Raw genomic sequence first — 370,786 nt, 5'->3', positions numbered from 1 at the left:
TGTTTAAGAATAAATAGCCATTTAATACAATAACATCCCAAGTTAACATTGAGTTAGGGAAGTTAAAAACACCTATTCCTGGTATCATATGCCATAAAACAGATGGTCCTCCCATATCTGCAATTACAAAAACTAAACACATGATAAGAGCAGCTACAGCAAGTCCTTCACCTATTAATACGGCTTGTTTAAAATCAATATCTTTTAGTACATACGTGGGCATTACCAACATAACAGCAGCTGCGGCTACTCCTACTAAAAAGGTAAAATTAGATATATATAATCCCCAGCTGACTCTATCTGTCATACCAGTAACACTTAATCCATGTTCTAATTGAATTGAATAGCAATACATTCCTATTAATATAACTAAGGTTAAGAAAGCCATCCATAGGTGGTATTTTTTAGAGCCTCTAGTGATGATATCTAAACTATCTTTAACTAAGCTCCCAAAAACTTTAAGTTGTTTCATTGTTTTTATTTTAGTCCATGAAATACCAGAACTTTGGTTCGGTACCTAAATCTTCTTTTAATCTGAATACTTTTTTATTTTCTAATACCCAACGAATGGTACTATTAGGATCTAATAGGTTTCCAAAAATACGTGCACCTGTAGGGCAAGCCTCTACACAAGCTGGATTTTTACCTGCTCTGGAGCGTTGTACACAGAAAGTACATTTTTCCATCACTCCTTTTTTGCGCATTCGGTTCCCTAAGTAATGTTGGTTATGGTTTATCTCTTCTTCTGGAACTTCTGGTTTGCTCCAGTTGAATCTACGACCATCGTATGGACATGCAGCCATACAATAGCGACAACCTACACACCAATCGTAATCAACAACTACTAATCCGTCTTTCTCTCTCCAAGTAGCCTGTACAGGACATACTTCTACACACGGTGGGTTATCACAGTGAAAACATTGAGTTCCCATATAAAAGTGACCTTCAGCAGGAACTTCATGGTAATAATTATCATCAGCTTCATTAAAGTTAAAACCTTTACCGTCTTTCATTTCATGAATTCTGATGTATTGCATTTGTGAATTACGATCTTGATTATTTTCTTTTACACAAGCACTCACACAGTCCATATACCCTTGACATTTAGAGATGTTAAAAGCATAACCAAATAGCACATCTTCTTCAGCATTTTTAGAAGACATGTTTATAGTTTTTCCAGTACGTAATTGATACGAACGGACTAAACGATTTACGGTTGCTTCTTTTTCTTCATCGGTCATGAGTTTATAGTTACCTTTAAACTGCTCTTCCCAATCAATCTGTGCTTTTTCTTTAGATTCGTCACTAGAAGTAATGCTTGTACAAGAAGACATTGCTCCAGCTCCAATAAGTAAACTTGCTGTTAGTTTTTTAAAGGCAGACCTACGATCCATTTTTACATCGAATACTTGATCAAAACCATCTTTATATTTTTCTTCACCGATAGAAGCATTTACAGCAGCTTCAAAAAACTCATTCTCGGATAATTCATTCTTAGTTTTATGAGAATCACACCCACCAGAAGTTTTACCACACCCACAAGAACTGGATGTTTGTTTATACTTACTGTTTAAATTGAGTGTAAACCACTTTTTATTTTTATTATTCATGCCTGATTATTTTCGTTCTTTAACTTTTTGGGTATTGAATCGTGCTGGCCACTTAGTATGAAAACTAGGAGAATGTGGGTTGTGACAATTAACACATGTCATTGACGCTCTTGGTGAAGCCCAACTTTTAATACGTTTACCATGTGCACCTCCTGTCCAATCTTTATACTGTTTTTGGTGGCATTGACTACATAATTTATAGCTCATGTTAAAGTCTATAGAATTATTAGTTAAGCTTCTTAAATTATCAGGATTTTCACCATTATGACAGGTTGTACAATTCATAGTATTCTCATCAGCATGATTTATTTTGATATTCCAATGCGCCTTTTTTTTGTCATCACTTTGCATTTGATGCAGTGGTTTGTTATGACATTCGGTACAGGCATAGGATTTTATTTTTCCTTTTCTTTCAGGAATTAAAAAAGTTTGACCATTTTCGGTAACTTCAATAGTTTTTATGCCTTCAAGATATTTTTCTGAAGAGATTGAAATACCATGGTAGTTTTTACTTTCTGCTTCTATTTTATCGGTTATGCTATGATATTCATCTTCTTTATGTTTACAAGAAACAATTAAAAGAGAGATAAAAAAGAAGTAACTTATTAGTTTTATATGCTGATTGTAGTTCATTAGTTTTCAAATTTTCTGATAAAGGTTCCAATATCTTCCGTTACTTTATTATTAGGAACATGGCACTGACGACAGTTTACTCGCTCTGGATGTGTAACTCTAATTTCTTTTGGAGCACTTGGTCCTGCATGACATGCTAAACAATTTTCACGTAATTGTAATTGATGTGGAATTACAGGAGGGCTTCCTGCCAAAGCATTGTTAGTTCCTACTGTTGGAATAGTACCTCTTTTAAAATTAGTTCCTTTAAACAATGTTTGGGTTTTTTGAGGTACATGACATTGGCGGCAGTTTACCATTTCTGGATGTGGTGTTACTGGAGCAAAAGCTTCAAACTTATCTACATAACCACCATTTTCATGGCACTTTAAGCAAGTGTTTTCACCCATACTACGTTCACTAGCAACTTCATGAGGAATGCTAGGTGGGGCACCGTGAAAAGCTCTGTTATCGTAATACGTTTTCATACTTCTTTGATGATTTTCGTCTACGGGCATGTTAGCATAATCTAATGCATATTCTGAACGTTGAAAAACACCAGTTTCTGATGGAATAATAGGTATAGGCCTGTCATTTTCTATTGGTATATAGGCTTCTTCTTGACCTTGATAGTAGCTATAATTCCATATTGTAATGAAAGCTATAAATAGAATGATAAAAAGAGATATGATTCCTAAACGTTTTCTCATAATTTTAAGCTTTTTCTACTTTAACGGCACACTTTTTATAATCTGGCTCTTTAGAAATAGGACAGAAAGAATCTAATGTAATGTTGTTAATTAACATATTTTCATCAAAGAACGGAACAAATACTTGCATTGGTGCAGGTACCCCTCTTTGATTTACAGATGCTGGTAAAACTATTTCACCTCTACGTGTTGTTAATTTTACGTTATCTCCATTTTTTATTTGCATTCGTTTAGCGTCATCTGGGTTTAGTTCTACATACGAATGAGGCATGGCTTTGTGTAACACAGGAATACGTCTGGTCATTGAGCCTGTATGCCAATGTTCAACCACACGACCAGTATTTAACCAGAATGGATATTCCGCATCTGGTTCTTCGGCAGCTGGTTCATAAGGACGTTGCCAAATAACTGCTTTTCCATCTGGTTTTCCATAGAAATGAAAATCTTCTCCATTACTACATGCCGGATCGTATTTAGAATTAAAACGCCATTGAGTAGACTTTCCATCAACATAAGGCCATTGCATTCCAGGATTTTCTTTAAGTACTTCTAATGGAGCCATGTTATGCTTTTTATTATCGTGATGCTTACGATATTCAGCATAAATTTCTTCAATATGGTTTTCTTCATTGTAGTAAAACTGTTTTTCGTACCCTAAGCGTTTTGCTACTTCTACTAATTGCCAAGTATCACTCATAGCTTCACCTGGTGGTTGTACCATTTGCTCAAAATATTGAGTTCTACGTTCAGAGTTTCCATACATACCTTCACGTTCAACCCACATAGCAGAAGGTAAAATTACATCGGCAATATCAGTAGTTGGTGTAGGGTAGATGTCAGAAACGACAATGAAGCGTCCTTCTTTTTTAGCACCATCTCTATAACGCTTTAATTTAGGCATGGTTACCATAGGGTTTGTTACCTGAATCCACATAAAACGAATATCACCTCTATCTAATGCTCTAAACATTTCAACGGTATGATACGTTGGCTTAGGATCGATGTTTTCTACAGGAACATCCCATATTTTAGCAGCAAATTCACGGTGTTCTTTATTCATTACCACACCATGAGGTAACTTATGCGTTAAGGTTCCTACCTCTCTTACAGTACCGCAAGCTGATGGTTGTCCTGTTAATGAGAATGGACTATTACCAGGAGTAGAAATTTTTCCTGTTAATAAATGGATGTTATAAATTAAGTTATTCATCCAAGTACCTCTACTGTGCTGGTTTGGTCCCATACACCAAAGCGACATCACTTTTTTATTTGGGTCACCATAATATGCAGCCATGTATTTAATGTCTTTAGCAGACACTCCTGATATTTTTTCTACTTTTTCAGGTGTGTAGTCTTCTAAAAACTTTTTGTATTCTTCAAAACTGATTTTTTCTGGTTTATCTTTAAACTTATACTTGTCTTCTAAACCATACCCCATATTGGTTAATCCTTTACTGAAGTTACAGTGTTTTTCAACAAAAGATTTATTTACCCAACCATTTTTTATTATTTCATAACATATTGCATTGGCAACTGCTAAATCGGTTTGAGGTAAAAACAGAATAGATTTATCAGCCGCCATACTTGTACGAGTGGTACGCGTAGCAAAGTCGATAATTTTTACACCCCTTTTTAATCGTTGATCTAATAATCTAGAAAATAAAACAGGATGCATTTCTGCCATATTATTTCCCCAAAGAATAAACACATCAGCATGGTCAATATCTTCGTAACAGCCCATAGGTTCGTCAATTCCAAAAGAAGTTAAGAAACCTGTTACAGCACTAGCCATACATAAACGAGCATTGGCTTCAACATTATTAGTACCGATACATCCTTTAAAAAGTTTAGAGGCTACATATCCATCAGGAATAGTCCATTGCCCTGAACCATAAATAGAAACAGCATCTTTACCATAATCTTTAATGGTTTCCTTCATTTTAGAGGCAATTAAGTCTAAGGCTTCTTTCATTGAAGTTTCCACATACCTTCCATTTTTCTTAACTAAAGGTTTTGTTAAGCGGTCTTTGCCGTACATAGCCATTACCGAATGGTATCCTTTAACACAACATAACCCTTTATTTACAGGCGATTTTGGGTCTCCTTTTACTGCAACTGCTTTTCCGTTTTCAACACCAACCATTACCCCGCATCCAACACCACAAAATCGGCAAGGAGCCTTTTTCCAATCTAAATTTCCTCCTTTAGGTAATTGTTTCTCTTGTTCTCCAGCAAACATAATTCCTGGAAACATGGTAGCAGCAGCTGTCATTGCAGATAATACCGCCATCTTTTTTATAAAACTTCTTCTATTTGTTGTTGAAGTATACATAGGGCTAATTGTTTTTAGGTGTATTGAATCCAGAAACCATTGCAAGTAATTTTAAACTACTAATAGCTTCTAATTTTTGTTTTAAAATATCTTCTTCTGCTTTAGTTTCTGTTTCTGTTACTAAAACCAAAACATCTTTGTTTTCTGCAGGAAGAACATCACATTCTTTTAAAGTAGATAGTACTTTAATAAGCTCTTCTTTTTTACCATCATGAGGATGGGCTAAATAACTTTTTATAGGCATAGAAAATAGCTGTTTATTGTCCTTAACAAATTAATAAATATATAGATAGGAAAAATATGATATTTATCATAATGTGTAGTTATTCAGTACGTTATGTTTTTTTAGGGAATAACGAATAGGCTTGAAAGTGAAGTGATTAAAGACTTTTTATCTTTTTTATAACAAAACAAAAATATAATTTATAATTATTTTAAATAATTTACTGTTTATGATTAGCCTCATAATCTGAAAATGAGTTTGTCTTTAATTTTGTGATTCAGTTGAAGTAAAGCTTATGACTTATAAAATTAAAAGTAGAATATGGATAGAAGTAGATGATGCTACTTTTTTAGGAGAGGGAAGAATTAGGTTATTGAAGTCTATTAAGGAAACTAAATCATTATCAAAATCAGCAAGAGAATTGGGAATGTCCTATAAAAAAGCATGGAACTTAATTGACTCAGTAAATAAAAAATCAATGAAACCAGTTGTCGTAAAAATATCAGGAGGTTCTGGAGGTGGTGGAACTACATTAACAGAGTATGGTTTTAAACTTATAGAAATGTATGAGAATATTAATACCAACTGTTGGAAGTATTTAGATAAACAGCTAAAAAAATACTCATTAGACTAATTTAAATAGCAAAAAATAAGAAGTAGAAAGCATGACTAATATCATATTTTAAATTTTGCTGTCCAACTACTTTCGCAACCAGAATTATTTATAAATATGACATTAAAAGATAAAATTACGCGTTTAAAGTCAGAAAAAAATGCGGTTATATTAGCTCACTATTACCAAGAAACTGAAATACAAGATGTGGCTGACTACGTAGGTGATAGTTTAGGTTTGTCACAAAAAGCAGCGGAAACAGATGCAGATTTAATTGTATTTGCAGGAGTACATTTTATGGCTGAAACAGCTAAGATTTTAAACCCTACAAAAACTGTTGTTTTACCTGATTTAGAAGCAGGCTGTTCTTTAGCAGAATCATGCCCGCCTAAGGAGTTTGAAAAATTTATAAAAGAACACCCAGATCATAAGGTAGTGACTTATGTAAACTGTAGTGCAGAAGTTAAAGCGTTAACTGATATTGTTTGCACTTCTTCTAATGCACTCAAAATAGTAGAATCTATACCTAAAAGCACTCCAATTATTTTTGCTCCTGATAGAAATTTAGGAAAATATATTATAAAACAAACTGGTAGAGATATGCTCCTGTGGGATGGTAGTTGTGTAGTTCACGAAGCTTTTTCTATAGATAAACTGATAGAGTTACATAAAAAATATCCTGACTATAAAATAATTGCACATCCTGAATCTGAAGAGCATATTTTAAAAACAGCTACGTATGTTGGTTCAACCGCAGGAATGATTAATTATGTTAAAGAGCATTCTAATCAAAAGTTTATTGTGGCAACAGAGGCTGGAATTTTACATAAAATGCAACAAGAAGTTCCAAATACAGAATTAATTCCTGCTCCAGCTAAAGAAGATAATACATGTGCATGTAGTGAATGTGCTTATATGAAAGTAAATACTATGCAAAAGTTATATGATTGCTTATTGCATGAAAATCCAAAAATAGAAGTACCAAAAAGAATTAGAGAAAAAGCATTGGTTCCAATTCAACGTATGTTAGAACTTTCAAAATAGATGATAATAACCGATTATTTAGTAATAGGATCAGGGGTTGCAGGACTTACTTTTGCGGTTAAGATAGCAGAAAAGTTTCCTAATAAAGCAGTAACTATTATAACTAAAGGAAGCGAAGATGAGTCTAATACTAAGTACGCTCAAGGAGGAGTAGCAGTTGTTTTGGATAAGGAGAAAGATTCTTTTCAAAAACATATTCAAGATACATTAATAGCGGGTGATGGTTTGTGTAATAGAGCCATTGTTGAAATGGTAGTTAATGAAGGACCAAAACGGTTTAAAGAACTCATTACTTGGGGAGCTAATTTTGATATAAACACAGAAGGTAGTTTTGATTTAGGTAAAGAGGGAGGGCATTCAGAGTGTCGGGTGGTACATTATAAAGATATAACAGGATATGAGATTGAAAGAGCTTTGTTACAACGTATCCACCAGTTAAAAAATACTAAACTTTTACCACATCATTTTTCTATCGATTTAATTACAGAGCATCAATTAAAGTCAAAAGAAAGGGAGCAAACAAGGTGTTATGGTGCCTATGTGCTAAATGAAAAAACAGAGAAAGTTCTTACAATAAAAGCGAATAATACAATACTAGCTTCTGGAGGAATTGGTAATGTTTACGGACATACTACAAATCCTATAATTGCTACTGGAGATGGTGTAGCAATGGCATACAGAGCAAAAGCGGTTATAAAAGATATGGAGTTTGTTCAATTTCATCCAACAGTATTGTATAACAAAGAAGGAGATTCTTCTTTTTTAATTTCAGAGGCAGTGAGAGGGTTTGGAGCTTATTTAAGAGATAAAAAAGGAAATCGTTTTATGCTAAATTACGATGTTAGAGCAGAATTAGCATCACGAGATATCGTTTCCCAATCTATAGACAAAGAACTAAAGGAATCAGGAGACCCTTGTGTGTTTTTAGATTGTACACATCTAGATATGATAGCTTTTCAAAAGCATTTTCCTACCATTTATCAAAAATGTAAAAGTTTAGGTATTGATGTGACTAAAGATTGGATTCCAGTAGTACCTGCTTCTCACTATTTATGTGGAGGAATTGTAGTTGATAAAGAAGGAAAAACAACTATTCAAAATTTATTTTGTTGCGGAGAAACTTCAAGAACAGGATTACATGGAGCCAATAGGCTAGCTTCTAATTCTTTGTTAGAAGCACTGGTGTATTCTCACAATATTTTTAAGTATTTATCAAAAAACAACTTTACTTCCTCATATTTAGAAATACCAGAATGGAATGCTAATGGTGTACTTTTAAATGAAGAAGAATTAGTAATTAATCTTTATTTAAAAGAATTACAAACTTTAATGAGAGATTATGTAGGAATTGTTAGAAGTAATGCACGGTTAACAATAGCTAAAACAAAGCTTGAAATAATTTATAATAAAGTTGAAAACTTATATAAAAAAGCAAAAGTTACAACTGCTCTTTGTGAGTTAAGAAATATGATCAATGTAGCGCATTTAATTATTAATCAATCTATTGAAAGAAAAGAAAACAAAGGAGGCTTTTTTAACATTGACAATACCATCAAAGAGGTTCATAAATTAGTCTAATCCCATGACTTTTATCATTAATTAAACAGTACTTTCTTTTGAGATTTGTAGTTATAAAAAATGAATAAAATGTCAGATAATTTAAAGATTGTTACAGCTGAAGAAGCAGTAGCTATTGTAAAATCAAACAATAAAATATTTTTCCAAGGAGCAGCAATGACTCCTAATTTATTAATAGATACTTTGTGTGAACGTTATCAAGAGGTAACCAATGTAGAAATAATCCAAATTCATACCCATGGTAAAGCTAAGTATTTAGAAGAACCTTATAGTAAATCATTTAAATTGATAAGTTGCTTTGTAGGTGATAACGTTAGGAAAGGAGTGAATATGAATAATGGAGACTACATTCCTATTTTTTTAAGTGAAATACATTGGTTATTCCGTCGAAATATTTATCCATTAGATGTAGCATTTATCCAAGTTTCTACACCTGACAAACACGGGTATTGTTCTTTGGGAACTTCAGTAGATATTACATTACCAGCTATACAAACAGCTAAAACTGTTATAGCTCAGGTAAACCCGAATGTTCCCAGAACACATGGAGATGGTATTATCCATATAAGTAATATTGATTATGCAGTAAAAGTTGACTCACCAATTCATACTTCTATAACAGGAACACCTTCAGAAATAGAAACAAGAATAGGAGAAAATGTAGCAGGATTAATTGAAGATGGAGCAACACTACAAATGGGAATAGGGAACATTCCTAACGCAGTATTACATAACTTAACAAACCATCAACGTTTAGGTATTCATACAGAGATGTTTTCTGACGGTGTATTACCATTAATAGAGAAAGGTGTAATTACTGGGGAAGAAAAAGAAATTAAAACAGGAAAAATTGTTACTTGTTTTGCTGTAGGCTCTCAAAAACTATATGATTTTATAGATGACAATCCTTTGGTACACTTTAAAGAAGCTGGATATACAAACGATACCTCTATTATAAAATTAAATCCAAAAGTTACCGCAATTAATAGTGCTATTGAAATAGATTTAACAGGACAAGTTTGTGCAGATACAATTGGAAAATATCAATATTCAGGAGTTGGAGGACAAATGGATTTTATTAGAGGAGCATCCTTATCAAAAGGAGGAAAAGCAATTATAGCAATGCCTTCAATAACAGCAAAAGGAGTTTCTAAAATTACACCATTTTTAAAAGAAGGAGCAGGGGTTACAACTACAAGAGCCCATGTACATTATGTAGCAACAGAATACGGAGTAGTTAATTTGTTTGGAAAGAGTTTAAAAGAACGAGCAAAAGCATTAATTTCTATAGCTCACCCTAATTTTAGAGAAGAATTAGAAAGAGAAGCTTTTAATAGGTTTACCAAGTTATAAATAAAAAAGGAGCAGTAAATAAACTGCTCCTTTTTTATTAAGATATTTTCTTTTCTAAAAGGATTGCCTTCGGATGCAAAATATTATTTTCGAGATGTATATGTTTATGTAAATCTTGTTCAAACTCTTCTAGCTTAGCATATAAAGCTCTAAAAGTATTACAGGCTTCTTCAGGAGGAGTATAATTATTAGACAGCCTAGATATTTCTTTAAAAATATTTCCAGCACTTTCATGTTCATGTTCCATCATTTGTATTGGATTGTTTACAGTCCCAAAAGGAGGTGTTGTGTTTTTTCTTCCTTCTTTTTCAGCTTGTACTAATTGTTTTATAAAAGGAAATAATACCTGTTCTTCTTTTTGCATGTGTGATAGTAACTCATTAGCAACCTCATGAAATAACTGATTTATTTCAACTACTTCAATATAATGATGCCCGTGAACTTTAGCTACTTTATTAACATATTGAGAAATGATAGGTAGGCTTTCTCTTACGTAGGTATGATGTACATTTTCAATGTAAATCATTAAAAAATCTAACTCCCATTTATCATAATCTTCAATAACATCTTTTATTACATCAACCTCTGCTAGTTCTTTTTCAAGAGTTGCTTGATCTACATTGTTTTTTGCGCAAGCTTTTTCAACAGATATACCTCCACCACAGCAAAAATCAATTCCGTATTTCTTAAAAATATGTGCTGTTTTTATATTTTCAGTCACATAGTCAGCTACTGTTTTGTTACTTGATACTACCATAATTTCTAGTTTTTAGATGTGAATAAAGTTGGTTTAATAGTTACCATAACCCAAGCCCAATTATTTGTGTTACTATCTGAATTTCCTTTTAAGACCTCCATTCCTTCAGAAGGAAATAAGTGAGAATACCCAGCTTTAAAACCAATATCTTTCGTAAACTTATATCCGTATACAATATCTACTTCAGTACCTAGTTGGTTAGAAACTGAGTTATTAATATCTGCAGCAGCAGAAAAATTATGAACAAAAGCTGTTAAACCAGATTTTGAGTTTAATTTAAAATTAGCTTTTGCATAGAGGTCTAGCAAACCAACACTGTTTATATGATTTCCTACGTAGAAATAATCCATAAAACCATTAAACTTATGATTGGTTCCATAAAAAGGAGTAAAAGCATTGTTTTCATCAGCAGGAGTATTGTAATCATTACCACTTTGTAATTCAACTCCTAAACCAATCTTTGCTTTTTCTGAAGCTTTAAACATGGCCTCTAAACCAAGTAAATAAGCATTTAAATCTCTATCTAAAACATCATTACCAAATTGATAATATAAGTTAGCAGCAATAGTAAACTTATTTTTCTTTGCAGTTAAATGTGTTCCTATAGTTTGACTATACTTAAGTCCGTTAGGAGATTGCATACCGTTGTTTAAAAACAAAAAACTACCAGAAAAGTCACTCCAATCTTTATGTAACCACGCATATTGCATAGCTTTATACGTATTTGGTGTAGTTAAATTTGTTCCTGTTAGGTTTTCTTTTGATTGATTAAATGCCAAACCAACATCAAACTTAAAACTATCTTTTTTATACTTTAGCATTGCCATATCATGGCTACGAGCTTGTTGTGCCCAACCAACATTACCAAAAATTCTACTATCGTCATAAATAACTTCTTGTCGTCCTAGTTTTACAGAAAAGTTTGTGTCTAAAAGTATTTCTCCCCAAGCTTGGTGTACACTCAAACCACTATTATCAGCAGTATTTAATTGCGGAACATCTCCCCAAACTCTAATATCTTGAAAACTAACATAAAAATTTAACTTTTCAGTTTTATAGGTAGTGTTCAATCGAGTTCTTTGAGAAACAAAAAGAGCAGGATTGGCATTATCAGGAAATAAAGTTTTAAACCCATGCCTATATTCGGCACGCGGACGTAGTTCTGCATCAATTATTAATTGAGCAAATGTTGTAGTGGTAGCAAAAAAGAGCAATGCTATTATAATTTTTGATGTTTTCATAATTTTTTAATTAACATTAGCCCAAATTTCTAGATAAATGCTAGGATAAAACATGATAAAAATCAGTTAGAACTAAAAAAGATGAAAATATCTTTTATAGATAATAAAAATTAAAATGAGTATAGTTAATAATGAATCGTAGCTTTGTAAGTAACAAAGAAAAGAAACTACTAATAAGTTAAATAAAACGAAAGAGCAGGATGAACGACAAAATTTTAACTTGGAAAGATGTAATTAATTTTGCAGTTAATGGTAATCCAACACCTGATAAAAGAGTGGAAAAAACAGCAACAGAATGGCAAGAACTTTTAACCCCAGAACAGTTTAGAGTTACTAGGCAAAAGGGAACAGAAAGACCAAATTCAGGAGCATTGTGTAGTGTGTATGATGCTGGTAAATATAAGTGTGTATGTTGTGGCACACCTTTGTTCGATTCAACGATTAAGTTTAGTTCAGGTACTGGTTGGCCTAGTTTTACGCAACCTATAAAAGAAAACGCTATTCAATATGAAAAAGATACTACTTTTGGAATGGTACGCGTGGAAGTAATGTGTAATACTTGTGATGCGCATTTGGGACATGTTTTTCCTGATGGACCAGAACCTAGCGGATTACGTTATTGCATTAACTCGGCTTCAATGATTTTAGATACTGAATAAAGAAAGGAGAGAAATGACAAATAATAAATTAGAAGTAATAACCGTTGGTGGCGGTTGCTTTTGGTGTGTAGAAGCTGTTTTAAATCAAATAAAAGGAGTAGAAGAAGTAGTATCTGGTTACATGGGAGGTACTGTACCAGGAACGCCAACCTATAGAGAAATTTGTTCAGGTTTAACAGGACATGCAGAAGTAGTACAAGCAACGTTTAACCCAGATATTATAAGTTATGAAGAGTTATTGGTAATGTTCATGACAAGTCACGACCCAACAACTTTAAACAGACAAGGAGCTGATGTAGGAACCCAATACCGTTCTGTAATTTTTTATCATACAGAAGAACAACAACAAATTGCTGAAAAAGTAGTAGAAAAGTTGGCACCTTATTATGAAGATGAAATTGTAACAGAAATAAGCCAAGCATCCACATTTCATAAAGCAGATGAGAGTCATCAAGATTTTTATGAAAAAAATAAGGATCAAATGTATTGTGTAGTTGTGATTTCGCCTAAATTGGCAAAATTGAAAAAACTGTACGCAAGCAAACTAAAAGAACAATAGAACGTGTTGAAATTCAATATACAAAATACCTTTACTAAAGAATTACCTGCTGACCCAATTCAAGAAAATACTCGAAGGCAGGTTACAGAAGCTTGTTTTTCGTATGTAACACCTAAAAAAACGTCCAATCCAAAAATAATTCATGTTTCAGATGACATGGCTAAAGAATTAGGGCTTTCAGAAACAGCAATAGCTTCAGATGAATTCAAGAACATTTTTACTGGGAATGATGTATATAAAAATACACAACCGTATGCCATGTGCTACGGCGGACATCAATTTGGACATTGGGCAGGACAATTAGGAGACGGTAGAGCGATTAATTTGTTTGAAGCAGTTCATGATAACAAAAAATGGGCATTGCAATTAAAAGGAGCAGGAGAGACACCATATTCGAGAAATGCAGACGGATTAGCAGTGTTACGTTCCTCTATTCGTGAGTATTTATGTAGCGAAGCTATGTATCATTTAGGAGTACCTACAACAAGAGCACTATCTTTGGCACTATCAGGAGATCAAGTTCTAAGAGATGTAATGTATGACGGAAACGCTGCGTATGAAAAAGGAGCAATTGTCTGTAGAACAGCCGAGTCTTTTTTACGTTTTGGTAGTTACCAAATATTTCCTGCCAGAGGAGATGTAAAAACATTAAAAACACTAGTTGATTATACCATTAAACATCATTATTCTCATTTAGGTAAACTTTCAAAAGAAACATATGTTTCCTTTTTTAAAGAGGTGGCAGAGCGTAGTTTAGAAATGGTCATTCATTGGCAACGTGTTGGTTTTGTACACGGAGTAATGAATACCGATAATATGTCGATTTTAGGGTTAACCATTGATTATGGACCTTACGGATGGTTAGAAGGTTACGATCACGGATGGACGCCAAATACAACTGATAATACCCATAAACGTTATCGATATGGTGTGCAACCAGAGGTGGTTTTATGGAATTTATATCAGTTGGCAAATGCTCTATATCCTTTAATTGAAGAAGCTGAACCTTTAGAGGCTGTTCTAGAAAACTATCAAGAAAAATTTCCTGAAAAGTACATGCATATGATGCGAGAAAAACTAGGGCTTTTTTCTTCAAAAGAATCAGACGGAATATTAGTTTCAAATCTTGAAGAAGTACTTCAAAAAACAGAAACAGATATGACTATTTTTTTCCGATTGTTGTCAAGCACTTCAAAAGATGATACCATAGAGGAGGCACTCAAAAAAATAGAAAAAGCATTTTATACGCCTTCCGAAGTTGTAGACGAAATAAAAAATTCTTGGGAAAACTGGTTTCAAAATTATATAGATAGATTACAAAATGAAACTGTTTCAGATGAAGAAAGAAAAACAAAAATGAATGCTGTAAACCCTAAATATGTACTCAGAAATTATATGGCGCAATTAGCCATTGATGATGCAAATAAAAATGATTTTGTATTGTTAAGTGAGTTATATTTACTGCTCAAAAATCCTTACGATGAGCAGCCAAAATATGAAAAATGGTTTGCAAAACGACCTGAATGGGCTCGAAATAAAGTAGGATGTTCTATGTTATCTTGTAGTTCTTAAGATAAAAACAAGTGCTATATTTTAGTTTAAATAGAGCTATGTAAAACACTGATTATTAGTGTTTTAATGTTTTGTTTTGAAAATAATTCAAAACATTTTTTTAAATAAAAATCAAAATAAATTTGGAAAATCCATTTTTATAATTGAATATTTGTGCTCGTAAAAGTTCAAACACTTATTGACGATGTTATCAAGAAAGGTGGAGGGATTAGACCCTATGAAACCTTAGCAACCCTTTGTGCAAACAAAGAAGGTGCTAAATTCTACCAGAGCATAAAAGCTTGTGGATAGATAACCCAAAGAAGTTTTCTTTATTTCTACAAGAATCTTCTTATAATTTTCTTAATAACATTTTTCTAGTAAGCAACATCTAACAAAGATGTGTTTTGGCTTTTGGTTTAATTTTTTATTAACTCAAAAAACAAGAAAAATGAGTACACAAAAATTCGCAACAAATGCGTTGCACGCAGGTCACGATGTAACACAAAATGGAGGAACAAGAGCTGTTCCTATTTATCAAACAACATCATATGTTTTTAACGATTCAGAGCATGCAGCAAACCTGTTTTCGTTAAAAGAATTAGGATTTATTTACACCCGATTAAACAATCCAACCAATCAAATTTTACAAGATCGTTTAGCAGCTTTAGAAGGCGGTATTGGGGCTGTAGTGTTTGCTTCGGGTACGGCAGCAATTTCAACAGGTTTACTAACCTTGTTAAAAGCAGGAGATCATATTGTAGCTTCGAGTAGTTTGTATGGAGGAACTTACAATTTGCTGAATGTTACCTTACCGAGATTAGGCATTACCACTACGTTTGTTGATGCATCAAACCCAGATAGTTTTGCAGAAGCTGTACAAGAAAATACAAGAGCTTTCTTTGTAGAGTCTTTAGGAAATCCGAAGTTAGATGTTTTAGACTTACAAGCGATATCAGCACATGCAAAAAAGGCGGAAGTTCCTTTTATTGTGGATAATACAGTGGCAACTCCTGCTTTATTAAATCCGATTGAACACGGAGCTAACATTGTAATTCACTCGTTAACAAAATACATTGGCGGACAAGGAAACTCGTTAGGAGGAGCTATCATTGATGCAGGAACTTTTAACTGGGCAAATGGTAAGTTTCCTGAGTTTACAGAACCCTCAGCAGGATATCACGGATTGGTATATCACGAAGCTTTAGGAGCTGCATCGTATACGTTTAAATTAATTTTAGAAGGATTACGTGATTTTGGAGGAGCTTTGAGTCCTACCAATGCCTTTAACATCATCCAAGGATTAGAAACCTTAGAAGTAAGAATTCAAAAACACAGTGAAAATGCCTTGTCTATTGCTAAATGGTTGCAAGAACAAGAAGAAGTTGCTTGGGTAAACTATCCAGGGTTAGAAGTTAACAAATACAAAACTTTAGCCGATAAATACTTACCAAAAGGACAAAGTGGATTGGTAACCTTTGGTGTAAAAGGAGGCTACGAAGCCGCTAAAACTGTTGCAGATAATACAAAACTCTTTTCATTACTAGCAAATATTGGAGATACCAAATCTTTAATCATACATCCTGCAAGTACAACACATCAACAATTGAGTGATGAAGCACAAGAAAGCACTGGAGTAACGAAAGATTTAATTCGTTTGTCGGTTGGTTTGGAAAATATAGAAGATTTAAAAACCGATTTACAAGAAGCATTTGCTAAAATATCTAAAGAAGTATTGGCATAAACCAATAACATTTAGAAAATACCTCAAAAATAAGTTGGTAATGAAAAGTGATTTACAACACATCAATATTCTTAGTTATACCACAATAAGCGGTACGCAATTCGATACAATTCCGTTAAGTTATCAAGTTTTCGGAAAAGCATTGGGTACTGCTCCTGTGGTGCTAATTAACCATGCTCTTACAGGAAATAGTAATGTTGCAGGAACTCACGGTTGGTGGCAAGATTTGATAGGAGAACATAAGGTTATAAATACTAATGAATATACCATTTTGTGCTTTAACATACCAGGAAATGGGTATGACGATTTTTTAATTGATGATTATAAAAGTTTTGAAGCGCGCGATATAGCTAATATATTTTTAGATGGACTACAACAGTTACAAGTTGAAAAGCTATTTGCTTTAATAGGAGGTTCTTTAGGTGGTGGAATAGCTTGGGAAATGGCTGTGTTGAATCCGAAAATTACTGAGTATTTAATTCCTGTGGCAACCGATTGGAAATCGACCGATTGGTTAATAGCGAATTGTCAAATACAAGAACAATTTTTAACCAATTCTAGTAATCCGGTACACGATGCACGCATGCATGCTATGTTGTGTTATAGAACACCAGAGTCGTTTAAAAAACGTTTTCAACGCTCTAAAAATGAAGAATCTGAGCTTTTTAATGTAGAGAGTTGGTTGTTACATCATGGAAAAAAATTACAAGAACGTTACCAGTTAGCTTCTTACAAATTGATGAATCAGTTATTAAAAACCATCGATGTAACAAAAGGAAGAGAAGGACTAGATGTATTAGAAACCATCGAAGCAGATATCCATATAGTTGGTGTTGATTCCGATTTGTTTTTTACTGCGGAAGAAAACAGAGAAACACACAAACAACTGGCATCGGCCCATGCGAATGTAACCTATAATGAAATTAATTCAGATCATGGGCACGATGCTTTCTTAATAGAATACAAGCAATTAGAAAAAATTATTGAACCTATATTCAATCAAAAATCAACCAATAAAAGAATGAAAATTTTAAAGTTTGGCGGAAAATCATTGTCGAATGAAGGCATACCAAATGTAGTATCAATCATAGAACAAAAAATAAATGAAGGAGAAAATATAGCTGTAGTAGTCTCAGCAAGAGGAAATGCTACAGATGAGTTGGAAGAATTATTAGAAAGAGCAGCTAAAAGTGAAGCTTTTAAAGAGCAACTAGAAGCTTTTAAATATGAACAAACAAAATTAACACCTTTAGTAGATTTTTCTACTGAATTCAATAGGCTAGAAAAACTATTTGAAGGAGTTAGTTTGTTAGGAGACTACAGTCAAAAAATAAAAGACGAAGTGTTGGCACAAGGCGAGTTATTGTCTATAAAAACCGTAACCGATTTGTTACAGCAAAAAGGTATCAATGCCAATGCTACCGATGCTAGAAATTTGTTGAAAACAGATGAAAGCTTAGGGAATGGACAATCAATAATTGAAGTTTCGAAAGAAAATGTAAAAAATCATTTCAAGCAACATAACGGAACAACAGTAAACATTGTAGCAGGGTTTATAGCATCTAATTTAAAGAATGAAACTACAACATTAGGAAGAAACGGAAGTAATTACACAGCATCATTATTAGCCAACTATTTAGATGCGGAAGAGTTACAAAACTACACACATGTTGATGGTATTTTTACCGCAAACCCTGATTTGGTAGCAGATGCTAAAAAGATAGAAGAGTTATCTTTCTCTGAAGCGAATGAATTAGCCAACTTCGGGGCCACTATTTTGCATGCAAAAACCATTATTCCCTTATTAGAGAAGAATATTAACCTTCGTATATTAAATACGTTTAACCCAAACGATAAAGGAACGTTGATTACGGCAAAATCAACTTCAAAAGGAATCAAATCCTTATCAGTATTAGATAAGGTTGCTTTAATAAACTTCGAAGGAAGAGGCTTGTTAGGAAAAGTAGGAGTGGATGCACGTATTTTTAAAGCGTTGAGTAATCACGGAATTAGCGTGAGCATTATTTCACAAGGTTCTTCAGAAAGAGGAATTGGTTTAGTGGTTGATAAAAGCAATGCAACAGCAGCTGTAAAAGCTTTGGAACAAGAGTTTGAAAATGATTTACAAACAAAAGATGTCAATCAAATTTCTATTCAAGAAGAAGTATCGGTAATCTCAATCATTGGACAAGATTTAAGTGAATTCCACCACCCATATAATGCTTTAATCAAGAATCAAATAGTTCCTTTACTATTCAACAATACAATTACAGGTAAAAATGTGAGTTTGGTGGTAAAAAAGGAACAATTACATAAGGCGTTAAATGTAATTCATGGTCAAGTATTTGGAGTTGCTAAAAAGATAAACATTGCTGTTTTTGGTAAAGGTTTAGTAGGAGGAACACTGATAGAACAGATACTAGAAAGTTCGAAATCAATCTTAGAGAGACGTAAAATTCAATTAAATATTTTTGCCATTGCTAATTCTAAAAAAGTGTTGTTAACCAAAAATGGAGTAGCAACTAATTGGTCGGATGAACTTGAGAATGCAGTAGATAACCAGCATACAGTTGATACAGTAATCGATTACGCTAAAGAACATCATTTAGAAAACCTAATTACGGTAGACAATACAGCAAGCGTAGACTTTATAGAAAATTACATTCCGTTAGTCAATGCAGGGTTCGATTTGGTTTCATCTAACAAAATAGCCAATACAGTTTCGTTCGATTTTTATAAAAAACTCCGTAAAACCTTAGAAATAAATAATAAAAGTTACTTATACGAAACCAATGTAGGTGCAGGGTTACCGTTGATAGATACGATTAAACTATTACACGATTCAGGCGAAAATATCACGAGAATTAGAGGGGTGTTTTCAGGTTCGTTAAGTTATTTATTCAATAAGTTTTCTGTGGAAGATGTACCATTTTCAATAGTATTACAGGAAGCAATTGATAAAGGATTTACAGAACCAGATCCTCGTGAAGATTTATGTGGTAATGATGTAGCCCGAAAATTATTGATTTTAGCTCGTGAATTGGATTTAGAAAATGAATTTGAAGATATTCAAATTGAAAACTTAATTCCAGAGGAGTTTAGAGAAGTGTCTTCTGACGAGTTTTTATCCAATTTAGAACAGTTAGATGCTACATTTCAACAACAAAAGGAAACACAGGAAGAAAATCATGTATTAAGATACATTGGTGACCTACATGGAGATTTACAGCAAACGAAAGGAGAGTTGGATGTAAAGTTAGTCTCGGTGCCCGAGAGCTCTCCTTTAGGAAGTTTAAAAGGTTCGGATGCCATTTTTGAAATTTATACAGAATCTTACGGAGAACAACCTATTGTCATTCAAGGAGCAGGAGCAGGATCAAAAGTTACTGCCAGAGGGGTGTTTGGAGACATCTTACGATTAGCAAAGAATAATAATTAGAAAAGAGAACAAAGAAAATAGAGCAGAGAAAAAAGATACAAGAACTGAGACCCAAAAATCTAGATTCTTTTATCTGACAACGAAGCGGTCAAACACCTAAAAAAACAACATGAGCAAAAATTTTGAAACACAAGCTATACGAACGCAAACAGAACGTTCACAATTTTCAGAACACTCTACACCTTTATACTTAACTTCAAGTTTTGTATTTGATGATGCTGAAGATATGAGAGCGTCGTTTGCTGAAGAAAAGCAACGAAACCTATATAGTCGATTCTCAAACCCGAATACCACTGAATTTGTCAATAAAATAGTAACAATGGAAGGGGCGGAAGCAGGATATGCTTTTGCAACAGGTATGGCAGCAGTGTTTTCAACTTTTGGTGCGTTGTTAAATGCAGGGGATCATATGGTATCGTGCCGCTCTGTTTTTGGTTCAACACATAGTTTGTTTACTAAATATTTACCGAAGTGGAATATAGAAACAAGTTATTTTAAAATTACCGAGGTAGATACTATTGAAAGCCTAATTCAACCAAATACCAAAATTTTATATGCTGAGACACCTACCAATCCGGCAGTAGATATTTTAGATTTGGAATTGTTAGGAAGTATTGCCAAAAAGCACAATTTATTATTAGTGATAGACAATTGCTTCGCAACCCCGTATTTACAAAATCCCATAAAGTTCGGAGCCGATTTGGTGATTCACTCAGCTACAAAACTCATAGATGGTCAAGGTCGTGTTTTAGGAGGCGTAACCGTAGGAAAAGAGGACTTAGTTAGAGAAATCTATTTATTTTCAAGAAATACAGGTCCAGCAATGTCTCCATTCAATGCTTGGGTATTGTCTAAGAGTTTAGAAACGTTGTCGATTAGAGTAGAGAAACATTGTGAAAACGCCTTGAAAGTAGCGCAGTTTTTAGAAGAACATCCAAAGGTGAAATTGGTGAAGTATCCATTTTTAAAATCGCATCCACAGTATGAAATAGCTAAAAAACAAATGCGACTAGGAGGAAATATTGTTGCTTTTGAAATCCAAGGAGGTATAGAAGCAGGACGTAAATTCTTGAATAGTATTCAACTATGCTCATTATCAGCAAATTTAGGAGACACAAGAACCATTGTAACACATCCAGCATCTACAACACATAGTAAGTTAAGTGAAGAAGATCGATTAGAGGTAGGAATTACTGACGGTTTAGTACGATGTTCGGTGGGATTAGAAAACGTAGAGGATGTAATTTATGATTTAAATCAGGCATTAAATAATTAAGAAGTAAAGCATATATTTGTAATATGCTTTCTAAGAAAACAAAATACGGAATTAAAGCGCTTACTTTTATTGCTAGGCAAGAAAAGGGCACTATGGTACAAATAGCTACCATTTCAGAAAAGGAAAATATTTCGCACAAGTTTTTAGAAAGCATATTACTTACCTTACGAAAATCAGGAATTTTAGGAGCTAAAAAAGGAAAAGGTGGAGGCTATTATTTGTTAAAGCCAGCTAGCGAAATTAGAATGACTGATGTTATAAGAACACTAGAAGGACCTATTGCTATGGTACCATGTGTTAGTTTGAATTATTATGAAAAATGTGATGACTGTCCAGATGAAGAAGCTTGCTCAGTACACAAACTTATGATTCAAGTAAGAGATAATACGCTACAAGTACTTCGTAATAACACACTAGCAGATTTAGTGTAGTATTAACAAATTGTAAAATTCAAATATTTTTTTGATTTCTCCTTGGAGAATTAAAAAGCATCTGTATATTTGTCGACTTAAAACCTAGTATTCCGATAGGGTAATAGTATTTTAAAAATGATTGTAGAACAAGTAGTAGAAAATAAAGCAAATTATAAAGAAGATAAGCTTTCTGAAAAACCAATAAGAAGCATTATAAAATCAATAAGTTGGAGAGTTGTTGGTACCATAGATACAATATTAATATCATGGGTAATTACAGGACAAGTAAAAACAGCTTTTTCAATTGGAGCTGTAGAGTTAGTAACAAAAATGCTATTGTATTTTTTTCACGAAAGAGTTTGGAACAGTATTAAATGGGGCAAAAAATGAGTATAGAAACAATGAATTTAGAAGCAGTAAACGCAGAGTTAAAAAACAAATCTCCAAAAGAGATTATTGTTTGGGCATTACTACAAGCAAATAAAGCCGTAGTAACTACAAACTTTCGTCCCTATGAAGGAGCTATTTTACACGCAGTAGCATCAGTAAAAAACAGTATAGATGTTATTTGGTGTGATACAGGATATAATACTCCACAAACTTATAAACATGCCGAAGAGTTAATTGAAAAACTACAGTTAAACATTCAGTTGTATGTACCTAAACAAACAGTAGCACACAGAAACATCACTTTAGGTTTACCAACAATAGATGATCCAAAACATGCTGTTTTTACTGAACAAGTAAAATTAGAACCTTTTAAAAGAGCAATGAATGAACACAAACCAGATGTTTGGTTTACGAATTTAAGAAAAGGACAAACTGCTTTTAGAGATAGTATTGATATTGTTTCAAGAAGTAAAGACGGAGTATTAAAAGTAAGTCCATTTTACCATTGGTCAGATGAGGAGTTAGATACTTATTTAGAAGAAAACCAGTTACCAAACGAGTTTAAGTACTTCGATCCCACAAAAGTAGAAAGTAACAGAGAATGTGGTTTACATATTTAAAGAACATGATTATGAATACAGAAACTATACAAGTAGGAGCTTTAGAAAGCGAAGCCATATACATATTAAGAGAAGTAGTCGCGCAATTTGAAAAACCGGTGTTATTGTTTTCGGGGGGCAAAGATAGCATAACACTGGTGCGACTTGCTCAAAAAGCATTTTATCCAGCAAAGATTCCGTTCCCTTTATTACATATTGATACAGGGCATAATTTTCCTGAAACGATTGAATTTAGAGACCGTTTGGTAAAAGAATTAGGAGTTGAGTTAATAGTACGTCAAGTACAAGACAATATTGATGCAGGTAAAGTAAAAGAAGAAACAGGAAAATACGCTAGCCGAAACATGTTACAAACCGAAACGTTATTAGATGCCATAGAAGAATTTGGTTTTGATGCATGTATCGGTGGAGCGCGTAGAGATGAAGAGAAGGCAAGAGCTAAAGAGCGAATTTTCTCAGTACGAGATGATTTTGGGCAATGGGATGAAAAAAATCAACGTCCAGAATTGTTTGATATGTTGAATGGAAGAATCGATTTAGGTCAGAATGTACGTGTTTTCCCAATTTCTAACTGGACAGAATTAGATGTATGGTCGTATATACAACAAGAGCAGATAGAAATTCCATCGATTTATTTTGCGCATAAAAGAGCCACTTTTATTAGAGATGGACTCATTTGGTCTGCAAATGATGAGGTGGTGTATAGAGAAGAAGAAGAAGAAGTACGTGAACGTATGATACGATTTAGAACCGTAGGAGACATGAGTTGTACGGCAGCGGTTTTATCAGATGCAATAGATATAGATACTGTAGTAGATGAAATTAGAGAATCAACCATTTCAGAAAGAGGAGCAAGGATTGATGATAAACGATCTGAAGCAGCGATGGAGAAACGTAAACAACAAGGATATTTTTAAAAAAAAGATGTTAGCTATTAGTCTTTGGCTGTTAGCATTATAAAACTTAATAATATAAACTAAGCAAAAGTAGCTAAGAGCTAAAAACCAAAAGCTAATAGCCTATTGCCAACAACATAAAAAATGAACGTAGTAAAAATAGCAACAGCAGGAAGTGTAGATGACGGAAAGAGCACACTAATAGGGCGAATTTTATACGATACAAAATCATTAACCCAAGATAAATTAGAAGCAATAGAAGAAAAAAGTAAGCAACGCGGGTTTGATTACTTAGACTTTTCTTTAGCCACTGACGGATTAGTAGCAGAACGCGAACAAGGAATTACTATTGATGTAGCTCACATATATTTTTCAACACCTAAAACCAGTTTTATTATAGCTGATACTCCAGGTCATATAGAGTATACTAGGAACATGGTTACAGGAGCTTCAAACTCTCAAGCTTCTATCATTTTAGTAGATGCAAGAAATGGGGTAGTAGAGCAAACCTATCGTCATTTCTTTATCAATAATTTATTAAGAGTAAAAGACGTGATAGTAGCTGTAAACAAAATGGATTTGGTAGACTTTTCAGAAGAGAAATTCAATCAGATTAAAGGTGAGATAGAATATCTAGCTAAGAAGAGCGACTATCAAAATCAAAATATCACATTCATACCTCTTTCAGCTTTAAAAGGAGATAATGTTGTGAAGTCTTCAGAAAACACCCCTTGGTATAAAGGAGAAACTTTATTGAATCACCTTGAAAACTTGGGGTCTGAAGATACGCAAGAAGTATCAAAAGCACGTTTTCCAGTACAAACTGTTATTCGCCCAAAAACAGATGAATATCACGACTTTAGAGGGTATGCAGGAAAATTGTACGGAGGCGATTTAGTGGTAGGAGATAGCGTAACGGTATTACCATCAGCAACAAAATCTACCATAAAAAGTATTCAGTTTTTTGATAAAGAGTATGTAAGAGCAAAAAGAGGGAGTTCTGTAAACATCACCTTAGAAGACGATGTAAATGTAAGTAGAGGAGATATGTTGGTAAAAACAGGGGAAGAACCTTCTGTGGTAAAACAGTTAGAAGCTACCATTTGTTGGATGGATAAAACGCCATTACAAGCTTCTCAGAAATATTACATCAAACATGGAGTAAACGATGTGCAAGCAAAAATAACAGCACTAACATCTTTAATTCGTACCGATTTTTCTGGAAAAGAAGAAACACCATCTCAATTATCACTAAACGAAATAGGAGAGGTGAGTTTAAAAGTTAGCAAACCATTGTTTGTTGATTCATATGAGGAAAATAAAGCAAACGGAGCGTTTATAATCATCAATCCAAAAACCAATACTACATCAGGAGTTGGTTTTATCAAGTAAATAATAAAAGTTATGGCAATAATCATTACAGATGAGTGCATTAACTGTGGAGCTTGCGAACCTGAATGCCCTAATACAGCCATTTATGAAGGAGCAAGTGACTGGAAGTATAACGAAGGAACCTCACTACAAGGAAATGTAACCTTATTGGATGGAACTTCGGTAAATGCAGACGAGGATAATGAACCAGTATCAGACGAATACTACTTTATAGTACCCGATAAATGTACTGAGTGTAAAGGGTTCCATGAAGAACCGCAATGTGCAGCAGTATGCCCAGTAGATTGTTGTGTGCCAGATGATGCACACGTAGAAACCGAAGAACAATTGTTAGCAAAACAAGAGTTTTTACATAACTAATATCAACGCTTTTATAAGCAAACAACTAGTAAAACAGATGCAAAGTTTTAGATCAGAAATAGAAAACCCTTTAGTAGAAAAAGATATCCTAGAGTTAGAACGTAAAATACGTTTGTTTAACGAAGGAAAAATAGATGAAGAACGTTTTAGAAGTTTACGTTTAGCCAGAGGAGTTTACGGTCAACGCCAATTTGGAGTACAAATGATTCGTATTAAATTACCGTATGGTAAAGTTACAAGTGAACAATTACACAGAATTGCAGATGTTTCTGATGAATATTCAAGAGGACGTTTACATATTACCACACGCCAAGATATTCAAATTCACCACGTAAGTTTAGATAGAACCCCAGAATTATGGGCACAGTTAGAGAAAGACGATATTACGTTGCGTGAAGCATGTGGTAATGCTGTACGAAATGTTACGGCTTCAGAAACTGCGGGAATCGATCCGAAAGAGCCGTTTGATGTAACACCGTATGCACACGCTACTTTCCAGTTTTTCTTACGCAACCCAATCTGTCAGGAAATGGGAAGAAAGTTCAAAATGTCTTTTTCTGCTACAGAAGAAGATACCGCATTGAGTTTTATTCACGATTTAGGATTCATTGCTAAAACGAAAACAGTTGACGGTAAAGAAGTAAAAGGATTCAAGGTATTATTAGCTGGAGGATTAGGTTCACAACCACGTCATGCAGATGTAATTTATGAATTTTTAGAAGCAGATTTATTGATACCAACTATCGAAGGTGTTTTACGTGTGTTCGATCGTTATGGAGAGCGTGCTAAAAGAGCCAAAGCCCGTTTAAAATTCTTGGTAAAAGATTTAGGAGTAGATGCTTTTCTAGAATTAGTAGCTGAAGAAAGAGCAGCATTGGCGTATAAAACGTATCCAATTAATACTACCGATTTTGAGCAAAATCCTGTTTTTGAAACGATCGAAGTTCCATCTGTAGTTATAGAAGATAAAGAAGCGTATCAAAGTTGGAAATCAACGAATGTTTTTAAGCAAAAACAAGATGGATTATATGCGATAGGTATTAAAGTACATTTAGGAGATTTTTATACAGATAAAGCACGTTTGTTAGCTGATTTAATCAAGAAATATGGAGCAAATGAGTTACGCTTTACGCTACGTCAAAACATTTTGATTCGTCACGTAAGAGAAGAGTTTTTACCATTTTTCTATACAGAATTACATAAGTTAGGTTTTGCAGAGGCAGGATATAACAGTTTGAATGACATTACTGCATGTCCTGGAACAGATACTTGTAACCTAGGTATTGCTAGTAGTACAGGAATAGCGGCTGAGTTAGAGCGTGTGTTAAAAGCAGAATATCCGCAGTATGTAAATAATAAAGACATTACCATTAAAATTAGTGGATGTATGAATGCTTGTGGACAACACAACATGGCACATATTGGTTTTCAAGGAATGTCTATAAAAGTAGGAAAGTTGTTAGCACCAGCCTTACAAGTATTAGTTGGAGGAGGAGTTTTAGGACAAGGAAATGGACGTTTTGCTGATAAGTTGATAAAAATACCAAGTAAAAGAGGACCAGAATCTTTACGAATCTTATTAAACGACTTCGAAAGCCATAAACAAGCAGATGAAGACTTCTTAAACTATTACGATAGACAAGGAAAAACATATTTCTATGAGCTATTAAAAGAATTATCAGACACCACCAATTTAACAGAAGACGACTTTATTGATTGGGGACACGATAAAAATTATGTAAAAGCGATAGGAGTAGGAGAATGTGCTGGAGTGGTAATCGACTTAGTAGCAACTTTACTTTTTGAAAGCGAAGAAAAGTTAGAAAATGCAACACATGCATTAAACAGTAAACAATGGTCAGATAGTATTTACCACGCTTATGCAGCAATGGTTAACACTGCCAAAGCCTTGTTAACAGCAGAAGGAGCAAAAACGAATACACAAGCAGGAATCATTACCAATTTTGACGAACTGTTTGTAGCAACAAATAAAATAGAATTATCAAGTTCATTTGCAGAGTTGATTTATCAAATCAATAAAAATGAACCTACGGAAGCTTTTGCAAAAAAGTATTTAGAAGAAGCATCATCATTTTACAAAACAATTGATGCCTACAGAAAAGTAGCCGTAGAAAGTTAAAAAGGAGAGTCCAATGAAAAATCAACCGAAATTAACCGTAGTAGGTGCAGGACCAGGAGATACTGATTTAATCACCTTAAAAGCCATCAAAGCATTAGAGCAAGCTGATGTGGTGTTGTATGATGCGTTGGTAAACAACGAACTGTTAGGGTATGTAAATCCGAATGCAGAATTAATTTTTGTAGGTAAACGAAGAGGATGTTACCGTTATCAACAAGAACAAATTAATGAGTTAATTGTCGCAAGAGGATTTTCACACGGACATGTGGTACGCTTAAAAGGAGGTGACCCATTCATTTTTGGTAGAGGAGCAGAAGAAATGGAGTATGCAGCTAAACACGGATTAGAAGTAGCTGTAGTTCCAGGAATTTCATCATCCTTAGCAGTACCAGCTTATCAGAACATTCCCTTAACAAAAAGAGGAAGTTCAGAAAGTTTTTGGGTAATTACAGGAACTACCAAACAGCATCAATTATCTAATGATGTTGCCTTGGCTGCAAAATCAAGTGCAACGGTTGTTATTTTAATGGGAATGGGTAAGCTTTCTGAAATCATTCAGCTTTTTAAGCAAGAAGGGAAGAATGAATTACCTGTTGCAATTATTCAAAATGGAACTACTCCTGAAGAAAAAATAGGAATCGGTACTGTAGATACCATCGAAGAGGTGGTAGCTAAAAATAACTTGAGTAATCCTGCTATTATTGTATTAGGAGACGTAGTAAATCACAGACAACAATTACATCAAGTACAACAAGAAGTAGCTTTAAAAGAGGTGGTATAATGGAAGAAAGAAATAATCTATATCCTATCTTTTTAAAAACAGCAACCTTGAAAGTCCTTATAGTTGGAGGAGGTTTTGTTGCAGAAGAAAAGCTACGATTTTTATTAAAATCGAGTCCAGATGCTGAGGTAACCATGGTAGCTCCTTTTTTTAGAGAAGAAACCATTGCTATGGCTCAAAAAGGTAAAGTTACGAGAATAACAGATAGTTATAATGACACCTATTTACAAGGAAAACATTTGGTAATTGCGACTACCGATGTTCCAGAGGTAAACATACAAGTGTATAAAGACTGTAGAAGTCAGAATATCTTGGTGAATGTGGCAGATAATCCACCGTATTGTGATTTTTATATGGGCGGAATTGTAACCAAAGGAAACGTAAAAGTAGCTATTTCAACCAATGGAAAGTCGCCAACAACTGCTAAAAGATTGCGTCAGTTTTTTGAAGAAGTAATTCCAGAAGACATCAATCAATTAGTACAAAACCTAAATAGTTATAGAAAAACCATCAAAGGAAACTTTGAACATAAAGTAGAAACATTAAATAAACTGACAGAGAGTTTAGTGAAGTAACGTCATTGCGAACAAAGTGAAGCAATCTGTTAGTCGATAAACAGATTACTTCGTTTTCCAATTCATTGGAAACCTCGTAATGACAAAATAATAAGAACATGATACAAACAGATATATTAATTATTGGAGCAGGTCCTACAGGGCTATTTACCGTTTTTGAAGCAGGATTGTTAAAATTACGTTGTCATTTAATTGATGCCTTACCACAACCAGGTGGGCAATGTTCAGAAATTTATCCAAAGAAACCTATTTACGATATTCCAGCATATCCAGAAATTTTAGCAGGAGATTTAACAAAGAACTTGATGGAACAAATCAAGCAGTTTGAACCTGGATTTACTTTAGGGGAACGTGCTGACACCATCGAAAAACAAGATGACGGAACGTTTATCGTAACCACCAATAAAGGAACCAAACACCAAGCACCTGTGGTAGCTATTGCAGGAGGATTGGGAAGTTTTGAACCTCGTAAACCACCGATTCCAAATATTGCTGACTTTGAAGACAAAGGAGTTGAGTATATGATTAAAGAACCAGAACTGTATCGTGATAAAGATGTAGTTATTGCTGGAGGAGGAGATTCTGCTTTAGATTGGTCTATTTTCTTAACAGATGTAGCAAAATCGGTAACCTTAATTCACCGAAGAAATGAATTTAGAGGAGCGTTAGACTCTGTAGAAAAAGTTCAAGAGTTAAAGAATTTAGGAAAGATAAACTTAATTACACCTGCTGAGGTAAAAGCAGTATTAGGAGAAAATCATGTAACAGGTGTTGTGGTAGAAGAAAAAGGGAAAGAACCTTACATGATAGATACTGATCATTTTATTCCATTATTTGGATTAGCGCCAAAGTTAGGTCCTATTGCCAATTGGGGATTAGAAATTGAGAAGAATGCTATTAAAGTAAACAATGCGTTAGATTACCAAACGAATGTAGATGGTATCTATGCAATTGGAGATGTAAATACCTATCCAGGTAAACTAAAATTGATTTTGTGTGGATTCCATGAAGCAACACTAATGTGTCAAAGTGCTTACCAACGTATCCATCCAGATAAAAAATATGTGATGAAGTATACCACTGTTGGCGGTGTAGACGGTTTCGACGGAACAAGAAAAGAAGCACCAAAAGCGGTAGTAAAAGCAATTCAATAATTGGGGATTAGGATGAAAGTAGTTAGGAACTGAGCGGATAAGTTTGTTGTAATTACAAGTTTTAAGTAAGAACTCCTTCACCAACAAAACTAAAATAGCCACCTAACTACTGATTCCTTTAAGAAATTGTTACAAATGGATAATCAAGACATCAATATAAAAATAACAGACCGGGAAGGTGTAATGCATGAGGTAGTTGCTCCGACAGATATGGCAATGAACTTAATGGAAGTAGTTCGATCATACGAATTAGCTCCTGAAGGAACTATTGGAATCTGTGGAGGAATGGCCATGTGTGCCTCTTGTCAATGTTATGTGAAATCGAATCATGAATTGCCAGAAATGAACGATGATGAAGATGCGATGCTAGCAGAAGCATTTCATGTAGAAGAAAATAGCCGATTAGGATGCCAGATTCAAATGACATCTGAATTAGAAGGACTTGAAGTTGAGCTAGCTCCTGAAAGTTAGTTATTTTTGTAAAAAATTAGTAAATGCAATTCAAACAATACGATTTATCATTAAAAGATGATGTAGAAAACTTTACAAAACAATTATTTTACGCATTGTTTAATGATGTATGTCAAGAAAAAGCAAACCATTTAAAAGAGAAGTTTGAAAAAATTTTAAATGGCTTAGCTATTAAAAATGCTCCAGAAGCATGGGCTGTATACCAACAAACATTTTGTGGAATACGAGAAAAGTTAGATTTAGATGCCAAAGCATTTGAAAAAACTGATCCTGCCTGTAAAAGCTTAGGAGAAGTGTATTTAGCCTATCCGGGTTTTCATGCGATTGCTGTGTATCGATTGAGTCATGAATTGTATAAAATGGAAATTCCTATTTTACCAAGAATGATGAGTGAATATGCGCATGGGTTAACAGGAACAGACATCCATCCAGGAGCAGCAATTGGCGATTCGTTTTTTATAGATCATGCAACAGGAATTGTTATTGGAGAAACCACCATTATTAAAGAAAACGTAAAAATATACCAAGGAGTTACTTTAGGAGGAATTCAAGTTAAAAAAGAATTAGCATCCACAAAAAGACATCCAACGATTGAAAATAATGTAACCATTTATGCCAATGCAACTATCTTAGGAGGCGATGTAGTGATAGGAAAAGATAGCGTAATAGGTGCAAATGTTTGCGTAACCACCTCTGTACCCGAAGGATCTATTGTAACCTATGAGTCAGAAAATAAAATAACCACTAGAAAATCCTATGTTAAATGATGTAGGTACCAAATTAACCATGAAAACTAAAACAATTATAGATAGTATAGGGAATACGCCACTAATAGAAGTTTCAAATATTCTTCAAAAAGAAGGTGTAAAACTATTATTAAAACTAGAGGGAAATAACCCTGGCGGAAGCGTAAAAGATAGAGCGGCGTTTAATATGATTGCTGAAGCTATTAAAAGGAAAAATATTCGTCAAGGAGATTATTTAGTAGAAGCAACTAGTGGAAACACAGGAATTGCGTTAGCACTCATGGCAAAAGTTTTAGGAGTAAATATGGTATTGGTAATGCCAGAAAATTCTACAGAAGAGCGTGTTAAAACTATGCGTGCTTACGGAGCTGAGGTTATTTTAACGGATGCAGAAAAAGGTATTGAAGGTTCTAGAGATGTAGCCTTAGAACTACGCTATAAAAAAGGCTATTTTATGTTAAATCAGTTTGAAAATACTGATAACTGGAAAGCACATTATAAAACTACAGGTCCAGAAATATGGAACGATACAGAAGGAGAAGTAACTCATTTTGTATCGGCGATGGGAACTACAGGAACTATAATGGGAGTGTCTACTTATTTAAAAGAACAAAACCCTGAGGTACAAATTGTAGGAGCACAACCTAAAGAAGGAGCTAGAATACCTGGAATTCGTAAGTGGTCGCCAGAATACCAACCAAAATTCTTTAACAAAAGTAAGGTGGATCAAGTGGTAGAGCTAGATGAAAACGATGCTAAAAACATGACAAGAAAGCTAGCACAAGAAGAAGGTGTTTTTGCAGGAATGAGTAGTGGAGGAGCGGTACATGCAGCTTTAGAAATAGCCAAAACGATTGACAAAGGAGTTATTGTTGCTATTATTTGTGATAGAGGCGATCGTTATTTATCTTCAGATTTATTTCAATAGATTGTCTTTACGTATTTTATAATATAGAAACTCCCGCTTAAGCGGGAGTTTCTATATTATAATCTTATTAGAAAACCGTTTTTATTTAAGCATATATTCTTTTTTTAATATATACAAACTTTCGGGTTAGGGTTTGTTAGCTACATTTTATAAACGGTGTTGTAGCCCATTATTTCCATTTTCCTTTTCCTCTTCCTTTGTTTTTTCCTTTTCCTTTGTTTTTTCGTTTAGACTTATTCTTTTTGGAATTAGCATTATTCTTTAATTGGTGGAACTCCGCAGAACCAGGTTTTATTCCTGCTTGCTTTGCTATGTATCCCCAACCTTTATTTTTATGTGTTCTATAAATGGTAATTATATCATCTATCGATCTTCTTGACAATTTAGATATCTCTAGAGCCAAATAAATTTCTCCTGCCTTCATACCTAAACTTCCTCTCATGTATTTAATTTTTCCTTCAGAAACATTATAGGAAATGCTCAAACGAGTCTTAAAAGCTCCAAAGTTTAGATTAGCATCGGTGTTAATGATATTCAAATCAGAATCTAATTGAGTATTTCCTGTGTTAAAGGAAATTTGAGCAGAGGCTGAATAAGTAAAAATTGATAGGAGGATAATAAATAAGTTTTTCATGTTTTGGGGTTTAATTAAACAAATCACTTGTGACAAAAAAACATACCACTGTTTACATCTAGAACAACTGTAATACACCTTATTATAAAAGAACAAAAACTTCTTTTATCCGTGTGTTTAGATATAACAAATGGAATATTTTCGTAATACGTTGGCGAATATAAAGCAAAATAAAAACCGTACAAAATGTGCACGGTTATACTATGGTATTTAAAATATGATAATTACTTATACCCTATAAAAAGGCTATCTATTGGTTATATACGCTGTTAGCAACGTATTTAATTTTTAAGTTCTTCCAATCGTTTTTTTATGTCAGTGTTTTTTGTATTCAACTCTAATGCTTTTTCATAATATTCAATAGCTTTCTTTTTATCTCCTTTTACCATGTAAAATTCCGCAAAGCTATCCCAAGCATTACTTGATGAGGGGTAATTTTCTGTGTTATATTTGAAATAGAAAAAAGCTTTGTCTAAATCCTTGAGAGTGTATAAAAATTGATAGCCAAAGTAATTGGCTAAATCTTCTCGTAAGAAAATTTTATACCCAAGTCTATCTGATAATTTGTCAAACCTTTTTTTAATCAATGTAGGGTTGGTATACATTTCATCATAGTTAATCATATGTCCTCTAAACAAGTATTTCATACCATCCATAAATGAAACCAAAGGCATAGTATGGTGGTTTTCTTCTTTATAGCCATATTTTTTATATCCTAGACCTATGTTATATGGATGTAATTGCTCGAATTTTTGAATAAATCTCCAAGTCAGATTAGCCTTTTCAGGGTAAACAGTGTTCTCTACTCTATCTACGGTAGCTATATATACATCTTTATAGGTTCCATTATATTCTTTGAAGAATTTCTCAAGGTTCTTAAGACTAACTTCATTATCCCACCAAGCGCTAAAATCAATTACCAAATATGAATTAAATAATTCGGGTTTAGTAAATAAAGCGTGCAGTATAGGTAACCCAGTAAATGAATATCCCGAAAAAATTCGATAATTATTTGTTCTGTAGTTATTATCAATATAAGGAATAAGCTCTTTCTCGATAAATTTTATAAAATCGTTGGCACCACCACTTATTTCTAGTCCTTTTTCTTCTTTTCCGGAGTAGCCTATCATGGACCTTGTAGGAGATGAATCTTTTAATCTATCTTGACTAGTAATACCCACTACTATCATTTCAGGAATTTGTGGGCTAGCATCACTACTCATTTGGGTAACAGCTCCGGTGAAAGGGTGAAAAAATTTCCTACCGTCAAGGAGGTAAATCACAGGATAGTTTACATAATCATTGTTGTTATATGAATTAGGGAGATATATTGAAATCTCTCTATCTGAATTAAGTATTTCAGATTTAATAGTAAATCTTTTGCCAATAATAATGTCTTTCTTACTCTGTCCATATGACAAATTTGAAAAGATAGTTATTAATAGTACAGTAAATAATATTCTCATTTTATTTTTTTTAAGCGTCGGCGAATATAAAAGAAAATAAAAAAAAACGTACAAAAAATGTACGGTTATACTATGATATTTCATGTATGGTAATTACTTATACTCTATAAAAAGGCTCTCTATAGGTTTTCTCACTTTGTAAGTGTGTTGAGAGCTATCTTCGTCAGAGCGATAACCAACAGGAGCAACTACAGCAGCATTTAAACCTAACTTATTCAAGTCCAATATTTTGTTATAAGCTTCGGCGTCAAAACCCTCCATAGGGCAAGCATCTATTTTAAGTTCTGAGCAAGCGTTTAGCAAATTCCCCAAAGCAATGTAAACTTGGTTAGAAGTCCATTTGTTCTTTTCAACTAAAGTTCTACTCGTAACATCTGATTTAATAAAATCAGCATATCCTTTAAAGTTTGAAATATCTACCTGTTCTATTTCAGATTTTAAAGAGAAATAAGCATCTATATGGTCATTGGTAACCTTTGAATAATTACAAAACACAAACAAGTGAGAAGCATCAGTAATTTGGCTTTGTCCGTAAGAAACAGTTTTTAATTGTTCTTTTATCGCACTGTCTTCTATAATCAAAACGGTATATAATTGAAGACCATAAGAAGAAGGAGCTAATTGAATAGCTCTTTTTAAAAGCTCTATATGCTGTATTGAAACTTTTTTAGAAGCATCAAATTTTTTAGTGGCGTATCGCCATTCTAGGTTGTCTATTAAAGTCATACTATTATTGTTTAAGAAAACAGCAAAATTAAAAGGGGAGTAGTTACAATGCCTTTACATATGTTGATTCAGCAATTTTTTACATTTTTTCTTTCCCAAAGGAGTTTGGATAGAAAATCCAAGTAAACGAAACCATCAGCGAGCTTCGCTGGTCTTTCCTCAACGCAACGAAACCATCAGCGAGCTTCGCTGGTCTTTCCTCAACGCAACGAAATCATCAGCGAACTTCGCTGAGCTTTCCTCAAGGCAACGGAATCATCAGCGTGTTACGCTGAGTTTTCCCTAAGAAGAATTAAAGTTAGTTTTTAAATTTTAACAAACAATTTTCTATTAAAAAGGCAGAAGTCAACGTTGAAACTTTTAGTAAGAAGCTCTTTATTAAATATTTAGTAACTTTAATGTAAGTTACTAAAAATGATTACATGAGAACTCTATATACCTTAATTGGAATAGCATATCTTCTGTTCGTAGTGGTGACGTCGTACATGATTCTAGTCGAGCCACTCATAAACGCATGTAAAAAAAGAAGAAAGAAAAATAATATGTGATTACAAGTATTTTTCTTTCATAGCAATTGCATCAAAAGGGTAACCATAGCAACAAATAAAACAAAAAAACTATTATTTAAGTATTTAGCATAAGGTTTTAAACGAGCAGAGAATGTGTTTGTATTCTAACACCACTTTTAATAGTTGTTAAAAGAATGGTAAATGATTTAAGAATGAATACAAAAGTCCTAGTTAGATTAACTTTTGGCATACATATTGAAAAGCTCTAGGAAAATTATTTTATTATGAGAACAATTTCAGGGCAAATCACCAAATTATTTTTAATAACATTCTTAACGATTACTACTATGGCTGTAGGGCAAACCTCTTTTAAAAAAATAGATGCATCAATATATCCTAAACCAGAAAAAGGGTTTAAACAAATGGTTATAGAAGTTCCTCATTCAGCTAATGATAGTAAGAAAAAAATAGAATTTGTTATTGGAAAATGGATGGAAGTAGATACTTGTAATAAGCACGGTCTTGTAGGAAGTATAGAGAAAAAAGATCTTAAAGGGTGGGGGTATTCGTATTATGATTTTAAAACTGATGGCGGAGTTATATCTACTCGAATGGCTTGTTTTGAAAGTAGCACAGTAAGAAAATTCATTTCTAGCCAGCCACAAACAGTAAGGTATAATGGAAAATTACCAATTGTTATTTATGTACCAGAAGGTTACGAAGTTCAATTTAAGATATTTAAAGCAGAGGATGATGTGTATCATGCTAGTGAGGTAAAACAAAAGTAAACTTAAAAGCGCTGTGATTTATTACAGCTTTGTATAAGAAAAGCAGCAAATACTATTTGCTGCTTTTCTTATTTGTTATAACAAGTATTACTTTTCTTCTTTAATAGGTACCGCATCAAAAGGATCTACCATAGCGATAAATAAAACACAAGGACCATTATTTAAACATTTAGCCCTATGTGGTTTTTTTGCAGGACCATAGGCATAAGAACCCGCTTTTAATACGGTAGCTTTTTCTCCTTGGTATTGTACTTCTAAATCTCCTGAAATTAAAATCATTCGTTCAGGTGATTTATGTGTATGATATATAACTTCTGTATTAGGTTCTATTCTAAAGAAAAAATCTAAATTAGGTTTAGATATATCACCATGAAGTATTGTAAAAGAACAATTAGGAAAGAAATCAGGAGCAGGAAGCCATTTCAAACTCTTATTATTAACAGTTGTAGCAATAGAAGTTTCAGTATTTGAAACACCATTACTTTGAGCATTTAATCCGATAGCTAAAAAAGCTAGGATAAGGGTTAACAGATTTAGTTTGTTTGTTTTCATCTTGTTGATTTTTAGCTACTTAATATAATTAAAAATATTTAAGATTTCAAATAACATTGACTTGTTTGTTATCTTCTTCGGAAATAATAACTAAATCAGAATAATAATAAACAAAAACGTAGAAGTGCAATCATTAGCTAGTTTCGCTAAGAATTAAGTTGTTAGTTACTCTTTTGGCATTGGAATTTTATTTCTGAAATCAAAAGCTATTTCTGAAGCACCGTTTTTTTGTAGATAATCTAATTTATCAACAGCTTCTTGTATAGTAGGATATTCACCTTCTGGTACCCACCACATCGCGGTGTACACCTTTCCGTAGGAATGAAACCATTCTTTTCTTCTTTTCAAGAAATCTGTATGAAAAGTCTTGTACACAAAATCACCCAAAGTCTCAATAGACTCCCAAACAGAAACATTAATAATTACCTGTTCGTCATTATAAGGATTGAAACTTGTAGCGTCATTATTCTCGTCTTTTAGTCTCCAAACAAAACCGTCACTGTTTTCAGCTAAATTATTTACACGGTCTAAGTTATCTACAAACTCTTTCATAATAGGATCTTCAATGTTTACTCCTTTCATTCGAGCTGCATTGATTTCTGCTATATGGTACTTTTTCATAGGTGTTTTTTTCTTATGTTGTTAATACATTTTACACTTTGTTAGCAAATGTTTTATTCTATTTTACATTGAAAAGTATATCAGCATTTACCCAATAAACCTCTCCTTTTTCCACTCCTGCCCATCCTTTTTTATCAGGATTATTATATCTTCTGGAATAGATAAAATACTTTCCATCTGAAGACATATAAGGACAATAGTAACGCCAATTACTTTCATATTTTAATGGTATTTCTTTCGGTTTTGTCCATTCACCATTTTCATTAAACGTTATTTGAAACTTACCTTGTCCATTAGTAATGGCGTACCGCTCATCTGGTGAAATATACGTTATTAGTTCTTTATTGTCTGCCTTAATATTTATAATAATAGGTGTTTCAAATTTTTCATTTCCCAAATATTGTGCACGATATGTCTGCATTCCTCCTTTATTATTTGGTCTATTTGAACGAAAATATAAACTCCCATCCGCTGTAACAACAGGATAGGTTTCTAAGTATTCTGTGGAAACTGAAAAGTCCACTTTAGAGGCTAATTCCCATTTGCCATTCACTTTTTTACTCTTATAAATGTCTGGAGGTATAGTATAAAGTTCTTCTCGGGTAACATCATTGTTGTAAAGCTTGGGATCGACACCAAGGAAATACATTGTCTTTCCGTCTTTGGTAATTGTAGGGTCACAGGCAACTGAAACTAAAACATTATCATCATACATTTTAATTGGTTTAATGTCAGACCACTTACCATTAATCAATTCAGAATGATTAATAACAAAGCTATTGTCTACAATTCTTGAGAAAAACATTTCTGTATTATCATAATTAAAAACCACATTTAATTCGATATTGTTAGTATTGACAATTGTTGGTGCAAATAATTTAGGGATTGTAGAAGGAAGTTCTTGGTCGAAATATGAAATGGTATTGTTTTTACAGCTAAAAAATGTTAGTATAATTAAGAAAATCGATAAGTATCTATTCATTACTTTTAATATTTGCTAACGGTCTCGTATAACCGTCAGTTACGGGTTAAAGTACGCAAATTTTTCGGTTAAGCACTGGCGTTAGCAATCCCGAATGGATTCGGACGTAGTCGAATCCGCAATAATTGCGGTTATACATTGTTACCCAACGTTTTTTATTAGGTCGTTTTATATTGGTCATAATCTGGATCTTCAAACACTTTTCCTTGATGTTTTTCTATTAACTCTTGAATATCATCTAAACTTTTCTGGTTTTCCAAAAAGAATTTTTTATTCTCTTTTAAATTTAAAAAGTCCATTGTTTCAATTGCTATAAAAACACAGTAAATGAAACTATCACTTAACAATCGCAAAAAGTGACCATTCATTGCTATTTCATAATCTTCTTTTGAACGACTTTCTCGTTCTTTTATAATCGAAATTCCAGTTTCGTCTCCGTGCATAACGTGGCTACTCATTCTATAACTATGAGTCAATGCCACAATCATTTCAAAAGGTTTTCCTCGATAACTTTTTGAAATGGAAAAAATCATTTCAGTAAATGACCATTTTTGTTCAACTTTTTGTCTTTCCGATTTCGTCCATTTTTCACGCAATTCAGCTTCTTTATCAGCTGGTAAAATCATTGGTAAATATGCTAATCTGTGAATTTCACTATTACCTAAATGTTCTAAATTTCTTTTTGCCTGTGCTGATTGTTTAATCGAATTTATTTCAGCCAATGAATTCCAATATTCATTTATTCGAATAGTTTGCTCTTCTCTATCTGCGGTTGTTATAAATAGAAATTTTGTAAATGTCTCAAGAGCTGATCTTAATATAATTTCAGCGTCCCAAATCCGATTATCGATTGATAATGTCGTAACTGATTCCAAACGAGAAATAACAAATTCAATTAAGGGTAAAATTGGTTGTAATTCCGATAAGTTTTCTTTAATTATTCCAAATAATTCAGTGTTGTTTACATTAATTGCTTGAAAATATTTTTGAGTAATTATGTCTTTGTCTCTTTCCCAACTCATAGGTTTTTATCTAGTGTTTAATTTTTGTGTTCAAATGTTGGGTAACTCGTTATAAAAAACAAAAACTACTTTTATCCGGAGTATTGAAGGTGATAAACGGAAGTTTTAGCAATTTTATTCTTTTCGTTTCAAGCATCTAATATATGACAAAATAAAAAATCGTACAAAGAAGTACGGTTATAATAGGGTGTAAAAGGTTTGGATAATAGGATACTGTTATAGAAATTATTCCATTTTAAAGACTACTATTTTATCATAGTTTAATTATTTATATCCTGACAATTTTCCCGTCATCCAATTCAATAATACGATCTGTTTTTTCAGCAAAATCTAAATCATGCGTCACCATTAAGAGTGTTTTGTTATAGGTCTGTGTCAGTTCTTTAAATATATTAAAAACAATGTCTGCGTTTTTACTGTCTAAATTCCCTGTAGGTTCATCACACATAATAATAAGAGGATCATTTATCATAGCACGAGCAATAGCAACTCGTTGTTTTTCACCTCCAGATAATTTATAAGCCATTGTGTTTGCTAACTTTTCAATACCCAAATCTTTTAAAAAAGCATAAGCGTTGTGTTCTAATTCTTCTTGGCTCACTTTATTTAATTTGAACCCAGGAAGCATTACATTCTTTAAAGCACTAAACTCGTTTAGTAAATAATGAAATTGAAATACAAAACCAATTTTTTCATTTCGTATAGCAGCTAGTTCTTTTTCCGTTTTAGTATGTACAGATGAACCATCAACTATGAGCTCACCTGTAAAGTCTGTATCCATGGTAGATAGAATATAGAGTAATGTAGATTTTCCGCTACCTGACCTACCAACAATAGAAGTAAACTCACCACGATTTAAGCTAAAAGATACATCTTTTAATATATCAACTCTAACTGGGTTATAGAATGACTTAAAGATGGAATGTGCTTCTAGTACTATATTCTTTTCCATTTATTTTCCTCTTATAATAATTACTGGGTCTACTTTACTAGCCTTTTTAGCAGGCATCCAGCCCGCCAAGAAAGTTGTTGCCATTGCAAATACTACTGCTATAGTATAGTACTGTATTCCATAATCAATAGGGTAGGTATTTACTTTGGGTAATGAAGGGGTGTTGAAAGGAATTGAATCGATACCCAAGGATAATAGAAAACCAAATGATAACCCTCCTAAAGCTCCAGCAATACCTATGCTTAAGGAAATAGTAATAAATATATTCTTTACATCGCTACCTGCAAACCCCGTAGCTTTAAGAATGGCAATGGTATCCATTTTTTCATAAATTAACATATTAAGGATGTTATAGATTCCAAACCCTGAAACAATCAATAATGTAATACCAACAGCATATGAAATAATAGAACGTACGCTACTACCTGTTTCAAATTGAGCATTGGCTGTTTGAATGTCTTCTGCATTAACATTAAAAAATGTTTCATACTCATTAGCTAAAGCAGGAGCCTCGTTTAGGTTCTTGAGTTTTATTTGAATATCACTAACGTAATTGCTGTTTACACCGAGCAGTTTTCTTGTTGTTTGTAAGCTGGTAAAGCTTTGTACTTTATCAATTTCAACCAAGCCTGACTGAAAAAAACCGACAACTTTTAAATAAAACTGTTCTCCTTCAGTTGAAGTAACCGTTATAAGGTCTCCTATTTTTGCATTGATAATTTCCGCTGCGCTATATCCAAGAATTATGCTATTGGGGACTTTCTCGAGATCTTGGTAATTTCCTTCCATTACATAATCACTAAAAGCAAAAAGTGCTGACTCCTGATTAACTTCTATACCATTGATAATTCCATTAAGGTCAATGTTTCCGAAATTGTAAAAGACTTGTGTTGTTATTTTTGCAGCAACACCTTCAACACGATCATCCTTTTTAAGCTTATTTATGATTTGTTGAGCATTATATATTTCTATACGAGTATTCGCTGGTTTTATTGAGCTAATATAATTGTGATAATTTTTATATTTTTCACTTAAATCTATGGGTTGTTGTTGAGAAGGCTTGATATCATTATACAAACGAATGTGTGGTGTACGATTTAAAACTATTCCATCTAATAAATTGTTAAGTCCCTCCATAAACCCTAGTAGCGCTACAAAAAGAGCAATACTAAAAGTAACGCCAATAGCTGCAACAAGGGTTTGTTTCCAACGAGCAAGCATAAGTGCACCTGCAATTTCTATAAGGTATTTATATTTCATTATGGTAATTGAATCTTTGTAGATTTATCTATTCCACTTATAATTTCAACTAACTCATAATCCATTAAACCAGTTTCTACTTTTTGAAGCTGCCCGCCCTCTAACATAACATAAGTATCATTTATTATATACTTTCTTGGTATTGTTAAAGCATTTTGTTTTGTTTGGATAATGATGTTTGCTTCTAAAGAGAGGTTAGGGAAAAGTTTAGTAGGCTTATTGGTGAAAATAGCTTCAGCTTGGAATGAACGTGTTCTAATATTCATCATCGGTTCAATAGAAATAACTTTAGCTTCAAAAACTTGTGATTTATAACTGTCCATTCGTATGATAACTTGTTGTCCTTTTTTTATCTTAACAATGTCTTTCTCGTCAACACTTAATTCTATAATGAAATCCTCAGTACCAATAATTGCAACAGGTTTTTCACCACTATTTATTTCTCCTTCTTCTTTGTTGATTTGATAAACTAAACCATTTATCTCACTTTTTACTACAAAATCGTCTTCCTTTAATTGAGCAATTTCTAAATTATTTTTGCTTTGACCAGAAGCTAATTTTAATTGACGTTTGAGGTCGTTATAATTAGTTTTTGCTTTTATATATTCTGCTTTAGACCTTTGATAGTTTAACTCTTTTTGTTCGTACTGCAGCTTACTTCCTATATTTTTACTCCAAAGATTTTTTTGTCTTTGAAACTGCAATGAATCATAAGTGAGATTTTTCTTTGCGAGATCAATAGTTTTTTCTGCATCAAGCAACTTGTCTTTATTCCTCGTATAATCGGCGGCAAAGGATACTAGTTTTGCATTTTCGGTTGCGATTTTCAAATTCTTATTATCTATTTGAAAAAGAGGAGTTCCTTTTTTTATATGAGCACCTTCCTGCACAAATATTTTTTCTATAACACCTATTGTTTGGCCAAAAACCTCGTATTGGTTTTTAGCTTTTATAAAACCTGTTGCGTAAACACTTTCAGTAATATTTTTAGTTTCAGGCGTTGTTGACTCCATTTTGTTTGTACAAGAATAGAGTGTTAAGAAAAATATTAAGGAGAAAAATAATTTTTGTTCAAATTTCATTATCAATATGGTAAGAGCTATGTTTTTTATATAAAGTACAAAGACTAGTGTATAGATAGCTATGAGACTTGCTAACAATTATTTTCTGTAGAGAAGTTAGTCGTAAGCGAGTAAAAAAACATTTTGAATAAGAGTTTTCTTCATACTTATTACACACTATTGGTATTTATTTTTCAATTTAGCTTAAAGTTAGCAAAAAATGCTTTAGAAAAGTAAAACAAATAACAATTGAGTAATTTTTTCTAAAATGTTTACTTTTTTGAATAATAGAAAGTTATAAGGTTGTTAAAGGGCAAGTTGAATTATCTTGAAAACAATAAATCAAGCGGTTTTTGTTCAAACAACCAAATGTTCTTTTTCTCTTATCAATTTAATTCTAAAATAAAAATTGGGTAAATAAAAAATAATACTATAACTTTGCGCCGTTCATTAACGTATTGATGTTATCAAGAAAGGTGGAGGGAATAGACCCTTTGAAACCTTAGCAACCCTTTGTGCAAACAAAGAAGGTGCTACATTCTACTGCTTCGGCAGAGAGATAACGAAAAGAATTTTCTTTCCTCTTTTCCTGATAACATTACACTAAATATCAGGAATGTCAAACATTTATCAAGAAATACAAAAACGAATTCTCGTGCTCGATGGCGCTATGGGAACCATGCTTCAGGAATATAAGTTTACTGAAGAAGATTTTCGCGGAGAACGTTTTAAAGACTACCCAACACCGTTACAAGGAAACAACGATTTGTTGTCCATCACACAACCTGAAGCTGTAAAAGAAGTTCATAGAAAATACTTTGCTGCAGGAGCTGACATTGTAGAAACCAACACTTTTTCAGGAACTACTATCGCCATGGCAGATTACCAAATGGAAGATTTGGTATATGAGTTAAATTATGAATCTGCCAAAATAGCCAAAGAAGTAGCTGAGGAGTTCACTGCCAAAGAACCACACAAACCTCGATTTGTGGCAGGTTCTATCGGACCTACTAACCGTACGGCAAGTATGTCACCAGATGTAAATGATCCAGGGTACAGAGCGGTAACTTTCGACGAGTTACGCACTGCTTATAAACAACAAGTAGAAGCTTTAATTGATGGAGGATCAGATATTTTGTTAGTAGAAACTGTGTTTGATACCTTAAATGCTAAAGCCGCTTTATTTGCTATTGAAGAGGTAAAAGCGGAACGAAATATAGAAATTCCTATCATGGTTTCTGGTACGATTACCGATGCTTCTGGAAGAACATTATCAGGACAAACAGCCGAGGCCTTTCTAATTTCTATTTCTCATATTCCGCTACTATCTGTAGGATTCAATTGCGCTTTAGGAGCCAATTTATTACAGCCTCACTTAGAGGCGATAGCCTCTAAAACAGACTTTGCTATTTCTGCTCATCCAAATGCAGGATTACCCAATGCCTTTGGAGAATATGACGAAACTCCAGAAGAAACAGCGGAGCAAATAGAAGAATACTTAAAGAAAAACTTAATCAATATTATAGGAGGGTGCTGTGGTACCACGCCTAAACATATTTCAGCGATTGCAGCAGTAGCCGCGAAGTATAAACCACGAAAAGCTGAATTTGTTGCAGCAGTACAAAATAGTTAGTAGATGAGTGAGGAAAGACGATATATGAAGTTATCTGGTTTAGAACCGTTAATTATTACACCCGAAAGTAATTTTATCAATGTAGGTGAACGTACAAACGTAGCAGGATCGCGTAAATTTCTTCGATTAATTAAAGAAGAAAAGTTCGACGAAGCCTTAGCGATTGCGCGTCATCAAGTAGATGGAGGAGCGCAAATCATCGATATTAATATGGATGATGGTTTAATAGAAGGGAAAGAAGCGATGGTACGTTTCTTAAACTTAATAGCATCAGAACCTGATATTGCCAGAGTTCCTATTATGATTGATAGCTCTAAATGGGAAATAATAGAAGCTGGATTACAGGTAGTACAAGGAAAATCGGTTGTAAATTCTATTTCTTTAAAAGAAGGAGAAGAAAAATTTATTTGGGAAGCTACGCAGATTAAACGATACGGAGCCGCAGTAATTATCATGGCTTTTGATGAAGTAGGACAAGCCGATACCTACGAAAGAAGAATTGAAATTGCAGAACGTTCGTACAACATATTAACTGACATTGTCGGTTTTCCGCCAGAAGATATCATTTTCGATTTAAATATTTTTCCTGTAGCTACGGGAATGGAGGAGCATCGAAAAAATGCATTAGACTTTATTGAAGCTACCCAATGGGTACGTGAAAATTTACCCCATGTAAGTGTAAGTGGAGGGGTGAGCAACGTATCGTTTTCTTTTAGAGGAAACAATGTGGTACGTGAAGCGATGCATTCGGTATTTCTATACTATGCTATTAAAGCAGGAATGAATATGGGAATTGTGAATCCGACGATGTTAGAAGTCTACGATGATATTCCGAAGGATTTATTAGAACATATTGAAGATGTTGTTTTAGATAGGAGAGATGATGCAACTGAACGTTTATTGGAGTTTGCAGAAACGGTAAAAGGAACTAAAAAAGAAAGTAGTGAGCAGGTTTTAGAATGGAGAAGTTTACCGTTACAAGACCGTATAACACACTCTTTAGTAAAAGGAATAGATGCTTTTATTGAAGAAGATGCAGAAGAAGCACGTTTAAGTGTAGCAAAACCACTACATGTAATTGAAGGACATTTAATGACGGGAATGAATGTAGTAGGAGATTTGTTTGGTGCAGGAAAAATGTTTTTACCGCAAGTAGTAAAATCTGCCCGAGTAATGAAAAAAGCAGTCGCTTACTTAAACCCGTTTATTGAAGCTGAAAAAAGCGAGGAACAGCAAGCTATTGGAAAAATATTGATGGCGACCGTAAAAGGAGATGTACACGATATTGGTAAAAACATTGTATCTGTAGTATTAGGCTGTAACAATTATGAGATTGTTGATTTAGGTGTGATGGTTCCACCAGAAAAAATCATAGAAACCGCTAAAAAAGAGAAGGTAGATGCGATTGGTTTAAGCGGATTGATAACTCCTTCGTTAGATGAAATGGTGTATTTAGCCAAAGAAATGGAACGTCAAAATTTAGAAATTCCATTATTGATTGGTGGGGCAACTACCTCAAAAGCACATACGGCTGTAAAAATAGACACACAGTATAAAAATGCAGTAGTACACGTAAATGATGCTTCAAGAGCGGTAACCGTAGTAGGAGATTTGTTGAACCAAGAAACCTCTAATGAATACGTAGTCAAATTGAAGAAAGATTACGAAGAATTTCGTGATAAGTTCTTAAAACGAGGAAAACAAAAGCATTACATACCTATTGCAGAAGCAAGAGAGCGAAAATTTAAAATAGATTGGGATACTACAAATATTACCAAGCCTAGAGAACTAGGAATACAAAAACTAGAACAAGTAAGTTTAAAAGATTTGGTACCGTATTTTGATTGGAGTCCGTTTTTCCGCTCGTGGGATTTACACGGAAAGTTTCCTGATATTTTAGAAGATGAAGTAGTAGGGGTAGAGGCAACCAATTTGTTTGCAGATGCTCAAAAGATGTTGCAACAAATTATAGAGAAACAAGCATTAAAGCCCAAAGCTATTTTTGGTTTGTTTGAGGCAAATTCTATTAACGATGATGATATTTCAGTTCAAAAGAAAGGAAAAGAAGTTGCTGTATTTAGAACGTTACGTCAGCAATTAAAAAAGCGTGAAGGTAAACCAAGTTTTGCCTTGGCAGATTTTATTGCTCCAAAGGAAACAGATAGATCGGATTATATAGGGGCTTTCTGTACCGCCATTTTTGGAGCTGATGAATTAGCGCTACAATACAAAGAAAATTATGACGATTATAATGCAATTATGGCACAAGCTATTGCCGATCGTTTTGCTGAAGCTTTTGCTGAATATTTGCATCACAGAGTAAGAACAAAACATTGGGGTTATGCTTCCGAAGAAAATTTAACGAATGATGAATTAATAAAAGAGGATTATAAAGGAATTCGTCCTGCTCCCGGATACCCTGCATGTCCAGATCATTTAGAAAAAGAAACGATTTGGGAACTTTTACAAGTTGAAGAAAATATAGGGGTTAGCTTAACAGAAAGTTTAGCCATGTGGCCAGCAGCAGCAGTTTCAGGATATTATTTTGCCAATGAAGAAGCTAAATATTTCGGTTTGGGTAAAATAACAGACGACCAAGTAAGAGATTTTGCAGAGCGGAAAAACATTCCCTTAGAAAAAGCCAGAAAATGGTTACACCCAAACATATCAGACAATTAAGAATAATTTAAAAATAAACAAACAAAAGAGCGTATTTAATTAACAATAAGTTTTAAGTTAGGTAAACTAAAAGCTAGAAAACAGTAGTAATATTGCCATATAAAAAATCAATAAAATTAGACAAATGAAAAAGTATAATTTAGAGATTCGATTTGCAATACAGCTACTGGTAATGGCAGCAATATCGTTGATTGCAGCTTCATTGGTATAGTTAAATACGCCTTTATAAGATACACTTATGAAGGTAATAGAACATTTAGAAAAAGCTAACGGGACATCGTTGTTTTCGTTTGAAATACTTCCACCGTTAAAGGGAGATACAATAGAGTCAATATTTAAAAATATTGATCCATTAATGGAGTTTAATCCCCCGTTTATAGACGTAACCTACCATCGTGAAGAATACGTGTATAAAGAGTTAGGAGACGGACTCTTAAAAAAACAAGTAGTAAAAAAACGTCCGGGTACTGTCGGTATTTGTGCGGCTATTCAAAATAAATACCAAGTAGATGCCATTCCGCATATTTTATGTGGAGGTTTTACTAAAGAAGACACTGAAAACTTTTTAATAGACCTCGATTTTTTAGGAATTGATAACGTAGTTGCTTTACGTGGTGATGCAGTAAAAAGCGAAACTTATTTTAAACCTGAAAATGATGGGCACGCGTATGCAAGTGAGTTAGTTACACAAATAGAGAACTTAAATAAAGGAAGGTATTTGGATGATGACTTGCAAAACTCATCAAAAACCGATTTTTGTATTGGTGTAGCAGGGTATCCTGAAAAGCACATGGAAGCACCAAGTTTAGATTCTGATATTCATTTTTTAAAGAAGAAGATAAAAAATGGAGCAAACTATGTGGTAACACAAATGTTTTTCGATAATCAAAAGTATTTTGAGTTTGTAGAAAAATGTAGAGAAGAAGGTATAACTGTTCCAATTATTCCGGGTTTAAAACCTATTTCAACCAAAAAACAGTTGAATTTAATTCCACACCGTTTTAAGGTAGATTTACCTGATGCGTTGGTAAAAGAGGTTGTGAATTGTAAGAGTAATGCGGAAGTGCGACAAGTAGGAGTGGAGTGGTGTATTGCTCAAAGTAAGGAATTACAACAAAAAGGTGTACCTATTTTACATTATTATTCGATGGGAAGATCAACGAATATTCAACAAATTGCAGAGGCTGTTTTTTAATCGCAGGGCGATAGCCAAAGGTTTAATTCTTTGAGGAAGTTGATCACTAACCGTCATTGCGAACAGAGTGAAGCAATCTGTAAGTCGACAAACAGATTACTTCTTGTTATACCAAACGGTAGAGAGGAGTCTCATTCAAAAGAGTAAGAAATTTCTTACTGTTATTATGATGTGGTTATGTCTTTTATGTGACAAAATTGAAAGTAATATATTTACGTATTAAATAATGAAAAAGATGAAATTACCATTATACCAAATAGATGCTTTTACAGATAAAGTATTTGGAGGAAATCCAGCATGTGTTGTTCCGTTACAAAATTGGTTGCCAGATGAAGTTCTTTTAAAAATAGCAAAAGAAAACGCTGTGGCAGAAACAGCATTTTTTGTTGATAAAGGAGAGAAAATACATTTAAGGTGGTTTACTCCAGAAATTGAAATGGATTTATGCGGGCATGCAACACTTGCTACAGCTCATTGTTTACATTCAATTTTAAACTACCCTCATAACGAAATAGTATTTGAAACATTAAGTGGTGATTTAATTATTACGATTGAAAAGAACTTTTATTCGATGAATTTACCATCTCGAATGCCTGTTGCTTCTGAGTTACCTGAAGTCATTCAGAAGTCTTTAAATATACAACCTAAAGAGGTTTTAAAATCTAGAGATTATGTATTAGTATATGATTCTGAAGAGAAAATAAAAAATATAAAAGTAGATAGGCAGACCTTTGATCAAATAAATTTAGATCCAGGAGGGGTAGTAGTTACAGCTATAGGAGATAATTCCGATTTTGTATCAAGATATTTTACACCACAATCCTCTATTTTGGAAGATCCTGTTACTGGTTCTTCTCATTGTTCATTGGTACCATTTTGGAGTTTTCGATTGAATAAAGATAATCTTGATGCAATACAAGTTTCTGAAAGAGTAGGAGTATTAAAGTGCCAAAATAAAAAGGATAGGGTTATAATTAGCGGTAAAGCTAAAACGTATTCAGAAGGAAGCTTATGGATAGAATAACGAGTGTTTAAAGAATTGTCATTTCGAACCGAGTGAAACGAAGAGTGAGAAATCTTATGAAAGCCTGTTATTAGTTTTAATGAGATTTCTCTCTTCGGTCGAAATGACGAACAGTCATTGTGGGGAGAATACGACGAGGTAATCTGTTTATTTAGAATTCAAAATATAAAGATTGCTTCACTCTGTTCGCAATGACTTACTTATCTTCTTATAAGTAATTATTAATTGCTCTTAGCCTTTATAAAATCAGAAATTAAATAGCTAATATATTTTCCTACTTGTCCGTTAGCAATGTCATCTTTAACAACTGCTGGAGCACCCTCACAAATGTGTAAATAAGAAGCATTTTGTAACTTACCAAAATAATGTGTGAATCTACGTGCTTGTTGTGGTGTAAATCCGCTAGGTGTCATGGCACTACTAGGAAAGTGTTGCACACAATCCAAGTCAATCTCAATTCCGAAAGGAGCATTTTCTATAAAGCTTTCAGCGCGTTGTAACTCACCATCAAAAGAAGTAGATTGATAGACTTCTAACTCTTCAAAGGTGTTGTATTCTAAGTTTAAACTATCGTGAATCATTTCAAAAACATACTGAGGCGTGTAGTTTTCATGTAATCCAAACATAAAGTAGTTCTTAATAAAACCCTCTTGTAAAGCATACGAAAATCCGTTACCACTATGGCGTTCCTCCAAACGACGTAAATCGGTATGCGCATCTAGGTTAATTACATTTACAGGTTGTTCCTTTCCTTCAGAAAGTCCTTTAATGTTTCCGTAAGCGTTGTTATGACCTCCACCAATAATAATTGGTGTTTTACCACTTTTAACAATGACTTTGATAAGGTTAGAAAGTTCTTTATCAATTGTTTTTACTAATAAATCGCCTTTCTCTCTGTCGTTAACGTCAAAGCTATATACATCGTCCAAACAATCTAAATATCCTAAAACTAAGATGTTATTTCCGTCGATAAACTGATTCTGCTGTGTATTTAAGAATGCTTTTAAAGCAGGAACAAAAGCAGTATGTGCACCACCATTTCCTCCATTCATACGAACCCCAATATCTTCAGGAACTCCTAAAATAACAAAAGAAGCAGTTGAGTTTTTAAGTTCCTCTTGTAGCTCTTTTTTAGAGTTGATAACTGTAACGCACTCACCTAATTTTGTTTCACCTTCACGTGGGGTTACAAATTCTTGTATGTCTTTTTCGTTGAATATTGTTAGCATATTGTATTGTCTTTTTAGAAAACGTCATTTCGAACTGAAGTGTAACGAAAGGAGAAATCTCAAGAATGTTCGTAACTCACCTTAATGATATTCTTCGTTATCACTCGGAATGACAGCGTGTAATTTAAACCTCTTTTCCGTTGATAAATACTGAATCTATTAAGTTACTTCCGAATGAATACGGTAAAAATCCATAAGAAGGAATTTCTTTAGTTAGGATTAAGTTTGCTTTTTTCCCTTTGGTAATGCTTCCAACCTCATCAGATAAATTCATTGCATACGCTCCGTTAATTGTAGCTGCATTAATAGCTTCTTCTGGTGTCATTTTCATTTTAATACAAGCTGTTGCTACTACAAAGTTCATGTTTCCTGATGGAGTAGATCCTGGATTGTAATCGGTAGCTAAGGCTAAAGGTAACTCTGCATTTATAATATCACGTGCAGGTGTGTACGGAATACTTAAAAAATACGAGCAAGATGGTAAGGCAACAGGCATGGTTTGCGTTCCTTTCAATGCTTCAATATCTTCTGTATTCATAACTTCTAAATGGTCTACAGATAAGGCATTGTGTTTTACACTTACCTGAACACCTCCAATAGTTGTAAACTGATTTACGTGTACTTTCGGTATTAACCCGTATTGTTGAGCGGCGGTTAAAATTCTGTCGGTATCTTCTACCGAGAAATATCCTGTTTCACAGAAAGCATCTACAAAATCAGCAAGGTTTTCTTCTGCAACTTTAGGTAGCATTTCATCAATAATTAAATTGATGTATCCTTCTTTGTTGTTTTTATATTCAGTAGGAAAGGCATGCGCTCCTAAAAATGTAGCTTTTACAGGAATATTATAGTTTTCACGTAGCTTTTTAATAACACGTAACATTTTTAACTCGGCATCAATAGTTAAGCCATATCCTGATTTTATTTCAACTGCTCCAGTACCTAAAGCAATAACTTCTTCTAATCGTTTTGCCGATTGTTGGTATAATTCTTCTTCTGAAGTTTCTTGTAACTTTTTTGCAGAGTTTACGATACCACCACCACGATTGGCAATTTCTTCATAACTCAATCCGTTAATTCTATCCACAAACTCTTGTTCACGATTTCCTGCATATACAATGTGTGTATGCGAATCACACCAAGTAGGTAACATCATTTTACCAGTACAGTCCACAGTTTTATCAGCAGAAGTAGGAGCTTTTTTCATGCTTCCATAGTCAGTAATAATACCGTTTTCAACCAATAAAAAAGCGTTTTTTATGGTAGGTAAAATGTTCATCGAAGCTCCTGATACTTTTTTAGTACTTGTTTCTCTAATTTGGATTAATTCTTTGATGTTTATGAATAAAGTTGTCATGTTGAATGCTTAAATTTGTTAGACAAACTTACGGTAAAAACTACAATTTATGATACATTTTTTAGGAGTGATTTGCGTTTTAATACTCTTTTCTATTTCGTTAATTCACGTTTATTGGGCTTTTGGTGGAACTTTATGGGTAGATGCTGTAATACCTACTAAAACAGCAAATGAAAAAGCAATGAATCCACCCAAAGCACTAACTTTTGTAGTAGCTATAGTAATAGGTGCTTTTGCTGTTGTGTATGCAGAAAAAATACAGCTATTTACGCTGAATTCAATGCCTACATGGTTGCAAGACTATGGACTTTACGTTGTGGCTAGTATTTTTATAATTAGGGCTATTGGTGATTTTAAGTATGTAGGCTTTTTTAAGAAAACCAAGGCAACAGAGTTTGCCGTAAACGATACTAAGTATTTTTCTCCACTATGTTTATTTTTAGGAGTGGTTGGATTACTAATAGCGCTTTAACGTAAATCATTAAGACAATATAATAAACCTGCTTAACAGTTAATTTTTAAGTGTTGAGCAGGTTTCTTTTAGCTGTTCCATTACTATTTTTTCTCTTTCTGATAATTCAATTAATATTTCAGAAGCGTAATTAACATATTTAATTTCTTTTGTTTCTCCTATTTCGTTGAATAAATCGGCAACGTTTGTCCATAATTTAGCAATAGCACTGTATTCTTCGCTCGATTTAATTAAAGTTTTAGAGTTAAGAAGTTCTCCACTTTCTTTAAGAAAATTACTATACATTTTTCTAAATAATGAACCTCCCGTACCTCCATTTTCCATAAGAGATGCAGAAGTTTGAAAATCCCTTTTTATATCCTTACTGGTTTCAAACCACGTTTTAATTTCTTTACTCGTTTTAAATATTCCTTTATAGCCAATATTCTTAATAGGTGGATTTAAAAAATCAGTAGCATTATTGTAAATAGCAGGTCTAATGATGTTTTTTAAATCAGGTGTTTTTTCTTTTTTAGAAATAGTATAAGAAAGGTTTTTGGAAGACATAGGCCCCTTTTCATTTCTTGCTAGTTCTAAGTTTTTTAGTGTAGTTTTAGCATCTCTACCTTGTTGATTTGTATCGTTTAAATATGCTAGTTGGTCATCATACCCATAGATTGAAGCATAATGACCTGCAAAATGAATTTTTGTAGTAAAATAATCTAAATGATAACAATCTAATTTTAAGCCTACTGCTTTTCCTTGCGCTATATATTGCTGAACATTTTTCCATGCTTTTTTTATAGAGGAAGTCTCTTTGACCTCTAAATTTAAGTTTAGATTTCTACAAATATTTTCAGTCAAAACATCTGGTTTAACTCTACCACCTATAAAGGGGAAGTCCATAATCTTCATATTCCAAAAAATATAACCTAAACCTTCTCCGATTCCAAACAACATGGGTTCTGAAAGGTTAATATCAAGTTGATATAATAAACTCCCTGTAGTGGTAGTTTCGCAATGTTGACCGTTAAATGGCTTGAAATCTTTTATTATCATAATCTTTTTATTGTGATAACACAAAGCTATTAGTAATTTGTGACAACCCTATGTCAACTATAAATTAAAAAAGCAGTATAAGTTAAGACTCATACCGCTTTTTTTAGATATTAATGTGCAGTGGTTTTTTTATTTCAAGTTCTCTTTAAAGAATACTTCAAGCTTAGCAAACGGAATTACATCTATTTTATCATATAAATCAGTGTGAACTGCGTTAGGAATAATCATTAACTCCTTGGGTTCTGCAGCAGCCTTAATAGCATCTTCACTAAAATACCTAGAATGTGCATTTTCTCCTGCAATTACTAAAATTGGTCTTGGAGAAATTTCCTCGATGTATGTCATAATTGGCATGTTCATCAATGAAATAGGAGTCGTCATCGTCCATGATCCATTTGAGTTTATAGAACGTGGATGAAAACCTCTTTCAGTCTTGTAATAACTAACATATCCTTGAACAAATTCAGGTTCTTCTCCTGTTAATTGATCTGCTGAAGGAAGTCCTGCTGGACTATATGCAGGTTCACCATTTTCAGCATCAGCCCAACGTTGCTGACTTAGTTGTTCTAACATCTGTGTACGTTGCTCTGGGGTTACACTGTCGAAGTAGCCTTTTGCTGTTACACGAGACATATCGTACATACTTGCCACTGCCACAGCTTTAACACGTTTGTCTACAGCAGCTGCATTCAAAGCAAAACCTCCGAATCCACAAATTCCCATAATTCCAACACGGTTTCGATCAACATAGGATAAAGTCCCAAGAAAATCAATTGCTGCACTTAAGTCTTCTGTAAATATTTCAGGTGATGCAACATTTCTTGGTTTTCCTCCACTTTCACCTGTAAATGAAGGATCGAATGCTACCACAACAAATCCACGTTGGGCAAGTTGATTAGCATATAATCCAGATGATTGTTCTTTTACAGCACCATAAGGTCCGCTGGTAGCTAAAGCAGGTAACTTTTCGTTTCCTTTATTTTTAGGAGAGTATAAATCACCAGTTAATGTTATTCCATATCGGTTTTTAAAAGTAACCTTTTCTCGTGTTACGTTTTCACTTAATTCAAACGTATAATGTTCTGTTTCTTGATACATGTTTTCTGTTTTTTTAATAGTATTATTCTGACCGTTTGAGTAGCTCACACATAAAAGTGTAGCTATTGCTAGTATTAACGTTCTCATTATTTCTCTTTTAAATACTCTTTATCTGTAACAGCTTCTTTCCAGTCTACAATTCCTTTTTCAATATTGGGTACAATGTAGAGCTGTTGTAAGCCAACATCAGGACTAGCACCATGCCAGTGATTTACATTTGGAGGACATTTTACTACATCTCCTTTTTTAATAGTCTCAATCGGTCCTCCTTCAATTTGATGATAGCCAACACCATCAGTAATGATTAGGATTTGTCCAGCAGGGTGACTGTGCCAATTACTTCTAGCTCCAGGTTCAAAGTAGACATTACCCACTGTTGTTGTAAATACAGAGTCGGGAGCCACTAGTCCATAGTTAAAGGCATTTCCTGTAAATAGTTCATTTGATCCTTTCTCGCCTTTAGGAAAGATAGCATCTAGTTTATTTTTGATTTTTTCCATGATTTCTATATTTTTTTGGTTTTTTGATTGACATCCTACAAGAAGAATAAAGCATCCTAATAGGAGTGTCAGTACTTTTATTTTTGTTGTGTTATGCATTTCAATTTTTCTTAATTGGTTAACCATGGTACAAATTTACGATGTTGTTTTGCTCTATTTGTTACATTTAATTCGTAGATTGTGTCATATATTACATATGTAGTAATGAGTGTAGAGAAAAACAGTAAAAATGAAGAAGCATAAAGTCTTATTGTTTGAAGGATCAGGAGGAATTCAGTTTACTGAGAATTTTTTAGAAACCTACCATACGCATATCTATTGTCATAGTGGTGAAATCTCTTTTACATTTAAAGGGAGACAGCTTAAAGCATCAGCAGGTGAATTTGTATTTTGGTATGCCCATAGTGTAGTATCTCATATATCATTTACAAAGAACTTCACGGCAACTGTTCTTTTGGTAGATGAAGAGTTTTTAAATAGTAATTTGCCTGATATCAGCTGGAGTATAGATGTGCTTATTCATACACGCGACCATCCAGTATTGCACTTTAACGAGCAAAAAAACAAACAGAAAGTTTTGAGTAATTTTCAGTTGCTGTATGATAAGCTTCAGGAAAAGGACCATACCTTTTATACTGAGCTAACCAAAACACAAATGCACCTTTTTACGCTGGAAATGTGGCATGTATTTGCTGCGGAATTTGACCGAAATAAACGAACACCGCAAAGCGGAAGCATCTATGACCGTTTTATTCATTTGGTACAGGATTATTGCATGACCGAGCGTGAGGTTAAGTTCTATGCGGATAAGTTATTTATCACTCCCAAACATTTAAATTTTGTTTGTAAACAGAATACAGGTATTACTGCTTCTGAGTGGATACAACGTTTTGTAAAAGAACGATTGATTGTTCTTTTAGAGAATCAAAACCTAAGTATTGCTGAGTTAGCAGATATGATGGAATTCTCAAGTAGATCATTCTTTACTAGGTATGTTAAAAAATTACTTGGACTAACACCTTCGGAATACAGAAGTAGGTTGGAGTAGGAAGCTAGCAATTAATTATACACGTTGTTGAACTGCTTTTTTATTCAATTTAGTTTTATTGATTCGTTTTACAATAAAGAAACCAATTATAGTTAAAGGAATTCCAATTCGGAAATGCTTTCCGCTTTTATTTGTTTTATTCCATACAATAAAACTGAAAATTAGATATCCTAGAATTGCCGAGTTAAGATAGGTGGTTTCCATTGACGTATTCAACGTAATATCAATTATAGCAAAAGTTAAATAACACCATCAGTTTAGTGTGTGTTTAGTTACCTATTAGAGCAACTAATTTAGTAAATGAAGATCGAATAGAAAATATGCGAGTATTTTCTTAATTGGGGGTGGATTAACAATAGATTTTATACGGTATTAATACTTTTTAATTAATTATTGAGTAAAATCAATACCATAATAAATAGCTTCATAAATTATTATTGCAAGAACCCAATTATATTCATTTTCAGAAGGTTCTTTATAAAGCTTCATTAAGTTTGAATATTTAACGTCTTTTTCCCAAATAGTATCTTTTTTAATAGAACTTTCTGAATGATATTCATGAAAAGGATTTCTAACAAATGTTCTTCTATCAGAGTTTTTAACTACATAAGCAATTTTTTTATCATTGATTTGTATAGTATAAAAATCTGAAGTACTTCGATTTCGATTAAAAAAACCAATATTTTGGTTTGTATGATCTATTAAATTAGTATTGTTAAGAATTTTACCTAAATATAAACCATTAAACTCAATTAAAATCTCATTTCCTGATTGATTATAATAAATTTCGGAATCACTTGTTACAGCAAGTATTCTTGAAGTTAAATTCAAAGCACCTCTGTCTATTCTCCTAAATGAAACAATACGTTCATTTTCTAAAGTTTTAATATACCCATTAAATTTTCTTGTAAAACCTTTACTAAAATTGTAATCCAAATTATTTGAAATGTTTTCTATATAGTCTGATTGCCATTTAATTAAATGTTTCTTTTTAGAATGAGTTTTAGAATTTAGTTCTTTTTTTTCTTTAGCAAGAATATGAGTTGGTTGTTCTGAACGAGACTTTTTTATAATATATCTTAATAAAAATACAACCCCAATTACAGGGATAGCAATAAATAGAAGAGATAATATTACAAATATTATTTTTAGTGTTTCCATTTGTTAGTTGATTTTTTTAGAGTAAATATATCCAAAAGTGGCATAAACAATAAGATGAATGATACTAACAAAAGGAGAAGAATCTAGGAAAAAACGTGTATAAATGAATGTTGTAATAAAGTATCCTCCATACATTAATGTCTTATACAATTTTACTCCACTATAAATATCATGATAAATAAATTCTGGAAGTATAATGGGAAGTATCGCCATAGCTATTGGAATGAACAAATATGAGTTGCTAAGTATTGGCCAAGGTATCATTAAGAAAAAGAAATATCCAATTAAAATCCCCATATGTTGTAGACTATTGAATTGTTTTCCAAAAATATTTACTTTATAATCATTATCTATTTTAAGTTTCATAGCTTAATTTTGTTTATTTTAAGATTCTGTCAAGAGAGTTAAATTGTAAAGAGTCTGGTTTCAATATTATTTTCTTGTCAACTTACAATCAATATAATACATAGAAGAGCATTTTTTGTTTGTATGAAGCATATATAGTTTTTTAGCAATTTCACTCTCCCAAATATAAAAAAATAAACACAAGAAAGGATGCGACTTTTATAGGTACAACATCTTATATCTAAGGAGAGTAACTTCAAACAATAAAAAAGCTAAAAACGGGTGCGTGTGTAGAAAAATGTTTGTCAGCATAGCATGCCGTATTCTTTTAAAGGTATTGTACATCAGTTAGTTATTTGTTTTTTCTTTTATACATGTAATACGTGTATTCGTGATTGACTATCAGTCGTTTACTACCTTTTTTGTAAACCGTGCTTATTAATTTCTCAACTTTATAACAGTAAATGATATGAAATAAAAACAATAAGTGCAGTAGGGGACTTTAAAAAGCTGCATTCGTACTCAGGTAAAGCCTATGTTTGTTAGATATATAATGTATTTGATTAGGTTTTTAATCTGCTGTCGAAAATAATTTAGTAAACATTAAATACAATATATTATGAAAAATTCTCAATTCCCCTACGGCATTAACGCTTGGATCTTTTTAAATGAAGATGAACCACCAAAGACAAACTACAAAAGTCCTGACAGCTGTTTTCAATCGCTTATTAAACACAAAGTATACGATAGTGTAACATCACTTGGAATAGCCTTTTTTGAGGTAGTTGCAGCTACCAAAGGTTCAACCATTAAAATGGGAGACTCATCACACCCGGGCGGGCTTACGAATCAAGATTATTTAAACTATGTACTTAAGGATGCTCGACAAGTGAATCCGAATATTAAGTTTTTAGCAACGATGGTCTATTCGGGAGATAACACACTGGCGTCTATTTTTTCTCCTGGTGGAAACGAACAAGAAGAAGCAACTAATTTTGCTAATAATCTGGTAGCTTATTTAAAAGAGAATGGAATGAATGGATTAGACATTGACTGGGAAGGTAATGTGTCTACACGTATGACTCAATCTCAATTTAAAGTCTTGTTTTCTACAATTCGCTCTGTGTTTGATAAGCAGCCAGTAAAATATTACTTGTCGTTTACTCCTGCATGGCCAACAAATTCGATTGATTATCCAACTGTAAATAACGCATTTGATTTTGTATCACCACAGTTTTATGATGGTACACCGTTATCTAGCTTTATAAATGCAGGAATATCACCAAAGAAAATTGGTTATGGAGCGCAATTTGAGCCAGGGAATGCAGCACCAAACTCTAGTGCTCAACAAGTTTGGAATAGAGTTTCTGAAGGATTTACTAATAAGGGTACTACTTATGATTATCAAGATGTTTTTATGTGGCGTTTTAATTCTGGAAACTTCCAGTTTGAGCAAGCCCAATTTATGATTCTTAATCAGTTAGCAAATCCATTATCAAGTAATACATTTGATGATACCCAGATAGTTGGAGCTGCTGGAAATCCAAACATTACGCAAATGACGATTCGTTCGGGTGATGTACTTGATGCTATCCAGACTGTTAATACTGGAACTGGACCTTATAATACGGGTACAGAGAATAGAAATGTTGGAGTGTTTACTTTGCCACAGCATGGTGGAAATAGTGGAGTAGCTAAAACGATAGATATTCCGTTAAATGATCCAATTGTGGCTGTTTCTGGTTACACTGGTGTATGGTATGGTTGGAAATGTGTGTTACAAATAACTTTAATAGGTAAAAGCGGAGCTTCTTATGGTCCTTTTGGAACTATGAATGGTTCAGCTATGCAAACACCTTTTAAACAGTCTGCTGAGGCAGGACAAAGTTTAGTAGCATTTAAAGGTGCTACTGTAAGCGTTCCGTTGGCTAATGGTAGTCATACAGAAATTATTGCCAGTTTAAATGCTGTTTTTGCTAAGCCTTTTGTAGCTCAGAAATTAAACGAAAAGACGCTTTCTCTTTAAGTTTTAGTATAATAGGAAAGAGTATATTCCTATAAGAGTTAAAGGTATTTGAGTAATATGAGAATAACAAATAGAAATTAATAATTAAAAACAAAAGAGCATCCAAATTTTGGATGCTCTTGCTTTTTCATGCACAGCAATTAGCCCCCCGGCTCTTGAAACTGTACATAGGTTGAGTTGATTATAACACAAAGATAATCAAATTATTGCATTATGTTGAATTTACCTATTTAATATAAAAGATTGAGCTATATTTAAATCTCAACATCTCTTGAATTATTTTATAAGTATCTGCCCATTCACTTAAAAGTGTTAATAGCCAACCTACAAAATAATAATTTGATATAAAAAGGAACTTTTAAATTATCAAATAAATAATTAAAAGTATTATCTACTATTAATACAGTTTACTCTCTAAAAAATAAGTAAATATTGTCTTGATTTATAGGCTTCCAGTTTTTTGCATGGAAACTGTTTTCTTTCCAATAAATTAAAAGATTTATATGGTCTATTTTTACAGAATCCTTCCTTTGAGTTAATAGGTTTAAAGTGTCTTTACTTTGAGTAATTCCATTCATTTTAAAATGACCATCTATTTTAGAAATAAAATCACTAAGCTGTTCTATTCTTTTAATTTCAACCTGTTCACTATTAGCACTAGTAAGCTTAACCCATTTACTTTCTAATTGCTTCTTTGAATTACAACTTAATAAACTTAAAGAGAAGAATGTAATTAGTAATGTGTTTTTTAATCTCATTTTATACCTTTTTATTTTATCACAGCTGTCATTAATTCTTTTTTTATAAACTCTATAGATTCCGCGTAATAATCATTTCCGTCCCAGTCTCCAATTTCTATTTGAGTTTGTTGATTATGTAAACAAATAACAGCTGACATAGGCTCTAATTGTATGCCAAAAGATACTTTTCCATCGTCATATATTGCATAACTATTTTCGGTCTCAGCTTCTCTCCAAGTAGTCTTTTCAATGAGTTTAGTTGCTTTATAAAACTTTAAATTATTGAAAATTTCAGGTTCATGTTCTTTTAGAATCTGATAAATATCTTTTCCAAATAGTACATATCTAGTTTTAGCTTCCTCATAAGTTTCTTCAGTATATTCCTGAGAATCATTTAATAAAAAGTGAGTCATTTTAATAGTCTTGTTTATGGCTTTATAAAAAGGTAAAATCAGGCAACACTCTTTATATATTACTGTAAGTTATTTTGTTGTAATTTACAAGTGAAAATAATATCAAAAGAGGGTACTATCTTTTTTATTTCTCCTTTTATATTTTTTTGATAAAAAGGCTCTGTTTTTAAGTATATTTTTCCTTTTATAGTTTCGTTTATCTTATATTCTATAGGTTTTGTTATTGTTAGTTTAATTTCGTCAGTTAAAAGATTAATGTTGTCAAAGAGGTCTTTTTCTTCTTTTGATTTGGAATAAACTTTCTTAGTAGTTAATAAAGATACTTTTCCTGAAATACTATCTTTATATATTTTTAAAAAGAAACCAACACCTCCTGTGTACCCTTGTCCACCAATAATTTTGATAGTATCATTAGATAAATTACAATTACAAACAGATTTTATGAATTTCATATTTAAGTCCCTTTGAGTTTTAAGAAAAGAAAATAAGTCACTAGACTTATCATTATTAAATTCATTAGCGTTTTTAATATCACGTATATTAAAATTTAATTGTCCAATACTATGATTTCCATATTGTTTTATTTCCACAATACTGTCAATTTCTGTTATAATACTTTTATCAACTAGTATAGGGTTTTCAGTTTTTTTATTACAGCTATTAAGTAAGAGTAGACATAATATTAATTTAAGTATTCTCATTTTCTTAAATTGGTGTTAACTAATTTATATATAGTATAAAACCACAATACAACCTTAAATAGTAAAATAATTAGAGGGCGTAGCAATTTTTACTCATCCAAATATAAAAAAAGGAAGATAAAAAAGTGTAACTTTTTTATCGGGTCGCCACCCCAAGCCTAATCGGGTCGCCACCCCAAGCCTAATCGGGTCGCCACCCCAAGCCTAATCGGGTCGCCACCCCAAGCCTAATCGGGTCGCCACCCCAAGCCTAATCGGGTCGCCACCCCAAGCCTAATCGGGTCGCCACCCCAAGCCTAAGGGGAGTGACACTCCCTCGGTAAGGGGAACGATACTCCCCGCCTAAGGGGAGTGTCATTCACTGTCTAAGGGGAGCAACACCAAACAAGTAAAAAGATAAAAATTGATGCGTGTGTAGAAAAATGTTTGTTAGGTGCTGTGTTAAATAAAGAAGGCATTAAAAAACGCTGTTAACATAAGTATTAACAGCATTTTGATGGTGGGTTAAATAGCTTCAATTTCTTGATATATCTTCTTTTTAGAGTTTTCAAAAATAGCCCCTCCAAACTCCTCATTATCTAAAGAAATTATTGAAACATCTTTAATGCCCATAATTCCAAAAACAAACTTTAAATAGGTAGTTTGGAAGTTCATGTGCTCGTTTTTTTCATTTTCACCATAGCCAGTATCACCTCGGCTAGATAGAATAAACATTTTTTTGTTTTTCAGTAAGCCAACATAATCACCATCGGGTGTTCCTGAGCGGAATTTCCATGTTTCATTAATTCTCATAAGCTGATCTATGTAAGCTTTTAATCCGCTAGGTATAGACCAATTGTACATAGGTGTTCCAAGAACATACACATTGTGTTCTTTAAACTCTTTAATTAGCTTATCGCTCAAGTTAACTCCTAATTGATTTTCTGCTGTTCTGTCTTCAGGCTTAATAAACGCACTAGCAATCCATTTTTCATTGATAGGAGGTATTTCTTTTAATCCAACCTCTCGGTATGAAAATGTATCGTTAGGATGCTTTTGTTGCCAATTTTTTACAAAGAGTTGAGTTAATTGCCTACTGTGCGATTTTTCGTTTCTTACACTTGCGTTGATAATAAGTACTTTGTTCATATCTTAATATTGTTTACATGATATGGCAAAGTTCGTTGTATAAGAAATGAAAAAAATTGACCTAGTTTAAGATGGTTTGTGTTTTTTACGAATTCTGCTTAAAAACTCAGGAGTTACACCTAAGTACGAAGCAATTAAGTATTGAGGAACTTTGTCTGTTATTTTGGGGTAGTCTTTTATAAAATCAAGATACCGTTGTTCAGCATCATACACATTGTTGTGAATTATTCTTCTTTGCAAGCTACCAAGATAGTTTTCGAGTATAATTCTAAAAAAACGCTCCAATTTAGGTATTTGTTTAAGCATTTCTTGAAAAGAGTCATAGCGTATCTGTAATAAGTTGGTTTCTTCTATTGCTTGGATATTATAAATAGAAGGTTGTTGCTTTTGAAAGCTATCAATATCTGTAGCCCACCAATTTTCTATAGCAAAATATAAAACTTCTTCTGTTCCTGTAGCAGCGTTTATATAAAAGGCTTTAAGAGTTCCATTAATTACAAAATTATCGGTTCTACACACATCACCATTTCTTAAAAGGTATTCTCCTTTTTCAAGAGTCTTTTCAGTCCAAAAGCTTTTAATGATATTCTTTTCTTCTGAAGTTAACTTGATGTATTTTGAAATTGATGTAATTAAGGTTTCTTTCATTTAAATGGTTTCAAAAAAGTGAATTACTCCTTTTTTAATTTGGCTAGGGTATAGGTTCGTTCTACAAAATCACCTGTTTTACTTGTAACTCGTTCAGTTTTATGGATAAGCTCGTCAATTTTTAAGTGAGAAACACTAACAAGTGTTTCCATTTCTTTTGTGCCAAAAAGCTGAAACGTATCTCCCACAAAAGGTAAGGTTTTCATAAACTCTTTGTTGGCATAGGTTAAAATACAAATACCATTGGGTTTTAAAACGCGTTCAATTTCTGTTATTAGTTTTTGAGGATTAGACCAAAAATAAACTGTATTTACACTCATAACACGATTAAAAGAATTGTTTTTAAACGGAATTGTTTCTCCGTCGTATAAAGAAAACTCTGCTTGTGTAGTTGTATTAATAGCTTTAGCTTCTTCGTGCATTGTTTTAGAAATTTCTAACCCAAAGTAATTTATATTGTTAGCTACAGTTAATAGCTTTTGTAAATGTCCGCAATTACCATGACCTAGTTCTAATACAGAATCATTGTCTTTCAACTCTAAAGAATCAATAGTGCTTAAAGTCATGTTAATATTAGTCTCGTTCATGTTTTTTCCAACTTCAACGCCTAATTTTCCTTCAGGACAACTTAATTGTTTTTCTAATTCCTTAATTTCTTCTTGTGTTAATTGCATAGCTTTTTGGTTGAGATTAATAGTGGGATATTAAAAAACTAAATTATTGAAAATAGAACTTGAAAACAAGATAAACCGGGAGTATAAAAAATAGGTATATAATACATACTTATATCTTTTTATTTGTCGTTTACCCAGTTCAAAAAATCTTTAAAAACAGTGTTCCAATGTTTTTCATATTTTCCATTTTCTAGTTCTTTTCCAAATCCATGGTCTAAACCTGAATAAGCCTTAAATGTTAAATTGTTTTTCTGTTTCCTAATAAACTCTATTGGAATTAGGTAAGCGGATTCAGGAGCTACAGCCTGGTCTTTTGTTCCAATAGCTACAAATAGAGGCTTTGAAATTTTTAATAAATTGTCAATTGGTGGCTCAGAAAAAGAACTCCATCTTTTATAACTATTGTTTTTACCTGCCCAATATTTATCGGTAGCATTAGGGTTTGCCATTATTTTTTTAAAATCTTTTAATATTGAATTAATCTCTCTTTGTGCTTCTTTTTCACTAATTAAACCTTTAGTTAATTTATTTCTAGTAAATGTAATAAAGTCAATAAACTGTGTGTTTCCTCCACCAGACAAATACCCAAAATGAGTTATGCTGTTATTTACAGTTCCTAATTTGGCAACAACATCGCTTCCTTCAGAATGTCCGAGAGCAATAACTTTTTTGAATTTATTTGGGTACTTTTTAGTTATACTGTTAATTACTTGGTTAGCTTGATGAGTTCGATACGCTAATGTTTGGTTTTCATAATATGATTTAGGAACAGGAAACTCTTCATCCATTTTTGTTAAGAAAGGAAAGCCCTTTTTAGATATTACAACAAATAGATAATTATCAGGCAAAAGGTTAAAATCAAGAGGCAATGTAGTTCCAACATACGTTTTTCCGTTTTCTTTCATTGTTTGATATAGAGACATTGCTTTGGAACCTTGAATGTATAAGAGAAGAACATTGGTAGATTCAATATCTTTTTTAGCATATATATGATAGTTAATGGTGTCTTTACTTGTTACTACAGAATAGTGTTTAAAAGTCTTTAAGTCTTTTGTTCTTTGGCTAAAGGATGTTGAACAAATACATAACGATAATAATAGAGCAAGTAGTTTCATATAAATCTTTTTAATTTTACATTAAAGACTGAAAAGAAAAAGACATGTTGCAAAATTTATATTTAAAAGTGTATTTAACTGGCATTCAGCTGTATAATTTCGTAACTTAGTGTTGTTTTAATATAAAAACTAAATAGTTATGCATTATCACGACGGACATTTTTGGGGTATGCACTTTGTATGGTGGATTGTTTGGATAGTAATAGGAGTATTCTTTTTCTTGTTTTACAGTTCTTTATTCCAAGTAACAAAAAAAGAATCTCCGTTAGAAGTCCTTAAAAGACGTTTTGCAAAAGGTGAAATTACCAAAGAAGAATATGAAGAAGCTAAAAAAGTACTAGATTCTTAAGTGTAATAAAAAAGAAACCCTTTGTAAAAATTACAAAGGGAATATTATTCTACAGGTTTATCCTGAGGTTATTTGCTCTAATATTCTATTTTATCTTCTTTTTCAGACCATTTCTGGAAAGGTTCTAGCGCAATATCACGTCCTATTTGCTCAAACGGAATACTTCTCTTTTCGTATGGTAACGGAATTTCTTTGTATATAAACTCATCATCAAAACCAATGTTGGCAGCGTCTTGCTGATTACTTCCGTAAAAAACTTTATCAGGACGCGCCCAGTAAATAGCTCCTAAACACATAGGGCAAGGTTCGCAAGAAGTGTATACAATACAACCATCTAACTGAAAAGAACCAATATTTTTACAAGCATCACGAATAGCAGTTACTTCTGCGTGAGCTGTTGGGTCGTTAGTAGAGGTAACTTTGTTGTTACCACGCCCAATAACTTCTCCATCTTTTACTACAATACAACCAAAAGGACCTCCTTCGTTATTTTGCATTCCTTTTAAAGCTGCTTTTACAGCTTCACTCATATATTCTTCGTGTGTATTCATTGTTTAGTTTTTAATAAAAAAGGGTTACAAAACTAAGCCTTTTCTTTGATTCAATTTACGAAATAAAACACTTTTTAAAGTAAGAACATAAAGGGTATATACACTTGGCATCAAAAAACAGCTTTTTATAACTATAATTTAAGAGTTTATGCCATCTTTTTTAACAAGCTACTAAAATATTCGCTAATTTGTAACTATTATCAAAAACTAATCAATCATGAAATTAACAACCAAACTTATTTTAAATGCAATGCTTGTAATGGGTGTTGTATTTTTTAATTCTTGTAAAAAGAAGAAAAAAGAAAACAATGCTGTAGAGCCAGTAGAAGAAGTAGCTTACAATAAAACAGCAACTCAAAGTTTATGTGAAAGTGATTGGTTCCCTCACACACAAACCCCAGCCCCTTCAGAAGGAAAAGGAAGTCCGTTTGATGTATCGAGCACAACCAATGCAATTTTTCACCAATGGTCTTGGCAAAAGTTTTTATGGCTAACCAAACCAGAATATCAAATAGAAAAACTAGCAGTAAAGCAGGAGGGGAAGGAAGTTCCTTTGTATATAGGAGAAACGTTGCCGCTGTTTTTAAACCCAAAGAAAATGTATCAAGTAACATCTCATATGCAAGATGTAAAACAAAAAGAAGGAGCTGCTTTGGTTTTGGTAGATACTGCTCAAGCAGGATCGGGCGGAACTTTAAAAACAAATCCTGCTTATAACGAAGATGGGGTTTCAGAAACAGTATTCTACTCAATTCACATAAGCCCTACAATGAGAGAAGCATCAAGAAAGTATAGAGATTCTATAGTTAGCGGAACTTTAAGTGGAGATAATCAAGCATCTTTTCCGGTGGGTTCTTTAGAGTTAAAAGTATCATGGACACCAGTAACTGCTATTGCTGAAGAAGAGATAGGTAACTATTATACAACAGTTGCAGCCTTAAGTAGAGACGGAGAAACATATACTAATACTGAAGTAGCTTTATTAGGAATGCACGTTGTAGGTATTGTAGAGAATCACCCAGAGTTTATTTGGGCTACGTTTGAACATGACGATTTAGCACCAAATTATAACTGGAAAGATAATAACGCATCTTCATCTACCAATAAATTATTATTTGCTGAAGGTACTACTACCGGAATTGACGGTATTGTATGGAGTAATGGTAGTGCAAAGTTACCTTACAAAGCATACGATTTATTTAAGTATGGGGTTCCAAGAGATAGTGTTGGAAACTTTATGAACACAAGCCAATCAGAACCTGTAAACTTTAATAATATAGAGAACCTTAATCTTTGTGTAAAAGAGAATTTAACTGATGTATGGAAAAATTACTTCTATAATGGTTCTCTTTGGATTGATACAGATGGATTGACACCTGAAGAGCAAACAGCTACAATAAATAGTTTAGGAGGAAACATAGGAAACGCAACACCAGATAGTACTTCAGTAGCAAGAGGATCTGTAAACTGTGCTAATGTTACTATGGAAACATATACACAAACTTTTAAAAGTAGTTTAAAAGATATTGAAGCAGATAATTTAGCAAACTGTTTTAGCTGTCATAACGCTGTAAACTTTTCAACAAATAATAAATCACCATTGTATATAAGTCATGTATTCAATGCTTACTTATTAAGAGGAAAAGGAAAAACATTTGATGAAGTTGAAGCTCTTAAAGCGAAACAAGAAGTAGAAGACTTTATGAAGAACAGTTTAAAGTAAAGTTTTTAAGATTGACTTTACAAAAAAGCCTCTCCAGTCTATTTTAGTTACTGGGGAGGTTTTATTTTTACTAGTTGTTAGCATGTTTTACTTGAAAGAACAGTCATTCCGAACGGTAGTGAGGAATCTCACTCAAAGGAGTTACTCTTATTCTTTTATTGTAAGTCTTTATTTTTGTTTCTTTTTATCGTCATTACGAGGAAGGTATGACGAAGTAATCTGTCTGTAAAATTATCAGCTAATACTACGCCTTTTCCAAAAAGGAGCTTCTTTCCATCGAGTCTCAGTACTATAAAAGAAGTTTTTATGCTTAAGGTAATGATTCCAAACCTGTTGTATTTGTTGACTATATAATATATTGAATTGTTCCATCTTATCAGGATGTAAATCCTTAATAAAGTCAATATTTATAAGTAATTTTTGTAGTTGCATTGCATTTGCCATGGCGTTAAACATTCCTTGTGAGGAAAGCGGATCAAAACTCATAGCAGCATCACCTAAAGCAAGCCATTGTTTGCCAGCTACCTGATCTAAACGAGTAGAATTGGCACTTACCGTACCATGGAAGTTAATACTTGCTTCGTTACCTTCAACTAAAGGAGCAATAAGTTTATGTTGCTTGGTAAACGCTAAAAAAGCATCTAAATGTTTAAAGGTATTTCTATCTACCAAATCAGCATCTGTTTGAAAAGCAAGGACTCTTTTATTATTAGGAATTATAGCACTATACCACCAACCTAATTCATCAGCAACAATAGTACTCATGGTATTTTCTTGTGTATTGGGTAAGCTCATCCAGCAAGATATTAACTTATCATACGATGTACGTTTAATACCTAAGCTCTTTGTGAAATGAGATTGCCTACCAGTAGCATCAATTACAAAATTTGCATGAATGGTATGTGTAGTTCTGTTTTTTAAATCATCAGACTTTGTTATTACTTTCCAGTAATTATCTTCGTAAGAAGTATTAGAAAGACGTGTTCCCCAAACACAGTCAACACCTCTTTCAATAGCAACCTTTCTTAAATAAATTTCAAACTCTTTTCGATCTAAACTTCTAGAGAACCCATCGGGGTTTCTCATATGATCTACAATCTGAAGTTGATTGCTTCCCCAATAGGATTGCATTCCTAAATTATTACGAAATATGGTCTGTTTTACAGCATCCGATTCGTTTTCTAATAAATTTAGCTCTTTTAAAATTCGTTGTGCTGCAGGAGCTAGCGATTCTCCAATTTTATCAACAGGTTCAAGCTGTTTATCTAGCAAGGTAACATTATAATGATTAACTAAAGAAATGGCGGCAATGCAACCTGCAATGCCACCACCTATAATTAGTATGTCAGTAGTACTATTATATTCTTTCAATTCGTATATTATTTAGGAATATATCTTGAAAAACGAGTCATTTTCTCAGGAATACCAACTTCAACTCTTTTTGGAGCTGCTTCTTGATGCGAATCAGACTGTTTCATGTGGTGTAACTTAGAAGCAATTAAATGTATGGTTTTAATAACATTAGGTGTTGCTTTAAAGTCTTTTTCTAGTTCATCTTCCGTTAAGCTTAACAAACTACGCTGAGCATCTTCCAATACAAATTGCTCGTTTAATAAATTATCGTGTGATAGTTTTTCTACAGCTGTATCTATTGTATTTTGAACTCCTTTTTTTAATGTACGTTTAGCTGTTAAAACACCTTGTAAATCTTGTATCGTAGCTTTTAATAATGCAGCTTCTTGTTCTGGAGTAGGAGTAATACCCACTTGCATTTCTTCAGGGAAATTTGGGTCATGCTGAACTCCCGGACGCTTTTGAACCACCGCTAACTTATCAAAATACTTAATCATACTATTAATTTGATTCGTATAAGTTGGTGCTTCACCATCTAAAGGAAGGTTGTCTAACCAATCGGAACGGAAATTAAAGGCTTGAATCCTTGTTTCTTCTGATAAATTAGAATCCATCGTTTCTTTATAACGCTTTTCGTTTAAGATATTATTTGGTACTCTGGCAGGCCAAAATGTTGGTAAATACGGATCGTACTCACTGGTGTATCCATCTCTACAACTTGCTGTATCGGTTTGCCAAGGAATTGCCATCCAACGCGTAACTCCTCCAGCTACTTGTCCGCCCAAAATAGGCCCTTTTGCCAATGGTAATGTATCATTATTCATCATTGGTCCGTAATACGTGGTATTCACAGGCGGTGTTTTAGGTGCATGTTTAATTCTAAAAGGTGCCATATACATTCCTGACGAGCGCATAGGCCAAGTCATTTCACAACCAGGATGGAAAGCATCTGCTAAACAAAATTCCATGGCAGCTTTGGTTAACATATCAGGTTGTTCAGCAACAGGAAGTTCATCTATCGTTGGTGGTTTAGGTACATGCGGACATCCAGTCATATCTACGTAATCCGCATCAAAATCTCCTTGTACCCATTGGTCTAAAAACTCTAATTGTAAGTCTGATAAAGTAGCGTGCTGACGTACAGATCCTGTAGTAGGAATGCTAATTGCATCGCCATACAACCAAGGCCATAGTTGAGGTGCTTCTGCTCCCGATACATCAAAACGACGGAAGTTGTTAGAAATCGTTCTTCTCATTTCCATATAGGCAGGTGATGGATTCCCTAATCGTTTAATCCATTCGTTTGTGGTATAATCAAACTGACCTCCAAAACCAAAAGCTCCTGCAAAACCTGCATTTACCCATTGTAAATCGGTCATACGTTGGAAAATTGGTAATATATCTTTGGTAAACGATGGTCTAGTAGGTCGTACTAACATTTTAGACTTTACAGCTACATCACGCATTAAATCCCACATAGTACGTACCGATTTTTGCATTGGTGCATAGTCAGGTGGAGCACAAATAACCCAAGCAGGGTCTACTTTTAATTTTACACCTTCATATTCAACTTCCGCAGTAACAGGTCCGTCTGAAATATCATCGTGCCAACCTTCGTTATTTGCAAACGTAATAGCGATATCACCATTGATGTTTTCCGATTTTCCATGTCCGCCTAACATCACTAAACGTCCTTTTTCATCCGTACGCATCTCACCTAAGTACACTTTTTTAGATAGAAATTCTCCTTCAAAGAAAGGACCTTCGGTAACATTGGTTCCAGTAATAGACTTTGCTCCGCCGTCAATTAATAAAGAGTTACGGTCTTTTACATCAATATTACGTAACATAGAAGGTGGCATATCGGCCGCTTCAGGAATATCTAAGGCAATGTTAAACTGATACCAAGACGATTTTTGATTGGCTAAATGGCTATGCCATGTAATTTTGGCATTTTCAGCAGTTAATTCTTTTACAGCTTTTCCTGCAGCATTGAATCCGTAGATTCTAAACTGTGCTGCTTGTCTTTTTAAGGCACCTGTTTTATCTCTATATGCATACGGATCGGTTTGTGGTTCAGGGTTGTCAACCAACGGACCGATAAAGTATTCATTTTCACTATTTCCAACACGCATGACACCAATAGGAGGATAGATACCTGCTTTTACAATACAGTCGCTATTTTCATCGGTGTTACCTTCAAACTGTGGATTGATTTCTTTGGGTTCTTGTAATTGCTGCCCGTTTGCTTGATGACGTGCTTCGGCACTTGCAGCATATACTACTTTTCTTGCTTGTGCAATAGATCCTAATGGTTCGTGTTGAGGTAAAGTTCTCCAAATATTAAAAGCTAAGTTGCTTCCAAATTCAGCTTGACCAATACTTGATACATCTTGTTGAGGTAAATGCAATTTAGCAATACATATATACGGACTCTCTTCTGTGCTCCATACTACCTGTGCATCATCTAAAGGCATGGTAGCATCGTTGGTACGCAATTGTATTTCGAAGCGGAAGGTAGCTTCTTTGGTTAACAAACGTTGTTGCAAATCAATACCTAAGTAATTGTTATCGTTAAAAGGAGTTCCTTTATAGGTGTTTTCAGGAACCAAACGATATTTTACAATTTGAGAATCGCCTAATTTGAAAGGAAGAATTGCCCAGTAGCTAGCACTTAATACACTAGCTTCTTCTTTGGTCATTGCCTTTAAAATACTCGCTAATTCGGGATGTTTTGCTATGTACGAATCGTAATCACGATCAATAACACCAGCAGTTGTAAAACTACACATTTGTTGTGCGTCTCGTGCAAAAAAACGATCGATGTTTTGAAAGATAAAATCGGCATTGGTACCGTCTCCTAATAATTTAGGACCTTCAACACCAAAAAGCTTTAAGCCGACACCTAGGGTAGAATGTAAATCGGGAGAAGTTGGTCCGGTATCACTTGAAAAACGAACAGCACATTCGTAAGCGTCACCAGCAAAAATTCCGATTTTGAATTTTTCTTCGATGTCTTTGTTTACTACAAAACGACCGTATGCGATACCGTGTTGCTTTCTAAATACTGCTCTTTCGGCAGGTTGTTGTCCATTTTCAATGCGTGTTTTTTGTCCCATTTCCACAAACATTTCTTTTAAACGTTGTGTAACTTGGGTAATGTCTCCATCGCAGTTCCAGCATGATGAAGATTTGTCTTGTGAGGGGTTTGTCATTTTTTTGGTTAGTTTAAGTTTGACATTATATACCTTTAAAAATAAGGAATATAAGTTAGAGTTGTTTTTAAGAAATTCTTAAGCGTTTAGTTTTTGGGTATTAATTGTTTGCATTTAGATTTGAGAGGGATATTTATAAAGCTCTTTATTGTTAGATAGAATAGTTATTGAGGGCTTTATGTAACTATAGATTAGAAGTTTTTCTATAGAATTAACGCATATCCTTTTGTAGAGTTATTAGTTATCCGTAACTTCATGCTTTGAAAAAGCAAAAGTAATTCTTACTACATTCCTTTTATTTTTTTGATTGAACAGAGAATACACTATGTATATGCGTAATGGTGTATTACCATAAATTATGGTGTTTTATAACATGAATAATAATTGTAAAAAGAAACTATTAAAAACCTAAATAAATAATTATGACAAAGACAGAAATGAATAAAAAAGGAGTAATAGGTATAACCAAACAAGCAAGTTTAATAGATAAGAACATTGGTTTGTATAAAGAGCATTTTATAAATGAAGATTTTGGGTATACTGTAAGATTATCTAACGGAGCTATTGAAGTACCAAGAAAAATAGCTGAAGATTATGAGGTACAAAAAGGAATTGTTACTCCTGAAAGAATAAAAAAAATAGCAGAAACATATAGACATAAAGAGATATAATTTATTTTAAAGTTCGTTAAACAAAAAACCACAACATTTAGTTGTGGTTTTTTATGTTTATGTGAAGGAAGTGATTATTTTAAACTTCCTGTCATGTCTTCTGGTTTAACCCATTCGTCATATTGCTCTGGAGTTACATATCCTAAACGTACTGCTTCTTCTTTTAAAGTAGTTCCGTTAGCATGTGCAGTGTTTGCAATCTCAGCAGCTTTGTAATATCCTATTTTAGTATTTAATGCTGTAACTAACATTAATGAGTTGTTTAATAACTCAGTAATTCTTGTTTGGTTTGGTTCAATACCAGCAGCACAGTTTACGTCGAATGACACACAAGCATCTCCAATTAATTGAGCTGATTGTAATACGTTAGCCGCCATCATAGGCTTGAATACGTTTAACTCGTAGTGTCCTTGTGTTCCACCAACAGTTACTGCAACATCGTTACCCATAACTTGTGCACATACCATTGTAATAGCTTCTGCTTGTGTAGGGTTTACTTTTCCAGGCATGATAGAAGATCCTGGTTCGTTTGCAGGAATGATAATTTCTCCAATTCCTGAACGCGGTCCTGAAGCCATTAAACGAATATCGTTGGCAATTTTATTTAGTGAAACCGCTAATTGCTTTAAGGCTCCGTGTGTTTCCACTAACGCATCATGTGCAGCCAAAGCTTCAAACTTATTTTCAGCAGTTACAAATGGTAATTCTGTAAACTCAGCGATATATTTAGCAACTAATACATCGTAACCAGCTGGAGTGTTTAGTCCTGTTCCAACAGCAGTTCCTCCTAAAGCTAATTGAGCTAAGTGTGCTAATGAATTTTTTAAGGCATTTAATCCGAAGTTTAATTGCGCAACATATCCAGAAAACTCTTGCCCTAAGGTTAGAGGAGTAGCATCCATTAAGTGTGTACGACCAATTTTAACTACATCTTTAAAAGCTTCTGATTTAGCTTGTAACGTGTCTCGTAATTGCTCTACACCAGGAATGGTTACTTCTACAATCTTTTTATAAGCTGCAATATGCATTCCTGTAGGGAACGTATCGTTAGATGATTGTGATTTGTTTACATCATCGTTTGGTTGAATAGTTTTTTCACCTTCACCAATTACATTTCCTGCAATTTCGTGTGCACGGTTAGCAATAACTTCGTTTACATTCATATTCGACTGTGTACCAGAACCTGTTTGCCAGATTACTAAAGGGAATTGGTCGTCGTGCTTTCCAGCTAAAATTTCATCACATACTTGTGCGATTAAATCACGTTTTTCAGTTGCTAACACACCTAATTCTGCATTAGTGAAAGCTGCTGCTTTTTTTAAGTACGCAAATCCGTATACTACTTCTAATGGCATAGAGGCAGCAGGACCAATTTTAAAGTTATTACGAGAACGCTCAGTTTGTGCTCCCCAATATTTATCAGCTGGAACTTCTACTTGTCCCATTGTATCTTTCTCAATTCTATATTTTGTCATTTGGAATGATTTAAAATGCTTAAAATTAATGATGTCCAAAATTACAAATTCTAATAGTTTTTAATAGTGATTTTTATCAGATTTTATTGGAGGAAAAGAAAAATAGTTATAATTTTGTGGCATAACAATTATTAATAAGAAACAAATGTTAGATTTTTCAGAATTCTCAGGATTGGTATTATTCATGTTTATTTTTACAGCTGGATTTTGGCTGTTAATTTTCTTATTAACATTTGTAGTTCCTTACTGGATTGGTGGAACTATCTGGGAAAACATGAAGTTAAAAAGAGAAGCTAAAAAAGCTGCTGAGGAAGGTAAGTAAGCTTTTTATTACAATATATTCTAAAAACTACGCTAATGGGCGTGGTTTTTTTTATGTTCTTATTTTAATATTGGGAACACTTTAACCTGATTTAATTCTTATTGTAAATAAAAAAAGAGAACTTTTAAAGTTCTCTTTTTTATTAAGTTTTATAATGTTTAAGAATTAGAATCCTTCACCGCCTCCATCAAAGTCACCATTACGACCTGAACGTTCACGTTTTTTCTTTTGATTAAATCTATAAGTAAAGCTTAGTGTAATTTGACGCTCTCTCCATTGAAATTCTTGATAAGACATTACTCTAGCTGTATTCGTGTAGCTTTTTCTTTTACGTTCGTTAAATAGATCACTAACGTTTAAAACTAATGAGGCCTTGTCCTTGAATATATCTTTACTGAATGCTAAGTTGGTAACAAAAATACCTTCTCTACTACCTTGTGCATCATCTTGTGGTCCTCGATACATAATACGTGTTTGCCAATCTATTTTCGCAGGTAAAGTAATTCTAGAGTTAAAACGAGCAAACCAACTGCTACTATTTACTTCAGGTAAAGACTCAGTTTCGGTTACTAGATCACCATTGATAGGATTAGTATAAGAATAAGTGTAGTCGAAAGCATCTGTTCTAAACTTAAAATAGTTAAAAGTTGCTGATAAACGTGCCCATTTTGCTGGATTATAGTTTGTTGTTAGTTCAAGTCCGTAACGATCTTCATCATTTAGGTTTAAGAACTGACGTACGAAAACATTTCCTTTATCTCTTGTTTCAATTCTAGAAACAGGTCTGATTAAATCAGTTGAAAATTGATAGTACAAAGAAGAGTTTAAGGTTACTTTACTAACTCTTGTAGTATACCCTAGATCAAAAGAACTTGTATATGTAGGGTTTAAGTCTGGATTTCCTTTAAATACGTAAGTATCTGAACTACGTGTTTCGAATGGGTTTAAAAACCAGTGACGTGGTCTTCGTAATCTACGAGCATACCCTAAAGTTAAGTTATCTGTTTCACTAAATTCATACCCTAAATTAACGGTCGGGAACCATTCAGTATAGTTTTTATCAGAAAATTCACCAGTATTTAATACTGTTAAATCAACATCAGTGTATTCAGCACGTAATCCTAATAGGTATGAAAATTTATCTATTTTACTACCATATTGGGCGTAATAAGCGTAGATATATTGTTTAAAATCTATAGCGTTCGAAGGATCAAAATCAAAAGGTTGTCCATTTTCATCACGAACTCTAAAATCAGAAGTTAAATCTTGTAAATCCGCTTTATGACCTAATTCTAATTGACTTTTCTCTCCTAATGGAAGTACATAGTCTATTTGTAATAATCTGTTTTTAGATTTAGTAACTTGACTATTTTGTTCAGCTAAAATGTTGTTGTTAGTAATATCAGCAAGTTCATCTTCTTCGTTTTCGCTATACTGTAAGTCAATAATTAATTTTTGACCTTTGTCATCAATATTATTGGTATAGTTTAACGAATATTGAGTGTCAATATCGTCTTCAGTTTCAGTTTCTACTCTCTTTAAACTTCTGATAGGGTCGTTAGCAGGGGAAAAAACATCTGTATTGTTTGTGGCAATATCTTTACCGTCATTATTTCTATAAAAAACTGTTCCTGTAAGAGAGCTTTTATCGTTTAAATAATATTCCAAACCAAAAGAACCGTTAAAACTTTTATTTTTTCGGTCATAGTCTCTTTTTTCAATACTTAAACTATCGATAACACCGTCGGTTAAATATGTAAAATCACTAAAGGCATTTCCTGGACCTTTTCTATAAGAGTAACCAAGATTTGAAAAAATATTGAACTTTTTTGTACGGTAGTTTAAATTACTACTAACCCTGTATAAATCAGGATTACCTACAGAAAAGTTTAGAGAACCATTGAAGCCTCTTACTTTTCCTTTTCTAAGAATAATATTTAAAATACCAGCTGTACCTTCAGCGTCGTAACGAGCCGAAGGAGAAGTAATAACTTCAACTTTTTCAATAGCATCAGCAGGTAAGTTACGTAAGGCATCTGTACCACTTAAACCTACTAGAGCAGAAGGCTTTCCGTCTATTAAAATACGTACGTTTTCATTCCCACGCAAGCTTACAGATCCTTCAGCATCTACATTTACTGATGGGACATTATCTAAAACATCAGAGGCGTTACCTCCTTTTACAGTCATGTCTTTTCCAACGTTATAAATCTTTTTATCTAACCGTATTTCAACAGTAGATTTTTCTGCAATAATTTCAACTTCTTCTAATGTCTCTGCATCTTCTGAAAGTAAAATAGTTCCTAAACTTTTATTTTCAGTTAGAGTATGATTTCCTAAACTTTTAGTTTTAAAGCCTATAAATTCAACTTTTATATCATATGTGCCAGATGAAGCATCGATAGAAAAGCTTCCATTAGCGTCAGTAACTCCTCCAATAATTTGTTGTGTGTTAGTGTTTGTTAATACTAAAGTTGCGTACTCTAAAGGTTGTTTAGAGTTTGTTTCTAATACTTTACCAGTTAGGGTAACTTTAGAAGCGATACCTTTTGTAGCACGCTGTGCAACAGCTGTAAAACTAATTAGTAAAATAAGTAGTGTAATTTTCTTCATTATGTTGATTTATAAAGCTTGTTTGACCGCAAATTTCCCCAAAGGTTTAATGGGGTTTAGTTAAAAGAATGTTAAATAAAAAAAGGATGCTTTTAGCACCCTTTTTTTTTATCAAAAGTATATTGAAATTATTTCTTTTTAGCACGTTGTTGTGCAGCTTGTTGTTCTTGAGCTTGTTTCATGGCAGCATCTAAACGCTCACGGAATTTACTCTTCTTAACAGGCTTCTTTTTGTTCTCTTCAATTTTAGCATGAATCTTAGCTTCATCAATAACATAGTTCTTAATAACAAACATAATTATGATGGTTAGTAAGTTTGAGATAAAGTAGTATAAACTTAATCCACTAGCATAGTTGTTAAAGAAGAATAACATCATAATAGGAGAGAAGTAAATCATCCATTTCATCATCTTACTCATATCAGGCATTCCTTCTTGAGTAGGTGCTTGCATGTTAGCTTGTTGGCTTTGGTTCATTTTCATATAGAAGAAAATGGCTACAGACGCTAAAATTGGAAATAAGCTTACGTGGTCTCCATAAAAAGGAATTTTAAATGGTAATTTAAAAATAGTATCATAAGAAGATAAGTCATTTGCCCATAAAAAACTCTTTTGACGGAAGTCAATATTCGTAGGGAAGAATTTGAATAAAGCAAAGAACACAGGCATTTGCATTAATGCAGGTATACAACCAGACATCATACTTACTCCAGCTTTTCGCTGTACTGCCATAATTTCTTGTTGACGCTTCATAGCGTTTTCTTTCCCTGGATATTTTTTGTTGATTTCTTCCATTTCTGGACGAATCACCTTCATTTTAGCACTTGATAAGTATGATTTGTATAATACTGGAGACATGATTATACGTACTACAATTGTCATTAAAATGATGATTAATCCAAAGTTGCCAATAAATCCTTTTAGCATATTAAATACAGGGTAGAATATGGTACGGTTTAAGAAACCAAAAATACCCCAACCTAAATCAGCAATTTCGTCTAAACTAGTTCCTTCGTAAGACTTTAATAAATTATAATTTGTAGGTCCATAAAACCATTGCATGTTATAGTTTAACTCTCCATTTGTTAAAGCTAACGGAGTTTTTAATCCATAGGTTTTAGTGTATACACTATCTTTATCTTCACCTGCAAAGTCAACAGATTTTAAAGTGGCATTACTAAACGGTGTGTCTGATGTTAAAATAGAAGAGAAGAAGTGTTGTTTATAAGCAACCCAATCAATATCACTCACAACATCATCATCATTCATTTGTAAGTAATCTACTTCATCATCGGCTTTGTAATAGTAGTAAGAGTACATGTTTTCGGTTTTCAAACTCTTTTCGTGTCGAAAACCTTTTAAACTCCAATTTAAATTTATTTCTTGTGAACTATTAATAGTATTACTCAACCCTTGTGAACGAACGGCAAAACCTACACGGTAGTCACCTTCTTTCATTTCATAACGATACTCTAAAAACTTAGCTTCAGAAACCTTTAATTTCATAGAAAGTACTTGAGTATCTCCATTTTTGGTTAGAGTAGGAGTAAATAGTAAATCTTTAGTATTTAAAATTCGGTTATCAGTAGTTCCGAAGTTAATATTAAAAGAAGCATTGTTATCCTTTACTAAATAAAGAGGTAATGAATCGTATGTTTTATAGTTTTTAACTAAAGCTTCTATAATCTGTCCACCTTTATTGTCGATAGTTAACTTTACAAGATCATTTTCAAGTGTAGTATTTCCCTCTTGACTTTTAGAAGCCCCGTATGCAAAAGCACCAAACTTATTTTGTAAAGCAATTTGTTGTAATGAATCGTTTACTATTACATTATCAGTTAAACTGTTTTGAGTGTTGGTTGTTGTAGCATCAGTAGTTTGCTCTGTCTGGGTAGTAGCTTCAGGAGTTTCTTCTGGCTTTTGTGTGTTCATCCACCAAAGCATAATTCCTCCTAATAAAAGCATTCCTATAAAGGAATTTAAATCAAATTTTTTTTGTTCCATTGATATATGTTAAAATGTCAACTTGTCATTTAAAGTTTTTCTTAAAAGCTGAAAAACCCGACAAAGGTAGTAAAACCCTATAGTTTTTTAGAGGTTTTACAGTGAATAATTTTGTTAGTATAGGTAGTTCAAACAGTGTTCCAGTTTTTATATGTCAAAAAAAATCCTGTAATTTTAGTTACAGGATTTTTTAACTTATTTTTTTGATTGTTTTAAAGCTGCTTTGATAAAGCTTACAAACAACGGGTGTGGATTTAACACCGTACTCTTGTATTCTGGATGATATTGAACTCCAACAAACCAAGGGTGTGAATCAATTTCAACAATTTCTACTAACCCTGTTTTAGGGTTAACACCTGCTGTTTTCATACCAGCATTTTCTAATTGTTCTTTATAATCGTTATTGTATTCGTATCTGTGACGGTGACGCTCACTTATTAATTCTTCTTTATATGCTTGAAAAACTTTAGAGTCTTGTGTTAATTGACAGTCCCAAGCACCTAAACGCATTGTTCCTCCTTTGTCAGTAACATTTTTTTGCTCTTCCATTAAGTTAATTACTGGATGTGCTACTTCAGGATTCATTTCAGTAGAGTTAGCTTCTTTAAGTCCTAACACATTTCTTGCAAATTCGATAACAGCCATTTGCATCCCTAAACAAATACCTAAAAAAGGTATGTTATTTTCACGTACATATTGTACTGCTGCAATTTTACCTTCAATTCCTCTATCACCAAATCCAGGGGCTACTAATACTCCATTTAATCCTTCTAGTTGTTTGGCAGCATTCTCTGGAGTTAACTCTTCAGAATGAATCCAACGAACGTTAACTTTTGTTTTATTGGTAGCAGCAGCTCCTGCGTGGATAAATGCTTCAGTAATTGATTTATACGAGTCGTGTAGCTCAACATATTTTCCTACCAAACCAATTTCAACAGAAGAAGTTGGATTTTTATGACGCTCTAAGAACTTATTCCATGTTTTTAAATTAGGTTGTTTACGTGTAGATAAATTTAACTTATCTAATACTACATAATCTAGCCCTTCTTTAAACATTAAGTTAGGAACATCGTAGATAGTCTCAGCATCTAATGACTGAATTACATTTTGCTTTTTAACATTACAAAATAAGGCTAATTTACGTTTAATGTCATCAGAGATTTCATGTTCTGAACGACATACTAAAATGTCTGGTTTTACACCACTTTGCATTAATGTTTTTACAGAGTGTTGTGTAGGTTTCGTTTTTAATTCACCTGCAGCTGCTAAATAAGGAACTAGAGTTAAATGGATAACAATTGCATTATCTTCCCCTAAATCCCACTGTAATTGACGAACAGCTTCTATATATGGTAAAGATTCAATATCACCAACGGTTCCTCCAATTTCAGTAATTACGATATCATAATCACCTGTATTACCTAAAATTTGGATTCTGTTTTTAATTTCATCAGTAATATGAGGAATAACTTGAACGGTTTTTCCTAAAAACTCTCCTTTACGCTCTTTGTTTATTACAGATTGATATATTCTTCCTGTAGTAACATTGTTAGCTTGTGAAGTTGGAATATTTAAATAACGTTCGTAGTGTCCTAAATCTAAATCGGTTTCAGCACCATCATCAGTTACATAACATTCTCCATGTTCATATGGGTTTAATGTTCCAGGATCTATATTAATATATGGATCTAACTTTTGAATGGTTACTGAGTATCCTCTTTCTTGTAATAATTTGGCTAAAGAAGCGGCTATAATTCCCTTCCCTAGTGATGAAGTTACGCCTCCGGTTACAAAAACGTATTTTGTGTTGTTCATGGTACTGTTAGGTTTGCGCAAAAGTAAGAAGTCTGGCAATTAGAACAAATAAAAAAGAGAAAAAACGTACAGAAAAATTATGTATGTTTGCCAAACAAACTTTTTTTTAAAAAAAATAAAATAAGGGTTTGTCAGACTGAAAAACTGTTGTATATTTGCCCACGCTTTTAGCAGACGGAATTTCACAAAAGCAAAACATTTTTAAAGAAGATATTTAAGATATACTGTAATGAGTAAAAGAACGTACCAACCATCGAAGAGAAAAAGAAGAAACAAACACGGTTTCCGCGAAAGAATGGCTTCTGCTAATGGACGTAAAGTATTAGCTAGAAGAAGAGCAAAAGGAAGAAAAAAGTTGTCTGTTTCATCTGAATCAAGACCAAAGAAATAATGATTAACTATTGTTAATATTTTAAAGGCGTTACTATTAAGTATCGCCTTTTTTTATAACCAAACAATTTTTATTTTTACACCACAACACAACACAGACTAAAATGCCTAAAAGACAAGACCTTAAATCGATTTTAATTATTGGATCAGGACCAATTGTTATTGGTCAAGCATGTGAATTTGATTATTCAGGTTCTCAAGCGTTAAGATCTTTGAGAGAAGATGGAATTGAAACCATCTTAATTAATTCGAATCCTGCAACAATTATGACAGATCCTTCGATGGCTGATCATGTATACTTGTTGCCGCTTAACACGAAGTCTATTGTTCAAATTTTAAAAGAACACCCACAAATTGATGCCGTTTTACCTACAATGGGAGGGCAAACTGCATTAAACCTTTGTATTGAAGCCGACGAAAAAGGAATTTGGGAAGACTTTGATGTTGAAATTATAGGAGTAGATATAGACGCCATTAATATTACAGAGGACAGAGATAAGTTCCGTTTATTAATGGAAGAAATTGGCGTGCCAATGGCGCCTCAAGCTACTGCAACATCTTTCTTAAAAGGAAAGGAAATAGCACAAGAATTCGGATTTCCACTATGTATTAGAGCGTCGTTTACCTTAGGAGGAGCAGGAGCGTCTATTGTATATGATGAAAAAGAATTTGAAGAATCATTATCAAGAGGGTTAGAAATTTCTCCAATTCATGAGGTAATGATTGATAAGGCAATGATGGGATGGAAAGAATACGAGTTAGAATTATTACGAGATGATAATGATAATGTTGTAATTATCTGTTCTATTGAAAACATGGACCCAATGGGAATCCATACAGGAGATTCTATTACAGTAGCTCCGGCCATGACATTATCGGACAAAACGTTCCAAAAAATGCGTGACATGGCAATTAAAATGATGCGTTCTATTGGTGAGTTTGCAGGAGGATGTAACGTTCAGTTTGCGGTTTCACCAGACGAGAAAGAGGATATTATTGCGATTGAGATTAACCCACGTGTATCTCGTTCATCAGCATTAGCATCAAAAGCAACTGGATACCCAATTGCAAAGATTGCTGCGAAATTAGCAACAGGTTATACTTTAGATGAGTTAGATAACCAAATTACTAAGTCTACTTCAGCTTTATTTGAGCCAACATTAGACTATGTAATCGTAAAAATACCTCGTTGGAACTTTGACAAGTTTGAAGGTTCTGACAGAACGTTAGGTTTACAGATGAAAGCGGTTGGAGAAGTAATGGGGATTGGACGTTCGTTCCAAGAAGCTTTACATAAAGCAACACAATCGTTAGAAATTAAACGTAACGGAATTGGAGCAGATGGTAAAGGTTATAAAGACTATAACCAGATTATAGATAAATTAAAGTATGCTTCTTGGGATAGAGTATTTGCTATTTATGACGCAATTCAAATGGGGATTCCGTTGAGTAAAATCCACGCAATTACTAAGATTGATATGTGGTATTTACGTCAATACGAAGAGTTATATATGTTAGAGAAAGAGATTTCTACATATACTGTTGATACACTTGATAGAGAACTATTATTAGAGGCTAAGCAAAAAGGGTATGGTGATCGTCAAATTGCTCACATGTTAGGATGCTTAGAAAGTGAAGTGTATAAAAAACGTGAAGAATTAAAAATAAAACGTGTATACAAGTTAGTAGATACTTGTGCTGCTGAGTTTAAAGCACAAACTCCTTACTACTATTCTACTTTTGAAAGTGAAATAGAAACTACTGAAGGTGAAGTTTCTGTGTCAAATGAAAGTGTAGTATCTGATAAGAAAAAAGTAATCGTATTAGGTTCAGGACCAAACAGAATCGGTCAAGGAATTGAATTTGATTACTGTTGTGTTCACGGTGTATATGCAGCGAAAGAATGTGGTTACGAAACTATTATGATTAACTGTAACCCTGAAACAGTTTCTACTGATTTTGATACGGCAGATAAATTATACTTTGAGCCAGTTTTCTGGGAACATATTTACGACATCATTAAACATGAGAAACCAGAAGGAGTTATAGTTCAGTTAGGAGGACAAACAGCTTTAAAATTAGCTGAAAAGTTAGAGCGTTATGGAATTCCGATTTTAGGAACAAGCTACAAAGCATTAGACTTAGCAGAAGATCGTGGAAGTTTCTCTAGCTTATTAAAAGAAAACAATATTCCTTATCCGGAGTTTGGAGTTGCAGAGAATGCTGATGAAGCCTTAGCTTTAGCTGATGAATTAGATTTTCCAATTTTAGTGCGTCCATCATATGTATTAGGAGGACAGGGAATGAAAATTGTGATTAATAAAGAGGAGTTATTAGAGCACGTTGTAGACTTATTACGTAAGATTCCTAATAATAAATTATTATTAGATCACTACTTGGAAGGAGCAATTGAAGCAGAAGCAGATGCAATTTGTGATGGTGAAAATGTATACATCATCGGAATTATGGAGCATATTGAGCCTTGTGGAATTCACTCAGGAGATTCAAATGCTACTTTACCAGCGTTTAATTTAGGAGAGTTAGTATTAGAACAAATTAGAGAGTATACTAAAACAATTGCTTTAGCGCTTGATACAGTTGGATTAATAAACATTCAGTTTGCAATTAAAGATGACAAAGTATATATCATTGAAGCAAATCCACGTGCATCTCGTACGGTTCCGTTTATAGCAAAAGCTTATAAAGAACCTTATGTAAATTATGCTACTAAGGTGATGTTAGGAGAGAAGAAAGTTACTGATTTTGATTTTAACCCTCAGTTAGAAGGTTTTGCAATTAAGCAACCTGTATTCTCTTTTAATAAGTTCCCGAATGTAAATAAGAACTTAGGACCAGAAATGAAATCTACTGGAGAAAGCATCTTATTTATTGAAAGTTTAAGAGACGATGCCTTTTACGATTTGTACGCAAGACGTAAAATGTACTTGAGTAAGTAAAAGCGTTTTAGAATTAAAATAGATAAAATCCGAAGTTTAATAAACTTCGGATTTTTTTATTGGTTTAAAAAGTTAACTAATTGCTTAGCGTCAATGGTATACCTTTTTTCAATAAGTTTTTCTTTTTCTAATTGTTTGATTTTTTCTTTTGAATAAACTTTGGCATCAAAGTTTTCTATATATCCATTTACTTTATAAATATAGATTTCAAGTTGTTTGATATTGCTTTTTTGAGTAAATTTTTTAGGTAAATTGATGTTTTCTGAGCCACTCTCTATAGTTTTTTCTATCTCTCGTTCTCCCACAGGTCTTATGGTCAGTGGATCATTCAATTCACTGTAAAAGAATAATTTTTCATTTTTATACGCTACTAAAAACATATCCGTAGGAATTTGAACATCAAATAACAAATTACCTTCATTTTGAGACTTCGAAATCAGTTGGTAATCCTCTTTTGTAAATTCAAAATTAACAGTGAAATAATAATCTTGTGTTTTAGAAATACTTTGTGATGAGTTAAAATCGCTTTGTGATTTTTTAGACGTATAATTTTTACAGTTTAAAGTGAGAAGTAGGAAAGTTAAAGGTAATAAAGCAAAATGTTTCATAATAAAGACTTTATAGTTTTTAAAATTAAGAATAACACGGATAAAATTAACCGTGTTATTCTTTTTTTTATAAAATTACTTATTAATACCATCCATAATCATGATACTTAAATGCATGTATATAATCTTTATACATTCCTTTTATGTACATGTTAGATGAGCCTGGCCACATGTAAGCAAACCAGTTAGTATTGTGTATAAATAAGTTGTCTTTTCCTGTTTTACGATTGTCTACAATTAATTTATCACTACTTCCAAGATTCCAGCCACCAATCCAGTCGCTTTGATAGTTTACACTTACTGTACTACCATTGGTAATTACACGTCCTAAGTATTGAGTAGACCAATCTTGATTATTGAATACATATAAATCATCTTTTCCATCACCATTAATATCAGCAACATAAAACTTATCACGGTTATTCATATTCCAACCTGGTAAAGCATCATTATATCTTTTAATATACTTGTATTCGTTTCCGTCAGATCTAAGTAATAATAGATATTCAGGTCCCCAGTTTGTACCATTAAAAATATAGACGTCATCTTTTCCGTCTCCATTAATGTCAGCAATATGGTATTTATCACCAGATTTGCTTGTCCAGCCTGGTAAACTAGCAAAATATTCTTTGGTTTTTGTTAGTGAGCTACCTGTAGATTTAAACATTCTGGTAACTTTAGAACTTGTATTGAATAATACCAACTCCTCTTTGTTGTCACCTGTATAATCGGCTACAAAATACTTATCAGTAGAACTCATGTAATGACCAGGTAAATATTTGTCGTACCTTCTTACATAAGAAAAGTTACTACCAGTTGACTTGAACATTCCCATATACCCTTGATTCCAGTTAGTAGCATTAAAAATGTAAAAATCATCTTTTCCATCTCCGTTAAAATCAGCAATAAAAAATTCATCACCATTACGCATCTGCCAACCAGGAAGGTTGTAATATATTTTTTTAACACATTCAAACCCGTCAGGAGTTGATTTTAATATTCCTAATCTTGAATATTGATTATTAGGATAGAATACAAGTAAGTCATCGTAGCCATCACCAGTAAAGTCTCCTACATAAAACTTGTCTTTTGAAGATACATACCATGTGCCACCTGAACCTTTAACCCTTTTTGTGGTTACATAAGAGTTAGCGGGACGCGTTATGTTTGCTCCACTACCTGTAAAACCTTTTGGGTGTTCGGTAGGGTAGGCTGCAATATAGTTTCCATAGTGAAGTACCACATCGTTATAGCTATTTCCTTGAAAATTACCTACTATTGGTTTGTTAAAATTGTAATTACTTTTTGATTTATTTCTCTTCCAGAATTCGTTATAACTTGGTGGATTAAAAAGGTTGGTGTTTCCTCTCATTGTGCTATTGGTTGAAGGACGGTAAATACACGTTGTATTATAGCGTCCACCTTCAAATCCATCTACATTATATTCTGATGGAGATCCAGTAGTTACAGTACTTCTAGCAAATTTATTCCACTTGTTTGGATTATTATTTTTATCAACATTAACTGCAGAAGGATTGGTTCCACTAAAACAACCAGGTCTAGAATATTCGTCGGCTAATTTACCAACGGAGTGCCCTAATTCATGTAATAATACATTGTTACTAGTAGATTTGGTAATAGATAAAACTTTACCATAAGAACAACCTCCAAAACCAGACTCATTTAAGATAACCACTACAAAATCAGCACCAGATAAACCAACTGTGCTTAAAGCGTTATTAATTTTGGTATCGGTGTTTCCAGATTTTGACATCCAACAACAATTCCAACATCCTGAATATCTAAAGTTTAGTGCTGTATTTCTACTACTAGCTGGATTGTTACTACAGTCGTCATTGTCACATGTGTATTGAGTTACTCCTGATTGACTTGAGTTTAAGTTTACTCTGTATACATTAAAAGCATCTTGTAATTCAGATAAAACATTATCTAAATTACCGTTTTCATGTGTAAACATTGCTTTAAAATAATCAGCAACTAAGTTGTTAAATTCAGTTTGGTTGGACGAAGTAAATCCATCCCCCATGAATACAATATCAAATTTTGATGCTGTACTTCCATTATAAAGTAAGATGCTTTTTGTTTGTGAATAAGCCGTAACAGCTAGAAAGGTCATTAATATTATTAGTGTTTTATGTAGGTTTTTCATTTTTTCTGATTATTGGTTAGTAATTTTTTTCAGTTTAGAAAAGTCAGCTTTAGGAGCTGTTCTTACGATTTGAAAAGAGGAGTTTAAATCACTTTTTCTTAATTGCTTCCTATTTACTTTTTGCAAAACATTTTTAGCCTTAGAAACATCTTTAAACTTAACTAATTTTAAATCTAATTTTTCTGAAGCTACTTTAGATTTGTATTTAATAGGCATCTTCACAGAAACATATGCTTCTTTTGCAGTAAACTCTTTATGATCACTTTTTTTAGGATCAAAAATTGTTCTATAACTAAGAGGATTTTCAAAAGTTTCAGCAAGCACAGTATTGTTATCATCTAGGCCTATGATAGCCCAATCTCCAGATTCTTCTGTAGGTAGAGAGTAACTACCTTCTGCTTCGGTTTTTGAGACAGGAGTAATTCCGTTATTAGTAATTTTATAGGTTACTACTAAATGTTTTTTACTTACCCTGTTTTTTTTGTTTTGTAATCTAAGTTCAGGAGATAGGTTGTCAATTTTTCTGATACTCCTAGCAGAAGCAGGTTTAATTCCTCCAGATTTACTCATTGCTGTAGTACCTCTAAACCTTACATTTTTAGGTTTAAAAGGATCTTTAACATTTTTTATGTTCTTAAAAGTGTTAATTCTTTTTACTTGAAGTAAGTTAGTACTGACTCCCAATTTAGGCTTGTTTTTGTCTATATTTTTGTTTTTATCATTTGTTTGTTTTAGTAAGAGTAATTTTGAAGTTTTTAGACTTACTAAATTGTTAGTAGTTTTAGAAATCATGTTTTTTTCTCCCTCTTTAGAGTCTATCTTATAAAAGTATTTGATGTTAGAAGGAATGATTTCTGAAAGGGCACGATCAACAGGTGTGTTTGCTAATTGACCTGTGACATTAAATTTTTTATTATCTCCAACTATAAATAAAAGAAAGTTTTGTTTAGAAAGCTCTTTTATAACTGAAGAAATAGGGGTTCTGTTTAATTTACCTGATAAGGTGTGGTTGTTAACGTTATACTTAATGTTTACTTGTTGTGAAAACAAATAATTAGTCATAAGTAAACAGATTACTACAATAGTTAGTTTTTTCATTACAGTGTTTTTAAGTTAATGAGTTGATTATTAGTTTACAAAGTTACTTTGAGACTTGTTTTTTAGGAGAATGCAAAAGAATGGTTTTAAAGGAGGGGTTTTCCCTCTTTTTCTATAGGTTATATATTGTAGGTATGATATATTTTTCCTTGAAAAGAAGAGTAAAAATATGGTTATAAGGAAGTAGGCCAATAATACATCATCCATATAACTACACAGTTATATGGATAAGTAAAAGTTAAATTAAAAAGTAGAATGTTTTATTCAAAAATAGCGACCGCTCTTACTGGCGATCCTGTTCCTCCTCTAATTTTTAAAGGTAAGGCTATAAAGCGAAATCTGCCTCTACCTATTAATTTATCAAGGTTTATCATGTTTTCATAATGAGTAAACCCCATTTCTCCACAAATATGATGTACTTTTTTGTTGGATACTTTAGGAACACCAGGAGACATAGTTTCTACACCAAAAGCAGCAATTTTTTGTTCTCCAAGCCAAGTGGCACATTCAGCTGTAATACCTGGGCCTTTTCCCCAGTTTTCAGTATTAAAATGTTTAGCGTAGTGGTTTGTACAAATAAGAACAGTATCACCTTTTTTTATGCTGAGTTTTTCTTTTTCTAACTGTTCTTTAACTTCTTCAGAAGTAATTAATTCCTGTAAGTTTTTATGAGAAAAATCTAAACAAATGCCTTCAGTATAAAACATAGAAAGTGGCATAGTATCTATCGATTTTCCTTCATGTTTAGCAGCCATATGGTTTAAAGCGTCAACATGAGTTCCTGTGTGTTCTCCCATTTCTAGTTTATATACAGCAGGAGTTTTAGTAGTAGGATTTTTAATTCCGTCCCATTCTTCATGGGTATTGTGCACAGACATTTTAACTTGTGGAAGACTTTTATAAACAGGCATTCCGTCAAAGATATCTTGACTTAAATCTATAATTTCAGTCATAGTTATAATTCAATCTTTACGTTATAATTTTTAAGCTCTTCGATGTAGTTTTGAGCAGTAAAATTATCATTATCAAACTTCTCTTGTCTATTTTTTTTCATCTTAATTCTATGGATAGCTTCTAGAAAACGACGCATTTCATTATCGTCATTAATAATAATTCCAGGAACTTTGGCATTGTCACCATTATCCTTTTTGGCAACCATAGTAAAATAAGAGGAATTACAGTGCTTGGTCTTTCCTGTTTGTATATTTTGTGCTTCCACACGTATACCAACTACCATTGAAGTTTTTCCAACATAATTAATAGAGGCCTTCATGGTAACTAATTCGCCTACTTCAATAGGATTTATAAAATTAACGGTATCTACAGATGCTGTTACACAATAGGTTCCTGAATGTTTAGAGGCACAAGCAAATGCAATTTGATCCATTAGTTTTAAAACGTATCCTCCGTGAATTTTACCACTAAAATTAGCATGAGAAGGAAGCATTAACTCAGAAATAGTAATGCGGGTATCTTCTATATTTCTATAAATATTATTGTTCATTATCTTTTCTTATTCCTCTAAAGTGAGGAGATTGTTCTTCTTCAACATGAGTTATAAAATATTTAGTGTCACCTAACCAAAAGAAAGTTCCAAAACGCTCTTTGTAAGTAACTTTTACATAGCGACCTTGGTATTCTTGAAGTTTCTCTATAACTTCTTTTTTGTTATCTTCTACAGAAAAGGCAAAAATTTGTGCCCCAGAAATACCTTGGCTAATTTCGCCTTCCCAAGTTTTTACTACTACACCTTTATAGCTAATTTTAATGAGTTCACCTGAGCGAACACCTTCACTATAAGGAACAAAATAAATAAAAGCATAGTATAGCGCTGCTATAAGAGCAATGCCAATTAAAATTAATCCTAAAATTTTTTTCATAGTAACATATTGAAGAATGTATAATAACAAAAGTAAGGTTTATATTTTGACTTGTAAAATGAATTGAAAGTGGTAAGTTTGTGATGCTTCAAAAAATGATTAATATGAATTATATTTTATTTGATGGTGATGTACGCACAGCCTTACTACCATTTACATATACGAGACCAGTAGCCGATATTAGAGTAGGGATTTTAACCATTAGAGAAAAGTGGGAAAAATACTTAGGTTTAACAACTACAACTGTAACGGAAGAGTATTTAGAAGAAAAATACCCTATGGTTGAAATGGAAGAAAATGTATTGTTAAATGCTTCTTTCTTACCAACTAAGCCCTTGGTTGAAATGGTAAAAAACCTGCAAGCTAATCAAGCTATTTTCAAAGGAGAGGATGTAATTGCTTTTTATGCTGCCGATACTCAAGAAGAAGTAGATTTTTCTTCTTATGAGCATATAGAGTTTGAAGATGATATAATTCAAATAAAAAATACTTGGGATATTTTCTCATTAAATGATAAAGCAATTAGAGCTGATTTTGATTTAATAACTGAAGGAAGAAAATCACAACCAATTCCTGAAACTGTTAACTGTGTTAATAGAAATGACATTTTTGTAGAAAAGGGAGCAAAATTAACTTTTGCTACGTTAAATGCTTCTACTGGACCAATTTATATTGGGAAGAAAGCTGAAATAATGGAAGGGGTAGTTGTACGAGGTGCTTTGGCTATGTGTGAAAATTCAGTATTAAAATTAGGAGCAAAAATTTATGGAGCTACCACTTTAGGTCCTTACTGCAAAGTAGGAGGAGAGGTAAACAATTCAGTATTATTTGGATATTCAAATAAGGGACATGACGGGTTTTTAGGAAACTCAGTATTAGGGGAGTGGTGTAATATAGGAGCAGATAGTAATAATTCGAACCTTAAAAATAACTATGCTGAAGTTAAGTTATGGAATTATGAAACTGGTCGTTTTGCTAAAACTGGATTACAATTCTGTGGATTAATGATGGGAGATCATTCAAAATGCGGAATTAATACGATGTTTAATACAGGAACAGTTGTTGGTGTTTCTGCGAACATTTTTGGCAGTGGGTTTCCAAGAAATTTTGTTCCTTCATTTAGTTGGGGAGGAGCTTCAGGGTTTACTGAATATAAAACAAATAAAGTCTTTGAAGTAGCCGATGTAGTAATGAAAAGACGAGGTATTGAGTTCGATGAGAGAGAAAAACAAATTCTAGAACACGTTTTTGAAGAAACAAAACAATATAGAAACTATTAAACTATAAGAAAAAGGCTTTACATTTTGTGAAGTCTTTTTTAGTTAAAAACGAATCCTGAAAACAAAATTAGGAGTTACTCCTAAAGACATTTTATCTACTTCTTTTAGTTTATATTCAATTTCATTATCTGAGTTTCTAATAGGAATAGCGTTATAAGTTCTACTTAAAATATTTTTATTATTGAAGATATTAAGTAAAGAGACCCCTAATTTACCTTTCCATCTTTTAGAAAAGTTAAAAGAATAGGTCATAGAAGCATCTATTCGACTATAATTAGGAAGTCTAAGTGCATTGATATTATCTGAGTCTAAGTTAATGTAAGGAGCCCCATCGTCATCAGTATAAAACTCTTTAACAGCAGTGTAAGGATTACCAGTTCTATAAATCCATCCAAGAGAGAATTCGTAATTATTTAACTTGTAGGCATGAGACCATGAAAAGTAGTTAGTAATATCGTGATTTGCAGGGAAAAACTTGTTTTCTAAATCTAAGAACTTAAATCTATTTTTAGTGTATGAATAATTAACCCAAGTTCTGTAATTATTAATTTTTTTATTAATTAGTAAATCAATACCATATACTTTGCCCTTACCATTAGAAAAGTCATCAGTTTGATCATTATATCCACTTGTTTGCGATGTCATACCGCTAACTTTTTTATAATATGGTTCAATATCTATTTTCCAATTATCTTTATTAAAAAGGATTCCAGTAGAAACCTGCAAACTTTTTTGCAGAGGAATATCGTCGTTATTAACTTGAGCCCATATTTGGTTTTCTAAATCAAAGCCTAAACTAGAGGTTTGAAATTCTATAATTTGACTTAATGTTTGATGTTTTTGCTCAAAAGAAGCTTTAATACTTAAGCTTGAAGCAAGTTTTTTCTCAAAATATAACCTAGGCTCTAAAACAAACTTGTCAATTTTAGAAAAGTAATTAAATCTAATTCCAGAGTTTATATTCCAATCATCATTATCGTATAAATATTCAGCAAAAATAGAATGAGTGTTGTTTGTTCCTTTATCTTTTTGTATTGAAGAGTATCGGTTTTCACCTTCTACGTCAGCTAAATATTTTAATTCATAAGCAGCTTTGGTTGATGTAAATTCATAACCCCAAAATAAATCTTTTCTATCATTAAAAGAGTAGTTCATGTTATATGAAATACCAAAATCAGTTAATGAGTTGTTTTTTGAAGACAATAAAATAAGGTAATCATCTATGTAATTGTAGTTACCAACATAATCTAAGTGAAAACTAGAAAAATAACTTTTTATACTGTGGGTCTTTTTTTCAGATGATTGTTTCTTCCAGTTTGCGCTTATACCAGTATTATCGATGTCTAATTTGTCATTGTACTTATCTTGGTATGTTGGAATTGTAAAATCATTAAACATTTGATTTCTTGTGTGTAAGAAACTGATGCTTAAAGACTCTTCTTCATTAGGTCTGTATATAAACTTGGTAGTATAGTCCGAAAACTTAAATTCGTTATCTCTTTCAAACTTAATACTTTTATCTATAATTTGGTTCTCTTGATTATCATCAAATGTTTGAAAAACACGCATAGACAACTTATCAAAAGTAAATGTCTTTAAAACATCAGAAAAAGACCTTCGAGCTGAAAAAGAAAGTGCAGTTTTTTCTGAAAAAGGAACAGTAATAAGGGCATCAGCATGCGTCATATTCAAACCAAAATTCCCTGTGATTTTTTCTGGTATTTTTTCTGTTGTTTTAATATCTATAACACCGGAAACTCTATTTCCATATCTGGCACCTGTACCACTTTTAGATAAGGTAACTTCTTTGGTTGTATATGGGTTAAAAGCAGAGATCATTCCAAAGAAATGCCCAGAATAATACATTTTTATACCATCCCACAAAACTAAGTTTTGATTAGGGGTACCACCTCTTATATAAATACCTGCTGCTGTTTCGTTAGGACTTTGAACACCAGGGATAATTTTTAAACTCTCTAACACATCTGGTTCTGTTAAACCAGGAAGAACACCTAATTGTTTAGGAAGTATGGATATAGTTCCATTTTTCTTTTTATTAATACCAGAGGTAATATAGTTTGTTACAAGTATCTCTTTTAAAAGATTGTACTCATTAAGTTTAAAATTAGAATTTTTAGTTATGTAATAATAACGCTCATTAATTTGGTTAAAAATTAAAGGAGTTTGGCGTTCAATTTCACCTATAAGGTATACTAGCTCACATTTTTTCTTTTTAAAAGAAAAGTTTTTTCCACGAATTATCTCTGTATTAAAAGAAAACTTTACGCCAAAATTGGTTTCTGTTTCTTTTAATACATCCAACAAAGGTGTATCAATAAAAGAAATGTCTACCTTTTCTTGAGAAAAAATAGACATCGCTAAGCATATAAAAAGTATACTTAATTTTATCTTCATTTACTATATGTCAATACAACTGAACTATTTTCTGCTAATTTATAAGAAATTTTCATAGGAGCAAAAACAGTTTGCAATGCTATATTAACATCTTCATGTGTAAAAGTACCTGTAAAACGTTGAGAGGTATCTATTCTTGAAGCGTCAAATTTTAATTTGAATTGATTTTCTAAAGCTTTTATAACTTGATGTAAAGGGGTGTTGTTAAAAGAACTTTCACCTTTTACCCAAGAAGGAGTAGTATCTACAAACTCCCATTTTTCACTAGAGTTACTATAGTTTCTGAAGGCTTTACCTTTGGTTAAAATAACTTCCTCTTTATTTTTTGAAGTAACTTTTACTTTACCTTCGAAACATTTAACTTCAAAATAGTTTTCAGAAGTATTTACAGTAAACTTAGTTCCTAGTACAGTTACATTACCTTCATTTGATTTTACAGTAAAAGACTTACCTTTTTCTACTTCAAAATAAGCTTTACCTTTTAATGATAATTCTCTTTTATCATCCCAATTTCTTTTTTTGTATGTTATTTCAGATTTTGGTGATAAATGGGCTTTAGAATTATCAGGTAAAGTAATTGTTAGTTGTTCTCCATAATTTGTTGAAAAATCAGTTGTATTATAATTAAAGTATAAAAAACTAATCAACAATGCTATAGAGGCAACTGCACCATACATCCAAGTAGGAATTAACTTTACTACTTTTTTGTTAGTTTTTGCTGGCTCTAAGTTTGTTTTTATTTTATTAAAAGCTTCTTCTTTATTATAAGAAGGAGTTTTTAATAATTGTGAAGCATCATCAATAGCTTTGAATTGATGATAAACTTCGGATTGTTGAAACTCTTTCAATTCATCAGCAGACAGCTCATTGGCTATCCATCTGGCTAAAAAAGTTTCATCTTTATAATTTATTTTCATTTCCTATTATTCGTGCTATTTGTATTAAAAACAAGTAAAAGACTAATTACCCTACTACAAATATTACTTTTTATTAGACTTTACCTATTTGCTCTTTTAAAGTAAGCAGAGCTTTGCTCATTCTTTTTTCTACTGCTTTCACCGAAACTCCAACTATATCTGCAATCTCACTGTACTTTTTCTTGTCTATTCGACTGAGTAAAAAAACTTCTCTTTGTTTTTCTGGTAAGTCGGCAATTGCTTTTTTTAATTTTGTGTGAAATTCTTCTTCTTCTAAAAGAAATTGAGGTGTTTCATTAGTTTTACCAGAAGAAACACTTTGCTTTTGATGTTCTAATACAACCTTTTTATGAGCTACATCATTTAAAAAATGGTTATTAGCTACAGTATATAGATAAGATTTTGCTTTTTCAAAAAAAACTTTAGAGCAATTATTCCATAATTTTATATACGCTTCTTGTACGATATCTTCAGCTTGCTGAGTATCACCGCACTTATAGTATATATAGTTTCTTAATGTTTGTGAGTGCTGATTAAAAATTTCTTTAAAATTATTCTGCTCACAAACAGACTTTAAGGGTTCTTTATTCATTTAGATTAATTTCCTAATCAACAACAAATGTATGAAAATGTAATTAAGAGGTTAAAAAATTATTAATATAACTTGTAAATTGGTAATTTCTTGTGTGCTTTTTCGTAATGTGGAGTTTTTTTGTAAACCCAATACAACTGTGCTTGCGGATTCTTAGCAAAATCGTCTTCAGACTTTAATTTTTCTAAAAACTCTTGTTTTATAATAGGGTTGTTGTTTAAAAACTCCTCAGCAATATCTTCAAAAACATAAGAAGAGTATCCTTCTTTTTGTTGTAAGGTGGTATCAAAAAAGTTCCAGTTAAAGAAAGAATCAGGAGCTTCAGCCTCTAAGGTTTCTATTATATAACGTATTCCTGTTTGATTTGTAGGAATATAAATATCTCCTTTAGAAAATTTAATTTGTTGATTTTTTGTTCTTGCCACTTCAGTATTGTAGTGTAAATAATGACCTTCGTATGCCATTTTTCGAGTTTCAAATTCTTTGATGTGTTGAACTTCGACAGTTAATAAGGTATCTTTATCAAAACGAGTAAATTCAATTTTATTATTTTGTAATCGATCTACAACATTATGCCAACCTTGTTCTAATATATAGGCTTTAGGTATGGTGATTTCTTTGGTAGGAACAAAGTTGTTATAATAAGAAATTTTTTTATTGTAAGGTTTTTTTCTATCATAAAACAAACGTTTTCCTTTGGTAACTTTACTGTCTATAAAAGTTCCTTCATACCCCTTAAAATCAAGAGCTGTAGGATTATTCTTATCAACTGTAAATACAACGGGGTACGTTTTCTTGTTTATGATTACATCAACAGCATTTTTTCGCATACCTTTTATTTTGCCGCTGTTTTCTTCAGAAAAATCTAAAGTAGAAAATAATAGTTCATAAGTTTGTTCTACTCTAATTTTATACGGTTTTAACATATGAGTTTCAACCATTAATCCTAAGGTATTGAAGAGGGTAGTATAGCCAGTAGAATATCTAGGTGAATCGAAAAACTGTGACCAACCACTTTCTGGAGTTGTTCCCCAAACATTTACATAAGGAGTAATAATAATGTCTTTCTCAGCCAAAGACTGTTCTATTTCAGGACGCATTTTAGTTTCAACAAATTCACCAAGTTTTCCTCCCAATTTATTATGCTGTGTGAATAAATGTGTAATAGCATATTGATAATCTGCACCATTACTTACATGATTGTCAATAAAAACATCGGGATTTATAGTGTGAAAAATCTCAGCAAAAGTGGCGGCGTTTTTGGTATCCTGTTTAATAAAGTCACGATTCAAATCGTAATTACGAGCATTTCCTCTAAAACCATATTCTTTTGGGCCATTTTGGTTGGCTCTTGTGTGTGAATTTCTGTTTAGCGCACCACCTATATTGTAGACAGGAATAATACAGATTAAAGAATTTTTATATTTGTTTTTTAAAGAGTCATTTTGAACAATGTTTCTTAATAGTAACATTGATGCATCAATCCCGTCAGATTCTCCAGGATGAATACCGTTATTAATTAAAACTCTATTTTTTGAAGAGCTCTTGAGTGTTTTAATATTGGTTTTTCCATCGGCATTGAAAACAACTAAATGTAAAGGTTTCCCAATATCTGTATTACCCATTTCAAACAAAGAAATTTCAGGATATATTTCAGCTAAACGTTTATAAAAAGAAATTACTTCTTGATATGTAGGAGTTTCTGTTCCGTTAGATGTTTCAAACAGTGTAGTGAAATTGTTATTCTTTTTTGTTGATTCTGGTTTACAAGCAACAGTAATTATTAGGAATAGTACAAATAGCTTTCTCAAAGTAATGTATTTTAAAAGTTTAAATTCTAACTGCGTCAGGTACTAATCCTGTGTAATCACCATTGTTTCTGATTACATCTCTTACAATTGATGAAGAAATATAACTTTTACCCGAAGAGGTTAGTAAAAATACAGTCTCTATTTCAGAAAGTTTTCTATTGGTGTGTGCAATCGCTTTTTCAAACTCAAAATCGGCAGGGTTACGTAAACCTCTTAAAATAAATTGAGCTTCTTGCTCTTTACAAAAGTTAACGGTAAGTCCGCTGTAGGTAAGTACTTTTATTTTTGGTTCGTGTTTAAAAGTCTCTTCTATAAAATGTTGACGTTCTTCTAATGAAAACATGTACTTTTTATCTGCATTTACACCAATTGCAATGATTAGCTCATCAAAAAGGGTAACACCACGTTCAATAATATCTAAGTGTCCTAAAGTTATTGGATCAAAAGACCCAGGGAAAATTGCTCTTTTCATTATATTTTGTCATTTAAAGCCATTTCAATAGCATTTCCGAATAATTCTGTTAAAGAAATGCCTGCATGATTGGCTTGCTGTGGTAAAATACTTGCCTCAGTTAATCCTGGAACAGTATTCATTTCTATAAAATGTGGTTCATCATTAACTAAAATATATTCAGAACGAGAAAAACCACGCATGTTTAAAATTTCATATACACGTTTAGCTACTTCTTTAACTCTTTTTCTATGAGAGTCAGTTAAACGTGCAGGAGTAATTTCTTGTGACTCTCCTTCATATTTAGCTTTGTAATCGAAGAAATCATTTTCAGAAACAATTTCAGTCATAGGAAGAACTTTTGTGGCTCCTTTATATTGAATTACTCCAACAGAAACTTCAGTTCCGTCTAAAAAACTTTCAATTAATATTTCAGTATCTTCTTCGTATGCTTTTTCTATAGCAGGAATTAACTCTTCTTTAGTATATACTTTAGATATACCAAAACTAGAACCCGCACCATTTGGTTTTACAAAGCAAGGAAGTCCCACTTTTTTTATGAAAGCATCACAATCTATTTCATCACCTTTGTTTAAGTATATAGAAATAGCTGTTGCTATTCCGTATTGTTTTACTACGCTTAAGGTATCACGTTTATTAAAAGTTAAGGCCATTTGATAGAATGGGGCAGAGGTGTGTTTTATGCCAATAAGATCAAAATAGGCTAAGATAATTCCGTTTTCTCCTGGTGTACCGTGAATAGCATTAAAAACACAATCGAATGTGATTTTTTTCTCCTCAACTTCAACTGAAAAATCTTTTTTATTTATCGGGTACTCTACGTCATTATCATCAACATATACCCATCTGTTTTCTAAAATATGAACTTTAAAAGCGTTATACTTTTCTTTATCAATATGTTTGTAAACTACATTACCACTTTTTAGAGAAATTCCTACTTCTGAGGAATAACCTCCCATAATAATAGCGATGTTTTTTTTCACTTCAAATGTATTTCAATTACTGTTTTTATCATTGTTTATCTAAAATCCAATCGTTGGATTATACAAACTTACCAAAAAAACTCGTTTAAGACTTATTGAATTTAAAATAGTAATATTTTTACTGTAAATTTGTGCGATCTTACAAAAAAATGATATGAGTAATTTAACAGGAAAGTTTGGAGGTTTATTTGAATTTATTAAAAGTAAATCTTTCTTAAAGAACATAATTATAGCAGTTGTTTCAATACTAGTTTTTGTATTTGTTTTACAATGGTGGTTAGGAGTTACAACAAATCACAGTCAAAAAATACAAGTACCTGACCTACATAAAATGTCGTTAGCTGATGTTGAACAGAAACTAAATGAATTAAATTTAGATTTTGTGGTAATTGATAGTGCAAGCTATAATCCTGAATATCCAAAAAAGTCAATTATTGAACAAGATCCAGAAGCAGGCGATTTTGTAAAAGAAAAACGTAAAATATACTTAACATTAAACCCATCTAAATACAGAGATGTTGAAGTGCCTAATTTAAACGGACGTACAAGACGTCAGGCAACAACACATTTACGTTCAATAGGGTTTAAAGTAGGTACAAAGGTCACTTGGGTTCATGATATAGGAAAAGATGTAGTTCGTGGATTAAAGCATAATGGACAAAAAATTGAGCCAGGGACTAAATTACCAAAACAAACAACCATCGACTTGATTTTAGGTGATGGTAATGGATACTAATTTTTATAACTGATTGATGCAGGAAGATAATACTCCAGAGATAGAGAATGATGATTTATACGAACATCATAGGTTTGTAGCAACAGATGGTCAAGTACCATTACGAGTAGATAAGTTTTTAATGAATTTTATTGAAAATGCTACTCGAAACAAAATACAGCAAGCAGCAAAAGCAGGAAATGTTTTAGTAAATGATGTTGCTGTAAAACCAAACTACAAAGTGAAACCTAAGGATGTTGTTAGAGTGGTATTAACATATCCACCTCACGAAAACTTATTAGTAGCAGAAGATATTCCTATTGATATAGTATATGAGGATGATGAAGTAATAGTGGTGAACAAGCCAGCAGGTATGGTAGTACATCCTGGTCATGGAAATTATTCAGGTACGTTAGTAAATGGACTGATTCATCATATAGAAAACTTACCAAAAAACTCTAATGAGCGCCCCGGTTTAGTACATCGAATTGATAAAGATACTAGTGGGTTACTAGTTGTTGCAAAAACTGAGTTTGCAATGGCTCATTTATCTAAGCAATTTTTTGATCGTACTACAGAACGTTTATACTACGCTTTAGTTTGGGGGAATATAGAAGAGGATGAAGGAACTATTGAAGGAAATATAGGGCGTAGCTTTAAAAATCGCTTACAAATGGATGTTTTCCCAAATGGAGAGCATGGTAAGCATGCAGTAACCCATTATAAAGTGTTAGAAAGACTTACGTATGTAACCTTGGTACAATGTAAATTAGAAACGGGTAGAACACATCAAATTAGAGCCCACTTTAAGCATATCGGTCATACACTTTTTAACGATGAGCGTTATGGAGGTAATGCCATTTTAAAGGGAACTACGTTTACTAAATACAAACAATTTGTAGATAATTGTTTTAAAGTATTACCAAGACAAGCTTTACATGCAAAAACACTAGGTTTTACACATCCAATTACAGGCGAATTTCTAAAGTTTGATTCTGAAGTACCAGAAGATATTACCGCTTGTTTAGAGAAATGGCGTACGTATTCTGAACATTCTAAATTGGAAGAATAAAAACTTACTCAAAAACAAAGGCTATATAAAATTAATTAATTTTATATAGCCTTTGTTTCATTTTTCTTGTAGATCCACTCAATAATAAAACATAGGGTAATAATACCAAGAGAAACAAATACACCTGTAAGATTAGATTCTAGCTGTTGTTTAATTAGAATAACTAATGCTACTAAGCATAAAATACAACCTAATAAAGGAATTGTTTTGTTAGAGTCTGTTTCTTTTGAAAGTTTAAAGCCTACGTAATTTACAATTCCAAAAATAAGGATGAAGCCAACACTACCAGCAGTAGAAATACTTTCTAAATTTAATGTGTTAACTAATATCAAAGTTGCTATAGCTGTAATTAGTAATCCAATAGGTTGATTCCAAAACTTGGCAAGAAAATGGTGTGGTAATTCATCATCTTCAGCAATTTCATAGTTCACTTTACTTCCTCCGTATAGTGAAGCATTAATAGCAGAAAATGTAGATATTAATGCAGCTATGGTTATAATAGTAAATCCTATTTGTCCTAACATTGGTTTAGCAGCTTCTGCTAGTACATAATCCTGCGCTTTGTCAATTTGATTAAATGGTAGAGAACCGACAGTAACAAGAGCAATAATAATGTACAATACAATTACAAATATTACAGAGTAGTAATAAGCCTTTGAAATGTTTTTTTCAGGATTTAAAATATCGGGAGCAGCATTAGCTATTAGCTCAAAACCTTCATAAGCAACAAAAATAACCATACCTCCAGCAAATAATTTGATAGGGTTCTCCCAATTACTAATGGATAGTTGTGCCATATTAGGGTTTCCTATCAGTCCATAAGCTCCAATGGCAATAAAACCAATAAGAATTATAAGTTTAATAACTACTGCGTACGATTCAATTTTTCCCACTACAGCAATACTGTAGTAGTTAATTGCTGTAGCTATAATAATAATAGTACTGGCATATATATGAAAGTTAATTGTTTTGTTTTGAGTAATTTCCCATAGGTTAGGAGCATAAGAGCCAAAAGCAGAAGCATATAAGGAGAGCATTACAATATAACTTATCCATAAAAGATTGTTAATAGTTCCACTAAAAACAGTTCTTCCAAAACCTTGATTAATAAATTTTACGGTTCCACCTCTATCTGGGTATTTCTTGGAAAGATGTACATAGCTATATGAGGTTAATAAAGCTAATATTCCTGCAAGTAAAAAAGCAATTGGAGTTCCTCCTTTGGCAAGTAAGACAGCAAGACCTAAAACGGCAAAAATACCACCGCCTACCATACCACCAATTCCTATTGAAATTGCTTCTCTTAATCCTATTTTTTTAGACATATTTAGTGACTGTTAGTTAGTGTAACAGTCACTAAAATAGTTATTTATTTTTAAAGATTGATTAATGAGAAGTATTAGAAAAAGGAGTGTTTTATTCAAGTTATTTGTGCTTTTTTAATCGTTTACCTGTTTCAAAAACGGATAATCTGTATACCCTCTAGCATCCCCACCACCAAATAACGTATGTGTATCAGTAATTTTGTTTAATGGAGCGTTTAGTTTTACTCTTATCGGATAATTAGGGTTCGTTAAAAAATTGCGTCCAAAACCAATTAGGTCAACTAAATCTTTTTTTAATAAATCTTCTCCTTGTTCAGGTGTTTTGTTACCAGTAGCAATAATAGTTTTACTAAATGTTTTACGAAGGTTATCTCTAAAACTATTAGGGATTTTTGGAGCGTCATCCCAATCAGCTTCACATAGGTGTAAGTAAGTAACTCCGATTTTTTCAAGCTCTTGGGTAGCAATCATTATAGTGTCTAATATTTCGGGATCGTTCATGTCTTTAAAACTAATAAAAGGGGAGAGGCGAACCCCGGTTTTTTCATTACCTATTTCCTGAGCAACTGCTTGAGTGATTTCGGTTAGTAATCGAACTCTATTATCTTTAGCTCCCCCATATTCATCGGTTCGTTGGTTAGAGTTACTTCTTAAAAACTGGTCTATTAGGTACCCATTTGCTCCGTGAATTTCAACACCATCAAAACCTGCTTCAATAGCATTTTTTGCTCCTATCCTGAATTCTTCTATTACTTGATTAATATCAGCTTTAGTCATTACTCTAGGCTCTTCTACAGGTACAAAAGTAGCATCACCATTTGGAGCACCGTCAAAAATATAAACGCTAGTTTCTTTAGCAGCTTTTTTAGAAGGAGCAATAGGTTGTAATCCGTTTACTTTAGCGCTAGATACGCGACCAACATGCCATAGCTGTAAAAATATTTTACTTCCTTTTTTATGGACTTCGTCAGTAATTAATTTCCAACCTTCAATTTGTTCTTGTGTATAAATTCCAGGTGTTTTAGCGTAGCCTTTTCCTTGTAATGAAACTTGAGTAGCTTCAGATATAATTATTCCTGCTGAAGTTCTTTGTCCATAATATTCAGCCATTAATTTATTAGGAATATCACCAGGCTGTGAACTTCTAGAACGTGTCATGGGAGCCATTAAAAATCTGTTTTTTAATGTTAAGCCATTTTTGTTATAGGGTTGATATAATTTTTTAAAAGCCATGATTTACAAAGTTTTAATTATTTAATAGTACAAATTTACTATGGTTTGAAAGTTATGTTTTTGTATAAATTCATGTTTTACTTGTAAAAAAATATTGTGCTACTCTGTAAACTCTACGGTTGTGAAATGTAGCGTAGTGGCACCAATATTTTCCAAGTTATGTATGAAGAAGTTTTTAGTGTTTAAGTTATTTAAATACTTAATATCATTAGGTTCATAATATGTTTCAATTATAGAGCCATTAGAAAAATAAGAACGAGAGCAACCTTTTGTATGGCAAATATAAAAATAGGGTTTGTCGTGTTTATGAAAGGGAATAGCTTGCCCAGGTTCCAGTTCAATATGCCATATTTTAACACGCTTGTTTTCTAATAATAATTGTTGCCCAATTTTATAACTATTAGTTCCTAATTGAATGGCTTTTTTTAAGGATTCTGTCCAATGTACAGACCAATTGCCAGCTGTGTTTATTGTTTCTACTTTCATAAGGAGGGTATTAGTTTATAGCATATAATAACCATTCTTTAAACTCATGTTTAGGAAGAATGATGTCTTTTTTGAAGCTGAAACCTAATTTATTGAGTAATTTTTGAGAGCCAGCATTACTAGGGAGTGTAATAGCCACTAGGTTTTGAATTTTGAACTCATTTACAGCCACTTCTTTCATCTTAAAAGCACTTTCGAAAGCGTATCCTTTACCTTCGAATTGAGGTAAAAAAGCAAAACCAAAATCAATTCCATCAACTCCTTCACGATCATAAAGTCCAACAGTTCCTATTTTTTCATTATCAGATTGTCTAATTATAGTGTAGCTAGAGTATCCTAGTTGGTTGAATTGCTCAAGCATAACTGTTTCAATATATTGCTTTGCATGATGAGTTGATGCTATATTTCTATTTCCAATATTTTCAATCCATTTAGGAGCATTAAATAAGTTGAAAATAAAGTCAGCATCTTCAGTATTTGTTGGTCGTATGATTAATCTCTCTGTTTGATATTGTGAACTCATTTATTTTAATTGTTTGTAGGTGTTTAACTTTTTGATGCAAATAATTTATTGTCGATAGACCATTTATTTTCTGATACTTGACTTATAATAAAGAAATAAAATAAAGCATATAGCATTTGGGCACCAGCCCATTCCCAATGTTCTATTAAACAAGAACCAAGAATAAGTATGGCAATAACAAGAGCACCAGCAATAGCTGTTCTGTAAGTAAATAAGCCAATAATTAATAATGTACCTATGATAAATTCTATGAAAGGTAATACGCTTCCCCATGTGTATAAAAGAAAGTCTGGAAGTATACTTTCTTGAAATTGACTTACCATCCAATCACGAAATGAAGGGATTTTTGGCAATCTTGTTAATCCATGTCCGAAAAAATTGATTCCCATGGTAATACGTAGCAATGCATACGCTGTTTGTTTAGGTGTGGCTTTCATTTATTTACTTTTCTTTAAATATGTTGGTAGCTCATTAGTCAACCAATCTTGTCTTACTGGTACATGTACATCTAAATCAAGTGTGTTTTCCAGCGCAAAGAATTCGTGAGATACATTTTCAGGAAACACGATTACTTGTCCTGCAGAAATAATATATGTCTTTCTGTTCCCTTTGTCAATGGTGTTTATTTTTACCTTTCCTTTAAGTATGTATGTAATTTGCTCATTTGGGTGTTTGTGCATTGGAATATGTGCACCTTTTTTCAAGTGAAAATAGGCCATTTGCCCTTTGGCACCATGAAACCATTGTCGTGTAATTCCTTCGCTAATGGTATCATGTGGCATGGATTCAAAGTTTATAACTTGAATATTTTCTACTTTTTTCCTTAGAGATATCGTATTTTCTTGCGCAGCTATTTGTCCGAAAAAAGTTAAGAAACTACCTAAGAATATTAATTTTATGTTCATAATGTTACTTTTTAAAGTGATATTTCAATAATTTATGATTCAACATTAAAGGGATGTATAACGTTTTGGTAGCTTTGTCAAAGTACGTGTCAGCACTTCCTTGAGGTAAATCTATTACAAGTTTCCCTTTATCATTCCCCTTTTTTAAGTAGAGTAGGCCTCCTGCTAACCAATCAGTAATTAAAAAACCGTGTAAAGTTTCGCTGAGTCCATCTAAGTTTCCAAAAGGCTGACTTATGGGTTTGATTTTTTTTGTTTTTAAATTGATTTTAACCAAATGCCCTGGTGTTTTAGTAGCAAATGCTTTAGCATCTAAATCTATACCCCAACCAGCAGCTATTAGATTATTTTTTGATATAAATAAGCCATTAGGCATGTTTAATTTGTCATCTTTTAGCCATAGTTCAACTTTTCTTGTTCCTTTAATTGGGAGTTTGTAAATAGCACTAAATCCAAAAGTGTTAGAAGCATAGATATTTCCTTTTTTGTCAGCAACAATATCATTGAGGAACGTAGCATCTTTGGCTGTAAACCGTTGGACTTGTTTATTCGCTATATCAACTTCAACAATAGTATTAATATCCGTAACGTATAATTTTCCTTTGTGAATAGTAAGTCCTTTAGGAGCATCCAATCCCTTAAGCCACTCTAGTTCTATTATTTCTCCATCTAAACTTATTTTAGATATAAAACCATTACCATCTTTATCAGTAGGATTACCGTTTACATTAGACACATATAATACTTGATTTGATGTATCAAGAACTACACTTTCAGGATTTTTTAAACCTTCTAGTTCCCAGTCTTTTTCTAATTGAAAAGGTAATTTGTTTTGCGCATTAATAATTGTTACTGTACTAAGTACAAGATATAAATAGATTGCATGTTTCATGTTTGTATTCTTATTGGTTAAATTTTAATTCGGCGTTATCAATTGGGGTATTAGGGTCATTTATTACCATTTTAGCAATGTTATCTTTACGCATAAACACTACACTTTCATGTTGTTTTGCATATTCAATAAATTGATTTACAACATTAACTACTGCTGGAGTACCTCCGATTCTGTCATGTAAACTCACACTCATCATTCTCCTTTTAGAGGCACCTTCTTTATAAAGCTGATTGAATTCTGTTTTAAGTTGAAATAAGAATTGATCTGGCGACCAGTTTTTACCAGCAATATTTACAATGTCGTTATTACGAAGTGTATATGGCATTACAACAAAGTTTTTACCTCTTACTTTAGTAATGAAAGGCTCATCACGACTTACGTCATCAATATGGTATAAAAAGTCAAGTTCTTGTAAAACTTTAAGAGTGTTGGGGCTTCGGCGTAACCAGTTGGCATTGTATCCACGTCCTCTTTTTCCTGTAATTGCTTCTACTGTGTCAATTCCTTTTTTAACAAAGGCAAGTTCATCTTCGTAACTTAAATTCCATTGATCGTCCCATGCAATTCCATGAGCAGCTATTTCATGTCCTTTACTAGCCATAGCCTTAGCTATTTTAGGATATTTTATTGCTGCTTCGCCTACCACATGAGAGGTTACTTTTATATTATGTTTATCCCATAAATCCATCATTCTCCACATTCCTTCTCTAGCTCCATAAAGAAACCAGCTTTCAGCAGGCAAATCAGGATTTCCTTTAGGTAATGGATTTCCTGAAAAAGGACTTTCAGCTCCTTCAGGTTGTCCTCCTGTTTCAAACTGCATTGAAAAAGAAATGACTAATTGTGCTCCGTTAGGCCAATAGCTTTTTTTTGCTACATTTTTTGTCGAAGTAGAATTTGTTTCACTTGTATTCTTTTGCTCCTTTTTACAAGCATTTAATGTTAAACTTACCGCTATGATAACCAATGCTATAATGCTATTATTTTTCATTTTATATTGTTTAATTGACTATTGTGTTTGCAAAATTAGTGGCTATTTTATACTGTTTTGTTGTATGAATACATTGTATATTTGTATAAAAACATTCTGATGACACAACGTTTTTATATTACTAAGAATTTAGATGTATTTGAGTTTGAAGCAGTGGAGGAGTGGGGCTACCCAAGGCATAAGCACCATTTTTTTGAGTTAACTTTTGTTTTAAAAGGAAGTGGAAAACATGTTTTAAATGAAAGTGTTATAGAGTATAAAGAAGGAGATTTATTTTTTTTAACACCAAAAGATGAACATGAATTTGTTATTGGAGAGCCAACAAAATTTGGTGTGGTAAAATTTACAGAACAGATGTTTTTAGAAAAGGCTACATTTTCTACAAGTACTTATTGGAGAAAGAATTTAGAAGCAGTAATTTTTCATCAGAATATTGTTGCTAAAAGTGTAATTAGTTGTGAAACAGATAAAGAGCAACTTTTTAGACTTTATCATTTAATAAAAAGTGAATTACATAGTCCGTTAACCTACAGTCGTAATGTAATATCTGAATTGTTTGGAGCTTTGTTGATTATACTATCGAGAAACTTAAAGTCTGCATTAAAAAATAGCGGACATGTTTACGATAAGAATAAGGTAGATTTAATATTGACATACATACGACAAAATGTACAAAATAAAGAGCTTATTAAGGTTGATGTTATTGCAGAAACTTTTCATTTATCACCAAACTATGTTGGTATTTTTGTAAAGAAGCATACTGGTATATCCTTACAGCGTTATATAATGGAAACCAAAATAAAAATGGCAGAAAGTTTGTTAAAACAAAGTAGTTTAAGCATTGGTGAAATTGCTGAGAAAACAGGTTTCACAGACTCTAGTCATTTTAATAAAACGTTTAAAAAATATACGGGCAAAAATCCGAGCGAATACCAGACTTCAAAATAAATAGAAGTAGCATAAAGTCATTTACTGTACTTAAGTTTTCATGGGCGAACAAATTTCTATTAAGAAACCATTAATGTCTTTTACATAGCCTACTTTTTGCCCCCAGGGTTTTTCTTTGATTGGTTCAAACTCAATAGCTCCCATGTCAATGGCTTTTTTAAAATCGGCTTCTATATTTTCTGATACAAAAGCCATTTCTATTCCAAAAGGTTTATTAGATGTATTTGCTTTTACAGTTTCTTCTTTAAAGTTAGACTTTTCCAGTTCATAGGAAGCAAAAGCAATAGTTGTTTCTCCAGAAATTAATTCTCCATAATCATTTTCGGGTGTAATAAATTTTGAGGTAAAGCCGAAAGCTTTTTCGTAAAAGTCAATAGTTTCTTTTACGTTTTTAACATAAAGTATAGTATATCCGTATTTCATTATAGCCCTTTTTATACAAGTGAAATTACTTATTTTTTAGATACTTTGTATAAAAAAAGCTATTTATAGTAGTACAATCTATGAGGTTTTTAATGCAAGGTTTGTTATTTTATTTATGCTTACTACCAAATGGAGCTCTTTTAATTAAATACTTAATTGTACTGTGGTATTTATCTAAACCAGCCATAAATGGTTTACGAGAAACAGAGTAAATATTAGAGCCTTTATCATTATATATATCCATTGTAATCTTAGAGTCATATGTATCTGAAGTAGATGAGTTTCCAGAACTAATAGCTGTTCCTCTTCTCTTACTTCTGTCTTTTTTTGACTTGTATGTAGTTACTGTAGATCCTGAGGTTCTAGTTCCTGTATTTTCAACATCATAAGAACCAAAAACTACATGCTCAACGCCAAGTGTAATAGCTAACTCATTAGGTAACATTGTTTCAAGTTGATTAACAGAAATATTGTTTTTAGCTAAAGTAGCGTTAACAATTCTAGGGTCAATAACATCAATCATAGGTGACTCCTTTTTTATGGTATTAGTACAATCAGCCTGAATTTGTCTTCCAATAGCTTCCTTATCTACAGAAGCCATATTAGTTATAACCTTAAAAGGCAATACAGCCATTTTACCTTTTCTAATAACAAGGTTTGAGGTACTTTGAGTATTTTGTTTTGTTGCTTTTTCAGAAATTAATTGAGTTCGCCCACTGGCAAAAATAATTTTATTGACTTCAGCTCGTTTGATTTTATATTCTAAGGTTTCACCGGTAAAAATGAATGTAATTTCACTATCATTAATGGATGTTACTTTTCCTTTTCTTTCTTTTCCATCCATCATAATAACAGTATCAGCACTATCTTGTGCAGTTACTGAAAATGATAAAAAGAATATTAAAAAAGATAAAACTGTAAGGGGGGTAGAGTTAAATAAGCTTTTCATGGTTTTGTAATTTTTATTGGAAATGAAAATACAAAAAAATGATTAATTACATTATAAATAATTAATTATGTGTTGTATAGCTGTTTGATAACAAGCTAAATTTTAGTTGTCTCTTACAATTTCATCACCTCTGTAGGAGTGATTTTTATCTTTATATAATAATGAGTGTTTTTTATTTACTGGTCCAAAAGTAGCTACATCAGCACCTTTTAATAGTTTTTCATAAACGAATACATAATTTTTATCTTTTGAATAATAAGATGTTTCAAAAACGCTGAAGGTCTTTGGATCAGCTTTTTCTATAATATTTTCGTGATAAAACACATGATTTTTATCTCTCGAATAAGGAAATTGAATGATTTGAAAAGACGAAGCATCAGCTTTTTCAATTATGATTCCATCATACATAACCTTATTATCAAATAGAAGAAACTTATCTTCTAATATGGTTAAATTATCAATGTTTTGGTAAGGTATAGAAGTGAGAGAATCTACCTTTTTACCATTTATATATTCTTGAAAATCATAAATATTGTTTTTATCTGCAATATATCTACTGTTGATTTTTTTTGTTGTCGTAGGGTTTATTGAAGAAGCTAGCAATTCATAGTTTTTTAAAGAATATACTTGGTTTTTGTCTTTAGCAAAGCTTTTATTTAAAATAGTAAAAGAGTTATAATCCACATCAATAGGCACGTAGTTATAAAAATAATGTTTGTCGTCCTTAGACCAATCGCTATCAATTTTTTGAAATGTTTTCGGATTAGCTTTAGCAACTTTCCATAAATGCTTTTTCTCTTGATTTGTTTGAGTAAAGCCGTGAGGTAAATAATTTAAAGCTCTATATACATGGTCTTTATCAAAACAAATGTAATTGTCATCATCAACATAGAAAGTAGCGATATCTACTTCATTATCTATAATATGAGTTTTAAAGTATAAATGATTCTTGTCTTTCCCAAAATCTCTTCCTAAAACTTTAAAACTCTCAACATCTGCATTTATTTTAGTATTACCAAGTTCAAACCAATTTCCCATAGGGGAATAACAAATATTTCTTTTTGATTTTGAATAGTAATAAGAATCTGAAATGGATTTATCAACCGGTCCTGCAAAAGGACTACAGGCTTGTGAAATTATTGCTATGATAAATAAGAGCACTTTTACTAGTGGAGAGTGTTTAGCTCGTGTAATTTTTTTAATTATAAAATTCAAAATAAGTATAATTATGATTGTTGATATATAAGGATGATTTGTAATTAAGTTCATTAAGTAAACTTAGGTTTTAACTTTTGTTATTTTCTTTTTCATTTTAAGTTAATCTATAGTATAGGTGTAAGAGTTTAGTGATTTAAACTAGTACCTTCTATAATAATGAGGTAGTAATGCTTTAATTTTTTTTATATCATTTTTAGGTATTTTATTTCCAGTTAAATAAAAGCGCTTTAGTTTTTTTAAGTTTTTAATTGATTCTGGTAATGAAGTAATAGGGTTAAAATCTAAATTAAGTGTTTTTAATTTTGTCAATTTTCCAATTAATTTAGGTAAGGTTATTAATCCATTAGCTTTTAATCCTAAGTATTCAAGGTTTGTTAATTTACCAATATTTTTAGTTAAGATCCCTAAGTTATTAGCTCCTATTTCTAACTCTTTTAATTTAGTAAGAGAAAAAATAAAATCTGGTATTTCAGTTAATCTATTATGATGAACTCTTAAAGTTTCTAAGTTTACTAGTTCTTTAATTTCTTTAGGTAATTCGTGTAAACCTTTATCTCTAATTTGCAAAGCTTTTACTTTTTTTGGGGTTTTTAAAGCTTCTTTTAGCGAGTAATAAGTAACTATTTCTTTGGGGTCACTATTTATTTCTTCTTTCTTTTTAGAAGAAGTAATTTCTTCTTTTTTGTATATTACTTCTTCAATTTCTTGAGAGTATATAAATGAAGAAAATAATAATAAGTAAAGTAAAATATTTGTTTTCATAGCTTATGTTTAAATTATTTATAGACTTTGTTTTATTATTTTTTATTGACATTTGGTATCAATAAATTCTTCTTTATCGTCATTATATTCAATACATTTTTGTGAAATTAAAACCATTTCGTTATTAACCACTTTGTAAGTTGCATTCATGTGGATTCTTCCTGCACAGCATTGGTTGTGCTCGTGAATTAACTTTGATTCATTATCGAATATTAAGGAAGTATCGCTGAAACTACTTTTAAAATAGTTATTCGAATTAGGAGTCCTTAAAATATAAATACTGGAAGTATTTGGACCAGCATAACTAGCTTCAAAAACAGAAAAATCTTCAATTCCATCAAAGTTATAATCACCAATACTTACATTATCTATTCCAAAAAGTTGGCAGTCTAATTCAATAGTTTGAATTAGTTTATCTGTTTTCTTTTCAAATATTTTTATACCAGAAACTCTAGCATAAAAATTTCCCTTTTCTTTAGTTATTATGGTTTTAAAGTAGTGTTTTTTTGTAGTGTTAGACTGGATTAGTTCTCTACTTTTCCATTCTATATCGTCTCCATAACTTACATCAAAATCTTTTTGCAATAAAATTTGATAAGTTTTTGTAGAGTCAGCATTAATCCATTTTCCTGTAACTTCTTTATCACTTTCTTTAAAATTTTCAAAAATAAGAGTAGCAGAAGTGTTTCCTTTCTTATCTTTTTCTAAAAGTTTTAATTCTTCATTTTTAAGGTTTCCGTTTATTATTATCGGGTTATCATATTTATTATAAACATAATAAGCTAAAGAAACTCCATCACTATAGTGGTACATAACCAATGTAATGGGGAACTTTCCTAAATGACCAGAATAACTAGATTGACCTTTACTTGTTATTGAAAATAACAGGAATAATATAAATAATGGAAATTTCATTTTTCTCTAAAATTGTTAAGTTATATATAATACTTATTTAAGTAACTAACTCAAAAAATATAAAGATAATCGAGTAGTTAGGGTAGCAATTATTTATAGATAATATTAACAGAAGTTTTGTTTATTTTTCTTCATTCATTACTATGTCATATAAGTTGACTATTTTAAAACCTGTATTTTTACTTTTATCATAGCTGGAAATTACATAATTTAATTTACCTTCTTTATTAGGGTTAATCTTTTCTAATACATGAATAAACTTGAAGTCTGATACAGCTAATTGAAAAATAAAGTCTCTTTCTTTTCTATATATATTTGTTTTGTAAAATTCATCAGATAACCCTAATGAGTTTTTCTTTTTCAAATCTACTGAGTAAGTATATATTCCACCACCACTGTTATTTGTGTTATAAACAACTATACCTTTTCTGTCTGAACTTTGGAATCCCTTATCATTAATATACTCCTCAATTACTAGTAATGTCTCAATTTGGTCAAAGCGTATGTTTTTTAGATTTAAAATTTGCTTATAATAATCAATATTATGTTCTTTTAGTTTATTGATATAAGAAACATTTAAAAACGCTAAAAATACAATTAGGTATTTTTTTTATTCATATAAAGTTTAATTATTGCTAATGTATTTGTTTAGTGTTAATTTTAAGTTGGTTATATTTTACTTGAAGATATGTGTGCTCTTATTTTGAAATTAACCTTAGTTCTAAATTTAGTTTGGTATTTACATTTTTATTATTCTTCTTGCCGGGAATCAGTTGATTTTTAAAAGCTAGTATACTGCTTATAATATTTTTTTCAATCTCAGAAATTTCATTTTTTTTATTTTCTTCGTTATTTTCTTTAGTTCCATAAATTACTTTAGCAGTCATAGTAATTCTGTTACTGGGTTTGTTTTTTTTAGATTTTATATTTATGTTATAAATGTTTCCTGTATTATCTATAATAAATTCTATAAAATAACTTGTATCTTTTTCTACTCTTGAAAAATCTATATAGTACTTCATGTTTGAGTTAAAAGAGTTAAGAAGGCAATCGATTAAACAATTTTCATCAAATTCGACTGTCTTGAATTTAGGAGGTTTATCTAAATCATTAATACTATATACTTCTCCTGAAATTTTCTTTTCTTTCTTGAAACTTTCTTCTAATTCATTATATTTACTAGGAAACTTTTCAATGTTTATTTTTGAATTATTATAGTTCTCTGTTTTTTTAATTTGAAGCATAATATTACTTAGTAAAAAGTAACATGTGTTATTCTTAATAAAGATGGGGTAATATTGGTTGTTTATTACAACTTCGCTAAAATTATTTACAAAGAACTTTTGGTTTTCTAAAAATTCAAAAGCAGATTTGTTACTAGAAAAAGTTTGATTTAATTTAAAATCTAAGACTAAATCACTTACAGTTTTGTCTATTTCTTGTTTTTCTTTCCCATCAAGACCTCTTCCAACGAAGCTCATATAAGTCCAATCAACTACTTTCCATTTTCCTTCAAGAGTAATAGGGGCATTATCTTGAGCTAAACATGAGAAGGTTAAACTTAAGTTAAGAAGTATAACAAGGGAGGTTTTAAAGTTCATTATTATTTCAATTTTTATTAGTACTAAAGTTTATTTTAACAGAGAATAAAAATCAATAAAAGAAATAAAGGGTAGAAGTTTTTAGCAATTTTTGTTCTTTTTTATTAGCGTTAGCCAAGATAAAACAAAATAAAAAACCGCACAAAAATGTACGGTTAAATTAGATGTTTTTGAGCTTTGGAAAGCAAGTTTTTGAATCTATACTATGTAAGTAATACGAAAACTTTCAATTCTTTACACGCAAATTATGTACGTATTACCACCCTGTTGATTTTTTTAGAATTATTTTAGCTACTTTTTTTGTGTTTTCGGTAATTAATTTGTTGTTTTGATCATAAAGTAGGAAGCTTCCTCCGTTGTTATAGACGAGAATACCTTCACCAGCATAACGCTGAATAAAAACATTGGTAAATGTTTTGTCGGATAGTAATAGTTTTTTTTCTGCTGATAATAATTTAAACCCTTCTTTTCCTTTTTCTTTAGCAAGTAATATAGGCAAGCATAAGTACTCTATTTGTGAATAGGGAAGTTTAGAAATAGTTTGTTTATCTTGATCTAGATAATAATAGTCTCTTTCTTGATTTAGATAATAACGGCTTCTTTCTTCTGCTCTTTCTGTGAAAAAATATTTATCGGAGTGATAGCCAGTATGATGTGATAAAAAGTGAATAGAAGAAGGAATTGAAGTAATTACTTTTCCGTCTTTGTTAATAAACTCTGTCTTGTCCTCTAATTTATGTAGGTAAAGTTTTTTTACTGATGCCCCGTTTTTAAGTGTGGTTAAAAAGGTAATTGTATCTCTTTTACTTTCTATATATAAAGTAAAAGAATCAACATTTCCTTCTAAGGTTACTCTACTCTTAGTTTTTTTATGTGGATTATTATGGTTTTTTAAATCTAGGTATTTTAATGTTAGAAAAGCTTCCTCTTTAGTAGTTATTCTATTTACATATTCAGAAGTACTTTTTATATAGTTCAGTGTCTCATTGTACTCTTGTACAGGAGTCTCTGCAGATAGATTACTGATACTGAATTTAGTTTTTAAAGCTTTTCCTTCTTCATTGTAATAGTATGCTTCTATATAAGAAGAATGTGCATTTGGAGTTTCGTATTCTACATAATTATTTTCCATTTTAAGTAGCTTAAATTCTCCTTTTTGTCTTCCTATTTCATTTTTTTTAAAATGAATAGAATCAATTTTGGTTAAGTAATTAATTTTGAACTCTAGCTGTAAACTATCAACATGTTTCATTTTTTTTACAGGAATAGAATTCAAAGGAAATGAATGAGATTCGATAGGGGTTGGGTTGTTTTTTTTAGTACCATCATGGTAATAAATATTCATAATTCTCAAGTTCTGTTCAGAATGAGAGTTTAAAGAATAATAGGGTAGGGTAGTTACTTTACTCTTAAAATTAAAAGTAGTAAAACCACTATTCATTACTAGAGGTTTAATGTAAGATTTATTGTGTTCAAAAAGCTGATTAAAGTAAGTCCCTTTTTGTATAGTATCTCTATATTCTAAATGGTTGTTGTTAACTAATTTTAAAAGTATATTTTCCTTTTTAGTGTATTTTTCTTCGTTAGATAAGTATAATTTTATGTTACTATTAATTCTTTCATTTATATCTTTTTGATGATTGTTAAGTGATTCAATGATACTACTTTCATTTTTTATGTAGTAATTTAAATTCTCATTAACTTGTTTCTTTAAATGATTAATGCTTATCGTATCTAAAAAAGATTTTATTTCTTTTTCTTTTTTTTCGATTATGCTTTTGTCTTCATATAACTTTTCTTGTTCTATAACCATTAGTTCTGTAACAGGTTCTTTGGTAATTGTTTCCTGAGCTTTAGTAGAGCAAGAGTAAAGTAAACATAGTATGATTACCGATTTTACTTTAAAAATAACAATTGTTTTAATTTTAAGATTTTTTAATAGTAAGAAAATAGTATTCATAAAGAGTATCAACTATTGTTTTTATTTTTAATTTGAGTGAATTTTTATTTTAAATATAATTAATCGAGTGCTTGAGTTCAGTATAAATGGTTTGTCTAAAATTTAATAATTATTTTATTTATACCTTTTTTCTTTACCAAGTTCAAACCAATTTCCCATAGGTGAATAACAAATATTACTTTTTGATTTTGAATAGTAATAAGAATCTGAAATGGATTTATCAACCGGTCCTGCAAAAGGACTACAGGCTTGTGAAATTATTGCTATGATAAATAAGAGCACTTTTACTAGTGGAGAGTGTTTAGCTCGTGTAATTTTTTTAATTATAAAATTCAAAATAAGTATAATTATGATTGTTGATATATAAGGATGGTTTGTAATTAAGTTCATTAAGTAATTATAATGGTTTATAATTTAGTTGGGAATACAACTATTAGTTTTTATTCCATTATTTGGTTAAGGTGATGTTCTAAATGCTCTACATAATCAGTCATTAAAAATTTTAAATCTGATATGTTACCTTCTTCAAACTCTATTTTATAGGTTAGAGAGTCTTCCGTTTGTAGTTCCATCACCTTTTTTATTCTGTTATTTATTAAATACCAAAACTCAAGGATTTCTTTAGTGTTTGAATGTTGATAGTTATTCACTTTTACTAACTCATCTTGATTATATTTTCTAATCTTAAAAGGTTTACTATCAAACTGAATTTCCGTAAAGCGTTGTAAATTATTAATTCCAGAATCAATTAAATGTCCCAGTATTTCTTTTTTTGACCATTTTTCAGGAGAAGCTTTTTTAGCTAATTCATACTCAGAAGTTTTAGAAAAGTAGTTTCTTCCAGACTCTAATAGTTGGTTTAATTTATGTATAGTATTTGTCATTTTCTAAAATATATAAATTATTTCATTTTTTTATGAAGTATGAGGGTAAGTAATAGTTTACAGTCATGTTATCACTTACGATAGTCCATATTTTTTTCATCAATATAAATGTAAGCCGTATCTAATTTGTATTGATATTCTTCTTTATCAAACTTAAACTTACTTACGTATATTTTTGATGGATTATATGGTTCTGCTTCTTCATAAGATTTTATAACTGTATACCCGTTTTTATCTTTTTTTAATTCAAAATTGTTTAAATAATCAATATAAGCTAGCCTATAAAAGTTCTTGTACTGATTTAAAAAAACACCATACATACAACCTCCAGTACCACAGGCTCCCAAATAAACCATAATATCTTCTTTACTATCAGCATTAAAATCATGAACCTTAATTAGTTTTATTTTGGAAGCATGATCAGGTAATTCAAAGTCTAATTTTTTTGGAGCTTTAATTCTTACAAAATTTTCTTTAAGCCTAATATCAAGTTCAAATAAACTATCCTTTTTAGCACATTGTTTAGTAATTAAGCTATTTGTATAACCTTTGTTTTTGGGTTTAAAGAAATAAGAAAATAAAATTACAAGTGTTAAGCCAAGTATACTTTTCATCTAATTTCTAGAGTTTTGTTAAAGAATATTATTAGTTAATGCTTTTTTATTCAGTTTTGAATAAGTTAATAGTGTAGTCTAATAACTTCATATCTCCATATTTTCCGTGTCCAGGAACAACAATTTTTATGTTGGGGTATTCTAATTTAATCTTTTCAACAGTATTAGACCATTCTGAAACATTGGAATCTGCTAAATTTCCTTTGCCCGCATTAAGTGTTTTTATTAAACATCCTCCGAACATAATATTTTCATAAGGGAAATAACCAACAACGTTACCTTTCGTATGTCCTTCTCCAAAATATTTTGCAATAATACCTTTATTGCCAACTTTTAATACAAGAGAATCTTTAAAGCTGTTTTTTGGAACTTCAGAATTATTTTCTTTAGCAAGCTCTATAGTTTTATAATATGAGTGAGAAGGAATTTGATGTTGGTGAAATGCCTTTAACCCACCTAAACAATCATCATGAAAATGAGTTGGAATAATTGCGTTAATTTTTGAGTCAAGAGTTTCATTTACCCATTTTATCAACTCTTCTGAGCTAGAGTTATCTGATGGGGTATCAAAAATTATAACTTCATTCTTATAGCTAAAAATTAAACCGTTACAAGGAACATTTCCGAAACTTTCTGTTTGTAAAAAAGAGGTATGTTGAAACGAGTTTTTAGAAATTTGTTTGATAATTAGGTTTTTAGTTTTATAAACCTCTTTAGGTTTAAAAGAATCATTTTTTTTATGGTCACAGCTTGTAACTGTTAATGAAATTAAGATTATCAATAAAGTTTTTATTACGGCTTTCATTTAGGTATGTATATTAATATTTTCTTGATTTAGTTCTTCAAATTGTCATTAGCGCAATTTTATAGCTTCTCTTTTTATCCATTTCATTGCTATGTTAAATGGTTCTTTGGAGGCTGAATACCCAGTATTATGACCTAATGCAGGGAATAGAACATGTTCGAAGTGTTTATTCTGAGCTTTTAAGTTATTAAGGTTTTCTATGCACAATTTTACAGGTATCTGAATATCTTTTTCACCAAAAAGCCAAAGACCAGAAATTGAAAGATTGCTCAATGCATCTAGAGGGTCAGTAGCTTTAAATTGGTATCTGTCAGGATCATTTTTAGTGTGTTGTTTTGCATCTTCTTCGGTATGATTTTTCCAAAAGTCAGAATTTCCATTAGTGTAAAATTGAAACCTGAGCTGTTCAAGAGTTGTGATAGTAGGACAACTAAACAATACCATGAATTCTACACGTGGATTTTTGTTTGCAGCAATTGGGATTATCCAACCTGCTTGACTAAAACCTAATAAACCAATAGGCAGACTTTTATTTTCTTGTTGAATCAAATTTACAGCTGCACTTGCATCTTTTGCTAATAAATCAAGATTATCTGTACTAATATTGTTCGTGCTTACTTCAGGCCCTGCATAAATTCCACCTGACTCTCCAACACCACGCTTATCGTAGGTAAATACTAAAATGTTATTTTTTGCTAATAATTCAGCGAATTTGGTCATTCTCGGAACACTATCAGAACCGTGTACTATAACAACAGAAGCATGAGGTTTTTTTGGAGTGTAAATTGTACCAGCCAAAGTAACCCCTTCACTCTCAAATGTTACATCTTTTGTTTTTATTGAATCTATTGATTCGACTTTTGTTTGAGTAACTGAGATGCTTTTTTGCTTACCTAATTTATTACAACCAATTAAAGTTATACATAAAAATAGTAAAAGGAGACTGATATGTTTCATAAGTGGGGTATTTCTTACCTGAATTTAGAATGTATTGCTACTACTAGTTTATATACAGAATAAATTTACTGTTATATTCCTTTTATGGTATGATAAGCGAAAGTTTTTAGCAATTTTATTCTTCTTATTTCTAGTTACCAAGATAGAACAAAATAAAAAACCGTACAAAAATGTACGGTTAAAAAGGTGTTTCAATTTTGATAGTTAAGTTATGAACTAGCCGTAATTACAGTTGTATATCGTTGTAAAACTTTTTAATTCGGTTATTTTATTTTCAATTTCAGATTTCGATTCATAAGGCGATTCAGCCATAAAGTATGTGTAAGCCAAATCATTTATTAATTCATAGGCTTTTTTATAATACTCTTCAGCGAATTCTTTTGGGAAATTTTGATGTTCAGTCCAATTTTTGATAAAATCAGAGATGTACCAAATTCCAGAAGCAGTATCTCGTGATAAATTCAGATTTTCTTTTGTCCGCTTACATTCCTTATTTAATTCAGTCAGCAGGTTAATAAATGAATCGTGATTCCAATTCAAGTAAGTCCTCAATTCAAGTAAAAAAGAACCATTTTCAGCGTTTAATTCATCTTTTAACGTCATTCCTTAAATGTTTTAAAACAGTCTCGGCTATGAGTAGTTACGCGGGTTAGCACTTAACTTTGCAAGTACAGACCAAACTGAAAATCCTTTTGGATTTTCAGAATTAGACGAGAACAAGCAATTATTTTTATACGGAGTTGTAACTAATTTTTAATTTAAAAATGTTTCTAATAATCCTCCAGCAAGCACCAAAATTCCACCTGCGAACATTATATAACTCCAAGTTTTCATTGGTATATAGAAGAAATGATTATTCATTTCAATTTTTTCTTTTATACCATTAATCATTATATAATCTCCACTTTTTAAATAAGTCCATAAACTTGAAATCAAAAGTCCGATTCCCATCACTATTTGGAAGTCATAGTCATAGGCAAATATTCCGCCAATATTCCTTTTTAACACTCCACTTAGAATTGTAGTTCCGACAAATGGTAGGATTAAAAAAAGTGGAATCAAAATTCCTCTATTTTTATAAATAATAATCATTGTAATGATGTCTTTATTTTAATTGGTTACAACTAGTTTGTATATAGAACAAAACTACCATTATACTTCTTTTATGACAGAGTAAGCAGAAGCTTTCAGCAATTTTATTCTTCTTATTCAATGGTAGCCAAGATAAAACAAAATAAAAAACCGTACAAAAATGTACGGTTTAAAGTAGTTTGTTTTTAATAAGTAAATTTTCATTAGATATTTAAAATATTAACACCACCAAGGACCAAATAAAACTATTAAGGTCATATATATAAGAGTGAATATTCCAACTATGAAATAAATAGCTCTTTTATTTCTCATTAATCTTCCTAATGAACCAATTTGAATCTTTTGATTATAAACTTCTACTTGTTCACCTTTAGCAAAATGCTCACCTTCGTGCTTTAATAGTCTCCACTTTTTAGGTTCATTTCTTTTGGCTTGAAGCATGCGGAAATGATAATAATTTGAATTCCTTAAGAATGTTCCTAACCATGGAACTATTAATATTAACCCTAAGATGCCTGCAAAGAAACATATAGGATAAAATGTCAACACTGCATTTTGTATGTCTTTGTATGCGATTTGAGTAATAAAACCAAGAATTATTGTATTAACAATCATGTAGGAGGATAATATCTTCCATAACATTTCCCCCTCGTAGCGTAATAAGTCAATTGATACCTTATATCTTTCTATTTGTTCAGTCTTTTTATTCATATTTCAATTATTATCATGAGATTTGTATAAGCAATTTCTTAAATTAGATGCAACGCTTACATATTGTGTTGATAATAGTTTTTGTTTTTATCAACACACTTGAAATAACTTAATTCCAGTTTTTTCTTCAATTCCAGATATAAGTTTCCCTTCTTGTTCTAAAGTTTCTATTATTTGTGAAGTAAAACTCTTTGAAATTGAAAATATATGTGCAATCGCTCTTATAGCGAATACTTCAGTTGGGTGCTCTTTAAAATACTTTAGAATATTATCTTTCATACCTCTTTCAAGAGTATTTCTTAACTCAGAAGCTATTTCTATTCCATAAGAAATTCTTGTCAAGTTTATTTCATCTGATAATGAATGAACTTGCTCGTTTCTTATTCTTTTTAGTTCGTTAAATAATGATATTTGATGTTTAGTTATTATGTTTTTTTGTAGTGCTTCTTCCCACTTGAAAGTGTTGCCAAAGTCAATATTATTAGAGTAAAATAATTGCTTTATCAGTTTATCTATTTCTTCCCAAAAGATAATTAAACTTGATAGAGGTTTATCAGTAGTTGAATAATTAAATTCAATTTGAAATAAGTTTTTGAGAAGTAACTCTCCGAGAGTTCTATAAGCTTCAAGATGGTTTTTGTCAACACTTAGTCCTGTTCCTTCATGGTATAATTGGTTTCTTAATCTATGATAAAATTCAATATCAGATAATTCGATTCCAGATATTTTATTACTTGCTTTTTCACTCAAAAGATTTACCATTTTTGGAAAAGAATTTCCTATTTCCTCTTTTTCTTTAAATGAAAATTTAACTTTAGATAGACTAAATGGCATAAATATAAAGGTTCTTATGGCTGTTTCAACGGAGCTGTCTATACTTATAAAAGCAATTCTTTGGTCAAAAGCTTGTCCTTTGTTTATATGTTCATCAGCGTGTTTTAACAATTCTAAAGCTCCAGATGCCCAGGTTTTTTCCATTTTATGATTCTGTATTGAGTTTTTTAATTAAACACAACTAGTTATAAAAGAACTAAAACTACTTTTATCCGGGGTATTACAAGTGATAAACGGAAGTCTATAGCAATTTTTATTCTTTTTTTATTAGCGTTAGCCAAGATAAAACAAAATAAAAAACCGCACAAAAATGTACGGTTAAAAAGATGTTTTTCAATATTGATAAGTAAGCTTATTGTACAAAATTACGTTGACGTTTGGCTTCAAAAGTTAGGATAGCTGCGGCAACCGATACATTCATAGAGTCTATTTCACCTTGCATTGGGATGTTGATATTCTGAGTAGCTTCGTCTCGCCAAACTTGCGTTAATCCTGTAGCTTCAGTACCCACTACCAAAGCAGTGGCCTTTGTATAGTCGTTTTTATGGTATTCGTTTGAGTTTTGTAGGGTAGCACTGTAAATATTAATGTTATGCTCCTGTAAGTATGCTATAATGTCTTCAGAAGTACCTGTAGCTATCTGATTGGTAAATACACAACCCACACTAGAACGTATGATATTAGGATTGAATAAATCCGTTTTTGGGTTGGCAATAAAAACAGCATCTACATTTGCAGCATCGGCAGTACGTAACATAGCACCAATATTCCCTGGTTTTTCAATACCTTCCATAACCAATACGAGTGGAGTAGTGGTGTTGAATTCAATAGCGTTTAAATCGAAATTTTTAGCTTTTACTACAGCAATAATACCCTCGGTAGTATCACGATAGGCTAGCTTTTGGTATACTTCTTTTGTTATTTCTATACAATTAGCAGCCTTATTTAGAATTTTGTTTACACTTTCTTCGGTAAACATATCAGCAACAAACAGCAGGGTATCTATTTCATAACCTCCTTTAACAACTAACGAAATTTCACGTTGTCCTTCTACTAAAAACAATCCTTTCTTCTTACGTTCTCTAGATTTTTCTTGAAGCTTTAAAAGCTCTTTTATATAGGCGTTTTGTGTACTGCTAATCTGTTTCATCTGCTATGATATCTAAATACAAAAGTACTATTCTGTTTTATAATAAAATACCATCTTACTAAAAGAATAATTACTAGCTATAGCTGTTGTTAAGCAAACAACAGTACTGTTGCCCAACACCAAACACCACTGTTGTTTAACACCAGATGCTACTGTTTGAATCTTCAAACAAAATCAAAATATGGGGTGTACTAGTTTGTATTAAGCTTCATACAGTAGTGTATGAAGTCACCCGACACTACTGTATGGTGTTATAATACAGTGGTGTATGAAGTTACCATACAGTAGCGTATGCTTATTGGCACCGCCAAAGGGTTTAATACCCCGAGGCTTGCCTCGAAAATCAAGAACTTTTTTCCTATAAATGCCTCGAGAGTTTGCTTCGAGGTAGTTTACTATTAGTGTATAAAAAAACATCATTCTTTTTACGGAATGATGTTTTTAAGTTCTAGTAATGAGATTTTCTATCTCATTCGTTAAGGATGGTGTTTATTGGTTTTTATACTTATTAGCATAACGCTTCCATAATTTTGTTTGATGCGATTCTAGGCTAATTTTTCTTCCTTGTATAAAAGCAGCTGTTAAAATGTTAGTACGCATATCTAACGCATCACCTTCAGAAATAAATAGGGTAGCGTCTTTACCAACTTCTAAGGTTCCTACGTTGTCAACACCTAAAATTTTAGCATTGTTTTGAGTAATTAATTGTAAGGCTTTTTCTTTACCTAATCCGTAAGCAGCATAAGTTCCTGCATAAAAAGGCAAATTACGTGTACTCATACGTTCCATATCTCCTTCCATACCTAAACCTACTAAAATACCTGCATCGGTTAATATCTTAGCCGCTCTAAAAGGTCTGTCATAATCTGCATCTTCACCATTAGGCAAGCGGTGAGCACGTTCTAAAATAACAGGTACATTGTTTGCTTTTAATAAGTCAGCAACTTTTTCAGCCTCTTGTCCGCGAACAATCACGATATTTTTAACGCCTAACTCTTTACAAATATTTACAGCATCAGTAATTCCTTTTTCACCCGATACGTGTACAAACATTCTTTGCGAACCATTTAAAACTCCCTGTAAAGCTTCGTATGGTAAGTTTTTAGGTGTTTTGTTACCTGCTAGGTAGCTTTTTGTATTGGCGAAAAACTCTTTAAGCTTATCAATGCTTTTTTGATAGTTTTTGTTAGGTTTTAATCCTGGATCTTCACCCATCCACCAACGACCTCTCGAGAATACCTGAGGCCAGTTCATGTGAACACCATCATCGGTTTTAATAGCAGCATCTTCCCAGTTCCAAGCATCTAATTGTACTACCGAAGAGGTACCAGAAATAACTCCACCACGTGGGGTAATTTGTGCCATTAATACTCCGTTAGGACGCATGGTTTCTACCACTTTACTTTCTGCATTATAAGCAATAATACTACGAATGTGTGGTAACATAGAACCTACCTCATCAAAATCTCTCGTTGCACGAACAGCATCAATTTCAGCTAAACCTAAAGAGGTGTTTGCTGCAATGAATCCTGGATATACGTGTTTTCCTTTGGCATTAATAACAGTTCCCATACGGGCAATTCTCATATTAGCACTTCCTACAAATTCAATTTTTCCGTTAGAGAACATAATTAAAGAGTTCTCAATCACTTTTCCGTTTCCTAAGTGTGCTGTAGCACCTTCAATACTATAAGCTTCAGCTTGCTTGGGTGCTGGTGTTTGTTGCGCCATTATGTTTCCTATAAACAAGAAGCATAATATGTTATATATATATTTAATTTTCACGTTTTAAATTTTTGTTACTATTAGTTTATACTTAGTAGTTAATCTTACTAAATTTCTCTGTGAGGATTATTCTGTATCACAGTGAAATAATTTCTGAGTTTTCTTTTTAGGAGCTTGTGTTTTACCTCCTTTAATCTTCTCTTGTAACATCATGTTAATTAACTTAGCACGCTCTGCTTTAATAGCTTTACGCTTTTCTAAGTCTTTTTCAATATCAAAATAAACAGCTCCGTCAATAATTGTTTTCTCTGCTTTAGAATATACTGAAAGTGGATTTCCGCTCCATACAACTACATCGGCATCTTTACCTACTTTAATACTTCCTGTACGGTCGTTTAAGTGTAATAGTTTTGCAGGATTGATAGTTACTGTAGCCCAAGCTTCTTGCTCGCTTAAACCTCCATATTTAATCAATTTAGCAGCTTCTTGATTCAATCTACGAGACATTTCTGCATCATCAGAATTAATAGCAACGGTAACACCTTGGTTGTGCATAATAGCAGCGTTGTATGGTATAGCGTCGTTAACTTCGTATTTATATGCCCACCAGTCAGCAAAAGTAGAACCACCAACTCCGTGTTCTTTCATTTTATCTGCTACTTTATATCCTTCTAAAATGTGGGTAAACGTATTAATGTTAAAGTTGAATTGTTCTGCAACCTTCATCAACATATTAATTTCTGATTGTACGTATGAGTGACAAGAAATAAAACGATCTTTATTAATAATTTCTGCTAAGGTTTCTAACTCAATATCCTTACGATATGGCTGTCCGCTTTTCTTTTTAGCATCGTATTCTTTGGCTCTTTGGAAGTAGTCAATATATACTTGTTCAACTCCCATACGTGTTTGAGGGAAACGAATGGTATTTAAATCTCCCCAGTTAGATTGTTTTACGTTTTCACCTAAGGCAAATTTGATAAACTTAGGAGTGTTGTTGTATAACATTCCGTCAGCATTCTCTCCCCATTTTAGTTTGATAATTGCTGAACGTCCACCAATAGGATTGGCAGAACCGTGTAATACTTGAATAGAAGTAACACCACCTGCAATGTTTCTGTAAATATTTACATCGTTAGGGTTAATAACGTCTTCAATAGTAACCTCAGCTGTTGAGTTATGTCCTGATTCGTTTACTGCGGAAGTAGCAATATGTGAATGCTCATCAATAATACCTGCGGTTACATACTTACCAGTTCCATCTATAACTTTTGCACCTCTTGAAGATAGGTTGGTGCCTATTTTAGTTATTTTACCATCTTTAATTAATATATCGGCATTGTTTAGTACTTCGTTGTTTTCTGAAGTCCATACCGTAGCATTTTTAATTAAAATAGTTTCCTTTTGTGGTACTGTAGAGTTTCCTAATCCGATGTTTGGATATGAAACAGCAACAACTTCAGGAGTATTGTCTTTTTTCTTGTTGTCTTTCTTTTTAGCATCAGCTTTTCCAGTAAAAGTAGCACTCCAAGAACTTTCGTTTCCGTTATTATCGGTAGCAGTACCTGTAATTTGTTGTTTGTTTTTTACAAATGCTGTTAAGCGAGTATAGTTGTCACTATCTTTAAATGATATATGTAACCAGTTGTTACTAAAAGATGATTTACTATTTATTTTTGTTTCACCACTTTTTAAAGCAACTGTTTGTTTAGCACCTTTACCAGTAATCGTCATATCGTACGACTTCCCGTTAACTGTTAATGTGTACTTACCAGTAATATCTTTAATATCCATTGAGTTAATGGTGTTTTTATCACCTTGTACCCAGTTTTCATATAAAGTAGTTTGCTTATCAAAAATATCACCAGAGGTAATTAAAAAGTTAGCATAGCTACCTGCTTTTAAGTTACCAACTTTGTCATTTTTTAAAATTTGAGCAGGTACTGTAGTTAACGCTTTTAAGGCAGTGGTTTTATCTAACCCGTAAGTAATAGCTTTTTGAAGATTGCTATTAAACTCTTTTACTTTCTTTAATTTATAGGTAGTTAAAGCAAAAGGAATATTGTTTTTTGCTAAAATTGAAGGATTTGCTGGTTCTTGATTCCAAGAGCGCATATCACTCAACGCAATTTTATCTGTTAAGAAAGGGTTAGATACATCGTATGCCTTTCTAAAATTAATAGGAAGAATATAAGTAGCATTGGTTGCTTTAATATCATTGATTCTTTCATATTCGTTTCCTCCACCTACAATGGTATATTGAATTCCAAACTCATCACCAACTTTGTCGGCACGTATATTGTCTAGGTATCCACCAGCATTAAATATTTGTGGTAACTCTTTTTTATTATTTAAGGCTTCTAAAGCTAAATCGGTATTTTTTGCATTTCCTTTAGCATACCAATCAGCATCTAAATATGTTTGACGTAATAGTGCCATGGCTCCCATACGTGAAGTAGGGTAGCTTTGACGTGATTTAGCACTTTTAGAAAACGATAAGTAGTTTCCTGATTCTTTGTCTAATATTCTGTAAGCATCAGAACTATTAGGGTTTAAAGCAACTAAAACTCCGTTACCTTGCATGATACCATCTTCTAGATGTGTATTAACAGCACCAAAACCTAAAGACAATAATTCTTTGGCTTTTTTAGCATCAAAGTTAAACTCAGCAGATGCGTCTACATCTGGACGAATATGATCGTTCCAGTAATATCCTTTTCTACCAGCATCGTATTGTGGTCTTTTACCACGACCACTTTCACGTTTAGGTTTTGCAATACCAAAGGTTGAATAAGCATCTACAAAAGAAGGATACATAGATTTCCCATCTAAGTTAATTACTTGTGCTTCGTTAGGTATGTTAACTGATTTACCTACAGAAACAACTTTTCCGTCTTTAATAAGTAGTGTTCCTTTTTTTACTACTTGGGTAGGAGTAACAAAAATGGTAGCATTGGTAAAAGCGTACACATTGTTTTTGGATGACTTTACTCCTGTGTTGGTAGGAAAGTATCCTTGTGCAAAAGAAGTACTAATACACAGGGATAAGAGTAAGAATAGTATTTTTTTCATTTAAAATTGAGTTGATTAGCTCATAAAAATATAGAGTTAAAAAGGAAAATAATTCCTTTTAACAAAACATTAAGAATTAATCACAGGGTGATAGCCAATAATTTAATCCACCAAGGCTTACCTAATAGACTTAAAATGGGTTTTCTTATAGTTCTTTGTTTATTTGCCCTAAGATAGTTTAGTTAAGAACTAGCTTTCCAATCTTTTCATGACCAGATAACCAAGCTGTGTTGCTGTCAATAAACTGTATAGCATAGTAGCTTTCCTTGCTTATTTGTTTCCAAGTATGTCCGCCATCGTTAGAAAATGAAATACCTGTTTTTCCAACAGCAAAAACTTTTTCTCCGTTTGTGTTAGGTACATATTGTACGCAGCTTTTGTAATTAGGATTCATATTATTAGCCACAAGGGTCCATGTTTTACCACCATCGGTAGTAATTGCTTTATTAGCGTTATTATCTTCTGGCTTCGAATAGTTTCCTCCAATAGCAATTCCATGGTTTTCATCATAAAAATCAATAGAGTAAATTCCTTGTGGTCCTTCACCCTGTACAATTGGTGTATCAAAAACCTCCCAAGTGTTTCCAAAGTCGGTAGATTTTAAAATACGTGCTTTGGCTCCTCCAGAACCTATCCAAACAGTATTATTTACAATAGCAATATTGGTATTACTAGCAGCAAAGAAAGCTTCTCCTTCTTTAAAAGCAGGTAGTTGAGAGCAAGGTAGTTTTGTCCAAGTGTTTCCTCCGTCTGAGGTAAGAATAACAGACGGACAATTTTCTGTAGGGTCTCCAACGGCAATACCATGCTTCCCATCAGCAAAGAACTTCATGCAGTCATAAAAAACCTTTTCGTGTTTTTCAGTATATACTAATTCATACTTATTTTCACTTCCTTTATATAATAAGGCTGGGTTTGCTACCGATAAGGCAAATATGTTTTCACCATTTTTGGCAATACTTCTAAAGTGTGGTATAATAGTATCATTATACTTTAAAGTTTGTGTTTGCCACGTTCTACCACCATCTCTTGTTGTTGTAATATCTCCTTTAGAGCCTGCATAAATCAATTCACTGTTACTAATAGCTAGTATGGCTCTAATACTGGTGCTGTCTTGTTTAAATTCAGTAATTTTAATAGTATCAAAAGTTCTAGGAGCTTTCTTTTCTTGTTTACAAGATAGTATTGTAAAAGAGAGTAAAAAAAGGAATGCTAATCGTTTCATGTGTTTGTTTTAGTTGTTTTAAATGGAATAAGTAACCTTTGGTATTTAAAATAATTAGTAAAGCTGAAGAGAAAGTTTACTTTAAATATGTTGGTTCTATTTTTTTGATATTTTTACAGAACTAAAAATAGGAAAACCAAACTTAAATCAATGAAAAAAGCCTTAGTAATTTCAGGAGGGGGAAGTAAAGGAGCCTTTGCAGGCGGTGTTGCACAATACCTAATGAATCATAAAAATAAAGATTACGATATGCTTTTAGGAACATCAACAGGTAGTTTAATGGTTTCTCATTTGGCTTTGGGTATGGTTGATGAACTTAAAGAAGTATATACATCGGTAGATCAAAAAGCTATTTTTAGTAACAGTCCCTTTAAAATAAAATCGGTACATGGAGAAAAAGTGGTTTCTATACGACATAGAAATACTTTTTGGAACTTTTTAAATGGTCGTAAAACTTTTGGCGAGAGTAAGAATTTACGAAAGCTTATAACTAAGAGTGTTACTAAAGAGATGTACGATGAAATTAGAAGGCTGAATAAAGAAGTAGTAGTAACGGTATCTAACTTAACAGCGAATCAAATTGAGTACAAGTCTATCTTAGAATGTGAATATGAAGATTTTTGCGATTGGATTTGGGGCTCGTGTAATTACGTGCCTTTTATGAGTTTGTTAGAAAAAGATCATTGTCAGTATGCTGATGGTGGTTTTGGAAGTTTAATACCTATTCGTGAAGCTATAGCAAGAGGGGCTACAGAGGTTGATGCAATTATTTTAGCTACAGAAGTAACACAAATGAATCGACTACCTGCTAAAAACCCTTTTTCATTAATGATGGATACGTTTGATTTTATGTTGGAAAATGTAGAAAGGCATAATATTACTATTGGAAAGCTATCTGCCAAACAACATAATGTAAAGTTGAATTTATACTATACTCCAACAGTATTAACAACTAATTCGCTAGTTTTTGATAAAGAAAAAATGAAGCAGTGGTGGAAATCGGGACATAAATATGCGAAAAAGCTGAATGATGATAGAATGACTGAGTTTAGACCAGAGATGGTAGATAATCAGGAAATTGAGGAAGGAATAGAAAATAGTGAAGTATGAAGTTTGGAAAAGTAGAACACCCAGAGTTAATAGATTTTACATTACCTGAAACACACCCTAAAACAATAGAGCTATTAAGTTCCTTTGAAAAAAGTGGTACACCTAAGGTGTATGTGGGTTGTGCAAAATGGAATAAAGCTGATTTAAAAGGGTTTTATCCAAGAGGTACTAAAGATGAATTGGAGTATTATTCGAAACAGTTTAACTCAATAGAGCTCAATGCTACTTTTTACCGACAGTTTCCTGCAGAACAGTTTGAAAAGTGGAAAGCTAAAACTCCTAAAAACTTTAAATTCTTTCCTAAACTAGGGCAGGAGATAAGCCACTGGAAGCGTTTACAGGGTGTACAAGATGCGGTAAATGTTTATTTAGATAATGCCTCGCATTTACAAGAAAAGTTAGGCACCATCTTTTTACAGTTACATGCTAATTTTGGAAATAAAAACTTTGACAGATTACAAAATTTTGTAGTGAGCTGGCCTAAAGGTATACCATTAGCTATTGAGGTTCGTCACCCAGATTGGTTTGAAGATACAACGGTGTTTGAAGAGTTTACACAGCTGTTTGAAGAACATAACATAGCCAATGTGTTAGTAGATACAGCAGGTAGAAGAGATATGATGCATATGCGCTTAACGAATAACGAAGCTTTTGTTCGTTATGTTGGAGCAAATCATCCGTCTGATTATGCACGTTTGGATGATTGGGTGGTTCGTTTAAAAGAATGGAATGATTTAGGATTAGAGAATATTCACTTTTTTATCCATCAAAATTTAGAAGTAGAATCGCCATTATTAGCAGCGTATTTTATAAAAAAGCTAAACAAGGAGTTAGGAGTTGACTTAAAGATTCCTAATGAAGATAATAATCAACAAATGAGTTTGTTGTAATAAAGCAAGATGGTTTAGTCATTCCGAATGAGGTACGAGGAGGAATCTTTTCATTGGAGTGACAAGTATTCAAAAGATTTCTCCTTTGGTCGAAATGACGTTTAATTCTTTTTTCTAAAAAAAATCCAGCTATTTAGCTGGATTCTTTATTTATATAGGATAATTATATTATTTCAACTCCACATACATATTGTTATAATCAGGGCGCATCATGTTTGAATTCCATGATGGAGAAAATTGAACTCCTTTTTTCATGGTAGGTACTCCTTTTGCTCCAGTTGTAATGTATTGAATGGTTCTTTGTAATAAAGGCTCGTTAGGATCTCCTAAAATGCCCAAGTTACCTGGATCTTCATCAATGATAACTTCAGGTATAAAGCCTTCAGGAGCATTCTCACCATCAACATTTTGAATTTCTAATACAATAGGTTGCATTGCCCAAGTATGACCCTTTAAGTTGTCACCATTACGGGTATAATCATCAGAATCGTATAAGGTTATTGAACCTACATGTTTTCCGTAAGTTTGTGTTCCTACTAGCTTTACATCAATATAAGGTTTAAGCGAGTTGATAACCAGTTCAGAAGCTGAGGCAGAATCACCAGATACTATAAAATATACAGTGGTTAGGTTTAAGCTATTAATGGCTTCATCTAACACCACATTTCCTTGTTGGTCTTTATTTAAAATTTGATCTGTAAAGTTATTAATTAATAAATCAGGATTTGTTACTTCCATCACTTTATGGTTCCATACTTGTTTAGCAAACAAATCACCAGGAAACTGTCCTGTGATCATACTTCCTAAATAAGTTGCAGTTTGTACAGATCCACCACCATTATAACGTAAATCGATGATTAAGTCGGTAAGACCAGCTGATTGAAACTGAGCAAAGGCAGCATTTAACTCTCCATCAAAATTTCTAGAGAATTGATTATACATTAAATATCCAATGGTATGGCTACCATTAGTAATTACATTGGTAACTTTTACAGGGTTTTCTGTTACTTGAGATTTCGTAACTGTAATAGTTGTTCCGTTACTAACTGGGTTTCCGCCATTATAATCAGCTAAATGAATAGTAAATGTATCATTGTCTAATAAATCATTTACATTATCTCTAGTTATAGTTGTTCCGTTAATCTCAGTAATAATCATACCACGAGTAACCCCTTGTGCATCGGCATCAGAACCAGTTACAACATCGTATACATATATATAATAAGCTCCAGAACCATTTGCATAGTCAGCTCCTTCTAGTTTCATACCACTTGTTAAGCGTGTACCAGCAAAAGCTTCTTCTAAAGCAATATAGTCGTCTACAATCCAAGAATACGTTCTGTTAGGATCTTTAGGGTATTCATTAGGCATGTACAATAAACTGTAAAATAAATTAGCAGGATCGTCATACGCTGATAAATAACTATATAATTCACTGTCGTTACTAAAACGTCTATCTGCTAAATCAGGAACTAAATCTTGCCATAAGTAGTAGGCGTTTAAGCCTTTCCAAACAAAATTTTGAACCTCTATGTTTTTAGGTGCATCGTCTTTTTCACTACATGAAACAAGTATTATTGAAAATAAGACGATAAGGGATGCTTTAAGTAATTTCATAAGAGTATATTAGTTGTAACAACAACGCAATTTACTGAATAATATTATTTTTTTTATTATTGATGTAACAAACTTGAAACTGCGTCGTCGTAGATATGTAAACCTGTTAAATAAGACGCAAATGTTTTAATAGGCTTACAGAACTAATTAACCAAACCATGAACCAATCGGACTTTTTAAAAGTTGTATTACCATTTAAAGACAAAGTCTTTCGTTTAGCGAAAAGATTGTTGGTTTCTACAGAAGAAGCTGAGGATGCTACACAAGAGTTGTACTTTAAATTGTGGAGAAATAGAGAGAAGCTCTCTAATTATAAAAATGTAGAGGCATTTGCAATGACCATGACGAAGAATTACTGTTATGACAGATTAAAGTCTAAACAGGCAAGTAATTTAACATTGGTTCATAGCAATTATAAAGAGAAAGATACTCCTTTAGAGAAGAGAGTAGAACATAACGACAGTGTAAACCGAGTACATGAGCTTATAGAGAAGTTACCAGAGCAGCAAAAAATAATCATACAATTAAGAGATATTGAACAATATGATTTTGATGAAATATGTAAAATGGTTGATATGAAACCAACAGCTGTAAGAGTAGCATTATCAAGAGCTAGAAAAGCAATAAGACAAGAATTAATAAAACAACACAACTATGGAGTTAGCTAACATAGAAAAGTTATTAGATAAATACCTAGACGCAGAAACAACATTGCAAGAAGAGCAAACGTTACAAGAGTATTTTACCTCAAACAACGTGGCACCGCATTTGCAAGAATATAGTATGATGTTTGGCTATTTTAAACAAAGTAAAGACGAAACCTTTACGAAAACCATTCAGTTAAAACCTGAGAAAACTAAGAAGAACTGGAAATGGTTATCAGTAGCAGCGTCAGTAGTCTTACTATTTAGTGTTTTCATGGGTAATGAAGAGTACAAAAAGTATCAACAACGTAAACAGTTTGCACAAATTAAAGAAGCGTTGCAACTAGTTTCGGTCAATCTAAACAAAGGAAACGATGCATTATATGCAGTTTCAAACAACCTAAAAAAAGGAAATGATGCTATTGAACAATTAGGAGCCTACGAAGAAACAGTAAACAAAGTAATAAACACAGTAAATTAATTAAGAAAGTAAAACCAAGTACTTATAAACCAAGAAAATCATGAAAAAAGTAATATTATTATTCGCATTCGTATTTATAGCTAATGTTAGTTTCGGGCAATCAATGTTCGATAAATTAGAAGACCTAGATGAGGTATCATCAGTGGTAGTAAATAAAGATGCTTTTGAAATTTTATCTAAATTCAAAGTAGAATCAGAAGATAATGAAGCGATGGAAGTTTTTAAAATGATTCAAGACTTACAAGAATTAAAGGTGTTTTCAACTGAAAGTGCAAAAGTATCTGCTCAAATGGAAAGTATGGTAAAATCTGCCATTAAAAAGAGTAATTTAATAGAGTTAATGCGTGTAAAAGACAAAGATTCTCGTGTTAAAATCTATGTAAAGTCTACTAAAAACAAAGACTTTGTAAGCGAAGTATTAATGTTTGTAAAAGACAAAAACTCTAATGGTGGTTCACCAGAATCTGTAATAGTTTCGTTAACTGGTAATATAGATATTAATAAAATGTCAAAATTAGCAGAGACGTTTTCTAAAGACGGAAAGAATAACAAATAAAACAAACAAGGCAGCGTTAATTCGTTAACGCTGCTTTTAATCAAAAACTAACAACAATGAAAAAACTATTTATATACTCAATGTTACTAGTAGCGTTTGTAACAGTTTCCTGTAAAACAGAATCGTTACAAAGTTACTTGGTAGAAAGCCAAGAAAAAGAAGGTTTTATAACTTTTGATGTTCCTGCAAGTGTATTACAATTAAGCATGGATAAAGCTTCTGAACAAGATAAAGAAGCGTACAATAGCATTAAAAAAATAAACATAACTGGAGTTCCTTATAAGAATTTAGATGAAGCTAGTTATGAGGCAGAAAAAGAGAAGTTAAAGTCTATCTTTAAAAAGTCGAGTTATAAAGAATTAATGAAATTCAAAAAAGATGGAGCTAATGCAGCAATCTACTATTCTGGAGATGCTGATGCTATTGACGAAATCGTAGCTTTTGGTTATGGTAAAGAAATGGGAGTGGGAGTTGCTCGTGTTCTAGGAGAAAACATGAATGTAGGAAAGATTATGGAAATGATGCAAAAAGCTAAGATGGATGCAGGAAATTTAGATTTAAAGCAATTTAAAATGATTTTTGACGAAAAGCACAGCTCTTCAGAAGAAACAGAATAAAAATTAGTATTGAAAATATAAAGAAGCCATCAGATGATCTGATGGCTTTTTTCTTTTTAACGGCTCATTAACAAGCCTCCCAATAGAATTTCATATTTTTGAACTCTAAACAAAAACATATGAAATTTAACAAACTCCTTGTTTTTATCGCTGTTTTCTTTACAGCAAGCCTATTTTCCCAATCAAAGAAAGTTTATAGAGCTGAAAGAGATAAAGTTCATAACTTAATTCATACGAAGTTAAAAGTAGATTTTAACTTTCAAGAAAAGGAAATGAATGGGGAAGAATGGGTAACCTTAACAACACATTTTTATGAAACAGATAAGGTAACGTTAGATGCTAAAGCAATGGTTATTCATAAAGTAACGATGAATAATCAACCACTAGAGTATAATTATGATGATTATGAGTTAATTATTAACTTACCTCGTACATATAAGCGAAACGAAGAGTTTACACTATATATTAAGTATACAGCTCGACCAGAAAAGGTTAAACAAAAAGGAAGCGCTGCTATTACATCTGCAAAAGGATTATACTTTATTAATCCAACAGGTTTTGATAAAAATAAACCAACCCAAATTTGGACGCAAGGAGAAACCGAAGCAAGTAGTTGTTGGTTTCCAACGATTGATGCTCCAAACCAAAAGACATCACAAGAAATTTATATTACTGTTCCACAAAAGTATGTAACACTTTCTAACGGGAAATTAGAAAAGCAAACTACCAACGCTAATGGTACTCGTACTGATTATTGGAATTTTACTCAAAAACACGCTCCGTATTTATTTTTTATGGGAGTAGGAGAGTATGAAGTAATCAAAGATAAATACAAAGATATTTCTGTAGATTATTATGTAGAGAAGGAGTATGCTCCGTATGCAAAAGATATTTTTGGAAATACTCCCGAAATGTTGGCTTTCTTCTCAAAAATTACAGGAATAGAATATCCGTGGAATAAATATGCACAAATTGTAGGACGTGATTATGTAAGTGGAGCAATGGAGAATACTACTGCTGTAATTCATGGGGAAAGAGCCTACCAAACTCCAGGACAATTAATTGACGAAAATGTACAAGAAAACACAATTGCACACGAAGCTTTTCATCATTGGTTTGGCGATTTAGTAACTACAGAGAGTTGGAGTAATTTAACTGTGAACGAAAGTTTTGCTAATTACAGCGAGTATTTATGGTTAGAGCATAAATATGGAAAAGATGAAGCAGACACACATTTGTTTGAAGATATTGAAGGTTATAAAAACGGACAAAACTATGATAAGCATTTAGTTCGTTTTTATTATGATGATAAAGAAGATATGTTTGATGCGGTTAGCTATAACAAAGGAGGGGCTATTTTACACATGTTACGTAATTATTTAGGTGACGATGCTTTTTATGAAGGATTAAACACCTATTTAACAGATAATAAATACGGAACGGGAGAAGCGCATCAATTACGTTTAGCTTTTGAAAAAGTAAGTGGTAAAGACTTAAACTGGTTTTTTAATCAGTGGTATTTTAATAGTGGGCACCCGAAGTTGTCAATTTCTTATGATTTTAATGAACTAAGAAAAACAGTAACGGTGAATATTATTCAATCTCAAATGAATGAATTTAAATTCCCGTTTGCAATTGATGTTTTTGAAGGAAGTAAGCGTACACGCCATACTGTGTTTGTAGAAGGTAGAGATGCCTCATTTACCTTTCCTTTTACCAAACAACCAGATTTAATCCAAGTAAATGCTGATGGAGTATTACTGTGTGATATCAACGAGAATAAAGTATTGAGTGATTATATTCATCAATTAAAGTATGCTGAAAACTACGTGCATAAGAGGGAAGCTTTGTTAGAAGTAGCAAAACATCAAGATGATAAAAAAGCGTTTAATGCTGTTGCAGATGCTCTGAATAATGACTTTTATAAGATTAGAATTTTAGCCTTAGAAAACATTAATTTAATCAATAAATATTCAAAAAAGAATGTGATTGATCAAATTATGAAAATCGCTCAAAACGATCCAAAAACGTTGGTACAAGCTGCGGCAATTGAAACGTTAGGAAAGTTAACAGATCCAGCATTAAAGCCGGTATTTGAAAAAGGGCTAGAAAGTAAATCATATTCTGTATTAGGAAAGTCGTTGGTAGGAATGTATTATATCGATAAGCAGTTGGCCATTCAAAAATCAAAAACGTTGCCTTTAGCAGTTAAAAAGATTATTGCAACACCTTTAACGCGTATTTATTTAGAAGAAAATGATGATGAAGAGTTAAGTTTTATTGCAAGTAATGTAATGTCTGGAATGTTTTTAAGTCCGAACAAGAAAATTCAATCATTGTATAAAAAAGCATTTGATAAGATTGGAAAAAGTAATAATACAGAGGCAATTCAAAATCTATCTGACGATATTGTAGCTAAAGGACTTCAATACAAACAATATAACTTTGATCAGGTAGGAGTTAACTTATTACGTCAAATGGCACAAATGCAAAAATCTAACAAACCATCCAATAAAGAAAAGCATCTTAAAGTTATTCAAATAGCTATGGCGAAGCTACTTGAATAAATAGTATAATTTCATAAAGTTTAAGTTAAAAAGAATACTTAGTTTTGGCACAATAATTGAATTTTCTTGCGAAACTTAAACTTTATGAGAAAAACTACTTTACTACTTATTTTATCGGTACTAGTATTGGCATCTTGTAGTAGTGTAAAAACTACTGAGAAAGCCCTTAATACTGGTAATTATGACAAGGCAATTTCATTATCTATTGAAAAGTTAGCCAAAAACAAAACAAAAGAAAAGAATCAGCCGCATGTGCTAATGCTTCAGGAAGCTTTTAGAAAAGCAACAGATAGAGATTTAGACAGAATTTCTTTTTTAGAGAAAGAGCAAAATCCTGAAAACTTTGAAACAATTTACACGTTATATCAACGTCTTAATAACAGGCAAGAGCGAATAAAACCATTATTGCCATTACGAATTTTGTCTTCTGGTAGAAATGCCAAGTTTAAACTTGTTAATTATTCTGATAGAATTCTTGCTGCAAAAGAAAACTATGCTGGTTACTTGTACGAAAATGGTGTAGCCTTGCTAAATGAAGGAGATAGAAATAAGATTAACTACAGAAGAGCTTTTGATGAATTAAGACACTTGGATAAAATTAGTCCTAATTACAGAGATACAAGAAGCTTAATAGAAGAGGCACATGCTAAAGGAATTGATTATGTACATGTTTCTGTTAGAAATAGAACAGATCAAATAATTCCTAGAAGACTAGAAAGAGATTTATTGGCTATTGATACCTATGGATTGAATGATTTATGGACACAATATCACGCTAAAAAGGATAGAAATATTCGTTATGACTTTGATTTAGAGTTAGATTTTAGAGATATTATGATTTCTCCTGAACAAGTTCATGAAAAGGAAGTTATTAAAGAAAGACGCATAAAAGATGGGTTTAAGTATTTACGAGATAATAACGGAAACTATGTAAAAGATAGTTTAGGAAATAAAATAAAAGTAGATAAGTTTAAAAGAGTACGTTGTACGTTTTATCAGTTTACACAATTTAAGAGTAGTAAAGTTACGGGAGTTGTGAAGTATATAGACAATAGAACAAACCAGTTATTACAACGATTCCCTATACAAAGCGAATTTGTTTTTGAACACATTTATGCTGATTATGATGGAGACAGAAGAGCGTTGGATAAATCATTTATAGATTTACTTGATGAAACATCGGTAGAATTTCCTTCTAATGAGCAAATGGTGTACGATACAGGGACAGATTTAAAACAGAAACTCAAGCATATTATCACACGAAATAAGTTTAGAAATTAGTTTTGTTGCGGATTAGTTACTTTTTTCTATATTTGAAGGATTAATCCCTAAATTTTATTAAATATGAAAATTACAACATTAATTTTTAGTTTTATTTTAATCCCTTTGTTAGCAAATCAAACTACTTTAAAGAGTAAAGAATCAAAGGGTAAAGACTCAAAAGTTACTATTTGCCACGTACCACCAGGAAATCCTAGTAACGTTCATTCGATAACTATTAGCAGAAAAGCTTTAAAAGCGCATTTAGCTCATGGTGATTATTTTGGTTTTTGTGGTACAGGAAGTCAACCAGGTATGTAAATTAAAATAATAAAGTAATTTTTATTAGATTAAAATCTCCTGTTTTAACAGGAGATTTTTTAGTTTTACAACGATGGATTTATTCTCACAATTTGATAATGCCCCTATAAATTTACTACCGAAAGACGGAACTGTAAACTACTACGGAATAGTTTTTTCAAAAGGGGAAGCAGACTTTTATTACGAAGCTTTATTGAATTCTATTGAGTGGCGCAATGATGAAGCTATTATTTTTGGAAAACGAATGGTAACCAAACGAAAAGTAGCTTGGTATGCCGAACAGCCTTTTGAATATTCGTATTCCAACATTACCAAAACAGCCTTACCGTTTACCAAAGAACTATTAGCGTTAAAAGAATTGGTAGAGAAGGAAACCAACGAAACCTATAACTCTTGTTTATTGAATTTATACCACGATGGTTCTGAAGGAATGGCGTGGCATAGTGACGGTGAAAAAGATTTAAAAAAGAATGGAGCGATTGCCTCGTTGAGTTTTGGAGCAGAAAGACGCTTTGGTTTTAAACACAAACAGACCAAAGAAACGGTGTATAAAGTATTGGAACATGGTTCGTTATTAGTAATGAAAGATGAAACCCAAACCTATTGGTTACACCGATTACCACCTACAAAAAAAGTCCACCGACCACGAGTAAACTTAACGTTTAGAACGATTGTGAGGTAGTCTCACAGAAGGTTAGATAAAACAGTTTATTTTTTGCTTTGTGTTGTTTTTTCTCCTTCAAAGTTTACCGTAGGGATTTTTACAATTTCAAATGTCGTGGAAGCTAGAATAACTTTACCATTAGTTTGTTGAATTTTCTTTCCAATCTCGTCGTTCAGAATATGTTTAGTAAATCTTCTTTTCTTGTAATCAACAATATATCTTAAGTTAAACTGAATCCAATTGTCAGTTAGAGTAATAGCAAGAGTTGGATCAACTTGTGCATCTTCTATATAATATTTGTCAACTACATCTTTCCAATCAGAAATCGAAGCATTAACATATTCCGATAGATATTCTTGAGCAACAGAAATTATAATTTTCTTTGCCATTTCAATATCAGAGCCGTAACGAATAGGTAAATTGAATTCATCCCACACAAAGGGAAAATCTTGAGAATAATTATAAACAGGACCTTTAAATACAAAAGCATTACTTAGTTTGACTATTCGACCACTGTAATTATCACTTGAAACCCATTGACCGATTTCCATCATTGTTGTGTAAATACTATCAATATCAATCACATCGCCTTTAATTCCATTGATTTCAATTCTGTCACCTGGTTTGTATACATGTACAAAGAAAATATAAAATGAACCAGCAATACTAAGAAATAACTCCTGTAAAGTGATTGTTATACCGGCTGTTAGAAGACCAATAGCAAGACCAAAATCTTTAATGTTACCCGTGAAGTATGTGATAGTAATAAGGATAGCGAAAAAGTAGCCGATAATTTCAATTCCTTTCTGCGATTTATATCTCAGAGAATTGTCTGGCAGTCGCTTTTTTAGAATCCTTCTTACCCATGTAATAATTGATAAAATCAATATAATCCATACTAAGTATTTAAAGATACTTATAAGAGTGGGGTGTTCAGTAGACCAATATTTTAACTCTCCTATCAATTTCTTCTTTTTTATTACAGACAGTAATTAAGGATATAAGCTTGTTGTAAATAACTTATATCGCTGATAGCTAAGTTAATAGTTTAAAGATTAAGAACCAATCTAAGTTTACTCAACCTCCTTATAAAAAGTCAATTTATATTCAGGTAACAAATTAGGATGCGTAATTTTTATCAAATCTTTCAAAACTAAATCTGGTCGTACAGGAGATAGCTCAAAGTAAATTAAACCACCAGTTTCTCCTTTGTTATGTCCGATAGAAAATATTTTATTATTGACAAACGCATCAAATTCTTTATAATGAATATTAGCAGTAGTTAACTGCTCTTTGGTAGCATACAATCCACAGTTAAACCAAAAATCAGCGTGTTGCCCTTTTTCCAACACACTTTCAAAACTTAACGGTAAACTACCCGTTCCTTTCGTATCTTTCCATAAGTAGTTTAAGTTTGCATCGTTATAAAACGTCGCAATAAAGCTTTCACCTGCAGGTACATTCCATACATCTTTAAACATACTCCCAGATAAAATAGTAGGCTGTTTAGCGCTGTTTTTAGCAATTTCTTTTGCTTTTAGGTATTCCTTTTCTATGTTGTTGAAAATACTGTCTGCTTCCTTTTCTTTTCCGTATAAAGCCCCGAAAAACTTAATCCATTCTGCTCTTCCTAACGGAGTTTCTTCCAGCCAATCTCCATTAAAAATTACAGGAATTCCTGTTTTTTTGATGTTTTGATATAATTTAGTGTTTGGATGTAGGGCGAAACCAATAACTAATTCAGGTTCAATATCAATCAACTTTTCAGTATTCATGTCTTGTTCCAAGCCTAATTCAACAATAAAACCTTCATTAATTCTATTTCTTGTTCTTTTTGAAGAAACATATTTGGTATGCGGAAAACCAACAATAGTGTTTTCAGTATTCAAAAGTTCCAACATCGGCACATGCGTAGTACTGGTAATTACCATTTTTTCGATAGGAACTTTAATTTCTTTTTTAGTAAGGTTGGTTTTGTCGGAAAGGGTGTAAGAAAAATATTCGTGCGAGCTTTGAAAAGCTTTTTTTATGACTAATTTTTTTGCTCCTTTTTCTGAGATGATATCAAAACCTTTGGCATATTTTACAGTGCTTTTAGCAGGCTTCTCTTCAGTAGTTTTTTTAGTTTCTTGTTTACACTGTGTGAACAGAAATAATAAAGAAAAAATAAGTAAATAACGTTTCATAGTAATAAGTTTTTATAAGTGGAAACTAAGGATATCCCCGTAGTTTAGTTTAAGTTCAAATGATTTTTCCAACGGAATATTGTTTGTATACGCCCAAAGACTTCTCATTACACCAGCATGTGTTACAAGTACTACTTTTTGAAGGTTTTTGGCTTTTAATTCGGTTAAAAAATCAGTGGTTCTGTTATGTAAATCGATATAAGACTCGCCATTTTTAGCAGGAGTTTTTACAAAATCGTTCATCCAAATATCGAGTTCTTTTTTATCAATATCGTTCCATTTTTGTAGCTCCCAATCACCAAAATCAAGCTCTTTCAATCGATTATCAAAAATCACCGTGGACGAAAGTTTTTCAGCTAAAAGTTTACAACGTCGTAAGGGACTGCTATAATACGTTACACCAGAATCGTTAACAGGAGCTTTTTTAAGAATAGTACTAACTTCCTCCTCAAAACTAGAGGTAACGTCAATATCTGCCTGACCATAGCATATACCCTTGGCAATATCTGGTGTGGTATGTCGTACTAAAATAACTTCCATAAAGCGAGCAGACTTAGATAAAAAACAATTTCAGCTACTTGTTGTAAAGCACCCGCGCAATCTCCTGTTTGACCTCCAATCCATTTTTTAAAGAAATGTCCCATATATAAATAGGTAACAAGTAATGGAAATAAGACTAAAAGCACTATTGGTTTTTGAAAGAAAAACAGCGGTACTATTCCAAAAATAGCAGATATAAGTAGCGATTTGCTACTCATTTGTTTGGTAGTTGGTTTTATTTTAGAGCTATCAATATCTCTTACATAATCATGTGTATACAATAAAACCGTGGCGATAAATCGGCTAATACTATGTCCTGAGATAATTACTAAAATTAAATTAACGGATAGGCTTTGTAAATGATATAGAGCTAAAAACTTTATAGCTAGGATGAAGATCAAACCACTAACTCCAAAAGTTCCAAGTCTGGAATCTTTCATAATGGTTAAAATCTTTTCTTTGGTCCACCCGCCACCAAAACCATCGCAAACATCGGCAAATCCATCTTCATGAAAAGCTCCTGTAATCCAAATAGAACTAATCATGCTGATTACAATAGCAATATCCGTAGGAAAAATATAAGAAGAAGTGAAGTAGGCTAGTGCTGCAATGCTTCCAACTACAATTCCTACTAAAGAAAAATAACGACTACTCTTATTGAGTATTTCAGGAGAATGATCTACCCATTTAGGACACGGAATTCGTGTGAAAAATAATATAGCAGTTAAAAAATAATGAATTTGTCTTTTTATCATAACTAGGCTTCGCTAATATTGGCACTTTTAAAAGTAGCCATTTCGTTTAAAAAGTTTACACTCGATTGAATAATAGGAAATGCAACCGCACAACCTGTACCTTCACCTAAACGTAAACCTAAGTTTAAAAGAGGTTCAGCATTTAAAAATGCTAACATTTTTTGATGACCTTGTTCACCTGAATTATGACAGAAAATACAATAGTCTAGAATATTAGAATCCATTGCATGAGCTGCTAATAGGGCAGAAGTAACAATAAAACCATCAATAAGTAAGGTCATTTTTAAAGAAGCGGCTTCTAACATAGCACCACACATCATTACAATTTCAAATCCGCCAAAAGCAGTTAAGGCTTCCATAGGTGTTGAAATAGAATCGGCATGTAACTTATAAACCTCACGTAATGTGTCGATTTTTGTTTGTAGTCCTTTATCATCAACTCCAGTACCTCTACCAACACATTTTTCAATAGGTGTATTGGTAAAATAACTCATTAATAAAGCTCCAGATGAAGTGTTGCTAATTCCCATTTCGCCAAAACCGATAATATTGGAACCTTCACTATATACTTTTCTTACCAATTTTCTTCCTTTTTCCAAAGCTTCTTGACAGTGTTCTAGTGTCATGGCTTTAGTAGTACTATAATCTTGAGTTCCTTTAGCTACTTTAGCATCGGTAAGTTGAGGATGTGCTTCAAAATCAGTATTTACACCAGCATCTACAATGTTTAAAAGAATATTATTTTGTTTACAAAACACATTGATGGCAGCACCTCCTTGCAAAAAGTTAAATACCATCTGCTGTGTAACCTCTTGTGGGTATGGACTCACTTTTCCTGTAGTCGCAATTCCATGATCTCCAGCAAAAACCATAATAGTAGGTTTTGATAGTACAGGTGTAGTTGTATTTTGAATTAACCCAATTTGTAAAGCAATTTTTTCTAAACCTCCTAAAGCACCAACAGGTTTGGTTTTAAAGTTAATTTCTTCTTGAAGTTCGTTTTGTAGTTCTTTTGATAAGGGAGTTATAGTTGTTGTCATGTGTTATTTTAAAGTTAAAGGAAGTCCAGATACCATAAAAGTAGCTTTGTCAGCCAATTTTGCTATGTGTTGATTCGTCCAACCTTGTAGTTGTGTAAATTTTCTTCCAGATTCAGAATTAGCGTGTAATCCCATACCAATTTCATTAGAAATGATGATAATATTGGCGTCAATTTCAACCAATTTGTTTATTTCTTCTTTGGCGATTTCTAGTGCTTTTTCAATATCATATTTTGTGTCTACAAAGAAATTTGTTAGCCACAGTGTTACACAATCGATAACCACAGTTTGTTTTTCAGAAATTACTTTACTTAACCATTTTTCTTCTTCAATAGTGGTCCAACGTTCATCTCTATCAGAAATATGCCTGTCTACTCGTTGTTGAAAATCTTCGTCCCAAATACGAGAAGTTGCTAGGTAAATAGGGGTTTTAGATAAAGATTCTGCTAACTTTTGAGCATAGCTACTTTTACCTGAGCGTTCACCTCCTGAGATATAATATATCATGAAATCGCATTTTATTTTGACACAAAGATTGGAAAGATTTTTAATAAAAAACAAATTAAAATAGAGAACTGTTTATTTTTGCTGAACTAAAACTACGAATTATGACAGTATCTTCTTTTATGCCGGCAGTAACCCAAATGATTTATGATATGGGGTTACAAGATTATTTAAACGGAATTACTTTTGAGTGTCCTGAAGTGGCTTTAAAAGAAAAAGAAGTGGCTGTTCGATATAAGTTGGAAGGAAAAGTACTAACGAGTAAAGAAATAACAGCTATTTTTTCAAAAACAAAGGCAGAAGGAAAAACCTTGTATTATGTAGATGAACCTGTTTTAGAAAGTATAGCACCCGATATTGTTTTTACACAAGATGTGTGTGATGTTTGCCAAATAGATACGGAGTCTGTGGCAAAATCGGCTTATAAACTCCCGAAGGTTCCAGAGTTAATTTCTATTACACCAAACTCTTTAGAAGACGTTTTTGATAATGCATTAACCATTGCAAAAGCAATGAAGCAAGAAGCAATAGGAGAGGCGTATGTGAAGGGATTAAAAAAACGTATTTACGACATTGTAGATGTGCAACGTGAGCATAAAATACAGTCGAAAAGTGTGATGTTATTAGAGTGGATTGATCCGTTGTTTAACTGCGGACATTGGATTCCCCATCAAATAGGATATGCAGGCGGAATCGATTTATTGTCGCATCCATCAGGAGATAGCATCGTTATTTCTTGGGATAAAATTGTAAAGTATGATCCAGAGGTGTTAATTATTGCTCCTTGTGGATATGGAATCGATAGAACACTAGAAGACATGAAGTTTTTAGAAGAAAGAGAAGAATGGAAGTCTTTGAGAGCTGTAAAGAACAAACAAGTATACATTGCTGACTTTGCTATGTTTACGCAATCTTCTGCGGGTACTTTAGTAGAAGGAGTGGAATGTTTAGCAAAAATGATTCATCCAGATTATTATACACTACCAGAGAACTTAAAAACAAAATTCGCAAAATATCATGATTTGATGGTTGCTAATTTGTAAGAATACTATACATTTGCCGTGATTTTTGGTTTTTCTTTAATCATCTATTGAAGAGAATTAAAAGGGAATTCGGTGTAAAACCGAAGCTGTTCCCGCAACTGTAAGCTATTAAGCTTGTAACAATTACTCAAACCACTGTTTTTTAAATGGGAAGGTATGTTGCAAGACGCAAGCCAGGAGACCTGCCAATTATTATAATTTAATTAAAACTTTCGGGATAAAAGTTTAATGTATAATGAAGAAAATAATAACAATATTCATACTGTTTTTTACAATTAATCTTTTTTCTCAAAAGGATACTATAACTGTTAATAAATTAAAAGAAGTAATAGTTAATGGTAAGAGAAATGTAGAGAAAAAACGTATTGCTACGAAAGAATTAAAGATTGGAGTTAAAGAACAAGCTAAAAACCCTATCAATTTAACGAACCTCTTACGATATAATAGTCCAATAGCCTTTAGAGATTATGGTAATGGAGGGGTGAGTACAGCTCGTTTCAGAGGGACATCGGCTTCAAATACGTTGGTGTTATGGAATGGAGTTCCTATAAATGCTGTAGGAAGTGGACAAACAGACTTTAATGCATTGTCTGCGAGTATAAGCGATAATATAGTTGTGCAAAGTGGTGGAAATAGTACAGAGTATGGTTCAGGAGCCATAGGAGGAACGGTACACTTGAAAGATGAGTTGTTGTTTAAAAAACATCAAGACTTTCAATTGTTTACTTCTTACGGAAGTTACAATACAACGTCTAATTTCTTTAAAAGTTCAGCAGGAACAGGTAAGTGGAATATAAAATTAGCATCTACGTTTAATTATTCCGATAATGATTATACATATATTGATGGACGTTATAAAGATAGTGAAGGTAATTTACTAACTAATGAAAATGGTAAGTATAAAAACTATGGAGTTAATTTTGTCATAGGTTATAAGTTTAGTCCTGTAAACTCTTTATCGTTTTATTCGACTGCTTACTACGGAAATCGTTTGTTCTCTGATGGGTTGCCAAACCCGTCTGCAGGGAGTGAACGAAATGAAGATTTTAATCAAAGAAACTTACTACAGTGGAAGTATGCGTTTTCTTCTCAATTTAAACAAGAGTTAAATCTAGCTTACTTAACTCAAAAATATAGGTATTATGGAGATAAAGATGCTGAAAATTATAGTTTTGGAAAATCTAAAACAGCGTTAGTTAATCATTCCTTAACCTATAAACCATCAAATATCTTATCGTTTAACTACAAAACGATGTTTGAAAATATTAATGGTGAAAATTCAGATATAAATACTAAAGAGAGAAACTCTTTAGCGTTTATAGGTAGTATTAAATATCAACCTATTGAAAAATTAATAACAAGTATACAAGCAAGAAAAGAAATAAACTCTGATTTTGATGTGCCTATTTCTTTATTTGCAGGAGGAGAATATAGATTAACTAATCAATTAAACATTCTAGCCAATTTTTCAACAAATTATAGAGTTCCTACTTATAATGAAATGTATTGGCCTGTTGTAGGAAACTTAGGTTTAATACCTGAAAGCTCTAAGCAAGGAGAATTAGGAGCTTCTTTTAAAAATAAAAGCTTAAACATAACATCTACATTGTTTTATATCTATATAAATGATAAAATTTTGTGGTTACCAACAGGAGGTAGTAATTTATGGAGACCAAGAAACGTAAATGATGTAATAAATAAAGGCGTAGAAACTTTTGTAAGTTATAAGAAGGAAATAGGAGAACATACTATTGATTTTTCTTCCAACTATACGTTTACCTTGGCAGAAAATACAGAAACTAAAAAAACACTTCCTTATGCACCCGAGCATCTTTTAAACTTTAATGTAAATTATAATTATAAAAGGTTTAACTTTTTTATACAAAGTTTACATCAAAGTAAGGTATATACTAATGAAACAAACTTAGATTTTTATTCATTAGATCCAGTACATGTTCAAAATGCAGGAGTAGTCTTTAATTTATCTACAAAACAAACAAAACTTCCAACATTAGGATTTACACTAAATAATATATTTAATAAAGTGTATTATTTCTCAAACTTACGTCCTATGCCTGGAACAAATTTTAATATCAATTTAAATTATAAATTTTAAACCAATGAAAATAACAAAACTACTTTTACAGCTTTTTTTAGTAAGTATAGTTCTTACTTCTTGTTCTAGTGACGATAAAATAGTTGAAGTAATAAGAGACAAATACGATGATGGTATAATAATCAGTTCAGAAGGAAATTTCGGAAACAAAGATGGTTCCGTAGCTTATGTGGATAATTCTTTATCAACTGTTGCTACTAATTTTATTTATACAGGTAAAAATAATGCACAATTAGGAGGTTTAATTCAATCTATCACATTTACAGATACAGATGCTTATATCATTTTAAATGATGTTAATACTATTGTAGTGGTTGACAGAATTACCTTTGAGAAAAAGACAGAAATTAATACAGGGCTAGGGAATCCTAGATACATGACTATTGTTAATGGTAAAGGATATGTTACGAATTGGGGGGATGGAGCAAATGAGAACGATGACTATCTGGCTATTATTGATATCGAAACAAATACTATTGAAGAGAATACAATTTCACTAGCTAATGGTGTGGAACAAATTGTAAGTAGAAATAATAAGTTATATATCTCGCATAAAGGAGGGTGGTCATCTAATAATATTGTTTCTGTAGTAGATTTAAACAATAATAATGCTGTTTCAACAGTAACAGTAAAAGATAATCCTGATGAAATAGTATTTGATAATTCAGGGAACTTAATTGTTTTATCAGAAGGAAAGCCTCTTACTTATAATGATGATTATACAGAAGTATTAACATCAACGACTTCTTCAATAAGTTTTATAAACACTTCTACTAATGAAGTTACAAAAGAAATGGTGTTTCCAGAAAACAAAAGAGCAACATACTTAACACAATCAGAAGGTAAACTTTACTACTACCAAGGTGATACAGACAAAGTTTATAGTATTAGTGAAACTGCTACTGAATTAGCTGATGATGGAATAAGTGTAGGTTCTATTTATGGTATGAATGTAAAAGGAAATGAATTATTTACTGTAAAGTATGAATTTACAAAATTGAGTAAGCTTTTAGTTTATGATATAAATACAAAATCAGAAGTTTACTCTTCACCTGTTGGTTTAGGAGCTTCAAAAATTTATTTTAATTAAGTTGTCCCCCAGTAAACAGGGAAATATTGCTATGAATAAGCTCACCAACTTGGTGAGCTTACTTTTTATAAAAACTTTTCTTGTATTTCTTTAGAAGGAGTCATGCACGCTTCTTTTTTACCAAACCATTTATAACGATTTTTAGCAATATAATCGTATACAATATTTCTAAGCCCTTCAGGAAGAATCCAAAAAACTTGAGTTAACTTCCAAATTCCGCCAAAATCATTCATAATTTTTAAAGCCGCTGATGATTTAATATCATAAGCCACATTTGGTTCATATAAAATAATAGAATCAACTTTAGAAGTATCAATACCCAGATATTGTGTGATTTCTTTTCCTATGTCTGATTGAAGGGAAGTAAATAGAAACATATTTTTAGTGTCATACTTTATAACCTTTAACACACTATCGTTGCAAAAATTACACACACCATCAAACAAAATCACTTTTTTATTGCTAGGTAAATTGTTCATATTTAGTTTTTTGTAAAAAATTAAGCGCTAACTTGTAACATTAATCAAAATTAAGCGTCTTGTAAGAAAGTAAATAATGATTTAACAATAATTTATTAGTAGATTAGAGAAATTAGTATTTATTTTTATTTTAAAAATTAACTAACACTATGATTCGAATAGAAAATCTTCACAAATCTTACCCTATAGGAAAAGATTCACTTCATGTTTTAAAAGGGCTAGATTTACACATAAAAGAAGGGGAATTTGTGTCTATTATGGGATCTTCAGGGTCTGGAAAATCTACCTTATTAAATATTGTAGGTTTATTAGATACACATGATGAAGGAAAATATTACTTAAATGGGCAGTTAATAGAAAATTTAAATGAAAAAAAAGCTGCAGTATTACGTAACAAGTTTTTAGGATTCGTTTTCCAATCATTCAATTTAATTTCCTATAAAACAGCTCTAGAAAATGTTGCTTTACCATTGTATTATAAAGGAGTTGGTAGAAAAGAACGGTTAGAAATAGCTTTAGAATATCTTGAAAAAGTAGGGTTAAAAGAATGGGCTAATCACTTGCCAAATGAGCTTTCTGGAGGTCAAAAGCAACGTGTAGCAATTGCAAGAGCTTTAGCTACCAAACCAAAAGTTGTATTAGCAGATGAGCCTACAGGGGCTTTAGATTCTACAACAACAGATTCGGTAATGGATTTATTAAAAGAAATTAACGATGAAGGAATGACTGTTTTTGTAATTACACACGAGGAAGAAGTAGCAGCACAGACTAATAGAGTTGTTCGTTTAAAAGATGGAGTTATAATTAGTGATGAGTTAACAGAAGCGGCAACAAATAAAGCAAAAGCAATTTAATTATGTTTGATTTAGATCGCTGGAGAGAAATATTTCAAAGTATTGGTAAAAATAAGTTGCGTTCTGTTTTATCAGGATTCACCGTAGCTTTCGCTATTTTACTATTTACGCTATTATTCGGAATTGTATCAGGTTTACAAAATCAGTTTAAATCTGCTTTTGTAGATGATGCAACCAATGCTATGTTTGTAAGAGTGTGGAAAACATCAAAACCTTATAAAGGATTACAAACAGGAAGAAGAATTCAATTAAAAAATAAAGACTTTGATTACGTTAAAGACGAATATGAAAACAAAATTCAACATTTAACGGCACGAATATACAAAAGCGTAAATATTACCTACAAGAACAATCAAAATAATTATCAATTACGTGCAGTCCATCCAGATCATCAGTTTTTAGAAAAAACAATTATTGATGAAGGAAGATATATTAACGACTTAGACTTAAAAGACAAGTCTAAAGTAATTGTAATTGGTAGACTTGTAAAGCAAGATTTATTTGGAGAAAAACCAGCTTTAGGAAAAAGGGTAAACGTTGATGGAATTTCATATAAAGTAGTCGGAATATTTTCTGATAAAGGAGGAGATAATGAAGAAAGATTGACTTACATGCCTGTAACAACTGCGCAAAAGTTATATGGAAACAACGATTACATCAGTCAAATTAATATAGGATATGACCCTAAGTTAAATCTTGACCAAGCCATTACATTTGGTAATCGACTAGAGAGAGATTTACGTAAAAAGTTAGACATTCACCCAGATGATCAAAGTGCTTTATCTGTAAGAAACATGGCGGAAGCAAATAAAGGGATCAATCAATTTATGTTTGCATTGTATTTCATTGTCATATTTGTAGGTTCAGGAACTTTAATTGCAGGAATTATTGGTATCAGTAATATTATGATTTTTGTTATTAAAGAGCGTACCAAAGAATTCGGAATTCGTAAAGCATTAGGTGCAAAACCATCTTCAATTATTGGTATGGTAATTCAAGAATCTATTTTAATAACCACAATAGCAGGGTACTTAGGTTTAAGTTTAGGAACTTACATTTTAAGTGCTATTGGAGATAGTTTAGAAAAATACTTTATAAAAGATCCAAGTGTAAGTCCAGGAATTGTAATAGGAGCTACCATTATTTTAATCTTATCAGGATTAATTGCAGGGTATTTACCAGCAAAAAAGGCAGCACAAATTAAACCAATTGTAGCACTAAGAGCAGACTAATTATGAAGTTTTTATTTGATTCAGACACTTGGCAAGAAATTTACGGAAGTATTCGTAAAAATAAATTAAGAACTGGTATTACCATTGTAGGTGTACTATGGGGAATTTTCATATTAGTAGTCTTATTAGGAGCTGCACGTGGTATGGAAAACAATTTTAAAAGAATTTTTGGAGACTTTGCAACCAATAGTGTTTTTATGTGGACGCAGAGGACCGATATGCCTTTTAAAGGATTTCAAAAAGGAAGAAGGTTTAATTTAACCTTTAAAGATATTGAAGTACTTCAAAAAGAATACAATAAAGAAATAAAGCTATTAGCACCAAGAAATCAAACCAACGGTAGTGTTGTTAAAGATTTTAAATCTGGAGATTTTCAAGTAAGTGGAGATTACCCAGTTTTAGATCGTGTACAAAAGAAAGATTTAATCTACGGAAGATTTCTCAATCAAAATGATATAAAGAATAACTCTAAAGTTTGTGTTATTTCTGAAGACATGTACAAACAACTGTTTGATAAAAAAGAAATGCCAATTGGACAGTATGTGAAAATTAGTAATGTAAACTATAAGGTTATAGGGGTTTATAAACCATCGAATACTATAGATATTGACGGAGATACTGCCTACATTCCGTTTACAACTTTTCAAAAAGTATACAACACTTCAAATAAAGTAGATTGGATGATGATTACGGCAAATGAAGGAGTGGACATCAAACAGATGGAAAAAGACATTCTTTTAACCTTAAAGAACCTGCACAAAGTACATCCAGAAGATAACAGAGCATTTGGTAGTGTAAATTTAGGAGACCAAATAGATAAACTAATGGGCTTTTTAACAGGAATGCAATTTTTAACATGGTTTGTTGGGATTGCAACCTTAATAGCAGGAGTTTTTGCTATTGGTAATATCTTACTAATTACCGTAAAAGAGCGTACTAAAGAAATTGGAATTAGAAGAGCTTTAGGGGCAACTCCAATAAGTATTAAAAGACAAATAATATTAGAATCTGTTTTTTTAACTACAATAGCAGGAATGTTAGGAATTATTTTTGGAGGACTTGTTCTATTCCTATTAGACTTTACAGTAGGAAGTGGAGACGATCCAACACTTGTAAATCCAACCGTAAATATACCCATAGTAATGCTAGCCTTTTCAATCCTAGTAATTCTAGGAACCTTAATAGGTTTAATACCAGCATATATGGCAACAATAGTAAAACCAATCGAAGCATTAAGAGAAGAATAAAAAAAGAAATAATCAATTAATCATGAGCAAAAGAGCAAAAATTATCTTAGGAATAGTAGCACTATTATTTGTAGTCATCCTAATTTGGTTAGGAAAGAAAAATCAAAAAAGTGTGGTAACCTATGAAACAGAAAAACCATTTAGAACAACAATTGTAAAAAAGGCAGTGGCTACAGGTAAAGTAGTTCCTCTAGAAGAGGTAGAAATAAAACCTCAAATTGCAGGAATTATAGACAAAATTGTAGTTGAAGAAGGAGCAATTGTAAAAGCAGGAGATTTATTAGCTACAGTAAGAGTTGTACCAAACGAACAATCGCTACAAAGTGCAAGAGGAAGAATAAACTCAGTACAAATTCAATTAAATAATGCTAAAACTCAATACGACAGAAATAAAAGTTTATTTGATAAAGGAGTAATTTCTAGTCAAGAGTTTGAAGCCTCACAATTATCATACAATCAAGCAAAAAATGATTTGACAAATGCTCAAAATGATTATCAAATCATTAAAAAAGGATCAGTAGGTTCTGCCGGAGCAAACACAAATATCAGAGCAACAACATCAGGTATGGTTGTAGAAATTCCTGTAAAAAAAGGATACCAAGTTATTCAATCAAATAACTTTAATGAAGGTACAACTATCGCTACTATTGCTGATATGGAAAAAATGATTTTTGAAGGACAAGTTGATGAATCAGAAGTAGGAAAATTAGTAAAAGGATCAAACATAGAAGTTTCATTAGGAGCTATTGAAAACAAAAAGTTTCCTGCAATATTAAACTTTATTGCACCAAAAGGAACTGAAGAAAACGGAGCAGTACAGTTTAAAATTAAAGCAGATGTAAGTCTTGATGACAACTATTTTGTAAGGGCAGGTTATAGTGCCAATGCAGATATCGTTTTAGAGAAAAAAGACAGTGTTTTATCTATTAAAGAATCGTTATTGCGTTTTGATAAGAAAACTGAAGAGCCTTATGTAGAAGTAAAGAAAGGAGAGGATGAGTTTGAAAAACGTGAGTTAAAACTAGGAGTTTCAGACGGAGTAAACATTGAAGTATTAGAAGGTGTAACTACAGAAGATGAAATTAAAATCTGGAACAAGGCGTCAAAAGATGACGAAAAGAAAGATTAAAAACATCTAAATAGTTGATTAATAGTTGTAAAGCAGTTCTTTTAAGAGCTGCTTTTTACTTTTAAGGTATAATATAACACACTCATATCCAAAAAGGTATCATTCAAGGAAGTAAAGGTGGAAAAGGCTTTTTTGTTGTAGATATTTGGAGTGCTCAAACAAACGAGTACTTAATTTAATTTATTGGGGAAAATTAAATTATTTAAATAAGGGGTAAAAAGCAGCTTTTTAGAAGCTGCTTTTTTTTAGATATATTTTTAACCCTTATAAAAAGGTAACTTCACTACTTTAGCAGGAATTTGTTTCTTACGAACTTGGATAAAAATATCACTATCAACTTTAGAGTTTTCTTTAGTAACATACCCTAATCCAATTCCTTTTCCTAATGACGGACTCATAGTACCAGAGGTAACACGTCCAATGTTGTTTCCATCAGCATCAACAATTTCATAATCATGACGAGGAACACCACGCTCAGTTAATTCAAAAGCAACTAATTTACGAGTAACACCCGCTTCTTTTTGAGCTTTTAAAGCTTCAGCATTTACAAAGTCTTTCGTAAACTTAGTAATCCATCCTAAGCCAGCTTCTAAAGGAGAAGTAGTATCGTCAATATCGTTACCATATAAACAATATCCCATTTCTAAACGTAAGGTATCACGAGCAGCTAACCCAATAGGCTTAATTCCCCAATCTTTACCAGCTTCAAAAACTTTATTCCAAAGTTGCTCAACATCTTCATTCTTTACATATACTTCAAATCCACCAGAACCAGTATATCCAGTAGCAGAAACTACTACATTCGGAATCCCAGCAAAATCAGTAATTTCAAAAGTATAGAATTTAATAGTAGATAAATCTACTGAAGTTAACGATTGCATAGCTTCCGCAGCTTTTGGACCTTGAATAGCTAATAACGACCATTCTTCAGAACGGTTTTCCATTTCAACTTTTAAATCGTTGTGTTGAGAAATCCAGTTCCAATCTTTTTCAATATTAGAAGCATTTACCACTAACATATACTCATTTTCAGCAATCATGTAAATAATTAAATCATCTACAATTCCTCCATCAGCATTAGGCATACAGCTATATTGTGCTTTTCCAGGAACTAATTTAGAAGCATCGTTAGAAGATATTTTTTGAATTAAAGCCAATGCATTTTCTCCTTTTAAAAAGAACTCTCCCATATGACTTACATCAAAAACACCAACTCCTTTTCTAACAGTTTCGTGTTCAGCAGTTACTCCTTCGTATTGTACAGGCATGTTATAACCTGCAAAAGGAACCATTTTAGCTCCTAAAGCTTCATGTACATGTGATAAAGCTGTATTTTTCATGTGTTTGTTTTTTATTGTTTTTATTAACGCATGTAACCTTTTGTGAATAAAATAACCATTATAGGGTATATTTTATTTATGTAGGTTTCATTATTGTGTATTGTTTGTTTTAAAAAAGTGATGCTAAAGTATTGAAAAATTAGCAAACAATACAGGCGAATCTGTGTAATATTATAAGAGTATATTACCTAAATGTTTGTTAATATTTTCCTTATTCTATCATAGAATACTAAATTTGAGAGTAACAAATTTTATCACGATGCTAAAAAAACTATTATTTACTCTTTTCTTACTAAATATATGTGTTGTTGTATCAGCACAAGTTCCAACAGATTATTTACCAGCTGATTTTCATAAAGAGCGAAGAGCAATTTTACGATCAAAAATGCCTAAAAATGCTGTAGCAGTTGTTTTTGCTAACCCAACCCGAAACAGAGCTAATGATGTAGATTATGTATTTCATCAAGATCCTAACTTTTACTATTTAACAGGGTTTAGAGAACCCAATGCGGTTTTGGTACTATTTTCTGAAAATCAAAAAGACGCTAAAGGAAATAGTTATAATGAAATATTATATGTGCCTAAAAAAGATCCTCGATTTGAAATGTGGAATGGAAAACGTTTAGGAGTAGAAGGAGCAAAAAAAGAATTAGGGTTTGCGATGGCAAAAACATCAGAAGAATTTGTTACAGATGCAATTAATTTTAAAAGTTTTGATAAAGTAAATATATTAAAACTTAATGATGATTATAGAAACTCAGAAAGAGATAAAGGAGAAATTTACGATTTAGTAAAAGCATTTAAAAAGCAGTCTGGGTATAAGAATGAGGAGGCTAAAGATCCAAATATAGAGTATATTCATAAAGCTATAGCAAATGTACCAGATGCGAAGTTAGAAGAAGTGGCTAAAGAACTATCTAAAAGCTTAGAGAATTATCCAGAGTATAAAAAAGACCCGATAATAAAAGAGTATATAAGTGCTACAGATGATGGATTACGAAGAGAACTCAAACAAAAAATAAAAATAAAACTTCAAAAAAATAGTGAGTCTAATATAGATGTTAAATTTTTATCAACCGCACTTGCTGAAATGCGTGAAGTAAAAACACCAGAAGAATTAAAACTGTTGACTAAGGCGATACGAATTTCGGCAATAGGACAAGTAGAAGTAATGAAAGCTATGAAACCGCATATGTCTGAAACAGAAATTCAAGGAGTTCATGAGTTTGTGTATAAAAAATATGGAGCAGAGTATGAAGGTTACCCATCTATAGTTGGTGCAGGAAACAATGGTTGCGTTTTACATTACATTGAAAATAACAAAACAAAACTTGGAAATGAGCTAGTTTTAATGGATTTAGGAGCGGAGTATAGAGGATATACAGCAGACGTAACCAGAACAATACCAGCAAACGGTAAGTTTTCTCCAGAACAAAAAGCTATTTACGAATTGGTTTTAAAAGCACAAGACGCAGGAATAAAGGTGTGTAAACCTGGAAATCAATTTTGGAAGCCAGGAGAAGCAACAAAACAGATTATTAATGAAGGATTAGGAGCTTTGGGTATTATTAGTTCTCCTTCAGCAAAACATAGCTATTTTCCACATGGTACTTCTCATCACATAGGCTTAGATGTTCATGATCCAGGAACATATGGTGCTTTTAAAGAAAATATGGTTATTACCGTAGAACCTGGTATTTATATTCCAGAAGGAAGCCCTTGTGATAAGAAATGGTGGGGAATTGCAGTTAGAATTGAAGATGATATTTTAATCACAAAAAACGGACCTGTAAACCTATCAGCAGAAGCTCCAAGAACCGTTGAAAATATTGAGAAAATGATGGCTAAAAAAAGCGTTTTAAATGATTTTTTACTACCTAATTTAGATTGATAAAGAAAACATATACATAATTTGTAATACAATAATATTCATAACGACAGATAACAACCTTTAACCTAAATAAACTAAATGAAATTCAATAGAAAAACAATCTCAAACATTGTATTTGTCGTTATTATAGGCTTATTACTATATCCGCCAACCAAAGTATATTTTATTAGGTTGGTTTCATTTTCACCTTCTACTATTACAGAAGATAAAAGAGAAGTATTAAACGATTACGGCTGGAATTTAAAAGGGTTAAATACTACTAATATAGATTTTAACGACACCAAGAACAAAGTTGTTTTTGTAAACTTTTGGGCAACTTGGTGCCCGCCATGTATAGCAGAAATGCCAAGTATTCAAAAGCTATACAATGATTATAAAGATAAAGTTGAGTTTGTATTTGTAAGTAACGAAGATTGGACGACTATTGAAGCCTTTTATAAAGATAAAGGCTACGATTTACCAACATATAATATTTTATCTAAAGTACCAGAACAGTTAGTAAGCAACTCAATTCCTGCGACGTTTGTTATAGATAAAAAAGGAACTATTGTTGTAGACAAAAAAGGAGCTGCTGATTGGAATAGTGATAAAATTAGAATTTTGTTAGACGAATTACTACAATAGAATATTTACCTTTGTAGCATGAGTCAAGAACAGCCAAATAATCCGCTTCACGGAATAAAATTAGCCACCATGTTAGAAGAATTATACTTAGAGTATGGTTGGGAAGAAATGGGGGACATATTGAATATAAATGTCTTTAAAAAGAACCCAACCTATAAATCTAGTTTAAAGTTTTTAAGAACAACACCTTGGGCAAGAGCTAAAGTAGAAAAACTGTATCTAGAAATGTTAGGCTATTAAACATTAACGTAATACCAAATCACTCCATTCTTTAGCATTCTCTAACATTGGGAAGTGCCCTGTATTTTCAAGCCATCTTAATTCATTATTAGGAATTTCTTTGTGTAATTGCTCTCCAATAGCTTTTACAGCAATAGGGTCGTGGGTAGCCCAAACTATTTTTGTAGGAATCTGTGTTTGTGTCAATCCGCCAATCCAACGATGCCAAAAAAAGTATCGCTCATTAATATAATTGCTCAATAAATGAATAACATTCCGACCATTATTATAATTTAACTGAAACCACATTTCGTTTAACTCTTCCTGAGAAACCTTAGAAGCATCAACATAAATTTTGCGAATATTCCTATTAAAAACAGTTTGATTCGCCAATTTAGCAACCCATTTTCCTGTAATTTTATTCTTTAGTAACTTTTGAATAGTTCGTAGTTTGGCTAATTCAATATGCATGCTACCATTGCACAAAATCAATTCTTTAATAGAAAAAGGAAGCAGATTCATATTGTTTCTAGCAATAATTTCGGAGGCAATACTAGTGCCGTAATCATGCGCTAGCAGCGTAACTTCATGTAAACCTAGTTTTTTCCATAAAAGTAAAGCTATATCAGTCTGCTCAATTAAAGAATACGAATAGTTTAAAGGTTTATCAGAAAAACCAAACCCTAAATGATCGTGAATAATCACTCTGTATTTTTTTGATAAAAAAGGAAGCGCTTTATAATAATCAAAAGAAGAAGTAGGATATCCGTGGAGTATCACAAGAGTTTCATTAGTATTTCCTTCATCAATAACGAAAACTTGTTGATTATTAATGGTGTAAAATTCACCCTTATTTTTCCATTCTAGTGAAGTCATAAATATAGAAGCTTTGGTGTTTACAATGTACTCATTTTTGTGTAGTTTTGATATTAGATGAAGAAAACTACTTTTTACATACTTCCTGTTTTATTTTTGCTAACTATTTCTTGTTCTAAAACAGTAAAGGAACAAGCTTTAACTATGAAAGATGTTTTTCCTACACAGAAAAATACAGACTCAACTTTTGTTTTTGATTTAGATACAATTATTAGTTTCAAAAACTATGTAGAAAAATGCGAGTATTATGAGGAGATTACTCACAAGAAACAGTATGTAAGAACACAAAATAATGACATACCCTTAAATATTAATTTTTTTATAAAGTGTCATTTGCCAACTTTTTGTATTAAAGAAAAAAATACAATTATATTGGAAGGTGACTTTAAAGAAGGAAAAACACTTTTTTTTCATGAAGATGAAAAAGTTCTTAGTGTTAAAAATTTTGAAGAGTACTTAAATAAACAGTTGTTAAACTGGGGAAAAGATTATGAATATTCTGATAGCCCAGATAGAAGTATAATATTACTTAGGTATCGCGATTTAACTAAAAAATCTAAAGAAAGAGTTTCTAAAGCATTGGATACTATGTCAGTATCTTATTTTAATTTTATTAATAGTTTTCAAAAGCAAAATATTGATTCTTTAAAGAGAGTATATCCTCTTCAAATATTATTGGAAAAAGACTTCAGATTGTTTGATAAGAAGGGTAATTTAATAGAATTTCCACCACCCCCTCCGCCAGCTCCATTAGAAATAGTAGAATAATGCCATATTTCATCGACGTCATATTACCCATTCCGTTGCAAAAAACGTTTACCTATACGGTAACCGAAGCAGAAGCCTCTTTTTTAAAAAAAGGAATGCGTGTAGCGGTTTCCTTCGGAAAAAGTAAGATTTATACTGCATTGGTGTTTAACATTCACCAAAATGCACCCGAATTATATGAGGCCAAAGACATTCATCAAATTTTAGATGATACGCCTATTATAACGGAACAGCAACTAAAACACTGGCAATGGATTTCGAGCTATTATATGTGTTCGTTAGGCGATGTATATAGAGCTGCCTTACCATCAGCATTTTTGCTAGAAAGTGAAACCATCATCTATAAAAATGAAAACTTTGAAGAAGAAGCCATACTAACCGATGAAGAATTTTTAATTTTTGAAGCCTTACAACATCATTCACAGTTAACTATTCATCAGGTTGCTGATATTTTAGGAAAGAAAACCGTACTTCCTATCATTAACGGATTGATAGAGAAGAATGCGGTTTACATTAAAGAAGAAATTTACGAAACCTACAAACCTAAACTGGTTAAGTATGTTCGATTACATAACAATTATACCTCAAGTGAAGGCCTACAAACGCTTTTAGAGGAACTTTCAAGAGCTAAAAAGCAACGAGAAGCTGTACTGACGTATTTTCAGTTAGCAGCGGCTAAAAAGCCGATAAAAGCAAAAGATTTAGAAGAACAGTCGGGAGCTTCTTCCGCAGTTTTAAAAGCCTTGGTAGAGAAAGATATTTTTGAATTTTATCATATTCAAACCGATCGAATTAACTATCAAGGAGAAACGAATCAGATTAAAGAGTTGAATGAATTTCAACAGGAAGCTTTCAATCAAATAAAAACTTCTTTTGAAACACAACAAGTAAGTTTATTACACGGGGTTACAGGGTCTGGTAAAACAGAAATTTATGTAAAACTGATTAAAGAAGTGATTGCTGAAGGAAAACAAGTATTGTTTTTACTACCAGAAATTGCTTTAACAACCCAAATCATTACCCGTTTACAAAACTATTTTGGGAACTTTATTTCGGTATTCCATTCAAAATACTCGATGAACGAACGAGTAGAGGTGTGGAATAACGTGTTAGAGAATAAACCTAAAGCACAGGTTGTTTTAGGAGCACGTTCTTCGTTGTTTTTACCGTTTTCAAACTTAGGGTTGATTGTAGTAGATGAAGAGCACGAAACGTCGTACAAGCAATTTGAACCGTCACCACGTTACAATGCACGTGATGCTTCGGTAGTATTAGGTCATTTACACCAAGCAAAAGTATTGTTAGGTTCTGCAACACCATCAATAGAGAGTTATTTTAATGCTGAGCAAAACAAATACGGATTTATAGAATTAACGCGTCGTTTCGGAAACATTCAGTTGCCTAAAATCGAGCTGATAGACATTAAAGAAAAGCATCGAAAAAAGGAAATGAAAGGTCATTTTTCTGATCGCTTATTGAAAATGATTACGGAAGCATTGGAGGAAAAAGAACAGGTTATTTTATTTCAAAACCGACGTGGATTTTCGCCTGTGGTAGAGTGTACTACTTGTGGTGTTTCTCCTCAATGTCCGAATTGTGATGTGAGTTTAACCTATCATAAATTCCGTAAAGAGTTAAAATGTCATTATTGCCATTACCAACGTGCAATGCCGAATAGTTGTGGTGCTTGTGGAAGTGCTACCTTAGACACCAAAGGTTTTGGAACGGAGCAAATAGAACTAGAGTTAAAAGAGCTATTTCCGAATCATAATATTGGACGAATGGACTTGGATACCACGCGCGGTAAATATGGGTATCAAAAGATTATTGGGGCTTTTGAAGCGCAAGAAATTGATATTTTGGTAGGAACGCAAATGCTATCTAAAGGATTGGATTTTGAAAATGTATCGTTGGTAGGAATCTTAAATGCGGATTCTATGCTCAACTTCCCTGATTTTAGAGCACATGAACGAGCTTTTCAGCTCATGGTACAAGTATCGGGTAGGGCAGGACGTACTAAAAAGCAAGGAAATGTAGCGATACAAACCTACAATCCGTATCATCAAATTTTGCAGCAAGTATCTACTAACAATTATACAGAAATGTATAAAGAGCAATTGCAAGATCGTTGGCAGTTTCATTATCCGCCATACTATCGCTTGATAAAAATTACCTTAAAACACAAAGATTACACGCGTGTTGATAATGGTATCAATTGGTTAGCAAAAGCTTTACAAAATGTGTTTCACGAAAATGTATTAGGACCTACAGCGCCTGCGGTTTCTCGTATTCGAAATCAGTATATTAAGAATTTAGTGATTAAAATTCCGCCAAAACAATCTTTAGGAAAAACCAAAGAGCAGTTACAAAAAATTAAAAATACCTTTGAAGCAGTTAAAGATTTTAGACCCATCCGTTTTATTATTGATGTGGATGCTTATTAGGTTTTAATGAATAAATTGTTGTACTTAATTAGCCCAACGAGATATAATAGATGTTTTTTTCCATTTTCCATTCTCTTTCATAAAGACGAAATTTTCGCCAGAATAAGGTCTATGTATACCTAAACACATTCTATTCATTTCTTTGTTAAAAATTGGTTTGTCAATCAAAATAAAACTTTCGTTATATTTTCTATCTGAATATGAAGTTTTCTCATATGCAAGGAATGTTAATGAGTCAATTGAAATACTATTTTTAATAAGTTCAGAGGTGTTGAATATTTGATAGTTGTATTGTGATAATTCTTTTAAATCAAGTGTTTTATTTTGTTTAATTTGCTCTTTTAAAAAGAGAGTATCTTTTTCTTTAAGGTTATGTGATAAATATTCAATATAACTAACGGATATAAATTCTCCTTCTCTATAAATAACTTCTTCTGGTAGCTTGGGCAAAAAATTAAAGTCAGAAATTAGTATTTTCTGATATGGTAATAGTTTTAAATTAATGGTGTCAGATAATATTTTATTTAAAACTTCTAATTTATCTATGTTTCTAATAGTGGCTTTATCTTTTTCTGGTTTTTTGTAATGTGAACAACTCAATACGGTAAGTGCTACAAGTAGATAAATTTTTTTTTTGGAATTATACATAACTATTTTTTAACTGTTTAAAAGTTCCATTTAGAAGTCAATATTAATTATATGTTTCATGGAAAAATACTTTTTCTTTAAGTGTAGTAATTATAGTTTTGGTAAATTGAGCCTCTTCCTCTTTTTTCAAATATAAAAAGTTTCTACCCCAGCCATTCTCTAAATTCAAAACTCCATATTCGGGATTAAAAAATATAGGACCGTTTCCGTCATCAAGAGGTTCAGTCAAAATGTAGATATCAAAATTAAGTTCTGATAGGTTTTTATCTGAAAAAGAATCTTTTTTAATTAATTTAAATTCAGTTCCTGAAAAGAATAATTGGTTAGTCTTGTGAATGAATTTAAAATCCATGTTTTTTTCACTCTCAATAAGATTTTTGTATTTGTATATTGTTAAACTGTCATTATTTTTTATAGTTAATTCATATTTCATTTTAGTTTTTAAAGAGTCAATATTAAAAACGTAAAGAAATCTCTCTTCAACGTGCTTTTTGCTTTCATAATTCTGACAGCTAAAAAGACAAATAGTGCTAAAAAGTATAAGTAAATTCTTTTTCATATTTATTCAATTAAGTATTGAAACTAATCATTATCAAAATTCCGAATATCCACAATATCCCCATTTTGTAGTTTGTTTTGGGTGTCTATGGTAAAAATGGTTTCAGCAACGTACTCAGGAGTGTAAAGCTGGTTGTTTTCTTTTAAATCGATAAAACGTTGTACGTTTTTAAAATCTTTTTCATCGGTACTTCTAATATCAGTTTGCATGTTGGTATCTACCACACCAGGGTAAATAGCATTACACTTTACACCATGTTCAAGCTCGTTTTGTTCCGCAGCAATAGTTTTGGTCATCATGTCAATCGCAGCTTTAGACGTACAGTAAATACTCCAACCTTCATATGGTTTTACGGCTGCTCCAGAAGATATACTAATAATCTGTTTTTTACACATCAACTGTTGTGTGGCTTTGATAAACAAACTCGACAAAATAAGTGGAGTAGTGGTGTTGAGTTGAATACTTTGAGCAATATCTTCCGAAGGAATATTTTCTAAGTTCGCTATGGTACCGAGTCTACCGGCATTATTGACCAAGGTAATCGATGAAACTTCCAATTTCTGAATTTCATCTAACAACATTTTAAATGTGTTGTGTGTGGCCTTGGTATCAGATAAATCTACAGAAAGCTGTACGACATTTTCCAAATCGACAATGCTTCTGGATAGTGAGTATACTCTGTAATTTTCTTGTGCGTATTTTTCGGCTAAGGCTTTACCGATTCCTTTACTTCCTCCGGTGATGATGATTATATCCATAGAGTAAAAATAGGGAAATATTGGTAGTTGTACTCTAAATTGTGAGATTTCTCCCTTCGATCGAAATGACGAGTAACGTCATAGCGAGAAGGTCATTGAGCGTAGTCGAAATGAACGACGTTGCTATCTTTTAATCGATACAAAGATTGTTTCGTTATCACTCGCAATGACGGTTCCGTTGTGTTGAGGAAAGCTCAGCGAAGCTCGCTGATGGTTCCGTTGTGTTGAGGAAAGATCAACGGCGCTCGCTGATGGTTCTGTTGTGTTGAGGAAAGTTCAGCGGTGCTCGCTGATGGTTCTGTTGTGTTGAGGAAAGCTCAGCGGCGCTCGCTGATGGTTTCGTTGTATTGAGGAAAGCTCAGCGGCGCTCGCTGATGGTTTCGTTGTGTTGAGGAAAGTTCAGCGAAGCTCGCTGATGGTTCCGTTGTGTTGAGGAAACTTCAATAGAGCTAAATCTTATGATTTAAGGTCTGTAATTTTAAAGAGTATTTGGAACTTCATAGGATGAGATTCCTCCCTTCGGTCGGAATGACAGGGAACGTCATAGCAGGGAGTAGTAACAATTAAAGGCATTAGTTGTGGATGTTGCTATTCTTTTCATATTAACGCCTTATATTATGACCTACAAGAAAATCTTTAAAAATCAAGACAGCAATGATGGGTGTAAGATAAAAAAGCTGTTTGAGCGATAGCGAAATCGTTAGATTCGTGAGTTCTTTGATAAAAAATAAAGATAACACGAACAATTCTTTTTATCAGTGGAAAGGTGTCGTAGTATTTTCTCAAGATTTTATGGTAAGTCTTGATTTTTGTTTTTTTTTATCAAGAAAAAGAATATCAACAATACTTTTTATGTTATGTAGATTTTGTCTTAACCTTTAGACAGTAGTGTCTAAAGTCATAGGATAGTACTGTCTGGTGTCAACGGACGGTAGTGTCGTGTGTTATGGTACTTATAATGATGTTCGAGAGTTGTCATTTAGAACTAAGTGGTAGCGAAGTGTGAGAAAACTCAGGGTTTTGTAGAGTTACACCTCAAAATTGACTGTTTATATTTCTAAAGAGTAATAGAAACTTCATTGGGTGAGATTCCTCCCTTCGGTCGAAATGACAGGAAATATCATAGCGGGGAGAAGTAGCAATTAAAGGCGTCATTGCGAGTGATAACGAAGCAATCTTTGTATTTATAGTTCGAGATAAACAGATTACTTCAGTCGTACCTCCTTCGTAATGACGGTCGTGAGTTGTCATTTCGAACCAGCGGTAGCGAAGTGTGAGAAACCTTATAATCGAATATTTGTAACTCTAAATGGTATCTGTGACTTTATTGAAAGAGATTCCTCTCTTCGGTCGGAATGACGGTAGTTGATTATTTGAAAAATTCCTTTGAATTTTCCCAATGCACATCCATTTCAGCGAGGGTCATGTCAGAAAGTTGCTTGCCTTCTTTTTTGGCAGCTTCTTCTAAGTACTGAAAGCGATTGATGAATTTTTTATTGGTTTTTTCCAGTGCATTTTCAGGATTTACCCCAATAAAACGAGCGTAGTTAATCATGGAGAACAAAACGTCTCCAAATTCTTTTTCTATTTTCTCCTGATTGTTGTTTTTGATTTCTTCGTTCAACTCAGAAAGCTCTTCTTGAACCTTTTCCCACACTTGATGTGGTTCTTCCCAATCAAAACCAACACCTGCAACTTTATCTTGAATACGGTTGGCTTTTACCACTGCAGGTAAACTTTTAGGAACGCCTTCTAAAACAGATTTATTCCCTTCTTTTAGTTTGAGCTTTTCCCAGTTTTTCTTAACGTCTTCTTCATTTTCAACAACTACATCGCCATAAATATGCGGATGACGGTCAATAAGTTTATCAGAGATTGCATTGGCAACATCAGCAATATCGAAAGCTTGTTTTTCGCTTCCTATTTTAGCATAAAAGACGATGTGCAAAAGCACATCGCCTAATTCTTTTTTTATTTCTTGTAAATCGTTGTCTAAAATAGCATCTGCTAACTCGTAGGTTTCTTCAATAGTTAAATGACGTAGACTTTGTAAGGTTTGTTTTTTATCCCACGGACACTTCTCACGAAGGTCATCCATGATGTCTAACAAACGATTAAAGGCGGCTAACTGTTGCTTACGAGTATTCACGATTTAAGCTTCTTCTGTAGTTGTTTCTTCAGCTTCTGCTAACGTGCTAAAGTCAAATTCAGCTTTCGCTAAGATGTTGTACCACTGAATTACTTTTTTAATGTTTGAAGCATATACACGCTCTTCATCAAACCCAGGTAATACTTCGCCAAAATAAGTAGTTAATTTATTAGCGCTCTCTTTGTGAGAAATAGCTTCTTTACCATCTTCTTTATCAGCAATATTTTTAAGTACTTGTGCTAAAGGCACTTCTTCTTCGTACGTGTAAATAGCGATATTTTCTAATAAGCTTACGTTATGAGTAGCAGTAATAGGAAAACGTTTACCGTCAACAATAGATTTTACGATAACTCCTGTTTTAGTTTGTGATAAGATTTCATACAAACCTGGCTTACCTGTTACAGCTATAATTTTGTTAAATTCCATGTCTTAATGTTTTTTTAGTGTATAACTATTATCTTTTAGCATTAGGAAAACGCATGCGATATCCAGCGTTTACTTTCCCTTTAGAAATATTGTCTAATTTCTTTTTAATTAATCTCTTTTTTAAAGAAGAAAGTTTATCGGTAAACAAAATTCCTTCAATATGGTCATATTCATGTTGAAAAACACGTGCAGGTAATCCGCTTAACGTTTCTGTGTGTTTTTCAAAATTTTCATCTTGGTATTCAATAGTGACTTTTTCTTGACGAAAAACATCTTCGTTAATGGTTGGAATACTTAAACACCCTTCATTAAAAGCCCATTCGTCACCTTCTTCTTCAATAATTTTAGCATTGATAAATACGCGATTAAAGTTTTTGAAAACTTCTTTTTCTTCTTCACTTATATCGTCATCTTCTGCAAAAGGAGAAGCATCAATAACAAATAAACGGATGTCTTTTCCTATTTGAGGAGCTGCTAAACCAAGTCCGTTAGCATTGTACATAGTTTCTCTCATATCGGCAATTAACTTGTCTAACTGCGGATAGTCTTTATCGATTTCTTTTCCTACTTTACGTAAAACGGGATCTCCGTATGCTACAATGGGTAAAATCATTTACTTTTTAATTTTAAGGAATGCAAAAATACAAAGAATGCTTTTGGTAGAAAATTATTTGTTGTATAAATACGATTGTAAGATGATTGTAGCACTTATTTCGTCTACTAAAGCTTTGTTTTGACGTTGTTTTTTCTTTAAACCGCTATCAATCATTGTTTGAAAAGCCATTTTAGAGGTAAAACGCTCATCTACACGTTTTATGGGGATAGAAGGGATAGCTTTTTCAAGCTTTTGTAGAAAAGGAGTTATGAGTATCTCACTTTCACTATCAGAATTATCCATCTGCTTTGGTTTTCCAACTAAAAAAAGTTCAACATTTTCTTTTTGAGTATACTCTTTTAAAAATGTGATAAGTTCAGAGGTATCTACAGTTGTTAAACCCGAAGCAATAATTTGAAGTTCATCGGTTACAGCAATACCTGTTCTTTTTTTTCCAAAATCTATGGCTAATATCCTGCCCATTCTATAAGTTTTTGCAAAGGTAGCTAAATTAAACAAGGAAGAAATATCTGTTTAAAAAATGTATCTTCGCGGTATATTCTTGAAAGCAACTTTATTTTTGCTGAAAAATATTATTAAAAAATGACAGAATTACAATCAATTATAGAAAAAGCGTGGGATAACCGCGATTTATTGAAAGAAGAAACTACGATTAATGCTATTAGAAAAGTAGTAGATTTATTAGACGCAGGAGATTTACGTGTTGCTGAACCAACTGACAAAGGATGGCAAGTAAATGAATGGATAAAAAAGGCAGTAGTGTTATATTTTCCTATTCAAAAAATGGAAACTTTAGAGGCTGGTATTTTTGAATATCACGATAAAATTCCATTAAAGAGAGGTTACGAAGCTAAAGGAATTCGTGTGGTACCTAATGCAGTAGCACGTCATGGAGCCTATATCTCAGCAGGAACTATTTTAATGCCTAGTTATGTGAATATTGGAGCGCATGTTGATGAAGGAACGATGGTAGATACTTGGGCAACTGTAGGTTCTTGTGCGCAAATTGGTAAAAATGTACACTTATCTGGTGGAGTAGGAATTGGAGGAGTTTTAGAGCCTTTACAAGCAGCACCAGTAATTATTGAAGACGGAGCGTTTATCGGTTCTCGTTGTATTGTTGTTGAAGGAGTTAGAGTAGAGAAGGAAGCTGTTTTAGGGGCAAATGTAGTATTAACGATGAGTACAAAAATCATTGATGTAACAGGTGATGAACCAGTTGAAATGAAAGGAGTAGTACCAGCACGTTCTGTAGTAATTCCTGGAAGTTACACGAAGAAGTTTGCAGCAGGGGAGTATCAAGTTCCTTGTGCTTTAATTATAGGTAAGCGTAAAGAAAGTACGAACAAGAAAACTTCGTTGAATGATGCTCTTAGAGAGTATGATGTAGCGGTTTAAGAAGAAATTAAGTACAATAAAAAAGGGAAGATTTTAAATCTTTCCTTTTTTATTGTTTTCATATAGTTTTCTAAGTTTTGCATATTTCATATAAGAGAAAAAGGCTTGCATCATAGAAAATGTAATTCCGTCTAATCCATGGAAAATACCTTTTTTAAGAATATAACAACGTAGGAAAGACCATAATCCGTGCCCTATGGGCGTAAAGAAGTTTACTTTTTTGTTTTGTTCAAAATATTCTTCAGATTGCCAAGTAGTGTACAAGTTGTATTTTCCTATAATCTGATGAAAATCTTTCCAACCAAAGTGTAATAAATGAAGTTTGGTTGTTTTTAAATTGGTGGCTTGTATACTTTGATGAACTTTTGTAGTTGCAGGTTTAGCGGTTTGCTTGTTAAAAAACCTACATGTATAAGAAGGGTACCACCCAGCAAAATTAATAGGCTGGTCTTTTAAAAAGTTTTTACGCCTAAAGTTATAAGCGTCATAAGGTTCATTTAAATATTTTCCACTCTTAATAAATTTAAAACTATCTTCATCTAAACGTTCATCTGCATCTAAGTTTAAAATCCAATCATTTTTACAAAATTGAAGTCCATGTACTCTCTGGGGTCCATCTCCTAAAAACTTTTGAAAATAAACTTTAGCTCCCATAGACTCTGCAATTTCAACAGTCTTGTCAGAACTAAAAGAATCAATTATAATCACTTCATCGCATACCCTATTTAAAGAAATAATACAATCTTTAATGTTAGCTTCTTCATTAAAAGTAATTACTAGGCCACTTATATTCATGTGTAAATATTATTGTAGATTTGTTCGGTCAAAAATACAATTATTAAATGATTCCAAAAATTATACATTTCTGTTGGTATGGTAAAGGTGAGTATAATGAAACAATAAAAAAATGTATTGCTTCTTGGGAAGAAAAATTACCTGACTATACTATAAAGAAGTGGGATGAAACCAATACCCCTTTTGATAAATTACCTTTTTTAAAATTACTTTATAAACAAAAAAAATGGTCATTTATAACTGATTATGTTCGGTTGTACTCTATATATAAAGAAGGAGGAATTTATGTAGATACAGATATTGAAATGGTTACTACTTTTGACCATTTGTTAAAAGAAAAAGCATTTGTTGGTTTTCAAGGAACATTAGAGTCTGAAAAGTATCCATTAAATTCTGCTGTTATTGGAGGAGAAAAAGGCAATGTTTTTATTTTAGATTGTATTAAAGCTACGGAAGAAAAACAACGTTTGTATTTTAATGCAATGGGAGGACCTCCAATAGTATCGAAAGTATTGTTGAATTACGGATTAAACGAGTATAAAAAGCAGCATTTAAATGATGTTTTACTGCTTCCTACAGAATATTTCTTTCCTTTTGCGTGGAATGAAAAATTTACACAAGAATGTATTCAACCAGAAACAGTCTGTATTCACTGGTGGGAAGATTCTTGGGGAAATAAACAAAAAGGCTTTTCATATTTAGTTGATAGCCTTAAAAGAAAAGCAGTTAAATTACCCTTATTAATTAAGAATAGAATTAAATTCCTAATTAATAAGAATAATTTTTATCATATTAATTCTTTGTAAAATCAGTACAACAATCAATTAGGTGTTGAGTATATTGTAGGTGATTGGTAGGATTGGGAATTGGATTTTCCCAATTTATTTCATCAAGTTTAATTAAGTTTAGGTTTTTTAATGAACTTAAATCAAGTCCAGAATCAAGATTAACCATGTTAAAGTGCTGTACAATTCCATCCAATCTTGACAGGTCAGAAGAATTATTTAACCCTCCCATGATAAAAATAACAGGAGTTCCCATTGCTAAACAAGGCAGCGCACAGTGAATTCTAGAGGTTATTACCAGTTTTGCTGAGGCAAATGTTTTTAACAAGCGCTCTGCTTCTTTAAACCTATCTTCAGAAGTAGTTCCTTTTTCTTTATAAAATGCAGTTTCAAACTTAGCATTGTTAACTATTTCTTCAGGAAATATAGATTTTAAATACTCTTTATGATCTTGAAGCTTAGGTAATTTAAACTTAATTAAATCACGGTAATAGTGTCTAGGAATTCTCTCGTAATAGGATTTCTTATCTAAGTTAAAAAGGACATCGAAAAACACAATATCATCTGTTCTAGGAACCTCAATCTTAGGAAGAGTAGTAGTTAAGCAAGAAGAGTAATACGAATCAACTCCATATTTTTTTAAAATATTTACAGTGTAAAAGTCTCTACACCCAATAGGTTCGTACTGTTTTAAATAAGTGATGTTTTCTTGTCTGCTCAATAACGTATCTGCAATATGTGCATTTAAATGAAAAGAAACAAATAAGGGATCAATATTAGGAGATATAGGCCAATTTTTGGTTTTATACATAAACCAGCCATTCATAATTAATTTACAAGGTTCAATATTTTTATCGTTCAAATATTCTCTATTCAGAAGTAAGTCAATATTCGAAAAGTATTGCTTGGCAGCGATACTTTGAACATAATCTCCAATATTAAAATAACCTCCTGTGGCTTTATAATCTAAAAGTGCATTTTTACTCATAAAGCAAAAATATCTTTTTTTATTGATGTAGTGTAATAGTTTAAAGTATAAATTTGTACGATGATTATAGAAATAAAGAACTATTTACTTAACGGAAAAACGATTCTTTATCCAACAGATACGGTATGGGGATTAGGTTGTGACGCTACTAATGAAAGTGCCGTTAAGAAAATTTACCAATTAAAAAATAGAGAAGAGTCTAAAAGCTTAATTATTCTAGTAGATTCTATTGAAATGCTGCAAAATCATGTAGGAAATATCCCTGAAAAAGCTTTAGAAATTTTAAAGACATCAGTAAAACCTACTACTATTATTTATAATAACCCAAAAGGATTAGCATTTAATACCATTGCTGTAGACAATACAATTGCTATTCGTATTCCAAAGGATGAGTTTTGTATTCAGCTAATTAAAGAGTTTGGAAAACCTATTGTTTCTACTTCTGCAAACGTAAGTGGAGAGCCCACACCAAAATCATTTTCAGAAATAAACGAAGCAATTTTAAAGAATGTAGATTATGTGGTAGATTTGCATCAAGAGAAAATAGCAGAGAAGTCTTCAACTATTTTAAAAATTGAAGGTGACGATGTTATTGTGATTAGAGAATAATTGTATGCAAAAACAATATTTTAAAGAAGCAATTTCCGCAGAAATATTTCAATATATATCCCAAGCAGCTAAAGAATTACAACTAGAAAGCTATGTAATTGGCGGTTTTGTACGTGATTTTATTTTACAACGAGGTACAGCCAAAGATGTTGATGTGGTTGCAGTTGGAAGTGGAATAGATTTAGCCCAAAAAGTAGCCGAATTACTACCTAATAAGCCAAAAGTTCAAGTGTTTAAAACTTACGGAACAGCAATGCTGCGTTTTCAAGATGTTGAAATTGAGTTCGTAGGGGCACGTAAAGAATCATATTCAGAAGAGAGTAGAAACCCTAAAGTTTCTGAAGGAACCTTAGAAGACGATCAAAACAGGAGAGATTTTACGATAAATGCATTAGCATTGAGTTTAAATGAAGATGATTTCGGATTGTTACTTGATCCTTTTGGAGGAATGGCTGATTTGGAAGCTAAAATAATTAGAACTCCCTTAGATCCAGATATTACCTATTCTGACGATCCACTACGTATGATGCGTGCTATTCGTTTTGCTACTCAATTGAATTTTGAAATAGAAGAAAATTCGTTAAATGCAATTACAAAAAATGCTTCAAGAATTGATATTATTACTCGTGAGCGTATTGTAGTTGAGTTGAATAAGATTTTAGAATCTTCTGTACCTTCTATAGGTTTTTTATTATTGGAAAAAACAGGGCTGTTAGAGAGAATTTTACCAGAATTAATCGCTTTAAAAGGAGTAGAGGAAGTAGAAGGACAAAAACATAAGGATAATTTTTACCATACCTTAGAAGTAGTAGATAATATTGCTGTAAATACAGATGATGTTTGGCTTCGTTGGGCAGCATTGTTGCACGACATAGGTAAAGCGCCAACGAAACGTTATCACAAAAAAATAGGTTGGACTTTTCATTCACATGAATTTGTAGGATCAAAGATGGTATATAAGTTGTTCAAACGCTTAAAAATGCCATTGAATAACAAGATGAAGTTTGTTCAGAAAATGGTGATGTTAAGTTCTCGTCCGATTGTTTTAGCAAGTGAAGTGACAGACTCTGCAGTACGTCGTTTAATTTTTGATGCTGGAGATGATGTAGAGTCATTGATGACTTTATGTGAAGCAGACATCACGACTAAAAATCCGAAGAAATTTAAGCGTTACCATAAGAATTTTGAGATAGTTCGTCAAAAAATTAAAGAAGTAGAAGAACGCGATAGGGTTCGTAATTTCCAACCACCAATAACAGGAGAAGAAATAATGAAAACCTTTAACTTACAACCATGTAGAGAAATTGGCCAAATAAAAGAAGCGATAAAAGAAGCTATTTTAGATGGTAAGATTCCAAATGAACACGATGCCTCTTATCAGTTTATGTTGGAAAAAGGAGAACAATTAGGATTAAAAGTTAGTCAATAATAGTAGTTAAATAAAAAAGAGAAGCAAAATTGCTTCTCTTTTTTTTATCCTAATGATTGCATGGATACGAGTTTAAAATACTCCCCATTTTTATTGAGTAATTCTTCGTGTTTTCCTTGCTCTACTATTTTTCCTTTTCTAAGAACAACAATATTGTCTGCTTTTTGAATGGTTGATAGTCTATGAGCAATAACTAATGAGGTACGGTGTTCCATCATTTTATCCAAGGCTTGTTGAACTAGCTGTTCGCTTTCAGTATCTAAAGCAGAAGTGGCTTCATCTAAAATCATAATAGGAGGATTTTTTAATACAGCTCTAGCAATACTTAAACGTTGTTTTTGTCCACCAGAAAGCATGTTTCCTCCATCACCTATGTTTGTATTATATTGATTAGGTAAATCTTTTATAAACTCATGGGCATTCGCTACATTGGAAGCATTGATAACTTCTTCTTCAGTAGTGTTTTCTTTGCCTAAAATAATATTATTTTTAACCGAATCATTAAAGAGAATAGAGTCTTGCGTAACCATTCCCATTAGGTTACGAAGAGATTCCTTTTTTATATTTTTTATGTTAATTCCATCAATAAGAATTTCTCCAGAATCAACATCGTAAAAGCGAGTAATTAAATTAGCTAACGTCGATTTTCCGCTTCCTGATTGCCCAACAAGCGCAACCGTTTTTCCTTTAGGTATTGTTAAGGAGAAGTTCTGCAAAACGTAATCATCTTGATATTTAAAAGAAATATTTTTAAATTCTATTTCAGCATCAAAAGATATTTTACCTATAGCACTAGCTGTATCTTCAATAGGGTTTTTGGTTTCTAAAATTTCAAAAATTCTATCAGCAGAAGCACTTCCTTGTTGAATTCCATACATCGCTGTAGAAATAGCTTTTGCAGGGTTTAGAATTAAATAAAATAAACCTATATAACCAAAAAATTCTTGAGGCTGTAATGTACTGTCACTTGTTAGAACAAGTTTTCCTCCAAACCAAAGAATAGCAACAATAGTTACCGTACCTAGAAACTCACTTAAAGGTGAGGCTATCATTTGTCGGTGTTTTAGGCTTGTCATTAAGCCAAAAAGATTACTAATAGATTTTCCTATTTTTGAATTGATGGCTTTTTCTGCAGTAAAACTTTTAATTATTTTCAATCCACCTAAAGCCTCATCAACAATAGATAAAAAATACCCATTCTCTTTCTGAAAATTAGAGGATGATGCTTTTAGTTTTTTACTAGCTGTAGAAATAATAAAACCAGAAATAGGTAATAAGATAAACACAAAAAGTGTAAGCTTAACACTAATAGCAAACATTGAAATTAAAGTAAAAACAATGGTTAATGGTTCCCTAACTATAGTTTCAAAAGAAGAAAGGTAGGTAAATTGTATAGTATGAACATCTGAAGTAATTCTTGCTATAGCATCTCCTTTTCTTTTTTCTGAAAAAAATGAAATAGGTAATGAAATATACTTAGCAAACATAGAAGATTGAATATCTTTAATCGTATTTGTTTGTAAAAAAACCAACGTATAAGAAGCAAGATATCTAAAAAGGTTTTTAAAGAAAAACAGGAATAAAGTTGTTAAACTAACAAAAAGCAATGCCTTTTCAGATCCACCACTCTCAATCATTTGAGATATTTTATAATTAAGGCTACCCTGTACATAATCATATATAGAGGTTATGCCTCTATAACTAGGTTGGGTTGTTACAATTTCTTCTTTACCAAACAAAATACCCAAAACAGGAATGAAAGCTAATACTGATAAGACATTAAATACAGCATACAAAATATTAAAAAATATGTTTAAAAAAGCATATTTTTTATAGGGTTTGGCAAAGTTTACTATTTTATTAAAACTACTCACTAGAAATTTAATTGTTTAATAATACGTTGAATTTTGTTGTCAAGATCTTTTTCTACTTCTTTAGCATTTGAAACATTATTTAATTTACTCTTAACACTAAAGTAAAATTTAATTTTAGGTTCTGTACCGCTTGGGCGAGCCGCAATTTTAGTTCCATCTTGGGTTTGATAGATTAATACATTTGATTTAGGAATGTCAATTGCTGTTTCTTCTCCTGTTAGTAAATTTTTTCTTGTAGAAGATTGGTAATCGTATAAGTATTTAACTTTTGATCCATCTATTTCAGTAAATGGGTTATTACGTAAATCAACCATCATTTGTTTGATTTGCTGTTCTCCATTCATTCCTTTTTTTACTAAAGAAATTAAATGCTCTTTATAAAAATGATGGCGTGTATATAAATTCAATAATTCTTTATAGAAAGAACTATTGTTAGATTTTGCATCTGAAGCGATTTCACAGGCTAGTAGGGCAGAGGTAACAGCATCTTTATCACGTACAAAATCACCTACCATGTAACCAAAACTCTCTTCGCCACCACCAATGAAGTTAAGTTCAGGGTAATCTTCAATCATTTTAGCAATCCATTTAAAACCAGTTAATCCAACTTTGGTTTCCACTCTATATGAATCGGCTATTTCATTCACTAAATTGGTAGAAACAATTGTTGATCCAACAAATTGTTTTCCGTTTAATTTTCCTTGCTTTTTCCAATCATTAATTAAAAAATCAGTCATCATACTCATAGTTTGATTTCCGTTTAGTAATTTCATATTTCCTTCAGTATCGCGAACAGCAATTCCAATTCTGTCTGAATCTGGATCTGTTCCTAATACAATATCAGCACCAATTTTATTGGCTAAGTCAACCGCCATTTTAAGAGCTGCTGGTTCTTCTGGGTTTGGTGATTCAACAGTAGGGAAATCACCATCAGGAATTGCTTGTTCTTCAACAATATGTACTTGAGTATAACCAGCACGTTTTAAAACCTCTGGAATTAATTTGATAGACGTTCCATGTAAAGAAGTAAATACTATTTTTAAATCTTCACGACCTTTAATATCAAAAGTTCCGTTAGCTAAAGAAGATTTCCAAAAAGCTTCATCAATTTCGCTTCCGATAGCAGTTATCAATTCTTCTTTTGAGTTGAAATTGATTTCTGAAAAGGCTAAAGAATTTACTTCATTGATAATTTCTGTGTCTTGTGGAGGAACGATTTGTCCACCATCATTCCAATATACTTTATACCCGTTATATTCTGGTGGATTGTGAGAAGCTGTTAATACGATTCCTGCGTCACATTCTAAATAATTTACCGCAAATGATAATTCTGGAGTAGGACGCATATCTTCAAACAAAAATACTTGAATGTTATTTGCAGATAATACATCAGCAACCACTTTAGCTAGCCACTCACTATCATGACGACAGTCGTAACCAATAGCTACTTTTAATGCTTTATTTGGATATGTTTTATGTAAGTAATTGCTTAATCCTTGGGTTGCTTTACCTAAGGTGTATTTATTAATTCGGTTGGTACCTACGCCAACAATTCCACGCATTCCTCCAGTTCCGAATTCTAAATTTTTATAAAAACGATCTGCTAAATCGTCAGCATTAGTATTAATTAATTGCTGAATTTCTTGTTGGGTTTCTGAATCGAAATTGTCAGAAAGCCACAGTTTTGCGCTGTTTAAAATCTCTTTCATGTATCAAATTAAAAAACGTACAAAGGTACGAGTTTAAAAATTCAGTTGTTCTTTAATTTTATAATGTTTTTGTTGCGGATTACTCTTGATAATTAATTCACCTAAAAATCCTGCTAAAAACATAAGAGTTCCTAAAATCATGGAAGTTAAGGCTATGTAAAACCAAGGATTACTTGTAACAAGTATTGTTTTTACCCCGACAGTAAGGTGGTATATTTTTATCACCCCAATAAAAAAGGCAGATAAGAATCCGAAAATAAACATTAAAGTTCCCCATAAACCAAAAAAGTGCATAGGGCGTTTACCGAATTTAGATAAAAAGGAAATAGTAATTAAGTCTAAAAAACCATTTACAAAACGATCCATACCAAATTTTGTCACTCCATATTTACGAGCTTGGTGTTGTACTACTTTTTCATCAATACGATTAAAACCTTCATTTTTAGCTAAAACAGGAATATAACGGTGCATTTCACCACTAACTTTAACTGCTTTGACAACTTCATTTTTATAAGCTTTTAATCCACAATTAAAATCGTGTAACTTTAATCCTGAAGTTTTTCGAGCTGCCCAGTTAAATAATTTTGAGGGAATATTTTTGGTAACGATATTATCGTATCGTTTCTTTTTCCATCCAGAAATTAAATCAAAATTTTCTTCAGTAATTAAGCGGTATAGTTCAGGTATTTCATCAGGACTATCTTGTAAGTCGGCATCCATTGTAATAACTACATCGCCTTTAGTTAAAGCAAATCCAGCATCTAAGGCTTGGGATTTACCATAATTTCTTTGAAATCGTAAACCTTTTACTTCTTGATGTTTTTGTGATAATTCTTCTATTATTCTCCAAGAATTATCAGTACTTCCATCGTCAATAAAAATAAGTTCATATAAAAATTGATTGGACTGCATAACTTTTGCAATCCAATCGTGTAACTCGTGTAAAGACTCTTCTTCGTTAAGAAGAGGTATTACTACCGATATATCCATATATTTTATTCAATGTTTAAAAAGGTAAAGTTACGAAGTATTACTTTTATGTAAAACTTTAACTTGTTTAAACTATTTTTAATATTGGTCTTCTTCTGTTTTTTTCATGATAGCACCAGTTATTGCTGATACGACAAAACCAAGAAAAACATAAAATAAAAAACCTAATGCGTCTCCAATAAGAGTTCCTTGAAATTTAGATTGCATAGCTAATTGAGTATCAACTTGCTCATCTGTTAAACCAGCATCTAGTAATTTTTGAGTTTGGAATTCGTTTAATTGGTTATAGAAATCTGGTTCAATAAGACCAGTGAAAATATGACTATAGATAATACTTATTAAAGCACCAATAGCAACAACACCTACACCTATTTTTAAAGCTTGTCCCCAAGTTAAAAAAGAATTATTATCTTTTTTGTGTTTTTTTATAGCTAAAATAGGAAGAGCAATAATACATGCAGCTAATACAATCATATTAATTATTCCTCCCACAGTATCGAAGGTCATACCCAAAGCGTAAATTATAAGGTTGGTTAAAACTATAGCTCCTCCGTAAATTAATCCATAGTTTAAAATAATGTTTTTGCTTTTTGCTTGATTTTCCATTGTGTGAATTTAGTTAGTGATACAAATATATTCTTTTTTAATGTTACGTTTATTTTATCCTGTCAAAAGAAAAAAATATAAATAACAAACTATTAGTATTCAAAAACTTAGAAATGTTACAGTTTTTTTATTGAAATTTTGTTGTTTTTTACGAAAAAATGGTTGTAAATTTGCATCGGCAAGTCCTACACAACCAGCTCCCTTTGAATCCCCCAGGGCGGGAACGCAGCAAGGGTATTAGGTCGTAGCGGTGTGATGTAGGTAGCTTGCCTTTTTTTGTACCCGATAGTTTCGTTTATTCTTCCTCGTTTAAATTCAAATTACTTCTAGGGTGATGTAATTCAACAACTTCTTTAAGGTAGCTATTATCTAAATGTACGTAAATCTCTGTAGTAGTAATACTTTCATGTCCTAATAACTGCTGAATAACACGTAAGTCTGCTCCGTTTTTAAGTAAATATGTAGCAAAAGAATGTCTCAATGTATGTGGACCAATACTTTTTTTTAGATTGATTTTTTGAGCTAATTCTTTTAAAATAATAAAAATCATTTGTCGGGTTAAGCGCTTTCCTCTTCTATTTAAGAAAACAATATCTTCATCTTCTTTTTTAGGTGAGATTTTAGATCTAATCTCATTAATATAAAAGTTAAGTCTATGTATTGTTGTTATATGTATAGGCACAAATCGATACTTATTCCCTTTTCCTAGTATACGTATGTAACCATCATCAAAAAATAAATCAGAAAGCTGTAGATTAATTAATTCACTTACACGAAGACCACAACTATAAATAGTTTCAATGATGGTTTTGTTACGTTCTCCTTGTGGATGACTTAAATCAATAGCAGCAATTAAATCATCAACATCTTCTTTTTCTATAGTGTCTGGAAGTTTTCGAGTAATATTTGGACTTTCAATTAAATCTGTAGGGTTATCTTTTCTGTAATCTTCAAAAATTAAAAAATCAAAAAAACTACGTAGTCCTGAAATTAATCTAGCTTGACTACGAGCATTAATTTTTTTACTTACTTCGTAAATAAATTGTTGTATTGTTTCTTGAGTAATGTAAATAGGGGAAAGGTTAGTCTCTAAATTATCTACAAAATAAGCTAATTTTTTCACATCCCTTTGATAACTATCAATAGAGTTTTTTGAAAGCCCTCTTTCGATTTTTAAAAAGTTAGTATAATCAGATATAGCTTGTTTCCAATTCATTAGTAAATACTTTTGTTTTTTTGAAAAAAAAATGTTAAAAAAAGAAAAATAAAATTATTTTCGCGACGAAATTATAATTAATTAAATTAAAAATTATGAAAAAACTATTATTAGTAATTGCTATGGTAGCTACAGCTTTTACAGCTAATGCTCAAAAGAATGTTATTAAGGCGAACCCAATTGGATTAGCTTTTGGAACAGCTGAATTATCTTACGAAAGAGCTATTTCTTCAAAAGGGGCTTTTGAAGTAGGGTTATCTTATGCTGGTGCTGATGTAACTTCTGGTTCAGAAAAAATTAGTACAAGTGCTATTGGAGCCGAAGGTAAATATAAGTTTTATTTTTCTTCTGATAAAGATGCTCCTAGAGGATGGTATGCTGCACCTTTTGTAAGTTACTCTTCTGCTTCAGCAGAAAACAATGCAGGTGAAGATGTAGGTTTTTCTGCTTTTTCTGGTGGTGCTTTAGCTGGGTACCAATGGGTATTTGGTGGAGGAGATTCAGGTTTTGCTTTAGATTTAAATTTTGGAGCACAATATGTTTCTGCTTCTGCAACGGGCGGAACTACTGTTAGTATTGATGGGTTTTTACCAAGATTAGGTGTTTCGTTAGGATACGCTTGGTAATTCTTATTATTAATATAAAAGCATTAAAAAAAAGGGAATTAATCCCTTTTTTTATGATAAAATATTTTTTTCGATTAACTTTTTTGTTCTCAGTGTTTTAAGTGGTATTATCTGTTTTACCCCTTTTTTTATTAAAAAAATGAGCAGTTAAAACCTTATTTAGGTGTATATTTGCCGGCTCAAAATAAAACTTATAAAACAAAAATTATGAAAAAATTTTTAGTAGTTGCTATGATGGCTTTCGGTTTAGCTGTTAATGCACAAGAAGGACAATTAAACGTTGGTGGAACTATTGGATTACCTGTAGGTGATGCTGATGAAGCTAATGTAACAGGAGCAATTGAAGCTAACTATTTATTTGATATTGCTGAAAACTTTAAAGTAGGACCATCTGTATCTTATTTACATTTTCAAGGAGAAGGAGCTGATGTAGCTTTTATTCCTGTAGCTGCTGCAGCTCGTTATAGCTTTGCTGATAAATTTTCAGTTGGAGCTGATTTAGGTTATGGTATTGGTGTAAGACCTTCAGCAGATAAAGAAGGTGGTTTTTACTACCGTGCTTTAGTTGGTTACCAAGTAACTGAAAAAATTACTTTACATGTTGATTATTCAGCAACTAATGTAAGTAGAACTGCAACTTTAGGTCCTATTTCTGTTGATGCTAATGTAAATTACGCAACTTTCGGTATTGGAGGAACTTATTCTTTTTCTTTATAATAAGAAACTCAATAATAAGTAAAAAAGGAAGCAATTTTGCTTCCTTTTTTTATGCTTAAAAGTTAAAAAGAGTATTTTTACTTTAGAAAATATTAGTAATGAAAAAAATAATTATAATTAATGGGCCTAATTTAAATTTATTAGGGAAGCGTGAACCAACTATTTACGGAGCAAGTTCTTTTGATGATTATTTTAAAGAATTAAAAAATAATTATACTACTATAAATTTAGAGTATTTTCAATCGAACATAGAAGGGGAGTTGATAGATAAATTACATGAAGTAGGTTTTGATTATGATGGTATCATTCTAAATGCAGCGGCCTATACTCATACATCTGTAGGTATTGGTGATGCTGTAAAAGGTATAGAAACCCCTGTAGTTGAAGTGCATATTTCAAATATACATGCTAGAGAAGAGTTTCGCCACACTAGTTATATAGCTCCTAATGCTAAAGGAGTTATTTTTGGTTTTGGTTTACAAGGATATGAACTAGCTCTTCAAAGCTTTTTGTAAAAAGAAATAGCGAGTTCCTAATAACAAAAATAGAGGAATCATAGGATACGTGTATAATTGAATACTAAATAGCCATATAAAAGGAATAATTAGTATAAAAATTAATAAAACGATACAATAACCGTATATCCATTTTGGTGGAATTTCCTTCAATAAAAAGATAGCAACAACTAAGTTAGGTGCAAATGCCCATAAAAAGTTAAAATTGTTAGGTGCAGTTGAATGGTTGGTAAAGAACCATAAAAAAACAATTAGCAAACCTAAAACACCAGTTGTAAAAAACAGAATAAAGTCAAACCATTTGGTTCTTTTAGATTTTTTAAAGTCTTTATATGTAATAAATATTCCAAATAAGGAAAATACTAAAATTATTAAAAAGGGATTAATAAGATCACTTTTGGATTCCTTCTCTTCAAAATCGAGTAAAACATTTGTTTTCCTAACTAAATTTTCTTCTTTTTCATCTTTAACAATTTTTGATACACTTAAAGCTTCAAAAACATAATCAGGTAAGTATAAGTATTCTTTTGGAGCTGCTATTTTATCTAACTTACTTCCTAAAGCTATATTAATTCCTAAGCTACCCCAAGTGTTTGGATTAATTTCTTTATTCATCAATTGTCGTAACGATAAATCCTTAGTAACAAAATTATCCTTAAAAACTAATTTATCTCCTGTAACCTTTTGAATTATATCACGAGGTCTGGTAGCACAGTTATCGAAAAAAGGATCGTAAAAATAACTTGCATTTTCAGGGAGAACATTTGTTTCTAAAAACTGAAAAAAAACATTTCTTTGTTGTTGTGTTAAGTTTAAAATTTGTTCTTTCACCCAACGTTTATCTTGTTGAGCACTCTTTAAAGATAAATGGAAAGGATAGCGAGCTAACTTGTATTTCATATAACCTTTGGTAAAGTTTACATAAAAGTTAGGGTCATCAAAATCAAAAATTCCATAATTATAAAGAAGATCTAGTTGTAAAACGGGATCTTTTACTCGAATAGCTGTATGCCCAAACTTCTCATATAAAGCTTCTCCAGGTCCTGAAGTAATGATACTTATTTGAGAAAATTTTGATAAACCTAAAGTATTAACTCTTTGAGAAAAAGCATGATTAATACATAATAAACAAAGAAAAAGATATGCATATTTTTTTATCATCATAAGTATCAGAGAAAATTAATGTCGGTGTTTTACAAATATCATAAATCCGATTAATATAACTAGGTATTTTTAAGGTTATTGTTTAATATTCAATTCCAAGAGTTTCATTTATAAATCTTGAAATACGTTGTTCTAACCATCTGTTTTCTGTGCTAGAAAAAGAAGACATAAAACCTACATGTCCGCCATAATTTGGTGTAGAGAGATAAAAGTTTTTCATTTCCTTAGCTTCTTTTATAGGGTAGCATTCTTTTGATAAAAAACTATCATCTAAAGCATTAATAAGTAATGTTGGAACCTTAATTTCTGTAATAAAAGGCTTAGCACTTGCTTTTAGCCAATAATCCTCGGAACTTTCAAAGCCAAAAACAGGTACGGTATACTGTTTTTCTAAATGTCTAAATTTACTAGCTTTAAATAAGAGTTCTTTATTTAATTTGAAGTCAGGAAACTTTTTTGCTTTCTGTAAGAGCTTTAACTTCATAGTTTTTAAAAACTCATTTAGGTAAATTTTGTTTTTTAATTTATTTAGTTCAGCTTGAGAAGAGGTTAAGTCAACAGGAACAGATACAGCTATTCCTCCTTTAACTTCTGAAGGAATATCACTGTATTCCCCTAAATATTTTAAAGTTAGATTTCCTCCTAAACTAAACCCTGTGATTATAATATTGTCATAATCATAATAGTTTTTTAAGTATTTAATGATGAAACTAACATCGTCTGTTTTTCCGCTATGATAGGTTTCCAAAAGTAAATTATCTTCTCCGCTACAACCTCTTAAATTCATACAGACTGTATCAAAACCTAAACTGTTTAGATGGTTAGATGTTGTAATCATATAATTTGACTGAGAACTACCTTCTAATCCGTGAATTAACAACACAATAGTGTTAGATTCCACGAAAGAAAAGTCTAAATCAATAAAATCAGCATCCCACGTTGTAATTCTTTTTCGTTTATATTCAATGGTGTCTTTCATGAATAACGGACGATAAACAGTGTTAAAATGAGCACTTTTAAATGGGAGGCTAGGAGAGAATGTATCTGAGATAATTGGCATAATACTATGTAATAGCTTTTTAAACAAAGATGACAAAAAATAGCTAAAATGTAAAAGCCATTGAATGATTTCTTATTTTAGCTGTAAATTTATGAATACTATGAACGTCAAAAAATATATTCCAAATTTATTAACCTTAGGAAACTTGTTATGTGGTACTATTGCTACCATTTTTGCAATTAAAGGAGATTTTTTTGCCACGGCAATTTTGGTAATGCTTGGGATATTTTTTGATTTTTTTGATGGGTTTGCAGCCCGTATGCTAAAGGTACAAGGTGAGTTAGGTAAACAGTTAGATAGTTTAGCTGATATGGTAACAAGTGGAGTAGTGCCTGGGATTGTAATGATGCAAATGTTGATAAATGCTTTAGATATAGATGCTGTAGGATATTTTGGAGTTGATGAGTATGGAGCAACAGGAAGTAATTTGCCTTATTTAGGCTTATTGCTAACATTGGGAGCAGGATACCGTTTAGCAAAGTTTAATATTGATGAGCGTCAATCGGATAGTTTTATTGGAGTACCAACACCAGCTATGAGCTTGTTTGTAATTTCTTTACCATTAATAGCTCAGTTTGATAAAGAATCGTTTTTAATAAGTTTTATTGAAAATCAATACTTTTTAATATTACTTACAGTGTTGTTTACGTATTTAATGAATGCTGAAATACCGTTGTTCTCCTTGAAGTTTAAAAATTTTTATTTTAAAGATAATGTGATTAAGTATGTGTTTTTAGCTTTATCAATTATATTAATTATTACTTTAAAAATAGTTGCAATTCCAATGATAATACTATCATATGTAGTATTGTCTATTGTAAATAACTCAGATAAAAAACTCTCTTCAAAATAGAATAAGTTACATCTTAAATAAAACAAAAAAGCACGTTGTGAATCAACGTGCTTTTTTGTTTTGATTTTGAAAATTATTTTTTAGGTGTTTTTTTGAGGTTCAAAAATGTTACTTATGAAATGATAATTTTCTAAAGATATTTTATCTTCAGCAAAGACCTTATTCATAAGTTTATTTTTCGTAAAATCTCCTTTTTTGTAGATATCCCAACTTTCGTTATTTCTATTGGTTAATGTAACTTTATCTGTACCTATTTCAAAGTTACACCAGTCATTATAATTAGCTATTTTTTTATAGCTATGATTAGACACTTTGATATTCCCTTTTACATTTAAACCTTCTATATCAATGCATAAATTACAGAAATCGATGAAACTCATATTATCCGCAGGTATAACAAGAAAAGAATTAGTATTCCCTTTTTTTCTATACAGCTTAAAACCATCTTTTAAGTTTTGGTTATGATAGACTTTAGAAAAAGAGGAGAAAAGATCTTCTTCTTTTGCGTTCTCAATTATGAAATGATTTTGTGTTACAGCTTGATTATCGAATTTCTTCTTCTTAAGCTCAAAATCCTTTCCAAGATATACTCTACGAACAGTTTCGTCTTCAGCAAGCTCTTCGGGAGTTCCTTCTTTTAAAATCCCTCCATTATACATTAGGTAAGTTCTATCAGTAATTGCAAGAGTAGCTTGCACATCATGATCGGTAATTAAAATACCAATATTTTTATTTTTCAATTGTGCTACAATTCCTTGAATATCTTCTACAGCAATTGGGTCAACACCAGCAAAAGGTTCATCTAATAAAATAAATTTAGGGTCAGAAGCTAAACAACGTGCAATTTCTGTTCTACGACGTTCACCACCAGACAATAGATCACCACGGTTTTTACGTACATGTCCTAAACTAAATTCATCTATTAACTCTTCTAGGCGTTGTTTTCTTTCAGCTTTAGTTCTATCAGTAAATTCAAGAACTGACATAATATTATCTTCTACTGAAAGCTTTCTAAAAACAGAAGCTTCTTGTGCTAAATAACCAATTCCTTTTTGAGAACGTTTATACATTGCATCAGTAGTAATCTCTTCATTATCTAGAAAAATATGACCATCGTTAGGTTTAATCATACCTACAATCATATAGAAAGAGGTTGTTTTACCTGCTCCGTTAGGACCAAGTAATCCAATAATTTCACCTTGCTCAACTTCTAAAGAAATTCCTTTTACTACTTTCCTACTACCGTATATCTTTTGTATGTTGTCTGCTCTTAACTTCATTTATTATTGTTGAAAGTGGAATTGATTAAAGTATAAAAGTAACAAAACTGTTTCTTAAAAATTTCTTAAATCAATATATGTATAAATTAAGCTTCGTTTTCTAATGCTTCCCAAAACTCTACAGCTCTTCGTAAATGAGGAATTAAAATAGTTCCACCAACTAATGTGGCAATACTCATAGTTTCCATCATTTCTTCTTTGGTAACACCATTTTGGTGGGCTGTTTTTAAATGATAAGCAATACAGTCATCACAACGTAATACTGCAGACGCTACTAAACCTAATAATTCTTTAGTTTTAACAGGTAAATGCCCTTCTGTAAAAGCATTGGTATCTAAGTTAAAAATACGTTTGATTACTTTATTATCTGATGCTAAAATCTTTTCGTTCATTTTAGCACGATAGTCGTTAAACTCTTGGACTTTTTGTGACATTCTTTTGTTGTTGTTTTAAGACAAATTTTGATACATAAATACTCATTTCATATAAAATCATGATAGGTACTGATACAATTACTTGACTAGCCACATCTGGTGGAGTAATAATAGCAGATAATACCAATACCACGACTAATGCATGTTTACGATATTTTCGTAAAAACTCTGGTGTAATTAATCCTATTTTAGTTAGGAAGAAAATAACTACGGGAAGTTCAAAAAATATAGCAACACCTAATAATGTATTTGTAATAAGGCTAATGTAAGCCTCTAACTTAAAATTGTTTTGTATAGCGTCTGATATTTCAAAGTTGTAAAAGAAGTATACAGACATTGGTAAAATAACGTAATAGCTAAATAAAATCCCTAGAAAGAACAGAAAAGAAGAGGTAAAAATAAAACCTTTTGATTTTTTCTTTTCGCTTTCATGCAACCCAGGAGCTATAAATCGCCAAAACTCCCATAAAATATAAGGAAAAGCAACTACAAACCCTAAAATTAGAGAAGACCAAATTCCTGTCATTAATTGTTGAGTAGGATTTAAAGCTTGAAGTGTTTGTTTAAATTTAATAGTACAAAAACTACTATCAATTCCAATAGAAGAAAATACTTTACAAAAGAATTGATACGTTGCAAAATCAGGTTTTAAATGAGCTAAAAGAATCTCATTAAAAACAAAATTAATATTTGCAAAAATGACGATTGCTACTACAAAAATAGCTGCAAAACTCCTTACTAAATGCCATCTTAGTTCTTCAAGATGGTCTAAAAAAGACATTTCCTTTTCTGCCATCTTAAAATATTCCTTCTTTAATTAAATCATGTAAGTGTACCACACCTACATAATTGTTGTCTGCATCAGTAACTAAAATTTGGGTAATATTGTTGTTTTCTAAAGTATCTAAAGCTTCAACAGCCATAGCATCTACGTCTATTGTCTTTGGGGTAGTACTCATAATATCAGTAGCAGTAAGCTCGTCTATTTTTGTCGTTTTACTTAGCATTCTACGAATATCTCCATCGGTAATAATTCCTGCAATCTTATCATTATTAACAACGGCAGTTACACCTAAGCGTTTTTCTGATATTTCAACAATTACTTGAGTAACTTTATCTGTACTTTTTACTTTTGGTAATTCATTATTTTTAATAAGATCAGAAACTCTTAAATACAGACGTTTTCCTAAAGCTCCTCCAGGGTGATATTTTGCAAAATCACTACTAGTAAAACCTCTCAATTCTAATAAACAAACGGCTAAAGCGTCCCCTAAGACTAATTGAGCTGTAGTACTTGTTGTAGGAGCTAAGTTGTTAGGGCAGGCCTCTTTATCTACAAAAGAATTTAAAAGGAAGTCGGCATTTTTTCCTAAGAAAGAATCAGGGTTTCCTGTTATAGCTATAATTTTATTGTTATAGTTTTTAATTAAAGGTACCAATACTTTTATTTCAGGAGTGTTCCCACTTTTAGAAATACAAATCACCACATCATCATCCTGTACATTACCTAAATCACCATGTATAGCATCAGCAGCATGCATAAAAACAGCAGGTGTACCTGTTGAGTTAAAAGTAGCTACCATTTTAGTAGCAATATTGGCACTTTTTCCAATACCAGTTACAATAACACGCCCTTTTGAATTAAATATAAAATTAACAGCGTCCGTAAACGAGCTATTTAATAAATTTGCTAAATTAGCAATAGCATTACTTTCTAAAAGAATAGTATCTTTTGCGGTTGAGAGAATAGCGTTTGCGTCTTTCAAGTTAAAAAAGTTTTAAGTATATTTTTAAAGTGTAAAAATAGGAATATTTGAGAAGAAAATCTTTTTTAATAAAAAGAAAGTTTACGTTATGTATTGTTGGGAATTTTTGTAAATTAGTTCTCGTTTTTAATTTTTGATATTAGAAGATGAATAAAGAGCAGACGGATTTATATGGATCATTAAAAAAAATCTTCGGATTTAACCAGTTTAAAGGGCTACAAGAAGATGTAGTTAACAGTGTGTTAGCAAATAAAAACACATTTGTTATTATGCCTACTGGTGGTGGTAAGTCGCTATGTTATCAATTACCTGCCTTAATGAAGGAAGGTACAGCAATTGTGGTATCACCATTAATTGCCTTAATGAAAAATCAAGTAGATGCCATTAGAGGAATTTCTGAAAACCATGGAATAGCCCATGTATTAAATTCTTCGTTAAACAAATCAGAGATTGCCCAGGTAAAATCAGATATTGAATCTGGAATTACAAAGTTATTGTATGTAGCTCCTGAATCTTTAATAAAAGAAGAATATGCTGAGTTCCTTAGGAAGCAAAAAATATCGTTTGTAGCGATTGATGAAGCGCACTGTATTTCTGAATGGGGGCACGATTTTAGGCCTGAATACCGAAATCTAAGAAATATTATTAAGCAGATTGATAATGTACCAATTATTGGTTTAACTGCAACCGCAACAGAAAAAGTACAAGAGGATATTCTTAAAACTCTTGGAATGACGGATGCGAATGTATTTAAAGCATCTTTTAACAGATCAAATTTATTCTACGAAGTTAGACCAAAGACTAAAGAGGTAGAAAAAGATATAATTCGCTTTATAAAACAACGAATAGGAAAATCTGGAATTATATACTGTTTAAGTCGTAAAAAAGTAGAAGAAATAGCGCAAATTTTACAAGTGAACGGAATAAATGCAGTTCCTTATCATGCAGGATTAGATGCAAAAACACGTGTTAAGCATCAAGATATGTTTTTGATGGAAGATTGTGATGTTGTAGTAGCTACAATTGCTTTCGGTATGGGGATTGACAAACCTGATGTTCGTTTTGTGATACACCATGACATTCCTAAAAGTTTAGAGAGTTATTATCAAGAAACAGGTAGAGCTGGTCGTGATGGAGGAGAAGGTTATTGTTTAACTTTTTACTCATATAAAGATATTGAAAAGCTTGAAAAATTCATGGCTAACAAGCCAGTAGCAGAACAAGAAGTAGGGCATGCTCTTTTACAAGAAGTTGTTGGGTATGCAGAAACGTCAATGAACAGGCGTAAATACTTACTTCACTATTTTGGAGAAGAATTTGATGAAGTAAATGGAGAAGGTGCTGATATGGATGACAATATGCGAAATCCTAAGAAAAAGCACGAAGCAAAAGATGAAGTAGTAACCTTACTTTCTGTTATTAGAGATACTAGCGAAATGTATAAGCCTAAAGAAATTGTAAATACAATAATAGGTAAAGAAAATGCATTGTTAAAGTCTCACAAAACAAATATTCAACCTTTTTTTGGTGTTGGTAAAGCAAAAGACAATCATTACTGGATGGCTTTAATTCGTCAAGTACTAGTGGCGGATTTAATTAAGAAAGAAATAGAACAGTATGGTGTATTAAAGCTAACTAAAGAAGGTAAAGAGTTTATAAAGAACCCATCATCATTTATGATGACAGAAAATCATGTTTATAAGACAGCGGATGATGGTACTATTATTACTAATGAAAAGTCTGCAGGAGGAGTAGATGATAAGTTGGTAGCGATGTTGAAAGATTTAAGGAAAACTGTAGGAAAACGTTTAGGAGTACCGCCTTTTGCTGTTTTTCAAGATCCATCTTTAGATGATATGGCTTTAAAATACCCTGTAACATTAGATGAATTAGCAAAAGTTCATGGTGTTGGAGAGGGTAAAGCTAAAAAATACGGTAAAGATTTCGTTGCACTCATTTCAAAATATGTGGAAGACAATGAAATTATGCGTCCTGATGATTTAATAGTTAAGAGTACAGGAGTAAATTCTGGATTAAAACTTTATATCATTCAAAATACAGATAGAAAGTTACCTCTAGAAGATATCGCAAAATCTAAAGGTTTAGAAATGTCTGAGTTGATAAAAGAAATGGAGGCTATTGTATTTTCTGGAACTAAGTTAAATATCGATTATGCTGTAGATGACTTACTTGATGAAGATCAACAGGAAGAAATCCATGATTATTTTATGGAAGCTGAAACTGATAAAATTCAAGAAGCCTTAGATGAGTTTGATGGAGATTATGATGATGATGAATTGCGATTAATGCGTATTAAATTTACAAGTGAAATAGCTAACTAAAAATAACTAAGTAATATACTAATAGGTAAGTTTGGTGTAAGCTGGAAGATGTTTTTAGAAGAATAAATAGCAAAATGAATCCTAGAGTATCAGAATATATAGAAGATAAAAGTAATTGGACGCAAGAGTTAAATCTCTTGCGTTCTGTTTTTTTAGATCTCCCTGTAGACGAAACCATTAAGTGGGGAGCTCCTGTTTATGTATATAAAGGTAAAAACATAGTAGGTTTATCTGCCTTTAAAAATTATTGTGGCTTATGGTTTTTTCAAGGTTGTTTTTTAACTGATAAAGAAGAAGTATTGGAAAATGCTCAAGAAGGAAAAACACAAGCAATGCGTCAATGGAGATTTAATCAATTGGAAGATATTAATATAGTATTGATAAAACAATATGTATTAGAGGCAATTAAAAACTCAGAAGAAGGAAAAGAGTTAAAGCCTAAAAAGAATATCAAGCCTATAGTTATTCCAGAAAAATTACAGTTAGAGCTAGATAGAAATAATAGGCTAAAAGAAGCTTTCAGTCAACTTACTTTAAGTAAACAAAGGGAGTTTACCGATTATATTTCTGAAGCTAAGAAAGAAACTACGAAAGAAAAAAGACTTGAGAAAATAATTCCAATGATATTAAACGGAATAGGCTTGTACGATAAGTATAAAAACTGTTAGTTAATAGTAATTTTATCAACTGTAGCAGTTGAATCACAACGTATAATATACAAATCTATATGATTTAAACTGTCTTTACCTGTAATAAAATACTCTGCACAAGGCTTTAAACGAGGTTTACTTTTTCCAAAGTCTACATCTCCGTGATTTAAAATAGTAGAGATAGTAGCAGTGTCAATTTTAGAAGTTGTTAATATTTGCTGAGCATTATCAGAAAACAAACGCTTTTTAATTCTAATTGTTTTTAAAGTACGAGCGTCCATACCATAATCAAAAGAAACATCTTTACCCTTCCAAATAAAAAGAACAACTAAACTACCTAGGGCAATTCCTATTAAATAATAACCAACACGTTTTAACCACTGCATAATTTAAAAATTGAAGTGCAAAAGTAAGTAAAATAGAACTATAAAATCAATAAATTAATATCTCTGTAAGGAAGGTCAAACCAGTCTGCTACAGTTTTATTGGTTAAAATTCCATGATAAAAATACATTCCATTACGTAAACTTTTATCAAAACGAGCAGCATTTTCAAAACCTCCTTCTTCAGCAATTTCTAATAAATAAGGGGTAAATATATTACTGATAGATACAGAAGCGGTTCTTGAATACCTTGAAGGAATATTAGGAACACAATAATGAATCACTCCATGGTTAGCGAATGTAGGCTTACTATGTGTAGTAACTTGAGAGGTTTCAAAACAACCACCTCTATCAATACTTACATCAACAATAACAGCTCCATCTTTCATTTGTTCAATCATTTCCTCGGTGACAACTACAGGAGAGCGATCTTTTCCCCTAATAGCCCCAATAGCAACATCACATCGCATTAAAGCTTTTTGTAAGGTTTTAGGTTGAATCGTTGAAGTGTAAATAGGTGCTTGTACACATGATTGTAAGTTACGAAGCTTAGTTATTGAGTTGTCAAAAACTTTTACTCGCGCTCCTAAACCTATGGCTGTTTTAGCAGCAAATTCCCCAACTGTTCCTGCTCCTAAAATAACAACATCAGTAGGAGGAACACCTCCTATATTACCTAGCAGTAAACCATTTCCTCCATTAGAAGCTGTCATAAGCTCTGCCGCAATGTGCATAGAAGCGATTCCTGCAATTTCACTTAATGATTTTACAATAGGAAATACGCCATGCTCATCTTTAATATAGTCAAAAGCAATTGCTGTTACTCTTTTTTTAGCAAGTGCTTCAAAATATTTTTTGTCTTGTGTTTTTAATTGTAGAGCAGAAATTAAAACCGTTTGTGGGTTTAACATTTTAATTTCTTCTAAAGATGGTGGCTCTACCTTTAATACAATATTACAAGCAAAAGCTTCTTTAACGTCATAGGATATCTTAGCTCCAGCATCAGAATATTCTTGATCACTGTAATTAGCTCCATCACCAGCACCAGTCTCAATCACAATCCTGTGTCCGTGAGCTACTAATGCAGCAACAGCGTCAGGAGACAAGCTAATTCGTTTTTCTTCAAAATGAGTTTCTTTTGGTAACCCTATAAATAAATCTCCCTTTCGCTTTTTAATTTCAAGCATTTCGGTTTGCGGCATTAATTGCTCTTTGGTAAAAGGTGAAATAGAACCCATCTAAATTTTAGTTAGTTTTTAATTGAATGTTTCGTTGCCCGTTTTCTAGCAAACTAATAGATATTGAAACAGTATCTAAAGGTAGTAAATTTTTAACATTTTCAGGCCACTCAACTAAACACCAATTATTACTATATAAATAATCTTCAATCCCCATATCATAGGCTTCTTCTTCATCTTTAATACGGTAAAAATCAAAATGATATACTGTTTCGTTAGAAGAAGTTTTATACTCATTAACTAGTGAAAAAGTAGGAGAGTGGGCAATATCTTCTACACCCAAAACTTTACATATCTCTTTAATTAAAGTTGTTTTACCAACACCCATTTCTCCATAAAAAAGCAGAATTTTATGTTGGGTAGTAGCTATGATTTCTTCAGCTACAGCTGTTAATTCGTCGAGTGAATAATTTTTGTTCATAAGTAGCAAAAATAATGAAGTAATATTTGTTAATAAAATTTACTTTTTTGCTATTTTGGATTATAAACAGCACAAGGAATAATTACTTCTTCCAGTGAAATTCCTCCATGTTGATATGTGTTTTTATAATACTTTACAAAATGGTTGTAATTGTTAGGATAAGCAAAAAATAAATCCTCTTTTGTAAAGATAAAAGGACTATTAATAGCTACTGAGGGTAAGAAAATATCTTTTGGGTTTTTAACCGCATATACATCTTTATCTTCGTAACTCAAACTTCTACCAGTTTTATATCGTAAATTGGAACTAATGTTTTTATCACCAATCACCTTGGTAGGGTGCTTACAATTAATAGTACCATGATCAGTTGTGATTATTAACTTTTGTCCTAACTTTTGTGCTTTTTGAATAATTTCATAAAGAGGAGAGTTTTTAAACCAACTCACTGTCAAAGATCGATAGGCTTTATCGTCACCAGCAAGCTCTTTAATCACTTCCATTTCAGTTTTGGCGTGCGAAAGCATATCAACAAAGTTGTAAACTACAGCAGTAAGGCCATTTTGTCGTGTTCCGTTATAATTATCAGCTAAATCTTTTCCACTTTTTAAAGAAACTATTTTGTAATATTCATGTGTAATATTCAGTCCTAAACGTTTTATTTGCTCTTCTAAAAAATCAGCTTCAAATAAGTTTTTACCACCTTCATCAATATCATTTTTCCAATAATTTGGGTGTCTTTTTTCCATTTCAGAGGGCATTAAGCCAGAGAATATAGCATTACGAGCATATTGAGTAGCTGTAGGTAAAATACTGTAGTATGAATATTCCTCTTCCTTTTTAAAATAATTATTGATGAAAGGTTCTAAAACCCTGTATTGGTCATAACGAAGGTTGTCAATTACTACCCATAAAACACTTTGGTTTTTCGATAAGTTTGGTACTATGTAATCTTTAAAAAGTGTGTGCGAAAATGTAGGTTTATCATCTCCAGTTAACCAGTGTTGGTAATTCTTTTTAATAAACTTAAAAAACTGTGAGTTGGCTTCAGATTTTTGAGACTCTAAAATTTCTAACATTCCAGTGTCATTAATATTTTCTAATTCAAGTTCCCAATGAACTAGTTTTTTATATAGTTCAGCCCATTCCTCATAAGAATTTACCATAGCTAAATCCATAGAAATTTTCCTAAATTCTTGTTGGTAACTTGATGTAGTTTTTTCAGAGATTAAACGAGAGTGGTCTAAATTCTTTTTTAAACTCAATAATATTTGATTAGGATTCACTGGCTTAATTAAGTAGTCAGCAATCTTAGAACCAATAGCTTCCTCCATAAGATACTCTTCCTCACTTTTGGTAATCATAACCACAGGAAGGTTTGTGTTTTTTTGTTTAATATCAGATAGTGTTTCCAAGCCAGTAATACCAGGCATGTTTTCATCTAAAAAAACAATATCAAAATTATTTTCACTAACTAAATCAATAGCATCAGTACCATTGGTACAGGTTGTAACTTTGTAATCTTTTTTTTCTAAAAATAATATATGTGGTTTTAATAAATCTATTTCGTCATCTACCCAAAGAATATGTATGTTTCTCATCATAATTTTCAACTTGTTTTCTACCTAAATAACGGTTAAAAGTAGTTTTGTTGTGTTTATAAAAGCTAAAAATACGTTAATTAAACGCTGGTTAATTTGGTTTTGTAGATAAATTATGATTTTTTTGTTTAAAATTCAAGGATTTATACATTTTGAAGAAATCAAAAACCAACAAATTAAAGATAATTAACGATCCTATTTATGGATTTATCTCGATTCCAAACTCCCTAATTTTTGATATTATTGAGCATCCTTATTTCCAAAGATTACGTAGAGTAACACAGATGGGGCTGTCAAATTTAGTATATCCTGGAGCTAATCATACTCGTTTTCATCATGCAATAGGTTGTATGCATTTAATGCAAAAAGCTGTACATGTGTTACGAATGAAAAATGTTGAAATTTCAGAAGAAGAAGCAAATGCTTTGTATATAGCTATTTTATTACATGACATAGGTCATGGGGCATATTCACATGCATTAGAACATAGTATTGTAAATGAGATTACTCATGAAGAAATTTCATTAAAATTTATGAAAGCCTTGAATGATGAATTTGAAGGAAAGTTAAGTTTAGCCATTCAAGTATTCGAAGGGAAGCATCCACGTAAGTTTTTATACCAACTAATATCAAGTCAGTTAGATATTGATAGGTTAGACTATTTAAAAAGAGATAGTTTTTTTACTGGAGTAGCGGAAGGAAACATTTCATCAGATCGCTTAATAGCAATGATGAATGTAGTGGATAATGAATTAGTAATTGAACAAAAAGGAATTTATTCAGTAGAGAAATTTGTTATTGCGAGACGCCTAATGTATTGGCAAGTTTATTTACATAAAACTGGCTTAGTAGCAGAAAACCTTCTGGTTAGTATATTAAAAAGAGCAAAGGAGCTAGCTACAAAAGGAGTGGAGCTTCCTTCTAGTAGAGCTCTTAAGTATTTTTTATATAATCCGATAAATAAAGAGAATTTTTCAAATAAAACATTAGAAATATTTTCTGAACTAGACGATTATGATGTTTTGTCAGCAATAAAAGAATGGAAGAATCATGAGGATTTTATTTTGTCTACTCTAGCTACAAAAATCATTGATAGAAGTTTGTTAAAGATTGAAATTCAGGAGAAACCATTTACTGAGGAGTATATTGAAAAGAGGCGTAAAAAATTAAGAAAGCTTGTAGATTTAAGTGAAAAAGAACTTGAATATTTTGTTTTTTCAAATGAAATAAAGCACCAAGCATATAATACCAAGAAGCCAATTAAAATTTACACAAAAAAAGGTAAGCTTAAAGACATAGCAAAAGCTTCTGACCAGCTAAACCTTAAAGCATTGACAAAGCCTGTAGTGAAGTATTACCTTTGTTATCCCAAGAAAATAAACTAGACGAATACTTAGAAACAAATTCTAATCGAGAGGTATTTGAACAAAAATAATTACTTTTGCAGATAATGAAATTTACAGCAAAACAAATAGCCGATATTTTAGAAGGAGAGATTGAAGGGAATCCGGAAGCTGAAGTATCTACACTTTCTAAGATAGAAGAAGGCAAAGAAGGTTCATTAACCTTTTTATCAAACCCAAAGTATAACTCGTATATATATACAACTCAAGCATCAGTAGCTATTGTAAATAAGAGTTTTGTTCCTGAAAAGGAAATTGAAACTACTTTAATTAAGGTCGAAGATGCTTATAAAGCATTCTCAAAACTTTTAGAGTTTTACAATGAAGTGAAAAATAATAAGCAAGGAAGAGAAAATCCTCATTTTATAGCTAATTCAGCTACTATTGGAGATAATGAGTATATAGGAGCTTATGCTTATGTTGGTGAAAATGTAGTTTTAGGTAATAATGTTAAAATTTATCCTAATTCTTATATAGGAGATAATGTAACAATTGGTGATAATACAGTTGTTTTTGCAGGAGTAAAAATATATTCTGAAACTGTAGTAGGTAAAAACTGTAAAATTCATTCAGGAACAGTAATTGGAGCAGACGGTTTTGGATTTGCACCAGATGAAAATGGTGAGTATAAAGCAATACCACAAATAGGAAACGTTATTATAGAAGATAACGTAGATGTGGGGTCTAATTCAACTATTGATAGAGCTACTCTTGGATCAACAATAATCCGTAAAGGAGTAAAACTAGACAACCAAATCCAAATAGCTCATAACGTTGAGATAGGTAAAAACACTGTAATAGCTTCTCAAACAGGGATTGCAGGATCTACTAAAATAGGAGAGAACTGTATGATTGGAGGTCAAGTAGGGATTGTTGGTCATATAACTATTGGAAACAATGTAAAAATCCAAGCTCAATCAGGAATAGGAAAAAGCTTAAAAGATGAAGAAGTAGTACAAGGCTCTCCAGCATTTGGATATTCAGACTATAGCAAGTCTTATGTACACTTTAAAAACTTACCAAAATTAGCAACTACAATACATAAAATAGAAAAAGAGTTGAATGCTCAAAAAGTAAAAAATGAGTAAGAAACAAAAAACAATACAAAACGAAGTTACATTATCAGGTGTTGGATTACACACTGGTAATGAAGTTACAATGGTTTTTAAACCAGCTCCAGAAAATCATGGATTTGCTTTTAAACGAGTGGATTTAGAAGGGGAGCCAGTAATAGAAGCAAAAGCTGATTATGTAACAAATACACAAAGAGGAACAAACCTTGAAAAAAACGGAGTTCAAATACAAACATCTGAACACGTTTTAGCTGCAGCAGTTGGATTAGATATTGATAATTTATTGATAGAAATTAATGCTTCTGAACCTCCAATTATGGATGGGTCTTCTAAGTTTTTTATTGAAGCTCTAGAAAAAGCAGGAATTGTTGAACAAGAAGCTGAGATAGAAGAGTATGTAGTAAAAGAAATTATTTCATACAAAGATGAAGTAACTGGAAGTGAAATTATTTTAATGCCTTCAGATGAGTACCAAGTAACTACCATGGTAGATTTTGGAACTAAAATATTAGGAACTCAAAATGCAACATTAAATACGATTTCAGACTTTAAGGAAGAAATTTCAGCAGCAAGAACATTTAGTTTCTTACATGAAATTGAAATGTTGTTAGAACATGACTTAATTAAAGGTGGAGACTTGAATAATGCTATTGTTTATGTCGACAAGGAATTGTCTGATGGCACAATGGAAAAGTTAAAAAAAGCCTTTAATAAAGATAATATTACTGTAAAGCCTAACGGAGTTTTAGATAACTTAACATTACATTGGGCTAATGAAGCTGCGCGTCATAAGTTGTTAGATGTTATTGGTGATTTGGCTTTAACAGGTATTAGAATTAAAGGAAAAGTAATAGCTAATAAGCCAGGACATTCTGTAAATACTACTTTTGCTAAGAAATTAGCTAAAATCATAAAAAAGGAAAAAAGAAATAATGTTCCTTCTTATGATTTAAACCAACCACCATTAATGGATATCCATAAAATAATGGATATTTTACCTCATAGACCTCCATTTTTATTGATTGATAGAATTATTGAATTATCAGATAAACATGTAGTTGGGATGAAGAATGTTACTATGAATGAAGATTTCTTTGTAGGACATTTTCCTGGAGCTCCAGTAATGCCTGGGGTTCTTCAAGTAGAGGCTATGGCACAATGTGGTGGAGTTTTAGTATTAAATACAGTTCCAGATCCTGAAAACTACTTAACATATTTCATGAAAATGGATAATGTTAAGTTCAAACAGAAAGTATTACCAGGAGATACATTAATATTTAAAAGTGAATTAATCACACCTATAAGAAGAGGTATTGCTCATATGCAAGCTTATGCATACGCTAATGGAAAGTTAGTGTGTGAGGCAGAGCTTATGGCACAAATTTCAAAAGTAAAATAATATGAATCAACCACTTGCGTACGTACACCCTCAAGCAAAAATAGCTAGAAATGTAGTTATTGAACCTTTTACTACCATACATGCAAATGTAGAAATAGGTTCAGGAACATGGATAGGTTCCAATGTAACTATTATGGAAGGTGCGCGCATCGGTAAAAACTGTCGAATTTTTCCAGGTGCTGTTATTTCAGCTATTCCTCAAGATTTAAAATATAATGATGAGGATACGACCGTAGAAATAGGAGACAACGTTACTATAAGAGAGTGTGTAACCATTAACAGAGGAACTTCAGACAGAATGAAAACAGTTATTGGAGATAACTGTTTAATTATGGCATATTGTCATATTGCGCACGATTGTAAAGTGGGAGATAACTGTATTTTTTCAAATAATTCAACTTTAGCAGGTCACGTAACAGTGGGTGATAATGTGGTACTTGCAGGTATGGTGGCAGTACATCAATTTGCTTCAGTAGGAAATCATGCTTTTGTAACAGGTGGGTCGTTAGTTCGTAAAGATGTTCCTCCTTATGTAAAGGCAGCAAGAGAGCCTTTATCATATGTAGGAATTAACTCAGTAGGGTTGAGAAGAAGAGGTTTTACAACTGAAAAGATTAGAGAAATTCAGGACGTTTATCGTATTTTATTTCAGAAGAACTATAATAACTCACAAGCGATTGATATTATAGAAGCTGAAATGGAAGCAACCTCAGAAAGAGATGAAATTATTCAGTTTATAAAAGATTCGCATCGCGGAATCATGAAAGGATATTTTAAAGCAAATTAATTAGTAAAATTGCACTTATAAGAGCAACAATAAAGATCAAATAAATGGCATCAACATCAGATATTAAAAAAGGATTATGTATAAAGTATAATCACGACATATTTAAAATTATTGAATTTTTACATGTAAAGCCTGGTAAAGGACCTGCTTTTGTTCGTACAAAACTTAAAAGTGTTACATCAGGGAAAGTGATAGATAATACTTTTTCTGCGGGACATAAGATTGATGACGTTCGTGTAGAAACGCATAAATTTCAGTATTTATATCCTGAAGGAGATTTATACCACTTCATGAATACGGAAGATTATAACCAAATTACACTTCAAAAATCAGTATTAGATGCACCAGACTTAATGAAAGAAGGTGAAGTAGTTACTGTTTTAATAAATACAGAAGATGGAATGCCATTATCAGTAGAAATGCCATCACACGTAATTTTAGAAGTAACACATACTGAGCCAGGAGTGAAAGGAAATACAGCAACAAATGCTACTAAACCAGCAACTGTTGAAACTGGAGCTAGAATTAATGTACCTTTATTTATTAATGAAGGAGACAAAATAAAGATTGATACTGAAAAAGGCGCATATACGGAGCGTATCAAAGAATAAATTTAATATTCCCGCTTTAGCGGGAATTTATTTTTAAAGATGAAATTTAAACAACCTCAAACTCTAGAGCAAATAGCAGGGTTATTAAATGTTGAATTTGTAGGAGAAAGTAATTTTCCTATAGCAGGAATTAATGAAATTCATGTAGTAGAAAAGGGAGATATAGTTTTTGTAGATCATCCAAAATACTACGATAAAGCATTAAAATCAGCTGCTACTACAATACTAATAAACAAAAAAGTAGATTGTCCAGAAGGAAAATCATTATTAATTTCTGATGATCCTTTTAGAGATTTTAATAAAATAACCAAACACTTTAACCCTTTTATAGCATCAAAAAGTAGTATTGCTGAATCTGCTATTATAGGAGAAAATACTATTATACAACCAAATGTTTTCATTGGAGAGAATGTAAGAATTGGTAAAAATTGTTTAATTCATGCTAATGTGTCAATTAACAATAATTGTATAATAGGAGATAATGTAACAATTCACGCCAATACAGTTTTAGGAGCAGATGCTTTCTATTATAAAAATAGACCAGAAGGCTTTGATAAATTAATATCTGGAGGTAGAGTAGTACTTGAAGATAATGTAGATTTAGGAGCTTCATGTACTATTGATAGAGGTGTAACTGGAGATACATTAATAGGAAAAGGAACTAAAATCGATAACCAAGTGCATATAGGTCACGATACTGTGATAGGTAAAAAATGTTTAATAGCTGCACAAACAGGTATTGCAGGGTGTACTGTCATTGAAGATGAAGTTACAATTTGGGGACAAGTAGGTATTATTAGTGGTTTAACAATTGAAAAGGGTACTGTTTTGATGGCACAGACAGGGGTCTCGAAATCTCTTAAAAAAGGAGTGTATTATGGAACTCCACAACGTGAGTACCGTCAAACACTAAGGGAAGTCATCTATTTAAAAAATGCAACAAATAAAGAAAAAAAGTAACCTAAAATTAATTGTGAAAACACAATTAAAAAGTTATTTTTGTCTGTCTTAAAAAAAAATAATAAAAAGCAAACCAATGAGTGTTTTAGTAAATAAAGATTCAAAAATTATAGTTCAAGGTTTTACAGGAAGCGAAGGTACTTTCCACGCTGGCCAAATGATCGATTACGGAACAAACGTAGTTGGAGGTGTAACACCAGGTAAAGGAGGTCAAGAGCATTTAGGTAAACCAGTTTTTAATACAGTTGACGAAGCTGTGCAAAAAGCAGGAGCAGATACTTCAATTATTTTTGTGCCACCAGCATTTGCTGCTGACGCTATTATGGAAGCTGCTGAAGCTGGGATCAAAGTAATCATTTGTATTACTGAAGGAATTCCTACTGCTGATATGGTAAAAGTAAAAGCTTATATTGACCAATTAGATTGTACTTTAGTAGGACCTAACTGTCCAGGTGTGATTACTCCAGAAGAAGCAAAAGTAGGAATTATGCCAGGATTTATCTTCAAGAAAGGTAAAGTAGGTATTGTTTCTAAATCGGGAACTTTAACTTATGAAGCTGCTGATCAAGTTGTAAAACAAGGTTACGGAATTACTACAGCTATTGGTATTGGTGGAGATCCAATTATTGGAACGACTACTAAAGAAGCTGTTGAGTTATTAATGAATGATGATGAAACTGAAGCAATCGTAATGATTGGTGAAATTGGAGGTAACTTAGAAGCTGAAGCTGCTCGTTGGATTAAAGCTGATGGAAATAGAAAACCAGTTGTTGGTTTTATCGCAGGACAAACTGCTCCAGCTGGTAGAACAATGGGACATGCAGGTGCTATCGTCGGTGGTGCTGATGATACAGCCCAAGCAAAAATGAAAATTTTAGCTGAAAATGGAGTACACGTTGTAGAATCTCCTGCTAAAATTGGAGAAATGGTAGCTAAAGTTTTAGCATAAAGAAAAATATTTTAGCATTAACTGTTAAAATTACATATTATTTTATTGTAAAATCCATCGAATTTGTAAATTCGATGGATTTTTATTTTAATCAAAACTAAATTATTTATGAAAACAATTAAATTGCTATGTATTAGCATGTTGCTTATAACTTATATAAGTTGTAAGCAAACAACAACTTCGGAAAAAGAGGTAAAGACAGAACAACACAAAGATGTGAATGGTTTCAGTTATGAAACCGTAACCAATGACCCAACAGGCTTACGCTTATATACATTAGAAAATGGACTTAAAGTGTATTTAAGTAAGAATACTGATGAACCTAAAATTCAAACATATATAGCGGTTAGAGCTGGTTCAAATTATGATCCAAAAGAATCAACAGGTTTGGCTCACTATCTAGAACACATGGTGTTTAAAGGAACTCATAAAATAGGGACAGTTGATTGGGAAAAAGAAAAAGAATACTTAACAAAGATTTCCGATTTATACGAACAACATAGAACAGAGGAAGATCCAGCTAAAAAATTATCTATTTATAAAGAAATAGATAAAGTTTCCTTAGAAGCATCTAACTATTCTGTAGCTAATGAATATGATAAAATGACTGCTTCATTAGGAGCTACTGGTACTAATGCTCACACGTGGTTTGAAGAGACTGTTTATAAAAACAAAATTCCTGAAAATGAGTTAAATAAGTGGTTAGATTTAGAAGCTGAACGTTTTAGTACATTAGTATTGCGTTTATTTCATACTGAGTTAGAAGCTGTTTTTGAAGAATTTAACAGAGGTCAAGATAATGACTTTAGAAAACGTTATGCGGCAATGTTAGATGGATTATTCCCTAATCATCCTTACGGACAACAGACTACTATTGGTACAGGTCAACATTTAAAGAATCCTTCGATGGTAGATATTCATAATTATTTTGATAAATATTATGTACCTAATAATATGGCAGTAGTATTAGTTGGAGATCTAGACTTTGAAGCTACCATTAAAAAAGTGGATGAAACTTTTGGAAAATTTGAAAAGAAAGAATTAGCACACCCAATTTTACCAGAAGAAGAGTCAATTTCGCAACCAATTATTAAAGAAGTTTTTGGTCCAACTTCTGAATCAATTTCTATAGCTTATAGATCTAAAGGTGTAAATACTGAAGAAGAAAAGTTTGTAACACTTTGTGATATGATTATGGCTAATGGTAATGCTGGCTTATTAGATTTAAATTTAAATCAAAAGCAAGCAGTACAAAGAGCTAGTTGTTCTCCGACATTTTTAAATGATTATGGTTACCATTCTTTTACAGGAAACCCTAAATCAGGTCAAACTTTGGATGAAGTTAAAGACTTAATATTAGAGCAAATTGAAAAATTAAAGAAAGGAGAGTTTGAAGATTGGATGATTGACGCTGTTGTAAATGATTTAAAATTAAGTCAAACTCGTCAATATGAAAATAATACAGCTTTAGCTAGCGCTTATTTTAATGCATTTATTCATCATGAAGATTGGTCTGATAAGGTGAAGTTTTTAGATGATTTAAAAAAGATTTCAAAGCAAGAATTAGTAGATTTTGCTAACAAATTTTATCAGAATAACTATGTTGTAACTTATAAACGTAAAGGAGAAGATGAAAATATTGTAAAAGTTCAAAATCCAGGAATTACTCCAGTAAACTTGAACAGGGATAAAAGTTCAGAGTTTTTAAAGGAGTTCAATAAAATTGAATCAGCTCCATTACAACCAAAGTTTATCGATTATAAAACAGCTATAAAAGAAACTAAAATGGCAAATGATATTAAAGTTTCTTATGTTTTAAACGAAAAGAATGACTTATTCGACTTGAACATCATTTTCGATATGGGTAAAGACAATGATAAAAAATTAAGTCTTGCTGCTGGATACCTAGAATATATAGGTACAGATAAATATTCTGCTGAAGAAATTAAAAAAGAGTTTTACAAGTTAGGAGTAGATTATTATGTAAGTGCTCAAGATGATAAAACTTACGTAGGTTTACGTGGATTGAAAGAAAATTTACCTAAAGGTTTAGAATTGTTAGAACATTTGTGGGAAAATGCTAAAGCAGATCAAGAAGCTTATGATAAGTATGTAGAAAAAATCTACAAAGGTCGTCAAGACGGAAAAACTCAAAAAGGTAATATTCTATGGAATGGTTTATATAGCTATGGAAAATATGGAGAAAACTCTCGTTTAAGAGATATTATGCAAATTGATGAGTTAAAAGCCATCAATCCAGAAGAGCTTGTAAACATTGTAAAAGGAATGAAAAATTATAAGCAACGCATTTTCTATTATGGTAAAGATATAGATGCTGTAGTTGTTGCGTTAAACAATCATCATAAAATTTTAGGAGAGTTAAAAGACTACCCCGCTGCAAAAGAATATGCTGAAACTGAAACTGGTGGAAATGTTTTTTATACTGATTATGATATGGTACAAACTGAAATGTTGTTTTTAGCTAAAGGAGAACCATTTAAACCAGAAAACTTAGCAGCTTCAACATTATTTAACACATACTTCGGAAGTGGGTTATCATCAATCGTTTTCCAAGAAATTAGAGAATCTAAATCGTTGGCTTATTCTGCATTTGCAGCTTATAGAAACGCCAGAAAAAAAGAAGATCCTAACTATGTAATGGCTTATGTTGGTACGCAAGCAAATAAGTTAGAACAAGCGGTAGATGCTATGATGGATTTAATGAATAACATGCCAGAAGCAGAAAAGCAATTTAATGCAGCTAAAGAAGCTACATTAAAGAAAATAGCCGCTCAAAGAATTACAAAGTCTAACATCTTTTGGTCGTATGAAAGGTTAAAAAAGTTAGGAATTGATAATGATAATAGAGAGGAAATGTACAATACTATTAAAGGTATGACTATAGAAGATTTAAAAGCATTTTTTGATAAAAATGTAAAAGGAGAGTCTTACAACGTAATGGTGATTGGTAATAAAAAAGATTTAGATGTTAAGTCATTACAAAAATTAGGTAAAATAAAAGAACTAGATGTTGATTATTTATTTAATTATGTAAACGAAAAGAAGATGAAATCTTAATTTATTAAAGTTTATATCAATATAAAATCCTGCTAAAAAATAATCTTTAGCAGGATTTTCTTTTTATATTTGACCCTATTAAAACAACTAATAAATGAAACTTTTAGAAAATAAAACAGCAATTATTACAGGAGCTACTAGAGGAATTGGTAGAGGAATTGCCTTAGAGTTTGCAAACCAAGGATGTAATGTTGCATTTACTTATAACTCCTCTGTTGAGGCAGCAACTGCTTTAGAAAATGAATTGAAAGAATTAGGAGTAAAAGCTAAAGGATATCAATCAAACGCAGCAGAATTTGATGCAGCTCAAGAGTTAGCAAAAAACGTTTTGGAAGAATTCGGAACCATTGATGTATTGGTAAACAATGCAGGTATTACAAAAGATAATTTGTTAATGCGTATCTCAGAAGATGATTTTGATAAAGTAATTGAAGTAAATTTAAAATCAGTTTTCAATTTAACAAAAGCAGTGATTCGTCCGATGATGAAGCAACGTGCAGGATCAATTATTAATATGAGTTCTGTTGTTGGATTAAAAGGAAATGCTGGTCAAGCAAATTATGCAGCTTCAAAAGCAGGAATTTTAGGATTCTCAAAATCAGTAGCATTAGAGTTAGGTTCTCGTAACATTCGTAGTAATGTTGTTGCTCCTGGTTTTATAGAAACTGAGATGACAGCAAAATTAGATGAAAAAGTTGTTGAGGGTTGGAGAAATGAAATTCCTTTAAAAAGAGGAGGAACTCCAGAAGATATTGCAAATGCCTGTGTATTCTTAGCATCTGATATGAGTTCATATATTACTGGTCAAACATTATCAGTTGATGGAGGAATGTTGACATAAAATTAGACTTACTTATAAAAATCAAAAAAGCCTGTATTATTTTTATAATACAGGCTTCTTCTATTTTAAGGGGTTGATTTGCTTGTAAGGGGGCAAGCATGAGGGGGTTGCCTTGGGGGACAATTTCTAAACTCAACTTAAAGGGGACATAAGTTTTAGGGGAATTTAGTTTTTAATGACTCATAAAATTCAAACGGTTTGTAAGGGGAAACAAATACCGAGGGGTTATTTGAATTTTACAACTCATTAAATTCTTAGGGGATTGTTAGGGAAATCATTTATACTATTATCTTTTTTTGTAATCTTCAAAGGTTCCATCATCGTATAGAACTAAAATATTCTTAATTTCTCTAAAAGCGGCTGACTCTTTTGGTTTCATAGTACTCTCTGAGAATTGTGTATTTGATTTTTTTTCGGGTTCTTGGTCAAATACTACATTTTCAGTAAACAGAGAAGGAGCTTCATTTTTCTCTATATTTATCTCTTTCTCTTGATTTTTTGTATTTGGAGGAAAACTACCTTTACCATATACTAACCAATTCAAGTCTACTTCATCAAAAGCCGTTTCAACTTTTATAATAAAATCTAAGCTAGGTTTATTTCTTCCTGATAATAGGTGAGAAATGCTAGATCTTGGAACATCAATCTTATCTGCAAAACTTGACGCTGATAAATTGTAATAATCTAATATCTGTTTTAGTCTTTCTATCATTTGTTTACTTGTGTAAACATTAGGGGTTGTTTACAGTTGTAAATATATGTTATTTTATAATTGTAAACAAGAAAAAGAGTGATTTTTTTAAAATTTATCATAAATGTATTCATGTAAAACTTCAATACAAGGCAAATAAATAGCTAAAAAACAACAAGTTATAGTAACGTCATAAAGAAAAGTTATATTGTAAATAAAAAGATATAATTACAATTGTAATATATAAAATACCAGTATTTCTGTTGTTTACCTATGTTAACACACTAAAAAACTAACAGTTAAAGCTTCATTTTACAGTTATTGATGCCTATTTAATAGGTCGTAAACAACAGAATAGAACCAGAATATCAGGAATAATAGTTTCTTTTTAAAATAAACTTCAGAATCTTAAAAATCAGCATATAAAAATTATAAAGCTTATATAATTACTTTAAACTGCTGATATTTATAAGTACTGATAATCATAAAGAGGTAGCTATGCTTATATAAACGTAGAATACTTTACTTATAAATATAATTGTGGAAGTTAATTACAATTGTAACGATTATTTTTTAGTTTACAGATGTAAATTATTGGTTTTTATGTTTACTTTTGTAAAAAAAAGAAAGCACCCTGTTTACAGAGTGCTTTTTGTAGTTGAGAATGTAGTATTCTACTTATTTTTTATTCTCTATCCATTTTCTTGCATTAACAAAAGCTTCTAACCAAGGAGAAACTTCATCTTGTCTATCTTGTGGATAGTAAGCCCAGTTCCATTGGAAAGTTGAACGCTCAATATGTGGCATAGTTACTAAATGGCGACCAGTTTTGTCACACATCATTGCAGTGTTATAATCTGAACCATTTGGATTGTTAGGATATCCTTCATATCCATACTTAGCAACAATATTATAATTATCTTCAGTTTCAGGTAAATTGAATTTTCCTTCTCCGTGAGAAATCCAAACTCCTAATTCAGTTCCAGCTAAACTAGATAACATTACTGAATTATTCTCTTGAACTTTTACAGATGTAAATGAACTTTCGTGTTTTTTAGATTCATTGTGAAGCATTTTACCATGCTCATTATGTTCAGGATTAATAAGTTCTAATTCCATAAACAACTGACATCCGTTACAAATACCAACTGAAAGCGTATCTTCTCTTTTAAAGAAATTTTTCAAAGCAGTATTTGCTTTTTCATTATATGAGAATGCTCCAGCCCATCCTTTTGCAGAACCTAAAACATCTGAATTAGAAAATCCTCCAACTGCACCAATGAATTGAATATCTTCTAAAGTTTCACGACCAGAAATTAAATCTGTCATGTGAACATCTTTCACATCAAAACCAGCCAAATACATAGCATTTGCCATTTCGCGTTCTGAGTTAGAACCCTTTTCACGAATAATTGCAGCTTTTGGTCTGCTTGTTACAATACCCACTGTATCAGTTAGTTTACCTGTGAAATGAGTTGGGAATGTATATTGTAATGGTTGATTCTTATAATTATCAAAACGATCTTTAGCTAAACCATTAGCTGTTTGTTTTTGATCTAATAAATAGGAAGTCTTATACCAAGTATCTCTTAGCTCAGCAACAGATAAAGCAAAAATATCGGTTCCGTTTTTAATATTTAATCTGTCAGATTCAGTTACCGAACCTATTTTGAAGAATTCAATATTATTTTCAGCTAGAGTTTGCTCTACAGATGAATCTACCGCTTGGAAAACAATTCCTGAGTTTTCAGCAAATAACAACTTAATGCTATCAGTTTCCTTTAAAGTAGATAAATCTAAATTTGCACCTACATTCACATTTGCAAAACACAATTCTAATAAAGTAGTAATTAATCCTCCAGATGCAACATCATGTCCTGCAACGATTTTTCCTTCTTTTATTAAATTTTGTAAAACATTAAATGCTGATTTAAAGAATTCATTATTAGTAATAGTAGGAGCAGAGTTACCTAACTTGTTTACTATTTGCGCAAACGAACTTCCTCCTAATTTAAATTCATCTTGCGATAAATTAATATAATATATGTCTCCCTTGTTTGGTTGTAAAACAGGTTCTATTACTTTATTGATATCGTTACAGTTAGCTGCAGCAGAAATAACCACAGTACCTGGAGAAATTACTTCTTCATTAGGGTATTTCTGTTTCATTGATAAAGAATCTTTTCCTGTAGGGACATTGATTCCTAAATCAATAGAAAAATCAGAAACAGCTTTTACCGCTTTGTATAAACGAGCATCTTCACCTTCATTTTTACAAGGCCACATCCAGTTTGCTGATAATGAAACTGATTGTAAGCCATCTTTTAAAGGAGCCCATACAATATTAGTTAACGCTTCAGCAATTGAGTTTTTACTTCCTGCTTCAGGATCAATTAATCCTGAAATAGGAGAGTGTCCTATTGTAGTAGCAATACCTTCTTTACCTTTATAATCTAACGCCATCACACCTACATTGTTCAATGGAATTTGTAAAGAACCAACACATTGTTGCTTCGCCACTTTTCCTCCAACACAACGGTCAACTTTATTTGTTAACCAATCTTTACAGGCAACAGCTTCTAATTGTAAAACTTGTTCTAAGTAGTTAGTAAAGTTTTCTTTAGAATACTCAACATCAGCATAATTACGATCTACTGTATTATCAGTCATAATCGTTTTAGGAGAGCTACCAAACATATCTTCTAAAGCTAAATCCATTGGTTTATTACCATTGGTTTTAGATTCAAAAGTAAAACGGTGGTCACCAGTAACATCACCAACAGTGTACATTGGTGAACGTTCACGTTCAGCAATCTTATTAAGGGTATCAATATGCTTTTCAGCAATCACTAATCCCATACGCTCTTGAGATTCATTACCAATAATCTCTTTATCAGATAGAGTAGGGTCACCTACTGGTAATTTATCTAAATCGATGTTTCCACCAGTATCTTCCACTAATTCAGATAAACAGTTTAAGTGTCCACCAGCTCCGTGATCGTGAATAGATACAATAAAGTTCTCATCACTTTCTACCATACCACGAACAGCATTGGCAGCACGTTTTTGCATCTCTGGGTTTGAACGCTGAACAGCGTTTAATTCAATTCCTGAAGAAAATTCTCCAGTATCAGCAGAAGAAACTGCAGCTCCCCCCATACCAATACGATAGTTTTCACCTCCAAGAATTACTATTTTATCTCCTTCTTGTGGAGTATCTTTTAATGCTTGCTCTTTTTTACCATATCCAATACCACCCGCTTGCATAATCACTTTATCAAAACCAAGTTTGCGAGCATCTTCTTCATGTTCAAAAGTTAAGACAGACCCACAAATTAATGGTTGTCCGAATTTATTACCAAAATCAGAAGCACCATTAGAAGCTTTGATTAAGATATCCATTGGAGTTTGATATAACCATTTACGTTCATCCATTCCTTTTTCCCAAGGACGATTCTCTTCTAAACGAGAATAAGAAGTCATATACACAGCTGTACCAGCCAACGGTAAAGATCCTTTTCCTCCAGCTAATCTATCGCGAATTTCACCACCTGATCCTGTAGCAGCACCGTTAAAAGGCTCAACAGTGGTAGGGAAGTTGTGTGTTTCAGCTTTTAATGAAATAACAGATTCAAACTCTTTTGTTTCGTAAAAATCTGGTTTATCTGCACTCTTCGGAGCAAATTGTTCCACTTTTGGTCCTTTTACAAAAGCAACATTGTCCTTATAAGCAGATACAATATCGTTTGGATTTTGCTTTGATGTTTCTTTAATTAACTTGAATAAAGAAGTAGGCATTTCTTCTCCATCAATAACAAAAGTTCCATTGAAAATTTTATGACGACAGTGTTCTGAATTTACTTGAGAGAATCCAAATACTTCAGAATCAGTTAATTTTCTACCAATTTTAGTAGCTACTTCTTCTAAATAAGCAATTTCTTCATCACTTAAAGCCAATCCTTCTTGCTCATTATAAGCAGCGATGTCATCAATCTCTAGAATTGGTTCAGGTTGAATATTGATAGTAAAAGTTTCTTGGTTTAATCCACTAAACTTTTGAGAAATCATTGGGTCAAAATCAGAATAATTGTCAGCAACAGCTTCGAATTCTTCAATTCTGATGATTCCAGAAACACCCATATTTTGGGTAATTTCAACAGCATTTGTACTCCAAGGAGTAATCATAGCTGCTCTAGGCCCAACAAAAAAGGCGTCAAGAGACGCCGCATTTATTTTCGGTTGGTTGCCAAATAACCAGATTAACTTCGAAATTGTTTCAGATGTTAATTCTTCTGTTGTTTGAACAGCAAATACTTTACTGTTTACGTTTCCAAAGAAATGAATCATTATGTTATAGTTGTGTTTGTGTGTTGTTTTAAAGGCGTAAATTTAATTCTTTTGGATGAAATAGAAGCATAAAAAAAGCAGCAAAATTTTGCTGCTTTTTCTTACATTATATTACTTGTTAAAATAATGACTATCAACATACATTTCTTGTTCGAACTTATTGGTTGATATATTTGTTTTAATATGTTCAAAACTTTTTATTTCGTACAATGACTTAGCAGAAACTCCTCTTATATCATCTAAAGCTGTTTTTAAGACTATTTCATTTTCGTCTCCAAAAGGTAAAATATTATCCCAGTACTTCCATTCTTCAATTAAAATATTAGGTTCAAATCCATCGCCATAATCGTTTTGCCCAAGTTTATTGTATATTTGAAAAACAATAGGTTGCATAGCCATTTTATGAGTTGAGTTGGCTGCGTTTACATTAGTATAATCACTAGTAGGTGAGTCATATAATGTTATTGACCCTTCATTTTTACCTACTGTTTTAGTTCCTATTAACTTAACTTCAATAAAAGGACGTAATCCATTTATAATCATTTCACTTGCTGATGCAGTACTGCCAGAAGTTAAAACATATAATTTGTTTATACCTGATAACCTGTTTATAGCTTCTTCATTAGTCTTTTTTCCATCAGTTCCATAAACATTTAAAGTATTATTAAAATAATATGGTTCATTGTATTGAGCGTGTTTCTTGTTAAATTTTAATTCAGCAAACTTGTCGCTTCCAGCTTCTGCATGTATCATACTTGCTAAATAAGCAGATGTCTCAACAGATCCTCCACCATTAATTCTTAAATCAAGTATGAGTTCTTGAATGCCTGCAGATTTTAATTCAGCAAAAGCAGCATTTAATTCATCGTTATAAGATGACCTAAAACCATTGTAAAGTAAGTAACCAACCTTTTTACCATTAATATTATCAAAAACTTTAGTCAAATGTACTGGGTTATCAGATACGACAGCTTGTGTTATAGTTTTCTTTTCTTTTAGAGTTGTACCATCTTTTTCTGTAAAAGAAAATTCAGAGGTTTCTTGGTAATATCCGTTAAGTACGGTTTTATAATTACTAACGGTCATTACAGTCCCATTAATAGCATTGATTATATCTCCTCTTTTAAATCCTGCCAAATCTGCAGGAGAACCTTTTGATACATGTTCTATATATATCACAACATAATCAGTAGTACCAACTTTAACAAGACTAGGTCTAAAACCAAAAGTTTTTGAAGTTCCTTGAAATTGTTGTTGTTGTGCAACATAGTCTTCTATAAACCATGAAAAATCATCATCAGCGTGTTTTAAACTTTCAAATAAAGAACTAGGAGTACTATGGGAGTTTAAGTAAGTGTAATAATCATTAATGTTATCATCTTTACTATCTGATAAATTAGGAACTTCCTCTTGCCAATTATACCACGAATTCATTGCTTTCCATACAAAGTTGTTTACTTTGTTGTTTAGTGTGACATTTTCTGCAGGTTCAGCTATTTTATCATCTTTGCTACAATTAAAAAAAAGTGTAAAAGCAAAAGATAGTAATATAATTTTTCTCATTATTTAATGTAATTATTTGTTAATCTATAAACAATATAACAGATAAAATATGAGTTACCCTACTTTTTTAACATAAAAATCAATTTTTATCAGGTATTCTATTCCTCTCTATTTTTCCTTTTTTTGTTGTTTTATAATTTTCATAACAGTTCAAGACAGCTTCTATTAATTGCAAGTCACTAGCTTTTTTTATAAAATATTCAGAGTAGTTGCAATCAGACAGTAGTTTATTTAATTCAGCTCTATCCATTTCTAGGTATTCCATCATAACCTCACGATCAAACTTACCTGCTAGCATTTTTCGTAAATCATCTTCCTTTTTAAGCTTTTTTAGTTTTTTAAGCTGTTTAGGCTTTTTACCAAAGAGGTTATATACTAAATCAACTGGGTTTAATAACTTAGCAATAGGAGAGGAGATTTTTTGAGGTCTTCCAACTTCATAAGTTTGAGGAAGTCCATTAATATGTATTCTTGTAAAACGGTCTTTTGGAACTTGTTTAATATCTACTTCTAGTACTCCGATAAGTTCAGTAGATTTAATAACTACTTCCTTTACTTCTTCTGGTTTTTCTTCTAAAGAGATTACAACTTCATTCCCTTTTAAAAGATCATTTGTAATTTTTAGTTTTATTGAGGAGTACCCTAAATAAGAAACCAATACAGTATCATTTGCTTGTGCAACAAGATTAAAAAGCCCTTTTTCATTTGTTATAGTACCTACAACACTGTTAAGGTTTAAGATATGAGCCGCACTCAAAGGTTTTTTAGACTCGGAGTCTATTATTTGTCCTTTTAGTTTGTCTTGTGCTTGAATAGATATACTAAATACTATTGCTACTAAAAATAATAATTGTTTTTGCATAAGGCGAAAATAAGAATAATAGGCTTTGTACTCGTTAATAATTTGTGAAATTAATTATTGTTTTGTTAGGTGTGTGTTTTTAATGATAATTGATAAATAAAAACATAAATAAGTGGGGATAATTTAAAAAAACAAATAAAAAAGTAGGGGAAACGTATTTGAGATTGTTTAATTACTCCTCGAGGTCTTAATTAGTACAATATTAAATTTAAAAAATAAATAAATGAAAAATCTAAAAATACTTGGATTAACCCTCTTTTCAATTATTTCATGTCAAAACGACGATCTATTACATAATTCTGAAATAAATTCTAGTAAAGAGCAAGTAGCTCAATTTATAACAGCGGATACACCAGATGGTATTCATAATTTAAATATTAATGAACTGTATGATAACACTTTTTCCAGAGCTAAAGGAGTAGCTGTAGAAGAAAATTGTGTAGATAAAGAAGTATCATTTACTCAAACAGATTCAGATTTCTTTATTTTGGATGCAAATAGTTCTTTATTATGGCCTGGTAATTTGGTAGCTGCGAGATCTATACAAGAAGGAGCTCCAGTGTCTATACCTATTTTTGGAGAAGATAGGAATCCTTTAGAGGTAAGAGTAAATGTGTTGTCAGGAACATCTGCTTCTACATCAAGAACAATTGAAGAACCAACACCAGGAAAAGTTCAAGATAATTTAAACTCTATTTTAAATGCTTACTATAAGAGTGAAGCTAATTTTCCTGCTAGTTTTGATATTAGTATTCAAAGAATTCATGATGAAAAACAATTTCAATTATCTTTAAATGCAGGATACTCTGGACCTAGTGTAAATGTGTCAGGTAGTTTTGGGTTAGACTTCTCTACCCAGAAAACTAGATATGCAGTTACTTTGAAACAACGTTTTTTTACAGCTTCAGTATCTCCTAAAGAAGGAATTATAGGAAAGAATGGTTGGTTAAATAATAATGTTTCCCCAGAGAGGTTAAAACCTTATGTTACTGATTATTTAGAGGTAAGTGAAGATCAACAAAACCCATCTTCGTATATAGAATCAGTAACTTATGGTAAATTGTATACGTTAATTTACGAATCTAGTAGTAGTGCTAAAGAAGTTGAAGCAGCTCTGAATTTTGCTTATAAATCAGTAGGAACAGAAGTGAATGCAGAATTAGAAGCTAGGTATAAATCAATTTTTAGTGAATCTACTGTTAAAGTAAAGCAATTGGGAGGAAATGCTACTTCTGGAATAGCATCATCTTTAGCAGCTATGGCTAACAATTTAGATAGGGTTGTTGATTTTCTGAAAGAAGGAGCGGAGGTATCAGTTGATAATCCAGGGTATCCGATTTCTTATAAAGTAAATTATACTTACGATAACAGACCTTTTAAAGTAAGTTCAAATTTAGAGTATATTATCAAAGAATGTGATTTAGTATATTATGATAAGATAAGAGTAGACCCAACTAATGTAGCTTTATATGGAAGTGATCATGGAACTAGTGGAGCTGAGCTTTTCGGTAGATTTTATGTAGAAAAGTATGACCAAGAACTAGGATCTTGGTATTTAACAGGAAAGAAAATTTATTGGGGGTACGGAATTGAAGATCATGTAGGTTTAGACTATTATAGATTTGGCGAAAAAAGAAGTGTAGCTGATGGAAAAGTAGTTGACTTTATGGTAAAGGCTAAAGCAGGTGAACGTTTTAGAATAGTTTCTGTAATAGGAGAATGTGATTCTGGATGTTATGTTTATAGAGATGGAGCAAAGGCTTATAATGAGTATGAATATAATCTTAGTTCAAAGAAATGGGAAGACTATACAAGACACAATCCGTATGTAGATAATTATACGGTAGGAGATGGTTTTCATAATCAAACATGGAACGGTGTAAGAACAATAGTTCAAGGTGATACTTGTTATTTAGACTATAACACATATATATTAAATTAAATAACTTAAACACAAGGAGGCTTTTTTTAGTCTCCTTGTCTTATTTATATAAAATTCATATTATTTGAATTTTACAGAAATAAAAAAGCACAATACATTTTTTGTATTGTGCTTTTTTGTGCACATAGCGGGAGTCGAACCCGCACGTTCTTACGAACACAAGCCCCTCAAGCCTGCGCGTCTACCAATTCCGCCATACGTGCATAAACTAAAAAAGTTAAGCGGAATGCTTAACTTTTTGTGACCGGGCTGGGGCTCGAACCCAGGACCCTCTCCTTAAAAGGGAGATGCTCTACCAACTGAGCTACCCGGTCATTGCTTCTTTGTGAAAGCGGTTGCAAATATACAACTGTTCTTTAAATCAAAAAAGCTTTTTTGTAATATTTTTTACTCATATTTGTAACTGCTTAATTACTAGTTTATGAAAATTGTATTATTAGGGTATATGGCGAGTGGAAAATCGACAATTGGACGAAATTTAGCCGAAAAAATGGAAATTCCGTTTGTTGATTTAGATGAATATATCGAAAAAAAAGAAGAAAGAACAGTTTCTGAGATTTTTGAACAGAAAGGAGAGATTTATTTTAGAAAGCAAGAACATATATATTTAAAAGAACTTTTGGAGCAAGAAAAGAACTTTATATTGTCTTTAGGAGGAGGTACACCTTGTTATGCAGGAAATATGGATGTGTTATTAAGTTTCAACGACGTGAAGTCGGTGTATTTAAAAACGAGTATAGATACCATTGTAGACAGATTGACAAACGAAAAAAGTAAACGCCCACTAGTTGCTCGCTTAAATAAAGAAGAGTTGGCAGAATTCGTCGCAAAACACTTATTTGAACGAAGCTATTTTTATAATCAAGCTAAATATAAGATAGCCGTAGATAATAAAAGTATTGACGAAATTATGGATAGTTTACAATCAATTTTAAGTTAAATAAGCAATTGTTTCATTAGCCTTGAATTCAACAACAACATGTTCCTTAATAGATGTAGATAAAGATAGACCTTTAAAGTCAGCCTTAACAGGATATTTTTTGTGATTTCTATTTACTAATACAGCAGTCTTAAATCGTTTTAAAGGAACCTCTAAAAAATGCTTAACACCATATATAAGGGTAGTACCTGAGTTTAAAACATCATCGACTAAAACTAATGCTTTATTTTGGTACTCTATACTACTTATAGAGGTAGTGATTGGACTGATTGGTTTTTTCTTATCAATAAAAACTTTACATAATGTTACTTTTATAGGAGAAACCTGACTTAAAACAGTTGATATTTTTTCTGCTAAAAAATATCCATTATCAGCAATACCAGCAATAATAATTTCCGTTTCGTTACTATTACTTTCATAGATTTGAAAGGCTATTCGACGAATTTTTTGTTCAACCTGAGTATTGTTTAAGATGATATTATTTACTTCAGTCATTTTATTAGCTAATTTTAACTTAATTTTGGATTACAAATTAACATCATTTTTATTAGAATCGTCATAATAATCGTCAATATCACGACGATCTTTTTTTGTAGGACGTCCTGTTCCTTTTTTACGATAATAGTCCTTTGCGTATTTTAATAACTCAGTTTTTTCAAACTCTTCTTTAGGGGTTAAATCTTTTCTGTATAAATCAACCAATTTAGCCCCAACGCGGTTAGGAGGGATGTCTATAACTTTAATTTTGTAATTTATTTGATTTTTACGGATGGTAATTTCTTCATTACCAAATATTTCTTTTGAAGGTTTAAGGTTAGTACCCTCTATTTTAACATGCCTTTTTTTACAAGCATCTGTGGCAATACTACGGGTTTTAAATAAGCGAATACACCACAAATATTTGTCAATTCTCATATAAAAAGTTAATTTTTATCGTTTCGTTTTTTACAAAGGTATAAAAATGGTAAATTGCGCGTTAAAATTTCAGAATTAAATGATAAAATTTAAACATTTACTTTGTACTGCCATTGTAGGTACTCTTTTATACGCTTGTGGAAGTGATAGTAACTCACCTATTGATAATTTTGACCATGAAGCACAAGCTATAATTGATAATGACTCTTTGGTTGCGTTTTTGAAGAACAACTATTATAATGAGGTTTTAGATTCAGTTAAACCTATTACCAGTAATGAAACATCATTATTTGATGATGATAAGTTGGTGACCAAAGAAATAACTGAAAATGATATTAATTATAAACTTTATTATTATGTAAATAGAGTAGGCACTCCAGATGAGGACAAAGGGTTTCCAACGGTAATGGACTCTGTTTATGCTAAATATAGGGGGCAAAGAATTGTTAGAAAAGACAGTTTAAGTCCAGATTTTGATAAAAACACTGCATGGTTTTCTTTAAACAATGTTATTAGAGGTTGGACTTATAGTTTTATTCATTTTAAAGGAGGAAACAATGTAACAAATGATGGACCTATTAATTATGAGAATGGAGGAAAAGGAATTTTGTTTATACCTTCTGGATTAGCTTATGCAAATAGAGGAACAACTACTATAGCCCCAAATTCTTTACTGATGTTTTATATCGAGTTGTGGGATTTGGTTCCAGATACTGATGACGATCAAGATGGGGTAGCTTCCATCAACGAAGATCCAGATGGAGATGGAAATCCGAGAAATGATGATACAGACGGAGACGGTGTGCCTAATTATTTAGATACTGATGATGATGGTGACGGTGTTTTATCAAAAGATGAGGACAAAAATGGAGACGGAAATCCAGCAAACGATTTTAGTGATCCAAATAAACCTAATGTCCCTGATTATTTAAATAGAGACATTTTTTAGGTATAAAAAGTTATAAAAAAACCGAAGTTTTAACTTCGGTTTTTTTTTGTATTTAACTTTAAAATGTTTTAGAATCTATATGATAAACCAACAATAATTTGATTAACACGAGTGTCAAAATTTACATTTACATTAGAATCAACAAACTCAGCTTCTGTATCTGATAATGCTCTTTCCCAACGTACATCCAATCCTAGTTTACCAAGCTCAACACCAGCACCTAATTGTAGTCCAACAGAAAAACCATCAGAGTCTACTTGTTTAAGGTCTTCAATATCAAAATCAGAATCTAAAATATACTGAAAAGAAGGTCCTGCAAAAACATGCCCTACCTTTAAAAAGTTAAATCCTAATAAAACAGGAACGTCTATTTTTTGAATATCATAAGTTGTTACTGTAGCGGTAGGCTTATATTGAACTTCGTTACTTAATTGCGTATATACCAATTCAGGTCTAATATATAAACCTGTAGTAGGTAATTTTATACGTAACCAAGCACCAGCGTGAAAACCTGTTTTGCTTTTTGCTCCACCAAAGACGTCGTCTTTTACATCAGAAAAAGAATCAGAGTTGTAGTTGATACCACCTTTTATACCTCCTTGTATTTGGCTTTGTGCTAATTGAGAGCCTCCTATTAGAAGGCATAAAATAAAAATTGCTTTTTTCATTGTTATGAATTTACACTGTTAAATTGGGTTAAATATTTACTTTTTTATGTAAAAAATACATCACTTTAAACTTAAAAAGTGATGTATTTATTGTTTGGTTGTTTATATTATTATTTTCTAGAAATAACTTTTTCAACTGCTTTTACTATGGCTTCATCATTTAAACCATATTTTTTCATTAGTTCATCTGGAGTAGCAGATTCTCCAAAACTATCATTTACAGCAACAAACTCTTGTGGAGTAGGTGCATTAGTAGCTAAACAGCGAGCAACACTTTCTCCTAAGCCTCCATATTTATTATGTTCTTCAGCAGTAACTATACATCCTGTTTTGGCAACAGATTTTAAAATAGCTTCTTCATCTAATGGCTTGATTGTATGAATATTTATTACTTCTGCAGAAATACCTTTAGCTTCTAATTGCTCAGCAGCTTGTAAGGCTTCCCAAACTAAATGACCAGTAGCAACAATAGTAACATCGTTACCTTCGGTAAGTTGAATAGCTTTTCCTATTTCAAAAGGTTGTTCGGTCATAAATACTGGTACTTTTGGGCGCCCAAAACGTAAATATACAGGACCTTCATGTTCAGCAATTGCTAAAGTTGCAGCTTTAGTTTGACTATAATCACAAGTGTTTATTACAGTCATTCCTGGCAGCATTTTCATTAATCCGATATCTTCTAAAATTTGGTGCGTTGCTCCGTCTTCACCTAAAGTTAATCCGGCGTGAGAAGCACAAATTTTTACGTTTTTATCAGAATAAGCAACTGATTGACGAATTTGGTCATAAACTCTACCAGTAGAAAAGTTAGCGAATGTACCAGTAAAAGGAATTTTTCCTCCAATTGTTAATCCAGCTGCAATTCCTATCATGTTTGCTTCAGCAATTCCTACTTGATAAAAACGTTCTGGATGATTTTCAGCAAACTCATTCATTTTCAATGAGCCTGTTAAATCTGCACATAAGGCTACAACATTAGGGTTTTTTTGTCCTAATTCAGTTAAACCATCACCAAACCCAGAACGGGTATCTTTTTTTTCAGTATAAGTATATTTTTTCATCAGTTTGTGTTGTGTAAATACGCGTCAAAAATAATCTTTTATATAGATGTAAAGCTACAATTTTGATAATTCTTTGTAAAGTTTATGAATAGGAAATCCCATAACGTTAAAATAGCTTCCTTCAATTTTAGTAATTCCTATTTTACCAATCCATTCTTGAATACCATAAGCTCCAGCTTTATCAAAAGGTTTATAAGTGTTTATATAGTAGTTAATTTCTTCGTCCGATAGCTCCCTGAAATTAACAATAGTGGTATCATTCACCGTTTTTTGAAATGATTTACTAGTAATACATATAGAAGTGATAACTTCATGTTTGTTATTAGATATCTCTTTAAGCATTTGAAATGCTTCTTCATAATTTTTAGGTTTTCCTAAAGCTCTTTTGTTTATCCATACTATAGTGTCAGACGTTATTAATAACTCGTTTTCTTTTAACTCTTTTTTGAAAGGAGTAGCTTTCAAGTCAGCTAAAAAATCAGTTATTTCTGAATGTTTTAGCTCTTTAGGATAGATTTCTTCAACTTCCTTTGTTTTAATAGAAAAAGGAATGTCTAAACTTTTTATTAATTCTTGTCTTCTAGGTGAATTTGAGGCAAGAATAATGGAGTATTTTGATAGTTTAGTTGATAACATATTTTATATAATAACCTATGGTAGGAACACTTAAGAGGGCTAAAAGGAAATTAACGTAACTAATTTTATGCAAAGCATTATAGTCCTTAGCTTCAGAAGCTAGCATTAATCGGTAAATAAAGTATAGCTCAGGAATTGTTCCTAGTAACATAATTGTTGAGAAAATGAACTTGTTTTTAATAAAAGAAATTGCTATTGAAAATACAAATAAGCAACCTATTATAGAGAGCATTAAAGCAATGTTTTTAGCCCTTTTTCGTCCTAATAAAACAGGAAGGGTATTTTGTTTGTTTAAATTATCTTGATTTACGTTAATAATATCAATAATTATTTCAACAACGATATTACTCAAAAAAGAGATGGTTACATAGGCAATAGTTATTAGTTGAAGGTCGTAAAACAATTCCCATTGCTCTATCGATAAATTAAGAGGAAAATCAAACCACCAAAGAGTAAGTAATGCAAAAGGTTTTAGAAAAGACGTAACAATGTTGCTAAAAAAAGTTTTTTGAGTGTTGTTTTTAGAGTAAAGGTATACAATAATAGGGCAGGCTATAAATATAAGTCCATACCAAGCTTTGTTTACTTTTATAGATAAATATAACCCTACAATAATGCCTATTAGCATTAAGTAAATGGATAGATTTTTTACTTTTTGTAAAGGGAGTCTAGTTTTTTTTTGTGTATTTCTAAAGAAAAAACTGGTCAAGTAACCAGAAGCTAGTAAAAAAGCACTAGAGATAGATAACAAACCTAAATCAAGGAAAGAAAGAGTTGTTTTAAAACCATAACCATGTAAAAAAGAAAACTTAAATAAGAATAGGATAAAAATAAAGTATATAATTTTTTTCCATTGTATGATATTTAAAAAAGTATCATTCATTAATTATAAGCCTTTTTAATTCGGGCTAAATCACGCTTATTATCACGATCTTTAATACTTTGTCTTTTATCATGAGTTTTCTTTCCTTTTGCAAGAGCGATATCTAGTTTTGCCCAACCATTTTCATTAATAAATAAACGTAATGGAACAATTGTACTACCTTTAGCTTCAACTTCTTTTTCTAGTTTTTTCAATTCACGTTTATTTAACAATAAACGGCGCTCACTTTTAGGTTTGTGATTATAATGGTTTCCAAAAGCATATTCTTCAATATACATGTTTACCACAAAAAGCTCTCCTTTGTCATTAAATTCACAAAAGCTTTCCGTAATTCGAGCTTTACTTTGTCTTATAGATTTAATTTCAGTACCAGTAAGTTGAATTCCTGCTGTGTATTTATCTATTATCTCGTATTCGAAACGAGCTTTTTTATTCTGTATGTTGATCTTTTTTTGCATAAATAGAACACAAATATAACTATTATTTTAAGTTGTTAAATAAAATTATTAAGCTATGATTTAAGTCATGTTTTATGGGAGGAGCGGAATGTAATTTTGCTTAAAATTTAAACTTATAATCATGAAAAAAATAATATTAAGTATTGTATTAGGAACATTATTTTTTAGTAATGTAAATGCTCAGGAAACTACTAAAACAAATGATTTTAAAAAATGGCAAGCGCGCTTTAGATGGGTAAGTGTTTTACCTAACGAATCAGCAACAATTGGTACTATTGGAGGAGATGTTGAAATAGGTAAAAGTTTTATCCCAGAGCTTGATTTTACGTACCATTTTACTGAAAATATTGCAGCTGAATTAATTTTAGGTACAGCAAACCATGATGTAAAAGCAGTGAATACAGCTTTAGGAAATGTTAATTTAGGAGATGTATGGTTGTTACCTCCAACGCTAACATTACAATATCATTTTAATATAAGTGATTTTAAACCTTATGTAGGAGCGGGTGTAAATTATACTATTTTTTACAATGCTGATCCAGGAGCTGTAGTAGATGTAGATTATGAAAATGGTTTTGGGTATGCACTACAATTAGGTTTTGACTATGATTTAGATGATACTTGGTTTTTAAATGTAGATGCTAAGTATATAGGATTAAGTACAGATGTTTCTGTTAATGCAGGTGTAGCAACAGTACCAGCAGAAGTAGATATTAATCCTTTACTTATTGGTTTTGGCGTGGGCATGAGGTTTTAACCGATAAATTATAATCCCCTTTTTAGAGCTACAATTACGTAGCTCTATTTTTTTGTGTAAAACTTAACAATTAAAATTAATGGATACATGTAAATTTGTTAGCTAATAAACGACGAACACAAACAAAATTATATGCGACATTTATACATTTTTCTATTATTATTAGTGGTTTCGTGTAAACCAAAATTTACCGCCCAAGAAGTAATTGATAAGTCAATAGAGCACTCTAAGTTGAATGAAATAGAGAACGCTACTATATCTTTTAATTTTAGAAAAAACCACTACGAAGCGACTAGAGATAAAGGAACATTTAAACTAGTTAGAGTTATAAAAAATGATTCTGTAACAATAAAGGATATATTGTCAAATGATGGTTTTGAACGATTTGTGAATGATAGTTTAATAGAATTATCTAAAAAAGATGAAAATAGTTATAGTAACTCCGTAAATTCAGTTCATTATTTTTCAGTATTGCCCATTGGGTTAAATGATAAAGCTGTTCAAAAAAAGTTACTTGAAGATGTTACTATTAAAGGAAAACAATATTATAAGGTTAGAGTTACTTTTACTGAAGAGGGTGGAGGAGAAGATTTTGATGATGTATTTATCTATTGGTTTGCTAAAGGTAACTTTCAATTAGATTATTTAGCGTACAAATACCATACAAATGGAGGAGGAGTACGTTTTAGAGATATAAAAGAAGAAAAAATAGTGAAAGGAATTCGTTTTGTTGACTATAATAATTACAAGCCTACAGATAAAGATATTGATTTTTTTACTATTGATAAATTATACGAAGAAGGTAAATTGAAGAAATTATCTGAAATCGTTTTAGAAGATATACAAGTAGATACTTTTTAAAATTTTTAGTAACTAAAAGCTATAGAAAACCGAGTGACTTTTTAAGAACACTCGGTTTTTTAAATTAAAAAAAGATATTACAAAATTAACTTATTCAACTGTAATTAGTTTCGCAGGTTTAGGTTTTGCGGCTTCTAATTTTGGAATATTAATTTTTAGCTCGCCATTTTTATAGGTAGCTTTAATCTTTTCACTATCAACAATACCTTTAGGTAGTGTAAAGCTTCTTTTAAACGACATATAACTATATTCTTTTCGTGTATAGTTGTCGTTCGTGTCTTCTTTATTCTCTTTTCTTTCTGATGAAATAGTTAGAATATCATTTTCAAGGTTTACTTGAAAATCCTCCTTATTCATACCAGGAGCAGCTACATCAACTGTAAACTCATTTTCATTTTCTTTAATGTTTACAGCTGGTAATGTAGTATTTGTATCCGAGAAATTTGAAGTAGACCAGTCTCTAAAAAAATCATTAAAGACATTTGGTAATGCTGGAAAATCAGTGCTCTTTAATAACATAACTTTACATTTTTTAGTTAAACATTAATTTTAATAATTGTAACTCAAAAAAAATACCAATTAAAAAAAGTGACATTTTTTCATTGTTTTAAACGAAAAAATGTCACTTTGTGAATTGATTTATAGATGTTTATATAAGGTTATTTTTCTACTAAATCAGATTGATTTCTAAAGACTAATTTATCATCAAAGGCATCTAGTAAAATAATACTATCTGTAGTTATTCTTCCTGATAATATTTCTTTAGATAATTGATTTAAAACCTCTTTTTGAATTACACGTTTTACAGGACGTGCACCAAATTCTGGTTGATATCCTTTTACGGCTAAGTAAGCAATAGCTTCATCAGTAGCATCAAATGTTATACTTTGTTGTGCAATCATCTTTTTAACACTATTCAATTGTAGTTTTACAATTTCTTTAATGTTATCTTCAGATAAAGGAGTGAACATAATAATATCATCAATTCTATTCAAGAATTCAGGTCTTACAGATTGCTTTAATAAACCTAAAACTTCTGTTTTTGCTAAGTCCATAGTTGTATGGATGTCTCCCTTCATATTATCAAACTTCTCTTGAATAATATGGCTTCCCATATTAGAGGTCATAATAATGATAGTGTTTTTAAAATCAGCAACACGCCCTTTATTGTCAGTCAATCTACCTTCATCTAGTACTTGTAATAAGATGTTAAAGGTGTCTGGGTGCGCTTTTTCAATCTCATCTAACAATACAACCGAATATGGCTTTCTTCTAACAGCTTCAGTTAATTGTCCACCTTCATCATAACCAACATATCCAGGAGGTGCACCAACTAATCTACTTACTGAATGACGTTCTTGATATTCACTCATGTCAATACGAGTCATAGCATTTTCATCATCAAATAAATATTCAGCAAGTGCTTTTGCTAACTCTGTTTTACCAACTCCTGTTGTACCTAGGAATAAAAAAGAGCCGATAGGTTTATTAGGATTCTGTAAACCAGATCTAGAACGGCGTACAGCATCAGAAACGGCTTCGATGGCTTCTTCTTGACCAACTACTCGTTTGTGTAACTCATCTTCTAAAAGTAATAACTTTTCACGTTCAGACTGTAACATTTTAGTTACGGGAACCCCCGTCCATTTAGCTACAACTTCAGCAATGTCATCATAGGTAACTTCTTCTTTAATTAAAGAGTTTTCTTGTTGATTAGCCAAAACTTCTTGTTGTTTATCAAGCTCTTCTTGTGCGTCTTTAATCTTACCATAACGCAATTCAGCTACCTTACCATAATCACCATTACGCTCAGCTTTTTCAGCTTCAAGTTTATAGTTTTCAATATCAGTCTTTAAGTTCTGAATGGTATCTACAACACTTTTTTCTGATTGCCATTTTGCATTAATCTCATTACGTTCTTCTTTTAAATTAGCTAAATCGGCATTTAAAGATTTTAGTTTAGTCTCATCATTTTCACGTTTAATTGCCTCTATTTCGATTTCTAACTGCATTATTTTACGATCTAGCACATCTAACTCCTCTGGTTTAGAATTAATTTCCATACGTAATTTAGAAGCTGCTTCGTCCATTAAATCAATCGCTTTATCTGGTAAAAAACGATTTGTAATATAGCGTTGAGATAATTCTACAGCACCAATAATGGCCTCATCTTTAACACGAACCTTATGATGTGCTTCATATTTATCTTTAATACCACGTAAAATAGAAATAGCACTCTCAGTATCAGGTTCATCTACCATTACTTTCTGAAAACGACGCTCTAAAGCCTTATCCTTTTCAAAATATTTTTGATACTCGTCCAAAGTTGTAGCTCCAATAGCTCTCAATTCTCCACGAGCTAAAGCAGGTTTTAAAATATTAGCAGCATCCATTGCACCTTGACCACCACCTGCACCAACTAAAGTGTGGATTTCGTCAATAAATAACACGATGTCTCCTTCAGACTTTGTAACTTCTTTTACTACAGATTTTAAACGCTCTTCAAATTCACCTTTATACTTAGCTCCAGCAATTAACGCTCCCATATCTAAGGAGAAAATTTGTTTTTCTTTTAGATTTTCAGGAACATCACCTCTAATAATTCTATGTGCTAACCCTTCTGCTATTGCAGTTTTACCTGTACCAGGTTCACCAACCAGAATTGGGTTATTTTTAGTTCTACGCGATAAAATTTGTAGTAATCGTCTAATTTCTTCATCACGACCAATTACAGGATCTAATTTTCCGTCTTGTGCTAACTGGTTTAAGTTTTTAGCATATTTATTTAAAGAGTTGTATGTCTCTTCGGCACTTTGTGATGTTACACGATTTCCTTTACGTAACTCCTCAATAGCTGCTTTTAAACTTTTTTCAGTAACACCTTGGTCTTTTAATACTTGTGCTATTTGACTTTTAGATTTAAAAATAGCTAAGATTAAATGTTCAATAGATACATATTCATCGTTCATTTTTTTAGCGATGATAGATGCTTCATTTAATGTTTTATTAGCTTCACGAGAAAGCATTAAATCAGCACCAGTAACTTTAGAAAAACTTTCTAATTGCTTATCTAATACTTGCTGTATAACATCGACATTTATATTAAGTTTCTTTAAAATGAAAGGAAGTACATTTTCATCGACTAAAAATAAAGCTTTGAAAATGTGTTCATTTTCTATAAGGTTGTTACCATAACTTTGCGCTAATTGTTGCGCTTGCTGTATGGTTTCTTGTGATTTTATTGTATAATTGTTAAAATTCATATCGTTTTATTTTTTTTCTCTGTAAAAGTCAAAATCAGTACCAATTGATTTTTAAAATAAAAAAGAGACATTTTGTCTTTAAAAAATGGGTTTTTGTGACTTTTTGACTGATGTAGTGGTAGCTAAGAATAATTATGTTAATAAAAATAAGAATTTTATGGGAGTATTAAACACTCTTTTTGGAAGAAAAGATAAAAATAAAGAGGGAGAAGAAGCGTTTATCAATTGGATTCCTTTAACCTCCTTAGATCAAATAAAGGAGATAAAAGAACGATCTAAAAATGAACCTGTAGCTATTTTTAAACATTCAACAAGATGTGGCATAAGTAGCATGGTTATTAAACGTTTTGTAAACAGTTTTGATGAGGATTTAAAAGATTTTAAAGTGTATTATCTAGACTTACTTAGTTATAGGGAAATTTCTAATGAAATAGGGTACACTTTTCAGGTTTTACATCAATCACCTCAGTTGTTGGTAGTTAAAAATGAAGAAGTAATTTTACATGCTTCTCATTATGATATTGCTCGTATTGATTTGAAGAAATTTTAAAAAAGATGCCATTTTTAATGGGATTTCCTTAAATACCTCGTATTTTTGCATATTTCAAAATTATAGAGATTTGAGTAACGAAACAGCAACTTCACAACCAAAGAAAGGAAAAAATCTATACGATTATCAAAAAGAAGCATTGCACAAAATTTTCAAAAGTTTTGAGAATGCCCCCGAAAATTACCATTTACTTTATCAACTACCTACAGGAGGAGGAAAAACAGTTATTTTCTCTGAAATTACACGTCAATACTTAAAACATTATCAAAAGAAAGTATTGATAATGACGCACCGAATAGAATTGTGTAAGCAAACAGCAAAAATGCTTAAAGAGTTTGGTGTAGTAAACAAAATTATAGACAGTAAAGCAAGTTTAGATGACCAAGATGAGTTTGATTGCTTTGTAGCTATGGTAGAGACTTTAAACAATCGTTTGAATGACGATATGTTAGATATTTCGGATGTTGGTTTAGTAATTATTGATGAGGCACACTATAACTCATTTACTAAGCTATTCAAGTTTTTTGATAAGTCTTTTATATTAGGTGTAACAGCCACTCCTTTAAGTTCAAATATAAAACTTCCTATGAAGGATAATTATGATGAGCTTATAGACGGAGAAAGTATTGGTGCTTTAATTCAGAATGAATACTTAGCAAAAGCTAACATCTATTCTTATAATGTAGGGTTAACTTCATTAGAAGTAGGGGCTAATGGTGATTATACCGTAAAATCATCTGAAGATTTATATACGAATACAGATATGCTTTCTAAGCTTTTACAAGCTTATGAAGAACGAGCAAAAGGAACAAAAACCTTGATTTTTAACAATGGTATAAATACATCACTGCATGTGTATGATACTTTTAAAAGAGCAGGTTATCCAATTGCACATTTAGATAATACGAATACAAAGAAAGAACGTGATTTTATCCTAAAGTGGTTCCATAAAACTCCTAATGCAATTATTACTTCGGTAAGTATCTTAACAACAGGATTTGATGAACCATCAGTACAATCAATTATTCTGAATAGAGCAACAAAATCGTTAACATTATACTACCAGATGATTGGTCGAGGTTCTCGTATTTTACCAGGAAAATCAGAGTTTAATGTAATTGATTTAGGTAATAACTTCCATCGTTTTGGACCTTGGGGAGCAGATTTAGATTGGCAAAAAATGTTTAGAGCACCAAATTTCTATTTAGATAACTTATTATCTGATGAAGAAATAGAAAGTGACTTTAGATATGAGCTACCTGCAGATGTAAAAGCTGAGTTTGCAAATTCTGAAGATTTATACTTTGATGTTAAAAAAGTATACAGAGATACCATACAAGGAGGAGAGTCTTCAAAACGAGTGTTAGAAAAATCAATAGAACATCATGCAAAAATGTGTGTTGAAAATAGTGAAGATGTTTTTGATGCGTTAATCTTAGCTAAAAAGTTAGGAGGCGATATAGATGATAGAATTTTTAGATACTCTAAATGTATTTCAAAAAGCACACATAATTTTATCGACTGGTTGCAAGATGATTATCGTAAAAAGCTAAATAGTTATTTACGCAGTAATTTTGATGAAGTGTATGAGGAAGTTTATGGATATCCACCACCAGAAGAAGAATAAAAATAAAAGAAAAAAAAATCCAGTTCTTTCGAACTGGATTTTTTTATAATTATACTTAGGTTAAAGTATTATTTGGCTGGTAATACTTTACCAGAACATTCACCAAAACCAATACGTATTTTTTCATTTTTACAGTAACCGCGCATAATAACTGTATCGTTATCATTTATAAATTTACGCTCGCTTCCGTCGTTCATTTTTATTGGATTTTGACCTCTCCAAGTTAACTCTAACATAGATCCAAAGCTATCTTGAGTTGGTCCAGAAATAGTCCCACTTCCCATCATATCACCAGCATTTACAGGACATCCGTTAACAGTATGGTGTGTTAATTGTTGTACCATTGTCCAGTACATGTACTTAAAGTTAGAATTACATACAACTGTTTCTTCTTTACCTTCTGGTTGAATAGCCATTTGTAAGTTAATGTCATAACTGTCTTTTCCTTCTTTCTTTAAATAAGGTAAAGGCTCATAAACTTGCTCTGGGTTATCTACTCTAAAAGGCTCTAAGGCATCTAAAGTAACAATCCAAGGAGAAATAGTTGAAGCAAAACTTTTTCCTAAGAAAGGGCCTAAAGGAACATATTCCCAAGCTTGGATATCACGAGCAGACCAGTCATTAAATAATACTAATCCGAAGATATATTCTTCTGCTTCTTCAATAGGGATTCTTTCTCCTAAATCATTTGCTACTGTAGTAATAAACGCCATTTCTAATTCAAAATCTAATAATTTTGAAGGTCCGAAATTAGGTTTAGTTTCACCTTCACTTGGACGTTGTTGTCCTATAGGACGACGGATAGGAGTTCCTGATGGTACAATTGAAGAACTTCTTCCATGGTAACCAATAGGAATTTGTAACCAGTTTGGTAATAAAGCATTTTCAGGATCTCTAAATAAGCTTCCTACATTGGTAGCATGTTCTTTACTTGCATAAAAATCGGTATAATCTCCTACAGAAACAGGAAGTTGCATTTCAACTTCGTCCATTCTAAAGATTATCTTGTCTTTGTGTTCAGCGTTATCTCGTAGCTTACTATTTTTTACATCAAAAATATCCGCAATTCTATTACGAACTAAACGCCAAGTTTTACGTCCATCAGCAATAAAATCATTTAAGGTATCTTGTAAGAAGATATCGTCTGTTAACGGAATTCCATCAAAATATCCTAATTGGTGTAAGGCACCTAAATCAATTGCATAGTCACCAATTCTTGTACCAATCGTTATAATATCATCTTTTGTAAGAAAAACCCCAAAAGGTATATTTTGAATAGGAAAATCTGAGTCTTCAGCTACAGTTAACCAAGATTTTCTATTCGGGTTATTAGCAGTTATTTCCATTTATCGTTTTGTTATATTTTTCATCAAACCTACATATTTTTTTCAATTTACCCCAAAAAGATGAGTAAAAAAAATACTAAAGTATTTTTGTAGATACTTCTTGTAAAATCCATATAATTTGAATAATAAAATTAGTACTTTTGGCTACTTTATGTAACAACACACAACATGCAAAAAGATCATCAAATATTTGATTTAATTCAAGAAGAAAAAGAACGTCAACTAAACGGTTTAGAGTTGATTGCTTCTGAAAATTTTGTAAGCGACCAAGTAATGGAAGCTCAAGGATCAGTTTTAACAAATAAATATGCTGAAGGATACCCAGGTAAACGTTATTATGGTGGGTGTGAAGTAGTAGATATCGTTGAGCAAATTGCGATTGATAGAGCTAAAGAATTATTTGGAGCTGAGTATGTAAACGTACAACCACACTCTGGAAGTCAGGCAAACACAGCTGTTTTCGCAGCATGTTTACAACCAGGTGACACTATTTTAGGATTCGATTTATCTCATGGAGGTCACTTAACACACGGTTCGCCAGTAAACTTTTCAGGAAAATTATATAATCCAGTATTTTATGGTGTAGATAAAGAAACTGGATATATAGATTATAATCACTTAGAGCAACAAGCTAAGGAGCATAAACCTAAATTAATTATTGCAGGTGCTTCTGCGTATTCTCGTGATATAGACTTTAAGAAGTTTAGAGAAATAGCAGATAGCGTTGATGCTATTTTAATGGCTGATATTTCTCATCCAGCAGGGTTAATAGCTAAAGGGATTTTATCTGATCCATTACCACACTGTCATATTGTTACTACAACAACTCACAAAACGTTACGTGGACCTCGTGGTGGAATGATTATGATTGGAAAAGATTTTGAAAATCCATTCGGATTAAAATTAAAATCAGGAAAATTAAAGAAAATGTCTACATTGATTAACTCTGCGGTATTCCCAGGAAATCAAGGTGGACCATTAGAGCACGTTATTGCTGCAAAAGCGGTTGCTTTTGGTGAGGCTTTAACAGATGAGTTCTTAGAATATCAAATTCAAGTAAAAGAAAATGCACAAGCAATGGCGAAAGCATTTGTGGCGAAAGGATATGAAATAATCTCTGGAGGTACAGATAACCATTGTATGTTAATTGATTTACGTAACAAAAAAATTACAGGTAAAGCTGCTGAGGATGCTTTAGGAAAAGCAGAAATTACAGTAAACAAAAACATGGTTCCTTTTGATACTGAATCACCATTTGTTACTTCTGGTATTCGTGTAGGTACTGCTGCAGTTACTACTCGTGGTTTAAAAGAAGAAGATATGGAAGTTATCGTTGATTTAGTTGATGAAGCATTAATGAATGCTGAGAACGAAGAAGTATTAGAGGCAGTAGGAGAGAAGGTATATGACTTGATGCATAATAGACGTTTGTTTATTATGTAAATTATTTAATAACAACATAGAAAGAATAAACCGAAGAATACTTATTAATTCTTCGGTTTTTTTCTTTTAAAGAAGTTCATAATGTTTTTACCATTCAGAAGTGATTTTTGCTGTTTAGAAAGAAGTTTTTTTTTATCCTATTAAAGAAAATAAGTTTACGTAAAACTTTAAAAATTTAAAAGATGAGAAACAAATTAACTTTATTATTAATGCTTTTACAATTTTATGCTTTTACTCAAAATTGTAATCTATCTGAAAATTATGATAACACAAATGGGTGGGTCATACAGGATCTTGACGTAACTGGAACACCCGTTTCTGTAGCACAAAGAAGAATGACAATAGCTAACGGAACGTTAAACTATATTCAATCTCCAGATGGACTAAACCTCACAAGAGCTTATAAATCATTAGGCTATGTTTTATGTAACTCTTGGCAAACTGAATTTATATTTAATCCTACGGAAGTTAATAGTGATCAGTTAAGTGCAGGTCATATTATATTTGCTGCAACTGCTGGAAGTCAAGCTCCTTTAAGAATAGCATCATCTACTAGCTCAAATGGATTAGATATAACAGATCAAGATGCACTTGGAGTGTTTTTTAGATCAAATGGGTCTCAATACAATTTAGAAATAGTACCCTTTATAAAGAATGGAATAACATGGGAGCTAGGAAATTGTAGTATTCCTCTAGATGGAGAAAGTAGCTTGAATGAAGATGTTAGCTATAGAATTAGATTAGAGAGGATAACAGAACTTAAAGGTAGATTAACTGTATTTAAAGTTGTTGAAGGACTTGAAGATGAGGAGTTAGGAGTATGTTGTATTGATATTCCACAAGGTATTGAGAGATTAAGTGTCGTTCAACATGCTAATGCAACAGGTGGGAATTTAACTAGAAGCATTAGCGGAACTATTGATGACTTATGCATTAAAAACTGCTTTAAAAGAGAGAGTTGCTGTATTGATAACGAGATAATAGGAAAAGATATTATTTGTTCTGGGGAAATGGAGTTTAATGACACCTATTCAGTTATAAATAATGAAGACGCTACTTATACATGGACTTTACCCTCAGGTATTAATTTTAGAGGTCAAGGAACAAGCAGTATTTCTATTACTGATTGGGGAAATTATGTAGGGGAAATAGAAATAAAAGTTATCATAGAGTGTGGTTGTGATAGTACAGAGTTGAGTAAAACAGTAACTATTTTAAATGATTTAAGTATATATGGAAGTTTTGATCTTAATACAAGTACAAGTTCTAGTTCAGTAGCAAGTTGTACAGTTATACCTCGTGTAACATCACCTACGGATGTCACTCACTGGTGGAACGTTTACGAAGCAGAAAACTGTGATCCTAATGATTTTTCTATTTTAAATGAATCAACTACAGGAGCCATAGCATTAAGAAACCCTCAAACTACTCCAACAGCTCAATTCAATTCACCAGAGCAAGGATGGGCTAATCTTGAAACGGGGAAATGTTATGTAATTGTGCATAGAGTTAATTATGAAAATGAAGAATGTAGATGGATTGAAAGAAGGGCATTGATTTCAGTAAGTACTCAGAGGTCTGGTGCTCCACAAATAGTATTGATTTCTGAAGAAACAAAAAAAATAGAAAACCCTAGTTTAGGATTTAAGGTGTATCCAAACCCAAGTGACTCGTTTATAAGACTGGAGCAATTAGGAGATGAAAAAATAGAAAAAGTTCAAGTGTTTGGAATAAATGGGATTCAAAAAAAGGTTGCTATAAAAGGAGAACAAATTAATATTTCAAATTTAAAACAAGGAGTATATTTAATTAAACTACATACTAATAGAGGTATTTATACACAACAGTTTATTAAAAAGTAGAATATTTTAATTAGAAACTCAAGGTTTAAGTCTTGAGTTTCTAATTTATTAATTTAAATAAGTTTTTACTACCTTTCTAAAAAAGATAAATTCATCATAATATTTTGTGTTTAGTAGTAATATAAATCTATGTATAGACTTTTTATAATTATATTTTTATATTCCTTATCAGTATCAAGTCAACATCTTGATTTTTTGTATTATCAGATAACACAGGAAGAAGGGCTACCTGATAGAGAAGTTTATTCAATAATTGAAGATCGTTCAGGATTAATTTGGCTGGCTACTAACTCTGGGTTGTATAGTTATGATGGAAAAGAATTTACGCTTTATAAACACCCTGAACAACGTAAAACAGCTGTTTTTAGCCCGCAGATAGATGCTAAAGGGCGTTTGTGGTTTTGTAACTTAAATGGTCAATTTTTTTATATTGAAAACAAGGAGATAACTTTATTTGGAGACTTTAGAAATCTTACTAAAGATGTAGTAGTAAACTTTTCAATCATAGATGATTTTCTTTTCATTTCAACCAATCAATCAATTGTAAGAGTTCATATAGCTACCAAAGAAAAAAAAGAGTTTTTGTATAAGGAAAGAAGACCCGGTATATCTAAAATAATAAAGATTGAGCAAGATTATTTTATAACAGATGGAGAAAAATTACACTTAATTAATGAATTATCTAACATAACTTTTTCAAAAAAGAAAGGTATAATAGGTTCTACAAAAGCAGAAAAGTGTGGAGATAAAATTATAACCCATTTTTATAGAGGAAATACAAATGAGTTTTTTGTTTTTCAAGAGGAAAAAAAAATTGTATTAAAAGGAGTTGAAAAAGTAAAAGATCTTTCTATTTTAAATATAGAATATAGAGGTAACAGAGTTTGGATATTAACCTCAGATGGAGCATTTGAATATATAATGCAACACAATAAACTTTGTTTTCAAAACAAGTATTTAAGTGGTTACTCAGTATCAAGTCTGTTAATAGACTCAAAAAATAATATTTGGTTTTCTACACTATCTTCTGGAGTTTTTGTAGTTCCGGATACGAGAATAAAAAAAATAAACCGAATTCACACAACTAATTCAATAACTAGTTTTAAAGCGATTAATGACAGCATAATTTTTTATGTCGAGGGACGAAAATTTTTCACAAAGAATAATTTAAACAAAGCAAATTTATATAGTGAAGAGGTTAAAAGGCTACATACTCAAAATATGTTTTACGATGCGTACCTCAATAGGTTTTACTTTTTTAATGGAATTAAGGCATTTATTTATAACAAAAATAAGTTATTACCTTACAGCAAAGCTGATAATTGGGGAAGTAAAAATGTAATAAGAATAAATGAAAATACTGTTTGGGTATCTTTTTATAATAAATTGTTAGCATATAATACTAAAACTTTTGAAAAAGTCAGTTTTATTAAAGGACGTTGTAACAAACTATTACTAAATAAAGAAAGTGAATATGCATATGTAGATTTTTATCAAGGACTAAAAGCAGGGAAAAATATTCAGGATTTAAATTTTGTTCTGTATAATAAACAAAGAATTTTTGGAAGAGCATTAACAGAACAACCAAAATCAGAATTTGTTTGGGTAGCTTTTGAAAATAAAGCTCTTTGTTTGAAAGGAACTACGGTTATTGATACAATTATTATTGATAAAAAATATACAGTGCTTAGTTTGTCATCTGATATTAACAAATTATGGATAGGAACAAATAAAGGCATTCTAAGATATACTTATGCTAATAAAAAACTTTCTGTTTTAAATAGGTTTAATCAGGTTTTTAAACCAAACATAAAACAAATAGAAACTACTGAAAATTATACTTATGCAGTAACAGATAGTGATATTTTTAGATTTTCAAATACATATACGAATTATAATGTTTTACCAGATAAGCCTTATTTTAAGGTAACAAAAGAAAAAGAAAGACCCTATAAAAAAAGTGAGATTTTTGAGATTGAATCTAATGATAAATCTATTGATATAGAGTTTATGATTAACGGATTTAAATCTTTAGAAAATCATCAGTTAGAATACAGAATTGATCAAAATCATTGGAAAAAAATAAAGAATAATAATTTAACCCTTTCCAGTCTTTCATACGGAAATACAGAACTACAAGTTAGAGCCCTTAATTTTAAAGGAGAAGTTTCTGAAGTAAATTCGTTACCTATTTTTGTACACAAACCCTTTTATTTACAGTGGTGGTTTATTACTCTGTTGGTTATAACTATTATAATTGTCATAGTGTTTTTTGTAAAATTCTTATTAAAAAAACAAGAAGAGAAAAAAGATAAAGAAATGTATCAAATTGAGATAAAAAGACAGATAACTGATCTTAAGCTTGAAAATTTGAGATCACAAATGAACCCACATTTTATTTTTAATGCCTTAAATTCTATTCAGGAATATATTTACAGTAATGATAAAAAACAAGCAAGTTCCTATTTAGTGAAATTTTCACGACTTATTCGTATGTATTTAGATCACAGTAGAGTTTCTGAAATAACATTACAAAAAGAAATAGATGCGCTGTTTTTATATTTGGCACTAGAAAATAGTAGAATGGGAGGTAAGTTAACCTACAAAATAGAGGTAGAAAACTCATTAAATACTAATGTTATTTTAGTTCCTTCACTTTTTATTCAACCTTATATAGAAAATGCTATTAAACACGGTTTATTACATAAAAGAGGAGAAAAAAAACTATCAATTAATTTTTATCAGACAAAGACTAATTTATATTGTGAAGTTACAGATAATGGAATAGGTAGAGAATTATCAAAAAATATGAAGAGAGGTAAAATGCATTCATCTTTTTCAACAAAAGCCAATACAGACAGAGTTAAATTAATGAATATTGAAAGGATGATTGAAATGCGTGTAGAAGTTCAGGATTTAAAAAATAAAAATAATGAAGCAATAGGTACTAAAGTACAAATTGTATTACCAATAAAAAAAATATAAGTTATGAAAATATTAGTGATTGATGACGAAATAAGCGCTCGACGTTTATTGATTGGAATGCTACAAGAGATCTATACAAATAAACCAGAACTTATACTCTTTGAAGCTGAAAACTTATTAGAAGGAATAGAAATTATAAAAAAAGAAGCACCTTGTTTAGTTTTATTAGATATAGAAATGCCGGAACACTCGGGATTGGAAATATTAAATTTTTTTCAAAAGGAAACGATTAATTTTCATATTATTTTCACCACAGCTTATAGTCAATATGCTATTGAAGCATTTAAAATGAATGCAATTGATTATTTACTAAAACCCATAGATTATAATGAGCTCGAATTAACAATTAATAAGTTAAATGAAATTATAGATAAGAAAACAATAGAAAAAAAGCTTGAAGATTTACGTAAAACATTTTTAGAATTATCGGGTTCTAAAATAGTATTAGAAGTACCTCATGGATTTATGTTTGTATCACCAGATGAAATAATAACCTTAGAAGCTGACGGAATGTATACAACGGCATATTTAAAAAATCAATCTAAAGTGTTAATAGCAAAACCTTTAAAGTATTTTGAAAATCAATTATCCGCTTACTCATTTTTCTATAGATCACATAGAACATACTTAATAAATCTAAAGTATTTAAGAGAATTCTCTAAAAAAGACGGGTTTAAAATAATACTTGAAAATGGTATGAAAATTCCTTTGTCTAGAGAGCGCAAAGAAGAATTTTTATCTTTACTAAAAGGAATGTATATATAAAAATACTAACATAAAAGTATAGCATGAAATTTTGTTAGTATTCTCATTAAATTATAGTTAACCTATTTATGTTTATTCGTCATTATCTTGAGCTCGTTCGAGAATTTTTTCAGGAAGCGCTTTTTTAGCTTTAGCACCCATTTTCTTTAATTTTTCTACACTCGTAATTAAGTTTCCACGACCTTCCACTAATTTATTCATGGCAGCAGCATAATCGGCTTTAGTACCATCTATTTTCTTACCTATATTAACTAAATCAGCTAATAATCCGTTAAACTTATCATACAAAGCACCTGCTTGTCGTGCAATCTCTAAAGCATTACGTTGCTGTTTTTCGTTATTCCACATGGTATCAATAGTACGTAATGTAGCTAATAAAGTAGTAGGGGTAACGATAACAATGTTTCTTTCAAAAGCTTTGTTGTATAAGGTATTATCCTCATTTAAAGCTATTGCAAAAGCAGGTTCAATTGGTACAAATAATAGTACGAAATCAGGAGATTCTATCTTATAAATATCTTCGTATTTTTTTTCTGAAAGCTGCTCAACATGTCGCTTTAATGAGTTTACATGCTCTTTTGCAAAACGCTCTTTTACAATATCATCTTCACTATTTACATATTGTTCATAAGCAGTTAAAGATACTTTAGAATCGACTACCATTTTTTTATTGTCAGGTAGGTGAATTACTACATCGGGCATGATACGTTTACCCTCATCATTGGTAAAAGATTGTTGAACAAAGTACTCTCTGTCTTTTTCTAAACCAGATTTTTCTAAAACACGTTCTAAGACTAATTCTCCCCAGTTTCCTTGGGTTTTACTATCTCCTTTTAAAGCTTTGGTTAGGTTTAATGTTTCCTTACTCATTTGAGCATTTAACTCTTTTAATCCTAACAATTGCTCCTTTAAAGCAGAATGCATTGAAATGCTTTCTTTTTGAGTATCTTCAACCTTCTTTTCAAAAGTTTGAATTTTTTCTTGAAGCGGACTTAAAATATCCTTTATGTTTTTCTTATTTTGCTCAGTAAACTTATTCGATTTCTCATCTAGAATTTTGTTCGCTAAATTTTCAAACTCTTTGGTAAACTTATCTTGTAGTTTTTCTACTTCTTCTTTATTTTCTTGAAGTTTTAACTGAACGTTTTTTAATTCTTCGTTTTTTCTAGCTAATTCAAGAGCAGTAAACTCTTTTTCACGACGCAATTCACTATTTTCTTTAGTTTTTTCGTCTAATCTATTTATAAAGTCTTCCTTTTGTTGAGAAAATGACTCTTCCTTTTCTTTTTTCTGAATTTCAAAATTAGCTTGATGGTTTTGTAAGGTTACAATCTCTTTTTCTAAATCAGAAGTTTGTTGTTTAAACTTTAGTTTAGAGAGTAAGTTTCCAATAACAAACCCAATTAGCAAGGTACTAATAGCAATTAAAATAAGTAAAAGAGTGGTATTCATTAGAATAAATAAAAGTTAATTAAGTGAACAAATATAGGACAAGATAGGTTAAAATTATTTGATTTTTGTAGGGAAAACCGTATCATTGACCTTTATACCTAGTAAATGATATCTAAATTTATATTTCACAAAGTTTTAGGCTGGAAGGTAGTTGGAGATTTTCCAAGAGACTTAAAAAAATATGTTGTTATTGGAGCTCCACACACGAGCTGGAAAGACTTTCCGATTGCTATTTTAGCAAGAAATACCATTGGTGTGAGAGTCAACTTTATAGGTAAAGCATCGTTATTCAAACCTCCTTTTGGTTTTATTTTTAGAGCTTTAGGGGGCGCTCCTGTTGATAGAAGCAAAAGCACGAATAAGGTTGATGCTATTGTGGCTGTTTTTAATCAGCATGAAGAATTCCGTTTAGCTTTATCTCCAGAAGGAACTCGTGCTAAAGTAACCTCATGGAAAACTGGGTTTTATTATATTGCTAAAGGTGCTAATATTCCTGTGGTTATGTTTGCTTTCGATTTTGAAAACAAACAAATTATTATAGCGCCTCCTTATTACTTAACAGATAATATGAACGCTGATATGAATCATTTTTATGATTTTTATAGAGATATAAAAGGAGCAAAACCAGAGTTGTTTTCAGTACCTGATAAAGAGTAAAACAAACGTTAAATAGTCTTATTTTCTTGAAAGTTTTACGATATTTAAGTACCTTGTAGAAGGTTTAAAAACAGTAAGGTATGAAAAGATTTGTTTTTTTTATTAGTATGATTTTTGTGCTGTTTAGTTGTGCTTCTTCAAAAAATGTAACACAGGCAGAAATAGATAACTTAAATGCTCTTATAGAAAGTAAAACTTTTGAAATAGAAGCAGAATGGGCAGAACCCATGGTTACAAATGCAATGGCACAAATAGCTAATGCAGGTCTGTTACCTATTGGAAGTAACGCAGGAAACATTAACTTAGTAGGGAATAGTAATTTTTTCAGAATGAAAAAAGATACTGTTGCTGCCTATTTACCATATTTTGGTGAGCGACAAGCAGGTGGTTCTTATGGAGGTACAGATATTGGAATTGAGTTTGAAGGAGTTCCTGAAAATTTAGTTGTATCTGAGGATAAAGAGAATAGCTATAAAATTAGTTTTAAGATAAAAGATAAAAATACAACAACTGAAAACTACAATGTTATAGTTAGAGTATATCCTAGCTTATCGAGTACCATTTATGTAAATAGTACGCAGAAAAATTCAATTAGATATAGAGGTAAAGTACTTAAAACTTCAGAAGAAAAGTAGAATATTCTATATAATACTGTATTTTTAGTAGCTCATTATAATAATGTATGGAGCTACCTAACTTTAAAAAGTATCTTATCGAAAAAGGAGGTTTATCAAAAGATGATTACCTTCAAATACAACCGTTTATTTCTCTAAAAAACGTTTCTAAAAGTGATTTTTTATTAAAAGAAGGAGATGTGTGTTCTCATTTCTTTTTTGTAGAAAAAGGTTTGTTACGTTTATATGCCTTAAATGAAGAAGGGAAAGAAAATATTTTACAGTTTGCTACTGAAAATTGGATTGTGAGTGATAGAGGAAGTGTTTATTTTCAACAACCATCAACATATTATATTGACGCTGTAGAAGATACATTAGTCATAATGTTAGACGAGGACTTTATTAATAAAGTGTCAAAAATAAATACTGATTTTAGAAGAAAAAATGAGCATTTGTTACAAAAACATATACGTCAATTATACAAACGTATTAGTCAACTACTAGGAGCATCAGCAAAAAGACGTTATTTAGATTTTGTAAACATGTATCCAGATATCATGTTAAGAGTTCCTCAATGGATGATTGCTTCGTATTTAGGGATTACCCCAGAAAGCCTTAGTCGCGTTCGCAAAGCACTAGCTGAGGAAAACTTCAAACCAAATAATTGAGGTACGAGTTATAATTGTTGATTTACGGTTGTTAGATAATCGTAATTCGTTCTTACCATAGGTCAATGCATACCTTTTTTTGTTGCCGTAATTTTACAGTAAATAAAAAAGGATTTATTATGAGACATTTAAATGCATTAGTTGTAACCCAAAATACAACGATGGCCAAAATTTTGAATTGGCAAGTTTCAACTGTTACAAATGTCGAAACAGCCATTGAAAAATTACATCAACAGACATATAACGTTTTAGCTATTTCAAAAGAAACAAAAGAAGTAGATAAAAATAAATTACAGAAGATTATTACTGTATTATTCCCAAATGCAATTTTAGTTGAGTTTAACAATGAGTCTACACTTTCTGAAAGTGTTAAGAATGGATATTGGTCTAAAAACAAACCTCAATTAAAACGTAGTTATTTAGACAATTCATTTGATATTGAATTAGCCAGTAGTTTATAGTAATTAAAAGAAAGGAATTTAAAATGAAAACAAGAAGTATAGAAAAAATAGTAAAACCAGGAACTCCACACTTTGTAGGAGATGGGTTTAGAGTTCATAATTTTATACCAGGAACTTCAACAATGCAACGAATGGATCCGTTTATTATGTTGGATTATAATTCTAAATATAATTTTCCTCCAACAGATAAACCAAAAGGTGTAGGAGTTCATCCACATAGAGGTTTTGAAACTGTAACAATAGCTTATAAAGGGCGTGTTGAACATGGAGATAGTGCTGGAGGTGGAGGAATTATTGGTGAAGGTGATGTACAGTGGATGACGGCAGCTTCAGGAGTTTTGCATAAAGAGTTTCATGAAACCGAATGGAGTAAAACAGGAGGAGAATTTCAAATGGTACAGTTATGGGTAAATTTACCAGCTAAGGACAAAATGAGTCCGCCAAAATATCAAGCAATAGCTAATGCAGAAATGGCTAAAATACCATTAGCAGATGCAGCAGGAGAAGTGGAAGTGATTGCTGGAGAATTTCAAGCTAACAAAGGACCTGCATCAACATTTTCACCTATTAACATGTTTAATGTAAAGTTGAAAAAAGGAGCAAAAACACAATTAACATTTCCTGCAAATTATACGACAGCAATTTTACCAATTGAAGGTAGTGTAAAAGTAAATGAAGAAATAGATGTGTTAGAAGATCATTTTGCATTATTTAAAAATGATGGGGATACTTTTACTGTTGAAGCTTTGGAAGATACAGTTGTTTTGGTGCTAAGTGGAGAACCATTAAACGAGCCAATAGCAGCCTACGGACCATTTGTAATGAATACCCAAGAGGAGCTTGTGAAGGCTTTTCAGGACTTTAATACAGGAAAATTTGGATATTTAGAAGATTAGAGGAATAAAGTTTGTTTGTTAGGGATAATATTTATTTGATAAGCTTGGTTAAGTTGTGCTTATAGGCTCTACCAATAGGAATGTATGTTTCTTGAATTTTGATTCGATTACCTTCAATAACTTCTATTTTTTTAGTAGGAATAATATACGATTTGTGAACGCGAATAAAGGTATTAGGTAATAGTTTTTCAAAGTTGCCAAGTCTATCTAAAGTAATTATAGTTTCATTTTCAAGGTGTACTTTCACATAACTTCCTATACTTTCTAAATAATTTATAGAGTCTAGAGTTACTTGATGAATTTTTTTATCACCTTTAATAAAAATTTGTTCACCGACTGTTGTATTGGTGTTAGACACTGATGAAGTGTTTACATCCTGTATAATAGTCGGTTTTTTAGCTTCTTCTATAAGCTTTTTTTGAGCTGTAGCTTTGTTTACCGCTTTTAAAAAGCGTTCAAAACTAAAGGGTTTAAGAAGATAATCTAAAATATTTAGTTCATAGCCTTCTAACGCATGTTCTTGATATGCGGTTGTAATAATAATCAAAGGCGGATTGTGTAGCGTACGTAGAAAATCTAGTCCTTTCAGTTTTGGCATATTAATATCTAAAAAAATTAAATCTACTGAATGTTTATTTAGATAATTCATCGCATCTAAAGCAGAATGACATACTTTTACAATATCTAAAACATCGAGGTTCTCACTGTAATTTTTAATTACTATATGAGCTAAAGGCTCATCATCTACAATGATACATTTCATACCAAATTTAGTTTTAATTGTACCTTAAACATACCATTACTATTTGTAATGTACAAGTTGTGATTAGAAGGATAGGTAAGTGCTAATCGTCGTTTTACATTCTCTAACCCAATTCCAATTTGTTTGTTTTCAGTAGTTTCAATAAAATTGTTTTCAATAGTAAAGAGCAAGGTTGTTTTAGTTACTTCAAGTTGTAAATTGATAAAAGCATCTTTTTCCATAAGATCAAATCCGTGCTTATAAGCATTCTCTAAAAATACAATAAGTATCATTGGTGCTATTTGTACATCAAAATCTTTTATATCCTTTTGAAAAGTGACAATACCGCGTTTGTGTTGTCGCATTTTTTGTAATGCTATAAAATTTTCTAAGTAACTCACTTCACTTGTAATAGGAACTTTAGGAGCCTTACATTCGTAAATTGTATAACGCATCATTTCAGAGAGCTTTAAAATAACACTAGGAGTTTGTTTAGATTGCTCAAGTGATAATGCATATAAATTATTTAAGGTATTGAAGAAAAAATGTGGGTTGATTTGATTTTTCAATACCGATAATTCTAATTGAAGACGGTCGTTTTCTATCTGTTTTATTTTTGATGATTGCATATACCATCGATAAGAAAGATGTAGTAAGGTAGAAATTAGTAAAATAAAAATCATACCTGCAATTCCTGTATCTAAACTTGGGTTTTGATTTTTCATTTGAAAGAAATGTTCATCCATCCAAGGTTCACCATACCCCATTACCCAACCCCAAACTAGAATAAGTATGGCAGAAAAGAGCGCGAAAAGTAAATACTTCTTTGGTACTAAAAATTTAGGAATTAACCAGTAGATATTTAGATAAACAGGAGGAGCTATTAGAAAAAAAACTCCTGACATGGTTTGTAGCAACATCAATCCAAACAATTGAAACGTAAAGGAAGTTTCATTTGTTATAGCCATCATAAAAGCAAGTGTAATACATGCGCTAAATAAAAATGATAAATGAAGAAAGAGGCGCTTTTGAAAGGTGTTCATGTAAACAAAAATACTATAAGTAATTAGAATTCACTATTAGAATTAGCAAATCAAATGTTTTTATCAACGAACGACCTGTTTTCATAAACAAACGCCATTTGTAGATGTATGGAAGGTATTGATTTGATTTTGTAAGCTTTTGGTTAAAAAAAGATTTTTTCTAACGAAGGTTATCATTCTTTTGACATTCATTTAAAATATACAATGATGAAACTAACCATAAACAGTTTATGTAAAACGTATGCTAATGGTGTACGAGCATTAGATAACCTCAGCTTAGAAATAAATAACGGAATGTTTGGTTTGTTAGGACCTAATGGTGCAGGAAAATCTTCTTTAATGCGAACTCTAGCCTCTTTACAAGAGGCAGATAGTGGAACTGCTTTTTTAGGAAATATAGATATATTAAATAATCCTTTAGAATTGCGAAAGGTACTAGGTTATTTACCGCAAGAGTTTGGAGTGTATCCCAAAATTACAGCTCAACAGCTCTTAACACATCTCGCCATATTAAAAGGAATTACAGCTAAAAATGAGCGTAAAGATTTGGTAAACTATTTATTACAAAAGGTAAATCTTTATGAAAAGCGAAACAAAGCAGTAAGTGGTTTTTCTGGAGGTATGAAACAACGCGTAGGAATAGCACAAGCTTTAATAGGAACCCCTAAACTAATTATTGTAGATGAGCCTACTGCTGGTCTTGATCCTAGTGAACGAAATAGTTTTCATAACCTTTTAGCTACAGTAGCCAATGATGTGGTTATTATTCTTTCCACTCACATTGTAGAAGATGTTAACGAGCTATGTGAAAAGATGGCAATTATGAATCATGGAAAGATTGTATGTCAAGGTGAACCTAAAAAGGTAATTGAAGAGATACATAATAGAGTTTGGCAGAAAAGAATAGAACATCACGAACTAGAAAACTATAAAACTCATTATGAAGTAATTTCAAATAAAATGGTAGGAGGAAAGCCTTTAATTCATGTACTGAGTAATGAAAAACCAGAGATAGGATTTGAGTCTGTAGCTCCTAGTTTAGAAGATGTGTTCTTTACTAAGATCAATGAGGCGAAAAAGAACATTATAGCTGAGTTAATTTAATAAACCAATAAGACGATGTTTAAAACTTTTTTTTTCAGCGAAATAAAGAATGGAGTTAAAAGCTCTATGCTGTATATATTTTTTGTGATGTTTACTGTAATTGCAGCAGTCGGAGTGGTAAATGAAGGAATAGCGTTTGGTGGAGCAACAGGAAGTGTATACAGAAACGCACCTTATGTAATTACTTTTTATACTGTTAAATTATCAATGATAGCACTTTTGGTTGCCACAGCCTATTTTAATAATGCAGCATTACGCGATTATCAACATCATTTTAATGAGATTCTGTTTGCCTCTCCAATTCGAAAAGTAAGTTATTATTTTGGACGTTTTTTAGGAGCCTTTTTGCTGTCATTATTGCCTTTACTGGGAGTGTTTTTAGGCTTTTATCTAGGAACAGATTTTGCGTTAGAGAGTAATGTTTTACCACAAGACTCTATAGGGGTGTTACAGCAAGGAGTTTTTATGAATAACTTCTTACTTTTTGTGATACCTAATATGTTTGTTTCTGGAGCTATTATTTTCGCTATAGCACACAAATATAAAAGTACTGTAGTTTCTTTTATAGCTACGATTATAATTATTGTAGCTTATTTAATATCAGCAACTTTAATGAACGATATACATACTGAAAGTTGGGCAGCTATGTTAGATGTTTTAGGAGGGAATGCATACCTTGTTGATACTAAATATTTAACACCTTTAGAAAAAAATACTGAAGTAGTGTCACTTTCAGGGTGGTTATTTATGAATAGGCTATTTTGGATTGGAATAGGAGTAATTATTTTGATAAGTTCTTATTATTCTTTTTCATTTGTTTTGAAACAGAAACCTATAAAAAAGAATTCTCGAAAAGCTAAAGAAGTAAAGCAAGAATTCAAACAGCCTTTGGTACATTCTGATTTTAATTTTTCAACTACAATTTACCAGTTTAGAAGTTTTTTAAAGATGGATTTATACGCTATTGTAAAAAGCAATACGTTTAAAATTTTACTCTTTTTTGGAGTTTTAATTTTACTGAATAAACTGTCAAATGGTTTTGAGTATTACGGACTTCAATCATACCATATAACCTCTAAGATGATTGCTTTTAACAGACCTATAAGTATGATAATAGGTATGATTATTTTAGTTTTTTTTAGTGGTGAATTAGTATGGAAAGAACGTAACAGTAATATTGTAGGGGTGCTTGATGGAACACCACACAATTCTTTAATACTACTTTTATCTAAAATCAGTGCATTAGTAGTAATCAATATCGTTTTTGATTTACTATTAATAGGAATTTCGATATTGTATCAGATGTTACACGGAGTTTTTAGTGTACAATTAGACGTATATCTATTGGATATGTTGTATTCAGGGGTACCCTTATACATTACATGGGCATGTATCTTAACAGCTATGCAGATAATTATTAATCACAAATACTTAGCATACTTTATAGCCATTTTATGTATTTTCTTATTTGAGTTTTTGGTAGTTGATGCCTTAGGGATTCAATCATTTATGTTGAATTTAGGGTTTTCTCCAGAATATATTTACTCTGATATGAATAAGTTTGGTCCAGAGTTACTGGCTAAAAATTGGTTTAGTTTGTATTGGGTATCTTTTGGTGTTTTGCTGGTGACCATTACTAGTTTACTATGGATAAGAGGAAGTATTAAAGGAGTTAAGGCTCGTTTTCGATTGGCATTCAAACGAATAACACCAAAATTTGTGCAAACCTTTATAGGCAGTTTGGCTTTCTTTTTATTGGTTTCTGGGTATATATATTACAATACTCAAATACTAAATAATTATTACAGTACTACAGAGATTAAAGACATGCAAGCAGCCTATGAAATGAAATATAAAAAGTACGAACAAATTCCACAACCTACAATTACAGCTATTGACTATAAAATAGATGTATATCCTTATAAGAGAAATGTATCAGCTACCAGTATTATTACAATTAAGAATACCAGTAACAAAGCTATAGACTCATTACATTATTCACTTTCTTATTTTGTTGATGAAGGAAATGAAGGAATAGAATTAAAAAAGTCAAAATGGATTAAAAATATCAAAGTACCTAATGCTAATTTAGTATTGAATGATAAAGAATTAGGGTATCAAATTTTTAAGTTAAATACACCTTTAGAACCAAATGAAACTATAAAGCTAACTGTTGATACTAATTATCAAAGCCAAGGATTTGAAAATAAAGTGTCTAACATTCGCGTAGTTAAAAATGGTACTTTTTTCGACTCAACTGCAATCTTACCTACTTTTGGTTATGAACTATATAATGAGTTAGCTGATGATAAAGACAGGAAAAAATATGGTCTATCATCACGCAAAAATCTTCCCGATTTGGATGACAAGGATAAATCTTACCTTACACGTAATTATATTACAGGAGGAACATCGTCATGGGTAGATATAACCACACAGATAATAACCGCAGAAGATCAAATAGCTGTGGCTTCTGGAAGTTTACAAAAAAAATGGACTATTGGTAATCGTACCTGTTACCAGTATAAAAATGATCATAGTTCATTAAACTTTACCAGTTTTATGTCAGCGAAATACGAAGTAGCTACTAAACAATGGAATTCTGTAGATCTTGAAGTGTATTATGATGCTTCACACGATTATAATATCAATATTATGCTTGAAGCTTTAAAAAAGTCGCTAGAGTATTATACCGAGCAATTTGGTCCTTATATGCATAAACAAGCACGAATAGTGGAAATACTTAAATATTACAGCTTTGCACAAGCTTTTCCTGGAACCATACCATATACAGAAGGAGGCGGGTTTGTTACCAATTTAAGTGATACTAACGATAATAATGTTATTTATGCCTTAGCAGCGCATGAAATGGCGCATCAATACTGGGGACATCAAGTGGTAGGGGCAAAAGTTGCTGGAGCAACTATGCTATCAGAAAGTTTCGCAGAATATTCTTCTCTTATGGTTTTGAAAAAGACCTTAAAAAGTAATGATAAAATGAAACAGTTTTTAGCATATGACTTTGAAAAGTATTTACGTGGTAGAGGGATAGAATCTCAACAAGAACAACCTTTACTTTATGTAAAAGACCAAAACTATATTCATTATGGTAAAGGAAGTTTGATATTGTATGCGTTACAGGAATATATAGGTGAAGATAAAGTTAACACAGCTTTAAGATCATTTTTAAACGCTTATAAATATCAAGAGGCACCTTATCCTACAAGTTTAGATTTTTTAAGGTATTTAAAACCACAAATACCTGAAGAATTACAATACTTGCTTAAAGATTGGTTTGAGGAGGTAACTTTATATGATTATAGCTTAAAAAATGCTACATATACAAAACTAAACAATGGGAGTTATAAAGTGAATTTGGTAATTGATGCTAATAAGATAAAAGTAGATAGTTTAGGCCAAGAAAAAGAAGTAATGCCCTATAATTGGGTAGATATAGCTCTCTATACTAATGACAAAGAATTATTAATAAAACGAGTATTGTTCAACCAAAAAGAAATGCGTTTGTCTTTTGAAATAAATGAACTACCAAGCAAAGCAATTATTGATCCAAAACGATTGTTGATAGAACGAAATATAGAGGATAATGTTAAGATAATGAGTGTTTTATAGCGATAAAATACAGTGAGCAAAACCTTGTAGATAATTAATAATCAAATATTTGAAGTAATAATAGTATCTTTAAAAAGTATATAGAATAGAGGTTATAAAACACTAAAATAGATAGAGTTACTTATGTCTAACACAAAACTAATAATTGAAGAGCGAGCAGCAAATATTGGAAATTTTCTAGTAGGTCGTTTGTTACCATTTCGACAAAAGCGAATGGTAGGTCCTTTTATTTTTATTGATCATATGGGACCAGTAAAGCTTACCGAAAATGATAACTTAGATGTAGCAATGCATCCTCATATAGGATTATCAACACTAACTTTTTTGTTTGAAGGTGCTATTGTACACCGTGATAGTATCGGTACCGAAATAGAAATCACACCAGGAGCTGTGAATTGGATGACAGCAGGAAAAGGAGTAGTACATACTGAAAGAACTCCCGAACGGTTAAGGAATTCAACCAAAAAGCTTCATGGATTACAAATATGGGTGGCTTTACCTTTAAGTGAAGAGCAATGTGAACCTTCTTTTGCACACGTTTCTGCGGATGAGATTCCTAGTTGGGAAGACGATGGAGTACAGTTTAAGCTCATTGCCGGAAAAGCCTTTGGTAAACAATCACCTGTTCCAGTATATAGTCCATTATTTTTTATTGAAATTAAGTCGAGTAAAACACAAACAATCACTATTGGAGATCATTTGTTTGGTGAGAGCGCTTTGTATATTCTAGAAGGAAGTATTACTAGTGATGGAAATATTTATGGAGAAAAGCAGTTATTAGTAGCAAAAGATAGTACCCTATGTGCCTTTGAAATAGCTGCCAATTCTACCGTGTATATTTTTGGAGGAACTCCTTTTCCTGAAGAACGTTTTATTGAGTGGAACTTCGTAGCTTCTAATAAAGAATTGATAGAACAAGCGAAAGAAAATTGGAAGGGTAATAAATTTCCTTCTGTACCAAACGAGACAGAGCGAATCTCCTTACCAGAAAAGCGACGTTTTGGAGGGTAATGAATAATGTAATTAATAACAATTATATGAAAACAGGTAGATTAGAAGCATTTAGCGATGGTGTTTTAGCCATTGTAATTACCATTATGGTATTAGAAATGAAAGCTCCAGAAGATACTACATTTAAAGGACTATTATCTGTAGCTCCCGTATTTATAAGTTACTTACTAAGTTTCATTTATTTAGGAATATATTGGAATAACCATCATCATTTAATGCAGGTAACGCAAAAAGTAAATGGTACAATTTTATGGGCAAACTTACACTTACTCTTTTGGTTGTCTTTAATTCCATTTACTACTAGTTGGGTAGGAGAGCATGGTAATTATAATGAAGCCTTACCTGTAGCTATTTACGGATTTGTTTTGCTCATGAGTGCAATAGCTTATTTCATTTTAGAAAGAGTATTAATTAAATACCATGATGATAATTATGCATTATCTAAACTATGTGCTAATGGATTCAAAGAGTATTCTTCTTTAATTTTATACCTTTTAGCTATACCATTAGCTTATTTATATACATGGATTGCTATACTGTTTTATGTAGTAGTAGCATTTTTTTGGTTAATTCCTGAAAGAAGGTTAGAAAGTTTTGTTGAGGATAATTAAAAGTAAGGTTTTTCCATACTAAAATTATGGTTTTTTAACTGTTGAACATTTTTTTTAAAGTTAATTTAGGAACGTGAAATAAATATTTAACCCCCAAAAAACTTTATAATGAAAAAAGTGATTTTAAACGTAGAAGGATCTCAAGAATTAACAAAAACAACATTAAAAAATATTAAAGGTGGAGGACCTTTTCCTTTCCCTAAAGAATGTGGAGGAGATGGCTCTTATATCTACCAAAACGGAGTAAAAGTATGTTGTTATCAACCTACAACTATGGATTATATTTGTTAATACTTTTTTTAAGAAGTATTTAAAACTGCTTAAGGGAAACCCTTAAGCAGTTTTTTATTTTGTTATAAGCCTAGTTTATCCATTTTTTTCTTTTCATATCTGCTATCTTCAGCAGGATAGCGTAATTTACCTTCGTATTTTTCAGAATCTTTAGCCAATGCGTATATTAAACTTTCTCCTGCATTATTAGGAATTTGATTGTAGATAGGATCGGCATAAGCTTCTTTGGTAGAAACGATAGCCCAACCCTTTTCTTTAAATAACTGTATTAAATCATCTATAAATAATGCAGCAGCAAGGTTATGGTGAAGTAATACATTATGCTTAATATGTCGCCCGGTAAGTTCAAAAGAGATTTTTTCATAAAACTGAGCACGATTCCAGATATGTTCCAAGTAAAATTTTCTAAACTTATTGATGTCAAAAGATGGATTCGTACGTAGTTTTTTGATTAAGCGACTATCGATATACCAATCAGAAGCATCAATGGTTACGTATCCGTTTTTATAATTTTGTTCTTTTAAGAAATTACGAAAAGCTTCAACCTTTTCTTTTGTATTACCTTCCTTAAGATATGGGAATCGAAAGTATTTTTGATAATTAGAATACTGTTTAATGAGGCTGTCGTTTTTCAGTAATTCATTTTTAAGTTGTTCAAAAGTTACTTTTGGGCTATTATAATTAGGATGTGTATAGGTATGATTCGCAATACTGTGTCCGTCATTATTCCAAGACTCTAATAAATGTTTCCCTCGTTTACTATCTTTACCTTTTCCTGTAACAAACAAAGTAGCTTTTACATTGTTATCTCGTAACTTTTTAAGTAACATAGCATTCCATTTTTCAAAAGAATATCCAGGTCTGTCACCTAAAGTACCATCATCAAAAGTAAAACTGATAGATTGTGCATATATAGAACTATATAATATAGAACAAAATGTAATTAATAGGAGGTTAAGTAAGAATATGTTTTTTTTCATGTTTTAATCTTTCTTAATAATGTTATTAAACAGAATTCTCCCACAAATTTTATGGGAGAACTGCTTTTTGTTTTAATAAAAAGATAATTATTCTTTAAAGAAATTTATAGGATTTACTTGTGCTTCTTTATAGTGTACTTCATAATGTAAGTGCGATCCTAATGATGCACCAGTGTTACCTACATACCCAATAACATCTCCTTTTTTAACCGATTGATTTTCTGTAACATTAAACTTTTGTAAGTGTGCATACCATGTTTGGTACCCATCACTATGTTCAATTACAATTAAATTTCCCCATTTGTTTTGGTCAGCAGCTTTGGCAACAACACCATCAGCAGTAGCAATAACAGGTGTTCCTATAGGTGCTTTAATGTCAATACCTTTGTGCATCATTTTTTTGCCTTTTTTTAACGGATTTCTTCGTTTTCCGTAGGAGCTACTGATGTCATTTTTACTTTTTCCTTGCACAGGAAAAAGAGTGGGAGGCTCAAGGACAAACTCCTTAGCTAATTGGGGAGTTGTACTTGGTAAGAGTTTTTCAGTTGTGTTTGGCTTGGTAAACGCCAAACAAAGACTTGCAGCACCCATAATGAATACTGAGTAGGTGAGTTTGTACACCTTAGCCGTAGGCTTCTTTGTGATCATATCTATTCGCTTTTTGATTACTGATTGATTAAAATAACTATACAAGTTATTAGTATGTGCTGTTTCTTTTTCAATGTTTTGTAAAAGAGCCTGTAAGTAATTGGATGTTTTAATGGGTCCGTTCAATACCCAGCTATCTGCTTGATATTCGTGTATTGATTTTAACGATTTTCGATAAGCATATACTAACGGATTGAACCAAAATAAGACAATATAGACTTCAGCAAATAACACATCTATAGAATGTTTTAGCTGCACATGTGCTTTTTCGTGTGCTATTATTAGTGTACTTTCTGTAGGATGCACATGTTTAGAAATGAATATCCAATTAAAAAATGAAAAAGTACTGGTATGATTGGTTTGTATGAGTTGATAATTATTTTCCAATGTAACTCCTGATTGCTTCTTTAATTGAAATAGTAACAAAAGGGAATGTAACAGTCGCAAGAATATTAACGAGCTACCTAACAAATACAAACCAAAAAGAATGGTTTTAAAATTATAGGTTTGTGTACTAGTTTCTTCAATAGTATCAACTAATATCGTTTCGCCGTTAGTAACAAATTCGTTGAACTGTGGAATTTGAATTATGGTTGATGAGGTTTCAAAAGTTAACAAATAAGATAAAGGAGCTAATAAAGCTACTACCGGTATTAAAAGTAATATAAATCGGTTTACTTTATGAAATGTTACTCGACTACCTACAATAATATAAAGTAAGTATAAGCAAGAAAATACCAGACTGCTTTGAATCAGATAAATTAAAAAATTAGTCATTTTTTTCTTTTAACGTTTCTATTTTATTTTCAATAAGACTCTTAATTTCTTCTAATTCGGTTAGGTTAAAGTCTTCATTTTCTGTAAAAAACAAAGCAAACTTACTTTTAGAACCGCTAAAAAAACTTCCAATCACATTTTTAAAATGTTTTTTAAAATATTGTTCTTTAGTAATGGTAGGAGCGTACTGTCGTACTTTACCAAAGGTTTCAAAATTAAGAAAACCCTTTTTTACCAAAACACGTACTACGGTTGATATAGTTGTATACGCAGGTTTAGGTTCTGGGTATTGCTCTACAATATCTTTTAAGAAAGCTTTGTTGAGCTTCCATACATATTGCATTACTTGTTCTTCTGCTTTTGTAAGTTCATTCATGCAGCAAATATAGAACTATTTTGTTACTATAACTATAATTATAGTTATGAAACTATTTTTATAGTCGTTAAAGTTTTGTTAAGTGATTATAAGACTAGTGAACTAAGAGGATGGGTGAAATATAAGAGTAGTAAAGTTTAGTTCAATAATTTATCAATATTCATTTTATACATTTTTCCTATGGGAATACTATGATCTTCTATCAGAATTCTATTACCCTCTATACTACTAATATGCCTCTTGGTTACTGCAAATGATTTATGCACTTGTAAAAAATCATTCTCTGGAAGTAATAGTAATACATCGGATATTTTTTCTCTTATAGTAACAGTAGTATCAGTGGTCACTATTTTTGTGTAGTTTCCAGCAGCTTCTATAAACTGAATCGCATCAAGTGTAACTTGAATGTATTTTTTATTGCTACGAAGAAAAATACTGTTGGTGTTTTCAGTATTATTTTTTGGGATGTTTTGTATTTTAGTTTTTTGTGAAGTACCAATAACTTTGTTTACAGCTTTTAAAAAACGTTCAAAACCAAAGGGTTTAAGTAAATAATCAACTATGTTAAGCTCATAACCTTCAAGGGCAAACTCTTTGTACGCTGTAATAACAATTACTTTAGGAGGAGAGACCAATGTCTTTAAAAATTCAAATCCTTTTAGTTTAGGCATGTTTAAATCAAGGAAAATTAAATCTACCTGATATTTATTTAAATACTCTAAAGCTTCAATAGCATCATAGCAATGCTTTTGAAGTTCCATTGTTGGTAATAAATCGCAATAATCCTTAATAATATCGTGAGCAATATGCTCATCGTCTACAATTATATACTTAATCATAAGTTCTTAATATTTAGGTTAGCGTAATAGACATCTTCTGTTTTAGAAGTAGTTAAAGTATGATTTTTAGGATATACTAACTCTAATCTTCGTTTTAAGTTTTGTAAACCAATACCTTCATCTTGAGTTTCTTCCGAAGCATCAAAATTATTCTCAATTTCAAAATGTATAGCGTTTTGGTGAGCCTTTAAAGTTAAATGTACGTAGGCGTTGTTTCTTAAATTTTCGACGCCATGTTTAAAAGCATTTTCTAAAAGAATAATAAAAAGTAAAGGCATCACTTTATAATCGTTATCTGATATATCAGTGTTGAATTGTATATCAATAGCTTTATGATAACGCATTTTATGAAGTTCGATGTAATTTTGTAGATAGGTTACTTCTTCAGAAAGTAAAACGGTGTCTTTTTCACCATCATAAACACTGTAGCGCATCATATCAGAAAGCTTTAAAATAAGCTCTTGCGCTTTTTTAGCATCTTTACCTACCAGACCATAAAGGTTATTGAGTGTATTAAAAAAGAAATGAGGATTTACCTGACTTTTTAGGTGCATCAATTCAGTTTTTGTTTTTTCATTTTTTAGTCGAATAATCGATTTTATTTGCTTAAACAACCAATAAAAGAAAGTAGAAAATGCCACTAAAAAATAGAGTGTTATAAATTCTACAAAGCCTTCTAGTTTCCCAAAAGTATCATTAAAAACGACAATAATTATACCTATTAAAACAAGAGATATTCTATAAATACGCTTAAAAACAGCCTTCTTTCTATCCGTAATTCTAAAATTCATAAGTCAATATTAGTCAAATAAAATACGCCTCACAAATTAGTTGACAAACATCTCTTTTGTAGGGATAAGCGTATGGTTAACTGTGATAAAAAACTTTTATAGCCTTAGAGTACTGTTTGTATCACACAATACTGTTGGTTTATCACATAACTTTTAATAGTAGAAAGGGTAAGGCTAGGTTTGTTCAATATCAATTAAACACTCAAAAAAAATGAACAGTTTAACCATTAATAATTTAAGTAAAACCTATGCAAATGGTGTAAAAGCACTGCAAAATGTGTCGTTAGAAATTCCTAAAGGAATGTTTGGTTTATTAGGTCCTAACGGAGCAGGAAAATCAACCTTAATGCGAACTATTGCCACTTTACAAGATGCTGATAAAGGTTCTGTAATGCTTGATAATCTGAATGTAGCGAATGATAAGAATGCCGTGAGACAAGTACTCGGTTATTTACCACAACAGTTTGGTGTATATCCAAAAATATCTGCTGAAGCCTTATTAAATCACTTGGCAGTATTAAAAGGAATTACCAATAAAAAGGAACGAGATGAACTGGTAAAAGCATTGTTACATAAAACAAATTTGTATGAAGCTAGAAAACGAAATTTAGATGGTTATTCAGGAGGAATGAAGCAACGTTTTGGTATTGCCCAGGCATTACTAAATAGTCCTAGATTACTTATTGTTGACGAACCTACTGCGGGATTAGATCCTGCCGAACGCAATAGGTTTTACAACTTATTAAGTGAAGTTGGTGAAAACACGATTGTCATTTTATCAACACATATTGTAGATGACATTAAAGAATTGTGCACCAATATGGCCATCATTAATCAAGGGCAAGTAGTATTAAAAGGAAGTCCTTTAAAACTAATAGGAAACCTAGAAGGCAAAGTATATCAAAAAACAATTAAAAAACAAGAATTAGAGCAGTATAAACAAGAGTATAGGGTTATTAATGAAAAGCTATTCCTAGGAAAACCAATCATAAATATTTTGAGCGAATCTGACCCCAAAAATGGGTTTACTTCTGTATCTGCCGGATTAGAAGATGTGTATTTCTCACAAATAAATAATTATTAATACAGGTAAAATTATGTGGTACGAAATATTCAAATTTGAACTAAAATATAGAGCTAAACGTCCAGAAACGTATGTGTTTTTTGTATTTCTCTTTTTGTTTTCAATTGTTGGTGTCGATTTTGTTTTTCAAGGAGTAGAAATAGGGTTGATGAAGAAAAACAGTCCATTAATCATTGCGAAAACCATGGGAGCCATTACAGGGATTTTTATGATTATGGCATCTATGATTATGGGAGTTCCTATACTTCGCGATTATCAGTATAATATAGAGGCATTGCTGTTTACAAATCCCATTAAAAAGCGCGATTATTTAATAGGAAGATTTTTAGGTTCTTTTACGGTATTGCTAATAATCTTTAGCGGAATACTATTTGGAATGATGGTAGGTGAGTATATGCCTTGGCATAAAGATATGTTACCGTTTAACGCTGCTACTTATATACAATCGTTTATAATCATTGTTTTACCCATACTATTCTTCGGAGCTTGTCTATTTTTTGTATCAGGAATGTTGAGTAGAAAATTGTTAGTTGTTTACACACAAGGTATCATTTTATTTGTGGTCTTTTTACTAACTAAAGCGGTAACGAATGAATTTTTACAAGCTATTTTAGATCCTTTTTCATTAACAACATTAACACAGGTAGCTAAGGATTTATCAGCTGTAGAAAGTAGTGTGCTAGAGATACCATTTAGCGGAGTGTTGTTTTACAATAAGTTGTTTTGGAGCTTATTAGGAATAGTTGTCTTACTTGTAGGTTTTCGTAAATTTTCGTTTAGTTTATTAACTAAAACACCAAAACGAAAAAGAATAGAGTTAGAGAAAAAGTCAAAGAATTTTACAAAAACAAATTATCCAATTCCTAGCATAAATATCAATTATAGTTTTAAAACACAGTGTTGTTTACAGTTACTAAAGCTTTCTCAATTTTATGTCAAATCACTATTAAAAGAAACATCATTTTGGGCAATTGCTATTTGTGGAATCATCATTATTCTTATTAATTCTGTGAATTTAGGAACTGTTTACGATGTAGATAGTTACCCTACAACCTATTTTATAGTAGAAGAATTACAAGAAATGTCGATGTATTTCTTTATCATCATTCTTATATTTTATTCAGGGGAACTTATCTGGAAAGAACGTACAGTCAAACTGAGTTTGATATACGATGCTACCTCTATTTCTGATGCAATTGCTTTAACCAGTAAGTTTATTGCTCTTATTGCTATTTACATTGTATTGATGTTGAGTTTGATTGCTACAGGAATCCTGTTTCAGGTAGCTAATGGGTACTATCAATTTGAGTTAGATGTTTATTTTTTCGGATTCTTTATAGAAATTTTACCTTTCTTGATACTATACACTTTTGTAGCCTTTTTCTTCCAAGCAATTAGTAATAACAAGTTTGTTGGTATTTTTTTAGTGCTCCTTTTTTTCATTGCAAATATTGCTTCAGAATATTTAGGGTTTCAGCATAGTTTATACAAGTTTGGAGGAAAAACTTTAGGAACCTATTCTGAAATGAATGGTTATGGTCATTTTTTACAACCTTATTTATGGATTAAAGCCTATTGGTTAGTGTTTGGGGTTATATTGTTAATCATTAGTGCGTTATTAATAACAAGAGGTACTGAAACTCGTCTTATAAAACGCTTAAAATCTTTAAAATACCGAATAACAAAGCCTCTAGCAAAGTATTTAATTGTAGCAAGTATATTCTTTGTGAGTGTTGGAGGTTATATATTTTACAATACCAATATTCTTAATGATTATTGGACAAATGCTGAAGAAACAGCCTTTAGAGTTAACTACGAGAAAACATTAAAACCTTTTGAATACCTTCCACAACCAAAAATTATAGAGGTAAACCTAAAAGTAGAACTGTATCCTAAAACAAGAGGCTATGAAGTTGAAGGCTATTATATGCTGAAAAACACGTTTGATAAACCTATCAATGAAATTCATATTCAAAAACTAATCGCATCACATGTCCAGTTAGATTCTCTAAGCTTTGAAGGTGTTAGGACAGAAAAGACAGAGTACAATCCATTTGAATATAATATTTACACCTTATCTAAAGAGTTACAACCTAACGATTCTATAAAGATGAGCTTCAAACAAACCTATAAACCAAAAGGATTTACCGATGAAAACATAAAAACTCATATTGTACAGAACGGAACGTTTTTTAATAATGAGGAATTTCCCACTATCGGTTACAATAGAAAGTATGAGCTTCGAGATACAGACGAACGAGCAAAATTTCAGCTAAAACCAAGACTGAATAAGGTTAGGAGGGAAGACACTCATGAGCTTGTAAATGCACGTTCTGGGAGTGATTCTGACGGAATACATTTCGAAATGATTATAGGTACTGCTTTAGATCAAACAGCTGTGGTTCCAGGGAATTTAATCAAGCAGTGGAAACAAGAGAATCGTAACTATTTTCACTATAAAATGAATCAACCGATGATTAATTTTTATAGTGTTGTTTCCGCAAGATATGCTACTTTAAAAGATAAGTGGCTGTATAAAGACAACACGATAGATTTAGAAATTTACTATCACAAAAAACACGATTATAATCTAGATAGAATGATACATTCTATGAAAAAGTCGCTCGATTATTTTAGTACTCATTTCAGTCCGTATCAGTATACCCAACTACGTATTATGGAGTTTCCTAGGTATGCAGAGTTTGCACAATCTTTTCCGGGTACGATTCCGTTTTCTGAAGCAATTGGTTTTGTGTTGGATATTGATGACGAGAAAGATGTAGACATGGCTTTTTATGTAACAGCACATGAAGTGGCACATCAATGGTGGGGAATGCAGGTTGAAGCTGCTAATGTACAAGGAAAACACATGATTTTAGAAACCTTAGCACAATATGGAGCTTTAATGGTGTTAAAGAATAATTACCCGAAGGAAAAAGTAACACAGTTTTTAACCTATCAAGAAGAAACCTATAATAGAGAGCGAAAGAAACCTAAAATGCCAGAACCTTCTTTAGCATTGGTAGGAAATCAGGACTATGTATATTACAACAAAGGTGCTTTGGCAATGTATATTTTACAGGATAAAATAGGAGAGTTTAAGGTAAACTTGGCATTACAACGATTTATTGAAGACTGGAATACCTACAGCGGAAAAATAAAAACAACTACAAACAGATATGCTACAACCAAGGATTTATTACACTATTTAAAAGAAGTAACTCCTAGTTCGTTGCAATACCTTCTTCACGATTTATTTGAAACCGTAGATAGCAAAGAGATTGGTTTAAAGAAAAAAGAATTGATAGCGAAAGAACAATAGTATTAGCTGGCTATTTTTTTAAATGTGTTCCATTAAAGTTTTTACAATTTTAGTGGAACATTTTTATGTAAAGTTAATAGATAAGCTTGATTTATAAAATGATATTTAAGGTTTTGTAAATCAATTTGTTAATATATTGTTGATAAAACCTCAAATAATTTTATTGAAGTTAAAAAATCAAATATTAAATTTATGTTTCCTATTTAATTTTCCCCAATATTTTTAGTATTTAAAGAATTTATTAGTATAAAACTTATCTATATATTTTGAAAAATAAAAAGAATCATCTAAAAGTATTATCAACACTTTCTGTAGCTGCGTCTGATGCTAGAGAAGATACACTTTCATCAATTATAATAAGGACTGTTTTTGTTCACGGTGTTATTAAACTTAATGAGCTGGCTATAAAAATTAAAGAGGAGTTTAACTTCATTCCTTACGAAGAAGAAATATTACCTCTGACAAATAAGTTAAGTGAACAAGGAAAAATAAACATTAGTAATGATGTTTTATCACTAGATGAAAAACAAAAAAGTGAAATACAAAAGTTAGAGACATCAATTTCTGATCAGGATCAATCAAGGTTTTTAAATTTTAAGTTCTTTATAACTGATGTATTAGAGGAGGATTTAAAAATAAAACAAATTAAACTCCTATGGTCTATATTTCTGAAGTATTTATATGATAGTTTTTATGAATATGGACATGAGGCTATAAAGACATTACATCCATACATGGATGATGGTAATGACAACAATGGTTCTTACGAAGACATACTTCAAAAGGCTATAATCGAAGTAAAGAGAAAAGATAAATCGTTAATAAAAACATTTAAAAGAATTGTAGAAAGATTCCCTGATTTTGCATCGGAAAAAGATTTAGAATTTTTAAATGACTTGGCTCAAAAAACCTTATCATTTACCTCTTTAGGGTTAAAACCAGAATTGGCAGACGAAACAATAAATCATAATCTTGTCGATTGGATTTTATATTTAGATACAAATATTCTTTACTCTATATTAGGGCTCCATTCTCACCCAGAAAATGAATCATGTAACGCTTTAATAAATCTGATTAAGACAAATAGTGAATATATTAAGATTAAGTTAAGATATACAGAACAAACATATCAAGAATTAGGTTCAAAGAAAGATGATTTTAAGTTATTAGATGATAAAATGTCGGACTCATCAATAAAAGCGTTATTAAAAACTGAAAAGCTTGATGACTTTTCAAGTAAATTTTACCAAGACTTGCTAGAAAAAAGAGAGTCAACAATTCATCCTTCTAAAGTAATTGAATTATCACAAAGAACTTTAAAAACAGATATGGTTGAAATAGGGAGAACAGGGAAAAGGTTAGAAAAAATTGGAAATGATTATATTGATAGTCGAATAGTTGATTATTATAAGTTTATAGAAAATAAAAACAGGGTTAAAGAGGAATTCTGTGTTGAGAAAGGAGTTAAGTTTAATGAAATATATAGAAGTGAGAGACAAGTTAGACATGATGTTTCATTAAGAGAAATAGTACTTGATTCCAGAAAAATAAAAGAAGGTGAAGAATTGACTTTAAATAATGCAAAATATTTTGCATTAACGTTAGATGGCTTATTAATTTCTTATGATAAGTATAATGTAAAAAATTATAGTGATGAAAGAAGCTTTCCTGTTTTTTTTAAACCATCATATTTGCTTAATAAACTAGTTAAGGTATTACCAATTAAAACGGTAGATTATAAGAAAGCATTTATTAAAGCAATTACCACTAAAGGCTTTTATAAAAATACACGAAAGTCTGATGATATATTAAAAATTGTTAATTACTTGAAGTCTAAAGGTATTAATGATGAGAAAGTTATATATAATTTAATTTCTGAGGATATTTTTCTAGAAAAGTTTAGAGAAAAATCTACTGATTCAAGCTTTAACCAAGGAGAGTTTATTGAATCACGATTAAATTTAGAATTTAGGAAAAAAGAACAAGAGTTAGAAACAACTCTAGAGGAATTAGAAATGATAAAATTTGATGCTGTTAAATTTAAGAAAGAAAATGAGCAATTAGGAATAAAAAAAGAAGAACTAAGTAAAGATTTAGAACAATACAAGTCAGCTCTTTCAAAAGTTGCATCCAGAGTAAAAGACTTAGAAAATAAGACGGTAAAAGATGATAGTCAAACTCACCTTAATTTTGAAGCAGCAGAACAAAAAGTAAAATATGAAGAAATATTGGGTAAAAATATTGATTTAAAGCGTCATTTAAAAAGAGAAATAGAAGGAAAGATCGAAGATTATAAACAAGCGGAATTTAAAAAATGGCAAAATAAGATATGGTGGAATTTATTATGGGTTATCCCTCTTCTAATTGTAAGTTTATTATTGATTATTCCAAATGATTTTTTTTATATAGCTGAAGTTGATGAGCAAGGGAATAAAGATAATAGACTTGGTTATTTTGTATCTATTGTAGCTTTTTTAATTAATATATTCTTTTTTAATTTAATAAAAATTAGGTTTTTTAATGAGCGAGATAAAAGTGCTAAACTTTTAAATATAAAAGTTCCAGAAGAATTTAGAAGAAATTTAGAGGATTTAGATTAATTCTTGTTCTGATAAAATAAAGGAACTTAATTCCTATTTAGGATTGTTTTATTTAGTCAGTGATTTTTCCCCAAGGAGGGGAAATATCTAGAGGAAAGTTTAAGGAGTATTATACAACACCTTCACTTTCTCCTTATAGGTTTGTACAATAGGAATTTAATAAAGCTTATTTCAATATCAAGGTTGGTATAGGCGTTTATTTTATTTAGACTTCTTTTTTTTAGTTGGTAATACTTCCTCAGGAAAAGGGAACAGGATTGTTGAGTTTTTCTCTGCTGCTATATTCGATAGTGTTTGATACAAACGTAGTTTGATAGCCGAAGGTGATTGATCTATAAGTTTACCCGCTTCTAAAAGTTTAGAAGCAGCTTGCTCTTCCGCCAACGCAAGAATAATACGTGCCCTTCTAGAGCGTTCTGCTTCAGCTTGGTTAGCCATCATACGACGCATGTTTTCAGGTAGCTGTATGTCTTTTATTTTAACATCGTTTATTTCAATTCCCCATTCTTTAGTTTCTAGTTCTACAATTTCCTTAATATTTTTCCCCATTTCTTCTCGTTTAGAAAGTATGGTGTCTAATTCAACTTTACCGCAAACATCTCTAAGTGCAGCTTGTGCTAATTGGGTAATGGCAAATTTGTATTCTTCCACCTCTAAAACAGCACGTTCTGGATCGTTAATCTTAAAAAAGACAACACCATCAATACTACAGGGTACATTATCTTCGGTCATTACTTCCTGTGAATCTATATTAAAAGTAATCACACGAATATCAACAATCTGAATGGTTTCAATAAATGGAATAATCCATCTAAAACCAGGATTTAAAGTTTTAATGTACTTACCAAATCTAAATTTGATAGCTCTTTTATATTCAAAAATTATACGGATTCCGGCAAGTAAAAATATAGCTAAAATTCCGAAAAGGATTGTAAATCTATTCATGGCTATAGTATTATAAATGTTACGGTATACTTAAAGAAAAAGTCAATAAAACAAAGAGGGCAGAGTTATTACTTTATTATTTCAAATTACACTAACTTAATAAGTGTAATAACATGATCCTTATAAATTTACGAATTTTTAAGAGTAAATAAAAACATAACAACTTTTATGTTTTGTAAATCAACATATTAACTAAGTAGTATTATAAGCTCTATAAATGAAGAATTATGGTTTTACCGTAACTCTATTATGGTTTTTAATTCTTCTTATTATTTGTAGTTATTTAAATTTGAAGAACTTAAAACTTTATATGATGTTAAAAAAGATTACAAACTTAGGTACTTCCCTAAACAAAACAGAACAAAAAGCTATTAACGGAGGTGGTGGAATAAGAGAATGTGAGTTCAGTGCTGATCCTAGTACCGATTGGTGCTGTCATTTACCAGATGGTTGTCCTTCTGATAATTAACAATACAAAATAATATAAGCGGATTAAAAGTCCGTTTTTTTGTTGTGTTAAAGAATAAAGCTACAGTTATGCTTGCTTTTTAATAACGTATCTGTTTAGAGAGTCTTCAAGTTTCTGAATCATTCTTTTTCTAAGTTTTTCAGGTTTCAAAACTTCTATGCTATTACCAAAGCCCAAAATTAAACGTTCCAATTCATAATTAGGAATTACTAAAATATTAAAGATAGCCCCGTCATCAGTATATTTTATTAACCTTTGAGATTTATGAAAAGGCTTCGTGAGTACATAAGGAGTATTTGATTTATCTACCCAAAAAGCAATACGTTGTGGTCTCGTATTTGAAACTGTGACACCAACAACATCTTTATAATAAACATCACCATTAATAGCTTTATCTATATATGTTGTGTTTTCAACTTCTTCTACAGAATTTATACGATCTAAAGCTAAAGTTGTTTCCTTACCCTTTACCAATGCCAATAAAAACCACCTATTATTAAACTCTTTTAATAATTGTGGATGTAAGGTTATTGTACTAGCTTTTTCTGCTTTAAAAGACTGATAATTTATCTTTAATACTTTTTTTTCCTGTATAGCATTGTATAAAGGGTCTATAAAAGACAAGCCTTTTAGCTGCTCGTTTTTATCTAAATGAATAATAGCCCTATTGTTTTTTTGAGAAGAGTATACTGAATCTTCTAAACGTTGTAGCACTCCATCCATTTCTTTGAATAAAGAAAAGTCTTTGAACTGGCGTAATACTTGAATAGCATCATTCATCACTTTCACATCGTTTTCAGTCACAGGAATATTCATAATAGAATATCCTTCTTCAGCATAACGGTAATATTTTCGTTGATAGACTTCAATCGGAGCATTATACCCTAATTTATCACTACGCATCAATTGAATATCTAACTGAACCGTTCTCTTACTCACATAAATATCTTTTCCTTCGTATTCGTATAAGGCATCCGAACAAGCATCAATTAAATCCTCCAAAGTCCATTTACGCATGGTGTTTCGTAGACATTGATCAATTGTTTTATATCGAATTAGGGCGTTTTTGTTAGAAGCCATTTTATAATTTTTAGTAAAAATGATAAATTCTTTTTTAATGCGCAAAAACATTGCGTACCACTGTGAAATATTTGCAGTGTGATTAAGAAAAAGAGGTCGTTTAAGTGGGAAAATTGCTATGAATATAAAAATATTTAAAACGCAGAAAAATGAAAAAACTAAAAAATGAATATAGAAATCAAGATGAAGCTTTACCAAAAGCTATTATTTGTGATTTAGACGGAACTTTATCTTTGATACATAACAGAAGTCCTTTTGATGGAAGTAGGTGTGAACAAGATTTACCTAATGTGCCTATCGTTAATTTAGTAAAGAATTACCAACAATTAGGATATAAAATACTTCTTTTATCAGGTAGAGAAGCTAAATATCAACCAGAAACAGAGTCTTGGTTAAAAAAGCATGAAATAGCTTATGATGCACTATGGATGCGTAAATCAAGAGATAATAGGAAAGATGCGATTATTAAAGAAGAGGTATTTAAAAGAAAAATAGAGCATAAGTACTTTATTGAGTTTATTTTAGATGATAGAAATCAGGTGGTTGATTTATGGAGAAAAGAATTAAAACTACCTTGCCTACAAGTATTTTATGGTGATTTTTAAAAAGATATATTATAATTTAAAATCAATCTAATAGATAAAATCAACTAAAAATATCATATTTGCAGCAGTTCATTGAAATGGCTTAGAAATTTTATGAGATATGTAAGGCAATAGTGTTTTACATAATTTATAAAATACAATACTAATGAATTGGAAAATTCAAAAATTAAATAATGGAGAAACCATTATTTCAAAAGAGCCAGGTAATTCTATGTTACCTATTTTAAAATCTAAACAATCTGTAAAACTAAAACCAATAAACTGGGAAGATTGTAAGGTTGACGATATTGTTTATTGCAAAGTTCGTGGAAACTGTTTTACGCACCTTGTAAAAGGAAAAAACAATAAAAGAGGTTTGCTAATAGGAAATAATCATGGAAGAATAAACGGATGGACTAAGAATGTATATGGAATAGTAGTAGAAATATTACCAATGCCATAGGCATTTTAAGAAAGAAAAAAAGAGAATAAAGGTTCTCACATATTTTATAAATTAATATAACAAAATTTAACCTATGCTAGTGCAATTTATACACATATCGGACGCTCAAAAGCGATTTTTATGGAGTTATCAATAAGGTTATTGTAGTATAAAATCACTAAAAGCGTCCAAATTATATAATTTGGACGCTTTTTTTATAAAAAATTTCAAGCCTTTGAAATCAATATGTAAAATGCTACATAGCTTACAACCAATAGGTTACTAATCTGAAGAAATTCGGACAGGATGCATATATATTTAAAATAGTTTAAGTGTTTGATTTTCAGTAAAATAAATTCAATTTAAACTTGTGTAATTCAAAAAAGGCTCACATCTTTGCACCAGTAATTTTTATACCGAGAGCAATTGAAGTATAAACATAACCAAACAACAAAATAATAATTTTTAAAAACGAAGTAAACATGTTCAAATATCAATTAAACATAAGTACAGTAAAAGAACCAGGTTCTTGTGTACACATGCTTCGCGATTTTCTTCATACATAGAAATAATAACAACTTATATATGAAAAATCCGAAGCCTCAATAACGTTTCGGATTTTTTTATGCTACACATTTCCGTATAGTTTTCAGTTTCCGAAGCAAAGAGAAAGTATTGATACAAAGCACTAATTAGAAAATTGGTGCCCAACCTTATAATGTCTCAACATGGGAAATAAACTAAAAGGAAAAGATCTAATCAAATTAGGCTTTCCAAAAAATAATAGTATAAATATTGCCTTAGGGCAAATTAACCGATATAGAAAAAAAGAAAAGAAAGAACACATTTTAGAAGAAGCAAAACAAGTACTGCTTTATCCAGAAAAATATCAAGGAAATGCTATTTGGGGTAAAGTTGCTGAAGGTTTAACCAAGCCTGTTGAAATTAAAATGCATCAGTTACGAAATACAAGAGCTCCATTTTCAATTTATGGAGAAAATGAAATTGATGAACAAGCTAAGTTTCAGTTATACGATGCTTTAAAATTACCTATAGCAGTACAAGGAGCTTTAATGCCAGATGCACATTCAGGGTACGGATTACCCATAGGTGGCGTGCTTGCTACAGAAAATGCAGTGATTCCGTATGGGGTAGGGGTAGATATTGGCTGTAGAATGGCATTGAGTATTTTTCCGATGAAAGCTTCTTATTTAAAGGGTAAGCAGCATCAATTAGAAAATACCTTGAAAGAGCATACCAAGTTTGGAATGTATGAAACACATGATAAAAAGCAAGATCATGAAATTTTTGAACGTAGTGAGTTCCAAGACATCCCTTTACTAAAACGGTTAAAAGTAAAAGCATATAATCAATTAGGAACCTCAGGAGGTGGAAATCACTTTGTTGAGTTCGGAAAGGTAATGATAACAGACGAACACAATGAATTTAATGTGCCTGTAGGAGAATATGTGGGATTGTTAACGCATAGTGGGTCACGTGGTTTGGGAGCAAACATTGCAAAACACTATACCTATTTAGCGAGTAAACAATGTCCGTTACCTAAAAATGTACAACATTTAGCATGGTTAGATCTAGACACGCACGATGGACAAGAATATTGGTTAGCAATGAATTTAGCGGGTGATTATGCAAAAGCATGCCATGATAATATTCATAAGCGAATTGCCAAATTGTTAGGTGTAAAACCATTAACTATGATTGAAAACCATCACAATTTTGCATGGAAAGAACAGGTAAATGGAGTTGAATGTATTGTGCATAGAAAAGGAGCAACTCCCGCTAATAAAGGAGTATTGGGTATAATTCCAGGTTCTATGACCGCACCAGGATACATTGTTAGAGGTTTAGGAAACCAAGAGAGTTTACAATCGGCATCACACGGAGCAGGAAGAAAACATTCGAGAAGAAAGTGTAAAGAGAAATTTACCAAAAGTGATATTAAGCATCAATTAAAAATGAACGAAGTTACGCTCATTGGAGGTGGAGTAGATGAAGCTCCAATGGCGTATAAAAATATCAAAAAGGTAATGGCTAATCAGCAAGAATTAGTAGAAGTATTAGGAACCTTTACACCTAAAATTGTACGAATGGATAAGTAAAAGAATCGTCATTTCGAAGGAGGTAACGATTGAAGGAATCTGTCTACCGATTAACAGATTGCTTCGTTTCATTCGAAATGATATGAATAGAAAATTAAAATGGACATAAAAATAATACAATTTACAGCGGGTCGCGGACCTTCGGAATGTTGTTGGGTAGTGGCAAAAGTGTTAAAAGCATTTATAAAAGCTGTAGTAGAACATAAGATAACGTATGACATTCTTCATAAAGAAAATGGAATAGAGAATGGAACCATACAATCAATAAGTGTTCAATTAAAAGGATATAACCTGTCTTTATTTTTAAAAGACTGGATGGGTACTATTCAATGGATAGGAAAATCAACCTTTAGAAAATACCATAAACGTAAAAATTGGTTTGTAGGTTGTTTTGAATTGAAATATAACAATGAGTTAATCATACAAGAAAAAGACATCGAGTTTCAGGCGATTAGAAGTTCTGGACCTGGTGGACAACATGTAAATAAAGTAAGTTCTGCTGTACGAGCAAAACATAGCACAACAGGAATTCAAGTATTGGTTTCGGAAAGTCGTTCGCAGCATCAGAATAAAAAAATAGCTGTACAACGTTTAAAAACCTTGATAGCAAATCATAATATAAATCAATTACAAAACACCATAAAACAAGAAAGGGAAAACCATTTAGACTTAGAAAGAGGAAATCCAGTAAAAGTATTTGTAGGAACTGATTTTAAAGTTAAAAACAACAAAAAAAGATTTAAAACAACACGCAATCAATTAAAAAGCGAGTTGCGTAAACAATTATAATAAGATGAAAACATTAGCAAACAATTACATATTTAAAGCATTAGATGCTTTTCCTTATGAATTAGAAGAAACAATGGAGGCATTGACATATGCTTTGGCGTATGAAGAAAAAAATGTAGTAGCGTTGTGCTTAATGGGACGCATTTATGCAGAGCACTTAGGTGATTTTGAAAAAGCAAAACTGTATTATACTGAGGCTTTAGCAGAAAATATGTATGCTTTTAACGTATATCCGCATTACATTAATGTGCTATTATGGAATGAAGACTATGAGGAGGTTGAACGATTCATCGATTTCGCATTAACCATAAAAGGTTCCGATAAAGCAATTTTATATATAGGAAAAGCTCAATTATATGAACAGAAAGAAGCGTATAAAAAATCATTACAAACTTTAAAACTTGCTAAGAAACATACGTATAATGGTGACTATATGCGAACTGTAAGAGAACATATAGAACGTGTAAAGGATAAGCTTCCTAAGAAAAAGAAGAAAAAAAAGTAAGAAAAAGCAAGAATAATTTTTAGTACGCAAAAACATTGCGCAATACTGTATAATATTTGCAGTGTAATTATGAAAAAGATATTTGAAGAGAGATAAAATGCTAAGAAAACCTCATTATAACAAAGAGTATAGTGAGGTAGCCATAAAAGTTCATTTACATATTATAGATAAAAATATCAAGCAAGTCTTGTTGCGTGTTTCTGTATAGCACCATTGTATACATTCTTACAGTATTTGTATTAGAATTGTATGTGCAACTAGCCTTGAAGGTTTTGATTATTTACCAAAAAATAATCTCACTCTATGTACGCAGGTTCGAATCCTGCCATAACGAAAGTTATGTAGCTAAGTCCGGTTAAAGCAATAGAGAAAATTCATGTGGGTTCGAATCCCACTACCCGAAAGGGTATGGCGGAATGGTAGACGCGCTAGATTTAGGCTCTAGTGAATTCAGACCTGTCACGTCTGTTTTTTGCACAGGTTCGAGTCCTGTCAAAACTTCTAAGGGAGTTTTGTAGCTCAGTTGGTAGAGCACTACGCTGTTAACGTAGATTATTTAGGAAAGCTCATCACCTTGTAAAACTGATGAACCAAAAGTGTTGAATGTTTAATGAGTTTTTAAATAAACACTTATAAACGTACTTTGAAATAATAACCATTACATAAACAATGTATTGAACTTTAGTATGTCAGTTATAGTATTAATTAGTATAACCCATGTAGTAAACAACAATACAAAAGCTATGAAATCTTATTATTTCCGTAGGCTTATAAGCATTAATATTCAATACTTTTTACAAAAACAAACAAATTTCTCCATGGTGAGAAAACAACGTATAAACAATTAAAAACAAAAAGATTATGAAAAGAATAACAATTAATCAAGGAAAAGTAGGATTAGTATTTAAAAAAGGAGATTATATAAAAGTAATCAAAGGAGGTACACATTGGTTAGGGTTTAATCAAACAGTGGCAGTATATGATTTAACAAAAGATTTTTATACATCAGTAGCTTTAGAAGTATTGTTAGAAGACACAACTTTAGCAGAAATGTTAGAAGTTATTGAAGTACAAGACAACGAGTTAGTTTTTATGTACGAAAACAACAACTTTAAGAGAGTTTTAAATGCTGGAAGACACGTTTTCTGGAAAGGATTTATTACTAGAACCTTTCAAAAAATAGATATAAGCAAGATTGAGATTACTGAAAAAGTAGATACATCTTTATTCAATAATTATGAAGTGAGCAAATATGTTAGAACTTTTGAAGTTGCTGCCTACGAAAAAGCTGTATTGTTAGTGAATGATACCTATCAAAAAACATTGGTAGGAGGGACGTATAGGTTTTGGAAAAATGAAACAACTATTAAAATAGCGAAAGTAGATACCAGACAACTACAATTAGAAGTTGCAGGTCAGGAATTATTAACCAAAGACAAAGCAAATGTTAGAGTTAACTTTTATACGCAATATAAAGTAACTGATATTGAAAAAGCATTGTTAGCGAATAAAGATTATGAAAAACAATTGTATGTAAACATGCAATTGGCATTGAGAAAATATGTAGGACACTACACATTAGATGAATTATTAGCCAATAAAGAAGATGTTTCTACAGCAGTTTTTGAAGAAACAAAGGAGAATGCTGAAAAATTAGGTGTAATAATTCAAGGTTGCGGAATTAGAGATGTTATTTTACCAGGAGAAATGAAAGAAATCATGAATCAGGTATTGGTAGCACAAAAGAAAGCCCAAGCCAATATTATTACTAGAAGAGAAGAAACAGCATCTACAAGAAGCTTATTAAATACTGCTAAATTAATGGAAGACAACGAAATGTTGTTTAAATTAAAAGAAATGGAGTATGTGGAGAAAATAGCCGATAAAATTGGAGAAATTACAGTTACTGGAAACGGAAATGTAATTAAACAGTTGAGGGAAATATTTGTAAATAAATAAGTCATTAGTTTCTAATGGCTTATTTATTATAAAGAATTTATTAGTTTTTGTGAGAGTCAATCATCCTTTCTGAGCAAAATATTTAAAACCACTTTGCTTTAATGGCCTTATATTTAGTTCTTCCGATGGGAATACGTGTTCCGTTTTTCAACTCAGTTATATATTTACTTCCAGACTCTACAATAATACCTTTTATTTCAGATACCTTAACTAAGTATGATTTATGAACACGTTCAAAGGAAGATGATAACAGTTGTTCTAGCTTTTCGAGTGATTTATCATGTAGCTCTTTTTTACCATTTTTTAAAAAGAGTTCTGTATAAACACCAGCTCCTTTAATATAAAGTACATCTTCAGTTGATATAAGCTGCACTTTGTTTCGTTTTTTTACCGCTAAAAACTTTATCGTATTTGTTGTTGCTTTTTCTTTTGTATTAATCCGGTTTAAAGCTTGTTCTAACCGATCTCTATTAAAGGGTTTGGGTACAAAATCTAAAACTCCATATTCAAAAGCAGTAATTGCCTGATCTTTATAGGCAGAAATAATAATTGTATGAAATGATTCAGAAACTACAGTAGTAAGAAGATCAAAGCCACTGTCACCGTTAAGGTTTAAATCTAGAAGAACAAGATCCAACGGATTATTTTCAATAAATCGCAATGCATCATGAAGTGTGTTAGTACATTTTAACGAGTGTAAAGTATCACCAAAAATATCACGAGTCATTCGTTCGATTCTTTTGGCAATTCGTGATTCATCTTCAACAATTAAAATGTTCATTTTCTTAAGAATATATTTTTATAGTATTTTTCCAACCATGATTTACAGGTTCTGAAGTAAATTTCCATTGTTCTTGATAACTCTCAGTAAGTCGGGCTTTAATATATTTAATCCCAGTACCTTCTTTTTTAGTATTCACTTCTCGTTTCACAGGAGTAGCAAAGGTTAAAAATGTATAGCATTTATAATCACTTCTTGATTCAAAAATGAGTTTAAACTGAATACTGTTATTTTCTAGAGGCAAGCTATGTGTAATACCATTCTCCAATAATGTATGAAAAACCCCAGGCGGTATTTTTTGCTCAATATCAATACCTTCCTCTTGCCAAGTATAGTTTATCTCCTTTCGATATTCCATAATCTCAAGATGTGAACGACAAAGTGCTATTTCTTGGTTGATAGGAATTAATTTCTTGTTTTCTATCTGATTAAAAATATCAAATTCATTAGCTAAAGCTTCTATAAATAAAACACCTTTTTTAGGACTTTCTTCTATCCAATCTATCAATGAGGTCAATGTATTCATTAGAAAATGAGGCTGAATATTTTTTTTCAACAATTCAAGTCGTAAACGTGTAGATTGCACCAAAGAGTTTTCATAAGCCAATCGTTGTTCTTTGATTCTGAGAGAAAGTAAATAAAACATCCCTAGAAGAATAAGGCTGAAACCTGCAAAAAGACTTTTATTAAAAGGAGCAATAAAAGCTATGGGCAGTGATAATAGAAAGGTTAACATTACGAGACGCGCACCTTTCATCTTTTTATAAACTCCAAACATTACTATTCCAAATGAAAAGAACCACATACTAAAAATCATGTTATTGGCTGTCAATTCGTAGACATACCTCGATAGGAAAAAGAATAATAGAATAAGAGTATAAATGGTCAGCAGCAATTTTCGTCTAGGGAAAGGAAACTGCATAGAAAAGTAGAGTGGAATTAAAAAAGAAATACTAAGCATAAGAAAGCTTATAATCCGTAAACGTGTAACATGCATACTGTAATGGATAGGCACATAAGCTTTCATAAACTCTGCTAATATCAAAGTAAAAAAGAGGAAGCAACTAATACTAAAAATTAGTGTTGCATATTCCTTTTTATCGCCCAAAAAAAGAAATAAAAAATATATTGATGCGATAAGAAATGCTCCTGCAAAAATGTACATATAAGAAGTTTCAACGAGTCGATCAGTTAATAAGTCATCATAATAATCAATATTCATTTCCCATATGCCAGCATGATCCCTAAAAGAAAGAAGGCTTGCACGGATAGCTAATAAGTGCTCTCCCTGTTGTGTTAGATGTGTAGGAATGCTATGAGTAGTCCACAAATTTCCTTCAGGCCCTAAAACTGCTTCTTGTCCTGGATTCCCATTTTTACCAATCAAAACTCCATCCCAAAAAACTTCATACTCTCCATATACATGCAATTGAATACCATATGGATGTAATAATTCAGGAGCTTTTAAAATATCGATAGGAGTTCTAAGCCAGAAAACTCGATCATCTTCTATTAAAGGATTTCCTGTCTTCCAATCTTCATCATTCCAATTTTTTGTAGCCCATTCTTGTTGATCTCCTACTTTAAATACTGTTTTATGTTTTTTGAAGGCAGGCTTTTGAGCGCAAGAGTTCGCTAAAAACAACAAGCATATTAAAAGTAAATTATACCAAGGTCTAAAGTTCATTTATATTGAATTACAGACGCAAGATAATCATTATAAGATGTCTTCTTAGAGCTGTTTATTAAACTATAGAGCAGTTCATATAATTTAGATACCATAAGTGAGAAAAAAAAGCATTCTTTGTATGAAACAAAGCCATTTTGATAGTTATAAAAAACATTTGAAGTTAAATATACTTAACGAACAACGTATGAAAACTAAAAATTTAAAATTAGTAAAAGCCTTAACTTTTTTGACTTTATTACTTGGAAGTATTGTTTATTGTCAAGAAAGTAAAACTTCATTATATACAATTGCTTACGGAGCAAAAGGAATTTGCTTAAGCAATACTGAGGGGATCTCAAAAATTAGACTTACTAACGGTAATCACGGTTATCCAGCTTGGTCTCCAGATGGAAAGCATATAGCTTGGTATGCATATCATGATGAAAAAAAAACGTGGTCTATTCACACTATAAATAGTGATGGAACCAATAGCAAGAGGTTAACACATGAAAAAAACAAATGGGATAATATGCCAACATGGTCACCAGACGGAACAAAAATTGCTTTTGCCAGAGAATATAAAGATTCGGCTAAAGTTTGGCATCCAGAAATATGGATTATGAATTCGGATGGTAGCGAACAAACTCAAATAAAATCATTAAGTGGAGGAGGTCCTTGTTTTATACCTGATGGCAGACTCCTTTTTCACTCAGAATTTAAAGATAAAGAAAGTGAGATAAGTATCACTGATATTGATGGCAATAATATTATTCACTTGACAAATAATGAAGCAGAAGACTGGGATCCAAAGATTTCACCAGATGGCAAAAAAATAGCTTATTCATCTAAAAGAGATGGAGACCATGAAATTTATGTGATGAATATAGATGGTTCTAATCAAAAACGATTGACAAATAACGATGTTGATGATAATGGTCCAACTTGGTCCCCTGATGGTTCCCAATTAGTTTTTCATTCAAATAGGGGAGAGCATGCTGCTCTTTACATTATAAATATCGATGGTTCTTCAGAGAGAAAAATTATAAACAAAGGTTCGCAACCAGCCTGGTTTACTACACCTCCACGAGAAAATATTTCTAATTTCCCTCCTATTAAGGATCGTTATTTTGGAGAAAAGCCACCTGGATTAATTCCTAAATTGTTTGCTCCAAACCTTCTTTCACCTGATGGGCTTTTTGAAGGAGGCGGTTTTTCACCAGATATGAAGGAGTATTATTTTACTAGAAAAAATGGAAAGTATAAAAACCGTACATTTTTTGTTATTCGATTTGAAAATAATAAATGGGGGAATGAATCTGAAACGAATATAAAATGGCCAGGGTTCTCTAAGGATGGTACTATAATGTACGTTGGAAAGGAATATAGAAAACGAACCGATACGGGTTGGTCGGAATTCAAAAGCCAAGGAGAATTCTTGAAGAATCAGGCACATGGTCTCTCAAGGTCATCTAAAGGAACCTGTTATTTTGGTTTTTATGCAAAGGAAGACAAGGGAAATGGATCTATTCGTTTTTCACGTCTTATAGACGGCAAACATGAAAACCCAGTAAAAATGGGTGCTGAGATTAATACTGGAAAAGATATTGCTCATCCACACATAGCTCCCGATGAATCCTATCTGATTTGGGATGTAGTGCGAGAAGACGGCTTTGGACAAGCGGATATCTACATTAGTTTTCGAGATAAAGATGGCCACTGGTTACCTGCAAAGAATTTGGGACCACAAATAAATACAGAACATCAAGAAAGTTCCCCAAGTGTGACACCCGATGGGAAATACTTCTTCTTTACAAGGGGTGACTGGGAGATTAAAGAAGACGGAAGTACTAATTATGTTGGAAAAAAGTATTGGGTGGATGCGAAGGTCATTGAAAATCTTAGACCTAAAAAAAAACTGAATAAGAAATGTGTTACAACGAAATAGAAGGAATAGTTCGTAAGCTATTTTAAACAATAAGAAATGAAAATGAAGAAATTGTTAATACTAATATGTGCTATATCGCTAAACATGGTGTTTGCTCAAGAAAAACTTGATATAACTTCCTATTCTCAAACTATCGAGGGGCAATATCTTGGTCAAAAACCACCAGGCTCAGTTCCAGAAGTTTTCGCTTCTGGAATTATTTCAATTGACAGCCTTATAGAAGGTTCAATTACTTTTAATAAGGAAATGAACGAATTGTTCTTCCAACGTAGACAACGAGAGGGAAGTCACAATATTTATACAATGAAATTAATCAAAGGTAAATGGTCAACACCCAAACAAGCATTTTTCTCCACTAACAAGAAGTATTTAGACCTGCATCCTCGGTTTAGTCCGAATGGAGATCGACTCTATTTTGGAAGTACAAGACCGTTGAATGATTCAATTAAATCATCAGGATTTCATCAATGGTATATAGAAAAAAATGAAGAGGGTTGGGGACAGCCTAAGCTTTTATTAGAAAAACTCTTTAAAGACGAGTGGATTATGTGCGTAAACTCTACAGAAAGCGGCAATTTGTATTTCAACTCTAAAGAGAAAGAAGAAAAACTAGAGGATGAGGGAATTTATTATTCGGTGAATCAAGGAGATAAGCATTCAGTATTAAAAAAAATTAGCAACAAAATAAATGCTCCAGGTAAATGGATAGCTCATCCTTACATAGCACCAGATGAAAGTTATATTATTTATGATGCTGAAAGAACAACTAAATATGAAAATGGTGATTTATATATTAGTTTTAACATAAATGGCATCTGGACAAAGTCTTATAGTTTAGGTTCAAAAATAAATACGGAAAAGAGTGAAACTGGAGCAACTGTTTCTCCTGATGGAAAATATTTGTTTTTTTCTAGAGGAGAAATAAAAACGAGAGAAGATGGTAGTACTTATTGGCTATTAGATAGCTATTGGGTAGACTTTATTCAGCTTAAAAAAGAAATTATGGAAGAAAATATACTTAATAACTAAGTATTAGTCTAATTAATTACAATCAAAAGTTAAAACAATGAACAAATTATATTTTATTAAGGTGTTGGTATTTATACTGTTTTTTTATGCTTGTAATACAAAAAAGCAAACTTCAAAAGATAGTAATTCACCAACTATAGAAAGTTCTTACCTAGGTCAAAAACCACCAGGTTTAACACCTAGACCTTTTGCTCCTGATATTGTTACGACAGATGGATGGGAAGTTAGCGGAGTCTTCACACCAGACCTAAAAGAATTTTATTTTATTAGAGAAGGTGAGGAGGGGCAAGAGCAAGAATTTGTTGTGATTCAATATAAAAATAACCAATGGAAAGATTCTGTTATATCACCTAGGGTTGGTACACCATTTATTTCACCAGATGGTAGAACTATGCATTTGGGCAGACGTTATAAAGAACGCACTAAAGATGGTAAATGGTCTACCGTAAAAAGCCTTGGTTTTCCTTTTAAAGACTTGCCAATTATGCGTTTGACAGCTTCTTCTAAAGGAACTTATTTTTTTGATGAGTTCAAAGAAGATTTTACAGGAGATATTAGATATTCACGATTTGTGGATGGAACCCATGAAGAACCAAAGTTACTTAACAGCAAAATTAATAGCGGAAAAAGTTTTCACCCATTCATTGCACCAGATGAATCGTATCTAATATTTGATAGTAAAAGAGAAGGAGGCTATGGCGATTCTGATATTTATATATGCTTCAAACAAGAAGATGGTTCATGGGGCAAGCCTATTAATATGGGAAATAAGATTAATACAGATGCTTGGGAAGCCCTTGCTTGTGTAACACCGGATGGTAAATATCTTTTTTTTAATAGAAATATGGGGTCAAAAGACTATGAAAATGTAGATATATTTTGGGTTAGCGCACAAGTTATTGAGAATCTTAAACCGAAAATTGACTTAGCTTCATATGAGATAGCTTATTCATCAAAAGATTTAGATAACAGAGATATTTTTTTAACTAATATTGAAAGTAAATCAAAAATCAAAATAACAAATCATGTTGGAGCAGATGGATACCCAGCCGTGTCACCAGATGGAAAACGCATTGCTTTTTATGCTAAATATGACCAGAATAAAACATGGTCCATTCATACAATGAATATTAATGGTTCGAATAGACAGCGGTTAACTCATACAGAAAATAAATGGGACAATTCACCTACTTGGTCACCTGATGGAAGTAAGATTGCATTTTCAAGAGAGTATAAAGACATGGAAGGTAATTGGCAAACAGAAATTTGGATTATGAATTCAGACGGTAGCCAATTAAATCAAATAGAGTCATTAAGAGGGGGAGGTCCTCATTTTACACCAGATGGTAGACTCCTTTTTCATTCAGAATTTGATAATAAAAAAAGTGAGATAAGTATAGTAGATATCGATGGAAGGAATATTATACAGTTGACATCAAATGAAACTGAAGACTGGCATCCAGAGATCTCGCCAGATGGAAGTAAAGTTGTTTTTATGTCTAATAGAGATGGAAATTATGAAATCTATGTGATGAAGATAGATGGTTCCAATCAAAAACGATTGACATTTAATAACGTGGATGATTGGAACCCTTCTTGGTCACCTGATGGCTCGAAAATAATTTTTTCATCAAGCAACAAGGATAATTTTTTTGATATTTATATGATGAATAAAGATGGTTCTTCAGTAAGGAAAATTATAGACAATGGGGCACAAGCTTCATGGGTGAAAGTTCATCATTAAAACAACTGCAAATTACACCCATTAAAAATGTAATAACTTCACTAATGACCTTGACGAATGAGTTAATTATAATTTCCAGTTTTCTTCTATTATTTGGTGTGTAATAGCAGCTGCTACTTCACTACCTTCAGCAACCGAAGAAGCAACACCGCTCCAACCTGTTCTGGCATCACCAATAATGTAAAATCCTTTAATTTCTGTTTCTTTATTGTCATCTACTTTATAAAATTCCATTCCAAAATGACCAATTTCTGTTGAAATATTCATTTTTTTAGCAAAGTCGGTACTCTCAGTAGATTTCGTATCTGGTAAAAAACCACCTTCTCTTTCAATAATTGTTTCATCAATAAGTTGAACACCTATAAGTAGACCTTCAGTTGAAATCAGCTTTTTAATTTTTTTATCAACTATCTGTATTCCTTTTTTAGTTAGGCTAGATATTAGTTCTTTGTCCTCAACTTTTTCACCATTTGTAAAAATGATAACATTTTTTGACCAATGCGATATTGTTTTTGAAAACATTGGAGCCATTACAGCATCTCCAAATACGGCCAGTTTTTTATCGGCCATTTCAAAACCATCGCAAAAAGGGCAGGGATAAACAGATTTTCCATATACTTCTGTTAAACCTTCAATGCCAATATGAGCAATGTTATCTTTATGTCCTGTTGCAATAACAACTCTTTTGGCTGAATATGTATTATGCTCTGTTTCAACCGAAAAATTATTTTTTTCACCTTTTACAGATACCGCTTTTTCCTTTTTGTAATCTACAGATGTATATTTTGTTAATTGTTGTTTAGCTATTCTAAATATTTCAGAAGGATGTTTGCCATCTTGAGTTAAAAATCCGTGTGAATGTCTTGTTATACTATTTCTAGGGCTTTCGGTATTTAAAATCAGTGTTTTTATTCTACTTCTTCCTAAAACTAAAGCAGCGCTCATTCCTGCAGGACCACCGCCAATAATTATGACTTCATAATTCATACTTTGTATTTTTTTAATGTATTTTTATTTTTTTAGAATGATTTATAATAGCATTGAAATAAGACTCCCAAGCCATTTCTACAATTTCCTGAGTTCTTGATTCATTTTCAAGAATTAAATTTATAGCGGCATCAATTGTGGAAAAGTAAAGGCTCTCTATCCAATCCATTGTAAGTTGTGAGTTAAATAAACCTTTAGTTTGTAGTTTTTTTAACAAGTCTCTAAAAATCTGCATCATTTCTCTAAAGTCAGAAGACTCGTTTTCCATTCCTTTATAGCTTTCTCTATAGCCATATAAAAAACGAAATTGATAACCGCTTTTAATATCATTTAAAAACGTTGTATAAAGTTGAGTTTTTGGATCAGTAGACGATTTTATTGATTCCTTAGTCTTTTGTAAGCAAAAACTACTTGCGTAGTCAATTATTTCTTCAATAAGTTCTGATTTTCCGTTAAAATGCCGATGAAGTGTTCTTCTACTTAAATTAATGGATTCAGCAATTTCTTCCATTGGAACGTTTGGATCTTTACTAAACGCTTTAATTGCTGCTGCTATAATTTTAGTTTTAGTATCATTCATTATTATTATCTCATTTATGTGACAAATATATGTATGTCTCAGCTGTGTGACAAACTTATTTTTATAATTTAATAAGTTAGTTTAATCAATGGCGATAGTTTATAGGGTAAATGGAAAGGGTAAGTGCCAGTAGTTTATGATGAATCTTATTGAGGTTCGCATTTAATTTCATAAAACTTCATCTAATTCTCTTTCATTATTAAACAGTTAGTTATTTAGTTTTGTTTTTTCTGATGATGTCAATTATCTATTTCATAACTAAAAACTTAACATTCATTACATTTTGAGTTTATGTTTGGGTCGAGTGGGGGAACAACGCTTTGGCCTCATATACAAGTTAATACGTTAAGACGTGAAAAAGACATCCCATTAGAAAAGCGTTTACCAGCAATTCAATTACCATCAGAAAGTATTGAGGAAGTAGCAGATGGTCCTAAGCCAATAACTTGTCCGATGAAACATACTCGAGATTAAATTAGATTTAAACAAACAATACTACGATGTAAAGACTCAATAACATTAGGAATGAAGTGTTATTGAGTCTTTGTTTATAACTGTTTTAATATGGAAGTAAAATAATTATGTTAAATAGACTTTAATTTTAAATGTGGTTTGGTTTTGAAAAAGTAAATTATGAACTGATTTTCAGATATATAAAAGCAATCAAGCGTTTGGTAGCGGCTATTTTATATAACAGCAAATTATAGTTACAAATGACTTTCCTTATAAATCTAAAACCTTAATCCGTGAGAATCGAGTATTTGAATTTTTAATGGCCCAAGAGTAATGAAACTCAGGTCGTAAAATGGCTGTAACATAATTGTTAACGATATAAAACGCTGACGCGTTAGTTATATCTACAATTATGTTAAATACACAGTATTCGCCGTTTTACTAATACAATATATTTGTACTATAATTAATATTATGTTAAATAATGTGTTTTCAATTTCAAAAAACAAAATAAAATTTACTTGTCACTCATGCCTTACCACTACTAAGTTTTGTTATTTAAAAATGGTAGAATTCCACTTATTCGAGAAATTATTTTGGTAGGGTAATTTTTAATATTTCTGTTTAACTAATATATCCGCGGAAAAGAGATTTAACAATTATTAAAAACTAAACAGTATGAGAAATATTAAAAGAATAGTTATCCCTGTTTTGATAATTTTATCAATTTTTGCGGTAAATGTATCATGTAGTAACGATGATGAAATAGTACTAACACCTACTGAAGTTTCTGGAGATTCAGAAGGAGATTCTGGCACAACAGGTGATGTTGAAGGTAGCGAAGGTGAAATTACTTTATATAAAGTTACTGGAAGTGAAATTAGTAAAATTAAGGACTATAAAGTAACAGGTCAAGATTTAGAATATCAAAAAGATGTTGCTAAACACCAAGAAATATGGAGTCTGGTTAAAAAGATTGTTCCAGCCGAACAACTTAAAAAAATGAGTGAGTTTTTAATCTATAATGGTGAAGTTTCAGGTAGTGCTGGTTTTGTTATCGAGATTAAAAGAGATTTATCTGATTGGAAAATGGGAATTGCAATTAACTATGCCTATGAAGGAGGTTTTAATGCTGGTGGTGAATTAGCCTACACTATTATCCATGAATTTGGACATGTATTAACCTTAAACGATACTCAATTAGATGCTGAAGTAACTCAAGAAAACTGCAAAAACTACTTCCCTGGTGAAGGATGTGCCTTTGAAAAGTCGTATATCAATGAGTTACACTCTAAGTACTGGAATGACATTTGGAGTGAGTTTCAAGATGCTAAAAAAGACGAAGCTGCACAAGAAAAGTTCTACGATAAGTACAAAGAAAGGTATGTAACTCAATATGCTTCAACAAATCCAGGCGAAGATATTGCCGAAGTTTTTGCCACATTTACTACACTAAAAGATAAACCTGAAGGTAAAACTATAGCAGAGAAAAAAATACTTTTAATGTATAACAGAGAAGAATTAGTAAACTTTAGAAATCACATACGAAAGAACTTGGCTCTTAGAAAAAAAGGAGATGCTGTAGCCTTTGCCTTACCACAACCTGGAGCATGGAAACAAGCCAACTCTTTTGGAAATCCACATAAAACAAAATGTAGAAGACATTAAGTTTAATAACTCAGCATTCTTAAAACATGATCTTTTTAAGAGTGCTGTTTTTAAAAGAAATTATGAAATATATTTTTTTACTACTAATAGCTATAACATTAGTAAAATGTTCAAGTTCAAAGAATATTAAAAAAGAAGAAGCTTTTTTATACTACGGAAAAACTCAATGCTTAGGAAAATGTCCTGTTTTTGATATGTATGTATTTAAAGATGGAACTGTTTTATACGAAGGAATTAAAAATGTTCCTAAGTTAGGAGTACATGAATTTTCTATAAAATCAGGAGATGTTCAGGAAATAAAAAAAGAACTAGAAAAAATTGATTTTACAAAAAAGGAAAAATTAACAAGAGATTTTCCAAATACAGTCCTTAAGTTTAAAGGAAAAAGGCTCGCTATTCAGAAAAATGACAAAGTGAAAAAATTAATGTTTTTACTTGAAAGAATAAAAATTTAAAATTTTTTAACAAAAAAAGTAGGGTTATTTTAATTATAGCTGTTTTATAAACTGTAAGATGTATATAGTATACGACGCTGTTATAGAATAAAAGGCCCCTTCACTTTTTACAATTTTTTTGTTTCACTACAATTTTATTCTTGACAGCGTCTTTTTATTAGACTTATAAAAGTTATGATATTGTTTGTTTAAGGCTGTTAAAAAAACAGCCTTTTTTTTAACTTTTACTCCCACTTCAAAACAAAATAAAGGCAGTATTTTTGCCTAATGCAAAAAAATAATCAATCAAAGTTAGAATTCATTGCTTTAATGGCTTCCTTAATGTCATTAGTAGCCTTGTCAATAGATGCATTACTCCCAGCTTTAGAACAAATAGGTATTAGTATTCGTGTTCAACAAGGGTCACACGATAGTCAATTATTAATTACCATGATTTTTTTAGGACTAGGTTTTGGTCAATTAATTTCTGGTCCAATTTCAGACAGTTTAGGAAGAAAACCTATTATTTATGGAGGTTTTATACTTTTTGTTATAGCCAGTTTTATTTGTGTTAGCGCTAATAGTATAGAAATGATGGTTGTAGGTAGAATTTTACAAGGAATAGGACTTTCTGCACCTAGAACAATAAGTATAGCCATGGTTCGTGATAGTTTTAGTGGAAATTACATGGCAAAAATCATGTCCTTTATTGTAGTAATTTTCATTTTAGTTCCAGTTGTAGCACCAGCTATAGGTAAATTAATGTTAGATGCTTATGGGTGGAAATCTATATTTTATAGTCAGTTAATTTTTGGTGTTGTAGTAATGTTTTGGTTGTGGAAACGTCAACCAGAAACCCTAAAAGAAGAAAACAGAATTAAATTTGCATTTCGCTTATTTTTAGATGGTTCTAAAGAGTTTATAAAATACAAACAAGCTGTTATTTTTACATTAATATCTGGTTTTATTACAGGATCATTTATGGTGTATTTAAGTGCTTCACAACAAATTTTTCAAGAACAATATTTATTAGTAGACGAATTTCCATACATCTTTGCTGGTTTAGCTATTTCTGTTGGTTTTGCGACCTTTTTAAATGGTTCATTTGTTATGAGATTTGGAATGCATAAGTTGGTATCATTCTTTTTAATTATCTTTTCAATCGTTCCTATTATTTACATAACGTTATTTTATCAAAAAGAAAACCCAAGTATTGTAATACTACTAGTATTCTTTGCTTTACAGTTTTTCTCAATAGGGTTTTTATTTGGTAATCTTCGTGCGTTGGCAATGCAGCCTGTAGGGCATATTGCTGGTATTGGAGCTGCAATTAACGGGTTTGTATCTACTATTATGGCAGTGCCTATTGCTACATTTATAGGTAAGTATGTTGAAACCACTACTCTCCCACTTTTTATAGGTTTTTTTATATGTGGAACACTATCTTTACTCCTTTTAAATTTCACCAAGTTAAAACCAGTTAATGAGTAGTATTATGGAGTTAGATGTTATTTATGAAGATGAATATATATTGTGTGTTTCAAAACCTAACAATGTAGTTGTACATCATGCACATCATTCTAGAAATGTTGCAGATGAAGACTCTTTGTTGCAAATGATTCAGCAGCAATTCAATCAAAAAATGTATCCTATTCATCGACTTGATAGAAAAACATCTGGAATTATATTACTAGCTAAAGAAACTGGTTTTGTAGCCAAATTTCAAGATCTGTTTACCAAAAACGAAATACAGAAAACGTATTATGGAGTTGTTAGAGGTCATGCTCCTGAAACTAAAGTTATTGATTCTCCTGTTAAAGGAAGAGATGCTAATGTATACAAAGATGCAGAAACTCATTTATTTACTGTAAAAACTGTGACAGTAGATATTCCTGTTAAACCTTATGATACTTCTAGATATAGTCTGATTAAACTACAACCTAAAACGGGAAGATTACATCAGTTACGAATTCATATGAATAAAATTAGCCACCCTTTAATTGGTGATCCTAAGTATGGGGATAAAAATCATAATACAATGTTTATTGACAACTTTGATTGTGAGAATCTTTTTTTGCATGCTCATTCTTTAGATTTTATTCATCCTTATTCAAATGAAAAACTATCTATAAAAGCAGACTACCCTAAAGATTGGTACATAGTTTTTGAAAAGTTTAATTGGACTTTATAAAACACACATCCCTCTACTCTACTTATTTTCAGTCTGTTATTTTTCAACCTTGACATTAACGATTTCATCAATTTTATTTTTCTTTAAATAAAAAGCAATAATTCAATCATTTTAACGCTTAGTTTATTGATTGTTTAATTAATTAACTTTTTATATGATATAAATCAAAGAAAAATGAAAAATTTAAAACCCTTCATATTAGCAGCTACAGCAGCCGTATTAATGGTAAGTTGTAGTGATAACGACACTAATCCTGTTGATAATCAAAATGCTAAATTATTAGACGCCCATTCTCATGAAGTATGTAGTTACATTGATGGTAACTGGGGTCAAAACGCTTACATTGGTTCAACCATTGTAAATCAATCTGAAACAAATTTCTTAAATAACCAAAATGTTAAAATAGCTGATGTATTTAGCATTAGTACTATTCCTTTATACTTTGCTAAAGGTTCTGGAACAGCAAACGCTATTTCTTACGGTAGTGGTTATATTATTTATGGTGAAGAGCTTTATAACATGGCTTTAAGTCAAGGAGGAAGAATTTCTTGCGCTATGGTTCAAGCTCATGAGATAGGACACCAATTACAATACCAAAACAACTTACCTTCAAGAAGTGAAAGTACTGCTAGAGCTACTGAATTAGAGGCTGATGGTTTTGCTGGTTACTATATAAAAAAGCCAAATGGATACAATGCTACTTGGACACAAGCTGCTCCAGCATATAACTTCGCTGCATCTATTGGTGATTATAATACAACTAGCCCTGGACACCACGGAACTCCAGCTCAACGTCGTTCTGCTTTCCGTTTAGGATACTTATTGGGAGATTATGACTTAACTGTAAGCAGTTTTGATTATAACTTCTTTTACTACTATGATAACTATGTATTACCAGGTGCTTTACGTCAAGATTTAAAGAAACCAGACGATATTGATGAAGGATTACATAACTTTATCTTATCTAAAATGGAAGAGTTAAGAAAAATTAACTCGGGAGAGATTTCTAAGGAAGAATTTGAAAATTTAAAATAAACTAACAAAAAACTAATATTTTAAAAAGTTATTAGTTGAGCAATTAAAAAAGGGTAGCAAAATTTTGCTACCCTTTTAACTTTTATAAAAAATAATTTTTAAATATCTTTAAAAATAGCGTGCATTAAACGTTTTTTATCATTGATGCTTTCTTCAAGCGCAATCATTGTTTCCGTTCTGTTTACACCATGTACATCATCTATTCTATAGATAATATCTTTTGCATCATTGGTGTTTTTAGCACGTACTTTACAGAAAATATTGTATTTTCCTGCAGTTACATATGCAACAGTTACGTTTGGAATTAAACGTAGGTTATCAAGCACATGTTGTGTCATAGATGTTTTCTCTAAAAAAATTCCAACGTGAGCAATAAAAGAATACCCCATTTTCTCATAATTCAAGGTTAAAGTAGACCCTTGAATAATTCCTTCGTCTTCCATTTTCTTTACACGTACGTGTATAGTACCAGCAGATACTAATAACTTTTTTGCAATGTCTGTAAAAGGTGTACGAGCATTTTCAATTAAAATGTCTAAAATTTGATGATCAATCTCATCTAGTATGAACTTCTTCATTTTTTTGTTTTCTTCAAGTAATATTGCTAAAATATAGTTTTTTTCTAAAAAAAATAAGTTTTATTTAAAGAAAGTAGAATTTTTAACTGTTTTTTATGAATTCTTTATGAGCTGAATACATAGATAAGTTACCTTCTTTCTCTTTTTTTAAAACGAGTGCAAATTTATCATTTTCTATACTTTCTACATACTGATAAGCAACATCTTTTTCATTATTTTTTGATCGATAAATCACATCGTAGAAGTTCTTGATATTGTTAGGAATAGCTAAATATTTTTCAAACTCTTTAAAGTTTTCTGCTAACGAAATATGATATATTCCCTGTAATAGCGCGTAAAAATTGAATTTTCTAACCTCTTCCCTGTCATAATCATTCGGAAAATGTCCAGCTTCAATTAATATTGTATTGTGTCCTAACTTTTGAAAATTATCTCCTGTAGCGGTTGGATAAAATTCATCTGTATAACGACCAGTATGATTAGGTATAATTTCTTGTAACAATTCATTCATGGCTACAATTACATTCATAGTTTCTTTTCTTCCTTCTGTAATTGTTCTTTTTTCTTCTTCTGAAGGTGCTAAAAAAGAAATTGTTGCTGGATTTTTAGTACCTTCAACTCCAAAAATGGTCCTTTGATCATGAAGATTGAAACAAAATTCAGGATTTACTTCTTCTAAAATACTACGTAAAAGTTTACTCTCTTTAGCTTCTAGTTCTACAGCATCTCTATTTAAGTCTACATTATTAGCGTTTACACGTGTATAGGCTTGTGCTCCATCAGGATTTAACATCGGAACAATAGTAATGTTACAATTGTCTAAAATAGATTTTACTATTTTGTGGTTAGAAAAGTGCTGAATAAACTTTAAAAAATCAAATACAGCTTTAGTTCCCGTACTTTCATTTCCATGCATTTGACTCCAAATAAGAATTCTTTTTTTACCTTTTCCTAGCTTTAATTGGTAAATGGCTCTCCCCTCTTCTGATTCTCCAATAATTTTTGGTTGAATTTCAGAGTTTTGTAAGCCTAAATATAAAGGCTCTATATCTGTTAATGTTATCCATCTTCCAGATATAGAGTCTTCTTTAATTTTTGAATAATTTTCTTCTAAAAAAGAGCTATTTAAATGTGTCATATCATATTATAACGAAAACCAATCTGCTACCAATTGTTTTTCAACAGGTTCTACAGTTTTGTGTACATAATCGTTTTTAGCAGTATCATATTTGTAGTCTTTTGACCATTCTTCTATATTATCTGCTAATGTTTGTAATGATTCACAAATAAACTGTACTTCTTCATTTGTTATTGTTGGGTGTACTGATAAACGTACCCAACCTGGTTTTTCTGTATTACAACCTTCTAATATTTGTCCTTTAATTTCGTTAGATCTTATTTGATCTACATTTAATAAGAAATGTCCATAGGTACCTGCACATGAACACCCTCCTCTTGTTTGAATACCAAAACGATCATTTAATAACTTTACCACTAAGTTGAAGTGATATTTTTCAAAATAAAAAGAAAAAATACTCAAACGATCTTTATGATCAGGGGCTAATATTTTAACTCCTTCTAAGTTTTCTAAACAATTAAAGATAACTGGGTTAATTTCATCTTCACGCTCCTTTATTTTGTCTGTTCCCATTTGGTCTTTTACCTGAATGCATAAAGCTATTTTAATAGTTTGCAAAAAAGCTGGTGTACCACCATCTTCACGCGTTTCTACATCATCAAAATAATCATGTTGCCCCCAAGGATTCGTATAGCTAACTGTACCTCCTCCTGGATTATCAGGAACCATATTCTTGTACAGTTTTTTATTAAAAATCAGCACTCCAGAGCTTCCTGGTCCTCCTAAAAATTTATGTGGAGAAAAGAAAATTGCGTCTAAATACTCATCTTCATTTTCTGGGTGCATATCAATATTAACATACGGTGCTGAACAAGCAAAATCAACAAAACATAAGCCACCATAACTATGAATTAAAGAAGCAACTTTATGATAATCTGTTTTTATTCCTGTTACATTAGATCCTGCTACTATTGAAGCTATTTTTATTGGTCTATCTAAATATTTTTTTATGGTTTCTTCAAACTTATCTAAGCATACTAAACCTTCATCATTACAAGGAACAACTTCTACATCTGCTATAGTTTCAATCCAAGAAGTTTGGTTTGAGTGATGCTCCATATGACTTACAAAAACGATAGGTCGTTTTTCATCTGGAACTTGTGTGTTTTCCTTTAAATTTTCATTTATTTTTAATCCTAAAATACGCTGAAATTTATTAACAACTCCCGTCATACCAGATCCTTCAGTAATTAACACATCATTAGAAGATGCGTTTACGTGGCGTTTAATAATATTTCGTGCTTCATGATACGCTAAAGTCATAGCTGCCCCTGAAGTTGAAGTTTCTGTATGAGTATTGGCTACGAATGGTCCAAATTTATTTAAAAGTTGTTCTTCTATAAGTCGATATAACCTTCCACTTGCAGTCCAATCTGTATAAATCATTTTCTTTTCACCATAAGGTGTTTGAAAAGTCTGATCTATACCTACAATATTTTTTCTAAACTTATCAAAATACTGTTCTAAATCCATAATTGAAATCTCTAGTTGTTTGTTATGTTGCGTAAAATTAGCAGTATACTACTAGTTAGCCTAAAATAGTTATAATATTAACGTATTTATAACACTTTGTTATTAAAGCCTAAATTTACCTCCTATTAAAATGGTGTTTTCAAAAAAGTAAAAACTTTGCGATGCTGTATCTACAGGGCTTTTAGTTGTTCTAACATCTGGCATATAAATATAACCACCTTTTAAATCTGCTTGTACAAAAAAGTGCTTTAAGAATGTAATATTTAACCCTCCGGCAACAGAAGCTCCATACCCTGATAAATGGAAATCGTCATGACGTTCCATTCCTAATAAGGTTGTATTAGTTCTTGGATACAAAATCCCCATTCCTACTCCTTCTGTTAAGTTGATTTGTAAGTTTTCTAAGTTTAAACCAAACCAGTGACTTACATCATCAAAACGTTTTACTTCTACATTTACATAGTTTAAACCGTCAGTATGCTCAAAACGTAAAAAATCTGCTGCTAAATTGATTGTTTCATTATTATATGTTCCGTCATACTTAGCATTTCCTATATTGATGTTTCCGTTAATTTTAACATCTTGATCGGCTATCATTACATATTTCATGTGATCTACCCCAATAGAAACAGTGTAGTTTTCTTTAAAGAAATATCCTATTCTATAATTTGTTTGAGGAATAGTTACTCTTCCTGGATTAAAGTAGTCGTTAAAAGAAAATTTTGTTTGTCGATCTTGAGCTTTTACATTTTGTAATGTAAAATCATAATTTTCTCCTTTAAAACGAATGTCTGAATTAGAATAACTAGCCCAGTTCCATCCCCAATAAACAAAGAATTTTCCTTTGTTGGTTACTTTTTTCTTTTGAACGATTTCTTCGTTTTTCTCCTGTGCTATTATTGATGCTGAAACTATCAGCATTAATAAACTTACTATTTTTAATTTCAAAGAACTATTGTATTATTTGTTGTATTTCAGTGATAAATCTTTTGGCCAAAGCATCTGCATTTTCTTGACTTGTGCTTTCTGTGTAAATTCTGATGATTGGTTCAGTATTAGACTTACGTAAATGAACCCATTCTTCAGCAAAATCAATTTTTACACCATCAATTGTATTTACATCTTCATTTTTATACTTGTCAGCCATTGTTTCTAAAATCTTGTCAACATTAATTTGTGGTGTTAACTGGATTTTATTTTTACTCATAAAATAACTAGGATATGAATCTCTTAATTCTTTACAAGACATTTTTTTATGTGCTAAATGTGATAAGAATAAAGCAACTCCTACTAATGAATCACGTCCATAGTGAGATTCTGGATAAATAATTCCTCCGTTACCTTCTCCTCCAATTACCGTGTTGGTATCTTTCATCATTTGAACAACGTTCACTTCTCCTACTGCACTTGCTGTATAAGTTCCTCCATGCTTTTCAGTAACATCACGTAAGGCTCTTGAAGATGATAGATTAGAGACAGTGTTACCTCCTCCTAATTGACCTAAAACATAATCTGCACAAGCTACTAAAGTGTATTCTTCTCCAAACATAGAACCGTCTTCGGATATTAGCGCTAAACGATCTACATCAGGATCAACTACAATACCTAAATCCGCATTTTCTTTTACTACTAATTCAGAAATATCGGTTAAGTGTTCTTTTAAAGGTTCTGGATTGTGTGGGAAGTGTCCGTTAGGTTCACAATATAATTCAACACATTTTACACCTAACTCTTCAAGTAAAGCTGGAATAGCAATTCCTCCTGTAGAGTTAACACCATCAACTACTACTTTAAAGTTAGCTTTTTTAATGGCTTCTACATCTACTAAACGAAGTTTTAAAACTTCTTTAATATGTTTCTTTATATAATCTTTCTTTTTCTTGTATAAGCCTAAATCGTCAACTTCAGCAAACTCAATAGTAGCATCATTTTCGGCAATCTTTAAAATTTCAGCTCCGTCTTCACCATTTAAAAACTCTCCTTTTTCATTTAAAAGCTTAAGTGCATTCCATTGTTTAGGATTATGAGAGGCTGTTAAAATAATACCTCCATCCGCTTTTTCTAATGGAACGGCTACTTCAACAGTTGGTGTAGTTGACAAACCTAAATCGATTACATCAATTCCTAAACCAACCAGTGTATTTGCTACTAAGTTACTTATCATTTTACCCGAAATACGAGCATCTCTACCTACAACAATTGTTATATTTTCTTTCTCTGAATTTTTATTTTTTATGAATGTACCGTAAGCCGCTGCGAATTTTACAGCGTCAATTGGAGTTAAATTATCACCTGTATTTCCGCCTATGGTACCTCTAATACCTGATATAGATTTAATAAGTGTCATATTCATTTTTTATTGATGAGCAAATATAAAGCTATTTAAGAAAGTATCCTTTAAAAAGGGAAAGCTTTAACTGTAACATTTGTTACATAAGGAGCAAAAAAAACCGCTAAGCTTTACAGCTTAACGGTTTATAAATTTTAAGAAGTTGTTAGGATTATTTTCCTTCCATTTTCTTCTTTAATTCAGCTAATCCACCGATATCTCCTAAAGTAGTTTTTTCTACTTCTTGAGCCTTAGCAGCAGCAGCTTTAATGTTCTTTTGTTCTTCTTCTCTAAAGATAGAAGTATGAGAAACAACAATTCTACGGTACTCTTTACTAAACTCAGTTACTTGGAACTTAGTTTCGTCACCTTTAGCTAATTTACCTCCGTCTTCTTTTTCTAAGAAACGAGTTGGAGCGAAAGCTTCAACACCATCAGCAAATACTACAGTTGCACCTTTATCATTTTTCTCTTTAATAGTACCTTCGTGGATAGATCCGATTGTATAAGTAGATTCATGAGCATCCCAAGGGTTATCTTGAGTTTGCTTGTGACCTAAGTTTAATTTACGGTTCTCTACGTCTAATTCTAATACTTGAACTTCTAATTGGTCACCAACAGTTACAAAATCTGATGGGTGCTTAATTTTCTTAGTCCAAGATAAATCAGAGATATATACTAATCCGTCAATACCTTCTTCTAACTCTACGAATACACCAAAGTTAGTGTAGTTACGTACAGTACCAGTGTGTTTAGAACCTACTGGGTATTTAGTAGTAATATCAGTCCATGGATCTGGGTGTAATTGCTTCATACCTAAAGACATTTTACGCTCTTCGCGGTCTAATGTTAAGATTTGAGCTTCTACTTCATCACCAACTTTTACGAAATCTTGTGCAGAACGTAAGTGAGTTGACCATGACATTTCAGATACGTGGATTAATCCTTCTACTCCTTCTTCAACCTCTACAAATGCACCATAATCAGCTAAAACAACTACTTTACCTTTTACTTTATCACCAACTTTTAAATCAGCATTTAAAGCTTCCCATGGATGAGCAGATAATTGTTTTAATCCTAATTGAATTCTTGACTTGTTATCATCAAAGTCTAAGATTACAACATTTAATTTTTGATCTAATTCAACAACTTCGTTCGGGTGGTTGATACGAGACCAAGATAAATCAGTAATGTGAATTAATCCGTCAACACCTCCTAAGTCAACAAATACACCATAAGAAGTAATGTTTTTAACAACACCTTCTAATACTTGTCCTTTTTCTAATTGACCGATAATTTCACGTTTTTGATCTTCTAAATCAGCTTCAATTAACGCTTTGTGAGATACTACTACGTTTTTAAATTCGTGGTTGATTTTCACAACTTTGAATTCCATAGTTTTCTCTACATATTGATCGTAGTCACGGATAGGCTTAACATCAATTTGAGAACCTGGTAAGAATGCTTCAATACCAAATACATCAACGATCATACCTCCACGAGTTCTACACTTAACAAAACCGTTAACGATTTCACCAGTTTCGTGTGCGTTGTTAACACGATCCCAAGCTTTGATTACACGTGCTTTTTTGTGAGATAATACTAATTGACCTGAAGAGTCTTCTCTTTTGTCAACTAATACTTCTACTTTGTCTCCAACAGCTAAATTTGGGTTGTAACGGAATTCGTTTAACGAAATTACACCTTCAGACTTAGAGTTAATGTCGATAATAGCATCACGATCAGTAATACGTACTACTTCACCTTCGATAACATCGCGCTCGTTTACGAACCCTACAGTACCTTCTAAGGCTTTTTCAAATTCTTTTAATTTAGACTCATCAACTTCATCAATACCTTCTTCGTATTTATGCCAGTTAAAGGTTGCTAAAAATTCTGCTGGATTTACAGCTTCTGCTGTTTTTTTTGTTTCTTCAGACATGTCTGAAATAAATATTTGTATCTTTTTGTTAACCAGATTTTTAACGATATTAACGCCAAGAGAAATTAAACTTAATAAATGTTATTTTCTACCCTTTTTAAATCTGTACTCGTAAAAAGGCGTGCAAATTTACGAATAATTCTTGAAGTAACCTAAAATATTTTGGTTTTCAGGATGTTATAAAGAGGTTTAATTACAACGATATGTACAGTATACTTCTTCCTGAACCTTCTTAGATACTTATTTATTGTAGTAATTGTAAAACGAAGCAAACTAATCGGCTAACCATCATTACTTATGCTTCATTATTTAGGTAACTTTTACTTTTTTTTATTTTCAAATTTCTTTTTAATCTTTTTCCTTCTCCACTCATCTCCAAAAAACTCAAAATTATTAAGAGAATAGATGACAATTATTACAAGCCACCCCAGCAAAACCCATAAAGTAATTCCCCAGAAAAAAGCATCATTAAATGCAAGTATTATTGGTATAAAAATACTGAATAAAGCTATGGCTAAAAGTTTATAAAAACCTTGTAACTTTAGAATATAAGCTTCTTCTTTTCTAATCTGATCTAATGCTTCTTTCTTGTTTGAACTTTCAATATTTGTTTCAAAAACAGCTGCTAAAGATTTTAACGATTCTAACCCCGCATTTTCTCCACTTTCTATTCTTTGAATAGTTCGGATACTTAACCCACTCATTTCCGCTAATTGTTCTTGAGACCAATGACGAGCTATTCTCATTTTTTTAATATCTCTTAAATTCATTGTGTTTGAATTCATTACTAATGATTTTTTTAGACAAAAGTAAGGTTCAAAAATATATTAGTGTTGACAGTAACCAGAGAGGAATATGACAAGAACATGACAGCAAAAAGACACACTATATGTTTTTTTTAAAAAATAACTGATTTTAAATACCTTATAGAAAACCACTACAAATGACAGCTGCACTTTTGTTCTTTTTACTGAATATATTAATAGTCATCCTCTTCCTCATCTACATCGGGTTTTAATAAAAATTTTAGTATAACTTTTTCATCCAACTTCATAAAATCGTTGTAAAGTATATCAATTACTTCACTTTTTGATTTTTTAGCTTTTAATAAATCATAAGCTTTAGTAGGTGAATCTTTTATAACATCTTTTACAAGCTCCTTCCCCATTTCTATAATTTCAGATTTAGAAAAGCCATTATCAATAAAAGGTTTCACATTTGCTACAACACTAATTGCTGCTCCCTTACAAATATTTTCTTTTGTTACTTCAGCTTGTGCTTGCGAAAAAAGTTGAAAAGAAATGAATAGGCATACAATGAAGATTAGGTTTTTCATTTTCATGTTTTTTTAATAATTAATACAGGGCTAAAATAAACTATTTCAACTTATTAAAAATAATTTTATTAAGTATTAGCCATAAATTAATGATATATACTGAAAACCTTTCATCTAAAAGCTACTCTACTTCCTTAATCTCCACTTTAAACAGGTTGTCAAAAACTTCAAAAACGCTTTCGGCTTCTTTTTTACGTACAGAAATGGTGTACTCGCAGTCTAATTCTAATTTTTGATTGATGATATCTAAGTTTCGTTCTTTTATAATGCGTTGCACTTTATTCATCATATCGTATCCAAACTTTAACTTGTATTGAATATCTATGGTTTTCTCAACAATTTCAGAAGCTTCTAAAGCTAATTGTGCGGAAGTTCGATAGGCGTTAATCAATCCTCCTACTCCAAGTTTAGTCCCACCAAAATAACGTACCGAAACAATTAAAACATTGGTTACATCAAAAGATTGTATTTGTCCATAAATTGGCTGACCAGCTGAGTTACTTGGTTCACCATCATCATTAGCACGAAAGCGGATTTTCTCAGTTCCTAATTGCCATGCATAGCAATGATGACGTGCTGTATGATGTTGTTTTCGAAGTTCTTCTAATCGTTCTTTAATATCCTTTTCAGAAAAAACAGGAAAAGCATACCCGAAAAACTTACTGTTTCGGTCTTTGAATAAGGTTTCTTCAGAAGGTTTTGTAATCGTTTTGTAAGTGTCTTTTATCTCTTCATTCATTACGCCGAAACTACTAATAAAATACTAATTATGGCAAGCCCAATACCAATCCAATTCTTTTTGATCAATTTTTCTTTAAAAAATGTAAGAGCAAATACGGTGGTTAAAATCACTATAGATACATTATTTATGGTAAAAACTGTAGAGCTTTCAAGTCCTTTTGTTTGCAGTGCTTTTAACAGAAATTCCATGGAATAATAATTTGGAACTCCTAAAGCGATACCTCCAAGTACTGTTTTCCATTCAAAGCCCCCTTTTTTACTTAGTAATTGAGCGACCAGGAAGAAAAAACCAAAAAACAAAGCGCATCCAAAAATAGTAGATAAAAACATTGGTACGGCTTCTTTAGGAACATACGTAGTTTCCGTATATTTTAATAAAGTATCAATACTTCCAGAACCTAAAAAAAGTAACAATGGAAACAACAAGTTTTTAAACTTAACAGGAGAAGTATCGCTTTTTGCTGAAGATAAATATACTGCTATTAATGCTAAAATTATTCCTACAACTTTAACTAAGCCTATACTCTCATTATATAAAAAGATTCCTATTACTACAGGGATTACTACCGACATTTTTCCAGCTACTGAAGCTACTGAGAGTCCGTTTTTTTGAGCAGTAATTCCCATTACATTAAATACAGCTATAAATAAAAAACCTAAAACAAAAGCCCCTAAAAACCAAGGTTGACCTGATATTTCAGTCACCGGTATAGAAACCTCGGTATGAACGAAACCGAAAGATAACGCTACAGCATAGTTTAAAACAATTGCTTGCAATGTATTTACCTTACAAACATCAAAAAGTTTAAAAATAACAAACAGTAAACTAGAAATAAGGATGCTAAAAATTAAGTATATCACACTGTAAACTCTTTTCGTTTTAGTAAATCAACTACATCTTCTGTTTTGGGACAATTATTCCATACCTGAATACCTAATTGTTCTGCTGTATCAGTATTCTCTTTGGTATCATCTATAAAAAAGGTTTCAGAAGCTTGTAACCCGTTTTCTTGAAGCACAAACTCAAAAATGTTTGTATTTGGTTTTCTAAAATTGACTTCATGCGATAAATAAAACTGTTCAAAACAATTTTTAAACTCATTATATAACTCCTCGCCCCAATCATTTTGAATCCAAGAGATATGTAAATCGTTGGTGTTACTTAGTAAAAACAACCTGTACTGATTTCTAGCCGCTAATTCTTTTATAAAACTCAACCGATGCTTAGGAAAATCTAATAAAATAGCATTCCAAGAACGAACCAAATCTTCTTTTGAAATATTAAATTTATCATGAAAAAATGATACAAACTCATCAGTAGAAATCAATCCCATTTCATATTGATAATATTGTTGCATCATATCTTCTGAGATTTCTGTAACTCCTAATTTTGCTAGTTCTTTATATGTTGCTTCTTTGTCTAAATTGATGAATACATCACCAAAATCAAAAATGATGTTTTTAATCATTCCTATATATTCTTAAAATATCGTTATCTATTTTTTCTTCGGAAGAAAGTTTAGCATTGAAAACAGGACCCTCTACTCCTTCTTTTATACTTATGTCACCAGTAAAAATCCTAGCTTCATCCCACAAATTTTCATTAATAAATGTTTGTAGTGTTTGTGCTCCACCTTCAATAATTATCGATTGTATTTGGTGTTTATGTAGTACCTCACAAATTTGTTCTGCTATTCGAGAAGAAAAATCGATTTTTTCGTAAATGAGTACATGAGATTTCTCACCATCGTTTGAAATAACATCTGTCTCCTTCTCTACTTCTGTAATAACTATTGTTTGAATATTTCCATCAAATACAGTTGCTTCTGTAGGTATTCTTAAGCTTTTATCAATAACAATCCTTATTGGGTTATTTCCAGACCAACTTCTAACAGTTAATGACGGGTTATCAGCAATTACAGTATTTGTTCCTACAAGAATAGCATGCTCTTCACTTCTCCATTTATGTACTAATTGTTGAGAGTATTGATTAGAAATCCATACAGGTTTTTGTTCTTCTTTTATTAATGGAGCTATAAAACCATCTTTAGTTTCAGCCCACTTTAAAATAATATAGGGTCTCTTTTTGTTTTGAACAGTAAAAAAGCGCTTATGATGCTCTTTACAAGCCTCTTCACAAACACCTACAATCACATTTCTGCCAGCTTTTTTAAGTCGTTCTATACCTTTTCCTGCGACTAAACTATTAGTATCTACACAACCTATAACTATGTTAGGTATTTCTTTCTCTATAATTAAATCGGCACAGGGTGGGGTTTTTCCATGGTGCGAACATGGTTCTAACGTAACATATATAGTTGCTTCTTTTAATAAATCTTGGTTCTGAACTGAGTTAATAGCATTCACTTCTGCATGTGGCCCACCATAAGGTGATGTAAAACCTTCACCTATTATTTTATTTTCATACACAATTACTGCTCCAACAGAAGGATTAGGCCTTGTAGTTCCTATTCCCTTTTTTGCTAACTCTAAACAACGTTGTATATATTTTTCGTGATTCACAGCGTTAAAATTTAATTTTAATATCTTCTACTTTATCAATTGGGTATACATGTGAAAATCCTAAAACTTTATATTTTAAATCTCCTTTAAAATGCACTTTCAATCGCTGATTTATTAACGAGTTCAATATTCCACCTAAAATTCCGTTTTTATTATTTTCAAATACTCTTTTTGAAGGAATTACAACCTTTAACGGAATATAAAATTCTTTCCGAGCAGGAACTTTAAATTCTTCAGAAGAAACTTGTGCTACTTCTACTTGACCAATTAATACTCTTATTTTATCAGTAGCTATTTTACCACCTATATCGTTTGGGTTTTCAAAATAAGCATTAGCACCAACTCTTATAGTATCAGTAGAAGCTGATAAGAGTTTTATATCATCAACTTTTAAAAAAATTGGTTTTTGTTTTACAGAGCAACTAATTATTAGTAATAAAAAAGGTAAAAAATAAATGAATTTCTTCATGAAAACTCGTGTTTTTTTGGGTACTTTGCTCTTGCAAAAGTACTATATTCCTATGACTCCATCTGATTTTATTATTAGAGAAATAAAACCACAAGATAATGCCGAAATAGCTAAGGTTATTCGTGAAGTATTAATTGAACTTGGTGCTCCCAAAGTAGGCACTGCTTATGAAGATAAAGCAACGGATGAAATGTATGAAACTTACCAAAAAGAAAGGGCTGGATATTTTGTTGTAGAACATAATGGTGTTGTAATAGGAGGAGCTGGTTTTGCTCAATTAGATAATTTTGAAGGAAACATTTGCGAGCTACAAAAAATGTACTTTTTACCTGCGGCCAGAGGAAAAGGTATTGGTAGTAAATTAATAAACTTTTGTTTAAACAAAGCCAAAGAGCAAGGCTTTAAACAGTGTTATTTAGAAACCTTACCATATATGAAAGCAGCTACAACCTTGTATAGAAAAAATGGTTTTATTGATTTAAAAGAGCCATTAGGTAACACAGGACATTATTCTTGTAATGTATGGATGTTAAAAGATTTGTAAAAAATATCATAAATAGGAAACAACATAATGCAACTAAAACAATACAAATCGTATTTTTCTGAGCAATTAAAATCCGTTTATCCTCAAACAGAAATTGATACTTTTTTCTTTTATTTAATAGAAGAGTATTTAGAGCTCAAACGTATAGATCTCACGTTACGACCTGATTTTGAAATTTCTTCTGAAAAGAAAACATTATTAGATGAAGCCCTAGTTCGATTAAAAAAAGAAGAACCTATCCAATATATATTAGCCAAAACAGAGTTTTATGGACTTTCTTTTAAAGTGAATCAAAACACGCTAATTCCGCGCCCTGAAACAGAAGAGCTTGTTGAGTGGATTATTAATGAGATAGATAAAAACCAAGAATCTTTATCTATTTTGGATGTCGGAACAGGAACAGGCTGTATTCCTATAAGTTTGAAAAAGCATTTACCTAAAGCAACTGTAAGTGCTATTGATGTTTCTGAAGAAGCATTAAAAATAGCCAAGCAAAATGCTATCTTAAATAAAGTTGAAATATCCTTTATACATCAAGACATTTTAAAAACTGAAAAATTAAGTGCTAAGTTTGATATTATTATTTCTAATCCACCTTATGTACGTGAATTAGAGAAAGTAGAAATAAAGAATAACGTATTAAAAAATGAACCACATTTAGCTTTGTTTGTTGAAGATAACAATCCATTAATTTTCTATAAAAAAATAGCCGATTTAGCTAAGAATAGCTTAACTAAAACCGGACTACTTTTTTTTGAGATTAACCAGTATCTTGGTATAGAAACTGTTGAAATGTTAAAAAACAAAGGATTTACACATATTGAACTTCGAAAAGATTTATTTGGTAATGACCGAATGATTAAAACTTCTTTGTAACCTCAGTTTCCTCTAGTTATTCTATACCAAAGAACCTTTTAAAAAATGAACCTTTTTTCTTTCCTTCTTCAGTTCCAGAAGCTGTAGCACCAATATTATCTGTTATTAACTTTTCAATATAAACGTCGTAATTAGTATTTTTAGAATCTAAAAAGCCTTTTAAAAACTTTTCCGAAGCTTCTATCCCATTTAAGTCTTCTATTTCACGTAGTCTTTTATATAGGGGTATAATTTCTTGTACAGCATTTTTAGGAGCTGGTTTTCGTAAAGCTTTATAATTTATAACTTCACCTTTGTCATTTTCTTTAACAACAAAATCTGTCATTACCCAGTAGTACCTACCAGTTTTAGCCATATTTTTAACAAAAGCTATAATATTCTCTTTATTTTGAATACGCTTCCACATTAACTTAAAAATTACTCTGGGCATATCTGGATGTCTAACTATGTTATGACCAGATCCTACTAATTCATATTCTTCATAACCGGATGACTCTACAAAATCCTCGTTACAATACTCTATAACACCTCTTGTATCTGTTATACTAAGAAGAACTGAGTTTTCATCGAGGTTTATTTCTCTATCTACCGGGGTTGGGGATACTAACTTTGGTTTTCTTTTTTGATTTTCATTAGAGTGGTTCTCCCACTTTTTCTCTAAGTTGTTTGTCATATATTTAATTTGATTTGTATTTGTAAGGCATCAATCGTTATTCTTCCTTAATTTTAATACTATACAGATCGGGGGATCAGAAAAAATTATATGACTATGAAAAAGTAATCCAGCAATTTTACAGGTTAACCTTAACACAGCTTGACACAAACATAGAAATCTTCTTTTTTTGAAAATATGATAAATATCATGCTTTAAAAGATGTTATTACCTTATTAGGTTAACTGTTTTTTATTAAAAAGTTAAGAAATATCTTTTTGTACTTAAGCCTTGTTTTTTATCCAAAAAAACTAATATAATGTCTAAATATCCAGTTAAATTGAGAGTACATCTTCGATTTCTAATTAAATTATCTTCAAAACACAAGCTTTAAAACAGAAATTAATTCATTTATTTAACAAATAACATATGTTTTATTAATAAAAATAATATTCAAAGTTTTTTTTCAATAATAAAAAAGTTTATATTAGCTGTAAAAGTTATTTAAAATTGGATTTACAAAAATTACTATTAGAAACTAAAACAAGAGCAATTTATTTAATTGACGAAGAAGGTAAAATTATTGACTTTTACCCTCACGATAACGACTTGGTCGAAATAAAAGACAAAATTGCTGCATTCGATGCTGTTATCTTTAATATGTCCAGTAGTTTTTTTAACCTTTTCTTTAAGACAGAATTAAATGAAATGATTTTAAAATCTGACAAAGAAGCACTTCTACTTTTTAAATATAAAGAGTATGTACTTTGCTTTTTAGCCGACAAAAACACTAACATCGGTCTTTTAAACTTAATGTTTAAAAAAGAGACTAATACTATTAACATTTAATTATTACTTAACCTAAAAACCCCCCGGAATTTATGGAAAAAATCCTAAACGACTTAGTTCAAAATGTAAAAGAAAATATACCTGGGTATATTGCAATTAGTGTAGCTGAAATAGCTTCAGGTGAATCTTTAGCTTCTGATTCTGCCGACTCAAATTTTGACCCTGCTTTAGCTTGCGCTTATAATGTAGAAATTATAAATGCCAAGCGAAAAGCTATAGACATCTTAGGTCTAAAAGAAAACATTAATGATATTCATTTTAAACTTGATAATCATATTCATGTTGTAGATATGTCTCCAAGTGGAGAGTACTTTATTTATCTTGCTGTTGATTCTAATAGAGCTAACTTAGCTCTCACAAGAACAATGCTAAAAAAATATAAAACTGAATTAAATGAAGTCTTATAAAGCTATTGATATCAAAAAAATAAGTATCGATAGTGAGTTTCAAAAATATATAAGCTTTTTTCAAAATGAATATAAAACTAAAGTTTTATTAAGTGAATCAGCTATCGATTATAACGGAGCTCCTGACATAAACAATGTTAATGACTTAAAAAATGCTGTTTATGATTTCTTTTTTGAACCTAGATTCGAGAATGTTCTAGATTTAATTAAATTCAAAAAACAAAAACCACAAGACGATTAACCGAGAAAAGACTAGATTGATATCTAGTCTTTTTTTGTTGGTTAGAAATCCCCATGATATAGCTTTACGAATCAACTTTTAATCAGCCATTATTTACGTACGTAAAATTGTTAAAATATTCATAAAGCAGTACTTGTGAAAAAAAACACAAAAATAAGGTAGTATTTTTGTGACCCTTTCTAAAAAAGTAGTGTCTTACTAGAAGGAGGGAAAGCAAAATAATATTATTTAAAGTTTTTAAACTTAATGGGGGAAGTAAGCTTACGAGCATTAATAGAAGAATCTGAAGCTGACAAAGGGCTTGTTTTTAATTCTGAAGGACAAGTAATTGATTCTTACAATATCACCAAAGAAAACAACATTGCAGCAATGGCAAACGTCATTGTAACAATGGCTCATGAATTTTTTCAAGATGCCTTAGAATCCGAAAAGCTTGATCAGTTAGTTCTAACTTCAAATGAAGAAGTAGTAGTTATTAACAAGTTTGATAATAATCATATAGTTTGTTTGTTAGCTAATGACGTCTCAAAAGCGGCTATGATTAAATTAACCCTTAAAAAAGTTACCCTTCAATAAATACAGAGTCTTTTTTTTATTAATTATTATAACTATTTTACAATGAAAGAAATCATCAATGATTTTATCGAAAACTTAAAAAGTAATGTTCCTGGGTTTATTGCTGTTTCAATAACAGATGTTGGATCTGGAGAAGCTTACGATTCTTTTACAGTGAATCCTGATTTTGACCCTAATTTAGCTTCTGCTTACAACTTAGGAGTCGTAAAAGCTAAATTAAAAGCGATTGACGCATTAGGATTAAATGAAGAGATTCAAGATATTACTATTACTTTATCTAGTCAAGTACACATTATTAATATTGCACCTAGCGGTACTTATTTTGTTTACTTAGCTGTAGACTCTAAAGAAGCTAACTTAGGTATAACCAAAGCTTTATTAAACAAATACAAAGTAGACTTAAATAATGCTTTATAAAAAAATATAACTATGAAAAATACAAATCATTTATCTATAGATAAACCTTTAAAAAAACACCTCAATCAAACACTAAAAGAGTTTCGTAAATATAGATTTTCTGAAGGTGAGTTGAAATCAGAAGAAAAGAAGAGTAAAGATTTTTTCGGGTTCTTATTTAAAGAATACGACAGTATGAATGATTTAGTAAAAGATATGTTTTAAAAGTGCTTAATAGGCACTTTTTTTATGCCTTTAAATGTTTGTTTTAATCTTTCAATTAATAGTTTAATCTCGTTATCATTATAACTAGCAAAACCAATTCGTATAGCGTTGTGCTTTTTATTTGCTAAATCATATCGCTGCCACTCTCCTATTTCGAGTTGATGCTTTCTTGCATCTTTTGCAACTTCATTCCAAGAATATTGTTTGTTTAACTGAACCCAAATAGCCATTCCTCCTTTAGGTACTTCAAACTGAAAATAACCACCTAATTCTTTCTTTAACAACCTACAGAATAAGTCTCGGCGCTGTAAGTATATCTTCATTAATTTACGTATGTGCCTATCTAAATCTCCAGATTTAATAAACTCAGCAAAAGTTAGCTCTAGAAGGGCGTCTCCTTGCCTATCAATATACCCTCTTAACTTAGCTGCTTCATTTACAAAATCTTCAGAGGCTACTAAGTATCCTATTCTAAAAACTGGAGCTACAGTTTTACAAACAGAACCTATGTAAATAACATTTCCTGAAGTATCGTGACTTGCCAAAGGTAAAATTGGAGCATGGTTATAATTAAAATCATAATCATAGTCATCTTCAATAATAGCAAAATTGTATTTTTGAGCTAGATTTAATAAATGAATTCTCCTTTCAGCAGATAAAGTAACAGTTGTAGGATGATGATGATGAGAAGTAACATAAACAGCCTTTATAGGTTGTTGTTTACATATTCTCTCTATTTGTTCAACTATAATACCGTTTTCATCTACAGAAATTCTTTTTATTTGCGCCTTTTGATGTTGAAAAGTTATATCTGCGGAAGAATAATTAGTTTCTCCAACAATTATAACATCATTTTCCTTTAAGAGTAATTGTGTAGATAACCACATTCCCATTTGACTACCACGAGTAATTAAAATATTATCCTTGGTTATTTTTAAGCCGCGAGAACTATTTAAATACATAGCCAACACCTCTCTTAATTTTATATTCCCATGTGTTGAATTATAATCTAAAAAAGCATAAATACTCTTTTTGGAAGCTATTTTCCTATATATTCGAGCAATTTCTTCTGTTGGAGTAAGTCTTGTGTCTGATGTACCATCATTTATATATAAAACTCCTTCTCTTTTCTCCGCTTTCTTTTCTAATAAGTGATTGTTTTGGTAAAAATTGAATCCTGAATTTTCATTTTTAGTTGTTTTAATAGTGTCTGCTAATGCTACTTTTTGAACAAGAGGTAAACTATTATTTACAAAAGTCCCCTTTTTAGGAATACTTTCAACCCAGCCCTGTAATAATAATTCCTCATAGCAAGCAACAACTGTTTTTCTATGTACTTGTAATAAATCAGCTAAAGTTCTTGAGCCCACTAACTTTGTTCCTGGTGATAGTTTTCCCTCACGGATTAATAATATAAATTGATTTGCTAACTGCAAGTACAAAGGCTCTTTAAGGCTTTTACTAAGTTTTAACGAAGTTTTATAAGGAAACATCTGGACTATTAATTATTTAAAACCTGGATTAATACAATAGACCATAAATATACTACATTTGAAAAGTAAATAATATAAATAATGAAAAAACAAGAACTACAACCAACTGAATTTAACGAATTTTACGCAAGGTATTTAGCTAAAGTACCAGATAACACAAGCTTAAAAGAAGGCTTTGAAAGCGACAAAGAAACTATTGTAAAGTTTTTTTCATCTATTTCAAAAGACAAGCTAGAATATCGTTATCAACCAGAAAAATGGAGTATAAAAGAAGTGTTACAACACATAATTGATACAGAACGTGTTTTTATGTATCGTATACTACGAATTTCTAGAAAAGATATGACTCCAATTGAAGGTTTTGATCAAGATACCTATATTAAACCTTCAGGAGCTGACAGTAAAACAATAGAAGGTTTATTAGAAGAGTTTAAAACAACCCGCTCATATTCAATCAACTTATTAAACAGTATTTCGAACGAGAACCTATGCAACATTGGAGTAGCAAACAACTCTCCAGCCTCAGCAAGAGCTTGTGCTTTTATTTTATTGGGTCATAGTGTTTGGCATATGGATATTATTAAAGAACGTTACTTATAACCTTAACAAGAAAAATCTAAATAAAACGACTTAAAAATGTTAGAAATTAGACCTAATTGCGAACACTGCGGTAAAGATTTGCCAAACACTTCTACTGAAGCTATGATATGTAGTTTTGAATGCACTTATTGTAAAGAATGTGCTTTGGTAGTTTTTGAAAATGTATGCCCCACATGCTCTGGAAATTTTGTTCCCAGACCAATTAGACCTCAAAAGTTTATTGAAAAACACCCAGCATCTTTGAAAAAAGTTTATAGTCCAAAGGATATAGACAAAGCAAGAGAAAAACGTTTGAGATTTAAAGATGTTTTACCCGAAAATAGATAGAACATGAAAGAATATCAAAAATCAAAAATCAATAGAGTAAAAAGAGGTCAAAATAGAGCCGTTTATGATGTTGAAAAAATCAATACTATTTTAGATGCAGGTTTTATTGGTTTTGTAAGTTACGTGTATGAAGGAAAAGCAATTTCCTTACCTATGGCTTACGGAAGAAAAGAAGATAAAATTTATCTACATAGTTCACAGGCAAACAGAATGTTATTATCGCTTTTAGAAGCTGGAAAAATGAGTATGACAGTAATACATTTAGATGCATTAGTTCTCGCTCGCTCAGGATTGCATCATTCAGTAAACTACCGTTCTGCTACATTATTTGGTTCAGTAAAAACAATAGAGAAACCTAAAGAAAAAGAAGCCGCTTTATACTGTTTTATGGAACATATGATGAAGGGGCGTTGGAATGGAATTAGACCTATGAAACCTGAAGAATTAGATAGAACATTAGTTGTAGAAATGACAATTGAAACTGCTTCTGCAAAAGTGAGAGATGTTGGAGCAAATGATGAACCTGAAGATGAAAATCTACCTATTTGGGCAGGATTGGTACCTTTAAAGCAGATAGCCCTCCCTCCTATTTCTGATGAAAACTTAAAAGAAGATATACAAATACCAAATCACGTAATAGAGTATTATAACATGCATAAATAAGCATTTTATAACTTTAAAAATAACGTTACATTGCATATATGAAAAAATACGATGTTATTATTCTTACAGATAAAAGGTATATAAAACCTCAAAAACTTGATAACTATATTCAAAATGTATTAAACGAAGACAACTATGTAAAAATAGCTCTTGAAAATCAAGGGCTAAAAGTAGCTCGTCTTTCTTGGGATGATACAGAATTTGACTGGTCTACAACAAAATATATTTTATTTAGAACTACTTGGGATTATTTTGATCGATTTACTGAATTTTCAAAATGGTTAAATACAGTAAGTAAACAAACAACACTATTAAATTCAGAAAAAATTATTCGTTGGAATATAGACAAACACTACCTAAAAGACCTACAACAAAACGGAATACATATTTGTAAATCCTATTTCATTGAAAAAGGAATTAAATCTACATTAAAAGAACTTTCACAAAAGTATAATTTAAAAGATTTTGTTTTAAAACCTTGTATTTCTGGTGCTGCGAGACATACCTATAAGGTCAATCTTGAAAAGATAAACGAATATGAAGAGGTTTTCTCTTCATTAATTACAGAAGAGGCTATGATTATTCAACCTTTTCAGTATAACATAATTGAAAAAGGAGAAATCTCGTTAATGGTTATGAATGGTAAGTTTACACATGCTGTTTTAAAAATAGCCAAACCAGGAGACTTTAGAGTACAAGACGATTTTGGAGGTTCAGTGCACAATTATACACCTACTAAAGAAGAAATCACGTTTGCTGAAAATGCAGTTAAAGCTTGTATAGAAACTCCTATTTATGCACGAGTAGATGTTTTTACTGATAATAATGGTAAATTAGCTATCGCAGAACTAGAATTAATAGAACCAGAACTTTGGTTTAGAAATCACCCTGCCGCAGCAGAAGAGTTAGCTAAAGGAATAAAACAATTAATAAATAAAAATGAAGAAGTTATTTAAAATACTAGGAGGATTTTTACTTATTGGAGCTATAGTATTAGCCGTTTTTTATTTTAAAAACAACGAAAGTCTTCCTACAGGTAAACAAGGTCCAAAAGCGGATGCTTTAGCAACAAAAATGCTTAAAGCGTTAAATTATGAAGCTTATAAAACTACTCGTTTTATAGAGTGGAGTTTTAGAGGAAAGCATTTTTATAAGTGGGATAAACAAGAAAATATAGTAGAAGTATCTTGGGACTCTAATAAAGTAAACTTATATACAAAAAGCCCAGAAAAAAGTATTGTTTTAGTTGATGGAAAAGAAGTTGAGAACAAAGAAATACTTCAAAAAGCCATAGACTATTTTAATAATGATAGCTTTTGGCTAGTAGCCCCATATAAAGTTTTTGAAAACGGTATTGAACGTAGAATTGTAGAATATGAAGGTAAAGAAGCTTTATTAGTTACTTATACTACAGGAGGATCAACCCCTGGAGACTCTTATTTATGGATTTTAGATGAAAAAGGTAGACCTACTAGCTATAAAATGTGGGTTTCTATAATTCCTACTGGCGGAATGGAAGCTACTTGGAATGATTGGATTACAACAGAATCTGGTGCAGTATTACCAACAAAGCACGAAATGTCAGTCGGTACACTAAATATGGGAAATGTAAAAGCTTACAATTAGTTTCACTTCCTACATAAACTATAAAAAAGAGCAGCAAAATTGCTGCTCTTTTAATTTTCTTATGCAAGAAATAATTTATTTTCCGAAATAGAAAGTAGCACCAATATTAATCCCAAAAGAAGAATAAGGAACTTTTTGAGATAGTTGTTTCTCTCCAGCAGGATTAGCTCCTAAAGGTAATTCATCAACATACTCAACATTCTTGTTAAATACAGGTGCTAAATTAGAATAAGAAGGGTGGTTTTCAAAAATAGCTCTTACTTGATCAATAGATCTAGCTTGTCCGTTTACATTTGCAGAAAAATCAACAATTTCAGAAGAATCTCTTGTTACACTAACCCCCATATACTCTAATTCTGCAAAAAGAGACACTTTATCACTTAAATCATACTTATACCCTACAGCTCCAATAAAACCTAAAGGAAGTCTTCCTTTATAGTCTTGTGTGTAGTCAACATTTAGCATCTCTGTTTGAGATAATGCTATATTTATTTTACCGTCAGACTCAGTTCTACCACCTACTTTAATTAAGGCTCCAAAACGTCCATAAATATTGTTAGTAAACTTATATACTAAAGAAGCTGAAGCTCCGTATGCTTTTCCTCTAGCCTCAATATTGATATACTGTGCTTGAGCAGGTAAATCTACTAAAACAGAAGTTTGATCTGCTCCATTTAAATAACCCAAACCTACTTCAACTCCAAAGGTGTCATTAAAAAAATACCCTCCTCTTAACTGAGTATGCATACCTTCTCCATAACTACCATAAGTGTTTTCTACTCCTGCAGTTGTTGTTTCAGTTCCAAAACGTACTCCTGCACTAGAAATTGAATAACCTCCTGCTGCAGAAACATAAAATTGAGCACTTGCGCTCGCTGTTGCTAAAATCATAGCAAGCATTAAAAAACTTTTTTTCATAATAAATTATTTGTTAACTTTAAATTGATAATAAGTAAACAAACGTAGTGAAAATCTAGGATTAACAAGACTTTATTACTGTTAAATTATTAGTATTATTGCGGTTAAAAGCTCAATTAAAATTACTTCTTTTTTGAATAAAAACATTTTACATCCTGAGGTTCAGAGTTATATTAATAATAACTTAAAAGTAAGCATAGAACAATTTATTTTTAAAGGAAGCCCCTTTAAAGATGTTTCTGTACAAGAATTAGCCAATCAAGTTATAGCAAAACAAAAATCAGAGAAGAAATTACCTACTTGGTTTCAAACAAAAAACATTTATTATCCACCTAAACTAAGTATTGAACAAACTTCTTCTGAAATAACAGCTGAATACAAATCAAAATTAGTTAATGGGGATTCAATAATTGATATAACAGGAGGATTTGGTGTTGACTGTTATGCTTTTTCTAAACGATTTAAAAAGGTTGTGCATTGTGAGATAAATGAAGAGCTTTCAGAGATCGTTTCATACAATTATCAGCAATTAGAAGTTTCAAATATTAGAACTGTTGCCACAGACGGATTAGAGTACTTAAAAAATACTTCTGAAAAATTTGATTGTATTTATATTGACCCTTCTCGAAGAAATGATACGAAAGGAAAAGTTTTTTTACTAAGCGATTGTTTACCAAACGTACCCGAAAATTTAGATTTTCTATTTGAAATGTCAGATACAATTCTTGTTAAGAATTCTCCCATTTTAGATATTTCATCAACCATAAATGAACTAAAATTTGTAAAAGAAATTCATGTGGTTGCAGTAAATAACGAGGTAAAAGAACTACTTTTTCTATTAACAAAAGGACATAAACAGTTAATTAAAGTAAATACAGTTAACATATTGAAAAACAGTGTTCGGGAATTCAATTTCAATCTAGGGAATGGTTTTAAATCTGAATACTCAACACCACTTAAATACCTTTACGAGCCTAACTCAGCTATTTTAAAGTCTGGTGGATTTAATCAGATAGCAAACCAACAAAAAGTAAACAAACTACATCAACATTCTCACCTGTATACCTCAGAGAAATTAGTAAAAGATTTTCCTGGAAGAATCTTTGAAATCAACAATGTATTTACCTATAACAAAAAAAAGGTCAAAAAACAGATTACAGACACTAAAGCAAATATTACTACACGTAATTTCCCAAAAACAGTAGCGCAGCTTAGAAAAGAAACAAAATTAAAAGACGGAGGAAATACTTATCTGTTTTTCACTACAAACATAAACGACGAATTAATAGTTATTGACTGCAGAAAAATTGATTAGTCTTTATACTATTACTTATAATTTATCGTTTACCTAATTGATAGAAGCCCCTATCGAAAAGTATGTTTTATTGTTTAGGGGTAATAAAACATACTAAAAGCCTTGATATAAGTCAAGGCTTTTCTTTTTTTACATACATTTGTTTTTATCATGAAACAAACACAAAGCTACCAATCAATTAAACTTTCTGATAAATCGATAGAGAAGTTTGATGATACCCTTGTTATAGAAGCTCCATTACAAATAAACATCAATAAAGAACCATATACAGTAGTTATGAGAACTCCTGGCAATGATATAGAGCTGGTAAGAGGTTTATTATACGCTGAAGATATTTATAAAAAGCAAGGTGATGTAAAAGTAGAAATAATTAAAAATGAAAAAGACTTTTCTACAGTATTAAACGTAAATATTCCTGAAGAAAAGTTAGGAAAAGGTTATTTAAATAAACGTACTCTTTTATCTGTTTCTTCTTGTGGAATCTGCGGAAAAAAAGAATTAAAAGATATAAAAACAGAAGGTAACACTCTAAAAAACAGTAGTAAAACAAATATTAAAGAATTAATAGAGGTGACAAATCGTATTTACTTGAAAATGAATAGTAAACAGCTTTTATTTAAAACTACAGGAGGTAGTCATGCTTGTGCTGTTTTTAACAAAAATGAAGAGTTACTAACTATTAAAGAAGATATTGGTCGTCATAATGCTGTAGACAAATGTATTGGTGATTTAATCATTCAAAATATATTAAAAAATGCCAATTATATGTTAGTTAGCGGAAGAGTTTCTTACGAAATAGTTTCTAAAGCTTTCTTAGCCAAAATACCAATTATAATTGCAGTTTCAGCATGTTCTTCTTTAGCTGTAGACTTTGCCAAAGAATTTGGAATTTTCCTTATCGGTTTTAGCAGAGGTAACAAAATGACCATTTATTCTACTCCACATGATTTACAGAAATAATCAACTAAAAGCCCTATTATTCTCTTTAAAACTTACGTATTAAAAAAGATTTGTATTTTAGTGCTTTTAATAACTATTAATTAATCCACAAACTTATGCCTTTTATAGAAGAAGAGAAGTTTAAGTTAATGCAAGAAGACTTAGACAATGCTAAATTAAAAAGAGAAGAAGCAGAAAGCGAATTAAGTAGCACACAAGAAGAATTAGCTGCACTAAAAAAGAGCTCAAAAACCCTGCCTATTTTCTTAGGGCTTCTATTAGGCCTTGCTTTAGGAGCTGCATATTATTTTTATGCAAATGGTGGTAGTAGTGCTATTAATAATATAGATGTAGAAGCTGTAAAAAAGAAAGAAGCTTTTAGAGTGTTAGATAGTATAAACAGAGCTCAAGCAAGAGCTGCTAGAAACTCCGATGAATCTGATAACGATATTTCATCTAGTTCTAATTCTGATATAAATACAGAAACAATGGCTGATGAAGTAGCACAAAACACAAATGGGCAAATAATTTATTCAGTACAAATTGGAGTACTTTCAGAAAACAAATATCCATTATTGTCTTCAGAAGTTATTCCATCAACAGTTACAACTGATGATGGTTACTTTAAATACTCTTTAGGTTTGTATACCACTTTAGGTGAAGCTAAAGACTTACAAAAAGAATTAATAAAAATTGGATTTAGTGATGCATTTGTAGCTTCATATATAAACGGAAAACGCCAGAAAATACATAATTAAATAAAATTTAATGCTTAACATTATTTTTAAGAGAGCACTCATAGTAAGTTTACTTATGAGTGTTCATTTTTTTTACGGACAAATAAGTAGTGTGCCTGAAAGGAAAACACAATTTGGATTTGGTCAAATTGACTTCCTATCGATTAAAATGCCTGAAGGAGAACAAAATATGGACTACACAGGGCTCCACTACAATCTAAAATTAAATGATTGGAGTTACGCAGGAGTTGGTTTATATGGAGCTGTAGGAGGTATTAGAGGAGGTTTTTTTACTTTGGGGGTAAACGCAGGAATTCAACAAAAAATAACTGATAAACTTTTTATAGATACAGGAATTCACTTTGGTGGCGGTGGTGGTGCATCAGCTCCTGATGGCGGTGGCGCTTTTATACTCCCCCACCTTAATTTAGGATATGATTTCAAACATTTTTCTGCCACTGCAGGATATAGTTATGTTGATTTTTTTGACGGAGGCACTATTAACAGTAGCCAATTCAATGTAGCTGTACAAATTCCTTTATCTTTTGAGGCCGCAGGATTTAAAGATAGAGAAAGTACTTTTTCTATTGAAGAACTAAAAAATACCTCTTGGAATACCCTAAGTAACAGAGTTTCACTATTAGTTCATTTAAATAATGCTAAAGTAACCAAAGGTTCTTATGAAGGAAACACAATACGTTTAGCAGGTTTTGAATTAAATTCTTATCTTACAGATGATTTTTTCTTTTTCGTTAAAGCAGATGGTGCTTATCACGGAATTAAGGCAGGTTACATGGATGTTTTCCTTGGTGGAGGGTATCATTTGTCAATGAATAAGAATCGTACAAATATTTTAGCTAAATTTGGAGTAGGCGCTGGTGGCGGTGGCGGAGTAGATACTAAAGGAGGTTTTTTAATCTATCCAGACCTCTCTTTAGAGCAAAAATTATTTGATAATGTGTATGCATCAATCAATAAGGGATACTTGATGAGTCCAGATTCTCACTTTGTGTCTTCAACTTTTGGTCTAGGATTAAAGTATTACATGGATAGAGATGGTATTTTACCAGATGAAAAAGAATTTTCAGAAGGAAAGTTCAAAGGGTTTGACGCAGTTATTAAACAAGATTTATACTTAGATGCTGCAAGAGATGGTGGTTTTGATCAAGATATGCATCAAATATCACTGCAATTAAATTTTTTCTTAAATAAATATTTATATGCGGCAGGTCAAACTTCTTTTGCTAACTTTGGTAATGCAGGAGCTTATGCAGAAGGAATTGTTGGTTTAGGAGTTCAAACAAATGAATTCTTTAACGGAAAAACCTCTCTTTTTGCACAAGTTTTAGGAGGTGCAGCTGGTGGTGGTGGTATTAGTACAGGACAAGGATTAATTGTTAAACCTAGTGTTGGAGTTAATCAAAAACTTACTAATAACTTAAATTTAAGATTAGGAGCGGGTTATGTAAAAGCTAGGGGAGGAAATTTAAGTAGTACTCAAATAAATTTGGGTATTTCGTATCGTTTTTCCTTCTTAAGTGTTAAAAAGTTTTAAAAATTTAACTTTTCGTTAAAGTTTGATGAATTATCTTCGCTTTCTGAAACAAAAAAATTAATATCCTTGCTTTTTTTCAAGTTAAAAAAGCAAGTTACAATCTATATACAAACATGAATAAAAAGAGTATAGCATCTCCATTTAAAAAATTTTTAAAAACTGAAAGTGCTAGTGGTATTTTATTGTTGGTAGCTACTTTATTGGCCCTCATTTGGGCAAACTCTCCTTTTAGAGACAGTTACAGTGCTTTATGGGACTATAAAATAGGTTTTAAGTCTGAACACCTTGAATTATACAAACCTTTAATACTTTGGATTAACGATGGGTTAATGGCTGTATTTTTCTTTTTAATTGGGTTAGAAATTAAAAGAGAATTCTTAATAGGTGAATTAAACTCTACTAAAAAGCTAGCGTTTCCTCTTTTTGGAGCACTAGGTGGAATGTTATTTCCTGTTTTATTTTTTATTCTTTTAAATGAAGATCCGGAAACAGCACATGGTTGGGGGGTTCCAATGGCTACTGATATTGCCTTTTCTTTAGCTGTTTTAAACACTTTAGGTAAAAGAATACCACTAAGTTTAAAAGTCTTTTTAACTGCTTTTGCTATTGTTGATGATATAGGAGCTGTTTTAGTAATCGCTTTATTTTATAGTACTAGTATTGATATTACATTGATATCTATCGCTATAGGTTTATTAGCTTTTCTTTATTTTATTGCTCATAAAGGTTTTTATTCTCACTACGTAACTTTTATGTTTGGTGCGGTTATTTGGGTTTTATTTTTAAAAGCAGGAATACACCCAACGGTTGCAGGTATATTAATGGCTTTTGCTGTACCGATTAGACAAAAAGCACATACCCCTGAGTTTTTAGCTAATTTGTCTCAGATAATGGATAATATTAAAAATGCGAAGGTTTCACCTAAACCAATATTGTCAAAAGAGCAAATTAATGAAATAGATAACTTAGATCATTGGATAGAAGACTACCAGTCACCTCTTCAGCTTTTAGAACATAAACTACACGATATAGTAGCATATGCAATTATCCCTATTTTTGCTTTAGCTAATGCAGGTGTTTTAATAATAGATAGTAATACGCATTTAGACTCTTCCTTAATAATACACATAGCTTTATGTTTAGTTCTAGGGAATAGTATTGGAATCACCACAGTTATTACCACAGTTAAAAAGCTTAAAATAATTGAAGTTCCAAAAGAAATAAATGGTCAGCACATTGTTGGTGTATCATTTTTAGCAGGAATCGGGTTCACTATGGCAATATTCATTGCTAGTTTAGCTTTTGCTAAGAGCCCTGAATTCTTAGGATCCGCTAAAATTGGTGTACTTTTAGGTTCTCTTATTTCTGCAATAATAGGATATATAATACTTAGGCTTAATAAAAGCGACAACGAAGAAGAAGAGTTAAGTACTACTAGCTAGTACTTAATTCTAACTTATATTACTCCAAATTCCACTTGTTTTTCTAAGCTTTTCATAAGCTTTCAGCAAGCTGGAATTTTTTATTTCTGATAAATTCGGATCTTCTTGAAGTAAGTTTATAGCAGTTTTACGGGCTACGTGTAATATTGGACTATCTTTAACAACATCTGCTATTTTAAGGTTTAAAACACCACTTTGTTGTGTTCCCATAATATTTCCTGGACCACGAAGTTTTAAATCTACTTCAGCAATTTTAAATCCATCTGTAGTTTCTACCATTGTTTGTAAACGAGTTTTTCCGTCAGAAGACAATTTATAACTCGATAATAAAATACAATAACTCTGTTCTGCGCCACGTCCTACTCTACCTCGTAATTGATGCAACTGACTTAACCCAAAACGCTCTGCACTCTCTATAACCATTACAGAGGCATTAGGCACATTTACTCCCACTTCAATAACTGTGGTAGCTACCATAATTTGAGTATCTCCTTTGGCAAATCGCTCCATTTCATAATCCTTATCAGCAGGTTTCATTTGTCCATGAACAATACTTATTTGATATTTAGGAGAAGGAAACTCACGAGAAATACTCTCATAACCATCCATTAAATCCTTATAATCCATTGCTTCAGACTCTTGAATTAATGGATATACCACATATGCTTGGCGACCTTTAGCTATTTCATCTTTCAAAAACTTAAAAACCCCTAAACGATTACTATCATAACGATGTACAGTTTTTATTTCTTTACGCCCAGGAGGCAGTTCATCAATTACAGAAATATCTAAATCACCATAAACGGACATTGCCAATGTTCTTGGTATAGGCGTTGCTGTCATAACTAAAATATGTGGAGGAATAGCCCTTCCATCAGAAGGACTTTTTTCCCATAACTTTTTTCTCTGTGCAACTCCAAAACGATGTTGCTCATCAATAATAGCAATACCCAGTTTTTTAAATTGTACTTTATTTTCTAAAATAGCATGTGTTCCTATCAGTATATGTAGTGAACCATCTTCTAAACTTTCATGAATCTCTCTACGCTTTTTTGTTTTAGTAGATCCTGTTAATAATTCAACTTTAATATCTGTTTTCTCTAATAACTCTATTATCCCATTATAATGCTGTGTTGCAAGAATTTCGGTAGGAGCCATAATTGTAGCTTGATAACCATTATCAATGGCTAATAACATAGTTAATAATGCTACAATCGTTTTCCCAGAACCTACATCCCCCTGCAGTAATCGATTCATGTGTGCTCCAGAGCCAACATCTTTACGAATCTCTTTCAATACTCGTTTTTGAGCCCCTGTTAAGTCGAAGGGCAAGTGATTGTTATAAAAATTGGTAAACTCCTCTCCTACCTGTTCAAAAATGAATCCTTTTAGTTTTGATTTTCTGATGAGTTTTTTCTGTAATAATTGTAATTGAATAAAAAATAACTCTTCAAACTTTAATCGATATTGAGCCTTTGCTAGTAATTCTTGATTCTTAGGAAAGTGAATATTCAAAAGTGATTCTTTTTTGCCTAAAAATTGATGTTCTTCAATAAAATAAGCAGGAAAAGTTTCTTCAATATCATTATAAGCTTGCTGAAACAAGTTTTGAATCATTGTACGCATGACCTTGTTACTTATTCCTTTAGTGCTTAATTTTTCAGTAGAAGGATATACTGGTTGCATAGCCATTTGTAGCTTGCTTTTGTATTCTTTTACTGTTTCCATTTCTGGATGTGGCATATTAGGAGTACCATTATACCAATTTAGTTTTCCATAAATAACATATGGAACATTTACTTTTAAACTATCTTTAATCCATTTAGCCCCTTTAAACCAAACCAATTCCATGGTACCTGTAGTGTCAGAAAAAGTAGCCACTAACCTACTACCTCTTTTTTGTTTTACGGTTTTTACGCCTGTAATCTTACCTACTATTTGTACTTCAGCAGAGTTTTGTTGCAACTGATTAATCGTATAAAACTGTGTTTTATCAATATATCTAAACGGAAAAAGGTGCAATAAATCGTTACAAGTTTTAATACCTAACTCGGTAAATAACAACTCTGCTCTGGCAACACTAATTCCTTTTATATATGTTACGGGGTTATTTAAATTCATTAAGAACGAAAATACAAAAAGCCATTAAAATCAACTATCTTTGCACTCTTAAATTCATCAAATGAGATTACATAGAAATTTAGTTTTCGCGGTTATTGATAGCTTACGCGATATTTTTAATGAAGATGTATATGCAGATAAAGCTGTTGAAAAAGCTTTGAAGAGAGATAAACGTTGGGGAGCACGTGATAGAAAGTTTGTTGCTGAAACTATTTATGATGTGGTTCGTTGGAAACGATTATATGCAGAAATAGCAAATGTAAAAGCACCTTATTCTCGTCCTGATTTATGGCGATTATTTGCTGTTTGGTGTGTGTTAAAAGGAATTCAATTACCAGATTGGAACCAGATAGAGCCTACTCCTACAAGAAGAATTAAAGGTAAGTTTGATGAGTTATTAAAAATAAGAAAGTTTAGAGAATCTATTCCTGATTGGATTGATGAAGTTGGGGTTCAAGAGTTAGGAGAAGAAGTTTGGACGAAAGAAATAGCTGCTTTAAATAAACAAGCAGAGGTTATTTTACGTACAAACACCTTAAATACAACCAAAGCTCATTTACAAAAACAATTAGCTTCTGAAGGAATTGATACAGAGTTTATCAAAGAATATGATGATGCTTTAAAATTAGTAGAAAGAGCGAATGTTTTTAAAACAGAAGCCTTTAAAAAAGGTTTTTTTGAAGTTCAAGATGCATCTTCACAATTAGTAGCTGCTTATTTAGATGTTGAACCTGGTATGAAAGTGGTAGATACATGTGCTGGTGCTGGTGGTAAAACATTACACTTAGCTTCATTAATGAAAAACAAAGGGCAAATTATAGCAATGGATATTTACGAAAGTAAATTGAAAAAACTAAAAGTTCGTGCTCGTAGAAACGGAGCTCATAATATTGATACTCGTGTAATTGATTCTACAAAGGTTATTAAGAAGTTACAAGGAAAAGCTGATAGAGTATTAATTGATGCTCCATGTTCTGGTTTAGGAGTTATTAGAAGAAATCCTGATAGTAAATGGAAATTACAACCTGAGTTTTTAGATAAAATTCGTGGTACTCAGCAAGAAGTATTACAACAATACTCTAAAATGGTAAAGCCAGGAGGAAAAATGGTATATGCTACTTGTTCGGTATTACCATCTGAAAATCAACAACAAGTTGAATTCTTTTTAGCTTCTGATGCAGGAAAAGATTTTAAATTTGTAAAAGACGAAAAGGTATTGTCGCATAAATCTGGTTTCGATGGGTTTTACATGGCTCTTTTAGAAAGAAAATAATCTTTTTAAAAATAAAGTATATTAAAAAAGGCTCGGGATAATATCTCGAGCCTTTCCTTTCAATCAACTATTAAAAACTAACTAATCACTAAACATTACTGTTAAGTAATTATATGCTTATATGACGATTATTTTCTATTGTCGTTACAATTACCATATGTCTTTAACATTATTTTAAGAAGGCAAATTCACCATTTTCATTTACCCTCTACCCTACTCGTTGATTTACAGTGGGTTTTGTATTTTGAATTATTTATAACTACATTTATCAGTAACTAACTAAAAAACTATTTTTATGACAGATTCAAACAAACCCACTACACTTTTTTGGATTATTGGTGTTGCAGCCTTAGTTTGGAATGGACTAGGTGTTATGTCTTACATTGGTCAAGCTTATATGACAGATGAAGTTAAAGCTGCTTTGCCTGAAGCAGAAAGAGCTTTATATGAAAATGTTCCTACTTGGGTTACTGCTGCTTTTGCTATTGCTGTTTTTGGCGGATTAATAGGTAGTGCTTTTTTATTAATGAGAAAAAAGTTAGCAAGTCCTATGTTTTTAATTTCGCTAATAGCTATTATTGTTCAAATGTCGTATAACTTATTTATGAGTAGAGCAGCTGAAGTATATGGACCAGGAAGTGTTATAATGCCTATAATGGTAATTGTTATAGGTGTGTTTTTATTAATGTATTCTAAAAAAACAATAGCTAAAGGTTGGTTGTCATAACCGCTAAGACAATATATAATTTAAATGCTGTTCTTTTCAAGACAGCATTTTTTATTCAAATAGAACAAAAATAAATTCGGCAACACAAGCAGGTTTTTCTTGCCCTTTTATTTCTATTGTGCAATCAAAGGTTAGCTTTTTACCATTCTGAAAATCTTCTATTAGTTTAACAGAACTAATTAAGCGTAATTCACTATTTACAGGTACAGGATTTGGAAAACGAACTTTATTCAATCCGTAGTTTAACCCCATAGTTACACTTTTTACTTCAAATTGTTTAGAAATTAGTTCCGACAACATAGAAACAGACATAAATCCGTGTGCTATTGTTGTTTTTGTTGGAGAATATTTAGCTGCTTTTTCTTCATCAATGTGAATCCACTGTTTATCTAATGTGGCATTCGCAAAGTCATTAATCATTTGTTGAGTTACGGTATACCACTCTCCTACTGGTAATTGTTTTCCTTCTATATTGGAAAGTTCGTTTAAATTTTCAAAAACTATTTTTTTCATATCCTTTATTTACCAAAAACATCCTTTTTAATACGAGGAAGCTCTAATTTATACTGTACAGCAATCGTTCTTACAAGAATAATTATTCCAGCTGAAATAACAAAAAGTACATCTTCATTTATGTTTAAAGGATATAAAAGTAAGTATACAATTCCTCCTGCTAAACAGGCTGACGCATATATTTCTCTATGGAAAATTAACGGAATTTCATTTGTTAGCACATCTCTAATTACTCCTCCCATTACTGCAGAAGACATCCCCATAACTAAGGCTACAAACGGATGTAGATTAAAATTTATCCCCTTTTGAACACCTAATAATGTAAATACGCTTATACCAATAGTATCGAACAGAAACATTGTTCTTCTTAACGGTGCTATTTTACTTCGAAATAAAAAAGTTGCCGCAACAGCTATTAATATTGTCCAAATATAGTTAATATCTCCAATCCAGTTTATAGGGTGTGCGTTAATAAGCACATCTCTAGTCATTCCGCCTCCTACGGCAGTAACAAAAGCTATGATAATGACTCCAAAAACATCAAACTTTTTTCTAATAGCAACTAATGCACCACTAATGGCAAAAGCAAAAGTTCCGGCGATGTCTATGGCGTAAATTACATCCATTTATATTGATATTTCAGAAAATTGTATTTGTAATGTTCTTTCTACTTCTGCTAAACGACTTCTTTCATTTTGAAGAATCAATGCTAAAGAAATTCCTCTTTTCCCCGCTCTTGCCGTTCTACCACTTCGGTGTGTGTAGTATTCTAGTTGTTCTGGTAATTGATGATGGATAACAAAAGCTAAGTTTTGAACATCTATTCCCCTTGCAGAAACATCTGTAGATACCAATACTTGAAGATTTCCGTTTTTAAAAGCACGCATTACCTTATCACGCTCTTTTTGCTGCATATCTCCTTCTAAAGCCTCTACAGAAAAGCCTTCCTCTTTTAATTCTTTTGTTAGCTTTTGAGCACCTGCTTTAGTTCTTGAGAAAATGATGCCTCTTTCAGCATGTCTTTTTTCTAAAAACTTAACAATAATATCTGTTTTTTCAGGAATCGTAGTTGTTACGAATTGATGTGTTATATTGGCATTCACCAATACATTTTTGTTTACTTCAACTTGTTTTGCTGAAGCATTCATGTATTTTTTTATAATACTTCGTATTTCATCTGGCATTGTTGCCGAAAACAACCATGTTTTACGAGTACCCGAAGTATATTTTAAAATACGATTCAATTCTAATTTAAACCCCATACTAAGCATCTCATCTGCCTCATCAAGCACCAAGGTTTTAATGTTTTTTAAATCTACATCTCCTCTTTCTATTAAATCAATCAAACGTCCCGGAGTTGCTACGATAACATGTGTAGTTCTCTTTAAATTGCTGATTTGACGTTCAATCTTTTCTCCACCGTAAACAGCTTCTACAAAAATTCTATCATCAACATATTTTGTAAATTTAAATAACTGTTTCTTTATCTGTTGTACCAGTTCTCTTGTAGGCGATAAAATTAATGCTTGTACATTATCTTTTGAAGCATCTATTTTATGCAAAATAGGTAGACCATAAGCAGCTGTTTTACCTGTTCCAGTTTGTGCTAATCCTATAAAATCTGAATTATTTTCAAGTAAATAAGGTATGGTTTCTTTTTGTACTTCAGTAGGAGTTGTTATTCCTAACTCTTTCAATCCCTTAACATATTCTTTTCGTACTCCTAATGCGGTAAATGTTGTCATTCTATAAATTTATAAGTGCAAAGATATTGTTTCTTTTACGGTAACAATAAATTTGTTACTTCTTTCGTAATTCTTTTAGGCTTTTTTGTGTTAGCATCTAACAAACAAAAAGTAGTTTGAGATTTTACTAATAAAGTTTCTCCTCTATACATTTCAAAGTGACGTACCGATCTTATCCCTTCTGTTTTCCCGACCCATGTTCTAAGTGTAACTTCATCTCCTAATACGGCTTGATTTTTATAATCAACTTCATGACGAATAACAAACCAAACATAGTCGATGTTTTTAACATTTTTAGAAAGTTCTTTCCAATGAGCATCTGAAATATTTTGCATCCATTGTACATACACTACATTATTTACATGGTTATATTCATCTATCTCTTCTGGAGTTACGATATGTTTTTGTTCAAATAAATTCATAAAGCAAACTTACAGGATTGATGTTAATTATTACTTAAATCTAATGCTGTTTTTATTTTTGATGGATAATTCACACTAATTTAGTCAACATGAATAAAATCGCCAACGACTTAGGTACTAAAAGTATTAGTCAACTTATTTTAAAACAAGCTATTCCTGCTTCTATTGGAATTCTAGTAATGTCGATTAATATGATTGTTGATACCATTTTTGTTGGTAGATGGATTGGCGTACTTGCTATCGCAGCAATTACAGTAGTTTTGCCCATAGCTTTTTTAATATCTTCAATAGGTATGGGAGTTGGAATTGGAGGTAGCTCTATAATTTCTAGAGCACTAGGAGCTAACAAAGATGATAAAGCATTTGAGGTTTTTGGAAATCAAATTTCATTAACTATTGCATTGTCTATTTTATTTGTATTGTTAGGAACGTTTTTCAGCACTCCTATTTTAAGACTTTTTGGGGCCAATGGAGACATTATAACACCCGCTACTGAGTATTTCGATGTAATTGTTTGGGGTGTTCCGTTTTTGGCTTTTGCTATGATGGGTAATCCTGTTGTTAGAGCAGTTGGGAAACCTAATTATGCTATGCTCACCATGTTATTTCCTGCAATTGCTAATATTTTTTTAGATGTTATTTTCATTAAGTTTATGAACTTGGGAATGTATGGAGCTGGGTTAGCAACCTCTATTTCATATGCTGTAAGTGGATTATTCATTTTATGGTTTTTTATTTCAAAAAGAACTGAATTAAAAATTATTCCAAAGTATTTTAAATTGAATTTTTCTATTGTAAAAGAGATTATTTCTTTAGGTGGTGTAACAGTAGTAAGGCAAGGAACCATAAGTATTTTAACTATTGTACTAAACTATTCTCTTTTTAAATATGGAGGTGAAATTTCAATTGCTATTTATGGTATTATAAACAGAGTTATGTTATTTGCTTTATTTCCTGTTTTAGGAGTTACACAAGGTTTTTTACCTATTGCGGGGTATAACTATGGAGCTAATAATACAGAAAGAGTAAAAGAAACTATAAAAACATCTATACTTTTTGGTACGGGAATAGCTGTTTTAATTTTTATTCTGATAATGTTATTTCCTAATGAATTAGTTGGTGTCTTTACAGAAGACGAAAAGTTATTAAACCTTACTCCTAATGCATTAATTATAGCTTTTTTAGCAACTCCTGTAATTACTACTCAATTAATTGGATCTGCATACTTTCAAGCGGCAGGCAAAGCTTTACCTGCGCTATTGTTAACACTCTTAAAGCAAGGATTTTTTTTAATCCCTTTAGTGTATATACTTCCTAAATTCTATGGTGTAAATGGTGTTTGGATGTCTTTTCCTATAGCTGATGTTTTATCTACTGTACTTACCTATGCTTATTTAAAAAGAGAAGTTAGATTACACCTTAATTAATCTAAAATACTTTCTCCATTTAAGTTCGTGGTTAACACATCACTCATGTAATTAAAAAACGGACGTAAAGCTTTAAAAGCATCATCTACTTTTGTTAAAAAGTCTGGTGCTAAAACTTCTTTATCAGAAAAACGCTGAATAGCTATATAACCTTTTTTACGAATCAAATCGATATCTGGATGCTGTTTATCAAACCCTTTAGGAGCAGTTTTAAGCTCATCTCCTTCAAGTTTACCTCCAAAATGTTGTACATAGTTCTTTTCTTTTAAAATCTCTCTAATTTCAGAAGCATCTACTTCAAATTCTTTACGAATACGTAAAAGATCCTCTTTGTTTGGTTCCCAGAATCCACCAGCTACAAAACTATCTCCTGGAGAAACATGCAAATAATACCCTCCTCTTAATTCTGGCTTTTTTCTATGAAAAGAACCTCCAAAATGTGTTTTATAAGGTGTTTTATCTTTTGAAAAACGTACATCTCTGTAAATCCTAAACAACTTAAATTTATCAATCTCATCATGCTTATTTAAGTTTTCTTCAATGGTTTTATAAACAGCTTTTGCATTATTTTGAGCTTCTATAAATCGAGATTTGTGTTCTGTAAACCATTCACGATTGTTATTTTTTTTTAAGTCCTTTAAAAATTGAAATGTTTGTTTTTCTAGTTGCATTATAAGCGAATTTGAACTTCTAAGGTACAAAAAAACTCCACTAAAAATTAGTGGAGTTTATGCTTTATTCTTTGAATAAGTTACACGTTAAATCTAAAGTGCATAATATCACCATCTTTAACAACATACTCTTTTCCTTCTACTCTCATTTTACCAGCTTCTTTTACTTTAGCTTCACTACCAAACGCAACATAATCATCATAACCAATTGTTTCAGCACGAATAAATCCTTTTTCAAAGTCTGTGTGAATAACTCCTGCTGCTTGTGGTGCAGTTGCTCCTACAGGAATTGTCCAAGCTCTCACTTCTTTTACACCTGCAGTAAAATAAGTTTGTAAATTCAATAATTTATAAGCCGAACGAACTAAACGAGAAACACCCGCTTCTTCTAATCCTATGTCAGCTAAGAACATTTGACGCTCTTCATAATCATCTAACTCTGTAATATCTGCTTCTGTTCCTACAGCTAATACAATAACTTCAGCATTTTCGTGTGCTACAGCTTCTTTTACTTTATCAACATAGGCATTTCCTGAAACTGCCGAACCTTCATCAACATTACAAACATATAAAACAGGCTTTGCAGTAATAAACTGTAATGGTTTTACAAACTCCTCTTCTTTTTCTGTAAACTCAATAGAACGAACAGATTTCCCTTCTAATAAAGTAGCTTCAACTTTCAATAAAATTTCTAATTCTACTTGTGCTTCTTTATTACCCGTTTTAGCTGTTCTTTTTACACGCTCTAAACGTTTTTGAACAGTTTCTAAATCTTTTAATTGAAGTTCAATATCAATAGTTTCCTTATCTCTTATAGGATCAACAGAACCATCAACGTGTACTATATTATCGTTATCAAAACAACGTAACACATGTAAAATAGCATCTGTTTCGCGAATATTAGCCAAGAATTGGTTACCTAAACCTTCTCCTTTACTAGCTCCTTTTACTAAACCAGCAATATCTACAATTTCTACAGTTGCAGGTAAAACTCTTTCAGGATTCACTAGTTCTTCTAGCTTTTCTAAACGAGTATCAGGTACATTTACTACTCCTAAATTAGGCTCAATGGTACAAAACGGAAAGTTTGCACTTTGCGCTTTTGCATTAGATAAACAGTTAAATAAGGTTGATTTCCCTACATTTGGTAATCCTACAATTCCAGCTTTCATTCTATTGTTTTATTGAAATTTTGCGAGTGCAAATATAGTGCTTTGCTTTCTAAATTTTCTATTTATTTATGATTCATTTAAGTTTGTTTTTAGTTAGCAATTTTATGTTTTTAACATTTTTTTAAGATTTAGATTGATTTTTTACTATTTTTAAGAAATTAACTAAAAAATATATTTAAATGAAAAAACAGACCCTTCTTATTACCTACCTGTTTTTTTGGGGACTTCATATGTTGAGTGCTCAAACATTAATTAAAGGTACAGTAAAAGATACAAGCAACGAGCCTTTACCTGGAGCTAACGTTTTAGAAAAAGGAACCTCTAACGGTACGTCTACAGATTTTAATGGTGAATTTTCCCTTAACGCTAATGCTAATGGAACCTTAATAATTAGTTTTTCAGGATTTGAAACACAAGAAATTCCTATTAATGGAAAAACTAACTTTAATATTATTTTAAAAGAAGGATTAGAGTTAGACGAAGTTGTCATTGTAGGGTCAAGAAATCCTAAAAGGACAGCTATAGATACTCCCGTACCAGTTGATATAATTGATGTGGGAGATTTAGCTACTAAAAATGGTAAAGTAGAAGTAAATGATATACTTCAATACGCAGCACCTTCGTTTAACGCAACTAAACAGTCTGGTTCAGATGGAGCAGACCATATCGTACCTGCTTCTTTAAGAGGTTTAGGACCTGATCAAACATTGGTATTAATTAATGGAAAAAGACGTCATCAATCATCATTGGTTAACATTTTTGGGACACGTGGGCGTGGAAATTCTGGAACGGATTTAAACGCAATTCCTTCTGCTGCTATCAAAAGAATTGAAGTTTTAAGAGATGGAGCTTCAGCTCAATATGGTTCTGATGCTATTGCTGGAGTTATTAATATTGTTTTAAAAGATAATACTGATGGTGTTTCAGGAAGTGTTGGCTATGGTGCTTACAGTACAGCCATCGGAAGCGGATGGGCAGAAGCTACAGGAGAAACTTTATACAATGTGGAAGGAAAGAACAGATTGGATGGAGAAGACAAAAGTTTTGACGGAGGAACATTTAAATTAGACTTAAATTACGGGGCAAAACTAAATGATAAAGGAGGTTTTGTAAACTTTACTACCGAACTATTATCTAAGGAAAGAACGTTGAGACCAGGATTTTCTTGGCGTAAAGGATATGGTAGTGCCGCTATTGACGGGTTTAACTTTATGGTAAATGCAAGTTTACCTATAAACGACAACACTGAAGTATATGCTTTTGGAGGCAGAAACTTTAGAGATACTGATGCATATGCTTTTTCTAGAGATAGTTTTGATGAAGGTGATAATAGAAGTGTTCCTAGCATACATCCAAATGGTTTTACACCAAGAATTACCTCTAATATTACTGATATTTCTGTTTCTGCAGGAATTAAACATAAATTAGAAAATGGTTGGGAAATTGATTTTAATAATACTTACGGAGAAAATAAATTCCATTATTTCATCAAAGACTCAAACAACGCTTCTTTAAAAGATGCTTCACCTACCGATTTTAATGCAGGAGGACATAGTTTATCACAAAATACTACTGGATTAGATTTTAATAAGTATTTAGAAGATTTAATGAGTGGAGTTAACCTAGCTTTTGGTTTAGAGTATAGAACAGAAAACTTTATCATTTTTGCTGGAGAAGAAGCTTCTTATGGATTGTATGATGATAACGGGGTATTAATGACAAATCCTGCTGTTCAACCAGTAGCTGTTGACAGTAATGGAGATGAACTACCTGGAGGATCTCAAGGTTTCCCAGGCTATGGACCAGATAATGAAGTTGACCGTTCAAGAAGTAATGTAGGTATCTATTTTGATTCTGAATTTAACTTTACAGAAAAATTCTTAGTAGGAGCAGCCGTTCGTTTTGAAGATTACAGCGATTTTGGTAGTACATTCAATTTTAAATTGGCTTCAAGGTTTAAAGCAAGTAATAATTTAACCTTGAGGGGTTCTATTTCTTCTGGTTTTAGAGCACCATCTTTAGCTCAATTATATTATAATTTAAAATTTACCAATATTGTTAATGGTGAATCACTTCCTTCTTTATTATCTGCTAATAACAGCACCGTAACTAGAGCTTTCGGAATAGAACAGTTAAAAGAAGAAACAGCATTCAATGCTAGTTTAGGATTTACTTATAAAATAGGTGGATTTACCGCTACCATTGATGCATACTCTATTACTGTTGATGATCGTATTATTTTAACAGATAACTTTGATGCCTCAGGGTTAAACTTAGGTGTAGATGCAGCACAATTCTTTGCTAATGGTGTTGATACAAAAACTCAAGGATTAGATATAGTTTTAAACTATAAAAAATCTTTTGAAGATCATAGAATTGATGTAGGATTAGTAGGAAACTTTAACGATACTAAAATTGAAAAAATTAAGAACGGAAATTTAAACAGATTTACTTTCTTTAGCCCTTTTTCTGAAGCTTATTTAAAAGCTGCAGCTCCAGATCACAAATTCGGTTTAAATCTTGGATATGGATATAAAAAACTAGATGTTGCTTTAAACTTTACAAAATTCAGTGAAGTTCAATTACAAGATTTTCAATGGGTAGACTCACCAGCAACTACACAAGCAGAAGCAGATGCTTTATATGCTGTTGCTACAGATGTTTATGATAGTAAAATAACAACTGATTTAAGTTTAAGCTATGCTTTCACTGATAAAATTACGTTTACAATTGGAGGAAATAATATTTTTAACGTGTACCCTACTCCACAATTTGATGGATGGACTGATCAGGGAGGATTAGCTGATTCTGTACAAATGGGATCAGATGGCGCTTATTTCTTTACTAGATTAGGATTTAAACTTTAATACACTTTTTATAAAAGCAAAAATCCTGAGAATACTCTCAGGATTTTTTTATCTCTTAACTCTAGAAATCTAGAGCTTATTAATCATTATGCATAAAACGTTGTTTCGCTAATAACTCTTCTTCTGTTTCTACATTATCTTCATCAGGAACACAACAATCAACAGGACAAACAGCAGCACACTGAGGTTCTTCATGAAAACCTTTACATTCTGTACATTTATCTACAACGATGTAATAAATTTCATCCGAAATTGGCTCTTGATCTTCATCCGCATTAGCAGATTTACCGTTTGGTAAAACAATATTTCCTGTTAAATCAGTTCCATCAGCATATTTCCAGTCATCTGCACCTTCGTAAATTGCTGTATTTGGACATTCAGGTTCGCAAGCCCCACAGTTTATACATTCATCAGTTATTATAATTGCCATAATTAATCTCTTTCAGTTTTGTAACTTTGCATTCGCAAAAATAGTTCCAATTTAATTTAGAACCAAATAAATGGATAGTATAAAAAGTAGAATTAACGCTTTTCATAAACTAGGAGAATTTTTAAACCAGTTTTCTCAAGAGAAAATAGAGAAAAAAGAAGGTATAGAACATAACGAATTGTTTTTTGATGGATTTAAGCATCAACTAAAAATAGCAAGAGAAAATAACACTTGGTTTACTAAAGAAAACCTATTATTTTCTATTAAAAATTGGTCAAAAGCACTCACTTCTGATAATTTAACTCAATGGGTAGCTAACGAAAATTTAGGTAAGAATAAACCTAAAATAGTTGCTGTTATTATGGCTGGAAATATTCCTTTAGTTGGCTTTCATGATTTTTTATCAGTTTTAATTTCAGGACACTCCGTATTAGTTAAACAATCTTCCAACGATAAACACTTACTTCCTTTTTTGGCAAAGTATTTAGAGTATGTTGAGCCTGAACTAAAAGGAAAAATCACATTTACTGAAGAAAAACTAACAGGTTTTGATGCTGTTATTGCCACTGGTAGTAATAATACAGCACGTTATTTTGAATATTATTTTAAAGGTAAACCTAGCATTATAAGAAAAAACAGAAATTCTGTAGCTGTTTTAACAGGAAACGAATCTGAAGAACAATTGCGAAACTTAAGCGAAGATGTTTTTCGTTATTTCGGGTTAGGTTGTCGCTCAGTTTCTAAAGTATTCATCCCAAAAGATTATAATTTTGATGCTTTTTTCAACGGAATGTATCAACAACATGAAATCATTAATAATACTAAATATGCTAATAATTACGATTACAACAAAGCAGTGTATTTAATGAGTGAATTTGACATTCTAGAGAATGGTTTTTTAATGATTAAAGAAGATAATAGCTACGCCTCTCCTATCGCTTCTGTTTTTTATGAGTATTATGACAATGCAGATGATTTAAAAATTAAACTGTGGGAAGACAGAGATCAAATTCAGTGTGTTGTAGCTAATAATTTTATTGAAAATGAAATAGCCTTTGGACAAACACAACATCCAAAGTTATGGGACTATGCTGATGGTGTAAACACACTAGAATTTTTAGCTAAAATTTAAAAGAGTCTCTATATAAATTTGCACCTTTGTGTAGCAAAACACAACAACACAAATGAAAAAACATAACTTTAGTGCAGGACCTTGTATTTTACCTGAAGAAGTGCTGAAAAAAGCATCAGACGCTGTTATTGATTTTAATAATGACAAATTATCTTTAATCGAAATATCACACAGAAGTCAACCTTTTGTTGATGTAATTGAAAAAGCGAGAAGTTTAGCATTAGAATTATTAGGACTAGAAAACAAAGGTTATAAAGCATTATTTTTACAAGGTGGAGCTAGTATGCAATTCTTAATGGTTGCTTATAACCTATTAAACAAGAAAGCAGCTTACTTAAATACAGGAACTTGGAGTGATAAAGCAATTAAAGAAGCTAAACTATTTGGAGAATTAGTAGAAGTAGCTTCTTCAAAAGATAAAAACTTCAGTTATATACCTAAAGCATATGAAATTCCTGCTGATGTAGATTATTTCCACTGTACTAGTAATAACACTATTTATGGAACACAAATGAAGAGTTTTCCTGAAACTTCTGTTCCAATGATATGTGATATGAGTTCTGATATTTTTTCTCGTCAATTAGATTTTTCAAAGTTTGATTTGATTTATGCAGGAGCTCAAAAAAACATGGGACCAGCTGGTACTACGCTTGTTGTAGTAAAAGAAGACATTTTAGGGAAAGTAGAACGTCAAATTCCTTCAATGTTAAATTATCAGGTAATTATTGATAAAGAAAGTATGTTTAATACACCTCCTGTATTTGCAGTATATACTTCCATGTTAACTTTGGAATGGTTAAAAGATTTAGGAGGTATCGAATTCATTGAAAAGGTGAATGAAAAAAAATCAGCACTGTTATATAGTGAAATAGACAGAAACCCTTTATTTAAAGGAGTCGCTACTATAGAAGACCGAAGCCATATGAATGCTACTTTTACCTTAGCTGATAAAAACTTGCAAGCTAAGTTTGATAAAATGTGGCAAGAAGCCAATATCAACGGGTTAAGTGGCCATAGAAGTGTTGGTGGTTACCGTGCAAGTATGTACAATGCTTTACCTCTATACAGCGTTCAGGCCCTAGTAGATGTAATGCAAGAATTAGAAAGAATAAGTTAGATACGACGTCATTTTTACAATGACATTTTAATATAAAGAACGATGAAGATATTAGTGAACGATGGAATTTCCGCTAGCGGAATACAAGCTTTAGAAAACAAAGGCTTTGAAGTAATAAATACTAAAGTTGCACAAGAGCAATTAGAAAACTATATAAACGACCATACTATTGATGCTATTACAGTAGGTAATACTACACAAGTACGACAAGAGTTAATTGATGCTTGCCCAAGCATTAAACTTATTGCTTGTTTAGGAACCGAAATGGATAATATTGATGTTGATTATGCTATTGATAATGGAGTTCACGTTGTGAATAGCGAAGATTCTTCTGCCACTTCAATTGCAGAACTAGTATTTGCGCATTTATTCGGAATGGTTCGTTTTTTACATCAATCGAACCGTGAAATGCCTTTAGAAGGAGACATGCGTTTTAATGCTTTAAAAAAGCAATACTCACAAGGAACTGAATTAAGAGGTAAAACATTAGGAATTATTGGGTTTGATACCGTAGGACAAGAAGTTGCAAAAACTGCACTGGCTCTAGGTATGGAAGTAATAGCTACCGATGCTGAAGTAGATAATACAACTATCACAATTCCTTTTTTCGATGGTCAATCGGTAGATTTCTTTATTGAAACAGAAACTATAGATAACTTGTTATCAAAATCAGACTTTATAACCTTACACCTTCCTGTACAAGAAGGATATGTTATTGAAACATCTTTATTAAATAAAATGAAAGACGGTGTAGGAATTATAAATACTTCTCATGGAGGTGTTTTAAATGAAGTTGATTTAGTAAAAGCTATAGAAAGCGGAAAAGTTAAATATGCAGGATTAGACGTTTTTGAAAGTCAACCGAGGCCAGAAATTCAACTATTAATGAATCCTGAAATATCAATGACACCTCATATTGGTGCTTCAACTGTTGAAGCGCAAGATAGAGCTGGAATTGAACTTGCTAACAAAATCATCGAATTACTAAGCGAATAATCTATGGCAATTGTAAAACCATTTAAAGCTGTTAGAGCCACTCGAGATAAAGTCGCTTTAGTATCTTCTAAATCGTACGAAATTTATACCCCTGCAGAAATTGGAGCTAAACTCGATTTCAATCCATACACTTTTTTACATGTAATTAACCCAGGTTATAAATATCATAAACAAGATGTAACAGGAGAGCAACGCTTTAAATTGGTACACAATCGTTATTTAGAATTTAAAGAAAATGAAGTCTTCAAACAAGATGAAGCTCCAGGGTATTATGTATATCAAAAAATAACTCCAAATGATAATTTCTGTGGAATAATTGCAGCAACCTCTGTTGAAGATTATCATAATGAAGTTATTAAAAAGCATGAAGACACTTTAAAAGAACGCGAATTACTCTTTGAAAACTACCTAAAAAACACAGGTTTTAATGCAGAACCTGTACTACTCACTTACCCTGATAATACTGTGATTAATTCTATTGTAAAAAAATATCAGAAAAAAAGAGCTGAGTATGAGTTTTCTACATCTGACAAGGATTTACATTTTTTATGGGTGATAAATGATGAGAAAGATGTTAAAGAAATAGCTAAAGCGTTTAAAGATGTTAACACCTTATATATTGCAGATGGGCATCATCGTTCAACATCTTCGTGTTTGTTGGCACAAAACTTAGCTGAGAACAATCCTGAGCACACAGGAAAAGAAGACTATAACTTTTTCATGAGCTACTTATTACCTGAAAGTCAGGTGAAAATTTATGAGTTCAATAGATTTATAAGAGATTTAAACGGATTAACTCCTGAAGAACTTTTAATGGAACTTGACACGCATTTTAGAATTGAAAACCGTGGACAAGAACTTTATAGACCTAAAGAAAAGCATCATTTTAGTATGTACTTAAATGGTGAGTTTTATGCATTGTATTTACGCAAATCTGCTTATAATTTTACCGACTGTTTAAGCGAATTAGATGCTTATATTTTATACACAACTGTACTAGAACCTATTTTAGGAATTGAGGATATTAGAAACGCTTCTAAAATTGTATACTCACAAGATAAATCTGACGGATTAGAGCTAAAAACAAAAGTAGATAGTGGTGAGTTTAAAGTTTCTTTTGGAATGTTACCCACTAACATTCAAGAACTAAAAACTATTGTTGATGCTGGTTTAATGATGCCACCAAAAACAACCTATATAGAACCAAAATTAAGAAGTGCTTTAACTATTTACGAGTTTTAGTGTAAAGTCTGATAAACAATTATTATGATTACAGGAATTAAAGAAAATCTTCAAAAAATAAAATCAGCACTACCAGAAAATGTAACGCTAGTTGCTGTTTCTAAAACCAAACCTATTGCTGATTTACAAGAAGCTTATGATGCTGGTCAGCGTATATTTGGTGAAAATAAAATACAAGAAATGGTAGCTAAATACGATGAATTACCTAAAGACATAAAATGGCACATGATTGGCCATTTACAACGTAATAAGGTTAAGTATATGGCACATTTTGTTGATTTAATTCATGGTGTAGATAGCTTTAAAACATTAAAAGAAATAGATAAGCAAGCTAAAAAGCATAATAGAGTTATTAATTGTTTGTTACAAGCTCGAATTGCTAAAGAAGATACCAAATTTGGACTACCATTTACTGATATTGAAGATATTTTAGCTTCAGAAGAACTCAAAGAGTTAAAAAATGTGAAAATAGTAGGCTTAATGGGAATGGCTACTTTTACAGACAACCAAGAACAATTACAAGAGGAGTTTTCATCATTAGCTAATTTCTTCAATAAAAATCAGGAAAAATACCCCGATTTATCAATTCTTTCAATGGGTATGAGTGGTGATTATGAGTTAGCCATACCAAATGGCAGTACTATGGTACGAATAGGAAGCTCTATTTTTGGAGTTAGAAATTATATTGCTTAGATTTACATAAATCAGCTTAAAAAAAGGGAGAGATTTGTACGCTATTTTAGACATTGAAACTACTGGAGGAAAATATAACGAGGAAGGAATTACTGAAATTGCCATCTATAAATATGACGGACATCAAGTTATAGATCAATTCATTAGCCTTGTGAATCCAGAAAGAGAAATTCAAGAGTTTGTTGTAAAACTTACAGGAATTAATAATAAAATGCTACGAAATGCACCTAAGTTTTATGAAATAGCGAAAAGAATTGTTGAAATAACCCAAGACTGTTTCATTGTAGCACACAATGCTAATTTTGATTACCGCATTCTTCGTACTGAATTTGATAGGTTAGGTTATAAATACAAACGTAATACACTTTGTACAGTTACTTTAAGTAAGAAACTTATCCCCGAATCTCCATCACACAGCCTTGGAAAACTGTGTAAGTTTTTAGGAATTCCCATGTCAGATCGTCACAGAGCTACAGGTGACGCTTTAGCCACTGTACAATTATTCAAATTATTAATAGATAAAGATGTTGAAAAGAATATTATTCAACAATCTATAAAATATTTTGATAATAGACACGAAAAGTTTCGCATTCAAAGAATATTAGATAGTTTACCTGAAAAAGAAGGTGTTTTTTACGTTCATAATCATGAAGGAGCTATCATTTTTGTTGGTAGAGGTAAAAACATAAAACAAGAAACTAATAAACTCTTTTTAAAAGAAACTAGAAAAGCTTTAAAAGTAATAAAAAGAGTAGCTAGGGTTTCTTACGAAGAAACAGGTAATATGCTTTTTACGCGTTTAAAATACCATTTAGAACTCGAAAAACTACGACCTAAGTACAATATTATACGAAAAAGAAAGATTACAGATAGAAGTTTTAATCATGATAATATGCTTGTCATAGATAAAGGTAGAACCCCTGAAGAACACGCTGTAATTTTAATTGAAAAAAACGAAGTTGTAGGATATACATATACCAATCTTGCATTTCAAGAAAACCAGTTGTCTATTCTAAAATCAATGCTCACTCCTATTGAGCACAAAGAACTAGCTAAAACAATAATAAAAAACTATTTACTAAAAAATAAAGTGTCTAAAATAGTACGATTACAAGTTGAAAATAATTTGTAATATTGCTATAAAGCATTCAAAAAAACTAATCTTTTGGATAAAAAAACACTTAATTGGAGGGATAAATTACATGAAGTAATCTACGAAGCAGACACACCTGCTGGTAGACTATTTGATATCGTTTTATTATTTGCAATTTTAGCAAGTATTATATTAGTAATGCTTGAAAGTGTAGAAAGCTTTGATAATAAGCACCATGATTTCTTATATATTTCTGAATGGATTATTACTTTCTTTTTTTCAATTGAATATATCCTTCGAATTATTTCAATAAAAAAACCAACAAAATATATTTTTAGCTTTTATGGTATTATAGATTTACTTTCTACCATTCCAATGTACTTAACGTTCTTTTTTGTGGGTACACATAGTAGCTTAATAGCTTTGAGAGCATTGCGTCTATTAAGAGTTTTTAGAATTTTAAAAGTGTCTAGATACATTGGAGAATCAAATCAATTAATCAAAGCCTTGAACGCGAGTAAAGCTAAGATTGGGGTATTCCTTTATTTTGTATTGATTATTTGTATCATTTTAGGATCTGTGATGTATTTTATTGAAGGAGCAGAAAACGGTTTTACAAGCATACCTAGAAGTATTTATTGGTCAATAGTAACACTTACAACTGTTGGTTATGGAGATATTGCTCCTCAAACCGCTTTAGGACAGTTTATTGCGAGTATTACTGTAATTATTGGTTATGCTATTATTGCAATTCCTACAGGGATAGTAAGTTCTGAAATGACTAAAAAGAAGGTGCATCTAAATACACAATCTTGCCCAAATTGTTCTTATGAAGGTCATAAAGATGATGCAGAATTTTGTTATCATTGCGGAACAAAACTGAACTAAATGTCACAAAAAAACACGTTAATTACAATTGTTGGAGCTACGGCTATTGGTAAAACAGCATTAAGTATTAAACTAGCTCAACATTTTAATTGTGATATTATTTCGTGTGATTCTCGTCAATTTTATAAAGAAATGACCATAGGAACAGCGGTTCCTGAACCTGAAGAATTAGCTGCTGCTCCACATCATTTTATCCAAAACAGAAGTGTTTTTGAAGATTATTCAGTAGGTCAGTTTGAAAAAGATACTTTAGCTAAGTTAGATGAGTTATTTTCCCAAAAACCTATTCAAATTATGGTAGGCGGAAGTGGTTTGTATGTAGATGCTGTTTTAAAAGGATTAGACTATTTTCCTGATGTAGATTCACAAATAAGAATAGATTTAACTATCGAATTAGAGAATAGAGGAATAGAATATCTTCAAAAAAAATTAAAAGAACTTGATATTGAAGCTTACAATACGATTGCTATTGACAACCCACATCGATTAATCCGTGCCTTAGAGATTTGTATAGGAACAGGAAAAACATATAGTTCTTTTAAAAACAAACCAAAAACTCCTCGTAATTTTCAATCTATAAAAATTGGATTGACAGCCGATAGAGAAATTATGTACGACCGTATTAATCGTCGCGTTGATATTATGATTGAAAAAGGTTTGATAGAAGAAGCTAAAAAACTATATCCTCATAAAAGCCTAAACGCATTACAAACAGTAGGATATAGAGAGTTATTCGAATATTTTGAAGGTAACTTTACTAAAGAATTTGCTATTGAGGAAATTAAGAAGAATTCAAGAAGGTTTGCTAAACGACAAGGAACATGGTTTCGTAAAGATCCAAACATTTTATGGTTTGATTTTCAAGAAGATGTTCAAAATATTATAAAAACTATTGAAAATAAACTTTAACGCTTTTTAAGAACACTAAAAAAATCACTTTTTTATATTTGTCAAAAACAGAAATACATGAAACTAAAAATCACTTTTATACTAGCCTTATTTTTTATCGGATTTTCAAATGCTCAAACTAAAGTTGGAACGGTAAATAGCGAATTAATTATTAGTAAAATGCCACAAATGAAAGGAGTTTTACAACGAGTAGAAAATTATGGTAAAAAACTAGATTCTAGTTTTCAAATAAAAGCTACTGAATATAAAGCTAAAGTAGATTCTTTTAAGGCTGAAGAAAAAATTATGACGGAAGACGATAAGAAAACAAGATTCCAAGAACTAAGAACGCTTGAACAAGAAATGGGTAAGTTTCGTCAAAATGGATCAGCGATGATGCAAATACAAAAAGAACAAAGTTTACGTCCTTTATATAAAAAGTTAAGTGAAGTAATTGCAGAAGTAGCAAAAGCAAACGGGTATACGCAAGTTTTAACCACTACTGGAAATGAGTTTGGATACATTGATGAGCGTTTTGACATCACACAATTAGTACTAGATAAGTTAGGAATTAAAGAGTAATTCTTTTATGTATCAAAAACAAAAAGACTTACAATTACAATACGAAGGATTTTTAAAAACACCTTTTCTATGGCATGGAAAAGGTGTTTTTAATTTAGAACAATTTCCTATTTCAATAACTCGAACAAGTTCGTTTAACCAAGAGATTACACAAAAATTACGTTTAGGGAAATTGGTAGAACGTTTTGTTTCATTTGAATTAAATCAAGACACTTCTGTATCAATTCTTGCTGAGAATATTCAAATTCAAAAAGAAAAAATTACTGTAGGTGAATTAGATTGTTTATTGTTGAAAAATAAGAAACCAATTCATTTAGAAATTATATATAAGTTTTACTTATATGATGCTTCTGTTGGTAATTCTGAAGTTGAACATTGGATTGGGCCTAACAGACGAGACTCTTTCGTTCAAAAACTTAGTAAATTAAAAGAAAAACAATTACCACTACTCTACTCCAATCATACTAAAACTTATTTAGATGAATTAAAGTTGAATGTAGATAAAATAATACAACAAGTATATTTTAAAGCACAATTGTTTGTTCCTTTAAAAGACTTCGAAAAAAACATTAAACAACTAAATAATGAGTGCATTTACGGGTTTTATATCTATCCGAAGGAGTTACTACAATTTTCCGATTGTAAATTCTATATTCCAACTAAACATAACTGGTTAGTAAATCCACATTCAAATATTAACTGGTTAACTTTTGAAGCCTTTCAAATTAAACTTCAACAATTTTTAAACGAAGAAAATGCTCCTCTTTGTTGGCTAAAGAAACCAAATGGTGAACTTTTTAAGTTTTTTGTGGTTTGGTGGGATAATTAGTGTATTTCTAATTACTTATTAAATTTGCTTACTAAAAATCTATGAAATATTTCAAACTCTCTTTTTTACTTCTATTTACTTTAATCACATTCACATCTTGTTTTGAAGTCGAAGAAAACATACTTTCTTGTATTGATGTCGACATAGCTTTTGAAGGTGATTATTATAAATTAGAAGCTGAAGTTTATTCGAGTAAGTATATAGAAGTTAACCTAATAAATGAATGTGACTTAGGTACAAGAGTTACTGGAATAAAAGTTGAAGGTCAACACCGTGAAGACTTTCAGGTTAAAGGTCTATCAATAGGTACAAATATAACAACAACTACTTACTTTGATGTTGTTTTTACTCCTACACATATAGGTACTAGAAATGTAATTATTGTAATAAAGCACGAGCTAGGAGAGTTGGTAATTAACTTATCAGGTGAAGGAATATAACTTTTAGTAATAAAAAACGCTTAGAAATGATTTTCTAAGCGTTCTATTTATTGTAAATTAAGACTATTCACTATCTTCTTTTTCTTCTATTTTATTTATATACTCTAGATCTCTAGTATTTTTTTGTACAGAAATGGCTGCATAAATACTTAAAGAAAAAGACATTCCATAAAATCCTTTTTCACTTAATAATAAGTTTGCATTCCATAATCCAACTACGAGTAAAACTATAGAAGCAACGGTTGTAAACCAGCTAATACTATAGTAAATCTCTGTTACTTTTATTCCTTCTAACCTATCTCTAACAGATTTTTGAACAGATATTACTGAGAATAACGCGAACAATAAAACCGTAAAATAATAACCTTTTTCATTAAGTTCCATCTCTACATTCCATAAACCAATACAATAAGAAGAAATTCCTATTAGTAATGCTACCCATGACGCACCAATGTAGGCTGAAGTTGGTTTTTGATTGTATACTTTTAATGTTTTCTTTTTTTCTTTCTTTGTTTTCTTGTTTTGATCTAACGACCATTCTGATTGATTATTCATAACTTTTAGTTTTTAATTATGCTCAAAAATGCTTCATTTTGAAAGATTCATAAAAACATTATTAATAAAAACCTAACGATATAATTCACAAATTAAACTTAATAATCGCTATATTTACTAATGAAAATACAATTATATATAACGATTAAATGAATCAACTTCATAGTATAATCTCTTCTTTTTCTATAGAAGAACAGCAACGTTTTATGTTATTTTTAGAAAAGAGGAACAAAAGAGTAGATACCAAAAACATTCAATTGTTTAAAATAGCTCAAAAAGGAGAAACTTCTACAAAACTTATTTGTGAAGAATTATACGGTACTCAAAAAAAAGAAGCTTTTTATACGCTCAAGCAACGTTTGTATGAATCGTTAATTGATTTTATAGCCAATAATAAAATCCAAGGAGAAAACTCTGTAGACATGCTTTTGATAAAGTATATTTTAGCTGCTAGAGATTTTTTACTTCATAAAAACAACAAAGCAGCTTATAAAATTTTAGATAAAGCCGAAGTAATTGCAAAGGAATATCAACTATTTTCTATTTTAAATGAAATATATCATACCAAAATTCAGTATGTACATACCAATCCTAATATAAACTTAAATGAAACTATTACATACTTCAAAGAAAATCAAAGAAACCTTTTTTTAGAAGAAGAACTAAATATTATATATGCAAAAGTTAGAAACACATTAAAAGTAAGTCCACATAAAAAGAACTTAGATTTTTATTCATTAATAAATACACTTTTTGAAGAACATCAAATTAATGTACAACAAGATTTATCTTTTAAATCTCTTTATCAACTGATTTCCATAGTTAATATTTCAGCTTTTATACATAAAGATTATTTAAAAACAGAAATCTTTTTAACCGAGACTTATCGTCTACTGAATGAAAAAAAAGGAAAAGAAAAACAGGTATTCTATCATATTAGGGTTTTGTATTTAATTGCTAATACTCTTTTTAGAAATAAAAAATTCAAAGAATCATTAGAGTATTTAAATAGTATGCACTCTTATATGTTACAGAATAAAAAAAAGTTTTTTAATAGTTTTTATTTGAACTATACCCTATTATTAGCTCTAAATTATAACTACACTAATAATCAAGAAATTGCTACTAGATTATTAGAAACTGTTTTGAAAAAAAAGCATTCTGATATAAAAACTATTTTAGAAATAAAATTAAGCCTAATTACATTTTATTTTCAGAGTAATGAGTTTAGGAAAGCTTTGCAATTATATAATACGTTTTATCATTCAGATCAATGGTATATTGATAAAGCTGGAATTGAATGGACTGTAAAAAAGAATTTAATTGAAATTCTATTACATTTAGAATTACAAAATATAGATTTATTTGAATCTAGATTATTAAGTTTTAAACGAAAACATATTCAGTTTTTACTAGAGATTAATCAAGAAAGAGTAATCACATTTTTAAAATTAGTTGAACAGTATTATAAAAACCCAGATATAGTAACTACTCCTGATTTTTTCAACTTAGTAGAGAATTCATTTGTTTTTGTTGGAGCTAAACAAGAAGATATTTTTGTAATGAGTTTCTATGCTTGGTTAAAAAGTAAAATGACACAACAACCTATTTATGACGTTACTTCAGCTTTAATAAAAGAAGTACAACTTCAAAGTCCACACTAAAAACTTTAATTTTTTAATATTAGAAAACAACTCTTTCTTTAAGAATATAAAGTTAAACTGCTTATACTTTTTGTGGTTTAGAAGTTACTTTCAATTTTGATATTCGTTTTCTTGATGTTATAAAATAAACACCTGATAATAACACTACTGAAGCAACAATAGATTGAGTTGTTAAGGTTTCATCTAGAAAATACCATCCTAAAAATAAGGCTACAACTGGATTTACATACGCTGATGTTGATACCTTTTCTGTTGGAACAATTTTTAATAAATAATTAAAAGATGTAAATGCAACAATACTTCCGAAAACAATTAACAAAAACATAGCTCCTTGTGCTTTAAAAGACCAGTCTAAAGGAGAAGACCAAGTTTCTTTTAATAAAACAGAACCTATAAAGAGAAAAAGTCCTGCAAAAAGCATTTGATAACCTGTACTTACAAAGAAGTTTTTAGGAAGCTTAGCTTTGGCTACAAAAACACTACCGTAACTCCAACTTAATACACATGAAAAAATCATAAAGATTCCTATTAGCATGTCTTTTGATGTCGTAATTTCATTTTGACTTACTAACAAATACATTCCTATAATTCCTAAAACAACTCCAATAATAGATTGTCTTTGCATTTTCTTTCCATCAATTAAACGTAATAGTAACAATACAAATAATGGTTGTGTTGCCGCTAATAAAGCACCAAAACCACTATCTACAAATTTTAATGCCCACACAAACATCCCATTTCCATACACTAAAAAAAGAAAACCAGCTATCGCAGAATTTAAAAGTTGCTTTTTAGTCACTTTTATTTCTCTTTTTAAAAGTTTAGCTATTAGCATGATTAGCGCTCCCGATATAGAAAAACGAATGGCTGCTAATAACAGTGGAGAAACCTCAGTAACAACAATTTTATTTAGCAAATAGGTTGATCCCCAAATAACATAAATAGCTATAAAAGCGGCTATAACGAGCGGTTTAGATTCTTTCATTTTATCTATATTCTAAAGCGCTAAAAGTACGATAAAACCTTTTTGCTTGTTCTTGAAAAATAAAAAATCGTTTGAAAATATTTTCAAACGATTTTTTATTAAACACTTACTATTTAATAGTTATAATTTTGCAAATAATTTTTCTGCTACTAATTCTGATGATGCTGGATTTTGTCCGGTGATTAAGTTTCCATCTTCAATCACATATTCTTGCCAATCTCCTGCTTTACTATAAATACCTCCATTATTTTTTAGTTCATCTTCTACTAAAAACGGTACAATTGAAGTTAATTGCACTGCATCTTCTTCTGTATTAGAAAAACCAGTTACTTTTTTATCTTTAACTAAAGGATCTCCATTTACTTTAGCGTCTTTTAATACAATAGGTGCATGACAAACTGCTCCTACTGGTTTATTGTTTGTATAAAAAGTTTCTATTAAAGCTACAGAATCTTTATTTTCAGCTAAATCCCATAAAGGTCCATGTCCTCCAGGGTAAAAAATTGCATCATAATCACCTTCTTTAACTTCACTCAATTTCATTGTGTTTGCCAATACAGCTTGAAGTTCTTCATCTTTATTAAAACGATGTGTAGCTGGTGTTTGAAAATCTGGTTCGTTACTTTTTGGATCAATTGGAGGTTGTCCTCCTTTTGGAGATGCTAAAGTTACTTCTACTCCTTTATCTTTTAATAAATAATAAGGTGCTGCAAACTCTTCAATCCAAAATCCTGTTTTTTCTCCTGTATCTCCTAGCTCTTCATGACTAGTAAGTACAAATACTACTTTTTTCATATTATTTCTATTTTTAAGTTATCCCAAAATTAGTCTATGAAAATTGTAAAAAAATTGATGTATGGTAATAAAGAGAATTAAGAAGCTTCTTTTCGTATTCTACTTAGACTTTCTGTTGTTATTCCTAGGTAAGATGCTAAATGGTAATTTTTAATTTGCTGCTCTATATTTGGATAAGTTTTCAAAAATAAATAATACCTTTCTTTGGCTGACAATACTAAGTTATTTAAAATTCTTTTTTGAAATCTTACTGTTGAGCGTTCTAACTTTTTTCTAAAAAAATGTTCTATTTTGGGAACTTCTTCATAGATATTATCCAAATCCTTCTTAGCTACTTTTAACACAGTAGCATCTGTAATACACTCAATAGAAAGTACAGATTCTGATTCGGAAAAATAACCTATGTAATCACTAATCCACCAGTCGTTAATAGCAAATTGTATCGTGTGCTCTTTTCCTTTAGCATCCATAAAAAATGTTCGTAAACACCCTTTTACCACATAATATTGGTAGTATACTTTTTCATTCGTTTGTAATATGGTATCGCCTTTTTTATACGTTACCTCCGAAAAAATGCTCTCAACTACTTTTAATTCTTCATTTTCTAGCTGAAGATTTTTAAATACATTACTTACAGATGTACTCATTATAAAAACATTATAGTAATCCTTCTAAATAGTGTTGTTCAATTTGATAAGTTTCTTTTAAATCTGAAATTTTAGCTTCAATACGTTTTTTATCTACTTTTTTAGATGACTTAGCACCAATTAGCATTACATTTTTACGCGTGTGCTCATTGCTTATAAACTCAAAAACCTTGGTGGTATAATTGTTTTTCTCTAAAATTAAAGCACGAATGGTGTCAGTAACCATTTCAAACTGACGTTCCTTAAAAATTCCATATTTTAATAAAGGGCTCTCCTGCTCTTTTCCTTTTACTTGCTGACGGATTTGTTTATGACAGCACGGAGCACAAACAATCAATTCTGCTTTTGAAACCAAACCTTTGTAAATAGCATCATCGGTAGCTGTATCACAAGCATGTAAAGCAATTAAAATATCTATTTTATTGTTATCGTACTCCTGAATTGGTTGTGCTACAAAAAGTAATCCTTTAAAATCACACTTTTTGGCAATATCATTACAATAATCAACTAAACTCTGGCGTAACTCAATACCTGTTACACTGGCAGTATATCCTTTTTGGTTTACTAAATAATCATATAAAGCGAAAGTTAAATACCCTTTTCCAGAGCCCATATCTACAATATTGATATGCTTAGGTAATTTAACTGATTGTATTTGAGCTTCAATAATCTCTAAATACTTATTAATTTGACGGTATTTATCCGCCATTTTAGGAATTACTTTTCCTTCTTTATCCGTTACACCTAAATGATATAAATATTCGCTGTTTTCAGCTCTTTTTTCTTTGGGCTTATCGTGAGTTTCTGGTAACTTATTCTTAAAACTTGGTTGCGTAGTTTTATAGCTTACCTTCTTCTTCTTAGAAATAAACACCAACAAATCATTTTCTAATGTAAATAATGTCGTCGCTCTAAACTTTTCTGAAAGTAAATGAGTTAATTCTTCAATACTTTCTTCAAACGAATAGTTTTTTGTTTGATCATTTGTTTTATAACGATATAAAAACTGAAAACAAACGTCTCCTTTCAACGTTATCTGGCGAACGTATACATTCGATAATTCATCACTTTTACGAATTGGTTTACTTAAAGTTAATTTTACAAAATCATTTTTTTGTATGCTGTTTTGAAACTCAGTAAACAGTTGATGTAGGGCTTCTTTCATATTACAAAAATAGACAATCAAATTTGTTTAGTAACAAATAAAAAGTGTGATCATTTCCATTAAAACTGCAACGCTAAATAAAAATTATCGTTTCTATTAAAACAAATAATGAAATACTATGAAGAAATTAATCACACTTTTTACCCTTTTACTATTGTTTTTTAGTTTTTCTTGTTCTAACCAAAAGAAAGAGAAGAATACAGCTACCATTAAAAATGAAATTGACTCTTATTTAACTAAAGCTATGGAGCTACATAATATTCCTGGATTAGCTTTAGCAGTAATTAAAAATGATGAAATAGCTTATAAAAATTATTTAGGCAAATCATCATTAGAGAATAATAAACCAGTTGATGAAAATACATTATTCAGAGTTTTTTCAGCGACAAAACTTATAACTTCCACAGGAATATTTCAGCTTATACAAAACAAACAGCTAAGTTTAGAAGACAAAATTTCAAAATACATAAGTGATTTACCACAACAATGGCAAGAGATAAAAGTTAAAAATTTACTAAGTCATTCTTCTGGTTTACCTGATATTATAAGATATAAAAGTACGTTAACTGACGAGGAATTAATGGAAAAACTATTTAATGATAGAATGAATTTTGCTATTGGAAATCAGTTTCAATACAATCAAACAAATTATTGGTTACTCGCTCAAATTATAGAGAAAATTACAGGAATGTCTTTTGATGATTATATTCTTAAAAATCAGTTTGATAATTCTACAAATGGAGTTTTATTTTCTTCTAACTCACAAGAAACTATTCCAAATCGTGCTACAAGATATTTTTATAATGAAAAGACAAAAGAATTTGAAAAAGATACAAATAATAGTGGTGTAAGAGGACATTCAGGAAACGGACTAAACATCACTCTTGAAAAATTTATTGAATGGAACAAAAAATTGGACGACGATATCTTGTTAAGTGATAAGGTGAAAACAGAAATGTGGGAACCTTTCAGTTTCACGAATAAAAAAGACCATTTTTTACATGGTTGGAATAGTATTCAAGTAAACGGAATGGATTCTTATGGATTTTCGGGTGGAAATTTAGCTGCATTTAGGAAATTTATAGATAATAAAACAACAATTATTTTATTGTCAAATGGTTATAAAATACCTGCTTACGACATTATTATTAATGATATAGCTAGAATTTCAATCCCTGAACTTAAAGCAAAAAAATTAGCAAAGGAGGAAGATGTTATGAATTTTGTTATTCGTCATCAATTTAACGAAGCTATTCAATCATTCAAAAAGTTAAAAGAAGAAAATCCAAATTCAGACTTTGATAACTTAAAATGGAATATTAACAGTATAGGTAATTCTTATATTTATAGTAAAAATAACATTGAAAATGCTATTGATGTATTTAAATTTAACGCCGAAGTTAATCCTAATTGGTGGGTATCAAAAGCTAGTTTAGCTGAAGCTTATGAAATGAAAAATGATAGTCTTAAGGCAATTAAAAACTATAAAAAAGCAATTCTACTCAATGAAAACAATGAATGGAATTATAATGAGCAAATGAAAAACAAAATAGCTGAACTAAAAAATAAATAACATAATAAGCACATAAGTAAATCTATGACTGAATTTAGTATTTAAAAGTTCAGTCATTTTTTTTAATACTGGTTTCTTGTAACATTTTTTATTCTAAAACGTCTACAAGAAAACTAAACTGCATGAAATATCTAAAAATTAGTAATTTATTATTACTCACAGTATCATTTTTATTACTTAACTGTACAAAAAACAACAAACCAAAAACTAAAGAAGGCAGTAATACATACGTTATAAAAAACGTCAATGTAATACCGATGACAGAAGATAATAATGTTATTGAAAATGCTACAGTGGTAATTCACAATAACAAAATAAAGTCTATAAATGATTCTATTCCTTCTGAAGCAACAATTATTAATGGAAATGATAAATGGCTTATTCCAGGACTAATTGATATGCACGTACATACGCTGAGTAATGGTAGTTTTTCTCAAGGATATGCAACTAGAGGTTCTACAGTAAACTTTAACACACAGAACTTAATGACACCATACATAGCAAACGGAGTTACTACAGTATTTGAATTAAGTGGAAGGCTTGGACACTTTTCGCAAAGAGATAAAATAATGGAAAAAAGTGTTATTGGCCCTCGTATGGCAATAGCTGCTGTAATTGATGGTAAAGGCAATGAAATAAAAGCTACGACTCCTATAGAAGGAAGACAATCGGTTAGAAATGCTAAAGGTTTAGGTTATAGGTTTATAAAAGTTTATACCTGGTTAAACGAAGAAACTTTTAAAGCTGTTATTGATGAAGCTGAAAAACAAAACATGAAAGTTGTTGGACACATTCCTACAACTTTTGAAGGAAAACCCGCTGAAGATTTATTTGTACCACATTTCGGACTCATTGCACATGCTGAAGAATTATCTAAACAAACGAATGATTTTAGTTATGAAAAAGCACAAGAGTTTGCTCATTTAGCTAAAGAAAATAATACTTGGTTAATTCCGAATTTATCTAACATGGTTTGGATTTTAAATCAGGCTAAATCACCAAAAAATATTCAAAACCTACCAAGTTTAAAGTATGTACACCCATTAATGCAGAGTAAATGGTTAAACTCGAATCGTTTTTCTGGATCCTCTCCTAAATTAATTGAATTCTTTAACAAACAAAAAGACTTTCATATACAGATTGTGAAAGCTTTTAAAGAAGAAGGTGTGCCTATGCTCGCAGGAACAGATGCCGGTATTTCTGGAATCGTTTGGGGCTTTTCTCTTCATGATGAATTAGAATTATTAGTAGAAGCTGGATTAACAACTGAAGAAGCCTTAGCTTCTACAACTAGGTTACCTGCTGAATGGCTAGAAATCAGCGATAAAATTGGTACTATTGAAACAGGAAAGTTTGCTGATTTAATTTTACTAGATAAAAATCCATTAGAAAACATTAATAACACACGTACAATATCAGGTGTATTTGTCGATGGAAAATGGCTTGATAAAACTAAAATTGATACTATGCTCTTAAAAGTAGCTAATTGGAATGATGCTAATAAAGAAAAATTTCAATGGAAAAATAGAAGGAGTTTATAGCTCTATGATCAACAATATACAATATTACAATCCAAATAGAAAGCTTATAAAACCTTCTATTTGGATTGTTACATAATTAACTACTTGTTAATTTCTATTTTTTAAAACTTCTTCTATATCTGTAATCGTAAAACCTTTGGCTTTTAGTAAAATTAAATAGTGATATAGTAAATCAGCAGCTTCGTTTTTAAATAAATCATCATTGTTATCTTTTGCTTCGATGACCACTTCTACAGCTTCCTCTCCTACTTTTTGAGCTACTTTGTTAATTCCTCTTTTATAAAGTTTATTAGTATAAGACGTTTCAACATTATTATCTATTCTGTCAGAAATGATACTTTCTAATGAATACAAAAAACCTTTAGGTGTTTCCTCACCAAAGCAAGAAGTTATTCCTTTATGACAAGTAGGTCCTTCAGGAGTAGCTTTAATCAACAAAGTATCACTATCACAATCTATTAGAATATCTTTTACCCATAAAAAGTTTCCTGATTCCTCACCTTTTGTCCAAAGTCTATTTTTACTTCGGCTATAAAAAGTAACTTTTCCTTCTTTTTGCGTTTTAGTAAAGGCTTCTTTATTCATATACCCTAACATTAGTACTTGTAAGGTGGTGTTATTTTGTATTACTACTGGAACCAATCCATTTCCTTTTGAAAAATCTATATTCATCGTATAGCTATGTTTTGTTTTTTTAATTTGTTTTTTAGTACGGGTACCGGTATTTCACCAAAGTGAAAGATACTAGCAGCCAATCCTGCACTGACTTCTGTTTTTGTAAAAACCTCTATAAAATGCTCTACCTTTCCTGCGCCACCAGAAGCAATCACAGGAATATTTACAGTTTTGCTTACCGCGTTAGTTACTTCAATATCAAATCCGTTTTTGGTACCATCACTATTCATAGAAGTTAATAATATTTCACCAGCACCTAATTTTTCTACCTCTTTTGCCCAACTCACTGTTTCTAATTCGGTTTCAAAAGTGCCTCCTTTAGTAAACACTTTCCAATTACCATTTACATTTTTAGTATCAATGGCAACCACAACAAACTGACTTCCGAATCGATTTTTTAAATCAGTAATTAATTGCGGGTTTTTTACTGCGGAAGAATTGATACTTACTTTATCGGCTCCTGCTTGAATTAAAGCGACAGCATCTTCTACAGTGCTGATTCCTCCACCAACAGTAAATGGAATATTAATCTCTCGTGCAATTGTTTTTACCAATTCAACCAAGGTTTTTCTGTTTTCTAAGGTGGCTGTAATATCTAAAAACACCAATTCGTCTGCTCCTTGTTTTACATATTGTTTTGCTAATTCTACTGGATCTCCAGCATCCTTAATATCAATAAAATTAACTCCCTTTACAGTTCGTCCGTTTTTTATATCCAAACATGGGATAATTCTTTTCTTTAACATCTCTTAGCTTATAAATTCTTGTAATTCTTTTAAACTTATATTTCCTTCATAAATAGCTTTACCTACAATGGCTCCTTCACAACCAATTTCTTTTAATCGATGTAAATCATTGATATTGGCTACTCCTCCACTCGCTATTAAGTTAACTGAGGTTTTACTCAAAATTTCTAAATATAAATCTAAAGAAGCGCCTTGTAACATTCCATCTTTAGCTACATCTGTACAAATAGTATTTACAATACCTATTTCTTGATATTCACTTATAAATTCAACAACATCAACTTCTGAGGTTTGCAACCAACCATTGGTCGCAATTTTTCTGTCTTTACAATCTGCTCCCAAGATTATTTTATCCGCACCATATTTAGTTAACCATCCAATAAAAACATCTGGATCCTTTACCGCTATACTTCCTCCTGTTATTTGATTTGCGCCACTTTCAAATGCGATTCGAGCATCTTCATCTGACTTTAAACCTCCTCCAAAATCAATTTTTAAATTGGTTTTCGTTGCTATTTGTTCTAATACCTTGTGGTTTATAATTCGACTAGATTTTGCGCCATCTAAATCAACAACATGTAAGTATTCTATTCCGTTTGTCTCAAACTCTTTCGCTACTTCTAACGGGTTCTCGTTATATATTTTTTTGGTATTGTAGTCGCCTTTAGTCAAGCGGACACATTTTCCATCTATAATATCTATTGCGGGTATAATTCTCATTTTTAATCTCTTTTATAACTCTAAAAAATTCTTCAATAATTGCTTCCCTACATCGGCTGATTTTTCAGGGTGAAATTGCATCGCGTAAAAATTATCTTGCTGCATGACGGTACTGAACGGAAGAATATAATCACAGGTAGCCAGTGTATTTTTAGATACTTCTGCATAATACCCATGAACGTAGTATACATCATCTTCTAGAGCTATGTTTGTAAACAGTTTAGATGATTTTAATTCAGAAAAATTATTCCACCCCATATGTGGTACTTTTTCTTTTGGTGGAAACTGTTTTGTACGCGCATCAAAAATGCCCAAACATTTGGTATCTCCTTCTTCTGAATATGTACACATTAGTTGTAGTCCTAGACAAATTCCTAGTACAGGCTGTTTTAAGGAAACAATTAATTCATCAAGATTTCTTTCTTTTAAGTATTGCATTGCTGAACTAGCTTCTCCAACCCCTGGAAATATTACTTTATCTGCCGATTGTATTTCTTCTGGATTATCGGTAATAATACTTTCGTACCCCAAGCGAGTTAACGCATTTTGTACCGATCGTATATTACCTGCATTATATTTTATAATAGCTATCATATTTTAATTATGAATGATGAATTTTTAATTCGTAATTGATTACAGAACTCCTTTTGTTGATGGTAAAATCATCTTCTCTACATCTCTTTTTACAGCTACTTTTATCGCTTTTGCAAAAGCTTTGAAAATAGCTTCTATTTTGTGATGTTCGTTAGTACCTTCTGCTTTGATATTTAAATTACATTTAGCACCATCTGTAAACGACTTAAAGAAGTGATTAAACATTTCCGTAGGCATTTTACCTATCATTTCTCGTTTAAAATCAGCTTCCCAAACCATCCAGTTTCTTCCACCAAAATCAATAGCTACTTGCGCTAAACAATCATCCATTGGTAAACAGAATCCGTAACGTTCAATCCCTAGTTTATTTCCCAATGCTTTATAAAACACTTCTCCTAATGCTATCGCTGTGTCTTCAATAGTATGGTGTTCATCTACTTCTAAGTCACCTGTTACTTGAATGTTCAAATCAATTTGACCATGACGCGCTATTTGATCTAACATATGATCGAAAAAAGCAATACCTGTATCAATCGTACTTTTCCCTGTTCCATCTAAATTTACTTCTATTTTTATTTGAGTTTCATTGGTGTTTCTTTCAATAGAGGCAGAACGTTCTTCCAATTTTAAAAACTCATAAATCGTATTCCAATCGTTACTCTCTAAAGCTATAAAATCGTCTAATTCCTCTCTTTTTACAGTAATTTCATCAGTTCCTAAATTCGTTTCATCATTGATGTAAATTCCTTGAGCACCCAAATTTTTAGCGAGTTCTACATCGGTTAAACGGTCACCAATCACAAAAGAGTTTTTCAAGTCATACTCTTTAGAGAAGTATTTTGTTAATAAGCCTGTGCTTGGTTTTCTTGTAGGTTGATTGTCTTTAGCAAAAGTTCTGTCAATGATTTCCTCTGCGAACTCAATACCTTCTTCTTTTAAAGTATTCATTACAAAGTTGTGTACTGGCCAAAACGTGTTTTCTGGATATGCTTCCGTTCCTAATCCATCTTGATTCGTGACTAACACTAATTCAAAGTCAAGTTCTTTGGCTATTTTACTCAATCCTTGAAAAACTTTCGGATAGAATTGTAATTTCTCAAATGAATCTGTTTGTTCATCTGCTGGTTCTTTGATTAAGGTACCATCTCTATCTATAAATAATATTTTTTTCATCGTCTTTTTAAAATTTAAAGTGAATTTTCAACTTTATCAGATGTAACACTTAATTCTTTTAATGCTGTCATTAATTTTTTGTTTTCTTTCTCACTTCCTATTGTAATTCGTATGCAATTACGTACCAAGCTATTCCTGTTTCTAGTTATAATTTTTTGAGCTACTAATTGAGTATATAACTCATTCGCATTTGTGACCTCTATTAGTATAAAATTAGCTTCTGAAGGGTATACTTTTTTAACCAGTTCAATTTCCTCTAGCTGCTTTTCTAATTTTTCCTTTTCATTTAGAATTATATTTTTCTCAATTTCAAACTGAGCTAAATTATCTAACTTGTTAAGCACAGCTTCTTGATTTAAAGCACTAATATTATAAGGAGGTTTTACCTTATTATAGAGGTTTATAATATCAGAATTAGCATACGCTACTCCAACTCTAACACCTGCTAACCCCCATGCTTTACTAAAGGTTTGGCTAATAATTAGATTTTGGTAACTTTTTAATTGATTTATAAAAGATTCTTTAGTGCTAAAATCAATATATGCTTCATCAATAATTACAATTCCTTTGAATTTACTAAGAATAAACTCAATTGTTTCATCTTCAAAGCAATTTCCTGTTGGGTTATTTGGTGAGCAAATGAATATTAATTTTAAATTTTCATCTTCTAAATAACGTTCTAAAACATCTGTATTAATCTGAAAATCTTGATTTAAAGCTAATTCAATCAATTCAACATCATTAATGGCTGCGGAAACATTATACATTCCATAAGAGGGTGTAAAAGTTAGTGCTTTGTCTTTCCCTGGATTACAAAATATTCTAAATGCTAAATCAATTACTTCATCACTTCCATTTCCTATAAAGATTTGATTCTCATTTACACCTTTAATTTCAGACAATCGTTTTTTAATTGCCATTTGTTGTGGATCTGGATAGCGATTCAAGGTACCAAATGGGTTCTCATTGGCATCTAAATATACTTCAGCAATTCCTTTGAATTCATCTCTAGCAGAAGAATAGGCTTTTAGCTGTTGAATATTAGGTCGTACTATTTTTTCTAAATTAAACATTATTAAGCTCTTTTAATCTAACTGTTATTGCATTTTTGTGTGCTTGTAAACCTTCAGCTTCTGCCATCAATTCTATAGCTTTACCTAGGTTATCTATACCTTCTTTAGTTACTTCTTGAAAGGTTATTTTCTTTACAAAACTATCCAATGAAACACCACTGTAGTTTTTTGCATAACCATTTGTAGGCAATGTGTGATTGGTTCCGCTAGCATAATCTCCAGCACTTTCACAACTGTAATTTCCTAAAAATACTGAACCCGCATTCATAACTCCATCAATATATTCAGAAGCTTTTTCTGATGCTATAATTAAGTGTTCTGGTGCATACTCATTACTAAAGTTTATACATTCTTCTTTAGAGTTAAAAACCACTGTAAAACTATTTTCTATTGCTTTTTTTGCAAGTTCTTTTCTAGGTAAATCTTCTAACTGTTTCTTTAACTCTACTTCCACATTTTTAGCAACTTCTTCGTTAGTAGTTACCAATACTGATTGACTGTCTGCTCCGTGTTCTGCTTGCGACAACAAATCAGCTGCTACAAACACAGGATTGCTAGTTTCATCAGCAATAACAAGTACTTCACTAGGACCCGCTGGCATATCAATAGCTACTCCTTGTTGTTGTACCAACTCTTTTGCCTTAGTTACAAATTGATTTCCTGGTCCTAAAATTTTATATACTTGAGGAATTGTTTCTGTTCCGTATGCCATGGCTCCAATAGCCTGTGCGCCACCTACTTTAAAAATTTTAGTTACTCCTACTAAAGATGCCGTATATAAAATAGCCGCATTCACTTTACCTTCTTTATTGGTTGGTGTGCATAATATTATTTCTTTACAACCTGCTATTTTAGCAGGAACTCCCAGCATTAAAATTGAAGAAAATAAAGGGGCTGACCCTCCTGGAATGTATAAACCTACTTTTTCGATAGCAACATTCTTCCTCCAACATGTAACTCCTTTTGTTGTTATTACTTTTTTAGTTTCTTCTTTTTGAGAAGTGTGAAATTTTTCAATATTAGATTTTGCTAATTGTATAGCAGATTTTAACTCGTCTGAAACTAGTTTTTCTGCTTCTTCCAGCTCTTTTTCAGATACTTTTAAAGAGTTTAGAGAGACTCCATCAAATAATTGAGTATACTTTTTTAAGGCTTTATCTTTATTTAGTTTTACATCATTAAGTATGGTTTTCACAGTTTCTTGTAAGCTGTTTTCATTTATCGTAGCCCTTTTACAAAGTGAACTCCATGTTTGTGCTATTGGATTTTTTATAATTTTCATCTGTTTATTTTTATTGTTTTTAACTGTCATACCTCGACTGTAGTCCGTATAAGTACGAGGAAATAAATCCTTGGCTATTTTCCCTGCGATTAAACAACCATTTTTTCTATTGGACACACCAAAATACCTTCTGCTCCATTGGCTTTTAGTTCGTCTATGATCTCCCAAAACTCATTTTTATTAAGTACAGAGTGTACAGAACTCCAACCTTCTTCTGCTAAAGGAAGTACTGTTGGGCTACGCATTCCTGGTAAGATATCAATGATTTTGTTTAGTTTTTCATTCGGAGCATTTAGCAACACATATCTTGATTGTCTTGCTTTTAATACTGATTGAAGCCTAAATTGTAACTTGTTAAGTATTGCTTGTTGTTTTTCTTGAATCTTAGGTGAAACTGCCAATACAGCTTCCGATTTTAATAGAACTTCTACTTCTTTTAAGTTGTTTTTAAATAAAGTTGAACCACTAGATACAATATCACAAATTCCGTCTGCTAAACCTATATTTGGAGCTATTTCTACAGAACCGTTAATAATATGTAATTGTGATTTTATGTTTTTTTCTTCTAGAAATTTTAAAACGGTGTTTGGATATGAGGTGGCTATTTTTTTATTCTGAAAGTAATTTATCCCCGTATATTCTTCATTTTTAGGAATTGCCAAGGATACTTTACATTTCGAAAAACCTAGTTTTTCTATAAATTGAATTCCTTCTCCTTTTTCTATTAACAAGTTTTCTCCGATAATAGCTATGTCAACTACTCCATCTTTTAAATACTGTGGAATATCTCCATTTCTTAAATAAAATATCTCTAACGAGAAATTACTTGCTGAAGCTTTTAATTGATCTTTACCGTTATCAATAGAAACTCCACAATCTTTTAAAATTTGTAGGGAGTCTTGATTAAGTCTTCCTGATTTTTGTATGGCTATTTTTAATTTACTCATTTCTGGTTTTGAATAGGTTTGAGTAAATCGTTTTGAGAAGCTTGTTTCCTGGCGCCTTGGAAATAAAAAAACCCGTTTGATTTACTCAAACGGGTTTAAAATATATCTTGATTTTATTCAATACATTTTCAGCTCGCTTGAGTGCAAGTATGAAAATGATGATGATGTAATTGAATAAAATTCATTTCTTTGTTTTTGTTGTTACAAATATTTTAAATAAAAATTTAATTGTGCAAGTTTTTTTTACAAAAAAATTAATATTCAGAACTTGGACAAGAGATTACATGAGGAGGAATTTTAATAAAAATTGCACCTCCAGTATCATATAATTTAGGAAAATCCCATCCTTTTTCAGGAGTCCAAAAACTTCTTCTAGCATCTATTCTATATACTCTTTTTTTTGCCTCAATAGACCAATAAGAGTCAGGGAATCTTTTTATAAAATGATTGTATTTAGAAATTATTGAATCTGGGGAATTATTAACTTCATTCAGAATTATTTTTTCTAAATCTTTGAAAGGGTGTATAAAGGTATTAACACTATCAAGTTTAGATTTTAATTCTAAATTCTCCTTTTCAAGTTGTCCTAATCTTGTTTCTAATTCGGTGTTTTTACAAGAAAAGAGAAACGCCAAGGAAAGTAATAAGGTAATTTTTTTCATTTTTTTATGACAATATACAAAAAAACCACCCAAATTGAGTGGTTTTTTGTATTGTTATGCGGTATTGAACCCACTAAGTTTCGGGGCGGTACAACTTATTTTACGAAATTAATTTTACGCATACGTAAACTTTCTGGAGTAACTTCTAAGTACTCATCTGGTCTAATATACTCCATACATTCTTCTAAAGAAAAATCAATTTTTGGAGCAATTTTCACACCGTCATCAGAACCTGAAGCACGTACATTTGTTAACTTTTTCCCTTTAATTAAGTTAACTGCCATATCATCTGCTTTAGCATTTTCACCAACAACCTGACCTTTGTAAATCTCTTGGTTAGGGTCAATAAAGAAACGTCCTCTATCTTGTAAACGGTCAATTGCATAAGCAGTAGCTTTTCCTGTTTCAGAAGAAACAATAGCTCCTTTTAATTCTTCTGTAAAATCTCCTTTATAAGGTCCATATTCACTGAATCTATGGTTTATAATTGCTTGACCAGCTGTAGCTGTTAATATTTTATTACGTAAACCAATTAATCCTCTTGAAGGAATAGTAAATTCTAAGTGTTGTAAATCTCCTTTTGGCTCCATTACTAATAAATCTCCCTTACGTAAAGAAACTAGGTTAATTGCTTTAGAAGCTACATCTTCTGGAACATCAATTGATAATGTTTCGTATGGTTCACTCTTAACTCCATCAATATCTTTTAAAATTACTTGAGGACGACCTACTTGTAATTCATAGCCTTCACGACGCATAGTTTCAATTAATACTGATAAGTGTAATACACCACGTCCAAAAACGTTGAATTTATCTTCAGTATCAGTTTCATCAACACGTAAAGCTAAGTTTTTCTCCATCTCTTTAAATAAGCGATCACGTAAGTGACGAGAAGTTACAAACTTACCTTCTTTACCAAAGAATGGAGAGTTATTAATAGTAAATAACATACTCATAGTAGGTTGATCTACTTCAATTCTTGGTAAAGCTTCTGGATTATCTACATCGGCAATGGTATCACCAATTTCAAAATCATCTAAACCTGTTACTGCACAAATATCTCCACTACGAACTTTGTCTGCTTCAGCTTTACCCATTCCTTCAAAAACGTGTAATTCTTTAATACGGACTTTTTTAGTAGTTCCGTCTGCTTTACAAAGCATGTAGTCTTTATTCTTTTCTAAATCTCCACGATATACACGTCCAATAGCTATTCTTCCTTTAAATGAAGAATAATCTAATGATGTAATTTGCATTTGTGGTGATCCTTCACGATATGGTGCTTCTGGAATTGTTTCTAAAACAGCATCTAATAAAGGAATAATGTCTTCAGTTGGTTTTTGCCAATCTGTACTCATCCAACCATTTTTAGCTGAACCGTAAATAGTTGTAAAATCTAATTGATCTTCATTTGCTTCTAAAGCAAACATTAAATCAAATACTTTTTCGTGTACTAAATCTGGTGTACAGTTTTCTTTATCTACTTTATTTACTACTACGATAGGAGTTAACCCTAATTCAATAGCTTTTCCTAATACAAAACGTGTTTGAGGCATTGGTCCTTCAAAAGCATCAACCAATAATAAAACTCCATCTGCCATCTTTAATACACGCTCTACTTCTCCACCAAAGTCGGCGTGACCAGGAGTATCAATTACATTAATTTTTACTCCTTTATAGTTTACTGATACATTTTTAGATAAAATAGTAATACCGCGTTCACGCTCTAGGTCGTTGTTATCTAATAATAAATCAGTACGCTCTTTACGTTCATCTAAAATTTTAGCTTGATCTATAATTTTGTCTACCAAGGTTGTCTTTCCGTGGTCAACGTGTGCTATAATAGCAATGTTTCTTATTGATTGCATTCGTGCTTATTTTGAAGCTGCAAAAGTAGTGTTTTATTGTTTACGATTTACGAAATTTTATTTATGAATTCGTAATGTTTCATTTAATGTGCTATAAAAACATCATTTTATATGCTTTTCTCTTATTTTAAAGAGTATTGAGATTTTTTTATTTTTTATCTTATTCAAATAAAAAATAATTTATAGTGAAGTTATTCTAGTTTAGGGTCTTCTAATTCCTCATCATCTTCTTTAAAAGCACTTGGCAGAATATCTGGAATTAATTTTATAAGTAAAGGCAAAAGTAATGCTCCACCTGGCAGCATAAACACTGTAAATGCAGGAATTGCTTTACAAATATCAAGTGTTTGTTCTTTTACTTTTGCCTTTTCTTCGTCTGTTAATGAAGTTGTTAGTGATTTTCTAACAAGAAAGATAAGCTCCTTACTTTCTTGGAGCTCTTTAGCTAATCTTTTTTTGTTTTTATTGATAGCTACTTTTATTTCATCAACTGTATTCATTAAAGCTTTCTACGTACTTTTTCTGTTTTAAGTAAATTCAATTCTCTTGAAGTTTGTCCAGCTACAGAAGTATTTTCCTCTGCCCTACGTATTAAATACGGCATAACGTCACGAACAGGCCCAAAAGGAACATACTTCGCCACATTATATCCTTCTTTAGCTAAATTAAAACTAATATGGTCACTCATTCCATATAATTGACCAAACCACATACGTTTATCATTAGCCTCAATATTATGCTCTTTTGCTAAATCCATCAATAAATATGAACTATCTTCATTATGGGTTCCTGCAAAAATTGCCATATTCTTATGATCCATCATATAACGAACTGCTTCGTTATAATTATCATCAGTTGCTTGTTTATCAACACAAATAGGAGATTCATAACCATTTTCTTTGGCTCTTTCACGTTCTTTCTCCATATAAGCTCCACGAACCACTTTCATACCAATATGATATCCTTTTTGGTGAGCTCTTTGATGTAAGTTTCGTAAATACTCCATACGATCGTGACGATACATTTGTAGCGTGTTGAAAACAATAGCCTTTTCTTTATTGTAAATTTCCATTAACTCTTCAATTAAATCATCAGCAGCATCTTGCATCCAACTTTCTTCAGCATCTATCAATAACGGAACATCTTTAGCTTTTGCTGCTTTACATACAGTATAAAAACGCTCTACAACTCTATCCCACTCTACTTTTTCTTCTGAAGTTAACTCTTCTCCTTCAGTTAATTTTTGATATAAAGCGAAACGCCCAAAACCTGTTGGCTTAAAAACTGCATAAGGTATAGATTGTTTTTCTTCAGCAAAATCAATTGTTTTCAAAGTCATTTTTAAAGCATCATCAAACTGAGCTTCATCTTCCTTTCCTTCTACTGAATAATCTAAAATACTATGTACATTACCTTGTTCGTACATTTTTTCTATATTCGGTAAGCAATCATCTTCACTTACTCCTCCACAAAAATGATCGAAAACTGTTGAACGGATTAACCCTTCAACTGGTAAATGTGCTTTTAAAGCAAAGTTTGTTACCGCAGTACCTATTCTAACCATTGGCTGGCTCTGAATCATTTTAAACAAAAAATATGCACGTTCTAACTCTGAGTCAGATTTTAATTTAAAAGCAGTTTCTGTATTGTCAAAAAGTCTCATTATCGAGGTAATATTATATCTTAATTTATAGAGACAAATATAATTGAGTAGACTGATATATTTTAATTTTTTCTATTTAATTTCGCCTTATATTTTTTTGTTATTATGACTACAATTAACGCGGCAACATACCCTATTCATTTTGAAGAAAAAGGCTATAATGAATTAACTTCTTTAGTTTCTGAAAGAGATTATTCTTCAGTTTTTATTTTGGTGGATGACAACACTTTAGATTGTTGTTACCCTCGATTTATGCAATTATTTGCTACAGATAAGCCGATTGAAGTTATTCAAATTGATGCTGGTGAAGTTCATAAGAATATAGAAACTTGTATGGGCGTTTGGAATGTAATGACTGAATTAGGTGCTGACAGAAAAAGCTTGCTAATAACTTTAGGTGGAGGTGTTATTACTGATTTAGGTGGTTTTGTTGCTTCTACTTTTAAGCGTGGAATTGATTTTGTAAACATTCCTACTACCTTGTTAAGCATGGTAGACGCTTCTGTTGGTGGTAAAACAGGTGTTGATTTAGGTGTATTAAAAAATCAAATTGGTGTATTTGCTAATCCTGAGTTAATTATTATTGACCCTGAATACTTGCATACAGTAACTCCTAGAGAAATTCGTTCTGGCACTGCAGAAATCATTAAGTATGGAATGACTCATGATATTAAATTATTCAATGAAATTAAAGATAACGACAAACTAAATATTGTTGATTTAATTCATCGCTCGATAGAAATTAAGAATGAAGTTGTTTTGGAAGATCCTAAAGAACAAGGAGTTCGTAAAGTTTTAAATTGGGGACATACTATTGGACATGGTGTAGAGTCTTATTTTTTAGAGAACCCGAAAAAAGAAGCCTTAACACATGGTGAAGCTATTGCTATTGGAATGGTTTGCGAGGCTTATTTATCATCAAAAGTTTTAGGTTTTTCTGAAGATAAAGTCTCTGAAATTAAAGATGCTATTATTAAAATATATGGTAAAGTAGCGTTATCAGAAGAAGATTTTCAACCTATTCTTGAGTTAATGAAACACGATAAAAAGAATATAGGAGGAGAAATTAACTTTGTACTCCTTAACGATTATGAAGATTTTAAAATAAATAGTAAAGCTTCTGATGAATTAATCAAAGAAAGTTTACAGTTTTATAACTCATAAAGAGTTTTTTTACATCTTTATTTTAGTTTTCCATTTATATACTCCTTGGCTGTTTTATAAATAGCATCTACTTCTTTAGTACTGAATCCACTAAATTCACCTAAAGGAAAACAAATGGTAGCATATGTTTTAAAAAACTTATGTTCTTCTGAAGACAACATCAAAAGCTTAGATGTGTGTGCTAAAACTTTTAAAGTTGTATTTAATTCTTCGCTTGTTTTTTCAGAAGGATATACTACATAACTTCCTACAATAGGATATTCAGAATCTTTGAATGGATTGGTTGGAAAATTATCTATTATTCCTCCATCAGAATAAAGCATATCGTTTATTTTCACAGGATTGAATAAACCAGGCAATGCACATGAAGCTAAAACTGGTTTTAATAATTCACCATCATGAAAATACTCAGTTGTCCCTTTATTTAAATTAGTTGTAGAGACTGTTAAAGGTATCTCTAACTCTTCAAAAGTTGGTTTAATTTTATCTTTAATTAATCTTGCATAATTCGAGGAATTAAAAATTCCTGGTTTAGCAATCGTTATCCATGTAAACTGAAATATTTCTGTCGTTTTAAAGAAATTTAATATTTCTTTTGGTCTCATTCCTGAAGCATACATAGATCCTACTAGAGAGCCTGAACTACAAGCTGAAATAGCATTAATTTTGATATTTAACTCTTCTAACTTTTCTAGTAAAGCAATATGAGCTACTCCTTTTTCTGCTCCTCCGCTCAACACTAAATTAATTGGCACATTAGTATCAAGGTTTTTTATTTTTTCAAGAGAACATTGATATTTTTCTTTAATCATCTTTTTCTGTTTATTAGCTTTTTTAAATATAACACAATAATTCTGTTATTAACTCACATAACATTTTTTATAGAGTTTTTCATAAGCTGGCAGAATATTATCCAATGAAAATAACTTAATATGTTCTTTAGAATTTTCTTTAAACTCACTTAAAACTGTATCATCTTTTAGGATATTAATTGCATTATTGGCCATACCTTCAACATCACCTAACTCACTTAAAAAACCTGTTATTCCATTAATATTTACTTCTGGTAAACCTCCTGTATTTGTAGAAATAACTGGTGTACTTGCAGCCATAGCTTCCAAAGCTGCTAATCCAAAACTTTCTGTTTCAGACGGTAGCAAAAACACATCTGTATAACATAATATTTTTGCAACCTCTGTACTATTTCCCATAAAAAGAACCTTGTCTTCAATTCCTAACTCTTTAGCTAAATTTTCCGCTTTTAAGCGTTCTGGTCCATCACCAACCATCAATAATTTTGAAGGGATTTCTTTTTGAACTTTATTAAAAATTCGAATTACATCATCAGTACGTTTTACAGGTCTAAAATTACTTATATGTGTTAATATTCTCTCTTCTGGTTTAGCCAATGCTTCTCTTTTACACTCTCCTTCATGTGCCTTATCATACTTCTCTCCATCAATAAAGTTATATACTACTTTAATATCTTTTTCAATATTAAATAATCGAAGTGTATCTTCTTTTAAACTGTTGGATACGGCAGTAACTTCATCCGATTTGTTTATACTAAATTCTACTGCTGTTTTGTATGTTGGGTGGCTTCCTACCAAGGTTATATCTGTACCATGTAGTGTTGTTACAACCTTTACATCAATCCCTTTATCTTCAAGCATCTTTTTTGCCATATAGGCAGCATATGCATGTGGAATCGCGTAATGTACATGTAATACTTCAAGATCATATTTTTGTACTACTTCCACCATCTTACTAGATAAAGCTAACTCGTAAGGTTGATATTGAAATAGTGGATATTCTTCTAAAACAACTTCATGAAAATGTAAACGGTGAGAAAAGAAATCTAATCGAACAGGTTGATTGTAAGTTATAAAATGTACTTCGTGTCCCTTATCTGCTAATGCCATTCCTAATTCGGTTGCTACTACTCCACTTCCTCCAAAGGTAGGATAACATACAATTCCTATTTTCATGTGTATCTGTTGATTATTTTTTGAATATGATTACTGACGTAAATTTACGGTATTACTTACTTTTTTTTGTAAAGATTTTCATAAAATAAAACGCCATTACGTAGTTTGTAATGGCGTTTTTAATATTGATTATAAAGTTTTTCTTAGTAATCTCCTAAAGTTTCAGGGTTTTGAGTTAAAGCAACCTCTAATTGTTCATCATTAGGTGCTTTACCATGCCATGCATGTGTATGCATCATAAAATCAACTCCATTCCCCATTTCTGTGCGTAATAATACACAAACAGGCTTTCCGCTACCTGTACGTGATTTTGCTTCTGCCATTCCTGCTAAAACAGCCTCAACGTTATTGCCTTCTGCAATCTCTACAACATCCCAACCAAAAGCTTCAAATTTAGCTTTTAGGCTTCCCATAGCTAAAACTTCATCAGTAGATCCGTCTATTTGTTTTTCATTTACATCTACCGTAGAAATTAAATTGTCAACTTTTTTAGCCGCTGCATACATAACAGCCTCCCAAATTTGACCTTCTTGTAACTCTCCATCACCATGTAATGAATATACAGTTTTGTTATCACCATCTAACTTTTTTGCCTGAGCAGCACCAATAGCAACACTCATACCTTGACCTAACGACCCAGAAGCAATACGGATCCCTGGTAAATGCTCGTGTGTAGTTGGGTGTCCTTGTAAACGAGAGTCTAATTTTCTAAATGTATCTAACTCGGCTACAGGAAAAAACCCGCTACGAGCTAAAACACTATAATAAACTGGCGAAATATGTCCGTTTGATAAAAAGAATAAATCTTCGTTTTTACCATCCATAGAAAAATCAGTAGAATAATCCATGATTTCTTGGTATAAACACGTAAAAAATTCTGCACATCCTAAAGATCCTCCTGGATGTCCTGAATTTACAGCATGTACCATGCGTACTATGTCTCTACGAACTTGTTGTGTAAACTCTTGTAATTGTTGTGTTGTTGGCATTATTGTTTTGTTTTATGCCCACAAATGTAATTGATTATGGAAAAATGAGCAATTACTTTTTTATTTAAGTAAAAGAAAAAGGGCTCATATGAGTTAAGTTTTCTTTTTCGTTAAATTTTCCCTTTCTAATTGAATAATTACTGAACCCTTTATTTACGTGGTTCAAAGAACTTGTTTGTTTGTTTGATTTACAAATAGTTATACACGTATTTTATAAAAAACGCCTTTTATAAACAGATAAAAAACTCATTTACAACATGTTAATTAAAATCAAAAAATCATGATTTTTTGGTACTTTTGGCCTCTATTTGATTATTTTTTATGAAAAAGATATTTGTTTTACTCCTAGTTATTGGATTAAGTTTAAAAGTTTATTCTCAAAATCATATAAAACAAGACACACTATTACAAAAAAGTTTTGAAGAACTATCTGAACTTTTTTATACAAGTAAACCTGATACTTTAAAAGCAACTATATATGCTAAAAAGTATTTTTCAAAAGCTTTAAAAGAAAAAGATACTATAGAAATGATGTCAGGAAAGTATTATTTAGCTGATATTTTAAATGATGATAATGTTTATTTAGATTTTTGTGATTCTCTAATTGATATAACCAAAAAAAAACCTACTAAAAAATTCCCTGCAATTATTTACTTAGAAAAAGGGAAATTATTATTTCAAAAAAATGAAGTAGTTAAATCATTAAATGAGTATTTAAATGCTATTAGTAGCTTAAAAAAAAGTAAAAATGATAGTTTATTATACTTATCAAAAATGTATTTAGGCATGCTAAAGGCTAAAATTAAAAAAGATGATGAAGCTCTAAAATTATTTAAAGAAGTATACAGCTTTGCGTTAAAAAAGAATTATTTTAAGAAAAAATCAGGTTTTTATTCTTTACTTGTAAATATCCCTATTACATATAATAAACTTAATTTAATTGATTCCGCTATGATATATTGTAAAAAAGCTGAGTCTATCTTTTCTATAAATAACGATTCTTTGTATACAGGTAGTTTACTTTATGTCTATGGGATGATAAATAAAAAGAAAGGCAATTATCAAAAAGCTATAAACCTTTTTAATAGAGCTGTTCCTTATCATATTTCAGATGAGAATAGTTTAGTTCTACTCTCTAATTATAATTTTACAGCTGATTGCTTCGTTAAGTTAAAAAGGAAAAAAAGCGCTTTTAAGTATTATTCTAAAGTTGACTCTATACAACAAGTTGAAAAATTCTTTTCACAGAAGTTGATTTCTTGCTACTTTTTTTTAAAAGATTTTTATAAATCTAAAGGAGACTTCAAAAATCAATTAAGTTATCTCAATAAAATAATAGAAGTTAATAATATATCTAATAAAAAAGTCACCGACGTAAATAATACTTTCATTAACGAATACGACATCCCAAACCTAATATTAGAAAAGAAACAAGTTATTGAAAAGTTAGAGAATGAAGTACAGGAGTCTAGAAGAAACAAAATTATTTATATTTCTTTGTTAGTTTTTTCATTGGTTTTAATAAGCTATCAAATCAATAAAAAAAGAGTTTATAAAAAGCGATTTGCCGCTCTTATGAAGCAAAATGAAGCTACGAAAACAAAAGAAATAGAGAAAAATATAACACAAGCTACTAGTAAACACGAGCTTTCTGATGATACTGTCACTACTCTTATGGAAGGGCTTGAGATGTTTGAAACACATGAAGATTTTTTAAACTCTAAAATCAACTTACAATTATTGGCTGATCGGTTAGATACCAATACAAGCTACTTGTCAAAAGTAATCAATCAATATAAAAACACTTCTTTTTCTAATTATGTCAATCAACTTAGGATAGAATATGCGGTTGAAAAACTTAAAAATGATACTTTATGGAGAAAGTATACTGTAAAAGCTATTGCACAAGAAGTAGGGTTTAAAAATGCAGAGTCTTTTTCAAAAGCTTTCTATAAATTCACTGGTATAAAACCTTCTTATTTTATTAAAGAGTTAGAAAAAACAGAAACTAATTAAAAAGGTTACTGCATACTATTGATGTCTATGTAAGTAAGTGTTTAACACTTATATATTGCATTCCAAATACATAATTTTGATTTTTCGGTACCACTAATCGTATAGTGATACTTTTATCTTCTTCCAATCTATAACTAATACTAGAGTTATTAATTTTTTGATAAAAAGGAAAAATAACTTGCTCAGGTACTGATTCTAACATAGTAATAGTTTCTCTATTATAATTACCAGAGATATGTATTTCTATGGTCATGTCAGAAACCGCTGTTATATATGAATTAATATACTTTAAAATTCCTGTTTCTTCATTAAAAACAGTTTCCCATGAAATTACCGAATCATCCCAATTACTCGGAGTTTGATATGCATACAAAAAAGCTGCTGATGAAAACCAATTACCAAATAAAACCCTTTGACTTGAAGCCTGATTAAAGGTTATAGTGGTTGTAATAATCGCTTTTTCCACTTCTTTATTAAACTCCATCAAAGGATTAGATACTACTAAAACTGGAAATTCCGGATAAACAGGGATTCTTATTGGATGTTGATTTGATTTAACCATCAAATGTGGTTTACTTGAGTTTTCTATGGCTTCTTTAACTGTATTAAGAGTTGGCGTATATTTTGGAACGGTATAGGGAACTATCCAATTTTCAGTATTATTATAATTATTCAAACCTATTTCAATAGATAAAGGTTGATTTATCTGCGCCTTCAGAATTTCTCCATAAACCTCACTAAAATAGTTTAAGGGAACTGTACTATCAAAAAACTCGTTTCCTATAGGAACTGAATCAAGAAGTTTTACAAAATCAGTTTCTGTTTTGGGTAAATCTGGTAAAGTTGCATAAAATGTAAAATCACATAGTTGCGCGTTAAACAATCCTGCTAGTTCATTTAGCACTAAATAATTGAGGCTCTCGGGGGACTTCATACCTTTAGTTTTAAGTTAATTATTCAATTTAAAAAAGATAAAGTAGAGCACATGTTTCCATGTGCTCTTTTACCAATAAAGATTAAATTAATCTTGAAGGTGCTTTTAAAATGTGATTGTCACTACCACCTGTTACTGCTCTATCTGTTGGAATTACTCCCATACCAAAAATTTGTAAATTTCCTTTTTCAGATGTAATTCTTACAGAAATTGATTTATCATCATTAAATTTATAGCTTGAAGTAGCTTTTGATGAAGATCCAGACGTATAGAATGGCCATACATTAGTTTCTGTACTTTTTTGAATTTCTTCGTAGTCAGATTGACTATAAGTTGCCCATGATTTTACCTCTATTGTATAACCTGATACAAGTAAAGCTTGGTTGTTTACTCTTTGTAAGGTACCAGATGGTCCAAATAAATTATTCCAGTCTTCTTTTGATTGAAATTGATCTGGGTTTTTATACATATCTGTAAAATAGCCTGAGAAAAACCATCCACCAGCTCTAACAGGTAAGAAAGCATATTTATGAAAATGCATGTCAACAGTTATTCTGCTTGCTGAAGCTTTTTCATTCAACGATTTTGATACACTATTAGATTTCTTTCCCCAGAAACCTACTCCTGAAGAACCATTACTCTGTGCCCAAGAATTTTCAATATTATCATTTGATGTTGATGAATCAAAATGAATATCTGCAGTAGATCCTTTTACATCAACTAATGTCATTAACTCCTCTAAGCTAGGTGTGTAAATAGGGTTTGTCCCCATATTACCTCCAATCCAATTGTTAGAGTTTGTATAATTACTCATAGCTATTTTGTACAAGAACGTATTAGTATCTTCTGTTTTACTTAGCATAGTAGCGTAGTTACCACTTAAGTTATTTAAGGGGTTTCCTTCATACAACACGCCTACAGATTTAGGGGGAATGCCATCAAAGTAATTATATAGTTCTTGAGCTAAATTTTGTACTGGTAATACCCCTTGTATCATTTGAAAACTTTTATCACTTAAGTTTAATGATTGACAAAGCGTGTTGTACATTCCGTTAGTTGGAGATATCATATTTGCTTCTCCTACCTCTTTAGTCAAGGCACCATTAGATGGCTTTGCTAGATTTGTTGCCATAATAATTTAGTTTTAAGTTAGTGTTACCTACTCTTTTTAGGCTTTTCGGTGTACGCCTAAAAACCAAAACTATTCAACAGATGATCAAACCATTAAACTAAAGAATGAAATATGAAATTGCGCGCTAATCATAAAACATTCAACACATTACAAAATGAATTTTGGTTTTACTCTTACTAAGTTATATAAATAAAAAGCTAGTTTCTTTACAAAAACCTTAAACGTAGGTTATTAATATATTAAGGATTATTAAAAAGGTATAGGAGTTAACAAAAAAAAAACATAAATAACTAATTTACAGTTATTTATGTTTTTTGTTTTTTCTTTTTAGCTGCAGGAAACAGTACATTATTCAATATTAAACGATACCCTGGTGAGGTTGGATGCAAGTCTAATTCTGTTTTAGGGTCTCCTACTCTATGCTGATAATCTTCAGGGTCATGGCCACCATAAAAGGTAAACATTCCTTTTCCTTTAGTTCCATGAATATAACGTCCTTCTTTATTAGTTTTGTTTTCACCTAAAACAATGATGGTAGATTTTATGGTATTAGGATCAAAAGATGTTGTTTGCCCCATAAAACCTTTTACCAGCATAGTGTGGTTCTGGGTAAGCATTGTTGGAACTTGATCCCATTTTGCAGAAAATTCTTTTAATACAAAGTAGTCTACTTCTTTTCTTATTCTTCGTTTACGAGTCATATCTATTGAAGAAAACTCATAAGTAGTAGGGTTCCGAATCAATTCAAAATCTTTAAACGCAAATGTTTTATTAAAGTTTATTTTCGATTGATAATTAGGTTCTGAAGCATCACCATCAAACATACCTTCACAAATGTCTACGCCATCAGCAGCCAGCGCTATATCAAAACTATCAGTTGCAGAGCACATCGCAAACATAAATCCACCACCTACAACATAATCACGGATTTTTTTTGCTACAGCGCCTTTTTCTTCTGATACTTTACTATATCCTAGTTTTGTAGCCAAAGCTTCAGCGTCTTTTTTCTGCTGAATGTACCAAGGAGCTGTTCTAAAAGCTCCATAAAAGCGTCCGTACTGACCTGTAAAGTCCTCATGATGCAAGTGTAGCCATTCATATAACAATAGTTTATCATTCAATACTTCTTCATCATAGATTACATCAAACGGAATTTCAGCATATGTTAATACCATGGTTACTGCATCATCCCAAGGCATTTTATCTTTTGGAGAATATACCGCTATTTTTGGGGCTTTCTCAAGAGTTACCGCCTCTTGATTTTTTGAAGGCGATGAAATTTCTTCTAAGATTAAGGCTGATTTAGCATCTGAAATGATTTGATAGGATACACCTCGTATTTTGCATTCTTTTTCTACTGCTTCATTATTTTCAATTAAGAAAGCACCTCCATCATAATTTAACAACCATTTTGCCTTTAACCCATTTTCTAAAGCATAGTACACAATACCATAGGCTTTTAAATGATTTTTTTGATTTTCGTTACTCATAGGTACATAAATAAATGATGCCCATAGCGAGTTAGAAAAAAGTAAAAATGTTAGTATGTAAAGAAATTGTTTCATTTATAAATTAAATATAGTATAAAAACTTTTATTATTTTTTTCTTTAGGATAATGATAAATATCTAAAAAATAAGTGTAATTATTTTTTAGTTTTATTGAATCTCTATCTCTAAGAAGCTCCCATTTAACATTTTTAAAAATCCTTTTTATTTTTTCATCTATATTCTTATCTGTGAAACCATCAACAACTTTTATTCTTTTTAACCTTAATTTTTTGGAAAAAATCAACTTATAAATTCCATATTTCTTTTTTGAATCAGAACCTTTTAAATCATCCAATAAACTACCTATTTTGGAGGGATATAATTTTACTTTATTTACATCTTTATCATTTAGCTTAGATAAAGACTTAAGCATCTTTAATTCTCTTATTTCCTTTTCTTTTTCTCTTGAAGGTTTCTTATTTAAATAAAGTAGCCCAGAACACATTCCAATTATAAGTCTACCGGATTTATCTTTATGAGCATAAAAAATTAACTCTGTTTCCACAGGTATGAAAATATCACATGAGGTTCCCATCTTCTCATCACTTCTACCATAAACAAAAACTGACTCAACCTTCTCCCCTTTATACAGTTTATCTATTTTAATATCTGCTTTATAAACATTTTCTCCTCTTGAATTTTTATAATTCTTAATTATTTTTCCCTTTGCGACAAAAGCAGAATAAGCAAATTTATTCACCACTGTTTCAATACCACAATCACAAGAGTATAAATAACTTGACAATAACACTAACACTAAAAACAAAATCTTTCTCATAACCTACTATTTTTAAACTAAAATACACAATTACTTCTAAGCAATTGTGTATTCTATAATATTTTAAGTTTTATTTAAAGATTAAAACGGAACATCATCGTCACTCGGTCCAAAAGCATCTTCTGGTGAAGCAAAATTACTAGACGCTACTTCATCGTTAAATCCTGAGTTCATACTCGATTGGAATTCACTGCTAAATCCTTCTTCCAAATCTGAGAATTTTGCCAAGTGTCCTGTAAACTTCAAACGGATATTATCTAATCCACCATTACGGTGTTTTGCTACAATAAACTCTCCTTGTCCTTCACATGGTGAGTGATCATCATCATCCCATTCTGTCATACCATAATATTCAGGACGATAAATAAACGATACAATATCGGCATCCTGCTCAATTGCTCCAGATTCACGAAGATCGGATAGTAACGGACGTTTACTTCCTCCACGAGTTTCAACCGCACGCGATAACTGAGAAAGTGCAATTACGGGTACATTTAATTCTTTACCTAATGCTTTTAAGTTACGCGAAATCGTAGAAATTTCTTGTTCACGGTTACCTCCTGCTCCTCCAGCTGTCATTAACTGTAAGTAATCAATAATTAAGATTTTAACTCCATGCTGTGACACCAAACGACGTGCTTTTGCACGTAAATCAAAGATTGATAGTGCAGGTGTATCATCAATAAAAATAGGTGCATCAGAAAGTTTTTTCACCTTCACGTTTAATTGCTCCCATTCGTGTGGTTCCAAGTTTCCTTTACGTAATTTTTCAGAAGTCAGCCCTGTTTCCGAAGAAATCATACGGGTAATTAACTGTACCGATGACATCTCTAGCGAGAATAATGCTACTGGATGTCCAAAATCAATCGCCATATTTTTTGCCATCGATATTACGAAAGCGGTTTTACCCATACCGGGACGTGCTGCAATAATGATTAAATCGGTAGGTTGCCAACCAGAGGTTAATGCATCTAGTTTGGTAAATCCTGTTGCCAAACCACTCATCCCTTCTTTGGTTGATATTTCTTGAATTTTATTAATCGATTGTTGTACTAACGAATCGGCTCTTTCTGCTCCCTTTTTAAGGTTTCCTTGTGTTACTTCAAATAATTTTCCTTCGGCATCATCTAACAAATCAAAAACATCAACAGTTTCATCGTATGCGTTCTCTATAATTTCAGAAGAAATAGTAATTAGTTTGCGTTGAATGAATTTTTCTAGGATAATTCTAGAGTGAAATTCAATATGTGCAGATGAGGCTACTTTTTGAGTTAACCCAATTAAGTAAAAGTCTCCTCCTGCTAAATCTAGTTTTCCGTTTTTCTTTAATTGATTTGATACAGAAAGTAAATCAATTGGCTCTGAGTTTTGGAAAAGCTCATAAATAGCTGCATAAATCTCTTGATGTCTTTTATCATAAAAAGCATCTGGATGTAAGATATCAATTACTTCATCAATCCCTTTTTTATCAATCATCATAGCACCCAAAACAGCCTCTTCTAACTCTAAAGCCTGCGGTGGTAACTTTCCTTTTTCTAAGCTTATAATTCTAGCTTTATCTATTTTTGTTCCTTTGAGAGATTGGGTTCTTTCCATAACAGCAAAAGTAAATTTTTAAGATGATATTTGTAGAGACTATGCTCAATTTTCTTTATGCACATTTTTTGTAAATAAACTGTTATTAACTTGTTGATAACGTTACAACTTTCTTATTTTTGGAGGCATGCATAACCTAAAAAAATATTTTTTTGTTGCTTTATTTTTACCTGTTCAAGTAATTTTTGTGCTTTTTATTAGCCAAAAACCACAGTGGATTGAGTTTTATTATAGTAATGGAATTTACCCATATATTTCACAATTCTTTCGAACTATTTTAGGATGGATTCCTTTTTCTGTTGGGGATATAATTGGTTTTGGTTTGCTTTATCTTTTATTAAAATCTATCTATTATTTAATTAAAAAAAGGTTTCAAAACGTCCTTCCTAAGTTAGTAAAATTTATTGCAATTCTATCTATTATTTATTTTTGTTTTTATGCTTTTTGGGGATTGAATTATTTTAGACAACCTTTAGCTGAGAATCTTGGACTAAAACAATCTACCTATACAACTGATGAGTTAATTTCAACTACTAAACATATTATAACAGAACTAAACAAAATCCATTTACAAATAACAAAAAATGATTCAGTTTCTGTAATAGTTCCATATTCTCAAAAAGAGATTTATAACTTAGCTCCAAACGGATTCCAAGAACTCTCAAAAATATACCCACAACTGGCTTATCAAACTTCCTCGGTTAAAAGTTCATTAGTTAGTTTATTTCAGTCTTATAATGGAACTTCAGGATATTTAAATCCAATAACAGGAGAAGCGCAAGTAAACAACATGATTCCTAAAACTGGTTATCCAGCAACGACCTGCCATGAAATGGCACATCAAATTGGTTGGGCAGCTGAGAATGATGCGAATTTTGTGAGTTTTTTAGCTTCAATAGCCAATAAAGACTTATATTTTAAGTATTCTGGCTACCGTATGGCTTATAACTATTGTATAGGTCAAGTTTATAAAAGAGATAAAGAATTGGGTAAAGAAATAGCTAAAACAGTAAACAAAGGTATTTATAAAGATTACAAGGCTACCTACTTACACTGGAAACAGTTTAAAAACCCTATAGAACCTTATTTAAAGAAAGGGTATAACTCTTATCTTAAAGCCAATAATCAATCTAAAGGGATTCAATCGTATAGTTACGTTGTTGATTTGTTAATTGCTTATTTTAAAAAGAATGTTTCCTAAAAATTTCATCTTCTTTCAATTGACAAAATACATTTGAAATGGCTATTTTTGATGCTTTAAAAATACTACGATGAACAAACAACATATAATTGACCGATTTATAAAGTATGTAACTATTGATACTGAAAG

354 protein-coding genes, 2 tRNA genes, 1 other RNA gene, 1 pseudogene and 3 riboswitches (2 of these 361 running past the window's edge) are annotated in these 370,786 nt (G+C 31.5%); of the genes and pseudogenes, 165 read left to right on the top strand and 193 right to left on the bottom strand.

From position 1 onward, the window contains the following. The 6 genes in view from dsrP to ACTPNM_RS11045 are tightly spaced (at most 10 nt apart) and all read right to left on the bottom strand, a layout consistent with a single transcriptional unit that may run on beyond the window. Nucleotides 1–472, bottom strand: the 5' end (the start) of a protein-coding gene (gene dsrP / locus ACTPNM_RS11070) for a sulfate reduction electron transfer complex DsrMKJOP subunit DsrP (RefSeq protein ID WP_440121834.1). 746 nt of this gene lie to the left of the window's left edge; only the first 472 of its 1,218 coding nucleotides appear in the window; the start codon lies at nt 470–472; its stop codon lies beyond the left edge, outside the window. Between the two features lie 10 nt (nt 473–482). After that, entirely contained in the window at nt 483–1,610 is a 1,128-nt protein-coding gene (locus ACTPNM_RS11065) for a 4Fe-4S dicluster domain-containing protein (RefSeq protein ID WP_440121833.1), read from the bottom strand. A gap of 6 nt (nt 1,611–1,616) precedes the next feature. Then, on the bottom strand, nt 1,617–2,243 hold the full coding sequence (locus ACTPNM_RS11060; protein ID WP_440121832.1) for a cytochrome c3 family protein: 627 nt from the start codon (nt 2,241–2,243) through the stop codon (nt 1,617–1,619). Then, nucleotides 2,243–2,932 (bottom strand): nitrate reductase cytochrome c-type subunit, encoded by a 690-nt coding sequence (locus ACTPNM_RS11055; RefSeq protein ID WP_440121831.1) that lies wholly within the window; start codon nt 2,930–2,932, stop codon nt 2,243–2,245. Before ACTPNM_RS11055 ends, ACTPNM_RS11060 begins: the two co-directional genes overlap by 1 nt. A gap of 4 nt (nt 2,933–2,936) precedes the next feature. Continuing rightward, the gene (locus ACTPNM_RS11050) at nt 2,937–5,264 is read right to left on the bottom strand and encodes a molybdopterin-dependent oxidoreductase (RefSeq protein ID WP_440121830.1); all 2,328 of its coding nucleotides are present in this window, start codon (nt 5,262–5,264) and stop codon (nt 2,937–2,939) included. 4 nt (nt 5,265–5,268) lie between these two features. Continuing rightward, the gene (locus ACTPNM_RS11045; protein ID WP_440121829.1) at nt 5,269–5,508 is read right to left on the bottom strand and encodes a hypothetical protein; all 240 of its coding nucleotides are present in this window, start codon (nt 5,506–5,508) and stop codon (nt 5,269–5,271) included. Between the two features lie 274 nt (nt 5,509–5,782). Between ACTPNM_RS11045 and ACTPNM_RS11040 the strand changes: the two genes are divergently transcribed. The 4 genes from ACTPNM_RS11040 to ACTPNM_RS11025 all read left to right on the top strand — a co-directional run bounded on the left by ACTPNM_RS11040 (nt 5,783) and on the right by ACTPNM_RS11025 (nt 10,075). Continuing rightward, a complete protein-coding gene (locus tag ACTPNM_RS11040; protein WP_274641293.1) occupies nt 5,783–6,121 on the top strand; it encodes a winged helix-turn-helix domain-containing protein in 339 nt (112 codons plus the stop codon). A gap of 45 nt (nt 6,122–6,166) precedes the next feature. Further along, nucleotides 6,167–7,144 (top strand): quinolinate synthase NadA, encoded by a 978-nt coding sequence (gene nadA / locus ACTPNM_RS11035; RefSeq protein WP_440122835.1) that lies wholly within the window; start codon nt 6,167–6,169, stop codon nt 7,142–7,144. Further along, nucleotides 7,145–8,722 carry an L-aspartate oxidase gene (nadB, locus tag ACTPNM_RS11030; protein WP_440121828.1) on the top strand — a complete coding sequence of 526 codons (1,578 nt, stop codon included), beginning with the start codon at nt 7,145–7,147 and terminating at the stop codon, nt 8,720–8,722. A 69-nt stretch (nt 8,723–8,791) separates the two neighbouring features. After that, nucleotides 8,792–10,075, top strand: a complete 1,284-nt coding sequence (locus ACTPNM_RS11025) for an acetyl-CoA hydrolase/transferase family protein (protein ID WP_440121827.1) — start codon at nt 8,792–8,794, stop codon at nt 10,073–10,075. 37 nt (nt 10,076–10,112) lie between these two features. Here ACTPNM_RS11025 and ric read toward each other — a convergent pair whose 3' ends face one another. Beyond that, a complete protein-coding gene (gene ric / locus ACTPNM_RS11020) occupies nt 10,113–10,832 on the bottom strand; it encodes an iron-sulfur cluster repair di-iron protein (protein ID WP_440121825.1) in 720 nt (239 codons plus the stop codon). Nucleotides 10,833–10,837: 5 nt separating this feature from the next. Continuing rightward, nucleotides 10,838–12,073: an alginate export family protein gene (locus ACTPNM_RS11015; RefSeq protein ID WP_440121824.1), complete on the bottom strand. Its 1,236-nt coding sequence runs from the start codon at nt 12,071–12,073 to the stop codon at nt 10,838–10,840. A gap of 212 nt (nt 12,074–12,285) precedes the next feature. On the opposite strand from ACTPNM_RS11015, the gene msrB reads away from it, so the two are divergent. The 19 genes from msrB (at nt 12,286) to cysM (ending at nt 32,167) form a co-directional block, all read left to right on the top strand. Continuing rightward, nucleotides 12,286–12,732: a peptide-methionine (R)-S-oxide reductase MsrB gene (gene msrB, locus ACTPNM_RS11010; protein WP_440122834.1), complete on the top strand. Its 447-nt coding sequence runs from the start codon at nt 12,286–12,288 to the stop codon at nt 12,730–12,732. A 13-nt stretch (nt 12,733–12,745) separates the two neighbouring features. Continuing rightward, on the top strand, nt 12,746–13,291 hold the full coding sequence (gene msrA / locus ACTPNM_RS11005; protein ID WP_440121823.1) for a peptide-methionine (S)-S-oxide reductase MsrA: 546 nt from the start codon (nt 12,746–12,748) through the stop codon (nt 13,289–13,291). A 6-nt stretch (nt 13,292–13,297) separates the two neighbouring features. Beyond that, nucleotides 13,298–14,863 (top strand): protein adenylyltransferase SelO, encoded by a 1,566-nt coding sequence (locus ACTPNM_RS11000; protein WP_440121821.1) that lies wholly within the window; start codon nt 13,298–13,300, stop codon nt 14,861–14,863. Between the two features lie 184 nt (nt 14,864–15,047). Next, a riboswitch (SAM riboswitch) is annotated at nt 15,048–15,161 on the top strand. Between the two features lie 132 nt (nt 15,162–15,293). After that, the gene (locus ACTPNM_RS10995; RefSeq protein WP_440121820.1) at nt 15,294–16,586 is read left to right on the top strand and encodes an O-acetylhomoserine aminocarboxypropyltransferase/cysteine synthase family protein; all 1,293 of its coding nucleotides are present in this window, start codon (nt 15,294–15,296) and stop codon (nt 16,584–16,586) included. Nucleotides 16,587–16,626: 40 nt separating this feature from the next. Further along, nucleotides 16,627–20,025 carry a bifunctional aspartate kinase/homoserine dehydrogenase I gene (gene thrA, locus ACTPNM_RS10990; protein WP_440121818.1) on the top strand — a complete coding sequence of 1,133 codons (3,399 nt, stop codon included), beginning with the start codon at nt 16,627–16,629 and terminating at the stop codon, nt 20,023–20,025. Between the two features lie 109 nt (nt 20,026–20,134). Further along, nucleotides 20,135–21,301 carry a trans-sulfuration enzyme family protein gene (locus ACTPNM_RS10985; RefSeq protein ID WP_440121817.1) on the top strand — a complete coding sequence of 389 codons (1,167 nt, stop codon included), beginning with the start codon at nt 20,135–20,137 and terminating at the stop codon, nt 21,299–21,301. A 23-nt stretch (nt 21,302–21,324) separates the two neighbouring features. Then, nucleotides 21,325–21,732: an RrF2 family transcriptional regulator gene (locus tag ACTPNM_RS10980; protein ID WP_028891802.1), complete on the top strand. Its 408-nt coding sequence runs from the start codon at nt 21,325–21,327 to the stop codon at nt 21,730–21,732. A 117-nt stretch (nt 21,733–21,849) separates the two neighbouring features. Further along, a complete protein-coding gene (locus ACTPNM_RS10975) occupies nt 21,850–22,104 on the top strand; it encodes a DUF2061 domain-containing protein (protein WP_028891803.1) in 255 nt (84 codons plus the stop codon). A gap of 11 nt (nt 22,105–22,115) precedes the next feature. Further along, the gene (locus ACTPNM_RS10970; RefSeq protein WP_440122833.1) at nt 22,116–22,724 is read left to right on the top strand and encodes a phosphoadenosine phosphosulfate reductase domain-containing protein; all 609 of its coding nucleotides are present in this window, start codon (nt 22,116–22,118) and stop codon (nt 22,722–22,724) included. Nucleotides 22,725–22,735: 11 nt separating this feature from the next. Continuing rightward, complete coding sequence (gene cysD, locus ACTPNM_RS10965; protein WP_440121816.1) at nt 22,736–23,641, top strand: sulfate adenylyltransferase subunit CysD; 906 nt, start codon at nt 22,736–22,738, stop codon at nt 23,639–23,641. Between the two features lie 123 nt (nt 23,642–23,764). Beyond that, on the top strand, nt 23,765–25,012 hold the full coding sequence (locus tag ACTPNM_RS10960) for a sulfate adenylyltransferase subunit 1 (RefSeq protein WP_440121814.1): 1,248 nt from the start codon (nt 23,765–23,767) through the stop codon (nt 25,010–25,012). Between the two features lie 12 nt (nt 25,013–25,024). Beyond that, nucleotides 25,025–25,372 carry a 4Fe-4S dicluster domain-containing protein gene (locus tag ACTPNM_RS10955; RefSeq protein WP_099214174.1) on the top strand — a complete coding sequence of 116 codons (348 nt, stop codon included), beginning with the start codon at nt 25,025–25,027 and terminating at the stop codon, nt 25,370–25,372. A 37-nt stretch (nt 25,373–25,409) separates the two neighbouring features. Further along, nucleotides 25,410–27,512, top strand: a complete 2,103-nt coding sequence (locus tag ACTPNM_RS10950) for a HEPN domain-containing protein (protein WP_440121812.1) — start codon at nt 25,410–25,412, stop codon at nt 27,510–27,512. A 13-nt stretch (nt 27,513–27,525) separates the two neighbouring features. After that, the gene (gene cobA, locus ACTPNM_RS10945; RefSeq protein ID WP_440121811.1) at nt 27,526–28,293 is read left to right on the top strand and encodes a uroporphyrinogen-III C-methyltransferase; all 768 of its coding nucleotides are present in this window, start codon (nt 27,526–27,528) and stop codon (nt 28,291–28,293) included. Beyond that, entirely contained in the window at nt 28,293–28,868 is a 576-nt protein-coding gene (locus ACTPNM_RS10940) for a precorrin-2 dehydrogenase/sirohydrochlorin ferrochelatase family protein (RefSeq protein WP_440121809.1), read from the top strand. Before cobA ends, ACTPNM_RS10940 begins: the two co-directional genes overlap by 1 nt. 98 nt (nt 28,869–28,966) lie before the next feature. Next, the gene (locus ACTPNM_RS10935) at nt 28,967–30,022 is read left to right on the top strand and encodes an NAD(P)/FAD-dependent oxidoreductase (RefSeq protein WP_440121808.1); all 1,056 of its coding nucleotides are present in this window, start codon (nt 28,967–28,969) and stop codon (nt 30,020–30,022) included. A gap of 135 nt (nt 30,023–30,157) precedes the next feature. Further along, on the top strand, nt 30,158–30,493 hold the full coding sequence (locus ACTPNM_RS10930; RefSeq protein ID WP_440121807.1) for a ferredoxin: 336 nt from the start codon (nt 30,158–30,160) through the stop codon (nt 30,491–30,493). A 23-nt stretch (nt 30,494–30,516) separates the two neighbouring features. Further along, nucleotides 30,517–31,260, top strand: coding sequence for a serine O-acetyltransferase EpsC (epsC, locus tag ACTPNM_RS10925; protein WP_440121805.1), 744 nt, complete (start codon nt 30,517–30,519; stop codon nt 31,258–31,260). A 19-nt stretch (nt 31,261–31,279) separates the two neighbouring features. Next, complete coding sequence (gene cysM, locus ACTPNM_RS10920; RefSeq protein WP_440121804.1) at nt 31,280–32,167, top strand: cysteine synthase CysM; 888 nt, start codon at nt 31,280–31,282, stop codon at nt 32,165–32,167. A gap of 169 nt (nt 32,168–32,336) precedes the next feature. Here cysM and ACTPNM_RS10915 read toward each other — a convergent pair whose 3' ends face one another. The 3 genes from ACTPNM_RS10915 to ACTPNM_RS10905 form a co-directional block, all read right to left on the bottom strand. Beyond that, complete coding sequence (locus tag ACTPNM_RS10915; protein ID WP_440121803.1) at nt 32,337–32,801, bottom strand: hypothetical protein; 465 nt, start codon at nt 32,799–32,801, stop codon at nt 32,337–32,339. 281 nt (nt 32,802–33,082) lie between these two features. Then, a complete protein-coding gene (locus tag ACTPNM_RS10910; RefSeq protein ID WP_440121802.1) occupies nt 33,083–34,267 on the bottom strand; it encodes an alpha/beta hydrolase-fold protein in 1,185 nt (394 codons plus the stop codon). A 93-nt stretch (nt 34,268–34,360) separates the two neighbouring features. Then, a complete protein-coding gene (locus ACTPNM_RS10905) occupies nt 34,361–34,993 on the bottom strand; it encodes an NAD(P)H-dependent oxidoreductase (protein WP_440121800.1) in 633 nt (210 codons plus the stop codon). A gap of 793 nt (nt 34,994–35,786) precedes the next feature. On the opposite strand from ACTPNM_RS10905, the gene ACTPNM_RS10900 reads away from it, so the two are divergent. After that, a complete protein-coding gene (locus tag ACTPNM_RS10900; RefSeq protein ID WP_440121799.1) occupies nt 35,787–36,290 on the top strand; it encodes an ecotin family protein in 504 nt (167 codons plus the stop codon). 87 nt (nt 36,291–36,377) lie between these two features. Here ACTPNM_RS10900 and ACTPNM_RS10895 read toward each other — a convergent pair whose 3' ends face one another. The 7 genes from ACTPNM_RS10895 to ACTPNM_RS10865 all read right to left on the bottom strand — a co-directional run bounded on the left by ACTPNM_RS10895 (nt 36,378) and on the right by ACTPNM_RS10865 (nt 42,692). Next, on the bottom strand, nt 36,378–36,842 hold the full coding sequence (locus ACTPNM_RS10895) for a cupin domain-containing protein (protein ID WP_274641314.1): 465 nt from the start codon (nt 36,840–36,842) through the stop codon (nt 36,378–36,380). Between the two features lie 165 nt (nt 36,843–37,007). Further along, nucleotides 37,008–37,463 carry a DUF3291 domain-containing protein gene (locus ACTPNM_RS10890; protein WP_440121798.1) on the bottom strand — a complete coding sequence of 152 codons (456 nt, stop codon included), beginning with the start codon at nt 37,461–37,463 and terminating at the stop codon, nt 37,008–37,010. Between the two features lie 58 nt (nt 37,464–37,521). Beyond that, nucleotides 37,522–38,445, bottom strand: a complete 924-nt coding sequence (locus ACTPNM_RS10885; protein ID WP_440121797.1) for a hypothetical protein — start codon at nt 38,443–38,445, stop codon at nt 37,522–37,524. Between the two features lie 158 nt (nt 38,446–38,603). Further along, nucleotides 38,604–39,467, bottom strand: a complete 864-nt coding sequence (locus ACTPNM_RS10880) for a hypothetical protein (RefSeq protein ID WP_440121796.1) — start codon at nt 39,465–39,467, stop codon at nt 38,604–38,606. A gap of 268 nt (nt 39,468–39,735) precedes the next feature. Next, nucleotides 39,736–40,419, bottom strand: a complete 684-nt coding sequence (locus tag ACTPNM_RS10875; RefSeq protein ID WP_099214192.1) for an ABC transporter ATP-binding protein — start codon at nt 40,417–40,419, stop codon at nt 39,736–39,738. Beyond that, a complete protein-coding gene (locus ACTPNM_RS10870; protein ID WP_440121794.1) occupies nt 40,420–41,679 on the bottom strand; it encodes an ABC transporter permease in 1,260 nt (419 codons plus the stop codon). Continuing rightward, on the bottom strand, nt 41,679–42,692 hold the full coding sequence (locus tag ACTPNM_RS10865; protein WP_440121793.1) for an efflux RND transporter periplasmic adaptor subunit: 1,014 nt from the start codon (nt 42,690–42,692) through the stop codon (nt 41,679–41,681). Before ACTPNM_RS10865 ends, ACTPNM_RS10870 begins: the two co-directional genes overlap by 1 nt. A gap of 509 nt (nt 42,693–43,201) precedes the next feature. Then, a riboswitch (SAM riboswitch) is annotated at nt 43,202–43,306 on the top strand. A 50-nt stretch (nt 43,307–43,356) separates the two neighbouring features. Between ACTPNM_RS10865 and ACTPNM_RS10860 the strand changes: the two genes are divergently transcribed. The 4 genes from ACTPNM_RS10860 to ACTPNM_RS10845 all read left to right on the top strand — a co-directional run bounded on the left by ACTPNM_RS10860 (nt 43,357) and on the right by ACTPNM_RS10845 (nt 49,271). Then, nucleotides 43,357–44,373 carry a homocysteine S-methyltransferase family protein gene (locus tag ACTPNM_RS10860; RefSeq protein WP_440121792.1) on the top strand — a complete coding sequence of 339 codons (1,017 nt, stop codon included), beginning with the start codon at nt 43,357–43,359 and terminating at the stop codon, nt 44,371–44,373. Between the two features lie 3 nt (nt 44,374–44,376). Then, complete coding sequence (gene metH / locus ACTPNM_RS10855; protein ID WP_440121791.1) at nt 44,377–47,052, top strand: methionine synthase; 2,676 nt, start codon at nt 44,377–44,379, stop codon at nt 47,050–47,052. Nucleotides 47,053–47,290: 238 nt separating this feature from the next. After that, on the top strand, nt 47,291–48,247 hold the full coding sequence (metF, locus tag ACTPNM_RS10850; protein ID WP_028891826.1) for a methylenetetrahydrofolate reductase [NAD(P)H]: 957 nt from the start codon (nt 47,291–47,293) through the stop codon (nt 48,245–48,247). A 235-nt stretch (nt 48,248–48,482) separates the two neighbouring features. After that, nucleotides 48,483–49,271 (top strand): PhzF family phenazine biosynthesis protein, encoded by a 789-nt coding sequence (locus tag ACTPNM_RS10845; RefSeq protein ID WP_440121789.1) that lies wholly within the window; start codon nt 48,483–48,485, stop codon nt 49,269–49,271. Nucleotides 49,272–49,492: 221 nt separating this feature from the next. Here the strand turns inward: ACTPNM_RS10845 and ACTPNM_RS10840 are convergent, their stop codons facing one another. Next, the gene (locus ACTPNM_RS10840; protein ID WP_440121788.1) at nt 49,493–50,500 is read right to left on the bottom strand and encodes a formimidoylglutamase; all 1,008 of its coding nucleotides are present in this window, start codon (nt 50,498–50,500) and stop codon (nt 49,493–49,495) included. Nucleotides 50,501–50,624: 124 nt separating this feature from the next. Next, a complete protein-coding gene (gene hutI, locus ACTPNM_RS10835; RefSeq protein ID WP_440121787.1) occupies nt 50,625–51,857 on the bottom strand; it encodes an imidazolonepropionase in 1,233 nt (410 codons plus the stop codon). A 49-nt stretch (nt 51,858–51,906) separates the two neighbouring features. Between hutI and ACTPNM_RS10830 the strand changes: the two genes are divergently transcribed. Next, a complete protein-coding gene (locus ACTPNM_RS10830; RefSeq protein ID WP_440121786.1) occupies nt 51,907–52,329 on the top strand; it encodes a DUF3995 domain-containing protein in 423 nt (140 codons plus the stop codon). 39 nt (nt 52,330–52,368) lie between these two features. On the opposite strand, the gene ACTPNM_RS10825 is transcribed toward ACTPNM_RS10830, so the two are convergent. The 3 genes from ACTPNM_RS10825 to ACTPNM_RS10815 form a co-directional block, all read right to left on the bottom strand. Continuing rightward, complete coding sequence (locus ACTPNM_RS10825) at nt 52,369–53,367, bottom strand: BtrH N-terminal domain-containing protein (RefSeq protein ID WP_440121785.1); 999 nt, start codon at nt 53,365–53,367, stop codon at nt 52,369–52,371. Between the two features lie 129 nt (nt 53,368–53,496). Further along, the gene (locus ACTPNM_RS10820) at nt 53,497–54,552 is read right to left on the bottom strand and encodes an alpha/beta hydrolase (RefSeq protein ID WP_440121783.1); all 1,056 of its coding nucleotides are present in this window, start codon (nt 54,550–54,552) and stop codon (nt 53,497–53,499) included. Further along, on the bottom strand, nt 54,552–54,965 hold the full coding sequence (locus ACTPNM_RS10815; protein ID WP_440121782.1) for a cupin domain-containing protein: 414 nt from the start codon (nt 54,963–54,965) through the stop codon (nt 54,552–54,554). Before ACTPNM_RS10815 ends, ACTPNM_RS10820 begins: the two co-directional genes overlap by 1 nt. A 229-nt stretch (nt 54,966–55,194) precedes the next feature. On the opposite strand from ACTPNM_RS10815, the gene ACTPNM_RS10810 reads away from it, so the two are divergent. Beyond that, a complete protein-coding gene (locus ACTPNM_RS10810) occupies nt 55,195–56,013 on the top strand; it encodes a helix-turn-helix domain-containing protein (protein WP_440121781.1) in 819 nt (272 codons plus the stop codon). Between the two features lie 15 nt (nt 56,014–56,028). Here the strand turns inward: ACTPNM_RS10810 and ACTPNM_RS10805 are convergent, their stop codons facing one another. The 3 genes from ACTPNM_RS10805 to ACTPNM_RS10795 form a co-directional block, all read right to left on the bottom strand. Further along, nucleotides 56,029–56,229, bottom strand: a complete 201-nt coding sequence (locus ACTPNM_RS10805) for a hypothetical protein (protein WP_440121779.1) — start codon at nt 56,227–56,229, stop codon at nt 56,029–56,031. A gap of 174 nt (nt 56,230–56,403) precedes the next feature. Then, a complete protein-coding gene (locus ACTPNM_RS10800) occupies nt 56,404–57,174 on the bottom strand; it encodes a hypothetical protein (RefSeq protein WP_440121778.1) in 771 nt (256 codons plus the stop codon). Between the two features lie 3 nt (nt 57,175–57,177). Continuing rightward, a complete protein-coding gene (locus ACTPNM_RS10795; RefSeq protein WP_440121777.1) occupies nt 57,178–57,540 on the bottom strand; it encodes a hypothetical protein in 363 nt (120 codons plus the stop codon). 598 nt (nt 57,541–58,138) lie between these two features. On the opposite strand from ACTPNM_RS10795, the gene ACTPNM_RS10790 reads away from it, so the two are divergent. Then, entirely contained in the window at nt 58,139–59,545 is a 1,407-nt protein-coding gene (locus tag ACTPNM_RS10790; RefSeq protein ID WP_440121775.1) for a glycosyl hydrolase family 18 protein, read from the top strand. A 407-nt stretch (nt 59,546–59,952) separates the two neighbouring features. On the opposite strand, the gene ACTPNM_RS10785 is transcribed toward ACTPNM_RS10790, so the two are convergent. From ACTPNM_RS10785 to ACTPNM_RS10755, 7 genes are all read right to left on the bottom strand, one after another. Beyond that, the gene (locus ACTPNM_RS10785) at nt 59,953–60,303 is read right to left on the bottom strand and encodes a hypothetical protein (RefSeq protein WP_440121774.1); all 351 of its coding nucleotides are present in this window, start codon (nt 60,301–60,303) and stop codon (nt 59,953–59,955) included. An 11-nt stretch (nt 60,304–60,314) separates the two neighbouring features. Continuing rightward, the gene (locus tag ACTPNM_RS10780; protein ID WP_440121772.1) at nt 60,315–60,698 is read right to left on the bottom strand and encodes a hypothetical protein; all 384 of its coding nucleotides are present in this window, start codon (nt 60,696–60,698) and stop codon (nt 60,315–60,317) included. 59 nt (nt 60,699–60,757) lie between these two features. After that, the gene (locus tag ACTPNM_RS10775; RefSeq protein ID WP_440121771.1) at nt 60,758–61,399 is read right to left on the bottom strand and encodes a hypothetical protein; all 642 of its coding nucleotides are present in this window, start codon (nt 61,397–61,399) and stop codon (nt 60,758–60,760) included. 504 nt (nt 61,400–61,903) lie between these two features. Beyond that, complete coding sequence (locus tag ACTPNM_RS10770; protein WP_124588972.1) at nt 61,904–62,527, bottom strand: FMN-dependent NADH-azoreductase; 624 nt, start codon at nt 62,525–62,527, stop codon at nt 61,904–61,906. 66 nt (nt 62,528–62,593) lie between these two features. Continuing rightward, entirely contained in the window at nt 62,594–63,175 is a 582-nt protein-coding gene (locus ACTPNM_RS10765; protein ID WP_440121770.1) for a Crp/Fnr family transcriptional regulator, read from the bottom strand. A gap of 23 nt (nt 63,176–63,198) precedes the next feature. After that, nucleotides 63,199–63,849 (bottom strand): class I SAM-dependent methyltransferase, encoded by a 651-nt coding sequence (locus ACTPNM_RS10760; RefSeq protein ID WP_440121769.1) that lies wholly within the window; start codon nt 63,847–63,849, stop codon nt 63,199–63,201. A gap of 119 nt (nt 63,850–63,968) precedes the next feature. Continuing rightward, complete coding sequence (locus ACTPNM_RS10755) at nt 63,969–64,964, bottom strand: dienelactone hydrolase family protein (RefSeq protein WP_440121768.1); 996 nt, start codon at nt 64,962–64,964, stop codon at nt 63,969–63,971. A 139-nt stretch (nt 64,965–65,103) separates the two neighbouring features. On the opposite strand from ACTPNM_RS10755, the gene ACTPNM_RS10750 reads away from it, so the two are divergent. Next, complete coding sequence (locus tag ACTPNM_RS10750) at nt 65,104–65,313, top strand: SHOCT domain-containing protein (RefSeq protein WP_120187669.1); 210 nt, start codon at nt 65,104–65,106, stop codon at nt 65,311–65,313. A 77-nt stretch (nt 65,314–65,390) separates the two neighbouring features. On the opposite strand, the gene ACTPNM_RS10745 is transcribed toward ACTPNM_RS10750, so the two are convergent. Then, nucleotides 65,391–65,864 (bottom strand): nucleoside deaminase, encoded by a 474-nt coding sequence (locus tag ACTPNM_RS10745; protein WP_099214218.1) that lies wholly within the window; start codon nt 65,862–65,864, stop codon nt 65,391–65,393. A gap of 217 nt (nt 65,865–66,081) precedes the next feature. On the opposite strand from ACTPNM_RS10745, the gene ACTPNM_RS10740 reads away from it, so the two are divergent. Next, nucleotides 66,082–67,587, top strand: a complete 1,506-nt coding sequence (locus tag ACTPNM_RS10740) for a hypothetical protein (RefSeq protein WP_440121767.1) — start codon at nt 66,082–66,084, stop codon at nt 67,585–67,587. Nucleotides 67,588–67,821: 234 nt separating this feature from the next. On the opposite strand, the gene ACTPNM_RS10735 is transcribed toward ACTPNM_RS10740, so the two are convergent. Together ACTPNM_RS10735 and ACTPNM_RS10730 are read right to left on the bottom strand one after the other, a co-directional pair. Continuing rightward, a complete protein-coding gene (locus ACTPNM_RS10735) occupies nt 67,822–68,958 on the bottom strand; it encodes an NAD(P)/FAD-dependent oxidoreductase (protein WP_440121766.1) in 1,137 nt (378 codons plus the stop codon). Between the two features lie 8 nt (nt 68,959–68,966). Beyond that, nucleotides 68,967–72,155: a LodA/GoxA family CTQ-dependent oxidase gene (locus ACTPNM_RS10730; protein WP_440121765.1), complete on the bottom strand. Its 3,189-nt coding sequence runs from the start codon at nt 72,153–72,155 to the stop codon at nt 68,967–68,969. A gap of 422 nt (nt 72,156–72,577) precedes the next feature. Between ACTPNM_RS10730 and ACTPNM_RS10725 the strand changes: the two genes are divergently transcribed. After that, nucleotides 72,578–72,826, top strand: a complete 249-nt coding sequence (locus ACTPNM_RS10725) for a hypothetical protein (protein ID WP_440121764.1) — start codon at nt 72,578–72,580, stop codon at nt 72,824–72,826. A 74-nt stretch (nt 72,827–72,900) separates the two neighbouring features. Here the strand turns inward: ACTPNM_RS10725 and fumC are convergent, their stop codons facing one another. After that, a complete protein-coding gene (gene fumC / locus ACTPNM_RS10720; protein ID WP_440121763.1) occupies nt 72,901–74,301 on the bottom strand; it encodes a class II fumarate hydratase in 1,401 nt (466 codons plus the stop codon). A gap of 145 nt (nt 74,302–74,446) precedes the next feature. Between fumC and ACTPNM_RS10715 the strand changes: the two genes are divergently transcribed. Beyond that, nucleotides 74,447–74,623 (top strand): hypothetical protein, encoded by a 177-nt coding sequence (locus tag ACTPNM_RS10715; protein WP_164505156.1) that lies wholly within the window; start codon nt 74,447–74,449, stop codon nt 74,621–74,623. A gap of 165 nt (nt 74,624–74,788) precedes the next feature. Here ACTPNM_RS10715 and ACTPNM_RS10710 read toward each other — a convergent pair whose 3' ends face one another. From ACTPNM_RS10710 to ACTPNM_RS10700, 3 genes are all read right to left on the bottom strand, one after another. After that, complete coding sequence (locus tag ACTPNM_RS10710; protein ID WP_440121762.1) at nt 74,789–77,236, bottom strand: TonB-dependent receptor domain-containing protein; 2,448 nt, start codon at nt 77,234–77,236, stop codon at nt 74,789–74,791. 128 nt (nt 77,237–77,364) lie between these two features. Then, nucleotides 77,365–79,239: a membrane protein insertase YidC gene (gene yidC / locus ACTPNM_RS10705; protein ID WP_440121761.1), complete on the bottom strand. Its 1,875-nt coding sequence runs from the start codon at nt 79,237–79,239 to the stop codon at nt 77,365–77,367. A 195-nt stretch (nt 79,240–79,434) separates the two neighbouring features. Next, complete coding sequence (locus ACTPNM_RS10700) at nt 79,435–81,054, bottom strand: CTP synthase (protein WP_415268953.1); 1,620 nt, start codon at nt 81,052–81,054, stop codon at nt 79,435–79,437. A gap of 229 nt (nt 81,055–81,283) precedes the next feature. On the opposite strand from ACTPNM_RS10700, the gene rpmH reads away from it, so the two are divergent. Further along, complete coding sequence (gene rpmH / locus ACTPNM_RS10695) at nt 81,284–81,445, top strand: 50S ribosomal protein L34 (protein ID WP_028891113.1); 162 nt, start codon at nt 81,284–81,286, stop codon at nt 81,443–81,445. A 103-nt stretch (nt 81,446–81,548) separates the two neighbouring features. Next, entirely contained in the window at nt 81,549–84,401 is a 2,853-nt protein-coding gene (carB, locus tag ACTPNM_RS10690; RefSeq protein ID WP_440121759.1) for a carbamoyl-phosphate synthase large subunit, read from the top strand. 56 nt (nt 84,402–84,457) lie between these two features. Here carB and ACTPNM_RS10685 read toward each other — a convergent pair whose 3' ends face one another. The 6 genes from ACTPNM_RS10685 to ACTPNM_RS10660 form a co-directional block, all read right to left on the bottom strand. Further along, on the bottom strand, nt 84,458–85,009 hold the full coding sequence (locus tag ACTPNM_RS10685) for a hypothetical protein (protein WP_440121758.1): 552 nt from the start codon (nt 85,007–85,009) through the stop codon (nt 84,458–84,460). Between the two features lie 82 nt (nt 85,010–85,091). Then, nucleotides 85,092–87,179, bottom strand: coding sequence for a M64 family metallopeptidase (locus ACTPNM_RS10680; RefSeq protein WP_440121757.1), 2,088 nt, complete (start codon nt 87,177–87,179; stop codon nt 85,092–85,094). A 9-nt stretch (nt 87,180–87,188) separates the two neighbouring features. Next, nucleotides 87,189–88,277: a hypothetical protein gene (locus ACTPNM_RS10675; protein WP_440121756.1), complete on the bottom strand. Its 1,089-nt coding sequence runs from the start codon at nt 88,275–88,277 to the stop codon at nt 87,189–87,191. Between the two features lie 260 nt (nt 88,278–88,537). After that, the gene (locus tag ACTPNM_RS10670; RefSeq protein ID WP_274640023.1) at nt 88,538–89,230 is read right to left on the bottom strand and encodes a cyclase family protein; all 693 of its coding nucleotides are present in this window, start codon (nt 89,228–89,230) and stop codon (nt 88,538–88,540) included. 2 nt (nt 89,231–89,232) lie between these two features. Beyond that, entirely contained in the window at nt 89,233–89,781 is a 549-nt protein-coding gene (locus ACTPNM_RS10665; protein WP_440121755.1) for an acyl-CoA thioesterase, read from the bottom strand. Next, complete coding sequence (locus ACTPNM_RS10660; RefSeq protein WP_274640022.1) at nt 89,771–90,157, bottom strand: 6-phosphogluconate dehydrogenase; 387 nt, start codon at nt 90,155–90,157, stop codon at nt 89,771–89,773. Before ACTPNM_RS10660 ends, ACTPNM_RS10665 begins: the two co-directional genes overlap by 11 nt. 104 nt (nt 90,158–90,261) lie before the next feature. On the opposite strand from ACTPNM_RS10660, the gene ACTPNM_RS10655 reads away from it, so the two are divergent. Further along, entirely contained in the window at nt 90,262–91,437 is a 1,176-nt protein-coding gene (locus ACTPNM_RS10655; protein ID WP_274640021.1) for a GlmU family protein, read from the top strand. Nucleotides 91,438–91,479: 42 nt separating this feature from the next. On the opposite strand, the gene ACTPNM_RS10650 is transcribed toward ACTPNM_RS10655, so the two are convergent. From ACTPNM_RS10650 to ACTPNM_RS10625, 6 genes are all read right to left on the bottom strand, one after another. Beyond that, nucleotides 91,480–93,852 (bottom strand): TonB-dependent receptor plug domain-containing protein, encoded by a 2,373-nt coding sequence (locus ACTPNM_RS10650; RefSeq protein WP_440121753.1) that lies wholly within the window; start codon nt 93,850–93,852, stop codon nt 91,480–91,482. Then, entirely contained in the window at nt 93,849–94,769 is a 921-nt protein-coding gene (locus tag ACTPNM_RS10645) for a FecR family protein (protein ID WP_440121752.1), read from the bottom strand. The genes ACTPNM_RS10650 and ACTPNM_RS10645 overlap by 4 nt, the downstream gene beginning before the upstream one ends. A gap of 73 nt (nt 94,770–94,842) precedes the next feature. After that, nucleotides 94,843–95,361: an RNA polymerase sigma factor gene (locus ACTPNM_RS10640; RefSeq protein ID WP_440121750.1), complete on the bottom strand. Its 519-nt coding sequence runs from the start codon at nt 95,359–95,361 to the stop codon at nt 94,843–94,845. A 62-nt stretch (nt 95,362–95,423) separates the two neighbouring features. After that, on the bottom strand, nt 95,424–97,172 hold the full coding sequence (locus tag ACTPNM_RS10635; protein WP_440121749.1) for a M14 family metallopeptidase: 1,749 nt from the start codon (nt 97,170–97,172) through the stop codon (nt 95,424–95,426). A 19-nt stretch (nt 97,173–97,191) separates the two neighbouring features. After that, nucleotides 97,192–97,644, bottom strand: coding sequence for a pantetheine-phosphate adenylyltransferase (gene coaD / locus ACTPNM_RS10630; protein WP_440121748.1), 453 nt, complete (start codon nt 97,642–97,644; stop codon nt 97,192–97,194). Next, nucleotides 97,644–98,627 (bottom strand): D-alanine--D-alanine ligase, encoded by a 984-nt coding sequence (locus tag ACTPNM_RS10625; protein WP_440121747.1) that lies wholly within the window; start codon nt 98,625–98,627, stop codon nt 97,644–97,646. The genes coaD and ACTPNM_RS10625 overlap by 1 nt, the downstream gene beginning before the upstream one ends. A gap of 154 nt (nt 98,628–98,781) precedes the next feature. Here ACTPNM_RS10625 and ACTPNM_RS10620 point away from each other — a divergent pair, with 154 nt between their 5' ends. Both ACTPNM_RS10620 and ACTPNM_RS10615 read left to right on the top strand, forming a co-directional pair. After that, complete coding sequence (locus ACTPNM_RS10620) at nt 98,782–99,363, top strand: PASTA domain-containing protein (RefSeq protein ID WP_440121746.1); 582 nt, start codon at nt 98,782–98,784, stop codon at nt 99,361–99,363. A gap of 16 nt (nt 99,364–99,379) precedes the next feature. Then, nucleotides 99,380–100,414: an RluA family pseudouridine synthase gene (locus tag ACTPNM_RS10615; protein ID WP_440121745.1), complete on the top strand. Its 1,035-nt coding sequence runs from the start codon at nt 99,380–99,382 to the stop codon at nt 100,412–100,414. A 41-nt stretch (nt 100,415–100,455) separates the two neighbouring features. Here ACTPNM_RS10615 and ACTPNM_RS10610 read toward each other — a convergent pair whose 3' ends face one another. The 8 genes from ACTPNM_RS10610 to ACTPNM_RS10575 all read right to left on the bottom strand — a co-directional run bounded on the left by ACTPNM_RS10610 (nt 100,456) and on the right by ACTPNM_RS10575 (nt 106,772). Continuing rightward, nucleotides 100,456–101,739, bottom strand: coding sequence for an APC family permease (locus ACTPNM_RS10610; RefSeq protein ID WP_440121743.1), 1,284 nt, complete (start codon nt 101,737–101,739; stop codon nt 100,456–100,458). A 114-nt stretch (nt 101,740–101,853) separates the two neighbouring features. Further along, on the bottom strand, nt 101,854–102,972 hold the full coding sequence (locus tag ACTPNM_RS10605; protein WP_440121742.1) for an alkene reductase: 1,119 nt from the start codon (nt 102,970–102,972) through the stop codon (nt 101,854–101,856). 99 nt (nt 102,973–103,071) lie between these two features. Then, on the bottom strand, nt 103,072–103,458 hold the full coding sequence (locus ACTPNM_RS10600) for a hypothetical protein (protein WP_440121741.1): 387 nt from the start codon (nt 103,456–103,458) through the stop codon (nt 103,072–103,074). A gap of 10 nt (nt 103,459–103,468) precedes the next feature. After that, the gene (locus tag ACTPNM_RS10595) at nt 103,469–103,981 is read right to left on the bottom strand and encodes a GNAT family N-acetyltransferase (RefSeq protein ID WP_440121740.1); all 513 of its coding nucleotides are present in this window, start codon (nt 103,979–103,981) and stop codon (nt 103,469–103,471) included. A 23-nt stretch (nt 103,982–104,004) separates the two neighbouring features. Further along, entirely contained in the window at nt 104,005–104,418 is a 414-nt protein-coding gene (locus ACTPNM_RS10590; protein ID WP_440121739.1) for a DoxX family protein, read from the bottom strand. After that, nucleotides 104,419–104,886 (bottom strand): cupin domain-containing protein, encoded by a 468-nt coding sequence (locus ACTPNM_RS10585; RefSeq protein ID WP_440121738.1) that lies wholly within the window; start codon nt 104,884–104,886, stop codon nt 104,419–104,421. Between the two features lie 4 nt (nt 104,887–104,890). Then, nucleotides 104,891–105,778 (bottom strand): SMP-30/gluconolactonase/LRE family protein, encoded by an 888-nt coding sequence (locus tag ACTPNM_RS10580; RefSeq protein ID WP_440121737.1) that lies wholly within the window; start codon nt 105,776–105,778, stop codon nt 104,891–104,893. 10 nt (nt 105,779–105,788) lie between these two features. After that, nucleotides 105,789–106,772, bottom strand: coding sequence for a polysaccharide deacetylase family protein (locus tag ACTPNM_RS10575; protein WP_440121736.1), 984 nt, complete (start codon nt 106,770–106,772; stop codon nt 105,789–105,791). 99 nt (nt 106,773–106,871) lie between these two features. Between ACTPNM_RS10575 and ACTPNM_RS10570 the strand changes: the two genes are divergently transcribed. Continuing rightward, nucleotides 106,872–107,720 carry an AraC family transcriptional regulator gene (locus ACTPNM_RS10570; protein WP_440121735.1) on the top strand — a complete coding sequence of 283 codons (849 nt, stop codon included), beginning with the start codon at nt 106,872–106,874 and terminating at the stop codon, nt 107,718–107,720. A gap of 30 nt (nt 107,721–107,750) precedes the next feature. Here the strand turns inward: ACTPNM_RS10570 and ACTPNM_RS10565 are convergent, their stop codons facing one another. From ACTPNM_RS10565 to ACTPNM_RS10555, 3 genes are all read right to left on the bottom strand, one after another. Beyond that, nucleotides 107,751–108,143: a VOC family protein gene (locus tag ACTPNM_RS10565; protein ID WP_440121734.1), complete on the bottom strand. Its 393-nt coding sequence runs from the start codon at nt 108,141–108,143 to the stop codon at nt 107,751–107,753. A 109-nt stretch (nt 108,144–108,252) separates the two neighbouring features. Further along, nucleotides 108,253–109,092, bottom strand: a complete 840-nt coding sequence (locus ACTPNM_RS10560) for a hypothetical protein (protein ID WP_440121733.1) — start codon at nt 109,090–109,092, stop codon at nt 108,253–108,255. A gap of 102 nt (nt 109,093–109,194) precedes the next feature. Beyond that, nucleotides 109,195–110,130: a DKNYY domain-containing protein gene (locus tag ACTPNM_RS10555; protein WP_440121731.1), complete on the bottom strand. Its 936-nt coding sequence runs from the start codon at nt 110,128–110,130 to the stop codon at nt 109,195–109,197. Nucleotides 110,131–110,182: 52 nt separating this feature from the next. Here ACTPNM_RS10555 and ACTPNM_RS10550 point away from each other — a divergent pair, with 52 nt between their 5' ends. Continuing rightward, complete coding sequence (locus tag ACTPNM_RS10550) at nt 110,183–110,338, top strand: hypothetical protein (protein WP_440121724.1); 156 nt, start codon at nt 110,183–110,185, stop codon at nt 110,336–110,338. Nucleotides 110,339–110,448: 110 nt separating this feature from the next. On the opposite strand, the gene ACTPNM_RS10545 is transcribed toward ACTPNM_RS10550, so the two are convergent. From ACTPNM_RS10545 to ACTPNM_RS10525, 5 genes are all read right to left on the bottom strand, one after another. Then, nucleotides 110,449–111,072, bottom strand: a complete 624-nt coding sequence (locus ACTPNM_RS10545) for a leucine-rich repeat domain-containing protein (RefSeq protein ID WP_440121729.1) — start codon at nt 111,070–111,072, stop codon at nt 110,449–110,451. A gap of 42 nt (nt 111,073–111,114) precedes the next feature. Further along, nucleotides 111,115–111,987: an XAC2610-related protein gene (locus ACTPNM_RS10540; protein WP_440121728.1), complete on the bottom strand. Its 873-nt coding sequence runs from the start codon at nt 111,985–111,987 to the stop codon at nt 111,115–111,117. 121 nt (nt 111,988–112,108) lie between these two features. Beyond that, the gene (locus tag ACTPNM_RS10535; protein ID WP_121146968.1) at nt 112,109–112,351 is read right to left on the bottom strand and encodes a hypothetical protein; all 243 of its coding nucleotides are present in this window, start codon (nt 112,349–112,351) and stop codon (nt 112,109–112,111) included. Between the two features lie 334 nt (nt 112,352–112,685). After that, a complete protein-coding gene (locus ACTPNM_RS10530; RefSeq protein WP_440121727.1) occupies nt 112,686–113,588 on the bottom strand; it encodes a hypothetical protein in 903 nt (300 codons plus the stop codon). A gap of 256 nt (nt 113,589–113,844) precedes the next feature. Next, entirely contained in the window at nt 113,845–115,548 is a 1,704-nt protein-coding gene (locus ACTPNM_RS10525; protein WP_440121725.1) for a hypothetical protein, read from the bottom strand. A gap of 211 nt (nt 115,549–115,759) precedes the next feature. On the opposite strand from ACTPNM_RS10525, the gene ACTPNM_RS10520 reads away from it, so the two are divergent. Then, entirely contained in the window at nt 115,760–115,915 is a 156-nt protein-coding gene (locus ACTPNM_RS10520) for a hypothetical protein (protein ID WP_440121724.1), read from the top strand. Nucleotides 115,916–115,988: 73 nt separating this feature from the next. Here ACTPNM_RS10520 and ACTPNM_RS10515 read toward each other — a convergent pair whose 3' ends face one another. From ACTPNM_RS10515 to ACTPNM_RS10460, 12 genes are all read right to left on the bottom strand, one after another. Beyond that, nucleotides 115,989–116,432 (bottom strand): DinB family protein, encoded by a 444-nt coding sequence (locus ACTPNM_RS10515; RefSeq protein ID WP_440121723.1) that lies wholly within the window; start codon nt 116,430–116,432, stop codon nt 115,989–115,991. Nucleotides 116,433–116,503: 71 nt separating this feature from the next. Further along, nucleotides 116,504–117,046, bottom strand: a complete 543-nt coding sequence (locus ACTPNM_RS10510) for a hypothetical protein (RefSeq protein WP_440121722.1) — start codon at nt 117,044–117,046, stop codon at nt 116,504–116,506. A 46-nt stretch (nt 117,047–117,092) separates the two neighbouring features. Then, nucleotides 117,093–117,851, bottom strand: a complete 759-nt coding sequence (bla, locus tag ACTPNM_RS10505; RefSeq protein ID WP_440121721.1) for a subclass B1 metallo-beta-lactamase — start codon at nt 117,849–117,851, stop codon at nt 117,093–117,095. Nucleotides 117,852–117,899: 48 nt separating this feature from the next. After that, on the bottom strand, nt 117,900–118,808 hold the full coding sequence (locus ACTPNM_RS10500; RefSeq protein WP_440121720.1) for an alpha/beta hydrolase family protein: 909 nt from the start codon (nt 118,806–118,808) through the stop codon (nt 117,900–117,902). 216 nt (nt 118,809–119,024) lie between these two features. Beyond that, a complete protein-coding gene (locus tag ACTPNM_RS10495; protein WP_440121718.1) occupies nt 119,025–119,411 on the bottom strand; it encodes a hypothetical protein in 387 nt (128 codons plus the stop codon). A gap of 150 nt (nt 119,412–119,561) precedes the next feature. Beyond that, a complete protein-coding gene (locus tag ACTPNM_RS10490) occupies nt 119,562–119,900 on the bottom strand; it encodes a hypothetical protein (RefSeq protein WP_415268920.1) in 339 nt (112 codons plus the stop codon). Between the two features lie 219 nt (nt 119,901–120,119). Continuing rightward, nucleotides 120,120–120,611, bottom strand: coding sequence for a hypothetical protein (locus ACTPNM_RS10485; protein WP_440121717.1), 492 nt, complete (start codon nt 120,609–120,611; stop codon nt 120,120–120,122). Nucleotides 120,612–120,701: 90 nt separating this feature from the next. After that, nucleotides 120,702–121,589: a hypothetical protein gene (locus ACTPNM_RS10480; RefSeq protein ID WP_440121716.1), complete on the bottom strand. Its 888-nt coding sequence runs from the start codon at nt 121,587–121,589 to the stop codon at nt 120,702–120,704. A gap of 208 nt (nt 121,590–121,797) precedes the next feature. Further along, nucleotides 121,798–122,595, bottom strand: a complete 798-nt coding sequence (locus tag ACTPNM_RS10475; protein ID WP_440121715.1) for a TrmH family RNA methyltransferase — start codon at nt 122,593–122,595, stop codon at nt 121,798–121,800. 489 nt (nt 122,596–123,084) lie between these two features. Further along, nucleotides 123,085–124,326 (bottom strand): amidohydrolase family protein, encoded by a 1,242-nt coding sequence (locus tag ACTPNM_RS10470; RefSeq protein WP_440121713.1) that lies wholly within the window; start codon nt 124,324–124,326, stop codon nt 123,085–123,087. A 120-nt stretch (nt 124,327–124,446) separates the two neighbouring features. Further along, nucleotides 124,447–127,392: an amidohydrolase family protein gene (locus tag ACTPNM_RS10465; RefSeq protein ID WP_440121712.1), complete on the bottom strand. Its 2,946-nt coding sequence runs from the start codon at nt 127,390–127,392 to the stop codon at nt 124,447–124,449. Nucleotides 127,393–127,570: 178 nt separating this feature from the next. Further along, nucleotides 127,571–128,617 (bottom strand): WD40/YVTN/BNR-like repeat-containing protein, encoded by a 1,047-nt coding sequence (locus ACTPNM_RS10460; protein WP_440121711.1) that lies wholly within the window; start codon nt 128,615–128,617, stop codon nt 127,571–127,573. A gap of 150 nt (nt 128,618–128,767) precedes the next feature. On the opposite strand from ACTPNM_RS10460, the gene ACTPNM_RS10455 reads away from it, so the two are divergent. Both ACTPNM_RS10455 and ACTPNM_RS10450 read left to right on the top strand, forming a co-directional pair. Then, a complete protein-coding gene (locus tag ACTPNM_RS10455) occupies nt 128,768–129,727 on the top strand; it encodes a patatin-like phospholipase family protein (protein ID WP_440121710.1) in 960 nt (319 codons plus the stop codon). Further along, entirely contained in the window at nt 129,724–130,617 is an 894-nt protein-coding gene (locus ACTPNM_RS10450) for a DUF72 domain-containing protein (protein WP_440121709.1), read from the top strand. The genes ACTPNM_RS10455 and ACTPNM_RS10450 overlap by 4 nt, the downstream gene beginning before the upstream one ends. A gap of 168 nt (nt 130,618–130,785) precedes the next feature. Here the strand turns inward: ACTPNM_RS10450 and ACTPNM_RS10445 are convergent, their stop codons facing one another. Next, complete coding sequence (locus ACTPNM_RS10445) at nt 130,786–132,234, bottom strand: S41 family peptidase (RefSeq protein WP_440121708.1); 1,449 nt, start codon at nt 132,232–132,234, stop codon at nt 130,786–130,788. A gap of 158 nt (nt 132,235–132,392) precedes the next feature. Between ACTPNM_RS10445 and ACTPNM_RS10440 the strand changes: the two genes are divergently transcribed. The 8 genes from ACTPNM_RS10440 to ACTPNM_RS10405 all read left to right on the top strand — a co-directional run bounded on the left by ACTPNM_RS10440 (nt 132,393) and on the right by ACTPNM_RS10405 (nt 139,362). Beyond that, nucleotides 132,393–132,902 carry an RNA polymerase sigma factor gene (locus ACTPNM_RS10440; RefSeq protein ID WP_047788702.1) on the top strand — a complete coding sequence of 170 codons (510 nt, stop codon included), beginning with the start codon at nt 132,393–132,395 and terminating at the stop codon, nt 132,900–132,902. Beyond that, nucleotides 132,889–133,359, top strand: a complete 471-nt coding sequence (locus tag ACTPNM_RS10435) for a hypothetical protein (protein WP_047788703.1) — start codon at nt 132,889–132,891, stop codon at nt 133,357–133,359. Before ACTPNM_RS10440 ends, ACTPNM_RS10435 begins: the two co-directional genes overlap by 14 nt. A gap of 40 nt (nt 133,360–133,399) precedes the next feature. Then, the gene (locus tag ACTPNM_RS10430) at nt 133,400–133,915 is read left to right on the top strand and encodes a DUF4252 domain-containing protein (protein WP_440121707.1); all 516 of its coding nucleotides are present in this window, start codon (nt 133,400–133,402) and stop codon (nt 133,913–133,915) included. A 56-nt stretch (nt 133,916–133,971) separates the two neighbouring features. Beyond that, a complete protein-coding gene (locus tag ACTPNM_RS10425; RefSeq protein ID WP_440121706.1) occupies nt 133,972–134,532 on the top strand; it encodes a DUF4252 domain-containing protein in 561 nt (186 codons plus the stop codon). A 119-nt stretch (nt 134,533–134,651) separates the two neighbouring features. Continuing rightward, on the top strand, nt 134,652–137,099 hold the full coding sequence (locus ACTPNM_RS10420) for a M1 family aminopeptidase (protein WP_440121705.1): 2,448 nt from the start codon (nt 134,652–134,654) through the stop codon (nt 137,097–137,099). Between the two features lie 84 nt (nt 137,100–137,183). Continuing rightward, nucleotides 137,184–138,380: a hypothetical protein gene (locus ACTPNM_RS10415; RefSeq protein ID WP_440121704.1), complete on the top strand. Its 1,197-nt coding sequence runs from the start codon at nt 137,184–137,186 to the stop codon at nt 138,378–138,380. A 63-nt stretch (nt 138,381–138,443) separates the two neighbouring features. Then, nucleotides 138,444–138,680, top strand: a complete 237-nt coding sequence (locus ACTPNM_RS10410; RefSeq protein WP_440121703.1) for a hypothetical protein — start codon at nt 138,444–138,446, stop codon at nt 138,678–138,680. Between the two features lie 73 nt (nt 138,681–138,753). After that, nucleotides 138,754–139,362, top strand: coding sequence for an alpha-ketoglutarate-dependent dioxygenase AlkB family protein (locus ACTPNM_RS10405; protein ID WP_440121701.1), 609 nt, complete (start codon nt 138,754–138,756; stop codon nt 139,360–139,362). A gap of 26 nt (nt 139,363–139,388) precedes the next feature. On the opposite strand, the gene ACTPNM_RS10400 is transcribed toward ACTPNM_RS10405, so the two are convergent. The 6 genes from ACTPNM_RS10400 to ACTPNM_RS10375 all read right to left on the bottom strand — a co-directional run bounded on the left by ACTPNM_RS10400 (nt 139,389) and on the right by ACTPNM_RS10375 (nt 144,372). Next, entirely contained in the window at nt 139,389–140,306 is a 918-nt protein-coding gene (locus ACTPNM_RS10400; protein WP_440122832.1) for a mechanosensitive ion channel family protein, read from the bottom strand. 111 nt (nt 140,307–140,417) lie between these two features. Continuing rightward, a complete protein-coding gene (locus tag ACTPNM_RS10395; RefSeq protein ID WP_440121700.1) occupies nt 140,418–141,530 on the bottom strand; it encodes an ABC transporter substrate-binding protein in 1,113 nt (370 codons plus the stop codon). Nucleotides 141,531–141,542: 12 nt separating this feature from the next. Next, nucleotides 141,543–142,070 carry an alpha-ribazole phosphatase gene (gene cobC / locus ACTPNM_RS10390; RefSeq protein WP_440121699.1) on the bottom strand — a complete coding sequence of 176 codons (528 nt, stop codon included), beginning with the start codon at nt 142,068–142,070 and terminating at the stop codon, nt 141,543–141,545. Continuing rightward, a complete protein-coding gene (locus ACTPNM_RS10385; protein WP_440121698.1) occupies nt 142,055–142,825 on the bottom strand; it encodes an adenosylcobinamide-GDP ribazoletransferase in 771 nt (256 codons plus the stop codon). Before ACTPNM_RS10385 ends, cobC begins: the two co-directional genes overlap by 16 nt. A 2-nt stretch (nt 142,826–142,827) precedes the next feature. Further along, the gene (cobT, locus tag ACTPNM_RS10380; protein ID WP_440121697.1) at nt 142,828–143,865 is read right to left on the bottom strand and encodes a nicotinate-nucleotide--dimethylbenzimidazole phosphoribosyltransferase; all 1,038 of its coding nucleotides are present in this window, start codon (nt 143,863–143,865) and stop codon (nt 142,828–142,830) included. Between the two features lie 3 nt (nt 143,866–143,868). After that, nucleotides 143,869–144,372 carry a bifunctional adenosylcobinamide kinase/adenosylcobinamide-phosphate guanylyltransferase gene (locus tag ACTPNM_RS10375; protein WP_440121696.1) on the bottom strand — a complete coding sequence of 168 codons (504 nt, stop codon included), beginning with the start codon at nt 144,370–144,372 and terminating at the stop codon, nt 143,869–143,871. Nucleotides 144,373–144,473: 101 nt separating this feature from the next. On the opposite strand from ACTPNM_RS10375, the gene ACTPNM_RS10370 reads away from it, so the two are divergent. The 3 genes from ACTPNM_RS10370 (at nt 144,474) to ACTPNM_RS10360 (ending at nt 148,618) form a co-directional block, all read left to right on the top strand. Further along, nucleotides 144,474–145,412 (top strand): ABC transporter substrate-binding protein, encoded by a 939-nt coding sequence (locus ACTPNM_RS10370; protein ID WP_028891877.1) that lies wholly within the window; start codon nt 144,474–144,476, stop codon nt 145,410–145,412. Between the two features lie 9 nt (nt 145,413–145,421). Next, nucleotides 145,422–145,616: riboswitch (cobalamin riboswitch) on the top strand. A 31-nt stretch (nt 145,617–145,647) separates the two neighbouring features. Continuing rightward, nucleotides 145,648–147,528 (top strand): TonB-dependent receptor plug domain-containing protein, encoded by a 1,881-nt coding sequence (locus tag ACTPNM_RS10365; RefSeq protein WP_440121694.1) that lies wholly within the window; start codon nt 145,648–145,650, stop codon nt 147,526–147,528. 4 nt (nt 147,529–147,532) lie between these two features. Beyond that, nucleotides 147,533–148,618 (top strand): YncE family protein, encoded by a 1,086-nt coding sequence (locus ACTPNM_RS10360; RefSeq protein WP_440121693.1) that lies wholly within the window; start codon nt 147,533–147,535, stop codon nt 148,616–148,618. 65 nt (nt 148,619–148,683) lie between these two features. On the opposite strand, the gene ACTPNM_RS10355 is transcribed toward ACTPNM_RS10360, so the two are convergent. Beyond that, on the bottom strand, nt 148,684–149,097 hold the full coding sequence (locus ACTPNM_RS10355; RefSeq protein WP_440121692.1) for a thiol-disulfide oxidoreductase DCC family protein: 414 nt from the start codon (nt 149,095–149,097) through the stop codon (nt 148,684–148,686). Nucleotides 149,098–149,246: 149 nt separating this feature from the next. On the opposite strand from ACTPNM_RS10355, the gene ACTPNM_RS10350 reads away from it, so the two are divergent. Genes ACTPNM_RS10350 through ACTPNM_RS10335 form a run of 4 tightly spaced genes read left to right on the top strand, consistent with a single transcriptional unit; the run spans nt 149,247 to nt 153,559 of the window. Continuing rightward, nucleotides 149,247–149,951 carry an ABC transporter ATP-binding protein gene (locus ACTPNM_RS10350; RefSeq protein WP_274639983.1) on the top strand — a complete coding sequence of 235 codons (705 nt, stop codon included), beginning with the start codon at nt 149,247–149,249 and terminating at the stop codon, nt 149,949–149,951. A gap of 2 nt (nt 149,952–149,953) precedes the next feature. Continuing rightward, nucleotides 149,954–151,183, top strand: a complete 1,230-nt coding sequence (locus tag ACTPNM_RS10345) for an ABC transporter permease (RefSeq protein ID WP_440121691.1) — start codon at nt 149,954–149,956, stop codon at nt 151,181–151,183. Nucleotides 151,184–151,185: 2 nt separating this feature from the next. Then, nucleotides 151,186–152,430: an ABC transporter permease gene (locus ACTPNM_RS10340; RefSeq protein ID WP_274639981.1), complete on the top strand. Its 1,245-nt coding sequence runs from the start codon at nt 151,186–151,188 to the stop codon at nt 152,428–152,430. Nucleotides 152,431–152,452: 22 nt separating this feature from the next. Further along, entirely contained in the window at nt 152,453–153,559 is a 1,107-nt protein-coding gene (locus tag ACTPNM_RS10335; RefSeq protein WP_274639980.1) for an efflux RND transporter periplasmic adaptor subunit, read from the top strand. A gap of 257 nt (nt 153,560–153,816) precedes the next feature. Here ACTPNM_RS10335 and gcvT read toward each other — a convergent pair whose 3' ends face one another. Beyond that, entirely contained in the window at nt 153,817–154,899 is a 1,083-nt protein-coding gene (gene gcvT / locus ACTPNM_RS10330) for a glycine cleavage system aminomethyltransferase GcvT (protein WP_099214597.1), read from the bottom strand. A 259-nt stretch (nt 154,900–155,158) separates the two neighbouring features. On the opposite strand from gcvT, the gene ACTPNM_RS10325 reads away from it, so the two are divergent. From ACTPNM_RS10325 to ACTPNM_RS10315, 3 genes are all read left to right on the top strand, one after another. After that, complete coding sequence (locus ACTPNM_RS10325; protein ID WP_440121689.1) at nt 155,159–156,790, top strand: aminopeptidase P family protein; 1,632 nt, start codon at nt 155,159–155,161, stop codon at nt 156,788–156,790. A gap of 78 nt (nt 156,791–156,868) precedes the next feature. Continuing rightward, nucleotides 156,869–157,414 (top strand): TlpA family protein disulfide reductase, encoded by a 546-nt coding sequence (locus tag ACTPNM_RS10320; RefSeq protein WP_440121687.1) that lies wholly within the window; start codon nt 156,869–156,871, stop codon nt 157,412–157,414. Between the two features lie 18 nt (nt 157,415–157,432). Continuing rightward, nucleotides 157,433–157,654 (top strand): VF530 family DNA-binding protein, encoded by a 222-nt coding sequence (locus ACTPNM_RS10315; protein ID WP_440121685.1) that lies wholly within the window; start codon nt 157,433–157,435, stop codon nt 157,652–157,654. A gap of 3 nt (nt 157,655–157,657) precedes the next feature. Here ACTPNM_RS10315 and ACTPNM_RS10310 read toward each other — a convergent pair whose 3' ends face one another. Next, nucleotides 157,658–158,509: an alpha/beta fold hydrolase gene (locus ACTPNM_RS10310; protein WP_440121684.1), complete on the bottom strand. Its 852-nt coding sequence runs from the start codon at nt 158,507–158,509 to the stop codon at nt 157,658–157,660. A 57-nt stretch (nt 158,510–158,566) separates the two neighbouring features. Between ACTPNM_RS10310 and ACTPNM_RS10305 the strand changes: the two genes are divergently transcribed. Then, nucleotides 158,567–159,277 (top strand): hypothetical protein, encoded by a 711-nt coding sequence (locus ACTPNM_RS10305; protein WP_440121683.1) that lies wholly within the window; start codon nt 158,567–158,569, stop codon nt 159,275–159,277. Then, nucleotides 159,277–161,721: a replication restart helicase PriA gene (gene priA / locus ACTPNM_RS10300; protein WP_440121682.1), complete on the top strand. Its 2,445-nt coding sequence runs from the start codon at nt 159,277–159,279 to the stop codon at nt 161,719–161,721. The genes ACTPNM_RS10305 and priA overlap by 1 nt, the downstream gene beginning before the upstream one ends. Nucleotides 161,722–161,745: 24 nt before the next feature. Here the strand turns inward: priA and ACTPNM_RS10295 are convergent, their stop codons facing one another. The 7 genes from ACTPNM_RS10295 to ruvX all read right to left on the bottom strand — a co-directional run bounded on the left by ACTPNM_RS10295 (nt 161,746) and on the right by ruvX (nt 167,339). After that, complete coding sequence (locus tag ACTPNM_RS10295) at nt 161,746–162,369, bottom strand: hypothetical protein (RefSeq protein WP_440121681.1); 624 nt, start codon at nt 162,367–162,369, stop codon at nt 161,746–161,748. 43 nt (nt 162,370–162,412) lie between these two features. After that, nucleotides 162,413–162,928 (bottom strand): hypothetical protein, encoded by a 516-nt coding sequence (locus ACTPNM_RS10290; protein ID WP_440121680.1) that lies wholly within the window; start codon nt 162,926–162,928, stop codon nt 162,413–162,415. Between the two features lie 23 nt (nt 162,929–162,951). Then, complete coding sequence (locus tag ACTPNM_RS10285) at nt 162,952–163,686, bottom strand: (S)-benzoin forming benzil reductase (RefSeq protein WP_440121678.1); 735 nt, start codon at nt 163,684–163,686, stop codon at nt 162,952–162,954. Nucleotides 163,687–165,055: 1,369 nt separating this feature from the next. Next, a complete protein-coding gene (mazG, locus tag ACTPNM_RS10280) occupies nt 165,056–165,835 on the bottom strand; it encodes a nucleoside triphosphate pyrophosphohydrolase (protein ID WP_440121676.1) in 780 nt (259 codons plus the stop codon). Between the two features lie 3 nt (nt 165,836–165,838). Next, a complete protein-coding gene (locus tag ACTPNM_RS10275) occupies nt 165,839–166,261 on the bottom strand; it encodes a DUF5606 family protein (protein WP_273695109.1) in 423 nt (140 codons plus the stop codon). A gap of 28 nt (nt 166,262–166,289) precedes the next feature. Next, nucleotides 166,290–166,874, bottom strand: a complete 585-nt coding sequence (gene def, locus ACTPNM_RS10270) for a peptide deformylase (protein WP_099214309.1) — start codon at nt 166,872–166,874, stop codon at nt 166,290–166,292. A gap of 54 nt (nt 166,875–166,928) precedes the next feature. Next, a complete protein-coding gene (gene ruvX / locus ACTPNM_RS10265) occupies nt 166,929–167,339 on the bottom strand; it encodes a Holliday junction resolvase RuvX (protein ID WP_440121674.1) in 411 nt (136 codons plus the stop codon). Nucleotides 167,340–167,459: 120 nt separating this feature from the next. On the opposite strand from ruvX, the gene ACTPNM_RS10260 reads away from it, so the two are divergent. Further along, complete coding sequence (locus ACTPNM_RS10260; RefSeq protein ID WP_440121673.1) at nt 167,460–168,275, top strand: 2,3,4,5-tetrahydropyridine-2,6-dicarboxylate N-succinyltransferase; 816 nt, start codon at nt 167,460–167,462, stop codon at nt 168,273–168,275. 33 nt (nt 168,276–168,308) lie between these two features. On the opposite strand, the gene ACTPNM_RS10255 is transcribed toward ACTPNM_RS10260, so the two are convergent. Next, nucleotides 168,309–169,070 (bottom strand): glycosyltransferase family 2 protein, encoded by a 762-nt coding sequence (locus ACTPNM_RS10255; protein WP_440121671.1) that lies wholly within the window; start codon nt 169,068–169,070, stop codon nt 168,309–168,311. A gap of 47 nt (nt 169,071–169,117) precedes the next feature. On the opposite strand from ACTPNM_RS10255, the gene ACTPNM_RS10250 reads away from it, so the two are divergent. After that, nucleotides 169,118–169,876 (top strand): glycosyltransferase family 32 protein, encoded by a 759-nt coding sequence (locus ACTPNM_RS10250; protein ID WP_440121670.1) that lies wholly within the window; start codon nt 169,118–169,120, stop codon nt 169,874–169,876. Here the strand turns inward: ACTPNM_RS10250 and ACTPNM_RS10245 are convergent. Then, the gene (locus tag ACTPNM_RS10245; protein WP_440121668.1) at nt 169,863–170,843 is read right to left on the bottom strand and encodes a polysaccharide pyruvyl transferase family protein; all 981 of its coding nucleotides are present in this window, start codon (nt 170,841–170,843) and stop codon (nt 169,863–169,865) included. The two genes, ACTPNM_RS10250 and ACTPNM_RS10245, sit on opposite strands and share 14 nt — an antisense overlap. 60 nt (nt 170,844–170,903) lie before the next feature. On the opposite strand from ACTPNM_RS10245, the gene ACTPNM_RS10240 reads away from it, so the two are divergent. Together ACTPNM_RS10240 and ACTPNM_RS10235 are read left to right on the top strand one after the other, a co-directional pair. After that, complete coding sequence (locus tag ACTPNM_RS10240) at nt 170,904–171,452, top strand: L-threonylcarbamoyladenylate synthase (RefSeq protein WP_440121667.1); 549 nt, start codon at nt 170,904–170,906, stop codon at nt 171,450–171,452. Nucleotides 171,453–171,456: 4 nt separating this feature from the next. Beyond that, the gene (locus tag ACTPNM_RS10235; RefSeq protein WP_440121665.1) at nt 171,457–172,881 is read left to right on the top strand and encodes a CCA tRNA nucleotidyltransferase; all 1,425 of its coding nucleotides are present in this window, start codon (nt 171,457–171,459) and stop codon (nt 172,879–172,881) included. 44 nt (nt 172,882–172,925) lie between these two features. Here the strand turns inward: ACTPNM_RS10235 and ACTPNM_RS10230 are convergent, their stop codons facing one another. The 4 genes from ACTPNM_RS10230 to ACTPNM_RS10215 all read right to left on the bottom strand — a co-directional run bounded on the left by ACTPNM_RS10230 (nt 172,926) and on the right by ACTPNM_RS10215 (nt 178,060). Then, nucleotides 172,926–174,755 carry an ABC transporter ATP-binding protein gene (locus ACTPNM_RS10230; RefSeq protein WP_440121663.1) on the bottom strand — a complete coding sequence of 610 codons (1,830 nt, stop codon included), beginning with the start codon at nt 174,753–174,755 and terminating at the stop codon, nt 172,926–172,928. Next, a complete protein-coding gene (locus ACTPNM_RS10225; RefSeq protein ID WP_440121662.1) occupies nt 174,755–176,464 on the bottom strand; it encodes a phospho-sugar mutase in 1,710 nt (569 codons plus the stop codon). The genes ACTPNM_RS10230 and ACTPNM_RS10225 overlap by 1 nt, the downstream gene beginning before the upstream one ends. A gap of 33 nt (nt 176,465–176,497) precedes the next feature. Beyond that, nucleotides 176,498–177,454: a glycosyltransferase family 2 protein gene (locus ACTPNM_RS10220; RefSeq protein ID WP_440121660.1), complete on the bottom strand. Its 957-nt coding sequence runs from the start codon at nt 177,452–177,454 to the stop codon at nt 176,498–176,500. Nucleotides 177,455–177,532: 78 nt separating this feature from the next. Then, on the bottom strand, nt 177,533–178,060 hold the full coding sequence (locus ACTPNM_RS10215) for a DUF4199 domain-containing protein (RefSeq protein ID WP_440121659.1): 528 nt from the start codon (nt 178,058–178,060) through the stop codon (nt 177,533–177,535). A 176-nt stretch (nt 178,061–178,236) separates the two neighbouring features. On the opposite strand from ACTPNM_RS10215, the gene ffs reads away from it, so the two are divergent. Further along, nucleotides 178,237–178,335, top strand: an RNA gene (ffs, locus tag ACTPNM_RS10210) — signal recognition particle sRNA small type. A gap of 20 nt (nt 178,336–178,355) precedes the next feature. Here the strand turns inward: ffs and ACTPNM_RS10205 are convergent. Continuing rightward, entirely contained in the window at nt 178,356–179,276 is a 921-nt protein-coding gene (locus ACTPNM_RS10205) for a site-specific tyrosine recombinase (RefSeq protein ID WP_440121658.1), read from the bottom strand. A gap of 95 nt (nt 179,277–179,371) precedes the next feature. Between ACTPNM_RS10205 and ACTPNM_RS10200 the strand changes: the two genes are divergently transcribed. From ACTPNM_RS10200 to aroQ, 3 genes are all read left to right on the top strand, one after another. After that, the gene (locus ACTPNM_RS10200; protein WP_440121657.1) at nt 179,372–179,902 is read left to right on the top strand and encodes a DUF3575 domain-containing protein; all 531 of its coding nucleotides are present in this window, start codon (nt 179,372–179,374) and stop codon (nt 179,900–179,902) included. Nucleotides 179,903–180,109: 207 nt separating this feature from the next. Continuing rightward, nucleotides 180,110–180,619, top strand: coding sequence for an outer membrane beta-barrel protein (locus tag ACTPNM_RS10195; protein ID WP_440121656.1), 510 nt, complete (start codon nt 180,110–180,112; stop codon nt 180,617–180,619). 98 nt (nt 180,620–180,717) lie between these two features. Beyond that, a complete protein-coding gene (gene aroQ / locus ACTPNM_RS10190; protein ID WP_440121655.1) occupies nt 180,718–181,134 on the top strand; it encodes a type II 3-dehydroquinate dehydratase in 417 nt (138 codons plus the stop codon). Here aroQ and ACTPNM_RS10185 read toward each other — a convergent pair. Together ACTPNM_RS10185 and ACTPNM_RS10180 are read right to left on the bottom strand one after the other, a co-directional pair. After that, nucleotides 181,111–182,298: a lipoprotein N-acyltransferase Lnb domain-containing protein gene (locus ACTPNM_RS10185; RefSeq protein WP_440121654.1), complete on the bottom strand. Its 1,188-nt coding sequence runs from the start codon at nt 182,296–182,298 to the stop codon at nt 181,111–181,113. The two genes, aroQ and ACTPNM_RS10185, sit on opposite strands and share 24 nt — an antisense overlap. Before the next feature lie 82 nt (nt 182,299–182,380). After that, on the bottom strand, nt 182,381–183,358 hold the full coding sequence (locus ACTPNM_RS10180) for a YheT family hydrolase (RefSeq protein ID WP_121146899.1): 978 nt from the start codon (nt 183,356–183,358) through the stop codon (nt 182,381–182,383). Between the two features lie 100 nt (nt 183,359–183,458). Between ACTPNM_RS10180 and ACTPNM_RS10175 the strand changes: the two genes are divergently transcribed. Next, on the top strand, nt 183,459–184,211 hold the full coding sequence (locus ACTPNM_RS10175; protein WP_440121652.1) for a CDP-alcohol phosphatidyltransferase family protein: 753 nt from the start codon (nt 183,459–183,461) through the stop codon (nt 184,209–184,211). 545 nt (nt 184,212–184,756) lie between these two features. On the opposite strand, the pseudogene lptB reads toward ACTPNM_RS10175, so the two are convergent. The 4 genes and pseudogenes from lptB to ACTPNM_RS10155 all read right to left on the bottom strand — a co-directional run. Further along, nucleotides 184,757–185,491 (bottom strand): annotated as a pseudogene (lptB, locus tag ACTPNM_RS10170) (LPS export ABC transporter ATP-binding protein); the annotation flags it as partial. An 86-nt stretch (nt 185,492–185,577) separates the two neighbouring features. After that, nucleotides 185,578–185,925, bottom strand: a complete 348-nt coding sequence (locus ACTPNM_RS10165; RefSeq protein WP_099214324.1) for a carboxymuconolactone decarboxylase family protein — start codon at nt 185,923–185,925, stop codon at nt 185,578–185,580. Then, nucleotides 185,900–186,721 carry a twin-arginine translocase subunit TatC gene (tatC, locus tag ACTPNM_RS10160; protein WP_099214325.1) on the bottom strand — a complete coding sequence of 274 codons (822 nt, stop codon included), beginning with the start codon at nt 186,719–186,721 and terminating at the stop codon, nt 185,900–185,902. Before tatC ends, ACTPNM_RS10165 begins: the two co-directional genes overlap by 26 nt. 1 nt (nt 186,722) lies before the next feature. Further along, a complete protein-coding gene (locus ACTPNM_RS10155; RefSeq protein WP_440121650.1) occupies nt 186,723–187,691 on the bottom strand; it encodes a KpsF/GutQ family sugar-phosphate isomerase in 969 nt (322 codons plus the stop codon). A 146-nt stretch (nt 187,692–187,837) separates the two neighbouring features. Here ACTPNM_RS10155 and ACTPNM_RS10150 point away from each other — a divergent pair, with 146 nt between their 5' ends. Next, nucleotides 187,838–190,033 carry a RecQ family ATP-dependent DNA helicase gene (locus ACTPNM_RS10150; protein WP_274639954.1) on the top strand — a complete coding sequence of 732 codons (2,196 nt, stop codon included), beginning with the start codon at nt 187,838–187,840 and terminating at the stop codon, nt 190,031–190,033. A 74-nt stretch (nt 190,034–190,107) separates the two neighbouring features. Next, nucleotides 190,108–190,701 carry a YdeI/OmpD-associated family protein gene (locus ACTPNM_RS10145; RefSeq protein WP_440121649.1) on the top strand — a complete coding sequence of 198 codons (594 nt, stop codon included), beginning with the start codon at nt 190,108–190,110 and terminating at the stop codon, nt 190,699–190,701. Here the strand turns inward: ACTPNM_RS10145 and ACTPNM_RS10140 are convergent. From ACTPNM_RS10140 to ACTPNM_RS10125, 4 genes are read right to left on the bottom strand one after another with little or no spacing between them, the layout of a single operon-like run. Continuing rightward, nucleotides 190,698–191,069, bottom strand: coding sequence for a DUF4258 domain-containing protein (locus ACTPNM_RS10140; protein WP_440121647.1), 372 nt, complete (start codon nt 191,067–191,069; stop codon nt 190,698–190,700). The genes ACTPNM_RS10145 and ACTPNM_RS10140 overlap by 4 nt on opposite strands. A 38-nt stretch (nt 191,070–191,107) precedes the next feature. Beyond that, entirely contained in the window at nt 191,108–192,304 is a 1,197-nt protein-coding gene (locus ACTPNM_RS10135) for an alanine dehydrogenase (protein ID WP_440121646.1), read from the bottom strand. 7 nt (nt 192,305–192,311) lie between these two features. Further along, nucleotides 192,312–192,725: a tRNA (adenosine(37)-N6)-threonylcarbamoyltransferase complex ATPase subunit type 1 TsaE gene (tsaE, locus tag ACTPNM_RS10130; protein WP_440121645.1), complete on the bottom strand. Its 414-nt coding sequence runs from the start codon at nt 192,723–192,725 to the stop codon at nt 192,312–192,314. 50 nt (nt 192,726–192,775) lie between these two features. Next, nucleotides 192,776–194,323, bottom strand: a complete 1,548-nt coding sequence (locus ACTPNM_RS10125) for a response regulator (RefSeq protein ID WP_440122831.1) — start codon at nt 194,321–194,323, stop codon at nt 192,776–192,778. A gap of 152 nt (nt 194,324–194,475) precedes the next feature. Between ACTPNM_RS10125 and ACTPNM_RS10120 the strand changes: the two genes are divergently transcribed. The 9 genes from ACTPNM_RS10120 to fabG all read left to right on the top strand — a co-directional run bounded on the left by ACTPNM_RS10120 (nt 194,476) and on the right by fabG (nt 205,424). Beyond that, nucleotides 194,476–195,708, top strand: a complete 1,233-nt coding sequence (locus tag ACTPNM_RS10120; protein ID WP_274639948.1) for an HD domain-containing protein — start codon at nt 194,476–194,478, stop codon at nt 195,706–195,708. A 65-nt stretch (nt 195,709–195,773) separates the two neighbouring features. Next, entirely contained in the window at nt 195,774–196,814 is a 1,041-nt protein-coding gene (gene lpxD, locus ACTPNM_RS10115; protein WP_440121644.1) for a UDP-3-O-(3-hydroxymyristoyl)glucosamine N-acyltransferase, read from the top strand. Next, nucleotides 196,807–198,198: a bifunctional UDP-3-O-[3-hydroxymyristoyl] N-acetylglucosamine deacetylase/3-hydroxyacyl-ACP dehydratase gene (locus ACTPNM_RS10110; protein ID WP_274639946.1), complete on the top strand. Its 1,392-nt coding sequence runs from the start codon at nt 196,807–196,809 to the stop codon at nt 198,196–198,198. The genes lpxD and ACTPNM_RS10110 overlap by 8 nt, the downstream gene beginning before the upstream one ends. A 1-nt stretch (nt 198,199) precedes the next feature. Continuing rightward, nucleotides 198,200–198,985 (top strand): acyl-ACP--UDP-N-acetylglucosamine O-acyltransferase, encoded by a 786-nt coding sequence (gene lpxA, locus ACTPNM_RS10105; protein ID WP_274639945.1) that lies wholly within the window; start codon nt 198,200–198,202, stop codon nt 198,983–198,985. Between the two features lie 44 nt (nt 198,986–199,029). Continuing rightward, the gene (efp, locus tag ACTPNM_RS10100) at nt 199,030–199,596 is read left to right on the top strand and encodes an elongation factor P (protein ID WP_047788759.1); all 567 of its coding nucleotides are present in this window, start codon (nt 199,030–199,032) and stop codon (nt 199,594–199,596) included. A gap of 39 nt (nt 199,597–199,635) precedes the next feature. Beyond that, nucleotides 199,636–200,556: a UDP-3-O-(3-hydroxymyristoyl)glucosamine N-acyltransferase gene (locus ACTPNM_RS10095; RefSeq protein ID WP_440121642.1), complete on the top strand. Its 921-nt coding sequence runs from the start codon at nt 199,636–199,638 to the stop codon at nt 200,554–200,556. Between the two features lie 76 nt (nt 200,557–200,632). After that, nucleotides 200,633–201,505 carry a succinate--CoA ligase subunit alpha gene (sucD, locus tag ACTPNM_RS10090; protein ID WP_099214339.1) on the top strand — a complete coding sequence of 291 codons (873 nt, stop codon included), beginning with the start codon at nt 200,633–200,635 and terminating at the stop codon, nt 201,503–201,505. Between the two features lie 108 nt (nt 201,506–201,613). Further along, nucleotides 201,614–204,583 carry a M16 family metallopeptidase gene (locus ACTPNM_RS10085; protein ID WP_440121641.1) on the top strand — a complete coding sequence of 990 codons (2,970 nt, stop codon included), beginning with the start codon at nt 201,614–201,616 and terminating at the stop codon, nt 204,581–204,583. A gap of 94 nt (nt 204,584–204,677) precedes the next feature. Beyond that, nucleotides 204,678–205,424, top strand: a complete 747-nt coding sequence (fabG, locus tag ACTPNM_RS10080) for a 3-oxoacyl-[acyl-carrier-protein] reductase (RefSeq protein WP_125344947.1) — start codon at nt 204,678–204,680, stop codon at nt 205,422–205,424. 286 nt (nt 205,425–205,710) lie between these two features. Here the strand turns inward: fabG and ACTPNM_RS10075 are convergent, their stop codons facing one another. The 4 genes from ACTPNM_RS10075 to ACTPNM_RS10060 form a co-directional block, all read right to left on the bottom strand. After that, nucleotides 205,711–206,136: a helix-turn-helix domain-containing protein gene (locus tag ACTPNM_RS10075; protein ID WP_440121639.1), complete on the bottom strand. Its 426-nt coding sequence runs from the start codon at nt 206,134–206,136 to the stop codon at nt 205,711–205,713. Between the two features lie 657 nt (nt 206,137–206,793). Next, on the bottom strand, nt 206,794–210,462 hold the full coding sequence (purL, locus tag ACTPNM_RS10070) for a phosphoribosylformylglycinamidine synthase (RefSeq protein WP_440121638.1): 3,669 nt from the start codon (nt 210,460–210,462) through the stop codon (nt 206,794–206,796). Nucleotides 210,463–210,573: 111 nt separating this feature from the next. Then, on the bottom strand, nt 210,574–212,025 hold the full coding sequence (locus ACTPNM_RS10065; RefSeq protein WP_440121637.1) for a S41 family peptidase: 1,452 nt from the start codon (nt 212,023–212,025) through the stop codon (nt 210,574–210,576). Nucleotides 212,026–212,104: 79 nt separating this feature from the next. After that, the gene (locus ACTPNM_RS10060; protein WP_440121636.1) at nt 212,105–212,887 is read right to left on the bottom strand and encodes a carboxypeptidase-like regulatory domain-containing protein; all 783 of its coding nucleotides are present in this window, start codon (nt 212,885–212,887) and stop codon (nt 212,105–212,107) included. Nucleotides 212,888–213,110: 223 nt separating this feature from the next. Between ACTPNM_RS10060 and ACTPNM_RS10055 the strand changes: the two genes are divergently transcribed. Further along, on the top strand, nt 213,111–214,829 hold the full coding sequence (locus ACTPNM_RS10055) for a thiol-activated cytolysin family protein (protein WP_440121635.1): 1,719 nt from the start codon (nt 213,111–213,113) through the stop codon (nt 214,827–214,829). 119 nt (nt 214,830–214,948) lie between these two features. On the opposite strand, the gene ACTPNM_RS10050 is transcribed toward ACTPNM_RS10055, so the two are convergent. Continuing rightward, nucleotides 214,949–215,032: transfer RNA gene (locus tag ACTPNM_RS10050), tRNA-Leu, on the bottom strand. Between the two features lie 38 nt (nt 215,033–215,070). Beyond that, nucleotides 215,071–215,143 (bottom strand) — tRNA-Lys (locus ACTPNM_RS10045). Nucleotides 215,144–215,250: 107 nt separating this feature from the next. Here ACTPNM_RS10045 and ACTPNM_RS10040 point away from each other — a divergent pair. Beyond that, entirely contained in the window at nt 215,251–215,769 is a 519-nt protein-coding gene (locus ACTPNM_RS10040; RefSeq protein ID WP_440121634.1) for a shikimate kinase, read from the top strand. Here the strand turns inward: ACTPNM_RS10040 and ACTPNM_RS10035 are convergent. After that, nucleotides 215,761–216,264: a phosphoribosyltransferase family protein gene (locus ACTPNM_RS10035; protein WP_440121632.1), complete on the bottom strand. Its 504-nt coding sequence runs from the start codon at nt 216,262–216,264 to the stop codon at nt 215,761–215,763. The genes ACTPNM_RS10040 and ACTPNM_RS10035 overlap by 9 nt on opposite strands. Before the next feature lie 30 nt (nt 216,265–216,294). Then, on the bottom strand, nt 216,295–216,684 hold the full coding sequence (locus ACTPNM_RS10030) for an RNA-binding S4 domain-containing protein (RefSeq protein ID WP_440121631.1): 390 nt from the start codon (nt 216,682–216,684) through the stop codon (nt 216,295–216,297). A 79-nt stretch (nt 216,685–216,763) separates the two neighbouring features. Here ACTPNM_RS10030 and ACTPNM_RS10025 point away from each other — a divergent pair, with 79 nt between their 5' ends. Further along, the gene (locus ACTPNM_RS10025) at nt 216,764–217,633 is read left to right on the top strand and encodes an FKBP-type peptidyl-prolyl cis-trans isomerase (RefSeq protein ID WP_440121630.1); all 870 of its coding nucleotides are present in this window, start codon (nt 216,764–216,766) and stop codon (nt 217,631–217,633) included. 68 nt (nt 217,634–217,701) lie between these two features. Here ACTPNM_RS10025 and ACTPNM_RS10020 read toward each other — a convergent pair whose 3' ends face one another. The 5 genes from ACTPNM_RS10020 to smpB form a co-directional block, all read right to left on the bottom strand. Next, nucleotides 217,702–218,301, bottom strand: coding sequence for a porin family protein (locus tag ACTPNM_RS10020; RefSeq protein WP_440121629.1), 600 nt, complete (start codon nt 218,299–218,301; stop codon nt 217,702–217,704). Between the two features lie 110 nt (nt 218,302–218,411). After that, nucleotides 218,412–219,362 (bottom strand): transketolase family protein, encoded by a 951-nt coding sequence (locus ACTPNM_RS10015; RefSeq protein ID WP_440121628.1) that lies wholly within the window; start codon nt 219,360–219,362, stop codon nt 218,412–218,414. Between the two features lie 54 nt (nt 219,363–219,416). Continuing rightward, entirely contained in the window at nt 219,417–219,998 is a 582-nt protein-coding gene (locus ACTPNM_RS10010) for a Maf-like protein (protein ID WP_440121626.1), read from the bottom strand. Further along, nucleotides 219,985–220,881, bottom strand: coding sequence for a hypothetical protein (locus ACTPNM_RS10005; RefSeq protein WP_440121625.1), 897 nt, complete (start codon nt 220,879–220,881; stop codon nt 219,985–219,987). The genes ACTPNM_RS10010 and ACTPNM_RS10005 overlap by 14 nt, the downstream gene beginning before the upstream one ends. Then, on the bottom strand, nt 220,881–221,339 hold the full coding sequence (gene smpB / locus ACTPNM_RS10000; protein ID WP_099214355.1) for an SsrA-binding protein SmpB: 459 nt from the start codon (nt 221,337–221,339) through the stop codon (nt 220,881–220,883). Before smpB ends, ACTPNM_RS10005 begins: the two co-directional genes overlap by 1 nt. Nucleotides 221,340–221,460: 121 nt before the next feature. Between smpB and ACTPNM_RS09995 the strand changes: the two genes are divergently transcribed. Next, nucleotides 221,461–222,096, top strand: a complete 636-nt coding sequence (locus tag ACTPNM_RS09995; RefSeq protein ID WP_440121624.1) for an OmpW/AlkL family protein — start codon at nt 221,461–221,463, stop codon at nt 222,094–222,096. Nucleotides 222,097–222,228: 132 nt separating this feature from the next. Further along, entirely contained in the window at nt 222,229–222,957 is a 729-nt protein-coding gene (locus ACTPNM_RS09990; protein ID WP_440121623.1) for a DUF6503 family protein, read from the top strand. A gap of 90 nt (nt 222,958–223,047) precedes the next feature. Here the strand turns inward: ACTPNM_RS09990 and ACTPNM_RS09985 are convergent, their stop codons facing one another. Then, nucleotides 223,048–223,476, bottom strand: a complete 429-nt coding sequence (locus tag ACTPNM_RS09985) for an Hsp20/alpha crystallin family protein (RefSeq protein WP_274639927.1) — start codon at nt 223,474–223,476, stop codon at nt 223,048–223,050. Between the two features lie 140 nt (nt 223,477–223,616). Continuing rightward, nucleotides 223,617–226,220: an ATP-dependent chaperone ClpB gene (gene clpB, locus ACTPNM_RS09980; RefSeq protein WP_440121622.1), complete on the bottom strand. Its 2,604-nt coding sequence runs from the start codon at nt 226,218–226,220 to the stop codon at nt 223,617–223,619. Nucleotides 226,221–226,305: 85 nt separating this feature from the next. Here clpB and ytxJ point away from each other — a divergent pair, with 85 nt between their 5' ends. Both ytxJ and ACTPNM_RS09970 read left to right on the top strand, forming a co-directional pair. Next, complete coding sequence (gene ytxJ, locus ACTPNM_RS09975; RefSeq protein ID WP_440121621.1) at nt 226,306–226,770, top strand: bacillithiol system redox-active protein YtxJ; 465 nt, start codon at nt 226,306–226,308, stop codon at nt 226,768–226,770. Nucleotides 226,771–226,840: 70 nt separating this feature from the next. Then, entirely contained in the window at nt 226,841–228,397 is a 1,557-nt protein-coding gene (locus ACTPNM_RS09970) for a DEAD/DEAH box helicase (protein ID WP_440121620.1), read from the top strand. A gap of 68 nt (nt 228,398–228,465) precedes the next feature. Here the strand turns inward: ACTPNM_RS09970 and fahA are convergent, their stop codons facing one another. After that, nucleotides 228,466–229,743 (bottom strand): fumarylacetoacetase, encoded by a 1,278-nt coding sequence (gene fahA, locus ACTPNM_RS09965; protein ID WP_274639924.1) that lies wholly within the window; start codon nt 229,741–229,743, stop codon nt 228,466–228,468. 168 nt (nt 229,744–229,911) lie between these two features. On the opposite strand from fahA, the gene glyA reads away from it, so the two are divergent. The 4 genes from glyA (at nt 229,912) to ACTPNM_RS09945 (ending at nt 236,798) form a co-directional block, all read left to right on the top strand. Next, nucleotides 229,912–231,186: a serine hydroxymethyltransferase gene (gene glyA / locus ACTPNM_RS09960; RefSeq protein WP_440121619.1), complete on the top strand. Its 1,275-nt coding sequence runs from the start codon at nt 229,912–229,914 to the stop codon at nt 231,184–231,186. A gap of 182 nt (nt 231,187–231,368) precedes the next feature. Continuing rightward, complete coding sequence (locus tag ACTPNM_RS09955; protein ID WP_440121618.1) at nt 231,369–233,048, top strand: T9SS type A sorting domain-containing protein; 1,680 nt, start codon at nt 231,369–231,371, stop codon at nt 233,046–233,048. Between the two features lie 129 nt (nt 233,049–233,177). Beyond that, nucleotides 233,178–236,033 carry a histidine kinase gene (locus ACTPNM_RS09950; RefSeq protein WP_440121617.1) on the top strand — a complete coding sequence of 952 codons (2,856 nt, stop codon included), beginning with the start codon at nt 233,178–233,180 and terminating at the stop codon, nt 236,031–236,033. A gap of 3 nt (nt 236,034–236,036) precedes the next feature. Continuing rightward, entirely contained in the window at nt 236,037–236,798 is a 762-nt protein-coding gene (locus ACTPNM_RS09945; protein WP_440121616.1) for a LytR/AlgR family response regulator transcription factor, read from the top strand. Between the two features lie 72 nt (nt 236,799–236,870). Here the strand turns inward: ACTPNM_RS09945 and rmuC are convergent, their stop codons facing one another. Beyond that, on the bottom strand, nt 236,871–238,250 hold the full coding sequence (rmuC, locus tag ACTPNM_RS09940) for a DNA recombination protein RmuC (protein WP_440121615.1): 1,380 nt from the start codon (nt 238,248–238,250) through the stop codon (nt 236,871–236,873). Nucleotides 238,251–238,355: 105 nt separating this feature from the next. On the opposite strand from rmuC, the gene ACTPNM_RS09935 reads away from it, so the two are divergent. From ACTPNM_RS09935 to ACTPNM_RS09915, 5 genes are all read left to right on the top strand, one after another. After that, nucleotides 238,356–238,907: a 1-acyl-sn-glycerol-3-phosphate acyltransferase gene (locus ACTPNM_RS09935; RefSeq protein ID WP_440121613.1), complete on the top strand. Its 552-nt coding sequence runs from the start codon at nt 238,356–238,358 to the stop codon at nt 238,905–238,907. Between the two features lie 80 nt (nt 238,908–238,987). Further along, nucleotides 238,988–239,542, top strand: coding sequence for a DUF4251 domain-containing protein (locus ACTPNM_RS09930; RefSeq protein WP_440121611.1), 555 nt, complete (start codon nt 238,988–238,990; stop codon nt 239,540–239,542). A 47-nt stretch (nt 239,543–239,589) separates the two neighbouring features. Beyond that, nucleotides 239,590–240,189 (top strand): Crp/Fnr family transcriptional regulator, encoded by a 600-nt coding sequence (locus ACTPNM_RS09925; RefSeq protein WP_274639920.1) that lies wholly within the window; start codon nt 239,590–239,592, stop codon nt 240,187–240,189. Between the two features lie 119 nt (nt 240,190–240,308). Continuing rightward, nucleotides 240,309–240,650, top strand: coding sequence for a hypothetical protein (locus ACTPNM_RS09920; RefSeq protein WP_440121610.1), 342 nt, complete (start codon nt 240,309–240,311; stop codon nt 240,648–240,650). A gap of 23 nt (nt 240,651–240,673) precedes the next feature. Beyond that, the gene (locus ACTPNM_RS09915) at nt 240,674–241,546 is read left to right on the top strand and encodes a pirin family protein (protein ID WP_440121609.1); all 873 of its coding nucleotides are present in this window, start codon (nt 240,674–240,676) and stop codon (nt 241,544–241,546) included. A 31-nt stretch (nt 241,547–241,577) separates the two neighbouring features. Here the strand turns inward: ACTPNM_RS09915 and ACTPNM_RS09910 are convergent, their stop codons facing one another. Both ACTPNM_RS09910 and ACTPNM_RS09905 read right to left on the bottom strand, forming a co-directional pair. Continuing rightward, the gene (locus tag ACTPNM_RS09910) at nt 241,578–242,309 is read right to left on the bottom strand and encodes a LytR/AlgR family response regulator transcription factor (protein WP_440121608.1); all 732 of its coding nucleotides are present in this window, start codon (nt 242,307–242,309) and stop codon (nt 241,578–241,580) included. Continuing rightward, complete coding sequence (locus ACTPNM_RS09905) at nt 242,306–243,259, bottom strand: sensor histidine kinase (protein WP_440121606.1); 954 nt, start codon at nt 243,257–243,259, stop codon at nt 242,306–242,308. The genes ACTPNM_RS09910 and ACTPNM_RS09905 overlap by 4 nt, the downstream gene beginning before the upstream one ends. A gap of 276 nt (nt 243,260–243,535) precedes the next feature. On the opposite strand from ACTPNM_RS09905, the gene ACTPNM_RS09900 reads away from it, so the two are divergent. The 5 genes from ACTPNM_RS09900 to ACTPNM_RS09880 all read left to right on the top strand — a co-directional run bounded on the left by ACTPNM_RS09900 (nt 243,536) and on the right by ACTPNM_RS09880 (nt 249,978). Then, nucleotides 243,536–244,435, top strand: coding sequence for an ABC transporter ATP-binding protein (locus ACTPNM_RS09900; RefSeq protein WP_440121604.1), 900 nt, complete (start codon nt 243,536–243,538; stop codon nt 244,433–244,435). Between the two features lie 66 nt (nt 244,436–244,501). Further along, entirely contained in the window at nt 244,502–248,065 is a 3,564-nt protein-coding gene (locus ACTPNM_RS09895) for an ABC transporter permease/M1 family aminopeptidase (RefSeq protein WP_440121603.1), read from the top strand. A gap of 123 nt (nt 248,066–248,188) precedes the next feature. Continuing rightward, nucleotides 248,189–249,076, top strand: a complete 888-nt coding sequence (locus ACTPNM_RS09890) for a pirin family protein (RefSeq protein WP_440121601.1) — start codon at nt 248,189–248,191, stop codon at nt 249,074–249,076. Nucleotides 249,077–249,102: 26 nt separating this feature from the next. Beyond that, the gene (locus ACTPNM_RS09885) at nt 249,103–249,687 is read left to right on the top strand and encodes a TMEM175 family protein (protein WP_440121600.1); all 585 of its coding nucleotides are present in this window, start codon (nt 249,103–249,105) and stop codon (nt 249,685–249,687) included. Between the two features lie 108 nt (nt 249,688–249,795). After that, nucleotides 249,796–249,978: a hypothetical protein gene (locus ACTPNM_RS09880; protein WP_440121599.1), complete on the top strand. Its 183-nt coding sequence runs from the start codon at nt 249,796–249,798 to the stop codon at nt 249,976–249,978. A gap of 62 nt (nt 249,979–250,040) precedes the next feature. On the opposite strand, the gene ACTPNM_RS09875 is transcribed toward ACTPNM_RS09880, so the two are convergent. The 5 genes from ACTPNM_RS09875 to ACTPNM_RS09855 all read right to left on the bottom strand — a co-directional run bounded on the left by ACTPNM_RS09875 (nt 250,041) and on the right by ACTPNM_RS09855 (nt 254,389). Further along, entirely contained in the window at nt 250,041–250,958 is a 918-nt protein-coding gene (locus tag ACTPNM_RS09875) for a polysaccharide deacetylase family protein (protein WP_440121597.1), read from the bottom strand. Nucleotides 250,959–251,045: 87 nt separating this feature from the next. Next, nucleotides 251,046–252,383, bottom strand: coding sequence for a peptidoglycan DD-metalloendopeptidase family protein (locus ACTPNM_RS09870; RefSeq protein ID WP_440121596.1), 1,338 nt, complete (start codon nt 252,381–252,383; stop codon nt 251,046–251,048). Further along, nucleotides 252,376–252,759, bottom strand: coding sequence for a BlaI/MecI/CopY family transcriptional regulator (locus ACTPNM_RS09865; protein ID WP_440121595.1), 384 nt, complete (start codon nt 252,757–252,759; stop codon nt 252,376–252,378). Before ACTPNM_RS09865 ends, ACTPNM_RS09870 begins: the two co-directional genes overlap by 8 nt. Before the next feature lie 137 nt (nt 252,760–252,896). After that, entirely contained in the window at nt 252,897–253,598 is a 702-nt protein-coding gene (locus ACTPNM_RS09860) for a LytR/AlgR family response regulator transcription factor (RefSeq protein WP_440121594.1), read from the bottom strand. Beyond that, nucleotides 253,595–254,389, bottom strand: coding sequence for a sensor histidine kinase (locus ACTPNM_RS09855; RefSeq protein ID WP_440121593.1), 795 nt, complete (start codon nt 254,387–254,389; stop codon nt 253,595–253,597). Before ACTPNM_RS09855 ends, ACTPNM_RS09860 begins: the two co-directional genes overlap by 4 nt. 211 nt (nt 254,390–254,600) lie before the next feature. On the opposite strand from ACTPNM_RS09855, the gene ACTPNM_RS09850 reads away from it, so the two are divergent. The 3 genes from ACTPNM_RS09850 to ACTPNM_RS09840 all read left to right on the top strand — a co-directional run bounded on the left by ACTPNM_RS09850 (nt 254,601) and on the right by ACTPNM_RS09840 (nt 261,395). Beyond that, complete coding sequence (locus tag ACTPNM_RS09850; protein WP_440121592.1) at nt 254,601–255,473, top strand: ABC transporter ATP-binding protein; 873 nt, start codon at nt 254,601–254,603, stop codon at nt 255,471–255,473. Nucleotides 255,474–255,486: 13 nt separating this feature from the next. Then, nucleotides 255,487–258,795, top strand: a complete 3,309-nt coding sequence (locus tag ACTPNM_RS09845; RefSeq protein ID WP_440121590.1) for a M1 family aminopeptidase — start codon at nt 255,487–255,489, stop codon at nt 258,793–258,795. 266 nt (nt 258,796–259,061) lie between these two features. Beyond that, a complete protein-coding gene (locus tag ACTPNM_RS09840) occupies nt 259,062–261,395 on the top strand; it encodes a hypothetical protein (RefSeq protein WP_440121589.1) in 2,334 nt (777 codons plus the stop codon). A gap of 201 nt (nt 261,396–261,596) precedes the next feature. Here the strand turns inward: ACTPNM_RS09840 and ACTPNM_RS09835 are convergent, their stop codons facing one another. Next, on the bottom strand, nt 261,597–262,340 hold the full coding sequence (locus ACTPNM_RS09835) for a slipin family protein (RefSeq protein WP_440121587.1): 744 nt from the start codon (nt 262,338–262,340) through the stop codon (nt 261,597–261,599). 313 nt (nt 262,341–262,653) lie between these two features. Between ACTPNM_RS09835 and ACTPNM_RS09830 the strand changes: the two genes are divergently transcribed. Next, entirely contained in the window at nt 262,654–262,809 is a 156-nt protein-coding gene (locus ACTPNM_RS09830; RefSeq protein ID WP_274639904.1) for a hypothetical protein, read from the top strand. Nucleotides 262,810–262,875: 66 nt separating this feature from the next. On the opposite strand, the gene ACTPNM_RS09825 is transcribed toward ACTPNM_RS09830, so the two are convergent. After that, complete coding sequence (locus ACTPNM_RS09825; protein WP_440121586.1) at nt 262,876–263,889, bottom strand: helix-turn-helix transcriptional regulator; 1,014 nt, start codon at nt 263,887–263,889, stop codon at nt 262,876–262,878. 149 nt (nt 263,890–264,038) lie between these two features. On the opposite strand from ACTPNM_RS09825, the gene ACTPNM_RS09820 reads away from it, so the two are divergent. From ACTPNM_RS09820 to ACTPNM_RS09795, 6 genes are all read left to right on the top strand, one after another. Beyond that, entirely contained in the window at nt 264,039–264,494 is a 456-nt protein-coding gene (locus ACTPNM_RS09820; protein WP_440121585.1) for a phosphatase domain-containing protein, read from the top strand. Between the two features lie 145 nt (nt 264,495–264,639). Continuing rightward, nucleotides 264,640–264,936 (top strand): S24 family peptidase, encoded by a 297-nt coding sequence (locus ACTPNM_RS09815; protein WP_440121584.1) that lies wholly within the window; start codon nt 264,640–264,642, stop codon nt 264,934–264,936. Nucleotides 264,937–265,643: 707 nt separating this feature from the next. Continuing rightward, nucleotides 265,644–267,035 (top strand): RtcB family protein, encoded by a 1,392-nt coding sequence (locus tag ACTPNM_RS09810; protein WP_440121583.1) that lies wholly within the window; start codon nt 265,644–265,646, stop codon nt 267,033–267,035. 99 nt (nt 267,036–267,134) lie between these two features. After that, nucleotides 267,135–267,824 (top strand): peptide chain release factor H, encoded by a 690-nt coding sequence (gene prfH, locus ACTPNM_RS09805; protein WP_440121581.1) that lies wholly within the window; start codon nt 267,135–267,137, stop codon nt 267,822–267,824. Between the two features lie 4 nt (nt 267,825–267,828). Beyond that, complete coding sequence (locus ACTPNM_RS09800; protein ID WP_440121580.1) at nt 267,829–268,329, top strand: tetratricopeptide repeat protein; 501 nt, start codon at nt 267,829–267,831, stop codon at nt 268,327–268,329. An 861-nt stretch (nt 268,330–269,190) separates the two neighbouring features. Beyond that, on the top strand, nt 269,191–270,288 hold the full coding sequence (locus tag ACTPNM_RS09795) for a slipin family protein (RefSeq protein WP_440121578.1): 1,098 nt from the start codon (nt 269,191–269,193) through the stop codon (nt 270,286–270,288). Nucleotides 270,289–270,370: 82 nt separating this feature from the next. Here ACTPNM_RS09795 and ACTPNM_RS09790 read toward each other — a convergent pair whose 3' ends face one another. Then, nucleotides 270,371–271,069: a LytR/AlgR family response regulator transcription factor gene (locus ACTPNM_RS09790; protein WP_440121577.1), complete on the bottom strand. Its 699-nt coding sequence runs from the start codon at nt 271,067–271,069 to the stop codon at nt 270,371–270,373. 4 nt (nt 271,070–271,073) lie between these two features. Beyond that, nucleotides 271,074–272,756: a histidine kinase gene (locus tag ACTPNM_RS09785; RefSeq protein ID WP_440121576.1), complete on the bottom strand. Its 1,683-nt coding sequence runs from the start codon at nt 272,754–272,756 to the stop codon at nt 271,074–271,076. Between the two features lie 121 nt (nt 272,757–272,877). On the opposite strand from ACTPNM_RS09785, the gene ACTPNM_RS09780 reads away from it, so the two are divergent. The 3 genes from ACTPNM_RS09780 to ACTPNM_RS09770 are packed head-to-tail and all read left to right on the top strand — an operon-like array spanning nt 272,878 to nt 277,456. Further along, entirely contained in the window at nt 272,878–274,683 is a 1,806-nt protein-coding gene (locus ACTPNM_RS09780; RefSeq protein WP_440121575.1) for a DUF5050 domain-containing protein, read from the top strand. A 36-nt stretch (nt 274,684–274,719) separates the two neighbouring features. Next, the gene (locus tag ACTPNM_RS09775) at nt 274,720–275,712 is read left to right on the top strand and encodes a TolB family protein (protein WP_440121574.1); all 993 of its coding nucleotides are present in this window, start codon (nt 274,720–274,722) and stop codon (nt 275,710–275,712) included. Nucleotides 275,713–275,749: 37 nt separating this feature from the next. Further along, entirely contained in the window at nt 275,750–277,456 is a 1,707-nt protein-coding gene (locus ACTPNM_RS09770) for a TolB family protein (RefSeq protein ID WP_440121572.1), read from the top strand. A gap of 66 nt (nt 277,457–277,522) precedes the next feature. On the opposite strand, the gene ACTPNM_RS09765 is transcribed toward ACTPNM_RS09770, so the two are convergent. Continuing rightward, entirely contained in the window at nt 277,523–278,443 is a 921-nt protein-coding gene (locus tag ACTPNM_RS09765) for an NAD(P)/FAD-dependent oxidoreductase (protein WP_440121571.1), read from the bottom strand. Nucleotides 278,444–278,456: 13 nt separating this feature from the next. Then, on the bottom strand, nt 278,457–279,023 hold the full coding sequence (locus ACTPNM_RS09760; protein WP_440121570.1) for a TetR/AcrR family transcriptional regulator: 567 nt from the start codon (nt 279,021–279,023) through the stop codon (nt 278,457–278,459). Nucleotides 279,024–279,314: 291 nt separating this feature from the next. Between ACTPNM_RS09760 and ACTPNM_RS09755 the strand changes: the two genes are divergently transcribed. The 6 genes from ACTPNM_RS09755 (at nt 279,315) to ACTPNM_RS09730 (ending at nt 284,804) form a co-directional block, all read left to right on the top strand. After that, nucleotides 279,315–279,497 (top strand): hypothetical protein, encoded by a 183-nt coding sequence (locus tag ACTPNM_RS09755; protein WP_440121569.1) that lies wholly within the window; start codon nt 279,315–279,317, stop codon nt 279,495–279,497. A 657-nt stretch (nt 279,498–280,154) separates the two neighbouring features. Continuing rightward, on the top strand, nt 280,155–281,144 hold the full coding sequence (locus ACTPNM_RS09750) for a hypothetical protein (protein ID WP_440121568.1): 990 nt from the start codon (nt 280,155–280,157) through the stop codon (nt 281,142–281,144). A 62-nt stretch (nt 281,145–281,206) separates the two neighbouring features. Continuing rightward, nucleotides 281,207–281,599, top strand: coding sequence for a DUF6438 domain-containing protein (locus tag ACTPNM_RS09745; RefSeq protein ID WP_440121567.1), 393 nt, complete (start codon nt 281,207–281,209; stop codon nt 281,597–281,599). A 267-nt stretch (nt 281,600–281,866) separates the two neighbouring features. Then, nucleotides 281,867–283,069 carry a multidrug effflux MFS transporter gene (locus ACTPNM_RS09740; protein WP_440121565.1) on the top strand — a complete coding sequence of 401 codons (1,203 nt, stop codon included), beginning with the start codon at nt 281,867–281,869 and terminating at the stop codon, nt 283,067–283,069. Further along, nucleotides 283,062–283,769: a pseudouridine synthase gene (locus ACTPNM_RS09735; RefSeq protein WP_440121564.1), complete on the top strand. Its 708-nt coding sequence runs from the start codon at nt 283,062–283,064 to the stop codon at nt 283,767–283,769. The genes ACTPNM_RS09740 and ACTPNM_RS09735 overlap by 8 nt, the downstream gene beginning before the upstream one ends. A gap of 174 nt (nt 283,770–283,943) precedes the next feature. Beyond that, complete coding sequence (locus ACTPNM_RS09730) at nt 283,944–284,804, top strand: metalloprotease (protein ID WP_440121562.1); 861 nt, start codon at nt 283,944–283,946, stop codon at nt 284,802–284,804. Between the two features lie 98 nt (nt 284,805–284,902). Here ACTPNM_RS09730 and ACTPNM_RS09725 read toward each other — a convergent pair whose 3' ends face one another. From ACTPNM_RS09725 to ACTPNM_RS09665, 13 genes are all read right to left on the bottom strand, one after another. Next, nucleotides 284,903–285,382, bottom strand: coding sequence for an Lrp/AsnC family transcriptional regulator (locus tag ACTPNM_RS09725; protein WP_099214393.1), 480 nt, complete (start codon nt 285,380–285,382; stop codon nt 284,903–284,905). Nucleotides 285,383–285,464: 82 nt separating this feature from the next. Next, nucleotides 285,465–286,520: a M14 family zinc carboxypeptidase gene (locus tag ACTPNM_RS09720; RefSeq protein ID WP_440121560.1), complete on the bottom strand. Its 1,056-nt coding sequence runs from the start codon at nt 286,518–286,520 to the stop codon at nt 285,465–285,467. Between the two features lie 6 nt (nt 286,521–286,526). After that, on the bottom strand, nt 286,527–287,993 hold the full coding sequence (locus ACTPNM_RS09715) for an aminotransferase class V-fold PLP-dependent enzyme (RefSeq protein ID WP_440121558.1): 1,467 nt from the start codon (nt 287,991–287,993) through the stop codon (nt 286,527–286,529). Nucleotides 287,994–288,095: 102 nt separating this feature from the next. Next, nucleotides 288,096–288,914 carry a hypothetical protein gene (locus tag ACTPNM_RS09710; RefSeq protein WP_440121557.1) on the bottom strand — a complete coding sequence of 273 codons (819 nt, stop codon included), beginning with the start codon at nt 288,912–288,914 and terminating at the stop codon, nt 288,096–288,098. 31 nt (nt 288,915–288,945) lie between these two features. After that, nucleotides 288,946–290,340, bottom strand: a complete 1,395-nt coding sequence (glmM, locus tag ACTPNM_RS09705; RefSeq protein ID WP_440121556.1) for a phosphoglucosamine mutase — start codon at nt 290,338–290,340, stop codon at nt 288,946–288,948. A 154-nt stretch (nt 290,341–290,494) separates the two neighbouring features. Continuing rightward, nucleotides 290,495–292,264 carry a 30S ribosomal protein S1 gene (gene rpsA / locus ACTPNM_RS09700; protein ID WP_274639879.1) on the bottom strand — a complete coding sequence of 590 codons (1,770 nt, stop codon included), beginning with the start codon at nt 292,262–292,264 and terminating at the stop codon, nt 290,495–290,497. Nucleotides 292,265–292,584: 320 nt separating this feature from the next. Continuing rightward, on the bottom strand, nt 292,585–293,049 hold the full coding sequence (locus tag ACTPNM_RS09695; protein ID WP_440121555.1) for a helix-turn-helix domain-containing protein: 465 nt from the start codon (nt 293,047–293,049) through the stop codon (nt 292,585–292,587). Nucleotides 293,050–293,243: 194 nt separating this feature from the next. Then, complete coding sequence (locus ACTPNM_RS09690) at nt 293,244–293,600, bottom strand: hypothetical protein (protein WP_440121554.1); 357 nt, start codon at nt 293,598–293,600, stop codon at nt 293,244–293,246. Nucleotides 293,601–293,721: 121 nt separating this feature from the next. Beyond that, nucleotides 293,722–294,339 carry an IMPACT family protein gene (locus ACTPNM_RS09685; protein ID WP_440121553.1) on the bottom strand — a complete coding sequence of 206 codons (618 nt, stop codon included), beginning with the start codon at nt 294,337–294,339 and terminating at the stop codon, nt 293,722–293,724. Further along, entirely contained in the window at nt 294,339–295,202 is an 864-nt protein-coding gene (locus ACTPNM_RS09680; protein ID WP_440121552.1) for an EamA/RhaT family transporter, read from the bottom strand. The genes ACTPNM_RS09685 and ACTPNM_RS09680 overlap by 1 nt, the downstream gene beginning before the upstream one ends. Further along, nucleotides 295,199–295,810, bottom strand: coding sequence for an HAD-IA family hydrolase (locus tag ACTPNM_RS09675; RefSeq protein WP_440121549.1), 612 nt, complete (start codon nt 295,808–295,810; stop codon nt 295,199–295,201). Before ACTPNM_RS09675 ends, ACTPNM_RS09680 begins: the two co-directional genes overlap by 4 nt. Next, entirely contained in the window at nt 295,803–296,864 is a 1,062-nt protein-coding gene (gene ribD / locus ACTPNM_RS09670) for a bifunctional diaminohydroxyphosphoribosylaminopyrimidine deaminase/5-amino-6-(5-phosphoribosylamino)uracil reductase RibD (RefSeq protein ID WP_440121548.1), read from the bottom strand. The genes ACTPNM_RS09675 and ribD overlap by 8 nt, the downstream gene beginning before the upstream one ends. 4 nt (nt 296,865–296,868) lie before the next feature. Continuing rightward, nucleotides 296,869–297,333 carry an LEA type 2 family protein gene (locus ACTPNM_RS09665; RefSeq protein WP_440121547.1) on the bottom strand — a complete coding sequence of 155 codons (465 nt, stop codon included), beginning with the start codon at nt 297,331–297,333 and terminating at the stop codon, nt 296,869–296,871. A 52-nt stretch (nt 297,334–297,385) separates the two neighbouring features. Here ACTPNM_RS09665 and ACTPNM_RS09660 point away from each other — a divergent pair, with 52 nt between their 5' ends. Both ACTPNM_RS09660 and prmC read left to right on the top strand, forming a co-directional pair. Then, a complete protein-coding gene (locus ACTPNM_RS09660) occupies nt 297,386–297,877 on the top strand; it encodes a GNAT family N-acetyltransferase (protein WP_440122830.1) in 492 nt (163 codons plus the stop codon). Between the two features lie 27 nt (nt 297,878–297,904). Further along, nucleotides 297,905–298,753 carry a peptide chain release factor N(5)-glutamine methyltransferase gene (gene prmC / locus ACTPNM_RS09655; RefSeq protein WP_440121546.1) on the top strand — a complete coding sequence of 283 codons (849 nt, stop codon included), beginning with the start codon at nt 297,905–297,907 and terminating at the stop codon, nt 298,751–298,753. A gap of 16 nt (nt 298,754–298,769) precedes the next feature. Here the strand turns inward: prmC and ACTPNM_RS09650 are convergent, their stop codons facing one another. Continuing rightward, nucleotides 298,770–299,426 carry a PAS domain-containing protein gene (locus ACTPNM_RS09650; RefSeq protein WP_440121545.1) on the bottom strand — a complete coding sequence of 219 codons (657 nt, stop codon included), beginning with the start codon at nt 299,424–299,426 and terminating at the stop codon, nt 298,770–298,772. 489 nt (nt 299,427–299,915) lie between these two features. On the opposite strand from ACTPNM_RS09650, the gene ACTPNM_RS09645 reads away from it, so the two are divergent. The 6 genes from ACTPNM_RS09645 (at nt 299,916) to ACTPNM_RS09620 (ending at nt 302,099) form a co-directional block, all read left to right on the top strand. Then, nucleotides 299,916–300,254 carry a hypothetical protein gene (locus tag ACTPNM_RS09645; protein ID WP_099214406.1) on the top strand — a complete coding sequence of 113 codons (339 nt, stop codon included), beginning with the start codon at nt 299,916–299,918 and terminating at the stop codon, nt 300,252–300,254. 32 nt (nt 300,255–300,286) lie between these two features. Further along, complete coding sequence (locus ACTPNM_RS09640) at nt 300,287–300,661, top strand: hypothetical protein (protein ID WP_274639869.1); 375 nt, start codon at nt 300,287–300,289, stop codon at nt 300,659–300,661. Continuing rightward, the gene (locus ACTPNM_RS09635) at nt 300,648–300,902 is read left to right on the top strand and encodes a hypothetical protein (protein WP_274639868.1); all 255 of its coding nucleotides are present in this window, start codon (nt 300,648–300,650) and stop codon (nt 300,900–300,902) included. Before ACTPNM_RS09640 ends, ACTPNM_RS09635 begins: the two co-directional genes overlap by 14 nt. Before the next feature lie 246 nt (nt 300,903–301,148). Next, nucleotides 301,149–301,478, top strand: a complete 330-nt coding sequence (locus tag ACTPNM_RS09630; protein ID WP_440121544.1) for a hypothetical protein — start codon at nt 301,149–301,151, stop codon at nt 301,476–301,478. A gap of 42 nt (nt 301,479–301,520) precedes the next feature. Further along, nucleotides 301,521–301,895, top strand: coding sequence for a hypothetical protein (locus ACTPNM_RS09625; RefSeq protein ID WP_274639866.1), 375 nt, complete (start codon nt 301,521–301,523; stop codon nt 301,893–301,895). A gap of 12 nt (nt 301,896–301,907) precedes the next feature. Then, nucleotides 301,908–302,099 carry a hypothetical protein gene (locus ACTPNM_RS09620; RefSeq protein WP_099214411.1) on the top strand — a complete coding sequence of 64 codons (192 nt, stop codon included), beginning with the start codon at nt 301,908–301,910 and terminating at the stop codon, nt 302,097–302,099. On the opposite strand, the gene pdxR is transcribed toward ACTPNM_RS09620, so the two are convergent. Beyond that, nucleotides 302,096–303,592: a MocR-like pyridoxine biosynthesis transcription factor PdxR gene (gene pdxR, locus ACTPNM_RS09615; RefSeq protein ID WP_440121543.1), complete on the bottom strand. Its 1,497-nt coding sequence runs from the start codon at nt 303,590–303,592 to the stop codon at nt 302,096–302,098. The genes ACTPNM_RS09620 and pdxR overlap by 4 nt on opposite strands. Before the next feature lie 81 nt (nt 303,593–303,673). Between pdxR and ACTPNM_RS09610 the strand changes: the two genes are divergently transcribed. The 5 genes from ACTPNM_RS09610 to ACTPNM_RS09590 are packed head-to-tail and all read left to right on the top strand — an operon-like array spanning nt 303,674 to nt 306,808. Beyond that, nucleotides 303,674–304,192, top strand: coding sequence for a DinB family protein (locus ACTPNM_RS09610; protein ID WP_440121542.1), 519 nt, complete (start codon nt 303,674–303,676; stop codon nt 304,190–304,192). 36 nt (nt 304,193–304,228) lie between these two features. Then, entirely contained in the window at nt 304,229–304,519 is a 291-nt protein-coding gene (locus ACTPNM_RS09605; RefSeq protein WP_440121541.1) for a DUF1272 domain-containing protein, read from the top strand. Between the two features lie 3 nt (nt 304,520–304,522). Next, complete coding sequence (locus tag ACTPNM_RS09600; protein WP_440121540.1) at nt 304,523–305,182, top strand: pyridoxamine 5'-phosphate oxidase family protein; 660 nt, start codon at nt 304,523–304,525, stop codon at nt 305,180–305,182. A 38-nt stretch (nt 305,183–305,220) separates the two neighbouring features. Further along, complete coding sequence (locus tag ACTPNM_RS09595; protein WP_440121539.1) at nt 305,221–306,138, top strand: ATP-grasp domain-containing protein; 918 nt, start codon at nt 305,221–305,223, stop codon at nt 306,136–306,138. Further along, on the top strand, nt 306,122–306,808 hold the full coding sequence (locus ACTPNM_RS09590) for a hypothetical protein (protein WP_440121538.1): 687 nt from the start codon (nt 306,122–306,124) through the stop codon (nt 306,806–306,808). The genes ACTPNM_RS09595 and ACTPNM_RS09590 overlap by 17 nt, the downstream gene beginning before the upstream one ends. Before the next feature lie 75 nt (nt 306,809–306,883). Here ACTPNM_RS09590 and ACTPNM_RS09585 read toward each other — a convergent pair whose 3' ends face one another. Then, nucleotides 306,884–307,726, bottom strand: coding sequence for an outer membrane beta-barrel protein (locus tag ACTPNM_RS09585; RefSeq protein ID WP_440121537.1), 843 nt, complete (start codon nt 307,724–307,726; stop codon nt 306,884–306,886). 133 nt (nt 307,727–307,859) lie between these two features. Between ACTPNM_RS09585 and ACTPNM_RS09580 the strand changes: the two genes are divergently transcribed. From ACTPNM_RS09580 to nhaA, 5 genes are all read left to right on the top strand, one after another. Then, entirely contained in the window at nt 307,860–309,041 is a 1,182-nt protein-coding gene (locus tag ACTPNM_RS09580; protein WP_440121536.1) for a class I SAM-dependent methyltransferase, read from the top strand. 150 nt (nt 309,042–309,191) lie between these two features. After that, the gene (fdhD, locus tag ACTPNM_RS09575; protein ID WP_440121535.1) at nt 309,192–310,001 is read left to right on the top strand and encodes a formate dehydrogenase accessory sulfurtransferase FdhD; all 810 of its coding nucleotides are present in this window, start codon (nt 309,192–309,194) and stop codon (nt 309,999–310,001) included. A 95-nt stretch (nt 310,002–310,096) separates the two neighbouring features. Beyond that, entirely contained in the window at nt 310,097–310,738 is a 642-nt protein-coding gene (locus ACTPNM_RS09570) for a hypothetical protein (protein ID WP_440121534.1), read from the top strand. 55 nt (nt 310,739–310,793) lie between these two features. Continuing rightward, entirely contained in the window at nt 310,794–312,272 is a 1,479-nt protein-coding gene (locus ACTPNM_RS09565) for a hypothetical protein (RefSeq protein WP_440121533.1), read from the top strand. Between the two features lie 113 nt (nt 312,273–312,385). Further along, the gene (nhaA, locus tag ACTPNM_RS09560; RefSeq protein WP_440121532.1) at nt 312,386–313,714 is read left to right on the top strand and encodes a Na+/H+ antiporter NhaA; all 1,329 of its coding nucleotides are present in this window, start codon (nt 312,386–312,388) and stop codon (nt 313,712–313,714) included. Nucleotides 313,715–313,723: 9 nt separating this feature from the next. Here nhaA and recG read toward each other — a convergent pair whose 3' ends face one another. Beyond that, a complete protein-coding gene (gene recG, locus ACTPNM_RS09555) occupies nt 313,724–315,835 on the bottom strand; it encodes an ATP-dependent DNA helicase RecG (protein WP_440121531.1) in 2,112 nt (703 codons plus the stop codon). 61 nt (nt 315,836–315,896) lie between these two features. On the opposite strand from recG, the gene ACTPNM_RS09550 reads away from it, so the two are divergent. Together ACTPNM_RS09550 and ACTPNM_RS09545 are read left to right on the top strand one after the other, a co-directional pair. After that, the gene (locus ACTPNM_RS09550; RefSeq protein WP_124588649.1) at nt 315,897–317,108 is read left to right on the top strand and encodes an RsmB/NOP family class I SAM-dependent RNA methyltransferase; all 1,212 of its coding nucleotides are present in this window, start codon (nt 315,897–315,899) and stop codon (nt 317,106–317,108) included. 295 nt (nt 317,109–317,403) lie between these two features. Continuing rightward, nucleotides 317,404–317,835 (top strand): hypothetical protein, encoded by a 432-nt coding sequence (locus ACTPNM_RS09545; protein ID WP_440121530.1) that lies wholly within the window; start codon nt 317,404–317,406, stop codon nt 317,833–317,835. Nucleotides 317,836–317,886: 51 nt separating this feature from the next. On the opposite strand, the gene ACTPNM_RS09540 is transcribed toward ACTPNM_RS09545, so the two are convergent. From ACTPNM_RS09540 to ACTPNM_RS09525, 4 genes are read right to left on the bottom strand one after another with little or no spacing between them, the layout of a single operon-like run. Beyond that, nucleotides 317,887–318,348 (bottom strand): MaoC family dehydratase, encoded by a 462-nt coding sequence (locus ACTPNM_RS09540; RefSeq protein ID WP_440121529.1) that lies wholly within the window; start codon nt 318,346–318,348, stop codon nt 317,887–317,889. A 5-nt stretch (nt 318,349–318,353) separates the two neighbouring features. After that, nucleotides 318,354–318,974 carry a trimeric intracellular cation channel family protein gene (locus ACTPNM_RS09535; RefSeq protein ID WP_047788850.1) on the bottom strand — a complete coding sequence of 207 codons (621 nt, stop codon included), beginning with the start codon at nt 318,972–318,974 and terminating at the stop codon, nt 318,354–318,356. After that, nucleotides 318,975–320,093, bottom strand: coding sequence for a DEAD/DEAH box helicase (locus tag ACTPNM_RS09530; protein ID WP_440121528.1), 1,119 nt, complete (start codon nt 320,091–320,093; stop codon nt 318,975–318,977). Between the two features lie 35 nt (nt 320,094–320,128). Then, a complete protein-coding gene (locus ACTPNM_RS09525; protein ID WP_121146808.1) occupies nt 320,129–320,515 on the bottom strand; it encodes an acyl-CoA thioesterase in 387 nt (128 codons plus the stop codon). Between the two features lie 89 nt (nt 320,516–320,604). Between ACTPNM_RS09525 and ACTPNM_RS09520 the strand changes: the two genes are divergently transcribed. After that, entirely contained in the window at nt 320,605–321,942 is a 1,338-nt protein-coding gene (locus ACTPNM_RS09520) for an MATE family efflux transporter (RefSeq protein ID WP_440121527.1), read from the top strand. Here the strand turns inward: ACTPNM_RS09520 and ACTPNM_RS09515 are convergent. Both ACTPNM_RS09515 and ychF read right to left on the bottom strand, forming a co-directional pair. Then, nucleotides 321,939–322,613: a DUF2461 domain-containing protein gene (locus ACTPNM_RS09515; protein ID WP_440121526.1), complete on the bottom strand. Its 675-nt coding sequence runs from the start codon at nt 322,611–322,613 to the stop codon at nt 321,939–321,941. The genes ACTPNM_RS09520 and ACTPNM_RS09515 overlap by 4 nt on opposite strands. 80 nt (nt 322,614–322,693) lie before the next feature. Beyond that, nucleotides 322,694–323,785 (bottom strand): redox-regulated ATPase YchF, encoded by a 1,092-nt coding sequence (gene ychF, locus ACTPNM_RS09510; RefSeq protein ID WP_440121525.1) that lies wholly within the window; start codon nt 323,783–323,785, stop codon nt 322,694–322,696. Nucleotides 323,786–323,964: 179 nt separating this feature from the next. On the opposite strand from ychF, the gene ACTPNM_RS09505 reads away from it, so the two are divergent. Then, nucleotides 323,965–326,652 carry a TonB-dependent receptor gene (locus ACTPNM_RS09505; RefSeq protein ID WP_440121524.1) on the top strand — a complete coding sequence of 896 codons (2,688 nt, stop codon included), beginning with the start codon at nt 323,965–323,967 and terminating at the stop codon, nt 326,650–326,652. Between the two features lie 79 nt (nt 326,653–326,731). Here the strand turns inward: ACTPNM_RS09505 and ACTPNM_RS09500 are convergent, their stop codons facing one another. Next, a complete protein-coding gene (locus ACTPNM_RS09500) occupies nt 326,732–327,082 on the bottom strand; it encodes a 4Fe-4S dicluster domain-containing protein (RefSeq protein WP_047788857.1) in 351 nt (116 codons plus the stop codon). 70 nt (nt 327,083–327,152) lie between these two features. On the opposite strand from ACTPNM_RS09500, the gene ACTPNM_RS09495 reads away from it, so the two are divergent. From ACTPNM_RS09495 to ACTPNM_RS09445, 11 genes are read left to right on the top strand one after another with little or no spacing between them, the layout of a single operon-like run. Then, nucleotides 327,153–328,214: an acyl-CoA reductase gene (locus tag ACTPNM_RS09495; protein WP_440121523.1), complete on the top strand. Its 1,062-nt coding sequence runs from the start codon at nt 327,153–327,155 to the stop codon at nt 328,212–328,214. 52 nt (nt 328,215–328,266) lie between these two features. Next, nucleotides 328,267–329,331 (top strand): 3-phosphoserine/phosphohydroxythreonine transaminase, encoded by a 1,065-nt coding sequence (gene serC / locus ACTPNM_RS09490; protein ID WP_440121522.1) that lies wholly within the window; start codon nt 328,267–328,269, stop codon nt 329,329–329,331. A gap of 42 nt (nt 329,332–329,373) precedes the next feature. Beyond that, entirely contained in the window at nt 329,374–330,327 is a 954-nt protein-coding gene (locus ACTPNM_RS09485; RefSeq protein ID WP_440121521.1) for a D-2-hydroxyacid dehydrogenase, read from the top strand. A gap of 3 nt (nt 330,328–330,330) precedes the next feature. Next, nucleotides 330,331–331,569 carry a DUF1015 domain-containing protein gene (locus ACTPNM_RS09480; protein ID WP_440121520.1) on the top strand — a complete coding sequence of 413 codons (1,239 nt, stop codon included), beginning with the start codon at nt 330,331–330,333 and terminating at the stop codon, nt 331,567–331,569. A gap of 24 nt (nt 331,570–331,593) precedes the next feature. Then, nucleotides 331,594–332,262: a YggS family pyridoxal phosphate-dependent enzyme gene (locus ACTPNM_RS09475; protein WP_440121519.1), complete on the top strand. Its 669-nt coding sequence runs from the start codon at nt 331,594–331,596 to the stop codon at nt 332,260–332,262. 34 nt (nt 332,263–332,296) lie between these two features. After that, nucleotides 332,297–333,394, top strand: coding sequence for an exonuclease domain-containing protein (locus ACTPNM_RS09470; protein ID WP_440121518.1), 1,098 nt, complete (start codon nt 332,297–332,299; stop codon nt 333,392–333,394). A gap of 33 nt (nt 333,395–333,427) precedes the next feature. After that, nucleotides 333,428–334,243, top strand: coding sequence for an ion transporter (locus ACTPNM_RS09465; protein ID WP_440121517.1), 816 nt, complete (start codon nt 333,428–333,430; stop codon nt 334,241–334,243). Continuing rightward, nucleotides 334,244–335,152 (top strand): tRNA (adenosine(37)-N6)-dimethylallyltransferase MiaA, encoded by a 909-nt coding sequence (gene miaA / locus ACTPNM_RS09460; protein WP_440121516.1) that lies wholly within the window; start codon nt 334,244–334,246, stop codon nt 335,150–335,152. 57 nt (nt 335,153–335,209) lie between these two features. After that, nucleotides 335,210–335,713, top strand: coding sequence for an OmpH family outer membrane protein (locus ACTPNM_RS09455; protein ID WP_440121515.1), 504 nt, complete (start codon nt 335,210–335,212; stop codon nt 335,711–335,713). Nucleotides 335,714–335,720: 7 nt separating this feature from the next. Continuing rightward, on the top strand, nt 335,721–336,542 hold the full coding sequence (locus tag ACTPNM_RS09450) for a DUF1853 family protein (RefSeq protein ID WP_440121514.1): 822 nt from the start codon (nt 335,721–335,723) through the stop codon (nt 336,540–336,542). Nucleotides 336,543–336,583: 41 nt separating this feature from the next. Then, nucleotides 336,584–336,982: a hypothetical protein gene (locus tag ACTPNM_RS09445; protein ID WP_440121513.1), complete on the top strand. Its 399-nt coding sequence runs from the start codon at nt 336,584–336,586 to the stop codon at nt 336,980–336,982. A gap of 63 nt (nt 336,983–337,045) precedes the next feature. On the opposite strand, the gene yiaA is transcribed toward ACTPNM_RS09445, so the two are convergent. Beyond that, nucleotides 337,046–337,537, bottom strand: coding sequence for an inner membrane protein YiaA (gene yiaA / locus ACTPNM_RS09440; RefSeq protein WP_440121512.1), 492 nt, complete (start codon nt 337,535–337,537; stop codon nt 337,046–337,048). 149 nt (nt 337,538–337,686) lie between these two features. Here yiaA and ACTPNM_RS09435 point away from each other — a divergent pair, with 149 nt between their 5' ends. Further along, nucleotides 337,687–339,201: a hypothetical protein gene (locus tag ACTPNM_RS09435; protein WP_440121511.1), complete on the top strand. Its 1,515-nt coding sequence runs from the start codon at nt 337,687–337,689 to the stop codon at nt 339,199–339,201. Between the two features lie 61 nt (nt 339,202–339,262). Here the strand turns inward: ACTPNM_RS09435 and ACTPNM_RS09430 are convergent, their stop codons facing one another. The 4 genes from ACTPNM_RS09430 to ACTPNM_RS09415 form a co-directional block, all read right to left on the bottom strand. After that, the gene (locus ACTPNM_RS09430; protein WP_440121510.1) at nt 339,263–340,186 is read right to left on the bottom strand and encodes an EamA family transporter; all 924 of its coding nucleotides are present in this window, start codon (nt 340,184–340,186) and stop codon (nt 339,263–339,265) included. A 120-nt stretch (nt 340,187–340,306) separates the two neighbouring features. Next, on the bottom strand, nt 340,307–340,981 hold the full coding sequence (locus tag ACTPNM_RS09425) for a type 1 glutamine amidotransferase domain-containing protein (protein WP_425658540.1): 675 nt from the start codon (nt 340,979–340,981) through the stop codon (nt 340,307–340,309). Nucleotides 340,982–341,058: 77 nt separating this feature from the next. Further along, nucleotides 341,059–341,628: a Crp/Fnr family transcriptional regulator gene (locus ACTPNM_RS09420; protein ID WP_440121509.1), complete on the bottom strand. Its 570-nt coding sequence runs from the start codon at nt 341,626–341,628 to the stop codon at nt 341,059–341,061. A gap of 10 nt (nt 341,629–341,638) precedes the next feature. Next, entirely contained in the window at nt 341,639–342,793 is a 1,155-nt protein-coding gene (locus ACTPNM_RS09415) for a class I SAM-dependent methyltransferase (RefSeq protein ID WP_440121508.1), read from the bottom strand. Nucleotides 342,794–342,911: 118 nt separating this feature from the next. On the opposite strand from ACTPNM_RS09415, the gene ACTPNM_RS09410 reads away from it, so the two are divergent. Both ACTPNM_RS09410 and ACTPNM_RS09405 read left to right on the top strand, forming a co-directional pair. Next, the gene (locus ACTPNM_RS09410; RefSeq protein ID WP_440121507.1) at nt 342,912–344,366 is read left to right on the top strand and encodes a serine hydrolase; all 1,455 of its coding nucleotides are present in this window, start codon (nt 342,912–342,914) and stop codon (nt 344,364–344,366) included. A 122-nt stretch (nt 344,367–344,488) separates the two neighbouring features. Continuing rightward, nucleotides 344,489–345,907 carry an amidohydrolase family protein gene (locus ACTPNM_RS09405; RefSeq protein WP_440121506.1) on the top strand — a complete coding sequence of 473 codons (1,419 nt, stop codon included), beginning with the start codon at nt 344,489–344,491 and terminating at the stop codon, nt 345,905–345,907. A gap of 87 nt (nt 345,908–345,994) precedes the next feature. On the opposite strand, the gene hisIE is transcribed toward ACTPNM_RS09405, so the two are convergent. From hisIE to ACTPNM_RS09345, 12 genes are all read right to left on the bottom strand, one after another. Further along, the gene (hisIE, locus tag ACTPNM_RS09400; RefSeq protein WP_440121505.1) at nt 345,995–346,579 is read right to left on the bottom strand and encodes a bifunctional phosphoribosyl-AMP cyclohydrolase/phosphoribosyl-ATP diphosphatase HisIE; all 585 of its coding nucleotides are present in this window, start codon (nt 346,577–346,579) and stop codon (nt 345,995–345,997) included. Further along, nucleotides 346,576–347,328, bottom strand: a complete 753-nt coding sequence (gene hisF, locus ACTPNM_RS09395) for an imidazole glycerol phosphate synthase subunit HisF (RefSeq protein ID WP_440121504.1) — start codon at nt 347,326–347,328, stop codon at nt 346,576–346,578. Before hisF ends, hisIE begins: the two co-directional genes overlap by 4 nt. Nucleotides 347,329–347,331: 3 nt before the next feature. Further along, nucleotides 347,332–348,048 (bottom strand): 1-(5-phosphoribosyl)-5-[(5-phosphoribosylamino)methylideneamino]imidazole-4-carboxamide isomerase, encoded by a 717-nt coding sequence (gene hisA / locus ACTPNM_RS09390; RefSeq protein WP_440121503.1) that lies wholly within the window; start codon nt 348,046–348,048, stop codon nt 347,332–347,334. Nucleotides 348,049–348,060: 12 nt separating this feature from the next. Beyond that, nucleotides 348,061–348,642, bottom strand: a complete 582-nt coding sequence (hisH, locus tag ACTPNM_RS09385; protein WP_440121502.1) for an imidazole glycerol phosphate synthase subunit HisH — start codon at nt 348,640–348,642, stop codon at nt 348,061–348,063. Between the two features lie 39 nt (nt 348,643–348,681). Further along, entirely contained in the window at nt 348,682–349,815 is a 1,134-nt protein-coding gene (hisB, locus tag ACTPNM_RS09380; RefSeq protein WP_440121501.1) for a bifunctional histidinol-phosphatase/imidazoleglycerol-phosphate dehydratase HisB, read from the bottom strand. Nucleotides 349,816–349,829: 14 nt separating this feature from the next. Next, nucleotides 349,830–350,888 (bottom strand): histidinol-phosphate transaminase, encoded by a 1,059-nt coding sequence (gene hisC / locus ACTPNM_RS09375; RefSeq protein WP_440121500.1) that lies wholly within the window; start codon nt 350,886–350,888, stop codon nt 349,830–349,832. Beyond that, nucleotides 350,881–352,170 (bottom strand): histidinol dehydrogenase, encoded by a 1,290-nt coding sequence (gene hisD / locus ACTPNM_RS09370; protein ID WP_440121499.1) that lies wholly within the window; start codon nt 352,168–352,170, stop codon nt 350,881–350,883. The genes hisC and hisD overlap by 8 nt, the downstream gene beginning before the upstream one ends. A gap of 89 nt (nt 352,171–352,259) precedes the next feature. After that, nucleotides 352,260–353,117, bottom strand: a complete 858-nt coding sequence (gene hisG, locus ACTPNM_RS09365; protein ID WP_440121498.1) for an ATP phosphoribosyltransferase — start codon at nt 353,115–353,117, stop codon at nt 352,260–352,262. A 254-nt stretch (nt 353,118–353,371) separates the two neighbouring features. After that, nucleotides 353,372–353,779: a hypothetical protein gene (locus ACTPNM_RS09360; protein ID WP_440121497.1), complete on the bottom strand. Its 408-nt coding sequence runs from the start codon at nt 353,777–353,779 to the stop codon at nt 353,372–353,374. Between the two features lie 95 nt (nt 353,780–353,874). Further along, complete coding sequence (typA, locus tag ACTPNM_RS09355) at nt 353,875–355,647, bottom strand: translational GTPase TypA (RefSeq protein WP_274639820.1); 1,773 nt, start codon at nt 355,645–355,647, stop codon at nt 353,875–353,877. A 191-nt stretch (nt 355,648–355,838) separates the two neighbouring features. Continuing rightward, complete coding sequence (locus tag ACTPNM_RS09350) at nt 355,839–356,147, bottom strand: LETM1 domain-containing protein (protein WP_274639819.1); 309 nt, start codon at nt 356,145–356,147, stop codon at nt 355,839–355,841. Next, nucleotides 356,147–357,310 (bottom strand): proline dehydrogenase family protein, encoded by a 1,164-nt coding sequence (locus tag ACTPNM_RS09345; RefSeq protein ID WP_440121496.1) that lies wholly within the window; start codon nt 357,308–357,310, stop codon nt 356,147–356,149. The genes ACTPNM_RS09350 and ACTPNM_RS09345 overlap by 1 nt, the downstream gene beginning before the upstream one ends. Nucleotides 357,311–357,415: 105 nt before the next feature. Here ACTPNM_RS09345 and aroB point away from each other — a divergent pair, with 105 nt between their 5' ends. Further along, nucleotides 357,416–358,474 carry a 3-dehydroquinate synthase gene (gene aroB, locus ACTPNM_RS09340; protein WP_440121495.1) on the top strand — a complete coding sequence of 353 codons (1,059 nt, stop codon included), beginning with the start codon at nt 357,416–357,418 and terminating at the stop codon, nt 358,472–358,474. Nucleotides 358,475–358,491: 17 nt separating this feature from the next. On the opposite strand, the gene ACTPNM_RS09335 is transcribed toward aroB, so the two are convergent. From ACTPNM_RS09335 to ACTPNM_RS09325, 3 genes are all read right to left on the bottom strand, one after another. Continuing rightward, entirely contained in the window at nt 358,492–359,286 is a 795-nt protein-coding gene (locus ACTPNM_RS09335; protein ID WP_440121494.1) for a patatin-like phospholipase family protein, read from the bottom strand. A 48-nt stretch (nt 359,287–359,334) separates the two neighbouring features. Further along, a complete protein-coding gene (bshA, locus tag ACTPNM_RS09330; protein WP_440121493.1) occupies nt 359,335–360,462 on the bottom strand; it encodes an N-acetyl-alpha-D-glucosaminyl L-malate synthase BshA in 1,128 nt (375 codons plus the stop codon). A 143-nt stretch (nt 360,463–360,605) separates the two neighbouring features. Continuing rightward, entirely contained in the window at nt 360,606–361,451 is an 846-nt protein-coding gene (locus ACTPNM_RS09325) for a transketolase (RefSeq protein WP_440121492.1), read from the bottom strand. A gap of 321 nt (nt 361,452–361,772) precedes the next feature. Here ACTPNM_RS09325 and ACTPNM_RS09320 point away from each other — a divergent pair, with 321 nt between their 5' ends. Next, nucleotides 361,773–363,467, top strand: coding sequence for a helix-turn-helix domain-containing protein (locus ACTPNM_RS09320; RefSeq protein ID WP_440121491.1), 1,695 nt, complete (start codon nt 361,773–361,775; stop codon nt 363,465–363,467). Nucleotides 363,468–363,492: 25 nt separating this feature from the next. Here the strand turns inward: ACTPNM_RS09320 and ACTPNM_RS09315 are convergent, their stop codons facing one another. From ACTPNM_RS09315 to dnaB, 5 genes are all read right to left on the bottom strand, one after another. Continuing rightward, the gene (locus ACTPNM_RS09315; protein WP_440121490.1) at nt 363,493–364,401 is read right to left on the bottom strand and encodes a hypothetical protein; all 909 of its coding nucleotides are present in this window, start codon (nt 364,399–364,401) and stop codon (nt 363,493–363,495) included. An 82-nt stretch (nt 364,402–364,483) separates the two neighbouring features. Next, nucleotides 364,484–365,533 carry a hypothetical protein gene (locus ACTPNM_RS09310; protein WP_440121489.1) on the bottom strand — a complete coding sequence of 350 codons (1,050 nt, stop codon included), beginning with the start codon at nt 365,531–365,533 and terminating at the stop codon, nt 364,484–364,486. Nucleotides 365,534–365,838: 305 nt separating this feature from the next. Continuing rightward, on the bottom strand, nt 365,839–367,098 hold the full coding sequence (locus ACTPNM_RS09305; protein ID WP_440121488.1) for an asparagine synthetase B: 1,260 nt from the start codon (nt 367,096–367,098) through the stop codon (nt 365,839–365,841). Further along, nucleotides 367,099–367,860 (bottom strand): hypothetical protein, encoded by a 762-nt coding sequence (locus ACTPNM_RS09300; RefSeq protein WP_415268779.1) that lies wholly within the window; start codon nt 367,858–367,860, stop codon nt 367,099–367,101. It lies immediately after the preceding gene. Between the two features lie 81 nt (nt 367,861–367,941). Next, the gene (gene dnaB, locus ACTPNM_RS09295) at nt 367,942–369,456 is read right to left on the bottom strand and encodes a replicative DNA helicase (RefSeq protein WP_047788883.1); all 1,515 of its coding nucleotides are present in this window, start codon (nt 369,454–369,456) and stop codon (nt 367,942–367,944) included. A 127-nt stretch (nt 369,457–369,583) separates the two neighbouring features. Between dnaB and ACTPNM_RS09290 the strand changes: the two genes are divergently transcribed. Continuing rightward, on the top strand, nt 369,584–370,657 hold the full coding sequence (locus ACTPNM_RS09290; protein WP_440121487.1) for a DUF3810 domain-containing protein: 1,074 nt from the start codon (nt 369,584–369,586) through the stop codon (nt 370,655–370,657). 70 nt (nt 370,658–370,727) lie between these two features. Further along, nucleotides 370,728–370,786, top strand: the 5' portion of a protein-coding gene (gene pepT / locus ACTPNM_RS09285; protein WP_440121486.1) for a peptidase T. The gene runs 1,180 nt beyond the window's last position; the window shows 59 of its 1,239 coding nt (coding positions 1–59); it begins with the start codon at nt 370,728–370,730; its stop codon lies beyond the right edge, outside the window.

It is taken from the genome of Tenacibaculum sp. Ill, from assembly GCF_051938915.1.
Taxonomy (GTDB): domain Bacteria; phylum Bacteroidota; class Bacteroidia; order Flavobacteriales; family Flavobacteriaceae; genus Polaribacter; species Polaribacter larymnensis.
The sequence above is the reverse complement of the archived record's forward strand: the minus strand, read 5'-3'. Positions and strand labels throughout refer to the sequence as shown.

Coding starts and splice junctions, on each gene's coding strand:
- ACTPNM_RS09455 (WP_440121515.1), top strand. CDS start 335,210: ATGAAACTAAAAATCACTTTTATACTAGCCTTATTTTTTATCGGATTT.
- ACTPNM_RS09430 (WP_440121510.1), bottom strand. CDS start 340,186: ATGAAAGAATCTAAACCGCTCGTTATAGCCGCTTTTATAGCTATTTAT.
- ACTPNM_RS10795 (WP_440121777.1), bottom strand. CDS start 57,540: ATGAAACTTAAAATAGATAATGATTATAAAGTAAATATTTTTGGAAAA.
- ACTPNM_RS10815 (WP_440121782.1), bottom strand. CDS start 54,965: ATGGAAAAAATCAAAAATAAACTAGATGCTATCTTTCCTAAAGGCGAG.
- ACTPNM_RS09485 (WP_440121521.1), top strand. CDS start 329,374: ATGAAGATATTAGTGAACGATGGAATTTCCGCTAGCGGAATACAAGCT.
- typA (WP_274639820.1), bottom strand. CDS start 355,647: ATGCAATCAATAAGAAACATTGCTATTATAGCACACGTTGACCACGGA.
- ACTPNM_RS10675 (WP_440121756.1), bottom strand. CDS start 88,277: ATGAAAAAACTAACTATTGTAGTAATCTGTTTACTTATGACTAATTAT.
- ACTPNM_RS10525 (WP_440121725.1), bottom strand. CDS start 115,548: ATGAATACTATTTTCTTACTATTAAAAAATCTTAAAATTAAAACAATT.
- ACTPNM_RS10035 (WP_440121632.1), bottom strand. CDS start 216,264: ATGACTGAAGTAAATAATATCATCTTAAACAATACTCAGGTTGAACAA.
- rpsA (WP_274639879.1), bottom strand. CDS start 292,264: ATGTCTGAAGAAACAAAAAAAACAGCAGAAGCTGTAAATCCAGCAGAA.
- aroB (WP_440121495.1), top strand. CDS start 357,416: ATGACTACAATTAACGCGGCAACATACCCTATTCATTTTGAAGAAAAA.
- ACTPNM_RS09475 (WP_440121519.1), top strand. CDS start 331,594: ATGATTACAGGAATTAAAGAAAATCTTCAAAAAATAAAATCAGCACTA.
- ACTPNM_RS09880 (WP_440121599.1), top strand. CDS start 249,796: ATGAAAAAAGTGATTTTAAACGTAGAAGGATCTCAAGAATTAACAAAA.
- ACTPNM_RS10005 (WP_440121625.1), bottom strand. CDS start 220,881: ATGAATGATACTTTTTTAAATATCATACAATGGAAAAAAATTATATAC.
- ACTPNM_RS09935 (WP_440121613.1), top strand. CDS start 238,356: ATGATATCTAAATTTATATTTCACAAAGTTTTAGGCTGGAAGGTAGTT.
- ACTPNM_RS10955 (WP_099214174.1), top strand. CDS start 25,025: ATGGCAATAATCATTACAGATGAGTGCATTAACTGTGGAGCTTGCGAA.
- ACTPNM_RS09515 (WP_440121526.1), bottom strand. CDS start 322,613: ATGCAACTAGAAAAACAAACATTTCAATTTTTAAAGGACTTAAAAAAA.
- ACTPNM_RS09620 (WP_099214411.1), top strand. CDS start 301,908: ATGAAAAATACAAATCATTTATCTATAGATAAACCTTTAAAAAAACAC.
- fahA (WP_274639924.1), bottom strand. CDS start 229,743: ATGGAAATAACTGCTAATAACCCGAATAGAAAATCTTGGTTAACTGTA.
- yiaA (WP_440121512.1), bottom strand. CDS start 337,537: ATGAATAATCAATCAGAATGGTCGTTAGATCAAAACAAGAAAACAAAG.
- cysD (WP_440121816.1), top strand. CDS start 22,736: ATGAATACAGAAACTATACAAGTAGGAGCTTTAGAAAGCGAAGCCATA.
- ACTPNM_RS10860 (WP_440121792.1), top strand. CDS start 43,357: ATGTCAAACATTTATCAAGAAATACAAAAACGAATTCTCGTGCTCGAT.
- ACTPNM_RS09325 (WP_440121492.1), bottom strand. CDS start 361,451: ATGCCAACAACACAACAATTACAAGAGTTTACACAACAAGTTCGTAGA.
- ACTPNM_RS10305 (WP_440121683.1), top strand. CDS start 158,567: ATGAAGAAAACTACTTTTTACATACTTCCTGTTTTATTTTTGCTAACT.
- ACTPNM_RS10350 (WP_274639983.1), top strand. CDS start 149,247: ATGATTCGAATAGAAAATCTTCACAAATCTTACCCTATAGGAAAAGAT.
- ACTPNM_RS10310 (WP_440121684.1), bottom strand. CDS start 158,509: ATGACTTCACTAGAATGGAAAAATAAGGGTGAATTTTACACCATTAAT.
- epsC (WP_440121805.1), top strand. CDS start 30,517: ATGCAATTCAAACAATACGATTTATCATTAAAAGATGATGTAGAAAAC.
- pdxR (WP_440121543.1), bottom strand. CDS start 303,592: ATGTTTCCTTATAAAACTTCGTTAAAACTTAGTAAAAGCCTTAAAGAG.
- ACTPNM_RS10275 (WP_273695109.1), bottom strand. CDS start 166,261: ATGGAATTTAACAAAATTATAGCTGTAACAGGTAAGCCAGGTTTGTAT.
- ACTPNM_RS09790 (WP_440121577.1), bottom strand. CDS start 271,069: ATGAACATTTTAATTGTTGAAGATGAATCACGAATTGCCAAAAGAATC.
- ACTPNM_RS09360 (WP_440121497.1), bottom strand. CDS start 353,779: ATGAAAAAAATTACCTTATTACTTTCCTTGGCGTTTCTCTTTTCTTGT.
- ACTPNM_RS10015 (WP_440121628.1), bottom strand. CDS start 219,362: ATGAAAAAATATACTTATACTGAAAAAAAAGATACCCGTTCTGGGTTT.
- ACTPNM_RS09725 (WP_099214393.1), bottom strand. CDS start 285,382: ATGAAGAAGTTCATACTAGATGAGATTGATCATCAAATTTTAGACATT.
- ACTPNM_RS10610 (WP_440121743.1), bottom strand. CDS start 101,739: ATGTCTAAAAAAATAGGATTAAGAGAAGCAATTTCAATAGGAATTGGT.
- ACTPNM_RS09530 (WP_440121528.1), bottom strand. CDS start 320,093: ATGACAACATTTACCGCATTAGGAGTACGAAAAGAATATGTTAAGGGA.
- ACTPNM_RS10195 (WP_440121656.1), top strand. CDS start 180,110: ATGAAAAAATTTTTAGTAGTTGCTATGATGGCTTTCGGTTTAGCTGTT.
- ACTPNM_RS09900 (WP_440121604.1), top strand. CDS start 243,536: ATGATGAAACTAACCATAAACAGTTTATGTAAAACGTATGCTAATGGT.
- ACTPNM_RS10245 (WP_440121668.1), bottom strand. CDS start 170,843: ATGAGTAAAAATGCACTTTTAGATTATAAAGCCACAGGAGGTTATTTT.
- ACTPNM_RS10220 (WP_440121660.1), bottom strand. CDS start 177,454: ATGGATATATCGGTAGTAATACCTCTTCTTAACGAAGAAGAGTCTTTA.
- ACTPNM_RS09860 (WP_440121594.1), bottom strand. CDS start 253,598: ATGATTAAGTATATAATTGTAGACGATGAGCATATTGCTCACGATATT.
- ACTPNM_RS09855 (WP_440121593.1), bottom strand. CDS start 254,389: ATGAATTTTAGAATTACGGATAGAAAGAAGGCTGTTTTTAAGCGTATT.
- nhaA (WP_440121532.1), top strand. CDS start 312,386: ATGAATAAAAAGAGTATAGCATCTCCATTTAAAAAATTTTTAAAAACT.
- lpxD (WP_440121644.1), top strand. CDS start 195,774: ATGAAATTTACAGCAAAACAAATAGCCGATATTTTAGAAGGAGAGATT.
- ACTPNM_RS10475 (WP_440121715.1), bottom strand. CDS start 122,595: ATGAAACAGATTAGCAGTACACAAAACGCCTATATAAAAGAGCTTTTA.
- ACTPNM_RS10165 (WP_099214324.1), bottom strand. CDS start 185,925: ATGTCACAAAAAGTCCAAGAGTTTAACGACTATCGTGCTAAAATGAAC.
- ACTPNM_RS09830 (WP_274639904.1), top strand. CDS start 262,654: ATGTTAAAAAAGATTACAAACTTAGGTACTTCCCTAAACAAAACAGAA.
- ric (WP_440121825.1), bottom strand. CDS start 10,832: ATGGTAGTATCAAGTAACAAAACAGTAGCTGACTATGTGACTGAAAAT.
- ACTPNM_RS10540 (WP_440121728.1), bottom strand. CDS start 111,987: ATGAAATTTCCATTATTTATATTATTCCTGTTATTTTCAATAACAAGT.
- hutI (WP_440121787.1), bottom strand. CDS start 51,857: ATGACAACTTTATTCATAAACATCAAAGAATTAATCCAAATTAGAGAA.
- ACTPNM_RS10325 (WP_440121689.1), top strand. CDS start 155,159: ATGCTAAAAAAACTATTATTTACTCTTTTCTTACTAAATATATGTGTT.
- ACTPNM_RS09715 (WP_440121558.1), bottom strand. CDS start 287,993: ATGGATTTAGAACAGTATTTTGATAAGTTTAGAAAAAATATTGTAGGT.
- ACTPNM_RS11060 (WP_440121832.1), bottom strand. CDS start 2,243: ATGAACTACAATCAGCATATAAAACTAATAAGTTACTTCTTTTTTATC.
- ACTPNM_RS09720 (WP_440121560.1), bottom strand. CDS start 286,520: ATGACACATTTAAATAGCTCTTTTTTAGAAGAAAATTATTCAAAAATT.
- ychF (WP_440121525.1), bottom strand. CDS start 323,785: ATGAAAGCTGGAATTGTAGGATTACCAAATGTAGGGAAATCAACCTTA.
- hisB (WP_440121501.1), bottom strand. CDS start 349,815: ATGAAAAAAATATTATTTATAGATAGAGATGGTACCTTAATCAAAGAA.
- ACTPNM_RS11040 (WP_274641293.1), top strand. CDS start 5,783: ATGACTTATAAAATTAAAAGTAGAATATGGATAGAAGTAGATGATGCT.
- ACTPNM_RS09410 (WP_440121507.1), top strand. CDS start 342,912: ATGAAGAAATTAATCACACTTTTTACCCTTTTACTATTGTTTTTTAGT.
- ACTPNM_RS09955 (WP_440121618.1), top strand. CDS start 231,369: ATGAGAAACAAATTAACTTTATTATTAATGCTTTTACAATTTTATGCT.
- lpxA (WP_274639945.1), top strand. CDS start 198,200: ATGAATCAACCACTTGCGTACGTACACCCTCAAGCAAAAATAGCTAGA.
- ACTPNM_RS10810 (WP_440121781.1), top strand. CDS start 55,195: ATGAAGAAGCATAAAGTCTTATTGTTTGAAGGATCAGGAGGAATTCAG.
- yidC (WP_440121761.1), bottom strand. CDS start 79,239: ATGGAACAAAAAAAATTTGATTTAAATTCCTTTATAGGAATGCTTTTA.
- ACTPNM_RS10480 (WP_440121716.1), bottom strand. CDS start 121,589: ATGGAAAAAACCTGGGCATCTGGAGCTTTAGAATTGTTAAAACACGCT.
- ACTPNM_RS09500 (WP_047788857.1), bottom strand. CDS start 327,082: ATGGCAATTATAATAACTGATGAATGTATAAACTGTGGGGCTTGCGAA.
- ACTPNM_RS10030 (WP_440121631.1), bottom strand. CDS start 216,684: ATGAGAATTGACAAATATTTGTGGTGTATTCGCTTATTTAAAACCCGT.
- ACTPNM_RS10315 (WP_440121685.1), top strand. CDS start 157,433: ATGAGTCAAGAACAGCCAAATAATCCGCTTCACGGAATAAAATTAGCC.
- ACTPNM_RS09585 (WP_440121537.1), bottom strand. CDS start 307,726: ATGAAAAAAAGTTTTTTAATGCTTGCTATGATTTTAGCAACAGCGAGC.
- ACTPNM_RS09495 (WP_440121523.1), top strand. CDS start 327,153: ATGGATAGTATAAAAAGTAGAATTAACGCTTTTCATAAACTAGGAGAA.
- ACTPNM_RS09320 (WP_440121491.1), top strand. CDS start 361,773: ATGAAAAAGATATTTGTTTTACTCCTAGTTATTGGATTAAGTTTAAAA.
- ACTPNM_RS09420 (WP_440121509.1), bottom strand. CDS start 341,628: ATGAGTACATCTGTAAGTAATGTATTTAAAAATCTTCAGCTAGAAAAT.
- ACTPNM_RS10445 (WP_440121708.1), bottom strand. CDS start 132,234: ATGAAATTACTTAAAGCATCCCTTATCGTCTTATTTTCAATAATACTT.
- clpB (WP_440121622.1), bottom strand. CDS start 226,220: ATGAATTTTAACAATTATACAATAAAATCACAAGAAACCATACAGCAA.
- ACTPNM_RS09865 (WP_440121595.1), bottom strand. CDS start 252,759: ATGAATGAACTTACAAAAGCAGAAGAACAAGTAATGCAATATGTATGG.
- ACTPNM_RS09890 (WP_440121601.1), top strand. CDS start 248,189: ATGTCTAACACAAAACTAATAATTGAAGAGCGAGCAGCAAATATTGGA.
- nadB (WP_440121828.1), top strand. CDS start 7,145: ATGATAATAACCGATTATTTAGTAATAGGATCAGGGGTTGCAGGACTT.
- ACTPNM_RS09675 (WP_440121549.1), bottom strand. CDS start 295,810: ATGATTAAAAACATCATTTTTGATTTTGGTGATGTATTCATCAATTTA.
- ACTPNM_RS10235 (WP_440121665.1), top strand. CDS start 171,457: ATGCAAAAACAATATTTTAAAGAAGCAATTTCCGCAGAAATATTTCAA.
- ACTPNM_RS09550 (WP_124588649.1), top strand. CDS start 315,897: ATGAGATTACATAGAAATTTAGTTTTCGCGGTTATTGATAGCTTACGC.
- ACTPNM_RS09910 (WP_440121608.1), bottom strand. CDS start 242,309: ATGAAATGTATCATTGTAGATGATGAGCCTTTAGCTCATATAGTAATT.
- ACTPNM_RS10715 (WP_164505156.1), top strand. CDS start 74,447: ATGTTAGATTTTTCAGAATTCTCAGGATTGGTATTATTCATGTTTATT.
- ACTPNM_RS09825 (WP_440121586.1), bottom strand. CDS start 263,889: ATGGCTTCTAACAAAAACGCCCTAATTCGATATAAAACAATTGATCAA.
- ACTPNM_RS09660 (WP_440122830.1), top strand. CDS start 297,386: ATGACTCCATCTGATTTTATTATTAGAGAAATAAAACCACAAGATAAT.
- ACTPNM_RS10600 (WP_440121741.1), bottom strand. CDS start 103,458: ATGAAAGTAGAAACAATAAACACAGCTGGCAATTGGTCTGTACATTGG.
- ACTPNM_RS11055 (WP_440121831.1), bottom strand. CDS start 2,932: ATGAGAAAACGTTTAGGAATCATATCTCTTTTTATCATTCTATTTATA.
- ACTPNM_RS09545 (WP_440121530.1), top strand. CDS start 317,404: ATGACAGATTCAAACAAACCCACTACACTTTTTTGGATTATTGGTGTT.
- ACTPNM_RS10425 (WP_440121706.1), top strand. CDS start 133,972: ATGAAAAAACTATTTATATACTCAATGTTACTAGTAGCGTTTGTAACA.
- metF (WP_028891826.1), top strand. CDS start 47,291: ATGAAGGTAATAGAACATTTAGAAAAAGCTAACGGGACATCGTTGTTT.
- ACTPNM_RS09640 (WP_274639869.1), top strand. CDS start 300,287: ATGGAAAAAATCCTAAACGACTTAGTTCAAAATGTAAAAGAAAATATA.
- hisH (WP_440121502.1), bottom strand. CDS start 348,642: ATGATAGCTATTATAAAATATAATGCAGGTAATATACGATCGGTACAA.
- rmuC (WP_440121615.1), bottom strand. CDS start 238,250: ATGAATACCACTCTTTTACTTATTTTAATTGCTATTAGTACCTTGCTA.
- coaD (WP_440121748.1), bottom strand. CDS start 97,644: ATGAAAAGAGCAATTTTCCCTGGGTCTTTTGATCCAATAACTTTAGGA.
- hisD (WP_440121499.1), bottom strand. CDS start 352,170: ATGAAAATTATAAAAAATCCAATAGCACAAACATGGAGTTCACTTTGT.
- ACTPNM_RS10495 (WP_440121718.1), bottom strand. CDS start 119,411: ATGACGTTAAAAGATGAATTAAACGCTGAAAATGGTTCTTTTTTACTT.
- ACTPNM_RS10140 (WP_440121647.1), bottom strand. CDS start 191,069: ATGCAGTGGTTAAAACGTGTTGGTTATTATTTAATAGGAATTGCCCTA.
- ACTPNM_RS10730 (WP_440121765.1), bottom strand. CDS start 72,155: ATGACAAACCCCTCACAAGACAAATCTTCATCATGCTGGAACTGCGAT.
- ACTPNM_RS10370 (WP_028891877.1), top strand. CDS start 144,474: ATGACAGTATCTTCTTTTATGCCGGCAGTAACCCAAATGATTTATGAT.
- ACTPNM_RS10775 (WP_440121771.1), bottom strand. CDS start 61,399: ATGAGAATACTTAAATTAATATTATGTCTACTCTTACTTAATAGCTGT.
- ACTPNM_RS09885 (WP_440121600.1), top strand. CDS start 249,103: ATGAAAACAGGTAGATTAGAAGCATTTAGCGATGGTGTTTTAGCCATT.
- ACTPNM_RS10010 (WP_440121626.1), bottom strand. CDS start 219,998: ATGTTATCAACTAAACTATCAAAATACTCCATTATTCTTGCCTCAAAT.
- ACTPNM_RS09690 (WP_440121554.1), bottom strand. CDS start 293,600: ATGAAAAACCTAATCTTCATTGTATGCCTATTCATTTCTTTTCAACTT.
- ACTPNM_RS10290 (WP_440121680.1), bottom strand. CDS start 162,928: ATGAAAAAGAATTTACTTATACTTTTTAGCACTATTTGTCTTTTTAGC.
- ACTPNM_RS10285 (WP_440121678.1), bottom strand. CDS start 163,686: ATGGATATAATCATCATCACCGGAGGAAGTAAAGGAATCGGTAAAGCC.
- ACTPNM_RS09755 (WP_440121569.1), top strand. CDS start 279,315: ATGTTTGGGTCGAGTGGGGGAACAACGCTTTGGCCTCATATACAAGTT.
- ACTPNM_RS09760 (WP_440121570.1), bottom strand. CDS start 279,023: ATGAATGATACTAAAACTAAAATTATAGCAGCAGCAATTAAAGCGTTT.
- ACTPNM_RS10670 (WP_274640023.1), bottom strand. CDS start 89,230: ATGACTGAAATTATAGATTTAAGTCAAGATATCTTTGACGGAATGCCT.
- fumC (WP_440121763.1), bottom strand. CDS start 74,301: ATGACAAAATATAGAATTGAGAAAGATACAATGGGACAAGTAGAAGTT.
- ACTPNM_RS10765 (WP_440121770.1), bottom strand. CDS start 63,175: ATGAAAGAAACCTTAATTACATCAATTTCAAAATACATCAAGTTAACT.
- ACTPNM_RS10585 (WP_440121738.1), bottom strand. CDS start 104,886: ATGAACATAAAATTAATATTCTTAGGTAGTTTCTTAACTTTTTTCGGA.
- ruvX (WP_440121674.1), bottom strand. CDS start 167,339: ATGGGCAGGATATTAGCCATAGATTTTGGAAAAAAAAGAACAGGTATT.
- ACTPNM_RS09685 (WP_440121553.1), bottom strand. CDS start 294,339: ATGAATGAAGAGATAAAAGACACTTACAAAACGATTACAAAACCTTCT.
- sucD (WP_099214339.1), top strand. CDS start 200,633: ATGAGTGTTTTAGTAAATAAAGATTCAAAAATTATAGTTCAAGGTTTT.
- ACTPNM_RS10060 (WP_440121636.1), bottom strand. CDS start 212,887: ATGCAAAAACAATTATTATTTTTAGTAGCAATAGTATTTAGTATATCT.
- ACTPNM_RS10555 (WP_440121731.1), bottom strand. CDS start 110,130: ATGGGAAATTGGTTTGAACTTGGTAATACTAAAATAAATGCAGATGTT.
- ACTPNM_RS11015 (WP_440121824.1), bottom strand. CDS start 12,073: ATGAAAACATCAAAAATTATAATAGCATTGCTCTTTTTTGCTACCACT.
- ACTPNM_RS10460 (WP_440121711.1), bottom strand. CDS start 128,617: ATGAAACGATTAGCATTCCTTTTTTTACTCTCTTTTACAATACTATCT.
- ACTPNM_RS09480 (WP_440121520.1), top strand. CDS start 330,331: ATGGCAATTGTAAAACCATTTAAAGCTGTTAGAGCCACTCGAGATAAA.
- ACTPNM_RS10550 (WP_440121724.1), top strand. CDS start 110,183: ATGGATTTATCAACCGGTCCTGCAAAAGGACTACAGGCTTGTGAAATT.
- ACTPNM_RS10575 (WP_440121736.1), bottom strand. CDS start 106,772: ATGAAAAATAATAGCATTATAGCATTGGTTATCATAGCGGTAAGTTTA.
- ACTPNM_RS10975 (WP_028891803.1), top strand. CDS start 21,850: ATGATTGTAGAACAAGTAGTAGAAAATAAAGCAAATTATAAAGAAGAT.
- ACTPNM_RS09650 (WP_440121545.1), bottom strand. CDS start 299,426: ATGACAAACAACTTAGAGAAAAAGTGGGAGAACCACTCTAATGAAAAT.
- ACTPNM_RS10355 (WP_440121692.1), bottom strand. CDS start 149,097: ATGAACAATTTACCTAGCAATAAAAAAGTGATTTTGTTTGATGGTGTG.
- ACTPNM_RS09870 (WP_440121596.1), bottom strand. CDS start 252,383: ATGACTAATTTTTTAATTTATCTGATTCAAAGCAGTCTGGTATTTTCT.
- ACTPNM_RS10340 (WP_274639981.1), top strand. CDS start 151,186: ATGAAGTTTTTATTTGATTCAGACACTTGGCAAGAAATTTACGGAAGT.
- tsaE (WP_440121645.1), bottom strand. CDS start 192,725: ATGAACAAAAATTATTCACTCGACGAATTAACAGCTGTAGCTGAAGAA.
- ACTPNM_RS10500 (WP_440121720.1), bottom strand. CDS start 118,808: ATGAAACATATCAGTCTCCTTTTACTATTTTTATGTATAACTTTAATT.
- metH (WP_440121791.1), top strand. CDS start 44,377: ATGAGTGAGGAAAGACGATATATGAAGTTATCTGGTTTAGAACCGTTA.
- ACTPNM_RS10430 (WP_440121707.1), top strand. CDS start 133,400: ATGAAAAAAGTAATATTATTATTCGCATTCGTATTTATAGCTAATGTT.
- fabG (WP_125344947.1), top strand. CDS start 204,678: ATGAAACTTTTAGAAAATAAAACAGCAATTATTACAGGAGCTACTAGA.
- ACTPNM_RS10065 (WP_440121637.1), bottom strand. CDS start 212,025: ATGAGAAAAATTATATTACTATCTTTTGCTTTTACACTTTTTTTTAAT.
- ACTPNM_RS09785 (WP_440121576.1), bottom strand. CDS start 272,756: ATGAACTTTAGACCTTGGTATAATTTACTTTTAATATGCTTGTTGTTT.
- ACTPNM_RS09290 (WP_440121487.1), top strand. CDS start 369,584: ATGCATAACCTAAAAAAATATTTTTTTGTTGCTTTATTTTTACCTGTT.
- ACTPNM_RS10760 (WP_440121769.1), bottom strand. CDS start 63,849: ATGCAATTAACACAAGAAGAAATTAAGGAATTAGAAAAACAATTAAGT.
- ACTPNM_RS09930 (WP_440121611.1), top strand. CDS start 238,988: ATGAAAAGATTTGTTTTTTTTATTAGTATGATTTTTGTGCTGTTTAGT.
- ACTPNM_RS10900 (WP_440121799.1), top strand. CDS start 35,787: ATGAGAACAATTTCAGGGCAAATCACCAAATTATTTTTAATAACATTC.
- ACTPNM_RS09950 (WP_440121617.1), top strand. CDS start 233,178: ATGTATAGACTTTTTATAATTATATTTTTATATTCCTTATCAGTATCA.
- ACTPNM_RS10725 (WP_440121764.1), top strand. CDS start 72,578: ATGACAAAGACAGAAATGAATAAAAAAGGAGTAATAGGTATAACCAAA.
- ACTPNM_RS10465 (WP_440121712.1), bottom strand. CDS start 127,392: ATGAAAAAAATACTATTCTTACTCTTATCCCTGTGTATTAGTACTTCT.
- ACTPNM_RS10185 (WP_440121654.1), bottom strand. CDS start 182,298: ATGATGATAAAAAAATATGCATATCTTTTTCTTTGTTTATTATGTATT.
- ACTPNM_RS10020 (WP_440121629.1), bottom strand. CDS start 218,301: ATGAAAAAAGCAATTTTTATTTTATGCCTTCTAATAGGAGGCTCTCAA.
- ACTPNM_RS10040 (WP_440121634.1), top strand. CDS start 215,251: ATGAAAATTGTATTATTAGGGTATATGGCGAGTGGAAAATCGACAATT.
- ACTPNM_RS09775 (WP_440121574.1), top strand. CDS start 274,720: ATGAAAATGAAGAAATTGTTAATACTAATATGTGCTATATCGCTAAAC.
- ACTPNM_RS10685 (WP_440121758.1), bottom strand. CDS start 85,009: ATGAAACATTTTGCTTTATTACCTTTAACTTTCCTACTTCTCACTTTA.
- ACTPNM_RS10960 (WP_440121814.1), top strand. CDS start 23,765: ATGAACGTAGTAAAAATAGCAACAGCAGGAAGTGTAGATGACGGAAAG.
- ACTPNM_RS10200 (WP_440121657.1), top strand. CDS start 179,372: ATGAAAAAACTATTATTAGTAATTGCTATGGTAGCTACAGCTTTTACA.
- ACTPNM_RS10655 (WP_274640021.1), top strand. CDS start 90,262: ATGAATTATATTTTATTTGATGGTGATGTACGCACAGCCTTACTACCA.
- msrA (WP_440121823.1), top strand. CDS start 12,746: ATGACAAATAATAAATTAGAAGTAATAACCGTTGGTGGCGGTTGCTTT.
- ACTPNM_RS10640 (WP_440121750.1), bottom strand. CDS start 95,361: ATGAATAAAGAACCCTTAAAGTCTGTTTGTGAGCAGAATAATTTTAAA.
- ACTPNM_RS10250 (WP_440121670.1), top strand. CDS start 169,118: ATGATTCCAAAAATTATACATTTCTGTTGGTATGGTAAAGGTGAGTAT.
- ytxJ (WP_440121621.1), top strand. CDS start 226,306: ATGGGTTTTTGTGACTTTTTGACTGATGTAGTGGTAGCTAAGAATAAT.
- priA (WP_440121682.1), top strand. CDS start 159,277: ATGCCATATTTCATCGACGTCATATTACCCATTCCGTTGCAAAAAACG.
- tatC (WP_099214325.1), bottom strand. CDS start 186,721: ATGGCAGAAAAGGAAATGTCTTTTTTAGACCATCTTGAAGAACTAAGA.
- ACTPNM_RS09820 (WP_440121585.1), top strand. CDS start 264,039: ATGAAAAAACTAAAAAATGAATATAGAAATCAAGATGAAGCTTTACCA.
- ACTPNM_RS10910 (WP_440121802.1), bottom strand. CDS start 34,267: ATGAGAATATTATTTACTGTACTATTAATAACTATCTTTTCAAATTTG.
- hisA (WP_440121503.1), bottom strand. CDS start 348,048: ATGAGAATTATACCCGCAATAGATATTATAGATGGAAAATGTGTCCGC.
- ACTPNM_RS09800 (WP_440121580.1), top strand. CDS start 267,829: ATGAAAACATTAGCAAACAATTACATATTTAAAGCATTAGATGCTTTT.
- ACTPNM_RS10180 (WP_121146899.1), bottom strand. CDS start 183,358: ATGCCAATTATCTCAGATACATTCTCTCCTAGCCTCCCATTTAAAAGT.
- ACTPNM_RS09765 (WP_440121571.1), bottom strand. CDS start 278,443: ATGAATTATGAAGTCATAATTATTGGCGGTGGTCCTGCAGGAATGAGC.
- ACTPNM_RS09590 (WP_440121538.1), top strand. CDS start 306,122: ATGAAGAAGTTATTTAAAATACTAGGAGGATTTTTACTTATTGGAGCT.
- ACTPNM_RS10085 (WP_440121641.1), top strand. CDS start 201,614: ATGAAAACAATTAAATTGCTATGTATTAGCATGTTGCTTATAACTTAT.
- ACTPNM_RS10375 (WP_440121696.1), bottom strand. CDS start 144,372: ATGATATATTATATCTCAGGAGGTGAACGCTCAGGTAAAAGTAGCTAT.
- ACTPNM_RS09750 (WP_440121568.1), top strand. CDS start 280,155: ATGAGAAATATTAAAAGAATAGTTATCCCTGTTTTGATAATTTTATCA.
- ACTPNM_RS11065 (WP_440121833.1), bottom strand. CDS start 1,610: ATGAATAATAAAAATAAAAAGTGGTTTACACTCAATTTAAACAGTAAG.
- ACTPNM_RS10110 (WP_274639946.1), top strand. CDS start 196,807: ATGAGTAAGAAACAAAAAACAATACAAAACGAAGTTACATTATCAGGT.
- ACTPNM_RS09990 (WP_440121623.1), top strand. CDS start 222,229: ATGCGACATTTATACATTTTTCTATTATTATTAGTGGTTTCGTGTAAA.
- ACTPNM_RS10825 (WP_440121785.1), bottom strand. CDS start 53,367: ATGATAATAAAAGATTTCAAGCCATTTAACGGTCAACATTGCGAAACT.
- bla (WP_440121721.1), bottom strand. CDS start 117,851: ATGAAAGCCGTAATAAAAACTTTATTGATAATCTTAATTTCATTAACA.
- ACTPNM_RS09810 (WP_440121583.1), top strand. CDS start 265,644: ATGGGAAATAAACTAAAAGGAAAAGATCTAATCAAATTAGGCTTTCCA.
- ACTPNM_RS10845 (WP_440121789.1), top strand. CDS start 48,483: ATGAAATTACCATTATACCAAATAGATGCTTTTACAGATAAAGTATTT.
- thrA (WP_440121818.1), top strand. CDS start 16,627: ATGAAAAGTGATTTACAACACATCAATATTCTTAGTTATACCACAATA.
- ACTPNM_RS11050 (WP_440121830.1), bottom strand. CDS start 5,264: ATGTATACTTCAACAACAAATAGAAGAAGTTTTATAAAAAAGATGGCG.
- hisC (WP_440121500.1), bottom strand. CDS start 350,888: ATGTTTAATTTAGAAAAAATAGTACGACCTAATATTCAACAGCTAAAA.
- ACTPNM_RS10440 (WP_047788702.1), top strand. CDS start 132,393: ATGAACCAATCGGACTTTTTAAAAGTTGTATTACCATTTAAAGACAAA.
- ACTPNM_RS10750 (WP_120187669.1), top strand. CDS start 65,104: ATGCATTATCACGACGGACATTTTTGGGGTATGCACTTTGTATGGTGG.
- ACTPNM_RS10995 (WP_440121820.1), top strand. CDS start 15,294: ATGAGTACACAAAAATTCGCAACAAATGCGTTGCACGCAGGTCACGAT.
- ACTPNM_RS10645 (WP_440121752.1), bottom strand. CDS start 94,769: ATGAAAATAAATTATAAAGATGAAACTTTTTTAGCCAGATGGATAGCC.
- ACTPNM_RS10895 (WP_274641314.1), bottom strand. CDS start 36,842: ATGAAAACAAACAAACTAAATCTGTTAACCCTTATCCTAGCTTTTTTA.
- ACTPNM_RS10880 (WP_440121796.1), bottom strand. CDS start 39,467: ATGAGTTGGGAAAGAGACAAAGACATAATTACTCAAAAATATTTTCAA.
- ACTPNM_RS10450 (WP_440121709.1), top strand. CDS start 129,724: ATGAAGTTTGGAAAAGTAGAACACCCAGAGTTAATAGATTTTACATTA.
- ACTPNM_RS10985 (WP_440121817.1), top strand. CDS start 20,135: ATGAGCAAAAATTTTGAAACACAAGCTATACGAACGCAAACAGAACGT.
- ACTPNM_RS09300 (WP_415268779.1), bottom strand. CDS start 367,860: ATGAGAAAGATTTTGTTTTTAGTGTTAGTGTTATTGTCAAGTTATTTA.
- ACTPNM_RS10225 (WP_440121662.1), bottom strand. CDS start 176,464: ATGAAAGAGATTTTAAACAGCGCAAAACTGTGGCTTTCTGACAATTTC.
- ACTPNM_RS10455 (WP_440121710.1), top strand. CDS start 128,768: ATGAAAAAAGCCTTAGTAATTTCAGGAGGGGGAAGTAAAGGAGCCTTT.
- ACTPNM_RS09345 (WP_440121496.1), bottom strand. CDS start 357,310: ATGAGACTTTTTGACAATACAGAAACTGCTTTTAAATTAAAATCTGAC.
- ACTPNM_RS10710 (WP_440121762.1), bottom strand. CDS start 77,236: ATGAAGAAAATTACACTACTTATTTTACTAATTAGTTTTACAGCTGTT.
- ACTPNM_RS10800 (WP_440121778.1), bottom strand. CDS start 57,174: ATGGAAACACTAAAAATAATATTTGTAATATTATCTCTTCTATTTATT.
- ACTPNM_RS09850 (WP_440121592.1), top strand. CDS start 254,601: ATGAACAGTTTAACCATTAATAATTTAAGTAAAACCTATGCAAATGGT.
- ACTPNM_RS09525 (WP_121146808.1), bottom strand. CDS start 320,515: ATGAATTTATTTGAACAAAAACATATCGTAACTCCAGAAGAGATAGAT.
- ACTPNM_RS09995 (WP_440121624.1), top strand. CDS start 221,461: ATGAAAAAAATAATATTAAGTATTGTATTAGGAACATTATTTTTTAGT.
- aroQ (WP_440121655.1), top strand. CDS start 180,718: ATGAAAAAAATAATTATAATTAATGGGCCTAATTTAAATTTATTAGGG.
- ACTPNM_RS10415 (WP_440121704.1), top strand. CDS start 137,184: ATGAGAAAAACTACTTTACTACTTATTTTATCGGTACTAGTATTGGCA.
- ACTPNM_RS10740 (WP_440121767.1), top strand. CDS start 66,082: ATGAAATTAACAACCAAACTTATTTTAAATGCAATGCTTGTAATGGGT.
- ACTPNM_RS09875 (WP_440121597.1), bottom strand. CDS start 250,958: ATGAAAAAAAACATATTCTTACTTAACCTCCTATTAATTACATTTTGT.
- ACTPNM_RS09915 (WP_440121609.1), top strand. CDS start 240,674: ATGAAAACAAGAAGTATAGAAAAAATAGTAAAACCAGGAACTCCACAC.
- ACTPNM_RS10780 (WP_440121772.1), bottom strand. CDS start 60,698: ATGACTCACTTTTTATTAAATGATTCTCAGGAATATACTGAAGAAACT.
- ACTPNM_RS09405 (WP_440121506.1), top strand. CDS start 344,489: ATGAAATATCTAAAAATTAGTAATTTATTATTACTCACAGTATCATTT.
- ACTPNM_RS09945 (WP_440121616.1), top strand. CDS start 236,037: ATGAAAATATTAGTGATTGATGACGAAATAAGCGCTCGACGTTTATTG.
- ACTPNM_RS10510 (WP_440121722.1), bottom strand. CDS start 117,046: ATGAAAAGTATACTTGGCTTAACACTTGTAATTTTATTTTCTTATTTC.
- ACTPNM_RS10660 (WP_274640022.1), bottom strand. CDS start 90,157: ATGAAAAAAATTTTAGGATTAATTTTAATTGGCATTGCTCTTATAGCA.
- ACTPNM_RS10950 (WP_440121812.1), top strand. CDS start 25,410: ATGCAAAGTTTTAGATCAGAAATAGAAAACCCTTTAGTAGAAAAAGAT.
- ACTPNM_RS09895 (WP_440121603.1), top strand. CDS start 244,502: ATGCTGTATATATTTTTTGTGATGTTTACTGTAATTGCAGCAGTCGGA.
- ACTPNM_RS10410 (WP_440121703.1), top strand. CDS start 138,444: ATGAAAATTACAACATTAATTTTTAGTTTTATTTTAATCCCTTTGTTA.
- cobA (WP_440121811.1), top strand. CDS start 27,526: ATGAAAAATCAACCGAAATTAACCGTAGTAGGTGCAGGACCAGGAGAT.
- ACTPNM_RS10215 (WP_440121659.1), bottom strand. CDS start 178,060: ATGGAAAATCAAGCAAAAAGCAAAAACATTATTTTAAACTATGGATTA.
- ACTPNM_RS10420 (WP_440121705.1), top strand. CDS start 134,652: ATGAAATTTAACAAACTCCTTGTTTTTATCGCTGTTTTCTTTACAGCA.
- ACTPNM_RS10095 (WP_440121642.1), top strand. CDS start 199,636: ATGAAATTTAAACAACCTCAAACTCTAGAGCAAATAGCAGGGTTATTA.
- ACTPNM_RS09740 (WP_440121565.1), top strand. CDS start 281,867: ATGCAAAAAAATAATCAATCAAAGTTAGAATTCATTGCTTTAATGGCT.
- cysM (WP_440121804.1), top strand. CDS start 31,280: ATGAAAACTAAAACAATTATAGATAGTATAGGGAATACGCCACTAATA.
- ACTPNM_RS10980 (WP_028891802.1), top strand. CDS start 21,325: ATGCTTTCTAAGAAAACAAAATACGGAATTAAAGCGCTTACTTTTATT.
- ACTPNM_RS10820 (WP_440121783.1), bottom strand. CDS start 54,552: ATGAGAACGTTAATACTAGCAATAGCTACACTTTTATGTGTGAGCTAC.
- ACTPNM_RS10515 (WP_440121723.1), bottom strand. CDS start 116,432: ATGACAAATACTATACATAAATTAAACCAACTATTAGAGTCTGGAAGA.
- ACTPNM_RS10145 (WP_440121649.1), top strand. CDS start 190,108: ATGAATCCTAGAGTATCAGAATATATAGAAGATAAAAGTAATTGGACG.
- ACTPNM_RS10875 (WP_099214192.1), bottom strand. CDS start 40,419: ATGGAAAAGAATATAGTACTAGAAGCACATTCCATCTTTAAGTCATTC.
- efp (WP_047788759.1), top strand. CDS start 199,030: ATGGCATCAACATCAGATATTAAAAAAGGATTATGTATAAAGTATAAT.
- ACTPNM_RS10770 (WP_124588972.1), bottom strand. CDS start 62,527: ATGAACAAAGTACTTATTATCAACGCAAGTGTAAGAAACGAAAAATCG.
- ACTPNM_RS10680 (WP_440121757.1), bottom strand. CDS start 87,179: ATGAAAAACCTACATAAAACACTAATAATATTAATGACCTTTCTAGCT.
- ACTPNM_RS09635 (WP_274639868.1), top strand. CDS start 300,648: ATGAAGTCTTATAAAGCTATTGATATCAAAAAAATAAGTATCGATAGT.
- ACTPNM_RS10385 (WP_440121698.1), bottom strand. CDS start 142,825: ATGATAAAAAGACAAATTCATTATTTTTTAACTGCTATATTATTTTTC.
- ACTPNM_RS09815 (WP_440121584.1), top strand. CDS start 264,640: ATGAATTGGAAAATTCAAAAATTAAATAATGGAGAAACCATTATTTCA.
- ACTPNM_RS09835 (WP_440121587.1), bottom strand. CDS start 262,340: ATGAATAGATTTACAATCCTTTTCGGAATTTTAGCTATATTTTTACTT.
- ACTPNM_RS09450 (WP_440121514.1), top strand. CDS start 335,721: ATGTATCAAAAACAAAAAGACTTACAATTACAATACGAAGGATTTTTA.
- ACTPNM_RS10320 (WP_440121687.1), top strand. CDS start 156,869: ATGAAATTCAATAGAAAAACAATCTCAAACATTGTATTTGTCGTTATT.
- ACTPNM_RS09350 (WP_274639819.1), bottom strand. CDS start 356,147: ATGAATACAGTTGATGAAATAAAAGTAGCTATCAATAAAAACAAAAAA.
- ACTPNM_RS10890 (WP_440121798.1), bottom strand. CDS start 37,463: ATGAAAAAGTACCATATAGCAGAAATCAATGCAGCTCGAATGAAAGGA.
- recG (WP_440121531.1), bottom strand. CDS start 315,835: ATGAATTTAAATAACCCCGTAACATATATAAAAGGAATTAGTGTTGCC.
- cobC (WP_440121699.1), bottom strand. CDS start 142,070: ATGGAAGTTATTTTAGTACGACATACCACACCAGATATTGCCAAGGGT.
- glyA (WP_440121619.1), top strand. CDS start 229,912: ATGCAAAAAGATCATCAAATATTTGATTTAATTCAAGAAGAAAAAGAA.
- hisF (WP_440121504.1), bottom strand. CDS start 347,328: ATGTTAAAGAAAAGAATTATCCCATGTTTGGATATAAAAAACGGACGA.
- bshA (WP_440121493.1), bottom strand. CDS start 360,462: ATGAAAATAGGAATTGTATGTTATCCTACCTTTGGAGGAAGTGGAGTA.
- ACTPNM_RS09425 (WP_425658540.1), bottom strand. CDS start 340,981: ATGAAAAAAGTAGTATTTGTACTTACTAGTCATGAAGAGCTAGGAGAT.
- ACTPNM_RS10590 (WP_440121739.1), bottom strand. CDS start 104,418: ATGAAAGCCACACCTAAACAAACAGCGTATGCATTGCTACGTATTACC.
- ACTPNM_RS09445 (WP_440121513.1), top strand. CDS start 336,584: ATGAAATATTTCAAACTCTCTTTTTTACTTCTATTTACTTTAATCACA.
- ACTPNM_RS09770 (WP_440121572.1), top strand. CDS start 275,750: ATGAACAAATTATATTTTATTAAGGTGTTGGTATTTATACTGTTTTTT.
- purL (WP_440121638.1), bottom strand. CDS start 210,462: ATGATTCATTTCTTTGGAAACGTAAACAGTAAAGTATTTGCTGTTCAA.
- ACTPNM_RS10125 (WP_440122831.1), bottom strand. CDS start 194,323: ATGAGAAACATACATATTCTTTGGGTAGATGACGAAATAGATTTATTA.
- ACTPNM_RS10915 (WP_440121803.1), bottom strand. CDS start 32,801: ATGAAAAACTTATTTATTATCCTCCTATCAATTTTTACTTATTCAGCC.
- miaA (WP_440121516.1), top strand. CDS start 334,244: ATGTCACAAAAAAACACGTTAATTACAATTGTTGGAGCTACGGCTATT.
- ACTPNM_RS10240 (WP_440121667.1), top strand. CDS start 170,904: ATGATTATAGAAATAAAGAACTATTTACTTAACGGAAAAACGATTCTT.
- fdhD (WP_440121535.1), top strand. CDS start 309,192: ATGAAACAAACACAAAGCTACCAATCAATTAAACTTTCTGATAAATCG.
- ACTPNM_RS09570 (WP_440121534.1), top strand. CDS start 310,097: ATGCCTTTTATAGAAGAAGAGAAGTTTAAGTTAATGCAAGAAGACTTA.
- ACTPNM_RS10830 (WP_440121786.1), top strand. CDS start 51,907: ATGATACATTTTTTAGGAGTGATTTGCGTTTTAATACTCTTTTCTATT.
- ACTPNM_RS10055 (WP_440121635.1), top strand. CDS start 213,111: ATGAAAAATCTAAAAATACTTGGATTAACCCTCTTTTCAATTATTTCA.
- ACTPNM_RS09695 (WP_440121555.1), bottom strand. CDS start 293,049: ATGAATTCAAACACAATGAATTTAAGAGATATTAAAAAAATGAGAATA.
- ACTPNM_RS09735 (WP_440121564.1), top strand. CDS start 283,062: ATGAGTAGTATTATGGAGTTAGATGTTATTTATGAAGATGAATATATA.
- ACTPNM_RS10565 (WP_440121734.1), bottom strand. CDS start 108,143: ATGAAATACGGATATACTATACTTTATGTTAAAAACGTAAAAGAAACT.
- serC (WP_440121522.1), top strand. CDS start 328,267: ATGAAAAAACATAACTTTAGTGCAGGACCTTGTATTTTACCTGAAGAA.
- ACTPNM_RS09985 (WP_274639927.1), bottom strand. CDS start 223,476: ATGTTATTAAAGAGCACTGATTTTCCAGCATTACCAAATGTCTTTAAT.
- prfH (WP_440121581.1), top strand. CDS start 267,135: ATGGACATAAAAATAATACAATTTACAGCGGGTCGCGGACCTTCGGAA.
- ACTPNM_RS10075 (WP_440121639.1), bottom strand. CDS start 206,136: ATGATAGAAAGACTAAAACAGATATTAGATTATTACAATTTATCAGCG.
- cobT (WP_440121697.1), bottom strand. CDS start 143,865: ATGACAACAACTATAACTCCCTTATCAAAAGAACTACAAAACGAACTT.
- ACTPNM_RS10560 (WP_440121733.1), bottom strand. CDS start 109,092: ATGAAAAGCTTATTTAACTCTACCCCCCTTACAGTTTTATCTTTTTTA.
- ACTPNM_RS09335 (WP_440121494.1), bottom strand. CDS start 359,286: ATGATTAAAGAAAAATATCAATGTTCTCTTGAAAAAATAAAAAACCTT.
- dnaB (WP_047788883.1), bottom strand. CDS start 369,456: ATGGAAAGAACCCAATCTCTCAAAGGAACAAAAATAGATAAAGCTAGA.
- ACTPNM_RS09310 (WP_440121489.1), bottom strand. CDS start 365,533: ATGGCAACAAATCTAGCAAAGCCATCTAATGGTGCCTTGACTAAAGAG.
- ACTPNM_RS09795 (WP_440121578.1), top strand. CDS start 269,191: ATGAAAAGAATAACAATTAATCAAGGAAAAGTAGGATTAGTATTTAAA.
- ACTPNM_RS10150 (WP_274639954.1), top strand. CDS start 187,838: ATGAATAAAGAGCAGACGGATTTATATGGATCATTAAAAAAAATCTTC.
- ACTPNM_RS10620 (WP_440121746.1), top strand. CDS start 98,782: ATGAGTAATTTAACAGGAAAGTTTGGAGGTTTATTTGAATTTATTAAA.
- ACTPNM_RS09435 (WP_440121511.1), top strand. CDS start 337,687: ATGAATCAACTTCATAGTATAATCTCTTCTTTTTCTATAGAAGAACAG.
- ACTPNM_RS09605 (WP_440121541.1), top strand. CDS start 304,229: ATGTTAGAAATTAGACCTAATTGCGAACACTGCGGTAAAGATTTGCCA.
- smpB (WP_099214355.1), bottom strand. CDS start 221,339: ATGCAAAAAAAGATCAACATACAGAATAAAAAAGCTCGTTTCGAATAC.
- ACTPNM_RS10935 (WP_440121808.1), top strand. CDS start 28,967: ATGATACAAACAGATATATTAATTATTGGAGCAGGTCCTACAGGGCTA.
- ACTPNM_RS10785 (WP_440121774.1), bottom strand. CDS start 60,303: ATGAGATTAAAAAACACATTACTAATTACATTCTTCTCTTTAAGTTTA.
- ACTPNM_RS10755 (WP_440121768.1), bottom strand. CDS start 64,964: ATGAAACTACTTGCTCTATTATTATCGTTATGTATTTGTTCAACATCC.
- ACTPNM_RS10335 (WP_274639980.1), top strand. CDS start 152,453: ATGAGCAAAAGAGCAAAAATTATCTTAGGAATAGTAGCACTATTATTT.
- ACTPNM_RS10470 (WP_440121713.1), bottom strand. CDS start 124,326: ATGGCGCAACAAACACCAGCACCCAAGCAAGCTGAAGCTTATAGTATT.
- ACTPNM_RS10970 (WP_440122833.1), top strand. CDS start 22,116: ATGAATTTAGAAGCAGTAAACGCAGAGTTAAAAAACAAATCTCCAAAA.
- ACTPNM_RS10435 (WP_047788703.1), top strand. CDS start 132,889: ATGGAGTTAGCTAACATAGAAAAGTTATTAGATAAATACCTAGACGCA.
- gcvT (WP_099214597.1), bottom strand. CDS start 154,899: ATGAAAAATACAGCTTTATCACATGTACATGAAGCTTTAGGAGCTAAA.
- ACTPNM_RS09610 (WP_440121542.1), top strand. CDS start 303,674: ATGAAAAAACAAGAACTACAACCAACTGAATTTAACGAATTTTACGCA.
- ACTPNM_RS10790 (WP_440121775.1), top strand. CDS start 58,139: ATGAAAAATTCTCAATTCCCCTACGGCATTAACGCTTGGATCTTTTTA.
- ACTPNM_RS10175 (WP_440121652.1), top strand. CDS start 183,459: ATGAACGTCAAAAAATATATTCCAAATTTATTAACCTTAGGAAACTTG.
- ACTPNM_RS10360 (WP_440121693.1), top strand. CDS start 147,533: ATGAAAATAACAAAACTACTTTTACAGCTTTTTTTAGTAAGTATAGTT.
- def (WP_099214309.1), bottom strand. CDS start 166,874: ATGATTTTACCCATTGTAGCATACGGAGATCCCGTTTTACGTAAAGTA.
- ACTPNM_RS10570 (WP_440121735.1), top strand. CDS start 106,872: ATGACACAACGTTTTTATATTACTAAGAATTTAGATGTATTTGAGTTT.
- ACTPNM_RS10745 (WP_099214218.1), bottom strand. CDS start 65,864: ATGAATACACACGAAGAATATATGAGTGAAGCTGTAAAAGCAGCTTTA.
- ACTPNM_RS10295 (WP_440121681.1), bottom strand. CDS start 162,369: ATGTATAATTCCAAAAAAAAAATTTATCTACTTGTAGCACTTACCGTA.
- ACTPNM_RS10580 (WP_440121737.1), bottom strand. CDS start 105,778: ATGAAACATGCAATCTATTTATATCTTGTACTTAGTACAGTAACAATT.
- ACTPNM_RS10595 (WP_440121740.1), bottom strand. CDS start 103,981: ATGAGTTCACAATATCAAACAGAGAGATTAATCATACGACCAACAAAT.
- ACTPNM_RS09565 (WP_440121533.1), top strand. CDS start 310,794: ATGAGTGTTCATTTTTTTTACGGACAAATAAGTAGTGTGCCTGAAAGG.
- ACTPNM_RS10530 (WP_440121727.1), bottom strand. CDS start 113,588: ATGAACTTTAAAACCTCCCTTGTTATACTTCTTAACTTAAGTTTAACC.
- ACTPNM_RS10520 (WP_440121724.1), top strand. CDS start 115,760: ATGGATTTATCAACCGGTCCTGCAAAAGGACTACAGGCTTGTGAAATT.
- ACTPNM_RS09745 (WP_440121567.1), top strand. CDS start 281,207: ATGAAATATATTTTTTTACTACTAATAGCTATAACATTAGTAAAATGT.
- ACTPNM_RS09625 (WP_274639866.1), top strand. CDS start 301,521: ATGAAAGAAATCATCAATGATTTTATCGAAAACTTAAAAAGTAATGTT.
- ACTPNM_RS09415 (WP_440121508.1), bottom strand. CDS start 342,793: ATGAAAGAAGCCCTACATCAACTGTTTACTGAGTTTCAAAACAGCATA.
- ACTPNM_RS10260 (WP_440121673.1), top strand. CDS start 167,460: ATGACAGAATTACAATCAATTATAGAAAAAGCGTGGGATAACCGCGAT.
- ACTPNM_RS10930 (WP_440121807.1), top strand. CDS start 30,158: ATGGATAATCAAGACATCAATATAAAAATAACAGACCGGGAAGGTGTA.
- hisIE (WP_440121505.1), bottom strand. CDS start 346,579: ATGAATATAGATTTTTCAAAAGGAAATGGATTGGTTCCAGTAGTAATA.
- ACTPNM_RS10700 (WP_415268953.1), bottom strand. CDS start 81,054: ATGAACAACACAAAATACGTTTTTGTAACCGGAGGCGTAACTTCATCA.
- ACTPNM_RS10840 (WP_440121788.1), bottom strand. CDS start 50,500: ATGCTAACAATATTCAACGAAAAAGACATACAAGAATTTGTAACCCCA.
- hisG (WP_440121498.1), bottom strand. CDS start 353,117: ATGAGTAAATTAAAAATAGCCATACAAAAATCAGGAAGACTTAATCAA.
- ACTPNM_RS09305 (WP_440121488.1), bottom strand. CDS start 367,098: ATGAAACAATTTCTTTACATACTAACATTTTTACTTTTTTCTAACTCG.
- ACTPNM_RS09630 (WP_440121544.1), top strand. CDS start 301,149: ATGGGGGAAGTAAGCTTACGAGCATTAATAGAAGAATCTGAAGCTGAC.
- ACTPNM_RS10485 (WP_440121717.1), bottom strand. CDS start 120,611: ATGAATAAAAAGACTGAACAAATAGAAAGATATAAGGTATCAATTGAC.
- ACTPNM_RS10870 (WP_440121794.1), bottom strand. CDS start 41,679: ATGAAATATAAATACCTTATAGAAATTGCAGGTGCACTTATGCTTGCT.
- ACTPNM_RS10885 (WP_440121797.1), bottom strand. CDS start 38,445: ATGAATAGATACTTATCGATTTTCTTAATTATACTAACATTTTTTAGC.
- ACTPNM_RS09315 (WP_440121490.1), bottom strand. CDS start 364,401: ATGAAGTCCCCCGAGAGCCTCAATTATTTAGTGCTAAATGAACTAGCA.
- ACTPNM_RS11045 (WP_440121829.1), bottom strand. CDS start 5,508: ATGCCTATAAAAAGTTATTTAGCCCATCCTCATGATGGTAAAAAAGAA.
- ACTPNM_RS10135 (WP_440121646.1), bottom strand. CDS start 192,304: ATGGGTTCTATTTCACCTTTTACCAAAGAGCAATTAATGCCGCAAACC.
- ACTPNM_RS10405 (WP_440121701.1), top strand. CDS start 138,754: ATGGATTTATTCTCACAATTTGATAATGCCCCTATAAATTTACTACCG.
- ACTPNM_RS09730 (WP_440121562.1), top strand. CDS start 283,944: ATGAAAAATTTAAAACCCTTCATATTAGCAGCTACAGCAGCCGTATTA.
- ACTPNM_RS10650 (WP_440121753.1), bottom strand. CDS start 93,852: ATGAAGATAAAATTAAGTATACTTTTTATATGCTTAGCGATGTCTATT.
- ACTPNM_RS10605 (WP_440121742.1), bottom strand. CDS start 102,972: ATGGCTTTTAAAAAATTATATCAACCCTATAACAAAAATGGCTTAACA.
- ACTPNM_RS10025 (WP_440121630.1), top strand. CDS start 216,764: ATGATAAAATTTAAACATTTACTTTGTACTGCCATTGTAGGTACTCTT.
- ACTPNM_RS09780 (WP_440121575.1), top strand. CDS start 272,878: ATGAAACAAAGCCATTTTGATAGTTATAAAAAACATTTGAAGTTAAAT.
- ACTPNM_RS09905 (WP_440121606.1), bottom strand. CDS start 243,259: ATGATGGCTATAACAAATGAAACTTCCTTTACGTTTCAATTGTTTGGA.
- ACTPNM_RS09600 (WP_440121540.1), top strand. CDS start 304,523: ATGAAAGAATATCAAAAATCAAAAATCAATAGAGTAAAAAGAGGTCAA.
- ACTPNM_RS11025 (WP_440121827.1), top strand. CDS start 8,792: ATGTCAGATAATTTAAAGATTGTTACAGCTGAAGAAGCAGTAGCTATT.
- ACTPNM_RS10615 (WP_440121745.1), top strand. CDS start 99,380: ATGCAGGAAGATAATACTCCAGAGATAGAGAATGATGATTTATACGAA.
- ACTPNM_RS10545 (WP_440121729.1), bottom strand. CDS start 111,072: ATGAAAACAAATATTTTACTTTACTTATTATTATTTTCTTCATTTATA.
- ACTPNM_RS10255 (WP_440121671.1), bottom strand. CDS start 169,070: ATGAATATAAGTGGCCTAGTAATTACTTTTAATGAAGAAGCTAACATT.
- ACTPNM_RS10665 (WP_440121755.1), bottom strand. CDS start 89,781: ATGAACAATAATATTTATAGAAATATAGAAGATACCCGCATTACTATT.
- ACTPNM_RS09535 (WP_047788850.1), bottom strand. CDS start 318,974: ATGGATGTAATTTACGCCATAGACATCGCCGGAACTTTTGCTTTTGCC.
- ACTPNM_RS09520 (WP_440121527.1), top strand. CDS start 320,605: ATGAATAAAATCGCCAACGACTTAGGTACTAAAAGTATTAGTCAACTT.
- rpmH (WP_028891113.1), top strand. CDS start 81,284: ATGAGTAAAAGAACGTACCAACCATCGAAGAGAAAAAGAAGAAACAAA.
- ACTPNM_RS10865 (WP_440121793.1), bottom strand. CDS start 42,692: ATGGAGTCAACAACGCCTGAAACTAAAAATATTACTGAAAGTGTTTAC.
- ACTPNM_RS10205 (WP_440121658.1), bottom strand. CDS start 179,276: ATGAATTGGAAACAAGCTATATCTGATTATACTAACTTTTTAAAAATC.
- ACTPNM_RS09710 (WP_440121557.1), bottom strand. CDS start 288,914: ATGCTGATAGTTTCAGCATCAATAATAGCACAGGAGAAAAACGAAGAA.
- carB (WP_440121759.1), top strand. CDS start 81,549: ATGCCTAAAAGACAAGACCTTAAATCGATTTTAATTATTGGATCAGGA.
- ACTPNM_RS10365 (WP_440121694.1), top strand. CDS start 145,648: ATGAAGAAAATAATAACAATATTCATACTGTTTTTTACAATTAATCTT.
- ACTPNM_RS09540 (WP_440121529.1), bottom strand. CDS start 318,348: ATGAAAAAAATAGTTTTTGAAAATTTAAACGAACTTTCCAATATAGAA.
- ACTPNM_RS10905 (WP_440121800.1), bottom strand. CDS start 34,993: ATGACTTTAATAGACAACCTAGAATGGCGATACGCCACTAAAAAATTT.
- ACTPNM_RS09925 (WP_274639920.1), top strand. CDS start 239,590: ATGGAGCTACCTAACTTTAAAAAGTATCTTATCGAAAAAGGAGGTTTA.
- ACTPNM_RS09845 (WP_440121590.1), top strand. CDS start 255,487: ATGTGGTACGAAATATTCAAATTTGAACTAAAATATAGAGCTAAACGT.
- prmC (WP_440121546.1), top strand. CDS start 297,905: ATGCAACTAAAACAATACAAATCGTATTTTTCTGAGCAATTAAAATCC.
- ACTPNM_RS10940 (WP_440121809.1), top strand. CDS start 28,293: ATGGAAGAAAGAAATAATCTATATCCTATCTTTTTAAAAACAGCAACC.
- ACTPNM_RS09920 (WP_440121610.1), top strand. CDS start 240,309: ATGAGACATTTAAATGCATTAGTTGTAACCCAAAATACAACGATGGCC.
- ACTPNM_RS09595 (WP_440121539.1), top strand. CDS start 305,221: ATGAAAAAATACGATGTTATTATTCTTACAGATAAAAGGTATATAAAA.
- ACTPNM_RS10395 (WP_440121700.1), bottom strand. CDS start 141,530: ATGAAACGTTATTTACTTATTTTTTCTTTATTATTTCTGTTCACACAG.
- ACTPNM_RS09505 (WP_440121524.1), top strand. CDS start 323,965: ATGAAAAAACAGACCCTTCTTATTACCTACCTGTTTTTTTGGGGACTT.
- ACTPNM_RS10345 (WP_440121691.1), top strand. CDS start 149,954: ATGTTTGATTTAGATCGCTGGAGAGAAATATTTCAAAGTATTGGTAAA.
- ACTPNM_RS10490 (WP_415268920.1), bottom strand. CDS start 119,900: ATGATTATTATTTATAAAAATAGAGGAATTTTGATTCCACTTTTTTTA.
- ACTPNM_RS09665 (WP_440121547.1), bottom strand. CDS start 297,333: ATGAAGAAATTCATTTATTTTTTACCTTTTTTATTACTAATAATTAGT.
- glmM (WP_440121556.1), bottom strand. CDS start 290,340: ATGACACTTATTAAATCTATATCAGGTATTAGAGGTACCATAGGCGGA.